The following is a 394,726-nucleotide window of genomic DNA, read 5'->3' as shown; positions in this document are numbered from 1 at the left end:
GTGGCCGGTCGCCCTCTCAGGCCGGCTACCCGTCGTCGCCTTGGTAGGCCATCACCCCACCAACAAGCTGATAGGCCGCGAGTCCATCCCTGGTCGAAAAAACTTTCCACCCACCCCCATGCGGAGGCAGGTCATATCCGGTATTAGACCTAGTTTCCCAGGCTTATCCCAGAACCAAGGGCAGGTTACTCACGTGTTACTCACCCGTTCGCCGCTCGAGTACCCCGAAGGGCCTTTCCGCTCGACTTGCATGTGTTAAGCACGCCGCCAGCGTTCGTCCTGAGCCAGGATCAAACTCTCCATAAAGGCCACACGACCAACCCCACCCCAACCAACAGGGCAACAACGAGCTGGCCAAACCTCGAGAATCCAAACCCAGCAAAACAACAACCAACCAAAAGGCCGGTCATCACAATTGCCTCAAAGAAACCCACACCCCACCCCCAACACACAGGAGCCGGGCACGGGGCAGACACCCACCCCCACAAAGGAAGATGAGCGCCTGTATTAGGCACTGGCTTTTAACACGCTGTTGAGTTCTCAAGAAACGGACACACACCACCAAGAACCAGGAAACCACACCCTGATCCCATCCGGGGCAACCCTGCTAACTTACCAGATCCCCAGCCCCTGTCAACCCCCGCAACCACACCGGAACCCAACAGCAACCAAAGAACCCACCCCAACCCCCGACCCACCCAAGCAGCACACAACAACCACTCAGAAACGATCAAGAAAAAGGGAACCGCGGGCCGGCCACCACAAGCGTCCTGCATCCCGCACCAGGCAACGACCCCATCCTCCCACAGACCAAGCACCACTCAGCCCACAGAACCACGAAGCCACACACCCAAACCCCAGGACCGCCCGCCTCTCGGCGTTCCGCATCCCCTTGGGGCATGAGGAACATTACGGTGATCGATGAGGACCGTCAAATCCGCTCCGGAGCCAGTGAACGCGCTGGTCAGAGGCCCTTTTCCGACCCTGAAGCGCCGCCCCGTGACGTATTTGTGTCGTGGATCTCCCGAATGTTTCCCCGGGCGTGACGCGGGTCCTCAGGCGGCGGGGACGACCTCGACCCCGCCGAGGTTCCGCTTGCCCCGGCGCAGCACCAGGAACCGGCCGTGCAGCAGGTCCGCCGGGGTGGGCACCGAGTCCTCGGCGGGCACCTTCGCGTTGTTGACGTAGGCCCCGCCCTGGGCGATGGCCCGGCGCGCCTCCGACTTGCTCTTGCAGAGCCCGGTGGCCGTGAGCAGGTCCACCACGGTCGGGAGTTCACCGGGAGGCACCTCGGCCCTGGGCACCTCCGCCAGCGCGGCCTGCAGCGTCCGCTCGTCGAGCGCGCCGAGCTCGCCCTGGCCGAACAGGGCACGGGAGGCCGCGATGACCCGTTCGCATTCGGCCGCGCCGTGCACCAGGGTGGTGAGCTCGTCGGCGAGCGCGCGCTGCCCGGCACGGGCGGCCGGGTGGTCTACGGCCTCCTTCTCCAGCGCCTCGATCTCCTCCCGGGAGCGGAAGCTGAACGTGCGCAGCAGCTTGCCCACCTCGGCGTCCTCGACGTTGAACCAGTACTGGTAGAACGCGTACGGCGAGGTCAGCTCCGGGTCCAGCCAGATGGCCCCGCCCGCGGTCTTGCCGTACTTGGTGCCGTCGGGCTTGGTGAGCAGCTGGGTCGACAGCGCGTGCACGTGGTGGCCGGTCACCCGCCGGATGAGGTCGACGCCCGAGGTGAGGTTGCCCCACTGGTCGCTGCCCCCGGTCTGCAGCGCGCAGCCGTACCGCCGGTGCAGTTCGAGGTAGTCCATGGCCTGCAGCAGCTGGTAGCTGAACTCGGTGTAGCTGATGCCGGCCTCGAGCCGGGAGGCCACCACGTCCTTGGCGAGCATCCGGTTGACGGGGAAGTGCTTGCCGACGTCCCGCAGGAAGTCGACGACCGACATCGGCCCGGTCCAGTCGAGGTTGTTGACCACCCGGGCGGCGGAGGGCCCCTCGAACGACAGGAAGCGGGCGACCTGGGTCTTGATGCGTTCGACCCAGCCGGCGACGACCTCGGCGGAGTTGAGCTGGCGCTCCGACGCCCGGCCGCTGGGGTCGCCGATCAGCCCGGTGGCGCCTCCGACCAGGGCCAGGGGGAGGTTCCCGGCGTCCTGCAGCCGCCGCATGGTGAGCAGCTGGACGAGGTTGCCGACATGCAGCGAGGGGGCGGTCGGGTCGAATCCGCAGTAGTACGTGACCGGCCCGGCGGCCAGCGCCGAATGTAGCGCCTCCTCGTCCGTGGTGTCGGCCAGCAGCCCCCGCCACTGCAGCTCATCGACGATGTCGGTCACGTGATCTTCCTCGTTCCTCGTGCTTGCTGACCTTCTCAGAGTGCCTGATCGGCTGCCGATCACGGTAACGCCCCGCAGCGCTCCCGGTGGCTCAGACGGTCAGGCGGCGTTTGGGGGCGTGCGCCCGGTAGGGCGACACACTGGGCTCGCCGTCGATCCAGAACCGCCAGGGCGTGTCCTTGGCGGTGCTCACCCCGGTGCGCGGACCCCGGCGGACCTCGGAGGCGCCGGGCGGTGACCCGGTCAGGATCCGCAACGGGCCGTCGGAGCACACGTCCGCGCCGTCGAGTTCGCGGTCGATGGCCAGCGCCTGGCAGAGCCGGGCCGGTCCCCGCGCGAGGTCCCGTGCCGACGAGCGGGGGCGCCGCTCGCTCGCGAGGGCGAGGCCCGTCGTCAGGGCGCCCGCCCGCAGCAGGACTCCGGACGACAGCCCTTCGGGGCCGCACACGAGGTTGACGCAGAAATGCATGCCGTAGGTGAAGTAGACGTAGGCGTGGCCGGGCGGGCCGAACATCACCGCGTTGCGGGCCGTACGGCCGCGGAAGGCGTGTGAGGCCGGGTCGAGCGGCCCGGCGTAGGCCTCCACCTCGGTGAGCCGGACCGCGACCTCCCCCTCGGGGGTGGTCCGGGACAGCACGCGGCCCAGCAGTGCGGGCGCCACCTCGTCGACCGGCCGGTCGAAGAACTCCCGGTCCAGCAGATCACTCACGCGTGTTTCCTCCATGCCGCAGGGACGCCCTCACGGTACCGGGGCGGCGCGAGGGCGCGGGCACGCCCGGCGGAGCGCGGGTCTCAGGCGTCGGCGGCCCAGTCGGCGTGCTCGTTGGCGAGGGCGCGCAGGCTGTCGATCTGCTCCTGGACGCGTTCCGGCGCGGTGCCGCCGTAGGCCTTGCGGGAGGCGATCGCGCCGGGCACGTTGAGCACCTCGCGGACGTCGGGGGTCAGGTGCGGGGAGACCTTGGCCAGCTCCTCGTCGGTGAGGTCGTCGAAGTCCTTGTCGTTGACCTGGCACCAGACGACCAGGTGGCCCACCACCTCGTGGGCGTCGCGGAAGGCGACGCCGCGCCGCACCAGCAGCTCGGCCAGGTCGGTGGCGAGCGCGAACCCCTGCGGGGCGAGTGCCTCGAGCCGCTCGGTGTTGACCCGCATGGTGGCGATCAGCCCGGAGACCGCGGGCAGCACCAGCAGCAGGGTCTCGACGGCGTCGAAGGCGCCCTCCTTGTCCTCCTGGAGGTCCCGGTTGTAGGTGAGCGGCAGGCCCTTGAGGGTGGTGAGCAGGGCCACCAGGTGACCGATGAGCCGGCCCGACTTGCCCCGGGCGAGCTCGGCCACGTCGGGGTTCTTCTTCTGCGGCATGATCGACGACCCGGTGGCGTAGGTGTCGTCCATCTCGATCCAGCGGAACTCGGTCGAGGCCCAGAGCACGACCTCCTCGCCCAGCCGGGACAGGTGCACGCCGATCAGCGCGGCCACGAAGAGGAACTCCGCGGCGAAGTCGCGGTCGCTGACCGCGTCCATGGAGTTGGGCGCCGCCGCGTCGAAGCCCAGCTCGGTGGCGACCGCCTGCGGGTCCAGCGGCAGCGACGATCCGGCGAGGGCGCCGGAGCCGAGCGGGGACACCGAGGCCCGCCGGTCCCAGTCGCGCAGCCGGGACACGTCCCGCGACAGCGCGTGCACGTGCGCGAGCAGCTGGTGCGAGAACAGCACCGGCTGGGCGTGCTGCAGATGCGTCATGCCGGGGCAGGCGACCCCCAGGTTGGCCTCGGCCTGGCCGATCAGCGCCGTCTCCAGCTCGACCAGCCGCGACACGATCTGCCGCACGTGGTCGCGGAGGTAGAGCCGCAGGTCGGTGGCCACCTGGTCGTTGCGGCTGCGGCCGGCGCGCAGCTTGCCGCCGAGCGCGCCCAGCCGCTCCAGCAGCCCCCGCTCGAGGGCGGTGTGCACGTCCTCGTCCGCCACGGTGGGCCGGAAGTCACCGGACTTGCAGGCCTCTTCGAGATCGTCGAGGGCTCCCAGCATCCGGGTCAGCTCGTCGTCGGTGAGCAGGCCCGCGCGGTTGAGCACGCGGGCGTGGGCGCGGGAACCCAGCAGGTCGTAGGGAGCGAGCCGCCAGTCGAACTGCACGCTCACGGACAAGCGTGCCAGCGCCTCGGATGGGCCGCCCTCGAACCGGCCGCCCCACAGCCGCGTCGGTGCCTTGGTCACTGCTCTCCTCGTTCCTACGGTCCACGTTCGTTTCTACGCCATGGACGCCGGCATGTGCAGCCGTTCCGCCGGTAACGGCCAGTACCGTCGTGATCATGCAATCGATCGTCGATCGACTGCATGATCACGGACGGAGGTCAGGCCTGGCCGCGGTCGCGCTTGGCCGCGATCTTGCTGGGCAGGCTCCACAGCTCGACGAAGCCCTTGGCCAGGCTCTGGTCGAACGTGTCGCCGGTGTCGTACGTCGCAAGATCGTAGTCGTACAGGGACGCGGCGCTGCGCCGGCCCGTCACGACGGCACGCCCGCCGTGCAGGGTCAGCCGGACGTCTCCGGAGACGTGCTGCTGGGACTCGGCGATGAAGGCGTCCAGCGACACCTTGAGCGGCGAGAACCACAGGCCGTCGTAGACCAGCTCGCCCCACCGCTGGTCGACCGAGCGCTTGAACCGCGCCAGGTCCCGCTCTACGGTGACGTTCTCCAGCTCCTGGTGCGCCGCGATCAGCGCGATCGCCGCCGGTGCCTCGTAGACCTCGCGGGACTTGATGCCGACGAGCCGGTCCTCCACCATGTCCAGCCGGCCGACGCCCTGGGCCCCGGCCCGGCCGTTCAGCTCGGAGATGATCTGGAACGGGGTGAGTTCCCGGCCGTCCAGCGCGGTGGGCACCCCCTGCGTGAACGTGATCACGACCTCGTCGGCCTCGCGGGGCACGGCCGGGTCGGCGGTGTAGGCGTAGAGGTCCTCGATCGGGGGGTTCCAGATGTCCTCCAGGAACCCGGTCTCGACCGCGCGGCCCCAGAGGTTCTGGTCGATGGAGTAGGGCGACTTGGCCGACACGTCGATCGGCAGGCCCTTCTCGTCGGCGTAGGCGATGGCCTTGTCCCGGGTCCACGCGAAGTCACGGGCCGGGGCGATCACCTTGAGCTCCGGGTTGAGCGCGGCCAGGCCGGCCTCGAACCGGACCTGGTCGTTGCCCTTGCCGGTGCAGCCGTGCGAGACGACGGTGCCGCCGTGCTCCTTGGCGGCGGCCGCCAGGTGCTTGACGATCAGCGGCCGGGACAGCGCCGAGACCAGCGGATACCGGTCCATGTAGAGGGCGTTGGCCCGGAGCGCCGGCACGCAGAAGTCGGCGGCGAACTCCTCCCGGGCGTCCACGACCACCGCCTCGGCGGCCCCGCAGGCCAGGGCGCGCTTGCGGATGACCTCGAGGTCCTCACCGTCCTGGCCCACGTCCAGGGCCACCGCGATGACGTCGGAGCCGGTCTGCTCGGCCAGGTACGGGATCGCCACGGAGGTGTCGAGACCTCCGGAATAGGCGAGAACGACACGCTCGCTCATGATGTTTCTCCTGTGCTCATATGAAGTCTGGAATTCAGTACGGGTCCGAAGGCGGGGGCATGAGCCCCTACCCTCGTCGCTCCGGCGGTGGCCCCTGCCGCTCGGTCAGCCGCAGCAGCGAGTCGGCCAGCGCCGCGCCGCCCTGCGGGTCGCGTGCGATGACCAGGATCGAGTCGTCACCGGCCACGGTGCCCAGGACGGACGGCCATTCGGCGTGGTCGATGGCGGAGGCGAGGAACTGCGCCGCCCCCGGCGGAGTACGCGCGATCACCAGGTTGGCCGAGCCCTCCGCGGACACGAGCAGCTCCTGGGCCAGCCGTACCAGCCGGGCGTCGAAGGTCTCGGTGCCACCGGTGCGGGCGCGCCTGATGCGCTCACCGCCCTCCCCTGGTACAGCGTAGATCAGGCTTCCGTCGTGGGTGCGGAGCTTGACCGCGCCGATCTCCACCAGGTCACGGGAGAGGGTCGCCTGGGTGACGTCCACGCCCTCGTCGGCGAGCAGCTTGGCCAGCTCGCCCTGGGAGTGGACGGGGTTGCGGGTCAGCAGGTCGACGACGCGCGCGTGCCGGGCCGCCTTGGTCATGGGGGTCGTCATGAGTGCTCCCCGAGCCAGGTGAGCAGGGCCTTCTGGGCGTGCAGCCGGTTCTCGGCCTCGTCCCAGACGGCGCTGTGCGGGCCGTCCAGGACGGAGGCGGCGATCTCGGAGTCGCGGTAGGCGGGCAGGCAGTGCAGCACGGAGACGTCCGGCCGGGCCAGGGCCACCAGCGCCTCGTCGACCGCGTACGGCTCGTACACCGCCAGGTCCTTCGCCTCCTGGCCCATCGAGACCCAGGTGTCGGTGGCCAGCACGTCGGCCTCCGCCGCCGCCTTCTCCGGGTCCGTGGTGATCGCCACCGATCCGCCGGTCGTCTCGGCGATCTCCGCGGCGCGGGCCACGATCGCGGGGTCGGGGGCATGGCCGTCGGGGGCGGCGATCCGTACCCGCATCCCGGCGGTGGCGCCGCCGAGCAGGTAGGAGTGGGCCATGTTGTTGGCCCCGTCGCCGAAGAAGGCGAGGGTGACGCCGGCCAGCCGTCCCTTCAGCTCCCGGACGGTCTGCAGGTCGGCGAGAATCTGGCAGGGGTGGAACAGGTCGGTGAGCGCGTTGACCACCGGCACCGAGGACGCGGCGGCCATCTCCTCGATCCGGTCCTGGCCGAAGGTGCGCCACACGATCGCCGACACCTGCCGCGCCAGCACCCTCGCGGTGTCGCCGATCGTCTCGCCGCGGCCCAGCTGGCTGCTCTGCGAGTCGATGATCAGGGGATATCCGCCCAGCTCGGCGATGCCGACCGCGAAGGAGACCCGGGTCCGGGTGGAGGGCTTGTCGAAGATCACGGCGACGCTGCGGGGCCCTTCGAGCGGCCGGAACCCGAACCGGTCCCGCTTCATGGCGGCGGCCAGGTCGAGCACCTCCGCCTGCTCGGCGGAGGTCAGGTCGTCGTCCCGCAGGAAGTGCCGAACCATCACTTCTCCTGATCTACGGCGGTGGAGGCGGCGTCGAGGATGCCGGGCAGCGCGCCGACCAGCGACCGCGCCTGCCCGGCGGTGAGGACGAGCGGCGGCGCGAGCCGTACCGCGTCCGGTTGCACCGCGTTGACCAGGAAGCCGGCCGCGCGGGCGGCGTCCTGGACCGCCGCGGCCGCGGGGGCGGTGAGCACCGCCGCCAGCCACAGCCCGCGGCCGCGGACCCCGGCGAGCAGCGGATGATCGATGGCGGCGATGCCCTCGCTCAGCACGGCGCCGACGTCCCGCACGTGCGCGAGGAGGCCGTCCTGCTCGATGGTGGTGAGGACGGCGAGCGCCGCCGCCGAGCAGACCGGGTTGCCGCCGAAGGTGCTGCCGTGATCCCCCTTGGCGAAGACCTGCCCGTACGGGCCGAAGGCGACGCACGCGCCGATCGGGAGCCCGCCGCCGAGGCCCTTGGCCAGGGTCAGGACGTCGGGGACGACGCCCTCGTGCTGGTGGGCGAACCAGGCCCCGGTCCGGCCGATGGCCGACTGGATCTCGTCGGCGACGAACAGCGCGCCGGTCGCGGCGGTGATCTCCCGCGCCGCCCGGAGATAGCCCTCCGGCGGGGGTACGACTCCGCCCTCGCCCAGCGCGGGCTCCAGGAAGACGGCCGCGCACTCGCCGGTCACCGCGTCGCGCAGCGCGCCCGCGTCACCGTAGGGCACGAACCGCACGTCCACGCCGTAGGGCCCGAACGGCTCCCGGATCGAGTCCTTGCCGGTGAGCGACAGCGCCCCCATCGACCGGCCGTGGAATCCGTTCTCCGCCGCGACGAAGTAGGTGCGCCCGGCGGCCTTGCCGTGCTTGATGGCCAGCTTGAGCGCGCACTCGTTGGCCTCGGTGCCGCTGTTGGTGAGGAAGACCCTGCCCGGGCTCTCCAGCAGGCCGAGCAGCCGCTCGGCGAGCGCCACCTCGGGCTCGTGCAGGTAGAGGTTGGAGGTGTGCGCCAGCGTCGCGACCTGGGCCGACACGGCCTGGATCAGGGCGGGGTGGGCGTGTCCCAGCGAACTCACCGCGATGCCGGCGATGAAGTCGAGGTACTCGTTGCCGTCGGTGTCCCACACCCGGCAGCCCTCGCCCCGGGCCAGCGCCACCGGCGGCACGCCGTAGTTCGGCATGAACGCGTTGTCGAACCTCTTCTGCAGCTCGTTCACGACGGCACCACCATGGTCCCGATCCCCTCGTCGGTGAAGATCTCCAGCAGCAGGGAGTGCGGCAGCCGGCCGTCCAGGACGTGCGCCTGCGGGACCCCGCCGCGGACGGCCTGCAGGCAGGCCTCCATCTTCGGCACCATGCCCGCCGACAGGCCGGGCAGCAGCCCGGCCAGCTCGTCGGTGTTCAGGTGGGCGATGACCTCGTCGCTGTCCGGCCAGTCGGCGTACAGGCCCTCGACGTCGGTGAGCACGATCAGCTTGGAGGCGTCCAGCGCGACGGCCAGCGCCGCGGCGGCGGTGTCGGCGTTGACGTTGTAGATCTCGCCGTCGTCGCCCCGGGCGATGCTGGAGATGACCGGGACCCGCCCGTCGGCGACCAGGCTCCGCACCGCGCCGACGTCGACCTCGACGATCTCGCCGACCTGGCCGATGTCGACCGGCTCACCGTCGACCAGGGCGCTCTTGCGCTCGGCGGTGAAGAGGTTGGCGTCCTCTCCTGACATGCCGACCGCGAAGGCGCCGTGCCGGTTGATCAGGCCGACGACGTCCCGGCTGACCTGGCCGACGAGCACCATCCGGACGACCTCCATGGCCTCCGGCGTGGTCACCCGCAGCCCGGCGGTGAAGTGCGACTCGATGCCGTGCAGCTGGAGGGCCGCGTTGATCTGCGGGCCCCCGCCGTGCACGATGACCGGGCGCAGCCCGGCGTACCGCAGGAACACGATGTCCTCGGCGAACGCGTGCCGCAGGGCCTCGTCGGCCATGGCGTGCCCGCCGTACTTGATGACGACGGTCCGGCCGTGGAAGCGCTCCAGCCAGGGCAGCGCCTCGATCAGGATGGAGGCCTTGGACAGGGCGTGGGTGCGGTTCATGTCGAGTACGCCGAGTTCTCGTGGACGTAGTCCGCGGTGAGATCGGTCGTCCAGACGGTCGCGGTGCTGGAGCCCGCCGACAGGTCGATGGTGATCGACACGTCCCGGGGCCGCAGGTCGACCTTGGCGCGGTCGTCGCCGACGGAGCCGTTGCGGCACACCCAGACGCCATTGATCGCGACGTGCAGGTCGTCGGGGTCGAAGACGGCCTCGGTGGTGCCGACCGCGGCCAGCACCCGCCCCCAGTTGGGGTCCTCGCCGTGGATGGCGCACTTGAGCAGGTTGTTGCGGGCCACCGCGCGGCCCACGGTGACGGCGTCGAAGTCGCTGGCGGCGCCCACCACCTCGATGGCGATCGCCTTGGACGCGCCCTCGGCGTCGACGAGCAGCTGCCGGGTCAGATCCGCGCACAGGTCGGTGAGCAGGGCGACGAACTCCCGCTCGTCCGGCGTGATCCCGCTGGCCCCGCTGGCCAGCAGCAGCACCGTGTCGTTGGTGGACAGGCAGCCGTCGGCGTCCAGCCGCTCCAGGGTGACCCCGGTGGCCGAGCGCAGCGCCCGGTCGAGGGTGGCGGGGTCGAGGTCCGCGTCGGTGGTGATGACGCACAGCATGGTGGCCAGCGAGGGGGCGAGCATGCCCGCGCCCTTGGCCATCGCGCCGAGGGTGTAGCCGGCGTCCGCCCGCCGGAAGGCGATCTTGGCGACGGTGTCGGTGGTGCGGATGGCGTCGGCGGCGGCCAGCCCGCCGTCGCGCGACAGCCGCCCGGCCGCGGTGTCGACCCCGGCGAGCAGCTCGTCCATCGGCAGCCGCTCGCCGATCAGGCCGGTCGAGCAGACGGCGATCTCGCCGGCCGAGTCGCCCAGCGCGGCCGCGGTCCGCTCCGCCGTGGAGTGGGTGTCCTGGAAGCCCGCGGCGCCGGTGCAGGCGTTGGCGCCACCGGAGTTGAGCACCACCGCGCGCACCCGGCCGCCCGTGAGCACCTGCTGCGACCACAGCACCGGGGCCGCCTTGACCCGGTTGCGGGTGAAGACCCCGGCCGCGGCGCGGGACGGGCCGTCGTTGACCACGAGGGCGACGTCGCGGTTGCCGCTCGGCTTGAGACCGGCCACGACGCCCGCGGCCCGGAATCCACGTGGGGCGGTGACGCTCATGGAGATACTCCCAGGGTGGTGAGGCCGAGCTCTTCGGGCAGGCCGAGGGCGAGGTTGGCGCTCTGCACGGCGCCGCCCGCCGTGCCCTTGGTGAGGTTGTCGAGGGCGGCGACGGCGACGATCCGGCCGGCCCGCTCGTCCAGGGCGACCTGCACCACGGCCGTGTTGGCGCCGTAGGTCATCGCGGTGGCGGGCCACTGCCCCTCCGGCAGCAGCTCCACGAAGGGCTCACCGGCGAAGGCGTCCTCGTAGGCCCGCCGGAGCGAGGCGGCGGTGACGCCGTGCCGGGCCCTGGCCGTGCAGGTGGCGAGGATGCCGCGGCTCATCGGGGCGAGGGTGGGGGTGAACGACACCGTCACGTCCTCGCCGGCCACCGCGGACAGGTTCTGGATGATCTCGGGGGTGTGCCGGTGCACGCCGCCGGCGCCGTAGGCGCTCATCGAGCCCATGACCTCGCTGCCGAGCAGGCTGGTCTTGGCGGTCCGGCCGGCCCCGGAGGTGCCGGAGGCGGCGACGACGACCACGTCCGGCTCGGCCAGCCGGGCGGCGTACGCCGGGAACAGCGCCAGCGTGGAGACGGTCGGGTAGCAGCCGGGCACCGCGATCCGCCTGCTCTCGCGGAGCCGGTCGCGCTGCCCCGGCAGCTCCGGCAGGCCGTAGGGCCACGTGCCGGCGTGCGGCGAGCCGTAGAAGCGCGTCCAGTCGGCGGCGTCGGACAGCCGGAAGTCGGCGCCGCAGTCGACGATGAGGACCTCGCCGCCGAGCCGGGCGGCGAGCGGCCCCGACCGCCCGTGCGGGAGGGCGAGGAAGACCACGTCGTGGCCGGCGAGGGTCTCGGGGGTGGTCTCCTCCAGCATCCGCCCGGCCAGGGACCGCAGGTGCGGCTGGTGCGCGCCGAGCGCGGTGCCGGCGCTGGCGCCCGCGGTGAGCCGGCCGAGCTCGAATCCGGGGTGCCCGGCGAGGATGCGCAGCAGCTCACCGCCCGCGTATCCGCTGGCTCCCGCCACCGCCGCCCGGATGCCCATCTGTGCCGCCCTGCCCTTCGTCAACGATTCCCTTAGTAAAAGTATGCAACACTGCGGATTTTTATTCAAGGCCGGTCTCGTACGGGTGCCGGGACAGACGGGCGGCGTCGTGCAACCCTCAGGGGGGATCGGGTGTCCTTGGCAGCGAGAGGGGGGCGATGCCGGTGGCGGAGGAGCCACACCTCTTCGCGGACTTCATCGCGAACCGGCTGCCCGCGCTCTACCGGTACGCCTATGTCCTGACCGGCAACCAGCACGATGCGGAGGACCTCGTCCAGGAGGCCCTCACCCGCACGGGCGCCGCGTGGGGCAGGGTCCGGCGCAAGGACGACCCGGAGGGATACGTGCGGACCACGATGGCCAGGATCATGGCCAACCGGTGGCGGAGACCCCGGCTGGAGCACCTCGTCGCCCGGCCGCCGGAGGAACCGGTCGAGGACCGTGAGCTGCACCGGCTGTCGGAGACCGACGGCCTGGACTCCGCGCTGGCCGGGCTTCCCCCGCGGATGCGGGCGGTGCTGGTGCTGCGCTACTACGAGCAGCTGACCGAGGCGGAGACCGCCCGGGTCCTCGGCTGTTCCCGGGGCACGGTCAAGAGCCAGGCCTCCCGCGCGCTCGCCAAGCTCCGGGTGACGATGCTCCCGGCCGACCCGAGCCTGAAGGAGGACCGCCATGCGTGAACTCGAACGCGAGGTCGCCGCGCGGCTGCGGGCCCAGGGCGGCGGCACCGGTCCCCCGCCCCCGGATCTGGCCGCCCGCATCCTGCACGGCGCCGCGGTGCGCCGTCGCCGCCGCCGGGCCGCCGAGGCCGCCGCCGTCACCCTCGCGGTCGCCCTGGCCATCGGGCTGCCCGCCTACGTCTCGGCCGACCGGCGGCACCCGTCCCCGGCCGGCGCCGCCCCGTCCGCCTCCCGCGGCCCGGCCCAGGGCCTGCGGCCCACGTCCGTCCCCGCCGGGGCGACGGAGATCCCCCGGCGGCTGCCCGGCGGCTGGCTGCTGTCGGCGTACGGGGTCGGCCCCGAGGGGGAACTGCTCGGCGTGGGCGTGAAGTACGGCACGAAGGGGACCGAGGAGGAGGACGGCCGGCTCTGGCGGATCGCCGGCGGCGACGCCGCGCCCGCCCCGGTCGCGGACCCCGACGGGCTGTGGACCGCCGCGTCCGGTGACGGCGTCGTCGTGTGGCCGGAGCACCGCGACGACCGGCACGACTTCCAGCTGATGTGCGGGGGCGGGGGCGGCGCCCGGCAGCTGGGCGACCGCGGCGTGGTCTCCGGCCCCGGCGGGTTCCAGGTGGACCGCGACGTCCTGGTGTGGACCGACGAGAGCCGGCGTACGGTCTGGACGGCCAAGGGATGCGCCGGCTCCCCGCGCAGGATCGACACGGCCGGCCGTGCCGTGGCCTTCTCCTACCCCTACGCCTACGTGGTGGACGCCGCCGGCCCCGGGCGGCTGCGCCGGATAGACGTGGTCACCGGAGCCGCGGTCGCCCGTACGCTGCCCAGCGCGGTGACCGGGGACGCCGCCGTGCTGTTCGCGGCCGGCCCGCGGACGCTGTCCTACAGCGACGGCCGGGGCCTCGTCGTGATCGACACCGCGACGTGGCGGCCGCGCACGGTCGCCACCCGGCTGCCGCACAGCGAGGGCCTCAACGGCGAGCGCACGAGCCTCACCGCCGGCGACGAGGCGGTCGTCTACTCCACCCGCCCGCTGGACGGCGACCCGGAGACCGACGGGGCCGTGGTCTACCGGACCAGCGGGCACACGGCGCCCAGCACCCTCGCGGGCGAGGCCTACACCAAGGGCAGGTGGCTGGTCTGGCGGGACGCCGGCGTCTACCGGCGGCAGCTGCTCGCCCCGCCGTGACCGCGCACCAGGTGCGCGGTCACGGCGGGGCGGACGGCGGCTACCCGCGCAGCACGGCCCCGGTGCGCCGCGCCGCCTCGGCCACGGCGGCGTCCCGGGCGGCGGTGGCCTCCTCCGCGGTGAGCGTCCGGTCCGGTGCCCGGAAGCGCAGCGTGTACGCCAGTGACCTGCGGCCCTCGCCCGCCTGCTCACCGGTGTAGACGTCGAACAGCCGGACCGACTCCAGCAGCTCCCCGGCGCCGGCGCGCAGCCCGGCCTCGACCTCGGCGGCCGGCACCTCCGCGCCGACGATCAGCGCGACGTCCTGGGTGGCCACCGGATAGGCCGACACGTGCGGCGCCCGCACCGCCCCGGGCGGATCCAGCCGGGTCAGCTCGATCTCCATCGCGCAGGTGCGCGGCGGCAGGCCGTAGGCCTGGATCACCCTCGGGTGCAGTTCACCGGCATGCCCGATCAGCGTGTCGCCGGCGTACAGGGCGGCACACCGGCCCGGATGCCAGGGCGCGTGCTGGTCGGCGCGGGCGTCCAGCACGGCCGAGGCCTCCGCGGCCACGGTCCGGGCCGCCTCGACGGCATCGGCCCAGCCGGCCGGGCGGCCGCTCCCCCACCAGCCGGCGGGTTCGCGGTCACCGCAGAACACGGCCGCCACCCGCAGCGGCTGGTCGGGCAGCATGGCCTCGATCGAGGCCAGCTCCGCCGCCGCCGGCGCGCGATCCACGCTCAGCCGGGGCGCCGCACCGGCGGGAGCCTCCGGCCTGGGCCGGTAGACCAGGCCCATCTCGAACAGGGCGAGGTCGGGGAAGCCGCGGCCGACATTGCGGGCCAGGGTGCGCAGCAGCCCGGGCAGCAGCGTGGTGCGCAGCAGCGGCTCGTCCTCCGACAGGGGGTTGGCCAGCCGCAGCGCCGAGCGGCGCGGATCGCCGGCCGGCAGCTGCAGGTCGTCCCAGTCCCGCTCGGCCACGAACGGGGAGCTGAGCACCTCGACGTGGCCGGCGGCGGCCAGCGCACGGCCGGTACGGCGCCGGAGCCGCTGCGCCGGGGTGAGCCCGCGGCCCGCCACCGAGCGCGGGACCCGGACCGGGATCCGGTCGTAGCCCTCGAGCCGGATGACCTCCTCGGCCAGGTCGTTGGGGTCGGTCAGGTCCGGGCGCCACGACGGCGGCGTGACCGTCAGCGTGTCCTCGCCGGTCACCGCCACCGCACAGCCGACCTCGGTGAGCCGCCGCACGACGGTGTCACGGCCGTAGTCCACGCCGGCGACCCGGCCGGCGTGGCCGGCCGGGACGGTGAGGACGGTGCCCGCGACGGGCACCTGGGCGTGGGTCACCCCCGGGAGGAGCTCGGCCCCGCCCAGCTCGGCCAGCATCCTGGCCGCCCGCGCGGAGGCGTAGAGCGGCAGCTCCCGGTCCACGCCGCGCTCGAAGCGGTAGGACGCCTCGCTGTGCAGCTTGTGCCGGCGGACCATCCGGGCGATACCGACGTCGTCGAAGTGCGCGGCCTCGATCACCAGGTCGGTGGACTTCTCGTCGATCTCGCTGTTGAGGCCGCCCATGGTGCCCGCCATGGAGATGGGCCCGGAGTCGTCGGTGATCAGGACGTCCTCGGGGTCCAGCGTGCGCTTGACGTGGTCGAGGGTCTCCAGCCGCTCCCCCGGCCTGGCCCGGCGCACCACGATGGGGCCGCTGAGCTTGGCCCGGTCGAAGGCGTGCAGCGGCTGGCCGAGCTCCAGCATCAGGTAGTTGGTGACGTCGACCGCCAGTGAGACCGGGCGCATCCCGGCGCGGGCGAGCCGGACCCGCATCCACATCGGGGTCTGGGCCTCCGGGTCCAGGCCGCGGACCTCGCGCAGCACGAACCGGTCGCAGGCCGAGGGGTCGGCGATGCCGGCCGGGTAGGCCGTGCCGTCGTCCCCGGCCAGGTCGACGTCGGCGGGGTCCCGGAAGGCGACGCCGTACGCGGTCGCGGCCTCACGGGCCACCCCGCGGATCGACAGGGCGTACCCGCGGTCGGGGGTGACGGCGATGTCGAGGACATCGTCGCGCAGCGCCCACGGGCCGATGACGTCCGCGCCGACCTCGTGGCCGGGGGTGAGCACCAGGATGCCGCTGTGGTCGTCGCCGATGCCCAGCTCGCTGGCCGAGCAGATCATGCCCTCCGACACCCGGCCGTAGGTGGTGCGGGCGCCGATCGTGAAACCGCCGGGCAGCTCCGCGCCGGGCAGCGCGACCACCACCAGGTCGCCCTCGGCGAAGTTGCGGGCACCGCAGATGATGTTCTGCGGCTCCGGGTTGCCGACGTCCACCTGGCAGTAGCGGATGGGTTTCTTGAAGCCGGTGAGCTCCTCGACGGCCAGCACCCGGCCGACCACCAGCGGGCCGGTCAGGTCGGCGCCGGCCGCGTCGACGGTCTCGACCTCCAGCCCGGCGGCGATCAGCTTGGCGGCCAGCTCACGGCCGGTGACCTCCGCGGGGAGCTCGACGTACTCCCGCAGCCACGAAAGCGGGACCCGCATCAGATCTCCATCCCGAACGGGAGGGTGAACCGCACGTCACCCTCGACCATGTCGTGCATGTCCTCGACGCCATGCCGGAACATCAGCGTCCGCTCGACGCCGAGGCCGAACGCCCAGCCGCTGTAGCGGTCCGCGTCGATCCCGGCGGCGGTCAGCACCCGCGGGTTGACCATGCCGCAGCCGCCGATCTCGATCCAGCCCTCGCTGCCGCAGGTCCGGCAGGGATCGGCGCCGGGCTCGACCGAGGCGCCCCGGCACACGAAGCACTCCATGTCGACCTCCGCCGACGGCTCGGTGAAGGGGAAGTAGGACGGCCGCATCCGGATCGGCAGCCGGTCGCCGAACAGCCCGGTGACGAAGGCCTCGATGGCGCCCTTGAGGTCGGCCATGGTCAGGCCCTCGTCCACCGCCAGGCCCTCGAGCTGGTGGAAGACCGGGCTGTGCGTGGCGTCCAGCTCGTCGGTCCGGAACGTCTTGCCCGGCCCCACCACGTAGACCGGCAGTTCCCGGGAGAGCAGCGCCCGGATCTGCATCGGCGAGGTGTGCGTGCGCAGCACCAGGCCGCTCTCCTCGCTCTCGACGAAGAAGGTGTCCTGCATGCTGCGGGCCGGGTGGTCGGGCTTGAAGTTGAGGGCGTCGAAGTTGAACCACTCCGCCTCGATCTCGGGGCCCTCGGCGATCTCGAAGCCCATGGAGACGAAGACGTCGGCCATGCGCTCCTGCATCGTGGTGAGCGGATGCCGCGCCCCGCGCGGCGAGCGGTCCCAGGGCAGGGTGACGTCGACGGTCTCCTCCACCAGGACCCGGCGGTCGCGCTCGTCCTCCAGCTCGGCCTGGCGCGTCTTCAGCGCCTGCGACACGGCGCCGCGGGCGGCCCCGATGCGCTTGCCCGCCTCCGCGCGGGCGGCCGGCGGCAGGGCGCCGATCTCACGGTTGGCCAGTGCCAGCGGCGACCGGTCCCCGGCGTGGGCCAGGCGGACCTGCTTCAGCTCGTCCAGCCCCCCGGCGGCCGCGATGGCCCGGACGGCCTCCTCGCGGAACCGGTCCAGCTCGGCCGGTTGCAGCGCGGTGACCTCGACGGGGTCGTAGGAATTGTTCGGTGCAGACATTGCGGTAACAGAACTCCAGCCTGAGCGGGCGGATCACCGGGCGCGCACGAGTCTAGTCGGGGTGGTCGTCAACCCCTGCCCATCCAAAGGTGATCACGCGACCAATCGCGGCCCACGGCGGAGCAGGGGGACCGGGAAGCCCGCCGGGCCGAGTCCGCGCTCAGGCGTAGTCGGGGGCGCCGGCGGGCACGGTAAATCGGAACTCCGCGCCGCCGCCGGGCGCGCGCTGCACGGTGATCACGCCGTTGTGGGCCTCCACCAGGCCCTTCACGATGTACAGGCCGAGCCCGGTGCCGCCGCGGCGGTTGCTGGAGCCGCGCCAGAACTGCCGGAAGACACGCTGCGCGGCCTCGGGGGGGATCCCCTCGCCCTCGTCGCGTACCGACACGGCGGCTCCCTCCTCGTGCGCGTCCGGCTCCACCACGATCGTGACAGTACCAGCGCCGTGTCGCACCGCGTTTTCCACCAGGTTGCCCAGGATCTGACCGACCTTGTCGGGGTCCAGCCACATCTCCGGCACGGGGCCGCGCACGTCCAGCCGGAACCGGTCCTCGGCGTCCCCGGCTGCGACCCGCCCGGCGATCACCTTCCGGACCTCCTGCGCCAGGTCGACGACCTGGCGGCGCATCTCCAGCCGGCCCGCCTCGATCCGGGACACGTCGAGCAGCTCGGTGATGAGCCGGGTGACCCGGTCGGCGTCGGCGTTGACCGTCTCCAGCATGACGCGCTTCTGGTCGTCGTTGAAGCGGTGCCACTTGGCCAGCAGCGTGGCGGTGAACCCCTTGACGCTGGTCAGGGGTGACCGCAGCTCGTGCGCGACGGTGGACACCAGGTCGGCCCGGTCGCGTTCCTGGCGGATCCGCTGCGCGGCGTCGCGCAGCGACACCGTGAAACGTTCCACCCGGCCCCCGGCGCCGCGGGTGTAGGCGGCGGTCACCAGCGTCTCGGCTCCGCCGGGCAGGAACAGCGAGCGTTCGGGATGGCGGGTGCGGGTGCGCAGCCCCCCGTAGGGGTCCACGCACTTCCACCAGTCCCGGCCCTCCCCGTCGTGCAGGGGCAGGACGTCCCGGAAGTCCCGGCCCAGCGCGGCCTCCGCCGCGATCCCGGTCAGCCGGGCGGCGGCACGGTTGAACACGATGATGCGCGCCCGCGCGTCGGCGACGAGCAGGCCGTCGGGAAGATCGTCCGCTGAGGGGGCCGCCGGCGGGGCGGACCGCGGCCACGGGACCCGCGCGGAGACCGCCGCGGCGCCGTCCCCGCGGGAGACTTCTCCGTCCACGACGCCTCCTCCTGAACACCGCGCAGTGTCATGGCGGGGAACACCCGCCCCTCCGCGATCGACGACCCGGCGGGCGGAGGCGGCCCCCGCGCAGGCCCGCGCGGCCACCTCGCCGGCGACAGGGCCTACCGAGAGGAGACTCTAGCGGTACGGAGGGTGGTCAGGGGAGCCGCGAAAGCCCGCACCGCAAGGGTTTTTGCGCACTTGCCGGAGCTCGGGCGGCGCGCCCCGCAGGCCGCGTCGCGGGCCCGGCGCGGCACCGCGCCGGGCGCCGGGACGGCCCCCGGGGACCTCGGCGGCGCGGGTCAGCCCAGCGGTGAGGCGGTCGGCGCCCGGCCCTCTCCCACCGCGTCCTCGACGCTGTCATGCAGGGTGAACAGGCGGTCCAGGCCGGTGATGTGCAAGATCCGGCGCTGCGCCGGCCGTACCCCGGCGAGCCGCAGCTCACCGTCGTCGGTGCGCAGCCGGTTGTGCGCGGCCACCAGCGCGCCCAGGCCGGTGGCGTCGCAGAATCGGACCTGCTGGAAATCCACCACGATGCGCCGGAAACCGGCCTCGGCCACGTCCACCAGTCCGGTGCGGACGGTCCTGGCGGTCCGCAGATCTATCTCGCCGGTCACCTTGATGACGGCGACGCGACCGCCCGGGCCCGCGGTGCTGACCTCCAGGCTGACGGCGCGGCTGGGTTCCTCGGCGTTGACCCGGCAGCGGTGCGAGGCCACCGAGCGGGGCGTGCCCGCGGCCACCCTGGGGCCGTGATCACGACCGGGCTCCGGTCGTCGTCGACGCGGCACGTAAGCCGCCTTCCTATCGTCGGTCATTGTCCGCCCCCGTATGACACGGCTCCATCACCGCTCTCCTCACCACCGTAGACATCAGGTGAGACGCACGAATCACTCGCCGGGTTGGTTTCAGCGTCCTCCTTGTGGAGGATCCGCCCGGCCGGATGAGACGCGATCTCGAGACGGGACGAACCTGCGCGACAATCCTGGCAGGTGACCGGCACCGCAACGACCCGCGACACCGTCCTCATACGGCCACCGATCGGTCACCTCCCCGAGGCAACCATTCGGTTCCGGACGGAACTCAGCCCGCCGCGCGCTGGGCGCGGGCCGAGGCGTACAGGCAGACCGCCGCGGCCGTCGCGAGGTTGAGGCTCTCGGCGCGCCCGTAGATCGGCACGCTCACGACCTCGTCGACGAGGTTCAGGATCTCGTCGGGCAGCCCCCAGGCCTCGTTTCCGAAGACCCAGGCGGTGGGGCGGGCGAGCACGCCCGCGTCCGCCGTCTCGTCGAGCGACCGCTTGCCCGCCCCGTCCGCGGCCAGGACGGTCAGGCCGGTCTCCCGCAGCGCGGGGATGAGCTCGCCGAAGCGCGGGCCGACGACCACCGGCAGATGGAAGAGGCTGCCGGCCGAGGCCCGCACGCACTTGCCGTTGTACGGGTCGACCGAGGCGTCGGTGAACACCACCGCCCCGGCGCCGGCGGCGTCGGCGGTGCGCAGCACGGTGCCGGCGTTGCCGGGGTCCCGTACGTGCGCGAGCACGCTCACCAGGGACGGCCGGGCGGCCAGCGCGCCGTCCAGGGAGACGTCGAGGAACTCGCAGACGGCCAGCAGCCCCTGCGGGGTGACGGTCTGCGCGAGCTCGGCCATGACCTCGCCGCTCACCTTCAGCACCGGCACCCCGGCGGCGTCGGCCGCCCGGATCAGCTCCGGATGCCGGCTCGCGGCCTCGGCGGTGGTGAACAGCTCCGCCAGGCCCCCCGGTGCCCCGGGAAGCGCGAGCGCCTCCCGTACGGCCTGGGGGCCTTCGGCGAGGAACCGGCGATCGTTGCGCCGGAAAGCGCGTTTGGCGAGCCGTCGAGCCGCCTTCACCCGCGGTGAACGGAGCGAGGTCAGCTCGAGGCCCGCCATCAGCGTCTGGTCGCTCTCTGCTCAGGCGGCCGCGGTGCCCTGAGCGGGCAGGGCGTCCTTGGCCAGCTTCACCAGGGCGGCGAAGGCCGCGGCGTCGTTGATCGCGAGCTCGGCCAGCATGCGCCGGTCGACCTCGATCTCGGCCGCCTTCAGGCCCTGGACGAACCGGTTGTAGGTCATCCCGTTTGCCCGGGCGGCGGCGTTGATCCGCTGGATCCACAGGCGGCGGAACTGTCCCTTACGGTCCTTGCGGTCCCGGTAGGCGTAGGTCATCGAGTGGAGCATCTGCTCCTTGGCCTTGCGGTACAGACGCGACCGCTGACCACGGTAACCACTCGCCCGCTCCAGGACGACCCGGCGCTTCTTGGCGGCGTTGACCGCCCTCTTCACGCGTGCCACGTTGCAAACTCCCTCGTGGGGGCCGGTGCCTCATGGGCTCCCGGCCGGTCGTACAGGTTGCTGGTTGCTGGACGGTCGGTTAGAGACCGAGCAGATTCTTCATCTTCTTGGTGTCGCCCGGGGCGAGGACCTGGTCCTTGTCGAGCCGCCGCGTCCGCTTGGACGCCTTGTGCTCGAGCAGGTGGTTCTTGTTGGCGCGGCGGCGCATCAGCTTGCCGGTGCCGGTCACACGGAACCGCTTCTTGGCTCCACTGTGCGTCTTCATCTTCGGCATGATCGCCGTCGTCTCCCTCGTGTCCTGGCCCCTCGCGGGGCGCGGGGGCGTGCCGGACCGCACGGCGGACCACGTCGTGGCCACACCGGTCGATCAGGCACGGTGAACGTGCATCACGGGCGGCCCGCCCTCCGTGGAGGAACGGACCCTGCCATGACGTCCCCGGGTTCGGGGACCTACTGGTTCTCCTGCTGCTGGGCCCAGTCCGCCTCGCGCTCGGCCTTGGCCTCGTCGCGCTCGGCTCGGGCCTCGGCCTTCGCCTCGGCCTTCTTCTTGTGCGGGCCGATCACCATGATCATGTTCCGGCCGTCCTGCTTGGGGTTCGACTCGACGTACCCCAGCTCCGTGACGTCCTCGGCGAGCCGCTGCAGCAGCCGGTAACCGAGCTCGGGACGGGACTGCTCACGACCACGGAACATGATCGTGACCTTGACCTTGTCCCCCGCCTTGAGGAACCGCACCACGTGACCCTTCTTGGTCTCGTAGTCGTGCGGGTCGATCTTCGGCCGGAGCTTGATCTCCTTGATGATCGTATGCGCCTGGTTACGCCGCGCCTCACGTGCCTTCATCGCGGACTCGTACTTGAACTTGCCGAAGTCCATGAGCTTGGCCACGGGCGGCCGTGCCGTCGGTGCGACCTCTACCAGGTCGAGATCCGACTCACGGGCAAGTTCGAGTGCCTTGGCGATGGGGACTATGCCCACCTGTTCGCCGTTCGGGCCGACGAGCCGGACCTCGGGCACGCGAATGCGGTCGTTGATACGCGGTTCGGCGCTGATGGGGCCTCCTTGAAGCGCATGAGTGTCTGCGACCGGTCGTACCCCTGGGCCATTCACGCGAAAAGCCCCGCACGACTCGCATGCAGGGCCACCTTCGGTCATCTCTACGGCCGTGGCCGACGAGAGGGGTCATCAGCCGCCGAACGGCCGATGACCGGACCGAGAACCCACCGGCCCGAAGCCGGTCAGGTGGGAGGTGGCCTCCGCTTGCACGCCCGGTGCTCGCACACCGGGCCGGTCAGGGGTCAACACTATCAGCAATCCACCGTGACGAGGTATTCCGAGCTGCCCGTTCGGTCACAGGACGGCCTCTTTCCGGCGCCGTGATCACTTCGCGGCGGCCCGGGCGGCGAGCTCCGCCTCCCCCGCCGCGCGCATGACCTCGACCGGGACGCCGGTGCGGCCGGTCATCAGCTCGACCTGCCGTGCCGCCTGGTGCAGCAGCATGGGGAAGCCGCCGACCACCGTGCCGCCGGCCGCCAGGACCGCGGCGCCCAGCGGGGAGGGCCACGGAGCGTAGGTCACGTCGAACACCGCCGGGCACGAGTCGGCGATCAGGCCGGCGTAGGGGGCGGCCCCCGCGCCGGGGAGCGTCGAGACGACCAGCCCGGCCGGCGGGAGCTCCCGCAGGTCCTCCAGGGATCGCACGGTCACCGACAGCCCGAACCGCTCTCCCACCGCGGCGGCCTCCGCCGCGCGCGCCGGGGTCCGTACGGCCAGGGTGGCCCGGCCGGCCCCCAGCCGGGCCACGGCGGCCAGCGCGGACGCCGCCGTCGCCCCGCCGCCGAGCACCAGCACCGACGCGGGGACCTCGATCCCGGCCTCGGTCAGCGCCATGACGATCCCGTGCACGTCGGTGTTGTCGCCCCGCAGCCCGTCGTCGCGGAACAGGATCGTGTTGGCGCCCCCGACGTTCACCGCCAGCTCGGAGCAGGTGTCCACCAGCGTCAGCGCGACCCGCTTGAGCGGCATGGTGAGCGACAGGCCCGCCCATGGTTCTTTCAGCATCCCGGCGAGACCGTGCTCGTCGCACTCGACCGCCTCGTAGGACCAGTCGCGCAGGCCCATGGCCGCGTAGGCCGCCCGGTGCAGCACCGGGGACAGCGAATGCCCGACGGGCGATCCCAGCACCGCGCACCGCATGAGCACGGTCACCGGTGCGTCTTGAGGTACTGGTCGAGCTTGGCCTTCATCCTGGCGAAGTCCGCCTCGGTGGTCCCGTACTCGGTGTAACCGGTGCTGGGGTTGGTGGTGACGAAGAACAGCCAGTCCCCCTGGGCGGGCTTCAGCGCGGCCTCGATGGCGATGGTGCCGGGGCTGTCGATGGGGCCGACCGGCAGCCCCTTGACCCGGTAGGTGTTGTACGGCGACTGGACCAGGAGGTCCTTGTTGTACACGCGCAGGGTCCGGCGGTTGAGCGCGTACAGCACGGTGGTGTCCAGCCGCAGCGGCGTGCCCTTCTTGAGCCGGTTGTAGATCACCCGGGCGATCTTCGGGAAGTCCTCGTGCGTGCCGCCCTCGGCCTGCAGCAGGCTGGCCAGGGTGATGACCTGGCCGGGGGTCAGCCCGACGCTCTTGGCCCGGGTCTCCAGACCCAGCCCGTCGGCCTCCTGCTTGAACCGGCCGACCATCATCTTGAGCACGTCGCGGGCCGTGGCCTTGGGGGGGACGTCGTAGCGGGCCGGGAAGAGGTACCCGTCGAGGTGGCCCTTGGCGTACGGGGGCAGCCCGAGGCCCGACGGGCTGGCCGCCGCCCGCTGGAAGCTCTTCAGCGGGATGCCGGTCTTCTTGGCCAGCACCGGGAGGAGCTCCTTGAGCCGCAACCCCTCCTGGATGGTGATCTGGTTGGCCCGGGAGGCGGGGTTCAGCAGCAGCGCCAGCGCGGACTTGGCCGACATGCGCAGCCGCATGCGGTAGAACCCCGGCTGGATGGTGCTGGCCTTGGGCTCTGACTTGGCGACGTCGTTGAAGGCCCGCGAGCTCTTCACCACCTGCTGGTGCTGCAGGGTGGCGCCGATCTGGCTGATCAGATCACCGTCCCGCACCTGGACGGTGACCTCGCCGGTGCCCTCCCCCTTGTAGTCCGGGGGGTGCACGTAGTCGTCGAGCACGGCGTAGCCGATCACACCGCCGACGCCGACGACCGCCACCAGGAAGGCGAGGGCGAACAGCACCGCGGCCCGCCCGCCGGCGCGCTTGCGGCGCTGCTGCTTGCGGGCGGCCTTCTGGGCACGCCGCCCTATCCGGTCCGACGACAGGTGCCCCTCGGACGACGGATCGGAGAACAGGTCCAGATCGTTCATGCCGCGCTCCCCCGGACGATCTCGCCGGCGGGCCGGTCGGTCAGCCGCTCACCGTCGAGGGCCGCCTGGAGCAGGACCGCCGCGGCGACCTGGTCGACGACCTGACGGCGCGCCTGACCTTTGACCCCCCGCTCCCGCAGGCCGCTCTCGGCGGTCACGGTGGTGAGCCTCTCGTCGTACAGCCGGACCGTTCCCGGGGGGAGCCGGTCGGCGATCCGCACCGCGAAGTCGCGGGCCGCCTCGGCGGCCGGGCCCTCGCGGCCCGACAGCGACATCGGCAGGCCGACGACCACTTCGATGGCCTCGTGCTCGGCGGCGAGCTGCGCGATCCGCTCCAGGTCGCCCTTGCCGCGGCGTACGGTCTCCAGCGGTGAGGCCAGGATGCCGTGCGGATCACTCCGCGCGATGCCGATCCGGACACTGCCCACGTCGACTCCCAACCGGATGCCCGTTCTCATGGCCGCGCTCCGCGTGTCGACGCCCCGGGACGATCCCGGGACGATGCCCTCGGCGAGCCTGCGGGTCCGGCCGTCGCGGCGTCCACGGCGTGCCTCACGCGGCCCGTACCGCGGCGGCCACCGCTCGTTCGACGGCGGTGAGGGCCTCGCCGATGGCCTGGGGATCGCTCCCGCCGCCCTGCGCGAGATCGTCCTTGCCGCCGCCACCCCCGCCGAGGACCCTGGCCGCGACGCCGACGAGGGCGCCCGCCCGCAGGCCCTGCTCCCGGGCGGTGTCGCTGACCGCGACCACGACGACCGGGCGGTCCTTGGGCACCCCGGCGACGATGACCACGGCGGGGCGGCCCTGGATCCGGCTCCGGACGTCGGTGGCCAGCTTGCGGAGATCGTCGGCGCCGGTCCCGTCGGGGAGCCGGTGCGCGACGTAGGCGACGCCGCCGACGTCGCGGGCCTCCGCCGCGAGCGAGCCGGCCGCCTCCAGCACCCGCTGGGAGCGGATCCGCTCGAGGTCCTTCTCGGCGTCCCGCAGCCGGGCGACCATGCCGGAGATCCGCTCGGGCAGCTCGTCCCGGCCGGCCTTCAGCTGCTCCGACAGCTGCGAGACCAGCAGGCTCTCGCGGGCCAGGAAGCGGAAGGCGTCGATGCCGACGAGCGCCTCGACGCGGCGGATGCCGGAGCCGATGGACCCCTCACCCATGATCTTGATGAGGCCGAGCTGGCCGGACCGGGCCACGTGGGTGCCGCCGCAGAGCTCGCGGGAGTAGTCGCCGACCTCGACGACCCGGACCTCGTCGCCGTACTTCTCGCCGAACAGCGCCATCGCGCCCAGGGCGCGGGCCTCGTCGATCGAGGTGTGGAAGGCCCGGACCTCCAGGTCGTTGACGAGGATCTCGTTGACCTCGTCCTCCACGTCGCGGAGCACGCTCGGCGGCACCGCGCCCGGCGCGGTGAAGTCGAACCGGAAGCGGCCGGGGGAGTTCTCCGAGCCGGCCTGGGCCGCGGACTCGCCCAGCGCGCCGCGGAACGCGCGGTGCACCATGTGGGTGGCGCTGTGCGAGCGGGAGATGGCCCGGCGCCGCTCCACGTCGATCTCCGCCAGCGCCACCTCGCCGGCCCGGGCCTCGCCCTTGGTGACCCGGCCCCGGTGCACGATCAGCCCGGTCAGCGGGGACTGCACGTCGTGGATCTCGATCTGGGCGCCGTTGCCGAGCTTGATCACGCCGTGGTCGGCGAGCTGGCCGCCGCCCTCCGCGTAGAAGGGGGTCCGGTCGAGCACGACCTCGACGTCGGTGCCCTCACCGGCGGCCGGCACGTCGGCGCCGTTGACCAGCAGGCCGACGACCCGCGCCTCGGCGGTGACGTCGTCGTAGCCGATGAAGTCGACCTTGCCGCCGGACAGGTCGAGCAGGCCGGACAGGATCGAGACGTCGAGGTTGCCGGTCTTCTTGGCGGCGGAGTCGGCCTTCGCGCGGTCCCGCTGCTCCTTCATGAGCCGGCGGAACCCCTCCTCGTCGACGGACAGGCCCTGCTCGCCCGCCATCTCCAGGGTGAGGTCGATCGGGAAGCCGTAGGTGTCGTGCAGCTTGAACGCCTGGGCGTCGCCCAGCGCCGGCCGGCCGGCCCGCTTGGCCTCCTCCACCGCCGCGTCGAAGATCGCGGTGCCGGTGCGGAGGGTCTGCAGGAAGGCGGCCTCCTCGGAGTCGATCACCGAGTGGATGCTGCCGGCGGTGCGGATGAGCTCCGGGTACTGCTCGCCCATCGCCGAGATCGAGGCGGCGGTGAGCTCGTGCATCAGGCCGCTGTCCTCGGCGCCGAGCAGCCGCAGGTTGCGGATCGACCGGCGCAGGATGCGGCGCAGCACGTAGCCACGGCCCTCGTTGCCGGGGATGATGCCGTCGGCGACCATCATCATGCCGCTGCGGACGTGGTCGGCGATGACCCGCAGCGAGACGTCCGCGGCGTGCTCACGGCCGTACTTGGCGCCGGTCAGGTCGGCCGCCCGGTCCAGGACCTTCCACATCGTGTCGGTCTCGTAGATGTTGTCCACACCTTGGAGTACGGCCGCCATCCGCTCCAGGCCCATTCCGGTGTCGATATTCTTCGCCGGCAGGTCTCCCCGGATCGGGAAGTCCTCCTTGCCGGCGCCCGCGCCGCGCTCGTACTGCATGAAGACGAGGTTCCAGACCTCGAGGTAGCGGTCCTCGTCGGCGATCGGGCCGCCCTCGCGCCCGTACTCCGGGCCGCGGTCGTAGTAGATCTCCGAGCAGGGCCCGCAGGGGCCGGGGACGCCCATCGACCAGAAGTTGTCGGCCATGCCGCGCCGCTGGATGCGCTCCAGCGGCACCCCGACCTGCCGGTGCCAGATGTCCTGGGCCTCGTCGTCGTCCTGGTAGACGGTGACCCACAGCCGGTCCTCGGGGAAACCGAATCCGCCGTCGGCCTCGGCGGCGGTGAGCAGCTCCCAGGCGTACGGGATCGCCTGCTCCTTGAAGTAGTCCCCGATCGAGAAGTTGCCGAGCATCTGGAAGAACGTGCCGTGCCGGGTGGTCTTGCCGACCTCGTCGATGTCCGGCGTGCGCACGCACTTCTGGCAGCTCGTCATCCGCGGGGACGGCGGCGTGCGCTGGCCCAGGAAGTACGGCTTGAACGGGACCATCCCCGCGTTGACCAGCAGCAGGGTCGGATCCTCGGCGATCAGGCTGGCCGAGGGCACGACGGTGTGCCCGCGTTGCTCGAAAAACCGGAGGTAGCGGCGTGCCACCTCTGCCGACTCCATGATCAGTGGCCGTCCTTCTCGTCGTTGATGATCGTGTAACGCGCCCGCAGCACCCGCCGCGGGCCGTCCTCGCGCGGTTCCGGCGCCATCCCGTCCAGCTCGATGGCCTCTCTGAGCTGCTCCTCCCGGTCCTGCATACCCACCCGGACGTCGTCGGTGAACATCCGGAGCCGGTCACCGGCGCGGACCGCGACGCTCTGGGGGGTGAGGCTGCGCGCGAACCGGGAGACCCGGCGCATGCCGTAGATGCCCATGCCGGCGCCCACCGACATCCAGAAAAGCCTTCTCATCCCGCCTCCCGGGCCGTCGTCACCATGCCGCTCGTCACACCGGTCATCACGCCGCGAGCCGTGCCGCTCCGTACGCCGCTCACTTGCGGCCCCTGCCGGAGGGCCGGGGGGCGGGCAGCCGGGTCTGCTCCTGGGACGGGCGGTTCTGGCCGAGCGCCCGGCGCACCCCGTAGGAGAACGCCGCGGCCTTGACCAGGGGACCGCCGACCACCGAGGACATGACGGTGGTGACCGCGGAGACGTTCTGGCTGACCCCCGCCATCTGGCGGGTGATGACCTCGGTGCGGCCGAGCTGCTCGCTCGCCTTCCCGACCGTGTCGGTCAGGTCGTCGAGCAGCGGCCCGGCCTGGTCGCCCAGGTCGGCCATCAGTTTGGTCGTCTCGGTCAGCAACCTGGCGAGCTTGAGCAGCGCGTAGCCGAGGAAGCAGACCAGGATCGCCCAGAAGACGGCCACGATGAGGCCCGCCAGCTGTTCACCAGTAAGCATCCGGGTTTCCATTCGAGAGTCGCTGGGCACGAGCGCGGTTCGGACAGACCCTACCGTGGGGGCGCTGTCGTGCACCCGCGCACGTCACACGGCGGTCCGCGGGCCGGCCGGGCTCGGTCCCCGGGAGACCACTGCGCCCGGGCAGCACCGGCATGTCGCCGTAGCGGTCCAGGATCCGTGCGGTGAAACCGGTCCGTTCCAGTACATCCGCCATCTCCCGTCGATGGTACAGGCGCCGCCGGTACGGCCCGGCCGTCCGCCGGGGCACCGGCTCGGCGTCCGGCCGGTCACGCCCGGCCGCCGCGCAGCACCGCCCGGATCCGCTCCAGGACCTCGGTGAAGCGGCCCTCGGCGCCGTGCCGGGTCGGGCGGTAGTACTCCTTGCCGTGCACGACGTCCGGCGCGTACTGCTGCTCGGCGACGCCGCCCGGATGGTCGTGGGCGTACTTGTAGCCCTTGCCGTGGCCGAGCTCGCGCGCCCCCTTGTAGTGCGCGTCGCGCAGATGGGAGGGCACCGGGCCGACCAGCCCCTGCCGGACGTCCGCCATCGCCTCGCCGATGGCGACGATAACGGCGTTGGACTTGGGCGCCAGCGACAGGTGGATGACCGCCTGGGCCAGGTTGATGCGGGCCTCGGGGAGCCCGACGAACTCCACCGCCTGGGCGGCCGCGGTCGCGGTCTGCAGGGCCGTGGGATCGGCCATGCCGATGTCCTCGCTGGCGTGCACGATGAGCCGGCGGGCGATGAACCGCGGGTCCTCCCCCGCCTCGATCATGCGGGCCAGGTAGTGCAGCGCGGCGTCGACGTCGCTGCCCCGGATGCTCTTGATGAAGGCGCTGATGACGTCGTAGTGCTGGTCGCCCTCGCGGTCGTAGCGGACCGCGGCCCGGTCGACGGCCTTCTCCAGGACGTCGACGTCGATGGTGGGCGCCGCGCCCTCCGCCTGGTCGTCGACCACCAGGGCGGCCGCCTCCAGGTAGGTCAGCGCCCGCCGGGCGTCCCCGCCGGCCAGCCTGACCAGGTGGTCCTCCGCGGCGTCGGCCAGCTCGACCCGGCCGCCCAGGCCGCGCTCGTCGGTCCGGGCCCGGCGGATGACCTCGCGCAGCTGGTCGTCGCCGAGCGGCTCCAGGGTGAGCAGCAGCGACCGGGACAGCAGCGGGCTGATCACCGAGAAGAACGGGTTCTCGGTGGTGGCGCCGATGAACGACACCCAGCGGTTCTCCACCGCCGGCAGGAGGGCGTCCTGCTGGGCCTTGTTGAACCGGTGCACCTCGTCGACGAACATCACGGTGCGCCTGCCGGTCATGCCGAGCTCACGCCGGGCCAGGTCGATGGCGGCGCGCACCTGCTTGACGCCGTCGGAGACCGCGGAGATCTCCACGAAGCGCCTCCGGGTGGCCAGGCTCACCACGGTGGCGAGCGTGGTCTTGCCGGTCCCGGGCGGCCCCCACAGCACCAGCGACAGCGGGGCGTCCCGCTCGACGAGCTGCCGGATCGGGGTGCCGGGCCCCAGCAGATGCTCCTGGCCGACGACCTCGTCCAGGCCGCGCGGGCGCATCCGCACCGCGAGCGGCTCCTGTGCCCGGGTGGCCCGCTCCTGGCGGGTCGCGGCCTCGGCGGCCTCCCGCGCTCCGGGCTCCTCGAAGAGGCCCTCCGCCTGTCCTGAATCCGCCCTGGCCATGACCCTGAGATTAGCCGTCCCCGGCGACGGCGCACGCCATGCGGTGGCGCCCGGGGCACCCGGCCCGCGGTAAGTCCCCGAGAACGCTTGACACGGGCTCCAGCGCGCGGGTCAATCGCCTCCATGACCTGGGAACTGAGTGGCTATCACCGGGCGCTGGAGGCCTTCGAGGCCGTGGTGGAGGGCGTCCAGCCGGCCGGCTGGGCGGCTCCGTCCCCGTGCGCGGGCTGGACGGCGTGGGACGTCGCCGGGCACGTGACCGGCGGGCAGCGCCTGATCGAAGCCCTGGCCACCGGGCAGATCCCGCCCGATCCGGGTGCCGACCCGGGCCGGTTCTGCGGCGACGACGCGGTGCGGAGCTGGCGTACGGCCCGCGCCGAGTGCACCTCGGCGCTCACCGAGACGGCGCTGCAGCGGCCCGTCCCGTTCGGCGCCCTGGGCCGGCTGCCGCTGCACCTGTTCCTCGGCGGCCACATCCTGGAGCTGCTGGTGCACACCTGGGATCTGGCTCAGGCCACCGGCCAGGTCGCCCGGCTGGACCCGGACCTGGTGCACCACGCCTTCGCGACCGCCCAGGTGGTGGCGGGCACGCTGCGCACCGACGGCCGGCTCGGCCCGCCGCTGACCCCGCCGGCCAGGTCGGACGAGCTGACGCGGCTCCTGGCCTTCATGGGCCGCGCCGCCGGGCTCCGGGCGGCGCCCTGACCCCGGGGGCCGCACACCGGTCCGGCCGGGGCCGCGCGGCGACCCGGCGGAGGCCCGGAACGGCCCGGCGCAAGCCTGCAACGGCCGGGCGGGAGCCTCAGGAGAACTCGGCGAGGGTCCGCTGGGCCTCTTCGAGCCAGGCCTGACGGGCCGTCAGCGCCTCCTCCGCGTCCTTGACGTCCTTGTCGCGGCCCGCCGCACGGGCCTTCTCCAGCCGCTTCTCGAGCTGCTCGATCGAGGTGCGCAGCTGGGCGACGGTGGCCTCGGCGCGGGCCCTGGCCTCCGGGTTGGTGCGCCGCCACTCCGAGTCCTCGGCGCCACGCACCGCCTCCTCGATCTTGCGGAGGCGCCCTTCGAGGCGGTCGCGGGAGTCGCGCGGGACCATGCCGATGGCCTCCCAGCGCTCCTGGATGGACCGCAGGGCCTGGCGGGCCTGGCGCAGGTTGGTGACCGGGAGCAGCCGCTCGGCCTCGGCCAGCAGCTTCTCCTTGGCCTCACCGTGCTCGCGCAGCTCCGCGTCGCGCTCGGAGAACGCCGCCGAGCGGGCGGCGAAGAAGGTGTCCTGCGCGGCCTTGAACCGCGCCCACAGCTCCTCCTCGGTGTCGCGGCCGGCCCGGCCGGCGCTCTTCCACCGCTGCATGAGATCCCGGTAGGCGGCCGCGGTGTCGGCCCAGTCGGTGGAGCCGCACAGCGCCTCCGCCTCCGTGACCAGGCCCTCCTTCTCCTCCCGGGCGTGCTCGCGCTGGTCCTCCAGGGTGGCGAAGTAGGCCTTGCGGCGCTTGGTGAAGGAGTTGCGGGCACTCGACAGCCGCTTCCACAGCGCGGTCTCGGTGGGCCGGTCGATGCGCTCGGCGACCTTCCACTCCTCGACCAGCTGGCGCAGCCGCTCCCCGCCGTTCTTCCAGTGCGTCTCCTCCGCCGCAATGCGCTCGGCCTCGCCGACGATGCGCTCCTTGATCTCGCGGGCCTCGGAGCGGGCCTGCTCCCGCTTGATCTTGAGCTCTTCGCGGCGTTCGCCGAGCACCCCGGTCAGCGTCTCCAGGCGCCGCAGGAGCGCGTCGAGGTCGCCCACGGCGTGCGCGCCGGTCACCGACTCGCGGAGCCGGTCGATGCCGCTCTGCGCCTGGGCGGGGGCCAGGTCGGTCGTCCGGATCCGCTGCTCGAGAAGCTCGATCTCGGTGACCAGGGAGTCGTACTTGCGCCTGAAGTAGGCGAGGGCCTCTTCCGGGGCACCGGCCTGCCAGGACCCCACGACCCGCTCGCCGTCGGCCGTCTTCACATAGACCGTGCCGTCTTCGTCGACACGTCCCCAGGGATCGGTGCTCACCGTTGACCTCCCAGACCGCGCCGTTCTCGTCGACACGACACCGGGCCCATCAGCGGATCGGTGGCGCTGGACACGTTGCCTCCTGCGTCATGGTCCGGCCTGTTCGCTTTCGGGCCGGACCCTCCAAACCTTAGCCCTCTGTCACACTATTTCTTGGTGATCGTGACGTCGTTAATCTCGATCTTCTTCTTGGGCTTGCCGTCCCCGGTTCCGCCGGAATTGTCGGACCCCGCCTTTGCCACCTCGTCGATGACGTCCAGCCCCGAGGTCACCTTGCCGAACACCGTGTAGTCGGCCGGCAGATCCTTCGAATCACCGTAGACGATGAAGAACTGGCTGCCGTTGCTGTCCGGCTGCTGGCTGTGCGCCATCGCCAGGACGCCGCGGGTGTACTTGGCGCCGGTGGTGTTCTCGTTGGCGAAACGGTACCCCGGACCGCCCGCTCCGGAGCCCGTCGGGTCCCCGCACTGCAGGACCTGCAGGGAGCCGGTGGTCAGCCGGTGGCACTGGGTCTTGTCGAAGTAGTTCTTGCCCGCCAGATAGGCGAAGGAGGCCACCGTGCACGGCGCCTTGGCGGCGTCGAGGCTCACCTTGACGTCACCGAGGTTGGTCTTGACCGTGGCCGTGACGTTGCCCTTGTAGGCCGGCTTGACCGGGGGCTTGCCCAGGCCCTTCGGCGCGCCCTGGTCGGGCGAGTCGAGGTAGCCGCACTCACCGGGCTTGACGGCCGGCTGCGGCGTCGGGGTCGCGGCGGCCTCGGGCGTCTTGGCCTTCGGCTCGTCGTCGCTGCTCATGGCCACGGCGACACCGGCCCCCGCGCCGCCCAGCAGCACGATCGCCGTCACGCCTCCGATGACCTTGACCCGGCGCGCCTGCCGTTCCTGGACGGCACGCCGCTGCTGCTGGCGCTCGTAGCGCTGCCGCGCGAGCTGCTTCTTGCGGTCCATGCCCGCCACCTGGATGCCCTCCTCGCGGTGCCCTCGCACCGAATTCCGCTGAATCCTTGACCAATCAGCCCGTTGATCAGGTAAACGTGCTGCGCATCGTAGCGTTCCTGGGCCGGTGATGCGGACCGGGTCGTCTTCCCGGCCCGGCCGTGCCACCCGGCGGTGCCCGATCCGGCGACACGGCTATCTCGTTCGCCGTCGTGGGAGCCCCGCCGGTACCCTCGAAGAACCGCCAACACGCGTAACGAAGGGACGACCGTGTTCGTCGCCGGATTCCCCGCAGGATCGTTCGCCGCGAATTGCTATGTCGTGGCACCCGCCGCGGGTGAGGAATGCGTGATCATCGATCCCGGGCAGGACGCCGAGGCCGGGATCGACGAGGTGCTGCGCGAGCACCGGCTCAAGCCGGTCGCCGTCGTGCTCACCCATGGCCATATCGATCATGTCTGGTCCGTGGCCCCGGTCTGCGGGGCCCGGGACGTGCCGGCCTACATCCACCCGGACGACCGGGCGCTGCTGTCCGATCCGGCGCGGGGGCTCTCGCTCACCCCCGGGCAGCAGCTGTTCGGCGGGATCACCTTCTCCGAGCCGGACGACGTGCGGGAACTCGCCGACGGCGCCGTGCTCGAGCTGGCCGGGCTGCGGCTGACCGTCGACCACGCACCGGGCCATACGCCCGGGTCGGTGACCTTCCGGACGCCGGCCGCCGAGGAGATCCCCGAGGTGCTGTTCTCGGGCGACCTGCTCTTCGCCGGGTCCATCGGGCGCTCCGACCTGCCCGGCGGCGACCACCCGACCATCCTGCGCAGCCTGGCGAGCGTGTGCTTGACACTGCCGGACGAGACCGTCGTCCTGCCCGGGCACGGCCCGCAGACCACCATCGGCCGCGAGCGCGCCACCAACCCGTATCTCGTGGACCTGCAGCCCGCGCGAGCCGGTGAGGCGCGCCCCCGGCCCGACGCACCCAGTAAAGGCCTCTGAAAGACTATGAGTTCGAGCTTCCAGGCCCCCAAGGGGGTCAGTGAATACGTGCCGCCGCGGTCGGCGGCCTATCTCGCCGCCCGTGACGCGTTCGCCGCGGCCGCCGCCCGCGCCGGGTACGGCTACATGGAACTTCCGGTGTTCGAGGACACCCAGTTGTTCGCGCGCGGCGTCGGCGAGTCGACCGACGTGGTGACCAAGGAGATGTACACCTTCCAGGACCGGGGCGGCCGCTCGATCACGCTGCGCCCGGAGTTCACCGCGGGGGTGCTGCGCTCGGTGCTGGAGAACGGGCTGCACAAGGGCGCCCTGCCGGTGAAGGTGTGGGCCACCGGCCCCGCGTTCCGCTACGAGCGGCCGCAGGCGGGCCGCTACCGGCAGTTCTACCAGGTCAACCTGGAGGCGCTGGGCAGCGAGGACCCGGCGCTGGACGTCGAGACCATCGCTATCGCCTGGGACTTCTACCGCGACCTGGGCATCACCCGGCTCGAGCTGAAGCTCAACTCGCTGGGCTGCGCCGAGTGCCGGCCGGGCTACCGGCTGGCGCTCCAGGAGTTCCTGCGCGGCCTGGACCTGGACGAGGCGACCCGGGAGCGCATCGAGATCAACCCGCTGCGGGTGCTGGACGACAAGCGCCCGGAGGTGCGGGCCCAGGTCGCGGACGCCCCGTTGATCACCGATCACCTGTGCGGCGACTGCAAGGCGCACCACGACAAGGTCCGCGAGCTGCTCGGCGACCTGTCGATCCCATGGACCGACGATCCGCGGCTGGTGCGCGGCCTGGACTACTACATGCGGACCCTGTACGAGTTCGACCACCCGCTGCTGGGCGCCCAGTCCGGCATCGGGGGCGGCGGGCGCTACGACGGGCTGTCGGAGACGATCGGCGGCCCGCCGCTGCCCGGCATCGGTTTCGGCCTCGGGCTGGACCGCACCGTGCTGGCGATGGAGGCCGAGGGCGTCTCCGGCACCGCCACGGCACCGGTGAGCGTGTACGGCGTGCCCCTCGGCGAGGCGGCGGAACGGAAGATCTTCTCCGTGGTGGCCGGGCTGCGCCGGGCCGGGATCGCCGCCGACATGTCCTACGGCGGCAAGGGGCTCAAGGGCGCCATGAAGAGCGCAGGCCGCTCCGGGGCCGCGTACGCCGTGATCCTCGGTGACCGGGACATCGCCGCCGGGTCCGCGCAGCTGAAGGACCTGGCCACCGGTGACCAGGCCGCCGTGGCGCTCACTGAGATCATCGATGTCATCAAGGGGAAGCTTTCATGATTCGCTCGCACGAGGCCGGTTCGCTCCGCAGGGAGCACGCCGGTGACAAGGTGACCCTTGCGGGCTGGGTGGCGCGCAGACGCGACCACGGCGGCGTGACGTTCATCGACCTGCGCGACGGCTCCGGCACCGTCCAGGTGGTCTTCCGCGAGGAGGACACCGCCCACGACCTGCGGTCGGAGTTCTGTGTCGTGGTCACCGGCGAGGTCCGGGCGCGGCCGGAGGGCAACGAGAACCCCGAGCTGCCGACCGGTGCCGTGGAGGTCGTCGCCGCCGAGATCCAGGTGCTCTCCGAGGCCGCCCCGCTGCCCTTCCCGATCGAGGGCGACGTGACGGTCAACGAGGAGGTACGGCTGAAGTACCGCTACCTCGACATCCGCCGGGACGCCGTCGCCCGCGCGATGCGGATCCGCTCGGACGCCTCGTTCCTGGTCCACGACGTGATGCGCGAGCACCGGTTCGTCAACGTGGAGACCCCGACGCTCACCCGGTCCACCCCGGAGGGCGCCCGCGACTTCCTGGTGCCGGTGCGGCTCAAGCCCGGCAACTGGTACGCGCTGCCGCAGTCACCGCAGCTGTTCAAGCAGCTGCTGATGGTCTCCGGGCTGGAGCGGTACTACCAGATCGCGCGCTGCTACCGGGACGAGGACTCCCGGGCCGACCGGCAGCCCGAGTTCACCCAGATCGACATCGAGATGTCGTTCGCCGAGCAGGAGGACGTCCTGCAGGTGGGCGAGGACCTGGTCGCCACCCTCTGGAAGGAGATCGCCGGGCACGAGGTGCCGCGGCCGATCCCTCGCATGACCTACGCCGACGCCATGGCGCGGTACGGCTCGGACAAGCCCGACCTCCGGTTCGGCAACGAGCTGGTCGAGATGACCGGCTATTTCGCCGACACGTCCTTCCGGGTCTTCCAGGCGCCCTACGTGGGCGCGGTCGTGATGCCCGGCGGCGCGTCCCAGACCCGCAAGGAGCTCGACGGCTGGCAGGACTGGGCGAAGTCGCGCGGCGCCCGGGGCCTGGCGTACGTGCTCGTCCAGCAGGACGGGACGCTCGGCGGCCCGGTCGCCAAGAACCTGTCCGAGCAGGAGCGGGCGGGGCTGGCCGCGCAGACCGGCGCCGGGCCCGGTGACGCGGTGTTCTTCGCCGCCGGCCGGCCGCACGCCTCCCAGGAGCTGCTGGGGGCCGCCCGGCTGGAGATCGGCCGCCGCTGTGGCCTCATCGACGAGTCGCAGTGGTCGTTCCTGTGGGTCGTCGACGCCCCGATGTTCGAGCCGGTGACCGACGAGGACGGCAACGAGATCGGCTGGACCCCGGTGCACCACCCGTTCACGGCGCCCAAGCCCGAATGGGCCGACTCCTTCCACGAGCGCCCGGGTGAGGCCCTCGCCGACGCGTACGACATCGTCTGCAACGGCAACGAGATCGGTGGCGGCTCGATCCGTATCCACCGCGCCGAGATGCAGCAGCGGGTCTTCGACACCCTGGGCCTGTCCAAGCAGGACGCCGAGTCGAAGTTCGGCTTCCTGCTGGAGGCCTTCGCCTACGGCCCGCCGCCGCACGGCGGGATCGCCTTCGGCTGGGACCGGACGATCATGCTGCTGGCCGGGCACGACTCGATCCGGGACGTGATCGCCTTCCCGAAGGCCGCGTCGGGCCACGACCCGCTCACCGGGGCGCCCACGCCGATCACCGGCGAGCAGCGCAAGGAGGCCGGGGTCGACGCCACGCCCGGCGCCTGAGGCCCTCATGACGGTGGCCCGTCCCCGGCGCGGGGGGACGGGCCACCGTCATGCCGGAGCCGCTACGACCCGCTGCCGCTGGTGACGCGGTAGACGTCGTAGACGCCGTCGATGGTGCGGACCGCCTTGAGCACGTGCCCCAGGTGCTTGGGATCGCCCATCTCGAAGGTGAACCGGCTGACCGCCACCCGGTCCCGGGTGGTGGTCACCGAGGCCGACAGGATGTTGACGTGCTGGTCGGACAGCACCCGGGTGACGTCCGACAGCAGCCGCGGCCGGTCCAGCGCCTCCACCTGGATCGCGACCAGGAAGACCGAGTCCTCGCCGGGCGACCACTTGACGTCGACCAGGCGCTCCGGCTGGTTCTTGAGCTCGGTGACGTTGACACAGTCGACCCGGTGCACCGAGACGCCGTTGCCGCGGGTCACGAAGCCGACGATCTCGTCGCCGGGCACCGGGGTGCAGCAGCGCGACAGGCGGACCCAGACGTCCGGATCGCCCGCGACGACCACGCCGGGGTCGCCGACCGGGCGGGTGCGCTTGCGGCGGGTGGGGAACGCGGTCTCGGCCAGGTCCTCGTCGGCGCTCTCGGCGCCGCCGAGCGCCTGCACCAGCTTCTGCACGACCCCCTGGGCCGTGACGTGGCCCTCCCCCACGGCGGCGTACAGCGCGGAGACGTCGGGATAGCGCAGGTCCCTGGCCAGGGCGAGGAGCGCCTCGCCCGACATCATGCGCTGCAGCGGGAGGTTCTGCTTGCGCATGGCACGGGCGATCGAGTCCTTGCCGGTCTCGATCGCGGTGTCGCGGCGCTCCTTGGAGAACCAGTGCTTGATCTTGTTGCGGGCGCGGGCGCTCTTGGCGAAGTTCAGCCAGTCCCGGGACGGCCCGGCGTCCTGCGACTTGGAGGTGAAGATCTCGACGGTGTCGCCGTTGTCGAGGGTGGACTCCAGCGGGACGAGCCGCCCGTTGACCCGGGCGCCGATCGTGCGGTGGCCCACCTCGGTGTGGATGGCGTAGGCGAAGTCGACCGGGGTGGCGCCCTGCGGCAGGGCGATCACGTCGCCCTTGGGGGTGAAGACGAACACCTCCGAGACCGACAGGTCGAAGCGCAGCGACTCCAGGAACTCGGCGGGGTCGGCCGTCTCCTTCTGCCAGTCCAGCAGCTGGCGCAGCCACTGCATGTCGGCGGCCTTGCGGCCGGCGACCGTCTCCTCCTTGTACTTCCAGTGCGCGGCGACGCCGTACTCCGCCCGGCGGTGCATGCCCCAGGTGCGGATCTGCAGCTCGACCGGCTTGCCCTCGGGCCCGATCACCGTCGTGTGCAGCGACTGGTACATGTTGAACTTCGGCATCGCGATGTAGTCCTTGAACCGGCCGGGGACCGGGTTCCAGCGCGCGTGGATCGAGCCGAGGGCCGCGTAGCAGTCGCGGACGGAGTCCACCAGGACCCGGATGCCGACCAGGTCGTAGATGTCGTCGAAGCTGCAGTCGCGGGCGATCATCTTCTGGTAGACGGAGTAGTAGTGCTTCGGCCGACCCGTCACCGTGGCCTTGATCTTGGCCTCGCGCAGGTCGGACGAGACGTTCTCGATGACCTCCTGCAGGAAGATGTCGCGCCGGGGCGCCCGCTCGGACACCAGCCGGGCGATCTCGTCGAACCGCTTGGGGTACATCGTGGCGAACGCGAGGTCCTCGAGCTCCCACTTGAGGGTGTTCATGCCGAGCCGGTGCGCCAGCGGAGCGAAGATCTCCAGCGTCTCGCGGGCCTTCTTCTCCTGCTTGTGGCGGGGGAGGTAGCGCAGCGTCCGCATGTTGTGCAGCCGGTCCGCCAGTTTGATCACCAGGACCCGGATGTCGCGGGACATCGCCACGACCATCTTGCGGACGGTCTCGGCCTCGGCCGCCTCGCCGTACTTGACCTTGTCGAGCTTGGTGACCCCGTCGACCAGGGCCGCGATCTCGTCGCCGAAGTCCTTACGGAGCTCGTCGATGGTGTAGGGGGTGTCCTCGACGGTGTCGTGCAGCAGGGCCGCGCACAGCGTCTCCTGGTTCATCCCCAGCTCGGCGAGGATGGTCGTCACCGCGAGCGGGTGGGTGATGTAGGGGTCGCCGCTCTTGCGCTTCTGCTCGCGGTGGTAGTGCGCCGCGACGTCGTACGCGTGTTCGATCAGCTTGAGGTCCGCTTTGGGATGCGTGTTGCGGACGGTCTTGGTGAGAGGTTCCAGTACCGGATTCATGATGGGTCCGCGCTGGGCGCCCAGTCGAGCGAGCCGTCGGCGCACCCGGGCGGCGGATGGTGGAATCGAGGCCGGCGCCGACCCCGAACCCGGAGCGGAGGCCCGCTGGGCGTCCGAGGCGGGGGCATCGCTGCCCGCGGGCGCACCGGAGGAGTCCTCGGGGGTGACCGGCGGCACGGCGCGCGGCGCAGCAGGCGCCGGTGCGCTCCCGGAGGTCACGGCATCGTGCGCCGTGGCATCCGTCACCGCGTCGGTCGAGACCACCTCACCCGGCACCCAGCCTCCTCATAACCGCACGCGCGACTCCGTCGTGACGCCAAGTGTATCCGCCGCCCATTTGTTCCCCGCGCCGAACTGCGGTTTCGGGCCTGCGGGCATCACACGGTGACCAGAGAATGTACCTCTAGGTCGGTGAGCCTGGCCCGGCCATCGAGAAACCCGAGCTCCATCAGCACTGTGAGCCCCACCACATGTCCGCCGGCCCGGCGGACCAGGGACGCGGCCGCCTCGGCGGTGCCGCCGGTCGCGAGCACGTCATCGACGATCAGCACCCGGTCCCCCGGCCGGAAGGCGTCCTGGTGGACCTCCAGGGTGGCGGTGCCGTACTCCAGATCGTAGGTCTGGCCGTAGGTGGCCGCGGGCAGCTTGCCCTGCTTGCGGACCGGGACGAACCCGGCGCCGAAGTGGTACGCCACCGGCGCGGCCAGGATGAACCCGCGCGCCTCGATACCGACGATCTTGTCGATGGTGCCGCGCCCGTGGTGCAGGACGACCGCGTCGACCATCGCGGCGAACGCCGTCGGGTCGCCGAGCAGCGGGGTGATGTCCTTGAACACGATGCCGGGCTGGGGATAGTCCGGGACGTCCCGGATCAGCTCAAGGATCGACTTGCTGGCTTCCATCTCTCCCCGTTCCACCGCCCGGCCATGATCGTGCAATACGAACGTATCGCACGATCATGGCCGGGGGCCTGCGCCTCTACTGCCCGCGGCTGCGCCGCGTGCCCTTCTTGGGCTGCTGCCGCGGCCCCTGCTGGACCATCCGGCGCGCGGACGCCGCGCGGTCCCCCAGGTCGTCCTGGGGCTCCTCGGCGTCCTCGGCCGGGCCCGGAACGGTCACCGCCGTCCCGCTGCCGGTGCTCTTGCCCGCCGCCTTGCCGCCGGACCGGGCCTGCCGCTTGGGGCTGGTCTCCCGGGCCCGCAGGCGCTGCCGCAGGGCCTTCATCTTGGGGTCGCGCTCCTTGAGGTCCGCCAGCAGCGGGGTCGCGATGCAGATGGAGGAGTACGCACCCGCCAGCATGCCGACGAAGAGCACGAGCGCCAGGTCCTTGAGCGTGCCGGCGCCGAGGAAACCGGCCCCGATGAACAGCAGGCCGGCCACCGGCAGCAGCGCGATGACGGTGGTGTTGATCGATCGGACCAGGGTCTGGTTGAGCGCCAGGTTGGCGGCCTGGCTGTAGCTGACCCGCGAGGAGGGCGACAGGCCGCGGGTGTTCTCCCGGACCTTGTCGAACACCACGACGGTGTCGTACAGCGAGTAACCCAGGATGGTCAGCAGGCCGACCACCGACCCCGGGGTCACCTCGAACTGCAGCAGCGAGTAGATGCCGATGGTGATCAGGATGTCGTGCGCCAGCGCGATCACCGCCGCCGCCGCCATCCGCCACTCGAAGGCGATGGACAGGTAGGCGATCACCAGGATCACGAAGATGATCAGGCCCTGGAAGGCCTTCTTGGAGATGTCGGCGCCCCAGCTGGCTCCGACGGTGCTCGGGCTGACCGCGTCCGGGCCGCTCAGGTGGAAGGTGCTCGCGAGGCTCTTCTGCACCTGCGAGAGCTCCTGGGAGTCCAGGCTCTCCGTCTGCACCCGCCAGCCGATGCTGGTCTTCTGCACGATCGGGTCCTCGTGCACCACGCCCGAGTGGGTCACCGCGGACCGCACCTGCTGCGTGGTGGCCTGGTCCGACCTGAACTGGAAGACCGATCCGCCCTTGAACTCGATGCCCATGTTCAGGCCGAGGGTGGCCAGCGAGGCGATGCTGACGACGAGGATCAGCCCGGAGACGGCATACCAGAGCCGCTGCTTGCCGACGAAGTCGATCGAGGACTCACCGCGGTACAGCCGCCCGCCGAGGTTTCCCAGCCGGGACATCAGGCCTCCTTCGTCAACGTCGTGCCGGTACCCCGCGAAGCGGTGCTCTTCGCCCCGAGCCTTCGGGGGTCGAGCCCGGACAGCGGATGGCCCCGGCTGAAGAAGCTCACCCGGGACAGCCCGGTCACCATCGGCTTGGTGAACAGGAAGACCACGGCCACGTCGATGAGCGTCGTCAGGCCCAGCGTAAAGGCGAAACCGCGCACCGTGCCGATGGACACGATGTAGAGCACCAGCGCGGCCAGGAACGAGACCGCGTCCGCGACCAGGACGGTGCGCCTGGCCCGCTCCCACCCGCGTTCGACGGCCGTGCGCAGGCTGCGGCCCTCGCGCACCTCGTCACGCAGCCGCTCGAAGTAGACCACGAAGGAGTCCGCCGTGATGCCGATGGCCACTATGAGACCCGCGATGCCCGCCAGCGAGAGCCGGAAGTCGATGAACTTGCCCAGCAGCACCACGCACAGGTACGTGACCAAGCCGGCGATCATGAGGCTGACGATGGCGACGAAGCCCAGCCCCCGGTAGTACAGCAGGCAGTAGATCGCGACCAGCCCCAGCCCGATCGCGCCCGCGATCAGGCCCGCGTTGAGCTGGTCCTGGCCGAGGGTCGGCGAGACCGACTCGATGGCGCTCTGCTTGAACTCCAGCGGCAGCGCGCCGTAGTTCAGCACGTTGGCCAGGTCGGTGGCGTACTGCTGGTCGAAGCTCTCCGGCGGGCCGTCGATCTGGGCGTTGCCGCCGCCGATCGCCCCGCGGGTGATCTCGGGAGCCGAGACGACCTGGCCGTCCAGCACGATCGCGACCTGCCGCTGCGGCGAGGAGGGGTCCTTCTGGTACGCCGCGTAGGCGTCCTTGGTGACGCTGTAGAACTGGTCGGCGCCCTGCTTCTTGAAGTTCATGCTGACCGACCAGGCGACCTGGCCCTGCTGCACGTTCGGCGGCTGGGCGACGGCGGAGCCGACCTGCTGGCCCTGGACCCGGACCGGGCCCAGGAGGTACTTGGCGGTGCCGTCCTGGTCGCAGACGGCCACCCACTGGCGCCTGTCGTCGTTGGCACCGGGGAGCTTGGTGCCCTTCCGGCTGCAGTCGGCCTTCTGGAACTGCTCCAGTGCCGCCTTCTCGTCGGCCGTGCCGGGCACGGCCGGCGTCGCCGGGGTGGCGGGGGCGGGGGTCGCGGTCGGCCCGGGCGTCGCCGAGCCGGACGGGGACGGTGTCGGGCTGGGCGCGGTCAGCGCCTGCGACAGGGCCCGGCCCTTGGGCGTCGCGGACGGCGAGACCGACGCGCTGGTCTTGGCCGCCGGGGACTTGGACGCCCCCGGCGACGGGGTGGTGGTCGCCTTGCCGCTGGGCGAGGGAGAGGGCGGCGGCTCGGCGATCGGCCCCGCCGCGGTCTCGGCGAAGACCTGCCGGAACTGCAGCTTGGCGGTGGTGCCGATCAGCGCCACCACCCGGGACTGGCCCTGGCCCGGCACCTGGACGACGATGACGTTGTCACCCTGCTTGGCGACCTCCGCCTCCGAGACGCCGAGACCGTTCACCCGGTTTCGCATGATCTCGACAGCCTGGTTCATCTGGCTGCCCGGCGGGGTCTTGCCCTTCTCGGTCACCGCTGTGAGGGTGACGCTCGTGCCACCCGCCAGGTCGAGGGCGAGTTTGGGCGTGGTCTGTCCCTGCCAGAACATCAGCCCCGCCAGGGCGGCGATGGCGATGAGCAGGGCGCCGAGCGCCCTGCCTGGCTGGGAAACTTTGCTGCGCGGCGGAGCCACTGGTCGTCAGTCTTCCCGTCTGAGGTGATGCCGGCTCGGCGTCGGGCCGAGGGCCTCTCCTATGCCTTGTCGGTGTTGTCTGTCTTGTCGTCGGACTTCGCGAGCGACGGCGGGGCGGCGGTCTTGGGCTCGACGTCCTCCGCCTGAGCCGTGGGCTCGTCGTCCTCGGTCTCCTCGTCGGCGTCCTCGTCGTCGACGTCCTCGGTCTCCTCCGGGAGGACACGCATGATCGCCTGCGCGACGAACTGCGCCTCGACGCCCGGCGCGATCTCGAGCACCACCCCGTCGTCGTTGACCTCGACGACCGTCGCGTACATGCCGCTGGTCGTGACGACCCGGGTGCCGGGCTCCAGGTTCTTCTGCATCTGCAACTGCTGGCGCTGCCTGTTGCGCTGCGGCCGGATCAGGAAGAAATAGAACGCGCCGACGATGACGATCAGAGGCAGGAAGGTCATGAGGGGGTTGCCCCCGCCCTTCGAGTCTGCCGCAAGAATGAGAATATTGCCCTGCACGGGGGCACCCTTCCACTGTGTTATGTCCGGCTCTATGCCGGGCTGTCGTCGCGTGGTCTGCCGACGGCAGTATTAAGTGACCAAGCCCCGGAGTTTAGGGAGTAATCCAAACACCGGCAACGACGTGACGACTCAGCGCGCCGGGAAGTTCCCGACGGGCTCAACCGGAGTCCTCGCCGGGAACATCGAACAGCGTACCCGCCGGCGACGGCGGCATCACCTGCGGAGGCTGGGTGAGTCCCAGGTGGTCCCAGGCCGCCGGTGTGGCGATCCGCCCGCGGGGCGTGCGGGCCAGCAGGCCCTGCCGGACCAGGAACGGCTCGGCCACCACCTCCACCGTCTCGGGTTCCTCCCCCACCGAGACCGCGAGGGTGGACAGCCCCACGGGGCCGCCGCCGAACTTGCGCAGCAGCGCGCCGAGCACCGCCCGGTCCAGCCGGTCCAGGCCCCGGTCGTCGACCTCGTAGAGGGCGAGCGCCGCCCGAGCGAGGTCACGGGTGACGATCCCGTCCGCGCGGACCTCGGCGTAGTCCCGGACGCGGCGCAGCAGGCGGTTGGCGATCCGCGGTGTCCCCCGGGACCGGCGCGCGACCTCGACGGCGCCCTCGTCCTGGACCTCGACGCCCAGCAGCCCGGCCGACCTGCGGACGATGATCTCCAGCTCCGCGGGCTCGTAGAAGTCCATGTGGGCGGTGAAGCCGAACCGGTCGCGCAGCGGGCCGGGCAGCATCCCCGCGCGGGTCGTCGCCCCGACCATGGTGAAGGGCGCGATGTCGAGCGGGATCGCGGTGGCCCCCGGGCCCTTGCCGACCACCACGTCGACCCGGAAGTCCTCCATCGCGACGTAGAGCATCTCCTCCGCGGGGCGCGCCATCCGGTGGATCTCGTCGATGAACAGCACCTCCCCCTCGGACAGGGTGGAGAGCACCGCGGCGAGATCACCGGCCCGCTCGATGGCCGGGCCGGAGGTGATCCGCAGCGGCCGGCCCAGCTCCGCCGCGATGATCATCGCCATCGTGGTCTTGCCGAGCCCGGGACCACCGGCCAGCAGCACGTGGTCGGGCGGCCGGTTGCGCAGCAGGGCGCTGTGCAGCACCAGCGCCAGCTGCTCGCGCACCCGCTCCTGGCCGATGAAGTCGTCCAGCCGCTTGGGCCGCAGCGCCGCGTCGATGGCCTGGTCCTCGACGTCCGGCAGCGGCGAGACCAGCCGCTCCTCGGGAGAACTCACCCCGCGCCCCCTCCGTGATCATGCGATCGTTCGTCGACCGATCGCATGATCACGCTGGTGAGGCGGGTCATGAGGGGCTCAGTTTCTTGAGCGCGGCCCGGAGCAGGGTGGCGATCGGCGGCACCTCGGTGCCGCCCTGCAGGGCGAGATCGGCGGCGACGGCGTCCACCGCCGCGTCGGCGTCCCTGGCGGTCCAGCCGAGGTTGATCAGACCGGCGTGCACCTGGTCGCGCCAGGCGGCGGTACGGGCGGGCGCGGCCGGGCCGGTGCCCTCGCCGACCGGGCCGCCGAGCCGGTCCTTGAGCTCCAGCACGAGCCGCTGCGCGCCCTTACGGCCGATCCCGGAGACCTTCATCAGCGCGTTGAGGTCCTCGGCGGCCACCGCCCGGCGCAGCCCGTCGGGGGTGTGCGTCGCCAGCACGGCCAGCGCCAGCCGGGGGCCGATGCCGCTGGCGGTCTGCAGCAGCTCGAAGACCGCGCGCTCGTCCTCGTCGGCGAACCCGTACAGGGTCAGCGAGTCCTCCCGCACGATCAGCGAGGTCGGCACGTGCGCCGGGTCCCCCACCCGCAGGGTGGCCAGGGTCGCGGGGGTGCACTGCACCGACAGGCCCACCCCGCCCACGTCGAGCACGGCCCCGTCGACCCCGGCCGAGGCGACCTTCCCGCTCACGAACGCGATCACAGTTTCGTACCTCCTCGTGGCACCGCCGGCGCGCCCGGAGCCCGGCCGCCCGGGGGCGTCCGCTGCGCGGCCAGGCTCGCCGCGGCCAGCTTGGCCTGGGCGCCCCCGCGCCAGACGTGGCAGATGGCCAGTGCCAGCGCGTCCGCGGCGTCGGCGGGCCGGGGCGCGGCGTCGAGCCGCAGCAGCCGGGTCACCATCATCGTCACCTGGGCCTTGTCCGCGCGCCCGTTGCCGGTGACCGCGGCCTTGGCCTCACTCGGGGTGTGCAGCGCGACGGGCAGTCCCCGGCGCGCCGCGCAGACGATCGCGACCGCGCCGGCCTGGGCGGTGCCCATCACGGTGCGGACGTTGTGCTGGGCGAACACCCGCTCGACGGCCACCGCGTCAGGGCGCACGGCGTCCAGGATCTCCTCCAGGCCGCGCTCCAGCTCGACCAGCCGGGTGCCGATGTCGTCGTCCGGGCTGGTCCTGATCACGCCGACGCGGACCAGCGTCAGCGGCTTGCCGGGCGATCCGTCGACCACGCCGACGCCGCACCTGGTGAGCCCGGGGTCCACGCCCAGCACCCGCACGGCCCACTCCTTCGATCATGTGTTCGGCCTGCAGGTTATCCAGCTCCGCCCGCGCGGTCTCCTACCGCCCCGGCGTGTCGCACCACGGCGTTCCGGGCCCGGTGCGGCGGGCGGCCCGGCCCAGGGCTAGTCCAGGGCGGCCAGGACCTCGTCGCTGACGTCGAAGTTGGCGTAGACGTCCTGGACGTCGTCGGAGTCCTCGAGCGCCTCGAGCAGCCGGAAGACCTTCTTGGCGCTGTCCTCGTCCAGCGGCACGGTCACGCTGGGCAGCCAGTTGGAGTCGGCGGAGTCGTAGTCGATGCCGGCCTCCTGCAGCGCGGTCCGGACCGCCAGCATGTCCCCGGCCTCGCTGATGATCTCGAAGGACTCGCCCAGGTCGGTGACCTCCTCGGCGCCCGCGTCCAGGACGGCCATCATGACCTCGTCCTCGGAGGTGCCCTCCTTGGGGACGATCACGACGCCCTTGCGCGTGAACAGGTACGACACCGAGCCCGGGTCGGCCATGTTGCCGCCGTTGCGGGTCATGGCGGTGCGGACCTCGGAGGCGGCGCGGTTGCGGTTGTCGGTGAGGCACTCGACGAGCACCGCGACGCCGCCGGGGCCGTAGCCCTCGTAGGTGATGTTCTGCCAGTCGGCGCCGCCGGCCTCTTCTCCGCCGCCGCGCTTGCGGGCCCGCTCGATGTTGTCCATCGGCACGGAGTTCTTCTTCGCCTTCTGGATGGCGTCGAACAGCGTCGGGTTGCCGTCCGGGTCACCGCCGCCGGTGCGCGCGGCCACCTCGATGTTCTTGATCAGCTTGGCGAAGAGCTTGCCGCGCTTGGCGTCGACGGCGGCCTTCTTGTGCTTGGTCGTCGCCCATTTGGAATGGCCGGACATCTGTTCATCCTCCTGCTCCGGGGCCCGACCTCACACCGAGTCGCCCACCAGATCGACAAAGTAGCGATGCACGCGGAAGTCACCCGTCAGTTCGGGGTGGAAGGCCGTCGCCATCAGGCGGCCCTGACGGACCGCGACGATCCTACCGGCGGCCTCGCCCGACTGGACGCGGCCGAGCACCTCGACCTCGTCGCCGATCGCCTCCACCCAGGGTGCGCGGATGAAAACCGCGTGGTAGGGCCCGCCGAGCAGGTCCACCTCGCTCTCGAAGGAGTCCACCTGCCGGCCGAAGGCGTTACGCCGGACGAGCACGTCCAGGCCGCCGATGGTCTCCTGTCCCGCGACGCCGTCCCGCACCCGGTCGGCGAGCATGATCATACCGGCGCAGGAGCCGTACGCGGGCATCCCCGCCTCGATCCGCTTGCGCATCGGGTCGAGCAGGTCGAAGGTGCGGGCCAGCTTCCACATCGTGGTGGACTCGCCGCCCGGGATCACCAGGGCCTGGACCCGCTCCAGCTCCTCGGGTCGGCGCACCGCCAGCGTGGCGGCGCCGCACGCCTCCAGCGCGCGCAGATGCTCGCGTACGTCGCCTTGCAGGGCGAGGACACCGATCGTGGGCACAGTGGACACGTCAAAGACCAACCCTTGCAGCCGGGGGACGCTATCAGCGTAGATGTTGTCTCAACGCTCCGGGAACGTCGCGATCTTCCCGTCCGGCCGGAACCGAGGGCCCGGCGTCCCGGCGGGCCGCGGGCACGGCCCGCCGCGCAGCCGCAGGATCGCCAGCACCGTGGCGGCCACCAGCAGCAGGTTGCGGGCGGCCAGGACGCCCACTCCGGCCGGGTACCCCTTCGCAATGCTCTTCCACAGCAGCGGGAACTCCACATGGGACAGCAGGGCGGCCGCCAGGATCAGCGCGACCGCCGCACGCTGCCGGGTGGACACCCGGGTGAGGCAGACGGCGCCGACGCCGAGCAGCCAGCTGAGGTACTGCGGCGACAGCACCCGGCTGGTCACCACGGCCGCGAGGGTGACCGCCAGCGCGACGTCACAGGCGAAGACCGGGTCCCAGTCCGCGGCCGGCCGGCGCCGGGCGATGACCGCGATGACCGCGAGCGCGACCACCGTGAGCGTCAGGCACACCGTGGCGGCGGCCGGCACGCCGGTGCCGACGAGTTCCCGGGATCCGTACCGTGGCCGGGTGGTCACCCCCATCCAGCCGAGCACCCGCGCGACGTGGAACGGCGTGGCCGCCACGGACTCCATCTGCAGGCCCCGGCCCTGCTGCCCGGCGAGGAAGCCCCAGCCGCCGCCGCCCAGCGCGGCCGCGGCCGCCAGGCCCGCTCCGGCCGCCGCCGCGAACGCCGTCAGCGCGCGTACGCCCCCGCGGCCGCGCGGCAGGCCCAGCAGGAGGAACACCGGCCAGACCTTGAGCATCGCGCCCACGCCCGTCAGCGTCCCGAACGTGCCCATCCGGGGCAGCGCGAGCAGCGCCGCCACCGCCGCCAGGACCACCACCAGGTCGTAGCGGGCGTAGCAGAACGGCCCGAGCAGGAACATCCCGGCCACCCACGTCCAGGCGCCGGCCGGCGATCCCCCGGCGCGCAGCAGCAGGACGAGGACCAGCGCGTCCACCAGCACCATCAGGAACACGAACGTGGCCAGGTAGTCCCGCCCGGACAGCCGGGGCAGCAGCATCACCGCCCCGGCCAGCGGCGGATACTGCCACCGGGGGTCGTCGGCCGGGAAGGAGCCCGCGGCGAGGACCCGGGCCCAGTGCCGGTAGAGGCGCACGTCACCGGCCGCCGGCTTGAGCAGCTGGAACGACACCAGCTTCAGGAGCGCGGCCGCGTACAGGCCCCTGGTGACCGCCCAGACCCCCCAGAGCAGGATGATCCCCCGCCGGCGGGAGCGGCCGTCCGTCCGCGCGAGCATGCGTCGGACATTACGTCGCCGCAGGTCATCCGGCCGTCAGCGGCGCGGCTGGGAACTGCCAGGAAGGGTCAGCAGAGCTTGAACCGGCGCAGCGGCAGCTCCAGCGGGAGGAAGCCGTCGTCGCCGCGCTCGGCCAGGCCGCGGCCGAACATGTGGGCCCGGACCAGCGACAGGCCGAACTCCTCCTGGTCGAACGGGAGCGGGACGTCGCCCGCGGCGCCGTCGATCTCGGCCCAGTAGGGCAGCTCGGCCGGGAGCCGGTCGCCCTGGTCGACGACCACACCGTCCTCGGCGGTGACGAAGACGTCGCGGAGCATCCGGCCGCCGTCGTACCAGCGGAACCAGCAGCCGGAGATCACGCTGTGCAGCACGAGCACCCCGCAGCGGGCGCCGGGCAGCACCCGGGCCACCGTGTCGGCCACCCTGCGGGCGTCGTCGTCCAGGCAGAACAGCCGGCGATCGCAGACGATCAGCGCGTCGCCGTAGGACCCCACGAAGAGCTCGTCCTCGTAGGGCCACAGGGCGAAGTCGAGCACCGTGTCACCGGTCTCGACCACCGTGGCCGCCGGGTACAGCCCCCGGGCCAGCTCGGACGCCGCGCGGGGATCCGAGCTGAGCCCGGGCCCGAAGGCCTGTCCCGGTTCACCAACGCTCGCGCAGGCCAGCGCGACCGACCAACCCATGCTCGTCCCCTCTCGCGGCCGCCCGCCCTGGGTGCGTGAACGCCCCGACAGCCGCGCGGACCAGCGTAACCCGCACACCGGTTCGTGAGGAGAGGAGGGCGAGGATTGACCCTGGTTCGCCGGACCGCGGCTCACCAGCCGCGCGTGGCATAACGCTCGGAAGGCGGTAGCAGCTCGACGTTGAGGCCGACCATGGCCTCGCCGAGACCGCGCGAGACCTTGGCGATGACCTCGGGGTCGTCGTAGAAGGTGGTGGCCTTGACGATGGCCTCGGCGCGCTGCGCCGGGTTGCCGGACTTGAAGATGCCGGATCCGACGAAGACGCCCTCGGCGCCGAGCTGCATCATCATGGCGGCGTCGGCCGGGGTGGCCAGGCCGCCGGCGGTGAAGAGCACGACCGGGAGCCGGCCCGCCTCTGCGACCTCCTTGACGACGTCGTACGGGGCGCGCAGCTCCTTAGCGGCGACGAAGAGCTCCGCCTCGTCCAGGGTGGTGAGCCGCTTGATGTCGGCGCGGATCTGGCGCATGTGCCGGGTGGCCTCGACGACGTTGCCGGTGCCGGCCTCGCCCTTGGAGCGGATCATCGCCGCGCCCTCGGCGATGCGGCGCAGCGCCTCGCCGAGGTTGGTGGCGCCGCACACGAACGGCACGGTGAACGGCCACTTGTCGATGTGGTGCGCCTCGTCGGCGGGGGTCAGCACCTCGGACTCGTCGATGTAGTCGACGCCGAGGGCCTGCAGCACCTGGGCCTCCACGAAGTGGCCGATCCGGGCCTTGGCCATGACCGGGATGGAGACCGCCTCGATGATGCCGTCGATCATGTCCGGGTCGCTCATCCGGGCGACACCGCCCTCGACCCGGATGTCGGCGGGGACGCGCTCGAGCGCCATGACGGCGACGGCGCCGGCGTCCTCGGCGATTTTCGCCTGCTCGGGGGTCACGACGTCCATGATCACGCCGCCCTTGAGCATCTCCGCCATGCCCCGCTTCACACGGGCGGTGCCCGTGGCGGGGGTGGCGTTCTCGGCGGGGGCGGGACTGAGAGAGGACACGGGTTTACCTCACGTGAGCGGACGTATCTGTCCCTTCCATGATATTGCCTGGTTCCTCCCCCAGCCGACGCAGCAAGGTGTCAAGGCCGGGGCCCCGAACCTGCCACTGTGTACAACCGTCAGGGGATCCGGGGCTTCCCGTCGTTGACGAGGACCACCCAGACCTGGCCGGGGGCGAACGTCATCGGCGCGCCGTCCTTGGTGGTGAAGGTGGTGCCCCGGCTCTCCGAGGGACGCGACCAGGTGGTGTCGTAGGCCTTGCCGTCCCGGAGCACGAGCGCCTTCCCGGTGCCCGTCGTGTGGATCAGCGGGGTGTAGCTGCCCAGGAAGTCGTGGAACCGCGAGCGCTCGGTCTTGGCGTACTGGATCACCACGGTCTGGCCGCCCAGCACCCCGCCCTCGACGGCGGTGTTGCGGACCCCCCCGTGCGCGGACAGCCAGCGCTTCTCCTTCGCCGACCAGGTGAACTTCATGGTCTCGGCGGGCCACTTCGCGGTGAAGCTCTTCATCGGCCGGCCGCCCGCCGGGGCGGCGCCGAACCGGAACCCGATGTCGCGCGGGCCGGTCGCCTTGGGGGCCTGCTTGAGCAGCGCCTTGGGGCTGGTGAACAGGTTGTAGGGCGCCGACCGGCCGCCCACCCGGAAGTAGGAGCCGCCGCCGTTGTCCTGCGAGATGTCGTAGAGCGGGGCCCGCCGGATGTAGGGCTTCATCTTGCTCTGCACACCCGAGAAGGCGAACGCCGGCTTGCCGAACTGGCGCAGGATGTGCAGGTCCGAGATGCGGGCGCTGCGGACCGGGCCCAGCCTGGGCGGGATCTTGGACGAGAAGACGGCCATGATCCGGGTCTCCCCGCCCTCGACCTGCTCGACGTAGACGATGTCGGCGGACCGCAGCCCTTGCTGCGGATGCGCCGGGCGGGTGTTGTCGATCTTGACGGCCAGCACGGGATTGGTGAGCCCGGTGCTCCCCCCGGTGAAGGGGTGGGTGGTCGGCGCCGTCGGGGTCGGTGTCCCGGCGGGCGCGGTGGGGGTACCCGGCGCGACCGGCGGCTCCGCCTTCTTCGAGGCGCCTCCGCAGGCGGCCGACGCTCCGGCCAGCACGGCGATCCCCAGCACAGCGGTCACACGGCGTGACAGAATCCGCACCTATTCTCCCTTTCTCCGGGAACAAGCGCAGAGACTAGCCGAACCTCACAAATCAGACTGGGGACAAGACGATTCCGATCCCGGGCCGGGCGCAGACGATGCGGAGACGATCAGGTCTTGGGAGGGACGTCGTCGATCTCGAAGAACTCCGGCAGCGGAGCCCGGCCGGCCAGCGGCAGCACCCGGGCGAGCAGCTTGCGCCGGGCGCTCCTGATCGCCGCGACCGCGTCGTTGTAGAAGCGCCGGGCGAAGGTGACCTTCTGCGCGGCCGCCTCCAGCTCGGCCAGCAGCGCCAGCCCGTCGCCGTGCGCCTGGTCCGCGGACAGCGCCCCGCGGAAGCCCGGCTGTTCCACGACCGCGCGCAGCGCCCGCGACAGGTCGCTCTCGGCGAACTCACGCCGCTCGCTGTCGGCGGTACGGGCCTCGTGCGCGGCGGTGGCGAGCACCAGGCTGGTGGCCGGGTCGAGCAGCCGGGACGCGGCCATCTCCAGGGCGACGGCGGCCCGGCGCACCAGCACGGCGTCCAGCGCCGCCCGCGCGGTCTCCACCCGGACGTGCAGCCGGTCCAGCCGGGAGGCGCGCCACGAGATGTACATGCCCGCGACGACGAGGACCGCCAGGACCAGGACCGCGTCCATCAGCCACCCCGGCATCACGCACCGACGCCGGACTCGACGACCCCGGCGGTGCCGACGACCACGGTCTCGTAGACCCGGACGACGTCGCGGGCCACCCTGGACCAGTCGTAGGCGCGCACCGCGGTGCGCGCCTCGGCGGACAGCTGCTTGCGGCGGGACGGGTCGTCCAGCAGCTCGCCGGCGGCCCGCGCCAGCGCCGCGGCGTCGCCCACCGGGAAGACCGCCCCGGCCCGGCCGTACAGCAGCACCCGGCGGAAGGCCTCGATGTCGCTGGCCAAAATTGGCGCGCCGGCCGACATCGCCTCGGTCAGCACGATCCCGAAGCTCTCCCCGCCCAGGTTGGGCGCCACGAACACGTCCACCGAGTGATAGGCGCGGATCTTGTCCTCATCGCTGACGAGGCCGAGGATCACGATGCGGTCGCGCAGCTCCGGGGAGACGCGGGAGAGCACGTCGTCGGCGTCGCCCGGCCCGGCCAGCAGGAGCCGCAGTCCCGGCCGCTCCCGGCCCAGCGTCTCGAAGGCGCGCAGCAGCACCGGCAGGCCCTTGCGGGGCTCGTCCATCCGCCCGAGGAAGCCCAGCGCCCCGCCGTCCGCGCCGTAGGACCGCTCGGTCCGGCCGGACCAGCCCGGCAGCGGGTCGGCCATGGCGTACCGCTCGGTGGCCACCCCGTTGGGGATGAGCACGGCGTCGCCGCCCAGATGCTCGACCAGGGTGTTGCGGGCGGCCTCGGACACGGCGATCCGGCCGGTGACCTTCTCCAGGGCGCTCTGCAGGATGGGGGCGGTCACCGAGACCATCCGGGACCGCTCGTAGGAGGCGTGGAAGGTGCCGACGATGGGGCCGTCGGCGGCCCAGCAGGCCAGCAGGCCCAGCGACGGCGCGGCGGGCTCGTGCACGTGCAGCACGTCGAAGTCGCCCTCCCGGATCCAGCGCCGCACCCGGCCGGCCGACAGGAACCCGAAGGCCAGCCGCGCCACGGATCCGTTGTAGGGGACCGGGACCGCGCGCCCGGCGGAGACGGCGTAGTAGGGCAGCGGGGCGTCGTCGTCGGCGGGCGTGATGACCGACACCTCGTGGCCGGTGGCGAGCAGGGCCTCGGCCAGGTCGCGCACGTGCTGCTGGACACCGCCGGGGACGTTCCAGGTGTACGGGCACACGATCCCGATCTTCACAGGTCTTCCACCCACACCCGTTGCAGCATGTGCCAGTCCTCGGGGTGGGCGGCGATCCCCTCTTCGAAGGCACGGGCGAGCTCTTGGGTCATCGCGGCGATCTTTTCCTGCCGGGTGCCGTCCTCGGGCACGGGGATCTCCTCGTGAACTCGGGCACCCCACCCCTTTCCTTCGTACCACAAGGTGACCGGCATCAGGGCCGCTCCGGTCTGCAGGGCCAGCGCCGCCGGTCCCCCGGGCAGCCGGGCGGGCCGGCCGAAGAACCCGACCTCGACCCCGGTGCCGCTGAGGTCGCGGTCCGCGACCAGGCAGACCGGGCGCGCGGTGCGGAGCCGGCGGGCGAGCGTGCCGAACACCGTGGCGTCGGAACCGGTCAGCGGCAGCACCTCCATGCCCAGGCCCCGGCGGAAGGCCACGAAGCGCTCGAACAGCGACTCCGGCTTGAGCCGTTCCTGGACGGTGGTGAAGGGGTAGCCGCTGTAGACCAGCCAGGCGCCGGCCTGCTCGTAGTTGCCCATGTGCGGCAGCGCGACGACGGCGCCCCGGCCGGAGTCGAGGGTGGCGAAGAGCTTCTCGTGGCCGGTGATGTTCATCCCGGTGAGGATCTGCTCGCGGCCCATCTCGGGCAGCCGGAAGACCTCCAGCCAGTAGCGCAGGTAGGACCGCATGACCCGTTTGCTGAGCGCCCGGATCTCGTCGTCGGGGGCGTCCTTGCCCAGGACCCGGCACAGGTTCTTCTCCAGCTGCCGGACCCCCCGGCCACGGCGCCGCCAGGTCCGGTCGGCGATCGCCGCGAAGACCCGGCCGGTGATCTCCTCGGGCAGCTTGCGGACGACCGTCCAGCCGAGGGCGTACGCGGCGCCGACGAGATCGGCCTTTCCGGGGGCCCTCATACCTGGGCCCGCTTACGGGCGGCGGCCTGCTTGTGCACGACGGCGAAGCGCTGCACGACGGTGACCGTGCTGGCGACGGCGAGCAGCACCAGCGCGGCGGGCAGGGCGTAGGGCACGCCGAGCCCGTCCAGCCCGGCGCCGACCAGGGCCACGACCAGCCGCTCGCTGCGCTCGGCGATCCCGACGTTGCAGGTGTACCCCAGGCCCTCGGCGCGCGCCTTGGCGTACGACACGATGCCCCCGGTGACCAGGCAGTACAGGGCCAGCGCGGCGAGGGGCACGCTGTCGCCCCCGCCCGCGTACCACAGCACGAGGCCGGAGAAGATCGCGCCGTCGGCGACCCGGTCCATGGTGGAGTCCATGAAGGCGCCCCAGGCGCTGCCGGTGCCGGCGACCCGGGCCACCGCGCCGTCCAGCATGTCGAAGAGCACGAACGCCGTGATGACGATCGTGCCCCAGAAGAGCTCGCCACGGGGGAAGAAGGCCAGCGCCCCGGCGACCACGCCGACGGTGCCCACCACGGTGATCATGTTGGGCGTCACCCCCCGGCCGGCCAGCGTCCGGGCGATCGGCGTGAGAACGCGCGACAGGGCGGGCCGCAAACGGTTGAGCATCGCCGTCCGATCTTGGGTGGTACGGAGTCGGGGTGTCGGTCGCAGACGCCTCACGGGCATCGGCGCGCCCATCGTAGTGCGTGTGTCACCCCAGGTCGGATCGGCCGGGTCGGCCGCCTCACCTCTCCTCACTGGCACGACGATTGCCGTTCGCCTCTTGTTCCCGGCCGCTTTCCGGGGAATGGTGGTTGATACGGGTGTGACGCCGGTCACGTCTGGCGCCACACGACATCCGGGCGGGTCCGCTCCAGGCGGGCCCCTCACGGAGGAGGTCATGCACTGTGGCAGAGACAACACGTCAACCGGTGGCGCCCGGCAGGGCACCAGCGGCCGACCGGCTGGACGAGGTGCGCCCGGAGAAGGTGCGCAACGTCGTGCTGGTCGGCCATTCCGGAGCGGGCAAGACGACCCTCGCGGAGGCGCTGCTGGCCGCGACCGGCACGATCCAGCGGGCCGGCCGGGTCGAGGACGGCACCACGGTCGGAGATCACGACGAGGTGGAGGTGCGCCAGCACCGCTCGGTGAACCTGTCCCTGATGCCGTTCATGCACGGCGATGTGAAGATCAATCTGCTGGACACGCCCGGCTACGCCGACTTCGTGGGAGACCTGCGCGCCGGGCTGCGGGCGGCCGACGCCGCCCTGTTCGTGATCTCGGCGGTCGACGGGGTGGACGGGCTGACCCGGATCCTCTGGGAGGAGTGCGCGGCCGTCGGCATGCCCCGCGCGCTGGTCATCACCAAGATCGACCAGCAGCGGGGTGACTTCGACGAGGCCCTGCTGGCCTGCCAGGACGCCTTCGGCGAGGGCGTCCTGCCCTGTTACTTCCCCGTCGGCCAGTCGCTGATCGGGCTGCTGTCGCAACGCTGCTACGACTATTCCTCGGGCTCGCGCCGGGAGTGCGACCCCGGCGCGGAGTTCCTCGACCGGATCGAGGAGCAGCGCGGCGCCCTGATCGAGGGGATCATCCAGGAGAGCGAAGACGAATCGCTGATGGAGCGCTACCTGTCCGGTGAGGAGATCGACGTCAAGATCCTCATCCGGGACATGGAGAAGGCGGTCGCCCGCGGCAGCTTCTACCCGGTGCTGGCCACCTCGATCCCGCACGGTGACCGGCCGGGCCCGGTCATCGGCACCGCCGAGCTGCTCGAAGTGATCTCCCAGGCGTTCCCGTCCCCGCTGGAGCACGGGGTCCCCGAGGTGACCACCGTCGGCGGAAAACCCGTCCCCGAAGTGACCTGTGACCCCGACGGCCCGCTGGTGGCCGAGGTGGTCAAGACGACCTCCGACCCCTATGTGGGGCGGATCTCGCTGGTACGGGTGTTCTCCGGCACGCTGCGGCCCGACACGGTGGTGCACGTCTCCGGGCACGGGCTGGCCGACCGCGGGCACGAGGACCACGACCTCGACGAGCGGGTGGGCGCGCTCACCTCCCCGCTGGGCAAGACGCAGCGCGGCGTGGGGTCCTGCGGCGCCGGCGACCTGTGCGCCGTCGCCAAGCTGACCCGGGCCGAGACCGGCGACACGATCTCCGACAAGGACCGGCCGCTGCTCATGCGGCCGTGGACCATGCCGGACCCGCTCCTGCCGGTCGCGATCCGGGCCACCTCCAAGGCCGACGAGGACAAGCTCTCGCAGGCGCTGGGCCGCCTGGTCGCCGAGGATCCGACGCTGCGGCTGGAGAACAACGCCGAGACCCGGCAGCTGGTGCTGTGGTGCATGGGCGAGGCCCACGCCGACGTGCTGATGGACCGGCTGCGGAGCCGGTACGGCGTCGACGTGGAGCCCGTCGAGCTCCGGGTGCCGCTGCGCGAGACGTTCGGCGGCGTCGCGCAGGGCCTGGGCCGGCACGTCAAGCAGAGCGGCGGGCACGGGCAGTTCGGCATCTGCCACATCGAGGTGGAGCCGCTGTCGTCCGGGGAGGGCTTCCAGTTCGTCGACAAGGTCGTCGGCGGCGTGGTCCCCCGGCAGTTCATCCCGTCCGTGGAGAAGGGCGTACGCGTGCAGATGGACCGGGGGGTGCTCGCCGGCTACCCGCTGGTCGACATCAAGGTGACCCTGCACGACGGCAAGGCGCACTCGGTCGACTCCTCCGACATGGCCTTCCAGACCGCCGGGGCGCTGGCCCTCAAGGACGCCGCGGGCCGGACCCAGATGCTGCTGCTGGAGCCCGTCGACGAGGTGTCGGTCCTGGTCTCCGACGACTACGTCGGTGCGGTGATGTCCGATCTGTCCTCGCGGCGGGGGCGCGTCCTGGGCACCGAGGCGGTGCCGTCCGGCGGGACCGGCGGGCGCACGCTGATCCGCGCCGAGGTGCCCCAGCTGGAGATGGTCCGCTACGCGATCGACCTGCGGTCGATGTCGCACGGCACCGGCACGTTCAACCGCACCTTCCTGCGGTACGAGCCGCTCCCGGCGCAACTCGCCGGGAAGCTGACCGGGACCCGGGACGGCTGAGCCCCGGGACGGCCGAGGCCCGGGGTGGCGGCGGACCGGAGGCCGCCCGCCTCCCGGGCCGCGCCCGGGGCCGGTGACCGGGCGCGGCGGCGGGGCCCGGCGCTCCGGCGTGCTCAGACGGCGGCCCAGGAGACCGCCGCGCCGGGCGCGGGCCGGTCACCGCCCGCGGGCAGGATCGTGGTGCGCAGCCGGGCGTCCGGGCCGATGACGGCCAGGACGGCCCGCCCGCGCGCGTCCACGGCGGCCGCCGGTGAGTGCGCGAACCACGGGCCGGAGCCGGTCCAGCGCGGCGGTGCCCGCACCGCGGCCGGGCAGCGCGCGATGCTGACCGTGCCCGCGTCGTTCTGCTGGACGAGCAGGAAGCGCTGCCTCCTCCCCCGGGCGGCGGGCAGCGCGAGCACCCGCATCGGCCCGATCCCGCCCTGGCCGCCCAGGTGCACCCGCTCCCAGGCGCCCCCGCCGCGGGCCCGCCGGAACCCGCCCACCTCACCGCTGCCCGCGAGCCGGTAGACCACCAGCAGCCCGCCGTCCGGGAGCTCCAGCACGGCCGGCGGCGTGCCGGGGGCGGGCAGCCGCAGCCCGGTGTCCAGCGTGAAGGGGCCGCCGGGCCGCCGCTGATACCAGCGCACCAGGGACAGCCGCCCGCAGCCGTACAGCTCGATGCGCCCGTCGGAGGTGGTCAGGGCGGTGACCCCCTCCTGGACGGGGCCGCCGCCCAGGTCCCGCCACCGGGTCCACGACCCGTCGGCCAGCTGGGCCCGGGTGGCGAGGCCCTTGTGCGAGGTGCGGGCGAACAGCTGCAACAGGCCGTCGGCCCCGCGGGCCGCGACGGGGACCCCCAGGTGCCGGGCCCGCTCCCCCCGCTCCGGCGCGCCCAGGTCGGTCCACGCGCCGAAGCGTCCGCCCTGACCGCGCTGTTCGAGCAGCACGACGGCGCGGCGGCGGTCGTGCCGGTGCGTGCCGAGCTCCGCGACCCGCTCGGCGAGGATCTGCCAGCGGCCGTCCGGCGCGAGGGAGGCGGACAGCCGGGGCACCAGCGGCCCGCCGCCGAGCAGCACCGGGCCGCTCCACCGCCCGCTGCCGGGAGCGGTCTCGGTCCACATGGCGGCCTGCTGGTCCAGCACCGCGAACGCGGTGAGCGCGCCGGAGGCGCCGCGCAGCAGCCACGGGGCGGTGCTGACGTAGCGGTGGTGGGTGCTCTGTCCCCAGCCGGAGGCCGCGATCCGGCCCCGCATGGACAGGTCGGCGCACCCGGCCGGGTCGCCGCAGTCGGCCGGCGCCGAGCCCGCGTAGAGGTCCAGCAGGGCCTCCTTCGCCCGCCAGGCGGAGTCGCTCAGGTCGAAGGGCCAGCGGCAGTTGTAGTAGCCGCGGTAGCTCTCCACCGTCCAGTGGCGGCCCCCGCCGGGGCCGCCGTAGCGCGCCAGCGCCGCCCAGGTGAACTGGGCGGTCGCGGTGTGGTCCTCGTGATCGGAGAGATCGCCGTGGTCGGTGTGCCGGGAGTGCCGGCTGTTGTGGACCTGGCGGTCCGGGTCGAGGTCCATCGTCCGCACCAGCGTCGGCCGGTAGAGCTCGAGGAGGTGGACGAGCGCGTCGATCAGCTCGCCGCGCCGGTAGCGATAGCGGCCGCCCACCGTCCCGCCGGTCGGGACCAGCGTGGGCAGCGCGCCCAGCCGCCCCGACCACAGGTTGCGCAACCGGCCGCCGCCCGGGGTCTTCCGGACGTTGAGGAAGATCAGGGTGACCTGGCCGAGGGTGTCCGCCTCGGCCAGGGCGCCGTTGGGCAGCGGCAGGGTGGTGCGCGACCAGGCGCCCTTCGGGTCGCCCAGCGCCATCTGCCCGTACGCGGCGCGCAGCCCGTTCTGCCGGGCCTTGGCGTAGTCGTCGACGCTGGTGTGCCTGCTCGGGCCGTTGCGGCCGCTGGACTCCGCCGCGGTGACACAGACCCCGATCACCCGGTGCCCGGCGGCGATGGACTGCTGGATGTCGGGGTTGAGGAAGAACAGGTCGTCGTCGGGGTGCGCCACGACGTGCAAGATCGTGGTGCGGTCCCGCACCGGCGCCCGCGGGGTGGGCCCGGCGGCGGTCATGCCGACCGCCGGCGGGGCCGTCAGCCGGGGGTCGGGGTCACCGGGGTCGTCGGAGGCGACCCTGGCCCCCCGCGAGCAGGCGGTGAATCCCGCTCCGGACACGGCCAGCCCGAGCACGCCCGCCGTGAGCACCTGCCGCCGATCCGGTGCCGGCCACCCGCCCATCCCCTTCTCCTCTGCCCCGACGTACTGCGATCCTCACTCGGCCTGCCGGGTGCCCGCTCCCGGCCGGGCTGCCGCTCAGCCCGCGGGCGAGCCGGGCCGGTGCTCGGGAGGCAGCGCGCACGCGGCGGTGCCTCCCGGCAGGCGATGCCGGTTGCCGGCGACCAGCCGGTAGAGCGCGTGCGCGATCCAGCGGAAGGGCGGGACCCGCGCGATGGCCCCCAGCGGCCACCACCGGCCGCCCGCGTCCAGCAGCAGCGCGGCCACCGCCTGCGCGCCGCCGCGGGTGGTGCCGTCCCGCCCCACCCACACGACCTCGCGCTCGGCACGGGCGGCGGTCGTGCCGAGGGCCCGCAGGTCGGCATGCTGGAAGGCGGCGAACTCCGTCGTGCCGGGCAGATGCCGGCCGGCGAACCGCACACAGCCGGTGCAGAACGCGCAGTCACCGTCGTAGATCAGGACCGGGCGCTCGCGTCGCGTCATGATCCCATGATGCCCGGCACGCCGGGAGCGGACCACTCGATAACGTCAGCCGGCCGGCCAGGTGCCGGCGAGGATGTCGCGGGTGTCGCGCAGCAGCTGCGGCAGGACCCGGGTGTGACCGACCACTGGCATGAAGTTGGTGTCGCCGCCCCATCGGGGCACCACGTGCTGGTGGAGGTGGGCGGCGATGCCCGCGCCGGCGACGCCGCCGAGGTTCATCCCGACGTTGAAGCCCTGGGCTCCGCTGGCCTTGCGCAGGGCCTGCAGGGCACGCTTGGTGAAGTCGGCCAGCTCGGCGGTCTCCGCGTCGTCCAGGTCGGTGTAGTCGGGAACATGCCGGTACGGAACGACCATGAGGTGGCCCGAGTTGTACGGGTAGAGGTTGAGGACGGCGAAGACCGCCCCGCCCCGCGCCACGATCAGCCCCTCCTCGTCGGACATCTTCGGGATCTCGCAGAACGGGCAGCCGTCGTCGGGGCCGGCGCCGGTGGGTTTGTTCTCGCCCTTGATGTAGGCCATCCGGTGGGGGGTCCAGAGCCGCTGGAAGTTGTCCGGGCTGCCCGCACCGCCGCGCTGCTCCTCGAGCCGCGCCTCCGGCATGTTCGGGTCCACGGGCTCTACGCTCAAGACGGCGCTCTCCTTCTCGCTCGGCCTGTCCAGCAGCATAGATACAGGGGGGCTCACCACTGTAGCCGGGCCCGCAGAACCCGTTTCAGCCACAAAACCGGCCAAAGCCGGACTGATCTGGCGCCACCCGCGCCACCTCCGCCACTATGGAAACCGCAACCGACGACGAAGGGCACCCGATGAGCGACTTCGACAACGCGTCGTATTCCGCGAACGGAGGCGGACCTGACCACGCGCGCGGCGAAGTCAGGTCCATGCCCTTCTTCCCGGCACCGCCCGCCGCCCCGGCCGGGCCGCCGCCGCGGCAGCAGGGGCCCGCGGGACCGCCGTCGCCCGCCGTGCCGCTGGGCGCGCCCACCCCGGCGCCGCCCGCCGCCTCCCCCTCGGGCCTGGCACAGCAGGGCCCGCCCGGAAGGCACTCCCAGGGCGACGAGCCGGGCGTCCCGCCGGCAGGGGCACAGGGCACCGACGTCAAGGACCCCGGGCCGGTGCCGTCCGAGACCAGGGGCGCAGAGCCGCCGGCCGGATCGGCGCCCGTGGTGAAGGGGCGGATCAAGATCGAGGACGAGGTCGTCGAGAAGATCGCCGCGCTGGCCGCGCTGGAGGTCCCGGGCGTCGCCGCCCTGGGCGGCGACGTGGCCCGCGCGATCGAGTCCGTGCGCAGCCGCTTGGGCGCCGGTCACCAGCGCGGCGGCCAGGGCATCAAGGCCAGGATCCGCGACAGCGAGGTCTCCGTCGACGTCACCATCGTGGTGGAGTACGGCAGCGTGGTCATGGAGGTGGCCCGCACGGTCAAGAACAACGTGGCGCGGATCGTGAGCGTCATGCTCGGCATGCGGGTCACCGAGGTCAACGTCACGGTGGACGACGTCCGCATGCCGGGCGAGACCGCCCCCGCGCCGGCGGAACCGCCGCCGGCCTCCTGACACCGGCGATCCGCGGAACGGTTTTTCCGCGGATTCCGAATGCATACCGGGAACGGGGACATAACCCCGCCATGGCCGGGCTGTGGGTGTGGACGCGGGTGGCGGAGCCGTACGCCGTGGTGACCGTCGGCGGCGAGCTCGACGTCGCCTCGGCGGGCTCGCTCCGGGCCCATCTGACCAAGGTCCTGCGCCGGCTCGGCCCGCGCCTGGCCCTCGACCTCGGCGAGCTCAGCTTCATCGACTCCAGCGGGCTGTCGGTGCTGATCGGCTGCTGGAAGCTCGCCCACGGGATGGGCGGCACGCTGTGCGTGGTGGCGCCTCCCGACCTGCTGAGGCGCAAGCTGAGGATCACCGGGCTGGACCGCCGCCTCGAGGTCTTCCCGGATCTGCGCGCGGTGCTGCGGGCGGCCGGCGCCGAGGGGTGACCGGCCGCGCGGTGTTCAGCCGCCGAGCGGCAGATCGCAGGTCTGCAGGCCGCCCGGGGTGATCACGGTGATGCCGATGCGCCGGGTGATGGCGGCCGGCACCCCGGTGAACTCGAAGACGTGCGGGCCCCGCTCCCCGCCGGCGGTGACGCTCTTGGTCAGCGTGCCCCGGCCCTTGGCCTCGACGAACGCGGCGACCAGGCCGGTCGCGGGCACGGTGACGCTCACCTTCAGGCTGTCGCCGGCCCGCTGGTACGAGGCCGCGGCGGAACCGCACCGGGTCGAGCCGGGGAGGCCGGCCGCCCCGCCTGCCGGGCCGGGCGTGCCGAGTGGGCCGGGGGTCGCCGCGGTGCCGCCGGGAATCCCCTGTGCGGTCGGGGCACCCGGCGCGCCCGGGGACCGGCCCGCGAGCGGCGCGCCCGCGGACGTGCTCGCGCCTGCCGGGGACTGGTCCGGGACACCGGCCTGCAGCTGGAGCAGCACCACGGTCACGGCCACGGCCACCAGGACGACCGCGCCACCGTAGCCCAGGATTCTGGTCAGCAGCGGCGAAACGGCTCTCATCCGGATCTCTCCAGGCGTCGGGGCGGTGCCGACGAGACTACTGCGTCCCCGGACCGGGACGGACCGGGCCCGGGGGAACCCGGCTGATCCCGGGTGGCCCCGCGGTGATCATGCGACCGTCCGGCGAGCGGTCGCATGATCACGCGGGACAAAGCCTAGCGTCCTGGACGCCATATTGCATTTCTTATCCAATTGACCACGTGGTCAGGATCGCCGCCGGAGCGGGCGTCAGACCTGGACGCGATCCTGGACGGCCTTGACGATCTCGGTGACGGCCTCCTCGACCGGCACGCCGTTCTTCTGCTCGCCGTCGCGGTACCGGAAGGACACCGCCCCCTTGGCGACGTCCTCGTCCCCGGCGAGCAGCATGAAGGGCACCTTGGACCGCTGCGCGTTACGGATCTTCTTCTGCATCCGGTCGGCCGAGGAGTCCACCTCCACGCGGATCCCGTTGACGCGCAGCCTGGCGGCCACCTCGTCCAGATAGGGCACGTGGTCGTCGCCGATCGGGATGCCGATGGCCTGCACCGGGGCCAGCCACGGCGGCATCGCGCCGGCGTAGTGCTCCAGGAGCACGCCGAAGAACCGCTCGATCGAGCCGAACAGCGCCCGGTGGATCATGATGGGCTGCTGCCGGGAGCCGTCGGCGGCGGTGAACTCCAGCCCGAACCGCTTGGGCATGTTGAAGTCGAGCTGGATGGTCGACATCTGCCAGGTGCGGCCGATGGCGTCCCTGGCCTGCACGGAGATCTTCGGCCCGTAGAACGCGGCGCCGCACGGATCCGGGACCAGCTCCAGGCCCGAGGACTCCGCCGCCTCGGCCAGGGCGGCGGTGGCGTCGGCCCAGTCCTCGTCGGTGCCGACGGACTTCTCCGGGTCGCGGGTCGACAGCTCCAGGTAGAAGTCGTCCAGCCCGTAGTCGCGGAGCAGGTCCAGCACGAAGTCCAGCAGCGACTTGAGCTCGTCCTGCATCTGGTCGCGGGTGCAGTAGATGTGGGCGTCGTCCTGGGTCATGCCGCGCACCCGGGTGAGGCCGTGCACGACCCCGGACTTCTCGTACCGGTAGACGCTGCCGAACTCGAACAGCCGCAGCGGCAGCTCGCGGTAGGACCGGCCGCGCGCCGCGAAGATCAGGTTGTGCATGGGGCAGTTCATCGGCTTGAGGTAGTACTCGGCGCCCTCCAGCTCCATGGGCGGGAACATGCCGTCCTTGTACCAGTCCAGATGGCCGGAGGTCTCGTACAGCGCGCTCTTGGTGATGTGCGGGGTGTTGACGAAGGAGTAGCCCGCCTCCTCGTGCCGCCGCCGCGAGTAGTCCTCCATGATCCGGCGGATCACGCCGCCCTTGGGATGGAAGACCGGCAGCCCGGAGCCGAGCTCACTCGGGAACGAGAACAGGTCGAGCTCGGCGCCCAGCTTGCGGTGGTCGCGCTTCTCGGCCTCCTCCAGCAGCTTGAGGTATTCGTCCTGCCGGTCCCGCGACTCCCAGGCGGTGCCGTAGATCCGCTGGAGCTGCGGGTTCTTCTCGCTGCCCCGCCAGTACGCCCCGCCGGAGCGCATCAGCTTGAACGCCGGGATGGTGCGGGTGGTGGGCAGGTGCGGGCCGCGGCACAGGTCCTTCCAGCGCAGCTCCCCGGACTTGGCGTCGAGGTTGTCGTAGATGGTCAGCTCGGCGCCGCCCACCTCGACGCTCTCCTCGGCGTCCCCGCCGCCCTTGAGGCCGATGAGCTCCAGTTTGTACGGCTCGGACGCCAGCTCGGCGCGGGCGTCCTCGTCGGAGACCACCCGGCGGGAGAACCGCTGGCCCTGCTTGACGATCTCGCGCATCCGCTTCTCGATGCGCTTGAGGTCGTCGGGGGTGAAGGGGTTCTCGACGTCGAAGTCGTAGTAGAAGCCGTTCTCGACGGGCGGGCCGATGCCCAGCTTGGCCTCGGGGAACAGCTCCTGGACGGCCTGGGCCATGACGTGCGCGGTCGAGTGCCGCAGGATGGCGCGGCCGTCGTCGGAACCGGCCTCGACGGACTCGACGGCGTCGCCGTCGTGGACCACGTGGGCCAGGTCGCGCAGCACTCCGTTGACGCGGGCGGCGACGACCGGCCGGGCGCCCGGCCCCTGCGCGGCCTCGATGGCGTCCGCGGCGGTCGTGCCCGCCGCCACCACACGCTCGCCGCCGTCGAGGGTGATGCGCAGCTCAGACACGGTTGACACGGGAACTCCTCGGTCGAGAGAAAAAGGGATCGGCAGAGATCGATGCTACCGAGTGGGGCTCGTCACCGTCGGCGACCGGCTCCATCGCGTGCTCCTCCTGTCGGTGTGGGCGAGGCGCCGTCCGGCGGCCGGTGGCGCCGGCGGGTGAGCACTTCGGGACGCGAAACCGGAACACGACGAAGGCCCCGGGATCGCTCCCGGGGCCTCGTGGGTTGCTCGAAGGTCAGAGCATGCCGCCGCGCCGCCGGGTGTCCCCCGGCGTCGTCGTCTCCTGCATGCCCGCCATGCAGGCCATTGTAGCGCCTTCCCTTCCGTGATCATGCAATCGATGGTCGATCCATTGCATGATCACGGAAGGGCATGATCACGGAAGGGAAGGGGCGGTGGGCGGTCGGCCGGTGACGAGGGCGAGGGACTCGGCGGCGATCTCGTACTCCTCGTCGGTCGGGATCACCAGCACCGCCACCTCGGCCCCGTCTGGCGAGATGACCCGGCCCCCGTCGTGCGGCGCGGACGAGCCCGGGGCCGGGCCGGGCCGCGCCGGCGCCTCGTTGCGGGCGGCGTCGACGGAGATGCCGAGCCGCTCCAGCCCGGCCAGCGACCGGGCCCGGATCCGGGGGTCGTGCTCCCCGACCCCGGCGGTGAACGCCACCGCGTCGACGCGGCCCGATCCGGCCAGCAGGACGGCGTGGTAGGCCCCGACGTACTTGCGGATCCGGTGGCAGTAGACGTCGATGGCCAGGGCCGCCGCGGGGTCCCCGGAGTCCACCAGCCGCCAGACCTCGCGCAGGTCGCCCTCGCCGGCCAGGCCGAGCAGCCCGCTGCGGGTGTTGAGCGCGTCGTCGATCTCGTCCAGGTCCATGCCCCCGACCCGGCGGAGGTAGCCGGGCACCGCCGGGTCGAGGTCACCGGAACGGGTGCCCATGACCAGGCCCTCGAGCGGGGTCAGGCCCATCGAGGTCTCGACGCTCTGGCCGCCTTGGACGGCGGTGGCGCTGGCGCCGTTGCCCAGGTGCAGCACGATGCTGCTGACCTGGTCGTACGGCCTGCCGAGCAGGTCGGCGGCCCGCCGGGAGACGTAGGCGTGCGAGGTGCCGTGGAAGCCGTAGCGGCGCACGCCCAGCGCCGCCCACTCGCGGGTGACGGCGTAGGTGTGGGCGGCGGGCGGCAGGGTCTGGTGGAAGGCGGTGTCGAAGACGGCCACGTGCGACGCCCGCGGGAAGACGCGGCGGGCGACCCGGATGCACGTCAGGTTGGCCGGGTTGTGCAGCGGCGCGAGGGGGGCCAGGTCCGCGATGGCCTTCTCCACGGCGTCGTCGATGAGCACCGGGTCGCCGTAGCGGTCCCCGCCGTGCACGACGCGGTGCCCCACGGCGGCCGGCTCGATGCCGCCCTCGCCGGGTCCGGACAGCCGCGGCCCGGCCTCCGCGAACGCCTCCAGGACGGCCTGCAGGGCCGCCTCGTGGCCGGGGTAGGCGTCCTCTCGGGTGTAGGGCTCGCGCGCGCTCGCGGACCGGTGGGTGAGGGTGCCGGTCCGCTCGCCGATGCGCTCGACCAGGCCCTGGGCCAGCCGCCGCCCGGCGCCCATGTCGAGCAGCTGGTACTTGATCGACGACGAGCCGCTGTTGAGCACCAGCACGTGCGGCCCGGCGGCGTCCTCCCGGCCCTGCGCCCGCTCAGCCACGGGAACCCTCCTGTGCCTGGATGGCGGTGATGGCGACCGTGTTGACGATGTCGTGGACGGTGGCGCCACGGGACAGGTCGTTGACGGGCTTGCGCAGGCCCTGCAGCACCGGGCCCACGGCGACGGCCCCGGCGCTGCGCTGGACCGCCTTGTAGAGGTTGTTGCCGGTGTTGAGATCGGGTACCACGAAGACCGTGGCCCGCCCGGCGACGTCGCTGCCGGGCATCTTGGCCAGGGCCACCCCGGGGTCGGCTGCGGCGTCGTACTGGATCGGCCCCTCCACCGGCAGGTCGGGCCGGCGCTCGGCGACCAGCGCAGTGGCGGCGCGCACCTTGTCGACCTCCGCGCCGGAGCCCGAGGAGCCGGTCGAGTAGGACAGCATCGCGATGCGCGGCTCGACGCCGAACGCCGCGGCGGTGCCCGCGGACTGGATGGCGATGTCGGCGAGCTGCTCGGCGGTCGGGTCGGGGTTGACCGCGCAGTCCCCGTAGACCAGCACCCGGTCCTCCAGGCACATGAAGAAGACGCTGGAGACGATCGCGGCGCCCGGCGCGGTCCTGATGACCTCGAAGGAGGGCCTGATGGTGTGCGCGGTGGTGTGCGCCGCCCCGGACACCATGCCGTCGGCCAGGCCGAGCCGCACCATCAGCGTGCCGAAGTACGACACGTCGGTGACGGTGTCGCGGGCCATCGCGAGGCTGATCCCCTTGTGCCCGCGCACGTCGGCGTACTCCTGCGCGAACCGTTCGCGCAGCCGCGGGTCGAAGGGACTGAGCACCCGCGCCGCGGAGACGTCCAGGCCCAGCTCAGCGGCCAGGCCGCGGATCTCCGGCTCGTCGCCCAGCAGGGTGAGGTCCGCGACACCGCGGCGCAGCAGGATGTCGGTGGCGCGCAGGATGCGCGGCTCGGTGCCCTCGGGCAGCACGATGTGGCGCCGGGCGGATCGGGCCCGTTCCAGCAGGTCGTACTCGAACATCAGCGGGGTGACGGCGGTCGCCCGGGTCATGTCGAGCCGCTCCAGCAGCGCCTCGCGCGACACGTGCCCGGCGAACAGGCCCAGCGCGGTGTCGATCTTGCCGACGGCGTCCGGGGTGAACCGGCCCTCCACGGTGGCCAGCTCGATGGCGGTCTCGAAGGTGTCATGGGCCGTGGTGATGATCGGCAGTGTCGGCGCCATGCCCTCCAGCAGCCGGATCACCGGTGCCGGCAGCTCGAACCCGCCGGTGAGCACGACCGCCGACAGCGCCGGGAAGGTCGGCGCGGCGTGCGCGCACACCAGCGCGGGCAGGATCGTGGCCGCCCGGTCGCCCGGCAGGATGACCGCGGCCCGCTCGGTGAGCCGGTCGAGGATGTTGGGAAGCGACATGGCGCCGACCATCAGGTGGCCGGCTTCGCGCCCCAGCTGCTGGCCGTCGCCCAGCAGCAGGCGGCCCGCACAGGCCGCCATCAGGTCGCCCACGGTGGGCGCGGACAGCCGGGCCACCTCGGGCAGCGTGAAGACCGGGGTGCCGGGCAGCCGGACGGCCGCGCCGATCTCGGCGAGCGCGCCCGGATCGGCCCGGGTGATCACGGCGGCGAGCAGGGTGGCGTGCTCGTTGGCGAGCTCCTTGGCGGCCAGTGCCGCCGCCGCGGCGACCTCCGCCGGGGTACGGCCCAGTGCGTTGACGACCAGCATCACCGGCGCGCCCAGGTCGGCGGCGACCGTGGCGTTGAACTCGAACTCGGTGGGCGCGCCGACGTCGGTGTAGTCGGTGCCGACGATGACCACGGCGTCGCAGCGGGCGGCGAGCGCGCGGTAGGCGGCCACGATGTCGGCGGTGGCGCGGGCCCGGTCGGCGTGCACGTCCTCGTAGGAGACGCCCACCGCGTGGTCGACCTTGAACCGGCTGCGGAGGGTCTCGACGACGTTGTCGGGGCGGCCGGGCAGGACCACCGGCCGGAAGACCCCGACCTGCCCGACCTGACGCGCCAGCAGCTCCGTCACGCCGAGGGCGATCGCCGCCTTCTTGGTCGCCGCGTCACTGGCCGCGATGTAGACGGCGCGCGTCATCGTCATCTCCCCGAATCGACCCCAAGAGTATTCCAGTCAGGAGTCCGCGGCCTCGGTCGAGGGGAGCGCCAGGGCCTCACCGGCGGCGAGCGCCTTGGTGAGATTGGCGCGCAACGTTTCCTCGATCTCGACGGCCTGGGTGCCCAGGCTCGCCATGGCGGCCTCGTCGTCGGTGTGGGCGAGCAGCTCGTAGTACTTGTCGTTGTTCTCGAGGCGGTCCCTGGCCTCCAGCGCCGAATCCGCGGCCCGGACCCGCTGGGCGTAGGTCTCCAGCCCTTCGACCCGCCCGGTGATGACGCCGACCGAGTGCAGCAACGCCTCGCGCTGCGGGCGCAGCACGGCGGCCAGCTCCTCGGTCATGAGGGAGTTCTCGGCCTCGGCCTGGTCGGTGCGCAGCTCCGTCTGCCGGAGCAGCACTCTGGCGATCTCCCAGAGCTGCCGGGGAAGCACCACCTCGTTGGCCACCTCGTCGAGCAGCCCCTCCCGGCTCACCCGGGAGCCGGTGACGACCGCCACCGCCTCCACCGCCCGGGTCATCAGGTCCAGTGACGGCTGGTCGAGATCCCTGGCCCGTACGTACGCGTTCTGGTGATCGGGCTCGACCGGCCGCACCATTTTCGTGCCCGCGATGACATTGACGAACATCGCGACGAGACCGGAGACGAGAAGCCAGTGGTCCACGCCCGACGCGGACAAGGTCACACCGCAGATGACCCCGCTCAGCACTCCGAGAACGCAACCGGCGCCGTTGTCCCGCTCCCGGGTCGGTCGGCCTTTTCCGGTGAGCTCCGCAAGAAGCTTCTTCCGAGTCTGCTCCGGAAGCTCGGGATCGACGAAGACCAGTTCTTCGGGGTTCTCGCTCATCCGCGCTCCGCTCGATCGGGGAAGCCGCGACGACGGCGAGCAACCGTGGCCGCATCCCCACGTTAGACGCGCGGCCGCCGAAATAGGGTTCCCTCGCGAACATCCCTGCGGGCCGCGGTCGAGGAGGAGGAGGCACCGCGGCCCCGCAGAGATGCTCCGCATGCCCGCCGCAGGGGCACCCACCCCTGGAGCCCGCGGCGGGCACGTTCCCGGGTTACGCCGTGGCCCGTACGAGCGCGCGGCGGCGCAGCTCGGGCAGCACGCCCTCGCCGAACCAGTAGGCCTCCTCCAGGTGCGGATAGCCGGAGAGCACGAACTCCTCGATCCCGATGGAGGCGTACTCCTCGATCAGGTCCGCGACCTGCTCGTGGCTGCCGACCAGCGCGGTGCCCGCACCCCCGCGGACCAGCCCGACGCCGGCCCACAGGTTGGGATGGATCTCCAGGTCGTGGCTGGAGCCACCGCCCCGGAACTCCTCGTGCAGGGCGCGCATCCGCTTCTGCCCCACCGACTCGCTGGCCGCCAGGTTGGCCTGCGCGCGGGCGATGTCGGCCGGGTCGAGGGCGTCCAGCAGCCGGCCGGCCTCGGCCCAGGCCTCCTTCGCGCTGTCGCGGCTGATGGTGTGCAGCCGGATGCCGAAGCGCAGGGTCCGGCCCTCCTCGGCCGCCAGCTTGCGGACCCAGGCGATCTTCTCCGCCACCTGGGCCGGCGGCTCACCCCAGGTGAGGTAGACGTCGACGTGCCTGGCCGCCACCGCGCCGGCAGCCTCGGAGGACCCGCCGAAGTAGAGCTCCGGGACCTCGAACTCGCCCCCCGCCAGGGCCCCCTCGACCTCGTAGTGCTCGCCCTTGAAGTCGTAGGGCGTGCCGCTCCAGGCACCGCGGACGATCGACAGGAACTCGTCGGTCCGGGCGTAGCGCTCGTCCTTGGACAGCAGGTCGCCGAACCTGCGCTGTTCGGCGGTCTCACCGCCGGTCACCACGTTGAGCAGCAGCCGGCCGCCGGAGATGCGCTGGTAGGTCGCGGCCATCTGCGCGGCGAGCGTCGGCGAGATGAAACCGGGCCGGAAGGCGACCAGGTACTTCAGCCGCGAGGTCTCGCGCAGCAGTGCGGCCGTGACCAGCCAGGCGTCCTCGCACCAGGTCCCGGTCGGGGTGAGCACCGCCTCGAAGCCGAGCTGCTCGGCCGACCGGGCGATCTGGGCGAGATAGTCGATGTCCGGGGGTCGGAACCGGCCGGCGCCGCCCGCCGCGGCAGGGGGCCGGTCGCCGACGGTCCCGCCGCTGTGCCCGCGGTCCACGATCGTCCGGCCGTCTCCGGAGGTGGGCAGGAACCAGTGGAAGGTGAGACTCATGATCGTCCTTTCGCGCCTGTCACGGCAGCAGATCGTTGAAGCGCGGATCCACGAAGTCACCGATCCTGACGGCGCCCGGGATCAGGCCGGCGCCGTGGAAGGTGTCCGCCACCTGCTGTTCCCTGGAGATCACCTCGGCGTCGAGCTTGAGATCCTTGTAGCCGGCCCGCCCGACGGTGGTGGTGGTCACCTGCCCGGGCAGCCCGGTGAGCCGGGCGAAGGTGGCGGCCCAGTCCGCCGGGTGCGCGTTCACCCAGGTGTGCGCCCGCTGGATGCGCCAGATGTAGTCCCGCATCGCCGCCGACCTGCCCTTGTCGGCCAGCGCCTTGGTCCCCGCGACCTGGAACTCGAAGCCGTTGACCAGGCCGGTGCCGTCCTGGAGGATCCGCGCCTTGACCTGCTGCTGGGCCTGGGCGGTATAGGGATCCCAGATCGCCCAGGCGTCGACCTTGCCGGCCGACAGCGCGGCCAGCGCGTCCGGCGGCTGGAGGTACTGGGGCTTGACGTCGGTGAAGGCGAGGCCGGCCCGCTTCAGCGCGGCGAGCAGGTGGAAGTTGGCGGAGCTGCCCTTGGCGACGGCCACCGTCCTGCCCTTGAGGTCGGCCACCGTCCGGAGCGTGGAGTCCGGCGGGACGACGATGGCCTGGCCGCCGACGCCCTTCTCGTCGACCGCGACGACCTTGATCTTGGCGCCGGCGGCAGCGGAGAAGACCGGGGGCGCGTTGCCCACCGCGCCGATGTCGACCGAACCCGCGTTGATCGCCTCGAGGATGGGCGGCCCGGAGGTGAACTGCGACCAGCTGATCTTGTACTTGACGTCCTTCAGCAGCCCCGCGGCGGTCAGCAGCGCCTGCGCGCCGGTCCCCTTCTGGTCGCCGACGTGCAGGGTCACCTTGGCCAGGTCCACCGGGCCGTCCGCGTTCGCGGTGCCCGAATCCGAGCCGCAACCGGCCGTCGTGGCCCCGAGCAGGGCCAGCGCGGCCGCCAGGGCGGTGAATCCTCTGATCATCAAGTGCCTTCCAGGGTGACGCCGAGCTGGGTCAGCAGGGCCGATCGGAGCTCGATGAGAGCGGGATGGTCGGTGCGGCGCGGCCGGGGCAGCGGCACCGGTGACTCGTGCGCGATGCGGCCCTCGGCCAGCACCAGGACCCGGTCGGCGAGCAGCAGCGCCTCGTCGACGTCATGGGTGACCAGCAGGATCCCCGGCCGGTGCCGGGCCCACAGATCCAGCACGAGCCGGTGGATCGTGATGCGCGTGAGGGCGTCCAGGGCGCTGAACGGCTCGTCCAGCAGCAGCAGGCCGGGCTCGCGGACCAGGGCGCGGGCCAGTGAGGCCCGCTGCGCCTCGCCGCCGGACAGGGTGAGCGGCCAGGCCGCGCGCCGGCCGGTGAGCCCCACCTCCTCCAGGGCCGCCAGCGTCCTGGTCTGCGCGGCGGGGCCGCGCAGGCCGAGGGAGACGTTGGCGTCCACCCGTTTCCAGGGCACCAGGCGGGGCTCCTGGAAGGCCACCGCGACCTCGCCTTCGACGGTGACGTCCCCCTCGTGCGCCGGATCGAGCCCGGCGAGCACCCGCAGCAGGGTGGACTTCCCCGAGCCGCTGCGGCCGAGCAGGGCCACGAACTCGCCCTGCGCGATCTCCAGATCGGCTCCGTCGAGGACGGCGTGGTCGCCGAAGGAACGGCGCAGCTCGCGGACCCGGGCCACCGGGCGCGGCCCGGCGGTCAGATCAGGAAGTCCTGCCGCCATGTCAGTGCCCTCCTCTCCAGCAGGCGCACGAGCCCGTCGGTGAGCAGGCCGAGGACGCAGTAGATGAGCAGGCCGAGGACGATGACGTCGGTGCGCAGGAACTCCCGGGCGTCATTGATCATGTGCCCGAGGCCCGCGTCCGCGTTGATCTGCTCCGCCACGATGAGCACCAGCCAGGCGATGCCGAGGCTCTGGCGGAGGCCGACCAGGATCTGCGGGAGCGCGCCGGGCAGGACGATGTGCCGGATCAGCTCCACCCGGCTCAACCGGACCACCTGGGCGAGCTCGGCGAGCTTGCCGTCGACGCCGCGGACGCCCGAGAAGGTGTTGAGGTAGAGCGGGAAGAACACGCCGAGGGCGACGATCGCGACCTTGGGCGTCTCGCCGATGCCGAACCACAGGATGAACAGCGGGATCAGGCCGAACAGCGGCAGCGCGCGCAGCATCTGCAGGGGCGGGTCCACGATGGTCTCGGCCACCCGGCTGAGGGCCGCCGCCAGGGCCAGCCCGATCCCGGCCACGGCGCCGAGCGCGAAGCCCAGTGCGGCCCGCTCCAGGGAGACCCGCATGGCGGTCGCCAGCGTGCCGTCCCGGGCGAGGGTCAGGCCGGTGCGCCCGATCGTCCAGGGCGAGGCGAGCGTCTGCTCGGAGAGCAGGCCGACGCTGCTGGCGGCCTGCCACAGCACCAGCAGCGCCAGCGGGCTGGCCAGCCGGCGCAGCAGGGCCGTCCGGGGCGGGCGGGCACGCGGCCGGCCGGCGCGGACCCGCGGGCGGGGGCGCGCGAGGTCAAGGGCTGGAGAGGACACGGGAGGAGACCCTTCAAGGGCGGAGTGGGGACGGGGCACGGCGGCCGTTCCCGAAGACGGCGGCCGCCATCGGGCGCGCAGGCGTCAGCGCCGAGCGGAACAGAGGTCGCTGGCCTGCCGCCGGAGATCGACGTGCAGACGTGCGACAAGGGGTTCGCTGCTGCTCACACGTTCATCGTGGAGCACATTCCCTACCAAGTCAATAGGATTTGGTGGGAATCAGGTCACTGCGGGCGTCCCGTCGTGGGCAGGCCCGCCGCCGCCCAGGCCCGGAAGCCGCCGACGACGTCGGTGGCCCGGCTCAGCCCGAGATCCTGCAGCGCCGCGGCGGCGAGGCTGGAGGTGTACCCCTCCGAGCAGAAGACCACGACGCGCACGTCGTAGCCGGTGGCCTCCGGCAGCCGGGCGTCCGAATCCGGATCGAACCGCCACTCCAGATGGTTGCGCTCGACGATCAGCGCGCCCGGGATCTCCCCCTCGGCGGACCGCTGGGCGGCCGGGCGGATGTCGACCAGCAGGGCGTCCGGCTCCGCGTGCGCCTCGCGCGGCTCGACGCGGTCCAGGCGGTCCCGGGCGGCGGCCAGTATCTCGTCGATCGACCGCGCGCCCGCGGGGCGGGACCGGCTCACCAGTCCTCCGCGCTCTCGGCCGCCAGCAGGACCAGCCGGCCGTCGTCGTCGAGGTCGTAGCGGTTCATGGCGCTCAGGGGCGGCGAGTAGACGTGCACGCTCACCGCAGGCGCGTCGGAGACATTGCCCACATCATGAACATAGCCTGGACCGAAGCCCCGCGCCTGACCGGCCGACACCGTGCGGTCGACCGTGATCCGGCGCTCGCGCAGGGTGCCGAGGGCGACCGCGAACGCCCCGGAGGCCTCGCCGTGGTCGTGGAAACCGGTGGACTGGCCGGGCATCCAGCTCAGCAGCCACACCTCGTGGTCGCCGTCCTGGTGCAGCCGCTCGTACCAGCGGCCGTCGGCGCTGAGCCGTACCCGGTGGATCCACTCCCCGGCCCGGCCGGCGATGTCCCTGGCCCGTTCGGCCATCTGCGCGGGGCTCAGGGGGGCGTGCGTGCTCTGCTCGGCGACGCTGGTCATGCTCTCTCCTTGCGGCTGTGTCAGGCGGATGGTGTCAGCGAGTGCTCGCGAAAACCGATCCGGTACACAGAGCGCTGGCCTGTCGTCGCAGGTCGACGTGCAGGCGAACATGGAGAAGGCGGCCGTAGGTCACCTTCCGAGGATGCCTCAGTATCCCTATCAAGTCAATCGGAAAAGCAGGAAGACCTACCAGGGTCCTAGCTCCGATCTCACTCCCGGGATGCAGGTGGGAGCGGGAACGTCCGGCCTACAGTCGAGTCGATGAACGATCGGAAGAACTCATGATCACCACCGCCCCGGTCTCGCTGCTCCGGCTGGTCCGGCACGCCGCCGTGCGCGCCTCGAAGGAACCCCAGCGGACGCTGCTGTGGCCGGCGGGCAGGCTGCGCCTGCTGGTGCTGGCGGTCTCGATCGCTCTCACCCTCGGCTTCACCGCCGCCTCCATCGCGATCCACATCGAGATGATGGGGGTGCGGGCCACGCCGGCCTGGCTGCTCGGCGTGGCGCAGTGCGGGCCGCTGATCGTCGGCGCCCGGTGGCCGCTGGTCGCCTGGCGGATCTCCGCGGTGGGGATGTTCGCCGGCGTCCTGGTGCTGGGCAACCACTCCGACGAGTTCTGGCCGTGGCCCACCACCTCCTTCCTGGGCCTGGCCGCGCTGATGTTCGCGGTCGCGACCTCGTACGACCGCAGGACCTCGCTCGGCGTGGGCGTGGTCACCGCGCTGGGCCTGATCGTGCCCGCCATCGTCGTGGACGGGATGCACGGCTGGTTCGGCATCATCCTCGCCATCGTGGTGGCGATGGTGCTGGTGTTCGGCGACGCGGTCGGCGGGCGCTACGCCGCCGAGGCGAGCCTGGCCGAGCAGGCCGAGCTGCGCCGGCAGGACCTGGCCCGGCAGGCGGTGCTGGAGGAGCGTTCCCGGATCGCCCGGGAACTGCACGACATCGTCGCCCACCACATGTCGGTGATCGCCCTGCAGGCGGAGGCGGCACCGTACAAGTTCCCCGACCTGCCGCCGGCGGCCCGGGAGACCTTCGGCGTGGTGCGCGACGCCGCGCGCGAGGCGCTCGCGGAGACCCGCCGGGTGGTGGGGCTGCTGCGCCAGGTCAGCGACACCGCCGAGCGCGTCCCGCAGCCCGGGCTGGACCGGCTCGAGGAGCTGACCGAGCGGGCCCGCCGGTCCGGGCTGGCCATCGACGTCATCGTCGTGGGCATGCCGCGCGAGCTGTCCAGCGGTGTCGACCTGTCCGCCTACCGGATCGTGCAGGAGTCCCTCAGCAACGCCTCCCGCTACGCCAAGGGCGGTCACGTGCGGGTGGAGATCCGGTACGCCGCGACGGTCCTGCACGTGTCGGTGACCGACGACGGCCCGCGGGGCATCCCCGAGGAGTCCGGGGGCGGTCACGGCCTGGTCGGCATGCGGGAGCGGGTGGCGATGCTGGACGGAACCCTGTCGGCGGGCCCGCGCCCGGACCACGAGGGCTGGGCCGTCACCGCCGACCTTCCCTACGGGGAGCTCTAGGGTGGACCCGGTGAGCATACGTGTGCTGATCGCCGACGATCAGGTGATGATCCGGGACGGGCTCGCGTCGCTGCTGTCCTCGGCCCCCGACATCGACGTGGTGGGGCAGGCCGGCAACGGGCGCGAGGCGGTGGACCGCACCCGGGAGCTGCATCCCGACGTCGTGGTGATGGACATCCGGATGCCGGTGATGGACGGCCTGGCCGCCACGGCCGAGATCGTCGGCGACCTCCCGGCACAGGCCGGCCACGAGGCCCACCCGGGGCCGAAGGTGCTCGTCCTGACCACCTTCGACCTGGACGAGTACGTCTACGAGGCGCTCGGCGCCGGGGCCAGCGGTTTCCTGCTGAAGGACGCCTCGGCCGACGACCTCATCACCGGCGTGCGGGTGGTGGCGGGCGGCGACGCGCTGCTCGCCCCCTCGATCACCCGGCGGCTCATCGGCGACTTCGCCCGGCGCCGCCGCCACGAGCGGCCCAGCCCCGCGGCCACCGCCTCACTGACCCCGCGCGAGCTCGACGTGCTGCGGCTGATCGCCCGCGGGCTGTCCAACTCCGAGATCGCCGGCGAGCTGTTCCTGGCCGAGCAGACCGTCAAGACCCACGTCGGCCACGTGCTCACCAAGCTGGGCCTGCGCGACCGCACCCAGGCGGTGGTCTACGCCTACGAGAACGGCCTGGCCGGATAGCGGACGCGTCCCGTCCGCCGAACTTCTTTCCCCCGCGGAGACATCTGAAGGGCATGTACGCCGTGACGCATCGCACGATCAGCCCGATCGCACCCTGACGGCCGGTGATCCCGCAGTTGGCCGCGCCGAGCCCTTCCCGTCCCGCCAGGCCCGCCCTCGGACGGCGCCTGCCGGGCGACGCCGGGGCCCTCACCCGATCCGTGACCTCGCTGAGCCTGAAGATCTTCAAGGTGGTGGCCCTCAGCGGGGTGCTGTCGTCCTGCACCACCGCCGGGGCCTGGCTGAGCGGCGGCGACCCGCACCACGCGATCAGCGGCCTGCCGGACGCGGCGGGCTGGCGCGGCTCGGTGGCGGCGGTGGCCCCCGGCGTGCCCGCGCCCGACCCGTCCTCGGCGTCGCCGCGGCAGGTGGCGGCGTTCTTCGCCGGGCTCACCGACACCCAGCGGCGGCGGCTGGCCGCCGCCGACCCCGGCGTCGTCGGCAACCTGCGGGGCGTCCCCTACTCACTGCGGTACGCCGCCAACGCGGGCACGGCCCGGCAGCGGACGCCGGGCCGCCTGCTGGGGTACGACCCGCGCGGCGACGGGCGCGTCATCGAGGTCTTCGGTGATCTGGCCACCGCACGGCACATCGCCGTGATCGTGCCCGGCAGCGGCTGGGACCTCGGCAAGATCATGCACACGGACCCGCGCTCGTCCGGCCAGCACAACGCCAACCCGGTGGTCGCCGCCATGGCGCTGCGGGCCGAGATGGCGCGGCTCTCCCCCGGGACCGGCACGGCCGTCGTGGTCTGGCTCGGCTACGACGCCCCGGAGGGCATCGACCGGCAGGCCGCGCGGTCCGAGCGGGCGGTCGCCGCCGCGCCCGCCCTCACCGCCTTCCTGAGCGACCTGCCCGGCGCGGCCCGGATCACGCTGATCGGGCACAGCTACGGCACGGTCGTGTGCGGGCACGCCCTGCGCGGCGGTGGCCGCGCCGACGACGTGGTGGCCCTGGCCTCCCCGGGCATGGACGCGGGGTCCGCCGGTGACCTGGGCACCGGCGCCCGCGTCTGGGCGGCCAGGATCTCCGACGACCTGATCGGGCTGACCCCGCACGTCCGCTTCGGCGGCTACGGCCACCAGACCGACCCCATCACCCCCGCCTTCGGCGCCCGGGTCTTCAGCACGGGCGCGGCCCGCGGCCACGGCGGCTACTACTCCCCCGGCACCGAGTCGCTGGCGAACCTGGCCCGGATCGCGCTGGGCCGGACCGCCGACGTGAGCATCGCCCACCCGCCCGCCACCCCGCTCCGCTGAGACCCGTACCAGCTCCTTACGAGACCCGTACGAGACCCGTACGAGCGGATATAGCATCGCCACCGGTGGCACACCAAGCGGGGCGGAGCAGACGTGACCGGCATGTGGTGGCTGGACCTGGTGCTCGGAATCGTCGCCGCTCTGGCTGTGGCGTGGGCGGTGCTCATCGTGGCGCTGGTGATCGTTCGGCCTCGCGGCGGGTTGCTGCGCGAGGCGATGCGGCTCCTGCCCGACGTGCTCAGACTGATCCGCCGGTTGGCCGGCGATCGCGACTTGCCGCGCGCTGTTCGGGTTCGCCTGGCGTTGCTGCTGGCCTACCTGGCGTTCCCGATCGATCTGGTTCCCGATTTCATCCCGATTCTGGGTTACGCCGATGACGCCATCATCGTTACCGCGGTTCTGCGCTCAGTCGTACGCCGCGCCGGCATCGACGCCGTCCAACGGCACTGGCCTGGCACCGAGGACGGATTCACCGCCCTGTGCCGCTTGACCGGCCTGCCGCAGAACCGTTCATAGAACCTGCTCGCGAGCCTCCCGCACTGATGACACGGACCGGCCCCGTTCACCGATCACCCTCCGGTGACCTGCCAGAACGGGGCCGGTCCATGTCACGCTCGATTACTTGCATGATCACGGCGGGTCCACGGAGGGATCACGCAGGGATCAGGCAGGGATCGGGGACGGGATGTGCAGGCGAGATGTGAAGGTCAGCGGCTCGGGTCGAGGACGAGCTTGCCGCTGGTGCGGCGGGCGCGCAGGTCCTCGTGGGCCCGCCGGACCTCCGACAGCCCGTACTCGCCGCCGGGCACGACCCGCAGGGTGCCGTCGGCGACCATGCCGAAGAGCTCGCCGAGCGCCGTTCCCATCACGTCGCCGGGCAGCCGGAAGACGTGCGGCAGCCACATGCCGGCGACCGTGGTCGAGTGCGCCATGAGGTTGCCGGGCTGGACCGGCGACGGAGGCGTGCGCGAGGCCATGCCGTAGAAGGCCAGCCGGCCGAACGGCGCCAGCGCCTTGAGGCTCTGATCGGTGACCGAGCCGCCGGTCATCTCCAGGACGATGTCGACGCGCTTGCCGCCGTTGGCCTCGATCAGCGCCTCCTTGAGCTCGGGCGTGCCGGGGTCGAGGGCGATGTCGGCGCCGAGCTCCAGGGCGAGGTCGCGCTTGTCCTGGCTGGAGGCGGTGGCGATGACGCGGCCCGCGCCCCAGGCCTTGGCGAGCTGGACAGCCAGGCTCCCGACCCCGCCGGCGGCGGCGTGCACCACGACGGACTCGCCCGCCGCGAGCGGTGCGCTCTTGCGCAGCAGCAGCCAGGCGGTGGCGCCCTGGACGACGAGGCCGAGCGCGGTGGTGGCGTCCACCGCGTCGGGCACGTCCCAGGCCATCGCCTCGACCACGAGCGCCCGCTCCGCGTAGCCCCCGCCACCGGTCAGCGCGACCACCCGGCGGCCGTCGGCGGTACGGCCGACCACCTCGCCGCCGGGCACCATCGGCAGCGTGGAGGCCGACAGGTAGCTGTTCTCGGCCTGGTGGGTGTCGGCGTAGTTGATGCCCGCCCGGTCCACCTCGACCAGCAGCTGGCCGGGCCCGGGCACCGGGTCGGGCAGCTCGGCGAGCTTCAGGACCTCGGGTCCGCCGAACTCGGTTATCTCGATCGCGCGCATCTACGCCTCCTGCTCGTGGGGGGTCACCGTGTCGGCCGCGGCCCGCGGGCCGGGGACGCCGCGGAAACGGAAGGGCTCCGGCGTCCGGCCGGGCACGACGTACCAGCACTCACCGGCCCGCCCGGCCGCCAGGACGGCCATGAAGGCCTCCACGACCGAGCCGACCTCCAGGATCGGGAATCCGGTCTCCTCGAGGTGCGGCTTGAGCGGGACCAGGATGCCGGTGTCGGCGAACGACGGGCACAGGGCGTTGACCCGGATGCCCTCTGGCTCGTGGGCGGGGCCGAGGGACCGCACCAGCCCGACCACCGCGGCCTTGTTCGCGGCGTAGACCGGGTCGAACGGGGCGGCGGTGAGCCCGGCCATGCTGGCGGTGGCGATGATGTCGCCGCCGCCCCGGGCGCGCAGGGCCGGCAGCGCCGCGTGCACCCCGTACACCACGCCGTCCAGGTTGATGGCCATCGCCCGCCGGTAGGCGACCGGGTCGAAGTCGGTGTCCAGGCCGGAGCCGGTGGCGACCCCGGCGTTGAGGAACGCCACGTCCAGCCCGCCGAAGGCCGACACGGCCGCCGCGACGGCGGCCTGGCTGTCGGCGGGCTCCCGGACGTCGCAGCGTACGAAGATGCCGTCCAGCTCGGCGGCGAGGGCCGTGCCCGCGTCGGCGTCCACGTCGGCGACGGCCACCCGCGCCCCCGCTCCGGCCAGCCGCCGGGCGACCGCCGCGCCGATGCCGTTCGAGCCCCCGGTGATCAGTGCGACCTTGCCCTCGTACGAGTCCATGCGACTCTCCTCTGGGAAAGTAACTTACGGGTCAGTTACTGTAGCGGAATGGACTTCGAACTCAGCGCGCGAGCCCAGGACCATATGGGCCGGCTGCGGGACTTCATGGACTCCCACGTCTATCCTGCCGAATCCGTCTACGCGGCCCAGCGGCGGGAGCTCACCGCCGCCGGAGACGAGCACCGGGTGCCGCCGATCGTCGAGGAGCTCAAGGCCGAGGCCCGCAAGCGAGGCCTGTGGAACCTCTTCCTGCCGGACGCCGGCGACCACGGCCTGTCGGTCACCGACTACGCGTCGCTGGCCGAGGTGACCGGGCGCTCCCCCCACCTCGCCCCGGAGGCGACCAACTGCGCCGCGCCCGACACCGGCAACATGGAGGTGCTCCACCTGTTCGGGACCCCCGAGCAGAAGCGGCGGTGGCTGGACCCGCTGCTGGACGGCGAGATCCGCAGCTGCTTCGGCATGACCGAGCCGGACGTGGCCAGCTCGGACGCGACCAACATCGCCACCCGGATCGAACGGGACGGCGACGAGTACGTGATCAACGGCCGCAAGTGGTGGATCAGCGGCTCGGCCGACCCCCGCTGCAAGATCATGATCTTGATGGGCAAGACCGCCCCGGACGGTCATCCCTATCTCCAGCAGTCGATGGTGCTCGTCCCGCTGGACACCCCGGGCGTCGAGATCGTCCGCCCGCTGCCCGTCTTCGGGTACTCCGACCAGCACGGGCACTGCGAGATCACGCTGACCGACGTGCGGGTGCCGGTGACCAACCTGGTCGGCGAGGAGGGCGGCGGGTTCGCCATCGCCCAGGCCCGGCTGGGGCCCGGCCGCATCCACCACTGCATGCGGGCGATCGGCATGGCCGAGCGCGCCCTGGAGCTGATGTGCACCCGGGCGAGCGCGCGGGTCGCCTTCGGCAAGGAGCTCGCCCGGCAGGGCGTGATCCAGGAGTGGATCGCGGAGTCGCGGATGGCGATCGAGCAGGCCCGGCTGCTGACCCTCAAGACCGCCTGGCTGATCGACCGGTACGGACCGAAGGAGGCCCGCAAGGAGGTGGCCGCCATCAAGGTCATCGCCCCGCGCATCGCCCTCCAGGTGGTCGACCGGGCGATCCAGGTGCACGGCGCCGCCGGGGTCAGCGACGACACCCCGCTGGCCGCGATGTGGGCGGGCCTGCGCACGCTGCGGCTCGCCGACGGCCCGGACGAGGTGCACGTACGGTCGGTGGCGCGGGCGGAGCTCGCCCCGTACCTGGGCAAGTGACCGGGCGTTGACCAGGAACGTGGCGACCCGCCGGCGGCTGTCGCACGCCCTGCGCCGCGAGCAGCTCCTCGCCGTGGCGCTCGGCGAGTTCGGGCGCCGCGGTTTCCACCTCACCCAGATGGAGCACGTGGCGGTGGCCGCCGACGTGTCCAAGGCGCTGCTCTACCAGCACTTCGACTCCAAGGAGGAGCTGTTCGCCGAGGTCACCTCGATGGTCGTCGGCGAGGTCACCGAGCGGATGAACGTCGCCGTGCGCGCCGCGGAGGGCTCGCTGGAGCGGATGCGCGCGATCGTGCGGGTGCTGTTCGAGTACGCCACGCGGGAGCCGGAGGCATGGGCGCTGATCGTGCGGCACCTGGACAAGCCCGAGGTCGGGGTGGAGCTGCGGGAGCTGCGCGACCGGCTTGGCGAGTCCTTCGCCGACCTGTTGCTGATCAATCGCCGGGCCGACCCGGCGCTGTCCCCGGCGGCGCTGGCGGCGACCGAGCGGCGGGTGCGGCTGATGGTGCCGCTGGTGTACGGATCCCTGTTCTCGCTGGTCTCGTGGTGGCTGGAGCATCCCGACGTCCCCCGGGACCGGGCGGAGTCGATGAGCGTGGAGTTCATCTGGCTGGGCCTGGACCGCCTGCGTACCGGCGAGCGCCTTCCCGTGTGATCGCCCACATGCAGCCGTGATCTTGCAGGAGGCCGCCATGGGGCGCGAGGCGCTTCTGCAAGATCACGGCGCGGCGGTGCGGATACTCCCCGGTGAGCCGCGGTGCGAGCGTGCTCCCGGGCGCGGCGATGGCGCCATTCCGCCCGAGCACCCTGGGCGCCGCCGGCTGGGCGGTGTTTTCCCCCGCTTCGGGCGGCTCCGGATCCGCCGGGCGAAGGTTCCGATTTCCCGGCGGCGGGGACGGGCCGCCGCTACGTTTGGGCACCATGCCTGGTTCTGCGGTGTTCGAGACCGCGGTTGGACTGGTTCTCCAATTCGCACTGCTCTCGGTGTTCTGTTCCGCTTTGTGTGAGGCGCTCTCGAGCCGGTTGCAGATGCGGTCGAAGTTCCTGCTCAGCGGGCTCCGGCTGATGCTGGACCGGTCGGCGGCGGGCGCCTCGACCCGGATGCTCGACGCCGAGAGCGCCCAGGTCTTCGACGCGCCGCGCGATCCCCAGGCCACCGCGGACGACAGCCTCGTCGCGGAGCCGGCCGGCCTGCCCGCCGAGGCCAAGCTCGCGCAGAGCGTCAAGGAGCCGGAGAGGACCGCCGCCGCCGCCAAGGCGATGAACGATCTCGCCCAGTCGACCGGCTCGCCGGAGAGGGTGGTGGAGAGCGGCGGGATGACCCTCGCGCTGTTCGGGCATCCGCTGCTCCAGTCGCTGCAGACCCGCCGGGGCCTGCGGCGCGCGCACGGCCGGATCAGCAACCCCGCCTACGTGTCCGCGCAGTCGTTCGCCCGCGCCCTGATCGACACGCTGGTCCCGGACTCGGACGGCCGGACCTCCCTCGAGACGGTCCGTACCACCGTGGAGGGCCTGCCGGAGGGCCTGCCCGCCAAGAAGAGCCTGCTGGCCCTGCTCAAGCGCGCCCAGGGCAGTATCGCCGCCTTCGAGAAGCTGATCGAGGAGTGGTACGACGACCAGATGCAGCGGGTCTCGGGCTGGTACAAGCGCTGGGCCCGGGTGGTGCTGTTCTGCACCGGCCTGTTCATCGCGGTCCTGGCCAACGTCGACACGCTCCAGGTGGCGCACGACCTCTACCTGGACCAGCCGGTCCGGCAGGCAGTGATCACCCAGGCCAACACCGGCAACCTCTGCCAGAACGTGCCCGACCGGGCGGCCTGCGCGAACGAGCAGCTGACCCGGCTGAGCTCCGGTGGCGTGCCGATCTGGTGGCCGGACGGGTGCGGGGCCAGTGACCTCGGGCGCTGCTTCCGCCTCAGCGCCGGTGGCTCCACCGGGGCGGACGACGTCGCCTTCAAGCTCCTAGGCTGGCTGCTGACCGCCTTCGGCGTCTCCTTCGGCGCGCCGTTCTGGTTCGAGACGCTGTCGAAGCTCGGCTCGCTCCGCGCCAGCGGCCCCAGACCGGCCTCGACGACGCCCTGAGCCCCGCACCGGCGCTGAGACCCGCACCGGCCGGGGCCCGGCCGGTCGTCCCGCCTGTACCGCGGCACCCCTGGCCGCGCCGCGGCCCCGCCACGCCCGCCCGCGTCGTCCCCTCGCGGATCCCGACCGATCCGGGCCGATCCGGGCCGGGCCGGGCCGATCCGGGCCGGGGCCGCCCCGCCCGGGGTGGCCCCGCCCGGGGTGGCCCCGGCCGCCGAACTCCCCGCTCCTCTCCCCTGCCGCACGCCGCCGTCCAACCCGCAAGGGGGGATGGCCGACTCACCCCGCGCCTTAGTAAGGTTAGGCAACCCTAACTTGATGAGGTGCGAGATGAGCGCTGACGGTACGCGCCGAGCCGAACCGGCCGCCGCGGAACGCGTACGTTCGGTGGTGGCCGCCGCCGGGTCGCTGACGGTGACCATGGGCGGGCGCCGCTGGGAGCTGACCGGGACCCCCACGCCCTACGGCGGCGGGCGGCTGCTCCTGCGGGTGCCGGTCGGCTGCGGGCTCGCCGGCGCGGTCGCCGGGGCCCGGCGCCGTCACCGGCCCGCCGTGCTGGAGTTCACCGACGTCGCCCCCACGGCGGTCCGGGACCGGGTGCGCGCCCGGGTGACCGTCGTCGGGTGGCCCGCCCTTACCCGGCCGCCGGCCGGATGCGCCGGGAACGGCGTGCGCCTGGACCCGTCGCACATCGTCCTGGGCACCGCGGCGGGGCCGGTCACGGTCGGGCTGGACGAGTTCGCGCTGGCCACGGCGGACCCGCTCGCCACCCGTGAGGCAGGCCTGCTCACCCATCTGGCCGATCACCACGGTGACGTCGTGCAGCTGCTGACCCGGCTGGTGGACCCGCGGCTCCTGCACACCGTGACCGCGGTCCGGCCGCTGGCCCTGGACCGGTACGGGGTGACGCTGCGCTGCGAGTACACCCGCGCGCACCGCGACGTCCGGCTGCCGTTCACGGCTCCGCTGCGCGAGGCCGGCCAGGCGGGACCCGCGATCCAGGCCCTGATCGCCGCCGCCCACGGCCGTCCCTGCCACCACCGCCGGCTCACGCCGCCATGAGCACGCCACGGGCCGTCCCCGAGGCGGCGGCGCCCGCCCTGCCCGGCGGACAGGTGGGGGCGATCATCCGCGCCGCGCCGCTCGCCGCCGCCCTGTACACACCGGCGGCCGATCCGCCGGTCACCGCCGCCGGCCGGGAACACGGCGAGCGCGCGGACCGGCCGCCCGCTGCGGACGGCCGCGACCGCTAGAGGTCCGACGGGTCGGTGTTGGCCCCGCACAGCACCACGGCGACGCGTTCTCCCGCGGCGGGACGGTAGGCGCCGGTGTGCAGCGCGGCGAACGCTGCGGCGGTGCCGTGCTCGACCATGAGCCGGTGCCGCTCCCACAGCAGCCGCCGCGCCGCGACGACGTCGGCGTCCTCGACCAGCAGCGAGGCGACACCCGTGCCGACGGCGACGTCGTAGGCGATGTCGCCGAGCCGGGTGGCGCCGAGCGAGTCGGCGGTGATCCCGGAGACCTCGACGTCGACCGGGCGCCCGGCGCGCAGCGCTTCGTGCAGCGTGGGAACGGTCCGCGGCTCCACCCCGACCACCCGGGCCCGCCCGGCCACGGCCGCGGCGACGCCGGCCATCAGCCCGCCGCCCCCGACCGCGATGAGGACGGTGTCGACGCCGCCGGTCTGCTCCAGGAGCTCCAGGCCGAGGGTGCCCTGCCCGGCGCAGATCTCCGGCTGGTCGTAGGCGTGGCACAGCAGCGCACCGGTCTCGGCGGCCCGCTTGAGCGAGGCCTCGTGGGCGTCGGCGTACTTGCTCCCCACCTGGACCACGGTGGCGCCCAGCGCCGCGAGACGGCGCACCTTCACCTGGGGGGCGGTCTCGGGCACGTACACCTCGGCGGGCACCCCCAGCCGCCCGGCGGCGTACGCCACGGCCAGGCCCGCGTTACCGCCGGAGGCGGCGACGACCCCGGACACCGGGAGCGCGCCCGCCTCGGCGGCCGACAGGATCCGGTTGAAGGCGCCGCGGGCCTTGAAGCTGCCGGAGTGCTGCAGCTGCTCCAGCTTGAACCAGAGCGTGCCGGGCTCGATCTCGGCCGTCGGGGTGCGGCGGACGTGCCCGGCGATCCGGGAGGACGCGGACTCGATCTCCGCACGTGCGATCGTCATGACCCCACCGTACGGTCAGTCCTCGTCGGCTTCGCGCTGCTCCCTGGCCCTGCGGCGCTGCTCCTCGACCCGCTCGCGCAGGCCTCGCAGGAAGGCCTCGTCGTCGTCGGGATTGGCGGGCACGGCCCGGCCGTGCCCCGGGTCGCGGCCGGCCCCGCCCCGGACCGGCACACCGGGATCCCGGACGGCCCGCGGCCGGCCGGCCACCAGCCAGACGATCGACCCGACGTCGGGCAGGATCAGGACGATGAGCAGCCACAGCATCTTGGGCAGATTCCGGCACAGCGCGGCATCGGTCGTGATGACATCGATGATGCAGAAAATCCACAGCGCGAGCACGAGCAGCCCCACACCGTCCAGCAGGAAGACCATTTACGCCCCCTCCAGCGTCGCGTTCACGTTAGCCGATGACCGTGACAGGCCAGATTCTCCCTGGTTACCGGCAGAATAGGAATGAAATTGTCCACCTAGGGCAGCCGGTAGGTGTCCTCCGGCTCCGGACGACTACACGATGGGTAACGAACGAATCATGAGACTCGGTGTGCTGGACGTGGGCTCCAACACGGTGCATCTGCTGGTGGTCGATGCGCACCAGGGAGCCCGCCCGCTGCCCGCCTACTCCCACAAGGCCCATCTGCGCCTGGCCGACCACCTGGAGGACGGTGAGCGGCTGTCCGGCGAGGGCGAGCAGCGGCTGCGCTCCTTCGTGGACGAGGCACTGCAGGTCGCGGAGGACAAGGGGGTCGAGGACCTGGTCTCGTTCGCCACCTCCGCCGTCCGGGACGCCGTCAACGGTGAGCAGATCCTGTCCGGCATCAGGGCCGACACCGGTGCCGACATCCAGGTGCTCTCCGGGGAGAACGAGTCACGGCTGACCTTCCTGGCGGTACGCCGCTGGTTCGGCTGGTCGTCGGGGCGCCTGCTCGTGCTGGACATCGGCGGCGGCTCGCTGGAGATCGCCTCCGGTGTCGACGAGGAACCGGACGTGGCGATCTCGTTGCCGCTCGGCGCCGGCCGGCTCACCCGCGACTGCTTCACCGCCGATCCGCCGCCCCCGGACGAGGTGCGCGCGCTCCGCAAGCACGTCCGGGCGGAGATCGCGCGGACCGCGGGCTCGATCCTGCGCTACGGCAGGCCCGACCACCCGGTGGCCACGTCGAAGACGTTCAAGCAGCTGGCCCGGATCGCCGGCGCCGCCTCGTCCGACGAGGGCCCGTACGTCAAGCGGGTGCTGAGCCACGCCGACGTCACCGAGTGGGCCGACCGGCTGGCCAAGATGACCGCGCGCGAGCGGGCGGAGCTGCCGGGGGTCTCCGAGGTGCGGGCGCCCCAGCTCGTCGCCGGCGCGCTGGTCGCCGACGCCACCATGGACCTGTTCGGGCTGTCCGAGCTGGAGATCTGCCCCTGGGCGCTGCGCGAGGGCGTCATCCTGCGCCGGCTGGACCTGCTTCCCGGAACGCTCCCGACCGGTGCCCCGGATCCCATCGGGACCGCCAACGGCGCGCTCTGATCCGAGAAATCCCGCCCGAGCCCGTCGGAGTTCCCGGCCGCCGGACGATGGAGAGACGTGGAACGGAGACAGGGAGTGCGGCCCGACCCGGGATCCGCGCTGCTCGACCTCTACGACGCGGCGCTTCCCGAGGTCTACGGCTACCTGCTGTCCCGGTGCGGGCAACGGCCGCTGGCCGAGGACCTCACGGCGGAGACCTTCCTGGCGGCGGTGGAGGCGGTGCGCGGGCATCCCCCGCCGTCGCTGACGGTCGCCTGGCTGATCGGGGTCGCCAGGCACAAGCTGGTCGACCACTGGCGCAGGTCGGCGCGGGAGCAGAGCGGGCTGCGGGCGCTGGACGGCGCCACGGACCGTACCGACGATCCGTGGGACGAGCGGCTGGACGCGCTCACCGCCCGCACGGTGCTCGCGACGCTCGGCCCCCATCACCGGGCCGCGCTGACCCTGCGCTACCTCGACGGGCTGCCCGTGCCGGAGGTGGCCGGCCACCTCGGCCGGACCCTGCACGCCACCGAGGCGCTGCTGGTACGGGCTCGCACGGCGTTCCGCCGGGCCTACGAGCGGAGGGAGGGCCACGATGTCTGATCCGTTCGAGGACCTCCGTGCCCCGGCTCCCCGGATCGATCCGGATCCACTGTTCGCCGAGCGGCTGCGCGACCGGCTGGCCCGCGCGCTGCTCGCCCCAGAGAGACGACCGGAAGGGACCACCATGACCACCACGACGGACACCACCCTGCGCAACGGCGACGTGGGCTACGCCTCGCTGCGGACGCCCGACGCGGAACGCGCCGCCGCCTTCTACGGCACCGTGCTCGGCTGGCGGATCGCCCCGGGCAGCGTCCCCGAGGGCCGTCGGGTCGAAGGCCTGTCCACGAGCTTCGGGATCTGGGGCGGCCAGGAGCTCGGCGGGGTCTTCCTGTGCTTCGCCGTCGACGACGTGGCGGCCGCGGTCCGGGCGGTGCGCGCGGGCGGCGGCAGCGCCGGGGAGCCCGCCCGCGAGCCGTACGGACTGATCTCCATGTGCACCGACGACCAGGGACTGGCCTTCGCCGTCTACGAGGACTCCGGGGAGGGCACCGCCGCGGCGGCCGCCGGGCCGGGCGAGGTGGCGTACCTCACGATCGGGGTGCCCGACGCGGCGCGCGCCCGCGCCTTCTACGGCGCGGTGCTCGGCTGGACGTTCGCGCCCGGGCGCGCCGAGGACGGCTGGCGGGTCCTGCACGGTTCCGGCGGCGAGCTCCGGCCGATGACCGGCCTGCACGGCGGCGCCGAGCGGCCCACCGTGGTCCCGATGTACGCGGTCGCCGACATCGAGGACGCGGTGGCCCGGGTGCGCGCGGCCGGTGGCACCGCCACCGCCCCGGAGCGGCAGCCCTACGGCATCACCGCGGAGTGCGCCGACGACCAGGACACCCGCTTCTACCTGGGACAGCTCGGCTGACGGACACACCCCGCCGGGCGCGCACCGGCCGCGGGCCACCCGGAGGCAGTCGCCTCCCCGGGTGGCCCGTACGGCTGTGATGTGAGTTCCACCGCCCGAAGTACGACAGACTAGGGCGAACGTCCAGAGAGGAGCGTTCGCGCATGGAGGACGATCCCCGCGGAGCCTCGGAACAGCCCGCCGACCGGCACCCCGAGCCCGGAACGCCCCAGCCCGAAGCGCCCCAGAGTGCAGCATTTCGTCCTGAATCGCCCCAGAGCCAGGCGCCTGAGCCGGGGGAACCCGAAGGCCTGGCGGCGCCGGACCGGACGCCCGGTGCCGCAACGCCCCAGCCCGGTCCGTCCCAGCCCGGTCCGTCCCAGCCCGGCACCCCCCGGCCCGGAGCCCCCCAGCCCGGAGCTCCCGGTACGGCGGGGCCGGGCGGCGCTCCCGGGCCGGGACCACAGCCGCAGTGGCACGTGCCCGGCGGCCGGCCGCCGGCCGCGGCCCCTCCGCAGGGCCCGTACGGGGCGTACGGCCCTCCCGGCCCGCCACCGCCGGCGGGCGCCGGACCGGCGTGGGCTCCCGCTCCCCCGCCGCCGGGCCCCTACCCGCCGCCCTCCTACTACGGCCCGCAGGGCCCGCCCGGCCACCCGGCGCCCCCGCGCAGGGGACCGCGCGGCTGGATCGTCGCGCTGAGCGCGTTCGCGATCCTCGCGGTGCTGGTCGCCGCCGGTGTCCTGGTCGCGCTCGGCCGCGACGGCGGGAGCACGGGGGCGCGCGGCAACCCGCCGCCCTCCGCCGGCCAGGGCCAGGACCCGGCGGGCCAGGCCACCCGGCAGCCGGACGGCTCGATCGCGCTGGCCCGGCCCGGGGTCTCCCAGCCGGTCCTGGAGATCTACGAGGACTTCCAGTGCCCGGTCTGCAAGGCCTTCGAGGAGGCCAACGGCCCGACGGTGCGGCAACTGGTCGCCGACGGCAAGGTGAAGGTGGTCTACCGGCCGTTCCAGCTGTTCACCCGCGAACCCCTCGCCTCCAACTCCCGGCGGGCGGCCGGGGCGGCGCTGTGCGCGCCGGCCGGCTCCTGGATCGCCTTCCACGACCTCCTGTTCCAGAACCAGCCGCCGGAAGGGCAGGACGGGTTCGCCGCCCTGGATCTGCTGAACTGGGGCAGGCAGGCCGGTATAAACGATCCCGCGTTCGCCACCTGCGTCTCGAGCGGGCAGAAGGACGGCGAGGTGCAGCGGGCCACCCAGGCGGCGCTGGCGGCCGGCGTCCAGGGCACGCCGACGCTGCGGCTGGACGGGACCGCGTTGCCGCAGAACCTGATCTTCACCCCGGACGGGCTGCGCGAGGCGATCGCCAACACCCGGCCGGCCCCGATCGCCACGGCGTAGCCGCCGCGGCCGTACCTGCGGCGATCCCTCCCCACGGGTGGTGACATGCCTCACAGCCGGGTAGCCGTGGATTGACCGGCGTGTCACGATTCAGGGCGATCCCCACTCCCGCTCCGCCGAGGAGGCCCGGTCATGGACACACCCCCCGCGACTCTCGTCATCGAGCGCAACGGCGGGGCGAGCTGGCGCTCCCGGGCGCTGGGCGCGGGCGTCGGCGCGGTGGTGCGGCGCCGGGCCAACCGGGTCAAGGCCAGGACCGGGACGGTGGCCGGCTTCGGCCCCGACGATCTGCGCCGGCTGGCCGCCCTGGACCGGCTCGCGGGGTACGCGCCGCTGCCCCGCGGCACCCACGTCGAGCGGGTCCGGCTGGACGGGTTCGGAGCCGAGTGGGTGCACGGCACGGGGGTCGGGCCCGATCGCGACCACGGGATCATGCTCTACTTCCACGGCGGCGCCTGGGTGACCTGCGGACTCAACACCCACCGCAGGCTGGTCTCCCGGCTCTCCGCCGCCGCGGGCGTGCCCGCACTGTCGGTGGACTACCGCATGGTGCCGGCGGTGCCGTTCGAGGCGGAGGTCGAGGACTGCCTGACCTCCTACGAGTGGCTGCTGGACCAGGGCGTGCGGCCGCAGGACGTGGTCGTGGCCGGTGACTCGGCGGGCGGCTACATGTCCTTCGCGATGACGCTGCTCGCCCGGGAACGGGGACTGCCGCTGCCCGCCGGGATCGTCGCCCTGTCCCCCATGCTCGACATGGACCTCACCGCGAAGCTGGAACACCGCAACGCCCGGCTCGACCCGACGGCGCCGATGGAGGTCCTGGAACTGCTGGTGGAGTTCCTGCTGCCCGGGGCGGACCTCGCCGACCCGCGCATCTCGCCGATCCAGGCCGACCTGCGCGGGCTGCCGCCCGCCCTGATCAGTGCCAGCTCCACCGAGATCCTCTACTGCGACGCCGAGCGGATGGCGCACCGCCTGGCCGCGGCGGGCGTGCCCTGCACCCTGAAGGTCTGGGACCGCCAGCTGCACGTCTTCCAGGCGCTGGGCCCGCTGCTGCCCGAGTCCCGGGCCGCGATCGCCGAGCTGGGCGCGTTCACCGCCGCCACCCTGGCCGGCAGCGCCGCGGCCTCCTCCGCCCCGGCCGAGACCCCCTGCGCCGAAACCTCCTGACCCCGAGCACACTCAGACCCACCTGCCGTGGTCATGCGATCAATCGTCGATTGATCGCATGACCACGGCAGGTGGTGTGGGTCGGCCGCCGGGGGGCACGTCGGGGGGCGGCCGGGTGAGACGCCTGTGCGGGAGGGGGTGGTCGCGGAAACGCCGATAAGTTGTACGGTAGAAACTATTGTAGGCGTACAACTATTGGGGGGTCATGCCCGAACTCAGCCAACGCCGCCGGATGCTGGTGCTCGCGATCTGCTGCATGAGCCTGTTCATCGTCGGGCTCGACAACACGATCGTGAACATCGCGCTCCCCGACATCCGGCACGACCTGCACGCCGGGGTCTCCGGCCTGCAGTGGACGATCGACGCCTACACGCTGGTGCTGGCCAGCCTGCTGATGCTGGCGGGCTCGACCGCGGACCGGGTCGGCCGGCGCCGCACCTTCCAGGCCGGGCTGGTGCTCTTCTCTATCGGGTCGCTGCTGTGCAGCATCGCGCCGGGTCTGGGCTGGCTGGTGCTGTTCCGGACGGTCCAGGCGGCCGGTGGCTCGATGCTCAACCCGGTGGCCATGTCGATCATCACCAACACCTTCACCGACGCCCGCGAGCGCGCCAGGGCGATCGGCGTGTGGGCCGGGGTGGTCGGGATCAGCATGGCGCTCGGGCCGGTGGTGGGAGGCGCCCTGGTCGGCACGGTGGGCTGGCGGGCCATCTTCTGGATCAACATCCCGGTCGGGGTGGCAGCCGTGGTGCTGACCGCGCGGTACGTGCCCGAGTCCCGGGCCGCGCGCCCGCGCCGCATCGACCCCGTCGGGCAGGCGCTGATCGCCGTCATGCTGGCGTCCGTGACGTACGCGATCATCGAGGGCCCCGGATCGGGCTGGGGCTCGGCCGAGATCGTCGGGTTCTTCTGCCTGTCCGCCGCCGCCCTGGCCGGGCTGCTGTGGTACGAGCCGAGGCGCGAGGACCCGCTGATCGACCTGCGGTTCTTCCGCAGCGCGCCGTTCTCCGGGGCGACGGTCATCGCGGTGAGCGCCTTCGCCGCGCTCGGCGGCTTCCTCTTCCTCAACACCCTCTACCTCCAGGACGTGCGCGGCTTCTCGGCGCTGCACGCCGGGCTGTGCACGCTGCCGATGGCCGCGATGACCGTGGTGTTCGGGCCCCTGTCGGGCCGGCTGGTGGGCATCCGCGGGCCGCGCCTGCCGCTGGTGGTGGCCGGGCTGGCCATGGTCGCCAGCGGGCTCATGCTGACCAGGCTGACCGCCGGGACGCCGATCGGCTGGCTGATCTTCACCTACGTGGTCTTCGGGTTCGGCTTCGCAATGGTCAACCCCCCGATCACCAACACGGCCGTCTCGGGGATGCCGATCTCGCAGGCCGGGGTCGCCGCCGCCACCGCGTCCACCAGCCGCCAGGTCGGCCAGTCGCTCGGCGTCGCCATCGCCGGATCGGTGGTGGCCGTGGGCGCGGTGGACACCGGATTCGCCGAGGCCAGCCGCACGGGATGGTGGATCCTCGCCGGGTACGGCGGCATCGTCTTCCTCCTCGGTATCCTCACCACCGGACGATGGGCGCGGCGGACCGCCGCACGGACCGCGGCCCGGCTGATCCCCCAGGAGGCGAAGGTCCCGGTGAGCACACCATGAACACCGCCGGCCCGGACCCCGGCGCGCACGCCGAGACCGCGACCCGGGTGTGGAACGGCTTGCGCACACTGGTGCTGGATCTGCACGACAAGCGCACCGAGGTCTGCGAGGCGCTGGGGATGAGCTTCATCCGGGCCAAGGCCCTGCGCAGGCTGGCCAAGGGCCCCCGGACGATGGGCGAGCTGGCGGCCGAGCTGGCGACCGACGCGCCGTACACCACCCTGGTGGTGCACGACCTGGAGAAACGCGGGCTGGCGGAGCGCACGGTGCATCCCGGGGACCGGCGGGCGAAGATCGTGACGGCGACCCCGGAGGGCCTGGCCGCCGCGGCGGTCGCCGACCGGATCCTCGGCCGGCCGCCGGAGCCGCTGCTCGGGCTCGCCGAGGCCGACCTGGAGACGCTGGACCGGATCGTGACGGCCCTGCTGGCCCCGCACCCGGCCTGACCGAGCCCCGGATCGGCGGCGACGGGACGGCCGCGGCTCAGGTCCGCCCGGTGTTCTCCCCCAGGCCGAGCAGCTCCACCGCCCGCTCCCGCATCTCCACCTTGCGGATCTTGCCGGTGACGGTCATCGGGAACTCCTCGACGAGATGGACGTAGCGCGGGATCTTGTAGTGCGCCAGCCGGCCCGCGCAGAACTCGCGCAGCGACCCGGCGGTGAGCGGCCGGGCACCGGGCCGCAGCCGGATCCAGGCCATCAGCTCCTCGCCGTAGGTGGCGTCGGGCACCCCGATCACCTGTGCGTCCAGGATGTCGGGATGGGTGTAGAGGAACTCCTCGATCTCCCTCGGGTAGACGTTCTCGCCGCCCCGGATGACCATGTCCTTGATCCGGCCGGTGATGGTCACGTAGCCGTCCTCGTCCATCACCGCGAGGTCCCCGGTGTGCATCCAGCGGGCCGCGTCGATCGCCTCGGCCGTCAGGTCGGGCTGCTCCCAGTACCCCAGCATCACCGAGTAGCCCCGGGTGCAGAACTCCCCCGCCCGGCCGTGCGGCACGGTGATCCCCGTCTGCGGATCCACGATCTTGATCTCCAGATGCGGGTGCACCTGGCCGACCGTGGAGACCCGGCGGTCCACGGAGTCGTCCACCCGGGTCTGGGTGGACACCGGCGAGGTCTCGGTCATGCCGTAGCAGATCGACACCTCCGTCATGCCCATGCGTTCGATGACCTGCTTCATCACCTCCACCGGGCAGGGCGAGCCCGCCATGATCCCGGTGCGCAGCGAGGACAGGTCGTAGCCGGCCGCGTCCGGCTCGGCCAGCACCGCCAGCTCGGCGATGAACATCGTCGGCACGCCGTACAGCGAGGTGCAGCGCTCGGCCGCCACCGCCTCCAGCGTCGCCTTCGGGTCGAATCCGGGTGCCGGGATCACCATGCAGGCGCCGTGGCTGGTGGCCGCCAGGTTGCCCATCACCATGCCGAAGCAGTGGTAGAAGGGCACCGGGATGCAGATCCGGTCCACCTCGCTGTACCCGCACAGCTCACCGACGAAGTAGCCGTTGTTGAGGATGTTGTGGTGCGAGAGCGTCGCGCCCTTGGGGAACCCGGTGGTGCCGCTGGTGTACTGCAGGTTGATCGGGTCGTCGGCCGAGAGCCCGGCGCCGAGCCCGGCGAGCAGTGCCGGGTCCGCGGCCCGGCCGGCGGCCAGCAACCCGGCCCACTCCTCCCGGCCGATCAGCAGGACGTCCAGCAGTCCCGGGCAGGCGGGCCGCACCTCGGCGATCATCGCGGCGTAGTCGGAGGTCTTGAAACCGGGCGCCGCCACCAGCGTGCGGACCCCGGACTGGTTGAGGACGTACTCCAGCTCGTGCACCCGGTAGGCCGGGTTGATGTTCACCAGGATGGCGCCGATCTTGGCGGTGGCGTACTGCGTGAAGACCCACTCGGCGCAGTTCGGCGCCCAGACGCCCACCCGGTCGCCCTTCCCGACCCCCAGCCCGAGCAGGCCGAGGGCCACCGCGTCGACCTCGGCGGCCAGCTCGCGGTAGGACCAGCGCCGCCCGGACGGCACGTCCACCAGGGCGTCCCGGTCGCCGTGCGCGGCCACCGCCCGGTCGAAGTCGGCCCCGATCGTGTCTCCGAGCAGGGGGACCCGGGAGATCCCGGACGCGTACGACAGCGCCGTCATGGCACGCTCCATCCACCGGTAGGTGGTCCTATGAGAGGGCAACGACGGCGCCGCGGTCAAGAGCTGGCCGGCTCGGCGGCCACCGGGTGCCCGGCGCGCTCGGTGGTCCCGCCGCGCTCGACCGGCTCGTAGTGGTCGCGGAAGGTGAACGCCCTGGGTCCCGGCCCGTGCAGGCGCAGCAGATCGAGGCGCTCGACCGCCTCCGGCACCGTGGGCCGGTGGCCCGCCGGGATCCACCACAGCACGCTGTACGACTCGTCGACGCGAGTGAACCACTCCCGGCGCCGCCGCAGGGCGTCCAGGTGGGCGCTGCGGTAGACGAAGTCCCACAGGGCCTGCCGCGACGTCCAGACCGAGAAGTTGACGATGACGGCGTCGTCCTCGAAGGGCCGTATCGAGGTCGCGTCGTCGGCCTCCCCGTCGGTGAAGCGCCAGACGAAGCCGGGCGTGCCGTCGGCGAGCGCGTTGACCGGGTCGAGAAGTGCCATGAACCCGGCCATCTCGGGATGGTCGAGGGGCAGCCGGACGCGGGCGATGTTGAACTGCGCCAGATGTGAGTCGCTCATGACGGCCACCACATCACTGCGAACCTTCTATGTCAATGCTCATTAGTTTTAGAAGGGCACACCACGACGCAGCACCATCCGGGGCGGGCGGCCAGCCGGGCGGTGGCCGCCGCCCCCGCCCCCTCCAGCAGGCCGTCGAGGAGCGCGAGGTTCATGCCGCAGACCAGCGGGGGGAAGTGCTCGGCGAGCACGTGGAAGGGGCAGTTGCGCAGGCGGATCTCCGCGCCCTCCACGACCGGCGCGTAGCCGCGTTCGGCCAGCAGCGCGGTGACGTCCGCACCGGCGCCGGCCGCCGCTCCCAGGGCCCGGCCGCGCCGCCGGGCCACGTCGGCCAGCTCACCGTCGAGCCGCGCCAGGTCGGCGGCTTCGGCGAGCAGATCGGCCGCCGTGCGGTAGTCGCGCGGCGGCAGCGACACCGCGTGCTCGGCGGCGGACGCCCGGTAGAGCTTGGCGGGCCGCCCGGCGCCCGGCCCGGTCCGGCCGCCGAGCCTGCGGAACACCGCCTCCAGCAGGCCCGCGTCGACGAGCTTGTCCAGATGGAAGGCCGCCAGTGTGCGCTGCACGCCCGCGGCCTCGGCCGCCTCGTTGCGGCTGACCTCGTGGTCCTGTGCCACCACGTGGTCGTACAGCCGCCGCCGGATCGGATCCTGCAGCAGGGCGATGGCCGCGATGTCGCTCATGCGGGCGTACCGGCCGAGGTCCGCCACCGGACGGCGGCCCGCCAGCCGAGCATGGTCACCCCGAGGAAGACCAGCGCGACGACGACGAACGCCACCGCCGTGCCCTGGCCGGACAGGGCGCGCAGCACCATGCCGGCGGCGACGGCCGACAGCCACACCCCGGCGCCGGTGGGGATCAGCGCAGCGGGCCGCCGCCAGGCCCGGGTGACCGCCCAGCCGGCCGCCAGCCCGGCCAGGAACGGCCAGGCCGTCGTGGCCAGCCCGGTCACGGAGGCGGCCTCGTCGTGGCTCGCCCTGCCGATCACGACGAACACCGCCACGCAGCACAGGTCCAGCCCCGCCGCCGTCGCCCATCTCATCCCGCCAGGGTATCCGGGCCCTCCCGGGGCACCCGGCCGGCCAGGGCCTCCAGGGCGCGGTCGACGTCGGCCTCGGTGGTGGACAGGTGGAAGGCGCAGCGCAGCCGGCCGGCCCGGAGGGCGGCGACCACGCCCCGCTCGGCGAGCAGTTCGGCGGTGCCGTCCGGGACCGGCAGCGACACGATCGCCGAGTCCCCCGGCGGCAGGCCGAGCCCCTCCCGGAACCGGCCGGCCAGCGCCAGGTCGTGCCGGTGGATCGCCGGTACGCCGACGTCCGCCAGCAGTTCCAGCGCCGGGGCCTGCCCCACCCAGCAGGACCAGGCCGGGGACAGGTCCAGCCGCCGGGCGTCCCCGGCGAGCCGCAGGGGCGCCCCGTAGATGGAGTCCCACACGTCCGCGCCCGCGTACCAGTTCGCGCCGATGGGCGGCAGCGCCGACAGCGCCTCCGCGGTGCCGGCCAGGAAGCAGGTGCCGCGGGGGCCGAGCAGCCATTTGTAGCCCCCGCACACCAGCAGGTCGACTCGGTCGGCCGGCAGCGGCAGCCAGCCGGCGGCCTGGGTGACGTCGAGCAGGACGCGCGCGCCACAGGAGCCGGCGGCGGCGATCAGGTCCTCCAGCGGGGCGATCCGGCCGTCGGCCGACTGCACCGCGGAGACCGCGACCAGATCGACGCCGTCGTCCACCGCCTCGGCGATCCGGCCGAGCGGCACGGAGCGGACCGCCAGCCCGGGCCGGGCCAGGAACGGGAACAGCAGCGAGGTGAAGTCCCCATCCGCGACGAGCACGGTGGCGCCCTCCGGCAGGGCGGCGGCGACGAGCCCGACGAAGTAGGAGACCTGCGAGCCGACCGCGATCCGCTCGGGGGGCAGGCCGACGAGCCGGCCGAACGCCCTCCGGGACCGGGCCACCGCCTCGTCCAGCCGGTCCATCGCCATCCGCCCGGCCGCCCGGTCCCGCTCGATGTCCAGCGCGGCCTGGTGGGCCCGCCGTGGCGGCAGCCCGTAGGAGGCGGTGTTGAGATAGGCGACGCCGGCGGTGAACTCCCGCTGCGCGGTGAGGATCGCAGTGCTCATGTACCGATCATGGGGTACCCGCCCGCCCGCGCGACAGACGGCCCAGACGGATCGTCCCCGCCGATTTTCATGATCTTCTCAGCCTCCGGCCCGTGCTTTTCCCGAGGTCCCGGCGGATAATCGAGGCGGAGACCAGGGAGCGGGCGGCCGGACGGCCGGAGAGGGAGCCGCGGATGGGGAGGCACCGGCGCAGACGGCCCGCACGCGCGTTCGTCGTCCCCTCCCTGTCGGTGCTCGTCGGCCTCGTCGGCCTGATCGCCGTCGTGGGCGTGCCCGCCACCGGGCGCGGCGACGCCGCCCAGCGGGCGAGCACCCCCCGGCCCCGGGAGGTCGCCGTGGCCTCGACCATGACGCCGTCGGTGCCGCTGGCCGGCACGCCCTTCGCCGGGACCCCGGCCGTCGGCGCCCTGTTCGTCACCGACGGGCAGCGGCTGGGCCGCCACTTCTGCACCGCGAGCGTGGTCGACAGCCCCGCGGGCAACCTGGTGATCACCGCCGCCCACTGCGTCACCGGCCCCGGGCACGACGCCCGGCACCTGGCCTTCGTGCCCGGCCTCCGCGACGACGTCAAGCCGTACGGCGTCTGGTCCGTCACCAGGATCATCGTCGATGACACGTGGTCCGCCACCGCCGACCCCGACCACGACGTGGCCTTCCTGACGGTCGCCCGCGACGGCGGCCTCGCCCGGATCCAGGACTTCACCGGCGCCAACCGGCTGGGCACCGGCAGGCCCTCCGGCGTCGTCCGGGTCATCGGCTACCCCGTCGACCAGGGCCGGCCGATCGGCTGCCAGAACCGGACCGGCGTCTTCGGCGGCCAGCAGCGGTTCGACTGCAAGGACTACCGGGACGGCACCAGCGGCGGCCCGTTCGTGACCGGCGCCGCCACCGGCGACGGGAACGGCACCGTGGTCGGGGTGGTGGGCGGCCACGAGGAGGGCGGCCTGACCCCGGACATCTCGTACTCGATCGTCTTCGGCCCGGAGACCAGGGCGCTGTACGACACCGCGGTCGCCCGGGCCTGACCACCGCGCCGCCTCATCGCACGAAGGGGCGGTCCCGGCTCGGTACCGCCGCGGCGGGCAGCGCGGCTCGCAGCACGACGTCGAGCACACCGGCGGGATCGGCGGCGTAGCAGTTGCTGAACCACGCCTCGTTGGCCTCCACGACCGCCAGCTCGCGGCGGCCGTCCGCGCCGACCATCATTCCGACGTCCACGACGACCGCGCTCGGCAGCGTCTCGGCGTCGTGGCCGAGCAGCTCGGCGGCGAACGAGAGCACCGACGGCCACTCCGGGAGCGTGTCCGCCGGGGCCGGGTCGAGCACGCCGTCGACGGCGTACCGGCCGCCCGCGCGCACGGCGCCGTCCAGCACGTGCAGCCGGTACTCCGCCGCGAAGTGCACCGGGTCGGCCACCAGGACCGGGGTCTGTCCCGGCACGCCGGACGGCAGGTCACCGCCGGACGGGTAGACCTGGGCGGGGAAGGCCTTGCCGGCGGCCGGTTTGATGAACCTGGCCCGCTCCAGCCGGAAGGCCGCGCCGAGCGTGGTGTGCACGACCTCGCGGCGGGTGAACTCGGCGGGCAGGTCGGCTAGCCACCGCGACGGCGGCTGCAGCAGGGCAGTCCCCAGCTCCGGGGCGACGGCGTCGGCGAACGCCTCCCCGCCGTACAGGTGGGTGCGCCCGAACAGCCCGCGCGGGACGGGCCTGCGGGTCAGGATCCGTACCTCCATCCGGCGGGAGCGCGCGGCGTCGGCCAGCAGCTGCGCGGTGACCGTCGGCGCCGGGGGCAGGATGAGCGCCGGTCTGTCGTCGCCGGTGCCCGTGATCGTCACGTCGAGATCGTACGGGGCCGGACATCGTCGCGGCGACGCCGTCCCGGCGGGCCCCCGCTCATCCCGGAGCGCCCTCCTCGCGCAGGACGCGCTGCGCGACGGCGAAGGCGCTGTTGGCGGCCGGGACCCCGCAGTAGACGGCCACCTGCAGCAGCACCTCCTTGATCTCGTCCGGGGTGAGGCCGTTGCGCAGCGCCGCGCGGACGTGCATGGCCAGCTCGTCCAGGTGGCCGAGGGCGGCGAGCGCGGTCAGCGTGATGCAGCTGCGGGTGCGCCGGTCCAGCCCGGGCCGGGTCCAGATCTCGCCCCAGGCGTAGCGGGTGATGAGGTCCTGGAAGTCCGCCGTGAAGGCCGTGGTGGTCGCGACCGCCCGGTCGACGTGGACCTCGCCGAGCACCTCCCTGCGGACCTTCATGCCGTCGGTGTGCCGCCGCTCGTCGTTCACTCGAGTCCTTCCAGATGGCCGAGCATGGCCTGGGCGACCGGCTCGGGCCGTTCGTAGGGCGCCAGGTGGGAGGCGTCGTCGACGATCGTCACGGCCCCCGCCCCGAGCCCGTGGGCGAGCTCCCGGGCGTGGCCGGGCGTGGTGACCGGGTCCTCCGCGCCCGCGATCACCAGCGCGGGCGCGCGCACCCCGGCGAGCCGGTCCCGCACGTCGTAACGCGCCAGGGCCGTGCAGCAGGCGGCGTATCCCTCCGGGTCGGTCGTGCGCAGCATGTTCACCACAGGGTGGACCCTGTCCGGATGCCGGACCGCGAAACCCGGTGTGAACCAGCGCTCCACCGCGGTGCCGGCGAGCCGCTCCATGCCCTCGGTTCGCACCTGCCGGGCCCGCTCCAGCCACGGCCCCGGTTCGCCGAAGCGCGCCGAGGTGCAGCACAGGACCAGGCCGCTGACCCGCTCGGGCGCGCTCAGCGCCATGACCGTGGCGACCGCGCCGCCGAGGGAGACCCCGCCGATGGCGAACCGGCGGATCTCCAGCCGGTCCAGCAGCGCCGTGAGGTCCCCGGCCAGGTCGTCCACCGTCGCCGGGCCGGGGATCACCTCGGATCCGCCGTGGCCGCGCAGGTCGTAGCGGAGCACCCGCCGGGAGCCGGTGAGGGCGGGCAGCAGCGGCTCCCACAGCCCCAGCGTCGTGCCGAGCGACGGGCCGAGGACCAGGACGGGCGCGTCCGCGGGCCCGTCCAGCCGGTGGGCGAGGCGGGCGCTCACGAGGTCCGGTCCCGGTAGACGGCCAGCGCCCGGTCGACCAGGGCGGGCGCGGCGCCGAGGTACCCGGCCGGGTCGAGCAGCTCGTCCACCCCGGTCACGCCGTCCCGGGCGAGCACGTCGCGCAGCTCGGCCCCCTCCTCGGCTGCCCGCCGCAGGAGCCCGGTGGCACGCTCCCGGCCGAGGCGCCCGGCGAGACGCTCGGAGACGATCCCGCCGCCGGTCAGCCCGAGGTTGCCGGCCATCCGGTCCGGGAACACCTCCAGCCCCTCCGCCAGCTCGGCGGCGGTGACGGCCGCTCCCCCGGTCAGCCGCAGGCACTCGCGCAGCGGCTGCCACTCGGCGTGCCAGGCGCCCGCGGCCCGTTCGTGCTCGGCCAGCCCGGCGGTGGCCAGGAGCTGCGCGTACACCGGGACCTGGAGAGCGGCCGACCTGATCAGGACCGCCAGCACCGGATTGCGCTTGTGCGGCATCGCCGACGATCCGCCGCGCCCCCCGGCGGCGGGCTCGGCCACCTCGGCGACCTCCGTCTGGGCGAGCAGCACGACGTCGGTGGCCATCTTGCCGAGCGCGGTGGTGGTCTCGGTGAGGGCGGCCGCCAGCCGTGCGACCGGGGTCCGCCGGCCGTGCCACGGCAGCACCGGGTCGGCGAGTCCCAGCTCCGCGGCGTACCCGGCCGGCAGATCCGGTGCCGCCGTGGCATCGCCCAGCGCCGCGAGCGTCCCGGCGGCCCCGCCGAGCTGCGCGGGCAGCGCCGCGCGGGCCCGTACGAGCTCGTCCCGGGCGTCGAGGCAGCCGAGCAGCCAGCCGCTCGCCTTGAGCCCGAACGTGGTGGGGACGGCCTGCTGGCCGAGGGTACGGGCCGCCATCGGGGTGCCGCGGTACCGGCCCGCCAGGAGGGCGAGGGCCGCGAGCACCCGGCCGAGGTGGCGCAGGATCACCGCGGCCGCCCGGGCGGCCACCAGCATCGTGGCGGTGTCCATGATGTCCTGGCTGGTGGCGCCGCGGTGCACGTCCGGGGCCACGCCCGGCGGCACGGCCGCTCGCAGGTCGGCGACCAGCGGGACGACCGGGTTGCCGGCGTCGCGGGCACGGCGGGCGAGGTCGGCCGGGTCGAGGCAGATGTCCCGGGCCGTGGCGGCGATGGCGTCGGCGGACGCGGCCGGGATCGTGCCGGCCCGGGCCTGGGCACGGGCCAGCATGGCCTCGGCGGACAGCAGGGCCCGCAGGTAGGCGGCGTCCGAGGTCTCGGCCTCGGCCTCCACCCCGGCGCGCACCGGCGACAGCAGCCCGGCGTCCAGCGCGCCCGGCGGGCCGGACGGGCCGGACGGGCCGGACGCGTGGGAGGGTACCTCAGAAGGCAAGGAAGACCGTCTCCCGCTCGCCCTGCAGCCGGACGTCGAAGCGGTATCCGCGCTCGTCCCGTGCCGCGATCAGGGTCTCGCGGCGCTCGGGCTCCAGCCCCCGCAGCAGCGGGTCGGCCCCGGCGTCCTCGGGGAAGTAGACGCGTGTCGCGACCGGCTTGAGCAGGCCGCGGGCGAACACCAGCAGCGCGATGTACGGGTTGTCGCCACCGGGCTTGACCGTGGTGAACCAGTAGCCGCCGGCCGCGTCGGTGGCGCTGCGGCCGAAGCCGGAGAAGCCGTGTCCCGCCCGCCGCAGCGCCCCCACCGCCGAGGGCGCGCGGCCGTCCGCGTCGGCCTGCCTGATCTCCACGATCGCGTCGGGGACCGGCTCGCCCGCCCCGTCGAGGACCCGGCCCTGGAGCAGCACGGCGCCGGGGTGCCAGGGCGGCACCACGTGGTGGCCCTCCGCGTAGGGCAGGGCGAACCCGAAGAAGGGCCCCACGGTCTGCGACGGCGTGATCATGAGTCCTCCATCGGCGTGCCGCCCAGCTGGATGTCCCACTGGTAGCCCAGTGCCCACTCCGGCTCGGTGGTGTCCAGGTCGAAGCGGGCGATGAGCAGCTCGCGGGCCGTCTCGTCCGGGATCGACTGGAAGATCGGGTCGTAGGCGAACAGCGGGTCGCCGGGGAAGTACATCTGGGTGACCAGCCGCTGTGTGAAGGCGGTGCCGAACACCGAGAAGTGGATGTGCGCGGGCCGCCAGGCGTTGTGGTGGTTGCGCCACGGGTAGGCGCCGGGCTTGATGGTGACGAACCGGTAGCGGCCCTCGGCGTCGGTCAGGCACCGCCCGGCACCGGTGAAGTTGGGGTCGAGCGGGGCGGGGTGCTGGTCCAGGTCGTGGGCGTACCGGCCCGCGGCGTTGGCCTGCCAGACCTCGACCAGCGTGTGCGGCACCGGGCGGCCGTCGCCGTCCAGGACGCGGCCGGTCACCACGATCCGCTCGCCCAGGGGCTCGCCCGGGTGCCGCCGGGTCAGGTCGTGGTCGAGCGTGCCGAGCTCGTGCGCCCCGAACACCGGGCTGGTCAGCTCGATGGCGTCCGGGCCGAGCACCGGCATGACCGGCTCGCGGGCCGGTGCGCGCAGCACCGTGCTCCCATAGGCGGGATACAGATGCGGAGGATGCGTCATCGCAGGCGTCCTTCCAGTCGTCCACCGTGATCATGCAACCGATCGCCGGCCGATTGCATGATCACGATGACGGGGCGGTCGGCGTGCAGGAACACCTGGGCGCCGGGCGGGTGGGCGAGGCACCGCCGCCGAGGCCGGCGACCGGCTCCGCGGCGGAGTTCACGACCGTGTCCATGGGGTGGCTCCTCACTTCTCGTAGGGCAGACCGACGTAGTTCTCGGCCAGCGTGGCGGCCGCGGCGTCCGACGAGGTGACGTAGTCGAGGTAGGACAGCTGGAGCCGCCGGCCGTAGGCGTCGTCGGAGTCGAAGGTGTGCAGCAGCGTGGTCATCCACCAGGAGAAGTGCTGCGCCCGCCACACCCGCTTCAGGCACGCCCGGGAGTAGCCGTCCAGGAGCCCGGTGGCACCGGTGGCGTACCACGCGGCAAGCGCCTCGGTGAGCAGGCGTACGTCGGCGACCGCCAGGTTGAGTCCCTTGGCGCCGGTGGGCGGCACGATGTGCGCGGCGTCCCCGGCGAGGTAGAGCCGGCCGTACTGCATGGGCTCGGCCACGAAGCTGCGCATCGGGGTGACGCCCTTCTCCAGGATCGGCCCGGTCGTCAGCGCGAATCCCGGCACGGTCTCCAGCCGGGCCTTCAGCTCCGACCAGATCCGCTCGTCCGGCCATTCCGCGAGGTCCTCCTCGGGCGGCACCTGGAGATAGAACCGGCTCAGCTCCGGTGAGCGCATGCTGTGCAGGGCGAAGCCCCGGTCGCTGCGCGCGTAGATGAGCTCCTCGGTAGACGGCGGCACCTGGGCCAGCACCCCCAGCCAGGCGAACGGGTAGTCGCGCTCGTAGGCGGTGACCACCCCCTCGGGGATCGACGGCCGGGTCACCCCGTGGAAGCCGTCGCAGCCGGCGATGACGTCGCAGTCCAGCCGCACGCTCTCGCCGTCGCGGACGAAGGTGATGGCCGGGGCGGCGGAGTCGAGGCCGTGCACGGCGACGTCGGACAGGTCGAACAGGATCTCGCCGCCGGCCGCCAGCCGGGCCGCGATGAGGTCCTTGACGACCTCCTGCTGCCCGTAGACGGTGATCGCCCGGCCGGGTACCAGCCGCTCGAAGGCGATCCGGTGCGCCCGCCCGCCGTAGCGCAGCTCGATGCCGTGGTGCGGCAGGCCCTCCCGGCGCATCCGCTCCCCCACGCCGGCCTCGTTGAGGGTGTCGACCGTGCCCTGCTCCAGCACCCCGGCGCGCAGCCGCCGCTCCACGTACTCCCGGCTGCGGATCTCCAGCACCACGGAGTCGATGCCCCGCAGGTGCAGCAGATGCGACAGCAGCAGGCCGGCCGGTCCGGCGCCGACGATGCCGACCTGGGTGCGCATGGAGGTCTCCGGGTACGAGTGCGGTTTCTACTCTCCGATCATGCGCGTTCCGGGACGGGCGCACACGGATTGTTTCCGCTCAGCGGAAGCACCGGTCAGGCGGGCGGGAATCCGCCGGTGGCCACCGGGCCCCACCGCTCGGGGGTGATGCGCAGCAGCGACTTGTTCTGCCGGACCATGGCCTCGCGGTACTCGTCCCAGTCGGGGTGCTCTCCGGCGATCGCCCGGTAGTAGTCGACCAGGGCCTCGACCGCCTCGGGGACGTCGAGGATCTCGGCGGAGCCGTCGACCTGGACCCAGGGCCCGTCGAAGTCGTCGGACAGCACGACCACGCTGGCCCGGGGATCGCGGCGGACGTTGCGGGCCTTGGCGCGTGCCGGGTAGGTCGACACCACGATCCGGCCCTCGCCGTCGACCCCGCAGGTGACCGGAGAGGCCTGCGGGCCCCCGTCGGCCCGGGTCGTCAGCAGCACCGCCCGGTGGCGGGGACGGACGAAGTCGAGAAGCTCGGCACGGGTGACGGCCGTGTTGGTGGCGATGTTCGGGCTCATCCGACCACCCTAGACGGCCGGTCCGGCCCGGCCGCCCGCAGGGACGAGCCTCTCGCGATGGGACGGATCACCGCTTAACGTCGTCCGGAACCGATGCGAGGGAAAGGTGGGCATGGAGGGTGAGCATGGATGAGGCGGCACCGGTGAGCCGGGTGGCGCCATGGGCGTCGGAGCCGGCCCGGCGGCGGCTGGGCGAGCTCGAGGCCCTGCTGACCGGGCGGAGCGGCACGGAGGCGGTCATCGAGACGGTGACCCGGTCCCTCCAGGCCCACCGCCGGCGGTTCGACGCCGAGGGCATCGTGCTGTACGCGGGCACCAACCTCATGAGCCCGGCGGCCACGCGGGCGCACGACGTGGCGCTCTCCAGCCGGCCGAGCATGGGCTGGCCCGGCGAGAAGTTCCAGGCCGGGCTGGACCATCTCGACGTGCTCGAGGTGCTGGCGCCGCTGCTGGTCGCGGAGCTGATGGAGGGCACCTTCGCGGAGGTACGGCTGCAGAGCGCGACGCTGGCCAACCTCGCGGTCTACACCGCGCTCACCGACCCGGGCGACACCATCGCGGTGCTGCCCGAGGCCGCCGGAGGGCACACCAGCCACCACGGCCAGGGCGTACCGGGGGTACGCGGCCTGCGGGTGGTCGACCTGCCCTACGACGCGGCGGGCTTCGACCTCGACTACGCGGCGCTGGGCGGGTTCCTCGCGCGGGAGCGGCCCCGCCTGGTGGTCATCGGCGCCAGCCTGATGCTCTTCCCGCACGACGTGGCCGCGGTGCGCGCCGCCGCCGACGAGGCCGGGGCGACCGTCCTCTACGACGCCTCGCACGTCGCCGGGCCGGTGGCCGCCCGGACGTTCCAGCGGCCGCTCACCGAGGGCGCGCACGTGCTGACCTTCTCGACGTACAAGTCCTTCGGCGGGCCGCCCGGCGGCTGCGTCGTGACCCGCGACGAGCGGATCGCGCGGGAGGTGTCCGCCGTCGCCTATCCCGGCATGCTGGCCAACTACGACATCGGGCGGCTCGGCTCGCTGGCGATCACCGCCGCCGAGCTCGCCGACGGCGGCGCGGCCTATGTCCGGGACTGCCTGGCCAACGCCACCGCGCTCGCGCACGCCCTGCACGAGCAGGGGTTCACGGTGGCGGCGGCGGCCCGCGGCTTCACCCGGTCGCACCACGTCGCGCTGGACGCCGCGCCGTTCGGCGGCGGTGCCCGGGCCGCCGTACGGCTCGCCGAGGCGGGGATCTACCTCAGCGGCATCGGGCTGCCGGACCAGCCGCCCGGCGAGGAGCCGCGCGGCCTGCGGATCGGCACCCAGGAGGTCACCCGGCGCGGTTTCATCGCCGCCGACCTGCGGCGGGTCGCCGTGCTGGCGCGCCGCGCGCTCCTCGACGCCGAGGACCCGGCCGCGGTGCGCGCCGACGCCGTCGCCCTGCGCGCCGCGGTGGACGCCCGGTCCTGATCCCGCCCGGCGGCGCCGGAGACGACGACGGTGTCCCGGCCCCCTTTCTCGGGGGCCGGGACACCGTCGTCAGTCCGGCTCGGGCGTCAGGGGATCGCGGTGATCCTCGTGGTCGCCGGGACGGGCACGCCGGCCGCACCGGCGGCGGTGAGATAGCCGGCGAACGCGTCGATGTCCTGGGCGCCGCCGAGCGGAGCGGTGCCCTCGTTGAAGACGGTGAACCCGTCACCGCCGAAGGCCAGGAAGTTGTTCATCGTCACCCGCAGGCTGGTCGCCGGGGTGACGACCGCACCACCCACCTTGATCTCACCGATCTTGTCGGCGCAGGCCGCGGCGGCCGGGTTGGACTGGTAGGTCAGCGTCGAGGAGATCTGCAGGACCTTCTGCGTGGTCTGGCCCGCGCACCCGGTGAACTGCTGCTGGAGCACCCGGCGCAGCATGTCACCGGTCATCGTCTTGGTGACCAGGCTGTTGCCGAAGGGCTGCACGGTGAACGCCTCACCGTAGGTGACCTCGCCGGGCGCCTCCCCGCCGGAGGAGATGTCGGAGACCTTCAGGTCGGCGCGGATACCGCCGGGGTTCATCAGGGCCAGCTGCGCCCCGCCCTTGGCCGGGTCCAAGGTGGTGGCGAGCTGCGCGTCGGCGATCACGTCACCGAGGGTCGACTCGCCGACCGCCGTCGGGGTCCGGGTCAGATCGCCCTGGATCTTGCCGAGCACCTTGTTGGCCAGCGGGGCGGACGCGGTCACGTACTGCTGGACGATGCCGGCCACCGTCGGGTCGGCCTTGGACGGGTCGTCCTGGCGCACCACGCCGGGCCCCGGGGTGTTGAGCGCGTTCTCCACGATCGTGTTGGCCGCCTCGGCCGCGACCAGCTTGCCGGTCCGGTCGTCGACGGTGAGCGTGATGTCGCTCAGGATCCGGCCGAACGACGCCGCGCTGGTGACCAGCCGCGTCACCCCGTTGGTGGTGATCGTGCAGCGGTACTCCGCGTGCGTGTGACCCGACACGATGACCTTGATCGACGGGTCGAGCCGCTTGGCGATCGTCTCGATGTCGCTGCCGGCCAGGTTGCCCGCGCAGCCGTTGGGGCCGGTGATCGAGCCGGTCTGGGACCCGCCCTGGTGGATGACGAGCACCGGGACGTGGACGCCCTTGCGGGCGAGCTCCCGGGCGGCCTTGTTGGCCGCGTCCGCCTCGTCGGTGAAGGTCAGGCCGGCCACGCCGCTCGGCGTCACGATCGTGGGCGTGGCCTGGAGGACCTCGCCGATGAAGCCGACCGAGATGGGCCGACCGCTGTCGGAGCGGAAGCTCTTGATCCCGTAGGCGGGGAAGAGCGGCTTGCCGGTCGCGTTGTCGATGACGTTGGCGGCCAGGTACTTGAAGTCGGCGCCGGGGTAGGTGTTGGTCTGCTTCACCCCGCCCCGCGCGGTCCGCACGGCGTACGGCGCGCCGGTGCAGGCGGTTGCCCCGCAGCCGCCCCGCTGGATGCGCAGCAGCTCGGCCTTGCCCTTGTCGAACTCGTGGTTGCCGACCGAGGAGAAGTCGACGTTCATGAAGTTGCTGGTGATGGTCGCCGGCTCCCCCTTGAACAACCCGTCCGCCAGCGGGCTGGCGCCGATGTTGTCGCCGGCCAGGACCGTCGCCACGTGGCCGCGGTACTGCTTCTGCCTGTCCAGCACCGCCTTGGCGAGGTACGCGCCGCCGCCGGCGAACTTGCCGTAGATGTTCAGGCCGGCCGGCTCGAGGTTGCCGTGGTAGTCGTTCCAGCCGAGCAGGTGCACCGCGGTGGTCTTCGCCGGCTTGCTCGCCCAGCCGACGGCGACCTTGTCCGACAGGGTACGGGCGCCCGCGATGGTGACGGCATCGGCGGGCGGCGCCTTCGTCACCGCCAGCGGCGCGGCGACCACCGCACCGAGCGCTGTGATGATCATCCCCGCGCGCACGGCGCGGGAACGCATAAAGGCAGGGGGCACTGGGTCTCCTCCGGGTCCATCGGACCACGCTCCCCGCCGCGCGGTCCCACCGTGACGTACGGCCCAGACGGTGTCACGTCACGGTGGCGAAGAAGAAGACGCCCGGTTAAGTCGTACTGGCGTTGTGACTTTTCCCGTACACAACCGGCTCTAGCCCCCATTACATTGCCGTTCGTGCACAAACCGGTCATCCCTGCGGCCCCGGCGGAATCGCCCGCCGAGGAGCCGCCCGCCGGCCGGCGCGGTCTCCGGACGCCCGGCCTGCCGCTGGTGACCGTGCTCGTCGTCGCCGCCGTGGCACTGCGCCCGGTGCTGACCGGCCTGCTGGACCGGCCCGCCGCCGCCAACTGGGCGACCGTCTTCGTCGCGATCACGATTCAGGCCGTGCCGTTCCTGGTGCTCGGCGTCGCGGTGAGCGCGGCCATCGCCGCGTTCGTGCCGCCGGGGGCGATCGCCCGGTGGCTGCCCGGGCGTCCCGCGCTCGCGGTGCCCGCCGCCGCCGCGCTGGGCGCCGCGCTGCCCGGCTGCGAGTGCGGCTCGGTGCCCATCGCCGCCCGGCTCGCCGCGAGCGGCGTCACCCCCGCGGCGGCGTTCGCGTTCATGCTGTCCGCCCCGGCGATCAACCCGATCGTGCTGGTCTCCACCGCGGTGGCCTTTCCCGGCAACCCCGAGATGGTGGTCGCGCGGCTGGTGGCCGGCGTGGCCGCCTCCGTCGGCATGGGGCTGCTGTGGATCGTGCTGGGCCGCGACGACCTGCTCACCAGGGCGGCCCGCACGCCGCACGCCGGGGACGGGTCCAGGCCGGCCGTGTTCCTGGCCACGGCGCAGCACGACTTCCTGCAGGCAGGCGGCTTCCTGGTGATCGGCGCCGGCGCGGCGGCGGCCCTGCAGACGCTGGTGCCGCGCAGCCTGGTGGACTCCCTCGCCTCCCCCGGGCCGGTGTCGCTGCTGGTGCTGGCGGTCTTCGCCGTGCTGATCTCGCTCTGCTCGGAGGCCGACGCCTTCGTCGCCGCCGGGCTCAAGCAGTTCTCCCTGAGCGCGCGGCTGGCGTTCCTGGTCGTCGGGCCCATGGTCGACCTGAAGCTGTTCGCGCTCCAGGCGGGCACGTTCGGTCTCCGGTTCGCCTGGCGCTTCTCGCTGGCCACCTTCGTGGTCGCGACCGGCTCCGCGGCGCTCGTCGGGTGGTGGCTGCTGTGACGGAGGAGGCCCGCGCCACGACCGTGCTGCTGGTCGGCGCGCTGATGGTCCGGCTGTGGGCCGGCGGCGCGTACGCGCGGTACGTCCGGGTCGGCATGGGCTGGTGGCTGCTCGTCGCGGGCGTGCTGCTCGTCGCCCTGGGACTCACCGGCGTCGTACGGGCCCTGTGGCCGGCGCGGCGGGTCGTACCGGCAGGCAGACCGCCAGGCGAACCGGCGAGTGAACCGGCAGGCGGACCGGCGGACGGACCGGCGCATCGGCCCACCAGGGGGCACGATCACGGGCATGGGCACGAGCATGGGCACGGGGATCGGGTGGGGTGGCTGCTGCTCGCCCCCGTCCTCGCGCTGCTGCTGGTCACCCCGCCCGCCCTGGGCAGCTACGGGGTGGACCGGAGCGCGGCCGTCAGGGTCACATCCGGCGGGCGGACCTATGACCCGCTGCCCGCCGGCGGGGGCGTGGTGCCCATGTCGCTGCTGGAGTTCGACGAGCGCGTGCTCGACCATGACGGCGCCGGCTTCGGCTCGACGCCGGTGCGGCTGACCGGCTTCGTGGCCCGCACCTCCGACCGCGGCGGCTTCCGCATCGCGCGCTACCAGATCGCCTGCTGCGCCGCCGACGCCGTCTCCGCCGTCGTGCGGGTGACCGGCATCACCGGGACCCCGCCGGCCCGCGACCGGTGGGTGACGGTCACCGGGACCTTCCAGCGCTCCCCGGACGACGTCGCCCAACTGCACGCCACCAGCCTGACCGAGGTTCCCCCACCCCCCGACCCCTACGAATAACACCCCGCCCCGTGGCTCACGGAGAGCAACCCCTTCGTGATCATGCAATCAATCGTCGAACGATTGATGGACGCCCTCGCATCCGCGTCGAGCTCGCCAAACGTGATCGGCTTAGTCGGTGAGGGGGACCGCCTCGCGTTTGCATTTGCCCTGACCACACCCACGCGGCCTGCCGGACCCACCCGGCCTGCCGATCAGCCGGCCCCAAGCCTGCCGCCGCGTATCGGTGGTCACGGCAATGCAAGCGGCGAACGGCACCGCCCCCGGCATCCTGCGGCGAGAAACGCCCCGAAACGGATGCGTGATCACGCAGGGCCTGTCTAGGGCAGGTCTCGGGCCTGCGGCAGGTACGTCGGGAGAACGTTCTCCCGCCACGGAATCGAATACGAGCCGGTACGGAGCGTGACAGCGTGGGGTCATGCCTTCCGGGACCAGGCCCTCCGTCCGCCTCCGCCGGATCGGGTCGGCGCTGCGCAAGGCCCGCGAGGCGACCGGCATGACCGTCGGCACCGCCGCCCGGCGGTACGGCCGGTCCAAGAGCTGGCTCAGCACGCTGGAGAACGGCCTGCACCCGGTCGATCCGCAGGAGCTGGCCGACCTGCTCGACTTCTACGGCGCCACCGACCCCACCCTGCGCGAATCTCTGATCCACCTGGCCACCCACAGCCCCGGCGGGAACTGGGGCCGGGCGTACGAGGGCCGGATCTCCGCCGCCGCCCTCGACCTGGCCAGCCTGGAAGAGGACGCGGCCCTGATCCGCACCTTCCAGCCCAGCGTCCTGCCCGGCCTGCTCCAGCTACCCGACTACACCGCCGCCCTCATCAAGGTCGGGCCGTACGCCACTGTCCGGAGCACCAGGGCGCTGGTCGACTTCCGGCTGGCCCGGCAGCGGGTGCTGGCCCGCCCCGACCCGCCGCGCTACCAGCCGGTCATCAGTGAAGCGGCGCTGCGCAACCAGGTCGGCAGCCCGCAGTTGATGCGGGCCCAGCTCCGCAAGCTGGTCGAGGCCGCCAGGCTTGATCACGTGGAGGTACGCGTGCTCCCGGCCACTGCGGGCGCTTATCTCTGGCTCGCCGCGCCGTTCGACTTGTTCGTTCTCCGCCCACCGGGGCGGCTCACCGTCTCGGTCGTCGAGCAGTTCACCCGAAGCCTGTTCGTGGAGGACGAGGACGAGGTCGCCTCCCATGAGGAGATCTTCGAATTGCTGCTCGCCGCCTCGCTGGACCGAGCCCATTCACTGGGACTGATCGAGGAGCTAGCGTCACAGGTATGAACACCCCCGAACTGACCGGTGCCGCATGGCGCAAGAGCAGCCACAGCGGCGGCAACGAAGGCAGCTGTGTCGAGGTCGCGGCCGTATGGCGCAAGAGCAGCCACAGCGGAGCCGACGAAGGCGAGTGCGTCGAGGTCGCGGCCGTGTGGCGTAAGAGCAGCCACAGCGGCGGCAACGAGGGCGAGTGCGTCGAGGTGGCCAGGGCCGGGCGGCTCGTGGCCGTTCGCGACTCCAAACATCCGGACGGTGCCGTGCTGGCCTTCGACGGCGACGGCTGGCGCTCCCTGCTCACCGCGGTCAAGACCGGGGTGCACGACCGTACCTGACCTCCTTCGCTCCCACTTCCGCGGTCACCAGGGGCCCGCACCGGGCGTTCCGTACGACCGACCGGTCGCGGGCGATACCGTGCCTCAGGTGACCTCCGACCCAGGCTCCCCGGCCATCGCGTCGTCCGGCGCAGAACCGGTCCCCGAAGAACCGGCGACCCGGCGGCCGCCCCGGTCGTGGCCGCGCCGCTGGGCGCGCCGGGCCGGCCTGGCGGCGCTCGCGGTGATCCTGGTCGTCACGCTCGCCTCCTTCGGCTACAACGCCCTCACCGCCCACCGGGCCACTCCGCCGGAGGGGATGTCCTACACGCGGGCCGGGGACGTGCTGACCCGCTACCGCACCTGGGGCTCCACCGGGAGCCCGGTGGTGCTGGTGCACGGCGCCTTCGAGTCCGCCGACACCTGGTCGCGGCTGGCTCCGCTGCTCGCCCGTGACCACCGGGTGTACGCGCTCGACCTGACCGGCTACGGCTACAGCGACCGGCGCGGCCCGTACACCACCGGCCATCTGGCCGGGCAGCTGCTCGGGTTCCTGGACGCCATGCACCTCGGCGGGCCGCGCGACCGGCCCGTGCTGGTCGCGCACTCCAGCGGCGCGGCGGCCGCCGCGGAAGCCACCCTGCGCGCGCCGGACCGGGTCGGCGGGCTGATGTTCCTCGACGGCGACGCGCTCGCCACCGGGGCCGGCGCCCGCTCCCCGGTGCGCTACCTGCTGATCCCGCCGTACCGCGTCAGCATGCTGCGGCTGGCCCTGCGCTCGGACTGGATCATCCGCAGCGTGTACTCCCGCCAGTGCGGCCCGGCGTGCCCGCGGCTGGACCGCGCCGGGCTCGACCAGTGGCGCCGTCCCTTCCAGGTGCCCGGGGCCGAAGCCGGCCTGTGGGACCTGGTGGCGGCCGGGGTGCCCGGCGTGGACCCCGCCCGGCTGGCCGGGCTGCGGGCGGTCGCCGCCCCGAAGGCCGTCGTCTTCGGCGCGTCCGACGACGTCTTCGCCAAGGACGCTCCCGCCGAGACCGCGGCCCGCATCGGCGCGCCCGCCCCCACCTTGATCCCTGGCGCCCATCACCTGACGATGATCTCCGACCCCGCCGCGGTGGCGGCCGCCGTCGAGGCGCTGGCCGCCAGGGCGCGCTGACCGGCGGGCCCGGCGTGCGTCGCCGGACCGGGGCATCCGAGCTGTCACGAGACCGGAACGACCGACTTTCCGAGGGGGAGAAAACAAATGATCGGCAACCTCACCTGGGTACCGGCGGCCGGCCGGCCGGACCTGCTCGCCGCACCGGTGGCACATGCCCTGAAAGAGCACGCCCTGGGAGAACACGGCGACGTGCGGGTCGCGGAGATCGACCCGGAGCTGGCCGACACGGCGGCGTTCTGCGAGCGCTACGACGTCCCGGTCGCGGCCAGCGCCAACTGTGTGATCGTCGCGGGCAGGCGCGGCGGGGAGACCCGCTATGCCGCGTGCATGGTGCTCGCCACCCGGCGGGCCGACGTGAACGGCGTCGTGCGGCGGCGGCTGGACGCCCGCAAGACCTCGTTCGCCCCGATGGACCAGGCGACGGCGCTGACCGGGATGGAGTACGGCGGCATCACCCCGCTGGGCCTGCCCGGGGACTGGCCGATCCTGGTGGACGAGGAGGTCGGCCGCGAGCCGTACGTCGTCATCGGCTCCGGCGTCCGGCGCTCCAAGCTGCTGCTGCCCGGCCCGGCGCTGGCCGGCCTGCCCGGCGCGGAGGTCCTCGCACTGGCGTTGTGACCGGCGCGCCCCGCCCGGCCGCGACGCCCACGGCCGGGAGGCCCTCCCGGCCAGGACGGGACACCGGCCACTGTCCGCCGGGATCCCCGGCGGGACACCGTGGCCGCCATGACGAGCGAGACCACGGCGGCCTGGACCGAGGTCGCCCACGCGCTGGAGTCCTTCGGCCGGAGCGCCGGGACTCACCTCGACCGGACCGGAGAGTCCGAGGAACCGCCCACGGCATTCCGCGCCCTGGCCGAGGCCGGGTTCCGGGCCGCCCAGCGGGCCGCGGCCCTGACCGGGAGGCCTCCCGGCGAGGCGCAACGGATGGGCGACGCGGTGGCGTACGCGCTGTGCGCGGCCGCGCTGGCGATCCCGGCCACCGGACGGCACGCGGTCCGGCCGGCGACCGCCGCGGCGGACGGGCTGGACTGGCTTGCCGAGGATCTGCCCGAGACGCTGTTCTCCGGTCCGGAGGGCCAGCTGATCGTCATGACGGTGCCCGCCGCCGAGGATCCCGAGGAGGAGACCTACCCGCTGGACCAGCTGCTGCTGGTGCTCGGCGGGACCGGCGAGTGCGTCACCGCCGGCGGGACGCTGCCGCTGGCGGAGTCCGGCGCGCTCTGCCTGCCGAGCGGCGTCTCCCATGTCGTCCGCGCCACCGGGGCGCGGCCCCTGCGGCTCGCCTGTGTGCTCACCGCGCCCCGGCGCCGGGGCGCGACGGTCCCGGCGGCCCGCCGGCCGTGAGCGCCCGCTGCCGGGTCCGGCACGAACCGGCCGCCGCCCGCCCGGTCTTGATCGAACGGGTCGACGGCGCCCGCGGCGCTCCATAGTCTCGCGGCATGGACCTCGCGATGACGCTGACGGCCGCGGGCTTGGTGGTCGCGGTGGTGGCGACCGTGTTCTCCTGGTTGCAGCTGCGGCGGACTCCCCCGCCCGCGCTGAACCCGCCGGCCGATGACCGGGGCGCCCCGCCTGCGCTCGCGGGGGCCGGGCTCACCGCGATCGGGGCGCTGCCGCCGCCCACCGGGCGGCTCCCGGACCGGGTCCACGGCCGCGGCGACCTGCTCGCCGAGCTGCACGCGCTGGTCGAGACCCCCGACGGCCGGGTGCATCTGGTCGCGGGGCTCGGCGGCACCGGCAAGACCACCGTGGCCCTGAAGCTGGCGGCCGACGTCCGGGACCGGGGGCGGCCGGTCTGGTGGGTGCCGGCGGCCGAGGCCGGCTCGCTCACCACGCAACTGCTCGGGCTGGCCCGCGAGCTGGGCGCGACGGCCGGCGAGGTCGAGGAGGCGCTGGCCGGGCGGCGCAACCCGGCCGATCTGCTCTGGCGTTTCCTGGACGCCGCCCGGGGCTGGCTGCTGGTGATCGACAACGCGGACGACCCCGGCGTGCTGCGGGTCGGGGACCAGCCGGTCGACGGCGGCAACGGGTGGCTGCGGCCCACCTCCTCCGGCCTGATCCTGGTCACCAGCCGGGTCGGCGACGCCGCGCAGTGGGGACGGCACGTCTCGATCCACCCGCTGAGCGCGCTGTCGGCCGCGGAGGGCGCCAGGGTCCTGCTCGACCTGGCTCCGGGAGCGGGAACGCAGGCCGAGGCGGAGGCGCTGTCCGCCCGGCTGGGCGGGCTGGCCCTGGCGCTGCGCCATGCCGGCAAGCATCTCGGTGCCGCCTTCTCGGCGGAGCGGCACTTCACCGCCTACCGTGAAGCACTGGAGAGCAAGGGGCCACGGATGATGAGCGAGAGCGCGGACGCCCGGTCGAACATCACGACGACGTGGGAGCTGTCGCTCGACCTGCTGGCCGGGCAGGGTCTCCCCCAGGCGCGCGCCCTGCTGGGAGTCCTCTCCTGTTTCGCGGCCTCGGCTCCGATCCCGGCGTTCCTGCTGGACCACGAGCTGCTCGGCGGCGTCTGCGGGGAACGCGGCGGCGACGGCGTGAGCGCCGGCCTCACGGCCCTGCACTCGGTGGGCCTGATCGAGAGCGACACGACGGACATGGCCGCCGGGCCGCCGGGCGTGGTCGTCCATCCGCTGGTGGCCGAGACCACGCGGCGCCTGCTGGCCGGTGACGACCTCGGCAGGCGGACCGCCGGAGTCGCGGCCGCCCTGGTGGCCCGGGCCGTCGGTGCGCTGCACGCCGACCGTGCCGCGGACTGGCCGGAGTGGAGACGGCTCTACCCGCACGCGTACCGGCTCTGGCGGAGTGTCCCCGGCGAGCTCGGCACGCCCGGCCTCACGTCACTGGCCGAGGCCTCCTCCGCCTGCGCGGCCGCCCTCACCTGGAGCGGCTCCTACCGTTCCGCCGCGGACCTCACCGAGCTGGCGCTGAAGGCGGCCACGGACCGGCTGCCGGCCGACGACCCGGCCGTTCTCGAGCTCCGGCATCGGCACGCGAGCGCGTACATGTTCCTGGGCCGGGCCGCCGACGCTGAGGGCGAGTTCCGCGGGATCCTCCAGGACCGGGAGAGGGTCCTCGGGCCGGAGCATCCCAAGACTCTGACCATCCGCCACAACCTCGCGCGGGTCATCGCCGACCAGGACAGGCTGGCGGACGCGGAGGAGGAGATGCGGCAGACCTACGAGGCCCGGCTGCGGACGCTGGGACCGGACCACCCGGACACGCTCGCGACGCGCCACGAGGCGGCCCGCGTGTTCATGGCCCAGGGGCGGACCGCCGAGGCGGAGCTGGAGTTCCGGTCGATCCACGAGGCCAAGGTGCGCGTCCTGGGGCCCGAGCACCCCGACACCCTTGTGACCCGGCACGAGATCCCGCGGGCGCTGGTGGCGCTGGGCCGGGCGCCCGAGGCCGAACACGAGCTCAGGGAGCTCTACGATCTCCGGCTCCGCCTGCTCGGCCCGGACCACCCCCACGTCATGACGACGGGGCACGCGCTGGCCCAGGCCTTCGCCGCGCAGGGCCGCCACGACGAGGCCGAGCGCCAGTACCGGCTGGTCCTGGACGCCCGCCGGCGCGTGCTCGGACCGGACAACACCTACACCCGCCGCACCGAGGAGGCGCTGTCCGCGCTCACCGGCGGCGAACCGGGCGGCGAACCCGGGGAGTCCGCACCCGCCCCCCGGTGAGACCCTCGTGCGCCGCCGTCCCGCCGCGGCGGGCCGGCCGCTCCCGGTTCGCGTTCCGGAGGCCGGGAATGGTGATCTGCGGACCGCCGGTCAGCCGCTGAGCAGCGCGAACAGGCCCGCGCAGGTCAGAGTGATCATCATGACCGCGAGCGGGAGCTGGCCGCGCACGACCCGGCCGGGCGGCTGGGTGCGCAGCGCCAGGTCGTGCGCGGCGATGGTGGCCGCGATGTGCCCGAGCACGATGGCGTTGACCTGTACGAGGGCGACCAGGGCCGGCGGGGCCGCCGCGTAGTCGATCCGGTGCCCGGTCGAGCCCAGCAGGTTCAGGCCCGTACCGAACGGATCACTGGCCAGGATGACCGTCATCTGCCCCTCCAGCAGGAAGAACGAGAAGTAGTGCGCCAGGGTGTACCCCAGCGCGATGGGCAGCAGGGTCGCGGCGAACCGGCCCGGCAGCGTGCCCGGCCGCTCTCCGGTCAGCGCCGCGGTGGCGCGCGTCGCGCCCAGGTAGAGCAGGGTAACGCCGCCGACGGCCGCGGCCAGCCCAAGCGTGCCCGCGGCCAGGCTGCCCGGGTCGACGTGGTCGCGCCAGTACGTGGTGCGGGTGATGCCGTCGAAGCCGGTGGAGCCGATGAGCAGGCAGGCCACGGCCACCAGCCCGGGTTCCGCGGCGCCGCTCATCAGCCCGGTCAGCGGGGTGCGCCACACCAGGACGCCGTCGCCGCGGCGGCCGATCGGGCACATCCGGGCCAGCAGGGTCGAGTAGACCTCGAAGCCGTCACCGCGGGCGAACCAGCCCGCCCCGTACACCCCGGCCAGCGCGAGGTTGACCAGCGCGTACCCGAGGATGAGCAGGCCCACCAGCCGCGGGTCGGAGCGGTGCGGGGCGACCAGTTCCAGCCAGACGAACCCGGCGAGCCAGGCCGCGGCCGGCCAGTATCCGAGCCGCGCGGGCCAGGGCCAGCGCCCCCGCACCGGTGTACCGGTGATCCGGCACAGCGCCGCGTGCAGGCTCCGCAACGGGTTGACCCGGCGCCAGACGGGCCCGAGCAGAACGCTCGCCGGGACTAGGCCGACCCAGAACGTCACGAACAACGCCCAGGGCGCGAGGTTGTGCCGGTCGGCGGGCGGCCCGGCCAGCGCGACCACGACCACCAGCGCGGCGGCGGCGAGCGCGGCGATCCGGCCCGCCGCGGTGAGCGAGGGTGAGCCGAGCAGGCGGGTGAGACGGCCGGGCAGCGGCCGCCCGGCGTCCGGGGACAGCCGGGCGTGCCGCCAGGCGACGCCCAGTGCCAGGAAGGACACCGCCACGGCGACCCCGCCCCCGAGGATGGCGGCGGTGGCGTCCAGCGGAAGGTCGGTGCGCCCGCCGAGCCCGTGCGCGAGGATCGGCACCGGCTCAGCCCACCTGCAGTTCGAACAGCCGGATCCCGGAGCCGTGCAACTCGGCCTCGAACGTCCCCGGCAGGCCGGCCGTGAACTCGAGCGTGCCGGGCGCGCCGGGCTTCAGCCTCAGCGTGCGGTCGTAGCCGTGCAGGTGGAACTCGGCCGCGACGTCGCTGGTGACGACGATGCGCACGGTACGGCCGCGGGCCACCTTGACGCGCCTGTGCCGGGTCTCCACCCTGCCGCGGACGATGTTCACCGTGACGACGGCGGGGGCCGGGGCGGCGGCGGACGTCCGGCCTGGCGTGGCCGCCGGGGAGGCGGGGGCGTCTGTGCCGCATCCGGCGGCCGTCACGACGGCGGCGAGGGCCGCCGCGGTCAGCAGGGTCGGCCTCACACGGGGCAACATGCACGTCCCTTCGCTCAGGTGTCGGAAGCCACATACGTGACAGTGGACAATGACACATTGGAAAATGACATACTCCGGCCGGGTCGGGTTTGTACCCCGTTTCGTCGGCAATAGGAGCGCACGTGTGGCAACGACTGATTGACCCGGAAGCGGGAGCGCTCCTGCGGCTCGCCGCCGAACAGCAGAAGCCCGCGGGCGGGGCCGCACTCGACCAGGTGCTCATCGCCAGCGGCGCGGCGGCGGTGCTGACCGCAGCGTTGCTGGCGCTCGGATTCGGTCACCGGAGCGGCCGCCTGCCCGTGCTCACCTGGCTGACCACGTGGTCCGAGCGCGGCCCGGGACGCGGGCTGCCCGGCTGGGCCGCGCTGCCCTCCGCCCTGTCGCTGGTCTCGCTGGTGACCGCGCTGCTCGGGATGTACTGGGACATCTCCCTGCACATCTCGCACGGCCGGGACGAGGGGCCGCTGGCCAACATCGCGCACTACCCGATCCTGCTCGGGCTGTTCGGCATCTTCAGCGCCGGCGTGCTGGCGGTGGTGCTGCCGAAAGGCGAGCGGCCGGGCGTCGCGGCGGTCCGGATCACCCGCGACTGGTACGCCCCCGCGGGCGGGGTGCTGCTGGCCGGCGCCGGCTTCTACGCGCTGCTCGGCTTTCCCCTCGACGACGTCTGGCACCGGATCTTCGGCCAGGACGTCACCCTCTGGGGCCCGACGCACCTGATGCTCATCGGCGGCGCCGGGCTGTCCCTGGTCGCCCTCATGATCCTGGAACGCGAGGGCCGACAGGCCCGGCAGGACCCGGCCGACGAGATCGGCTCCTGGGGCCGCACGGCCCGCCGCGCGGCCATCACCGGCGGGCTCCTCATCGGCCTGTCGGTGTTCCAGGCCGAGTACGACTTCGGCGTCCCGCAGTTCCGGCTGGTGCACCAGCCCCTCTTGATCGCGCTGGCCTCGGGCTGCGCGCTGGTGGCGGGACGGCTGTGGATCGGCCGGGGCGGCGCGGTGTTCTCCGTCGTGTTCTACATGCTCGTACGCGGCGGCGTCTCGCTGGTGGTCGGCGGGATCATCGGCGAGCTGTGGGCCGCGGTGCCGCTCTACTTCGCCGAGGCACTGTGCGTGGAGGTGGCGGCGCTGGCGCTGGCCCGCCGGGCGCTGCCGTTCGCCGTGGTGAGCGGCCTGCTCATCGGCACGTTCGGGTTCGCCGCCGAGTACGGCTGGAGCCACGTGGCGATGGGACTGCCGTGGACCCGCGACATCCTCGTGGAGGGCGTCGGCATGGCGGTCGTGGGCGGCGTCGCCGGCGGCCTGCTGGGCGCGTTGCTCGCGCTCGGCATGGAAGGACGGCTGCCCCGGCCGGTGGTCACCCGGTCGATCTTCGCGGCGGCGTTGGTCGCGGTGGCCGCCGCCGTCGCCAACGGCCTGGTCATCACCGTCCCGCACGACGTGCGGGCGTCCGTCACGCTCACCGCCGTCAGCGGCGACGCCGCCCACCGCAGCGCCCACGCCCGCGTGACCCTCTCCCCCGCCGGCGCCGTCGACGACCCCACCTGGGTGGCGATCACCGCCTGGCAGGGCGGCGGGCTGCACGTCGACCGCCTGACCCCGCTGGGCAACGGCGTGTACCGCACCACCCGGCCGATGCCGCTGTACGGAGAGTGGAAGACCCTGATCCGGCTGCACGACGGCCGGTCGCTCAGCGCGGTGCCCGTCTACCTGCCCGACGACCCGGCCATCGGCGCCGGGGAACTGCCCGCCCCGCAGCAGTTCACCCGCCCCGCGCAGAACGAGCGCAAGATCCTCCAGCGTGAGCTGAAGAGCGATGTGCCCGGCTGGCTGTGGGCCGCCTCCTCGGCGGTCGTGCTCGCCTGCACCATCGCCCTGGTCCTCGCGCTCGGCTGGGGTGTGGCCCGCGTCTCGCGGCTGATGCCCGAGCCCGCCCGGACCCCGCCCGCGACGCCCGAGAAGGTACGGACGTGACGCCGCTCGCCGGGGTGCTGGCGACCCACTCGGCGGTCACCGCTATCCCCTTCTTCGTGCCCACGCTCGTCGTGGTGGCCGTGATCTGCGTGGTGGTCTGGCGCGACCGGCGCCGCCACCCCGCCGAGGACGACGCGGGCACGGGCGACGACGGCTCCCCCGGCCCGGCGCGGCGGGGATAGGTCCCGCCCTGCGGCGGTCCCGGGAAGGCCGGGGACCCGGCCCCGATCCGCCGGGGCCGCACCCGGGTCAGGGCCGCGCCCGGGTCAGGGCCGCGCGGGAGGTGTGGCCGTGCCGGCCTGCAGCAGCCCGGCGGCGATCTGGTCGCCCAGCCGGGCGCGTATCTCCGCCTCCATGCTCTGCGCGAGGAGGGCGTCGACCGCCAGATGGGCGAGCGGCCGGAGCCGCTGGATGAAGGCGGCGATCTCCGGGACGTCCGGCCCGATGAGGAGCGGGTCGACCTGGAGGGGACCGTGGTGGTGGGCGAGGTCCACGAAGCGGCGCGCGATGACGGCGCAGTCGTCGCGAAGCTGCCCGGCGATGACGAAGACGTCGGGCAGGGGGATGCCGGCGGCGACGAGCTCGGCGCCGACGTGCAGCAGCCGGGGGCTGGGCACCTTGAACCCGTCCCCCTCGGCCACCAGGAACCCGTGCTCCTGGGCCAGCCGCAGCAGCGCGCCGAGGTCGTCGGACTCCGGCTCCTGCCCGAACATCTCCACGAGCTCGGCGGTGCCGAGGTGGGCGGGGGTCTCGTCCGACCAGGGGTCGGTGAGCACCTTCTCCAGCCCGAGCAGGTCACTGAGGTTGCGGCCGCGCTCCCAGGCGGAGATCAGGTCGGCGATGCCGGCCAGGGTGTGACCGCGGCCCAGAAGCTGGCCGATCAGCCGGAGCCGGGCGAGGTGGGAGTCGTCGTAGAGCCCGACCCGGCCGCGCAGGCGCGGCGGCGGCAGCACGCCACGATCCTGGTAGGCCCGCACGTTGCGCACGGTCACCCCGGCGGCCTGCGCCAGCTCGTCGATTCGGTATTCGGACATGCCACCGCTCTGTCACCGGGATCGTCCTGACACCACGGATGCTATCCGCCGCGTTCGTCCACCAGCCGATGGCTCCCGACCCGGTGAACGGCCGGGGCACGCCCGCCGCCCGGGAAGGGTGCCTGCTCAGGGGCCGTCCTTACCGGCGACGCCCATGATCCTCGGGGCCACCGGGGAGAAGCGCGCGGAGGGCGGGAAACGGAAGCCGCGGCACGCCTCCATCGTGAACACCCGCTCGATCTCCGCACGGGTGTCACGGGCGACCCGGCAGCCTCCCATGAGGCGCGGCCAGGCCAGATCGGCGATCCGCTGGAGCCGGGCGAACGCCGCGTCACGGCTGCGTACGTGCTCGTAGAAGCACAGCCGGCCCCCCGGGCGCAGCACCCGGTGGAACTCGGCGACGGCCGCCCGCACATCGGCCACCGAGCACAGCACCCCGGACACCACGACGGCGTCGAAGGCGCCGTCGGGCGCGGGCAGGTCGCCGGCGGTGCCGTCGGCCACGCTGATCCGCACGGGGGCGTCCGCCGCCGCGGCGGTGGCCCGGGCACGGAGATACGGCTCCGGCTCGACCGCCAGCACCTCCCGCACCTGCGGCGGATAGTGCGGGAAGTTCAGCCCGGTGCCGGCGCCCACCTCCAGGACCCGGCCGGAGAGCCCGGCGAGAAGCTCACCGCGGAGTTCGCGGTTGCCGCGCTCCTCGTTGCGCGCCCCGAAGCGGTCGAAGTAGCGGGCGAAGAGCCGGTTCTGCACAGGTGCCATCCCCCCTGCCTATCACCGGCCACCGACGGTTCGCCCGGCGCTCGGCCGTCCGGCGGCCCCTCGCCGCCGCGGGGCGGGCGTCACTTGGCGATGTAGCGGATGACGAGTTCGGCCAGCTCGTTGACCATCCGGTCGCGGGGTATGGGCGGGCGGTCGAGGACGTACCGGACCGAGAGCTGGCCGGTGGTCTCGGCGAGCACCCAGACCGCGGTGTCGACGTCCAGGTCCGCGCGGAACCTGTCCCGGTTGAGGATGAGGTACATCCGGACCAGGTCGGTCATCCGCCGCTGGAGCGCGGCGAGCTTGTCGAACGGCCCCAGCCGCGGCACCTGCTCCACGATGATGCGCAGCAGGTCGGAGTGCTCGTCGAACAGCCTGATCTGGGCGTCCAGCAGGGCCCGGCCGCTCGCCTCCCACGGTCCCGACATGGTGGCCTCGATCTGGGCGCCGATCCGGCTCGCGAGATGGTCGGCGAACCTGTCCAGCACCGCGACGACGATCGCGTCCTTGTTCGGGAAGTACTGGTACAGCGAGCCGTTGCTGATGCCGGCGGCCGCCGCGATGTGGTTGGTGGAGGCCCCGTCGTAGCCGCGCTCGGACAGAACGCGAGTGGCGGCATCCAGGATGCGCTCCACCATCTGACGTGAACGCTCCTGGCGCGGCGTCTTGCGGGGGGAAAGTTCAGGTGGATGGGGCATCGGCCGCCCTCCTCCGAAACGCGACTTGTAAGCGACTGCTTATTCGCGTTTAGCTTAAGGAGAAAGTTCCAGAAGTGTCATCAGGAAGGGCCGGACACATGACGATGACCGACGGGCCGGCGACGACGGCGCCGACCACGGAGGAGACCCCCCGCCCCGAGCCCGCGCCGTTCGGGCCGGGCTCGATCCTGTGGGAGCAGGTCGGCCTGTACGCCTCGGCCCTGGCCGGCAACAGCGCGTTCATCCTGCAGGCGATGCACCCGGCCATCGGTACTGTGGTCGACCAGCGGTCGAGCTTCCGCACCGACCCCCTGGGGCGTGCCGCCCGCAGTTTCGCCTCGGTCCAGACCTGGGTGTACGGCGGCGAGGCCGCGCTCGAGGAGGGCCGGCGCCTGCGGGAGATGCACAAGTCCCTCAGCGCCGTGGACGAGCACGGCCGTACGCATCACGCCCTGTCGGCCGGGCCCTGGGCGTGGGTGCATCTGACCGGTTTCTACGCCGCCGTCACCGCGGCCCGGTACTTCGGTGGCAGCCCGATGACCGCCGAGGAGGAGCAGCAGACCTTCGACGAGTTCATGCGGCTGGGCCGCATCCTGCAGGTGCCGGAGAGAATGCTGCCGGCCACCATCGCCGACTACTGGGCCTACTTCGACGACATGGTGGCCAACACCCTGGTGGGTCACCGGGTGGCCCACGAGGTGCTGGAGATGATGGACCGCGTCCCGCCCGGCGTGCCCGCGGCGCTGCGCCCGCTGCTCGCCCCGGTGAGCATGGTGAGCGGGCGGCTCGGCCGGTTCGTCACCATCGGCACCCTTCCCCAGGGCGCGCGGGACAAGCTCGGCCTGTCCTGGACCGCGGCCGACGAGCGCAGGCTGCACGCGGTCTGCTCGGTCATCGGCCGTGCCACCCCGCTGCTGCCGGAACGCGTCCGCTACATGCCGATCGCCTACCGCGCCCGCCAGGCGGCCCGGGCCCGCCAGCGCCTCGAGCGGGCCCTCGCCGACCGCCCCATCTGACCCCCCCGGAACCCTGACCCCCCACCCCCAGGGGCAGAGGGCAGAGGGGTCGGGGGTCACGGTGAGGGGATCGCCGCGGCGAGGGCGGCGAGGACCCGCGGCCAGACCGGGGACAGCGGGTCGATGAGGGCGAAATGGTCGGCTCCCGGCAGCTCGGTGAGGGTCACCGCGTCACCGGCCCGGGCGGCGCGGGAGGCGTACGCACGGCTCATCCCGACCGGCACCCGGTCGTCCCCGGTCCCGTGCAGCAACGTGACGGGGGCGCCGAGCGGCAGCAGCGCCGCCGGATCGGCCATGGCGTAGCGCTCGGGCAGCTCGGCGGCGGAGCCGCCCATCAGCGCCGCCGCCGCCCCGTCGTCGAGGTCCCAGGCGTCGCAGAGCTCCAGCGAGGCGCAGCCGGCGAGCGAGACCACGCCCGGCGGGCGGCCGGGCGCGTGCCAGCGCGAGCCCGGCGGCAGCCGGTGCCTGGCCGCCGCCCACAGCGCCAGATGCCCGCCCGCCGAATGGCCCGCCCACACGGTGCGCGCCGGATCCGCGCCGTACCGCTCCGCCACCGCGCCGACGGCGTCGAACGCGGCGGCGACGTCGTCGAAGGTGCCCGGCCAGCCGCCGCCCGGGGCCCCGGACCGGCGGTACTCCGGCACGGCGACGAGGTGGCCCGCCGCCGCCAGGGCGTCGGCCATCGGGCCGGTATGGGTCCGGTCGTACTCCGCCCGCCAGAACCCCCCGTGCACCAGGACGACCAGCGGCGCCGGCACCCGGGCGGGCAGGCGGATGTCGATGACCTGGTCGGGGTGCGGGCCGTACGGCACGGTGTGGTCGGGGTCCGGCGCGGCGCGGCCGAGCACCTCGCGGCTCATGCGGGCTCCGCCGTCACGACCGGCCGCCAGAGCACCGGGCTGGACAGCACCATGGTGCTGGACGGGGGCCCGTACTCCGCGAGCCGGTCGATGAGCGCCTCGAAGGCCGCCATGGCGGGCACCGCCACCATCAGCACACAGCACGCGTCGCCGGTGACCCGGTGCAGCTGGACGACCTCGGGCCAGGTCTCCACCTCGAAGTCGCGCAGCACACAGCGCGGCCCGTAGCACTGGACCTGGACCAGCGCGGTGATCGGCCGGCCGGCCTTGGCGAGGTCGACGTGGGCGTGGTAGCCGCTGATGACGCCGTCGGCCTCCAGCCGCCGCACCCGCTCGGCCACGGCCGGGGAGGAGAGGTTGACCCGGCGCGACAGCTCGTTGAAGGACAGGCGCGCGTCACCTTGCAGCTCCGCCAGCAGGCGCCGGTCGAGCGCGTCCATGTGTTCTCCCGATCGTAAGGTAATCTCCGAAAACACGTTTCGATCGCCAAGTCATCGAGGCTTATCCGTACATGATGCCCCTTCTACGGCAACGAGTACAGGGCAGACAATGATCGTATGACGCACCAGAAAGTGGCCCCGCCGAGGCTTTCGTCCCCGGCCGCCACCCCGTACTCCACCTACGCGGAGATCACCACGCTCCACTCGCTCCAGCGGCCGCGGACCGGCGAGAGCGCGGAGATGTCGTTCATCGTGGCGACCCAGGTGATGGAGCTGCTGTTCGGGCTGCTGCGGCACGAGTGGGAGGGGGCTCAGCAGGCCCTCCGCGAGGACGACGTGCCCGGCGCGATGGAGGCGCTGCGCCGCGGCCTGGGCGTCCAGGACGTCCTCGTGGGCTCGTGGGACCTGCTGGCGACCCTGACCCCACGCGAGTTCAACGTCTTCCGCGGGCATCTGGGCGAGGCCTCCGGATTCCAGTCGTACGCCTACCGGCACCTGGAGTTCCTGCTCGGCAACAAGTCGGCGGCGATGCTGCGGCCGCACGAGGCCGTGCCCGAGGTGCACGCCGATCTCGCCGCCGCGCTGCACGCGCCCAGCCTGTACGACGACGTGCTCGCGCTGCTGGACCGGCGCGGCCTGCCGATCCCGCTCTCCCAGCTCGACGGGGACCGCACCAGGCCCTACCAGGCCCACGCCGAGGTCGAGAAGGCCTGGCGGATCGTCTACACCGGCGAGGCCCACCGCGACCTGGAGCGGCTCGCCGAGCTCCTGCTCGACGTCGCCGAACGCGTCACCCGCTGGCGCCGGCGCCACGAGTCCGCCGTCAAGCGCGCCATGGGCGCCAAGCCCGGCACCGCCGGCTCCAGCGGCCTGTCGTGGCTGCGCAAGGCCGTCGAGCAGGACGTCTTCCCCGAACTGTGGTCTCTCCGGAACGAGCTGTAGACACGTGATCACCCGCACCGACTGCGCGGCCCGCGACGCCGCCGACCCGCTGGCCCGCTTCCGGGCGGAGTTCTCCCTCCCGGAGGGGGTGGTCTACCTGGACGGCAACTCCCTGGGCGCGCTCCCCCGCCGTACCCCGGGCCGGATCCGGGAGATGGTCGAGGACGAATGGGGCCAGGGCCTGATCCGGAGCTGGAACGACGCCGGATGGTACGACCTGCCGCGGGACCTGGGCGACGGGCTCGCCCCGCTCGTCGGCGCGGCCCCCGGCGAGGTCGTGGTCTGCGACTCCACCTCGGTCAACCTGTTCAAGGTGCTGGCGGCGGCGCTGCGGCTGCGCCCGGGACGCCGGGTCATCGTCTCCGATCCCGCCTCGTTCCCCACCGACCTGTACGTCGCCGAAGGCGTGAGCGGCCTGTTCGACGGCTGCGAACGCCGGCCGGCCGGCCCGGGCCCGGACGGCGCCCTCGGTGACGCGCTGGACGACGACGTCGCGGTGGTGCTGCTCTCGCACGCCGACTACCGCACCGGCCGGCTCTACGACATGGCCGCGGTGACCGAGCTGGTCCACCGGCACGGCGCCCTGGTGATCTGGGATCTGTGCCACTCCGCCGGCGCGCTCCCGGTCCGGCTCACCGACTGCGGCGTGGACTTCGCCGTCGGCTGCACCTACAAGTACCTCAACGGCGGTCCCGGCTCCCCCGCCTTCGTGTACGCCGCCGGGCGCCACCACGAGGCCGTCTCCCAGCCGCTGACCGGCTGGTTCGGGCACGCCGACCCGTTCGCCTTCGACGGCGCGTACGCGCCCGCGGCCGGCATGGGACGGTTCCTGGTCGGCACTCCTCCGCTGCTGAGCCTCGCCGGCCTGCGGGCGAGCCTGGAGATCTGGGCGGAGGTGGACCTGCGGGCGCTGCGGGCCAAGAGCCTGGCGCTCACCGAGCTGTTCATCCGGCTGACCGACGGCCTCGGGCTCGAGCTGGTGACACCCCGCGAGCCCGGGCAGCGCGGCAGCCAGGTGTCGCTGCGGCATCCGCACGGCCACGCCGTCGTGCAGGCCCTCATCGACCGCGGGGTCATCGGGGACTTCCGGAGCCCCGACATCATGCGGTTCGGGTTCGCCCCGCTGTACGTGACCTACCGCGACGTCTGGGACGCCGCGACCGCGCTGGCGGAGGTGCTGGACTCCGGGGCCTGGCGGGACGAGCGGTTCGCCGCCCGCGGCGCCGTCACGTGACCGCGTCGCCGGAGCCCAGCCGGGCCCCGCCGCGCAGCGCGTCCAGGATCTCCGCGACGCAGTCCGGCTCGGCCCGGTAGGGCAGGTAGAACCCGATGCGGTCGGCGATCCCGCCGGTCCGGCGGGTGATGGCGGCCGCCACCTCGGCCGGCGTGCCGACCACGCCGACGGCCGCGAGCAGCCCGTCGTCGATCAGTCCCGGCAGCTCGGCCCACCGGCCCTGGCGGACCAGGGCCGCCAGCTCGGGCTGCAGTTCCCCCTGGCCCTCGGCCTCGAGGACGGGGCGGTAGGCGGGCGTCGAACCGTAGAAGGCCAGCGTCTGCCTGACCCCCGCGCGGGCGGCGCTGAGCTCCGCCTCGTCCCGGCCTGCGCCGACGATGAACTGGTGGCAGACCTCCAGCGACGGCCGTTCCCGCCCGCCGTCGGCCAGGCCGCGCCGCACGGCCGGCAGCGTGGTCGCCCGCACGAAGGCGTCGGAGTTGAACGGGTGGATGAGGTACCCGTCGGCCACCTCGGCCGCGGCCCGCGTCATGAGCGGCCCGACGCCCGCCATGAGGATCCGCGGCGGGCCGTACGGGTTCGGGCCGGGGTTGAAGACGGGGGGCATCAGCGTGTGGGTGGTGAACTCGCCGCGGAAGTCCAGCGGGCCCCCGGTCTCCCAGCAGTGCAGCACGGCCTTCACCGCCAGGACGTACTCCCGCATGCGCGCCGCCGGACGCGACCACTCACCGCCGTACCGGCGTTCGACGTGCGCCCGCACCTGGCTGCCCAGCCCGAGCCGGAACCGGCCGCGGCTCAGCACCTGCAGGTCGTAGGCGAGGTGAGCGAGGTGGACCGGGCTGCGCGGGAAGGCGACGGCGATGTTGGTCATCAGCTCCAGGCCGCTGTCCGCCGCGAGGGCCAGCGGCAGGAAGACGTCGTGCGGGCCCTCGAAGGTGAAGACCCCGTCGAATCCCATGGCCGCGAGCTCGGTGGCGCGTGCCGCCGCCTCCGGCAGCGGGGCCCTCAGCTCGGTGTCGATCGGCACTGGCCGAGCGGGAGGAAGCGTCCGGTCGGCCGTGGTCATCGGGCCTCGCCTCAGGTGTCGCGGCGCCGTGTCCCGGCCGGGACGGCGTAGCGGACTTGATACCCGCCCGGCCGGCGGGTTGGCAAGACCCGGGCCGGAACCGCCGTCCCGCCGGTACGAATCGCCGGGGCGTCTGCGGCCCCTTCCCTGTTAACGCCAGGACCACAGACGCCTCGGCCCGCTCGCCCTCCTCTCCTCGTCTCTCGACGTGAAGAGGGGGACGACCAGCAGTACGCGGACGCGTGCGCAGACGGTTCATCCCGGCACGGGATTTCTCTCGATCAGTTCTGGCCCGCCGGCCGCGGAGGCCGGGGCCGCAGTGCCCAGGCGAGGGCCGCGACGAGGGAGATCCCGGTGAACGTGCCGATCGCCACCAGGGCGGCGCCCACCGGCCACAGGCCATCGCCGTCGGCGTCCCCCGCCGCGTCCACCGAGAAGCAGAGGGTCATCGTCAGCGTCATGCCCAGGACGGCGGCCACCGGGTGCCCGCGCCGGCCGGCCGCCACGGCGACGGCGCACAGCGTGGCCACGAGCCCGAGGACCTGCCAGGCCTGATACGGCCCGCTGACCCCGCCGCCGGGCAGCGGGTCCTTGTGCTGGTCCCAGCCGAGCCAGCCGAGATAGCCGGCGGCCGTCGCGGCCGCGATGAGCACGAACGCCGCCAGACCCCTGGTCAGGCGTCCCCATGTGGAAACCCGCATCCGGGCATCACCTCCGCCGACCATTGTGCGGAGGCACGGGCGGGCACGCCTGAGTACGCGGGCTCAGCGACGGGAGATCACCTACTCATCCGGGCGCCGTGCGCGGCGGCCTGCCCGGGGACCCCGGAGACCGGGCCGGTGGTGCCCGGCCTGCGGCGGAACCATCCGCAGGCCGGGCGGATCCGTGGCGGGGGGCGCCTGTCCCGGGCGGGTCATCACGGGCGCCCCGAGACCTCATCACCTACCTCTTCCGGGGGTACCCAGGGGTACGCACGGCGGGTGCGGCGAGTTCACCGGTTCCCGGAGAACGTGCGCCACGGCCCTTCGCCGGTGCGCCGGGACGGCGTGGTCCGTCATCGCCCCGGCGGACTCACCCGTGAGATCCCCCGCGGGTGGGTGTCGCGGCGGCGATCCGGGAGTGACCATCCAGTCATCTGGCCGGCCGTCCCTCATCGATCTGGTCACCGCTCGTCCGGCACGGCCCACCACAGTGGCAGGCGCGGAGGTATCACGATGAACGACGGCGTCCTGAGGTCGAGAGCGACCTACCCCGGAGAACCGCGCGCCGCCGCGGAGGTCCGGCGTGCCCTGCGGGAGCAGATCGGAGCCGGCCACCCCGCGGCGGACGAGATCGTGCTGCTGACCGTCGAGGCCTACACCAACGCGATCACCCACACCGGCTCCCGCGACCCGGGCGGCAGCGTCACCATCGCGCTCTACGCCGAGGACCGGGCCTACCGGGTCGAGATCACCGACCAGGGCGGCGCGCAGACCACCCCGGCCGTGCGCGAGGACCTGTACGCCGAGGGCGGCCGTGGCCTGTTCCTCCTCGACGCCCTCTCCAAGGAGTGGGGCATGCGGCGCGAGGACGGCGGCGGCCTCACCGTGTGGTTCAGGGTCTCGTTCTGAGCGGGGAGCTCATCCTGGTTGCGGGGAGTAGCGGAGATCCATCGTGTCGGTGTGCCCCGACCACGTCAGGGTCAGATGCCAGCATCCGGGCCGGGGAAGGTCGATGCCCGAAGGACCCGGCCCGCCCGGCACCGTGCGCGTCACCCGGGTCCCCGTGCCGTCCAGCCTGGCATGGACGACCAGCGGGTCTCCGGGAACGAGCGGGACGCGCGAGACCCAGAGGATCTTGTTGCTCAGGTCCCGGCGCGGCGGCGCCGCCAGCGGATCGCCGAACAGGATCGCCACGATGTCGCCACGGGCCCCGAGGACGTACGGCATGCGCGGCTCGGCCGCGCTGAACCCGGTGCGCGCCCACGGCGGGAGCACCCGGCTGGGCACGCTGACGGCACACGAGCCGGCACCGGTCGCCGGGGAGACGCGACCGTCGCCGCCGCCGGTGACGATCCCGTACACCGGCAGCACCCCGGCCGCCAGCACGGCGGCTCCGGCGGCCGTCAGCACCCGGTTGCGCACGACCCTGCGGCGGTGGCGCCGGAGCACGGCGGCCAGCAGATCCGGCGGGGCCACCACCCCGGCCACGTGGTCGCTCATCGCCTGACGCAGTCGGCTCTCAGTGCTCATACGACACTCCCGCGCTCTCGACACCGGCGTTGCGGAGCCGGGCCAGCCCTTTGGCGGCCTGTGACTTGACCGTCCCGGCGGAACAGCCGAGCAGTGCGGCGATCTGGGCCTCGGACAGGTCCTCCCAGTAGCGCAGGACCAGCACCGCCCGCTGGCGGGGCGGCAGCCGCCGCAGTTCCCCGAGCAGCAGATCCCGGAGCACGACGCCGTCGTCGGCGGCGGACACCAGCGGCTCGGGCGGCTGCGCCATGTGCACCTCGCGGAGCAGCTTCCAGCGCCGTGCCCGGCTGATGGTGACGTTGACCAGGATGCGGCGCACGTAGGGCTCGGGATCGCCTTCCACCCGGTCCCAGTGCCGGTAGGCCTTCTCCAGCGCGGTCTGCACCACGTCCTCGGCGTCGTGCCGCGATCCGGCGCACAGCAGCACGGCCGTCCGCAGCAACGCCGATCCGCGCGCCGCCACGAAGTCCTCGAACTCGTGCTCGTCGCTCACCGCCCCGCCGACCCCCATCCGTGCTCCTCTCGGCCGTTCACCGACCACACATACGCTCCGGCCGCCCGCGGGGTTGCCCGTGCGCACGAGGAAGTTGGCGGGTGCCCGGCGGGACACCGGTACGTCCAGGTTCCACCCCCGGAGCGCGCGGTCCCGCCCTGGGCCCGGCCGGGCGGCGCGGCGACGGGCCGGAGGAGCGCTCCGGTCCGGGCCGTGAAGAGGCCGCCGGTGCGGTGCCGAGACGGTCCGCACGGGGCGGCCGGGGCGGCCACGGGAAGGGCCGCAGACGCGTCGGCGCCTGCGGGAGGTTTCCCGCAGGCGCCTTGACCGCATCACCAAGCCCGGGAGCACGGGCACCCAGGAGTACGGCGCACGCCGCCGGCGCGGTTCACTCGAAATCGGGCCGGTTTCGCGCGAAGCAGGGCGGCCTCCCGGCATCCGGGCCGGGGGCGGCGTTCGCCGGTGAGATCTGCCGATATCGTGCCTGGTGAGGGGATCACGGTCGGTGCGGCCGGCGAGCCTCCTCTGAGGCGGGAGGGCGGGATGCCGGTGACCGGGGGTCTGACGAACTGGGCGGGCAACGTCGTGTTCCAGGCGGGCGGCGTGCACCGCCCGACGTCGACGGCGCAGCTACGACACCTGGTCGCACGGAGCCCGAAGGTCCGCGCGCTGGGCAGCGGGCACTCCTTCAACGACATCGCCGACACGTCCGGCGTCCTGGTCTCGACGGCGGAGCTCCCGGCCACCATGGAGATCGACACCGCCGCCGCCACGGTCAGGGTCGGCGCGAGCATGCGCTACGCGGAGCTGGGCCGGCGGCTGCACGGCGCGGGCCATGCCCTGCCCAACCTCGCGTCCCTCCCCCACATCTCGGTGGCCGGCTCGATCGCCACCGCGACGCACGGCTCGGGTGACGCGAACGGCAACCTCGCCACGGCGGTGTCCGAGCTGGAGCTGGTCACCGCGGACGGCGACCTCGTCACGCTCAGCCGGGACCGGGACGGGGACCGGTTCCGCGGTGCCGTCGTGGGCCTGGGCGCCCTCGGCATCGTCGTCAGCGTGACCCTGGACCTCGTGCCCGCCTTCGAGGTACGGCAGCGCGTCTACGAGGGGCTGCCGCTCGGCGTGCTGGACGAGCACTTCAGCGACCTCGTCTCCAGCGCGTACAGCGTGAGCCTGTTCACCGGCTGGCGGGACGCGCGGATCGACCAGGTGTGGGTGAAGCGGGTCGGCCGGGACGGCGCCTGGCCGGCGGAGCGGGACTGGTTCGACGCGCGGCCGGCCGACGGCCCGCGGCATCCGGTGCCCGGCATGTCCGCCGTGCACTGCACCGAGCAGCTGGGCGTGGCGGGCCCGTGGTTCGAGCGGCTGCCGCACTTCCGGCCCGGCTTCACCCCCAGCAGCGGGGCGGAACTCCAGTCGGAGTACCTCGTGCCCCGGCGGCACGCCCTCGCGGCCCTGCACGCCGTCGACGAGGTCCGCGACCGGGTCGCCCCGGTCCTGCAGATCTCGGAGATCCGCACCATCGCCGCGGACGAGCTCTGGATGAGCCCCTCCTACCAGGAGGACACCGTGGGGCTGCACTTCACCTGGGTCGAGGACGTCCGGGCGGTGCTGCCGGTGCTGACGCTCCTCGAGGAGCGGCTGGCGCCCTTCGACGCCAGGCCGCACTGGGGCAAGCTCTTCACCACCCCGCCCGAGGTCCTGCGGTCCCGGTACCGGCGGCTGCCGGACTTCCACGAGCTGGTCCGTCACTACGACCCGGCCGGCACGTTCACCAACGCCTTCCTCGACCGCCACCTCTTCGGCGGCCTCGTCGGCGAGCGCTTCGGCGACCGCTGAGTCCCGCCCCGGCGGGCCGGGACCGGTGGTCAGCCGGTCTCCATCGAGCCCTGCTGCCCCGGGTAACCGGGCCTCTGCCCGGGCAGGCCCACCCTCTCGTCGGGGGCCGCCTCGCTCGCGGTGAGCCGGTCCGGCGGCCCGGCGGCCTCGTCCGGCGGCCCGCCCGGTACCGGGGGAACCTCCGCGTCCACGGGAGGTCCCGCGTTGACGCCCTGCGGCTCGACGAGCCCGTGTTCGATGTCCGCCTGCCGTTCCGGGTCCGGTCGCTCTCGTCCGTTCATCCTCACCCCCTACCCCCCTTCCGCCGAAGGTCACGGCACCGGAGGCGGGGAGATCGCTCCGGGAACCTCGTCCGAACCCGTCTGCATGATCGACGGATCGCGGGGCAGTACACGGGCTCCGACACCCGCGAGGAGAGGCGACCATGGACGCGATCGTGCTGCTCAAGGACGACCACAAGACGGTCGAGAAGCTGTTCAAGGAGTTCGAGAAGGCCGGCGACCGGGCGGTCAAGACCAAGCAGCAGCTCGTCCAGAAGATCATCGAAGAGCTGACGGCCCACGCCCACATCGAAGAGGAGATCTTCTACCCCGCCGCCCGCGAGGCCGTACCGGACACCACCGACCACGTGCTGGAGAGCATCGAGGAACACCACGTGGTGGTCTGGATGCTGTCGGAGCTGGCCGGCATGGACCCGGCCGACGAGCGCTACACCGCGAAGGTCACCGTCCTGATCGAGAACGTCCGCCACCATGTCGAGGAGGAGGAGCAGGACTGGTTCCCCACGGTCCGCGAGTCCATGGGACGCAAGGTCCTGCAGGAGCTGGGCGAGAGGATGAGCGCCGCGAAGGCCGAGGCACCGCGTGATCCGCTGAAGCTGCCCAGCGCGACCGCCTGAGCGCCCCCGGCCACGAACGCCGGCCGCGAACGCCGGGCGGGCGGCGGCGGTGCCGGCACCGCCGCCGCGCCGGCGGGCCGTACCGGCCTCCGGCCGCCGGGGAACCGCCTGCGCTTCTGCGGTGGTTGATGCAGGCTTGACCCATGGACTCCCCCGCCCGGCCGCAGTGGCACATCACCCTCACCAGCGTCGGCTTCGTCTCACCGGAACAGCTCGCCGCCCTCGCCGACGAGACCGGCTGGACCGTCACGGCGGGCATCGAGCCGCACACGACCGAGATCGTCCTCACCAGCGCCCTCGATGACCTCCGGGCGGCCATCGACGAGGCCTTCACCGTGGTCGGCCGCGCCACCGCCGGCCTCGACCTGGAGCGGACCGGCGTGCGGGCGTGCCCCTGGAGTGACCCCTGCGAGCCGCCCGGCGGCGCGGCGCGGGCGGTTCCGCTCGTGGCGGTGGCCGAGGTCGCCGAGATCCTCGGCGTGTCCCCGGCCCGCGTCCACCTGCTCGCCGAGCGCAAGGACTTCCCCGAGCCGCAGTACGAGCTCGCCACGGGGAAACTCTGGCCGGTTTCGGACATCTACCATTTCGACAAGATCTGGGATCGCGGCCCGGACCGGCCCGGCGCGAACGCCTGAGAACGGAAGGCGGGCCATCACCCGGCGAGCCCGCCCTGGTGCCCCGATCAGCGCGGAGACGGGCCCCGGCCACCGTGGCACGCGGCTCCGCGGCCGGCCCGCTCTCCGCCCGGCCAGGGGATTAGGCCGTCCGCAACCAGGCCCTGTCCCGGATTGCCTCCGCGCAGATCGTCGCGGGCTGCGATCCTTCGCCGGTGAAAAGACGACTACCGTGGGTCGGGCTGACGCTGATCACCGCAGCCGTCGGGCTCGGGTTGTGGCCCGTGCACAGCGAGGAACTCGACTGCGGATCCGTCCTGCGGCCCACGGACTTCTCCGACCGGTCCGTCGAGCTGACGCAGGCCAAGGACTTCCTCGACCCGGAGGTCCCGCACGCCATGTGCGCCTCCGCGCGCACCCCTCTGCGGTACTCCGCGGCGGTCCTGGGCGTCTGCGGGCTCACCGCGCTGATCGCCGGAGGCGTCGCCCGGCGCCGCGCCACCGGACCGGCGGGCGGGCCCGAACAGGACGGCCCGGGCGCGTAGGACGCGGCCGCTACCCGGCCGCCCTGGCCAGCAGTGCCACCGAGGCCAGCAGCAGCAGCTCCACGCCCAGCAGCCGGGCGAGCATGTACGGGTCCGAGCGCCTTTCGTAGCACCAGTGGAGGAGCCATTTCAGCTGGCCCGCGGCGTCGCGGCGCGGGCTGGAGTGCCGGGGATAGCTCTTCAGCTGGGGGCTCATCTGGGTCGTCCCGGACTTCCACCCGCCGTCCACGTGGCGCACCAGGATGCTGACGATCGCGCTGCGCGGCAGCACCAGCCGGTGCCAGTTCACCGGGTCGAGCGGCAACGGCTTGCCGAGGTCGTCCAGGTGGAAGATCGGCCCTTCCAGCACCAGCTGGCGTTCTGCCGGGTCGGTCTCTTTGGAGTAGTCGTCGAACAGACCGCGATATGTGTCGCCGTTGTTGAGTTTGACCTCGAGTTCGACATCCGACGTCAGCACGTCCGTCTGCCGGCCGCCGGGATATGCCGGAGAATGCAGGCCACTTCCGGCGATCGCCGACGCCTTCTCGATCCTGGTGTGCGCGGCGGCGGCCAACGCGGCGATCGTCAGGGAGAGCGCGAGAAAACAGATCGCCGTCCAGCTCGCGAGGACGAGAGAACGCGCCAGGTAGGTGCCGTCCTCGGCCAGCAGGCGGGGATTCAGCATCGTCCCCGGCCCCAGCCACCGCACCGCCCCGAGCACCGCCAGCGTCACCGTGCCGAGCAGCACGGAGGCCAGCAGCACCCGGCCGACCTGCGGAGACGACACCGGACGGGTACTACCCGCCACCCGCCCGCGCAGCATGTCGTAGTGCATGCCGGGCGCCAGCAACAGCGCCACCGCGACGATACAACCGACGACCGACGCAGCCATCGGGCGCCTTACCGGAAGAGCGAATATGAACGTCGCGTATCCGGCGATGCGGATACCGGGTCGGCCCATATCCCGCACGTGCGTCCATCGGTCATGCCTTCTCCTTGGCGGAGCCGGTCCATGGAGTCGCCGCCCCATGATGATCACCAATTGGCACTAGAGCATCCCATCCGATATGAGCGGAAATCAATGCCTGTCCCAATTATCATGCGGTCCAATTGGCCCTTGAGCGCGACGTTCGGCGGCGACCCGCCGCGACCTTCCAGAGGGCCGCCGAGAAGGCCGCCCGGAGCCGCCTCCGGCCCGCTCGGCCGCCGGTTCTCGGGGGCCGCCGGGCGCGCCCCGGAAGCGGGCGGCCGAAGGCCCGGTGAGGGCAGGTACAAGCTTCCCCCCGGCCCGGGTGTCGGCGGGGCTCCCTCGGGCCGGTGGCCGCTAGAAAGCGAACGTGACCGACCAGGCTTCCGACCCGCCGACGCGCCGCTGGCTGTTCGCCGACCAGCTCGGACCGCACTTCCTGGACGACGCCGAGCAGCCCGTCCTCCTGATCGAGTCCCGGGCGGTGCTCCGGCGGCGCCGGTTCCACCGGCAGAAGGCGCACCTGGTGCTGTCCGCGCTGCGCCACCGGGCCCGCGAGCTCGGCGACCGGGCGACGTTCGTGCGGGCCGAGACCTATGGTGAGGCGCTCGGCGAGGTGGGCGGCCGGGTGGAGGTGTGCGCACCGACCTCCTACCCGGCCCGGCGCTTCGCCGCGTCGCGTCCCGGGGTGACCGTGCTGCCGGAACGCGGTTTCGTCTCCGGCCCGGACGACTTCGCCCGGTGGGCCGGGGGCCGTGGCAGGCGCCGCCTGCTGATGGAGGACTTCTACCGGGACGCCCGTCGCCGGCTGGACGTCCTGATGGACGGCGACGAGCCGGCCGGCGGCCAGTGGAACTACGACCGACTCAACCGGGAGCCGCCGCCGGACACCAAGCGCCTCCCGGTCCCGCCGCCCTGGAGGCCCGAGGAGGACGAGATCGACGAGGAGGTGCGGGCGGACCTCGATCGCTGGGAGGCGGACGGAGAGGTCTCCTTCGCCGGAGCGGACGGGCCGCGCTGGGCGCCCGCGACCGCGCGGGAGGCGGCCCAGGCGCTGCGGCATTTCGTCCGGCACCGGCTGCCCGCGTTCGGCCCGTGGGAGGACGCGATGCTCGCCGACGACCCGTTCATGTCGCATTCCCTGCTCTCACCCGCGCTCAACCTGGGCCTGCTCGATCCGCTCGACTGCGTCAGGGCCGCGGAAGGGGCCTACCGCCAGGGCACGGCTCCGCTGCCGAGCGTCGAGGGCTACATCCGGCAGGTGATGGGCTGGCGGGACTACGTCTGGCACCTGTACTGGCATTTCGGGCCGGACTACCGGGCGCGAAACGCCTTCGGGCCCGGGCCCGGGTGCCCGGCTGGCTCTGGGATCTCGACGCCGATCAGGTGACCGCCGCCTGCCTGCGGCGGGTCCTGGCCGACCTGAGGGAGCGCGGCTGGGTGCACCACATTCCCCGGCTCATGGTCCTGGGCAACTGGGCCCTGCAGCGCGGGATCGACCCGGCGGAACTGACGGCCTGGTTCCACCTCTCCTTCGCCGACGGCTACGACTGGGTGATGGCGCCCAATGTGGTCGGCATGAGCCAGCACGCGGACGGCGGGCTCATGGCGACCAAGCCGTACGCCGCCGGAGGCGCGTACATCGACCGGATGAGCGACTTCTGCGGGAAGTGCCGCTTCAACCCGAGGAAGCGGGTCGGCGAGGACGCCTGTCCCTTCATCGCGGGCTACTGGGCCTTCCTCGAGCGCAACCGCGCGCTCCTGGCGCACAACGGCCGGATGGCGCAGGCGCTGCGGGGGCTCGACCGGATCCGGGATCTCGACGCCGTGGCCGCACAGGAGCGGCGCCGGGGAACCTCGCCCCCCTGACCGGGGCGAGATGCACAGCCCGCTCTGCGCAGCCGCGCCCCGGCGGAGCCCGCGGCGCCGGACCAGGCTGTGCTCGCGGCCGGTACCGGCGGCCCCGGCCACAGCCGACCGGGACCGGTCTGGCCGGTCCGGATCCCGGTGCCTTACCGTTGAGGGGTGGCGTCGCAGTCCTCGACCGAATTCGCGCCCAGGCCGGCACCAGCGGGTGCCGACGAGGTCGCCCACGGCTATCCACCGCCCGAACGCCCGGCCGGTTCCACCGTCGTCGCCTACTGCGGAGCGGTGATCACGGTCCGCGGGGAGTCGTCGGACGCGCCTCCCCCCGACACCTGTCCCGAGTGCGCCACGATCTGGGAGCGACGCCGCCGCCCGCCGCCATGAGGTGACCGGCGGTCCGCCGTCTCCCGGTGCTCCCTGGTGGGAGAGCAACGAGGAGACCTCCGGATCTTTGCCGCAATGCGGGAGTGGTCTGACCCGATATCGGTCCATGCTTTGAAGAGGTGATCGACCTTCACCTCGGGAGGTCTCGGAGGGTCAGGTGCCCAGACCGGATCGGTCGTCCCTGCGGATGCGCATCACGTTGGTGGCCGGAGCCTTCGCGGCACTGGTGTGCATCGTCATCAGCGTGCTCGTCGTCATGGCCGTGCGCGACAGGGACGCCCGGTCCGGGCAGGCGCAGGTCACCGAGACCATCGACCGGCTGATCTACCACATCAAGACGAACAGATTCCCCCACTCCCTGGTCTCGAACGGCGACGACGCCATCCAGGTCCTGGACACGCGCGGACGTGTCGTCACGGCGACCCCGCAGCTCCTCGGCAAGCCGCCGATGGCGGACTTCCAGCCGACCGGGACGGAGATGCGCGCCGAGCGGACCATGTGCCCGCCCAACGGCGTCGGGGGAGGTTGCATGACGGTGGTGGGGTTCAGGGTCTTCCAGCCGAACGGCATCTGGATGATCTATACCGCGATTCCCACGGTGCCCTGGTACGCCGACGGCACCCTGGCGATCTCCCTGGCCGCCATGGCCGTGCTGATCACCGTGATGATGTCCGTGGGGGTCTTCCGGGCGGTCGGCAGGACGCTGACGCCGGTGGAGGCCATCCGGATCGAGATGGACGAGATCACGGCCACCGGACTCGACCGGCGGGTTCCGGTGCCCAGGAACCAGAAAGAGATCAGGATGCTGGCCGAGAGCGTGAACACGACTCTGGACCGGCTGGAGGCCGCCTACGAGCAGCTACGGCGCTTCACCGCCGACGCCTCACACGAGGTGCGGAGCCCGCTCACCGCCATGCGGGCCCAGGTGGAGGAGGCGCTGATGTACCCGGACGACACGGACTGGCCGGAGGTCGGGGAGGCCGTGCTGGCCGCGGTGGAACGGCTGCAGACGCTCGTCATCGACCTGCTCCTCCTCGCCCGGCTGGACGCGGGCGTGTCGCTCACGTGCGACGTGACCGATCTGGGCGGGCTGGTGGAGGCGGAACTGGACCGCCGCACCTCCACGATGAAGATCGTCCGGGACGTGGAGAAGAACGTGTTCGCCCAGTGCGACCGGCTGCGGGTCGCCCGGCTGCTGGCCAACCTGCTGGACAACGCCGAGCGGCATGCGCTCACGCAGATCATGGTGACCGTGCGAGGCGACGGCCCGTCGGCGATCCTGGAGGTGGCCGACGACGGCGCCGGGATCCCCGCCGAGCTGCGCGAGGAGGTCTTCAAGCGGTTCACCCGGCTGGACACCTCCCGCACCCGGGACTCCGGGGGCAGCGGACTGGGCCTGGCGATCGCCCGGCAGATCGCCGAGGTGCACGGTGGCACGCTGACCATCGAGGACAGCGAGCGAGGGGCCCGCTTCGTGCTGCGCCTGCGGCGGACCGGCCCGCCCCCGGCGCCGTCCCCGCTCGGGACCGAGGACTCCGTGCGGGCCGACTGATCTCCGGCGGCCGGCCCCCGCCCGGGACGTCCCGGCCCCATGCGCCTCCCGGCCGGTCAGGACGCGTCCGGCCCGGCCACCGCCGAGCCGTCCAGGGCCTTGTGGTAGATCACGACGTCGCACGGCGTGGCCAGCAACGGAGCCAGGTGCGGGTGGGACTCGTCGATGGTCCCCCTGCGGACCACCCGGTAGCCGATCCGGGTGTACCAGCCGGCCAGGAACTCCTTGGACGGATGTGCCCAGGCCCGGGGAACCAGCAACTCCAGCTGCATGACCGACAGCCCGCCCTCCCGGCACGTCCGCTCCGCGAAGCGGACCAGTTCCCGGCCGACGCCGGAGCCGCGGTGGCCGGGGTCGGCGGCGAGCATGCCGAACTCGCCCGTGCCGCCGTCGAGCCGCCGGACCCGGACGCAGCCGGCGATCCGCCCGTCCAGCCGGGCCACGGCGATCTCGCCCGCCCGGGTCAGGCCGGCGATCTCACCGACGGTGGTACGGGCGGCGCCGGCGATCCACAGACCTTCTTCGGCGGCCGAGTAGACCCGGTTGACCAGCTCGGTGACCTGTTCCATGACGGCGGTGTCGGTGCTCGCGGCGGCGGGCAGCGGCCGGACGTCGACTGCGGGCATGGGTCCTCCCCTGATTCGGCCTGGTGCGGCGAGACGAAGGTCAGCGGGCCGCCGGGCGGCACGCGCCCGCTCAGCCTTCCGCAGCGCAGGTCCGCAGCAGGATGCGCGCGGCCTCCCGGGCGTGGCGTCCCGGTTCGGCGGACGCCGAGATCGCGGCGGTGGTCATCGCCCCTTCGGCGAGCAGGACGAGGTGGTCGGTGAGCCAGGCGGGACGCCTGGCGGCCGCCACCAGGCCGGCGACGTACCGGCGGAACTCGTTCTTGTGGAACCGGGCGATGTCGGCCACGGCCGGCGTGCTGGCACCGAGCTCCCCGAAGGAGTTGATGAAGGCACAGCCGCGGAAGTCGGGTTCGCTGAACCACAGGTACAACCAGTCGAAGACCGCGAGGATGCGCTCCTCGGGCGAGGGCCGCTCGTCGGCGTACTCCGCGAGCCGGCGGCGCCACTGGGTGTCCCGCCGCCGCAGGTACGCCTCGACCAGATGGGCCTTGGACGGGAAGAGCCCGTAGAGGCGCTTGAGGGAGACACCCGAGGCGGCGCGTACCTCGTCCATGCCGACCGCTTGCACGCCCTTCTCGTAGAACAGCGATTCCGCCGCGTCCAGGGCGTGCAGCTCGGCCGTCTCATTGTCCATGACCACCTCCTTGCGCGAGAACCATCGTTCTCCTAGTGTAGGGCACAGAGCGGAGAACGATCGTTCTCCGCTAGCGAAGGAGGTGCGCCATCGCCGAGAGACCGCTGGTCCCGCCGTTCACCGAGCACACCGCCCTGCTGAAAGTGCGGGGCGCCGAAGACGCTGGACCAGCCACGCGACGCGGAAGCTCGTGACGCCGATGCGGCGGCCTCACTCGATCCGGGCCCGCCTCACGGTCGCCATCACCACGCTGTTACTGGTCACCCTGACCGCGGTGGGCGTCAGCGCGGACCTGGCGATCCGGTCCCTCCTGGCCGGGCACCACTTGGAGTACGTCCTCGGCTCGGCCGCCCTCCTCATCGTGGGTCTCACGGCCTGGATGACGTGGTGCCTGCTCGGGCGGTCGAGGAGCAGCGCCGGTTCGCCGCCACGGCCTCCCATGAGCTCAGGACCCCGATCACCGGCCTGCGCGTCCAGCTGGAGGAGGCGCTGCTCCACCCCGACGACGTCGATCCGCACGACACCATCCGAGCGGCGCTCTCGACCACCGGCCGGCTCGAGGCGATCATCGAGGACCTCCTGCTGATGGCCCGGCTGCACGCCGCCGATCCGGCACCGTACGAGATCGTCGACCTCGGCACGCTGGTGGCCCAGGAAGCGGCCCAGATCCACGATGTGCCGGTGTCCGTCCACGCGGCCCGCGACGTGCGCGTCCTCGGTTCCCGCGTTCAGCTGATCCGGGTTCTGGGCAACCTGCTGGGCAACGCGCGCCGGCATGCCGACACCGGCGTGCGCGTCTTCGTCGAATCCGCGGACGGTCAGGCCGTCGTGGCCGTGGTCGACGACGGGGCCGGGATCGCGCCGGCCGACCGGGAGCGGGTCTTCGAACGTTTCACCCGCCTGGACGACGCCCGTCGCACAGGACTCCGGTGGCAGCGGACTCGGTCTGGCCATCTCCCGCGACATCGCCCACGCCCATGAGGGTTCGGTGCGCGTCGAGCCCTCGCCACGAGGCGCCCGGTTCGTCCTGCGGCTGCCGCTGCCGGGCACCGAGCCCACCGGCGCGCGGACGGCCGATACGGGACCGGCCGGCGAGGTGGCGGCCACCCGGTCCTGCCGGTCGGCCGGCACCGCCCCCGCGAAGAGCCCTCCCAGGCGTTCCAGGAGGGCCGCCCGCGCGCACTGACCGCTCCGGCCGGATCAGCGCCTCGCCCGGACGGGAGCCCGTCGGTCCGGCCGGCGTCCCGGGTGAGCCGCGCCGATCACCGCGCGATCATCCGGATCCGGTCACGCGCCGGGCGGCCGTGCCGGCGCGCCGGGGGCGGGTCCGCCCGGGCCCGGAGCCTGCCGCGGCGTCTCCGCCGGCCTGCTCAGGCGGGCGGCGTCCTGGCCACGGTGCCGCCGCGCGACGATCCGCAACTGCACGATCCTGGCGGTGCCCGGGATCACCACCAGCAGCACGCCCAGAACGGCCGACAGCAGCAGCGCGACGCCGAGCGGGATGTGCCCGTGCAGCCCGAAGAACGAGATCTCGACGCTCTTGCCGTTCTGCAGGATGAAGATCAGCAGTAGCAGCAGCACGATCGCGAACAGGATGCTCGCGATCCAGATCCCGCCGATCCGGGTGCCGGTCACCCGGTGCTGCTCCAGCCTCGGAGCAGGTCGCACCCCCGTACCGCCCTGCGCGGCGGGAGCGGCCTGCGCGGGAGCGGGAGCGGGCTGCGCGGGCTGGGTGCCCTGCGCGGGCGGGACACCCTGCGCCGGCCGCGGCGCGGGCTCGGCGCCGTCGCCGGCACCAGGAGGTCGTGCGGCGGAAGTCATGAGGTCCTCCTCAACCAGGCGACGGCGACGCCGTCTCTGGCCCCCCTCCCCCGGAGCGCGCCCTTCACGCGCTTTTCCCCCGTCCAATCAGGACGACCCCGGGCTCCGCACGAGCCGGTGCCGCCGGCCACGACGTACCGGTGGTTCACCGGCGCCGTGCCGCACCTCGCCCGCCGGTGGACGACGTGGACCTCGGCCCCTAGACGTACCCCCAGGCGGCGCAGATGTCCTTGAGCCGCGGGGGGATCTCGGCCGGATCCGGCAGCGGCGCGGCCGGCTGGACCCGACCTGAGCGGATCTTCTTCGTCCAGTCGCCGAAGCCGGCCCGGAACGTGTCATGGTCGTTCTTGGCGTAGTCCAGCATGTCCGGCTCCCACTCGATGCCGAGGTACTCGCAGACCCTGCCGCAGACCGCCTCGGCGTCCGCGGTGAGGTCCTCGTACCGGACCGTGATGCCGGGGCGCGACGTGCGCGCCTCCTCGACCGCCTCCATGTACTTCAGTGAACTGTCGATCGCCTCGTCCAGGCTCCACTGCGGCCGGGCGGCGTGCCAGGAGCGCACGACGGCGTAGGGGTGCCGCTGCAGGAAGACGAACCGCGCGTCCGGCCAGCAGCCCTCGATGCGGCGCCACATGAACACATCGTGCGGGGTCTTGTTGAGCAGATGCTTCTTGCCGGCCTTGGCGACCTCACGCGCCAGCATGCAGTCCCACAGCAGGTGCTCCAGCTCCCGCTTGTCCAGCCCGAGGGCCTTCATCGACTCCGTGACGTAGTCGGTGGTCAGATCGACCTGGAGATCCCGCAGGTGCAGCTCGTGCGGCGCGTAGAGGTGGGAGTGCCCGCCCATGATCGACCGCAGCAGCGTGGACCCCGAGCGCACGGAGGAGATGATGAAGATCGGTGCGACGAGATGGCGGTTGCTCTGATCAGGCAATGGGAGGGCGGGCCCGCGCTGGTCGCGGACGAGCCGGTACCCCGTCGCCCGGCGGACGGCGTCGTTGGTGGAGGACTTCCAGTTCATCCCAGCAAGGATGGCGGGTCTTCCTAACACATGGGTTGCAAGAGCCTGGAAATTGTCTGGCAAATATTTCCTTAACTCACCGCGCCTCGATGGGCCGCGCGTTGAAGATCGTCATTGGGTCTGGCCGACGCCCTGCCGGTAGTGTAATGATGTAATTATGGTAACGCTTTTCGAGCATGCCGGTGGTCAGGAAGGCCTGCACCGATTCATCGACGTCTTCTACGGCAGCGTTCTGGCGGACCCGCTGCTCCAGCCCCTGTTCGGCGCCGGACGCCCGGAACACGTCGCGCATCTGACCGCCTTCAGCGCCGAGACCTTCGGCGGCCCCGACACCTTCACCCGCGAGATGGGCGGGTTCACGGGACTGATCGCGGCGCACCGGGGCTTGAAGATCAACGAGGCGCAGCGGCGGCGGTTCGTCGAGCTGTATCTGGCGGCGGCCGACGAGGCCGGGCTGCCCGCGGATCCGCCGTTCCGTGAGGCGCTGCGCTCGCACGTGGAGTTCGGGTCCCGGGTGGCGGTGCAGAACTCCCATGCCGAGAGCGACGATCAGCTGCATCCGCTGCGCGAGGTGCCGCACTGGGACTGGCCGGCCTCGGCGGACGGCCCGGTCGAGCGGTGACCCTCGGGTGACCCCGGGCACCGCGGGGTCCTCGTCACGACGATTCGGATCGGTTCCGTGTCGCACCAGGCCCGGCCACCGGCGACGGACCGGCGAAACTTCTTCACGCCGGCTGTCGATTTCGGCGGATCCCGGATGTCGTTGATAGTGGAGGAGCCGTACGGTGCGGCTCCCGACGACGAGTGACGGAGGCATCCGACATGGCCGAGAACTCCCCCGCGATGGCCCAGTACGCGGTTCTGATCTTCGAGCGTGAGACGCCCGGCGGCGTGGCCGAGATCCCGCCGGAGATCATGGAGGCCCACGGGCGGCTGCCCGGCCGGATCGCCGAGCAGGGCGGCCGGATCGTCGCAGGGATCGCGCTGGAGCAGACCGCGACGGCGACCGCGATCCGCGGCGGCCTGGTGACGGACGGCCCGTTCATCGAGACCAAGGAGGCGCTGGCCGGGGTCTTCGTGATCGAGGCGCGCGACCTCGACCACGCGCTGGCACTGGCCAGGCTGACACCGATCGTCGACGGCGGTGTCGAGGTCCGGCCGCTGATCGGCTTCGAGGTCCTGGAGGCGAGCTGACCGAGGTCGAGCGGGCCGTCGCCGGCGCGCACCGTCGCGAGTGGGCCTACGTGCTCGCCGCGACGGTGCGCGTGACCCGCGACCTCGATGCCGCCGAGGAGGCCGTGCAGGACGCCTACGTCCAGGCGCTGCGGACGTGGGCGCGCGACGGCGTGCCCGACCGGCCGGGCGCCTGGCTGACGACCGTCGCGCGACGTAACGCGCTGAACGCACTGCGCCGCCGGCAGGCCCTCCAGACCAGGCTGCCGCTGCTGGTGGAACCCCAGGACACCGGGACGCCCGAGCCCGGCGCCATCCCCGACGACCGCCTGCGGCTGATCTTCACCTGCTGCCATCCGGCCCTGGCCCAGGAGGCACAGATCGCGCTCACGCTGCGGCTGGTGTGCGGCGTCGCGACCCCGGACATCGCGCAGGCGTTCCTGGTCGCCGAGGCGACGATGGCCGCCCGCCTCACCCGGGCCAAGAAGAAGATCGCCGCCGCGCGCATCCCCTACACCGTGCCGTCCGCCGACGGGCTGCCCGAGCGCGTCGACGCGGTGCTGACCGTGATCCACCTGCTCTACGCCACCGGTCACACCGCCCCCTCGGGTCAGGACCTCGTGCGCGACGAGCTCACCGGACGCGCGCTCGACCTGGCCCGCATGCTGCGCCTGCTGCTGCCGGATGAGCGTGAGGCCGCCGGTCTGCTGGCGCTGCTGCTCGTCCACCACGCGCGCCGCGCCACCCGCACCGACGCGGACGGCCGGCTGCTGCGCCTGCGGGAGCAGGACCGCTCGGCCTGGGACCGCGAGCTCATCGCCGAGGCCGACGGCCTGGTGGTGGCCGCGCTCCGCGCCGGCCCGCCCGGGCGTTTCACGCTGCAGGCGGCGATCGCCGCGCTGCACGCGCAGGCCCCGGCCTACCAGCAGACCGACTGGCCGCAGATCCGCACGCTCTACGACGAGCTGCTGCGGGTCTGGCCGTCGCCCGTCGTCGCGCTGAACCGCGCGGTGGCGGTCTCGATGGTCGACGGGCCGGCGGCCGCGCTGGCGGACGTCGAGGGGCTCGAACGCGACGGGCGACTGGCCGGTTACCGCTACCTGCCGGCGACCAAGGCCGACCTGCTGTACCGCCTGGGCCGGCACGCGGAGGCGGCCGACGCCTACCGCGCCGCGCTGGCGCTCAGCGACAACGCCGCCGAGCAGGAGTTCCTGGCCGGGCGCCTCGGATCGGTGCGGCCCGCGTCCTGACCGCCAGGTCGCGCTCGTGAGGGGTGGGCAGGGCGGGCGGATGAGTACCTAGCCGGTTGGCTGGTGTGGGGGGCCGTGGGCGGGGGTCAGGATGCGAGTGGTAGTCCCGATGGCCGTGCACATGGCAGGGACACAGCCCGATCGAAGCAGAAGGGGTCCGACATGACATCCCTGACCGACCTACACGATCACCAAGCTCGCCGCCCCACCGCCACCACCACGGGCACCGGCGCGGGCGGGATCCGGCAGCGCGGCCGGGCCGCCACCGGCACCGCGCGCGAGCGCGAACTGGAACTGGAGCGCGAGATCCGCCGCCGCCGCCAGTTCGCCGCCAACGCCTCCCACGAACTACGCAACCCCCTGACCGGCCTGCGCACCGAACTCGAGGAAGCCCGCCTGCACCCCGACCAGACCGACCTGCCCGACCTCATCGAACGCACCCTCAAGAACCTCGACCGTCTCGACAGCATCGTCACCGACCTGCTCCTGCTCTCGCGAGCCGAGACCGGCCTGCCCGACGAACTCCAGCACTTCGACCTCGCCGCCCTCGCCCGCACCGAGGCCACCCGCCGCACCGACCGCGTCACCGTCCAGCTCCACCTTGAACCGCACGTCATCGTCAACGCCGTCCCCAGCCACCTCACGCGCATCCTGACCAACCTGCTCGACAACGCCCAACGCCACGCCGACCAGACCGTGCACCTCCGCGTCCGCCGCCACCACGACGGCGCCGAACTCACCGTCACCGACGACGGAGAAGGCATCGACCCCGCCGACCGCGAGCGCATCTTCCAGCGCTTCACCCGCCTGGGCACCCCCCGCACCCGCGACCAACGCGGCGCCGGCCTCGGCCTGGCCATCTCCCGCGACATCGCCCACGCTCACGGCGGCACACTCCAGGTCGGCACCTCCCCCACCGGGGGTGCACGCTTCACCCTCCGTCTCCCCCTCTCGCGTACCTCCCCACCGACCGGCTCCGCCCTCCCGGCCGCCATCTGAGCGCGCCACGCCGGTAAAGCCGGTCCCAGAGACCTCCCGCCGGAGTCAAATACCAGGGTTGACCAGGTAAGTTATAGGCCTGGTGTCTCATGAACCCACGGCGGACGCCTCGCCGTCCGCATCGGATACCGCGGCCGGAGACGACCCCGGCGGATCGTCGCGGCGCGGTTGGCGTGGCCGGAGCCGGGAGTGGCAGGCCGTCGCCGGCCTGCTGCGGGCGGCCGAGGGCGGCCGGGGCGGGGTGCTGCTGGTCGAGGGCCCGTCGGGCATGGGCAAGAGCCGGCTGCTCCGCGAGGCGATCGACGCCGCCGCGGAGCGAGGGTTCGTGCTGGCCCGGGGAACGGCCGACGAGCCGAGCCGGCTGAGGCCGCTGGAGCCGCTGATGTCGGCGCTCGGGGAGTCCCCTCAGTCCCTGCGGGAGGCCGGGGCGGGCGTGCACTCCGAGGCGATCGACGTACGGCTGTGGCTGGTCGAGCAGTTACAGGCCCGGCTCGAGGAACGGGTCGGACGCGGTCCGGTGCTGATCACGCTGGACGACCTGCACTGGGCCGGCCCGACGACCCTGCTGGCGCTGCGGTCGCTGATACCCGAGCTGGCCTCCTACCCGCTGGTGTGGATCCTGTCCCGGACGCTCACCGGGGTCTCCGAGCCCGGCATGGACCGGCTGTACGACGTTCTGGAACACGACGGGGCGACCCGGATCGGCCTGGACGCGCTGGACTCTGGGGCCATGGCCGAAGTCGTCGCCGATGTCCTCGGTGCGGCGCCGGATCCCGCGTTGCTCGCGCTGGCGGCCGAGGCCGGGGGCAATCCGTACCTGCTCGTCGAGCTGTTCGAGGGACTCCAGGACGAAGGCGGGGTCGCCGTGGCGGACGGCCGGGCACGGCTGATCTCACGGCAGGTGCCGCTGCGAATCCAGGCGATCGTGCGCGGCCGGCTGAGCCGGCTGTCCGCGCACACCCGCCATCTCCTGCAGGTCGCGGCCGTCCTCGGGCGCTCGTTCTCCGTCGACGATCTGGCCGAGATGCTCGGCCGCTCCACCGGCGAGCTGCTGCCGGCCCTGGAGGAGGCGGAAGCGGCGGCGGTCGTGATACCGGCCGGGGACCTGCTGACGTTCCGGCACCATCTGCTGTGGCGGGCCGTGACCGAGACCATCTCCGAACCGATACGGCTGGCCCTGCACCGGCAGGCCGGGGCGATGCTGCTGAATCGGGGCGGTTCGGCCATTCCCGCCGCCGCACACCTGATGCGGTACGTCCGGCAGGGCGACTCGCACGCTCTCGCCGGTCTCGACCGGGCGGTGGGCGAGGTGCTGGCATCGTCCCCGCAGACCGCGGCCGACCTCGCCGTCCGCGCGCTCGAGCTCACCCTGCCCGCCGATCCGGGCCGGTTCGACCGTACGGTGACCGCCGTCTACGCCCTGACGGCCGGAGGACGGCTGTCGGAGGCGTCCGAGCTCGCCCGCACCGTGCTGGACCAGACCACGGAGCCCGGCCAGGCCGCCCGTCTGCGCTACGAGCTGTCGTACGTCCTGATGCTGGCCGGTCACCCGGCCGAGGCGGTGGCCGAGGCCGAGAAGGTGCTCACCGAGCACGACCTCCCCGACGAGCTGCGTGACCTCGCCGAGCACGTGGTGTTCCGGGGCTTGTTCGTCGGCTTCGACTACGCGCGGGGGCGGGAGCGGGCCGAAGAGGTCCTGACCGGCGGGGCGGGCCGCAGCCATTCCGCCGTGGTCGGGGCCCACACGCTGCTCACCCACATCGCCTGGACGGAGGGGCGGGCCGCCGACGCGATCGGTCACACCCGCGAAGCCGCCCGCATCGCGAACGCCGGGCCGATCCGGGTCCAGCACTCCCACCCACGCCTGGACCTGGCCGCGCTGCTCACCAACCTGCGGCGGCTGGACGAGGCGGAGACCGTCCTGCGGGCCGCCGACGACGAGATCACCACGCTCGGGCACACCGCGCACGCCGCCAATCCCTCGCTCTTCCGGGCCCGGCTGCGGCTCGCCGCGGACCGGCTCGAGGACGCCGCCGCGGAGGCGGAGGCCGGCCTGGCCATGGCCGACGATCTCGGTGTGCGCGCCTATGTCCTGCTGGGGATCTCCGTGCTCGCCATCGTCGCCGTGCGCCGCGGTGACCTCGACACCGCGGCCAGGCACGTCGAGCACTATGAGGCCCAGCATCAGGCCGGCCAGGGCGTGATGTACGGAAACGTGTGGGGCAACTGGGCCATGGCGATGGTCGCCGAGGCCGGGGGCGGCGCGCAGCGGGCCCGGGAGACGTTCGGCACCCCCTACACCGATGCCAGGAAACGGCGCTGGCTGCTCATGGTGGAGGCCGACGCCGCGGCCTGGCTGACCCGGGTCGCGCTCGCCGCCGGGGATCGTTCCGGCGCCGAGACCGTCACCGCCACCGCCGAGCACCTCGCCCGCGGCAACCCGGACTTCCCCACGCTCGCCGCCTCGGCCGCGCACGCGCACGGCATCCTGCGCGACGACGCCACGGCCCTGGCCCGCGCCGCGGCCTCCTACCTGGGAGCGTGGAGCAGGGCCTCCGCCGCCGAGGACCTCGGCGTCCTGCTCGCCCGCACGGCCGGTGACGGCGGCTCCGGCCACGAGGCCGCGGTCCGCAGCCTCGAACAGGCGCTGGACGGATACCAGCGCACCGGCGCGCTGCGGGACGCGGCCCGGATCCGCGCCAGGCTGCGCGAGCTGGGCGTGCGACGCCGTCACTGGACCAGCGCGGAACGGCCGGACTCCGGCTGGGCCAGCCTCACCGACACCGAACGCAAGGTGACCGCGCTCGTCGCCCGCGGCCTGACCAACCCGCAGATCGCCACCCAGATGTTCATCTCCTCCCACACGGTCAAGTTCCACCTCCGCCAGGTCTTCCGGAAACTCGGCATCGGCTCCCGCGTCGAGCTGGCCCGCCTCGCCACCGAGCACAGCCCGGACCCCATGGCGATCGACACCTGACCGGCACGCGGACAGTACGATCTCCCCAGCGCAGAGGGGGGACGATGACGACACCGAGCGGTATTGCGGACTACGGACGCATCGGAGTGGGCTACGCACGGCACCGGCGGACCGATCCGCGGATCGCGGCACTGGTGCACGCGGCCCTCGGCGAGGCCCGGACGGTGGTGAACGTCGGCGCGGGCGCGGGTTCGTACGAACCGCCCGGCCGGCATGTCCTGCCCATCGAGCCGTCCCCGGAGATGCGCCGCCAGCGCCCGCCGCATCTGGCGCCCGCCATCCACGGGATCGCCGAGGCGCTGCCCTTCGACGACGACGCCGTGGACGCGGCCATGGCGATGGTCACCGTTCACCAGTGGCCGGACCCGGTGGCCGGGCTGCGGGAGATGCGGCGGGTCGCCCGGGGCCCGGTGGTGGTGCTGACCTTCGACCCCGCCGCGCTGGGCCGGTTCTGGCTCCTGGACTACGCCCCGGAGCTCGGGCAGGTCGACGCGGCACGCTGCCCCTCCATCGGCACCATCACCGCGGCGCTCGGCCCGCGCACCGAGGTCCGCCCCGTGCCCATCCCGGCCGACTGCGTCGACGGCTTCGCCGAGGCCTTCTACGCCCGGCCCGAAGACCTGCTGGACCCGGCCGTCCGGCGGGCCCAGTCCACGTGGAGCCTCCTCGCGCCGGGCGTGGAGGAGCGCGCCGTCCAGGCCCTGGCCGCCGATCTCGCCACGGGGACCTGGGACGAGCGGTACGGCTTCCACCGCACCCAGCCCGAGTTCGAGGGGGCCGTACGGCTCGTCATCGGCCACTGAGGTCACCGCGGCGCACCGGCCGCGGCCTCGGGTCCCCGCATCGCCGATCGTGTACTTGGTCCAGCGGGCGCTGAAGCAGCGGTGGCTCCTCGAGGTGTCGAACCTCGTCCTCCCGGGCTTCGACCGGGCGCTCTACCAGGTGAGCTAAAGAGCCATGCCTTCCGCCGGAACGACAGGATCCGAACCTGTGATCTCCGCCGGGTGAGCCGGGAGCAGATCCCGCCCTTGGTGAATACCAGGATCCATATCACGTCCCGGCGGAGTCAACGGATTTTCCCGGCGCCGCCCCGGCACCGACCCGGCACCGGCGGCGCCGCCGAGCGGCCCCGGTGCGGGTACGCGACCGCCGCCGTCGGCGGGGGCCATCCGGCGGCCCGCCGGATCCGCCCAGGTGAATGCGGGGTCGTTCGCCGGCATTTGCCGATCTTGAGGGCCGCGGGAGGCTACTCTTACCAGAGTCCGTCCAAAGCCGTGCAGACCGGAGAAAATCTGTGACCGATGGTGCGCCCGCCCCCGGCCCCAAGCCCAGGATCGACACGTCGGTCGCGCATTCCGCCCGGGTGTGGAACTACCTGCTCGGTGGCAAGGACCACTACGCCCCGGACCGCGAGGTCGGCGACCTGATCCTGCGGATGTTCCCCGACATCGCCATGCTCGCCCGGTTGCAGCGCCAGTTCCTCGCCCGCGCCGTACGGTATCTGGCCGGCGAAGCAGGCATTCGCCAGTTCCTGGACATCGGCACCGGCCTGCCCACCGCCGACAACACCCATGAGGTCGCCCAGCAGGTGGCGCCCGACTCGCGCATCGTCTACGTCGACAACGACCCCCTGGTCCTGGTGCACGCCCAGGCGCTGCTCACCAGCGCCCCGCCCGGCGTCACCGACTACGTCGAAGCCGACGTGCGCGACCCCGAGGAGATCCTGCGGGCTGCGGCCGCCACCCTCGACTACAGCCGGCCCGTCGCGCTCATGATGCTGGGGATCGCCGGGCAGCTTCCCGACACCGACGATCCGCACGCCATCGTGCGCCGGCTGCTGGATGCCCTGCCGCCCGGCAGCTACCTGGCGCTCAGCGACGGCACCGACACCAGCCCGACGCTGAACCAGGCCATCGCGACCTACAACGCCACCTCGGCGAGCTCGTACCACCTGCGCAGCCCGCAGCAGATCGCCGGTTTCTTCGACGGCCTGGAACTCGTCGAGCCCGGAGTCGTGGCCCCCACGATGTGGCGGCCGGACCCCACCAACATCAGCGGCGCCTCCCAGCAGGTCGACGCCCTCTGCGGAATCGGCCGCAAAGCCTGACCCCGGCGGGCGCCCCGCTCGGCCCTCCGCGGGGAGGGCCTCGTGGAGGGCCGGCGAGCGGTCACCCCGGCTCCGGGGCACCGGGGCGCTCCCGGTCCTGGGGATCCTGCAGGGCATCGGCCAGGGTCGGGTGGCAGCGCAGCCGGGTGTCCAGGCCCGTGGCGCGCAGGATCTTGACCAGTGAGGGGCGCGGCGCGACCAGGACGACCGTGCCGCCGCTCTCGCGCTGGTCCTTCCACACCCCGACCAGCGCGCTCAGCCCCGCGGAGTCACAGAACGCCAGCCCGCCCAGGTCCAGCAGCACCCGGGAGGCCGGCAGGCCGGCGGTGTGGCCGGCGACGTAGCCGCGCAGCTTGTCGGCGGTGGCCATGTCCAGATCGCCGGTCACCGTGACGACCAGCCGGCCATCGCAGGTACGGGCCGTGATCTCCAGCGGCACGTGTCTCACTGGGCCGCTCCCTCCTCGAGACCTGTCCGCAGGAGACGGGCGCCGGCGCATCTCTTCGCGGAGGTCAATCATGTTCGACCACGCGCCCGCCTGCAAACGAGTGGCCCACATCCCGTATCGCCGCCGCCGCCGCGCGCGCGTGCCGCGCGACGGCCAACGCCCCCGCACGGTGGCCTCGACGACCGCCACGCCGCCGCGGCCACGGCCGCTGCGAAGGCGGCGGACGGTCAGCGCACCGGGTCGCGGGGGCCGAGCCATTCGGCGGCGAGGCCGCGGTAATAGCCGCTGGCGGTCATCAGGTCGTCGTGGGTGCCGGCGGCCGTGACGGTGCCCTGGTCGAGCACGATGATCTGGGCCGCGGTCCGGATGGTGGTGAAGCGGTGTGCGATGACCATGAGCGCGCACTCCGCGGCCACCTGGTCGATCGTGCCGCGCAGCGCGGCCTCGTTCTCGGCGTCCAGGTGCGAGGTGGGCTCGTCGAGGAGCAGCAGGGCAGGCCGGGCGAGGAGGGCGCGGGCGATCGCGACCCGCTGGCGCTCGCCCCCGGACAGCGCCGTGCCGCGCTCGCCCACCGGGGTGTCGAGCCCCTGCGGCAACCGGGCCACCAGCCCGGTCAGATTGGCCAGCTCGACCACCCGGTCGAGCTCGGCCCCGGTCGCGTCCGGCACGGCGTAGGCGAGGTTGTCGCGGAGGGTGCCGTGCAGGATCGGGCAGTCCTGGTCCACCAGGCCGATCCCGGATCGGTGGGCGGCCCGGTCCAGGCCGCGCAGGTCGGTGCCCCCGGCCAGGATCCGGCCGTGATCGGGATCGTAGAACCGCTCGACCAGCGCGAAGACGGTCGACTTTCCGGCTCCGGAGGGGCCGATCAGCGCGAGATGGCCGCGCCGGGGCACCTGGAACGACACCCCGCACAGCACCGGCCGTCCCGGTTCGTAGCCGAACCACACGTCGTGGAATTCCAGCGCCGCCGCGCCGCCGGGTCTCGCCGGTCCGGGCACCCCGTCGTCGTCCTCCGGGGGCCACGCGAGCACCTCGTTGATCCGGTGCACCGCGCCGGTCCCCTGCTGCATGATGCTGACGGCCTCGAAGATCGAGCCGAGCGGTCCGGTCAGGTAGACCATGTAGAGCAGGAAGGCGACCAGGTCGGCGACCGACCCGGTGCCGGCCGCGACCCGCATCCCGCCGACCAGCAGCACCAGCAGGAACGAGCCGGTGACCGCCAGGTCGCCGGCCGGCGAGGCGACCGCGTCGAAGCCGGCCATCCGCACGTTCGCGGCGTACGCCGATCGCGCCCGCCCCGCGATACGCCCGGACTCCCGAGCCTCGGCCCGGGAGGCACGGACGGTCCGGATCGCACCGAGCGCCCGTTCCAGGTCGGCGGCCATCTCGCCGGTCGCGGCCTGGCCGTCCAGCGATGCCGCCCGGATGCCGCGCAGGGCGAGCCCGAGCAGCGAGCCGGCCACGGCGACCAGCGAGGCGACCAGGACGAACAGCACCCAGTCCAGCCAGATCATCAAGGCCACCGCCCCGGCCAGGCCGACACAGCCCGTCGCGGCGTCGGTGAACCCGGTGGCGACCACCTGGCGCAGCGCGACGGTGTCGACGCCCGCCCGGCTGATCAAGTCACCGATCCGGTGCCGGTCGTACACGGGCATGCGAAGCCGCAGCAGCCGGTCGACCACCTGAACGCGGACACCGAGCACGATCCCCTCGCCGGTACGGGCGAGAACGTACCGGACGCATCCCCCGACCAGCGCCTGGGCGACGAACAACGTGATCAGCACGGTGACCGCCGGCCACGCCACCGGCCCGGCACCCGCCGACTCGATCACTTGCTTGACGAGCAGCGGCTGCGCCAGGCCCAGCGCCGACGCCGTCAGCGTCAGGGCCATGGCGGCGGTGACGGCACCGCGGTGCCCGGCCGTCAGGCTCAGGATGTCGCGCAGCCCGGCCCGGTTGCCCGCCGCCGGGGCGCTCCCGTCACCGCCCACGGCGTGGCGGTACGGACATCAGCGGGCTGAAGTAGCCCTCGGGCCCCTGCTCGTCGACGAGCCTGCCGTCCGCCTCCACCCAGGCGTGTGCGCCGAACGGAGGCATCATCCGGGCGCCGACGCACCAGGTGGGCCACACCCCGGCCATCCGGCACAGCAGCGTCGTGGCCAGCGACCTCGGCAGGCACCCGTGCGTGCCGAGACAGGTGAGGCTGACCGCGAGCACGGCATCGCGGGCGGCCTTCGCCTCCGCGTAGGTGGCGGGAGCCGCGCCCCTGCTCAGCAGGGCGCAGACCGCCCGGATGCGGCGCGGTGGCAGCCGCGCGAGCAGGAACGCCGCTGCCACGGCGACCCGGGCCGCCAGGCGGTGGCTCCGCGAGATGTCGGTGGGCCGGTGCAGCGCGCTCGGTGTGGTCACGACGTCACCAGCCGGGCCGAGCGGAGCCCCTCCAGCAGCGCGGTCACGTCCAGCAGCGCCCGCGCCTCATCGACGTCGTACTCCGCGGCCAGCGCCGCCGCGGCCTGCGCCGGGTCGTCCCCCGCCAGCAACCGGACGAGGATCAGGGCACCGGTCGGATTGAGCTGCCAGTAGTCCCCGCTGCGTTCGTCCAGTAGAACCGCACCGTACTCGGTGTCCGTCGTGGACACGTCGGCGCGAAGCCGCAGGCTCATCCGGAGTTCTCCTCTCTCATCGGGGTCTCATGTCGGATCTCATGTCGAATCTCATGGCAAGCCGGCCGGCGACCCGCTGCCGCGCGCGGCGAGGGTGCGCAGCCAGACCTCGCACCCGATGGTCGAGTACAAGATGCCGTCGCGGAGTTCGGGAGTGTCCGGGCGGGCGGCCAGTTCCCGCAGCCGGGCCGCGTCCACCAGCCCCAGCCGGGCCAGGCGGGAGTCCTCCCACAGTGCGAGCAGATCGCCGCCGTGCCGGCGCAGGCCGTCCGCGGCGTCCATCGAGGCCTCCGCCTTGTTCGTCCGCTGGAGGCACTCGTCCGGTACGACCCCGCGCATCGCCGCGACGAGGAGCGGCTTGTAGCGCCACGGCGTGACCCGGTCCTCCGGGCGCACGGACAGGCACGCCTCGATCACCCGGTCGTCGAGGAACGGTGAGGTCATCGGAAGACCTGCCCGGCGGCTCATCTGCTCCCACTGCCGGATGATCCTGGTGCAGTCGCGGATCGCGTGCAGGTCGGCGTGCAGCCCCCGGTCGGGTGCCAGCGGTTCGGCCGTGGCGGCCGCCTCCCTGACCACCTCACCCGCCGCCCGTACCGCCTCGGGGGTGACCCAGTCGAACATCCGGGGCCGGCCGCCCCAGCCCAGTGTCTCGGCGACGTGGGCCGGCCCGGGGGCACGGAGATCGTCAACGGCGTCCGCCAGCCAGCGGCGGTAGGAACGTCCGTCGGCCAGCGCGCGTGCCATCGGACCGGCCGGCCAGTGGAACAGGGCGCGGAAGCCGCGCAACCGGCCCAACGCGAGGAGCGGACGCCTGCGCAGCAACCCGTGGTAGTAGGCCTCCGAGCACCAGGCGACATGGTCGCCGCCGATGCCCGTCACGTGCAGGCGGCTGCCCATGGCGATCAATCGCGGCACGTGGCTGAGCATCCGGGCACGGTCCATCATGCCGATACTCGGCTCGTCCAGCGGATCGTCGATCTCCAGCAGATCCTCGTAGACCAGGGGCGAGTCCTCGGCGGGCCAGACGGCGTGTTCGACCCCGGGCAGATGCGCGGCCGCACGACGGGCCCAGACCAGATCCTCGTCGGCCGGATCGCGGCCGGGCCAGGTACTGGCGATCATCTTGGCGCCGGGCCGGCCGGCGGCGAGGAAGCACAGCGAGGTCGAGTCGAGGCCGCCGGACAGGTCGAAGCTCACCGTGCCGCCGCCACTGGTGCGCGCCGCCACGGCTTCGGTGAGCACGGAGGCGACCTCGGCCGCACCCTCGGCCAGCGGCCGGACCGGTTCCGGCGGTGCCCACCAGCGGCCCAGCCGGACGCTCCTGCCGTCGGGCTCCACGATGAGGTGGCAGCCCGGCTCGACGGCCGCCACGTCCCGCCACAGCGGAGTGTGCTGTAGCGGATGCGGCACCGGCCAGAGCAGGCGCACCGCGATCTGCCGCTCGTCCAGGGCTCCGCCGAGGAGCGCGGCCAGGACGTCGGCACGATCGGCGGCCACGGTGAGGCCGTGTGCCCGGGTGTGGAACACCAGTCTCAGCCCGGAGGCGCTGCCCTGCACGCGCAGCCGGTCGCCCAGCGCCGCGATCAGATGGAAGCTCCCGGGCAGCGTACGGGTGAGTTGATCGAGATGAGCGAGGTCACGCAGCCGCGCCGCCTCCTGGCCGAGCCGCTCGGCGCCGATCGGGCAGGTGCCGATGATCGCGAGCCGGGTCTCCCCCGCCGCGGCGACGGTGATCTCGTCGTCGGACCAGTGGCCGATCAGCCAGGGCCGTCCGGAGGGGTGGGCGAGGGTCCGGGTGGTGGGCGTCTGGAGGGCCGGAGCCACGGCGAGGGCGGCCTCATGGTCCGGAAGGACCACGAAACACGCCTCGCCGTGGCTCGGCATGCCGTTGTGTTCAGGCATGAGTGGGGTCAACGGCCTCTGATCGTCAGTTCTTGCTGAAGATCAGGCGGTCGTTGCCGCTCCGCTGGAGCAGGCCGGTGGCCTTGCGGAAGGAGCCGGCCGCCACCAGGGCGGGGGTCTCGTAACGCTTCATCGTGATTCCCTTTCTCTCCTGCGGACTGAATTCCGATAAATTGTCGGAATTTGCCTCGCACCGCATCCGGTGGCCTTCGACCTCCGTGTGCGGCAGGGGCACGAGAGAAAGTTCTACAACTCCGCCTCGGCAACGTCCAGACCCCGAATTTTCCGGTGTTAGCATGATCATTAATCGCTAGAGACGGAAAAGCCGGATAAGGAGCGCAATCAGGGTACGAAAGAATGGCCGCCAAGCGGTTCCAGCGGTCGGCTCAATGACCGTGGCGGTGACAATTTCCTGATGGCGCGATGACCTCCGCCTGGAGCCTGCGGTTGCCGGTTGGGCCGCGCGGAGCGTTGGTCCGGCGGCCGCCACTCGCCGCGGATCTCCCGGTCGTTGCCGCCCGGGCCGACCGTAGCCCTCCGCCTCCCCGCCATCTCCGCCACCTTTCGCCGACCGCCCAGGAGGACGATCATGAAGCGGGGCCTACCCGTGTCACGGGCTTCATGCACCTACAGCGGCGACCATGCCCGGCTGATGCGCATGTGATGCAGCTCATACGGGGGTCGCGAAATATCCGGGGACGAACTCCCCGTTTACCCCTATGTCTCGGAACCGGGGAATCCCTCCCCGGTTCGTACGACAGCCGACAGAAGGGGGCACCGCCGTGGGCACCGTGGGCACGACCGCCGAGCGGAGTGGGGCCGCCGGGCTGCGGGCGGACGCGTCTCGCAACCGGGAGCGCATCGTGGCCGCCGCACGCGAGGCGTTCGTCGAGTACGGCGCCGAGGTGACCCTCGACCAGATCGCGCGGCGGGCCGGGGTGGGCAACGCCACCGTCTACCGGCACTTCGCCGACCGCTCGGAGCTGATCCGCCAGGTCACCCTGGAGGTCATGAACCGGGTCGTGCAGCTTGCCGAGTCGGCGCTCGCCGAGGCGCCGGACCCGTTCGAGGCGCTGCAGCGCTTCGTGCACGGTGCGGCCGGCGAGCGGATCGCGGCCCTGTGCCCGATGCTGTCCGGCGGTCACGAGCCGATCGCCGCCGAGCTCGCCGAGAAACGCGTTCGGCTCGAACGAGCCCTGGAGGAGATCATGGACCGGGCGCGCGGCTCGGGCCTGCTCCGCCCGGACGTGACCGCCGGTGACGTCCTCATCGCCCTGCCGCAGCTCACCCGGCCGCTGCCGGGAATGGCGTGCCTGAACCTCGACCGGTTCATGGACCGCCATCTGCAGCTCTTCCTCGACGGGCTGCGCGCTCCGGCACGCTCCACCCTGCCCGGGACCGCGGCGACGTTCGAAGACCTTCGGCGGCGCGCCTGACCATTACCACAGCGGCCATCTGATTCCCCCAATTACCAAACGGCACCTTTCGTGCTGGATTCGCCTCCCTTCGCACCCGTTAGAGAGTTCATTCATGCCTGAAATGGCCCAGGTCCAGCTGGACCCCCGCCGCTGGAAAGCCCTCGCGTTCATCGCCATAGCCCAGTTGATGGTCGTGCTCGACGCGACCATCGTGAACATCGCACTGCCCTCCGCCCAGGCCGACCTCGGAATCTCCGACGGCAACCGCCAGTGGGTGATCACCGCGTACGCCCTGGCGTTCGGTGGTCTGCTGCTGTTCGGCGGCCGGATCGCGGACCTGTGGGGCCGCAAGCGCGCCTTCACCATCGGCCTGATCGGCTTCGCCGGAGCATCGGCACTCGGCGGCGCCGCGGCGAACGAGGCGATGCTGCTCGGCGCCCGCGGGCTCCAGGGCGCGTTCGGCGCGCTACTCGCGCCCGCCGCGCTGTCGCTGCTCGCGGTGATGTTCACCGACGCACGGGAACGTGCCAAGGCGTTCGGCATCTACGGCGCCATCGCCGGTGGCGGCGGTGCCGTCGGCCTGATCCTCGGTGGTTTCCTGACCGAGTACCTCGACTGGCGCTGGACGTTCTTCGTCAACATCCCCTTCGCCGTCGTCGCCGCCGCCGGCGCCTTCTTCGTCATCCGCGAGCCCGCCGGCGCACGCAACAGCAACAACCTCGACATCCCCGGCGTGGTCCTGGCCACCCTCGGCCTGGTCTCCCTGGTCTATGGCTTCACCCGCGCCGAGACCGACGGCTGGAGCTCGAGCGTGACCATCGGCCTGTTCGTCGCGGCCGTGGTTCTGCTCGTCTCGTTCGCCGTGGTCGAGAGCAAGGTCCGGGGCCCGCTGCTGCCACTGCGCGTGGTCGCGGACCGCAACCGCGGTGGCGTGTACCTCTCACTGGGCCTGGCCGTCATCGCCATGTTCGGCCTGTTCCTCTTCCTGACCTACTACCTGCAGATCATCAAGGGCTTCTCCCCGGTGCGGACGGGCTTCGCCTTCCTGCCGATGATCGTGGGCATGATCACCGGCTCGACCCAGATCGGCGCCCGTCTCATGACCCGCGTGTCGCCCCGCCTGCTGATGGCACCGGGCTTCCTGCTCGCCGCCCTCGGCATGCTGATCCTGACCCAGATGCAGCCCGGCAGTTCGTACTTCGCCCTGGTCCTGCCCGCCCAGCTCCTGCTCGGCCTGGGCATGGGCACCGCCTTCATGCCGGCCATGAGCCTGGCCACCTACGGAGTGGAGCCGCGCGACGCGGGGGTGGCCTCCGCCATGGTCAACACCTCGCAGCAGGTCGGCGGCGCCATCGGTACCGCCCTGCTCAACACCATCGCGGCCAGCGCCGCCACCGGCTGGATCACCTCGCACGGCGCCGAGGCGTCCACCCTCGGCAAGGTCGCCTTCGCCAACCAGGCCGCGGTGCACGGCTACGCCACCGCTATCTGGTTCGCGGTCGGCATCCTGGTGGTGTCCGCGGTCATCGCGATCACCCTCATCAACACCGGTCACCAGGGCGGCAGCCCGATCGCGGTGTCCGGCGAGGAGGGCGAGCAGGACGCCGCGGTGATCCCGGCGCTCGCGCACTGATCCGGTTCCGTACGACTCGATAGGCACGACTGAGGGGCCCGGCCGAGCCGGGCCCCTCAGCCCGTCTACGGGGGCGTGTGGTTTCAGGCGGGCGGGTCCGGGCCGCCACCTGAAGCTGTCGCCGGCATCCGGGACGGCCCGGCGGGCCGACACGCTCCAGCCTTTCCGGGAGCACCGGCGCGCTAGCGGGGACGAATTCCCAGCATCCGCTCCTGTTCGACCATCAGCCGTTCCAATTGGTGCGGATCGGCGCTCTGCAGGAACTCTCCGCCACCCCCGAACCAGGTGGGCCAGGCGAGAAACCTTTCCGAACACCACGACCACATGACCATCCAGCGGCCCCGGTATTGGTCGCTGAGCCGTCGTGCCATTTCCACTTTGTCCGGGTCCGGGGTGGTCGCTCCCGGCGCTTTCCCCGTAGGCATGTCGTGTGCCATTCCGTCGCCCTCTCCCCATCCTCTATCCGGCCTCCAGCCTGACCAATCCCGGCGTACGCTGGACAGACCGCGCACCACCAGTGCCGGATGTACGGATCGGATCGCAAGAATTACAGGGGATTACAGGATGGCGACCGGTAATCACATGACGGCCCGCGAGTTCCTCGGCAGGGAGATCCGCCGGGCGCGGGAGGCCCGGAGCGTCAATGGGCGGAAGATGGGCCGCCCCGAGCTGGCGAGGGAGCTCTTCGTCTCCGAGTCCCTCGTGGCCGCATGGGAGTCGGGCAGGCAGATCCCCAAGGTCGACTATGTGCTCAGGCTGATCAAAGTGCTGAGATTCGACCCCGAGATCCTGGTGCGGATATTAGAGGACCTCGTGGAGCGCGAGGTCTCCCCGGAGTGGACGGGCAAATGGCTGGCCATCGAGAAGATGGCGGACCTCCTGCTCTCCTATGAGCACGCGATCGTCCCGGGGCTGCTGCAGACGCCCGAATACGCCGAAACCGTTCTGCGGCAGGCCCAGCCGCTCGCGGACATCGGCGGCAACCTCGCCGACCGGCTGAAGAGACAGGAGATACTCCAGGGAGAGGACGCCCCGACGGTGGTATTCGTCCTCGACGAGCGAGTCTTGCGCAACCGGGTCGGGGGTGCCACGATCATGAATGCGCAGATCTCCAAGCTTATCGAAATGGCGAACCTCCCCAATGTCATCATCCAGATCATCCCGGATGAGGCGGGGCACCATCCGGCGCAGGCGGGTGCATTCATGATCGCCAAATTCAAGGGCGTGGAGGTCGTCTACCAGGACGGCACCTGGCGGGGCCAGGTGCTGGAGGACTGCCGGGACGTGGCCGCGTTCTCCCGGCTGTGGATGAACACCCAGAGCGCGGCGCTCGACAGGACGGCCTCACTGGACCTGATGGAGAAGGCGGCGGCGGAATGGACACCCTGAACTGGCGTAAGAGCGCAAGGTCGAGCGGCAACGGAGAGAACTGCGTGGAGGTGGCCGCCGCACCCGGAGCCGTGGCCGTCCGCGACTCCAAGGACCCGGGCGGCCCGGTGCTCACCTTCCGCCGGAGCGCGTTCGCCGCGTTCGCGGCGCAGGTGCGGAGCGGCGCCCACGGGTGAACCCGTACCCCCCGTAGGCCCGGTCAGGTGAAGGTGAAGTCGGCCGGGTCGGGTTCCCTGGTCCAGGCCCAGTAGTCGACGAGCCGCCACGGGCTCAGCACGTGGATCTCGCCGTGCGCGTTCTTGAAGAACGAGTGCTTCACCGAGGGCAGCGACCACACGAGCGTACGGAGCTCGGCCTGGGAGCGGTCGTGCCAGTCGCGGTACCGCTCCGGCAGGGGCTCCATGGCGCGGTGGCCACCGGCGATGAGCCGTTCGAGGCACCGGCTGATGTAGCGCATCTGGCACTCGGAGTGGAAGATCAGGCTGCCGCCGTGCGCCAGGTTGGTGCCGGGGCCGTACATGCAGAACAGGTTGGGGAAGCCGGGCACGGTGATGCCGAGATAGGCGGCGGGCCGCTCACCCCACATCGCGCGCAGGTCGGTGCCGTCGCGGCCGGTGATGTCCATCGGCCACAGGACCCGGTTGGCGTGGAACCCCGTCGCGTAAACGATCACATCGCACTCGTGGCGTTCGCCGTCCACCGTCACGACGGCGCCGGGCTCGATGTGGTCGATGCCCGTACGGACCAGGTCGACGTCGTCGCGGGTGAGCGTCGTGAGCCAGGCGCCGTTGTCCTGGAGCGTGCGTTTGCCGGTGGCCGGGTAGTCGGGCACGACCTTGGCGGCCAGCTCGGGGTCGTCGCCGACCTGGCCGGTGATCCAGTCGGTGAACATCTGCCGGGCGAACTCGTTGCCCGCGCTGATCGACCGGCCGTCGCCGGAGTAGTCCGGGTCGATCCTGGCCGCCTCCAGCCCCTTGTCGCAGCCGGGCCAGAAGAGCAGGAAGCGGTACCAGCGGCCGTAGAACGGCAGGTGCCGCAGCGCCCAGCGCACGCCCGGCCCGACGGCGGCGTGGTAGTCGGGGTTGGGGAACATCCACTGGGCGGTGCGCTGGAAGACGGTGAGGTGACCGACCTGGGGCGCGATGGCGGGCGCGATCTGGAAGCCGCTGGCACCGGCGCCAATCAGGGCCACCCGCCTGCCGGACAGGTCGACGTCGTGGTCCCAGCGGGCGGAGTGGAACGCGGGACCGGCGAAGTCGTCCCGGCCGGGGATCGGCGGGATGCTCGGCCGGTTGAGCTGCCCGACGGCGGAGATCACGGCGCGGGCCACGAGCGTCTCCTCGGCGCCGTCGCGGGAGCGGATCCGCACCGACCAGACGGCCCGGTCGTCGTCCCACTCCGCGCCCAGCACCTCGGTCTCCCAGCGGACGTGCGGTTCGATGCCGTGCTTGGTCATCACGTTGTGGAAGTAGGACTGCAGTTCGGGCTGCCGTGCGAAGAACTCCGTCCAGTGGTCGCTGGGCTCGAAGCTGTAGCAGTAGAAGTGGTTGCCCACGTCGACGCGGGCGCCGGGGTAGGTGTTCTCCCACCAGGTGCCGCCCACGCCCGCGTTCTTCTCGACGATGGTGAAGGGAATGCCGGCCTGCCGGAGCCGGATGCCCGCGAGCAGCCCCGACTGGCCGCAGCCGATCACGACGACGGGGAACGCCGCGCGGGCCTCGTCGCCGCCCGGCTCCTCCACCCGCCGGGCGTCGGTGCCGTCCAGCCCCATCTCCTCCATGAGCATGGGCACGTACTCGCCGGGGACCTCCTCCACGACCAGCCACGACATCATCTCGTGCACCAGCTCGGGCGGGAGCGGCTCCGGCTCGGGGCAGCCGCGGTCGCGGTGGTCGCGGATGACGTCGAGGGCCAGCGCGCGGATCTCGGCCTTGTCCTCCTCGGAGAGGTAGCCCTGGACCTCGTTGAGGAACAGGCCCGCGGGCCGCAGCCGGCCGCGGATCAGCTCGGGGTCGCCGGACATGTGCACGAGGGAGAGCATCAGCGCCGGGACGCTGACGTCGAGCAGCGCCTCGGCGATCTCCTCGTCGGAGGTCGTGAACGGCTCACCGGCGTGCGGGTTGCGCATGGCTCGTCGTACTCCATCACTCGCCTGTGGTGCGCGCTTCGATCGAGGGCCAGTGTGCTGGCCGCGGCCCGCGATCACAACCTCCCCGCCGGGTCAGAGCGTGTAGACCCGGCGGGCCGTCCCGGCGAAGACGTCGCGCCGCACGTCGGGCGGGTAGCGGTCCAGGGCCTGCCGCCAGGTCCCCAGGAGGGTGGGCAGGTCGGTCCACAGCTTCTCGATGGGGAAGTTGCTCCCCCACATGCAGCGGCGTGAGCCGAACAGCTCCAGGCAGGTCGCGGTCACCTCGTCGATCAGCGCGCGGTCGACCCGGTGGACGAAGGTGCCCTGCCCGGTGAGCTTCACCACCACGTTGGGATGCTCGGCCAGCAGGCGCATGCCCCGGGTCCATTCCGCGGCCTCGGCCGGTTCCATGCTCACCGGCATCCCGGCGTGCACCAGCACGAAGGTGACGTCGGGGAAGGCGGCGACGAGCCCGGCGGCGTCGGCCATCTGCGGTGCGAAGACCTGGAGCTCGAACAGCCAGCCCAGGTCGGCCAGCGCGGCGAGGTTGCGGCGGAACACCGGGTCGCGCATCCGGTCCGGAGCCGAGGCGAACCGGAACTCCGGGCGCTCGTGCCAGTGCAACTGCAGCCGGGTCCCCCGCACCAGCGGGGTCAGCTCGGCCTGGCGGCGCAGCACCGCGGCGGCCCCGGGGTCGAAGAGGTCCGCCGAGCCGATCACCGCCATCGGCCAGCCGGTCTCCGCGTGGACGTCGCGCAGCCAGCGGACCTCGTCGACGGAGCGGTCCAGCGGCCAGTTCGCCTGGACGTAGACCGACGCGGAGATGCCGCAGGCGGTGGCCTCGGCTGCGTACTCCTCGACCGGGTAGTCGCGGCGGATCGGCTCGTAGGGTCCGAAGATGCGCGGCACCGTCTCGCCGCCGAGCCACGGCACATCCGCCATCCGCCAGATGTGGTGGTGGGCGTCGACCGTCTCGGTCGCGCCGTCGTCGGCGTCCTGGGAGTTCGTCATGGGCGCGCTCCAGCGGGTGCGGATACGGGGTCGGGCCGGCGGCGTCCGGCCGCGCGGCGAGGGCCGGCCAGGACGACCGGGATACGGCGGACCTCGGCCAGACCGGTCTCCAGGTCGCGGACCCCGCCGAGATGGTCGAGGCTGCGCAGCTGGCCGGCCATGCCGCGGGTGATCGGACGGTAGGTCGGTGAGCAGGCCAGCGGGGACCACCAGATCAGCCGGTGGCCGAGCCGGGACAGGCGTTCGGTGGCCCGGATCATCGCGGTGGGGTCGCCGCGCTCCAGCCCGTCCGAGATGACGATCACGAGGGCGCCGCGGGCGAGCGCGAGGAAGCGGGGATCGTCCAGGAACCGCTCCAGCGCGGCGCCGATCGCCGTTCCCCCGTCGGCGTCGGCCACCTCCTCGGAGACGGCGTGCAGCGCCCGGTCGGCCTCGGGGCAGGACAGCGCCGCGGTGACCCTGGTGAGACGGGTGCCGAAGGTGAAGACCTCGGTGCGGCCGGGCGCGCCGTGCACCGCGGTGTGCGCCAGCCGCATCAGCTCGGGGGTGTGCTGCTTCAGCGACCCCGAGACGTCGACCATGAGCAGCAGGCGCCGCGCCCGGGGCGGCCGTGCCGTCCACCGGAGCCGTACGATCTCGCCGCCGTCGCGGCGGGCCTGCCGCCAGGTGAGCCGCAGGTCCAGCCGGCGGCCGGCTCGGGCGGGCCGCCGCCGCCGCGACCGGACCGTGGGGAGGCAGCCGGGCCACGCGGCGAGCAGGGAACGCATGAGGTCGCGCTGCCGGGCGTCCGACGGGGCGAAGGCCCGCCGCCCGAGGGCGGTCAGCGCGCTCGCCTCGATGCCGTCACCGTGCATCGCGTCCTGGGGCGGCGGCTCCGCGCCGCCCCCGTCCCGCGGGGCCTGCACCTCGCTCTCCTCGCCGGGCGGTGGCGCCGCGACCGCCTCGGGCCGGACCTGCCGGAACCAGGCGTCGAAGACCCGGTCGAAGGTGTCGAGGTCGGCGATGTCGCTGAGCAGGGTGAGGCGGGCATACCAGTACAGCGCGGTGAGGTCGCGCGGCGCGGACCCCGCGAGGGCCCGCAGGAAGTCGGCCTGCTTGGGGGGCGCGGGCCCGATCCCCGACCGCCGCAGGGCGTGCAGGAAACCCCAGAGGTGATGGGCGGCCTGCTCCTCAGCCATCGCCGAACAGCTCCTCCGCCCGCCCCCGCAGCAGGCGGGTGTCCTCCTCGTCCTTGATCAGCAAGCCCAGGGCCCGCCGCAGGGCCTGCGGCCAGCTGCGGCCGCCGTCGACCAGGGCCGCCGCGCCACGGGCCCATTCCACCGACTCGGCGATGCCGGGCCGCTTGAGCAGCGGCAGGTCACGGACGTCCTGGACGGCGCGCACCAGCCGGGCGGCGGCCTCCTCCTCCAGCCCCGGCACGTGCGCGCGCAGGATCGCCCGCTCACGTCCGGCGTCGGGGAAGGGGATCCAGTGGTAGAGGCATCGTCGTTTCAAGGCGTCGTGCAGTTCCCGGGTCCGGTTGGAGGTCAGCACGACGACCGGTGGCCGCCGCGCCCGCAGGGTCCCCAGCTCGGGAATGGTGATCTGGAAGTCGCCCAGGAACTCCAGCAGGAACGCCTCGAACTCGTTGTCGGCCCGGTCGATCTCGTCTATCAGCAGCACCACGCCGCGCTCGGACCTGACCGCCCGCAGCAGGGGACGTTGCAGCAGGAACTCCTCCGCGTACAGGTCACCGACGTCCTGGCCGTGCGCCTCGGCCGCCCGGACCCGCAGGAGCTGCCTGGGGTAGTCCCACTCGTACATGGCCTGGCCGGAGTCCAGGCCCTCGAAGCACTGCAGGCGGATCAGCTCACGGTCCAGCACCCGTGAGAGCACCGCCGCGAGCTCGGTCTTTCCCACGCCCGGCTCGCCCTCCAGCAGCAGTGGCCGCCCCAGCCGCAACGCCAGGTGGACGGCCGTCAGCAGGCCCTCGTCGGCGAAGTACCCCTGCTGCCGCAGCACGACGGCGAGCCGCTCCTCGTCGAAGAGGTCGTCCACCGCCCGCCCGAGGCGGCCGGTCATCGTCACAACTGCTCGTGCTCGGTGGTCAGCAGATGGACGCGCTGGGAGGTGTGGGCGCCCGCGTCCGCCGCGGCCGCCTTGCCGGGCTCGGAGCCGAACGCGGCGGCGCGGGCGTCCTCGTCGTCGAAGTAGAGCTCGTTGACCGCGTCGTAGGCCGCGTCCTCGCCGGCGGTGACGCTCACCGTGTACCGGCGCAGGCCGGGCAGTTCCTTGGCGAACGCCAGGTGGTCCTCCAGCACCCAGGTGGTGAACTCCTGCTTGGACAGGCCGTCGGCGCGCTTGAGCAGTGAGATGACCTTCAGCATGAGGGAGTGCTCCTTCTGTCGTGATCGTGTCGTGCTCTGTCCGGCCGGGTCCGGGACCCGGTCAGGTAGGGGCGCGCAGCTCGTCCAGGGCCCGCAGCACCCGTTCCGGGGTGAACGGCATGGACGTCAGCCGCACGCCGCAGGCGTCGAAGACGGCGTTGGCGATGGCGGGGATCGGGGCGTTGGCCGTCATCTCGCCGATGCCCTTGGCACCGAAGGGACCGTTTGCGGCGGGGCGTTCGAGGATGACGCTGTGCTGCACGGGGATGTCGGCCGCGGTGGGCATCAGGTACTCGCTGAAATCCCGGGGCCCGTGGTCGCGTGCCGGGTAATAGGGCTCGGTGGCCTCGAACAGCGCGTGGGACAGCCCCATCCAGGCTCCCCCCTCGATCTGCTGGGCGGCCATGGCCGGGTTGAGCGCCCGGCCGACCTCGTAGACGTTGTGCATCTCCAGCACCTCCACCACGCCGGTCTCGTCGTCGACCTCGACGACGGCGACCGTGCAGGCGTGCGCGTGGCAGGAGTCGGGGTCCATCTCGCCGGTCTCGGGCACGGGCTCGCTCTTCTCCTTCAGGAAGATGCCCCGGCCGGAGATCGTGCGCCCGTGCTCGAAGTGCGCGGCGAGCGCCAGATCGGTGATGTGGATCCTCTTCTCCTCCGCTCCCCTGACCTGGATGAAGCCCGTGCCGTCGGTCTCCAGGTCCGCCGCGTCGGCCTCCAGCTCCTCTGCGGCGACCTCCAGCATCACCTCCCGTGCCTCCGCGGCCGCCATGATGACCGCGTTGCCGACGCGGTGGCTGCCCCGGCTGGCGAAGGTGCCCATGCAGTGCGGGCCGGTGTCGGTGTCGGCGGTGTCGACGATGATGTTCTCGTAGGGCAGGCCGAGGGTCTCCGCCGCGCACTGGGCGGCGATCGTCTTGATGCCCTGGCCGAGGTCCACCGAGGACAGCGACACCACGAAGGTGCCGGTCGTGGTGGCGTGGATCAGGGCCTGGGAGGGGTCGCCGCCCAGGTTCATGCCGGTGGGGTAGTTCACCGAGGCGTACCCGCGGCCGCGCAGTCTGGCCATGGCTCAGAGCCCTTCTCGGGTCGTCGACGACATGCGGCGGTAGGCGTCGGGCAGCTCGTGCCCGACCAGCTCCGCGGCCCGCTGGATCACTTCCACCAGCGCCGTGCCCTCGGCGACCTTGCGGTGGGCCTTGAGGTCCCCGTCGCGGTAGGCGTTGAGCAGGCGCAGCCGCAGCGGGTCCAGCTCCAGCGCGCGGGCGATCCGGTCCATCTGCGACTCCAGGGCGAAGTCGGCGATGGTGACGCCGAAACCGCGCATGGCGCTGGAGGGGGTGCGGTTGGTGAACACGCAGTGGCAGTCGGCCCAGACGTTGGGGATGCTGTAGGGACCCGGCAGGTGCGCCGCCGCCTTGGTGGTGCCGTACGGGCTGTGCCGGGCGTACGCGCCCGCGTCGACGTAGAGGGTGACCTTGCGGCCGATGATCCGGCCGTCGTTCATCACCGCGTCCTTGATGTAGATCCGCTCGGCGGCGCGCGGCGAGGAGACCTGCATCTCCTCGTACCGGTTGTAGACGAACTTGACGGGCCGGTGGGTCAGCATGGCCGCCACACAGGTGACCGGCTCCACCACGACGTCGACCTTGCCGCCGAAGCCGCCGCCGACGGTCCCGCCGACCAGGCGCAGCTTGTTGAACGGCGTCTCCAGGATCAGGGCGGTGTTGTCGAGGGTGAAGAAGCACGCCTGGGTGTCGGAGTGGATGCGGAGCCTGCCGTCGGCCTGCGGGACGACGATGCACCCGGTGGTCTCGGTTGGGGCCTGCTCGATCGGGGCGGACTCGTAGCGCCACTCGAAGACCCGGTCCGCCTCGCCGAACGCCTTCTCGACGTCGCCGAACCGCAGCCGCCGGCAGTGGTGCCCCTCGTAGGTGAAGTAGTTGCGGCCGTGGTACTCGTTGACGATCGGCGCACCCTCGGCGAGGGCCTCCTCCACGTCGAAGACGGCGGGCAGGTCGGTGTAGTCGACCTTGACCCGGGCGGCGCCCGCGTAGGCGGCGGCCTCGGTCTCGGCGATCACCGCGCAGATCGGATCGCCCAGGTAGCGGACGGTGTCTTCGGCCAGGATCGGCTCGTCGTCCGGGCCGACCCCGATCAGCTTCAACGGTGTGTACAGATTGTGGGGGATGTCGGCGTACGTCAGGATCCGGACCACGCCGGGCACCGCGAGGGCCTCCGTCAGATCGAGGCCGCCGATCCTGGCGTGGTGCCGCTGCGAGCGGAACATCTTCAGGTGCAGCATGCCGGGCAGCGCGAGATCCTCGAAGAACTCGGTGCGGCCGGTCACGTGTCCCAGCGCGTCCGAGCGCTGGACCACCGATCCGATGACGCTGAGGCCTTCGGTGCGCTCGTCGGCGAAGTAGCTCTTGTCGATCGGGTCGAGGCGGTAGCTCATCGGACCCCCACCCCTTCGGCGGGCACGGCGGGCGGGGCGGACCCGGCGGCCTCGCCCGAGGTCGCGTCCCTCCTGCGCCGCGCGGCGTCCAGGATGGCGGTGACGATCGGCCCGTAGCCGGTACAGCGGCAGACGTTGCCGGAGATGGCCTCGATCACCTCGTCGCGGCTCGGGTCGGGCACCCGGTCCAGCAGCGCCTCGGCGGACATGATCATCCCCGCGGTGCAGAATCCGCACTGGGTGGCGAAGTCCTCCAGGAAGGCGCTCTGCACCTCGTCGAGCTCGCCGTCGCGGGCGACGCCCTCCAGCGTCCGGACGGAGGCCCCGCCGATGGTCTCCACGGCCACCAGGCACGACATCATCGGCCGGTCGTCGACCAGCACCGTGCAGGTGCCGCACGTGCCCTGGCCGCAGCCGCGTTTGGCCGCCATCAGTCCCAGCGCGTCACGCAGGATGGACAACAGCGAGTCCCCCGGCCGGGCGATGAACTCCCGCTGCCGGTCGTTGACGACGAGCGAGACCATCTGTGCACCCATGATCAGGCCTTTCTGCTACGTGAACGGAGCGGGTCAGCCGAGGAGGGCCCGGCGGAGGTGCACCGGGAGGACGCGTCTGCGGTACCACGCGCTGGCGTAGGCGTCGTCGAAGGGCTCGACGTCGGCCTGCACGGCCGCCCGGCCCGCCTCGTCGAGGACGTCGCGCTCCAGCGCGCGGCCGATCAGGACCCGCTCGGCGGACGCGGCCCGGACGGGGCGGCGCGCCATTCCGCCCAGGGCGATCCTGGCGGAGGTGACGATTCCGCCGGTGACCTCGACGACCGCGGCGACGGTGACGATGGCCGCCGAGTTGAGCTTGCGGCGCATGGCCTTGTGGTAGAACCAGGTCCCCGCGGCCGGCACCGGGAGCAGCATGGCCGTGACGAACTCGCCCCGGGCGACCCCCTCGGTGAGCACGTCCAGGACCGGCGCCTGCCGTGGTCCGCCCGGTCCGGTGATCTCGACCGTGGCGTCGAGCGCGAGCAGGCACACGGCGAAGTCACCATAGGGTTGCCGGACGAAGAGGTTGCCTCCGGCGGTCGCCTGGTTGCGGATCTGCGGTGAGGCGATGGTGCGCACCGCGGCGTGCAGGAACTCCAGCCCCGGGCATCCCTCGAGGTCGGCGAAGGTCGTCGTCGCTCCGACGCGGGCCATCCGCCCGTCGATCGCGATGCCCGACACTCCCGCCCTCCGCAGGCTGACGAGCTCCGGCGCCGTCACGAGCCCGGTGTTCACCTCGGCCATGACGACCGTGCCGCCGCCCATGATCCGGCCGCCGCCGGCCGCGAAGGTTGTCACATCCGCCAGGGAGTCGGGCACGTGGACTGCCGTGATCATGATGTTCGTCCGTTCTCGCGGCGGCACAAACTATCGATAATCGATTAACGTAACCTCGGGTTAACAATCGCACAAGGCCCACCCGGGCGGCCATGGACCGAAAGATCACTGACAGCCGCCTGGCTACCATTGACCGCATGACCTCCGGCGAGCCCGTACAGCTGTCACGCCTGACGCTGTCCCGGCAGATCCGTGACTCCCTCGTCAGCCGCATCGCGTCCGGGGAGATCAAGCCCGGCGAGCGGCTGGTGGAGACCCGGCTCGCGGTGACCTACGGCACCAGCCAGGCCCCCGTGCGCGAGGCGCTGCGCGAACTCGAGGCCATGCGGCTGGTCGAGACCCGGCCGCGGCGCGGCACCTTCGTCCGGCACTTCGTCCAGCAGACGCTGCGCGAGTGCTACGTGGTGCGCGCCGCGCTGGAGGAGACGGCCACCCGGCTCGCCATGCTCGCCGGGACCATGCCGGTGGCGGCACTGCGGGCCGAGGTGCGGGCCATGCGGGCGGCGGCCCGCGCGGCCGATGCCGTGGAGGCGGCGCGGGCGAGCGTGGCGTTCCACCGCCTGGTCATCGACGCCGCCCGCAACGAGCTGCTCAAGTCCTCCTGGGAGGCGCTCCAGATCGAGGCCCGCACGTCGGTGACGATCCTCGCCGCCGGAGTGGACCTCGACAAAATCGCGTCCGACCACGCGGACCTGCTCGAGTCGATCGAAGGCGGAGATCTCGAGGTGGCCTGCAGGCATGCCAGAGATCACCAGTGGCACTACGCCGAACTCCCGCACGACGCGCAGGGACGCAGCCGCCAGAGCGCCGGCTGACCCGCCCTTCCAGGGGCGCGCCGCCGCGCCGGGTCAGTGCCGGCCGAGGAGGTTGTCGGAGACCCGGATGAGGTGGTCGCGCATCACCTCGCGGGCGGTGTCGGAGTGCCGGTCGTGCAGTGCCTCGACGATGGCGGTGTGGTCCTCGTGGTAGCAGGCGCGGCGTTCGGGGGTGAAGGTGCGGCGCTTGAGACTGCCCCAGACCGGGAGGGCACGGGCGGCGTTCATGACGTCGTAGACGCTCATGAGCAGACCGTTGTGCGCGGCCTGGGCGATGGCGTGGTGGAGGGCGGTGTCCCAGTGCTCGAAGCCCTGGTAGTCGAGGCTCGCGCCGCCCTTCTCCAGGCACCGGGTGATGCGGTCGAGGTCGGCCTGGGTGGCGAGGCGGGCCGCGGTCGACGCCACCTGGGGCTCCAGAAGCAGCCTGACCTGCATGATCTCGGCGGGGCTGGTGTTGTCCGGGGCGCCGTGACCGAGGGCGGGGGTCTCGGCGAGGAAGGTGCCACGGCCGACGTGCCGGATGATGACGCCTTCGTCCTCCAGCGCGGCCAGGGCCCGGCGGATCGCGCTGCGCGGCACCGCCAGCCGTTCGACGAGGTCGCGTTCGGTGGGCAGCTTGGAGCCCGGCCGCAGCGTGCCGTCCTGTGCGCCCTGGTCGAGCAGCGCACGCAGCGCGTGATCCACGGTTGTCGTCACCGGTCCAGGATAGCCGCCCAGACTGAACCAATCGAGACCAATCATCGGATCGCAATCCGGCCCTGGACATGCTTCGAGCCGCGACGTATGGTCGGTGGCACCGAAGATTGGTACCTATTGGTTTAGATTGGTGCACCAATGAGGCTGGTGACGTTCACCGACTCCCCCACGGCCCCGACGGCAGGTGAACCGCCTGGCCCCGAGGCCGGCCGGGTCGGAGTCGTGATCCCCGAGGCCGGCACCGTCCGGGATCTCAGCGGTGCGCTGCCCCCCGGGGCGGGCATGCTGGACGTGATCGCCGGCTGGGCGGAGCTGCGCCCGGTGATCGAGGAGCGCCTGGCGGGGCTGCCCGCCACACCGCTGGCGGACGTGGTGCTGCTCGCGCCCATCCCGGTCCCGCGCCGCAACGTCTTCTGCGTGGGCAAGAACTACCGCGAGCACGTCGCGGAGTTCGGCGCCAGCGGATACGACACCCCCGAGCGGTCGCTCGACGTGCCGGACAAGCCGGTGGTGTTCTCCAAGGCCACCACGTCGGTGACCGGGCCAGCCGCCGACATCGACCCGCACCACGGCGTCACCGGCGAGCTCGACTACGAAGGCGAGCTGGGCGTCATCATCGGCCCCGGCGGCCGCGGCATCGGCCGCGAGACCGCCCTCGACCACGTGTGGGCCTACACGATCGTCAACGACGTGACCGCACGGGACCTGCAGCGCGACCACAGGCAGTGGCTCCTGGGCAAGTCCCTGGACACCCACTGCCCGATCGGCCCCTACGCCGTGACCGCGGACGAGATCCCGGACGTCACCGCGCTGGAGGTACGGACCCGCGTCAACGGCGAGCTCCGCCAGTCCGCGCCGGTCAAGGACATGGTCTTCGACGTGGCCGAGCTGATCGCGACCATCTCGGCCGGGATCACCCTGCTGCCCGGAGACATCATCGCCACCGGAACGCCCGCCGGAGTCGGCATCGGGTTCGACCCGCCGAAGTTCCTGGTCAGCGGCGACGTGGTCGAGGTGTCCATCACCGGCCTCGGCGCCCTGCGCAACCGCGTCGCCTGACCGGCGCCGTCTCCGCACCCGCACCACCGATCGGCACCGCTGCCGGAAGGGACAGACGTGAAGGTCAACGACAGGGAACTGGCCGTCGAGATCAACGGGGAGGGCCCCGCCGTGCTGATGGTGCACGGCCTGGGCGGGACCTCGAACTTCTACCAGGTCCAAGCCGACGACCTGGCCAGACGGTTCCAGGTCATCCGGGTCGACCTGCCGGGGGCCGGCCGCTCCCCGCTCGCCGGTCCGGTCACCATCGACGGCCACGCGGACGACCTCGCGGCCCTGCTGGGCGAACTCGGTATCGGGTCCGCCGCCGTGGTCGGACACTCGGCGGGGACCCTCGTCGCCCGGAGCCTGGCCGCCCGCCGGCCCGGCCTGGTCTCGGCGCTGGCACTGCTCGGCGCGATCGCCGAACCCACCGAGCAGGCCCGCGCGGCTCAGCACGACAGGGCCGCGCTGGTGCGGCGCGAGGGCACCTCGGCCGTGGCACCGGCCGTCGTCGCCAACGCGCTGTCGGAGGAGACCCGGCAACGGAGACCCGAGGTGGCCGCGTTCGTCCGCGAGTTGATCATGCGGCAGGACGCCGAGGGCTACGCCCGCAACTGCGAGGCGCTGGCCGGCGCCACCACCCCCGCGCCGATCAGCCCGCACCTGCCCCTGCTGCTGATCACCGGGCAGGACGACAAGGTCGGGCCACCCGCCGTCAGCACCGCCCTCGCCGCCGCGCACGGGAGCGCCGGTCTGGAGATCCTGGACGGCGTCGGCCACTGGACCGCCCTGGAAGCCGCGATCCCGGTCACCCAGCTCCTGCAGAAGTTCCTGTAGCCACCCGGCCGCATCCATCCGAATCCGTCCGGGCGGCCCACCGCAACACAGCCCGTAAGCACAGATGAGTGATCGTCGGTTCTCACCGGGCGCCCTCACCGACCCACCCCCGGCACATCCCGCCGTCTCGGATGCGCCGCTCCCGCGAGGAGAACACCATGCCCGTCCCGATCACCAGAGTCCTCTTCCGCGACGTGAACATCCTGGACTCCACCGGTGCCCAGCCGTACCAGGGCGACGTCCTGGTGGAGAACGACCGCATCGCCGCCGTCGGCACCGTGGAGGCCGCCGCCGCCCAGGGCGCCCGCGTCATCGAGGGCCGCGGCCGGTTCCTGATGTCCGGGCTCTGCGACGCCCACACCCACTTCACCTGGAACAACAGCGCCGACCTGGACGGCCTGGGCACCATGCCGGTCGAGGAACACCTGCTGTTCGCGATCGAGTCGGCGCGCACCTACCTCGACTCCGGTTACACGATGTGCCTGGGCGCCGCGTCGGCCAAGGACCGCCTCGACGTGGTGTGCCGGGACGCCATCAACGCCGGGCGCATCCCCGGACCCCGCTACCTGGCCAACGGCCCGGAGATCGCCGTCACCGGCGGCGCGCTGATCAAGTCGATCACCAAGTTCGCGGACGGCCCCGAAGGCATGCGCAAGGCCGTCCGGGAGCTCATCGAGCTCGGCGTCGACCAGATCAAACTGTCGATGACCGGGGAGGAGATCACCGGCAGCCAGCATGCCGAGGACACCTACTTCTCCGACGAGGAGGTCGCCGCCGCCGTCACCGAGGCGCACCGGCGCGGCAAGCGCGTCTGCGCGCACGCCCGCAGCGCCGAAAGCGTCAAGATGTGCCTGCGGCACCACGTCGACATCATCTACCACGCCAGCTTCACCGACGAGGAGGGCATGGACCTGCTGGAGGCCAACAAGGACTGGGTGTTCGTCGCCCCCGGCCTCAACTGGCTGATCGCCACCCTCTACGAGGCCGAGAGCTTCGGCTTCCCCCAGGAGGCGGCCGAGGCCGTCGGGTACAAGCGTGAACTGGAGATCGCCACCGAAGGACTCCGCGAGATGCGCCGGCGCGGTGTCAAGATCCTGCCCGGCGGTGACTACGGCTTCGCCTGGACCCCGCACGGCACCTACGCCCGCGACCTGGAGCACTTCGTCGAGCGGCTCGGCTTCACCCCGATGGAGGCCATCATCTCCGCCACGGCCTGGGGCGGTGAGGTCATGCTGCGGCCGGACGACCTCGGCAAGGTCCAGCCCGGCTACCTCGCCGACCTGCTGCTCGTCGACGGAGACCCGCTCGGCGACATCACGATCCTGCAGGACCACGACCGGCTGCACTACATCATGAAGGACGGCCGCTTCCACAAGGAGGCCGGCGACCCTCCGGCGCCCACGCCGCCCAATCCCGGCAGCATCGACCACAACCGGTCCGCACCCGGCCAGGGCTGACCGGCCGGACCGCTTCGTGGTCCAGGAGGGCGGCCCGTGGCCGCCCTTCTGGCATGGCGCGCCGGGACGTCGGACGAGGCGATCCGTCAGCCGCCGACCCGGAACACGTGCGTGCCCGCGCCCACCTCCGCCGGGACGGCCCCCGGGCCGGGCAGGTCCACTTCCGCGGTGGTACCCGGCGGGATGGTGGCGGTGACGGTCAGGCTGCCCTCGGCGCTCGTCCAGGCCACCGACGCCGGTCCGTAGGGGGTGTGGAGCTCGGCCGAGGCGTGGGTGAGGCCCCCGCCGGGGCGGGGGGCGATCCGGAGGCGCCGGTAGCCGGGGGACGCGGGTGCGAGGCCGGCGACGGTGCGGTGCAGGAAGTCCGCCACCGCGCCCAGCGCGTAGTGGTTGAAGGAGGTCATCTCCCCCGGGTTGACCGATCCGTCGGGCAGCAGGCTGTCCCAGCGTTCCCAGATCGTGGTGGCACCCATGGTCACCGGGTACAGCCACGAGGGACATTCCTGCTGGGTCAGCAGTTCGTAGGCGGTGTCGTGGGCGCCGGCGGCGGCGAGGGCATCGCAGATGAGCGGGGTGCCCACGAAGCCGGTGGCGATCTGGTGGTCGTCGCGGGCGACCAGCTCGGCCAGCCGGCGGCCCGCCCGCTCGCGCTGTCCGGCGTCGTCCAGCAGGTTCAGGTGCAGGGCGAGGGCGTAGGCCGTCTGCGTGTCGCCGGCCAGGCGGCCCGAGGGGGTGACGAACTCGCCGCGGAAGGCCTCGCGCACCGCGGAGGCCAGCGTCTCCACCACCGCCGTGTCCAAGGTGCTGCGCAACGCCTACGGCGTCAGCCCTGCCATGCGGGACCGGGTCAAGGCGGCCATCGACGAGCTCGGCTACCGGCCGCACGCCGCCGCGCGTGCCATGCGCGGCCGTACCTTCACCATCGGCGTGCTGCTGCCCGACATCAGGAACCCGGTCTTCCCCGACATCGTCGACGGCCTCATTTCACAGGTCGCCGCCGCCGACTACCAGGTCATCATCGTCCAGGGAGGCAGCGACCCGAAGTCCGAGGCGCGGGCGATCAACGCCCTGGTCGACCGGCAGGTCGACGGCCTGCTCGTGGTCGCCCCGCTCACGTCCAAGGCGCCGCTGGAGGAGGTGGCGGAGGGGGTGCCCACCGTCGTGCTCGGCCCCCACGAGAAGTCGGCGGTCTACGACTCGGTGCTCGACGACGACGACGCCGGGGTCGAGCTGGTCATGGAGCACCTGATCGCGCTGGGACACCGCCGGATCGCGCACATCGCCCACCAGGACAGCAGCCGCCGCCGTCCCGGCGCGACGCTCCAGACGATACGGGCACAGACCTACAAGCGCGTGATGCGGGACCGAGGGCTCGCCGACGACATCGCCGTCGCGGTGACCTCCTACACCGAGGAGGGCGGCTACCTCGGCGCGCGCGAGCTGCTGGCCCGGTCGCCCCGGCCGACGGCGATCTTCGCCGGCGCCGACCTGGCCGCCTTCGGCGCACTCGCCGCCGTCCACGAGGCCGGCCTGGCGGTCCCGGCCGACATCTCGGTCGCCGGGTACAACAACACCCGGCTGGCCGCCCTGTCCAACATCTCGCTCACCAGCGTCGACCAGGACGGCACCACGATGGGCAGAACGGTGGGGCGGCTGCTGCTGGAGCGGATCGAGGGCCGGGCGGCGTCGGTACGCTTCGCCATCAACCCCGTACTCGTCCCCCGCCGCTCTACCGGTCCGGTGCACCGCCCGGACGAGAGCCCGGGACCGGCCTGAGCAGGCCGGATTAAAACGTTCTCACCTCCGGGCCCGGCCGGGCCCGGCGTTGTCGCGTGCCGGTGGGGCGACTCGCGTATGTTCCAGGCGGGGGCCTTCGGGGGGACGAGCCGGCCCGAGACGAGGAGCGAGACGTGTCCGAACAGATCCCCGGCAACCTGGAGTTCGTCGGCCGAGGCTGGCATCCGCTGCTGATGCGCCTGCACGAGCAGTTGCTCGCGGTGAGTCCCGGATACAGCGTCCAGCAGGTGAAGGAGAAGTACGGCACGCTGCGCGTCTACCTCAACACCGGCCTGATGCGCGAGCCGTACCTCGGGAGCGGCCTGCTCCCAAGCCCGCGGCAGGCGGCGGAGCACGCCCGGGAGGACGCGCAGGCGCGGCGACTCGTCGCCGCCGCCGAGGAGGAGTCTGCCGGCATCTGCGAGTCCTGCGGTGACCCCGGGCAGGCCAGACAGGGCGCCTGGATCAAGACGCTGTGTGACCGCTGTCATGGATGCCGCCCCGGCGCGAGCCGCGAGGGGCGGTGATCGCAGCGACCACGGGAGCTGCCGTGGGCCGTGTACGGAACGGGATCGCCGGGCGGGCATCGGTCATCGATCGCCCGGCCTCATGCCGCGGAACCGCACCCAGACGAACAACGCCGCGAGAGTGCAGACGAGCCAGCCCGCCTGGACGAGGAAGGGCCCGATGTGCTGTGCGTGGGGGAAGTAGACGATTCTGCGGAGGATGTCGACGGTCGCGCCGGGCGGCAGGTAGCGGCCGACGAAGGCGTAGAGCGGCGGCAGCAGCGGCGGCGCGACCGTACCCCCCGACGAGGTGTTCCCGAAGACCACGAACAGCAGCCAGGTCGGTACGATCGCCCATCCCCCGACCAGGCAGCGCATCAGCAGGCAGAACAGGGCCGCTGCGGCGATCTCGGCGGCGAGAGCACCCCAGATCTCCGCGAACCCCCCGCGTAGCGCGCCGATGAGCGGCCCGGTGACCAGCGCGAGCGCGAGCCCGCCGAGGGCCGCGAGCACGAAGATGACGGCGAGCCAGCCGCCCAGCAGCAGTTGCGGCGCGTGCGTGGCGATCTGGAAGACCGAGACGAATCCCAGGATGGTGGCCGCGAGGGTCGCGTAGAAGCCGACGAGTCCCTGCGGGTCGGCGGGAGGGAGCGGATGCAGGTCGCGGACGACCGGCGGAGGGGACACGTACTGCCCGGCCCGCATCGCGGTCTGCTCGAGCACCCGCGCGACCGAGACCCCGGAGGCACTCGAGACCAGCAGCAGCGGCCTTCCCCGGCCGAGGACGAGCGCAGCGTAGATCCTCTGTTCGTTGATCGCCACCTGGGCGGCCGCGACCGAGCGGAAGGGGTGTAATTCCAGGGCACCGCGGGTCGCCCGCTGGAACGCCCCGATGAGCCGGGGATCACGGGCCGGATCGCCCACGACCCCGGCAGGCAGATGATGCGGAGTCACCCTGCCGAGCACGAGGCTGTAGGAGGCACCGAACAGCGACGCCATCGCGATGGCGACGGCGACGACGACCAGCGCGTTGCGGTACGGCGGTCCTGCCGCGAGGTCGATCAGCCGCCGCAGTCGCGGGCCGGTCGGCGGCGGCGTCGGTGGGACTGCGTGCCTCTCTTCGCCCTGCTCACTCATGAGGTTGTTATCCCCGCCGGAGGCCGGTTGATCGAGAATCCGGTCCCCGGGGGTCACGGGCCGGCGCTCGGGGGCGGGCGCTGACAACCGGGGGCGGCCCTGGGGAGTCGTACAGAGGAGTGGACGCGCCGCTCACCACGAGGTCCGGGCAGGCACCTGGAGCGGCCGGTGAGGGGAACGGTCATGTCGAACAGGGCCGGGTGGGCGTCGATCGGGTGGGGTGGCGCGCTGCTGGCCGCCGTGCTGCTGGTCACCGGGTGCTCTCCGCACACCAAGAAGACGGCGACGACGGCCGCCACGGCGTCGGCGAGCGCGGCGCCCACGCCGCTGACCGCCCAGGAACTCCGGTGGCTCGAGGCGTCCAGGGCACTGGTCCCGAAGATGAACAAGGTCGTCACCGACAGCCCGACCGAGTTGACTCCCGCCGCGATGGCCTCCTTCGCCAAGCAGCTTCGTGGGTGCGGCCGGGAGCTGGGCCGGATCGGCGTGCCGAGTGCCCGGTTGCTGCCGGTCCACGCGCTGGTCGAGCGGGCATGCGGTGCCTACGACGGTGCGGCGAAGTGCCTGGACGAGGCCGCTGACATGGGCATTCCCTTCGAGGGCGCAGCATCGCGGAAGCAGGAGCAGAAGATCCGATGTGGCTTCGGCGGAGCGGCGAAGGGGCTGACGCTCCTGGTCGACGCCGATCGCCGGGCCCTCCAGATCAAATCCGCCGCGAGCTGACGCGCGACCCGGGTCCAGCATCACGAGGAGGACACGATGCTCCGTCGGTTTCGGGCGGCCGTGGTGACGGTGTGCACGGGCGTGGCGTTGATACCCGGCGGGATCATCGCGGGATCCGCCCAGGCGGCCGCGTGCGCGCCGTTGTCGGCGTCGGCGACCCGTGAGGATCTGTTCTGGAATCCCCTGTTCAACGGGTACGGCAATGACAACAGCAGCCTCACCGACTGGACGGCGGCCGACAGCAGCATCTCGGTGAAACTGCCGAGCGGTATCGGAGCCAATGCGAACAAGGTCGTCTGGCTGTTCAACGACACCCTGCTCGGCGAGGTCAAGGCGCCGCCGAACCCCAGCGGCGCACCGTACCGCTGGCACGCTCCCGGCAAGCAGTTCGCCCGCAACAGCGCCGTCGTCCAGGAGCCCACGAACAACTGGCTGGTCCAGACGCTGTACGGCGGCGGAGCGGCGAGCGCTCCGCTGCCCTGGATCAGGCATCCCCAGCACCCGGCCAAGCGCTACGAGCTCCTGGGCGCCGCCGTCGAGCCGGCCACGCCCGGATCCTCGACCCAGCGGCTCAAGGTCATGCTGCTGGAGAAGGACGACAGCAATCCGCCGTTCGGCGGTGACCTCGGCTACGCGGTCGCCGTCTTCGATCCGGCGGACCTGACCGCCCCGCTCTGGAGTCCCGTACGGTTCGACGCCGTCGACCTCGGGCGCGGGAAGATCTACTGGGGCGTCTCCGTCGTCCCGCACGGCTCGTACCGCTACATCTGGGGCGAGTCCAGCCAGACGGTCAACGGCGACGGAGGCAGCAACGCCTACCTGGCGCGGGCGGCCGCCGGCGATCTGGACGACCCCTGGCAGTGGCAGTTCTGGAACGGCTCCGCGTGGACGGCCGCCGGCCGGCAGGACCTGGCCCAGCCCGTGATCCCCTTCACCGGTGCCGGTGACGGCCAGACCGGGGTGGCGCACGGATTCGGTGTACAGGAGGTCACCGTGGGCGGCACCACCCGCTATGCGCTGACCACGATGGACCCGACGGCGGGGGTCGGCGTCTTCGCCCAGCTGACGATGTACACCATCTGTGACATCACCGATCCCCGGGCCTCGGTGAATCCGGTGCTGTTCGGCAAGAACCGCTTCTATGTGGCCCCGGAGGCCACCAATCCCAAACCGGCGGGCTTCGCGGAGTACACCCCGGAGACCGTGGCGTACATGCCGGCCCTGCACCCGGAGTTCACCCACTCGACCGGCCTCCTGCTGAGCTACAGCATCAACGACATCGGCGGCCAGGGACTGCAGAACATCCTGGAGAACGTCAACCGTTACCGGCCCAGGTTCCTTCGGGTCGCGGTGGGCTGAGCGCCCCGCCCCTGGTGGCGTCGTGAGGCGTAGGCCGATGGTCGCAACGGCTTCGGTCCTGCGGCCGTTACGCGGTCGTGGGGCGCGTACCTACCGTTGCACCGGGACATGATCGTCGTCCGGGTGGGGCCGGTGGCCCGGACCCGGTCACGGAGGGGCGGCTACCGGTGAGCGGACGCAACGTGGCGGATGAGGTGCCGGGCTCTGCCGGCAGGACGGTCGTGCTCGGCCCGGGCGGGCTCGTCGGTACGGCCTGGCTGGCCGGGCTGGCGGCAGGGCTGCGGCACGCGGGAGTGGATCTCGGTGCGGCGGACCTCATCATCGGCACCTCCGCCGGGGCGATCGTGGGGGCCGCGCTGGCCACCGGCCGGGACCTCGATCGGCTGGCCATCCTGCCCGCCCGCCCCGGCGGTCCGGCGCGCCGCGCCGATCCCGGGCAGCAGGCCGCCGTGTTCGCGGTGCTCGGCGATGCCGGACTCGACCCGGTGGAGAGGCTGCGGCGGGCCGGCCGGCTCGCGGTCGCCGCCGAGACCATCAGCGAGCAACGGTACATCGCCCAGATGGAGTACCTGATCGGCGCGCATCGGTGGCCCTCGCGCAGGCTGCTCGTCCCCGCGGTCGACATCGAAACCGGCGAACCCGTGATCTGGGACCGCGCCGGCGAGGCGCCGTTGCCCGCCGCGGTGGCCTCCAGCACCGCCTTTCCCGGCGCCGCCCCGCCGATCACCGTCAACGGCCGGCGGTACATGGACGGCGCCCTGCGGGCGGGCGCCAACCTGGACCTGGCCGAGGGGGCCCGGGTCCTGGTGGTCCTCGAGCCGGGAGCGCACATGTTCGGCTTGGCCGGCGAGGCGAGCGGCGACACCGCCGGGCCGGGCGGGCATCCGGTCGTGAGGATCGTCCCCGACCCGGCGGCGGTGGAGGTCTTCGGCCCCGACCTGGGCGACCGGAGCGTCTGGCCGGCGGCCTATCAGGCCGGGAGACGGCAGGCGGCCGAAGCCGCCGGGCGAGCCCGCGCCGCCTGGCGATCCGCACACCGATAGGGCGGCGCGGCGCGCCGTTCTCGGTTGATCCGCTCTCCCCTGACGAAGCCGTCGCCCCACCGGCCGCCCACGGCCGTCACACGAGCACCATCCCGCCGTCGATCATCACGACCTGGCCGGTGAGATAGTCGGAGTCACCCGAGGCGAGGTAGAGGGCCGTGCCCACGATGTCCTCCGGGCGTGCGGGGCGGCCACGCAGGATGGGAGCCGAGAAGTCCTCCATCGCCTGCCCTGGGCGCTCCGAGTCGCCGATCTCCATCAGGTCCTTGTCGAGCTGGGTCCACAGTGGTGTGTCGACCACTCCGGGCCCGAACGCGTTGACCGTGATGCCGTGCTGGGCCAGGCCGCGGGCGCCCGCCTGGGTCAGCGCGACGACGGCGAACTTGCTCGCGGAGTAGGGCGCGAAACTCGGGTAGCCCTGACGGCCGGCGATGGATGTCGTGTTGATGATCTTCCCGCTGAGCTCACCGCCGCCGCCCTGCGCGATCATCTGCCTGGCCGCCTCCTGGAGCCCGATCAGCGTGCCGAGACCGTTGACGTCCATGATGGCCCGCCAGTTCTCCTCGGTGACGTCGAGCAGCCGCATGGGCTTGTTGAAACCGGCGACGTTGAACATCACGTCCAGCCGGCCGAAGGCCTCGACGACACCGGAGACCGCCCGCCGTACGTCGCTTCGCCGGGTGACGTCGCCGGTGAACGCCACGGCCGATCCGCCGGCCGCCTCGATCTCCGCGACCGTGGCCTCCGCCGCGTCGCCGCGCAGGTCCAGCACGCCGACCCGGGCCTTCTCACGGGCCATGGCGATCGCGATCGCCCGCCCCATGCCGCTGCCCGCGCCGGTGATCAGTACCGTCCGTCCCTCGACCCTGCCCGTCATCGTCGGTCTCCTCCCCTTCCCTGCTTCTAGCCGTCGTGCGCGGCGCGGTGGCGGTTGTTGACGTGCGACTGGCTGTCGCGTTCGGTGGGGAGCGCGCCGCCCGTGGTGTAGTAGCGCCGCCCGGCGACGAGCAGGTCCTCGGCGGGGAACTTGGTGATCACCTGGGCGCCCTCGGCGGTGACCACGATCTCCTCCTCGATGCGCGCCGCGCCCCAGCCGTCGGCGGCCGGCCAGTAGGTCTCCAGGGCGAAGACCATGCCCTCCTCGAGCACCTCAGGGTGGTCGAGAGAGACGAGGCGGCTGAAGATGGGCTTCTCCCAGATGGACAGGCCCACCCCGTGGCCGTACTGGAGGCCGAACGCCGCCTCCTCGTCGGCGAACCCGAACTCCTGCGCGGCCGGCCACACGCTCACGATGTCCGCCGTCGTCGCACCGGGCTTGACCAGCTCGATCGCCGCGTCGATGTACTCGCGGCAGCGCTTGTACGCGTCGACCTGCGCCCGCGAGGCGCTGCCGACGGCGAAGGTGCGGTAGTAGCAGGTCCGGTAGCCCATGAAGCTGTGCAGGATGTCGAAGAAGGCGGGGTCTCCGGGCCGGATGAGGCGGTCGCTGTACACGTGCGGGTGCGGCGAGCAGCGCTCCCCGGAGATGGCGTTGACGCCTTCGACGTGCTCTGACCCCAGGTCGTAGAGCACCTTCGAGACCAGGCCGACGGCCTCGTTCTCGCGGACACCCGGACGCAGGAAGCCGTAGAGCTCGTCGTAGGCCGCGTCGACCATGGACGCCGCGGTGGTGAGCAAGCCGATCTCGTCGGCGGTCTTGATGCGCCTGGCCTCGAGGAAGACCTGCTGACCGTCCACGACCTCCAGCCCCTTGGCGCGCAGTGCCGAGAGGATCGGCATCTCGATGATGTCGACGCCGATCGGCTCACGGTGCAGGCCATACCGCTCCAGCTCAGCGTAGATCTTGTCGGCGACCGCCTCCGCGATCCCGGCGTCGGGATGGAAGGCACCGCGCAGCACCGAGATTCCGGCGCGCGCACCGCTGGTGCCACGGGCCCCCTCGGCCACGTCCTCGCCGGTGCGGTAGTCCAGCCACGGCGCGGAGAGCTGGTGGTGCCGGGCGGCCGACCCGAAGTCCCACAGCACCGGCTCGCCGCCCCGGGGCAGCAGCGCGAAGCGGATCAGCTTGTCCATCGCCCAGGTACCGATGTGCGTCGAGGTCATGTACCTGATGTTGTGGAAGTCGAAGGTGAGGAGGGCCCCCACCTCCGAACCGTCGAGATGCGCCTTGAGCCGGCCGAGCCGCTCGGTGCGCAAGCGGTCGACGTCGATGCGCTTCTCCCAGTCAACGACGTTCATTCCGAACGTGGCCGTTCCCATGTCAAGCCCCTCTCCTTGGTCCGCGAGCCGTGCGGCTCGACGGACCTCGCACTTGCCGTGTCTGCGCCGGCGCACTATCGGCCTCAGGCGCGACGGTCGTACGCATTGGATGTTGTGGATGGACGAACACTGCGGGGGGACCCTCGTCAGGGCAGCGTGACGAGAATCTTCAGCTGGTCGCCCGCCGGGTCGACGAGGACGTCGAAGCCCTTGGTGACGACCTCCTCGAGGCCGATCTGACCGGTCACGACCTTCTCCACCGGGTACTTCCCCGACGCGACCAGCCGGATGACGCGCGGCCAGTCGGTGATCCGGTAGCACCAGCTCCCGATGAGGGAGAGATCCTTCTCCGACAGGGCCATGGCGTCGATGGTGGCCGGTCGGGTGTGCAGGCCGGTCTGGACGACGGTGCCCGAGCGCCGCGTCCGGCTGATGCAGGTGGCCAGACCGGGAGTGGAGCCCGAGCACTCCACCGCCACGTCCACGCCGAGGCCGTCGGTGAGCTGGTCGACCAGTTCCGCGAAGCCCTCGTCCGCCGGATCCAGCACGGGCCCCACGTCCAGGGTGCGGGCGAACGCCGCGCGAGCGGGGTTCGGCTCGGCGACGATCACGGTGCCGGCGCCGAGCGCGTCCGCGTACAGCGCCGACAGCGCCCCGATCGGTCCCGCGCCGGTGACGAGCACCACGTCGCCGCCGCCGACACCGCCCCGGTCCACCCCGTACGCCGCGACGGCCGCCGGCTCGATGACCGCCGCCGCGAGCTCCGAGACGGCCGCGGGCACCCGGGTCACCTGGTACTCCTTGAGGACCGCGTAACGGGCCAGCCCACCGGTCTCGGCGCTCAGCCCGGTACAGGCGAATCTGACGCACAGGTGTCCCTGCCCCCGCCGGCAGAACGCGCACCGGCCGCAGACGATGGCCGGCATGACCGACACCCTGTCCCCGACCACGACATCGGTCACCTCGCGGCCGGTCTCCACGACGCGTCCGGCGAACTCGTGCCCGAGGATCTGAGGGAGCGTGACTCCGGTCAGCGGGTGCGGCGTCGTCGGTGTGACGATGGGGCCCACGACGTACTCGTGCAGGTCCGTACCGCAGATCCCGCAGTGCGCGACCTCGACGAGCACCTCATCGTCGGCCTTCAGGGTCGGCTCGGGGACGTCTTCGAGTCTGATGTCCCGCTTGCCATGAAAACGAGCTGCACGCATTCTGTGCCTCCTTGCAATGTGTTCGAGGGGCCTCCGCCCACGGACCGGTCAGCCGAGCACCGTTCTGCGGGAGCCGTGGCGGGCCTTGGTGTACACCCCGGCGGCGACCAGGATGAGGAAGCCCTGGAAGAAGTACTGCCAGGCCTGGCTGAGGTCGAGGAACGTGGTGGCGTTGAGGATCTGCTGGATCAGCGCGGCTCCGAGCAGGGTGCCGACGAAGGAGCCACGGCCGCCCAGCAGGCTCGCGCCGCCCAGGACCACCGCGGTGATGCTCGTCAGCGTGTAGCCCACGCCCTGGGCCGGATCCCCCACCCCGATCTGCGCCATGAGCATGACCGCGCCGAGGAAGGTCAGACCCGAGCAGGCGACGTAGGCCAGCACGTGGGCGCGGTCGACCTTCACCCCCAGCCGGCGCGCCGACTCCTCGTCGGAGCCCACGGCCCGCAGTCCTCGTCCGGCACGCGTCACCCGGAGCACGACCTCGAGCCCGGCGCCGAGCACACAGGCCACGAGGAACGCCACGGGCACCACACCGACCTGCTTCGTGATCAACGCCGAGACGTCGGCGTTGATGTAGCCCCCCTGGAAGGGGCGGAGTAGAAGTGAGATGCCCTGGATCGCGATGTAGGTGGTCAGGGTCGCCGCGACGGCCGTGAAACCTCCGAACCGGACCAGCAGGCCGTTGAGCAGGCCGGTGGTGAGGGCGACGACCAGCATGAGAGCGAGGGCCGCCGCCATCACCAGGCCGGACTTGTGATCGTTGACGAAGAAGGAGGCCACCACCACGAGCAGGCCGGCCAGGGGCCCGACCGACAGGTCGATCCCGCCGGTCATGATCACGATGGTCTGCCCCATGCTGATGAAGGCCAGGGCGGTCAGCAGCGTCAGCACGGACGTGACGTTGAAGGGGGCGAGATACCGGGCGTTCTGCTCGTAGGTGAACAGCCCCAGCAGGATGATCACGGACGCCAGCACCAGGCTGGGCGCGTAGTCGCCCTTGAGCATCTTCGCCAGCCGGCCCGTCGCGGAGCCGCGACTCCCCGTCGTGGCGCGGCGCCCGGCCGGGTCGTCCTTACGGTGGGCGGTCGCCCGGACGAACGAGGTGGTGATGCGCTCCTCGGTGACGTCGGCCCCGGTGAGCTCCTCGACGACCTGGCCGCGGGAGAACACCAGGACGCGGTCGCAGACGCCTTCGAGCTCCTTGGCGTCGGAGGAGACCATGACGACCGGTACGCCCGTCGCCGCGACCTCGCGCAGGATGCGGTAGATCTCCGCCCTGGCGCCGATGTCGACGCCCTGGGTCGGCTCATCGGCCAGGAGCATGTCCGGTGCGGCGAGCAGGGCCCTGGCCATCACGACCTTCTGCTGGTTGCCTCCCGACAGGGAGGTGACCGGGGCCTCGATCGTGGCCGTTCGCACCGCCAGCCTGTCGACCTCGGCCTGGACGGCGTCGCGCTCGCGGCCGGGATCGACGATGCCCCGGCGGCCGAGGGCCGACAGAGCGTTGATCACCGTGTTCTCGCGGACCGACATCGTGCGGAACAACCCGTCACGGAGGCGGTCGGCCGGCATGTACGCCGCCCGCGCGGCCAGCCGGCCGCCCGAGTACGTCCTGCCGCCCAGCTCGACCTCGCCCGTCGCGTGGGAGCGGCCGCCGAGTGCCCGCAGGAACTGGCTCTGGCCGTTGCCGACCACACCGGCGAGCCCCACCACCTCTCCCCGTCGCGCGCTGAGATCGACGTCGTGGAAACCCGCCCCGCTCAGCCCGCGGACCGTGAGGACGACGGGCGCCGAGTCCAGGCCCTCCCCCTTCGGCGGGAAGGTGGAGCTCAGGCCCCGCCCGACGATGAGCCGGAGCATGTCGGCGTCGGAGAGCTCACCGACCGCGGAGGTGCCTCGCACCTGCCCGTCACGCAGGACCGTGACGTGGTCGGCGACCTCACGAAGCTCGGCGAACCGGTGGGTGATGTAGACGACCGCGGTACCGCGCGCCGCCGCCAGCCGTACCTGGTCGAACAGAAGCCCGACCTGATCCGCGCCGAGGGGGGCGGTGGGCTCGTCGAGGATGAGCACGCGAGGTTCCAAGGCGATCGCCTTCGCCACCTCGAGCAGCTGCTTCTGGGCGATGGTCAGCGAGTCCACCCGGTCCGCGAGCCCGAAGTCGGCGCCCACCCGCTGGAGGAGCTCGCGCATCCAGGCGCGGGCGTCCTCCGCCGCGCCGAGGATGGCCGCGGGGATGGCGATGCGGATGTTCTCCGCCACGGTCATGTCCGGCAGCACCGCCGGGTGCTGGTGCACGATGGCGATGCCCAGGCTGGTCGCCAGGAGCGGGGTCAGGGCGGCGATGTGCTCGCCCGCGATCTCGATTCGTCCCGTGTCGGGCACCGTCGTGCCGCTCGCGACCCCCATCAGCGTCGACTTGCCCGCCCCGTTCTCGCCGAGCAGGGCGTGCACCTGCCCGGCGTGGACGTCGAGCGAGACGTCCTTCAGGGCCTGCACGCCCCCGTAACTCTTGGAGACGCCGCTGAGCCGGAGCAGCGGAACCGAAGTGTCAATGTCCACGGTCTACCTCTTACCGAAGTGCATGGTCCCGGCCGTGGGAGGCCTGTGACGCGGGGCCTCCCACGGCCGCTGGAGGGACCGCGGCTACTTGAGCGCCGCGGCCTGCTGGTCGTGTGTCAACGAGCTGGACAGGAAGGCGTCCATGGAGAGCGTGGTGTCGCACTTCGGCGCGTGGGGCGTCCCGCTCACCGAGTCCTCGAAGGCGGTCTGGGGGTACATCGTCGAGGACGGGACCTTGCCTCCGGTCGCCTTGGCGACGGCGTAGTCGATGGCCAGCCGGGACATGGCGTTCTGCGAGGAGACCGTGAAGAGCTTGAACTGCGGGGCGGCCGCCTTACGTTTCTGCCACTGGCAGGCCAGCATGTTCGAATCCTCCGTCGCCACCGCCGGGATCTTCCGTCCGGCCTGGTCGAAGGCGCTGAACGAGCTGGCCAGGGCCGACCCGAAGTCCGTCGTGACCGCGTCGATCTGGGGGTTCTTGGCGAGCGCCGCGGTGACGACCTTCTGCGTCTGGGCCGGATCCCAGTTGGTGACCTCGTACGGGGTCTGGCCGACGAACTTGATGCCCGGGTAGTCCTTGAAGACGCTCACCATGCCCTCGTACTCGGCCTGGCTCTGCGAGTTGGCCGGGGGGCCGCCGAGGTTGAGGATGTTGCCCTTGCCGTTGAGGGTCTTGGCGAGCCACTTGCCCCACAGGACGCCCGCCTGCTTGAAGTCGGTGTCGATGAAGGCGTCGTAGTCGGTGCCGGGCCGGCCACCGGGGTTGACCCGGTAGGGCACCGTCACCACCCCCGCCTTCTTGGCGCTGCGCAGGGCGGGGAGCATCGCCTGGCCGGCGTCGGGGAACACGACCAGGGCGCTGACGCCCTTGGCGACGTAACCCTGGATGTCGGAGATGGCCTTCTGGGTGTTGCCCTGCCCGTCGGAGTACGAGAAGTCAGTGATGCTCGGGCACTTGGACACCTCGTCCTTGGCCTCGGCGGTCGTGACCCGCCGCCAGTTGTTGCCGCCGAATCCGTCGGTGAGTGCGAGGCTGGCCTTCTTGGAACCGCACCATGAGGGTGCGTTGCCGACCGGCCCTCCGGCGGTACCGGAGTCGGAGCCCGAGCTGGAACCGCCACAGGCGCTGATCGCGAGCGTGCCGACGCCGACGAGTGCGACGAGCAGCTTGTGCGCATGCTTTCTGGCCATGTGCACCATTCCCTTCTGTTGACCGCCCGACGGCGCCGGTACGGGGTGTGAGCGTGTGGCAGGGTCGGAAGGCGGGAGTCCGCGTTCGATGAGGTGAAGTGAGGTGAGGTGAGGTGAGGCAGGGGCGGCGAGCGCCGCCGTACCGCGTCGTCAGGAGAGCCGGGGGGCCGAGACGGGGCGTCTGGGGCGGATGAGCGCGGCCACCCGATTCCAGCGGACGCTGTAGACGGCGACGCCGAGAGCGAGGGTCGCCGCCTCGACCAGGTTCTTGACCGCGGTGTTCACCCCGATCGTGAGCACGAGCTGGTCGAGCTGGCTCAGGAACAGCGCGGCGACCGCGCTGGCGACCGGGCTCCCCTTGCCGCCCAGCAGGGAGGTACCTCCCAGGACGACGGCCGCGACGGAGGGGAGCAGCAGCGGATCCCCCTGGAAGGCGCTGGGCGCGGTGACCACACCGGCGAGCAGCACCCCGCCCGTGCAGTACAGCAGCGAGGCCCAGACGTAGGCCGCGAGCTGGTGGCGGCCGACCCGCAGTCCCGTGGCGCCGGCGGCGGCCGCGTTGTCGCCGACCGCCTCGAACCGGCGGCCGGCGACCGAGCGTTTGACGGCGAAACCGGCCACGGCGGTCACGGCGATCGCGAACAGGACCGCGTTGGGAACGACCAGGAGGTCTCCGGCCACGATCGAGTGCAGCGCCGAGGTGGTGTTGCGCGGAGTACCTCCCGAGATACCGAGCACACCCGCGTAGAGCAGGGCGTTGGTGCCGAGGGTGGTGACGATGGCCGGCATCCGCAGCCGGCTCACGATCAGACCGGTCAGCAGCCCGGTGGCCAGGGCGACCGCGTAGGCCAGCAGGACGGCGGGAAGCAGCTTGGCGTTGTCCCCGTTGGGCTCGTGCGTAACGATGATCACGCTGAGGGAGACCATGCCGGGCACGGAGAGGTCGATCCCACCCTGCTGGATGACCAGGGTCTGGCCGACCGCTATGACGGCCAGGACGGCCGCGAACGGGAGCATTCCGAAGAAGGAGCTGCGGCTCATGCTCTCCGGCTGCACCAGGGCGCTGATCGCGAACAGCACCGCGGTCGCCACGAGAATGGTGCGCAAGCCGCGCGAGGCCCGGATCTGCCGGCGGTGGATGTTCACCTCCGGCGGACGCGAGTGGGGGTCCGCTTGCTGGGAGGTCGCGGCGGTGCCCCCTTCGCGGCCGCCTCTGATCTCGCTCATCGTGCCTCCCACGCTCACGGCCGCAATGCGACCGAATCAATCAGTTCATGTCCCCGTAACAGCGTTGAGTAATACTGAACACTGCCCCGTGGGCCCGTCAAGAGGTTGATGGTCACGACTTCATTTAGTGCGCTGACCGTGAACATTCATGGATTGCGTCGCCGGATCGATCGAGCACAGGGACGCCATGAACAGGAAGGACAGGACCCACTGCGGCCCGGACGGCAGCCGGGATCAGGGCGGCGACGACCTGGCCGTCGCCGCCCTGAGACCGTTCACTGCCGTCGCCCGGGCATGCGTTCAGCGACAGCGGACATGCCGCTGCCGAGCTTCCCGCTCGATCAGCTCATGCAGAGGCCGGGCGGGCCGCCTGGGTCACGCCCAGGGATCCACCAGGACCTTGCCGCGGAGCCGGCGCTGCAGGAGTGCGTCCAGCCCCTCCGGGACCAGGTCGTCGAGGCCGATGACCCGCTCGAGCACGAGCTCCGCGAGCGATCCGTCCGTCAGCAGGTCCAGTGCCTCAGGCATGTCCTCGCCGCACACGTGCGCGACGGTCGTGCTGACGTCGACCTCGCGCAGGGTGGCCTCGGCCAGTTCGATCGGCTGCGGCCCGTGCGGCAGGCCGACCAGCAGCACCCGGCCTCCCCGGGCGGCCATCCGCACGGCCCGCTGCGCCGACCCGTCGGCGCCGGTCGCCTCGACGACCACGTCCGCCCCCGCGCCGCCCGTCAGCTCCCGCACGAGCGGCACGGGGTCGAGCCCGCCGACGTCGTGGGTCTCGGTCGCGCCGAGACGCCCGGCCATCGCCAGCCGCTCCGGGTCCACGTCGAGAGCGATGATGCGCCCGGGCCGATGACCGGTCAGCCCGCACAGGGCGAAGGACCCGATCGCCCCGGCCCCGACGAGGACGACCGTGTCGCCCTCCTCCACACCTGCCCTGCGCGCGGCGTGCAGGCCGACCGCGAGCGGCTGCGCCAGCCCCGCCGAATCGTCACCGCAGTCGTCCGGCACGAGCACGCAGGTCGAGGCAGGAACCACCGCGTACTGCGCCATCCCGCCGTCCGCGCTCAGCCCGAGCGTCCAGTAGCCGGCGCACAGGTTGGTCCGGCCCTTGCGGCACCAGCGGCATTCTCCGCAGGAGACGCCCGCGCCGGTGGCCACCCGCTTGCCCAGCAGGCCCTCGGCACCCGGCCCGCTCTCGACGACGAGGCCGGCGAACTCATGGCCGAGGATGATCGGCCCGCGGTGGCCGCTGCCGGGGTGCCTCGACCGCAGCGGCACCATCATCGGACCGTGATCGTACTCGGAGGCGTCGGTGCCGCAGATCCCCGAACGCAGCACCCGGACGAGCACCTCGGACGCGCCGGGGGCCGGCACCGGGCCGCTCTCGATGCGGACGTCCCGCGGCCCGTGGTAGCGGGCCGCGCGCATCATCCGGGTGCTCATCGACCGGCCTCCGAGACCAGGTGCACCTTGACCTGCCCAGGGTCGTGGTGCGCGAGTTCCACCGCGGTCACCGCCTCGGGCAGCGGCACCGTGGTCGTGATCGCCGGCGACAGGTCGAGGCCGGTACGGGCCATGAAGGCGAGGGTCCGCGGCCACACTCCCGGGGAGCCGATGGTCCCCCGGATCTGCAGTTCCTTGGACTGGATCAGCCCGAGTTCGGCGAGGGCCCGGTCCCCGACGTTGATGCCGATGTTCACCAGCCGGGCACGGAAGGCCGCGACCTCGAGGGCGGCCGCCATGGCGGCCGGTCTCCCGGAGGCCTCGATCACCACGGAGGCGCCGCGTCCCGCGGTCTCGGCGAGCACCGCGTCGGCCAGGCCCTCCCGCGTCGGGTCGAGGTGGACCTCGGCGCCGAGGCTCCCGGCGAGAGCGGCGCGGTCGGCTGACGGCTCAATGATGATCACGCGGGCCCGCTTGGCCGCGGCGGCCGCCACGACGCCGAGACCGATCGGGCCGGCGCCGAAGACCGCGACGGTGTCGCCCGCGTCGAGGTCGTCGGCCCGGAGAGTGGCGTAGTACCCGCAGCTGAACGGCTCCACCAGCGCGCCCTGCGCCCAGCTCATGCCGTCGGGCATCCGGTGCAGCCATTCCGGCCGGGCGACGAAGAACTCTGCCGCGGCGCCACTGATGCTGAACCCGAAGTGGTCGCTGCCGATCACGCACTCTCCGACGACCCGGTCCCCCACGCTGAGGCCCGTCACGTCCTTGCCGGTCTCGACCACCTCACCGGCCCATTCATGGCCGGGGATCACCGGATACCGGAACGGAATGATGTAGCGGCCTTCGAGCAGTTCGATGTCGGAGTGGCAGATTCCCACGGCCCTCGATGCGACGAGCACCTCATCGGCCCCGATCTGCGGGATCGGTAGATCGTCCACTCTGGCGCGCGCGTCGCCGACGAATCGGAGTGCCTTCACAATCCCCTCCATGCAACTGTGGGAGCGGCGGCCGTCGGGCGCGCTCCATTGCTGGAGGAGCGTATGATCACACTTGACGTCCGTCAAGCGTCACTACACAGCACCCTGCTGATGCAGGTTGTTGCGACCCCGCACGAACCACACGGCCTCCACCGGCTCGTCTCCCACGTTCGACAGGCGATGGGGGGTGGAGGAGTCGAACGAGATCGCCTCTCCCGGGCCGATCAGGTACGTCTCGAAGCCGAGAGTGATCTCCAGCCTGCCGCGGATGACGTAACCGTACTCCACGCCCGAATGCCTGGTCAGGCGCTCATCCAGGGTCGAACTGCCGCCGACGTCGTACCGGACGAACAGAAAGTCGATCGCCGCCTCGTGCATGGTCGAGAGCTGTTCCCACACGACGCCGGAGTCGAGGACGAGGCGGCGCCGATTCTGCGGGGTCACCACCGGCGACGCGGACTCGCGGCCATCGCGCGGCTCGGCGGGGGCGGTGCCGGCCGTGGACGCGGGCGCGTGCTCGGCGGCGGCGGGCCACGTGCCGTGCCGCCGGCGACCGCCGGCGACCGCAGGGTCCTGCCCGGCCTCGTGCCCGGCCTCGTCCCCGGAGGCGGCGGGCCTGGCGTCGTCGGGCCGCTCCTCTCGCCCCCCGCCCTGTCCGGCGAACAGCTCGTCGATGGACAGGTCGAGCTTGCTGCAGATCAGGTAGAGGGTGGCGACGGACGGCTGGGTCTTGCCGGTCTCCACCTGGCTGAGGAACGAGGCCGAGACGCCGAGGTCACGGGCGAGCTTGCGCAACGACAGGCCGGCCTCCGTCCGCCGCGCGCGGAGCCGTTCGCCCATCCCGTTCACGGCCTGGTGCTGCGCCTGACGACGGCCCTCCGGACCCGACTGCTCCCGGTCCGCGGCCTGTTCGGACGACGGCGCCGGGACACGGTGTGACCTGTGCTCCGGAGTGCCGGAGAGCTTCTCGGGCGTTGCCGGCACCGTGGACTCCTTCGCGTGACACCCTCACGCGGACCCGACCGGGCCCACGCGTACTTCACCTGTAGCCGTGCAGCGGTAATGAACAGACTACACTCACCTCCGCCGACCGGCCCGCGAACGACCGTCCGCGCGGGGCTCCCGGCCGGTCCGGGGATGCGGGCGGGGCACGATGCGTTCACTCCTACTTGACGATGTCCTTCCCGGCGGCCCACACTGTCCGCGCGCACCCGGGGTCACGGGACCGCAGGTGCGAACGGCCGGCGAACCCGCCGTCGGCCGAAGCGGAAGGGAAGACCACTCGTGGACGACAGGACAGCACTCGTCATCGGTTCCACCGGCATCTCCGGCGGCAACCTCGCCCGGTACCTCGTGGACGCCGGATGGGCGGTGCACGGGGTTTCCAGATCGGGGGCCGGCGACCCCGAGGGCGTCAACCCCGTCACCGTCGACGTTCTCGACGCGGACGCCGTACGGGCCGCCCTGGCCGGGCTGAACCCCACCCACGTCTTCTACTGCACGTGGTCGCGACGCCCGACGGAGGCGGAGAACTGCCTTGTCAACACCGCCATGCTGCGCAACGTCCTGGACGCCCTGGAGGACGACCGGGAGCTCTCGCACGTGGCCCTCGTGACCGGGCTCAAGCACTACCTGGGCCCGTTCGAGGCATACGCCCGGACGCCGATGGAGACGCCGTTCCGCGAGGAGCAGCCTCGCCTGCCCTACCAGAACTTCTACTACGACCAGGAGGACGTGCTGTTCGAGGCCGCGGCACGGCGCGGTTTCACCTGGTCGGTGCACCGGCCGCACACCATGATCGGCTGGGCGCTCGGCAACGCGATGAACATGGGCGTCACCCTCGCCTTCTACGGCAGTATCTGCCGGGAGACCGGAGCTCCGTTCGTCTTTCCCGGCTCCCCCCAGCAGTACAACGGCATCACCGACATCACCGACGCGCGGCTCCTCGCGAAGCAGCTCGTGTGGGCCGCCACCACCCCCGCCGCGGCCGGCCAGGCGTTCAACACGGTCAACGGTGAGGTGTTCCGCTGGCGTCAGATGTGGCCGGTGGTCGCGGCCGGTCTCGGGGTGGAGCCCGCCCCCTACCCCGGTCACGCCCAGCCCCTGGAGCCGCGGCTGGCCGGCGGGCAGCCGCTGTGGGACAAGATCGTCGCCAAGTACGGCCTGGTACCCGGCGACGTCGACCGGCTGGCGTCCTGGTGGCACACCGACGGAGATCTCGGCCGTGAGGTCGAGACCTTCGCCGACATGTCGAAGAGCCGGCGCTACGGGTTCATGGAGTACCAGGATTCGGCGAGGTCCTTCCTCGACCTGTTCGACACCCTGCGCGCCCAGCGCCTGATCCCGCCGCTCCAGAGCTGAGCCCGGGCGGCGTCCTCCCCAGGGCGCCGCCGGAGTTCGATGAGGTGGGCAGGGCGGGCCCACGGGGGTGGACCGCCCTGCCCACGCTCACCTCCCCGCAGCCGCCCGCCGGCCGTTCTGACCGGCCAGCCGCGCGCGCACCCACTCCAGCTCGCGGGAGAGATAGTCCACGATGTCGCCGTCCTTGAACTGCTCGGGGAGGACGTCCCAGGTGTAGGTCTCGATCTCCAGGTGAGCCGACTGCGGCCGCGTCGCGTGCACGCGCAGCGCGTCCTCCAGCGCGAACCGGGTCGTGTGGAACGGCCCGAGCCGGTCGAGGAAGACCGGCACGTGGAAGTGCGTGCGCCACTCTGCCGGGCCCGGGTCCTCGTGCCAGGCCGCGATCGCATCCTCCAGGTTGAGGAACTTGCGCAGGACGCCGTCCCGCAGCTGGGTCGTCTGGCTCAGGTAGATGGTGTCGGTGAGGCGTTCGAGCTCCGCCACGGCCTGCGCGGTGACCTCGGGCACCCGGAGCGCGGCGGCCTCCTGCAGCTTGAACACCGGGATCCCCGCCGCCTCGAGCGCGGCGAGGGACGCCGGAATGTCCTCGAACCCGACCGCCTGATGGCAGACGTCGAACACCACTCCGAGGTGGCGGCGCAGCGCCGCATGGGCCTCCGACATCGGTACGCCCGCCAGGTCCGCGAAGGCGCCGGTGCCGGCGGCCGAGTACACGTGCCGCTGGAAGTAGGCGACGGTCTCCTGCGTCGTCTCGAGGTGGCAGGCGGGTTCCGGCTCCAGCGCGAGCGTCACGCGCCTGCCCGTCCGCCGTTCCAGATCCAGCAGGTGAGCCACGACCCGCAGCAGATTCCGGGTCAGCCGCCGGACGTCCGCCGCGCCGTGCACGTTGCGGGCGAACGCCAGGGGAGCCGACTGGATGCTCGGGTTCACGTGGGCGGGCGACACCTCCGCGAGGATGTCCGCGACCTGGCACGTGTAGCGGACCCGGTCCTCCGTCCGCCAATCCGGCTCGTAGACCTGCTCCTTCACGAGCCGCCCCTTGAAGGGGCCGTAGGGAAAGGCGTTCACGGTGTACAGGTAGAGCCCGTTGGCCGCCAGGAACTCCCGCAGCTCCCGCCGCCGGCCGGGCTCGTCGGTGAGGTGGCTCGCCGACGCGGCCGACAGCCGCAACGACACCCCGAAGGGGGCCTCAGGGCTGACCCGCCGCTTCACCCGCGGTACGAAGTCCGCCAGGCTCTCCCGCATCTCGTCCCACGTGTCACCCGCGTGCACGAGCGTCGAGTACGTGAGGTGCCCGAGACCGTCACCAAGATCCATCAGTAGCCCTTCGATCACAGCGGCGTCCGGCACGGATCGCCGGGGCACCATCGTAGAGTGCTACTGAACACCCTTGTCCATACCTAGCGAACACCACTCCGGCCACACCGCCGCGCAGGGCCCGCGCTACGGCTGCGAGCGCGTGGGCGTGACGAACTCGGGCTGGTCGAGCAGGCGCAGCCAGCTTCCGTCCGGCTGGCGCCGGACGACCTGCGCGCGGGCACCCGCCCCGTCCTTCGGCGGGGTCGAGGTCAGGGCGATGTCGCCGCTGACCAACGTCGGCAGCGACGGCTCCGGCTCGAAACGGGGACGGCCGGCCAGCACCTTCTCCCACAGCGCGCGGATCGCCTCGCGGCCCACCGTCCGGCCGCCCGGCGGGTAGGCCATCACCGCATCCTCTTCGTAGAGCGCGGCGACCCCGGCCGCGTCACCGGCGTTGGACCGTTCGACGAACAAGCGGGTGAGGTCTTCGGGCCGCATGGCCTTCTCGTACTCCATGGATTCCTCCTGCCGTAGGGCTTCGACGCTCACCAGCGTGGCCGCCCACGGATCAGAAGTCCAACAGATGGTTCTGATGGAATCCAGAATCAGCAGTCATGGAGCGGAGAAGGGCGATCAGATGTCGACCTGTGATCCCATGACGACGGTTCGCGGCTCGGGCAGGCCGAAGTACTCGGCCGGGCTGGCCGCGTTGTGGGCCATGACGAGGAAGAGCCTCTTGCGCCACTGACGCATGCCGGGAGCGTCGGTGACGCACAGCGACACCCGCGACAGGAAGTAGGAGGCGGCGTCCGGGTCGATGTCGATCTCGGTGCCCGGGCGCGCCAGGTCCGAGACCGCCCGCCGCAGGGCCGCGGGAATGTCCTGTTCGTCCTGGAAACCGCACTCGAGAGTCACGTGGACGATGCCGTCGTCCCGGTAGCCGAGATCATCGATGCTGATCCGTTCCGCCGTGGGGACGTGCGGGATGTTCTGCACGATCGCCGAGACGATCACGACGTGCTCGTGGACGACGTGGTTGTGTTCGTAGTTCGTGCGCAGGGCCAGCGGCGTGGTCTGCTTCGTCGAGTGGGGGAACACCGCGGTCCCCGGTACCCGAAGGACGTTCGCGCCCCGGATCTCCTCGACGAACTCGGGGAGCGCGCCTTCCTTCTTCGTACGGCGTTCGCTGACGATCCGGCCGCCACGCTGCCAGGTCTGCATGATCGTGAATACGGATACGGCGATCAGCAGCGGGAGCCAGCCGCCGTGCACGACCTTGGTCAGATTGGCCGCGAAGAAGGTGACCTCCGCACCACCGATCACGACCGCCACCAGGACGAGCTTCCACCCGGCCCACTTCCAGCGCGCCCGTGCCACGATCAGGAACAGGGTGGTGGTGATGACGAAGGTCGCGGTGACGGCCACGCCATAGGCCGTGGCCAGGCGCCCCGACGAACGGAAACCGAGCATCAGCGCCAGCACACCGGCGAACAGCGTCCAGTTGACCGCCGGCACGTACACCTGCCCCATCTCCCGCGGCGAGGTGTGGCGAATTCGCAGGTACGGCAGGAAGCCCAGCCGCACCGCCTGCCGCGACACCGAGAAGGCCCCGGTGATCACCGACTGGGAGGCGATCACGGCCGCCGCCGTCGCCAGCACCACCATCGGAAGCCGCGCCCAGCCCGGGAACAGCAGGAAGAACGGATTCGCGATGCTCGCCGGATCACGCAGGATCAGCGCGCCCTGGCCGAGGTAGTTCAGCGTCAGCGCGGGGAAGACCACGGCGAACCAGGCGCGCCGGATGGGCTGCCGGCCGAAATGACCCATGTCCGCGTACAGCGCCTCCGCGCCGGTGATCGCCAGCACCACCGCCCCCATCGCGATGAACGTGATGTAGGGATGGTCGAGCACGAACGCGAGGGCGTACGTGGGCGACAGGCCCGCGAGTATGCCCGGCCGCCGGATGACCTCGTGCAGCCCCCCGGCCGCCAGCGCCGCGAACCAGACCACCATCACCGGCCCGAACAGGCTTCCGACGCGGTGGGTGCCCCACCGCTGCGCCACGAAGAGCGCCGTCAGGATCGCCGCCGCGACCGGGACCACCAGGTGGGACAGGCCGGGCGCGGCCACTTCGAGGCCTTCCACTGCCGACAGCACCGAGATCGCGGGGGTGATCACGCTGTCGCCGTAGAACAGCGAGGCACCGAACACGCCCAGCGCCATCACGGCGGCCGCCCTGCCACGAACCTCACCGAGGACCCGGCGCACCAGCGCGGCCAGTGCCATCACGCCGCCCTCGCCGTCATTGTCGAGGCGCAGGATGAACAGGACGTACTTCACCGACACGATCAGCGTGATCGACCAGAAGACCAGCGAGATCACGCCGAAGACGTCACCGCCGGTCGGGCGGACCGCCCCATGATCGATCGAGAACACCGTGTGCAGGGCGTACAGGGGGCTGGTGCCGATGTCGCCGTAGACGACGCCGAGCGCGGCCAGCATCAGCACCATCTGCCCCGGCCCGCTCACCGGCTTCGCCGCGGAACGGAGCGACGGCTCCGCCGGGCGTTCAGGATCCGTCATGGCGCCATACCTACCCGGCGGGCGCCCCGGCAGCCTCCCGGCCGGCGGGGCCCGGTCCGGCGTCAGCGGGCGCCGGCGTCGCCGATCCGCCGGCCGGTGCCGGGCGACGGACCGTGGGCGCGAGCCTCCGCAAGGCGACCACCGTGTCCCCAGGTCAATGCCCATGATCTCTTTACCCGAGCGATACCGGGCGGATTTCGGCGGCGTGCGAGCATGGTGACGACCGCCGATCAGACCAGGAGCCTTGAAGACCGGGAGATCCGTTGTGGAACTGCTGAGGATGTCCACTCACGCTCATGACTGGTGCACCGTTGTCGCCCTGGCCGGGGAACTCGACCTGTCCACCGCCCCGCAGCTGCGACGGCAGATCCTGCGCAGCCGGACCCGCGGCCCTCACCTGGTCCTCGACCTGGCTCAGCTGACGTTCATGGACACCACCGGCCTGCAGGTCATCATGGACGCGCACACCCAGGCGCTGCCCACCGGCGCGACGGTCGCGGTGGCCGGCCCCGCCGGTGCGCCGTTGCGGCTGCTCCAGATCACCGGACTCCACCACCACCTGCCCGTGTTCACCACGCTGGGCGAGGCGCTGTCCGCGGCCCGCGCCGCGCCCCAGTTCCACTAGCCGGCGGGATGTCAGCCCTTGAGCGCCGCCGCGATCGTGTCGGCGAGCGGAGTGGTCGGGCGGCCGATGAGGCGGGAGAGGTCGCCGCTGCCACCGGCCAGCAGCCCGCGGGAGATCCCGGCCACGTCGACGTCGACCAGGATGTCGGCGAACGGCTCGGGCACGCCGGCGCCGACCAGGATGCCCTTGAACGTCTCGGCGGGCACGTCGAGGTAGCCGACCTCCTTGCCGGACTGCCTCGACAGCTCGGCCGCGTACTCGGGGAGGGCCCACGCCACGTCACCGCTGAGCTCGTACGCCCTGTTCTCGTGGCCCTCGCCGGTCAGGACGGCGGCCGCGGCGGCCGCGTAGTCGGCGCGGGTGGCGGAGCCGACCTTTCCATCCCCGGCGCTGCCGACCACACCGTGCTCCAGGTGGACCGGGATCTGGGCGGTGTAGTTCTCGGTGTACCAGCCGTTGCGGAGGAAGGTGTAGGTCAGACCGGAGTCGAGAATGGCCTGCTCGGTGTCCTTGTGCTCGTCGGCGAGCGCGAAGTCGGCCGCCGGGCCGCCCAGGACGCCGGTGTAGGCGATCCGGGCGATGCCCGCGTCCTGGGCCGCCTTGATCACTGCCGTGTGCTGGGCGGTGCGGCGGCCCATCTCGTTACCGGAGATCAGCAGCACCGTGTCACCGGCCCCGAAGGCACCGGCCAGCGTCTCGGGGGCGTTGTAGTCGGCGATCCGCAGCTCGACGCCGCGCGCCGCGAGGCCGGTGGCCTTTCCGGCGTCCCGTACGACGGCGGCGACGTCGGCGGCGGGAACCTCGGCCAGCAACTCGTCGATGACGAGGCGGCCGAGCTGCCCGGTGGCGCCGGTGACAACGATGCTCATGCTCTGTCCACTCCTGGGTCTCGTGGGTCTTGGGCCCGACGGGAACTAACCCTATGAGTGGTACAGCCTCTATGGTTAGTACCCACTTTGAAGTAAGGTACTGGCATGGACGTAAGCGGCAGTGTCGTACGAGAAGCACCCGACGTCAACGTCGCCACCTGCCCCTCGCGCGTCATGCTCGAGCACGTCACCAGCCGCTGGGGGGTGCTCGTGCTGGGCGCGCTGCTCGAGGGCACCCACCGCTTCAGCCGGCTGCGCCGCCGGGTGGGCGGGGTGAGCGAGAAGATGCTCGCCCAGACGCTGCAGACCCTGGAGCGCGACGGCTTCGTCCATCGCGAGGCGCACCCCGTGATCCCGCCGCGCGTCGAGTACTCCCTCACCCCGCTCGGCGAGGACGCCGCCCGGCAGGTGTGGGCACTGGCCCGCTGGGTCGAGGCCCAGGTCCCGGAGATCCTGGCCGCGCGGGAGGCGTACGACACGGCGAAGGCCGCTACCTGACCGAGCCCGCGGCCAGGAACCGGTTGGCCGAGCCTGGCCTATTTCCACACAGTCCCCGTATCGCTACACACGGTGGACAAGACTGGCCGAATGACTCCCCTCGGACGGTTCAGGAGATGGCGGGACACAAGCCGGTTCTGGACTCATGCGCGCGAGGTCTGGCCGAAGGCGTGGCCCGCGACCGTCATTCTGTTCATCACCTTCTGTGCCATCGGTTTCCTCCTGGCGCAGGGTTCCCAGGAGGCCAACCTGGTCGCGGCGATCGGTATGACCATCGCGATCGTGACCGCCCTGATCCAGGGCAGGGGTGAGGGCGAAGGGCCCGAGCAGGACCGGCGCAGCCTCGGCACGATCGCGATCGCCCTCCCCACCGCGGCCGTCCTGGCCCTGTTCGCCGGCGGGGCGATCTGGCTCTACCGCGGCAACGGCCCGCTGGACGTCCTCGACCGGGTGAGCGTCCAGCAGCCGTCGACCGGACTCGGCTACCCGGTGCCGAAGACCGACCGCGACTTCACCGCGACCGTCGAGATCCGCTCCCCGCGATCGCGGGACCACCTGACGGTGGTGTTCCAGGTGAGCGACCATGACCCGCACCAGCAGAACTGCGTGCCCAACGGCGGCACCCGGCTCGAGGTCACCCTGGACCAGCAGGGCAACCGCCGGACCGTGCGGAGCGGGCTGCAGCCCGGCCGGCCGGTCACCGTCGACTTCACGACACCGCCCCACGCCGTACGGCTGCGCGTGCGGGTGACGAACGAGAAGGACCGGAGCTGTGTCATGAACCTGTCGGTGTCCCGGGCCGTCTACGCCACGTGGCCGAGCTGGCTCTATCCCGCCGCATGGTTCTGACGCTCTCCGCCCGGACGAAATGGGCGCTGGCCGCCGCCGCGGCGGCCAGCGTCGTCCTGATCGTCGCGGCCGTCGCCATCGCCCTGCACGCGGAGCAGCGACGGCTGCTGGTGGGAACGATCACTGTGGGGATCCGGGACCCGTCGACGGACGACGGTGCCCCCGTCAAGCCCGGCATCATGGACCGGGCGCTGCGGGACTTCCTCGTGGCCCGGCTGGGCGTGAAGCTCAACCCGAAGCCCGTCTTCGTCACCGCCGCGGACAGGGAGAGCAAGCTCGTGAGCGGCGCGGTACAGCTCATCATCAGCACCTACTCCATCACCGCCGACCGGGAGAGACAGGTCGCGTTCGTCGGCCCGTACATGCAGACCAGGCAGGCCATCGCCGTGCCGGAGTCCAGCCGCCTGACGACCTTCGCGCAGGCGCGGACGCAGGTCATCTGCACGGCCTGGGGCTCGAACACCGAGCAGAAGTCGCCGTCCGGGTCTCCCTCGCCCGTGGAGGAGCGGGAGTTCCCCGCCTGCTTCGACCGGGTACGCCGCGCGCCGAAGGCCCCTGGCTCGCCGGTCGGCGTGTTCAGCGACCGGATCGTCCTGGAAAGGCATCTTCCGGACGACTTCAAACTGCTGCTCGCCGACGACTCCCAGGGCGCCACGAGCTATTACGGCGTCGGAATGCCGCGCGGCTATCCGGAAGAGTGCGAGCGGGTGTTCGAACTGGTGAAGGAATGGGTCGGCGGCAGGACCTGGGACCGGACCTTCGCGCAGGCCTTCCCCACCCTGGACGCCTCGCAGTACCGGCCGGACCCCGGCTACCTGAGGATTCCCTCGTCCCCCGAAGACTCCGGCTACTCCTGCAGGTCGTCCAGACGCCCCTGAGGCACCGGGCCGGGCCGCACGTCATCCCCCGAGGATCCAGGCGTGCCCGGGGCGGTCAGGGAGGCGAGCAGAGCCAGCTTCTCGGCGCTGCTCGTGCCGGGTTCGGCGTGGTAGACGACGAGCAGCTGACCCTCGGCGCCGCCGATGGCGAGCTTCTCGCGGCGGAGGGTGAGCTCCCCGACCTGAGGGTGACGGATGAGCGTCGGCATCCCCTCACGGGTATGGACGTCGTGGCGGGCCCAGAGCCGCCGGAACCGTTCGCTGGCCAGGGACAGTTCCCCGACGAGCTGGACGAAGCGCGAGTCGTCGGTGTCGGTTCCGACGGACTCGCGGAAGCCGGCGACCAGCCGGGCGCTCGCCTGGTCCCAGTCGGGGTACAGCGCCTGCTCCGCGGGATCGAGGAAGACGGCGCGGAGCCGGTTCTGCCCCTCGCGCAGGTTGGGCGAGAGCGCGCGGGCGAGGCCGTTGGCGGCGAGGACGTCGAAGTACCGGCCCTCGACGAAGCCGGGAAGGCCCAGGACGTCGAGCAGCTGCCGGATGCCGGCCGGTACGGTCTCGCGCCTGGGGCGGCGCCGGCGATGGCGGGGCCGTGGCGTGCCCAGGCTCAGCAGGTAGTCGGTGGCCGCCTGGTCGAGGAGCAGCACGCGCGCGAGCGATTCGAGGACCTGGATCGAGGGGTTGTGGTCCCGGCCCTGCTCGAGCCGGAGGTAGTAGTCCGAGCTGATCCCGGCGAGCATGGCGACCTCTTCGCGCCGCAGACCGGCGACGCGCCGCGTCCCGGTGGCGGGCAGCCCGACGCTGCCGGGCCGGACGAGCTCGCGGCGGGCCCGCAGGTAGTCGCCGAGCATGTTGTTCTCGCTCACATCGACCACGTTATCCCCGTGGATCGTGTGCTTCCTGGCCCTGCCGCTCCCAGGATCGTCGGGGCTCCGCGGCCACTCGCACCAGAAGCAGCCGTGTCGCCGGTCCCGGCCGGCGATCAGCTCTTCCGCCTCCGCGAGCCCGCCGTGGGCCGGTACGCGGTCTCACCACGTCGGCGATCTACTCCGGCCGGTGGCATACGGCCTCGATGTTGTTGCCGTCCGGGTCGCGGACGAAGGCTCCGTAGTAGCCGGGGTGGTATTCGGGCCACAGCCGGGGCTCGTGGAGAACCGTGGTGCCGTGGGCGGTCGCGGCGTCGAAGAAGGCCCGTACGCCGGCCCGGTCGGGCGCGGAGAAGGCGACGTGCGACTCCCGGAAACCGTCGCCGTTGGTCTGGCGGCCGATCCAGAACGTCGGCATCGGCGGGACGCCGTACCCGATCGCGTCACCGAAGTCCATGATGCGCTCCCCGCCCAGCGGAGCCAGGACGGCGTCGTAGAAGGCGGCGCTGGCGGCCAGATCGGCACACTGCATCGACAGATGATCGAGCATCGGCTCATCCTCCCTACGCAGAACTCGATCATGGCATGGCCGGGGGCCGCCCGATGCTGGAACACGTGGAGGGGGGGCGGCAGCCCGGCTTGACCGCCGCCCCCCTGATAGGGGGACGGCCATCCCCTCCCATGTACCGTCCCCGTCATCGCCTCGCCGCAGGAGCATTGCCGCGCGGCGAATCATCAAGATCTGACGCTGCCACGCCGGTGGCTAAGGTGTGGTTAAGCCACCGATAAGCCGCAAGTAAGGCTTCGGTGGGCCGTGGTCCGGCGGGCGAGGGCACGCCGGATCATCGGATCGACTCAGGCCGGACCTCTCGAGAGACACGACCGAGCCGCCTGCGGCAGGCGGGACCCGGAGGCCGCCGGAGCGTGCGCGGCGCGGCCAGCACCGCACCGACACCGACCAGAACACGACGGCGTACGGCCTGGAGACGCCGAGACCGGGGGTCACCCCGGACAAGGCGGGCCGGGGCCGGTACCGGTCGCGGGCGATCTCGGCGGCCCGCAGCGCCCGGATCGAGCGCGGGTCGGCGGGCCGCGTCCCGCCCGGGGGCTTCCACAGCCGGGAGGAGTGGAAGGCACGCCGGCTGAAGTCCCACACCATGAGCCAGGCCGGTGCGGCGTGGCCGAGGAGGGAGGCTGCCGTCTCCCTGCGCCGGATGTCCGGAGCCGAAGGGGAACTCCGCGGAAGACCAGACCCCTCACGCGAGTGCCGTCTCACCGCCACGTGCCGACCTCCGATCCCCGGCACGCCAGGATGCCGAGGGCACCGATAACGGCGGGCTGTGGTGCGGCTAAGACACTGCTAAGGCCGGGACGGTGGTGTGCCGAGTTCGACCAGCACCTGGGCCCCGCCGGCCGGGGAGGTCCCGAGGTACATCGCCCTGCCGGAGGATTCGGCGGTGCGGCGGGCGATGTCCAGGCCGAGACCGCTGGAGGCCGCCGTGCTGGTGCCCCGGTTCAGCAGATACCCGTCGCGGAACCCCGGGCCGTCATCGCTCACGACCAGGCGTACCGGTGAGCCGGGGACGGCAGGGTCGGGTCCCTCCAGCGTGACGGTCAGCGCCGTTCCCTCGGGGGTGTGCGCGAAGACGTTGCCCAGCAGCGCGTCGACGCACGCCGACAGTTCCTCGCCGCCGACCGCCGACGGCACCGGGCGCGTCGGGATGGTGAGGTTCACTTCACGGTTCTGTTCGTCGGCCAGCACCGACCAGAAGGCCACCCGGTCCGTCACGATCTCGGCCGCGTCACAGCTGGTACCGCGGTGCCGGGCGGGCTGCCGGGTCTGCTTGATGAGCTGGGTCACGGTGCGCTCCAGTGCGTCGACCGAGTTGGTGAGCCGTTCGGCCTCCTGGGGATCGCGGAGCGCCTCGGCCTCCAGACGGAGGGCGGTCAGCGGCGTGCGCAGCCGATGTGACAGGTCGGCGGCCGACTCCCGTTCGCCGGCGAGCAGGTCCTCGATCCGGGTGGCGAGGTGGTTGAGGCCGGCGCCCACGTCGCGGATCTCGGGTGGTCCCGCCACGGGCACCCGGGCGTCCAGTTCGCCGCGGGACAGCCGGTGCGACAGCCGCGCCAGCGCGGAGATCTGCCGGACCAGCGAACGGGCCAGCCTGTCGGCGACCAGGAGCGCGAACGCCAGCAGTCCGACTCCGAGCAGCGCCAGGATCGTCCAGGCCTGCGCGACCCCGCGGCGGAGCCGATGGTCGGGGACGAAGCTGCGGATCACCGCCGTACCCTCCGGGCCGCCCTGCACGGCGACCAGGATCTCCTGCCCACCGTTGGCGTCGACGGTGAGGCTGCGGCCACGGGTCGCGAGCTCGATCGCCGGATCACGCGGGGCCGCGGCGCCGGTCGTGGTGCCGTCCGGCCACAGCACCGTGAGCGAGGCGTCGCTCCACGACTGCATCTGCTGGACGGCGACCTCCACGGTCTTCCTGTCGCCGCTCGCCACCACCGGCGCCAGTGACTGGGCCCGCACCGTCGAGGTCGCCATCGCCCTGGTGACCGCGACGTCCCGGACCAGCAGGGCGAGCGGCACCAGGAACGCCAGCAGCACCAGCGAGGTGGTCGCCGCCACCAGCAGTGTGATGCGCCATCTCACTTGGACGGTTCAACGATCTTGATGCCGGAACCGCGTACCGAGCGCAGGTAGCGCGGGGCGGTGGCGGTCTCCCCCAGTTTGCGGCGCAACCACGCGACATGGACGTCGATCGTCTTGTCCGCCCCGCCGTAGGGCACCTGCCAGACCTCGGTGGACAGCTCGCGCTTGGAGACGACCTGGCCCGCCCGGGCCATCAGGTAGTGCAGCAGGTCGAACTCCTTGGGCGAGAGTTCGAGCACCTGCCCCTCCAAGACCGCCTCCCGCGCCTTCGGGCGCACGCACAGCCCGCCGATCCGTACCTCGTCCTCCCCGCCGGTCCCCTCCTCCGCACGACGCAGCACCGCACGGATGCGCGCCTCCAGTTGCCCGGCGCCGAACGGTTTGACCACGTAGTCGTCCGCACCGGCGTCCAGCACCTGAACCATCGTCCGCTCGTCGTCGCGGGCGGTGGCCACGATGATCGGCACCGTGCTCACCGCCCGCAGCATCCGCAGCAGCTCACAGCCGTCCAGATCGGGCAGTCCCAGATCCAACACGACCAGATCGGGGTGCGTCTCCATGGCCCGGCGCAGGCCCTCCATCGCCGTGGGCGCGGACGACACCACGTGCCCGCGCTCCGACAGCGCCCGGACCAACGCGCTCCGCACGGGTGGATCGTCCTCGATCAGCAGCAGTTGAATCACGGGCCAAAGCTAACCGTCCCGCTCCGGCCTGTATGACGGAATTCGTGCGACTTACCTGCATATATTTCCGGTCTTAGCCGTTTCTTAGGGCTGGTCATGGCACAGTCGCTGCCCATGAACCGCCGCATGCTGTTCGTCTTCGCGACCTGGGCCGCCACCGCGGGCACCGCGGTGGCGGCCGGCGCGGTGGCCATCACCGTGCTCGGTGAAGGGATCACCGACCGGGCCGGTCAGCCCATGACCTCGGCCGACGTGCAGCGTGCCCTTGCCCAGCCCTACCAGAGCCCGTCCGCGGCGTCCTCGCCCCTCTCCTCGGTCTCACCCCCGGTCGCCGCCGGCCCGGCCCCCCGGACGACCGCGCCGCAGGCGGGCGGCGTCACCCGCGGCCTGGCCTCGGCAGGCGGCGACGTCATCGCCCGCTGCGACCACGGCTCCGCCTACCTGATCTCGTGGACGCCGGCACAGGGGTACGGCACCGGGTACGCGGGCCGAGGACCCGCCGACCGGGTCACCGTACGTTTCCAGGGAGGCGGTCGCCAGGTCACGATGGTCATCGTCTGCCGCGATGGGCAGCCCGTCCTGGACGGTGGCCCCGCCGCCCCCGGCGGCACCCGCGACGGAGTGCAGGACGACCAGGTCACGGTGCCGAACGTGGTCGGACAGACCTATGACCGGGCTGTGGCGGCCCTCAAGGCTGCCGGCCTGCGGGCCAAACGCCACGGGCGCCCGTTCAGCGGCCCGGTCACCGGCCAGGACCCGCAGGGCGGCCGCGCCGCACGCGGCTCCGTCGTCAAGATCTGGGGATGACCCCGCGCACCACCCGGCCCGAGGTCAGTCCGGCGGTGGTGGCGTGAGCCGGACGCCGGCGAGTATGCGGTCGGTGAGGTCGGGTCGGCCTGCCGTCTGCTTGAGCCTGATCCAGGCGGCGTACCTTCCGCCGGGGTCGGTGAGGCCGATCTCCGTGATGGTCTTCGTGCCTCGTGTGCAGGAGGTCCACGGGACGATGACGACGTTGAGGGAGTGCAGCCGTTCCCTCCGTTCGGTCCCCCTGGTGCAGGAGCCGGTGTGGTCGGCGGCGGAATGCCGGGGGACGACGGTGGAACGGGTCAGGCCGATGAAGATCCCGGGATTGTCGTGCTCGGGCCTACGGAATCGGGCCGGGTCGGTGCTGGCCCACAGGGCGGGGCGGCCGGCGCGGTCGGTGATCCCGGATGCGGCGGGATTCCAGGTGGTCTGCGGGCTTCGCCGCCACGTCTTCGGCACCGAGACCCTGATCGTCCGGGTCGGGTCGGAGAGTTCGGCGAACGGCTCGCCGGTCGTGGAGACCCTAGGTGCGTCCCGGGAGAGGTCCGGGAGGCCGACGACTCCGACGAGGGTGGCCAGCCACGCCAGGGCGGAGGTCGCCGCGACGCCGGCCAGGCGGATCCCCGCCTCGCCCCTGGCAGGGGTCGTGTCGGGGCGCTTCAGCTCCAGCGCCCAGAGGACGAGGCCGCCGGCTCCGAGGGCGACGACCAGTGGCAGATTCCACCAGGTGGGCGCGAACACCATGGCGACGGGGGTCGCGGCGGTCGCGGCCGCGAGCAGGTGAACGGCGGTGCGGCCCAGCGCCCCAGGGTCCCTGGGGATGGTCAGCCCCGCCCAGGCGGTGGCGAGCAGGAGTCCGACGATCAGCGTCAGCCATCGGGGGTCGAACGGCCCGGACCAGGATAACGACAGCCCGGCCACCGGAAGCAGGGCGACCAGGGCGAGCGCGTAGCACGTCACCCGTGTGACCGCGCGGATGTGCGCGTGGGCGACGGCCCGCGCCAGTTCACGTTGCCGCGCGGCCGGTCCACCGTCCGGCCCGGGCGGGCCGCCGGGAGCGCTCGCCGCGTCCACGCCCTCGGGCTCCCGGGGAACGACGGCGGTCCCTCCCTGACCGGCGGGTGCCGCCGGGACGGCCGCCGGACCGGCGGGTGCGGCCGGCGTCACCGGCGTGTGAGGCGGCGTGGAATCTGGCGGAGTGACGGAATCCGCCGGGTGTGCGGAGGGTTGGTCCGGGAGGACGGGCGTCGGCGGGTCCGGGACGGTGTGCCGCCGGCTCGGCCGTCCGGTGCGGGCCGCCGTGTCGCGGACACCTTCATCGAGGAGGGCCTGGAGGGCGGTGTACATGGCCGTGGCGTCGGGGTATCGGTCGGCGGGGTCCTTGGCCAGGGCGCGCAGGACGGGCGGATCACAGGCCGGGGGCAGGCCGGGCCGTGCGGCCGAGGGCGGCTGCGGCTCCTTGTTGAGGTGCTGGTTGAGCACGGCGGCCTTCAGGTCCGCGGTGAAGGGCGGGCTGCCGGTGAGGAGCTCGAACAGGACGCAGCCCAGGGAGTACAGGTCCGAGCGCGCGTCGACGGGCAGGCCGCGGATCTGCTCCGGCGACATGTAGTGCAGCGTGCCGACCATCGAGCCGCTCGGCGTGAGCTGCGTCATCGTGTCCGACAGCAGCTTGGCGATGCCGAAGTCCATCACCTTGACCCTGGGCTGCCGGCCACTCCTGTCGATCATGATGTTGGAGGGCTTGAGGTCGCGGTGCACCACGCCCTTGTGGTGGCTGTGTTCCAGCGCCTCCAGGACGTCCGCCGTGATCCGCAGCGCTCGGTCGGGAGGCAGGAATTCCTCCTCGTGCAGCAGTTCCGCGAGGGTGCCGCCGGTGATCAGCTCCATCACGAGGTACGGCACGTCGTCGTCCTCGCCCCGGTCGTAGACGATCGCGATGCACGGGTGGGACAGTGACGCCGCCGCGTGCGCCTCCCGGCGGAACCGGGCACGGAACTTCGGATGCTCGTTGAGCTCCGCCGGGAGGACCTTCACCGCCACCAGGCGGCCGAGCGCGCGATCGCGTGCCCGGTAGACCTGGCCCATGCCGCCCCGACCCAGTGGTTCGATCAGCTCGTACCGGTCACCCAGCACCCGCATCCGCAGTCGCCCTTTTCGTCCCCGTTGCGACACCCCGAGTCGCGTCCCATTATCGCCGACAAAACGTGTATGGACCGGGGATCCCGCGCTGATGCATGGTGTGCGTTGGGGTTTCGTGACGCGGCCGACCCGCCGCCGAAGGTGATTTGGGGGCCGCCGTGCGCGCCGGGCAGGAGTTCGCCGACCGGTATCGGCTGGAGGAACGGCTCGGACGCGGTGGCATGGGCGAGGTCTGGCGGGCGCATGACCGGGTGCTGGACCGGGAGGTGGCCGTCAAGGTCGTCCTGGCGGGGTGGTCGTCCGGCTCCGATCGTGAGCGGGCGATGGCGCGTTTCCGGCGGGAGATCGCGGCGACCGTGCAACTCGACCATCCGGCGATCACCGCGGTCCTCGACAGCGGCGAACACGACGGCCATCCGTTCCTCGTCCTCGAACTGATCGCCGGCGAGGACCTCACCGCCGTCCTGGCCCGCCACCACGACGGCATGCCGGTCGGAGAGGTGCTCGCCATCGGACGGCAGATCGCCGAGGGCCTGGCCGCCGCGCACGCCGCCGGGATCGTCCACCGCGACGTCAAGCCCGCCAACGTGATGGCCGTCAAGACCGCTGACGCGCGATGGGTGGCCGGCCCCGACGGCGTCATCGAGCCGGTCACCGAGCCGCCCGGCTGGCGGGTGAAGATCTGCGACTTCGGCATCGCCTGGCTCGACGGGGCCACCGCCGGGCTGTCCACGACCCGGACCCGCCTGGGCACGCTCGCCTACACCTCGCCCGAGCAGATCGAGAACCAGCCCGTCGATGGCCGCGCCGACCTGTACGCCCTCGGCTGCACCCTGTTCGAGCTCCTCACCGGCCGGACGCCGTTCCCCACCGACGACCCCCTCGCCCTCATGGCGATGCACCTCGTCGCCGACCCGCCGAGCGCGCGGTCGCTCCGTCCGAAGATTCCCGAGTACCTCGACCGGTACCTGCGCGGCCTGCTGGCCAAGGCCCCGGACGAACGTCCCGGGGACGCCGCCGCGGTGGCCCGTACGTTCGGCGCCCTGCTACGGAACGAGAAGGTCACCGCGACGCTCGTTGGCACCCTCAGGGGCCACAAGGGCGGCGTCACGGCGCTGGCGTTCGGCCCCGACGGGACCCTGCTGGCCACCGCCGCCTCGGACGGCAAGATCCGGTTGTGGGACACCGCCACCGGACGCGGGGCCGCCGGACGCGGTGCGCACTCCGTCCCCGCCGGCGTCCTGGCGTTCGACCCTGACGGCGAGCTGCTGGCCTGCGGCAGCCGGAAGAACGCCGTGTACGTGTGGGATCCGGCCGCCGATCAGGTCGACGCCTCCATGCTGAGCCACACCGACCAGGTGACCAGTGCGGCCCTGGCCCCCGGCTGCGCGCTGCTGGCCACCGGGAGCCGGTACGGCACCGTGCGGCTGTGGGATCCGGTCACCGGACGGGATGTCGCCACGCTCACCGGCCACACCAGCTACGTCGACGTCGTGGTGTTCGACCTCGACGGCGCGCGGCTGGCCAGCGCGGGCGTGGGCGGCGTCGTGCGGCTGTGGGATGCGGTCACCGGGGAGACCCTCGCCACGCTCACCGGCCATGACGCGCCGGTCGGCGCGCTGGCCTTCAGCCCCGGCGGAGCCCTCCTCGCCGGGGGTGGCGGTGAGCACTCCGTGTGGTTGTGGAATGTGCCCGCCGGGGAGACCGCCGCCGTCCTGGCCGGTCACACCGACGACGTCACGGCGTTGGCGTTCAGTCCCGACGGCACGCTCCTGGCCAGCGGCGGCAAGGACGGCACCGTACGGCTGTGGGACCCCGTCACCGGCCAGGCGGTCACCACGCTGACCGGACCCGACTCCGAGGTCACGACGGTGGCCTTCGGCCCCGACGGCCGCCTCCTGGTGGCAGGTGACGGTGACGGAGCCGTACGAACATGGGCGATCGACGTCGGGGCGCCCGCATCCGTACGACCGTGGGCGGTGTCACGCCGCCACCACGCGAAGCCGGCGGAGGAGGAGGTCGCGCTGAAACAGGCGGTCCTCGACTGTGCGCGGAGGCTCGGCTCCGATCACTCGAGGACGCTCGAGGCCCGGTTCCGGCTCGCCTACCACCGCGGCGTCGACGGGCGCGACCCGGCGGGCGCACTGGCCATGTTCGAGGACCTGCTCGCCCATCGGCAGCGGGTGCAGGGCCCTGAGCACGCCGACACCCTGAGGACCCGGCACGCCGTCGTCTACTGGGGCCTGAAGGCGGGCCGGACGACCGGCGGCGGCGCGGTCGCGGTCTACACGGAACTGCTGGCCGACTTCCTGTCCGCGCTCGACGCCGATGACGACGCCACGCTGCGCGTACGGCGCGATCTGGCGTCCGCGCGGTTACGGGAGGGCGACACGGCGGGCGCGGCGGCCGACTACACGGACCTGCTGGCCGACTGCACGCGGGTGCTCGGTGCCGAACATCCCGACACCCGTTTCGTCCGGCGGGCCCTCGCGGGCGCGGTGGGGAGGTCGGGTGACGCGGCGCGGGCCGTGACCATCCTCGAGGACCTGCTGGCCGACTGCACGCGGGTGCTGGGCCCCGACCATGCCGAGACGCTGCTCGTCCGGCGCAGGCTGGCGTACTGGCATGGGGCGGCCGGGGACGTGGCGCGGGCCGTGTCGGAACACGCGGAGCTGGTGGCCGACTGCTCACGGGTGCTGGGCCGCGATCACCCCGAGACCCTGGCGATCGACGAGGACCTGGAGTACTGGCAGGCGCACGCGGGTGCACGGCTCGCGGAGGAGAGGCCGTTCACCTCCCCGGGACTCACCGGATCCGGCCCGGTGATCGAGGACGGGGACGTCATCACCGCCACCCATGGCGGCCTGATCGAGGCGTTGGCGTTCAGCCCTGACGGTGCCATGCTGGTCAGCGCCGGTGTGGATTTCGCGATCCGGTGGTGGGATCCGGCCACCGGGCGTCCTCTCGGGGCCCTGACCGAGCAGTACGCGGTCGGTTACTTCCACGAACTGCGGTTCAGTCCCGACGGCGGCCTCCTGGCCAGCGGGAACTGGGACGGCAACGTGTGGCTGTGGGATCTGGCCGGTGGACGTGCCACCGCCGTGATGGGCAGACCTTCGCTCGCCGGACGCCTCCGGCACCTAGGGACCGTCGCGGCGAGCATCAGTCACACCGACCACGCCGACTCGGTGACCTTCAGCCCTGACGGAAGGCTCCTGGCCAGCGGCGGAGGCGACGGGCACGTCAAGATCTGGAACCCCGTCACCAGACGGCTCGTCACGAGCTTCGCGGCCCACCCCTACCGTGTCTTCTCGGTGGCGTTCAGCCCGGACGGCACGCTCCTGGCCAGTGGCGGAATCGGCGACGACGTCAGGCTCTGGGATCCGGCCACCGGCCGCCCCGGCGGCAGACTCCACGGGCACACCCGGCCGGTCACGTCGGTGGTGTTCAGCCCGGACGGCACCCGGCTCGCCAGTTGCGGCTGGGACGGCACCGTACGGCTCTGGGATCCGTACGCCGTGGCGGCCGGCGGCACCCTCCTCGGACACACCGACGACGTCATGGCCCTGGCGTTCAGCCCGGACGGCGCACTGCTGGCCAGCGCCGGCGAGGACGGCACCGTGCGCCTGTGGGATCCGGCCACCGGACGGGCGCTCGCCACCCTGACCGATCACACGGAGGGGGTCCGGGCGGTGACGTTCAGCCCGGACGGCAGGCTCCTGGCCAGCGGCGGCACGGACCGGACCATACGGATACGGCGGGTCGCCGGCCTCGTCTAGGGTCCCGCGCGCAGTTCTCCGTCGATTTCCCACCGCCGGCCAGGGCAGTGCGGACCGATTTCCAGCTAATACGTCATCACCCCCGATGCCGGAGGTACGCGGCACATATACGGCCAGGCGAGGTCCGCCGAACGGGAGGGCGACCTCGCGCGTGAAATGTGCCTCGAGTGGCCATGAAAGACGTCTGCAAGTCTAGGTCAACTCTTCCGAACACGCGATGCTCCCCGGGCACGTGATAAGCCCGGGCATGTTTCTCTATTGTCGGCGATGCCGATGGGGTATTCGCTACCGACAGGACAAATGTCCATTTTTGCATAGGGGCGGCCTGATGGGCTCTCTTCCTAGAATCACCGGTGGCATAGGGGCCACCGTGCTCGCGGCGGTCGCGCTGGGCGCGGTGCCGCCGTCGGCACAGGCGTTGCCCGGCCTGGTGAAGATCGTGAAAGTCTCGTGCAGCTCGGGCGCGCTCGTGACGGCGATCCAGACGGCCAACGGGATCGGAGCCGCCAGGCTCGTTCTCTCGCCGAACTGCGTCTACAACTACACCGCCGCGACCGTCCCCGGCGACGCGCTGCCGATCATCACGGGCGACGTCACCCTGGTGGGCGGGCCGGGCACGACGATCAGGCGCGATCCGGCCGCTGCCACCGACTTCCGTATCCTGGAGGTCGCCTCCGGGGGGACGCTCCGCGCCCGGGGGATCTCCATCCTCAACGGAAGCACGACGGGGATCGGCGGTGGGATCCTCAACGCGGGCACCGTGGTCCTGGAGCAGACCACTTTCGGCGGCAACCGCGCGGGCAACGGTGGCGCGTTCGGCAACAACGCGGGCGCCACCGCGACGATCTCCCTCAGCCTGCTCAACGCGAACTCGACGACGAGTGTCGGAGGCGGCGGAATCATCAACTCGGGCACGCTGACGGTGTTCAAGAGCATCTTTGCCGGCAACAGCGCGCCGATCAACGGAGGCGCACTCAACACCCAGTCGAGCGGCGTGTCGCATCTCATTCAGACCACCGTGGACCACAACATTTCCGGCGGCCTCGGAGGAGGCCTCTCCAACCTGGGAACCACCACGCTCGATCGCGTCCTGGTCAAGGAGAACAAGGGATCCAATGGCGGCGGAATCGCCACCGGCAACACCAATGTCATCATTCAGAATTCCGCTGTCCGCGACAACATCCCCAACAACTGCAATCCCTTGAACACCATTCCTGGCTGCGTCGGCTGACCGTCGGCCGGGGTGCGAGCCGGGCCCCGGCCTCCGGGGCCCGCCCCAGGAGCGGTGGAAGGGTTCATGACCGCCCCGGCCCGCGCGGTCATCACGGCCGAACCGGGACGTATCCGGATTCAGAGGTGGTAGACGCGCCGTGCGTTGTCCCTGCCGATCATGGTGATGACCCGCTCGGCGTCGGCGGCCGACCAGTCCCCCGCCGATACCCAGCCGCCGGCGATGCCGGTGATCGCGTGTCGCCAGAGCCGTGCGCCCAGGTAGTGGAGTTCGGCGGGTCCGCAGGCATCGGACGAGTAGAGGACCTTGGCGAACGGCGCCAGCTCCAGCGACTCGGCGACCACGGCCGTGGCGCGGGCCCCCATGTGGTTCAGCACGAGGCCCACGTCGAGGTGGACGTTGGGGAACGACTGCGCCAGGTATCCGGCCTGGCGGTGGTAGGGATAGCAGTGCAGCAGCATGATCGGTACGGCGGCCACCTCGGGCCGGCGCAGCAGGCCGAGCAGCAGCATCGGGTCGGCTCTGTGCAGATCCAGGTCCCGGTCGCCGTAACCCACATGGATCTGGATCGGCAGGCCCAGGTCCACGGCGCTGTGGATCCCGAACCGCAGCAGGGTCGGGTCGGTCAGCCGGGGGCCGGGCCCGGCGCCGGAGAGCCACCGGTCCGCCGACGCCGTGACCTCCGCCGGGGCCGGCGGGGTCCAGTCGATGTCGAACCCGGTGCGGTAGGCGACCACGGTCTTGACACCGGCGGCCGTCCTGCCCGCCGCCCGCAGCAGGTCCCGGAAGGCGTCCGCGTAGCCGGCCCCGGAGATGCCGCCGGCCGCGAGGGACTCCGCGAGCGCCTCGAGCCGGACGATCTCGTGGGCCCGGCCACCGGAGACGGCGGCCAGCCCGGACGGATCGAGGAGGTCGCCGCCGAGATACCCGGTATCGACGAGCCAGTCGCTCACGCCGGCGGCCGGCAGCAGGCGCCCGGCGACCTCCCGCTCCCCCAGTTCCGCGCGCCGGGCCCAGTAGTCATCGGCCGGCGCATGTTCGGGCAGGTCCAGCAAGGGTGCGCACCAGCGGCGGATGGCGAAGCCGAGCTGTGAGTCGAACTGCGTCATCCAGCCCGGAATCGGATCCGGCGATCCCTCGTTGATGGACTCCTCGAAGCGGGCGCGCGTCACGGGCGCGTGGAAGGCCCCGTGGACGTGGTGATCCACGAGCTGCAGCTCCGCCACCGCCGCACGCAGCGCGTCCCTCACGCCGCCGCCCGTGCCGTCCCCGGGGACCGATCCCATCGCGACCCTCCTTCGCTGCTCGGACAGGGCTCGGCGGCGGAGCCGGTGCGGTCAGCACGACCAGGCGTACCGGAACCGTTCGGCGAGTTCGTCGAGCTTGCTGTCGGCGTAGACGCGCTGCTCGTGCCTGCGTACGGCCAGGAGCGCCTCGACGATCTCTTCGCCGAGGATGCGCCGGGCGAGCGCCGAGGCGCTCAGCGCGTCAAGTGTCGCCGCCTGGGTGCCGGGGAGCCGTTCGGGCCGGCCGGGCGTCCCCTGCAGGGCGGCGGGGTCGTCCCGTACCTCCGCCGGCAGGGCCACCGACCGCGCCATGCCGTCGAGGGCCAGGCCGAGCAGCGCGGCGACGGCGAGGTACGGGTTGGCCGACGGGTCGGCGCACTTCAGCTCGATGCTGGCGCCGTGCGGGTTCCCGGCGGTCGCGGCACAGAACCGTACGGCCGCCTCACGGTTCTCCAGCCCCCAGCAGGCGAAGGCCCCCGACCAGTGACCCGGCTGCAGTCGTGATGCCGACAGCACCGACCCCGCGAACACCCCCAGCAGTTCGGGCAGCCCCGTCACGATGCCGGCCAGTGCGGCCTCGCCCTGCGCGGTCAGGCCCCAGGGCCCGGACCCGCCGGACAGCAGCGGCGCATCCCGCTCACGCAGTGACAGGTGCTGGTGTGCGCCGTTGCCGGCGCCGTCGTGGAACGGCAGGGGCGAGAAGGAGGCCCGCAGGCCGTGCCGCCGGGCCACCCGCCCGATCACAAGCCGGGCGAGGACCACCTGATCGGCGGCCTCGATCGGGGCGGCCGGGCCGAGGGACAGCTCGTACTGCCCGGCGCCGTACTCGGCGTGCAGCTGCTCCACCGCGAGCCCGGCCTGCTCCAGGGCGCCGAGCAGGTCCACCAGAACCGCTTCGGCCTCGAAAACCGAGCCGAGGCCGTAGGCCTGCCAGCGCCCGCCGCGCAGGGCCTCACCGTCCGCGCCGGTGAGCACGAACTCCAGTTCGCCGCCGACCAGCACGCCGAGCCCTGCCGCCTCCGCCCGCGCCTGCAGGCCGCGCAGACGCCCCCGCGCGCAGCCCGCCGCCGGTGCGCCCTCCTGGTCGAAGAACTCCGCCGGAGCCCACGCGTAACCGTCGCCGAGCACGCGGAGCCCGGTCAGGTCGGCGCGCAGGCGCAGATCGCCGACCACCCCGAGCCGGTCGGTGAAGGCGATGGCGTTGTCGATGCAGAACACGTTCCAGGTCGGCGCGGCGCCCATGCCGGCGACGTGGAAGGAGGCCGCGCGGCGCACCGGCACGGTCTTGGCCCGCGCCACGCCGGCCATGTCGACGACGGAGCCGACGAGGATCCGGCTCCCGCTCTCCGCCAGAACGGCGAGCCTGGCGGCCTGTTCGGCCTCGGTCAACACGGGCATCGGGTCGGCGATCGCCATGACGGCCCCCTCTCGGACTACGGCGGTGGATGCGTCCTGACGTTCACGTCCATTCCCCTGCTCCGCGCTGCGGACGCAGGACCGGAGTACGAAGGTGAGGCGGGCGGGCTTGACGGCCGGCCCGGTCGCCTCGGCGCCCACCGCCCGACCACGCCGACGCGCGACAATTTCCACCGAACCGAAGCAACTCGGGTTTCGCGCGTCCTAGCATCGCAGCGTGACTTCGGACGGGGGCGGGGAGCTGCCGTGGCAGCTGGGCGGGGTCATCGAGCTGTTCGCCCGGCAGGGAAACCCGGAGCACGATCAGGGGGCGGCCGAACGGATCGTGGCGCTCGCCGAGCGGTACCTGAGGCAGATGGAGCACCGGCGGGCCGAGCTCACGGTACGGGCCTGCGTGCGGATCTGGCTGGCGAACGGGCTGACGGGGCCCATGTACAACGGGGCGCACCGGCCGGAGCTGATCTGGGACGTGCAGCGGGCCATCGGAGAGCTGAACAGGGCGGTCATGGAGCTGCGCGGCAGTGGCGCCGACTCGTTGCTCGCGATGGCGCACGAGGCGCTGGCCCGGACTTACCAGGAGGGCAACGCGGTCGGGCCCATTCACCTGTACGAGCCGCTGGCCATCCGCCACGGGGAGCGGGCCGTGGAGCTCACCCGCGACGGGGTGCCTCCGGCACTCTTCGCCACCGCCCGGCAGACGCTGGCGATCATCTGTATGGGCGGGTTCACCGGATCGCGTGCCGAGCGCATCGACCGGGCGATCGCGTTGCTGGAAGAGGCGTCGGACCGGTTGGGCGGTGAGGTCGGGTCCGAGCTGTGGTGCAACGTGCTGCACAACCTCGGTGAGAGCTACACCGTGCGGCCACGTGGCGACTACGAGGTCAACCTCGCACGGGCGCTGGAGTGCTATGAGCGAGTGGCCACGGCCGAGACCGAGGAGCAGCGGCCTGGGCGGTGGGCGCAGACGCAGGTGTCCATCGGGATGATCTGGTTCAGGCGGGACGAGCCAGAACGGGCACTGACCCACCTCGAGCGGGCCCGCCGAGTGTACGAGAACGCACGGGGACGATTCGGCACGGGCAGTCTGGGGGGCCTGTACCGGAACATGTCGATGGTGTACGGAGAGCTGGGCGACACCGATCGGCAGGTCGAGTTCCTGCGGAAGATCCTGGACGGGTATTCGGGCGTCCAGAGCCTGACGAAGGTGCGGACCCAGACCATGCTGGCCGCCGCACTGCGGGACACGGATCAGGCGGAGGCAGGCCGACTGCTCCGGGAGGGACTGGCGGAGCTGGACGGTGTCCCGGCGGCGGTGCGGGATCGCGTGACCTTGGTACTGGAGTTGACCGCGCTGGCCACGCGTGGGCGGCGACCCGCCCGGCCAGACGAGTTGGTGGAGCTGGTCCAGCGGCTGGAGGCGCTCAAGGAGGAGGCCTGGGACGATCCGCGGACGTCGTGGGCGGTCTGCGACCGGCTGGGGCGCGTCCAGGCTCTGCTCGGCCGGTGGGCCGACGCGGCGGACGCCTACGTGAGCGCAGTCGACCGGCTGGAACTCAACTATCGGGCCATGCTGTTGTTCCGGTCGCGGGGCATGGAGCTCGCGGCGACCGTGCCCGTCCGGCACAACGCCGCCTACGCCCTGGCCCGGGCCGGGAAGGCGCTGGACGCGGTCGCCATGCTCCAGGCGGCGCGCGCCCGGCTGCTCGGCGAGGTACTGGAACGGGATCTCGTCGAGCTGGAACGTGTGGCGGCCGAGGACCCGGCCGCGCACCGGTCCTACCTCGAGGCGGCCGCGCGCATCAGAGCGGTGGAAGTGCGGGATCGGGCTTCAGGCAGCGACGACATCCTGCTGCGGAGCCTGGCCGAGGAGGCACATGCCGCCACGGCGGCCCTCGAGGAGTCCACGGCCAGGATCCGCGGGCTCCCGGGCCACGCCGACTTCCTGACACCGCCGGCGTCGGTACGGCTGCGGCCAGGGCAGCGCACGATGTTCCTGCTCAGCACCGCGATGGGCAGCATGGTGATCTCAGCCGACGATCGCGGGGACGGCCCCGTGGCGACGGCCGTCTCGGTGGAGGGTGTCACCGATGACGACGTGATGGCGGCCCTTGGACTGGACCGGAAATCGCCCGCGGTCACCGTGGAGGCGGGGCGGCTCATCGACGCGGTGGAGGTGTTGGGCGCCTCGTTCGCCGAGGCGATGGGTGAGGCGGTCGGCCCGGCGACGGCGGTGACGCTGGTCCCCTGCGGGCCGCTCGGATTGCTACCGCTGCACCTGATCCAGGTACGGCGCGACGGGTGGCAGCGGCGGCTGATCGACGCCTGCGTGGTCGACTACGCGCTGGTCGACCGGCCCCAGGACGCCGCGATCCCGGCTCGCCCTGTCGTGCCGATGGTGGCGGTCAGTGACCCGGGAACCGATCTGGTCGCCGCCGAGGACGAGGTGCGGGCGATCCGGGCGATACAGTCCGAGGCCACCCTGGTCACCGGGGTGGCGGCGACGAAGGCGAACGTTCTGGAGAAGGCCGGGCGGGCGGGACTGATCCACTTCGCCTGCCACAGCGACTATGACCCACGGCGGCCCTACGAGTCCGGCCTGCACCTGGCCGACGGGGCCCTGTCGATCGGCGAGTTGATGGCCGAGCACCCGCCCCGGCTGGGGGCGGCACGCCTGGTCGTGCTGTCGTCGTGCGAGAGCGCGGTGATCGATCCCAGCTCCCCCGATCAGGTGATCGGCCTTCCGGCGGCGTTGGCGTGCGCGGGGGCCGGCGCCGTCATCGGGACGTTGTGGCGGGTCTCCGACGCCGCGGCGGCGGTGCTGATGGGCGACTTCTACGCCAGGCTGGACGTCAGCGGGGGACGGATCGCCGCCGGTGAGCCGCCCCGCGCCCTGCGGGAGTCTCAGCGCTGGCTGCGCGGGGCGACGGCGGGCGAGATTCTGGACCTGCCATATGTGCGATCACCGCGCCTGCGTGGCTGGTTGGGCTCCTTCGACCCGGGAGAGGCGCCGTTCGCCTCGGCTCGGCACTGGGCTCCTTTCGTTGTGCTGGGGGCGTGATCCGGATGGTCACCGAGGCGGAGATCCAGGCCCGGCTGTCGGTCGACCGGCTCCCGGAGATGGCGCCCTACGAAAAGATCGTCTGCTACGAGCTGGTCCTGCTGCCGGTGATGCGCCGCGAGGGGGGCCGGGCGGACCAAGCAGGCCAGTCGCTCAACCTGGGAACGGCCTATCTCGACGCGGACCGCTACGACGAGGCCGTCCACTACCTGAACGAGAGCATCCAGGGCTTCGAGGCCGAGGGCGAGCAGGAGTGGTCGGCCAAGGCGCTGGTGAACCTCGGCATCGCCCGGCGGTTTCTCGGCGAGCCCGGCGCGGCGCTGGCGGCGTACCAGCGGGCCTTTGAGATCGGGCGGCGCCAGAACATGCCGGACGTGATCGAATACTCGGCCCGCAACCTTCTCGAGCTGCTCGACGAGGAACGATTCGACGAGATGCCACCGCCCGGTTACGTGGCCGTGGAGGAGCAGGCTTACCGGTTCGGATTGACGGAGCTCGCCTGCGACGCCGGCCGATTGCTCGGTGCGGCGCTGCTGGGCGCCGGGCAGTACGAGGCCGCCCGGCAGGCGCTGGACCGCGCCCGGCTGCTGGCGGAGCAGCTCGGGTACTTCGCCGAACGCGCTGAGATTCTCCGGCTGCGGCGAGCCGGCGATTACGGGCCCTACCGCGCCCGGCTCCAGATCCGGGCGGAGCGGTATCTCGCGGCGGGCCGCCCGCAGCTGGCCGCGGCGACCTTCGCCAAGATCATTTCCATGCCGGGGTGCGACGCTGCGGTGCGGCTGCGGATAGCGGCGTCCTACCTCGCCGCCGATCAGTGGGCCAGCGCCGACGAGCTGTTCCCGGAGATCGCGGCCGAGTCGACGGGACCGGCCGTCGCCGATCTCGCCCTCGAACTGGGCGTGGCCGCCGCCGCCATCGAGCGAAGGGACGCGGCGCAGGAGTACGCGCGGACCGCGATCAGGCTGTACGAGCGGAATGAGGACACAGCCGGGGTCGGACAGGCGCGGTCGCTGCTGCGGCTGATCAGCGGCTAACCGGTCCCGTCGGGTGGGCCGGCGGGGAGGTCCGACAGCGCCTCCACGTCCATCATCGTCGCCTCGTCACCGGCCTCCTCGGGCGGCCCGACCCGGGACTGGTCCACCATGCGGGCCTGGCGCAGCAACCGATCGGCCACCCGCCGCCCACGCCACATCACCGCGGTGGGCTCCTCGGTGTCCACCCGCGACGCCAGGCTGCCCCGAAAGCCGACGACCACCTGCGGGGCCGCGCCGACCGTCCTCTCGGCCGCCTGCACGTCGGCCCGCACGCCGACGTCCACCTCCGTGCCCTTGTCGGCCGCCACCAGCACCAGGACCGGGCCGCCGACCACGACCTCGGTGACCAGGACCCACTCCCGCCGCCACGTCCCGGCCCCGTACAAGTCGAGGACGGCACCGTCAACGGCGGCGAGATCCGCGATCCGGCGGGTGGTGACGCCGCTCGCCCGCCAGACGAACGCCCCGGCCCGGTGGAACTTGTAGGTCAGATGGCCGCGCCCGGCGACCTGGGCGAGGTCCACGCCGACATGGCCGGTCCCAGCCGTCACCTCGACTCCGCCCTCGGAGGCGTATTCGATGTTGCTGGGCACCCCCTGAGCGTCGGCTCGGTAGGGGACGCCCAGTTCGGTCAGCGATGTGTGCTTGGCCCAGCCGCCCGGTTCCAGGACGCCGACATCGCCGAGCTCCATCGTGGCGCCGGGAAACCACACCGGGAGCCGATTGAAGCCGGCCCGCACCTCGTTCCAGTACGCGGTCATGATCGACTTGTTGGTCACATCTCAAAGCATGGTGCGGAAGCATCCCCGTGGCTAGTGCGGTGCAGCGTTGGCCCTGTGGGGGTTGATCACGGGGTGGCGAACTCGCGGATGAGCCGCCATACCTCGGCGGGTGCTTCTTCTTGGGCGAAGTGGCCTGCGTCTGGCACCACGGCCGTGGTCAGGTTCTCGATCCCGGCCTCGCGGAATCCGGCTGCGTAGGCCGCTATGTCGCCTCCCTCGCTCTGGCCGCGCAGGTAGAGCAGCGGGGTCCGGATGGCTGCGGACGTGGCGGAGGCAGCGTTGTCTCGGGCGTCTTGAGCGAAGGCCCGGTAGAAGTCGAACCCAGCGGTGAGAGAGGCGTCGCTGCGGTAGGCGGCGGCGTGGGTGGCCCGCGACTCCGGGGTGATCTTCGATGGGTCTACCGACAAGACGTCGTAGAAGTAGTCGAAGTATTCGGCCTGATGGCCTTGCACCAGCGTCTCGGGCAGCGTCGGAACAGCGTGCAGGCCGAAGTGCCAGATATAGGGATTCTTGAGAACCTCGGTCCACGGCTCCACACCGGGGATCACCGTGTTCATGATGACCACGCGAGCGATCTGCGGGTATTGGCGGAGGTAGGCGTAGGCCACCATCCCGCCGGCGTCGTGACCGACCAGGGTGAGATCGGTGAGACCAAGGGTCTGGATCAGCTCGTGGACCCTGGCGGCCACGTGCCGCTTGACGCCTCCGCCCCCTGCGGCGGTCGACTCGCCCACTCCCGGCAGGTCGATCGCGATGGCGCGCGCATCTGGCGCGGCCAGGGCCATGACGTCCCTCCAGGTACACCACGATTCCGGCCAGCCATGCAGGAACAGGTACGGCCGGCCGTGCGGGTCGCCGGACTCGACGACGTGCAGCGCGCAGTCTCCGATGTTCACGTGGGCGTGACGCCGCTCAATAGACATGACTCATGTATATATTAAAGACATGAGTCATGTCTATCTACTAGAGTGGAGGCCATGAGTGGAAGTGGCGACGACCGTCCAGCGTTCGAACGGGGTACCGGCTTCCTGCTGGGACGCCTGGGATCACTGGCTGCACGCTCATGGACCACGTTCCTGACCGACCACGGGCTGACCCAAAGCCAGTACTCAGTGCTGGTGGTCCTCAAAGATCAGGGGCCGGTGGGGCAGCAACGACTCGCGCACCTGGTCGCCGTGGACGCTCGCAACATCGTGCCGGTGCTGGACACGCTGGCCGCCAAAGGGCTGATCAAGCGGCAGCCCGACCCAGCCGATGGCCGCCGCCGCACAGTCGCCCTCACCTCCGACGGGATCACGCTCGCCGACACCATCGCCGCCGCGGCAGCCTCAGGCCAGGACGACTTCCTTGGTGCGCTGGACGACCAAGACCGCGAGCAGCTCAACGACCTCCTTCAGCGGCTGTACGACGCACACGTACAAAAGGCCTGACCAGAACCAGGGCGTCCGCCGAACCAACCGGGCAAACGTTGCCCGATGTGTTCACGAGGGAAGCCCGCTCAGAGCCGCATGATCAACCCCCACAGGATCAACGCGGCGCTGCACTAGATGCGAAACCGCTGATCGCCAAGGTGATGTCGATGACGCACGGTTCAAGGGAACGGGGGCTGCCGCAGAAGCCGCTCAGGTCACGCCTGCGGCCGGCCGCCGAACCGCCAGTCGTGGATCTCGATGCTCTCGTACAGCCCGGCCCGGGCACCGGGCTCCTCTGCCAGCAACCCCTCCACCGCGTCCCGATCCGGCAGCTCCACCAGCATGGCCGTGCCCGCCCACATAGCGCCGTCCTCGGACATCAGCGGCCCGAGGGCGATGAGGTGTTCGCGGCGATCGTGGGCGGCATACCGGCGATACTCCTCGGCCAGCGCCTCGCGGGCCGCCGTCCGTCCCGGTCCGGCGTGCGCGATGATCAAAAATCGCCGATGACCCGTCATGCCTCCGGCGAACTCCCACATCGTGCGGCCCAGCGTGTTGCTCCAGCGGCGCACCAGCACCTCCTCGAAGACGCCGGCCTTGTAGTAGGGCTCGTCGAAAGCGAACTCCCGTGCGGCGTCGACGTCGGGCAGGTCGACGATGTGCATGCTGCCTGTCACCTCCGTGCCGTCGGGGCTGAGCGTGGGGCCGCGCGCGATCATCCCGTCGGCGTAGCGGTCCATGAACGCCCAGTGCTCCTCCGTGCACTCCCAGCGCAGGTCCCCGGCACCCGGCCGGTCACGGCAGTAGAAGAAGAATTCCATCCCACCCGTGTATCACATCCATGATCATCCTGTCGTCCGCACCACCGGAGGGCCTGCGCCGGATGCCAGGCGGTCCACGGAGCGGCCGGGTCAGGGCCGGTGGTCCTCGTGGGGGTGGCGGGCGGGGTAGGACTGGTCCTGGGTGACGGCCCAGGTGGCCAGGAGGCGGAGGTTGTCGGCGGTGGGGGTGTCGGGAGCGGCGGTGTAGATCAGGGGCCTGGGGACCGTTCGCCGAAGGCCGCAACGGCCTGTTCACCCACCCCGTCCTCACCGAGATCGCCGATGCGCACGGCGAGTCCGTCCCGCAGGTCGTGCTCCGCTGGCTCATCCAGCGGGACGTCGTCATCATCCCCAAGTCGGTCCGTCCGGACCGGATGGCGCAGAACCTCGACGTGTTCGCCTTCGACCTCACCGACGACCAGATGGCCCGCATCGCCGCCCTGGACACCGGCAGGTCACTGTTCTTCGACCACCGCGATCCCGTCGTGACCGCCCGTCTCGGCACGGTCCGCATGCCCGACTGAACCCCCTCGCGCTCCCGCAAGACATCAGGCCATTTACGCCGAAGCCACCACCGCGGCCGCCCCGGACGTAGCGCCGCCACGGGGCTCGATGCGACAGTGCTCAGGCGCCGGTGAAGGTGAACGCCGCCCAGCTGGCCGGGGAGGCCGTGGAGCGCTCAAGCGGATCTTGCAGGATGACCTGCTCCCAGCAGGCCATCGCGACCTCGGAGGGCATCCACCCTCCTCCGTCGAGGTGTTCTTCGAAGGTGGCTCTCTTCTCGGCATTGGTGGTGTCCCGCATCCACTGCTGTGCCTGCCGGAGTGCGTGCGCGATGCCCAGTCCTTCGCGTCGCCATTGCTGGTAGAGCATGATCATCAACAGCATGGTGTTCTCGTCGCTGATGGGCCACAGTGACGACACGGCACCCGCGACTCCGGCGTTCAGGAACGCGCCCGGCAGGCCGATGACCTCGTCGAGGAGATCGAGATTCGGGATACCGGTGTCGCACGCGGACAGCACCACCACACGGGCCCTGAGCCGTAGTGCGGAGACGTCTTCGATGGACAGCAGTTCTCCGTCTGCCAGAGCCAGCGCGACCGAGCTGGGATCGGCGGGATCGGGAAGGGTGTGACAGGCGAAGTGCAGCACGTCCGCGGCCGGGATGGCGTCCATGACGGTGGACCTGTCCGCCTGTCCCGATCGGATCCTGAGGTGCTCGTGCCACAGGCTGCTGGCCGCCTGACCTTCAAAGCCGGCGTATGCCAGTGGCCGGCGATCGTTCAGGGCGGGGTCCTCCACGGTGACGAGACGCCCTTCGGCGGCGGTCTTCTCGGCACGCCGATGCGACCACTGCAGTTCCCTTGCGTTCGGCGCGTAGGTCCAGAGCACTTCGTCGAGCGCGTACCGGCGCCCGGTCGGCCTGCTCGGATCCGAAGTCCACGCGGCGTGCAGGGGCAGAAGAGCGAACGGCCCGCACGGTATGAGCACTGCATGGTCCACGGGACCCAGGGCGTTGAGGACCGGTCCCATGGCCTTGTCCCAGAGCCATTCACAGGTGAGGTCCAGAACCCGTTCCCAGGTGTCCCGGTCGAGCCCCCGTTGTTCCTTCTGCTCCAGAAGTCTCTCGACCCAGCCGATCAGGGCATCGGTGTGCAGGTCTGGGAGCTGGAGGTGGTCCACCCGACCGTCTCGAGCGATGAAGGCCAAGCCCGAGGTGGGGCAGCTGGCCAGATATACCAACGGGGTCGTACCGACGGGTGGTGGGATCTCGCCGGTGGCGGCGTCCGGATCACGGAGGATGGCCCGCCAGCGTTCGAGAATGCCCAACGCACGCGCCGGATCACCGGCCATCGCCACGGCGTGGGCGGCCCGCGAGGGCAGCGTGACATCAAGTCCGAGCGCATGCCGCTGATTGACGGCCTTCTTCTGCGCGGCGAACTGTAGGTCCACCACCTCCAGGCCGGTTTCGTAGGCATCCGCAGCGGCGCCCCAGTCGGCCAGTTGACCGCACCAGTCACCGAGTTCTCGAGCGGCCTCGAAGGTAGCGGCAAGATGGCCAACGGCCTGCCCCTGTGAAAGAGCCCTGTACAGGGCATCGAGGCCATTGCGGAGATCTTCCGGGTCGCCGAGCCGGGCGTGGCGATCGCGTAGGCATGCGCCCAGGTGGACCAGGGCCAGAGTGCCGTTGTCTCCCCTGTCCGCACCGGCCCCGGGAGCGATCTCGGATGCCGTTGTCCGGGCCAGACGAACTGCGCGATCGAGGTCGGCCAGGTCCTGCGTCGCCCGGTACTTCAGGCGGGCGGCGTCCGTGTACATGGTGTTCAGGTCGAACGCCGCCGGGTTCCGTTCCCCGGCCTCGGAGACCGCTTGGGCATAAAGGGTGAGGGCCTGATCGAGGTGGGCGGCGCGCTCCTGCATCTCGTATGCCCCCACGTGGGCGTAGGCCAGCCTGCCGAGCGCGTTCGCCCGTTCCGGCCCTGCTGCGGCCGCCTCGGCCGCCTCCTCCCCCGCCTCTATGGCCGATTCGAGCAAGCCGAAGTCGGCTGTGCGCGCCGCGAGAGCATGCCGCATGTGACAGAGCATGGCCAGCATCCTGGCGTCAGGAGCAGTGCCCGCCTCGGCTCGCACCTGCTCGAGGCCATCGACCGCCTCCTCCAGGTCAGCGATGTCTCCCAGGCGCCCATATCTGAGCCCCAGGGTATCGGCGAGGTCGGTCATCTTCCCGGCCGCGGCTGCGGTACCGCGAGTCAGTTCCACCGCTTTCCGGAGCGCATCGACGGCGGAATCCAGATCATCCGGCCCATTCCGCTCCAGGTACATATTCGCCAGATGGCTCCAGGCGGCCGGCACCCGCGGATAGAGGGCGACCAGGGCCTCCGGCGGATCGATCGAAGAAACGATCGACGCGATGCGGTCGAAACGTTTGGCGTCCTTCGCCTGGCGACGGGACTCGCGGTCACGCCTGAAGATCGGCAGCGCTCTCACCCACCCTTTGCCGCGCGGGCCTTTTCCAGTTCCTCCGCATAGATTCGCGACTCCAGCGAGCCCGGCTCGGCTCGATTCCGCGCTATCTCCAACGCCGATATCGCTTGGTCAACACTGGCTTCGTCCTTCAGCAGCTCATATCTCGCGAGGAGGGCCTTGGCCCACTCCAGCAAGGTGTCTCGCTGGGCGCGCGAGCCTTCCTCGGCAAGCGTCCGAGCCTCCTCCAGCAGTTCGAGCGAACGCTCCAGATGACCGGCATCGCCGAAGGCACTGAACGCGTGCCTGAGCACCAGGCCGCCTTCGTGACGCAGTCGCACCACACGCCCGTGCGTCGCCTCCGGGTCCATGAGACGTTCGTCCTCCAGGACCTCGTCCCAGGCTGCGACGGCGATCCGGAGATCGTCCTTGCGGCCGCTGGACGCGAACTTCGCCAGCGCGTCCTGGGCCTTCATCATCCGATTCCAGGACCGCCTGAGGGACACGGTGAAGAACACCATGTCGACATCCCCGGTCTCCCGGACAAGCCTCAGGAAGCGCAGCTTGGTGTACAGGGTGGCGCGGTCTTCGGCGTTGTTCACGTCCTCCGTCCCGGCGATGACGGCGCTGACCAACTGTTCGGCCGCCGGGGTCCGCAGCTCCGGGAAGTCCGTCAGCACGCGCCGCGTCCGGTCGGGCCCCTCCGCATCCAGGTACGCCTCGACCGCGGCCAGCAGGCGCTCGGCCTCGTGCACGCTCCCGACCGGGATCTGGACTTCACGACCGCCCAGCCGCACCCCGATGTGCGCCTGGTCGTTGTCTCTACGAAACCACCGCCGCCGGCCTGCCCTTCCCGTCATGCCCGGACACCCTCGGCAACCGGCATCAGGATTCCCCCTGCAGAGACGCGTTCTGGCGGAAGCGCATGCCCGGCGCGGCGATGCCCCGCCAGAGGTACGCAGTGAGAGCCCTGCCGCTCGGCGATTCGTCGGTCGGGTCGGGAGACTCCAGACGCAGGGCGTCGTACAGTTTGTGCCGGTTGAGGGCATAAGTGGCTTCCAGTAGCTGGCCGTAGGTCTCCGCCGCCCTGAGTAGATTCAGGTGATAGATGAGCGCGCATGCCACTACGGCCGCCGGAAACGCCCACCAAGCCCAGAATGTCCAGACACCGAACAATGCGGCCCAAAGCCACGAACGAGTCGCATCGTTGAGCGCACCACGGGCGACCGTCAGTTCGTCCCGGGCAAGATCATCTATCAGCAGCCACAGGTAGGGCCAGCAGACGATGGCGTCCAGGCCGAAGCGCTCACGAGGCCGCTCCTCGGCCGTACGCAGCTGGTTACCGAGCCGAGTGGGCATCATGAGGTGGGCTTCGGCCGGCAACCGGCGCAACAGCGCCTCGACCTCTTGGAGCTGCGCGCGCGCCTCCGCGGGAAGGCCACCGTCCTCGTCTGCGTGCCGGGCGAGCCGCTGAGCGAGGTCCATCGCCTGTGCCCGCTTGCGCAGATTCCGGCGGACCAGCGGACCCGCGAGCCGGCGAGGCCAGTATCCCTCCAGTAGCCGTAGCAGCGGCAGCGCCAAGCGCTCCGACATCAGAGCCGAGGTCAGGAGAACAAGCAGTACCGAGATCAGAAGGGCCATCTGCTGAGACACCGGGAGTTTGCCGATGCGGCCGCCGAGACTGCGCACAGCCGACCCGAAATCACCGGGACGGCTCCACAACCAGGCGACGAGCCCTCCCAGCCAGAAGCCGAGAGCGGCGGTAAGGAGGCGGGGCGTCCACCGCTCCAGCATCCTGCCGGCGAACGACTCCCAGAACTTCGTCAGCACGACTCGCCCTGCTGGAGTACGTAGCGTAGATCATGGATTGGGCAGACCGGGATATCGTCTCGCGCGTCGAAACGGAACCAGGGCACCTGGTCCCCTTCCGGGCAGCCGTAACGGAATACCGTGACCTCCTGGGGCTGCCCGGGCAATGGCTCGAAGGCCCGCTCATCGGCCGGAACGGAAAGAAGGCTGCGCGCCCACTCGCGGGTGGAATCACGCTCGGCCAGCAGCACGAGAATTCTGGCCCTGACCGAAACCCCGAGCTCACCTTCACGCACGAGCTTCGCGAGCTCGAGTTCCACGGAACCGGCGTCCTCACCAATCAGATTCCCGAGATGCGGCTGAATCGCGCGGGCGACCTTCAGGACTTCGACATCTTGCGCCGTCACACACTCCTTTGTACTTGAATGGCAGCAGGCCTGTACCTGTAACCAATCAGATCGATCTCATGTGCAATGGTCTCAAGGAGGTCGACCGCGCCCAGGCTCACCTCGCCGACCAGCCGAACGCCCGAGCGGATCACCCGCTCGGGCACTTTGACCGGATCGGCTCCAAGCGGCTACGACCGGCTCGGGCGATACTCGGCAAATGCCCGAGAACTCCGACCCAGTGGCCGATCGGCTCCGCACTACGCCGGTGCAGCTGCACGAAGCCGTACCGGCCCTGCCACAGACCGAAGGGCTGTACGCCTGGTGGGCGCCCCCGGCAGTCCTGCCCGCACTCCCCGGGCCGATCAATCCGAACACGCCCCACCTACGGTTGCTCTACATCGGGATCGCGCAGCGGCTGCGGACCCGAATCGCCGGCAACCATCTGCGCCGATCAGGCAGCTCCACTCTTCGCCGCACTCTCGCGGGGCTGCTGATGGAGACCGAGGGATACCGGACGACGTGGACCGACCGGGTGGTCCTCGTACCGGACGACGAGATCCGCCTGACCGCCTGGATGCACCAGCACCTGCTCCTGACCTGGACCGAGCAATCCGGGGCCCGGCAGATCGAGACGGAGCTCATCCCCCGGCTACGTCCCCCGCTCAACGTCGAGGGCTCGGGTACCGGCGCCGAGCGCGCCCTCGTGCGACGAGCCCGAGCCGCCTTCCGCGCAAGCGCGGGACCGCGACCGGACGCTCGGTAAGCGCCATGAGCGGACGTTGGCGCGACCTGAGCACCGAGATCACCGAACTCGACGCCGCCCGGCCGCCTTGGTCGCACAAGGCCCCCTTGGAGACCACCCGGCGCCGTCACCTCGACGGCGGGCGGCCGGACCGCCGTCCTGCGGAGGCGGTCAGCACGCAGTGGGTGCCGCCGTAGATGGTCGGCACGCACCTGTTGCAGTGGGTGCAGAGGGAAGAGGTCGAGGTGTCGCGCCGGATCCGTTCGATCAGGTCGGGTTCCATCAGCAGGGCGCGCCCCATGGCGACGAACTGGAAGCCCTCGTCCATGGCCTGCCGCATGTGGGCGTGGTCGGTGATGCCGCCGAGCAGGATCAGGGGCATGGTGAGGGCGGCGCGGAACCGGCGGGCGGCCGGCAGAAGATAGGCGGGGGTGTACGGGTAGTGCCGCAGGAAGCCCCGCCCGAAGACCTTGAGGCCGGCGCGCAGCGGCTGGGGGAAGGCGTCGGCGAGTTCCTTCACCGGAGGTCGCCCGCGGAACAGGTACATCGGGTTGAGCAGTGAGCCGCCGGCGGTGAGCGCGAGGGCGTCCAGGTGCCCGTCGGCCTGGAGGAGCTGCGCGACCCGCAGGCTGTCGTCGATGGTGAGCCCGCCGCGCACGCCGTCCTCCATGTTGAGCTTGGCAGTGACGGCGATGGCGCTCCCGACCCGGGCGCGGACCGCCTCGGCGACCCGCCGCGCGAGGCGGGCCCGGTCGGGCAGTGCCCCGCCCCAGCGGTCGCCGCGCCGGTTGAGCCGGGGGGTGAGGAACGAGCTGACGAGGTAGTTGTGCCCGAAGTGCAGCTCGACGGCGTCGAACCCGCTGTCGGCGGTGAGCCGGGCGGCGTACGCGTGCGCGGCGATGACGCGCTCGAGGTCGTCCGCGGTGGCGGCCTGGATGAACCGGCCGGTGAGCGGGCTGAGCCGGCGTGAGGCGGCCAGGGCGGGCAGGCGGTTGGATCGGGCGTCGGCCACCGGGCCCGCGTGGCCGAGCTGCGCGGAGACCAGTGCGCCCTCGCCGTGCACGGCCGCGGCCAGCCGGGTCAGGCCCGGCACCACCTCGGGCCGCATGTGGATCTGGCGCCGTTCCGTCCGTCCCTCGGGGCTCACCGCGCAGTAGGCGACGGTCGTCATCGCCACGCCACCGGCGGCCACCGCCCGATGAAAGGCGATCAGCTCGTCAGTGACGAGCCCCTGCGGGGTACGGCCTTCCAGGGTCGCCGCCTTGATGACGCGGTTGCGCAGTGTCCGCGGTCCCAGCGTCGCCGGACGAAAGAGCTCAGCGGGCTCCATCGGTGCGTTCCTCTGGGGTCGGTGGGGCGCCGAGGCCGGCGGCCACGAACGCCACGACGGTTTCGGCGGGAACCGGTGGCACGTCGGTGCCGGGCTCGGCGAACGGTGCGCCGTAGGTCACCAGCAGCAGGTCACGGGCCAGTTGCCAGCGGGCCGCCGCCACCTCGGCCGGCAGCCGCGGAAGCGCCCGGGAGATCATCGCGATCCAGGGGCCGGGGGCCGACCAGGGCGACCGCCAGGGCAGCGGATGACGGGCCAGCACCAGCCGGGCCAGCAGGCCCAGGAGCCATCGGTGCTCGGGGTCGGCCGCCATCCGGGCCATCGGCTCGACGAGGAGCACCGCGAGATCGGTCACCTCCGGCGGGTCGTCGGCCTCCAGGCGTTTCTCCAGCGCGGTCAGCCCGCCGTCCCACAGTGGCCGCAACCGCCGTTCCAGCAACGCGGTGACCAGTTCCTGCTTGGAGCCGAAGTGGTAATGCACCGCGGCCGGGTTCATCCCCGCGGCCTTGTTCACCGCGCGTACCGATACCTGCTCGTACCCCTGTTCGCGCAGCAGCCGCTCGGCGGCGTCCAGCAGGCGGTGGCGGGCGTCGGACGGCGACTCGGGTGGCATTCCTCCAGTCGATCACGTTCGCCGGCGTACCGTCAATCACTGACTCAATCAATGATTGAACATCGGCCGGGCGCGACCTAGACTCCACGGCCATGGAGACGTTGCGGACAGGGAGCCGGAGCCCGCTGGCCGGCCGGGTCGTCGTGATCACCGGGGCCGCGGGCGGAATCGGCGGCGAGACCGCACGGCGGCTGATCGGCCGGGGCGCGCGGGTGGCCCTGCTGGATCGCCAGGCCGAGCAGGTCCGGGAGCTGGCTGCCCGCCTCGGCGACCGGGCGGTGGCGTACGACGTGGACGTGACCGATCCACCGGGGCTGTCCGAGGTCATGCGGCACGTGGGCGAGCGGTTCGGCGGTATCGACGTACTGGTCGCCAACGCCGGGATCAGCGGGCCGCTGGCCACCATCGCCACGATCGACCCGGAGGCGTTCGAGCGGGTCGTGGAGGTCAACCTGCTGGGTGTCTGGCGTACGGTGCGGGCCGCCCTGCCGCAGGTCACCGCCCGTCGCGGCTACATCCTGATGACCTCTTCGATCGCGGCGGCGATCCCGTGCCCCACGGTCGGGGCGTACGGTGCGACCAAGGCCGGGGTGGAGGCCTTCGGGCGGGCGCTGCGGATCGAGCTGGCCCACACCGGCACCGGGGTGGGCATCGCCTACTTCGGGGCGGTCGACACGGGGCTGGTCCGTGGCCTGCTGACCCGACCTGAGCTGGCCGAGGGCCTTGACCGGCTGCCCAAGGTGATCGGTGGCCCCATCTCGGTGTCCCGGGCGGGAGCGGCGATGGCCGCCGGGATCGAGCGGCGGGCCAGGTCCGTCTACGCGCCCTGGTGGGTTCCCGGTCTGCTCGCGCTACGCGCACAGCTCGCCTCGGCCGACCGTGCCGCGGCCCGCTTTCCGCCCCTGACCAGGCTCATCCGCGGCTCCACCGGTTCGTCGGCTGCCAGGTGAGGAGCTCGACGGCCTGACCGGCACTCAGGCGGGGCGCTCAGGCCGGGGAGACGGTCACCGGGAACCCGTTGACCGCCGCGTTGCCCGAGATCGCGTCGACGAAGTCGCCCGGCGACAGGACGTTGGTGTTCACCCCCGCGTGCTCGTTGGCCACGGACATCCGGGTGCCGGGCTTTCCGTGGCCCCAGCCGTGCGGCATCGACACCACCCCGGTCATGATCGCGTCGGTGAGCTCGACCGGCACCTCGACGGCGCCCGCCTCGGACGCCACCCGCGCGAGGTCCCCGTCGCCGAGTCCCTTGCGGGCCGCGTCCTCGGGATGCATGAGCAGCGTGCAGCGGTCCCTGCCCTTCATCAGGGCGGGGACGTTGTGCAGCCACGAGTTGTTGGAGCGCAGGTGGCGGCGGCTGATGAGGACCAGGTCGGGCCGCTCGCGCTCAAGGCGGCCGGCGAGACGCCCCAGGTCGCCGGTGATGTACGACGGCGCGATCACCAGCCTGCCGCCCTCGGTCGCCAGCACGTCGGCCAACCGCCGCGGCACCATGGGCCCGAGGTCGACGCCGTGCGGCTGCGCCTTCACCTTCTCCAGGGTGATGCCGTCGGGGTTCTCGCCGTACCGGTCACCGAACGGGCCGGTCCGCAGGGTGAGGTCGAGCATCCGCTCGGGGCCGCCCTCGTCGTACTGCTCCCGAAGCCGGGCGCCGTCGAGCCCGTGCACCGAGGCGAGCACGTCGAAGAACCCGTCGTCGATACCGGCGACGTCGACCTCCCGGGCGGGCTGGCCGAGGCAGACGCCGGCCAGCCGGATCAGGATCTCCCACTCGCGCGGCCGGCCGTCGGCGGGCGGGAAGACCGCGGGTGAGTACTTCGCCCCGCTGCCGACCGCGAACGCCCAGATCATGTCGTCGTGGTGGGCGGACTCCAGCGGGGAGAGCCCGGGCAGGATCACGTCGGCGTGCCGGGTCGTCTCGTTGATCCAGAGGTCGAGGCTGATCATCGCGTCCAGCAGCGGCAGCGCGGCGTCGAGGCGGTCCCCGCCCGGCGTCGAGAGCACGGGGTTGCCGGCCACGGTGAACAGCGCCTTGATCTGACCGGCGCCCGGGGTCGAGATCTCCTCGTGCAGGCAGGAGACCGGTACGTGGCCGAGGACCTCCGGCGCGCCGCGCACCCGGCTGCGCCACCGGCCGAAGTTCTCCACTCCGTTCTCGAGGCCGGGCATCGGCAGGTCGTTGACCATCCAGGCCGCCGGGCGCGGGAACATCAGCCCGCCCTCGACGTCGAGATGACCGGTGAGGATGTTGACCACGTCGACCAGCCAGCTGGCGAGGGTGCCGAACTCCTGGTTGCACAGGCCGATCCGGCCGTAGAGGGCGGCGCGCTCGGTGCCGGCCAGCTCGTGGGCGAGGGCCCGGGTCCGCTCGGCGGGTACGCCGGTCACCGCGGCGACGCGGTCGGGTGTCCAGTCCGCCGCCAGTGCGCGCAGGTCGTCGAGCCCGTCGATCAGGTCGCCGTAGTGCGCGAGGTCCACCAGGCCGTCTTCGAAGATCACGTTGACCACGGCCATCAGGAAGGCCGCGTCGGTCCCCGGGACGATCGGGATCCACTCGTCGGCCTTGTCCGCGGTGCCGGTGCGGCGCGGGTCGATGACGACGACCCTGCCGCCGCGCTTGCGGATCCGCCCGATCTCGCCCATGACGTCCGGGCAGGCCAGCAGGGAGCCCTGGGACGCCTGCGGGTTGGCGCCCATCAGGACGAAGAGGTCGGTGCGTTGCACGTCGGGCACCGGGATCTTCCACATCCCGCCGTACATCAGGTGGGAACTGACGTTCTTCGGCCACTGGTCGACCACGCCGGGTGAGTAGATCATCGGCATACCCGACATCCCGATCAGGATGCCGACGTAGCGGCTCAGGTCCATCGCGTGGGCCAGCGGGTTGCCGACGTAGGCCGTCACCGCCTCGATGCCGTGCTCCGCCACCACCGGCAGCAGCAGCTCCGAGCACCGGTCCAGCGCCTCTTCCCAGCCGACCTCGCGGAACGTGCCATCGGGCTGCTTCACGACCGGCGCGCGCAGCCGGTCCGGGTCGTGGTGCAGCGCGCCGAGCGTCGTCCCCTTGGGGCAGATGTGCCCCTTCGACCAGGCGTCGTCGCGGTCCGGGGTGATCCTCTCCACCCGGTCGCCTCGCACGTGGATCTCCAGGCCGCACATCGCCTCGCACAGCGGGCAGGTGCGCAGGTGCACGGTGGTGCCGTCCGGCCGCTCCCCCGCCGCCGGCTCCGGTCCCGGCTCCGCCGTCCGGGTGAACACGTCCGCTGCCATCAGATCCTCCGCGTCGCTCGGCCTCACCCAGCGCGGACTTTAGCATTCGATTGAATTGAAAGATTTAGTCGAAAGCGTGGGGATTGGAAGGCGCCGCGGTGAGGTGCCCGCCGTCCTGTGCGTTCCTTTACCGCGCCGGCTGGACGTGCCAGCCTGGACGGGTGAGGGCGTCGATCAGATACTGCACCACCCCCGCCGGCCGGGTGGCCTACTCGACGACGGGTACCGGGCCGCCGCTGTTGTGCGATTCAGGCTGGATCACCCATCTTCGCGGGCAGCTGGACCTGTTCTCCTTCGGCGGTTTCGTCGAGCGCCTGGCGGAGCGGTTCACCGTGATCCGCTATGACAAGCCCGGGTGCGGCCTGTCCGACCGGGACAGCATCGATCTTTCCTTCGACGGGCAGGTGGCCGCGGCACTGGCGGTGGCCGACGCGGTGGGCGCCCGCCGGTTCCGCCTGTTCGGTGCCTCGCAGGGAGGTCAGCTCGCAACCGCGATCGCGGCGAGGCACCCAGAGCGGGTCGAGGCGCTCGTGGTGTACGGAATGTGCGCCAGCGGCCGCGATCTGGCGCCTGCCGAGGTCAGGAAGTCGGTCGTGGACCTGGTGCGGGCACATTGGGGCATGGGGCTGAAGGCTCTGACAGGGGCGTTCGTCACCGATCCCACGGCCGACGACGAGGCGGAGTTCACCAGGTTCCAGCGCGCGAGCTCCTCGGCGGCGGTGGCCGCGCAACTGCTCGAGGTGTACTACGACACCGACATCGGGGCAGTGCTTCCAGCGATCCGGACACCGACCGTGGTCCTGCACCGCGAAGCCGACAGAGGCACCAGGTTCGAGCTGGGCCGCGAGGTCGCCGCGCGGATTCCCGGGGCGGTGCTGATCCCGCTGCCAGGCTCCAGCCACCTGTTCTACCACGGTGACTGGGAAGCGGTCCTGCAGGCGACACTCGAGTTCCTGTGCCGGCCCGCGCACACGGCACAACGGCTGACGGACCGGGAGTTCGAGGTGGCCGAACTCGTCACCGAAGGGCTGACCAACCATGCCATCGCCAGGCGCTTGTCCATCACGCCGCGCACGGTCGAGACGCACGTGGAGAACGTCCGGCGCAAGCTGCAGGTGCGCTCCCGAGCCCCGATCGCGGCCTGGATGACCGAGCACCGGCTTCGCCGGCCTCCCTGACCGGCTCCGTCGTTCACCGGATGCCGCGCCCGGCCTCCGCGCACGAGGCCGCGCCGACGTGGCGATGTGCCGGTAATTCACCCGATGGCCGGGGCGCTGCCGGTGGTCCTAGCGTGAACGACATGTCAGACGATATGACGTACGTGTCGAGGCCGACCGTCCCTCCGGCGGCCGGCAGGCGGCCACCGCGCGAGCCGATGCCCACCCTGACCGTCCCGTTCCGCTTCCGCGGCCCGGCGGACAGCGCCAACGGCGGTTACGCATGCGGACTCATCGCCGAGTGCCTCGACGGCCCGGTGACGGTCACGCTGCGCCGACCGCCGCCGCTGGAGACACCGATGACCGTCGAACCCGTCGGCGAGGGTGCGGTACGCATCCGGCTGGGCGGCACACTCGTGGCCGAGGCCACCTCCGTGCGGAACGGCCCGGCACCGCGGATACCCGGCACCGTCTCGCCGGCCGAAGCCCGCGCGGCGGAGGGCCGCGCACGATACTTCGAAGACCCCGCGTTTCCGGCCTGCTTCGTCTGCGGGACGGATCGGCGGCCGGGCGACGGCCTGCGGATCTTCCCCGGGCCCGTGACCGGCCATGCGTTGTGGGCGGCACCCTGGACACCGGACGCGACGGTAGGGGACGGTGGCGGGAGCGTACGCCCGGAGATCGTCTGGGCGGCACTGGACTGTCCCACCGGGATCGCCGCCATCGAGGGCGCCGACGTCGGCCAGGACACCACCATCCTGCTCGGCCGGATGACCGCCGACCTGACAACGCTGCCCACGGTCGGCGACGAATGCCAGGTGGTCGCCTGGCCGATCGGACGCGACGGCCGCAAGCTCACGGCCGGATCGGCGCTGCTGGGGCCGGACGGTGAGGTGCTCGCGGCGGCCACGACGGTGTGGCTCACCGTGCCGCGCCCGGTCCCGGGAACGATCGCGGAAGGGGCGTCGTGACAGTGCGGCGTGGCGTGGCGCTCACGCCCATGGAGACCCGGCGTGAGGTCATCGTCAAGGCTGCGGTGCTGGCTGACGAGTTGGGGTATGAGACGTTCGCGGTACCCGAGGGATGGGGGCTGGACTCCACCCCGGTGCTGACCGAGATCGCGCTGCGCACCACCGGGATCCGAGTCGCCTCGGCCATCCTGTCGGTGTGGGGACGCACCCCGGCCACGCTGGCGATGACCGCCGCCACCCTGCACCAGATCAGCGGAGGGCGGTACGTGCTGGGCCTGGGTGCCAGCACCAGGGCACTGGCCGAAGGGCTTCATGACACCCCGTTCGAGCACCCGGCCGACAAGCTGCGTGACGTCGTGGCCCAGGTCCGCACGCTGCTCGACGGCCGGCCGGCCCGGCTGCACCGCGTCCCCAGCGCGCGCCCCTTGCGGCTGGGCCGGCCGCCCGCGCCCGAGGTTCCCATCTGGGTCGCGGCGCTGGGCCGCCGCACGACCCAGGTGGCCGCCGAACTCGGCGACGGTTGGATCCCCGCACTGGTGGCTCGAGACCACCTCGCATCCTGGACGAGCCGGCTCAACCGGATGCGGGAGTCCGCCGTCCCGCAGACGAGGGCCTTCACCGTGGCGGCCGGGCCCATCACCGCCGTCGACGAGAACCCCGACGCCGCACGTGACATCGCCGCCGCGTGTACCGCCTGGTACCTGAGCGCCATGGGCGGCGTCTACGCCCGGTCCGTCTCCGATCAGGGCTATGCCACGCAGGTCAGCGCGATCGTCGCCGCGAACCCGCGCCCGAGTCCGCGACGCGCGATCGTCCCGCCTGCCGCCCGGCCCGTACTCGATCAGCTCGCCGCGTACGGAACCCGCGATCAGGTCGGGGAACTGATCAGGCAGTGGGACCGGGTAGCCGACGTCGTGACGATCCTCTTGCCACCGGGCATCGCCTGGCCCGCCATCGAGGCCACCCTCGTGGCCGCGGCTCCACCCGGCTGACCCGGCGCGCGGCCGTGAGTCAGTGGTTACCCGGATGCGCAATGGAGGATATGCCGTCATTGTCGGACTTCATCGGGGTGTTCGACGCATGGGCCGATCGGCGGCGGTGTTCCGCACCGTGGGCGAACGGCGTGCGACCTGTCACCTGATGGGCGGCTCCCAGAGGAGAGACTCATGATCTTCGGTATCACCACTGATCGTCGCCTTCGGGTACGGGAGGACGTCCCGCACTGGAAGCCCGTTCCCATCAGCGGCTCCGTGAATTCGGTGACGGTGCTGCCGAACGGCACTCTTCTCGCGGCCAACAACGACGGCACCTACACCCGTTCCACCCTCACCAGTGGCTGGCGGCCGACTCCCGACAGCCCCGCGGGAGTCAAGGTGGTGGCCGGGCTGCCGAACGGCGACATCCTCGGAGTGAGCAGCAGCGGCTACTTCCTTCGCAAGAGCGGCCCCGATTCGTACTGGAAACCAGCCGACGACAGACAGCTCAGGCTGATCGATCTGGCACCGCTGGGATCGGACATGGTCTTCGGGGTCGGCGAGGATCGCACCCTGTACCGGAGAACCCTCAACACCGGTCGGACGACCCCGTGGGAGAAGGTGCCCAACAGTAGTCCTGTGATCGCGGCGACCGTACTGCCGGACGGCACGCTGCTCGGGATCAACGACAGGAACCGCCTCCAGGTCTGGCTGCCTCTCGCTGGGCGCTGGAAGGACATCTCCACCAGCGAGGACATTTCACTGATCGGTCTGGCGGTGCTGCCGGACGGCGGCATTCTGGGCATCGGCATGGACACGCAGCTCTATACCCGGGCGCCCATCTCATGGACCGGATGGCGCCCGATGAACCTCGCCGCCGAGCTGGCAACGATGACGGTGATGCCGGACGGCACCTTCGTCGGTCTCACCCCGGACGGGTATCTCCAGAAGAACACCGGGCATACCGCGAACTCCTGGGAGAAGGTGAACAGCCACCCGTATCCCCTGCAAGCGATCACGGTATCGACCTGGGGAAATCTCATGGCCGCCGGCCGTGACCTGTGGATGTACGAATGGCTGGCCGGCCTCGACGCCAAGCCGACCATGTGGAAGAACAGCTACGGCGTCACCGGGCTGGCGATGCTGCCCGACCGGCACCTCGTCGGGATCGCGACCACGCGCGTCATCGGCGGCCAGGACGCGCAGCTCTGCGAATGGATCCGCGCGGAGCATGCCGGACAAGAGCATGTCGACCTGTGGAATACCGTGACCAAATCCCGGGATCCCATCGGGGTCCGGTCGATCACGGCTCTGCCGAACGGCAGACTGGTGGGCGTCGGGCTGGACAACCAGCTCTACACCCGCGAGAAGATCACCGACACGTGGGTGTTCGAACCGGACAGCGGCATGGTGACCTCGGTGTCCGCGCTCGCGGACGGCTCCCTGATCGGCGTCGGACTGGACCGGCAGGCATATGTGTGGCCGAATTTCCAGGATCTCGGCACTTCCCCCTGGCGGACGAGCAGACTCCAAGCGGGCGTCCAGCTCGACGCGGTGGCGGCGGGCCCCGGCGGGACGCTTCTGGGCGTCACGCTGAACAAGACGCTGTGCACCATCGACAGGACCAGCGGCGACTGCGCGGAGATTCCCGGCAGCGGTCCTGTCATCGGGGTGGCGACCCTGACCGACGGGACGATCGTCGGTGTCGGGGACGACAACCGGCTCAAGGCCCGGTCCTCCCTCCAGGCCCCGTGGAGTCCGGTTCCCAGCAGCGGCGGTGTCAAGGCTGTGGCGGCCATGCCGGACGGCACCCTGCTCGGCGTCCGCACCGACGACACCCTGTGCACGAAGGCCGGTCTGAGCGACTACTGGGAGCCGGTGCCCGGCAGCGGCAATGTGAGGTCGGTATCGGTCCTGCCGGACGGCACGATCCTCGCCGTCGGCTCATCGGACCACGAACTGCTGACCAGAACCGCCCTCAGAGGCGGCGCGTGGCGGATATCGCCCGACATCCTGACCGCGAAGCCGGCCGACAAACTGCTCTCGGTCGCGGTGCTGCCGGATGACTTCCCCCAGCCGCCCGGCACGTGGCCGTTCGCGGTGTCCAGGCGGCCCGCCGACTGGCTGCTGGAGTTCACCTCCCCCGATGCCGCCGCCTCCGACGGTGACGGCAGGCCGTGGGGTGATGGGACGGCGATGTCACGGCGCGCCTACGCCAAAACCGCGCCGTGGGACCACGGGTGCCTGGTCACGCCGATGATCGGTGGCCACGCCGCACTCGCCGCGATCCGCGAGGCCCTCGAGGCCGCCATCATCGATGCCACCGACCAGGGCAGGCGCGGTGTCCCGGCCGGCGAGCGTGGCCACGTCTATCTGGCCGACTGGCTGCTCAACGGCCTGCGGGACCTTTCGGAGACCAGGCAGGGCCAGAAGTGGGACCCGGCAACGAAGCCCGTCAAGGACCAGACCGCGCTCGGCCTCATCCTGCGGATGATGTCCGCGGGCATCACTGTCCGGATCATGCTGTGGCTACCGACCACCGCTCAGGCCCAGAAGTTCGGCGCCCACGCCAACGAACACTGGAATCTGGCCGCGGCCGTCCAGGATCACAACGAAACGTTGCAGCGACTGTGGTCACTGCAACAGCCGCTCGGAGTCGTCGCCCTGGACGCGCGCACCGCCTACACGACCAGACGGTTTCCTTCCTCGGTGGCCTCACACCACCAGAAGATGATCGCCGTGCGGGTCGGGACGGTGAACGTCGGATTCTGCGGAGGCGTGGATCTCGCCTTCACCCGGCGTGACTACGGAGGCTACGGCCGCTCGGGCAGCGGCGACTGGCAGTCCGGGCTCGGCTCACCGCCCTCGGCCGGCGGCTGGCCGCGCCAGGACCCCCCACCGACCGGCGGCTACCCGCCCTACCCCTACAAGCCCGCCGACACCTACAACCAGCAGCCCTTCCCCGAGGACCTGCCCGAGAACGCCTACGGCAAAGGCAACCGTCACTGGCACGACCAGCACCTGAAGCTGGAAGGACCCGTGGTCGCCTCACTGGAGGACCAGTTCGCCGAACGGTGGGTCATCGATACCGGCACCAGGGCCTTCCTGTTCAACCGCGACAGCACCATCGGCATCGTGAACCAGGTGAACCTGACCAGCGCCCAAGCGATCCAAGGTGTCTCCGGCCAAGCGGACAACGCGGTGGTGCCGCTACCGAGCAGCCGGCCGGTACCGCCCGCGGGCGAGGCGATCGTGCAGATGTGGCGGACCATCCCGATGTATCCCGGGCGCACCGTCGAGCCGTTCGCCCGAGGTGAATTCACCGTCCTGGCCGGAGTGGCCAAGGCCATCACCCAGGCACGTCACCTCATCACGATCTGGGATCAGTACTTCTGGAGCAGTCCGCTGGCGAAACTGGTCGCCAACCAGCTCAACACCCATCCCACGCTGCGGCTCCTCATCGTCCTGCCGCCCTACGGAACCACCACACCGGAGACGGAACTGGGCCTGCGCATGGACGCACTACAGGTTCTGTGGGAAGCGCTCGGACCAGACGGCCGCGCCCGGGTGCTGGTGCGCAACATGTGGGACACCAAAGCCAGCGTCGGCATCTACGTACACGACAAGGTCCAGACCTACGACGACGCACTGCTCGTCTGCGGATCCGCCAACATGAACCGGCGGTCGTTCGAATGCGACAGCGAACTCGACTGTGCCGTGCTCCACACCCCGACCGTACGCAGCCACCTCGCTCGCCTCCAGACCAGCCTGGCCGGCGAACAATGGACCGACTTCGGCCCCGGCTGGCTCCACCGCTACTGGACGAGCTTCACCTTCGGCATCTCCGGCTCCAGCTGGTACGAGCAATGGCTCATAGACGACCCCTTCTTCAAGGCGAAAAACGCCATCGGATCCCCGACACTCCCCGGTGGAACCGTGAACATCCCCACTGCGGGCGGCAATGACTTCATGAAGAGCGAGGTGTACAACCCGACCTGCTTCGCGACCGACCTCGCCACAGCGAGCACCGGTCTAAACCCGAACAAGTCGGCCGCCTTGACGGAATCACCTACCTGCTCGAGAGGTACCACACCGGCGACACCTGGCCCGCACGCCGCGCCCGCGGCGATTAGGCGAGCAGCGAGAACCACCCCTGCCCGACGTGAGGTGCCATCGGGCGAGCACGCCGGGCCGGCTGCCGGCCAATGGCCGCTCTGCCGTCTGGGGTACGCGTGCGAACGTACGGCCCGGGGCGGTCAGACGCGAAGGCCGAGGCGCCGCAGCCATGCCCGGACGTCGGCGTCGGCGTCGGTGACCTCCTCGCGCGGACGGCGAGCCCTGGACCGATGGCGGCGCCTGGGCAGGAGGCGGCGTAGTCGCGGGCGGTGGTTCCCAGCCCGCTCATGCCGCGTTCGGCGACGACGTCGGTGGCGCCGAAGGCACGGCCCAGGTCGGTGCGGTCGGTGTGCCGTCCCATGAGGATGACCTGTTCGGCGCCCAGCCGGTCCGCGGCGATCACGGCGCACAGGCCGACCGCGCCGTCGCCGATGACCAGGACGCGGTCGCCGCGGGCCACTCCGGCGGTAACGGCGCCGTGGTGGCCGGTGCCCAGCACGTCCGACAGCGTCAGCAGGGACGGAAGCAGCGGGGAGTCCTCGGCCACGGGGAGCTTGACCAGGGTCCCCTCCGCCAGGGGGACGCGGACGGCCTGGCCCTGGCCGCCGTCGACGCCGTCCAGACCGTAGCGGCCGTCGTGGCGGCAGGAGGACTGCAGTCCCTTGCGGCAGAAGTCGCAGGTGTTGTCGCAGTAGGTGAAGGTCCATGGGCTCCGCATCGTCGCAACGACCAGGCCGCGGAAGGTGGAGGCACCTCACCGTCACCGACACTTGCCACGGCAGCTGAGGCGGAGCCGGGTCGCCGCTTCGGAGAGCGGAGCGGCGACCCGGCCGGTGCGAGCGGGAGACCGGCGGTCAGGACGTGAGGTAGAGGGTCTGGTCGTAGCTGCCGGAACCGGCGGTCGTCTCGCCGACGACCTGGAAGTTGCCGTTGTAGGTGACGGTGCCGGGACACAGGAAGCTGCCGCTGTCCTTGGTCAGCCTGACGTTGTTGGCTTTCAGCTGGGCCTGGGCCAGGGCGGTTTCGGGCCGGTTGGGGTTGTCGGGGTTGTAGAAGTCCAGGGTGATGCTGTTGCCGGGCCCGGTACCCCGGTAGGTGCAGTTGATCGTGCCGAACCAGCCGGTGGCCCCGCCGTTGCCCTTGAAGTTGTTGACGGTGAAGGTGCCGTCGCGCCCACCTGCGGCGGGCGCGTAGGCGATGCTGCCGCCGTTCCACGGCAGCCCCACCGCACCGACATTGGCCTCGCCGCCCACGCTGCTGGGACAGGTCGTCGTGGAACCGTTGTGGAAGTCCCAGACCGAGACATCGAGAGCGGACCCGTCCGACTGCACCGTGGCATCGACCGTACCGGTGTCACAGGTGGCACTACCGAGCGCCGTCGTGCTGACCAGAGGCGAGGTCAGCGTCGCCCGGACATTGCCGGCGTAAGCCACCCCGGCCGCGTCACCGGCGTGCACGGTCGTCGTCGCCGCCGACGCCGACGGCGAGACCAGCGCGAGTGTCACGGCCGCACCCGCACTTACGAGAGCGATGCTTCTGACGTGTTTCATCGGCTACTCCCTTGTCACGTATCAGGTCATCACGACGCTAAATAGCGACAATTATCACGTCAATAGCGGGGCTACTTTTCTCCGAAAACTACATATTTGGAATGCCTCGATTATCAAGAACGAACGAATAATGTCACCTAGATGCGACAAAGAACGTTTCAGATACTTGAAGAGATCATTCAGAAGGACCATATGTCTGGTGGTAGCCCCGCCCACAGAATGCGAGAACAACACCCTTCCAAACTGCGGTCCACTTCATGGCCAGGAAGGTCTAAATCCGCTGGTTCCTCAACACCGGCCCGCCCCAGCTGACAACGCGTAAAAGGTCGTCCAGTCTCGTAGCCCGGCGGGCCACGTCGATAACTTCTGGCGGCGCTTCACCGGCGCTCGGCAGCCGACGCGGGCGCCCTGCCTGCCAGGGGCACCGCCCCGGGCACGGCGGCCGTGACGCGACGAGAACGGATCAGATCCGGGCTGCCCGGGCGGCGTGCGCGAAGAATCAACGGCTCAGGACGCCGGCGGATGGCGGGCTCTCGACTGCCTACCGTGTGGTGCACACCCAGGTGATCCAGCGGCCGCCGCCCGCGTTGGAGATGGCGTTGCGCTGGGCTGCGGTCCGTGTGTCGCCATGGCCGCCCCAGTACCTGTTGGTCTTGGAGTTGTATGCGACGGCGCCGCAGCCGTTGACGAAAACCGTGAGGACCTTGCAGTTGGAGCGGGGGCACTCGTTCAATGCTCGCCGTTCGGCGGCGGCCCTGGTGCTGTAGTCCCAGGCTTTGCCGACGCTGCCATCTCGCGCCACGGCAATGGCTCCGTAGTGCTGCGGCGGCGGTGCGTACGTGGTGGGTGGCGCGTACGGCGTGAGGGTGGGCAGCGGCAGCGGGCTGTAGGTGGGCGGCGTCGGGACGTCCTGCAGCGTACGCGCCGCGGGCCTGCGTCCCGGGTCACCGGCGTCGAACAGCCACCACAGGAAGCCACCGCCGCCGATCACCAGGGCGAAGACCGCGACGATGGCGAGAATGATGATGACCGCCGCGTTGTTGTTCGGCCGCTGCGGGCCGGGCGGGCCCCATCCGGGGGGGCCAGGCGGCATCGGCGGTCCTGGCGGAGGCCCGTAGGCGGGCGGCTGGCCGCCGTACGGCGGCTGCGGGGGTTGCACGGTCACACTCTCCCCAGATACGTCGATGTCCGGAAGATCGTAACGGTTGCCCGATCAGCACTGGGACTCGATTTCCGGCAAATCGGTTCCGGGTCGCCCGGTGGTCTTCGCGATAGGTGGCGTCGCCGATCCTCGACCAGCTCCGATGACCAGCCGGCAGCCGACGTCTTCCGCTCGTCCCCGAGGGCCGGGACCGGTGGTCGGCGGGGCAGCGGATGGAGCGGGCGGGCGTCGCACCCGGCCGACCGGCGCCCGGCCCGAGCGCATCGGCGCGGCTGATCGGCCGGCCGCGGAGGCGGAAATCCCAGGGAAGTGCGATCTGCACGGACGGATCACCGGCACCCGCAGAATCGACCAATGACGCTATCCGGGGAATTGCGAATGGTCGAGCGCCGAGACCGGCTGCGGTCATCGACATTCACGCGCCAATCATCCGACCGTACGTTGAGAGCATCCCACCCAGCCCCCGGAGGTGCACCGTGGCCACTCCCGATCCCATATGGAATGTAGCTAAATGTCGGCGTCCAGGCGGCGAAGTTCCGCTTTTCTCGGGCCAGGACGTCATCAACAAGCTCAAGGAAACAGAGCAGGCACCGACGTTCATCCAGGTATGGGACGCCCATCCCACCAACCAGAAGTGGGACTGCACGTTCGCGCTCGTCTTCCGGGTCCAGCTGAGCGGCTGGACCGTCTACGTCGTCTCCCATCTGCACGTCAAGAGGCAGCGCAACAAGACCCTGAAGTTCGGCGACGGGAATACCTACATCCCTGGCTATGCGAACTTCTCGGTCTCGTCTCCCGACTTCGCCTTCGACCACGTGCCGGGGTACGACGCGAACGTCCACGTCGACGGCTGGACCAACCACGCCGGGAACCACGCGAACTTCTGGGCCGGGAACAACCGCTACCCGATCTGACCACGACGCTCCGACGGCATCGCCCCGAGGCGCAGTGACCATCCGGGCTTCGCCTGGTACCCAGGCGGGCGGGATGGGCGCGCGCCGCCGGGCTGCCGAGCGCGGCCACCATCCCCGGCCCCTGGGTCAGCCGCCACCGGCGGATCCTGGCCGTCGCCGGCTTCGATACGCCCAGATCCCAAAGATCAGAACCATTGTCCAGGTCAAGCTCGGCATCAGGCTCCTGACAGCGGCTCCCTGCCGCGCATCGACCGCACCGGACGGCCGCGAGGGTACGTACCTGACGCGAACCTGGGCGCCGACCTCCGGCATCCGTTCCCAGTCACCCTGGGTGATGGAGACCCGGACATGCCCCCCGCCGAGGTCGTGAAGGCCACCTCTGCGTACTGGGTGTTCTTACCGCCACGTGCCCATTGGTCCCTTTTAGGACGCCTCCGCCCACGACCGCGTTCACCGGGTGGCCTACTGCGGATGAAACCCCCCGCTCGATGACCTGGCGCCGGGGGTGCTGAGGTGAACGGGACTCGGCAGGTCAGCTGAAGCCCTCGGCCATCCAGGAGTCCCACGCGGTCTGCCCGTCGCGCCCTGCGAAGTTCTGGTGGCCGAGCACGAGTGCGTCACCGCGGGCGGATCCGGCGTGGATGAAGCGGTACAGGCCATCGTCCGTCCGGACGTCGTGCGCCGAGCTGAAGCCGACGCCGGTCAGCGGCCCGAGCAGCTCGGCACTGCTGAGCGTGACCTCCACCGGGTCGTCGCCGTTGAGCCGCGCTCGGCATCGAACGGTTCAACCCGACGACCGGTGGATGGTCCCGCCCCAAGGGGTGTTACACGACGGCGACGGCGTCGATCTCGATGAGGACCCCGGGCGCCAGACCGGCGACGAAGTGCACCGTGATGGCCGGCGGTGGGTCGGACCGGTTCCAGACCTCCTGGAAGGCGGCCACACCCTCGTCGATCGAGGTGCCGTCCACCGCGGCGAGGCGCCAGTGCACGATGTTCGCCAGGCTTGCCCCCTCGCTCTCCAGGATGGCGGCGAGGTTGCGGAACGCCTGCCTGGCCTGCTCGCCGAGCGTGGGGCCGACGACCTTACCGTCGGAGTCGACGCCGTTCTGGCCGCCGATGTAGATCGTCTTGTTCGGCTGTTCGACCACGACGGCCTGGCTGAAGGCCGGGCTGCGGTGAAGCCCTTCGGGGTTGATGTGCCGTACGCCCATGTGTTGCCTCCTTCGAGGATGACACCGGTCTTACCGGTGTCGTGTCTGACACCAGTTATAGTGGTGTCGTGCAAGCGAACACAACCGGGCGGATGCTGCACGACCCCAAGGGAGGGTCGTTCTGGTTCGACGCCGGCGCCGTCTGCCTGGACTTCGCCCACACCGGTGGCGAGGGCCCGTACGCGAAGTTCGAGACTCTCCACGAGGGTGCCGACCTGGGCGACTGGCTGGCCCAGCCGCCGCTGGCCGCGGCCATGACGGTCCCCGTGACGGCCCGCGAGCTGACCGCGGCCAAGGCGCTCCGCCAGGCGATCTGGGACGCGGCGCACGCCCGAGCGGCACAGCGCCCCCTCCCCGCCGAGGCGGTCGCGACCATCAACCGGGCCGCGGCCGCGGCGGCGCTGACGCCCGAACTGGCCGCCGACGGCACGACCGCGAGGTGGAGGACGCCGGTGCGGACGACGCAGGCGCTGTCGACGCTGGCGCGGGAGATGATCGAACTGCTGTCCGGCCCGCTCTCCGAGCGCATCCGCGAGTGCGCGAGCGACAACTGCCCGCTGGTGTTCGTCGACTCCTCCCGCCCCGGCACCCGGCGCTGGTGCACGATGGAGCGCTGCGGCAACCGCCACAAGCTCAGGGCTCTCCGCGCCCGCCAGACCACTGGGGGCCAGCGGTGATGACCATGCACCCGGCGCGGTCACTTCTCGTGGCGCTCTTCCGGCCGGCGGCGTGGCTACCCTGGAAGAGATGCCGCACAAGCGGCAGCCCGGACGAGGGCGTGTCGTACCCGGCCTGCAAAGACGACCGTGTCGAAAGGCTCGGTCGTCATGCCGTGGTTGGTTCTGGTCATCTCGGGTGTGCTGGAGGCGGTCTGGGCCGTCGCGCTCGGCAAGTCCGCCGGTTTCACCCGCCCGTTGCCGTCTGCGGTCTTTGCCGTCGGCCTGGTGCTCAGCATGGTCGGCCTCGGCTACGCGCTGCGGACGATTCCGATCGGTACCGGCTACGCGGTCTGGGTGGGGATCGGCATCGCGGGTGCGGCGATCGCCGGCGTGCTCTTCTTCGGCGAGTCGGCGAGCATGATGCGCGTGCTGTCGTTGGTGCTCGTGCTCGCTGGGGTCATCGGCCTCAAGCTGTCCCACTGACGGGGATGCCAGATCGGCGCAGGCCTCTACAGTTCCCCGATGGCGGCGACGGGTCCGTCGCACGGCCGGCAGTGCCAGACCGCACGCCCGCTGGTGTCACGGCTTGGGTGCAGGCCGGTGTGATGGACCGGGCAGAGCGGCCAGACGGTCCAGGTGAACTCCATGACCACCTCTTGCAGGGCGTCGGCGACGGCCTGGAGCGCGATCTCCGGGTCGGTGCCCTCGAAGGAGGGGATCCCGGAGCCGTGAGTCCTGCCGTCGTGGCTCACGTAGGCCATGCCCCACTCCCGCGCCCATTCTGGTCGGACCAGCCGGATGTCGGCGGTCCGCTCCGGCCCGGTGGCGCGCAGGTCGCGCTCGACCGTGCGCAGCGCCTGGACGAGCGTCTCCCACCGCTCAGGGGCCAGGTCGAACCCCGGTTCGAAGTCGGCGATCAGCCGGTCGGCGAGCTCGGCCACCCGCTCGTCGGTCAGCTCCCCGGGCGACCGCTCGACGAGCTCACGGACCTCCGGGTCCGGCCGCCAATCGAGCAGCAGGCAGGCGAGCTCGACCGCTGCCTCGCGGACCGGCCGTCCGCCTCGCAGGCCCTGGTAGATCCGCTTCTCCAGCAGGTCGAGCCGCTCTTCTAGCCGCTCGTACTCGTCCTTGGCCGTCACCGACCCGAGCATTGGGCAAGCGGCCCTACCGGCGCAAACCGGTTGTCATTACCGGCGCGGAGACCGAGTTGTATTCAGCGCATGGCGGGGCTGCGGTTCCAGGTCACCGCCGACGGCGGTGAGGTGCTTCGTGGCGGTCCTGTGGTGGCAGCCGAGGGGTTCTGCGGAGCTCTGAATAAGGAGTGTGCGCGGTTGTTACGGACGGTTGGGTCGTACCGGTAAAGACGGGGCGCGAAGATCTGCGCGGGGTTTAGGTTGTGACTCGGCATGCACGAGACATTCGAGAGAAGAGCCCAGTGACGGACAGATCATCACCATCATCCAAGATCGATACAAGTCGGCCACATTCGGCCCGCATGTGGAACTACTGGCTCGGCGGAAAGGACTACTACCCGATCGACAAGCGGGTCGGTGACGAGATCTTGGAGACCTTTCCCGCAATCCGTGAGGTCGCCCGCCAGTCCCGCGCATGCCTGGGCCGCATGATCCGTTATCTGGCCGCCGAGGAGGGGATCCGGCAGTTCCTCGACATCGGGACCGGGCTACCGACCGTCGGCAACACCCACGAGGTGGCCCAGCGAGTCGCACCCACAAGCAAGATCGTCTACGTCGACAACGACCCGCTGGTGCTGGTCCACGCCGCGGCCCTGCTCACCTCCACTCCGGAGGGTGCCTGCGGCTACATCGACTGCGACGTCCGCGACCCCGACCGTATCCTGGAAAAGGCCGCCGGGATCCTGGACTTCACCGAGCCCATCGGGCTGATCATGTTCGGGATCCTGGGGAATGTGATCGACGACGATGAGGCGACGGTGATCGTGCGCCGTCTGGTCGGCGCGCTGCCGCCGGGCAGCTTCCTGGCGCTCAACGACGGCACCGGGGAGCTGGATCGAGCGGGCCGCGAGGAGGCGATCCGGATCGCGGTGGAGCAGGGCTCCATGCCGTATGTGGCCCGCAACCCCGACCAGATCGCCGGCTTCTTCGACGGCCTGGACGTTCTCGAGCCCGGCGTGGTGACCACCTCACAATGGCGGTGGGAGAGCAACCCCTTCGGCGAGCCGGCTCAGGTCGACTCGACCTGCGGGCTGGCCCGCAAACCCTGAAACCCACGGCCGAGGTCCGCGCAGGTGTGCATGGCCCGGCCCAGCCGCCGTCGGCTTCGGTGGGCGTGGGCGTGTTCACGATCTTCGTGCCGCTTTGGGTCTAGGATCCGGGGGTCCGCTGCAAGATCCCGTCTCATGCCGGGGTCGACGATGCCCTGGAGGAAGACGTGACCTCGCCCAACCCCTGGCAGGTCCAGGGCCAGTTTCCCGATGGTCCCGACCTGGGTGCCGGGGACGGGCCGATGCGGCCGACCTCTGCTCTCAAACTGGCCGTCTGGGCCGCCCTGGCCGTCTGGTGCGTGGTGCTGATCGCCGAGGCGATCACGGCGCAGCTCCAGCTTGACGTCATCGCCTCCGCCGATGCCGATCGCGCGGACGTCCGCTCCTACGACAACCTCACCCTGGCACTGACGATCTGGGAGTACTGCGCCACCGCACTGGTCGCCACCGCGCTCATCAGCTGGCTGTTCCGGGTACGCGCCAACGCGCTGGTGATCCGGGACGACGGCCAGCGGTGGAGGAAATCGTGGCTCGTCCTCGGCTGGTTCGTGCCCATCGTGGCCTTCTGGGTACCCAAGCAGGTCGTGGACGACATCTGGACGGCCAGCAAGCCCGCTCAGCAAGACCGGCCGGGCAGCGGTAAGCACCTGCTGGTCTCGGCGTGGTGGCTCACCTGGATGCTCTACTGCTTCCTGGGAACCTTCGCCTACAAGGACATCGGCACGGGCGGCGATCTGGTCTCGCTGCGCGACACCGCGTCCGTCACCTTGTTCCTGTCCTTCCTCGGGCTGCTCCCCGCGCTGCTGCTGGCACTCGTGGTCTGGAAGGTCAGCCGGTTCCAGGACACGCAGACCGCGCGCATCACCGCCGCCCTGGCCTGAGCGTCGGGCACTCACCGGCCGGCGCGCCGTCGTGACCGGCGGCCGATACCGACCGGTCTCTACTGCAAGAGCGGACAGTCCCTCGCCGGTGGTCGCTTCTTCACATGTGCCGCCCGCCGGTGACCTCGAGCACGGTGCCGGTGACATAACTCGACATGTCGGAGGCCAGGAAGCAGGCCACGGCCGCCACCTCGGCCGGCTCGCCGAATCGGCCCAACGGGATCTCGGTGAGCTTCTGCTGCCAGATCTCCTCGCGCATGGCCTCCGTCATCGGGGTCCTGATGAGGCCGGGCTGAATGGCGTTGACCCGCACACCCACGTGCGCGACCTCCTTGGCCGCGGCCTTGGTCAGGCCGACGATCCCGGCCTTCGCCGCGCTGTAGTTCGTCTGCCCGGCGTTCCCCACCTTCCCGGAGATGGACGACATGTTCACGATGGAGCCCCCGCCGTGCTCGCGCATGTGCGCAGCCGCCGCACGCGTGCCCAGCCAGGTTCCCTGGAGATGCGTCTCGATGACGAGGCGGAACTCGTCCAGCGCCATCTTCCGCATGGTCGCGTCGCGCAGGACACCGGCGTTGTTGACCATGACGTCGAGCCGCCCGAACGCCGTGAGGGCGGCGGGGACGAGTCCCGCGACTTCCGATTCGACGGTCACGTCACACCGCACGGCGACCGTCGCCTCGCCGAGTTCGTCGGCGGTGTCTTGGGCGGCCGCCAAGTCCGTGTCGGCCAGAACCACCCGCGCTCCCTCCGCCACCATCCGCTGGGCGATCGCACGGCCGAGCCCGCGGGCCGCTCCCGTGACGACGGCGACTCTTTGGTCCAGCAGGTTCACGCGATCTCCTTCGTCGGCCGGCGCAGCGCGTTCAGCGCCGCCCAGGGGTGGGGTGCACATTTCGAATCACCCACCGGAACCCGGTGCGCAGCAGTACAGAGTTCATAATAGTGGATTAAGTTCGCTATCATGAACTCCATGTCGGCATCGCCACCGCTTCGCGGTGGCTCAGACGGGAGTGGCCTTGATTCTCCTCGGGTACCGCGATCGCAACGTGCATGAGCTGCTGTGCCACGAGGTCGCCCGGCGCGCGGGCTACTACGACCTGCTCGGTGTGGAGGTCAGGGCGGTTCCGGCGTCGGACCACCCGGAAGCGCCGCTCTCGGCAGGGCTCGGCGGATCGCTGGTCGAGTCGATTCAAGGGCGACGACGGTGGAGGGTGGCGCTGGTCCATACGGTTCACCCGCTGTTCTGGATCTGGCGGCGGGAAGCGCATCCGGCCCTGACCGGCCCGACCGTCGTGGCCGGGCATCCCGAAGGGTCGATCGTCTTGGCGTTCACCACGCGGCTGCTGACCGGTCATGGCTCCGGGGGCACCGCGCCTTCAGTTCTGCACTTCCCACCGGGCGACGAGGGCGACCTCGACCGGCTGGAGGCACTGAGATCCGGAGCGGTCGACGCCGCGGTGCTGGGCTCCAACTTCGCGCCGAGCACCCTCTCCCGGCTTGGACTGACTGCATCGTTGTTTTTCGGTGACACCCTCAGGTTTCCGACTGCCGGCGTCGCCGTCGACCTGGACATGACCTCTGTCGACGATCCCTCTGTGCAAGCGGTCGTCGCCGCACAGCAGGCGGCGATGCTGAAGGTGAGGTCCAGAGATCCGCTGGCCTTGGAGGCGGTGGCATCTTTTCTCCACCGGAGCGACGGGGACGATGCGCTGCGGTTCCTGGGTGACTACCTCGCACCTCAGTACGGCCCTGATCTCCCGGACGTCCGGGCCGCCGGGGCGAAGGCGCTCGCCTGGCTCACCGAAGAGCTGAATCCGGCAGAGCCCGTTGCCGCTGACTTCTACGCGGGGATCCGATGAACGCGGCCCGGCGGGAGCACCTGGTCGTCGAAGCTCGGCCCGTGAGCCGGGGCGTCCACGTCGCCGCGCGCGGACACGGGCTGACGGTCGACGAAGCCGCCCGGTACGGCGGGCACGACACCGGCGCGAATCCCGTCGAGCACTTGCTGGCCGGACTTGCGTCCGCGTCGCTGGTCGTCCTCCGGCTTGTCGGCGAGGGTGCGGTGGCGGAGTCGGCGACGCTCCGGGTGTCTGCCTCCCTGAACGTCGATCGCGTCATGGGTGCCGATGACGGAGCGATGTTCGAATCGATCCAGCTGGAGTGGGAGGTGGAGAGCGAGTCGCACGCCGAGCGGTTGCGGGCGGCCCTTCCCCTGCTCGCCGCCCGCCGACCAGGACAGGCGCTGGTCGATGCCGCCGCCGTGTCCGATGAGGTGGTCTCCGTCCGCGTGTGAGCGTTGGCGGACGGATACCGGTGGGGCGTACTCCCGCCGGCCGCGCTCACGCCCCGACGCGAAGTCCCATGGAACGCGCCACGTAGTCGAGCTGCACCGACGGCGGACCCGCGACCACACGTGCGATGATGCCGTCGGAGTGGTGCATCGGGAGCGTGTGATCCCGGACGTAGCCGTAGGCACCCTGGATCTGCATCGCAAGAGCCGAGGACTCCGCGTAGATCTGTCCGCAGAGGAACTTGGCCATCGTGCTCTCGACCTCGCACGGCACGCCTCTGTCGAACAGCTCGGCGGACCGGCGTACGGCACAGCGCGCCGCGTCCAGACGGACGTGCATCTCCGCCAGCGGCAGTGACACGCCCTGGTACGACGAGATCGGCTTGCCGAACTGTTCGCGTTCGTTGGCGTAGGTCACGGTCATGTCGATGACGGCCGACGAGCTGCCGACGAACCCGGAGCTGATCATGATCCGTTCGAGAACGAGTCGCTCCTTCAGGATCCGCCACCCCTGCCCGACCTCGCCGAGCAGCGCGTCCTCGGGCAGCACCACGTCACGCAGGAACACTTCGTAGATGCCGCTGATGTTGCGGCCGAGAGCCGGCATCCGCCGGATCTCGATGCCGGGAGTGTCCGCGGGCACGAGGAAGACCGCCAGATGATCACGCTTGCGCCCGCCGTCGCCGACCTTGGCGACCAGCTCCATGACCGTGCCGGGCAGACCCGCGGCTTCGCAGTAGGTCTTCTGGCCGTTGAGGACCCACCCGCCTTCCGCGGGTTCGGCCTGAGTCGACACGCTCGCCGCGTCGGACCCCACGTCGGGCTCGCTCACGGCGATCGAGAACCGGCCTTCGCCTCGTAGCACCGGCTCCCCGTACTTCGCCTGCTGTTCGGGCGTCCCCCAGCGCTGGAGGTCCCGGATGCCACTGAGGTTGAGGTTGAACAGCGCAACGAGGTCCGAGCTTCCTCGGCCGATCTCCTCGCACAGCGCGGCCAGGAGCCCCGCCTGGCCTTCGACAGGGCCGTCGGCGACGATGTCGTACCAGCCGAGCGCCGCGATCTCGCGGTACAGGTCGACCGGGTAGGAGCCCTCCTCGTCCCAGATACGGACGTCTCGCTCGGACGCGTGCTTGGCGAACAGTGACCGCGCCGTCTTGCGCAGCTCGATCTGGTCCTCGGACTCGAGTGTCGGGGTACTACTCATGCGCGTGCCTTTCTTGAACGTGAACGGAGCCGGCGCTCTGCTTGAGCACCCGGAGCAGTCCGGGAGCGGAGCGTGCGAAAAGGTCGGCCAGGCCCTGGGCCCGCTCGCCCAGGAGGTCCGGCGCCATCGCCTCGACCAGGCCGGCCAGCGCCCGGTCGCCTGCTCGGAAGGACTCACCCGACCCGAGGAGGCGCAGCGACCTGACCGGGCCGGCGACCTCGTGGAACCGCCGGACGATCGGTTCCGGCGGAAGGAAGCCGAGCGCGAGCTCGGGGAACTTGAACAGCGCGTCCTCGGCCGCGAGGACGACGTCCGCGGCGAACGCCAGCCCCCAGCCACCGCCCACGGCGGGTCCGTGGACGACTGAGATCGCCACCGGGAACGAGCTCACCAGGCTGATCGCGTTCTCGATGAGGTCACGGCGCAGAGTGGGCTTCCCGATCGAGGTGCCGTCATCGGAGCGCAGGTCCGCACCGGCACAGAACGCGGTGCCCTCGGCACGCAGGACCAGGACCGTGACGCCGGCGGCGACGCACTCCTCGAGGCGGCCGATCAGCGCGTTCAGCAGGTCGATGTTCAGCGCGTTCTTCGCCGCCGGGCGGTTCAGGGTGACCGTGGCGATCGGCCCGTCCCGGTCGAGAAGGCAGAGGTCCGCGTGCGTCATCGTCCCGGAGCCGCTCATGCGAGCCCCCGGAGGACGCGACCGGTCAGGAGCTCGACGGCCTCACGAGGGTTCGGGCCGACCGGCGCCCCGATGTAGGCCTCGGTGAAGCCGGCGCCGCGGGCGTGGTCGAGCAGCTCGCCGAGCGCCGAGACGCAGTCGTCGGGAGTTCCGGACACCACGAGCTGGTCGGCGATCGCCTGGGGCAGCAACTCGGCGGCCCGGTCGACGCCCGCCCCCTCCTGGACCGCGGCGCGGGTCGCCGCGTAGTCGGCCTGCTCGAATCCGACCCGCTGCAGGTTCTCGTGCGGCTGCTGGCTGACGATCAGGGTCGCCTGGCGCCTGGCCGCGGCGTTGGCGGCGTCCCGGTCGGCCGAGACGGAGAGGTTCACGCCGTAGATCCGGGCGAACTCGGCTCGGTCGCTGCGCGTGCGCCCCCTGTCCAGGCTGTCGAGGTTGCTGACCGCGTCGAACTGCCCGCTGCGGAACGCCGCCAGGCTGTGCGCCGGGAAGTTGCTCGCGCAGATCACACCGTCGGCCCACTCGCCGGCCATCTCCAGGATCTTGGGCCCGGTCCCGGCGACGACCACCCTGACTTCGGCGTTGTCGACCCAGGGAAAGCCGACCTTGCCGTCCGGGCGCATCCGCAGCCGGGCGCACGTCACCGGATAGTCGCCCAGCCGGACGTACTCGCCCCGCCACAGAGCGCGGCAGAGCCGGATGAGCTCAGTGACGCTCTCCACCGGATTCTCCCGGGGCATGAGAGCGCTCACCAGACCACCTCCGGTGCCGATGCCCATGCTCACCTGCCTGCCAGGGGGCATGAACTCGGCGAGCGTGGCCATCGTCGAGGCCTGCTCGAGCGGGTTGCGGCCGAACGGGAACGTCACGGCCGTGCCGACACCGGCGCCGGTCCGTGCTGCCACCGCCCCGAGGACCGCGGCGACGCTGCGCGACTGCAGCTGGTCGGTCACCCAGACCGTCTCGAATTCCCGTGCGGCCAGCTCGGCAACCTGCACCATCTCGGGCGCGCCGGCCCAAGCGTGAAGTTGGATGCCTTTGATCACGTGAACACCCGATTCATATTACTGAACAGAGATCATTATTTGGAACAGCCTAGGGACGTAGCCGTACGAGGGTCAAGGACCGGCGAGTCAAGAGATGACGTAGTCGGGCGTGGTCAGGTACTTGATCGTGATCGATTCGATCAGCGGGCCGTCGTGCTCCGTGCTCGCCTTGATCGCGAGCCAGCGCGGGTCCGCGGCGAAGCGCTCCCAGTGCCGCCGGGCCTCGTCGATGCTCGCGAACCGGCAGAGGTAGGAGATCCGGTGCCGGTCACCCGTCTCGTGCCAGAAGCCCTGAACGTCGAGCCCGACCTCCCGGAAGAGGTCGAGCGTCAGGTCGGCGAACCGGCGGTGCAGGTCCTCGGCACGCCCCGGGACCGCGACGTACTCGCGCAGCTCGTGGATCATCGCTCGATCCCGGCGATAGCGACCCCCGAGCGGACCTTGTAGCGCCGGTTGATGCCGATCAGGACCGCGGTCAACGGCTCGAGCTGGCCCGCGAGGCGGAGCGAGCCGACGTCGATGCCGGGCCGGCCGGTGATGGCTGAGGCGAGCTCGACGACGATCTCCTTGGCCTCCTTGCTGTCGCCGCAGACCAGGACGTCCTCGTGGTCGAGAACGTCGTCGCTCTCCCACAGGCTGACCGCCGACAGGTGGTGGAACGCGCCCACCACCCGCGCTCCCGGCACGACCTCCTGGGTCTGCTGGGCCGCGCTCCCCTCCTCGACCACGAGCCCGTATGCGCCACGCGCGTCGAAGCCGAGCGGGTTGACGCAACTGACGACCACCTTGCCGTCGAGTGCGCCGGCGAGCGAGGCGATCAGGTCGCGGTGGCCGTCCCAGGGCACCACCACGAGGACCACGTCTGCGGCGCTCACCGCGGTCTCGTTGTCCGTCCCGGAGACGTCGCCGCCCGTCCGGTCCCGGAGCTCCTGGGCGGTCACCTCGGCGCGGTCCGCCGAGCGAGATCCGATGACGACGCAGTGGCCGGCCTCCGCCAGCCAGCGCGCGAGGCCCCGGCCCTGCGGCCCGGTGCCGCCGATGACAGCGATCTTGTGGAACTTCATGTCGGTGTTTCCTGTTCTGGACACGGCGAGGACGCCGGTGCGACCTGCAGTCGTACCGGATCCTCTGCGTCGGGATCAGCCGGTCAGGCCCTCTGGACGACCGACGGTCGGATAGCCGGGGGGCACGGTTCCCCCGCTGCGGGTCGTGATCGCGTTCGCCGCTTCCACGAGGAAGCCGGACATCTTCTCGATGTCGCCGATGGTGAAGTCCTGCCCGATACCGAGCAGGGTGATGAAGAGACACGGGTGGGCGTCGCGGTCGAAGACCGGGAAGCCGACCACGTTGAGCTCTGGCCGGTAATCCCCGAAAACGGCCCAGTGCCCCTGCTCACGGATGCGTTCCAGCTCACCGGCGTCCAGCGCGGGACCGGAGGAGGCGCTCGTACCCGCCCAGGCTCCCGCCAACCGGCTCAGCAAGGGGGCGGTGCTGTCGAACCGCGCGCCCACCTCGATCGTGACCTTGATGTCCTTGCGGCTCTCGATCTTGGAGATGGCGGTGAAGTGCCCGTCCGGCATGGGCTGGATCGCCAGGCAGGCGAGTCCGGTCCGCTCGGCGAGCCGCTCCATGAAGGGGCGCGCCTCAGTGACCGCCGTGGTGCGCGTGATCGCGGCCACGCCGAACTCGATGAGGAGCGGACCCAGGTTGTACAGGCGCGTCTGCGGGTCGTAGCCGACCAGGCCTTCGGCCACCATCGTCCGGAGCAGGTTGGAAGCGGTGCTCTTCGCGAGGGAACACCGCTCGGCCAGTTCCGTCAGGCTGGCGCCGTTCGGGCGCCGGACGAGAGCCTCGAGCACCCGGGTCGCCCGGGTCACCGCCGGCACGAGCAGTCCGGCAGGGGACTCCGCCGCACCGGCCTCGTGGCCCTGCGCGGCACCCAGGCTTTCGTCCGTGCTCACTTCGGCATGCCTCCTCTGGAAACGCGTTACCTGACGGTAGCCGCATCCCCGATCAGTTCGGCGAAGTGGAACAGCGTGCCATCGGGATCGCGAGCGAAGAGCAGTTTCCACCCGTTCACGCCATCCGGTCCCATCACCGTCTGAGGCGTGTGCAGGAACTCTACGCCGTCCACCGACAGCCGGTCGTACTCGGCCTGGATGTCGTCGGTGAGGATGGAGAACCGGCACAGACCCGGCACGAGCAGGTCCGCGTTCGCGGTCCCGTCGGAACGGGCGTCGCGCCACTGGATGAGGTCGAGCAACGCCTCGTCCGGGGAGTCGTTGAGCCGCAGATGGGCGAATCGGAGCTTGCTCGCGCCGTCCACCATGAAGGCACGCGCCAGGTTCGCGTCGTCGATCTCCTTGTCCTGGATGACTTCGAACCCGACCTTCCGGTAGAACTCGATGGACGCATCCATGTCGGTAACATTGATGCCTACGTGCCAGAACTTCCGCACGTCAGTCACTTCCTTTCCCTGTTGCGGACTGGTCTGAGAGTTCAGCGCCTTGCCGGCAACTCCCTGCGAAGGAGCTTTCCGGTCTCGGTACGCGGCAGCTGATCGACCACCTCGATGTCGCGTGGCCGCGCATGCGGTCCGACGGTGCCCGCCACCAGTTCCCGCAAGGCCGCTTTGAGGGAGTCGTCCAGCTCTGTCTCGTGGAGCTGCACGAACGCCTTGATGTGCTGGCCGATGGCGGCATCCGCGACGCCCACGACCGCCGCGTCCTCGACGGACGGATGCAGCTTCAGCGCCTGCTCGACCTCGCCGGGCCCGATGCGGTAGCCACGGCTCTTGATCACGTCGTCGACGCGGCCCAGGTACTCGAGCCGGCGCCCGAAGGCCCGCCGGGCCAGGTCACCGGTCCGGTGAATCTGCCGGTCGACCACCACCGGCCGCCCGAGCGCCGCGTCCCACACGCCGAGCATCGCGACGGGGTCCGGCAGGGACAGGGCGATCTCGCCCACCTCGCCGGATCCGACCTCGGCACCGGCCTCGTCGAGCAGGACGATGCCGTGTCCGGGGTACGGCGCACCCATGGTCGAGTCGTCCACCGAAGCGAGCACCACCGAGTCACCGATCAGCGCGTTCGCCTCCGTCTGGCCGAAGGCCTTGTTGACCGCGGCGGCGAGGTGGCGACGCGCCCAGGCCATCTCGGCCGCACCGGCGGGTTCACCGCCGGTGACCACCGCCCGAAGGCGGCGACGCGGGTGCTGCCCGTGGGCGGCGAGCAGCCGCAGGACCGACGGCGGGAGGAAGGCGGTGGTCACCCCGTACCGCTCGAAGACGGCAAGGGTGACAGCCGGATCGAAACGCTGCTGCCGGAACGCGACAACGGGCACCCCGAACGACCACGGCACCAGGAGTCCCAGCATGAGCCCGCCGACCCAGCCCCAGTCCGCCGTCCCGTAGTAGACGTCGCCGTCCTCGAAGAGCTCGAAGGCGAAGTCGACGCCGGCATGACCGAGCAGGACCCGGTTCGCGTGCACGATGCCCTTCGGGTTCCCGCTGGTGCCGGAGGTGTACATCAGCAACGCCGGCTCGTCGGCCGAGGGCCGGTAGGGGTCGATCGGCTCCGCCCGGCGGGCCTCGTCGAGCAGGTCGTCCCGCGACGTCGAGTCGGTTGTGAGCACCGTGACGTCCGTCGTCGCGGCCTTCGTCTCCAGCAGTCGCCTCGAACCGGCCGAGTCGGTCACCAGGATCGACGCTCCGGCGTCGCGCAGCCGGTGCGTCACCGACAGGCCGCCCAGGAGCCTGGGGATCGGCAGGATGACCGCGCCGGCGGCGAGCACGCCGCAGACGACCTCGGCCGCGACCTGCGACGGGTCCAGGTACATCGCGACGCGGTCGCCCGGCCGCACGCCGCGGTGGCGCAGCGCCCCCGCGATCCGGCGCACCGTGTGCTGGATCGTCCCGAAGGTCACCCCTTCGGGACCGTGCGCTCCTTCTCTCAGGATCGCGACCCGCTCGGGGTCCTGGTCGAAGAGCGCGTCGCGCACCATCGAGTAGCCGGGGTCCGCGACCCAGCCGGCGCTGTCCCGTGCATCGCGGAGCCGGGAGACGACGGGCCGCACGCTCAGTCGATCCTCACCCATACGCTCTTCTCCTTGGTGAAGCTCTCGACCGCCGTCTGCCCGAGGTCGCTACCGTGGCCGCTGGCGCGGAAGCCGCTGTACGGCGATGCCGGGTTGAGCACGCCCCAGCTGTTGACCCAGACGTTCCCCGCGTCGAGGACCTGCGCGAACCTGAGCGCTCGGCCGACATCACGGGTGAAGACGCCGGCCGCCAAGCCGTAGATCGTGTCGTTGGCCAGCGTGATGGCCTCGTCCTCCCCCTCGAAGGGGAGCACCGACAGGACCGGGCCGAAGATCTCCTCCTGGGCGATCCGCATCCCGGCGGTGACGTCGGCGAACACGGCCGGCCGGTAGAAGAAGCCGGGCTCGTGGGGAGTCGGCGCGTCGGCGCTGCCGGCCACGAGCCTCGCTCCCTCGGCCACGCCGGAGGTCACGTAGGAGTGCACCGACGAACGCGCGTCCGCGTCGATGAGCGGGCCGATCTCCGTGGCCTTGTCCTCGGGGTCGCCGACGCGCGCGGCCTCGACCTTGTCGACCACCAGGCTGAGCACCTCGTCGTAGATCGGTCGTTCCACGAGCAACCTGCTCGGCGCCGTGCAGGTCTCGCCCTGGTTGCTGTACATCGCCTGGAAGACGAGCGCGGCGACCGCCTTGGGTGAGGAGTCCGCGAAGGCGACCAAGGCCGACTTCCCGCCGAGCTCCAGCGACGCGGTGATCAACCGGTCCGCGGCCGCGCGACCGATCTGCCGCCCGATCTCCGTGGAACCCGTGAAGGTGAGCTTGCCGACCCCGGCGTGCTCGACCAGTGCGTTGCCGGCCACCGAACCCCTGCCGGGCAGCACGTTGACCAGCCCCGGCGGCAGCCCCGCCTCGAGAGCGAGCTCACCGAGGGCGACCGGGACCAGGGGCGCCAGCTGCGCGGGTTTGAGGACGATCGCGTTGCCCATCGCGAGTGCCGGCGCGATCTTCCAGATCGCCTGCACGGCGGGGAAGTTCCACGGCGTGATGGCGCCCACGACACCGATCGGCTCCCGGACGGTGTAGTTGAGGAACCGTCCGGGCGCAGGCGTCGTCCGCCCTTCGATCTTGGTGACGAGTCCCGCGAAGTACTCCAGGGTCTCGATCATCACCGGGAGGTCGATTGCGCGCGACTCGCGGATCGGCTTGCCCATGTCCCGGGTCTGCAGCAACGCGAGCTCGTCGGCGTGCCGCTCGACCAGCCCGGCGTACCGGGTGAGATGACGGGCCCGTTCGGAGGGGCGCATCCGCTGCCACTTGCGGGCGGCGTCGTGCGCCGACCGGACGGCACGATCCACGTCGTCGACGGACGCCTCCGCGACCGATGCCAGCACGGCGCCGTCGGTGGGGTTGATCGTGTCGAAACGTGCCCCGGTCGAAGCCTCGGCGACGAGTTCCCCGCCGAGGACGAGGGGAACCTTGTCGGTGAACGCATGCATGACTGTCACTCCGATCAGGGCAGCCGGTGGGCGGCGGGCAGGACGGCGTCGGCGAGCTCCTGGAGTTCGTCCATCGCGTGCTGGAGGGTCTCGTGCTCGAACGAGGTGTCACAGACGAAGTGGGTGACGCCCTGGTCGCCGTACGCCTCGATCGTCTCGGCGGTGTACGGCGCCGTGCGCAGCGGGCGCGCCGTCAGGGTGATCTCGCTCATGTCGCGACCGGCCTCCGCGACGTAGCCCCGCAGGGTCGTGAGGTGGCCGGCGTACTCCTCCGGTCCGATCGCCAGCGGGTGCCAGCCGTCCCCGATCGCGGCGATCCGCCGCAGCGAGGCGTCGCTGTAGCCGGCGAACCACACCGGGATCGTGCCCCGGGTCGGCTTCGGGTACATCTTGAAGTCGTGCAGGTCGTAGAACTCGCCGCTGAAGTCGACCTCGTCCTCGGTCCACATGTGGCGCATCGCCTTCACCATCTCGGTGGTCCGGCGGCCGCGGTCTTTGAAGGGCGCACCGAGCAGCTCGAACTGCTCCTTCATCCAGCCGACCCCGATGGCCACGGTGAGCCGCCCGCGCGAGAGCACGTCGATGCTGACCAGGGTCTTGGACGTCTGCACCAGCGGACGCCACGGCAGGATCAGGCAGGAGGTGCCGAGCTCGACGCGCTGGGTCGCGGCCGCGGCCCACGTCAAGGAGGTCAGGCAGTCCAGGTACGGCGTATCGGGCGACCAGAGGAACTTCCCGTCCGCGGTGTAGGGATAGGGCGTCTCGACCTTCGTCGGCAGGGCGACGTGATCCGTCATCCAGAGAGAGTCGAATCCGACCTTCTCCGCGAACCGCGCGATCTCGGTGATCGCCTCGGGTCCCGCCCACGGTCCCGCACCCGGAATCCTGATTCCGACCTTCATCAGACTTCTCCTCTCTCATGTCCTGCGTCTGTCATCGGACGACGGCGGCGGCCATCAACCGGGCGATGTCTTCCTCGCCGTAACCGAGACCCGCGAGGAGCTCGATCGTGTGCTCACCCACGGACGACGGCGGCCGGCGGATGCTTCCCGGGGTCCGGTCGAGCGTGATCGGGATTCCGGGCACCCGGAGATCACCGAGTTCGTCATGGGCGATGTCCACCACCAGGTCCATCGCGCGGATCTGTGGATGCTCGACCGCTTCGTCATAGGCGAGGACAGGAGCACAGATGATGTCGTGGCCCGCCAGCAGCGAGACGATCTCGTCACGATCGTGGGCGGCGAACCAGGGCGCCAGGGCGGCGTCGATCTGGGCCGCATTCTCGAGCCGGTGGGCGGCGGTGTCGAAACGCGGATCGTCCAGCAGTTCCGGCCGGCCCGTCGCCTGCACCAGCTTGCCGAAGTGCCGATCGTTGAAGGCCACGACGTGCACCGAGCCGCCATCCCTCGTCGGGTAGGCGTTGTACGGCGCGTAAAAGTTGCTGCCGTTCCCGGGCCGCTCCTGGACGTAGCCGGCGAGCAGGAACTGCCCGAGCCAGGGGCTCTGCAGGTGGAACAGTGCGCCGACCAGGGAGACCGAACCGGCCTGGCCCTGCGCCGTCTGCCGGCGCGCCAGGATCGCGACCAGGGCGGCGATGGCGACCAGGTACCCGGCGGAACTGTCGGCGATCGGCGGGCCGGCCTTGATCGCCTCACCCCCTCGCCGGCCGGTGGCGGCCATGAAGCCGGTCATCGCCTGCGCGACCGGATCCATCGCAGGGCGGCCCGCGAGCGGCCCGGTGTCGCCGTATCCGCTGACGTTGAGGGCGATGAGGTGCGGATGGCGCGCGGTCAGTTCTTCGACGGTCAGGCCGAAGCGCTCGCGGACCGCCGGCAGCATGTTCTCGATCAGGACGTCGGCGCCGGCACAGAGCTCGTGGAAGATCCGGAGTCCGTCCTCGGTACGCAGGTCGACGGCGATGGCCATCTTGTTCCGGTTCACCCCGGAGTAGACGCCGCTCATTCCGTCCCGCCCCGGACCGAACGTCCGGGACTCGTCGCCGGCGATGGGTTCGACCTTGATCACCTCGGCACCGAAGTCGCCGAGGATCGACGCACCCAACGGCCCGGCCACCATCGTCGCGGCGTCTATGACCCGGATGCCTTCCAGAGCCGGCACGTTCCCTCCGTTCATTATTGTGAACTTTAATCGGTATTTCGAACACGGTAGGCGCGCGGTGGGCGAGTGTCAAGCCTCACGCCGCCATGGCGATCGAGGTGACCGTGGGGCACTCCAGCGGTTCTCCAGCCGGCACCGGCTACGGCATGATCAACGCGGACCGGGCCGCGTTCACCCTGGTGAGCGGCGTCATCGCGCCGACCCGACCGGCCCCTGCGGCCGCCGTACCGTCTTATTTGACCTGCAGGTCTAGAAAACTTACGGTGGAGATATGGGCCGCCCCGCGAAGTTCGATCCGGCCACCGCCGTGAGCATGGCGATGGACGTCTTCTGGCGCCAGGGGTACGGGGCCACGAGCCCGCAGGGCCTGGCCGACGAGCTGGGCATCGGCAAGGGCAGCCTGTACTACACCTTCGACAGCAAGCACAATTTGTTCACCCTGGCGTTGCGCGCCTATACCGCGAAGCGCACGGCCGCCCTCGCCGAGCTGCTTGACGCGCCCGGCCCGATACGGCCCAGACTGCGTGCCGTCATCGAGGAGCTGACCGGCGCCGGCGATCACCGGCGCGGATGCCTGATGGTGAGGGCGATCACCGAAGTCGCCCAGGCGGATGAGACGGTCAACGAGGTCGGCAACGCCCTTTTCGACCGGATCGAGGAGGCTCTGTGCGCAGCGATCACCCGCGGGCGCTCGACCGGTGAGCTCACCGGCCACCAGCCCCCCGCCGACGCCGCGAGCAGCCTTCTGGCGACCGTCATCGGCACCAGCGTCCTCGTCAACGCCGGCGGCAACGCCGAACGGGTGCAGCGCATCGTGGACACCGCTCTCGAAGTCCTGTGAGGCCCGCCTCCATCCGCCTACGGGCTGAACGATACGAACAACGACACGAGGAGATCGGCGATGTCGATCCATGTGACCGGATCAGAACCCACCTCGCAGGCCGGCGCCCCGCCGCACGGCGACGCGGCCCATGTCGCGGCCTCCGCACCAGTCACCAGCCGCCCGCCTCCGGTGCCCGCCGACCTGCCGCCCGCTACCCCCGACGGTCCGGCGCCTGACCGCACCGGGGCCGCCGACCGGCACACCGAGCCCCTGCGAGGCGTCGCCAGGTCGCTGGCCGCGCACATGGACGCCAGCCTGGCGATGCCCACCGCGACCAGTGTCCGTACCATCCCCGCCAAGCTGCTGATCGACAACAGGATCGTCATCAACAACCATCTGGCGCGGACACGCGGCGGCAAGGTGAGTTTCACCCACCTGCTGGCCTGGGCGCTGGTCCAGGCGGTCAAGGACTTCCCGGTCGTCAACGTGCACTATGACGTCGTCGAAGGCAAGCCCGTCGTGGTCACCCCGGCTCAGGTGAATCTCGGGATCGCGGTCGACGTCACCCGGCCGGACGGCTCGCGCATGCTCGTCGTGCCGAACATCAAGCAGGCCGAGCAGTTGTCCTTCGGAGAGTTCTTCGCGGCCTGTGACGAGCTGGTCTCCCGCGCCCGCGCCAACCGGTTGACGGTGCGGGACTTCGAGGGGACGACGCTGACACTGACCAACCCCGGCGGGATCGGAACGGTCCACTCGGTGCCGCGGCTCATGACCGGCCAGAGCTGCGTCATCGCCGCCGGAGCGCTGGAGTACCCCGCCGAGTTCCGTGGCGCGAGTGCCCGCACCCTCGCCGACCTGGCCATCGGCAAGACGCTCACACTCACCAACACCTACGACCACAGGGTGATCCAGGGTGCCGCCTCGGGCGAGTTCCTACGCCGGATCCACCAGCTCCTCCTCGGCGACGGAGCGTTCTACGAGGGCATCTTCGCCGCGCTGCGCATCCCGTACACCCCGATCCACTGGGCTGCCGACACGGGCACAGCGGACAGGGAGCGGAAGACCGCACAGGTGGAGAAGTTGATCAACGCCTTCCGGGTCCGCGGGCATTTGATGGCCGACACCGACCCGCTGCTCTACGTGCAGCGCTCGCACCCCGACCTGGAGATCGAGAACCACGGCCTGACCTTCTGGGACCTGGACCGGGAGTTCCCCACCGGGGACCTGGCCGGGAGTGATGGGCCGGCACCACTGCGGGAGATCCTGCGAGTGCTGCGGGACGCGTACTGCCGGACGGTGGGCGTGGAGTACATGCACATCCAGGACCCCGAACAGCGCAGCTGGTTCCAGGAGCGGCTGGAGGCCCCCTACCGCAAGCCGACGCACGACGAACAACTGCGGATCCTGAACAAGCTGAACGAAGCAGAGGTCTTCGAGACGTTCCTGCAGACAAAGTACGTCGGGCAGACCCGGTTCAGCCTGGAGGGCGGGGAGTCGGCGATTCCGCTGCTGGACGCCCTGATGCGCAGGGCCGCCGAGGAGGGCTTCGACGGGGCCGCCCTGTCGATGGCGCACCGAGGACGGCTCAACGTACTGACCAATATCGCGGGCAAGACCTACGGCCAGGTCTTCCGCGAGTTCGAGGGCACCGACCGGTCCGCGGGCTCCGGCGACGTCAAGTACCACCTGGGTACGGAGGGGACCTACCGGGGCCCGGGCGGGGAACGGCTGCCGGTGACGCTGGCGGCGAACCCCTCACACCTCGACGCGGTGGACGGCGTGCTGCTCGGCATCGTGCGGGCCAAGCAGGACCGGAACCCCGGACGGCCCTACGCCACCTTGCCGGTGATCGTGCACGGCGACGCGGCCATGGCCGGGCAGGGCGTGGTCAGCGAGACGGTTCAAATGGCGCTACTGCGCGGCTACCAGGTCGGCGGCACCGTACGGGTCAACATCAACAACCAGGTCGGGTTCACCACGCTGCCCAGCGAGGGGCGCAGCTCGGTGTACTCCACCGACGTGGTGAAGGCGGTGCAGGCCCCGGTCTTCCACGTCAACGGCGACGACCCCGAAGCGGTCGTCAGGGTGGCCGAACTGGCTTTCGCCTACCGGCAGCGCTTCCACCGCGACGTGGTCGTGGACCTTGTCTGCTACCGGCGGCGCGGCCACAACGAGGCCGACGACCCGTCGATGACACAGCCGCAGACATACCGGCTCATCGAAACCAAGCGCAGCGTCCGCACCCTGTACCTCGAGGCCCTGATAGGGCGCGGGGACATCACCCGCGACGAGTACGAACAGGCACACCGCGACTTCCAGCGGCGCCTTGAGCAGGCGTTCACCGAGACCCACCGGGCATTGACGGCCACCGCGGCCGACGAGGGCGCCCCCGATACGGCGGGGTCCGAACGGACGCCCGCCCGCGAGCAGGAGACACCTGGGGAGCCGGAGTCCACCGGAGTGGCGCCCGACCTCCTCAAGGCGGTCGGCGACGCCTTCGGCCGCCCGCCGACGGGATTCGCCCTCCACCCCAGGCTCAGCCGGCTCCTCGACCGGCGGGAACAGATGTCCCGGCCGGGCGGGACCGTCGACTGGCCCTTCGCCGAACTCCTCGCCTTCGGGACCCTGCTGCTGGAGGGCACCCCGGTCCGGATGGCGGGCCAGGACTCCCGGCGCGGCACCTTCGTCCAGCGGCACGCCGTGCTGCACGACTCCGAGGACGGCCGCGAGTGGTCGCCGCTGGGCGGGCTCGGTTCCCGGCAGGCGCCGTTCAGGATCTACGACTCGCTGCTGAGCGAGTACGCGGCGATGGGTTTCGAGTACGGCTACTCGGTGGAACGTTCCGATGCCCTTGTGGTGTGGGAAGCGCAGTTCGGTGACTTCGTCAACGGCGCTCAGATCGTGGTGGACGAGTTCGTCTCCTCCGGCGCACAGAAGTGGGGGCAGTACTCCTCGCTGGTGCTGCTCCTCCCTCACGGCCAGGAGGGACGCGGGCCGGACCACTCCTCCGGCCGGATCGAACGCTTCCTCCAACTGTGCGCCGAGGACAACATGACGATCGCCCAACCGTCCACCGCCGCCTCGTACTTCCACCTGCTGCGACGTCAGGCCCACGCCAGGCCGCGCAAGCCGCTGATCGTCTTCACCCCGAAGTCGATGCTCCGCGCCAAGGGCAGCTCCAGCCCGCTGGCGGACTTCACCGGTGGCCGCTTCGAACCCGTACTCGACGACCCGTCGGTCACCGACAAGGGTGCCGTCCGCCGGGTGGTCCTGGTCAGCGGCAAGCTCTACCACGAGCTCGCGGCGCGCCTGGCGGGGCAGCCCGATCCGACGACCGCCCTGGTCCGGCTCGAACAGCTCTGCCCACTCCCCCAGCGGCGACTGAGGCAGATCATCGACCTCTACCCCGGCGCCGAGCTGGTCTGGGCGCAGGACGAGCCCCGCAACCAGGGCGCGTGGACCTATCTGCTCTCGGAACTCGCCCCGCTGCTGTCCCGGCCGCTGGCGCTGGTCTCCCGTCCGGCCTCGGCGGCCCCTGCGACCGGCTCCAGCACCCGCCACGCGGCGGACCAGGCCGACCTCGTCCAGCGGGCACTGAGCGGCTCTGCCGCCACCCGGTGAAACCTTCCGGCGGTCAACGGACGTGTCACCAGCCGCGGTCGAGGGGTGGCACTCGCTCTTGACGTACGAGGCCGCGATGGGGGGCATCGCGGCCTCGGGACGGCGGGTCAGGGATGGCAGATCGGGTCGGCGGCGGGGAGGATGCCGGTGGCCAGGTAGGCGTTGACCTTGGCGTCCACGCAGGCGTTGCCGTATTCGCCGTAGATCCCGTGGGCGGTGGTGCCGCGCAGGGTGAGCAGGCGGGAGCCGGTCAGCGCCCGGTGCATGGCCTTGCTGCCCTCATAGGTGGTGGCGGTGTCGCCGGTGGCGGACACGATCAGCGCGGGAACGGCGTTGCCGACGCGCGTGGGGCGCTCGCGCGGGCGGTTCGGCCAGAAGGCGCAGGGCCAGATGTTGTTCTTGAGGGGGCCGAAGAGGGGGTGGCGCGCGCGGCTGCGCTGGACGTCGTCCCAGTAGGTGCCGGGGTCGCGTGGCGCGGCGCGGTCGCCGCAGGTGATCGCGGCGGCCGGGCCGGCAAGCGGGGAGCCGGCGCTGGTCAGGACGAACGTGAGGAGTCCGTCGAGTTCGGGGCCGGGGTCGGCCGGGCGGCCGTGCGCGGCCTCGTTCAGGGTCCGAACGGTGGAGGTGAACTCCGCGCGGCTCGCGGGCCGGTCGTCGCCGGAGCCGACGGAGATGATGTACGGGGTCGCCTGGTCGTCCACCTCGTACGGGCCGACGCGCAGCGGGCTGTCCTCCGCGGCGGCGACGATCGCGTTCACGGTGGCGAGCACGCGGGCGGGGGTGGTGCCGAGGCCGTAGGTCCCGTGACGTTCGGCGGCCCAGGCCGCCCAGCCGCGCAGCGCGCGTTCCGCCTCGTCTTCGGTGCCCTGCATCGCCCTGGGGCCCCATTTCTGCGGGTCGCCCGCGCTGTCCAGGACCACGCGGTCGGTGCGGCCGGGGAACATCTGGGTGTAGACCGCGCCCAGGTAGCTGCCGTAGGAGTAGCCGAGGAAGGAGATCCGGCGCTCCCCGAGGACGCGGCGCACGAGGTCGATGTCGCGGGCCGTGTCGCGCGTGTTGACGTACGGGAGTACGTCGGCGTGGCGCCGGGCGCAGCGCTCGGCCAGGTCGCGCTGTACCGCCACCTGGTGATCGAACCGGGCGCGGGTCAGGCCGGCCGAGCGGAGCCACAGGCCGATGGGCCAGCCGCAGTCGAGCGGCGTGCTGCGCCCGACGAAGCGCGGGTCCAGGCCGACGAGATCGTACCGGGCGGCGACGTCCTTCATGGCCGCGCGCGTCTGCAGGGGCATGCCCAGCGTGCTCTCGCCGGGGCCGCCGCTGTTGAGGACCATGGTGCCGATGCGATGGGCGCGGTCCGTGGCGGGGAGGCGGGACAGCGCGAGCTTGATGGTGCGGCCGCCGGTCCTGGAGTGGTCGAGCGGGACGGTGAGCTCCGCGCACCGTGCGCCTGCCCGGTCGAGCTCGCCGCCGAGGGCGTCGTCGGGGCCCTGGGCGCAGGGCTTCCAGTCGAGCGGCGGGGACGGGTCGCGGTCGGCTCTGGCCGCCGGCGCAACGGCGGCGGACAGGGCGATCAGGGCGAGGGCCGGGACCAGGCGTCTGCGAGCCTGCACGAATGTCGGTTTCATGGTCGAGGACGCTAATCCGGCCGGACATCCGGCACGATACAGCCGGCCGCACCCGCGTTGGTACAGCCCGCTGTAGTGCCCGACGGGCACCGGCGGCGGATAATGATCTCCATACGGCGTCGCGAGGAGGTGCGCATGCGTGACCGTGCATTCTCCGGCTCGGCCTACCTGCTGGGCACGCTGGCCACCGCCGTGGCCACGGCGCTCGCGTTGCCGGTGCTGCTCGCACCTCCGGCGGCGCGGGGCTGGGCGGACTGGCACCGCCGGCGGGCCGGCAGACTGCTCGGCGTTGCGTCGGACGGGCGGCCGGCCGGGCGGCGGGATCTCGGCTGGGCGCTGGCGCACGTCGCCGTCGGGTTCCCGCTCGGGCTGGCCGCCCTGCTGTGCCTGGGCAACATCGTGGTCGCCGCGGTGGCGCTGCCGCTGTGGTGGGCGTTTCCCCCCGGCGAGCGCCCCACCCTGTTCTTCGATGTCCATGTGGGCGATTGGGCGACCGCGCTGGTCGTGGGCTCCGTTCAGATCGCCGTCCTCGGTGCGGCGGCCTGGTGGGTGCTCCCGGTGCTGGCGCGACTCCACGCGCGGCTGTGCCTGGCGGTGCTCGCGCAGTCGGCCCGCGAGCGGCTCACCGAGCGGGTCGACGTGCTGACCAGGAGCCGGGTCGGCGTGGTCGACGCCCATGGCGCGGAGCTCCAGCGGATCGAACGCGATCTGCACGACGGGACGCAGGCGCGCCTGGTGACCATCGCCATGCAGCTGGGCATCGCCCGGGAGTCGCTCGCCGACGACCCGGACACGGTGGCGACGCTGCTCCAGCAGGCGCACGAGACGGCGGAGGAGGCGATGGCCGAGCTCCGCACGGTGCTCCAGACGATCTACCCGCCGATCCTCGCCGACCGCGGGCTGAACGGGGCGCTGACGGCGCTGGCCGCCCGGTCGAGCGTGCCGGTCCACATCGAGCTCGCCGGCCTCGGCGCGCTCCCGGCGACCGTGGAGGCGGTGGCCTACTACGTGATCGCCGAGGCGCTGACGAACGTGACCAAGCACGCCGCCGCCACCCGGGCGGCCCTCCGGGTCGAGCGCGCCGACGACGTGCTGTCCATCGAGGTCACCGACGACGGAGGCGGCGGAGCCGACGAGGCGCGCGGCACCGGGATCACCGGGATACGCCGCCGGGTCGCCGCCCTGGACGGCACCGTCCGCCTCGACAGCCCGCCGGGCGGCCCCACCACGCTCGCCGTCCGGATGCCGTGCGCATAGTGATCGTTCAGGAGGTCCCGTGCGGGTCGTGATCGCCGAGGACAACGTCCTGCTGTCCAGCGGCCTGGAGCTGCTGCTGGCGGCGAAGGGCTGCGAAGTCGTGGCGGTCGTCCCCGACGGCGAGGCGTTCCTCGACGCCGTCGCCGAGCACCGCCCCGACATCGCCATCGTGGACGTGCGGCTGCCACCGTCGTTCCGGGACGAGGGAATCCACGCCGCGCTGCGGGCCCGCCGCGAGCACGGCGCGCTGCCGATCCTGGTGCTCTCGCAGTACGTCGAGCGGGAGTACGCCGGCGAGCTCCTCTCCGACGGCCGCGGCGGCATCGGCTACCTCCTCAAGGACCGCATCGGCCGGGTGGCCGAATTCGTCGACGCCCTGCGCCGCGTCGCGGCCGGCGGCACCGCCATGGATCCCGAAGTGGTCGCCCAGCTCCTCGTGCGCCGCGCCGGCGACCCCCTGGACACCCTCACCTCCCGCGAGCGAGAGTCGCTCGCCCTCATGGCGCAGGGCCACGACAACGCCACCATCGCCGAGCGGATGCGCATCTCCGACAACGCCGTCCACAAGCACATCGGCAACATCTTCGCCAAGCTCGGCCTGGCACCGGACGACTCCGGCCACCGCCGCGTGCGGGCAGTGCTCGCCTACCTGGACGGCGTGCCCCGGGCGGCCGGCGGCCCGCGCTGATCCGCGTTCAGACCTCTTCGGGCCCGCGCGATCGGACCGGAGCTCGGCGGTGGCGCTGAGGAGTTCGTCAGATCGTGCGCTCAGCGTGGGTGTCAGCCGGTGCGGAGGCCGCGTGGTTCGGCGGGCAGGATCTCGGTCGGTGTTCTTGGCCCGGCCGATGCGGCGGTGGCGGCGCTGGACCGGGGCGATCCACTCATCGAGTTCCCTCTTGACGCGAGCGGTGTCGATGTCGAGGTCGCCCAGGACCCGGCGGGCGGCCGAGCCGGGGTCGATGGCCAGGCAGAACAGCAGATGCTCGGTGCGGACCTGGGACTGGCCGCGCCGGGCGGCCAGCCGTCTGGCCCCGGCGACGGCTTGGTCGCCCTCGCCGTCGCCGTCGCCGTCGCCGTCGCCGTCGCCGTCGCCGTCGCCGTCGCCGACAACACGGTGCTCCTGCCCGTGGGTGTCGGCAAGATCGGGCCGCTCATGCCGAACGGTTTCGGAACGGCGACCGGGAGCCGCTCTGCCAGCACTGCGGGCGCACGCGATCGCTTGCGGTCACCGGCCGCCTCGGCAGGATGCCTTGCGAGGTCCTGCCCGATCACGACCGCCGAACCTGGCCGCTCCTGGAGTACGGCGTCGGTCTTCGTCAGGGATCACGAGTCGGGGTCGTTGTCCGACTCCCTCAGTAGCTTCGGCAACAACCGGAGAGCACCGCCGGCCGCGGCGCCTCCGGTGAGCAGAGCGGCCGGCCAGAGGGCGCCGGCGGCCAGCGCCAACCCGGCAGCGATCACGGCGATCAACAGGGCAAGGGTGAGAGCGGTCAGTCCGCGTTGGGTGATCATCGACTTCTCCGTGCGGCCATCGAGTACGTTCCGCGGGCAGCGGCGTGGTGGTCAGTTGGAAGCTGATCGTCGACCCAGAAGTCGATGAGTTCCTGCTCTGTCAGGTCATGGGGAGGCACGTCGGCGGGCAGGAGCCGGCCGGTCCGGGAAGCCCATGTGGCGATGAGGATCAGGGCCAGAAGCTCATCGTCGGTGGGAGGCGGGGTGCGCATGAGGGGATCGTTGTCTCCGTCCTCCCCCTCCTCTGTGTCGGGGAGGAAGGGGATGTAGGTCAGCGACATCCGGTGGTCTCCGTTCGGTGTGTGCGCTGGGTGAGGTACCAGTAAGCCGGGAGCGGCAGCTGAGGAGTGGATAAACCAGGCGTTCAGAAGAAACCGGAAAGGACTGGAAATATCAGCCTGACCAGGCCCCTGAGGACGGTCGAGAACCGAACTCAATTCTGCAGGTATTTCTGCAGGCCAAGCACGCTAAAGCGCCTTTCCGCCAGCGTTCCCCGGGGAACACGGGCCAGATCTGGACCGCTCCATTAGGCCGTAGAACAGGGCAAATGCACGTGCAGGTGCACGAGAATGGGCGTTTTGCGGCATTCCTGATGATGCGTCAGCACACAAGTGTCCGGAGGGGATGGCAGCATTGGAGTGTGTACATGATCGGCAATCCAGACGTTGATCGATAAGGCCGGAGAAATGACTGCAGACCTCAACATCACCCCGCAGGCGCATCCCGATGTGATCGTGGAGTTGCGCAGTCTCCGCACCACCTGCGGCAGCCCGACCTACCAGCAGATCTGTGACATCTCCGAGCGCCTCGGCGGCCTGTACGGGCACGACCACAAGTTCCAGCCGTTGTCGATCACGACGGTGAGCGAGATCCTCACAGGCCGCCGGAAGCCGAAGTGGGAACGCGTACGGGCCTTCGTGCTGTCATGCAACAGGTACGCGTTCGAGAGCAACGGCATGGAGATCGATCCCGGCCTGGACGCTCTTCCCTACTGGTTCGGCCGGCTCAACGCCGCAGCCGATCCCTCCGTCGAGCCTGAGGCCGGGTCCGTGGCCGGTAAGCCCGTCCCGGAAGCCGAACCGGCTCCGACGCCGCCTCACCCCCACGAAGAGCTGGTGCTACGGGTCCTGGCCGGCCGCGGCCTGGTCGAGCCCGCACCGTACGGCCTGCAGCCCGACGAGCCGATCGAGCTGGACGCCCTGCTGAAGCAGTTGCGCATCCACACCACCGACCCCCTCGCGCTGACCGCCGGACGGTACTGGGATCTGTTCCAGCATCCGCACGTCGTCGAACTGCTGCATGCCGCCCACGATCGCGGCGACCCCGAGGCCGCCGGCCGACTCGCGGTCCTCCTGATCTGCGCCGGGCTGTCCGAGGAGGCGCATCCATGGCTCGAGCGTGCTGCGGCCGACGGCGAACCGCTCGCAACGGCCATGCTGCACGCCCAGCCCGCCTACCGGCGTGGGCTGGCCGTGGAGTTCGCGTTCGAGCTCGCCGTACTGGACGGCAGCCAGCCCTGGGAGGTAACGCCCGACCCCCAGACTCCCGCCGAGTTGTACGGGCGGGTCGCGGCGCGCTGCGGCCTCCCGGGCGCCGCCTACTGGCTGGCCGCCCGCCACGCCGGCCGACGCGACGTCGCAGGTGCCGCGTACTGGTTCACCCATGCCGCTGAGCAGGGGCACCATGACGCCACTGGCCGGTTCGAAGAGATCCACCATGACATCTGGGCGAAGATCGACCCCAACGCGATCACCGTTGAGGACCTCAGCGACGAATGGGCCACCGAACCCCCTCCGTCCGCACCCGACGACTACGCACCATGATCTGAGCGATTCACGAACGTTCAGGCGGGACCGTACAAGCGGCCGCGGGCACCGCACCGAGACATCCATGACCCCCGGGGAATCCACGGCGCCCGGCCAGGGTAGCCCGGCGACCCCTGCCCAGGGCACCCGTCCGACCCGGACTCTGTCCATGACGGCGAAATGGCATTGCCGTGTGAAAAGAACTCGATTATCACTCGCACGCGGCTGGAGAGGCGGAACATATCACCCGGCCACATAGACCCCCAGGTGGCGGCCGGGGAGGGTGGAGCGGCGCCCACCCCCACCCCTGGAGCGAACATGAGAATCTTTGGGCACCTCGCGCGATCAGCACTGGCCCTCCCCCTGGTCGCCGCCCTCGTCTCGACCGCCCTCACCGCGACGGCCCACGCCGCCGGCCCGGAGGATCCCGTGGTGTCCCGGGGGGTGACCATCCCCACCTTCTACAACCCGCCCGCCCAGCTGCCGTCGGCCAACGGCGCGCTGATACGAAGCGAGCCGCTACCTCTCGGCCTGAGCCTGCCGGGGCTGGACGGCAAACCGTTGCCCGGTACGGCGACACGGCTGATGTACAAGTCCACCGACTCCAACGGGCAGCCCGTGGCGGTGACCGGCGCCTACATCGAACCGTCGGCGACCTGGCAGGGCGGAGGAGCCCGCCCGTTGATGGCGGTGGCCTCGGGCACCATGGGCCAGGGCGACCAGTGCGCGCCCTCGTTCGCGCTGCAGTACCCGCTGACCCTGAACGGTGACACCGTGTCGGTCGGCTACGAGAACCTGTCGATCTACCGCCTGCTGTCCACCGGTGCGGCGGTGGTCCTCACCGACTACGTCGGTCTCGGCGCGACCGACCGGCTGCACACCTACGTCAACCGGCTGGACGAAGCACACGCCCTGCTGGACGCGGCCCGGGTGGCGCATGCCGTACCGGGAGCGTCGATCACCGCGGCCTCCCGCGTCGGCCTCTACGGCTACAGCCAGGGCGGCGGCGCCACTGCCGCGGCCGCCGAGCTCCAGCCCTCCTACGCGCCGGACGTCAAGGTCGCCGGCAGCTACGTCGGCGCGCCGCCCGCCGATCTGACCTCGGTCATGAAGGGCATCGACGGCAGCGCCCTCGTCGGCGCGCTGGGCTGGGCGGTCAACGGCTTCGTCCAGGCCAACCCGGCCTTGCGCGGCATCGTCGACGCCAACACCAACGCCGTCGGCAAGGCCGCCCTCCAGGACGTGTCCACCATGTGCGTCGGCGACGCGGTCTTGGGCTACGCCTTCACCTCCAGCACGAAATGGACCACCAGCGGTAAATCTCTCGGCGACATCATCGCGGCCGAACCCGTGGCGAAGGCCGTCCTGGACAAGCAGCGCATCGGGACGCTCAAGCCCGTCGGCCCGGTACGGCTGGCGACCGGCGTCCACGACGACATCGTGCCGCACGCGCAGGCACGCCAGCTCGCCGTGGACTGGTGCCGCAGGCTCGGCAACGTCACCTACGTACCCGTCGACCTGCCCAACCTCGGAGACAAGATCCTGCTGAACCATCTTGCTCCGCTCCTCACCGACCAGAGCGACGCGATCACCTGGCTGACCGACCGCCTCGCGGGCAAGGTGACCCTCTCCAACTGCCTGACGATGCCCGCCCAGCCCTGAGGTGAGGTCCGTTCCGCGACCCCCCGCCAGAGCGCAGCGGGCCGAACAGTGATTGCACGGTAAGTCCGGACGACGATCGACGATCTCGTTCGGACTTACCTGCATGAACGAGGCCGTGACCGGCAGTATCCCGGGGTGGAAGAACGCCCTCAACGCCTGTCCCTCGGTACGGTCTCCAGCGGCTGCGGGGTCAGCTGCCGCGGCTGTCAGGGATCACTCCCCCATCCGCCGGGCGATCGCCGGAGGTTCCCGGCCGGCGAAGAGCCAGCCCGTCACGGCGGCGATGAGCGGGGTGCCGGCCACGATGCCCAGCGGGAAGCCGATCGGCACCCGGCCGAAGACGGCGAGGTCGTGCCGGTAGACCGCGAGCAGGCCCAGGCACGCGCCCGCGACGCCGAGTAGCACGCCGAGCAGGGCCAGCGCGCCCGCCGTGGTCGCGGTGAGGGTGCGCCGGATCCTGCGGGTGGCGCCGGTGGCGGTCAGGGTGCGCAGGTCGGCGGCGGCCTCGCTGCGGATCAGCCCGACAGTCATGGCCAGGATGCCGAGCGCGAGCAGCATGCCGATGGCGGTCGCGCCGGTCCGGACGTTTCCGAAGGCGGCCTGGCCGTTCCGGGTCTCGATGGTCAGGCCGGCGGCGGCCGCGATCTCGCGGGCGTCGGCCATCTGATGTCCGGTGAGCCGGCTGCCGGACTGGATGAGCCACCCGGCCCGGACCTGGGTCCAGTGCCGGCGGGCGAGCCCGTTCGTGGTGATGGCGGAGGTAGGGGGCGAGGTGTAGGCGGGCGCGCGGATGCGGGTGATGACCGGTACGTCGGTGCTCCGGGCCGTCTTGCTCAGGATGGGGAACACGGGATGGCCGGACCGTGAGGTGAGGACATCCGTCGCCGGGCTGATCGAGGCCGGATCGACGCCGAGGTAGCGGAGCAGTTCCTGCGATGCCACGTACAAGGGGATGTCAGCGCACTCGTTGCCGTGGGGAAGGCAGTAGATCGCAGGCAACTGTGCCGGCTTGCCGTTGTCCATCTGTGGCGGGAAGGTCGGATCGATCGGCATGTCCAGCGGGACGGTCACCGGATGATCAAGTGCGCTCGTGATGCGGTCGACCTGCGCGGTGAGCGCGCTCACCTGGGCAGTGGTCCGCACCGGGACGAGGTTCGCCGCCGGTCCGGAACCGGTCGCCCTGATGAGCATCTGGCTATCGCTGAGGTTCCCGGTCTTCGCGGTGCCCAGCGCGCCGGTGGTGATGATGACCAGGGCCGCCGAGATGCCGAGTGCGAGGCTGATCGCGGCCACCGCGGCCCCGGAGCGGGCTTGGTGCCGGGCCAGGTCGCGCAGGGCCAGCCGTACGGCGACAGGTGCGCGTGAACCGGCCGTGGCGAGCGCCCGGATGGCCGGCGGACCGGCGAACAGGATCGCCAGGGCGGTCGCGACCGTCCCGCCGATGACCGGCCACGGGTGGGTCTTCTGGCCCCAGGCCAGCAGCCCGATGCCGGCCGCGAGGAAGCCCGTGGCCAGCAGCGCGGAACGGCGGCCGGCCTGGGGTACCGGCGGCCGGCCGGACAGCGCGGCCGTGATCGGGACCCGCGATACCGCACGGGCCGGCCACCACGCCGCCCCGGTCGACATCGCGACCGCCAGCACCCCGAGGGCCACGACCAGCGGCCACGGGATGTTGGACAGCGCGATCCGGTGGTTGGCCGCGTTCTCCAGCCGGGGCGCGACGAACGGCCACAGCGCCAGCCCTCCGGCCGTGCCGAGGATCGCGGCGACCGCACCGATCAGGAAGCCGGTTGCCGTCATCACCAGCCGTACCTGCCGGCCGGTCGCGCCGATCGCCGCCAGCATCCCGAGCTGCCGCAGCCGGCGATGCGCGAGTACCGCGAACGCGGCGGCGGCCACGAACGCGACGAGGAGCAGCAGGATCGTGGCGGCGGACAGCACCAGGGTGGTGGCCACCAGCATGCCGTCGCTGTTCCCGGCGCCATCGGCCATCGAGTTGGCCGTGCGCAGGTTCAGGCTGCCGGCCCCGACCCCACGCTTCCGCTCGACCAGGACCGACAGTGTCCGTGGCCGGACCGACGACGGGTCCACCAGGGCGAACTCGTCGCTCAGATCACTGGGATTCTCGGCGATGCCGACGATGGTCCGGGAACGCCCGTCGAGGGCGATCGTGCCGCCGAGCCGGAGGCCGAGCAGCTGCGCCGTTCCGTCGGTGACCGCGGCCTCGCCGGTGCCGGAGGGGTAGCGGCCCCGGTGGATGGCCAGCATCCGTCCGGAGAAGGCGCCGTGAAGCCGCTGTGAGCGGTACTCGATCGGAGTGGCCGCGCCGGGGGCCTTCACATGGTCGTGCCCGATCACGTCGATGGTGCCGACCGCGTGGCGAATGGCCGCCAGATCGGCCGCCACCGCCTGCGGGTCCGTGCCGTCCAGGGTCAGCATCGTGCCGGCCGAGCCCAGCCTGGGGTTCGTGCTCTCCGGCATGTTGTAGACGGCGGTGCCGCCGCAGACGGCCGCCAGCACGGCCAGCATCAGCAGGAGGGCCACCAGCACCTGCGACCGCCACTCCCTGCGCAGCAGCCGCCAGGACCAGCGGACCAGCGCCCGGCGCGCGGGCATTCCGCCGCCGGTCGCGGGCCGCGGCGGTGCGAGGACGCTCACGACTCCGCCTGGAGCAGGGACTCGGGACCGGCCGGCGGTTCCGTCTGGTCGATGGTCACGCCGTCGCGGACGAACACCACCCGGTCGGCCCAGGCGGCGAGCTGCGCGTCATGGGTGGCCAGTACGGCGGCGGCCCCCTCCTTGCAGGCGGTCCGCAACAAGCGGATGACGGCTTCGCCCGTCTGCGTGTCGAGCGCGCCGCTCGGCTCGTCGGCCAGCAGCAACCGGCGTTCGCCGACCAGCGCCCGGGCGATCGCCACCCGCTGGCGCTGCCCGCCCGACAGCTCGTCGGGGAAGCGGCCGGCCTGGTCGGCCAGGCCCACCTGCTCCAGTGCGCGCCGGGCCGAGACCGACGCGACCTTGGCCTTCGTCCCGTCCAGCTCCAGCGGCAGCGAGATGTTCTCGGCGGCGGTGAGCCCGGGAAGCAGGTTGAAGTCCTGAAAGACGTAGCCGACGTGGCGGCGGCGCATCCGGGCCTGGTCGCTCCGCGACATCTCGGAAAGCGGGCTCCCCTCCACCAGAACCGTGCCGGAGGTGGGCTGCTCCAGGCTGCCCGCGATGGTGAGCAGGGTGGACTTGCCGGAACCGCTGGGGCCCATGATCGCGACCATCTCACCGGCCCGCACCGACAGGTTCACCCCCCTCAGGGCGTGCACCTCGGCCGGTCCCGACCCGTACACCTTGGACACCTCGTTCAGTTCGAGCACCGGGGTCATCGGGACGTCCTCACCTTCCGCTGCTTGCCGGGAGCCGGCGCCGGAGCCGCAGGCGGAGCGGGCAGGTGCCGGAGGCGGGCATCAGCGGCGTCCAGCCAGCGGACGATCGCCTCCAGCCGAAAGAGCTCCGCGTCCGCCACCAGGAGCAGGCCGATGTCATCCCCGTCGGCCTCCTCCTTCAGGCGGGTGTAGCGGCGCATCGTCTCGATCAGATGCCTGCGGTGCGCCTGCACGATCCCGGCGACCTCGACACCGGGCACCCGGAGAGCGACCAGCACCTTGATCACCAACTCGTCGCGCGGCGGGACCTCATCAGCGGGCGGCGTGCTCAGCCAGGCGGTCAGTTCGGCCCGGCCCTCCTCACTGATCCGGAAGCTCTTCTGCGGACCGGGCTCTCCCGTGTCGTCGGACTCCACCAACCCGTCCCGCTCGAGCCGCTGAACCGTGGTGTAGACCTGACCGACGTTGAGCGGCCAGACCTCCCCGGTCCGCGCCTCGAACTCCTGACGCAACTGCAATCCGTACTTGGGGCCCTCACTGAGCAGGGCCAATAGCGCATGTCGCACACTCACCGGCAGCCACCTTCCTGGACTATACCAAGTATCATACTCAGTATAGTGAGCCCCTTGCCAAGTCCCTCCGCCACATCGGGATGCCGGCGTCAGCGCGGTCGGCGTGCAGGGTTCAGTGCCGCTGCCGTTGTCTGGTGTCGATCTGCCTGAGCCGGACGAGTTTCCCGAGCTTCGGATCGAGCCGTGGGCCCGCGAACCGATTGAGCGCCGCCAGGAGTTCGGTCGGCAGGTCCTGGGAGAAGTCCGGCAGCCAGCAGAGGGTGAGCCACCCGTCGGGCGCCGGGACGGGTGACGTCATGCCGGGGCGGAGCCGGGCCTGGACGGTGTGGTAGCCGGTTTTGGAGCCCTGGCCGGTCTGGACGGGCCGTAGTGCCACTTGCGTGACGTCGTCGGAGGACAGGTAGACGGTGGTGGTGGCCACCGTCAGCTCGACGGCCTCCGGTGTGACCCGGATGGTCCACGGGCCCTGCGGCATCCTGCGTTCTACGGACCTTCGCTCCAGGCGGAAGAAGCAGGAGTAGAAGAGACCAACGGCCGCGAGCATGGTGAACCCTTGCCATGCTCCCTGGCCGGTCAGCGCGAGGATGGCGGCGAGGATCGAGTCCGCAGCGATGCCCACGATGGGCAGAATGCCGAGGGATTCGGACACTGTCGGGGATCTGCCGACGCCACTGGTCTCGTACTCCTCGGTGTTGCACGCTTCGATCTCCGCTCTGGCCTCGATGAGGCCGGTGCCGAACTTCGTGCCGGCGAACCGATCGAGGGACGCCACCAGTCCCATCGGCGGTTCACTGGTGTCGAGTGGCAGCCAGTAGAGCGGCAGCTCCGTGCCGGCAGGGGCGGACGGCGGGTCCGCGCTGTGCCGCAGCCGGGCGTACACGGCGGACCACAGGGTCTCCCGGCCCCTTTCGTCACTGACGCGGCGCAGTGTCATCCGGTCGACGTCGTCGGGGGCGAGCCGGATCGTCGTGCCGGCCGTGGTCAGCTCCACGATGCCGGGTGTCACGCGCACCGACCATGGCTCCGGCGCCATCGCCTTCCCGGCGGTACGCCGGGCGAGGAGCAGGCGGCAGTCGTTGACCGGTCTGACGGCGAGAACGGCCAGCACGCCGACGATGAGCAGGCCGAGCAGATACGCCTGAGACACCGCGAACCCGGTGAGGAGGACGGCGGTCACGGCGATCGACAGGTTCCCGCCGGTCAGTCTCAGGCCCAATGCCGCAGGCACGGTCGGCGACTCCACGATGCCCTCGGCCTCGAACCCGTCGGCATCGCCGGTCGCGGAGAGCACGATCGGCGGTGGCCTGAAGACGTCGAGCAGGTGCTGGATGCGCGGGTGGGCGATCCGGGCTTCGATTCGGGTCTTGATCCGGCGAGCGGCCGCCGCCGATTCGGCCTTGATACGGGCGACGACCGGAACCAGCCGGTTCGGCCAGGGTGAATAGCCGGCGGCGAGCTGTTCCTGCAACCGGATGTGCCGGAACTGGTAGAGAGCACCGGCCTGCCGGAGGACTCCCCGCCGGTGGGCGTCCGCCAGGAACGCCATCGTGCGCCAAGGCAGACGCCGCCGGGCGGTGAGCCGGGTCCGAGCCTCGAGGTACCGTGGCCACGCGCCGTCCGTGCTGCCGAGGGACAAGAGCAAGAGGATGCCCGCGAGTAAGGCGGCCGCGTCGGCCTGGGCGAAGACGGCGCCCGACCACAGCCACGTCGTTCCGACCGCGACCATGGCTGCGAGGAAGCCGGCGGTGTGCACGTTCCGGTCCTGGCGCAGCAATGTGCTCGGACCCGCCGTGGAGGAGACGTCGATGGCCGTCCGCACCCGCGCCGGCACCCCCTGCGCCCAGACCAGGAAGACCCAGAGCAGCAGGATCTGAGCCGCATGCGACCGCACCAGGGTCAGCAGCGACGGATGGTGTGCGGTGCTACCCCGCCACACCACGTACAGTGCCGTCAGCATCAGCAGCAGCCGCACCGCCAGGCGCCGCAGGGTGCGGGCTTTCAGCCCCAGCATCTGGGGGGCGGAGCTGTTGTCCGACGTCGACACGAGGTCGACGGACCTGCTCAGGAACGCCAGCGCTGCCGTGATGAGCGCGACGCGCCACACTCCGAAGTCGCCGACAGACCGGAGGAAGGAGTCGACCTGCCGGTCGAAGTCGTGTGGCAACTGCCGGACGAACCCGTCGGTCAGCGGTCGCGCCAATCGGCCCAGCGGACCGGCCATCAGCAGGTCGCGGTAGTGCCCGTGCCCGGCGTACTCGCCGTCGCGCCAATATCCGCGCCGGGTGAGCGCCCACACCGTGAGCCACCACGTGGCGCACGTGTAGAACCCGGCCCGGGCAGCCGCGACGATCGGCGCCCAGGTGGCCTCACCGGCATGGAGCCGCCACCACGCGATGTCGGGCGTGTCGGCCCGGCCGAGCTGGGAGGCGAGGAATCCGAGCCATCGCGCGGCCTGATCGGGGCCGCAGCGGAACTCCCTCCGCCCCGCGCGGCGCGGACGGGTGCGGTACACCGCAGGCACGAACTCGGCCAGCAGATGCGCCTCGATCGCCTCCCGTCCGGCGAACCGATCACGATCGGCCAGTTCCGCCGGATCGGCCTGGTCGTAGACCGTCCGGGCCAGCCAGACCATCAGCGGCGTGGACAATGTCGTGGCCAACGCGCCGTCGGGTTCGGCATCGAGCCGTACGAAAACGTCCCGCCAGCGACCCGGTGGATCGCGCGTCGCCTCGCGGAGATAGTCCTTCACTTCGGAGAGCTTCAACGGACGCAACTCGACCACGACCGTCCGAGCCACCGGGCGCGAGGCCGCCGAGACCGCATCGACGTACTCGGTGGGGCGGCTGGTCAGCACGAGCGGATTGTCGGAGCCGTAGGCGTTGATCTCGGCGATGACCTTGCCGCGCCGGGCCACGGGCAACTCGTCCAGGCCGTCGATGATCGGCACGACACCACTGTCCACGAGCGCCCGGGTGAGCGGGACCTTGCCGTCAGCGGCGGTCCGGATCCGGACCGCCAGGCCCGGGTGGTTGCGGGCGAGTTGGTCGGCCATCCATTCGGCCATGGGCTCGTCGGCCGTCCACGTGCCGGCCGGCAGCAGGATCGGCACTGGATCGCCGGATCGGCGAGCGGCCAGCATTTCCCGGATCAGCTTGATGGCCAGCGCGCTCTTGCCCGCACCGGCCGTGCCGAGGATCACCATGCGCCGGCCGGGTAGCGCGGAGAACACCGAATGAATGTCGGAGAACACCCCATCGGCATCGGCTTCGGTGGTGCCCTTGGTCTCCCACCGCACCGGCAAAGGCCGTGGATCGTTGAGCTGGCGTAGCCGGTCCTCCTCGCCCCACTGGCGGCTGAGCGCGCCGGCCAGATCGTCCTGTGCCTGCGCGATCGTGACCGTACTGAGGGGCAGCTCCCCCCGCATCAGACCCGTCAGCTTGCCGACCAGCGGAACCAGAACGATGAGCAGCGCCAGCACGAACGACGTCAGGTTGCTGACATTCGCCGCCCAAAGCAGCCCCTTCGCCCGGAGCACCTGGGCGAAACCGAACATGAACGCCGCAAGCAGACCGAAGGCCACCATCGCGATGAGACGCCGCCCGGTCACATTGCGCACGACGCCATGATGGCGCATTTGAGGCCGAGCCCTCACGCTGCGCCAGAATCTCCCACAGAACTCCAGATCCGGCACCCAGCCGGCGCCTTCCGAAACAAGGGAACTCATCACGCCATCGGCGGCTTGAGCACGCGTTCACGTGCCGAGGTAATGCCGTGCGGGAGGCGGCCAGGTGTCGGTGGGGGCCGGTACTCTCCGGCCATGGCCGGCTCCCGGTACAGCCGGTCCGCAGCCCGGGCCAGGGCCCCTTGCCTCAGATCGGGGGCCGAGCCGCCCGGCATGAGCATGCGGCATTCGATGATGAAGGAGTAGTTCGATGCGGAGAATCACCGCCGGTCTGTTCATCTCGCTCGACGGCGTCGTCGAGAATCCCCAGGACTGGCATTTTCCGTACTTCAACGACGAGATGGGCGTGGCCGTCTCCGCCCAACTGGCCACCGCGGACACGTTGTTGCTCGGCCGCAAAACCTACGACAGCTTCGCCGGTGCGTGGCCGGACCGCGAGGCCGCGGGCGGCGAGGACGCCGCCATGGGCAAGGCGCTCGGCGACGCGCGCAAGATCGTGGTCTCCCACCAGGACCTCCAGTTCGCCTGGCGCAACTCCGAGCAGCTCAAGGGCGACCTCGTCGAGGCCGTCACCGCCCTGAAGAACGAGCCCGGCGCGACGGACATAGCGATGAGCGGCTCCGTCTCCGTCGTCCGTCAGCTGCTGACCGCCGGCCTCCTCGACGAACTGCACCTGCTGGTCCACCCGATCGCCGTCCGCCAGGGCATGCGCCTGTTCGACCCGGGCGAATCCCCGATCCCCCTGCGGCTCGTCTCCTCCCAGCCCTTCACCACCGGCGTGCTGCACCTCCGCTACGCCCCGGCCGAATCGACGCCCGCAGGCACCTACGACGACGCCAAAGCGCACCTTCCCCAACCGGAGAACGGCTGAAAGTCCACTGGCGGGACACGACCCCGTCAGAGGTCGTGTCCCGCCGGCGGAGCCCGGCGCGCGCCCGTCACGAAACCTGACGGAATCACCACTGCGCCGACCGGGTGGGCAGCCCGGCTACGCCAGCTTGCAGCACGCTGGTGCGGCACAGGCCGGCTTGTCCCTGTCAACGCACGGGTAGGCATGTGCCGATGTGCTCAGGGCACCCAGCACCATTACCGATCCTGCGACGACGACGGCCATCTTCTTAGCTGTCTTGACCATACGGACGCGTCCTTCCCATGAATAAGGGGCCTTCACGGGTAGAGGCGTTCCATGCCGTTCCATCATCGGCTCCGGGAGGCGACCAGGCCGCGAGCTCAACCGTCCGGCAGAGCGTGCGACCGGCCGTTGCGGGTCGGTGCGTCGTGCCCCGCGCCGGTTGAGCTCGGCGGGGGGCGGCCGTGGGCGGCGGGTGGGCGGAAACATGGCTGCGCCGGTGGCAGGTGGAGCGGCAGTGTCCGGCGGGTCAGATGATTCGTCTGGTCGCCTTTGCCGTTCGGCTCATGCGGGGTGGGGTTGGTGCGCGGACGACTCGACAGGGTGAAGGGTGTGTTCGCCGTTGAGGCCTTTGAGGGTGGTCTGCCGTGGCGCTGCGAGGCGGAACCGGGCGGGGCCGGGAAGGGCGTTGAGGGTCTCGTCGCTGATGAGGATCTCGTCGCTGTCCGCGTGGGCGGCGACTCGGGCGGCCATGACCACGGCGCGGCCGAAGTAGTCTCCGTCCCGGGAGACCGCCGCGCCGCGATGTATCCCGATGCGCACGGCGATGCGGGTGGTGCGCAACGCGCGCCGGCGCCGTCCGGACAGTGCGTGCTGGATCGCGATGGCCGCGCCGATCGCCTTCTCGGGATCGCTGAACGCGATCATGAAACCGTCGCCCTGGGACTTCACGATGTGGCCGTCGCGCGCGGTGACCTGCTCGCGAACCAGGGCGTCGTGTGCCTTGAGGATCCGCACCCATGCCTTGTCGCCGAGTTCCTCGTTCAGCGCCGTGGAGTTGACGATGTCGGTGAACATGAAGGTGACGGTGCCGTCGGCGGCGGTGACACGCGTGAGCGCCGCGCGGTCGTCGGCGGCCCAGCGGGCCAGGTCGTCGAGGGAGCCCATCAGCATCCCGCCGACTCCGTGTTGCCGCAGCCGTGATGCGGTGTTCACCGCGAGCTGGACCGCTCGCTGAGTGCCCTGAAGGAGACCGGAGTCGGGGCGCGGCCGGGTCGAGGCCAGCAACCGGGCGTACCGGCGACGCTCCCGCACCAGCAGAACAGACAGCACCGCTACGGCTACCAGGGCGATGACGGCGACCGCGGATTCGATCACCAACCAGACGGTCACGACGGCCCCTCCTCTTCCACCGGGCAGGCGGCGGCACCCTCGCACTCCATCAGATCGTCGAGCCGCGACCCTCTGCACCAGCCGGCGCAAGGAGCCGGGACAACACTGTACCGGCAAGTAACTTACCGCGGACAGCCCCGCGGAGATCGCGGCCCCGGGCCCCGACCCCTCAGATCCCGAACCAGCGCCAGTGCTGGTTGTAGGACCCCGTGCCGTAGCAGTCCCACAGCTGGACCTTGGTGCCGTTCGACCCGATGCTTCCGAGGTCGGCGTCGAGGCATCGGGCGTCGTACAGGATCCTGATCTGGAAGTACGAGCCGTAGGGGTCCCACTTGATGTACCACCGCTGGTTGTTCTGTGACACCCCGTAGCAGTCCCACAACTGGATGGACGTGCCGTTGCGTCCGAGTTCCCGGGCCTGGGCGTCCAGGCACCGGCCGTTGTAGAAACTGGTGATGTTGTTGTTCACGGGTGGATCGGCGGAAGCAGCCGGCGCGACGCCGAACGACAGCGACAGCAACCCGAAGACGAGACCGAGCCTGTGTTCCTCCCACCCCGGAATCGGCTCTCACCACTCGATGGTTGTCTACCGGTGTGGACGGACGTGATGAGAGCGAATGAGATGCTGACATTGCCGGGCACGCATGGCTGAACATGACGTGTTCCTTGCCGACTGTCCGGCCCGCACGACGCTGGATCTGATCGCCGATACCTGGTCGGTCGTCGTGGTGTTCGGGCTGGGACGCGGGCCGCGCCGCTATACGGACCTGCGCGAGCGAATCGGCGGGATCAGCAACAAGATGCTGACTCAGACACTGCGCAAGCTGGAGCGCGGCAACCTCGTGGAGCGGCGGACTCTGCCCACTGCACCCATGGGTGTGGAGTACCGGCTGACCCGTCTCGGGGAGAGCCTGCTCGGGCCTGTGTCGGTACTCGCCCGATGGGCCGAGGAGCACGCCGACGAGCTCGTCGATGCCGGTCGTGGCGGGTAACGAGGGAGACGCAGTCCATCCGGGTCGTGGTCGACCCCTCGAGTCGAGGCTGACGGCCGAGGGCTCCCATGGGACCGCGGGGCCGCAGGGAACCGGCTGGTTCCCCGTGGGTCCCTAACGTTGCGCCCGGAGGATGGAGGAAGCGTGAAAATCAGCAGCACTGACCTTGAAGTGTCGCCATTGTGCCTGGGCGGCAACCCCTTCGGCTGGACGGCCGATGAGGAGACCTCGTTCGCCGTGCTCGATGCCTACGCCGAGGCCGGCGGCAACTTCATCGATACCGCCGACATGTACGGCTCCTCGTCGCCCGGCGGCGCGGGCGGCGAATCCGAGGAGATCATCGGTCGCTGGCTGAAGAGCCGCGGCAACCGGGACCGGATGGTGATCGCCACCAAGGTGGGCGCGCTGCCAGGCCTGGACAACCTGAAGCCGGAGACGATCCGGCACGGCGCCGAGAACTCGCTGCGGCGGCTGAGAGTCGATCATATCGACCTGTACTACGCGCACGTGGATGATCCCGGCACCCCGCTCGCCGAGACCCTCGCCGCGTTCGACGAACTGGTGCGTTCGGGCAAGGTCCGGCACATCGCGGCGTCCAACTACCCGGCGGACCGGCTGTCGGCCGCGCTGGAGACCTCGAAGCGGGAGGGGCTGGCGGCCTACATCGCGCTGCAGGCGGAGTACAACCTGGTCCAACGAGAGGGCTATGAACGGCACCTGGCTCCCACCGTGGCCGAAGCCGGGCTGGCCTGCCTGCCGTACGTCGCGCTGGCGCGTGGCTTCCTCACCGGCAAGTACCGTCCCGGCGGTCCCGAGATCGACAGCCCTCGCGCCGACCGAGCCCGCGCCCACCTCGACGGAAAAGGCCCCGCCGTACTGGGCGCTCTTGAGCAGGTCGCCACCGCGCACCACACCACGATGGCCGCGGTCGCGCTGGCCTGGCTCGCGGCCCAGCCCACCGTGGCCACCCCGCTGGCCGGCGCCCGCAGCCCAGCCCAGCTCGCCGACTTGTTGCCGTACCTGACCCTGCGGCTCACCACCGACGAGATCGCCCTGCTGAACCAAGTCAGCGCCTGAGAACTGATGGAAAGGACGTTTCACCGAACGGGGATGCTGATCAACGTCCCGGCTCCGTTTCGAGCGTCTGTTTGATGACCCGTATGCCGCGTTCCATCAGGCCGGCGGTGCGCTCGGCGATCTCGTCGGGCAGCAGGTCGGCGGTCCAGACGAACAGGGCGCCGGTCCCGCCGGCGGCGAAGACCTGCGCCGAGGCGTTGTGGTGCTCGTACGGACCGCCGGCGATCGACCAGACGAGGCGGCGAGTCTCGTCGTCCAGGTCCACGAGCACCTCCCTGACGACGGTGCCGTTGAAGAGCGTGATGACCCGGTCCCGGCCCTCCAGCCGGGCGTCGGTGACGAAGCCGGGCACCAGACGCCGATGGAGCGCACCCCAGTCACGCAACGCCGCCCACACCTCGTCCGGCCGGGCATCGATCGTGATCTCCTTACGAACGGAAGCCATACCGTCTCCTGTCTGCTGCTTTCAGCCGTGGCCTGCCACACGATCGGTGACCGCTCCACCGCCACTGGGTGCTGTCGATGCGGGTGAGCATGCCGCGCCCGGTGGCGGGCGTCTTGAACTTCCTTGCGGCGTGACGTCCGCCCGGCGTACCGTCCACGGCGTGCGCACCGCCACCGACGTGGCCGCCGGGCCCGACTACGCGATCAGAATCGTCACCTGCCATGACGACCACACCCGGTGGTCACCGGCGGAGACCCGCGATGAGTACAACCTGGTGCTGGCACAGCGCGGGCGCTTTCGCAGGCGGGCAGGCGGGGTCTGCGCCGACATCGACCCCACCCTCGGCTACGTCGGCACGCCCGGTGAGCAGGAGCACTTCGCGCACCCGTCGGGAGGTGATCTGTGCACCTGGATCAACCTGCGGCCAACGCTGTGGGACACCCTCGCCGGCGACGCGCCCCTGGCCGGGTCGACGTTCTACGTCGATGCGCGAACCGAGCTGACCCACCGCCGCATGCTCGCCGCCGCGCGGGCCGGCGACGGCCTGCAGCAGACGCTGCTGGAGCTGTTCGACGATGTCCTCGGGCAGATCCACACCCGTCCGACACCGGCCGACGTGGCCGCCCACGACACCGACCGGGCCATCGTGTCCGCAGCCCGCGAAGCGATCCACGCCGGCCACCCCGCCGCCCACGCGCTCTTCCCGCTGGCCGCGTTGCTCGCGGTCTCACCGTTTCGATTGAGCCGTGCATTCTCCAGGCAGATGGGGGTCTCGGTGACGCGTTACCGCAACCGCGTACGGGTGAGCCGCGCCCTGCAACGACTCGAACAGGGCGACACCAGCCTCGCCCTGCTCGCCGTCGACCTCGGCTTCGCCGACCAAGCCCACCTGAGCCGAACCGTACGACAGCACCTGGGCCACACCCCGACCGCACTCCGCCGGCTCCTGCACGGCAGCGACTGACCAGCAACGGTCAAACGCACACTCATCGGCACGAGCGACACCGCCTGAACGATCATGAGACGGAGACGGCGATCCAGCGGTCAAGGCAGAATCTCGACGTACCCGTCGGTTCCGTGCACGCGGATCCGCTGCCCGTCCCGGATCAGCCGGGTGGCCCGCTCCACGCCCACGACGGCCGGCAGGCCGTACTCCCGGGCGATCACTGAGCCATGGGTCATCAGGCCGCCCACCTCCGTCACCAGGCCCGTGATTCCGACGAACAGGGGCGACCAGCTGGGGTCCGTGTAGGCCGTGACCAGGATGTCGCCCGCCTCGAGATCGGCCTCCGCCATGTCCAGGATGACGCGGGCCCTTCCCTCGACGGTCCCGGCGGAAACCGGTAGGCCGACCAGGGCACCGGCCGGTACGTCGTCGCGCCGGTACGCCCCGGTGACGGCCTCGCCATCCGAGGTCAGGACCCGGGGCGGTGTGAGCGCGTGGTACGACCGGAACGCGTCCTTGCGCTGCCGGATGAGCTGGTCATCCACCTGGTTCGAGCGCACGACGACGTGGAACTCCTGGAACGTGAGGTAGAAGATGTCCTCCTTCTCCGGAAGCACGTTGGCCTGCACGAGGCGCTCGGCCTCCTCCAGCAAGGCCCGCTTGTAGACGAAGTAGCGGCTGACGATGCCGTACTTCGGGTACTCCCGGTACCCGATGAAGGTGCGGACCCGGTCGATCATCCGCTTGGCCTCGTCGGCCTTCTGGTTCCCGTCCGGCAGGGCCCGCAAGCGTGACAGCACGTCCTGTTCCTTCTTCTGTGCCTTCTGCCGGCCCTCCTCGAAGCGCCGCGCGGCGGCACCGGGCTCGAAGTTCCTGACGTTGTCGAGGATGACGGGCACGAGCGTGGTGGGGCGCTCGCGCCAACGCGGCCTCGTGATGTCGATCTCGCCGACGCAGCGCATGCCGTACCGGTCGAGGTAGGCCTCGATGGCATCGCGCGCTTCGGTCCCGCCCGCGAGCTTCGCCAGCTCGTCCAGGAAGCCCTCGTCCTCGACGCCCTGCAGGAACGCCACCACCTCGGACTGCGGGCGGATCACGTCCGCGACGTCGAGCAGCGCCAGTCCCATCTGGGACGTGACGTTGTCGGGGGCGGACAGCGTGAGCGTGTCAGCCGCGTTCTTCTCGCCCAGCCACTCCTGCAGCTTGTCGTTGAGCCACCACGTGGCCTCCATCCCCGCCATGATCACCTGAAGGTTCAGCGGATCACTGAGGATTCGCTTGTGCTCCTCGAAGGCCTCCAGCAGGAAGTCGAACAGCGCCGGTCCGGTCTTCGTCCGGATGTCGCGCTCCAGGGCGGCGAGGGACGTCCGGCTGCGCTCGATCAGCCCGGTGACGATGGCCGGATCGGTCTCGATCGGGGCGGACGCGCCGCCGGCCGGCGGCCCGCCGGGACCCGCGTCCGGGAGCGGCAGGACGAAATCGTCGCGGTCGAGGACGGTCTCCAGAGCGTCCCTGATCAGCGGATCGCCTCTCCCCATGACGTCCAGGAGGCCGGCGCGGCTCGCGGGCGAGGCCAGGCGCCGGGTGACGTCGACGAACAGCCTCCCGCCGGCCTCGTGCATCGGCACCATGGCCGTCAGCTGCCACATGGACAGCCCCAGGGGCTTCATGGGGTCGGTCATCATCTGCCCATGGCCGACGGAGACGTAGACGTGATTCTCCTGGTCGCCGGGCTCGGGGATGGGGAACAGCGTCGTGATCGGCCGGCTCTGAACGATCTGGAAGCCATCATCGACCAGGCACCATTCGATGTCCTGCGGGCGGCCGAAGTGCGCTTCGATCCGCCGCCCGAGCTGCACGAGCCGCACGACCTGCGCATCCGTCAGCGCCGGCTGCTCCTGCCGCTGCGAGTCGATCGCCACTTCCTGCGTACCGCCGGCCGGCAGGGCGTGCACGGCACGCTGTTTGGCGGCGATCGCCTTGGCGACGACTTCGCCGTGTCGCACTTTGAAGACGTCCGGGTTCACCAGGCCGGAGACCAGGGCCTCACCGAGGCCGAAGCCGGCGTCCACGGTGGCGACCCTCCGGTTGCCCGTGACGGGGTCGGCCGTGAACAGGATGCCGGCCGCGTCCGGGAGGACCATCTGCTGCACGACCACGGCCATCTGGACCGTGCGGTGGTCGATGCCGTTCCGCTGGCGGTAGGTCACGGCCCGCTCGGTGAACAGCGAGGCCCAGCAGCGGCTGACGTGCTGGAGGATCGCCGTCGGCCCCATGACGTTCAGGTACGTGTCCTGCTGGCCGGCGAAGGAGGCCGTCGGCAGGTCCTCTGCCGTCGCGCTGGATCGGACGGCGTAGGCGGCCTGCTCGCCGAGCCGGGCGAGCGCGCTGATGATCGCCGCCGACAGATCGCCCGGGATGGCGACCCCTTCGATGGTCCGGCGAATCCGCGCGCTGAGCGTGCGGATCCCCTCCCGGTCGTCCGGGTTCGAGCGCGACAGCTGATCGAGCCGATCGTCGATCGACGGCGCTTCCGCCATGATCCGCCGGAAGGCGTCCGTCGTCACGCAAAAGCCACCCGGCACGCGGATGCCTTCGATCCGCGACAGCCCGCCCAGGTGCGCACCCTTGCCGCCAACGACCGCGACCTGCGTCTCGTCGACCTCCTGCAGACCCACCACGTACTGCTCGATCATCGCGATACCTCCGCGGCAGCCGTGCTCCGTCGCCCCGCACCGACCGGTCGAATCACCGGCGTCTCGCGCAGTGCCGAACCTGTTGTTCGGCACGTCCTCATCTCTCGCTGCGTTCCCCCTGACGAGTCGGCCGGCCGCTCCGCCCAGCCGGGCGGCGCGCACATCCGCACCTCCGCGCCGGGTGCCCGCAACCGCACCGCGAGTCCCACCAGCGGTCCGTCACCGCGTCCCCCGTCCGTCGACAACAGCACACGCATTTTCGAGACTCCCGTTTCCGTAGGTTCTGGCCTCGGCCGACGATTCTGCGGCAACACCCGGGTCTTGCCGCAAGCCCCCCCGTGCGCTATACGTTGAGAGTGGAAAGGAGCGGGGTCTCCTAGCCGTGCCTCGGGGTGTTCGTCAACCCGATCGCGCCCGTCAGGTCCGCGCCGATCAGGCCGGTCAGGTCCGCGTGAGTCAGATCCGCTCCCCGCAACTCCGCACCCGCCAGGTTCGCGCCGACCAGCTCGGCGTGGGTCAGGTTCGCGCCACGCAGGTCCGCGCCCGTCAGATCGGCGGCACTCAGATCCGCGCCACGCAGTTCGGCGTCGGAAAGGTCCGCCCCGGCCAGGTTCGCACCGGCCAGATCCGCGCTGTCGAGATGGACGCCGGCCAGATCCGCGTGGCTCAGATCCGCGCCGCGCAGATCCGCGCCAGCCAGGTGAGCGCCGGCCAGATTCGCCTCGCTCAGATGGGCTCCAGCGAGGTTCGAGCCACGCAGATGCGCGCTGACGCCATGGTCCTGGTGAGCGTTACGGCGTCCCAGCACCGTGACGGCCGCCTCCAGATCGGCTCGGAGTCGTCCCACCGCGTCGGTGCCGTCGGCAAGGTCTTCGCCGGCCGCGGCGGCGTGGGCGTCGCTGTCACGGGTGTGTTCACGGATGAACGCGGCCAGGACCTCCAAGACAGTGGGATGGTCACGGGCCGAGTCACGGGCGATCCGTTCGAGGGCATAGACACCGCCAATGCGGATGTCGAGCTTGTCCGAACCGAGCTGCTCGATGGCCCTGGTGTACCGCTCGGTCACCTGCCCCTGCTCGGTCAACTCCGCCACCCGACGAGCCGAGCCGACACTGTGCTCCAACGTACGGCGCGCGGTCTGGGCATTGCGCGCGGTGTAGTACACCGCGACGACCGCCAGCACCCCCGTAGCGATGGTCAGCACACGGCCCCGGATCGCATCCAGCGCGTCGGCCTTCTCCTTCCCCGACAAACCCTCGACACCGTCCAGATGACGCAGCACCCACCCCGCGCCCGGCCCCAGCACCCACACCACCGCACCGACCAGCACCACCCCGGCGACCGCCGTGACCACCACCACGCTCCGCGACGCCCGTACGCCCCCGCGCCCACCGCCGCCGCCGTCCACCGTCATGAGCGTGAGCGTACGGCGGACGACCTGGCTCCGGCCTCCCAACATCGTTTTCAGAGGGACTGTCGGAAGATCAGACAATCCCGACCGGCCCGATGGGCCGGTGATCGCCCACCTGGTCGCTGCGGACCCGCCACTTCGAGGTGGCGGGTCCGCAGCCCGGGGCTACCCGCCCTTGAGCAGGTTCCGCATGGTGGCGATCTCGGCCGTCTGCGAGGTGACGATGGTTGAGGCCAAGGACTTGGCGTCGGGGAACCGGCCTTGGGCCTGTTCGGTCTTGGCCATGGCGACGGCACCCTGGTGATGCTTGATCATCATCTGCAGGAAGGCCTTGTCGAAGGCCCTGCCCGAGAGCTTTCCGAGGCTCTTCATCTCGGCGCCGCTCATCATGCCCTGGCCGTGGTCCATGCCCGGCATACCTTCCATGGGCGGCATGGTGGTGGGGGCGCCCCAGGTCCTGAGCCAGCCGGTCATCTTCTCGATCTCTGGTCCCTGGGCGCCTTCGATGGTGGTGGCGAGCGTCTTGACCTCCTTCATCGACGCGCGAGTCTCGGCGATCTTGGACATCTCTCAGCTGCGGCTCCGGCACGTCGGCATCCTGCCTCGGGACCAAGGGAACCGGAGCTGCTCGAATTCGCCCTTCACCGTCTCGCAGCGCAGGCGAATTCCGCCACCAGAGAAGCGTCACGGGTCATCGTCCTCATCCGTAAGCTGAGTCTCGGTCCCGACACGTCCCCGCCCCGGCAGGTGCTGGACGTCGTCTTCACCCCGCTGCCCGGCCTCGATGCATCCGACTACTTCGAGCACCTGGCCGTATCTCACGACGAGTTCTACCGCCGACTGCGCGGCGGCGTCAGAAGCCTGGCGCGCGCCTCGAAGACGGGCGCGTGTCAGGCGGGTGGGGCGACGTCCTCGGACGAGGAGCCGGACGGCGGTCCGTCCGATCTCCTCTCGGCTGTCCGCCGGTTCTACGACATGGGAATCACCTGGCACTGCAAAGAGCCCGACGCCGGGCACCATCGTGGACCGGCTCTCGGTCCTCGATCTGCGCATCCTGCACACACACAGAGCCGAGCAGGCCCCGAAGGACCGGGCGGCCCGTCTCGCGGTCCTGGAAGAACAGCACGCCGACCTTCTCGACGGCCTCGACACCTTTCTGACACGCATACGGCTGGGACAGGCGAGGTTCAAGCGCTACAGGCAGTTCAAGTCCCCCGGACAGCGAAGCTACTGCCCCCTGTTCGAGGAGCTCGAGGAAACCGAAGGGTCGCTGTCCCCGCAATCGTCCCCGCTCGCGTCGCAGGGCGGATCTCCGACCGGTTGATGCCGGTGTCGCAGGGTGGCGATCCTGGTTGCGTCGGGCAGGGACGCAGGGCTCCCTGGGAGGGGACCTTGTTCCCTGATCATTCTTGCGGCTGTGGGCGAGCCTGAGAGGACCGGGCCGGCAGGCGGCACAAGCGCGATATGTCCGTTGTCAGGAGGTCATGATGGCAATCTTCGGGGCCTCGGGTGCGGCGGCCGTCCACGGGCTTGGCGTCCTCGTGTTCGATCAAGGAGATCGCTGCGGCGATCGACCAGGCCGCTCAGGTCTCAAGCGCGTTCAGGTGCGGGTGTTGGTTCCACTCCTCCTCGAGCGGTCCGTCGGCATGGGCCTTCGACGGTTGTCGGCCCAGCGTCCTGCCGTCGGCGACGATGCCAGGGCGGAGTGACCATGCCTGGTTACGGCATTCCTTCACCGAGTTCGGACGATCGGCTGGCCGCCCCGCACGAGATCGCGGTGACCGCCGGCGCCGGAGACGGACACCGAGCCGCCGCGCGCGGAGCGCTGTGGTGCGCTTGGGCGCGTGGCCATCCGCTCGCCGCTTACGTGATCGTGGCCTATGCCCTGTCGTGGGCCTGCTGGATTCCGTTGGTGGTCAACGGAAGCGTCGTCACCCTGGGCGGCTCGGTCTCCCAGTTCCCGGGCCTCCTCGGCCCGATGGTCGCGGCGTTCGTGGTCACGGCGGTGACCGAGGGCCGTGGCGGCGTCCGGGACCTGGCGTCGCGGATGGTCCGGTGGCGGGTCCCGGTCCGGTGGTGGCTGTTCGCGATCGGCACGCCATTGCTCCTGCTGGCATCGGCCGGGGTCGTGACGGCCGTTGGATCGGGCCGGTTCGTCCCGAGTGATTTCGGGCGGATGGCCGGCTTGCCACAGTGGGGGGTGGTGTTCGTCTGGGCGATGTTCATCGTGGTGAACGGGCTCGGTGAGGAGACCGGCTGGCGCGGTTTCGCCGTCCCGGCCCTGCGCCGCCGCCACGGGCTGCTGGCCGCAAGCCTGCTGCTGGTGCCGTTGTGGGCAGGCTGGCACCTGCCGTTGTTCCTGCTCCTGCAGAACTACCGGGACCTCGGCCCGGTCGGCCTGCCCGGCTTCCTGATCGGCCTGTCGTGCGGATCGGTCCTGCTGGCCTGGCTGTACGAGTCGGCCAGCGCCAGCGTCCTCATCGTCGCGGTCTGGCACGGTACCTACAACCTCACCACGGCCACCGCCGGCGGCCACGGGACCACCGCCGCGATCGTCAGCACCGGCGTCATGGTGCTGGCCGCTCTGATCGCCTGGCGTCACCATCACACCCCCGGAGACACCCCATGACCAGCGCGTCCCTGCACCTGCGGGCCCGTATCGCCAACCCCGCGGTCCGTGCGGTTCTGCGCTCGCCGCTCCACCGCCTGCTGTCGGGATCGGTCCTTGAACTCACCTACACCGGCCGCAAGACAGGGCAACGGCACGCCCTGCCGGTCATGTACGCCACGATGGACGGCGACCTCGTCATCATCGCGGGCCGACCCGGCGGGAAGTCCTGGTGGCGGAACTTCAGCGCGCGGCCCCGGCAGGTCGACATCCGGCTCAGAGGCGACCACCACATTGCCGACGCCCTGCTCCTGGCCTCGGGAACCGATGCCTATGAGGAGGCTCTGGCCGCCTACCGGGACCGCTATCCGCGGACCCTCATCGAGCCGCGAACACCCATCTTGACCCTTCACAACCTCAGCATGCGCCCTGACGGTCCGTCATGAGAGTGGAACTTCGTGAGTGCAGCGGGCGAGAGTCCCACCGCGCGATCTGAAGATCGATGTCGCGCATTCGGCCCGGATGTACGACCACTATCTCGGGGGCAAGGATAATTTCGCGGCCGACCGTGAAGCCGCCGAGAAGGTGCCGGCCAACTATCCGGCGATGCGCACCACCGCCCTCGAGAACCGGGCCTTCCTGCGCCGTGCTGTCACCTACCCGGCCGCCGATTCGGTAAAGTGCCCCCGGTGGGAGACATTTACGAAGTCGTGCTGACGATGGACATTCGTGCTGACATCACAGACGACGAGCTCGCTGAGCTGCGGTGGCATGTAGGGCAAGGACCACGACCCGAGCGGCTGCCGATTCGCGGTGATGATTACCTGGCGACCTTTCCCCTCGGCGACCCTCACGACCCTGATTGCGAGTGGGAGACCGCGGAACCAGAGCCCGTGTTCCCGCAGCGCGGCGCTGCCTGGAAGGTGGGGGGCGCGCTCGTCGCCGAGTTGGTCAGGCGGGAGAAATCGGGTGGCTGGTCACTGACGGTACGCCAGGAATTCCATCCCGACGATTTCTATCCGCTCCGGACACTGCTGGACTGGCTCGGCCGGTGTTCGGTCAACGCGCAGATCAGCGATATCCCGTTCTTCATCGGGTACATGCGCTTCTACGAGAACGCTGAGATCGCACCCCTCGTTCTTTTGAACGGGCGGATTCGCGTGCCCAAGGACATCGAGTCGCATACTCCGCACTGGCAGGGCACCTGAGTTGTGACCGGCCCAGTCTGTCCATTCCAACTGGCGGCGCATGTCACGGGGGCATCAGTATGTGCGGGCGTTGATGAGCGATCTGCCGCTTAAGAACTGCTGGACGATCGCGGAGTATGATACAGGGGGCCGAGTAGCAGGACGCTGTCGTAAGAGGAGCCCGCGGCCGTGAGAGCTCGGGCATCGCCGAGTTCGGTCGTGCACCCGCTGGAGGCCAGCGCTTGGCGCAGGTGGCGTTCGACCGGATCGACCAGGTGGACGGTATAGCCGTCGGACACCAGCCATCGTGCGTGGACTCCGGGACCACCGCCGACATCGAGCACGGCGGCCGGTGCGGCGGGAAGGTGGCGACGAAGCAGTTCCTGGGTGCACAGGAACTCCAGCTCCCCGTGCGCCACGGACGACAGGCGAGTCCCCTCGTCGTAGCCGAGGCGTAGAAGTCGATGATCTCTGGCGCGACCTCGTGTCCTTCCATCGCACAATCCTTGCCTCACATGGCCACCTGCCGCACACCGATCGCTAGCCGGGCGTCCCCTCGCGCTCGCTTCTCCGGGCGAGGCGCTGGGCTTGCCCGTTGTGCACATCGCTTACCCACTCCCAGCCGGGCTTGGCCGATGGGCCGACCCGCGGATCGCTGAGAGCACGGCCGTCACGCACGCAGTGCAGGTACGCCCGATCCTGGTCGATCCGGGCATGTACCTCGCCGGCTCCACCGACGGACCCGTGGCCCGGGACGAAGACATCGACGTCGCCGGCCACGCCCTCCAGCAGCTCCAGCGCGGCGAGGTAGTCCTCGATCGGATCTGCCGCGCCGTTCACGTCGAGCATCGGAATCAAGACATCAGAGAGCATGTCGCCGGCGACGAGAACCCCGCGTTCTTCGATGAGCAGCGCCGCATGGCCCGGTGCATGCGCCTGATGTTCGATGATCCGGACTTGAGGGCCATCCCATGGAATCTGCGCCGCCTCGTCGGGCAGGGCGGTGATGAGGCCGAGCAGGTCCAGCGGGACCTGCCCGGCGATGCCCGTCTCGAGCAGGTGGTCGGCGATGCGGGCCTTCGCCCCCGAGTCGGACAGCTGATCCCGGACAGTGGCCGCGCAGCGGGCCGTGCCGTAACGAGGGGCCGCGCCGAGCCGGGCGTGCCAGAGCAGGTGATCCCAATGAGGATGCGTCGAGAAGCCTGCCACAACGGTCTGGCCCGAATCGGACAGGTCGTTCGCGAGGCAGGCCATTTCGTGGTCCTGCACCCCGGGATCGATGAGCAACACGCCGGCCCGGCCGTGCACGACGACGGCGTTGCTCTGGAGGAACTCGCTCTCGTGGACTAGCACACCCTCCGCGACCTGCCTCAGCACAGGTGGCCCCTTCCGCTTGTGACTTGCAACCGCTTGCCGAGACCGTAGTACCGGGTGGTAGTAAACTGCAAGCACTATGGGCAAAGCGTCTGAGCCGCGGTCGGGGTGCCCGATCAACGCCACCATCGAGGTGTTCGGCGATCGCTGGAGCCTGCTCGTCCTCCGCGACATCGTCTTCGGAGACCGCCGCTATTTCCGAGAGCTGCAGGCCGGCTCAGAAGAGGGGATCGCCTCGAATATTCTCGCCGACCGACTCAAGCGACTCGTCGAGTTGGGATTGCTCACCCGTGAGGACACCCGAGCCGGCCAGCGGGCCCGCTACAGCCTGACCGAACCCGCGATCCAACTCGTACCCGTGTTCGCGCAGCTCGGCAGCTGGGGACTTCGCCACCGGCCCACGAGCCGCGCGCTGCGCGTACGCGCCGAACTGCTCGAACAAGGCGGCCCCGCGCTCTGGCAGGAGTTCATGGACGAACTGCGCCACTCGCACCTTGGCTCCGAATGCCCAGCGCGATCACCGAGCGTTCGCGAGCGCCTGAACGCGGCCTACCTCGCGGCTACCAGTTCCTCGTAGCCGCCGGTCAGTCGACCCCCAGTGACCAGTACCTGGGTTCACCCGACGATCGGCGGGTTCAGTCGCGCGAAGCCCTCCTGCCGCTGGTAGGGGAAGTAGGGGTACGGCGCGGTGCGGCCGCTCGCCGCATCGAGCCGGGTGACCTGGTCGGGTGTCAGGCTCCAGCCCACGGCGCCGAGGTTCTGCCGGAGTTGCTCCTCGTTGCGGGCACCGATGATGACGGAGGAGACCGTCGGGCGCCGTAGCAGCCAGTTGATCGCGATCTGCGGGATGGTCCGGCCGGTCTCCTCCGCGATCTCGTCGAGGGCGTCGACGACCCGGAAGAGCTGCTCGTCCTCGACCGGCGGGCCGAAGGAGGCGGTCTCGTGCAGCCGGCTGCCCGCCGGGAGGGGCCGGTCGCGGCGGATCTTGCCGGTGAGCCGTCCCCAGCCGAGTGGGCTCCAGATGAGTGCGCCGACGCCCTGGTCATGGCCGAGTGGCATCAGTTCCCATTCGTAGTCGCGGCCGACCAGCGAGTAGTAGACCTGGTGCGCGACATACCGTGGTCGGCCGTACGTCTCGGCGATCGCGAGTGATTTCATCAGCTGCCAGCCGGAGAAGTTGGAGGCGCCGCAGTAGCGGATCTTCCCGGCCCGGACGAGGTCGTCGAGGGTGCCCAGCACCTCCTCGATGGGCGTCGCGGCGTCGAAGGCGTGCAACTGGAACAGGTCGATGTAGTCGGTGCCGAGGCGGCGCAGCGCGTTCTCGACGGCCTTGATCAGGCGTGAGCGTGAGGTGCCCGCCTCACCCGGCCCCTCGCCCATCGGCAGGCCGGCCTTGGTGGAGAGGATCACCTGGTCCCGGCGTCCCTTGACGGCCTCGCCCAGCACCTCCTCCGAGGCGCCGCCCGAGTAGACGTCGGCGGTGTCGAACATGGTGACGCCGGCGTCCAGGCAGATGTCGAGCAGGCGGCGCGCCTGCTGGGCGTCCGTGCTGCCCCAGGCACCGAAGAGCGGTCCCTGGCCCCCGAAGGTGCCCGCGCCGAAGCTCAGTGCGGGAACCTTGAGCCCGGATGCGCCCAGCTGCCGGTATTCCATGGCTGCTCCTCTCGTCCGACAGACCCACTAACGGGTCATCAGTACCGTTAAGATGACCTCAACTTAGCAGAGGTCGCGCGGCTAATGGAACTGGAGTCCCGTTATGGCGGTGGAAAGTGCCGATCCGGGGATGGTCCGCCCCGGCGGGCGCACGGCACGGGTACGGGCAGCGGTGCTGCAGGCGGCCGGGGACGCGCTCGCCGAGCACGGCTTCGCCCACCTGGATCTCGGCGATGTCGCGCATCGTGCCGGGGTCGGCCGGACGACTGTCTACCGCCGCTGGGGAACGGTCACCGCGCTGGTGGCCGACCTGCTGACGGAGATGGCCGAGCAGTCGCAGCCGCGCACCGAGACCGGCTCGCTGCTCGACGATCTGCGGGCCAACGCCGGCCTCGTGCAGCAGACCCTGACCGACCCCCGCCAAGGCGCACTGTTCAGGGCCGTGATCGCGGCCGCCACCTGCGACCCCCAGACCGCCGAAGCCCTGCACCGCTTCTACCGGGCCCGCATCACCGAGTGGGCACCCTGCGTGACCCAGGCCATCCAGCGAGGCGAACTGCCCGAGGGCACCGACCCCGACGAGGTCGTCCGCGCCGTCTCCGCCCCCCTCTACTACCGCCTGCTGGCCAGCGGCGACCCCCTCGACCAGACCGCCGCGGACCGCGCCGCCGAGGCCGCCGCGGCCGCCGCCCGCGCGGGAGCCTACCTACGCCGTTGAACCCCGACGTCGCCGCAAGACACGACCACGGACCGGCTCGGCCCAGCCCGGCCGCAGAGGACTTCGGCACCTTCGCCACACAACAGCGCCATGTCTACACTCAGTCGCCACTCCAACGTCGGCTGTGGGCAATTGCGGGACTGTCCGGATCTTGGTAGGCGGGGCGGTGTTCATTGGTTAGTTGAGGGTGATGCGGTCGCCGTAGTGGAGCGACAGCGCGTTCAGCGCGGTCTCCCCCCGGAGTTTTACCGGTCGCGTTGGCCCGGATCTTGTCGAGGGAACGCTGCGCGGTAATTCCAGTGCAGGACAAGATGCCGGGTTAGCCTGTTTCTGATGGTGTGACCGCGACCGCTGGAGGGGTACGCACGGTGACCGACCCCGTCCGGCCGGATGGAGTGTTTCGACCCGGCCCACCAAACTTCACCGACCGCGCTAAGGAACTGGTGGAGCTTTCCTTGGCCTTGTCAGGTGACGGCTGGTCGGACAAGCGGCTGCGCAATGCTCTCGCTCACGGCACAAAAGCTCGCGACGACCTTGTAGTGCTGTATGCGGCCACTGGCGTAGGCAAGACCCAGCTTGCGGCCGAATACGTCCGTCGTTTCGCGCATGACTACAGCCTGATCTGGAAGGCGATGGGCTGGCACAACGCGCTCGACGTCGCGGAGCAGGTTGAAGCAAAACCTCGGCTTATCCTCGCCGCCCAGAACGCCGAGAAGCAGCGGACCGAGGTCTGTCCGTCAGCTGTGGCAGATGCCTGGATTCACCGGAACCAAAGGCCCGGGGGCGACCCGGTACACGGCCGAGCCGTCCGGTCCGCATCCGCTTGCCAGCGGAAGCGCTATGTGGTCGACGTGGTCGACGAACTACTTCTTATACTGCCCAGCTCTCTCCCCGCATACCGCATCGTGTGCGATGCGCCGGTCAGCGGTGCCGTGTACTGCCAGGAACTTCAGCTCGCCGCTCTCATACGGCTGACGACCTCCATGGTGACCGCCCTGCAGCGAGCTCTGGCAGTACGACTGACCCGGCCGCCGCCGCTGGCCGATGCGGTGTCATATCTCCTGGTCATCCTCTCGGTATGCATGCGGTACGGGCGTCGAGACGAGCCCGACCACGTCCTCCCAATGCCGATTCGCCGATCTGAGTCGTCGGCGGGGAGAAGACCGATGGTCTACTGAGAGACCCATCACTTAGCTCCCCGCCATTAGCTGGGAGCTTTCGATGGTGCAACAACTACTCCGTTTGGCGGCGGAGCTGGGCCCGGCAGCCGGCTGGGCCCTAATGTCGATCATGGTGATCATCACCGCGTTCACCCTGTACGTGGGAATCGCCATGGTGGCGACACTGCGTAGCAACGATCCCGACCAGGCCAAGATCCGATACAAGGTCTTCGCCGACCTGCTGACCCTGTTCCGGCGGGCCCGATGAGCACCCCGCCTCCACCCGTACGGCGACCGGGCCGGCCCCGGGTCTGCTCCGACCACGTACTCGCCCTGGTCGTCGATCTGCACCTGCAAGGGCTGAGCGCCAACCGGATCAGCACTGTCCTCAACGACCGTCAGATTTCTACCCCGGAAGGGCGTCCGCGCTGGGCCAGGCACCATGTCGACCGGCTCCTCCACACCCTGGCCGCCCGCCGGCTACTGGAGAACAAAGCGGATGACCGCAGCAAGAGTCCTCAAACGAAGGGAACGATTTAACCGAGCCGGGATGCCGAACCTGCGCTGCTTGATCTCCCCTATGCCTTCGGGAACTGGGTCTGCCGGCAGATCCAGCGGACCTGCCGTGCGCGGCTCGGGGCCAGGAATGAGCATCAAGATCTGCTACTGCGCACTACTATTTGGTCGCACCGGCGCAATGGCCCCTCAGCCTCTCGAGGTCATGAGTTGAAAGCGTTCCTCTCCCTCGTGGCCGTGCTGTTCTTCCTGCTTCCCGGGTGCTCCTCGGCTCAGCCGTCTGCCGACCGCGACGCCGCCGCCGTCTACTGCCTCAGCCAGCAGCACCGCACGGAACTGACCGACGCCGCCGCCACACTGGGCCTAGCGCGGAACGGCGCCGCAGGACGGCTCATCGTCGGCGGCAGGGAGTTGACCGTCGAGGAGTGGCGCAGAACCCGCCCAGCCGACTTCGACCGGGCTTGCACCGCTCTGACGACATCGAAGTCCATCTCCGCCGGGAAGAACGGCTCCAGCCCGCTGCAGATCACCGCTGTCGTTGTCATTCCTCTCGTGCTGGGCGCCATCATCGCCCTGTTCTCCGCAGAACTCTTCCGACGGCGCGAGCAGCATCGGATCGAAGCGGAAAGGCTCCTGAACGCGACGGATGCCTTCCGCCGGGAGGCCGAAAGCTACCTCAGAGCCTACGTCGGCTCGCCTTCGGGTCGCCCCGACTCCCACGAATTGGAGAGGCTCCGCGAGGACCTCAAGGCAGAGCTGTCCAGAATCATCCAAGACCACCCCCGATGGAGAATCCCCGCCCTGCTCCATAACGCTCTGACCCGCGGCACTTACGGAGACGAGCTGACATCGGGCTGGGGGCAGCCGCCACAGGACAGACGGGCACGTGCAGAGGTCCTCACCGAAGGACTCGCCACCCTCGTCGGTGGTCTGCTCGCAGTCGCCTATGCGCTGCGCCGGCCCTGGAGCAGACGCGTCAGGATGCTCACCTCAGACGACAGCTCCATCACCCTGACGACCCGGGCGAACCTCGCCGTACTGGAAGCAAGCACGAGCATCCCGGCCGACGACGACGCAGCAGGGGGACCCGGCAAGCTGAAGCAGGTGGTCGCGGACTACGAGAGGGCGCTCGGCGACCGGCACGAGCAGACCATCACCGCCCGGCGCAACCTCGCAGTCGTCCTCCAAGAGCACGGGAACCTCGCCGAAGCCGTCGAAGTGCTCGAAGACGTTGTGGGCGACATGGACGCCGCGCGGGGCGAACGCGACCCGGAGACGCTCACACAGAAGGCCGGCCTGGCCCTCGCTCTGCGGGACGTCGGCCGCGTCGAAGAAGCGGTGGCGCTCCTGCGCACGGTCGTCCCCGCGCTTGACGACACCCTCGGCGAGGACCACCCCCAGACGACGACCGCACGGGCCAATCTCGGCGCCCTGCTCGTCCAGCTGGGTGACATCGCCGGTGCGCTGTCCGTCCTTGAACAGGTCCGCGACGACCGGCACCGCACCCTGGGACCCGATCACCCCTCGACGCTCCGTGCCCAGAACAACCTCGCATTCGCCGTCCTGGCCAGCGGCCGGCCCGCCGAAGCGACCCGACTGTTCGAACAGGTCGTCCAGGCCGCCGCGTCGATGCTCGGCGAGGACTCCGACGTGGTCACCAACGCTCGGGCCGGTCTGGCCGTCGCCGGCAACGGGCCACGACCATGAACCGGCTGCGGAGGTTCCCCCTCAGCGCGCTCATCGCAGTCCTCACCTCGGTGCTCGGCATAGCGATCAACATCGCGACCGGACTCGAGGGCAATGCCTTCGCGTGGAGCACGGTGATCATCTTGACAATGCTGGTCGGCGGGCTGTCCGCAGTGCTGGAGCGCAGACAGCAACCGGAGCCGGACCCGCCTCCCCCGCAGATCCCCCCGCTCCTCATGGAACTCCTCCGGCCGAACACCACGAACGAACTCCAGATGAGCGGTCTGGAGATCGAACTCAGGAACGACGGAACACAGATCTTCAAAATCGAGTGGTACTCACACAAGAACCATCTGGACGCAGTACCAGGCGGAACGACGGCGGAAGAACCCGACACCGGCGAGCTGGACAACACCGGTCCGAGCCAGAGAGGCCTGACCGAGGGAGACGCCGGACCATAGGCCGAGGATCATGTCAGCAGGAGCCGAGCTCCAGCAACTCAGCGAGCGTGCGAAACCCGGGCCTGGTCGCTTCGATCGAAGACCGCATCGATACCGCGGACATCGAAACATTCTGAGCGCGGATCCAGACCAAACCGCTTACCGACCGCGCCGGCACGCCGTCAGTTGGGGCCGTGCCGGGACGAGCCCTTGAAGGACGCCGGTCGCTTGAATGCGAAAGTGAGCGTTTGGCCGTTTTCTGAGTGGCTGACCAGTTCCCAGCCGTCGGTGGAGTAGGCATCCAGTAGCTCGTCAGGGGAGGACCAGGAATCGGTGTCGTGGGGGTTGAAGGTGTCGATCACATGCTCCCAGCGCTGCGGTGGCATCGCGGCGCTCCCTTCGGTGGAAGGTTGCCGGCCTATGGCGGCCGGATGCCGCCAGGTTCTCACCTGATCAGCACTGTTCGCCAAGAGGTCTCGAGGCGTCCACGACCACGGCCCTGATACCTCGGGTCACGTTCACATCTGTGGCGGGTCAACCGAGTGATCGGCAGGATGCGGATGGCACGTGGTGCCCGCGCCACGAGGTTGGCCGGGCTTATCGGACCATGCGGTCGATCACTTCCTTGGTCGACGGGACCCAATGGGCGAGGAAGCGGTAATTGATGATCGCCGCCTGGTAGCCGTCGCCCCAGTCGGGATGCCGGGGGCCGGCGGTGGCGTCCTTGACGACCGCGACCTGGAAGCCCTGTTCGAGGAATTCGCGCAGGTGGGATTCGACGCACAGGTTCGCGAGCATGCCGCCGAGGATGACCTTACCGATCCCGCGTTTGCGCATCTGCAGAACCAGATCGTTGGTCTGCGGCCCGAACACCTTGTGCGGAGCGGCGACGATCGTCATGCCGTCGTCGATGTACGGCTTGAACCGATCCAGCCAGTCGGCGCCGGAGCCGGCCAAACCGGTCAGATCCAGCGGGCCGCTTCGGGCGAACGTGCGGGTCCGGAGTTCCTCGGCCTCCAGAGGACCGTTGAACAGCCAGCCGTTGTCGGCGGGATAGAAGTAGTGAGGGGATATGAAGACCTCATAGCCCTCCTGCTTCGCAGCTCTGAAGATCCGCTCCATGTTCTCGACCGTGCCGTTCTCGGTGACGCTCGCGCCGACCACCGCCCAGGTCGTCCCCGTCTCGCTCAGCACGTCGTTCTGCGGATCGATGAACACCACCCCGGTGTCGCTTTGCTGTATTTCCATCGCATCGTCGCCCCCTTTGCCGTGTGCGAACGCAGGGAGCTCGGCTTCTCGGACCCGGCCCCATGCACACGGTCATAGTTGCCACGTACCCGCTTACGGCCGGCCGGCAACTGCCACTGGCCTGGCCCTTGAGGCCGTGGGCGCGGTGGTGATCGTCGTGGGCACCATGGCCGCGGAAAGTAGCACCGGCACGTCCCCGGTAATCGCCGCCCGCGCTCCGCCGCACCGCGCGATCACCGGGTTCGCCGCGTTTCCCTCCTCGCGGAGATCCGGATCAGCGCGTTGGCGTCATGACGCCCGAGCGTCCGGCCGCGTGCGAGGTGCTTCACGTACTCCGACGTCGGGAGGGCGGCGCGCACCAGCATGGTGCTGGAGACCGGATCTCCGTGCTCGACCGTCTCGGTCGCGAACCCTATGCGCTCACCGTGCGCGGCGGCCACGCCGAGCAGCAGGGCCCCCCGTTCGGCGTGGCCGACCAGGGCGAGCGCGCCCGCACAGGTCTGCAGCAACGACAGCCACGACGTGACGTCGTCCAGGCCCTCGCAGACGTCCACCGTCCCCGTCCCGATCCGGATGGCGCGCTCGGCGTCACCCAGGCCGATCGCGATCTTCATCGCCATCAGCGCCGCCGCGACCACCGCCCAGTCGTGGCCGCACGCTCGGGCTCGCCGCAGGCCCTCGGCGATCGAGACGTCGGCCGCGGGCAGGTCACCGGCCTGCCGGTGCAACGTGCCGAGCATGACCAGCGCCTCGGCCTCCAGACCGGGATCGCCGCTGCGCCTGGCCAGTGCGACGCCCTGCCGTCCCTGGGCGACGAAGTCGACCCGCGTGCCGATCATCGCCGCCGAGTAGGCACGGTAGGTCACGGCCGCCGCCTCCGTCGGCAAGTCGCCGACGGCCGCCGCAGCCTCGGCCGCCGCCTCGAGCGCGGTGTGACAGCCGGCCGGTGAACCCGCCAGGAACCTCAGGCTGCCGATTCCGAGAAGGGCCCGTGCCCGCACGCCCGCGTCGGAGTGGGGCGCGGCGTCGAGCGCCGTGGTCAGCCATTTCAGCCCCTCGCCGATGTGGCCCTTGCGGAACCAGTACCAGGCGAGCGCGCCGGACATCCGCAGCGCGCAGTTCGCGTCGTCCGCCGCCAGGGCCGACGTGAGCGCGGCCCGCACATCGGGCTGGTCGCGGGTCAGCGCGGCCAGCATGGCCGCGGCGTCCGGGGTGCGGAACCTGCGGTCGGCGTTCTCGACCAGGCCGAGCATCCAGGCGCGGTGCCGGGCCTCGGCCTCCTCGTGTTCGGCGTCACCGAGCCCGCGCCGGCCGTACTGCCGCAGCGTCTCCAGCATCCGGTACCGGCGGGGGCCGGCACCCGCCTCCACCGTCAGCAGTGACTTGCGGACCAGGCCCGTCAGCGGCTCCAGCACCGGCCCGCCGCCCGACACGGCGCCGGCCGCGTCGAGGTCGAAGCTGCCCGCGAAGACGCTGAGCCGGCCGAACAGCTCGCGTTCCCGGGCGTCGAGCAACCGGTGGCTCCAGGCGACCGTGCCCTCCAGCGTCCGATGCCGGGCCGGGCCGGTGGCGGGGCCTCCGACCAGCAGCGCGAACCGGTCGTCCAGCCGTGCCGCGATCTGGTCGATGGACAGTACCCGGCACTGCGCCGCCGCCAGTTCGATGGCGAGTGGCATGCCGTCCAGGGCGGCGCAGATCGCCGCGACGGTCTCGCGCTCGGCCTCGGTCGGGGTCCAGTCGGGCAGCACCGCGGCGGCCCGGCCGAGGAACAGCTCGACCGCGTCGCCGCCCGGCGGCAGCGGTCCGACCGGGTACACGACCTCGCCCGCGACGCCGAGTGGCTCGCGGCTCGTGGCGAGCACCCGGACCAGCCCCGCGCGGGCGAGCAGCGCGGCGGCGAACTCCGCGGCCGCGGACACCAGATGCTCGCAGTTGTCGAGCACCAGGATCAGCTCCCGGTCACCGAGCGCCGCTCCCAGGTCGGCGCCGTCGGCCGCGCCGAGCACCCCGAGAGCGTCCGCGACCGTGCTGCCGAGCAGTTCGGGCGCCTCCAGCCCGGCCAGCTCCACGACCCACCGGCCGTCCGCCTCGGCCCGGTCGCGCGCCACCTCTAATGCCAACCGGGTCTTGCCGACACCGCCCGGCCCGGTGAACGTCACCAGGCGGTGTGCCGTCAGCAGCTCGCCGGCCCGCGCCACCTCCGCGCGACGGCCGACGAAGGAGGACAGTGCACAGGGGACGTTGCCGGCGGCGCGCCCGGTCGCGACGACCGTCCTGCCCGGCACCCGGCCCTCGGCGGGCCCGTCCGGCCGCGCCGGGGAGGAGTCCAGCCGAGGATCATGGATACGGACCGCCGCCTCCAGCTCGCGCAGCGCGGGGCCCGGGTCGAGGCCGAGCTCGTCCGCCAGCGTGCGGCGGACGTCGCGCAGCGCGCGCAGGGCATCGCTCTGCCTGCCGGATCTGTACAGCGCCAGCACCAGCAGTTCCCAGCCGCGCTCGCTGAGCGGATGCTCGGCGACGTGCGCGCGGAGCTCGCCCGCCACCGCCGCGTGCCGGCCGAGTTCCAGCTGGGCGGCGAACCGGTCCTCGCGGGCGGTCAGCCGCAGGTTCTCCAGCCGGGCCACCTCGGGCGCGGTGAACGCGACGTTGCGCAGGTCCGCGTACGCCGGACCGCGCCACAACGCGAGGGCGGCGTCGAGCTGGGCGGCCGCGGTGCCCGGGTCGCCGCGCCGCAACGCCTGGCCGCCGCGGGTGGCCAGCTCGGTGAAACGCTCCGCGTCGACCGCCTCCGCCGTCAGCCGCAGCACGTAGCCGGGACCGTCCCGGACCAGGACCCGGGCCGGCGTACGAGGCCGCCGCTCCGGCTCCAGGGCACGGCGGAGCTGGGAGATGTACGCGTGCAGTGTGGTGGGCGCCGGCGGCCGGCCGGTGCCCCACACGGCCGAGACGATCCGCTCGGCCGGAACCACCCGGCGGCGCGCGATCGCGAGTACCGCGAGCACGGCGCGCTGCCGTGGCCCTCCCAGAGTGACCCGCCGCCCGTCCACATCAGCCGTCAGGGATCCGAGAACCCCGAGAGCCACCACCGCCATCGCGAACCCCGCGATCCCGTTCGTGCCCGCCCCGACACAGGGATGAGATTAACCTGTTTCGCCATAAATTTGCACTGTTCGCTCTGGAGTTGACCGAAGGTGACAACGGTCACGCCGGCCCCCGCGAACGGGCCCGAGCGCGGGCCCGCCCGTACCGGACCGCTCAGCCCGGCGGCTGCTCCCCCGGGCGGTTCAGCACGTCATAGCGGAGCCCGCTGGAGGCCTCGCCCCGGCCGGCCCGCTTGCTGCGCGCCTGCCACAGGTGGGTCGAGCCGTCGATCCAGCGGGCCAGCCGCCACCGCCGGGTCACCCGGGCCCCCTCGCGCGGGACCTCCTCGTCGGCCAGCCAGGCCGACGCCGCGAGCAGCCTGCCCAGCGGCGGGGCCGGCTGGCCGATGGCGGACCGGGTCAGCCGCAGCCCGCCGGTGACGGCCTGCGGCACGTACGGGATCCAGTGCGCGGGTGGCACGCCGGCGCGCAGCCGGTACTCCAGCTGGGCCGCGGAGGGCGCGGCGGGCGCGGGCGGCGGAGCCGCGCGCAACGCCGCCAGGTACAGCTCGTGCCGGTCGAGCGGCCGGCCGGCCTGGGTCTCGACCAGGCTCTCGACGCCCCAGGCGAGGTTGGCGGCCTCGTCGCGGAGCAGCAGCACGTCCTCGACGGGCTCCCCGTCCAGGGTGTGGGTGAGGGCGGGCGGCAGCACGAACAGCTCGCGCTCGGCCCCTCCCCCGCACATCCGGAACATCTCCCAGTCGGGGTGGGAGGCTGCCTCGATCACGGTACGGATGCCGAACGTGTCGGTGACCACCAGCGAGGAGACCCGGGCGACGGTGCCGACGGGCAGCTCGACCGGCAGGGTGAACCAGTCGTTGCTGTAGAGGGTGGCGAACTCCGCGAGGAGCATGTGGCCGAGGTCGGTGGCGCCGGTCTCGATGCCGCCCAAGTAGACGCGGCCGTCCTCGAACTCCCACCAGCGGTCGGCGGGCATCCCCGGATACCGGACCGGGGTCGGGATCCCGGTGCCGACGATGTCGGTCGACGGCTCTGTCGCGGGCACCTGGGTGCCGTCGGCGGCGACGTCCAGGTCGTACCAGTCGAGGTCGCCGCCGAGGAACTCCCGCGAGACCAGGGTGACGGAGTCCGTGCCGAGCCGGGCGCCGAGCGCGAAGGCGTGCTCCATCCGCTCGGGGTCCCACGGGGCGGTCTCGGCGCCGGGACGGCTGACGTAGCCGGCCCACGCCGTGCGGAACGCGGCCGCCGCCGCCTCGACCGCCCGCTGGTCGGGGTCGGCCGGGGGCGGCCCGTCCGGTGGGAGAAGGGCGGCCGTACGACCGGGGATCACGACGCCGGAGGCGAACGCGGCGGCCAGCGCGGCCCCGTCCGGCACCCGGCCGATCAGTACCCCGAGGTCGGCGGTGACCGCGGCGTCCACGGCCGGATTCCCCGAGTCCGGCGCGGGCAGCGGGTACGCGGTGATGAAGGCCTGCCGGAACTTGCCGACCCCGTACTGCGTGAGCAGCCGCAGGAACAGCCGGCCGCCGTCGGCCCGCAGCCCGAGATCGCCGTGGTCGGCCTCCCGCTCGACCAGGGTCTCCAGCGGCAACCTGGCGTGGTCGTAGCCGGCGGCCGTCGTGCCGGAGCCGCCCGAACCGCGGTACGCCGACAGCCGGCCGGCGTTGACGCGCATCCGTACGCTCGCCGGTGAGCCGCCGGAGCTCGCGGTGAACTCACCGAGCTGCCACTGCCGGCCGAGCAGCCAGGCCGGGTCCTCGATCCGCGCCGCGACGCTCTCCCCGAAGTCGGGCTGCCGGGTCAGCGGCTCCAGCCGGGTCCAGGTGGTGACGGAGGGGTTCGGTGGAATCGTCATGCGCCTGCTCCGGTCAGGTCGGTGGAGACGGTCGCGGGGGTCTCGTTCAGCGCGAAGTACAGCGCGGGCAGGAAGTGGCCGAACTCGCCGACCCCGGGCAGGTCCATGGTCCGTATCTGTGCCAGGTCGAGCGCCGAGGAGATGGTCTGGCGCAGCGCCCACGGGCTCCACGCGGTGGCCGGGGAGGGCGGCACGGCCAGGAGGAGGGACTGCGGCGGGCGCGACGAGGGGGCGTCGTAGTGGAAGGTCACGGCGGTGGTCTCGGCGAGGTTGGGCACCATCTCGGTCCACTCGTCGAACACCAGCCCGGTGATCTCGCCCGCCGTGCCCACCGGCCGTACCGTGTGCACGGCCAGCGCGGTCCGGTCGGCCCGGCGGCCCGGCTTCTTGGGAGGCAGCGCCGCCCACCGTTCGTCGGCGGAGTAGGGCAGCTGGGCGATCGTCAGCGCACCGGCCGCGGGCGCGCCGGTGACCTCGGCGCGCGCCAGCACCTCCTGCAGCCGCCGTACGCCGGTGCGCACCCGGGCCAGCCGGTCGAGCCAGACGCCGGTGGCGGCCCGGTCGCCGTCGAGCAGCGCGGCGCTGTGCGAGAGCAGCTCGGTCAGCGTGCCCTGCGCGGCGGCCGGCAGCGTCCAGGTGGGCGCCACCGGGAAGTCCTCGCCGAGCAGGATCCGCAGTCGCTCGGTCTCGTGCCGGATCCGGGCGTACGGTGTCGCGGTCGCGGTGTCGAAGCCGGCCTCCAGCGCGGCGTCCGCGGCCAGCCGCCGATCGGCCTCGGCGACCACCGCGGTGCCCTGGGCGACCAGCTCGGCCCGCCAGGCGTCGGTCCAGTCGCGGCCGATCTCGGGCATCGCGCCCGGGATGCCGTGCGAGGCGAGCGAGAACAGCGCGCCGCCCATCGCGCCGATGTCGCCGGCCTGGACGGCCGCCGCCAGGTCCCCGCGCTTGGTGGTGAGCCCGGTCCGCGCGGTGAGCGAGCGCTGGCGCATCCCGGTGACGTTCCAGGCGATCGGCAGCGCGTCCCCGGGGGGCGCCAGATCCTCACCCCGCACGGGTCTGGCCGCCAGCAGCGCGGCCCGTACGCCGGCCGCCATCGACAGCAGCTCCGACACGCTGAGCAGGGTGGGCGCCCAGCCTGCCTGCCGGCCGAAGTCGGGCTCGGGCATCGGCTGCTCGGGCACCCCCGCCGGCCGCCGGAGGCGCAGCTGGTCGACGAAGCGCTGCCGCAGCTCGTACCGGCGGTCCGCCCGGTCGCCGCCGGCCATGCACACCACGTCCAGCGGCGACAGCTTGAGGTCGGCCAGGCTGACCTCGGCCGAGGCCCGTACGGACCCGTCCGGCGCGCGCCACACGCCCCGGCACCGCACCCTGCCCGGGTCGCCGAGCAGTGCGGCGGCCCAGCCGTTGAGGGTGGGCTCCAGCCCGGCCCGCACCTGGCGGCCGTCGGTCGGCCAGACGGGCACGTCGGCCGCGGCGTTCACGGCGCCGAGGAACATCAGCCGGTGCGTGTGCACCGCCCCGGTGCGCGGGGTGCGGACGACGTCGAGGTCGGGCGGCGGCGTGTCGCCCTTGGCGAGCGCGTCGAGCACCGCGCCGCCGCGCGCGGCGTTGCCCCCGGCGAGCTGGTGCACGCCCTCGGCGAGGGCGGCGTCGGCCAGCGCGTCGACCGCCTCGGCGAGCCCTTGCAGCGCGCTCACGCACAGGCGGTGTCCGCCCGTGCCCTCGGCGGGCAGCTTGTCGTCGGGCCGCGACGGGTCGGGTGCGGTGCCCCACGGCACCCCGCCGTCCCGCCAGAGGCCGAGCAGCACGAGGCCGTCGGTGACGGCGCCGGGCTCGGTGGTCTCCGCCGCGTCGCCGTCGGCCTTCAGCGTCTGCACCCGGCAGGGCGCGAGCAGCCGGAACGGCTCGACGAGCTGGGGCACACCGGCGACGCCGCCCTCGGCGAGCGCCCGCTCGAACCGGTAGCCGAGCACGGAGCCGAGCGACTGCCCGGCCTGGACGCCGTCGAGCAGCCGGGCGACCAGGCGCACCCGGTCGGCGCTCAGGTCCACGGCGACCGCGCCCGCGCGGCCCGCCGGCCCGCCGCGGGCGACGTAGGCCGCGTGCAGGATGGCGGCCGTGGTCGCGTGCCGCAGGGACGGTGCGTGCACGTACCCGGCGTTGCCCGGCGCCCGGTACAGCGGCTGGTGCTCCTCCGGCGGCGTTTCGAGGTGGTGGTCGAGCTGCTGCCACTTCAGGTCGGTCACCCAGCCGTAGCCGCCGACGACCACCCCGGTCGGCTGCCGTCCGGCCGTGCGGATGCCCGCGAGCCGCCGGGTCGCGAGCGAGGTGGACCAGGCGTCGAGCCGGTGGGACGCCAGGTCGAGGCTGCCGCGCAGCAGCCCGTCCAGCTCGGCCGCGGGCAGGGCCGCCAGCTCGGCGGCGCGGGCCCGGAACTCCCGCAGGTCGGCGACGTTCGGATCGCCGGGGTCCTGCACGGCGCGGGCGGCCTGGTCGAGGTACTGCCCGACGGTCACCGCGGGTCCGCCGTGCGCGGGCGGCGCGGGCCCGTCGAGGCCGCGCCACAGCGTCGGCGAGACCGTGTCGTCGAGGTCGATCAGCTCGTCCTCGACGTACCGGCGGGAGCCCCCGTCGACCAGCAGCAGGCCGGTCCACAGCTCGCGCAGCGCGGCGTCGCGCAGCACCCGGTACAGCAGCGGGGTCTGGCCGCGCTCCGGGGCGTCGCGCAGCGCCGCGGGCGCGCGGCCGAGGATCTCGGTGATGTACGTGCCCGGATCGGCGCCCACGATCGGCCCGGTGACGGCGAATGCCTCCTCGGCGAAGACCGCCTCGTTGTGCCGCTGCTCGGGCTGCAGCGCCATCCCCAGGAGCGCGCCGCTCGCCGCCTCGTACGGGGCGTTCCGCCAGCCGTCGGCCAGCCCGAGCCGCAGGAACCGCCAGAGCGAGCTGATGTACTCCTGGCCGATCACGCTGCGCCCGGTGTACCGCACCGACTTGGGCTGCAGGGCGAGGGTGCGCAGCAGCGGTCCGAGCACCGGGTCGCCGGGCGGCGCCGCGTCGCCCGCCGGAGGCCGTGGCCGCCCGGTCGAGGGGTCGGGCAACTGGTTGGCGGCGGCGAGCCACGAGACGGCCAGCGAGTCGGTACGGCCCGCGATGACGCTCAGTACGGGGTCGTCCGCGAACTCGCTCCCCTCCAGGATCGTCATGACGGGCAGCACGCCGTACGGCTGCGCGCCGAGCCGGAGGGTGGGCAGCGGGCCACCGGCCCGGACGTGGTCGATGAAGTGCCGCCTGCCCGCGCGGACGGCGTTCAGGCCGACGCCCTCCAGGATGTGGGTCAGGAAGTAGCCCCAGCTCGACGGCCAGACGACGGTGTTCATCGCCGCCTGGTGGTCGACCCGGGCACCGGCCGGGTCGCGGGCCAGTACCCCTCCGGCGCCGCCCTTCAGACCGAGGGCGGTCGCCAGATCGGCTCCGACGCTGCCCGCCGGGTGCGGTGGCCGGGCGGTGGCGGTGCCGTCGCCGAGCCGGTACCGCTCGCTGAGCGCCGTGCTCAGCGGCGCCAGGCCGGACCGCTGCGCCGCGGTGTTGTTGGTCGGAGTGCCGGGGTCGACGAAGCCCAGGCCGTCGGTGTAGTAGTGCGCCTCCAGCAGCGCGGCGAGCCGCTCCTGGCCCTTATCGGGCGTCATGGACTCGTCCACGCCGTAGACCAGCAGCCGGTCGACCTCTCTGGGGTTGGGGATCGTGACGGCCATCCCGGCCGCCTCGGCCGCCGCGTAGTCGATCATCCACCGCATCCCCGGGTCGACGGCCGTGCCGTCTGCGGGCACCGGCTCGGGCGCGAGCCCCTTGGTCGGGTCGGGTCCCACGGCGAGGTCCCCCGTGATCTCGGAGCCCGCGACGTCGAACACGCACACCGGCTGGTACCCGTGGAAGTCGAAGCCCGCGACGTGCCAGCGCGTGGGCAGCAGCCGGGCGACCGGAGCGCTGGTCCAGCCGGCCGTGCGCGGTGTCCCGGCGGGCCGGCCGGCACGGGTCGTGCGGGCGACCCAGGCGGCGCGCTCCACTCCGAACCTGGCGGCCAGCGGTGACCAGGCGGCGGCCAGCCGGTCGGCGTCCGTCCCGGCCGCCGTGACGTCGGCCCAGTACTGCAGGCCGCTGTCGATCTCCCCCTCGGTCAGGACGGGCTCGTGCGCGTCCACGTGCACGGTGTCGGGGTAGATCCGTACCCGGAGTCCCTCGTAGTACAGGGTCTCGATGCGGATCGGCAACAGCAGGATCGGCACGCCCGGCGGAAGCTGCGGCCAGGGGACGGACTCCGGCGACGAGACGCTCATGCCGTGGCTCCTGGGTCGGTCGGCGCCACGTGGGCGGATGCGGGCAGCAGGTCTGACGCGTGGATCGCGATCCGGAACGGCGGGCGCAGCAGCGCCGCCGCGGTGTGGGCCGAGGGGTCGGTCCACGCCTGGTCGGTGGAGGCGGCGAACCGGGCGCCGGCCGGTGGCTCGGCGAAGACGAAGAACCAGCCGGCCGAGGCGGGCGGGGCGGCCCCGCCCCGCGCGGCCGCCGCGCTGATCGGGAAGCTGAACATGCTCACGTCGGTGCCGACGCGGCCCACGAAACTCGGCGCGAGTACCTGGCCGGTCGGGTCTCGGTAGGCCGGCCGGCCGGCCCACTGGGCCGCGACCGCCTGCACGATCACCCCCGGGAACCGCCGCAGCAGCTCGGCCCGGACCAGCAGCATCACGCTGCCGGAGGCCGCCGGGCCCGTGACGGCCGAGGCCAGGTCGCCGGTGCCCCAGTCGGCGATGTCGCGGATGTCGCCGTCGTAGACCGAGCCCGCGCCGCGTACGTCGAAGAACCGGCGGAACCAGGTCGCCCGGCCGGACGAGGGGAAGTTCCGCCACAGCAGTTCGCGGCCGAAGGCGTCGTTGACCCCCGCGAGGTAGGCGGCGATCAGCTCCGGGTCGCCGGCCATCAGCGCGACGGAGTCGGCGGGCATCCCGTCGGCGGCGGGGAAGACCAGCTCGGGGAAGAGCTCCCGCAGCGGCTCGGACATGGCCTGCGGGAAGGCCGGCTCGTAGCGGCGCGGCCGGAGCGGATCGGGCGGCGGCTCGTCGGCCGCGGTGAGCGAGGCGGGGGTCTCGGGCAGCGGCGTGCCGCCCGAGTCGATCCGGTCCAGTACCCGCGCCGGCAGCGTGTCACCGGGGCGCAGGCTGTCGCTCACCCCGCCGGCCACGGCCCCGATCTGGTACGACGCGGGCTGCGGCGGCTGCGGGGCGGTGGTGGCCGGGCGGATGAGCCGGCTCTGGTGGGTCCGCGCCGCCTGTTTGAAGCGGTCGCCGATCCGGCCGAGGCGGGCCGGCCGGGCGTTGTCGATGTCCCCGAGCGTGCCGAGCACGAGCTGGTCCAGCCCACCGGGGGTGATGGGCAGCCGGTGGCGCCGTCCCCAGGAGGACACCCGCCCGTCGGAGCGCAGGCCGAACCCGACCAGCTGGTACAGCCGGTTCTCGCTCGCCCAGCCGCCGCCCGGCGCGGGCACCGTCACACGGTCGGTGAAGTGCAGGACGATGTCGGGCCTGCCGTCGCCGTCGATGTCGGTGACGGTGACGCTCAGCCGCGGCCGGAAGGGATCCGCGGGGTCGCGCTGCCCCCAGGGCAGCAGCTGTCCCGCCGCGGTCGCGGTCTGCGCTCCGGCGCCGAAGTTCTTGATCACGCACCAGCCGATCCGCCAGTACGGGATCGGGAAGTCGGTGTCGGCGTTCTCGATGTACTCGTCGACCCAGGTCAGCAGGAGGTCACGTGGTTCGGCATAGGGCTGCCCGGCCGGTACGACGACCGGGATCATGTCGGCCGAGACGTCGACGGGCCCGCCGGCCGACATCTCGGGAAGGTAGATCGACTGGAGCGGCCCCGCGCTGCCGTCGGGCAGGACGCTCATGAAACTGACGGTGCCGGTGGCGTTGGTCCGCCAGGTGGTGTACGCGACGACGGTCTCCTGTCTCACCTCGTTCACGTAGGGCACCCGGCGCATGGTCAGGTCGGCGGTGAGGAAGGGGTCGTCCTGGAAGTCCGCCTGGATCCAGGGTCCGGGCGTGCCGTGCCCGGTGGTGGTGATCTGCGGGATCGACCGGATCCAGGGCCGCCCCAGCTCCATCTGGGAGTTCGCGTACGCCTGGACGCCGACCATCACCAGCGACGGGTCGGGCGCCGTCCCGAACCTGCCCAGCCGGACGCCCATGAGCGCGAACCCGGGAACCGGCGGATCGTAGGGCAGCGGGTACGCCGCCCCGATCCGCTGCGGCCGGGCGTCGAAGTCCACGTTGCCGTGCAGGGTCAGGCGGGTCGGCCGGCCGGCGGACGGGTCCTGCTGGACGATCGCCAGGTCGGCCAGGTAGCCGATGGGCCCCGGGGTACAGGCGGGCCGCACACCGCCGCCGAGCCCGTCCCACCAGGCGGGCGCGGCATCGACGAGCGCGGGGGTGATCTGCCGGTACTTCACGGTCGTGCCGGAGTAGCGGTCGAAGACGGCGGTGTCGGCGGACGCCTTCACCGGCGGGGCGGGCTGGACCGCGCCGGTGGCCACCGGGCTGATCGGTGAGCGCAGCGGCTCCTCGGTCGTCGCACCGGCCGCCCGCGCCACCGGGCCTGCCGGCCGGGTGGCCCGCTGCAGGTCGGTCGAGACCGCCGCGGCCGTGGGCGGGTGCGCCGCGAGCTCGTCGGCGACGGTGGTGTCGCCGGCGCCCTGCCCGGGCAGCCGGCGCTGCGCCGTCGCCGTCCGCGCGACGATCACGTCGGCCGAGCCGGCCGGCAGCAGGGACGCACCGCCCGTGCCGAGACTGAAGAACCGCTCGTACAGGCTCTCACCGACCGCCTGGCCGAGCCGGCCGTGCTGCAGTTCGCGGTTGACCCGGTCCAGGTCCGCGGCCTGCCGCCAGGCCGACGCCATCAGCGCCTCCTGGTGGATCCGGACGACCTCGGCGCCGATGCCCGCGGCGGCGCGGAGCCTCGGGTCGGTGTTGAGCCGGCGCATCCACAGCGGTTCCGTGCCACTCCAGCCGGCGGCGCGACCGGTGTGCCCGGCGAGGTACACCGGCGGCGCCACCGCCGTGGCGCCCCGCCCGAGGATGGTGCCCATCGCCGTGACGTATCCGGCCGGCGGGCCCCCGGACAGCACGGTGCCCGGCGCGGTCAGCGCGGGCGGCAGCCACAGCAGGCCAGGGTCGGAGCCGAGCGCGGCGCGCAGCTCGGGGTCGGCGTCCTTGTAGGTCAGCAGCCGCAGGCCGGGGTCGGCCTGGACGCCGTGCAGGCGCTGGGCCAGGGCGGCGAAGTCGCCGTCCGGCCCGGTGGTGAACGACCAGTGATGGTAGACGGGGAGCCGGACGGACCCGGACGCGGCCTCCCACGCGGGGGCGGTGGTGTCTCCGGTCACGGGCTTGCCGAGCCCCGCCAGCCTGCCGTGCTCGAAGGCGGGCACCACACAGGCGAGGTACGTGCCGCCGGCGGTGAGCCTGCGGGGGGCGATCAGCCGTGACACGCTGCGCTCGGGCGCGTCCCGCAGCAGCGCGCCGACGTCCTCGCCGTCGGCCGCGCTCACCTCGGTGTGCGCCCAGGCGGCCGAGTGGGCCAGGTCGGGCAGTTCGGCCGCCGGCGCGGTCAGCACCGGCAGCCGGCCGCCGGGCGGCGCGTCGAAGGAGACACCGGTCGCGGTCACGTCGACCACGACGAGCACCAGCCACGGCCGCAGGCCGCGTTGCGGGGCCGGAGCGGCGGGCGTGAGCCGCCACGGCAGCCCCGGGTCGTCGAACTCCACCAGCGCGAGGTGGTCCGGCTCGAACGACGACGCGCCGGGCACCGGATCGGTGCGCACGACCTGGCGCGGGTCGACGGCGGTGATGTCACCGGGTCCGTGCAGGGTGAGCAGCGGCCCGGCCACGGCGACGCCGTTGACGGTCAGGCCGGTCGTCACGCTCAGCCGGGCGGGCAGCGGCCCGTGCCCGGGGTCGGCGGCGCCCGCGCCGGCCGACACCCCGTCGCGGACCCAGGACAGCAGCCGGCGCCGCGCGACGGGCACGGTGGCGGCGGTGGCGGGCGTTCCCGGGCCGGTCATTTCGGCACCCCGATCTCCAGGCTGCTCAGGCGGCGGCGCGACGCGGTGGCCGTGCCGGCCTCGTGCACGGGCGCGATCGTCAGCTTCCCGGCGTCTGCCGGATGGCCGTCGAGCCAGCGGCGCAGCCGGTCGTTGGCCTCCGAACGGCTCCAGCGCTCACCGGTGGCCGGGCGCGGGCCCGCCGGGGTGAGCGTGTGCGCCGACACGACCTCGTACGCGGTGTCGCGGACGGCCAGGTCGAGGCCGGGGGCGTCGAAGCGGGCCAGGCCACCGGTGCGGGTGTCGGCCCGCGCCGCCGCGCCGGCCTTGGCGAGCACCCCGAGCTCGGCGCCGCCGAGTGTCCAGTCGGGCGCCTGCCGGGGCTTGACCGGCAGCGGTTTGCCCGGGTCGATCGACATGGCGTGGGCCGTGACCGGGTCGGGCGCGTCCACCACCAGAGTCGTATAGGTGATGGGGATCGCCGGTGGGCCCGCACGGTCGTAGTCGACCGTGTCCGCGGCGGTCAGTGCGACCCCGGAGGGCAGCTGGTCGAACGAGGGCAGGGTCAGCTTCTCCTCGTCATCGAGGTCGAAGAACTGCGCCGGCGCGAACGCGTCCTTGACCTCGGTGGTCGGGCAGGGCCGGCCACCGAGCGTCGCCGTCTGGATCCGGACCTCGCGGTCGCCCACCAGCCGGGCCCGGCCCAGCCGGTCGAGCCGGATCCCGCCCACGGGCGCGACGGCCTGCCGCACGGTCACCCGCGCGGCGGGCGAGACCAGCAGCAGGTCGGCGGGCAGGTCGGCGCGCATGGTGAGGGCGGGCTGCCGGCCGCCCGGCTCGTCGACGTGCCAGGCGCCGCGCTGCCCGAGGGCGGTGCGGACCCGGTCGGCCACCCTCTCGGGTGGCAGGGCCGGTTGCGGCGGCTCGTCGCCGAAGTAGCCCTCGAAGGAGACGCGGATCTTCAGGAACAGCACGTGGATCTCGGCCCGGCCGAGGATGTGCCACCGTCCGGGGCCGCTGACGTGCAGTTCCGCGTACACCCCGAGCAGCAGCTTGCCCTTCCACCGCACGTCGAGGCTGAGCGCCACGTCGATCTCGAAGCCGAACGGGTCGAACCGCACCAGTGCGTCGAAGGTGAAGCTCCCGGTGGCGGTCAGATCCCCCACCTGCGCGTACACCTCCACGCTCGACCCCATCTGCAGGGTCGCCGCGGTGAGCGCGAGGTAGGCCGACAGCCGGACCCGCACCTGGTCGCCGCCGATCGCCATCGTCATGCGGCGCAGCGCCGGGAAGCCGGGCGGGGGCCGGAACCGGGGATGGAAACCGCCGGCGCTCATCACGAAGTCGGTCTTGCCGGTCCACCGCGCGCGCAGCGCCATGTCACCGGACAGCCGCCAGCCGGCGATCTGCGAGTCGTACAGGACCGCGTCCATGGAGAGCGTGCCCTCGCCGGTGTCGAGGACCCCGATGGCGTCCATCTTGATGTCGGCGATCGGCGCGCGCTCGTCGGGCAGCAGCAGCCTGATCCGGCCCGCGGCGATGAACCGCAGCGGCTTGGGCAGCTCCAGTGCCAGCGCGAGATCGATGGTGACGACCGTCGGCACGCCCCAGGTGAGCTTGGCCGTCGGCCCGAAGATGTAGCGGCCCGGGGTGACCGGGAACAGCGAGTCCAGGTCCTCGATCAGATGCCGCTCGTCGCCGACGACGTCGCCCGGGGACAGCAGGGCCGTCAGCGCGCCGTTGCGCAGCCCGGCCCGCAGCCGGTCCACGTCCGCCGCGCGGTTGATGCCGAGCAGCCCGCCGACCGCGGCCAGGTTGAAGCCGAACCCGAGCGGGATCGGCTGCGGGAACCTGGCATTGATCATGACCAGCAGGGAGAAGCCCGGCCTGCCACCGGGCAGCCGGGTGGTGAGCAGCCCGATCGCGGCCAGCCGGAAGGTCGCGAAGTCCAGGTCGATGCCGCCGGAGTACCGCGCCGCCGCCGGGTCGAAGGACAGGAAGCCCGCTCCGGTGACCGCGCCGCCGTCCACCTTGAGCGCGACTCCGCTCGGCGGCTGGAACGCCAGGTCCAGGTCGGCCGGGCCGAGGTTGCCGCCGCCCGGCGGGAAGGTCAGGGCGCCGCGCAGCCCGATCCGCTGGATGTCGATGCCGACCGGGCCGAGCCGTACCCTCCCGGACGCGGTGACGACCAGGTCGACGGCGTGCGCGTCGGGATCGGTCGACGGCCGCACGGACAGCGTCACCCGGTCCAGCCGGGCCAGCTCGCCGACGCCCGCGTCGATGACGTACTCGGCCTCCAGCCCCGCTCCGCCGGTCAGGAACAGCCCGCGCTGCCGCGACCACCCCAGGCCGAAGGCGAAGTCCAGGCGGGTCTGGCCGGCCATCATCTTCCGCAGGAACCCGTCGCCGTCCCCCGCGGAGACGATCAGCGCCGCGGGGCCGGTGGTGAACTCGAACCCGAACTCCTGCCGGTCCGCCGCCAGGTCGGCCAGCGCGGTGAAGGTGACCGGCCCGGTGATCTCGAAGCGGGTGCCGGTGGTGCCACCGACGAGGAACGCCGGCTGGTCCCCCTCGGCCCGCCGGACCAGGCTCAGCCCGGTACGGACCCGTACCGCGCCGCCTTTCGGCGAGTCGGTGCGGACCCCCTTCGGGCCGACGGCGAAGACTCCCGCGCCGTCCAGCTCGGCGGTCAGGTCCGCCTGCCAGCCCCCGAACCGGCGCGACAGCGCCGCCATCGCGTGCGGGGTGACGACCAGGCCGAGGTCGCCGTCCTGGGCTCCGGACAGCGCGATCGCCAGGTTGATCCGGGACGACAGGCCGGCCGGGTCGGCGAACGCGTCGTCGAGGGGCAGCCGCACGTGCAGCATGTGCGCCACCGAGCGTTGCAGGTCCCGGCCCGCCGACGCGTCGAGCAGGGGACCGTACCGTGCCTGCAGGCCCAGGTGGTACAGCACCGCCCCGATGACCGGGAGGATCCGGTCGGCCGCCCGGTCGGCGGCGTCACGGGTGCGCAGCCCGTCCTGGCCGAGGTAGAGCTCGCGCAGCAGGGGCACCGGGGCCCCGAGGAGCCGGGGCAGCCGGTCCAGCCGGACCCGGTCGGGTCCGGCGGGGAACCGCACCGGGAGCCCGCTCGTGGCGTCGATGACCATCGGTGGCAGGTCCTCGGCGGGCCGGGGCTCGACCAGGCCCAGCGCCCGCAGCACCACGCCGAGCCGCGGCCTCCGGTCGCGCAGGTACCGGACGACCAGCAGTTCGACGAGGTCGGTGCCGAGTTCGGCGAACCCGGCGGGCTTGGGGCCGCTCCAGCCGTCGAACGCCGTGGCGACCGCGCGCACGGCGTCGAAGCACCGGGCGAGCGCGGGGAGGACCGCGCGCGCTGCGGCGAGGTCGGCGGGCGGCTGGGCGACCAGGCCCGCGAGCTGCCGGTAGGCGGCGTCGGCCGCCGTCAGCAGTGCGACGACCCGGGAGACCGGGAAGCCGGTCAGCGCGTCGAGATCCCAGCCGATCTCGCCGAGCAGCGCGCTCAGCCGCTCGGGGCTGCCCAGCGCCGACGTGGCGGGCTCCAGCAGGGCGCCGACCTCCGCCGCGAGCGTGCGTCCGAAGTCCTGGTCGCTCATGGCCTCGCCTTCCAGACCTGGGGGGGCACGTTGGTGTCGTCGGTCGGGTCGAGGGTGACGGGATAGGCCGTCTGCTGCGACGGCGCACCGGTCGCGTCGACGGCCCAGTAGAGGATCTGCGAGACCGACAGCGGGATGCTGGACGGGTCGCTGCCCGCGGCGAAACGGATCTCGCCGAGGTTGTTCACGCCGACGATCTCCTTGCCCGTGCGGTTGGCGGCGTCCTCGTCGATCACCGTGGCCGTGTCCTTCTGGTAGGCGAGCTGGACTTCGGCGGGCGCGTCCGGAGGCGGCTGCTCACGCGGAGTGATCCTGATGGGCGGTGCCGACCTGGCACCGGGCAGGTAGCGGAGCCGGTACCGCCAGTCCTCCGGCCGGTAGATGTCGAGGAGGGCGGACCGGTCGGTGACGTTCGCCCGCGCGGGCGTGTCGCGCATGAACGGCGGCCGGTTCGCGTACCACGGCACCCGCACGTCCCGGCCGGTCAGTGCCTCTCCCCAGCCTGCCCAGTCGTCGGGATTGTGTTGCAGCGTGGTGCCGAGAACGCCGCCCAGGGCGGCGCCGGCGTTGTAGCCGTCCGTGTGCAGTGTCGCCGTCGAGCGCCAGCCCTCGCCCTGGTGCTTGAGCGCGCTCGCGGTGTACTGCACAAGGTCGACCCGGCGGGGTGCTGGCAGCGGGCCCGGGTCGCCGTACGGCCGGTTCATCCAGATCGAGGCCTGGATGCCGAACCCGTAGTGCACGTCGCCCGACAGCACGATGATCCGGTGCGATCGTCTGGCCAGCCGCCCGATCAGCCGGTGGAAGGAGCGCTGCCGCAGCGCGGGCGCCTCGGCGTCGTCCGTCCAGACGGCCTGTTCGTCGTGCGTCAGTTGCCGCTCCTCGATCCACGGCACGCCGAGCAGCGGCCCGCCCAGCACGACCAGCGTCACGTACGGGCCGGCACCGGCCGGGATCTGCTCGTCGATCGCCGCGTCGCTGAGCACCGCGGGCGGATCCAGGTTGAGGTTCACGAGCGGCGGCACGTCGCCCGCCACGTACCCGCGCCGGGTGCGCGGATCCGTGACGATCACCTCGAACGGGCGGCCCGGCCAGGTCAGCACGTAGTCGTACCGCAGCGCGCCCGCGTCCCGGGGCAGCTCGGCGGTCAGCGAGCCGGGCGGCGGGGCGGGCGGCGGGCCGAGCGGTACGCCCGCCAGCCGCGCCACCGTGTCGATCGTCGGCTGGTCGGCCGGTTTGAGCGCGCGGGCCGCCAGCGCGGTGAGCAGCAGATCTCCCGGCTGGCCGGGGTCGAAGCGGCCCGGCACGTTCCCCCACGACTGGAAGACAGCCATCGCCGACATCGCGTTGGTCACGATGCGGCGGCCGAGCGGGTTCGGCGGACGTTTGTCCCCGTCGCCGTAGACCCGGTAGCACCACTCGCGGTTCAGGTTCCAGTCGTCGGTGACCTCGTGGTCGTCGTGGGCGGTGTAGACGATCACGTTGGCGAGCGCCCGGCGCACGGCGTCCACGGAGCCGCGCATCGCCCAGGTCCGCTCCCGCTCGGTGGGGTCGCCGATGGCCGGCGCGTCGGCCGGCCAGAGCGTGTCCGACCAGCCGAAGAGGTACATCGCGGCGAACTCGCCGAAGCCCATGAGGTGGCTCTTGGCCGTCGCCACATTGGGCACGGCCGAGGTGAAGCCGGCGTTCAGAGTCAGCTGCCCCCGCTGGCCGGGGGCCAGTTCGGCCGGCTTCTTGTTCCCGGCGGCACCCGGCAGCGGTTCGGCCCAGGCCTTGCCGAGCAGCACGTCGCCCGCGTCGGTGGCGAGGGCCAGCATCACGTCGGAGACGTCGTCGGCGTAGAACTGGTCGCCGGTCAGCAGCAGCAGATGCGGCCGCACCAGCGCCCAGGGATCGGGGCCCATCTCCTCGCGGGAGCGCCTGATCAGGTGGTCCACCGTCGGCATGGCGTCGAAACCCGGCGCGTGCGTCTTGCGGCACGACCCGTGCAGGATGCGCAGCCGCGCCAGTTCCACGGGCGGCAGCGCGAAACTCGGCAGCTTGTCCCCGCCGTAGGCGAGGACCTTGAACCGCTCCTTCTCCTTGTCGTCGGGGAGGTTGGACACCACTCCCTGGTCCGTCAGTTTCCGGCCGCCGAAGTCGAGGGTGTAGTAGTACACCCTGCCGGCCTGCAACGGAGCCGACTCCGGCGTACGCGCCGTGACCGCGACCAGGTAGAGGTTGTCGCCGAGCCGGACCGGGGCGCGCCCGCCGGTGGCCACCGCGGTGCCCGTGCCCTCGGGGTTCGTGTACACCGCGAGGGTCACCTGGCCGATCGGGGACTTCATCGCGACCCAGACCGTGACCGACTGCTCCGTCACCTCGCGCACGATCGGGCCGGCGAGCACCAGCGGGAGACCCGTGAGACGTCCGGCGAGGCTCCAGGGAGGGGTGGCGGGCGGCGCCGGTGCGGCCGCCGGGTCGTGACCGGATCCGTTCCCCGTACCGCCCAAAAGGCTCCCCGCCCTCCACCCAGATCAGGCGTCCCGTCCGCCCGCGCACCGCCACGGTCCCACTCCGGACTTGTGAACCACTTGGAAGTCAATGCGAGGCCGGGGCGGCCAGGGGCCAGGGCCGGATCGATGCGGTCAGGAGACGCTCACCCGATCACACCCACGTTGCCGGGCCTTTTCCTCAGCGGCCAGACGAATCTTTGATCCCCAGCCGTCCATGCGGCCGTCCTCTCGGACCCACAGCATGCTGATCCCACACAGCCCCGCCCAGGTCCACGCCGCCAGCCCCCCGACGATCGCGCCGGAGTCGTCGACCACCTTCACCGAGAAGTGACTTTGGGGAGCAGGACGGCCCGTCGTGCCCTACCTGCCGGGTGCGGAAACCATCCCCGCGCGGGGATGGTCCCGCCGAGCCTTCTCCGAATCGGGGCGGTTCACGCAGCGGTCGGCGTCGCCCGTACGTAGTCATCGAGATCAGATGTCCGGCGAAAGATCAGTGCCTTCCTGGATAGGCGGTTCGGGTTCGGCGGTCGGGGGTGTGGACTTGGGGCATGGCCCCGAGGGTGACCCGACGCCGCTGAGCATCAGGCTCAAGCAGCTGGTGAACGGCGCCGACATCTGGCAGGACCTGGTGCAGGGTACGTCGTTGACGTTCCGGCTGAACTATCGCGGCAGCGTCGGCGTCAAGGACGTGGTGGTCCCGGTCGACTTCGGAGAGCCGGTGGCCCAGGCGATGGCCGGTCGCAGGGTCTACTTCCAGGTGAGTGAGCAGCCGCTGGCGTTCACCTCGCTGGCGGTCCAGGACAGGCAGCGGTCCAGGGACAAGACGCCGCTGATCTATCTGCACGGCTATCAGGATCCCGACAGCGGCCTGGAGACGATCGGTACCCGGGTGCCGCCGTTCGCGCTGACCCGGCAGCGGATCGCCGCCGCGTGGAAGACCGCCAGCAGCACCGGTTACTTCGATCCCGCGGTGTTTCCCAATGTCGCGGCGGCGCCCGATCAGGCCACTCGGGCAGGGCTGATAGAGGCAGTGGCCGATTTGGACGAGGCGACGGTGGTCCATCAGCTCACCGGTGGTGCCAGGCTGGTGGTGCTGCGCGATACGACCGGGGCGTTCGCCTATCGGTTCGTGCCGGCGCCTCCGCACTGCCGGCCGGGTCTGGTGCTGGTCGAGCACTACCGGCTGACCTCGCTGCCCGGCCGGTACGGCCCGGGACGCACGATCAAGACGTTCTCGCTGCTGCCGGGCGAGCGCACCAGCATCCGTATCAGCACCTACAAACGCTCGGCCGAGACCACGCAGCGGACCTCCTCGATTCTGGACTCGGTCACTGACGAGTCCCAGAACGAGTTCGGCCGTACCGTCAACTCCGAGCAGTCCAATCAGGCCAACGCCAGCAAGACCTTCGAGTACCGGGCCGAGGCGCAGGCCCAGGCGCAGGGCAGTTGGGGCTGGGGCAGCGCCAGCGTCAGTGTCTCCGGTGGGGTGTCGGGCAGTTCCAACAGTGCCCGTATCGCCATCTACGAACTCGACGCCGACGACATCGCCGGCATCCAGGCCAAAATCAGCGAGGCCGCCAAGGCCTGCCGGATGTCCCCGCCCGTCGGTGTCCTTAACGACCCGCCGCCCAGGGTGTGGTTCTGCCGCGAGATCGCCGCCCACACCCCCTGACCACCGGACCGAACCCTGCGCCCCGATCGCGCCGGGTTCTGTGAGTTGGGCGCGCTCGTGCTCGGTGTGGCCGCGTGGGCCGGTGGCCGGCGGGTGGATGCCCACCCGGCCGAGCCCGGCACCCACCCCCGGCGGGCGCGATCGGAGGTACGGGCGGACCGCCGGGCGTCCCTGCTGGTGCTGACGGAGATGGTCGGGGCATCTGGCCGCGGAGTCTTACCTCGTTCCCGTGGGTCGGGCTTTGGCGCGCTGCTGCTTGAGGCGGAGCTCCTCTTGGCGGACCCCGGTTTGGATGGCCCGCTCGCGCTCCAGCCAGTCGGGGTTTTCGGCCTTCAAGTTCTCGATCTCGACGGTGGTGAGGGGGCCGGTGATGCCGGCGCGGGCCAGGCCCGAGGCGGAGACTCGGAGCTTGGCGGCGACGACCTGGCGAGGGTGGGGGCCCTCGCGGCGCAGGTCGGCGAGCCAAGAGGGCGGGTCGGCCTGGAGCGCGTTCAACTCGTCCCGGGAGACGAGGCCCTCCTGGAATTCGGCGGGCGCTGCCGTCAGCAGGATCCCCAGCTTCTTGGCCGCGGTCGCGGGCTTCATGGTCTGCGGGGCCTTCGCCTTGGACGTGCTCATGACCTCAAGGGTAGCCAGCGGGAGGGAGCCGTCTGGACATGGCTAGGCTGAGAAGGTGACAAAGGGTGAGTTCCGGCTGGCATACGCGCCGGGGGTGACGCCCGGGAAATGGGCCGGGGCGTGGGCCGAGCGGGTGCGGGAGGTGCCCCTACGGCTGATCCAGATGCCCGCCGGCGAGGCCCTCCCCCTGCTGCGGAACGGCAGCGTGGACGCGGCGTTCGTGCGCCTGCCCGTCGACCGCGAAGCCCTCCACGTGATCCCGCTGTACCTGGAGACGACCGTGGTGGTGGTGCCGGAGAATCACGCGGTGGCCGCGGTCGAGGAGGTGGAGCTTGCCGATCTCGCCGACGAGGATGTGTTCGAGCCGTTCGACGAGGTCCTGACCTGGGCCGACCGCCCCGGGCAGCCCGCCTTCACCCGTCCCAAGAGCACGGCGAACGCGATCGAGCTGGTGGCGTCGGGGGCCGGCGTCCTACTGCTCCCTCAGTCTCTGGCCCGCCTCCACCACCGCAAAGACCTCACCTACCGAACCGTGACCGACGCCCCCCAGTCCCAGATCGGCCTGGCCTGGCTCGAGACCGCGACGACCGACCTCATGGAGGAACTGATCGGCATCGTCCGCGGCCGCACCCCCAACAGCTCCCGTGGCCGCACTCCCCAACAACAACCCACCCGTAAGAAGCCCCCGCAAAAGCACCCCACCCCTAAGCCTCGCCGCCGGACACGCCGCCGGACGTGAAAACGGTCATGCTCGCCCTCGCTTGGGAGAGCTCTGGGACTCTGGCGGCGACGTGCAAGGTGTCGGAGGCGGCCCACATCGCGTCCCTTGCCATCGGCACGCCGTCGCCGGCCGCAGCGGCCGGCCGGAGTCCGTTCAGGACAACGAGGGTGCCGGGCCGGTGCTGGCCCGCAGGGAGATCGGTGGGACGAGGAGCTGGTGCCGGGCGGGCGCTGAGGGTGCCGAGATGCGTTCCAGCAGGAAGTCGATGGCGATGCGGCCCATCTCGTGCGCGGGGACGTCGGCCGCGGTCAGCGTGGGCGTCACCGCGTCGGCCCATCGGTTCCCGGCGATACCCGTGATGGACATGTCCCCGGGGATCTTGCGACCGGCCTGGCCGAGACCCCGGTACAGACCCCCCAGGGAGGCCTCGTTCAGGGTCACGATGGCGGTGGTCTCCGGGGCGTCGGCCAGGATGCGGGCCGCGCAGGCCTCTCCGCCGGTGGCGTCGTCGTCGCACGGGTAGACGGTGCCCACCAGGCCGAGTTCCTCGATCGCCGTGGCGAACCCGTCCTGGCCGCGCCGCGCGGACTCGTACCCCGCCCGGATCAACTCCTCGGAGCGGTTGACGAACGCGATCCGCCGATGGCCGAGATCGGAGAGGTGCTGGACGCAGCGCCGGACCAGGCGCATGTGGTCGAGGTCGACCCAGGCCATCCCCTCGGGGTTGCCGGTGCGGCCGATCGTCACGAAGGGGAACCCGGTCTGGAGCATCCGGTCGACCCGGGCGTCGCGCAACCGGATCTCCATGAGGATCACGCCGTCCACCCGGCGCTCTCCCACCATCCGGGCGAAGGAGCCCTCCTCTCCCGCTCCGGCCGGCGACATCAGCACGTCGTAGTCGCGGGCGGCCGCCGCCTCGACGACGCCGCCGATGAAATCCAGCTGCATGTCGGTGTAATGACTGCTGGCCGGCGGGAACGCCAGGCCCAGCGTGCGGGTCTCGCCGTTGGCCAGCGCGCGGGCACTGGCGTTCGGCCGGTACCCCATCTCGTCGATGACCCGCTGGATCCGCGCCCGGGTCGCCTCCGACACGGGCTTCTTACCGCTCAGGGCGTAGGAGACGGTGCTCCGCGAGACCTTCGCTCGGCTGGCGATCTCACCGATGTTCACCGGCGAGGCTGGCTTCTCGAACCGATTCGGCAACTGACCTCCAACAGGGAGCCTAAGCGTACCTCAAAGTGCAGCTTTGTGGGCGAACCGGTTCGCCTGCGTTGCTCGGCCCCGCGAGGCAGGCCATCGTGCGCCCGCTGAACCTCGCCGGCCGCAGGCTCCCATGATGCCGTACCGCAGGGCCCGGGCGGGGTGCCACGTCGGCCCCTCCCCCGTCGGCGCCCACGACGGTGCGTCGCCGGGCGGCGGCGCACGCGCCCCGCGAGGGCGGGCAGGCGGACGCCCTCAGGTCGAATCGATTCGCCATGGCCGTCCCCCGAGTGCGACGTAGGGCGAGTATGACCGGTCTCGCCAGTTCTGGCCTGATCAAAACAGCCTGCGTGGAGCCATTGACGCTGCGTCGGGTCGCGCTTATCGTCTGGCGAACCGGTTCGGCGAATCGGTTCGAGATCCCCTCTGCGCCCCCGCCGGTGCACTCGAAAGGACCATGATGACCACCCCAGCCACCCCCATCCGCGCGCTGGGCGCGGGCCTGATCGCACTCACACTGGCCGCATCGGCGGCGGCCTGCTCATCCTCCGACGACAAGGGCACCGGCTCCTCGGCGAGCGGCGGCGGCACCTACACGGTCTGGGACCCCTACCCTCAGTTCGAGGCGAGCTCCGACTGGGCGAAGCTGATCGCCAAGTGCGGCACGGATGCGGGCGTCACGATCAAGCGCACCGCCTACGACACCACCGACCTGACCAACAAAGCGCTGCTCGCCGCCCAGCAGGGTGCCGCTCCGGACGTCCTGATCGTCGACAACCCCGTCGTGTCGACACTCGCCGAGGCCGGTGTCCTCAGCACCACCGAGGAGACCAAGACCGACATCACCCAGATCGTGCCGAACCTGATCGCCGCCGGACAGAGCGGGGGCAAGACCTTCGGCATCCCGATCGGCGCGAACACCCTCGCGCTCTACTACAACAAGAAGGTCCTGGCCTCCACGGGTGTCGACGTCGCCTCGGTGAAGGACTGGGCCTCGCTGACCTCGGCACTGGAGAAGGTCAAGGCCAAGGGCAAGAAGGGGATCACGTTCTCGGCGATCGGCACCGAGGAGGGCAGCTTCCAGTTCCTGCCCTGGTTCTGGGGTTCGCAGGCCCAGCTCACCCAGCTGGACTCCGACAAGGGAGTGGCGGCCCTGTCGCTGTGGGACGACTGGGTGACCAAGGGCCTGGCGCCCAAGTCCGTGCTGAACAACACCCAGACCACCAGCTGGCAGGAGTTCGCCACCGGCGACTACGCCTTCGCCGAGAACGGCACCTGGCAGCTCGCGAACGCCAAGAAGGCCGGTTTCGAGTACGGCATCATTCCGATCCCCGCACAGACCGGTGGTCCCGCGCCCGCACCGACCGGCGGGGAGTTCGTGACCGTCCCGGTCCAGAAGGACGCGGGCCGCTACACCGCATCACAGAAGATCGTCAACTGCCTGACCAGCGGCGACAATTCCCTCACCGCCGACACCACCCTGTCCTACATCGCCCCGACCACCGCGGTGCAGCAGAAGCAGGTGGCCGCCAACCCAGAACTGAAGGTGTGGGTCGACGCCGTCGGCGCCGCCAAGGGCCGCACCAGCGACGACCTCGGCACCAAGTACCCGAAGATCTCCCAGCAGATGTGGACCGCCGTCCAGGCGGCCCTGAGCGGCTCCTCCTCCCCGCGGGACGCACTCAAGACCGCCCAGTCCTCGGTGAAGTAGCGGAGGAAGTATTCCCGGCATGGACACCAAGCGCCTGCCCGGCCGCGGTGCGGCGGATGTCACGACGTCCGCCGCACCAGCGGGCCGGGCCCCCACCCGGACGCATCACAAAGCCGGTAAGCGGCGTGGGTCACAGCAGTGGACGGCCTGGGCGTTCCTGCTCCCGGTCGTCGCGTACCTACTGCTCTTCTACGCCTACCCGCTCTACCGCAACATCGATCTGAGCCTGCGGGACTACACCGTCCGCTCCTTCGTCTCCGGCGACGCCCCCTTCATCGGCCTGGACAACTACTCCGAGGTCATCCACGACCCGACGTTCAGCCCGGCTCTGTGGCACACCGTGATCTTCACGCTGGTGTCGCTGTTCTTCCAGTTCTCGATCGGACTGGCCCTCGCGGTCTTCTTCTCCCGCCACTTCCGGCTGTCGGTCGTGCTGCGGGCGCTGTTCCTGGTGCCGTGGCTGCTGCCGCTGATCGTCTCGGCCTCCACCTGGTCGTGGCTGCTCAACTCCGAGTCCGGCGTCGTCAACTACCTCCTCGGGCTCGTGGGCGTCGGCCCTGCGGGCTGGCTGACCTCGCCCGACTGGTCGCTGACCTCGGTGACGGTCGCCAATATCTGGATCGGCATCCCGTTCAACCTCGTGGTGCTCTACAGCGGCCTGCAGAACATCCCCGAGAGCCTCCACGAGGCCGCGGCGCTCGACGGCGCGAGCGCCTGGCAGCGGTTCTGGCGGATCAGCTTCCCGCTGCTGCGCCCTGTCTCCGCCATCACCCTGCTGCTCGGGTTCATCTACACCCTGAAGGTCCTCGACATCATCTGGATCATGACCAAGGGCGGCCCCGTCGACTCCTCGACGACCTTCGCCACCTGGTCCTACCGTCTCGGGTTCGGCAACATGCTCCCCGACTTCGGCCCCGGCGCCGCCGTCGGCAACCTCCTGGTCGTCACGGCTCTGGCCTTCGGCCTGCTCTACATCCGCGCCGAGCGCAAGAAGGTGACCGCGTGAAGCCCGCGACCACCTGGTGGAAGACGGGCATCGCTCTCGTCCTCACCGGCATCATGCTGTTCCCCGTCTACTGGATGATCAACAGTTCGCTCACCCGCGACGCCGACATGCGGCGCACTCCGCCCAGCTTCTTCCCCACCCACCCCACCTGGGAGGGCTACCATGCCGTCCTCGACCAGCAGCTCCCCTACCTGGGCACCAGCGTGCTCGTCGGTCTCGGCACGGTCCTGCTGACCCTCGCCCTCGCCGCCCCGGCCGGATACTCCCTGGCCCTGCTGCGGCCGCGCGGCGCCGGCGTGCTGAACTTCGTGCTGCTGGCCGCGCAGATGGTTCCGGGGATCATCATGGCGATGGGGTTCTACGCCATCTACCTGAGCCTCGGCTTTCTCAACAACGTCCCGGGACTGATCGTCGCCGACTCGACACTGGCCGTGCCCTTCGCGGTGCTGATCTTCACGGCCTTCATGTCCGGGATCCCCGGCGAGCTGCTCCAGGCCGCGAAGGTCGACGGCGCCGGACCGCTGCGGACGTTCTGGTCGATCGTCCTGCCGGTCAGCCGCAACGCCATCGTGACGGTGTCGCTGTTCGCGTTCCTGTGGTCCTGGTCGGACTTCGTGTTCGCCAGCACCCTCGACGGCGGCGGCGACCACCAGCCGATCACCCTCGGCATCTACCACTACATCGGCAACAACAACCAGCAGTGGAACGCGATCATGGCCACCGCCGTCGTCGCCTCGATTCCCACCACCTTGATCCTCATCGCCGCCCAGCGCTACATCGCCGCCGGAGCCACGACGGGTGCCGTCAAGGACTGATCCAGTCCGGCTCCTCCTGCTTCGCCTTCCCGGCCTGTCTCCGCACGAGAAATGAGAACGTCCTCCATGACCGCTGCCGCTCCCGGCCCGGCCTTCTCCGTCCAGGAAATCCCCTTCAGCACCTACGGCTCGTGGCTCGCCATCTCACCCGTCACCGCGCTGGCCACCTACTCCGACGACCTGCACCTCATGACCCACACCACCGGCATGCACCCGGTCCTGCGGCTGACTCCGGTACGGGACGGCGCGCGGGTAGAGGCGGACGTCAGCGCGACACCGGCGCGCCTGGCCTGGTCCGAGCAGCGGGGAAACGCCGAGGCGGCCTTCGAGTCCCCCGACACGATCCGCCTGCGCGGCGCCGGGCTCGGGCTGCGCCTCACCGCCGCCGCTCCTGAACTGACCCCCTTCACCGGCACCTATTTCTCCTTCGACCCGGCGACCGGCGCCTACGTTCTGACCTCGTACGAGACCGGCCGCCGGTATCGGATGACCGTCCTGCACGGGAAGTTCGCCACCGAAGGGCAGGAGTCCCTCGGCGCGGCCGAGCGAAGCCTGACCGTCGGCGTCGACGGGCTGCCCTGGGAGATCGCCGTCGAGGAGTGCACCACCGGCCGTCCTCGCTACACGCCCACGGTGACCTTCGACCAGATCGTCGTGTCGTCGACACGCGACTTCACCGCCTTCGCCGACGCGATCGCCCCGTGGCGGGACTCCACCACCCCGGCCGCCGAACTGGCCGCCTACGTCCTGTGGTCGGCGACCGTCGGCCCCGCCGGGCTCGTGGGCCGGCCCACCGTGCTGATGTCCAAGCACTGGATGGACAAGGTGTGGAGCTGGGACCACTGCTTCAACGCCATGGCGCTCGCGGCCGGCGCGCCCGAGCTGGCACTGGACCAGTTCCACGTCGTGTTCGACCACCAGGACGACGGTGGCGCGCTACCCGACTCAGTCACCCACTCCGAAGTCCTCTACAACTTCGTCAAACCCCCCATCCACGGCTGGGCGTTCGGACGGCTCCGCCGTACGCTGCCCCGCACGCTGGAACGTTCCGAAATCGAGCAGGCCTACGAGCGCCTGACCGCTTGGACCCGGTTCTGGCTGAGCGCACGACGGGGCCCCGGCAACCCGCTCCCGCACTACCAGCACGGCAACGACAGCGGCTGGGACAACGCCACCGCCTTCGACCCCGAACGCCTCGTCGAGACCGCCGACCTGTCGGCCTTCCTCGTCCTCCAACTGCGGGAGCTGTCCCGTCTGGCCACCGAGCTCGGCGAGGAGACCGAAGCCGGCCACTGGACGGCCACCGCGGACCGGCTGCACAGCGACCTGTTCGACCGGCTGTGGCGCGACGGCCGCTTCCACACCCGCGGCGTCGCGTCGGCGGCCGAGTGGCGCACCGAAGGCCTCCTCGACCTCATGCCCATCGTCCTGGGCGCCGAACTCCCCCCGCGGGTGGCCACCGCCCTGGCCGAGCGCATCACCACGCACCTCACCGAGCACGGTCTGGCCACCGAGCACCCGGGCTCCCCTCACTACCGGAGCGACGGCTACTGGCGGGGCCCCATCTGGGCGCCCTCCACCATCCTCATCGAGGACGGCCTGCGCCGCGCGGGCCAGACCGAGCTCGCCGACGACATCAGCGAACGCTTCCGCTCCCTCTGCGAACGTTCCGGGTTCGCCGAGAACTTCGACGCCCTCACCGGCGCCGGCCTGCGCGACCGCGCCTACACCTGGACCGCCAGCGCCTACCTGCTGCTGGCCGCCGAACACGCGAACCGCTCCGGCGGACGGGGATCGCGCTGTCCGTCCCCGACGCCGATCTGACCCGCTGACACCACCTGCCATCGATACGGACCCGTACAGGCCGGCGTGGGGTCACGCGGGACACCTGGTATTCAGCGGCAGGTCTTGCGGTAGGGGAGTTCCGGAATGTAGCGGTGCCATTCCCGCGGTGTGAGGTCACGGCCCGCTCGGACGCAGACTGCGGGGAACATACGCTCGGGGGAAGCCAGGGCGGTGCGGGTCTCGCCCCGGGTGGTGAGCAGGTAGAGCAGGCCGCCGGTGGAGTCGAAGCCCAGATCCGCGGTGTCACCGGCGTCGGGTACAGGATCGCCGAGCGGGCGGCCGGTGGCGACATCCCACAGCTGGATTCCAGCGAGGGTGGATGCGGCCAGCGTACGTCCGTCAGGTGCGAAGACGGGGAAGGCGGGGCGCTGTCCGGCGGGGTGTGCTCCGGTCGGCTGCCAGGTGCGGGTGTCCCAGAGGGTGATGCCGTTGGGCCCGGTGATCGCCAGGAGCTCGCCGTCCCGGCTGTAGGCGACGTCGCCGGTGGTGTCCTGGCCGGTGAGCTGCCGCAGGTGGCGGCCGGACGGCACCTCGAGCACGGTTCCGTCGGAGGCGACCATGCTGCGGTCGTCGGGGCTGAACACGCCGGCGTCCTTGCGGCCGCCGGAAGGGGTCCGCCATTGCCACAGCTCGGATGAGGCGATGTGGTCCAGTGGTTCGTCGCCGAGTTGGGACGGCTCCACGGGATCTGTGCTTGAGCTCGGCGGCGACTTGCTGGGCGGCCGCGCCCTTGTGGCTCAGGCCGACCACGACAGCCCGCACCGCTGACCGGGAGCAGGGCCGCGTGGCCGTACGCGTGGCCTCCGCCGAGTGGGTGGCCGCGCCGCCGCTGGTCGGCCGGTCAGGTCGCGGCTGCCGGTAGCCGCGCGAGGTTGAGGCGTGCGTCGGTGCCGGTCCAGGCGATCACCAGGTCACCCCGGTGGCCGCACACCGTGGGAGCGAAGCCGCTCCTGGCCTCTTCCAGCCGGAGTGGTGGGGTGGAGCGGTCCCCGGTCACGGTCAGCAGGTTGACACGCCGGTCGGTGCCGGTCCAGGCCAGCACCAGGCCGCCCTGGTGGCTGCACAGCGCCGGCGCACAGGTGCTCTTGGCCTCCTCCAGCCGAAGGTGATCTGACCGCTGATCGGACAGGGTCAGCAGGTTGACGCGCCGGTCGGTGCCGGTCCAGGCCAGGACCAGGCCGTCCTGGTGGCTGCACAGTGCGGGCGCCACCACGCTCCTGGCCTGCTGCAACCGGAGGGGTGCTGCCGACCGCTGATCGGACAGGGTCAGTACGTTGACGCGCCGGTCGGTGCCGGTCCAGGCCAGCACCGGGGCGCCGTGTCCGGACACCGACACCGCAGGCGAACAGTGGCTCCGTTGGGGGAGGACGACCGGAGCGGAGTGGGCCGGGGCGTCGGCCACGAGGAGGTTCGGTGCCGCATTGCTACCGGTCCAGGCGAGATAGAGCCGTTGGGCCGTTCCGACGATGGCGGGCGGGGTGATGACGAGGTTGGAGAAGGAATCGCCCATGCTGGAGTTGTCGTAGGAGTAACTGCGGTGCGGCAGCCGCTGCGTGTGCGCGAAGTCGCGTCCGTCCGGCGAGGACGCCAGGTTGAGCTTGCCATCGGTGCCGGTCCAGGAGAGGTAGATCCGGTCCCGCCAAACGGTGAGCGCGCAAGCCGCCGGTGACTTCTCCTTCAACTGCACGCTGGTAAGCATCGAAATACGCCCCTTCCGCCAGCCCCGGCCGAGTACACCTAGAAGCAGGACCGAACGGTACTTCCCAGATCAACGTCTAACACACAAACGCTTACCTGCAAGCCGTGCAGTTGATCGGCCGTCGGAAGGTAACCCCGCTTTGGACTGGTCAGCCCCCCTCGGAACCATCATTGGAGCGGCCGTCGGCATCGGCTCCACTCTCTTCGCCGACCGCGCACGGTGGCGTAGAGATCACGACCGTCATCAAACACAGATGCGTCGAGAGACCTACACCAACTTCCTCACCGCCCTGAGCCAGAGCCACTCCAACATGCGAGCCGCCACGCTGAGAACGACTCCTACGGAAGCAGAGAGGCTGGGCATTCTCTACACCGCCATCGACGAGTCCGGAATATGGCGCATGCGGCAGTGCCTCTCCCTATGCGCTCCAGCAGAGATCATCGAACTGGCCGTGGCCGCCGCCGACGCCCTCGTCGTCATGCAGGATGCGCTCGTCGCAACCTTCGACACCACCAGCGACGCGTACGTACACGCACGTACAGATCTCTGGGCGGCCAACGCCGAACTGCGCGAAGCGATGCGTAAAGACCTCGGAGGCTCTGGGCCACCTGACCCCGAATTGAGTCGCTACCGCCATCCCAGCTGACCACTATTTCCCCAGCCGCCGAATACACACGGGCATGAACCGGTCGGCATGGTCCCGCCAGCACCGGCAGGCCCCTGACCGAATCTCGCCAGGATGCTGCCGGCCTGGGCCGATTCGCACCGACCGGGCCGTGCCCTTTGGTCGCGCTGACCGCCCATGGCGCATCGTGCATCCGTCGAACGGCCAGACCTGCCCACCACTAGATCTCGTTAGGCCAGGAACGGCTAAAAGATCACCACCAGCACCACCTTGTCCTGCCAAGCCGCGAAGCGCCGCCCGGCAGGGCCGCCGTGCGGCCGTCAGGGCGGCGCCGGCCCGGGCCGCGCCATTGGCGGTGAGGTCGTAGTAGCGCCGGGCCGGTCGTTTCTCGACGTCAGGGTTGATGTCCTCCCACCGGGCGCGCACCCACCCCCTTCTCCAGCCACACCAGGATCGGGGACGCCGTGCCCGGCAGCAGCCCGGTCTCCCCCGGCGAGTACGAACCTGGCCTCCTCGAGGTCGCCGTCGGCGACGCGTTCCCCGAAGGCCCGGTACCGGTCGGGGTTGTCGAGCCGTACGGGTATATGCCGTCGATCCGCACGGGGGTGAGTGCGAAGTCGAAGATGGCGATGTCGTACGCCTACACCCGGCTCCCCGTGGTCAGCACTTGCAGCATTCGGCCTGAACGGACATCCGGGACGGAGCCCACTGCCAGCGGGAGCGTCGCAAAGTTTCGGTACGTGCAAGGATCGAAGCGGTTCGTGCCGCTATCTCATCCGGATCCCTGTACGCGCTGAACTTGGTCGACTGCCTGGGATGCTTGCGGTAGATCTCTCCCGCCTCGGCGTTCATCCATCCGGCGGCCACCGCCTCGCAGGCCAGGAGGAGCGCGACATCCTCGTAGGCAGGCAGGGCCGGCCATCCGCCGACCGCCCGTACGAGGTCGGCGTGAGCAGTGAGAGTCGTGCCCATCACCGGGAGCTTGCCGGCGGCGAAGCCTTCAGCGAGCAGACCCTGGGGCAGCGGGCCTGGAGGTGGATCGTACGGGCCGGGAACCAGCGTGCCGTCTGGCAGCAGGTCCAGGCAGGGCGACACACACCATCCGAGTTCCGGATTGGCCTGCAGAGTTTCAATGTCGCGAGCGAGCGTGCCGACCGGAAGGAGGTCGTCGGCGTCGAGTGCCCTGATGAGGGTACCGGTCGCCCGCGCGAGGGCCATGGTGCGTGCTATGGCGGCGCCGCCGCGTCGGCCACTGCCGGCGGAGATGCGCGGGTCGGCGGGCAAACATGAAGCCGGCTTCCCGCTCCGCCCGTCCTCCTGAACGATCCATTGCCACGACCAGCCCTCGGGCAGCGGCTGCTCGACCAGCGAGCGGTACGCCTCTCCGAGATGACGATGACCACCCTCGTAGACTGGAGTGATCACACTGATCGTCGGCATGCTCGCGCCTCTCGCGGAAGGGTGATGTTCTAGAACGTCCGCGACTCCGTGCACTAGTCAAGATCCTTTGGGGCGGCCCCCTTACGCATGACAGGAAAACCGATCAGGCACCTGTCACACATGTGATGGTCATCGGCGCCGCCGAGACCGGTGCTGTGCATACCGTGGCGTTCGACGGCGGCTGGCCGGGCGGCACCGCACCGGGCGTTGCGTAACAGCACCCTGGCCGCCTGGTAGAACGCCGAGCGGCCCGCGTCCCCGCACCGGCCTGGGGAGGGTGAGGTGATCGCCCGGGCGTGCTTCGCCGTCCGCTTGCGGGTGTCGGCGGAGAACGATCCGTCACCGCGCGCTTCGAGCTTGCAGAACTGCCGGCTGGCGTACCCGAGGCTTGCAGGCCTCGTGGAGCGCGCGGTCCGGGGCGGTGGTGACGATGGGCGATGGATGTATCTGGCCACGGTCATCGACCTGTATTCACGCCGCCTGGTCGGCTATTCGATGGCCGACCACATGCGCGCCGACCTGGTCATCGACGCGCTGCACGCGGCCGTGCAGTCCCAGGGCGGGAACGTCACCGGGGTGATCTTCCACACCGATCGCGGCTCTCAGTACAGCTCGACAGCGTTCGCGCAGGCCTGTGCGGCGGCCGGGGTATGCCGGTCGATGGGAGCGGTCGGATCGAGCGCGGACAACGCGCTGGCCGAGTCGTTCTTCGCCAGCCTCAAACGAGAGATCCTCCCCACGCGAGGCTGGCCCACCATCGGCCAGGCGCGCTTGGCCGTGTTCGGCTGGCTGACCTTCTACAACACCCGACAACGGCATTCCGCCCTCGGCTACCTCAGCCCCGCCGGCTACGAAACGAGATCGACCACTACGCTGCCAACCGCCGCATAACAACCGGTGTCCACAATCAAGGGGGAAGCCCCTCGCCCACACCAGCTCATGCTGCACGAGCGCGTACACGTCGGAGAGGATCGCGTTCGCGTCGCGTCGTTCCTCTCCCTCGCTGACCCGTACGGCCATGCGCGCATCAGTGACCAGGGCGGGCAGGGTCCGGCCGACATCGGTCCTGTGCGTCGCCGATCCATGCCAGAGCCGCCACGCCTGGGCGGCTCGGCCGGCCAGTGCCGCGATGTCCACCGGCCGAGCGGGAACCGTCAACATCGGGGCCTGGACCGCGTCGCGGATGGCGGGTACGGCTTGGTGAGGGATACGGGCAAAGGACGCCAGCGGGATGGAGGCGCCCTCGCCGATGTTCATGTCAGTGCCCGCCAGCAGAGCGACATCCTTGAGGCCGAGTCCTTCCGCGAGCTTGACCAGCATCTCCAGCCGAGGCGGCAGACGACGACCGTTCTCAATGCCCTTGAGCCACTCCCCTGACTTCCCGACCAGACCAGCATCGCTACGACCTGCAGCAACGATCGCACCACGGTTGCCCATAGGCCCTTCACTTCCCGAAGCACCGACAACTTCAGGCTACGGCGCAGGGCCCCGTTGCGTCAGAGGGTCGTGGTGATGGCCACCGCAGCCTCGCTCCGACGCGGAGCCGTGTCAAAACCGGCAGGACGCCGCTCCGGCCGGGTGAGACGCCTTGCATATGGACCTTGCGCGAGAGGCAGCCGCTGTCAGGGCCATTCGCGTCTAAGGCCAACCGCATTGCAGTCGCGTGAACTTCCAATGCCACTAAACGCTCTTTGTTGAATCATTGTCTCCCCAACAAAGGCGGGGCAACTTAAAAACATGAAGTGTCGCAAGATATAGCTAAAGAATCCGCAATTTTGGCGTAAAAGCGCTTTCTTGCTTGTGTCCACCAGTCGGCCCTAGGGTAGGAGCAATATGCGGAGTGCTTCTTTTTGCGCGATCCAATTCATTTACATCAGGAGGGCTGGAATCATGGCTGAGCTAATAGGCGAATCGAATGCGCCCTATGTTCCCGGCGTTACCGCCATTAATTCGGACCAGTCGGACCACGCTGGGTTCGGACTCCATGCAAAGAGTCGCGGGGCAGCAGTGGTTGGCGAGTCCACCACGTGGATGGGCGTTTATGGTCACACCGAGTCCACCTGGGGCGGACACGGCGTGAACGGTATCGCTAAAGGTGGCGGGTGCGGCGTCGCCGGTGAGGCCGACATGGGCATAGGGGTCTATGCCAGTACCAGCACCGGTAACACCGCTCTGCACGCGGAGCACAAAGGAGGTGGGCACGCCGGGTATTTCATTGGCCATGTCAGTGTTACCAATAACCTGCTGGTTGGTGGCGATGTCCAACTCCAAGGCGCCGACCTTGCTGAACAATTCCAAGTAATGGAAGGCGAGGATATCGACGCCGGGAGCGTGGTCGTACTGGCCGATCACGCTTCATTACGTCTTTCCAGTCAGGCCTATGACCGACACGTTGTCGGTGTCGTCTCCGGCGCAGGAAATTATCGGCCCGGCATCGTACTCGATCGCCAAGATGCACCTGGTCGCCGTCCAATCGCTCTAACCGGAAAAGTCTGGTGCAAAGTCGATGCCGACAGTTCACCCATCGAGTTCGGCCAGATGCTGACCACTTCGCCAACACCAGGACACGCCATGGGCGTAACTGATATGACGCGTGCCTTCGGTGCTGTGATCGGCAAGGCCCTAGCTGGTCTGGGCTCCGGTCGCGGACTGATCCCCGTGCTTGTCACGCTTCAATAGGAGATGTGCAATGGTGAGCTATCGGAGTGTAGCAGGATCCATTTCTAGCGCACGCAGCTTGGCTTCGAGCGTTGGCGTGAGCGCGCCGTTTTCCCTGCGGCAGGTGCTAGCCCTCGCTCAGGACCGACGTGAAATGGCATCCATTAGTAAAGCCTGGCAACACAACGGCGGCCGGCTGGGCCCATTGGGACTACCGGTCACCGGCATCCAGCCGAAAGGCAGCGGTTTTGAGCAGTTTTTTCAAGGAGGCGATATCAGTTTTCTCAGTGATGTACTCACCGTAAATCAGCGCTACGCGACCACCATTCGATTCAAGGGCCTGCACTGTTTCGGGGATCAGTCAGGCCCTGGTGCCGATGAGCCCTACGTGGTAATTGGCGTGTATCCTCCGGCAAAGCGCGAGCTGGCGACAACCACCCAGATTCCTCCCAGCGGATCATTCAGCGATGTCTCAGCTGGCAGCCAGCGCGTCGAGGTTCAGGATGTGTGGACATTTCGACCACCCGAGGACGTGGTGGTGTACTGCGTTCTGATGGAACATGACTCCGGCAACGAGGAAGAGGTCCGAGCTGCCATTAAGCGGGCGCTCGACGAAGGGGTGGACGCCGTCGAGGCTGCTGCTGGGGTCAACGTGCCGGACGATTGGGTTAATATCCTTACCCTCACATTGGCTGATGTGATCACCGAGGCTTTCGGTCTGGGCGACGATGTGGTCGGCACTTTTCCGCTCAGCTTTAGCTTCGCACAGCTACAACAATTGGCACACAACCCCAAGCCGCTGCAACATTATGGGGGAATAGATTTCAATTACGAGACGGATCTACTTGCCAGCAGTGGAGCCTCCTATAAATGCTACTTTGAAGTTTTCACGGAAATCATAGACCGGCAGCTTGCCCCAGGTCCTTGACGTCCATTCTTCTATATGGGCTTCTCAGAGGACTTCAAGCTGTAGCTCGGCGGTTGGAGCGCTTCGAGGCTCAGCAGCGCCGGCATGCCGACACCGACGCGAGGAAAATTCTCGGCGCGCTCAGCCGCGGACTCGGCGAGGGCCTGCCGTCGCGGCTCACCCGCTGGGACGAGGCTGATGTCCACTTCGTAGCCGGCCGCGTGCAGTAGTTCGGCGAGCAACGTGCCATTGATGCCACCAGCCGCACAAGGTCTTCGCTGACATCGCGGCCAAGCGGAAGCTCCTGAAAAGCATCACCGACGAGATGGTCCACATCGAGGGGCGGGGCGGCCGGGACGTGCGCGGAGCCGAACGCCTTCTCCTGCTCGCCGAGCCGTTCGAATCGGACGCTCATGGCGCGGTGTCCACGACCGCATGCTGCCAGTGATCAGGTTCTTGCCTTGCCGCTGAAAGCCTCTCCGTACGCTTCCCCTGTGGGCGGCAAACGATGGTTGGTCCGGCGATCAAAGCAGGCACTCGGCCAGCCCGCGCGGCTGATGCCGGTGTGGGCGGCGTTCGCCGGCACGTTCACCGTCGCGATCGCCACGTTGGCGGGCCTCATGTGGGCCGGTCTCACCCTGCTGGGGGTGCGGTCGTTCAAACCAGAACGGGCCCTGACCTCCAGCACGCTCTTCGATCTGGTGAAACTCGCGTTCGCGGTGGTCGCGGGGATCGGCGGACTGGTGGCATTGGTCGTGGCCTACCGCAGGCAACGGCTGGAAGAGGGGGCGGCGCTGCGTGAGGCGACCAAGCTGCACACCGACCGGTTCACCGCCGCCACCGCGCAACTCGGCTCCGACTCCTCGGCCATCCAGCTTGCCGGAGCACATGCGCTGGCCGGACTCGCTGACGACGCACCCACTCGGGCCCTACGCCAGACCTGCATCGACATCCTGTGCGCTTACCTGCGCATGCCCTACGACCCCGACCCCGGCGAGAATCCCACCGAAGCCACGCCCGCAGAAATCAAGGAGCGCGCTGCCGCACGGCACACCTACCGGTCGCTGCGCGAGGTCCGCCACACCATCATCCGCACCATCACCGCCCATCTCCGCGACGACGCAGAGGCATCCTGGCAAGGCCACGACTTCGACTTCACCGAGGTCGTCTTCGATGGAGGCGACTTCACCGGCGCCCGCTTCACCGCCTACCCCGACAACGCCCTGCACGGCAGGGTCACCTTCACAAATGCGGTGTTCTCCGGCGGTACGGTCGACTTCAGGGGCGCGGTGTTCTCCGGCGCCACGGTCCACTTCGGGGGCACATCTTTCTCCGGCGGCACGGTCCACTTCGGGGGCGCGATGTTCTCCGGCGGCATGGTCGACTTCGGGAACGCGTCTTTCTCCGGCGGCATGGTCGACTTCGGGAACGCGTCTTTCTCCGGCGGCACGGTCGGCTTCGGGGGCGTGTCTTTCTCCGGCGGCAGGGTCCACTTCGGGGGCGCATCTTTCTCCGGCGGCACGGTCCACTTCGGGGGCGCGATGTTCTTCAGCGGTACGGTCGGCTTCGGGGGCGCGGTGTTCTCCGGCGCCACGGTCCACTTCGGGGGCGCATCTTTCTCCGGCGGCACGGTCCACTTCGGGAACGCGTCCTTCTTTGGCGGCACGGTCCACTTCATGGGCGCGATGTTCCCCGGCGGCACGGTCGACTTCGAGGGCGCGAGGTTCTCCGGCGCCACAGTCGGCTTCGGGGGCGCATCTTTCTCCGGCGCCACGGTCAGTTTTTACGGCGTTTTGCGACCTACGGGCATTATGGATCTGCGCCCAGCACCGGGTGTCACATTGCCTGATGACTGGGCGCAGGACAGCGACGCATCTACCGCGCCCGAAGGATCCTAAAGCCCCTCGCAACCCGTGCGGTTGACCCTGTCTCATCCTTGTGGCGTTACCACGGTACCGACAGCATGTTCCAAGCGAGCGAAGAGCCGCATCAGAGTTCACCCTTCAGGTACCGCACCAAAACCAGCGCGATGGTGACCCGAGCCCGCTCGCCACGCGTCCGCCCTACCGGAACCACATAGCTGTGATTGCCAGGGCGACGAAGCCGCCGGGCGCCGATCTGCTGAAGCGCGGCGGTCAGCCACTCGGCGCCCTACTCGGCCGACCGGCGTCAAGACATCACCATCGCGACGGCTTGGTGGTGGGGCCGTCGCGGACCGTCCGCGTCGTTGGAGACGTTCCTGCTTGAGAGTCTCCAACGGACGATGAGCAGCCGGGTGGGTGATCCGGCCTGGGCGCTGCGTTATACGAGTGACCCGCTCCGGCGTCGTTTGGTCGAACCGCAGGTGATAACCCTGCTGGAGGAGGCCTGGGAGATCGTTGAGGAAGTGTGGAGCCGTCAGATCCCGGCCGAGCAGGGTGATCTGGTAGTGGCGGCGGCGCTGGTGCTCGCTGCTCTCCTCTACCTCCCGTCCGCCGGCAGGTCCGGGTCGTCCACCTTTCAGGACGCCGATGAGGTGTCGGTGCTGCTGCAGGGAGTGCTGGCCACACTGGTGGCGGTCACCGACCCCAACAGCCAAAACCAGGTTCTGCTACTGGTCAGGGCGTGATTCACGCCTTTCACCGCAGCGCGTTTGATCAGGGTTGGGTGCTCGTGCTGGTCGCTGCGGCGAATCAGGCCACGACGCAGGCTTTTGCGACGAGGGCGAGAAATCGTTCACGCCGCTCCGCCACCATCAGAGCTCCCAGTGGCACCGGGGAGAGATTCGTTGATCAAAAAGCGCACGTTCCAAACCAGGACTTCTGAAACACGCTCTAGTGCGGTGACCGGGAATGTTCGCAGGGTCTGAGTGGGCCGCGATGTCTGAACGGGCCGTAGGCGGCCTCGCTGCCGGCCCTTCGTCGCACGCCGATCGGGCAGGTCCGGCGCGGTGTGCTTGCGGTCAGTCCGCCGGTCGGCGTGCCTGGTCCGCCTCGCGGGCGAGGGCCCAGGCGTCCGCGACCGGGCCGACGTGGCCGAGTTTGTCCGGGTTGGCGATGGTGCGGATCGTGTGGATCTGGCCGTCGAGGATGTCGAGCACCAGGGCGTTGACGACCTTGCCGTCGCGGTCGCGGAGGATCGCGCCGGGCTGGCCGTTCACCTCGTGCGGCTCCACGAGGCCGCCGATCCGGACAAATGTGGGGACGAGTGCGGCGAGGACCCGGGCCACGTTCTCCACGCCGATGAACTGGGTGGCCAGCTGCGGGGCCTTGCCACCGCCGTCGCCGACCATCTGAACGTCGGCGGCCAGCAGCTCCCGCAGGGCCTCGATGTCGCCTCCCCTGAAGGCGTCGAAGAAGCGTTCTGCGAGCTGGTCGCGCTCGCTGCGGTCGGCCTCGAAGCGAGGCCGGCCCGCGTCCATGTGGCGGCGGGCCTGCATCGCCAGCTGGCGGCACGCGGCCTCAGATCTCTCGACCGCTGAAGAGATCTCGCGGAAGCTGAACCCGAACACCTCCCGCAGGACGAAGACGGCGCGTTCAAGCGGGCTGAGCCGTTCCAGCAGCAGCAGCGCAGCCATCGACACCGAGTCGGCCAGCTCCACCGCCCGCGCGGGGTCCTGGTAGGGGTCGGCCAGCAGCGGCTCGGGGAACCACGGCCCCACGTACGCCTCGCGCCGGACCCGGGCCGAGCGCAGCACGTCGATCGCGATCCGGCTCACCGTGGCCGACAGGAACGCCTTGGCCGACCTGGGCTCGGCCGGCGAGGCCTCCCAGCGCAACCAGGTCTCCTGGACCGCGTCCTCGGCCTCACCCACACTCCCCAGCATCCGGTACGCGATCGAGAACAGCAGCGGCCGCAGCTCCTCGAACTCCTCAACCCGTCTCATGCCACACACTCCCCGATCAGAGCCGTCTCCGCTTCCCGAGACGAGACAGCCCGGCCGTTCGTGAGACCGGAGACGGGAGACGGGAGACGCACGTCACATCTGCCTTGCTCACGTCTCACCGGGCTGTCTCGTCTTCGGGTCATATCCGACAACAACGTGAGGAACGCACCATGCAAGCACGCCTGAACCTCTCCGGCATCCCGCTCGCAGCCAAGCCCCTGAAGTACTTCGCCTCGGCGAGCCGGGCGCTCATGAACGACTCGACGCTGCCGACCGCGACCCAGGACCTGGTGATGCTCCGCGCCAGCCAGATCAACGGCTGCGGCTTCTGCACGGACGCCCACAGCAAGGACCTCGCCCACGCCGGGGAAAGCACCACCCGCGTCAACCTCGTCGCGACCTGGCGAGAGACCACGGTCTTCACCGAGGCCGAACGCGCCGCCCTGGAGCTGACCGAGCAGGGCACCCGCATCGCCGACGCGGCCGGAGGCGTCACCGACCAGGCGTGGGCCAACGCGGCCCAGCACTACAACGAGGAACAGCTCACCGCCCTGGTCCTCATCATCTCCCTCATCAACGCCAGCAACCGCATGGGCGTCATCACCCGCATGGCCGGCGGCGACTACCAACCCGGCCAGTTCGCCTGACCGGCAACGCACGTCCCGGGTACCGCTGGGGCTTCCCCCTTGATTGTGGACACCGGTTGTTATGCGGCGGTTGGCAGCGTAGTGGTCGATCTCGTTTCGTAGTCGACAGGGCTGAGGTAGCCGAGGGCCGAATGCCGTCGTCGGGTGTTGTAGAAGGTCAGCCAGCCGAACACGGCCAAGCGCGCCTGGCCGATGGTGGGAGGCTGGCGAAGAACGACTCAGCCAGCGCGTTGTCCGCGCTCGATCCGACCGCTCCCATCGACCGGCGCACCCCGGCCGCCGCACATGCCTGGGCGAACGCGGTCGAGCTGTACTGGGCGAGTTCAACCTGTCGTTGCAACACCGGCTTGTTGGGTCGAGCGTAGCTGCTCCTGGAACACCTCGGCGGGGGTGCGCCAGCCGAGGATCTTGCGGGGTCGGTTGTTGAGCGCCAGGGCGACGGCTTCGAGGTCGTCGGCGGTCCACCTCGACAGGTCGGTGCCCTTGGGGAAGTACTGACGCAGCAGTCCGTTCGTGTTCTCGTTCGTGGGCCGCTGCCACGGGGAGTGCGGGTCGGCGAAGAACACCTTTGTGCCGGTCTCGAGCGCGAACTGGGCGTGGGCCGACAGTTCCTTGCCCCGGTCCCAGGTGAGGGTTTTGCGTAGCTGCTCGGGCAGTTGGGTCATCGACGCCGTCAGGGCGGCGTTCATCGCGATCGCGCCGTAACCGCCGAGCGCGGGGCCGTTCTTCACCGGCGGTGTCTCGCCCCACCCGTCCAGCCGTGGCAGGTGCACCAGCAGCGTGGAGCGGCTGGCGCGCTCCACGACCGTGCCGATCGCCGACCGGCCGGTGCCGATGATCAGGTCTCCCTCCCAGTGCCCAGGAACGGCGCGGTCGTCGGCTTCGGCAGGCCGCCGGCCAATGACCACATCCGCGGTGACATGGCCCTGCGGCTTGTTCCGGGACCTCGCGCGCGGCTCACGCAACGCACGTCCCGTGCGCAGGCAGGCGACCAGCTCCCGCTTGAGCGCGCCACGGCCCTCGATGAACAGGGCCTGATAGATCGCCTCGTGGCTGATGCGCATGGACTCATCATCGGCGAAGTCGATCCTCAGCCGATGGGCGATCTGCTCCGGGCTCCAGGCCGTCGCCCACCGCCGGTCCTGCCGGTGCGGCTTGTTCAGCCCCTTCCACACAGGCGGCGCGGGCCCAGCGACGATCGTGCCATCGGGTCTGCGGATGCTCCCGCTCAGGCGCTCCTGCACGTACTCGCGCAGCCGCGGATTCGACACCAGCTTGGCCGTCTTCGGGCGCTTGGCCCCCTGCTGCGCCTTCCACTGCGCCACCGTGGCCCGGTACTCCTGCTTACCGCCCCGTGTCGCCGCGTTGCGGCGCAGCTCACGCGAGATCGTCCCCGCATCGCGTCCAACGCTGCGGCCGATCTCCCGCACGCCCTTGCCCTGAGCCCGCAGCAGCGAGATCTCCTCGCGCTCGGCGAATGACAGATAGCGACCCGAGGGCTCGTCCAGACTGATCGGCGGCATGCCGCCAGCGTGGCGAAACCACCGCCCCCCAACCGGCCACGACACGCCAACTTCAAGCGCGGCCTCGACCGTTGTGATCCCCGTCGCGATCAGATGCCAGAACTCCCGCTGCACAGCACGCGAGGGCTCAGGCCGACCCGGCGAACGCATCGGCGGCCGCAGCGCCCGGTCCGCCGCCCACTGCCTCCGCGCCCCTTCAGGAACCCGCTCCAGCTTCGTGTTCCCGCCCATCGCACACCTCCATGATCAAGGTGTTGCGACGACCGATTGAGTCCGCCCTGAGAGCCGCGATCGGTGTGGAAGATCACCCCGGTGACGTTCTGGCCCCGGGACCGTACGGCCGCGTGCAGTGCGTCGATGACCAGGTCGGCGCGCATGTGGTCGGCCATCGACGCGCATGACGTGCTCCACCTGTTTGCGGTTGATCAGGGCGCCGGCCTCGCGTAGCTCGGCGTGCACTCGCGGCGACCCCGTAAGCCCGCCCGGACTCGGCGTGGACGGTACGGATCCCTCGACCTGCCTGGCAGCCCGAGCGGGTACGGCCCGGCGCCACCGGTAGAACCCCGAACGTGAGATGTTCATGATCTGGCACAGCCGCGCCACGCCAAAGGCGCGGTAATGGATCTCGACGAAGTGAAAGCGGCTCACCCCAGTCTCTCCCGAGCGAAATACGCCGCAGCCTTCCGCAGGACCTCCCGCTCCAACCTGAGCTCGGCCACCTCCTTACGTAACCGGGCCAGCTCGGCGTCCTTCGCCGACTCCTGCCCCGCTCTCGGCAGGACTGCCAACACTTTGTCTGCCAACACTTTGTCTGCCAACACTGGGCTCAGTGTTCCGCGCGGCTACCTCGCGGGGTCGGCTCCGGCGAACCGCACGTTATGACGGCACCAAGAAAGCCCACATAACTCCGCAAAGCACCAACCCGCACGGTTACCCTTCACGCTGCCTTTGACAGCTCGATCCCTTTCTGGGACCACCTGAGCACCTCGCCGAGATGCTCCAGCGCGTGTCGTCTCGCCTCCCCCGGAGGGACCCGCAGCACGAGCTCATGCGCGGTGGCCATCAAGATGCCCCGGATGACTTCGCACTCGGGCTGGGTGATGTCGTCGCCGACCTGCCAGGCCGCGAAGACACGGGTGACCTCTTCGAGCGCGCTGATGAGTGCCTCTTTCGGGCGGAGCGGGGAGCGTTGGCCGGAATTCTATCGGCGGGGCCTGACAATCAGGCTGCGGAGAGATCCGCCATGGCCGACCACCAGCCAGCGAGCCCACGGGCTTCTTCCGGGCGCGGTACGCCCGGGTGGGGCCAGTATTCGGTCTCCACCTGGCACACCAGGATCCGGAAGTCGCACGCCCAGATTTCGTGGATGCCGTCGTACCAGGTGCCGCCCGCCCCGGCGTGCATGACGGTGTCCGGGAGGCCGCGCAGCTTCGCGTACTCCAGGAGCGACGCACGGCGGTCCGCCGACTGGCCCTGGCCGGCGAAGGCGCCTGAGCCCAGCCGGTAGGACGTGGTCTGTTTGGTGGGTCCCGGGACACACTCCCGGGTCCCACTGCGTTCCGGGGATCGTTGCCAGTCCGCCTGAGGCGTGCTTATCCTGCGCTTGCAGCAGGGAAGCCACGTAGAAACGAGCGAGGCGTGGCAACTGACCAGACGTCCAATTCTCCGTCTTCAGCCGATTGCCCCTACGTCCATCCGATCGACACAGCACCGCGCCTTGCCCTCCACCCGCTCTACGACGAGGTCCGGGGGAAGAACGGCGGAGTAGCCGAGGTAACCCTCGCCAGCGGACAAGTAGGCGAGGGCGAACGGGTATGGCTGGTCACCCGATACCGGGACGTCCAGCGAGTTCTGCGCGACCAGACCGCGTTCAGCCTCGAAGCCGCGATGAGTCTGCACCCGGAACTCAGGGACACACTCCTGGGCCTGGACGGCGACGCGCACCGTGAAGTGCGTGCGCTGGTGGCCGACGCCTTCACCCGACCGGCGGTGGCCACGTACCGGCCGACCATCGTTCAGGTCGTCGAGGACCTGCTGGACGAGATGGAAGCCGGTCCCCAGCCGGCCGACCTGTTCGAGCAGCTCGGCCTGTCCCTGGCCCTACGAACGATCGGGCGGATCCTAGGCGTACCAGCCAAGGACCTGGGCCAGTTCAGGGCGTGGGGGGACGCCTTTCTCGGGCACGCGAGCCGGGAAGCGGCGGCCGCCGCCCACCGAGAGATGTCGACCTACCTGGGTGACCTCATCGAGCAGCGGCGTAACGACCCCGCGGGCGACCTGATCTCAACGCTCGCAGCGCGGGCGCCGACGGACATGGCCGCCGCGAAGGTCGTGAACCTGCCGATCGCACTCATCCTGGCCGGATGGGAGACCACGGCCAGCGCAGTTTCACTCATCACGCTGTGGCTGCTCACCAACCCGTACGGCGGGCAGCACACCGCCTACCAGTATCTCGTCGCCCATCCCGAAAAGATCCCCGGCGCGGTCTGGGAGCTCCTGCGCGCATGCCCCGTGGACGCGGCAGACAACGGTCCACGGCGGGTCATGCGGAACGTGGTGATCAGCGGCCAGCGCATACCTGCCGGCGACTGGGTAATCGCGAGCCACGCGGCAGCCAACCGTGATCACGTCGAATTCCCTGACCCCTACCGGGTCGACCTCGACCGCACGCCGAACCGCCACTTGTCGTTCGGGTACGGTCCGCACCACTGCATCGGGGTGATCCTGGCCCAGGCCGAGGTCGAGGAGGCCATCACCGCCCTCCTCCGAAGGTTTCCCACGCTGCACCTGGCCAATGGCTTCCCGACCGCGTGGAAGACCGGTGTCGGCGTCCGAGGCCCGTCGCCACTGCTCGTGACGTGGGACCAGGCTGGTCAGGCCGCGCCAGGCTCCTTGTAGCCGAGGACGCCGAGGGAACGGAACAGACCAACGGGCGTCGGCCGGTCCATAAATACCCCGGCGGTGTCGGTGAGCGTCTCGATCTTGAGGCCTTCAACCATCACCGCCACCCGTGCTCGGCTCAGCGGGCGCGCGCGAGGAACCGGCGTGGTTTGGTGAGGGCCGTGGCGACCATGTGGCCCGAGCTGCCGCCCAGGCCGGCTCCGGGATGGGTGGAGGCCCCGATGTGCCAGAGCCCGCTGACATCGGTCGCGTGCCGTCCTGAAGAGGGCAGGGGGCGCCACAGGTAGCTCTGGTCGAGATCGCCTGCGCCACCGTACGGATCGCCGTTGACCGCGTTGGGGTTGTGAGCGGTGAGTTGGACGGGTGTGATGACGTCCAGGGCGAGGACCTTGTCGCGCAGGTCTGGAGCATGCTGAGCGATGCGGTCGAGGACCCGGTCGGCGTAGCCCCTGGCCAGCTCAGGGGTCCAGCCCCGGGAGGTGTCCAGCTCGCCGGCCGCGTCCCCGCGGGGCGCGAAGGGCACCTCCTGAAGTTGCAGCCAGAGGGCTGCGGTGCCTTCGGGCACTCGGCCCGGGTCGAGGAGGTACTGCCGGCCGACGACCACCGTGGGCCGCCTGGGCAGCAGGCCCGCCTCGGCCTCCGCGCACGCGATGCCGATGCTGCCCGAGCCGTCGGCCAGGTGGATGAGCGGTACCCGGCTGAGGCGCTCGTCCCGCCAGCCGATCGGCTCGGACAGCGCGACGTGGATCTGCATCGCCGCCCGGCCGTACCGGAAGCGTGTCGCCTCCTCGCGGAACCTGGAGTCGACCGATCCTTCAGGGAGAAGACCGCCATAGAGGGCGGTCGGGTCGCGGAGGCGAGTACGGCACGCCGGGCACGGATGACGCGGTCGCCGGCCGTCACCCCCGCGGCACGACCGCCGCTGACGATCACGCGCTCGACCGTGGTGCCTGTCTCGACCTGGACGGCGAGGGAGTCGAACAGCGACCGGAAGGCGTTGAGGAACCGCCCGGCGCCTCCGGCGACCACCGGCAGCCCGAACCCGTGCAAGGTCGCAGCGAAGAGGGGCCATGAAGCCACCTGAGGCGTGGTCGGGGGACAGCCCGGCGTGCAGCAGCCACGGGGAATACAGGTGGTCCACCGCATCTCCGCGGAACCGCTCGCGGGCCCACCCCCGGCCGCTGGCGGTCACCGAGCGCAGCCACCCCTCCAGCCCGGTACGGCCGCCTGACCGTATGAGGCCCGCCGCATGCCGCAACAGAGCGGGGGAACGGAGTTCAGCGCTGAGCAGCCCGCCAATCGGCCCCATGGCCTGGCCGAGCCGGTTCAGGCAGTCCAGGTAGGCGTCCTTGTCAGCCTCGTGCGCGAATTCGGCGGCCGTCCGGACGGGGTCCCGGTGAGCCAGCGTGACCGAGCCGTCGTCGGCCACGCTGGCCGCGACCCAGTCGTCGGTGTTGCGGTACTCCAAGCCGTGCCGATGCAGCAGTTCGCCGAGACTCGCGTAGGCCCCGCCCGACACGAAGAGCGGGTGCCACGAGGAGTAGGTGTCGTGCAGGTAGCCGGGGAGGGTGCGTTCCTCGGTCGCGATGAAGCCGCCGACGTCCTGGTTACGTTCGACCAGGGCGACCGCCCAGCCAGCCTTGGCCAGTTCGGCCGCGGCGACGAGACCGTTGATTCCAGAACCGATGACGACGGCGTCCACTTCGTCCATCAGGCGCTCCTCCGTTCCGCAAATCCCTCCTCTTGGTACGTTTACGCCATCGCTGGCAAAGAGGGCCTCTGGAGCAGGCAAACAGGATCCACCGACCCCGACCGCGCACGAGTCACCGTCACAGGCGCGTCTCGCGCCTCGCGCACCGTCCGCGCGCCGTCTTGAGTACCAGGCCGGCGATCGTCCCCGGGCACGTGTGACGCTCGAAAATAGGATTCCGATCATTGACCTGCATGTTCAGGCTCCCCGGGGACGTCGGCTCATCAGGGTTGATGATCCGCACACCATCGAGGTGAAGATCGCATCGAAGGTCGCAGGCGCGACGCGCCGGAATCAAACGTGGCCGCTGCGCGCTGGGAGTTCCTGTGAAAAAGATTGGTTTCCTCTCCTTCGGGCACTGGACGCCGAGCCCGCAGTCGCGGACTCAGACCGCCAGTGACTTCCTGCACCAGTCCATCGACCTCGCGGTCGCGGCCGAGGAGCTCGGCGTGGACGGGGCGTACTTCCGGGTGCATCACTTCGCCCGCCAGGCGGGCAGCCCGTTCCCGCTGCTCGCCGCGATCGGCACGCGTACTTCGCAAATCGAGATCGGCACCGGCGTGATCGACATGCGCTACGAGAACCCGATGTACATGGCGGAGGACGCCGGCGCGGCCGATCTCATCGCAGACGGCAGGCTCCAGCTCGGCATCAGCCGCGGCTCCCCCGAGCAGGTGATCGACGGATGGCGCTACTTCGGCCATGCCCCCGCCGAGGGCGAGACAGACGCCGACATGGCCCGCCGGCATGCGGAAACGTTCCTCGAAGTGATCGAGGGCAAAGGCTTCGCGCGGCCGAACCCACGGCCGATGTTCGCCAACCCGCCGGGGCTGCTGCGGCTCGAACCGCACTCCGAGGGCCTGCGCGACCGCATCTGGTGGGGCTCCGGGTCGAACGCGACCAGCGTGTGGGCTGCGAAGCTCGGCATGAACCTGCAAAGCTCCACGCTCAAGGACGACGAGACCAATGAGCCGCTGCACGTCCAGCAGCGCAAGCAGATCGAGGCGTTCCACGAGGCGTGGAAGGAGGCCGGCCACCGGCGGGAGCCACGAGTGTCGGTGAGCCGCAGCATCTTCGCCCTCACGACCGACCTGGACCGCGCCTACTTCGGCCACGACCGCAACTCACAAGACCAGATCGGCATGATCGACGAGACGACCAGAGCGATCTTCGGACGATCGTACGCCGCCGAGCCGGACGTACTGGTCGAGGAACTCGCCAAAGACGAGGCCATCCAGGCCGCAGACACCCTGCTGCTGACCATCCCGAGCCAGCTCGGAGTCGACTACAACGCCCACCTGCTGGAGAGCATCCTCACGCACGTGGCGCCGGACCTCGGCTGGCGCTGAACAGATGTACGGCCGAGCCAACCCCGACCTCCTGCGCAAACGCATCCTCCTCACCGACTGAGAAGGGCCAACCTCACGAAATTCGTGCCAGAGCCAGATTTCGACCGCCGTTGACAGCGTCAGGGGGGCTGGTGCTCGCAATCGTAGCCGTGGCCACGCCTCTTGCATTGCTCTACCGTCGCAGGGCGCGCCGAGCAGGCCGAGCTACCACTCGATAACAACCACGCGTACCACCATGTAGTAGAAGCAAGTCAACGACGGGGCGACCAAACTTTGCGAGGACCATGGTCGCCCCGTCACCACGATCCGGCTCTCGCTGCTGCTAATGCGATTCGGCGAGGGGTCCCGCGGCTCATACTCTGGACCGCGAAGTAAGGAGACCATCCCTGCGTGCGAAACCTTCCCGGCCTTCGTGCCGGTGACGGTCGGCTTCCCGCGCACGCAAGGATGGTCCCAGCACCGCGGCGGCGCGGCCGGAGCCGTTGGGCTGCTCCCCGCACACGCGGGATGGTCCCTGCCCCGGCCCGCACCTCTACCCGTGGGTCAACTGCTCCCCGCGCACGCGAGGATGATCCCCTGCTACATGTACTAGGCGGCAGCCGCCCTATCGACGGACGCGTGGTGATGCTCCCTCTATGAGTCTGCACACCTCGCCGAGGGTGGCCGTTGAGGTGTCGCCGGGTGTGGTCATGGCCAGCGCTCCGTGGGCGGCGCCGTATTCGATTGCGGCTGCCAGGTCTCCCGTCGTCATCAGCCCGTAGGCGAGACCGGCGGCGAAGCTGTCTCCGCCTCCCACTCTGTCCAGTATCTCGAGCCCGGGACGGGGTGTGGCCTCGGCGAAGGCGCCGCCGCCCCATGCGATGGCGCCCCAATCGTTGACGGTGGCGGTATGGACGGCTCGCAATGTGGTCGCGACGATTTGCAGGTTCGGGTAGGCGTTGACTACTTCGGAGACCATTGCACGGAACTGAGCGGGGTCGAGCTCGCGGAGATCGTCGGAGGTCTGTTGTGTCTCGAATCCGAGGCAGGCGGTGAAGTCTTCCTCGTTGCCTATCATGACGTCGACGAGTTTCGCCAGCCGCCCGTTGACCTTCTGGGCGTGGGATTTCCCGCCTGTCGCCGCCCAAAGGCTGGGTCGGTAGTTCAGGTCATAGGAGACGATCGTTCCGTGTCGGCGTGCCGCGAGCATTGCCGTCTCGACGACCTGTGCGGTGGATTCTGACAGCGCGGCGTAGATTCCACCGGTGTGTAGCCACCGTGCACCGACGGCGCCGAAGAGGTGGTCCCAGTCGATCTGCTGCGGACGCATCTGGCTTGCCGCGGTGTGACCGCGGTCTGAGACGCCGAGCGCGCCTCGGACGCCGAAGCCTCGTTCGGTGAAGTTCAGACCGTTGCGGGTAAGTCTGCCGACTCCGTCGAAGGGTTCCCATTGGATCAGCGAGGTGTCCACACCGCCGGTGAGGATCAGGTCCTCCAGCAGCTTGCCCACTTCATTGTCGGCGAGCGCGGTGACGATCGCGGTACGCATTCCGAAGCAGCGACGCAGGCCACGAGCGACGTTGTATTCTCCGCCGCCTTCCCAGACCCGCAACGTCCTCGCGGTTCGGATTCGTCCCTCGCCGGGGTCGAGGCGAAGCATCACTTCACCGAGGGCGACGAGGTCGTAGCGGCACTCGTCCGCTGGGCGCACGGTGAGAATTGTTGTGGTCATGGCGTACCTGCTGCCTGTGTTGTGGCGGCGGCAGCCGCGATCGCGGCTGCCGCCAGACGAGTGACCTCAGTCCAGGCTTTACGTGATTGAAGCTCACGACCTGCCATCCAGGCGCCGCCGACGGCGAGCACGGCGGGTAGCGACAGATAATCGGTGAGATTGGCTGGTCCCACACCGCCGGTCGGGATGAATCGGGTGAAGGCGAAGGGCGCGGCCAACGCTTTCACGCTCGGCGGTCCGCCTAGCTGCTGTGCGGGAAAGAACTTGAGCACATCGATGCCGGCCTCCATGGCCGTCAGGATTTCAGTCGGCGTTGCGACGCCCGGTATCACCGCGATTCCCCTGGTGCGGCATTGCTCGATCACGGCTGGGCTGAAGCCGGGGGACACGGCGAACTGCGCGCCGGCGTCGACCGCGTCGTCGACGTCGGCCGGGTTGAGCACGGTGCCGGCGCCTACGAGCAGGTCGCCTCGGTCAGCGGTGGTGTGGATGGCCGGCAGGGCAGCTTGGCTGCGGAGCGTCACTTCGATGGCACGAACGCCGCCCAGTCGCAGTGCTTCGGCGAGTGGCATGGCCGCCGAGATGTCTTCGATCGTAAGTACCGGCAATATTCTCGTCTCGGCGATCGCAGCCAGCGCCGAGCCCTCCGGACGCACCCGCCCGCCGGTGCGGTCGCCGCTCATGGCACGCTCGCGGCTGACGGCTGGACCACCTGTTCGACGCAGCAATGCTCCTTGATCAGCGCGGGAGCATCGCTGATGGGTCGGCGGCTGGTGATGAGCACGCGCACGCTTTGCGTGTGCAGGAACGTCGCTTGCTCGAGCACCTGCCGCAGCCCCGGGCTGCCGGTCACCGCGGCTGGCTCAGGCTGCTCGATGACCCGGACTTCTCCCGCGTCGGGAATCACGTCCGTCGCGTGCATGATCAGGACCGATTCGAGGGGGAACTGGCCCCTTGCGGGCGTGGTCTGGCCGTGACGTCGTTGACCGGGAAACGCGCCGGTTGCCCGGTCAGGACACGCACGGCCTCTTCGGCGGCGATGCGCCGCACTGTTGTGATGGCCTGCTCGGAGTAGTAGGCGGCATGGGGTGTGACGATCACGTTGGGCAGCGTGAGGAGGGGGTTGCGCGGGTGCCAGTCGCGTTGTTTAGCGGGCTCCTCCTCGAGGTCGTCCAGTGCTGCGCCGGAGATCCATCCCTCGGTCAGTGCCTGGCAGATCGCCGTGTCCTCCACGATCGGGCCGCGAGCGGTGTTGATGAGGATGGCAGTCGGCTTCATCCTGCGGAGCGTTGTACGGTCGAAGGTGTGGTGTGTCTCGGGGGTGAGCGGCGCCTGGATCACGAGGTAGTCGGCGCCTTCCACGAGTTGGTCGAAGGACACCGGCCGCACCTGCCGCGATTCGATCTCGGACTCGTCGAGGAACGGGTCGTGCGCCCAGACCTCGACGCCGAACGCTCTGGCGCGTTCGGCGATGAGCTGTGCGATGGAGCCGAAGGACAGCAGCCCGAATACCCGTCCCCTCAGCCGCCAGATCGGCTCTCCGCTCTGCCACTGCCATACGCCCTGCCGGGTCGCCTGGTCGTATGCGCAGATCTTGCGGGCGGCGGCGAGCCAGAGCGCGACGGCGTGATCGGCGACCTCCTCGGCGCACCACTCGTTCGGCGCGTTCGTGACCTGGATGCCCCGCCGGGTAGCGGCGTCGACGTCGACGATGTCCACTCCCGTGCCGTAACGGGCGATCACCCGGCAGCGCGTGAACGCGTCGATGGCGCGGGAACCGACCCGAGCGTACTGTGTCAGCACGCCATCGACGTCCCGGCCCTTTTCGATCACCTCGTTCTCGCTCTTGCACTGTGCGGCGAGGAGCGCGAATCCGGCGCCCTCGACGATCGCGCGTTCGATGTCCACATCACCGAAGTCGGAGTCGGCGATCATGATGGTGCCTCTGGCGTCAGTGCGAGTCACGGGGAATCCCCTTGGTGTGTACGAGGTCCTGGTAGGACACGGCGAGCTCCAAGCAGCCTCCGCTGTCCAGCTGCCCGACCGTGGAGCGGTAGATCTCCTGCCACGGGGTCTGGTTCTCCAGTGTCGGCGGTGTGTATCGAGCCCATCGCGCGGCGATCTCCTCATCTGGCAGGAGGACGTCGACGCGCGCGTTGTCGATGTCGATACGGATCCGGTCGCCGGTGCGCAGGATGGCGAGATTGCCGCCGGCCGCGGCCTCAGGGCTGGCGTTGAGAATGGACGGTGCGTCCGAGGTGCCGCTCTGGCGGCCGTCACCGAGCGTGGGCAACGTGGTGATGCCCAGCCGGAGCAGCGCGGCGGGGACCTCCATGTTCACGACCTCGGCCGATCCCGGATAGCCGATCGGCCCGGTGTAGCGGATGACGAGGATGCAGTCCTCGTCCAGGCCCAGTTCGGGATCTTCGATGCGGGCGTGGTAGTCCTCGGGCCCGTCGAAGACGATGGCGCGATAGTCGGACACCGCGCGGAGGTGGTCGGTGAGCACCGAGGTCTTCATGACCGCGGAGTCGAACAGGTTGCCCGTCATGATGAGAAGTCCGCCGCGCGCGGCGACAGGCTCATCGAAGGGACGGATGACCGTCGGGTCGACGGGCAGGGGATCGGCCAGATTCTCGGCCACGGTACGGCCGGAGACGGTCACGGCGTCGCCGTGCAGGCGCCCTGCGGTCAGCAACGACTGCATGACGGCGGGGACGCCACCTGCGCGGTAGAAGTCCTCGCCGAGGAACTCACCGGCGGGGGCGACATTCGCCAGCACAGGGATGTCGGCTCCAACTCGTTGCCAGTCCTGGATGGACAGCGGCACCCCGACGTGTCGCGCGATGGCGTTGATGTGGATGGGCACATTGGTCGAGGCGGCGATGGCCGATGCGACAACGATCGCGTTCTCGAAAGCCTGCCAGGTCATGATCTTGCGTGGGGTAAGGTCCTCGCGCACCATGGCCACCGCTCGGTGGCCTGTGTCATAGGCCATCTGGGCCCGCTCACGATAGGGGGCCGGGATCGCCGCGCAGCCGGGCAGGGACATCCCCAGGGCCTCGGCCAGACTGTTCATCGACAGCGCAGTGCCCATCGTGTTGCAGTGACCGATGCTGGGCGCGGAAGCGGCCACCCGCGCCATGAATTCGTCGTAGTCGATCTGACCGCTGGCGAGCAGGCGCCGCGACTGCCAGATCACCAGCCCTGAGCCCGATGCGGCCATCCGCTCGCCCTGGTGATAGCCGTTGAGCATCGGCCCTCCGGACAGGACGATCGCCGGGATGTTCACCGTCGCCGCCGCGGTCAGACACGCGGGTGTGGTCTTGTCACAGCCTGTCGTCAGAACGACTCCGTCGAGCGGATATCCGTAGAGCACTTCGACCAGCCCGAGATAGGCGAGGTTGCGATCCAGCGCGGCAGTCGGGCGTTTACCGGTCTCCTGCAGCGGATGGACGGGAAACTCGAACGGGATGCCACCGCCGTCGCGGATCCCGTCCCTGACCCGGTCGGCCAGGGCGAGGTGGTGTCGGTTACAGGGAACCAGGTCGCTACCCGTCTGGGCGATGCCGATGATCGGCCGGCCCGACTGGAGTTCCGTGGGAGTCAGCCCGAAGTTGAGAAAGCGCTCAAGATACAGAGCAGTCATCTCCGGATTGCCCGCGTTGTCCCACCAGGCCTGGCTGCGCAGGTTCCCTGTGGCGCGCTCCGTCGTCGGCATCAGCTGCCCCTCACTGGTGCAGGCCCGTTCGATCCGGCCGGGTATTCACCAAGCGGCACCAGGTCCCTGGACCAGGCCGACATGACCGGTGCGAGGACCCGCCAGGCCTCTTCAGCCTCGTCACCGCGGATGGACAGGGCGGCGTTCCCGTGCAGCACGTCCAGCAGCAGCTGGCCGTAGGCAGGCAGCTCGGGGGGCACCGGCTGCGCGGTGAGGGTGAGCGGGGCGAGGGTGTGGGTGCCAGTGCCGATGCCGGTCAGTGCCAGAGTCATGCTCTCCGGCTCCAGCCCGAAGCGCAGCACGTTGGGCGCGGCTTCCTCGTCGAAACCGAAGGGCAAGTGCGGTACGGGCCGGAAGCGTACTGCGACCTCTTTGCGGTCATGGCCGAGCGCCTTGCCGGTACGGAGCCGGAAGGTCGTGCCGGACCAGCGCCAGCTTTCGAGTTCCAGCTCTACGTCAGCGAAGGTCTCGGTGCGGCGCCGCGCGTCCACACCGTCCTCCTCGGCGTAGGCGGGGACGTCGCGGCCACCGACGCGGCCGGTCGCGTAGCGTGCGCGGCGGGTGCGGCGGACGACGTCGTCGTCGGTGAGCGGGCGTACCGAGCGCAGTACGTCGATCTTCCGGTCGCGCAGGTCGCGCTCGCCGAGGCTGAGCGGTGGTTCCATAGCGACCAGGCACAGCACCTGGAGCAGGTGGTTCTGCACCATGTCCTTGAGCGCCCCGGCGCCGTCGTAGTAGCCCGCCCGGCCCTCCAGGGCAAGGGTCTCGTTCCAGACGATCTCTACCTCGGCGATGTGCGCGCTGTTCCAGATGGGCTCCAGGACGCGGTTGGCCAGCCGGCTGCCGAGCACGTTCTGGACGGTCGTCATGGCCAGGAAGTGATCGACGCGGAACACCGCCTGCTCGGGCACGACCCCCGTCAGCAGCCGGTTCAGCTCCACCGCGCTGTCGAGGTCTTCACCGAACGGCTTCTCCAGCACGATCCGGCTGCCCGGCGGCAGGGCCGCGGCGCCCAGAGCGGCGACCGCGCCGGGGAAGACCGCTGGCGGAAGGGCGAGGTAGACGGCGACTGGTCCGTCACCGGCGACGAGCGAGGTGAGGCCAGCGTCATCGGTGGCGTCCGCCCGCCGGTACCGGGCGCAGCCGGCGATCGCCTTCCTGGCCTCGCCAGGCTCCGCCGCGGCGTGCCGGTCGAGCTGATCGGACACCCAGCGGCGGAACTCCTCGACGGTCCAGTCCTGCCGGTCGGCACACGTCAGCTCGAACCGGTCGTCGAGGTGTCCGGCCGCGAACAGGGCGGCCAGGGCCGGCAGCAGGTAGCGGGCGTTGAGGTCGCCGGTGGCGCCGATGATGAGGAGCCGGTTGATCATGCCGTGGTACCTGCTTTCGCGCGTGCCAGGTTGACGCCGCTGGCGATGATCCCGATGTGGCTGAACGCCTGCGGGAAGTTGCCCATGAACGCCCCCGTGGACGGGTCGATCTGCTCGGGCATCAGCCCCAGCGGGCTGGCACGGGCGCACAGCGACGTGTAGAGGTCCTCGGCCCGTTCCAGGTGGCCCAGCAGGATCAGGTTGTCGACCAGCCAGAAGCTGCACAGCAGGAAAGCGCCCTCGTCGCCGGGCAAGCCGTCAGGCGAGCGCTTATGCAGATACCGGTAGAGCAGGCCGTCACCGGCCGACAGGCGTTCAGCGATGGCCGCGGTGGTGGCCGCCATCCGCGGATGGTCGGCCGGGACGACCTTGCGCAGCGGCAGCGCGAGCAGGCTGGCGTCCAGACCACCGCCGCCGTCGAGATGCTCGCTCAGGCACCGCGCCTCCTCGTCCCAGGACTGCTCCAGGATGAGCCGGCGCAGCTTCTCGGCGGTGGCCCGCCACGTGGCGATCGGCCCGGACAGGCCAAACCGCTCGCCGATGGCCGCGGCCCGGTCCAGGGCCACCTGGCACATCCCGGCCGAGTAGGTGAAGACCCGGCCTTCGCTGCGTACCTCCCAGATACCCTGATCCGGCTGCCGCCACGTGCGCGCGGCGGCCTCCGCCAGCTCCGCCAGACCGGACCACAGCGCCGGCTGGGGCTCGCGGCCGGGGAGCAACCACTGGTCGGCGCAATCCAGCACCTCGCCGTAGACGTCGTGCTGGCGCTGGTCGGCGGCGCCGTTGCCCCACCGCACCGGCGCCGAGCGCCGGTAGCCCTCCAGGCCCCCATCATGGATCTCCTGGGGTACAGGGTCCCCGCGAACGGTGTACATGATGCGCGGATGGCGGCTCTGCTCGAAGGCGTCCAGGACCCAGCCGAGGAAGGCGTCGGCCTCCTCCCCGAAGCCGACGCGGCGCAACGCGAACACGGCGTAGGCGGCGTCGCGGATCCAGGTGTAGCGGTAGTCCCAGTTGCGTACCCCGCCGATCGGCGCGGGCAAGGAGGACGTGGGCGCCGCGACCAGCGAGCCGTTGCCCCAGTCGTCGCACAGCTTCAACGTGATCACCGAGCGCCGGACCAGCGCTTCCTGCGGGCCGCGGTAGCTGCACTTGCGCATCCAGCGCTGCCAGGCCTCGGTGGTCTGCCGCAGCATCGCCTCGGGGTCGAACCGGTGATGGCGGTGGATGCGGCCCCAGGACAGCACCAGATCCAGGCGGTCGCCCTCCTGAAGGTCGTGCGCGGTGCGCAGGCCCGTCAGCGGACGGTTGGAACGCAGATGCAGCCGCAGGTCGGGCCGCCGGGAGATGCGCACCTCAAGACCGCTGTAAAGGGCCCGCGCCTGCCCGCCGCCGTGCGGCTCAAGCTCCGCCCACAGGCGCACGGTCCCGGCCCGCACGACCGCGGACCGGACTAGCTCGCCCCGGCCGCCGTCCGCGTCGTCGCTGAGGTCGGCGCCGGCACGCAGGGCCAGCGCGTCGGTGATCCGGACCAGGCCGGTCGGGCCGCGCAGCTCGGTCACCAACACCGCGGTGTCCGGCTCGTAGAACTGCCGGGCCTCGCGCAGGTCGTCCACGGTTAGCGTGAAGTGGCCGCCGTGCTCATGATCCAGCAGGCCGCACAGCAGGGGGTCGCTGTCGAAGCGGGGCAGGCACAGCCACGGGATCGAACCGTCGACACCGACCAGCGCCGCCGTCGTGCCGTCGCCTATGAGGCCCAGGTCCTCCAGCGCCAGGTAACCCTCCCGGCGGTGCACCGGGCGGAATGGTGGATCGAGATCGAGCATGCCTGGCCTCTCTCCGTGCTGACGTGCGTCGGCGGAGGTGACGCTCCTGGCGGCGACGCCGCCGTCCATCACTGGACGATGATCAGCTCCCGTCACGGGAAGGTGATCAGCACTTTCACCGTGTCGTCGAGTTTCTTGTCCGAGACCTCGAAGGCGCGCTCCATCTCGTCAAAGCGGAACGTGTGGGTGGTCATGTGCGTGGGATCGAGCCGCTTGCTCTCCAGCATGCGCAGCAGCCGTTCCATGCGCAGCCGGCCGCCCGGGCACAGGCCGGTCGTGATCGTCTTGTCGGCCATCCCGACGCCCCACTCGAGGCGGGGGATGCGCACAAACTCGCCTTCTCCGTAGTAGCCGGTGTTGGACACCGTCCCCCCCGGCTTAGTGATCTTGATGGCGGTCTGGAAGGTGACGTCCGCGCCGAGGGCTTCGATGGCGGTGTCCACGCCCTGCCCCTGGGTCAGGTCGAGGATGCGCTGGACGACGTCCTCGGTGGTGAAATCAACGATCTCGTCGGCGCCGTAGAGGCGGGCGAGCTTTTGCCGGCTGGGCACCGATTCGACCCCGACGACCAGGCCGGCGCCGCGCAGCTTGGCGCCCGCGGTAACCATGAGGCCCACCGGGCCTTGGGCGAGCACGGCGACCGTCCCGCCGATGGGGATGTTGCCGTTCTCCGCGCCCATGAACCCGGTCGAGAGCATGTCGGCGCAATAGACCGCCATCTCGTCGGGAACCCCGTCGGGGATCTTCGCCAGGTTGGCGTCGGCCTCATTCACGTGGAAATACTCGGCGAAGACCCCGTCCTTGGAATTGGCGAACTTGAACCCGCCCAGCGGTCCGCCGGACTGCGACGGGTGCCCGTTCTGGGAGGCGAGATCGCCCCAGTCGGGGGTGATGGCGCCCACCAGGACCCGGTCGCCCGGCCGGAAGGCCTTCACCTCGCCGCCCACCTCGTGCACCACGCCGACGCCCTCGTGGCCGAGCGTGAGGTTCTCTCGCGGCCCGATGCCGCCATTGACGGTGTGGGAGTCCGACGTGCAGATCAGGGCGCTGGTCGTCCGTACGACGGCGTCGAGTGGACCTGGCCGCGGGACGGACTTGTCCATGAAGCCGACTTGTCCGATCTCCTTCATCACGAATGCTTTCAACGTTCCCCCGATTGTTCCCCCGTGTCCTGCGTCGCCGAGAACGCCCCGAACATGCCCAGGTCTACCCTGTCGATCTCGGCGTTTAACCTCGGCCTCTACCCCGTGGACTGTCGCGGACCAGCGCAGCGACGCAGGTACGGCTCGGCGTGGAGCGGGCTGCCGCGGGCCGGCGAACACGCACTCCGAACCGGTCGGCCACCTCCGCATCGGGTACGCCCGCGCCTTCACTGCCCGCCAGTCCTTCGACGCACGGCTCGACGCCCTCGCCGACGCGGACGTCACCCGCGTCTTCGCCGAGAAGCTCTCCACCCGGGCCACACGGACCGGGTATGTGCGTTCGGTAGCGAATCGAACGCAAGATCGCCAGAGCCTTCTACCAACTCCTCGAACCCAACGGGGAGCCACACAGGCCCGTGCTCGACCGGCGCCATGGCAGCGGCAGTATGCCCGCGGAGAAGGCGCGTGTTGCGAAGAAACGCATCGGTATCAGCGGGGCGTCGGCACGCAACTCCCAGCCGACGAATACGAACAGCGCCATCGCGCCGCCGGACAGCGCCGCGAGACCTCGGCGGTGACCCGCCCGGATTCGTTTTCCCTGATCAGACCCCAAACAAGTCCGAACACCGCGGCTAGGCGTCCCGAACGGACTGGTAGGCGAGGAGGACGAGGCCGTCACCGACGGCGCGGGTGCCAAGCAGGCGCATGGGTCTCTGGTCTCGCCAAAGAGGCGTCGAGGACACGACGTACTTGGGCAGGCTTCTCAACCTGTCCGCCCACTCGCCACTCCGGGAAACCCATCCCCGCGCAACGAAGTACTCGTAGGTCCGTCGACCCAGCAACAGCGCCTCGGCGGTAAGGATCTTGGTCCACGCTTCACGTTCCGCCATGGCGGCGTCGAACCAGCCGCCGAACCTGAAGCCAGAGTGGAGTTGGTGAGAGCCGACCTGATCAGCAGGGCGCGGGCTGGGGGACGGCGAGGCGTTCCGAGCGCTGACCGAGCCGCACCGCCACGAGCTACACGTGCACTGCTACCGGATGCTCGGATCGTTCCAGGACGCCGAAGATGCCCTCCAGGAAACCATGTTGGCCGCCTGGCGAGGTCTCGCCGGGTTCGACGGGCGCGCATCGCTCCGCACCTGGCTCTATACCCCCGGTTACGGCGCGGCCGGGGGGTTGCACCGTCGATGTGCACCAGTAGGGCATGGGGTCCTCTCTTCATGTTCGGGGTGAGTCGGTGATACCGGCGCGTACGGCCAGGAACTCGGCGAGCGTTCAGCGTGCTGCTCGTGGGCCGGTGGCGAAGTCCCAGGCCGCGCCCTCGACGGAGAAGCCGACGACTTCAACCGTCGTCACGTCACGTCACGTACGGCGGCGTTCGTTGTCGTCGCGTGGTGTCAGGGACCCGCTGCCGGGTCGTCGAGGGCAAGGGCACCGAGTTCACCTCGGGAGGCGATGCCCAGTTTGGGATAGGCCTTGTAGAGGTGATGGCCGACGGTACGGGGGCTGAGGAAGAGCTGTGCGGCGATGTCCCGATTGGACAGGCCCTGTGCGGCCAGCCGCACGATCTGCAGTTCCTGGGGGGTGAGCCGGGCCAGGATGCCGGGCGCGCGCTGCCTGGGCGTGGTGGTGCCGGTGGCGCCGAGTTCGGTGCGGGCCCGGTCGGCCCATGGGGTGGCGCCGAGGCGTTCGAAGGTCTCCAGCGCGGTACGAAGCGGGGTGCGGGCCTCCGACCTGCGGCGTCCGCGGCGCAGCCACTCCCCGTACAGCAGAGCGGTGCGGGCCTGGTCGAACGGGCGGTTCTCCGGTTCGACCAGGCGTCGTGCGGCCAGGTAGTGCTCTTCGGCGTCGCCGTCGGGAGCCAGCAGCGCCCGGCAGCGGTGCACGGTGGCGTCGATCCAGGGCCGTCCCGCATGGCGTGCCCAGCGCTGGTAGAGCGCGAACGGTTCGAGCGCGGCCTCGGGGCGGCCGGCGCGTACGGCCGCCTCCACCAGATCGGGCGTGCTGCGGGTGGCGTTGATGTGAAAGGACCGCCGTCCCTGCGCGAGCATCTCCAGTCGCGACAGCGCGCTCTCTGCCCTGCCCAGGCCGAGGTCGAGCAGGCCCAGCACCCAGTACGTCCAGGGCGCCCCCCAGGTGGGGGTCCGGACGGACGCGTCTCTGAGAGCCTCTTCGGTCAGCCGGTGACAGGCCTGTTCGTCCCCTGCGACGGCCGCGAGGTAGCCGAGCGTTTCGTTCAACCGGCTGGTCCACTGCTGCTGGGCGGTGTCCCGGGCGATGGTGAGGGCCTCGGCCGCAGTGGCCCGGGCGTCGCCGTGCCGTCCCAGGTACATCTGGGCGGAGGCGAGGTAGAACAGCTGGGTCGGCAGCCGCCCGATACGGCCCTGCAGCCGGCTCTCGGCCGCGAGCGCCGCCGCGAGTTCGCGTGTCATGGCGTCCTGGCCGAGGATCAGGCCGAGCCCGCAGATCAGGACGAGGTCATGCGGCGCGCCCGCGCTGCTCAGCCGCGCGGCGGCGACCGCCTCGTCGGGATGCGCACTGTCGCCGGCCTGCCGGCCGACGATCGGCGAGACGGCGCTGCTCAGCAGCCGGGCCAGCGGCGCAGGCCGCTCCTCCGCGGGAAGACTCAGCGAGCCGAGGCGGTCGACGGCCTCGGCCAGCTCCCGCTCGCCGATGTACCAGCCGACGTGCACCGCCTCGATGAGCATCACCGCCGCACGCCGTGGATCGGTGGCGGCCACGAGTTCGGCTCCGTCCAGGAGCAGCCGATGCGCCGTGCCGCCCGCACCCCGCAGGAACCACGCGGTCGCCCGTACCTGCGTCAGCCTGGCCAGCAGCACCGGGTCGGTGGTATGCCGGGCGGCTCGTTCGGCGAGCTCGCCGGACCGCTGCAGCTGGCCGGACTCGGCGGCGGCCTCAGCCGCCAGGGTCAGCCGCCGCGAGCGCGCGGCGGGATCGGCGGTCAGCCGGGCGGCACGCTCGTGAGCCGCGGCCGCGGCGGCATGCCCGCTGCGCTCACCCGCCCGTATCGCGGTCCGCTCCAGCTCCGCCGCGACCCACTCGTCATGGCCGGTGGTGCCGGCGGCCAGATGCCAGGCGCGGCGGTCGGCGTCCTCCTCCTCATCGAGGGCGGCGGCCAGCGCGCGGTGGACCGCGAGCCGGAGGCCGAGCGGGGAGCTCTGCAGCACCGCCGTCCGGACCAGCGGGTGACGGAACACGACGGTCTGATCGTCCAGTCGGATCAGCCCGGCCCGCTGCGCCGCGTCGAGGTGGTCCAGGGACGCTCCGAAGCTCCGGCCCGCGGTGAGGAGCACGTGGAGTTCACCGGTCTCCTCTGCCGCGGCGACCAGCAGCAGGGTCTGGGTCGCCGCCGGCAACCGCCGGACCTGGCCGGCGAAGGCCTCCCGCATGCGCTCGGTCAGCGGCAGCGCGCCAATGTCGGCGACGCCCGGGACACCGCCCCCGCGCAGCGCCCCGGGCAGTTCGAGCAGGGCGAGCGGATTACCCGCGGCCTGCGCCAGGATCCGCCGGCGGACGTCCGGGCTCAGCTCCCTGCCGTGTTCGGCGAGCAGGGCCCCGGCGGCCGGCGCCTCCAGCCCGTGCAGCCGTAGCTCCGTCAGCCCCGGTGCGGTGAACGCGCCCTCCCCGTCCCGCGCGGCGAACATCACGGTCACGCCCTCGGCGTCCAGCCGGCGGCACGCGAAGATCAAGGCCTCCGCGGAGGCCCGGTCCAGCCAGTGCGCGTCGTCCACCAGGCACAGCAACGGGCCGTCCCCGGCGAGTTCCGACAGCAGGGACAGCACCGCCAGGCCGGCCAGAAAGCGGTCGTCGTCTTCGGCCGGCCCCAGCCCGAGCGCGCCGCGCAGCGCACGCTCCTGTACGGGAGGAAGAGCGCCCAGCCGGTCCAGCACCGGCCGCAGCAGCAGGTGCAGTCCCGCGAACGGCAGCTCCGCCTCCGACTCCACCCCGTTGCCCCGGATCACCCGGAGATCGGCGGCGCCCGCCGCGGCGTGATCGAGCAGGGCCGTCTTGCCGATGCCCGGCTCCCCGCGAACCACCAAGGCTCCGCTGATGCCCACCCGGGCCCGCGCGAGCAGACCGTCGACGACCGACAGCTCGGCCTCCCGCCCCAGCAGCATGTACCGCACGGTACCGATGCCAGACGATCACGACCAACGGAAATACCTATACATGACAGATTCCGCCGTTTCCGGATCTCCGTAGCTTGTTGATCAGCAGAAACGACTCGCCAGGGAGCATCCAGAGATGAGCACCACCCTCAGTCCGGACACCCGCACCACACCGCCACAGGAGGAGTCTGCGGCGAGACCCTCCTGGGGCACGCTGCTGGTCCTGCTGTCCGGCGTCTTCGTCGTCACTCTCGACTTCTTCATCGTCAACGTCGCGATCCCGGCGACCCAGAGCGATCTGCGGGCCGGCCCTTCGCAGATCCAGTTCATCATCGCCGGATACGGGCTGGCGCTGGCCGCCGGCCTGATCACGGCGGGGCGCCTAGGCGACCTGTACGGGCGGCGCAGGCTGTTCGCCCTCGGCATGGGGCTGTTCACGCTCGCCTCGGCCGCATGCGGGGCGGCACCGACCGCCGGATTCCTGGTGGCCGGCCGGGTGGCGCAGGGTGCCGCCGCGGCGCTGCTGACCCCGCAGGTGCTCGCCATCATCAACGCCGTCTACACCGGTGAGCACCGGGCCAGGGCGTTCAACGCCTACGGCCTGGCCATCGGATTCGGCGGCGTCTTCGGGCAGCTCATCGGCGGAGCGCTGATCAAGGTCGATGTCGCCGGGCTGGGCTGGCGCTCGATCTTCCTCATCAACGTCCCCATCGGGATCGCCGCGCTCACGGTCGTCCGCCGGCTGGTGCCCGAGATCCGTTCGGCCGCCGGTGCCCGGCTGGACGTGGCCGGTACCGCGCTGGTCGGCCTGGGCCTGGTCGCCGTCGTGCTGCCACTGGTGCAGGGACAACAGCAGGGCTGGCCGGAGTGGACCTGGCTCTGCCTGGCCGGTGCGCTGCCGCTGCTCGGCGCCTTCGTCCTGCACCAGCGGCGGCTCAGCGCGCGCGGTGGCGCACCGCTGATCGAGCCGTCCCTGTTCAGGGATCGCGCCTTCTCCGCCGGGGCGGTGACCAACCTTGTCTACTTCATGACGATGGCCTCGTTCTTCCTCGTGCTGGCGCTCTATCTCCAGGACGGTCGTGGCCTGTCGGCGCTGCAGTCCGGCCTGATCTTCCTGCCGCTCGGCCTCGGCTACTTCGCGGCCTCCGGGCTGTCCGGCCGGGTCGCCGCCCGGCTCGGCCGGCAGGTCCTGACCGCCGGCGCCCTCACCGTCGCCGCAGGGTACGCGCTACTGGCGGAGACCGCGACCGCCATCGGGACGCACGGCGCCATCGGCTGGATCATTCCTGGACTCCTGGTCTCCGGTGTGGGGATGGGCCTGTTCGTCCCGCCGATGCCGCCCATCGCCATGGGCGGGGTACCGGCCGACCACGCCGCAGCAGCCTCCGGGATCCTGGCCACCTCCCAGCAGGCCGGCGGCGCCGTCGGAGTCGCGCTCATCGGAGTCGTCTTCTACAACGCCCTCGGCGACCATCCGCACACCGGCTCCTTCCCGCACGCCTTCGGCATCGCGCTCGGCGTGCTGGCCGCCCTCGGCGTGGTGGTCTCCGGACTGGTCCAGCTATTGCCCAAGCCGGTGCGGGGCTGAGCGCCACCGCTCACCGCACAGGCATGTCGAGCCTGGAGAACCTGCGGGTTCACCGCGGGCGTGGACGCCGCCTGGTACCGGACGATCTCCTGGTCGGCCGCCCGTTGTGACCCGAGCCCGTGTGGCCCGGCCGGGGACTCCCCGCCGGGCCCCACGGGCTCGGGTGGGCCCTGCGGGTCGGCCCCCACCGGCAGGGCCGGGGCCGCACGGCCGGAGCACCGTCCGGTACGGCAGGCCATGGCAGGTCCTTGCCCCCAGCGAGGTCGAAGAGCTGCCGGGGAGCGGACCCGGCACCGACCCTCCGACGAGGCTCAGCCGATCCTGCGACCCGGTGATCGATCTCCACCGCGGACACCCGATGCACGCCAACGCCGTCAGGGGCAATGCCCGGGCGACGGCAGCAGGGCGGCGAGAACGCGGGCGGCGCGGTCCGGATCGGCGGGTTCGCCGGTGATGGTGGGCAGGTAGTGGAAGGACTCGGTGACGCGCAGGACGGTGTAGGCGAGGTCGTCGAGGGGAATCGTGGTGGCGATGCGCCCCTCTTCCAGGTCCTCGGACAGTTTGTCGCGGAGCAGGTCGAGCAGCCGGGGCTGGAAGCCGTGGGTCTTCAGGGTCAGCAGCCGCATGGCCAGATCGTTCTCCTGTTCCAGGAACCGGCGAGCGCCCGGCTGATCCCAGATGGTGCGGAGCAGGCGAACCATGAGTTCGGGCACCCGCGGGCCGGGTTCGGCGGCCAGACGGTCCCATTCCTGGCGCAGAGTCTGTTCGGTCAGCGACCAGATCACCTCGACCAGCAGCTGATCCCGAGTGCCCACCCAGCGGTACAGGGTGACGCGACTGACCCCGAGGTGGGCGGCCAGCGACTGCAGGTCGACCCGGTTCCCCGCCAGGAAGTCGGCGCGTGCCCGCCGGAAGGCGTCGAGCGCGGTGGGCCGCCGACTCGGCGCGGTCAGCTGACGCTGCAAGGGAGTCTGTTCCACCCACGCAACATATCCGAGCTGGATCCCATCTTGACAACATTGAAGGGGAACATCATTGTTCTGTAACATAAACAATTCATGTTTCACAGGAGAAACTGTATGGCAGAGATGTTGCATGTCACCCAGGGGGTCGTACGCGGCCGGTGCGACGGTGAGATCAGCGCCTACCTGGGCATCCCGTACGCCGCGGCGCCCTTCGGCGCGCACCGGTTCGGGCCGCCCGCCCCTCCGGAGCCCTGGACCGGGGTCCGTGACGCGACCGGCTTCGGACCCACCGCGCCCAAGGACGACTACGTCGAGATGTACGTTCCGCTCTTCCCCGAGGTCGTCATCCCGGGCGAGGAGTGCCTCAACCTCAACGTCTGGACACCCGGCGGGAACGACCGCCCGGTCCTGGTCTGGATCCACGGCGGCGCGTTCACCAACGGGTCGAACTCGCTCGCCGAGTACGACGGGACCGCGTTCGCCCGCGACGGAATCGTCTTCGTCAGCGTCAACTACCGGCTCGGCGCCGAGGGATTCGCCTATCTGGACGGCGCCCCGGCCAACCGCGGGCTGCTCGATCAGCTTGCCGCCCTGCACTGGATCCAGGAGAACATCGAGGCGTTCGGGGGTGACCCCCGCCGGGTGACCATCGCGGGCGAGTCGGCCGGCGCCTGGTGTGTGCAGACGCTGCTGTCCATGCCGCGGGCTAAGGGGCTCTTCCAGCGCGCCATCGCGCAGAGCGGCGGAGCACAGCACTACCTGTCCGCGGAGACCGGCCGGCTGGTCGCCAAGGACCTCGCGGCGCGCCTGGGCACCGACCCGACCCGCGAGGCGTTCGCCGCTCTGCCGCCGGACACGGTGGCGGCGGCCGTACGGGCGGTGATCACCGAGGTGCAGACGGCGCCCGATCCGGACAAGTGGGGCGAGCTGGCGCTCAGTTCGCAGCCGTTCGCCCCGACGGTCGACGGCGAGGTGCTCGGCAACGCGCCGCTGGAGTCCCTCGACCCCGAGGTCCCGCTGCTGACCGGAACCACCGCCGAGGAGGCACGGCTGATCCTGGTCGCCTCCGGTGCACTCGACCTCGTCGACGAGACGGCCCTACGGCAGGCGGTCGCCACGTACCGGAGGAACCGGTCCGATGCCACACCGGGCGATCTGCTCTCGGCGGTGGTCTCCGACTGGTACTTCCGCATCCCGGCGATCCGGGCCGCCGAGGCCAGAGGCCGCGACACCTGGGTCTACCGCTTCGACTGGGCCTCGCCGATCCTCGGCTCGGGCCACGGTGTCGACGTCCCGTTCGCCTTCGACACCCTCGACTCTCCGGGCCTGGAGCCGCGCCTCGGCGCGAACCCGCCGCAGCCGGTCGCGGACACCTTCCACGCGCTCTGGGTCGCGTTCGCCGGCGGCGCCGACCCCGGCTGGCCTCGTTACGACCGAACCCGCCGCACCGTCGGCGTGATCACCGACACCGTCACCCCCGTCGACGACCCGGCCGGAGACGAGCGAGTCCTGTGGGAGGGCCACCGGTGAGCGTCGTGCTGTACGAGACCCCGATACCGAAGGTCGCAAGGATCACCCTGAATCGGCCCGAGCGCCGCAACGCCCAGGACACCGAGCTGCTGTACGCGCTCAACGACGCCTTCGACCGGGCAGCGCACGACGAGGAGATCGCGGTGATCGTGCTCGCCGCCGGCGGCCCGCACTTCTCGGCCGGCCACGACCTGCGCGAAGACGACCCCTACGGTGCGCTGCACGGGTACGACACCGTCGGCACCGGCTGTGGATTCACCCGGGCCGGGGCCGAGGGGTTGATGGCCCGCGAGGAGGAGATCTATCTGGGTTTCTCCGAGCGCTGGCGCAACATCCCCAAGCCGACCATCGCCGAAGTGCACGGCAAGGTCATCTCCGGTGGCCTGATGCTGGTCTGGCCCTGCGATCTGATCATCGCGGCCGAGGACGCGGAGTTCATCGACAACGTGGTCGCGATGGGCGTGAACGCCGTCGAGTTCTTCAACCACCCCTACGAGTTCGGCGTGCGCAAGGCCAAGGAACTGCTGTTCACCTCCGGTGCGCTCAGCGCGCGGGACGCCGAGCGGATCGGCATGGTCAACCGGGTCGTCCCCCTGGACCGGCTCACCGAGGTGACCATGGAGCTGGCGGCCCGTATCGCCGAGCAGCCCGCGTTCGCTCTGAAACTGGCCAAACAGTCGGTCAACGCCGCCCAGGACGCGCAGGGCAGGCCGGACGCGCTGCGGCACGCCTTCGCCCTGCACCAGCTCGCGCACAGCCACAACGCGCAGGTCCATGGCCAGGTCGTCGAGCCGGCGTTCATGAAGCGGTTCACCCGTGGCTGACAAGGTGCCGCTCGGGCAGATTCTCAGCGATCTGGCCCAGGCCGCTCCGCAGCAGCCCATGGTGACCTGCGCAGAAGAGACCGTGACCAGGGCGGAGCTGGAGTCCCGGGCCAACCGGCTGGCCCGGACATACCGGCGCCAGGGCGTCGGGGAGGGCGACTTCGTCACCGTCGCCCTGCCCAACGGCATCGGCTTCTACACGGTGATGTTCGCATTGTGGAAGCTCGGCGCGGTGCCTCAGCCTATCTCCGCGCGGCTGCCCGAGCGGGAGCGCGCGGCCATCGTCGCCCTGGCCGCCCCCCGTCTAGTCGTCACCGAGGAGGTCGCCGATCCGGATCTGGACGACGGTTACCTCGAACCGCGGGTGGGGCCGTCGTGGAAGGCGCCGACGTCCGGGGGCAGCACCGGGCGCTCCAAGCTGATCGTGTCCGGTCAGCCGGGCGAGATCGATCCGGCGGCGAGCGGGACGCTGCTCGGCCAGCGTGACGGCGGTGTCCAGCTGGTGCCCGGCCCGCTGTACCACAACGCGCCGTTCAACTTCTCGATGTACGGACTGTTCATGGGCCAGCACCTGGTCGTCCTGCCCAGATTCGATCCGGTCGCGGTACTCGAGGCCATCCGGCGGCACCGGGTGGACTGGGTGAGCTTCGTACCCACCATGATGCTGCGGGTGCTGCGCGAGCTGGAACGCGGCGGCGGCGCCTGGGATCTGAGCCCGCTGGAACAGGTATGGCACGGTGCCGCACCCTGTCCTGCCTGGCTCAAGCGGGCCTGGTTCGGCCTGGTCGGGCCGGAGAACGTCTATGAGATGTACGGCGGGACCGAGGGCCAGATGATGACCCTGATCAACGGCGTCGAATGGCTAGCGCATCCCGGCTCGGTCGGCCGGCCGCTCTGGGGCCAGGTCAAGATCTTTTCGCCGGCTCTGGCCGAGGTACCGGTCGGTGAGCTCGGGGAGATCTTCATGCGACCTGATCCCGGTGCTCCGCCGACGTACCGCTATGTCGGCGCGGAGCCGCGGACCGCCGGCGACTGGGAGTCGCTGGGCGACCTCGGCCGGGTGGACGCCGACGGTTACCTCTACCTCAGCGACCGGCGCACCGACCTCATCCTCACCGGCGGGGCGAACGTGTACCCCGCCGAGGTCGAGGCGGCCCTCACCGAGCATCCGGCCGTCCTGAGCTGCGTCGTCGTCGGGCTGCCGGACGAGGATCTCGGCCAGCGGGTACACGCCCTCATCCAGCCGGACGGCGAGCTCACCGAGCCGGAGCTCAGGGCCTTCCTGTCCGGACGCCTTGTCCGCTACAAGATCCCCCGGACGTTTCGGTTCACCGACCGACCGCTCCGCGACGACGCAGGGAAGGTGCGACGGAGCGAGGTGCGCGACACGGAGGCCCGGATCGCCTTCAGCGGATGAAGGGCATCCGCCGAAGCCGGAGAACGGGTGGTCGGGCACCCGTGGGTTCGGACCCGTGAGGCGGTCAGGAGTGGTGCACTGATTCGACGGCGTACAGGTGCGGGTCGAATTGGTCGGCGATGGCGGCGGCCTGGCGCATGTGCACCTGGGCGGCCGGGGTCTCGAGCATGGCGCGGAAGGCGTCCGCGGTCTCCCACTGGGCGTAGTTGACCACCCGGGTACCGTCGTCGCTGGCGTGGATGTTGGCGGCGACGAATCCGGGCAGGTGCAGCATCACCTCCTCGGTGGCGATGACCAGTAGGTCGACGAGTTCGCGCTGGCGGGCCGGCTGCACGGTGAAGACGTTGATCAAAGTTGCGACCGGGGCGCCGGCGGCGATCGTGGTGGTCGGGGGCATGACTCCTCCTCATGTCAGGTTCCTTACATGTCGTATTCTGTGTAAGGTTCCTGTCATGAGTCAAGGGGATGTCCGCCAGCGCGTCGGCTACCTGCTCAAGCAGGTGCAACAGTCATTCCGCCGGTCGTGTGAGGACCCGCTGCGAGAACTGGGCCTGTCCATGTCCCAGTACGCGGTGCTGCGGGCACTTGCCGACGCCCCCGGTGCCCCGGCCGCGGAACTCGCCCGCCGCACCTTCGTCACCCGGCAGTCCCTGCGGGACGTGCTCGCCGGTCTCAACAAGGCCGGACTGACCTCCGTCGCCACCCAGCCGACCGCCGGCCGGGCCCTGCCGGTCACCCTCACCGACGCCGGCCGCTCCCTGCTCGGCCAAGCCGACGACATCGTCCTCGACGTGGAGGAACGCATGCTCACCGGCCTTCCCCCCGATGACGTGCGACAGCTCGCCGCCCTGCTCACCGCCTGCACGCGGAATCTGGCGTAGGGCCGGCACCGGCACGGCGCGTATCCGCGACTCCTGGGCGGGCCCGGACCGGGTACGGCCCTGGCCGGGCCGGAGCCATGACCGACCTGGGGCGCCTGCTGTACCAGCCGACCGGTCGAAAAAGCCGAAACACTGGTCGACACTGGTCACACGCCAGCCTCTACGGGACCATCGAGATCGACATGGACCGCCACCTGAGCCCACGGGGTCGCTCAGAGCCTGCGTCCGTGGAAGGTGCGGCGCAGGTCGCTCACCCAGGCGCCGGGGTTCTCCCAGGGGATGAAGTGGCCGCCGTGGTCGTGCGCGTTGACGTTGACGTGGTTGAACCAATCGGCCTGCGGGCCGGCCTTGAACGCCCGGACTCGCTCGTCGGCGGTGTGGATGCCGGGCGGGTTCTCGTAGGTGACGAAGGTGAGCCCGACCGGGGCCTGTACGACCGGGGTGCGGCCGTGGGCTGGGACCCAGGGGTAGCGGTTGGCGTTGGCGTAGTAACGCATCGACGTAGAGATGGAGTTGTTCACCCAGTAGATCGTGGCGTGGGTGAGCAGGTCGTCCTTTGTGAAGACGGACTCGACGTCGCCGCCGTTGTCGCTCCAGGCGTTCCAGCGCTCCAGCAGCCAGGCGAGCAGTCCGGCGGGCGAGTCGCTCAGCCCGTGGGCCAGGGTGGCACCGTCGAGCATGTGCACGGCGAGGTGGGACGCCGAGCGGTGGTCCAGCTCGATGATGCGAGCGCGGACGTCGGCGGGCTGGTCGTCGGTGAGGGGCCGATTCCGGGCGAAGTCCCAGGCGCGGGGGCCGGTGAAGAAGTCGAGCGGCAGCCCGGAGCCGATGTGGATGCCGTACAGCTCGTCGGCGTACTTGTGGCCGAGCTGGCTGGAGACGATCCCGCCGATGTCGCAGCCCCCGGCGGCGTACTTCTCGTATCCCAGGGTCTCGGTCATCAGGGTGTGCCAGAGGTCGGAGACCTTCCAGAAGTTGACGTCCGAAAAGCCGGTGAGCGGGCCGGGGAAACCGAAGCCGGGCAGGGACGGCACGATGACGTCGAACGCGTCGGCGGGGTCACCGCCGAACGCGGCCGGGTCGGCGAGCGGGTCGATCACCTTCGACCAGTGCCAGAACGTCCACGGCCACCCATGGGTGAGGATCAACGGGATAGGGCGAGGGCCGCGGCCGCGCTTACGCATGAAGTGCACCGGGACACCGGCGACACTCACCTGGTAGTGCTCATAGGCGTTGATGGCGGCCTCGGCCTCGCGCCAGTCGTAGCCGTCCCGCCAGTAGGCGACCAGCTCACGGAGATAGCTGTCCGGGACGCCGTAGGACCAGTCCCCATTCCCCTCGTCCAGCGGCGCCCGGGTCAGTGAGAGACGGACGCGCAGGTCATCGAGGGCCTCGTCGGACACATGGATCGTGGTGGGCTCCAGGGGGAAGGTGTGCGGGGAGGTCATGGCGTCGTTCCTTACTGGGTGGGGGAAGCGTGTCGTCGGCCTGTTGGGTGGTCGGGCTGCAAGCCGGGCCGATTTCAAGGAGTGCGGGCAGCGACGCGGCGAGTGCCTGCCGATGGTGCGGGTCGAGTCGGCCGGCCAGGGCGGCCAGACGACTGATGCGCTCCTTTCGCCGCGACGCCCACCTTGCCCAACCGGCACCGTGATCACTGTGGACGGCGCCGCCCGGACCGTCACCCGCACACTCGCCGGCCTGCCGTCGCCTCGGCGAAATGCATCCCCGGCTGCCGATGTTCGCGCGCTTCCTCATTATGGTGCCAGTGGCCGTCGCGCTACTGATCTTCTTGGTGATGCCCGCGCTGACGAAGCTGTTCAGGTCATGGCCCACGCGATGACCGCTCATCTGCTCCGCACCGGCTCCACCGGTGGGCACAGCACCCACGACCGCGCGGTGCCGCTCGGTCAGGCTCACGCTGGCCTACGCCTCGCTCGTAAGTTGGCGCGGGTTGCCGCACGCTGGGCGGTAGTGCCGCAATTACGGGAGGCGCCGGTGTCTTTCGAGCGTACGTGGGTGGGGTTGGATGTGCATGCCCGGTCGGTGGTGGTCGGGGTGATCGATGACCTCACCGGGAAGTGACTCATCTGCGGGTCGCGCCGCAGACCGAGCGGGTGGTGGCGTGGGTGGGGTCGTTGCCCGGGCCGGTCACGGTCGCTTATGAGGCGGGTCCGACGGGGTTTGCCCTGGCCAGAGCGCTGCGGGCGGCGGGGGTGCGCTGTGAGGTGGTGGCGCCGTCGAAGATGGAGCGGCCTCCGATGCCCGCTCCATGCTGGGCACGATCCTGGGCGATGCCAAGGACCGCGGGCTGGTCTCCGTCAATGCCGCCGAGAAACGCAAAGGCCGCGGCCGCCGGCGAGCCCACGCTCACCGGTGCCCGGAGAAGGCCTGGGCGACTCCCGTGCAGGTGCTGCACCTCGCCGAACGATGCGGACTCCTGTCAGGCCAGGAGGACGACTTCATCATGGTCATCCTCACCGCCTACACCGGGATGCGATGGGGCGAGGTCATGGGCCTGGAGCGGCCGTTCTGCCGGCTCGGGGCAGATCCAGATCGACTGGCAACTCCGCGAGTTCGCCGGCCGGCTGGAGAAGTCGCCACCCAAGGACGAGTCCTACCGGGCCGTCGACCTGCCACCCTTCCTCGCCGGACTGGTCTCACGGCAGGTCAAGCGCGCTGGGCGGTGAACCTGCGGGGACCTGGACCCGGCGTGCGGGGGTATGGGCCAGTTCCTGTTCCTCGGCCCCGACTCCGGGCACCACCGGCGCAGCAACTACTCACGGCGGATCTTCCACCCGGCGACCCACGGCCGTTTCCCGCAGCAGAGCAGGCGACCGGACCGGCCCGTCCTGGTGGACCTGACGCAGTGGCCGGGAACACCGCTACCACCCTGGCCGGCCGCCGAACCCGGCAAACCGTTCAGCCCACCCCACCTCCGTGGACGCAACGCCGCGTGGGAGCGGTTCTCAGGCGAGGACTGATCGAGCTGACAATCACCACACCACCACCTTCACCCAAGGCGTCACCTCACCCACCGCCGGGACCTTCGGCCGCGCCATAAAGGCAGCCCGCGCCCGCCCACCACCGCCTGAGGAGGGAACCCAAAGGGTCGGCACCGCACCGTTGGGATGGTCTGGATAATTGTGGGCCCTTGGGTTCGCCGGAAATCTGGGGCTCTAGGCCTGTCCCTGCGGATCACGGCGCTGCGGGCGCGAACTGGCCGGGGAGGCCGTCCAGCAGTTGGCTCAGTAGCCCGTAGCCTGCGTCGGCGCGGACGAGTTGGCCGGTGACCGTGCCGAACGTGCCGTCGACGAGCGCGGCGATCGGGCGTGCCACGTCCTCGGGTTCCTGTAGCCGGCCGGTTATCGACCGGTTGCCGAAGTGGCGCTGGATGCCGTTGATGAACACGTCGGCGGTCGCGTCGGTGGCGACGGCGCCGAGGGCGATGGTGTTGACCGTGATCCGGTCGCGGATCGCTTCGGCGGCGACCTGCTGGCCGAAGGCGTTCAACGCGGCGGTGGCGACCGACTGGGCGATGCTGCCGATGATCAGCTCGGCGGCGGTGCTGGACACGTAGACGATCCGCCCAGCACGCCGTTCGGCCATGACCGGCAGCACGCGACGGGTCAGGTGGTAGACCCCGGCCAGCTCGCCGTCCACCTTGGCCGCGAACGCCTCCCACGGCAGGTGCACCAGCGGGCCGAACGGCGGCACCGCGGTGTTGGCGTTGCCCACCAGCACGTCGATGCGCTCGTGCTCGGCGACCACTCCGTCCACCAGCACGGCCACCTGGGCCTCATCGGTCACATCGGCCCGAGCGGCCTGCGCGGTGCCCCCGGCGGCGTGGATGTCCTTGACCACCTCGTCCGCCGCGGCGGTGTCGCGCCGATAGTTCACCACCACGTGGTACCCGAGTCCGCCCAGCTCCCGCGCGGTCGCGGCCCCAATGCCCCGGCCGCCCCCGCTGATCAACGCCACCTGCTTGCCGTTCATCTGCCTCTCCTCAACTCGTGATGCGAAGACGGGGCAGACGTTAGACATTGGGCTTACTTTTCGTAAGGACATACCTTGAAGTAAGCTCACTCCATGACGGTAGGTCGGCAGGTCGACCGGGGCGGGGCCTGGTGGACGGGTGACGCGTTTCACAGCGAGTGCGCCGGACGGGAAGTCTTCGAGCACCTCACCGGACGGTGGGTGCCACTGATCCTTTGCGCGCTACAGCCCGGACCACTGCGCTTCTTCGAACTGCGCCGGCTCATCGACGGCATCAGCGAGAAGGTGCTCTCAGCCAAGCTGCGGACCCTGGTCCGCGACGGCCTCATCACACGCACTGTGCAACCGACCTCGCCACCGCAGGTGACCTACCAACTGACCGAGATGGGGCACGTGCTGTCTCGCCCATTCGCGCAACTCATCGGCTCGATCGCCACGCACACCACTGAGGTGGTCGCGGCGCAGGAGCGATACGACGCCGGACTCCGCGACCCCGCCACCTGATCACAGGGTGGCGTCGGAGTCGAAGCCGAAGCGGTCGTGCATGTGCTTCACCTGTCGGTGTGCGGAGCTGGTGCGGGCAGTTCCACCCTGATGCGGATTCCGCCGGCAGGGCGCGGGGTGAGGGTGAGTGTTCCGTCGTGGGCCTGGGTGATGGTTTTGACGATTGTCAGGCCGGGGCTGACGCCTGAGCTTCCCCCCGTAGCTCGGACACCTGTGGTGTGGGATCACACGGCGGTGTCAGGGGGCTCGTAGAGCCCTTCGAACGTGGCGGGGCTGTGCATTCCGATGCTGGAATGGCGTCTGTGTGGATTGTACCAGCATTCGATCCATTCGAAGATCGCGTTAGCGAGCTCCTCGCGGGTTCTCCAGGTGCGGGTGTCGAGTAGTTCGAGCTGCATTGTTCCCCAGAACGATTCCATCATCGCGTTGTCGTAGCAATCACCAACGGTGCCCATGGAACCGAGAAGGCCGGCGTCGCGGAGTCGTTTCCCGAATGCCCAGGATGTGTATTGCGTTCCGTGGTCGGAGTGCAGAATGGTGGAACGTTCGGGTGGGTGCCTGCGTGCTACGGCCACCGCGAGTGCGTTGGCGACGATGTCGGTGGCTTGCCGGGTGTCGATCGACCAGCCGATGATGCGCCGTGAATAGGCGTCCATGACGGCCGCGCAATACATTTTCCCCTCGCTCGTCGGGTGTTCGGTGATGTCAGCCAGAGCCGGTCGGGACCCGCAACCTCGAACTTGCGGTGGACCAGGTCCTCCTCGGTGGCCTGATGTACCAGGCTGCGACGTCCCCTGCGCCGGTAGATGCCCTGCAGGCCGGCCTGGCGCATGAGCCGCTCCACCCGTTTGCGGTTGACGCTCTCGCCGAGGCCGAGCCGTAGTTCGGCGTGGATCCGCGGTGACCCGTAACTGCCGCGGGAGGTGGCGTGGATGTCCCGGATCAGCTTGGTCAATTCCGTGCTCCGCAGTTCCCGTGGCGACTGCGGCCGGCCGAGCCAGTCGTAGTATCCGGATCTCGAAACGTTCAGCACTCGGCAGGCCACCGCGACCGGGATGGCGTCGTCGGCGAGTTCACGGACCAGCGAGTAGGCTACTTTGGGAGAACGTTCTCCCGCGCGAAGTACGCGGCCGCGCGTTTGAGGATGTCGTTCTCGACCTCGAGCTGCTCATTGCGGCGGCGCAGCTCAGCGAGTTCTTTCTTCTCGCTGCTGGTCAGCCGGTCCGATCCGCCCCTTTTCTTCGGCGTTAGCCAAGGCCACCCAATTGCGCAGGCATGAGTTACTGATGCCCAGGCTATTGGCGATCTGAGAGACCGGACGCTCACCCTGGCGAGCCAGCTCGACCGCACGACGGCGGAACTCCGGGGGATGTGGTGCAGGCACGAGGACATCCTTCCTGATGACCAGATGGTCACCTCAGGTGAAGTGTCCGTGCCACAGGGGGAAGCTCAGACGGGCTCGGGACACTGGACACTGCCCCGACTACTCCAACCTCGATCGTTGACCTCGCCGACCGCCGGATCGCGCGAAGCTTGTATTCGGTGGCCTGTACGAGGCCGCGTAGATCAACCAACAATCCGCAGGTCAGCTACGCGATCCTATTTTCGGGCGCCACAGGGGCATTAGGAACCGTCGCCTCGGAGGGCGCGGCTGGCTATTGTCGTGCTTCGGATGCCCGCACGCCTCGATGGAGGTGTTTGGTGCCCAGCCTCAAGCCGCTGGAGCCGCACGACCCCACCACGATCGGTTCGTATCGCCTGCTTGGTGTGCTGGGGGCTGGAGGCCAGGGAACCGTCTATCTGGGCAGTGGTCCGGACGGGCGCGAGGTAGCGGTCAAACTGTTGAATTCCACGTTCGCGCGAGACGATCACGCTCGTCGGCTCTTCCTGCGGGAGGTGGACGCAGCACGGAAGGTGTTCGCCTATTCGGCGCAGATCCTGGAAGTCGATATCGAGCGCGGAACACCGTTCATCGTGAGTGAATACATCCCAGGCGCATCGTTACTTGAACGGGTTACCCGAGAAGGGCCATTTGAGGAAAGCGAGCTGCAGCGTCTGGCAACAGGAACGCTGACAGCCCTGGCCGCGATTCATGCAGCGGGGATCGTCCATTGTGACTTCAAGCCGGACAACGTGCTCCTCGGGCCGGACGGGCCCCGAGTCGTGGATTTCGGCATCGCGCGAGCGCTGGAGACCGTAACGCCACAAGCAAGCAGGGTCATCGGCACCCCGGCCTTCATGGCGCCAGAACAGATCGTACGAGGAGCCCTCGGCCCGCATACCGACATGTTCGCCTGGGGGACGACGATGGTCTATGCCGCCACCGGTGTCCCGGCCTTCGGAGCATCGGGTCCTGCGGCGATGCATCGGATAGTCAACGAACAGCCTGACCTCACCGGTCTACCGGCTCGATTTCACGGAGTCATCCAAGCGGCGCTGGCCAAGAACCCGGCCGAGCGGCCGTCGGCGCGTGAGGCGATGCTCGAGCTTTTAGGCCCTTCCAGGACCCGACGCGACAATTCTGTCCCGGCTTTCGCCTTGTCGAGGCCGTTGCGGAGCCGCCGGCTCCTCGTGAGCTCCGCCCTTGCAGTCCTGCTGGCTATCGCTGTGCTGGTCGTCACGCAGAGGGCTGGGAAGATGACGTCCTCATCCGCAACGCGCATGGCCACGATTTCCACCGGGCAGGGCGAGATCTCGGCCATTGCGGTGGGCCGACTCGATGATCGAGCAATTGCGGTTTCGGGAAGCCAGGGCGGATCGGCACGGATCTGGGATTTGGCCGACAGAAGGCAGATCGGACGCACCCTCACCGGACACCGAGGCGCTGTCCGTGCGATTGCCATCGGCCGCCTCCGGGGCACCCCGGTCGCTGTCACCGGCGGCGATGACGGGGTGCGGATCTGGGATCTCCGCACCCAGAACCAGATCGGAGATCCGCTCACCGGGCAGAAGGGCGCCGTGCTCAGCCTCGCGCTCACGGAATTGAACGGGCACACCGTGGCTTTCGCCGGCAGCTACGAGCAGGTCAAGATCTGGGATCTGCAGAACCGCAGGGAGACCGGCCCTCCGCTCACAGGGTTTGGCCAGGCGATCAGGTCATTGGCAGTCGGCCAGGTGAACGGCCGGGCGGTCGTGGTCACCGCAGGCGATGATCAGAAGCTCCGGATCTGGGACCTTGCCACACGGAAACAGACGGTGGCACCTCTCATCGGCCACACGGCGGAGATACGATCGGTGGCGATCGGCGACCTCGATGGCAAGCCCATCGCCGTCTCGGGCAGCCTCGATCACGAAGCCCGGGTCTGGGAACTCGCCGATGACGTCCCCGTCGGCAGGAACCTCGTCGGCCATAACGACTCGATCTGGTGCGTGGCCTTCGGCAAGCTGAAGGACCGCCCCATTGCGATCACGGCAAGCCAAGACCGAACGATACGGATCTGGGACCTTGCCACACGGAAAACGATCGGAGCGCCGCTCACTGGGCACACCGGACCAGTAGATGCTGTGGCCTTCACTCAACTTGAAGGCCACCCGGTCGTCATTTCCGGAGGCGCCGACCGCACTTTGATGATCTGGGACCTGAGTAACCTCTGAAATCCGGTTCCTGGGCACTGACATCCATCTGGGTCTTGCTTCGCATCGGTCGGACTCGGTGGTCAGTGCGGGTCGACCGCCACTGCCCGCAGGGCGCCGAAATTGGTGCGGTTGTGGTCCCCACGCCCCTGGGGGTGAACCGGTCCCGCGGCATACCTGGTGGATGACCGTCACGTGGTCCCCACGCCTGACGCCGTGACCTGGCCGACCAGGAGCTGGCGGCCGACCTCGCCCAGACCCTGCCGATGGGCCACAACGCTGATCTCCCTGCGCAACTGGCCGCCGGGTGCCAGGAACATCAGGCTGAACACCAACAGGACCACAGCATGGTCAGGACCAGAAGCGAGTTGAACTGCCAACCGTCCCGATCGTTCGCGTCGCGGTCGTCAATCCGGGGCGGGACTGTCCTGAATCTTTGTAGTCGGTCACGTCGGCTGGTGAGCCGAGAGATCCCTACGGAAGCGGAGCTCATGTGGCTGAGGGGACAACGCGTGTTGTCCGGCCGGCGTGGGTGCGTGCCCGTCCGAGGAGTCGGCAGGTGAGGTAGATGCCGAAGGAGAGGGTGGTGACGTAGGGGCTGATCGGGATGCTGCTGCCCAGGGCGAGGAGGATCCCGCCGACCACCGAGGTCGTGGCGAACAGGACGCTGAGGGCGGGGACGAGGATTGGTGAGGCGGTGATGCGCATGGCTGCGGCGGCGGGTGTGCAGACCAGGGACAGCACGAGGAGGGCGCCGACGACCTGGATGGCGATGGCCACTGCCAGGCCGAGGAGAAGCATGAACGCCAGCGACAGGCCGCCGACGGGGACGCCGCGGGCGGCGGCGACGTCGGCGTCGAGACTGGCGAAGGTCAGTGGCCGCCACACGATGGCCAGGCCCGCCAGCACGACCAGCGAGGTGCCGATGAGCCAGGTCATCTGGGGGGTGTCGACTGCGACGATCTGGCCGGTGAGGATGCCGAACTTGTTGGCCGCCCGTCCTTTGTAGAGGGACAGGAACAGTACGCCGAGTCCGAGGCCGAACGGCATGAGCACGCCGATGAGGGAGTTGCGGTCGCGGGCGGCGACTCCGAGGACGCCGATGATCGCGGCGGCCAGTAGTGCTCCGCCGATTGATCCGCCGACGATGTTGATTCCGGCGAGCAGGGCGGCGGAGGCGCCGGCGAACGACAGTTCGGCGATGCCGTGCACGGCGAACGCCAGGTCACGCATCATGACGAAGGTGCCGACCAGGCCGCCGACCAGGCCGAGTACGGCTCCGGCGATCAGGGAGTTGCGGATCAGGACCAGCAGGTCGCTGTAGCCGGTGAAGTTGAAGATCTCCTGCCAGATCCCTTGTCCGGCTTGGGACTGGGCGGTGAGGGAGTGAGTGACCAGGGTGTGAGTGATCATGGGGTGGTGGCTCCGGAGACATCGGTGGCGGGGTCGGTGGCGCCGATGACCATGATGCGGCCCTGGGTGTGCACGACCTCGATGTGTGTGCGGTACAGCTCGGACAGCACCTCGGTGGTCATGACCTCGTCCGGGGTGCCGATTCGGAAGCGTCCGCCGGTGAGGTAGAGGACGCGGTCGGCGACGCGCTGGATGGAGTTGATCTCGTGGGTGACGAACACGACGGCGGTGTCGTGGTCACGGCGCCGGCGGTCGATCAGGTCGGTGACGGCTCGCTGGTGGTGCAGGTCCAGGGAGAGCAGGGGTTCGTCGCACAGCAGGATTCGCGGGTCGGTGGCCAGGGCCTGGGCGACGCGGACGCGTTGCTGTTCGCCGCCTGACATCAGGTGCAGTGGTACGTCGGCGTACGGCTCGGCGCCGACTTCGCGCAGCGCCTGGGTGACGCGGGCGCGGACGGCGGCGCCGCCGCGGCGTGGGCCCCACCGGTGGCCGTCGATGCCGAGGCGGACCAGGTCACGGGCGCGCAGTGGGGTGTGCGGCAGGAGTTCCTTGTGCTGGGGGATGTAGCCGATGAGGTCGCTGCCGCGCCGCGGCGGCTGGCCGGCGATGTGTACGGTTCCGTCGGTCAGCTGCTGGAGGCCGAGCAGGATCCGCAGGAAGCTCGTCTTACCTGATCCGTTGGGGCCCAGGACGGCGAGGAATTCCCCAGGCCGTACGTCCAGGTCGAGGTCGTGCCAGAGCGGCCGGTCCGGGTAGGACAGGCCGGCTCCGCGCAGACCGATCACCGCGTCGTTCATGAAGGTCACCGGCTCACGACAGTGCGCTGTTGAGCGCGGTGAGGTTGTCGTCCATCCAGGTCAGGTAGTCCTTGCCGGCGGGCAGGGTCTCGGTGACCGGGACGACAGCGATGCCGTTGTCCTTGGCGGCCTTCTCGACCTTCTCGGTCTGCGGGCCGCTGGTCTGTGCGTTGTAGACCAGTGCTTTGACCTTCTTGCCGGTGAACAGGGCGAGGGTGTCGGCCAGGGCGCGCGGCGGGACGTCGTTGCCCTCCTCGATGGCCTCGGCGAACTCCTCGGGGGTCTTGTCCTGCAGGCCCGCGGCCTGCAGGAGGTAGCCGGGCACCGGCTCGGTGATCGCCACGGCGGTGCCGGCATGGGCGGTCTTGATCTGCGCCGCCTTGCTCTGCAGCGGCTGCAGCTTGGTCTTGAAAGCGTTCGCGTTGGCGGTGAAGGTCGCGGCGTCGGTGGGGTCGGCCTTGCCCAGCGCGGTGGCGAGCCGGTCGGCCAGCAGCGCGACGGTGGGCAGGTCGTACCAGACGTGCTCGTTGAGCTCGCCGCCCGCAGGCGCGGTCTTGCCGGAGATCTGCACCACGTTGAGGAGCGCAACGGAGGGGTTGTCGGCGGTCTTGAGCATCGTGTCGATGAAGTCGTCGTAGCCGCCGCCGTTCTCGATCACGACGCTCGCCTTGGACAGCGCGAGCTGGTTCTGCGGGTTGGCCTCGTAGGAGTGCGGGTCCTGCTCGGGGTCGCGGATGATCGAGGTGATCTTCACCTTCTCGCCGCCGATCTGACGGGCGATGTCGCCGTAGACGTTGGTCGAGGCGACCACTGACACCGAGGCGTCTGCCGCCTGCTGCTTGGCGGCGGCCGGGGTGTCGTCGGAGCCGCCGCAGCCGCCCATCGCGGTCAGGAGCAGCGCAGCCAGCCCGCTGGTCGCCGCATGTCGCATGAAAGATCCCATGTCCAACCTTTGCTCATGATAACGGTTTTCATTGCAAGCTAGCATGAACCGTCGGGCAGGCCGAGAGGTCTCGGCTGGAAATGGGAACGATTGTCGGTTTCGTTATCGTGAGCGTGGGAAGATGATCTCGGTTGAGGAACTCCTGAGTGGAGCGGGGCTGCGGGTCACCCGGCAGCGCCGGCTGGTTCTCACGCTGATGGCCGATCGGGTACGGCCGGTCACAGCTCAGGAACTGCACCGCGAGATCGAGGAGTCGGCGATCGGGTTGACCACCGTGTACCGGACCTTGACCGCGCTGGCCGACGCGGGACTGCTGCACGTCTTCGACAGCGGCGGGGAACTGGCCTACCGGATGTGCCGTCCAGGCCGCCATCACCACCTGGTGTGCCGGGTGTGCTCGTCGGTGACCGAAGGGCCGACCACCGGCGATCTACAGTCCTGTCTGGCCGCGGTCGGTGCCGAGCACGGCTTCGTGGTCGAAGGTCACCGGATCGAGGTCTACGGCGTGTGCCGCGACTGCCAGGACCGCACGTGAGCGCAGAACCTCCCGCCGACTGGATGCCGGCCGATCCGGCGGCCACCCTGGGCAGTGTTTGGCTAGGTTGCAGACATCGATCGTGGAAGGCGTGAGCCGGTGGAGCAATCGTCTGGACCGAGTCGTCGCACAGCGCTGCTCGCCCTGGCCGCGGGCGCGGCCGGCGTGGCCGCGGGATGCGGCAGCACCGATGACCCCCGGCCGGCGCCGTCACCGGCCACGGGCGGGCGCCGACGGGCGTCCTCGCAGGCGTTCACGCCCCGGCTCGCGGGCAAGGTCGTGGTCATCGACCCGGGCCACAACGGCGGCAACGCCGCCCATCCCGAGGTGATCAACAAGCCCGTGGACATCATCACCAAGGTCTCCACCTGCGACACCGTGGGCGCACAAACCGCATCCGGGTACGCCGAGCACACCTTCACCTGGGACATGGCCAACCGGGTCAAGGCTCTGCTGGAACGTGAAGGCGCCCAGGTGATTCTCACCCGCTCTGGTGACCACGGTGTCGGGCCGTGCATCAAGGAACGCGCACTGATCGGCAACCGGGCACACGCGGACGCCGCCGTCTCCATACACGCCGATGGAGCGCCCAGGAGCGGCCACGGCTTTCACGTCATCGAACCGGCCCGGGTCCCCGGCCACAACACCGGGATCATCGCCGCGTCGGCCACCCTCGGCAGGGCATTGCGTGACGCCTACCATCAGGCCACCGGCGTGCCCTACTCCACCTACGCCGGCCAGGACGGCCTCAACGTCCGCGACGACCTGGGCGGTCTCAACTTCTCCCACGTGCCCAAAGTGTTCATCGAGTGCGCCAACATGAACCATCCCGGCGATGCAGCCCTGCTGGCGACCACCGCCTTCCGCCAGCACGCCGCGGAAGGACTGACGACCGGCCTCGTCCGCTTCCTGGACGCCAAGCGTTCCTGACAAGCCACCCGCTGCGGAATCCGCATCCGGCAAGGGTGCCCGGCCGCGTGGCCTGCAGAGGAAGCCCGGGGAGGCCAGGGCGATGGCGCGGGCGGAGCCACCGCATCGGCAGCCTCCGGCTTCTCAGCAGTCGACGAGTTCGGGCTGCTGGTTGAGGATCTGCGCGCGGGGCGTGGTGAATTCACGCAGGGCGTTGTCGGCGCCAGGCCGGAACAGCGCGACGCGATGGCAGTTCTGGAAGGCCAGGCGCACCCCGAAATGCCGTTCGACGGTGGCACGCATTTCAAGGACGCCGGTCCTCGTCCGCCGACGCCCACCGCTTGGCTGCTCCTACCCCCGGGCCCTCTGGCGGAGGCGAGCAGGTACAGCGACGAAAGAGGTGGTTCACCCCGCTCCGGGCGACCCTTCTCTGGCAGGATGACCGCCATGACGGACCGCGCGACCCTCTCGCCGGCCGCCGAAGACGAGTTGCTGCCTCCGCCTGAATGGGGCCGCAGGCCCCCCACCGGCAACCGGCCGGCCGTGGTCTTCGGGCTGATCATCATCGCCCTGGTGGCCGGGCGCATCTGGCTGGCCCCCGAGTTGCAGATCCGGTCGCTTCAGGCCTGGACAACGGTGTTCGTGGCGATCTGTGTGCAGGCGCTGCCCTTCCTGGTCTTCGGGGTGACGCTCTCCGCGGGCATCACCGCCTTCGTCCCGCCGGAGTTCTGGACCCGGGCGCTGCCCCGGCGCACCGCCGCCGCAGTTCCGGTCGCCGGACTCGCCGGAGCCGTACTGCCCGGTTGTGAGTGCGCCTCGGTACCGGTCGCGGGCGGGCTGATGGCACGCGGAGTGGCTCCGGCCGCGGCGCTGACCTTCCTGCTCGCCGCCCCCGCGATCAACCCGGTGGTGCTGGTCGCGACCGCGGTCGCCTTTCCGGGCCACCCGGAGATGGCGGCGGCGCGCTTCGTGGCCTCGCTGATCGTGTCGGTCCTGGCCGGCTGGGCGTGGCTGCGCTTCGGCCGCGGCGAGTGGCTGCGCGTCCCGGCCCGGCCGCACGCCGAGCCCGGCGGCAAGTGGGCATCCTTCGCCGAGACCATGCGGCATGACCTCGTCCACGCGGGCGGGTTCCTGGTGGTCGGCGGGATGACCGCCGCGACGATGAACGTCATCGTGCCGGCCGGCTGGGTCTCCGGTGTCGCCGGGATACCGGTCGTCTCGGTGCTGACCCTCGCACTGCTGGCCCTGCTGCTGTCCATCTGCTCCGAAGCGGACGCGTTCGTGGCGGCCAGCCTGACCCAGTTCTCCCCGACCGCCAGGCTCACGTTCATGGTGGTGGGGCCGATGGTGGACCTGAAACTGATCGCCCTGCAGGCCGGGACCTTCGGCCCGCGCTTCGCCGTCCGGTTCATGCCGATGACCTTCGTACTCGCCATCGGGGTCAGCGCCCTGGTCGCCTGGGGGATGCTGTGACCAAGACCGCGCAGAACATGCTGCTGGTGTTGATCGGTGTGGCGGTCCTGCGCATCACGGTGGCCACCGACGAATACCTCAGCTACGTCAAGCCCGGCCTGCGCTATCTGCTGGCGGCGGCCGGTGTGGTGGTCATCCTGCTCGGCAGCACCGGCCTGTGGGCCGCATGGGGAAAGCCGCGAGCGGTCGATGCCGGCGAGGCCGACCACGGTGAGGGCCATGAGGGCCATGAGGGCCATGGGCATGGGCACCGGGGACCACGAGTGGCCTGGCTGCTCGGTCTGCCGGTGCTCGCGATCTTTCTGGTCGCACCGCCCGCGCTGGGCTCCTTCACCGCGGCCAGGGCCGCCCCGCGGGCAGCTCCCGCCATCCCGCCACCCAGCGACGGTTATCCGGCGCTGCCCGCCAGCGACCCCGTGACGTTGTCCATCGGGGAGTTCATCGGGCGATCCTTCGAGGCCCAGGGCGGTTTCGCCAACACCCTGAACGGACATCGGATCGCACTCACCGGCTTCGCCATGCCCAGCAAGGAAGGCGGCTGGTACCTGACCCGGCTGCAAATCGCCTGCTGTGCCGCCGACGCCATGCCCATGCAGGTCATCGTCCGGGGGGTCGCTCAGCCGCCCAAGGAGACCTGGGTGCAGATCACCGGTACCTGGGTTCCGCGCCCTCCCAAGGCCGGCGGCACCGGCATCCAGTCCATTCAGGCCACCGGCATCCGCCCCATCAAAAAACCAGAACGTGCTTACGAATGACCACATGGCCGCGACCGGTCCGCCCAGGCGGCTTCGCCGCCACAGTGCGGCGACCGCATCACCGACCGACGGTGACCCCCAACGGGACCGATGCGATCAGGCGCAGAACACTAGATCGTTTCGCTGGGAATCTTGATCAGGGGCCTGGCCTAGCCGCGCCCCCTGTGGGTCGGTCGCGCCGGTTCAGCAATCGACGAGTTCGAGCTTCTGGTTGAGGATCTGCGCGTGGGGTGGTGAACTCGCGGAAGGCGATGTCGGCGGCGAGGGCGAGTCCATGAGCCCGGCGGAGGTCTGGCCCTGCTTGCCCCATTACAGGAACACCTCCCCCACGATGCCGTCCTGGCGGCCGTTGGCGGTCAGGTAGAACCGCTGCCACCAATGGTCACGGAGGTGGTGAGGCCGTTCCGCCGCCGGGGCATGTGCCGCATGACGGCGCGGAACTGGGTGGTGAATGTGAGGAACCCGGCGCTCGCCAGGACGATCCCCGCGGTCACCAGCTTCGCAGGGGCGACCTTGTCGATCATTCGGCCTGCGATCTGCACGGTGATGCCGGTGGCCAGGACCTGCGGTATTCCCAGCAGGCCGGAGCCGGTCGCGCTCTGGCCACGCACCAGCTGGTAGTACAGCGGCAGCAGCATTGACCCGAAGTGCGCGCAGGTGAACAGCAGCAGCGTCCCGGCGGCCGTGGCGAATGACCGCCGACGAAACAGCGACAGGTCGATCAATGGGTGGCGGGCTGTCAACGCGCGGGCCACGAAGGCGGTCACCAGCACCGCGCCAAGCAGTATAGGAACGAGCACCTCTCTGGGGCTGAAGTCGCGGTGCTCGCCACCGGTGGCCAGGCCGTAGATCATGGTGGCCAGCCCCCGGGGAGAGCATCAGCAGTCCGGGCACGTCCAAGTGGTGGCCCGGTTGGGGCGTGTCGCGCCGGAAGATCCTGACAGCCAGGACAAGCGCCAGCGCCCCGACCGAGATCGGTAGACAGGTAGTAGCTAATTGCCATACTGCCTTGCAGCATCGCCAGCCAGCGCGCGGACCTGCTCGCAGAGGTCGCCGGGATCTGCTGCGGCAATGCAAAGCGGGGCGACATCCTGGCGCGGCACTACGCGCTCCGGGCCGGCCTGCTTGAGGAGGCGGGCGCTGACCTGGACCTGGTGGACCACTGGACCGCGATCGGCGAGGACAGGGCCACCCGCGCGGTCGATGCGAAGCATCGCGCGTAACCGCCTCTGGACTCGGAACTATCGGGTCGTGATCCCTGTGGCGGTGGCAGAACGTGATGAGTGGAACGCGGCGCGGGTGGCAGACGATTAACAATCGCTGTATGCGAGTCCCTTCGACAGGAAGCGGGATACGTCTCGATGTCTGATGATCAGCTGCAGCCTGCGTCTGCGCCGCAAATCAACACAACGAGGGCACCTGCGATGGCCTGGTCCCAGCAGGTGCGTGGGAACGATCGGATCTCCTGGTCGCCCCACAACGTGAGCATCGGAGGCAACCCGCGGTGGGCAGACCCGCAGCCCCTGAGCGACGGCCGGGCCAGCAGCAGTACGCCCTCCATCGCCGGTAATCAGACCCCCGTCTGCATGGCGTGGAAGGGAGTCGAGGGTGACCCCCGGATCTGGTATTCGGTGTGGGACACCGCCGCCAACGCGTGGGGAACACAGATCGCCTCGAGGTTCGAGACTGAGCACTTCCCCACCGTGGTCCAGTTCCGTAACCACATCCTCATGTTCTGGAACAACTCAAAGTCGCACGACGACGGCGAGGGCCGTATCTGTTGGTCCGAGTTGGTGAACGGCCAATGGACACACCCGCTCGGCCCGGGCGAGACCAGCAAGGCCGTGCTGGGGCTCCCCCATGTGGACGGCGTCACGGCCACCTGGAACACCCATGAGGACGCTCTGTTCATCGCCTACCGAGGTCCCGGCACTGTGACCGACGTGTCCTGGTGGGAGCTGGACAACCACACCCAGAGCGGCTCCTTCTTGTGGCAGGAATCGGGAACGGTGCCCCACGCGGCTGCTAGTGCCGCGCCGGCTCTGGTGGCCGATGGGAACGTGATGTACCTGGCGTGGCGCAACGTCGACAACGACCACATCTCCTGGTCATGGTCGGTCAACGGGTCGTTCTGGGCGCCACCGAGATCACTCACCGACCGGCTCACCTCGGCGGGCCCGGCGTTGGCTGCACTGAACACCAGCGACGTGGTGATGGCGTGGAAGGGTGGTGGGCCAGACCCCCATATCTGGTGGTCTCGGCTACGGGACGGTGTCTGGGGAGAGCAGCAAGCCTTTCCCGACCGGACGGTGTACGCCGACCGTGCCGTCTCGCTCTGGTCCCCGGTCCTGGGCTAAAGCCGGCCGCGACCCCTACGACCGGGCCCTCTGAGGTGCCCCGGGTTTCGTGACGTCCGGTCTACCTGGCGCTGGTTGGCGCTGGTGTGGTGATTGAACGGTAGTAGGTTGCCTCGTATTCGGCAGGTGGCATGTGGCCGATCGCGGAGTGCAG

362 protein-coding genes, 1 tRNA gene, 1 rRNA gene, 5 pseudogenes and 1 riboswitch are annotated in these 394,726 nt (G+C 71.2%); of the genes and pseudogenes, 149 read left to right on the top strand and 220 right to left on the bottom strand.

Translation table 11 applies throughout. The features are described 5' to 3' along the window. The 11 genes from ACRYCC_RS32515 to argC all read right to left on the bottom strand — a co-directional run. Nucleotides 1-306: ribosomal RNA gene (locus ACRYCC_RS32515) — 16S ribosomal RNA — on the bottom strand; the annotation flags it as partial. Between the two features lie 749 nt (nt 307-1,055). Continuing rightward, nucleotides 1,056-2,327, bottom strand: a complete 1,272-nt coding sequence (tyrS, locus tag ACRYCC_RS32510) for a tyrosine--tRNA ligase (protein ID WP_433817575.1) — start codon at nt 2,325-2,327, stop codon at nt 1,056-1,058. 91 nt (nt 2,328-2,418) lie between these two features. Beyond that, nucleotides 2,419-3,036: a DNA-3-methyladenine glycosylase gene (locus ACRYCC_RS32505; protein WP_433817574.1), complete on the bottom strand. Its 618-nt coding sequence runs from the start codon at nt 3,034-3,036 to the stop codon at nt 2,419-2,421. 83 nt (nt 3,037-3,119) lie between these two features. Continuing rightward, nucleotides 3,120-4,532 (bottom strand): argininosuccinate lyase, encoded by a 1,413-nt coding sequence (gene argH / locus ACRYCC_RS32500; RefSeq protein ID WP_433817573.1) that lies wholly within the window; start codon nt 4,530-4,532, stop codon nt 3,120-3,122. Nucleotides 4,533-4,669: 137 nt separating this feature from the next. Continuing rightward, nucleotides 4,670-5,869 (bottom strand): argininosuccinate synthase, encoded by a 1,200-nt coding sequence (locus ACRYCC_RS32495; RefSeq protein WP_433817572.1) that lies wholly within the window; start codon nt 5,867-5,869, stop codon nt 4,670-4,672. 67 nt (nt 5,870-5,936) lie between these two features. After that, nucleotides 5,937-6,464 (bottom strand): arginine repressor, encoded by a 528-nt coding sequence (locus tag ACRYCC_RS32490; RefSeq protein ID WP_433817571.1) that lies wholly within the window; start codon nt 6,462-6,464, stop codon nt 5,937-5,939. Beyond that, nucleotides 6,461-7,375: an ornithine carbamoyltransferase gene (argF, locus tag ACRYCC_RS32485; protein WP_433817570.1), complete on the bottom strand. Its 915-nt coding sequence runs from the start codon at nt 7,373-7,375 to the stop codon at nt 6,461-6,463. Before argF ends, ACRYCC_RS32490 begins: the two co-directional genes overlap by 4 nt. After that, complete coding sequence (locus ACRYCC_RS32480; protein ID WP_433817569.1) at nt 7,375-8,574, bottom strand: acetylornithine transaminase; 1,200 nt, start codon at nt 8,572-8,574, stop codon at nt 7,375-7,377. Before ACRYCC_RS32480 ends, argF begins: the two co-directional genes overlap by 1 nt. After that, nucleotides 8,571-9,446, bottom strand: a complete 876-nt coding sequence (argB, locus tag ACRYCC_RS32475; RefSeq protein WP_433817568.1) for an acetylglutamate kinase — start codon at nt 9,444-9,446, stop codon at nt 8,571-8,573. The genes ACRYCC_RS32480 and argB overlap by 4 nt, the downstream gene beginning before the upstream one ends. After that, nucleotides 9,443-10,597: a bifunctional glutamate N-acetyltransferase/amino-acid acetyltransferase ArgJ gene (gene argJ / locus ACRYCC_RS32470; protein ID WP_433817567.1), complete on the bottom strand. Its 1,155-nt coding sequence runs from the start codon at nt 10,595-10,597 to the stop codon at nt 9,443-9,445. The genes argB and argJ overlap by 4 nt, the downstream gene beginning before the upstream one ends. Next, nucleotides 10,594-11,622: an N-acetyl-gamma-glutamyl-phosphate reductase gene (argC, locus tag ACRYCC_RS32465; RefSeq protein WP_433817586.1), complete on the bottom strand. Its 1,029-nt coding sequence runs from the start codon at nt 11,620-11,622 to the stop codon at nt 10,594-10,596. Before argC ends, argJ begins: the two co-directional genes overlap by 4 nt. A gap of 158 nt (nt 11,623-11,780) precedes the next feature. Between argC and ACRYCC_RS32460 the strand changes: the two genes are divergently transcribed. Together ACRYCC_RS32460 and ACRYCC_RS32455 are read left to right on the top strand one after the other, a co-directional pair. Then, a complete protein-coding gene (locus ACRYCC_RS32460) occupies nt 11,781-12,302 on the top strand; it encodes a SigE family RNA polymerase sigma factor (RefSeq protein ID WP_433817566.1) in 522 nt (173 codons plus the stop codon). Further along, nucleotides 12,295-13,485: a hypothetical protein gene (locus tag ACRYCC_RS32455; protein ID WP_433817565.1), complete on the top strand. Its 1,191-nt coding sequence runs from the start codon at nt 12,295-12,297 to the stop codon at nt 13,483-13,485. Before ACRYCC_RS32460 ends, ACRYCC_RS32455 begins: the two co-directional genes overlap by 8 nt. Nucleotides 13,486-13,525: 40 nt before the next feature. Here the strand turns inward: ACRYCC_RS32455 and pheT are convergent, their stop codons facing one another. The 15 genes from pheT to ACRYCC_RS32380 form a co-directional block, all read right to left on the bottom strand. Continuing rightward, on the bottom strand, nt 13,526-15,997 hold the full coding sequence (pheT, locus tag ACRYCC_RS32450; protein WP_433817564.1) for a phenylalanine--tRNA ligase subunit beta: 2,472 nt from the start codon (nt 15,995-15,997) through the stop codon (nt 13,526-13,528). Further along, nucleotides 15,997-17,106, bottom strand: coding sequence for a phenylalanine--tRNA ligase subunit alpha (gene pheS, locus ACRYCC_RS32445; RefSeq protein ID WP_433817563.1), 1,110 nt, complete (start codon nt 17,104-17,106; stop codon nt 15,997-15,999). The genes pheT and pheS overlap by 1 nt, the downstream gene beginning before the upstream one ends. A 160-nt stretch (nt 17,107-17,266) precedes the next feature. Next, nucleotides 17,267-18,385 (bottom strand): sensor histidine kinase, encoded by a 1,119-nt coding sequence (locus ACRYCC_RS32440; protein ID WP_433817562.1) that lies wholly within the window; start codon nt 18,383-18,385, stop codon nt 17,267-17,269. 305 nt (nt 18,386-18,690) lie between these two features. Further along, nucleotides 18,691-19,131 (bottom strand): STAS domain-containing protein, encoded by a 441-nt coding sequence (locus ACRYCC_RS32435; RefSeq protein ID WP_433817561.1) that lies wholly within the window; start codon nt 19,129-19,131, stop codon nt 18,691-18,693. Nucleotides 19,132-19,471: 340 nt separating this feature from the next. Beyond that, a complete protein-coding gene (locus ACRYCC_RS32430) occupies nt 19,472-20,299 on the bottom strand; it encodes a TrmH family RNA methyltransferase (RefSeq protein WP_433817560.1) in 828 nt (275 codons plus the stop codon). A 21-nt stretch (nt 20,300-20,320) separates the two neighbouring features. Then, nucleotides 20,321-20,698, bottom strand: a complete 378-nt coding sequence (rplT, locus tag ACRYCC_RS32425; protein ID WP_433817559.1) for a 50S ribosomal protein L20 — start codon at nt 20,696-20,698, stop codon at nt 20,321-20,323. A gap of 79 nt (nt 20,699-20,777) precedes the next feature. Continuing rightward, the gene (gene rpmI, locus ACRYCC_RS32420) at nt 20,778-20,972 is read right to left on the bottom strand and encodes a 50S ribosomal protein L35 (protein ID WP_433817558.1); all 195 of its coding nucleotides are present in this window, start codon (nt 20,970-20,972) and stop codon (nt 20,778-20,780) included. Nucleotides 20,973-21,148: 176 nt separating this feature from the next. Then, complete coding sequence (gene infC, locus ACRYCC_RS32415) at nt 21,149-21,808, bottom strand: translation initiation factor IF-3 (RefSeq protein WP_433817557.1); 660 nt, start codon at nt 21,806-21,808, stop codon at nt 21,149-21,151. Between the two features lie 270 nt (nt 21,809-22,078). Then, nucleotides 22,079-22,894 carry a shikimate dehydrogenase gene (locus ACRYCC_RS32410; RefSeq protein WP_433817585.1) on the bottom strand — a complete coding sequence of 272 codons (816 nt, stop codon included), beginning with the start codon at nt 22,892-22,894 and terminating at the stop codon, nt 22,079-22,081. An 8-nt stretch (nt 22,895-22,902) separates the two neighbouring features. Beyond that, nucleotides 22,903-24,054, bottom strand: coding sequence for an endolytic transglycosylase MltG (gene mltG, locus ACRYCC_RS32405; protein WP_433817556.1), 1,152 nt, complete (start codon nt 24,052-24,054; stop codon nt 22,903-22,905). Continuing rightward, nucleotides 24,051-24,512, bottom strand: a complete 462-nt coding sequence (gene ruvX / locus ACRYCC_RS32400) for a Holliday junction resolvase RuvX (protein ID WP_433817555.1) — start codon at nt 24,510-24,512, stop codon at nt 24,051-24,053. Before ruvX ends, mltG begins: the two co-directional genes overlap by 4 nt. 94 nt (nt 24,513-24,606) lie before the next feature. Further along, nucleotides 24,607-27,288, bottom strand: a complete 2,682-nt coding sequence (alaS, locus tag ACRYCC_RS32395; protein ID WP_433817554.1) for an alanine--tRNA ligase — start codon at nt 27,286-27,288, stop codon at nt 24,607-24,609. Nucleotides 27,289-27,290: 2 nt separating this feature from the next. Then, entirely contained in the window at nt 27,291-27,578 is a 288-nt protein-coding gene (locus tag ACRYCC_RS32390) for a DUF6167 family protein (RefSeq protein WP_433817553.1), read from the bottom strand. 79 nt (nt 27,579-27,657) lie between these two features. After that, nucleotides 27,658-28,065, bottom strand: coding sequence for a DUF948 domain-containing protein (locus ACRYCC_RS32385; protein WP_433817552.1), 408 nt, complete (start codon nt 28,063-28,065; stop codon nt 27,658-27,660). 287 nt (nt 28,066-28,352) lie between these two features. Next, nucleotides 28,353-29,747, bottom strand: a complete 1,395-nt coding sequence (locus ACRYCC_RS32380; protein ID WP_433817551.1) for a replication-associated recombination protein A — start codon at nt 29,745-29,747, stop codon at nt 28,353-28,355. A gap of 123 nt (nt 29,748-29,870) precedes the next feature. On the opposite strand from ACRYCC_RS32380, the gene ACRYCC_RS32375 reads away from it, so the two are divergent. Beyond that, entirely contained in the window at nt 29,871-30,452 is a 582-nt protein-coding gene (locus tag ACRYCC_RS32375) for a TIGR03086 family metal-binding protein (protein WP_433817550.1), read from the top strand. A gap of 97 nt (nt 30,453-30,549) precedes the next feature. Here ACRYCC_RS32375 and ACRYCC_RS32370 read toward each other — a convergent pair whose 3' ends face one another. Beyond that, nucleotides 30,550-31,779 (bottom strand): DUF349 domain-containing protein, encoded by a 1,230-nt coding sequence (locus ACRYCC_RS32370; RefSeq protein WP_433817549.1) that lies wholly within the window; start codon nt 31,777-31,779, stop codon nt 30,550-30,552. Between the two features lie 146 nt (nt 31,780-31,925). Continuing rightward, complete coding sequence (locus tag ACRYCC_RS32365; protein ID WP_433817548.1) at nt 31,926-32,765, bottom strand: peptidylprolyl isomerase; 840 nt, start codon at nt 32,763-32,765, stop codon at nt 31,926-31,928. Nucleotides 32,766-32,984: 219 nt separating this feature from the next. On the opposite strand from ACRYCC_RS32365, the gene ACRYCC_RS32360 reads away from it, so the two are divergent. From ACRYCC_RS32360 to aspS, 3 genes are read left to right on the top strand one after another with little or no spacing between them, the layout of a single operon-like run. Further along, entirely contained in the window at nt 32,985-33,707 is a 723-nt protein-coding gene (locus ACRYCC_RS32360; RefSeq protein ID WP_433817547.1) for an MBL fold metallo-hydrolase, read from the top strand. A 6-nt stretch (nt 33,708-33,713) separates the two neighbouring features. Next, entirely contained in the window at nt 33,714-34,976 is a 1,263-nt protein-coding gene (gene hisS, locus ACRYCC_RS32355; protein WP_433817546.1) for a histidine--tRNA ligase, read from the top strand. Next, complete coding sequence (aspS, locus tag ACRYCC_RS32350; protein WP_433817545.1) at nt 34,973-36,718, top strand: aspartate--tRNA ligase; 1,746 nt, start codon at nt 34,973-34,975, stop codon at nt 36,716-36,718. Before hisS ends, aspS begins: the two co-directional genes overlap by 4 nt. 62 nt (nt 36,719-36,780) lie before the next feature. Here aspS and ACRYCC_RS32345 read toward each other — a convergent pair whose 3' ends face one another. From ACRYCC_RS32345 to pgsA, 18 genes are all read right to left on the bottom strand, one after another. Continuing rightward, entirely contained in the window at nt 36,781-39,231 is a 2,451-nt protein-coding gene (locus tag ACRYCC_RS32345; protein WP_433817544.1) for a RelA/SpoT family protein, read from the bottom strand. 101 nt (nt 39,232-39,332) lie between these two features. Next, nucleotides 39,333-39,857: an adenine phosphoribosyltransferase gene (locus ACRYCC_RS32340; RefSeq protein ID WP_433817543.1), complete on the bottom strand. Its 525-nt coding sequence runs from the start codon at nt 39,855-39,857 to the stop codon at nt 39,333-39,335. Between the two features lie 76 nt (nt 39,858-39,933). Then, a complete protein-coding gene (secF, locus tag ACRYCC_RS32335; RefSeq protein WP_433817542.1) occupies nt 39,934-41,106 on the bottom strand; it encodes a protein translocase subunit SecF in 1,173 nt (390 codons plus the stop codon). Next, nucleotides 41,106-42,872, bottom strand: coding sequence for a protein translocase subunit SecD (gene secD, locus ACRYCC_RS32330; RefSeq protein WP_433817541.1), 1,767 nt, complete (start codon nt 42,870-42,872; stop codon nt 41,106-41,108). Before secD ends, secF begins: the two co-directional genes overlap by 1 nt. A gap of 59 nt (nt 42,873-42,931) precedes the next feature. Beyond that, nucleotides 42,932-43,327, bottom strand: a complete 396-nt coding sequence (yajC, locus tag ACRYCC_RS32325; RefSeq protein ID WP_433817540.1) for a preprotein translocase subunit YajC — start codon at nt 43,325-43,327, stop codon at nt 42,932-42,934. 217 nt (nt 43,328-43,544) lie between these two features. Further along, the gene (gene ruvB, locus ACRYCC_RS32320) at nt 43,545-44,612 is read right to left on the bottom strand and encodes a Holliday junction branch migration DNA helicase RuvB (RefSeq protein WP_433817539.1); all 1,068 of its coding nucleotides are present in this window, start codon (nt 44,610-44,612) and stop codon (nt 43,545-43,547) included. Nucleotides 44,613-44,679: 67 nt separating this feature from the next. Next, nucleotides 44,680-45,294, bottom strand: a complete 615-nt coding sequence (gene ruvA / locus ACRYCC_RS32315; RefSeq protein WP_433817538.1) for a Holliday junction branch migration protein RuvA — start codon at nt 45,292-45,294, stop codon at nt 44,680-44,682. After that, nucleotides 45,291-45,866 carry a crossover junction endodeoxyribonuclease RuvC gene (gene ruvC / locus ACRYCC_RS32310; RefSeq protein ID WP_433817537.1) on the bottom strand — a complete coding sequence of 192 codons (576 nt, stop codon included), beginning with the start codon at nt 45,864-45,866 and terminating at the stop codon, nt 45,291-45,293. The genes ruvA and ruvC overlap by 4 nt, the downstream gene beginning before the upstream one ends. 126 nt (nt 45,867-45,992) lie before the next feature. Beyond that, nucleotides 45,993-46,742 (bottom strand): YebC/PmpR family DNA-binding transcriptional regulator, encoded by a 750-nt coding sequence (locus ACRYCC_RS32305; RefSeq protein ID WP_433817536.1) that lies wholly within the window; start codon nt 46,740-46,742, stop codon nt 45,993-45,995. Between the two features lie 30 nt (nt 46,743-46,772). Continuing rightward, on the bottom strand, nt 46,773-47,372 hold the full coding sequence (pdxT, locus tag ACRYCC_RS32300) for a pyridoxal 5'-phosphate synthase glutaminase subunit PdxT (protein ID WP_433817535.1): 600 nt from the start codon (nt 47,370-47,372) through the stop codon (nt 46,773-46,775). Nucleotides 47,373-47,423: 51 nt separating this feature from the next. Beyond that, nucleotides 47,424-48,677: a glycosyltransferase 87 family protein gene (locus tag ACRYCC_RS32295; protein ID WP_433817534.1), complete on the bottom strand. Its 1,254-nt coding sequence runs from the start codon at nt 48,675-48,677 to the stop codon at nt 47,424-47,426. Nucleotides 48,678-48,745: 68 nt separating this feature from the next. After that, nucleotides 48,746-49,360, bottom strand: a complete 615-nt coding sequence (locus ACRYCC_RS32290; RefSeq protein WP_433817533.1) for a DUF6928 family protein — start codon at nt 49,358-49,360, stop codon at nt 48,746-48,748. Nucleotides 49,361-49,491: 131 nt separating this feature from the next. Further along, nucleotides 49,492-50,412: a pyridoxal 5'-phosphate synthase lyase subunit PdxS gene (gene pdxS / locus ACRYCC_RS32285; RefSeq protein ID WP_433817532.1), complete on the bottom strand. Its 921-nt coding sequence runs from the start codon at nt 50,410-50,412 to the stop codon at nt 49,492-49,494. A gap of 119 nt (nt 50,413-50,531) precedes the next feature. Then, nucleotides 50,532-51,536, bottom strand: coding sequence for a DUF3048 domain-containing protein (locus ACRYCC_RS32280; RefSeq protein ID WP_433817531.1), 1,005 nt, complete (start codon nt 51,534-51,536; stop codon nt 50,532-50,534). A 131-nt stretch (nt 51,537-51,667) separates the two neighbouring features. Further along, a complete protein-coding gene (locus tag ACRYCC_RS32275) occupies nt 51,668-52,195 on the bottom strand; it encodes a hypothetical protein (protein ID WP_433817530.1) in 528 nt (175 codons plus the stop codon). Between the two features lie 14 nt (nt 52,196-52,209). Further along, nucleotides 52,210-53,370 carry a glycosyltransferase family 4 protein gene (locus tag ACRYCC_RS32270; protein WP_433817529.1) on the bottom strand — a complete coding sequence of 387 codons (1,161 nt, stop codon included), beginning with the start codon at nt 53,368-53,370 and terminating at the stop codon, nt 52,210-52,212. Then, a complete protein-coding gene (locus ACRYCC_RS32265) occupies nt 53,367-54,263 on the bottom strand; it encodes a phosphatidylinositol mannoside acyltransferase (protein ID WP_433817528.1) in 897 nt (298 codons plus the stop codon). The genes ACRYCC_RS32270 and ACRYCC_RS32265 overlap by 4 nt, the downstream gene beginning before the upstream one ends. Next, on the bottom strand, nt 54,260-54,877 hold the full coding sequence (pgsA, locus tag ACRYCC_RS32260) for a phosphatidylinositol phosphate synthase (RefSeq protein ID WP_433817527.1): 618 nt from the start codon (nt 54,875-54,877) through the stop codon (nt 54,260-54,262). Before pgsA ends, ACRYCC_RS32265 begins: the two co-directional genes overlap by 4 nt. Before the next feature lie 281 nt (nt 54,878-55,158). On the opposite strand from pgsA, the gene ACRYCC_RS32255 reads away from it, so the two are divergent. Further along, on the top strand, nt 55,159-57,333 hold the full coding sequence (locus ACRYCC_RS32255) for an elongation factor G-like protein EF-G2 (RefSeq protein ID WP_433817526.1): 2,175 nt from the start codon (nt 55,159-55,161) through the stop codon (nt 57,331-57,333). A 113-nt stretch (nt 57,334-57,446) separates the two neighbouring features. On the opposite strand, the gene ACRYCC_RS32250 is transcribed toward ACRYCC_RS32255, so the two are convergent. The 3 genes from ACRYCC_RS32250 to ACRYCC_RS32240 all read right to left on the bottom strand — a co-directional run bounded on the left by ACRYCC_RS32250 (nt 57,447) and on the right by ACRYCC_RS32240 (nt 60,665). Next, complete coding sequence (locus tag ACRYCC_RS32250; protein ID WP_433817525.1) at nt 57,447-59,585, bottom strand: PIG-L family deacetylase; 2,139 nt, start codon at nt 59,583-59,585, stop codon at nt 57,447-57,449. A 75-nt stretch (nt 59,586-59,660) separates the two neighbouring features. After that, nucleotides 59,661-60,065, bottom strand: coding sequence for a thiol-disulfide oxidoreductase DCC family protein (locus ACRYCC_RS32245; RefSeq protein ID WP_433817524.1), 405 nt, complete (start codon nt 60,063-60,065; stop codon nt 59,661-59,663). 45 nt (nt 60,066-60,110) lie between these two features. After that, on the bottom strand, nt 60,111-60,665 hold the full coding sequence (locus ACRYCC_RS32240; protein WP_433817584.1) for an HIT family protein: 555 nt from the start codon (nt 60,663-60,665) through the stop codon (nt 60,111-60,113). 206 nt (nt 60,666-60,871) lie between these two features. On the opposite strand from ACRYCC_RS32240, the gene ACRYCC_RS32235 reads away from it, so the two are divergent. Both ACRYCC_RS32235 and ACRYCC_RS32230 read left to right on the top strand, forming a co-directional pair. After that, a complete protein-coding gene (locus ACRYCC_RS32235) occupies nt 60,872-61,618 on the top strand; it encodes an Asp23/Gls24 family envelope stress response protein (protein ID WP_433817523.1) in 747 nt (248 codons plus the stop codon). A gap of 71 nt (nt 61,619-61,689) precedes the next feature. Then, nucleotides 61,690-62,043, top strand: a complete 354-nt coding sequence (locus tag ACRYCC_RS32230) for an STAS domain-containing protein (RefSeq protein ID WP_433817522.1) — start codon at nt 61,690-61,692, stop codon at nt 62,041-62,043. A 15-nt stretch (nt 62,044-62,058) separates the two neighbouring features. Here ACRYCC_RS32230 and ACRYCC_RS32225 read toward each other — a convergent pair whose 3' ends face one another. The 11 genes from ACRYCC_RS32225 to ACRYCC_RS32175 form a co-directional block, all read right to left on the bottom strand. Next, the gene (locus ACRYCC_RS32225; RefSeq protein WP_433817521.1) at nt 62,059-62,607 is read right to left on the bottom strand and encodes a hypothetical protein; all 549 of its coding nucleotides are present in this window, start codon (nt 62,605-62,607) and stop codon (nt 62,059-62,061) included. Nucleotides 62,608-62,835: 228 nt separating this feature from the next. Further along, on the bottom strand, nt 62,836-64,815 hold the full coding sequence (thrS, locus tag ACRYCC_RS32220; protein ID WP_433817520.1) for a threonine--tRNA ligase: 1,980 nt from the start codon (nt 64,813-64,815) through the stop codon (nt 62,836-62,838). Nucleotides 64,816-65,179: 364 nt separating this feature from the next. After that, nucleotides 65,180-66,499 carry an acetate kinase gene (locus ACRYCC_RS32215; RefSeq protein ID WP_433817519.1) on the bottom strand — a complete coding sequence of 440 codons (1,320 nt, stop codon included), beginning with the start codon at nt 66,497-66,499 and terminating at the stop codon, nt 65,180-65,182. After that, nucleotides 66,492-68,549, bottom strand: coding sequence for a phosphate acetyltransferase (gene pta, locus ACRYCC_RS32210; RefSeq protein WP_433817518.1), 2,058 nt, complete (start codon nt 68,547-68,549; stop codon nt 66,492-66,494). The genes ACRYCC_RS32215 and pta overlap by 8 nt, the downstream gene beginning before the upstream one ends. Nucleotides 68,550-68,585: 36 nt before the next feature. Next, nucleotides 68,586-69,413 carry a hypothetical protein gene (locus tag ACRYCC_RS32205; protein WP_433817517.1) on the bottom strand — a complete coding sequence of 276 codons (828 nt, stop codon included), beginning with the start codon at nt 69,411-69,413 and terminating at the stop codon, nt 68,586-68,588. A gap of 214 nt (nt 69,414-69,627) precedes the next feature. Next, the gene (locus tag ACRYCC_RS32200; protein WP_433817516.1) at nt 69,628-70,767 is read right to left on the bottom strand and encodes an LLM class flavin-dependent oxidoreductase; all 1,140 of its coding nucleotides are present in this window, start codon (nt 70,765-70,767) and stop codon (nt 69,628-69,630) included. Nucleotides 70,768-70,786: 19 nt separating this feature from the next. Beyond that, nucleotides 70,787-71,776 (bottom strand): ABC transporter substrate-binding protein, encoded by a 990-nt coding sequence (locus ACRYCC_RS32195; protein ID WP_433817515.1) that lies wholly within the window; start codon nt 71,774-71,776, stop codon nt 70,787-70,789. Then, nucleotides 71,776-72,513: an ABC transporter ATP-binding protein gene (locus ACRYCC_RS32190; RefSeq protein WP_433817514.1), complete on the bottom strand. Its 738-nt coding sequence runs from the start codon at nt 72,511-72,513 to the stop codon at nt 71,776-71,778. Before ACRYCC_RS32190 ends, ACRYCC_RS32195 begins: the two co-directional genes overlap by 1 nt. Continuing rightward, the gene (locus ACRYCC_RS32185; protein ID WP_433817513.1) at nt 72,489-73,319 is read right to left on the bottom strand and encodes an ABC transporter permease; all 831 of its coding nucleotides are present in this window, start codon (nt 73,317-73,319) and stop codon (nt 72,489-72,491) included. Before ACRYCC_RS32185 ends, ACRYCC_RS32190 begins: the two co-directional genes overlap by 25 nt. 224 nt (nt 73,320-73,543) lie before the next feature. Then, nucleotides 73,544-73,948: a rhodanese-like domain-containing protein gene (locus tag ACRYCC_RS32180; RefSeq protein ID WP_433817512.1), complete on the bottom strand. Its 405-nt coding sequence runs from the start codon at nt 73,946-73,948 to the stop codon at nt 73,544-73,546. Further along, complete coding sequence (locus ACRYCC_RS32175; protein ID WP_433817511.1) at nt 73,945-74,415, bottom strand: cysteine dioxygenase; 471 nt, start codon at nt 74,413-74,415, stop codon at nt 73,945-73,947. Before ACRYCC_RS32175 ends, ACRYCC_RS32180 begins: the two co-directional genes overlap by 4 nt. A gap of 281 nt (nt 74,416-74,696) precedes the next feature. Between ACRYCC_RS32175 and ACRYCC_RS32170 the strand changes: the two genes are divergently transcribed. From ACRYCC_RS32170 to ACRYCC_RS32155, 4 genes are all read left to right on the top strand, one after another. Continuing rightward, nucleotides 74,697-75,938, top strand: coding sequence for a sensor histidine kinase (locus ACRYCC_RS32170; RefSeq protein WP_433817510.1), 1,242 nt, complete (start codon nt 74,697-74,699; stop codon nt 75,936-75,938). Nucleotides 75,939-75,948: 10 nt separating this feature from the next. Next, nucleotides 75,949-76,626 (top strand): response regulator, encoded by a 678-nt coding sequence (locus tag ACRYCC_RS32165; protein ID WP_433817509.1) that lies wholly within the window; start codon nt 75,949-75,951, stop codon nt 76,624-76,626. Between the two features lie 104 nt (nt 76,627-76,730). Continuing rightward, complete coding sequence (locus tag ACRYCC_RS32160; RefSeq protein ID WP_433817508.1) at nt 76,731-77,924, top strand: alpha/beta hydrolase; 1,194 nt, start codon at nt 76,731-76,733, stop codon at nt 77,922-77,924. A 102-nt stretch (nt 77,925-78,026) separates the two neighbouring features. After that, a complete protein-coding gene (locus ACRYCC_RS32155; RefSeq protein ID WP_433817583.1) occupies nt 78,027-78,440 on the top strand; it encodes a YkvA family protein in 414 nt (137 codons plus the stop codon). A gap of 191 nt (nt 78,441-78,631) precedes the next feature. On the opposite strand, the gene ACRYCC_RS32150 is transcribed toward ACRYCC_RS32155, so the two are convergent. Beyond that, the gene (locus ACRYCC_RS32150) at nt 78,632-79,588 is read right to left on the bottom strand and encodes a quinone oxidoreductase family protein (RefSeq protein WP_433817507.1); all 957 of its coding nucleotides are present in this window, start codon (nt 79,586-79,588) and stop codon (nt 78,632-78,634) included. Then, a complete protein-coding gene (locus ACRYCC_RS32145; RefSeq protein ID WP_433817506.1) occupies nt 79,589-80,368 on the bottom strand; it encodes an SDR family oxidoreductase in 780 nt (259 codons plus the stop codon). Between the two features lie 48 nt (nt 80,369-80,416). Here ACRYCC_RS32145 and ACRYCC_RS32140 point away from each other — a divergent pair, with 48 nt between their 5' ends. The 5 genes from ACRYCC_RS32140 to ACRYCC_RS32120 all read left to right on the top strand — a co-directional run bounded on the left by ACRYCC_RS32140 (nt 80,417) and on the right by ACRYCC_RS32120 (nt 84,969). Further along, complete coding sequence (locus ACRYCC_RS32140) at nt 80,417-81,634, top strand: acyl-CoA dehydrogenase family protein (RefSeq protein ID WP_433817505.1); 1,218 nt, start codon at nt 80,417-80,419, stop codon at nt 81,632-81,634. 7 nt (nt 81,635-81,641) lie between these two features. Continuing rightward, nucleotides 81,642-82,289 carry a TetR/AcrR family transcriptional regulator gene (locus tag ACRYCC_RS32135; RefSeq protein WP_433817504.1) on the top strand — a complete coding sequence of 216 codons (648 nt, stop codon included), beginning with the start codon at nt 81,642-81,644 and terminating at the stop codon, nt 82,287-82,289. Between the two features lie 266 nt (nt 82,290-82,555). Then, nucleotides 82,556-83,716, top strand: a complete 1,161-nt coding sequence (locus ACRYCC_RS32130) for a hypothetical protein (RefSeq protein ID WP_433817503.1) — start codon at nt 82,556-82,558, stop codon at nt 83,714-83,716. A gap of 330 nt (nt 83,717-84,046) precedes the next feature. Continuing rightward, nucleotides 84,047-84,778, top strand: a complete 732-nt coding sequence (locus tag ACRYCC_RS32125; protein ID WP_433817502.1) for a DUF2470 domain-containing protein — start codon at nt 84,047-84,049, stop codon at nt 84,776-84,778. Then, nucleotides 84,775-84,969: a hypothetical protein gene (locus ACRYCC_RS32120; protein WP_433817501.1), complete on the top strand. Its 195-nt coding sequence runs from the start codon at nt 84,775-84,777 to the stop codon at nt 84,967-84,969. The genes ACRYCC_RS32125 and ACRYCC_RS32120 overlap by 4 nt, the downstream gene beginning before the upstream one ends. On the opposite strand, the gene ACRYCC_RS32115 is transcribed toward ACRYCC_RS32120, so the two are convergent. Both ACRYCC_RS32115 and ACRYCC_RS32110 read right to left on the bottom strand, forming a co-directional pair. Continuing rightward, nucleotides 84,966-85,886 (bottom strand): threonine/serine dehydratase, encoded by a 921-nt coding sequence (locus ACRYCC_RS32115; protein ID WP_433817500.1) that lies wholly within the window; start codon nt 85,884-85,886, stop codon nt 84,966-84,968. The two genes, ACRYCC_RS32120 and ACRYCC_RS32115, sit on opposite strands and share 4 nt — an antisense overlap. Nucleotides 85,887-85,901: 15 nt before the next feature. After that, nucleotides 85,902-86,258 (bottom strand): PLD nuclease N-terminal domain-containing protein, encoded by a 357-nt coding sequence (locus ACRYCC_RS32110; protein ID WP_433817499.1) that lies wholly within the window; start codon nt 86,256-86,258, stop codon nt 85,902-85,904. Between the two features lie 157 nt (nt 86,259-86,415). Here ACRYCC_RS32110 and ACRYCC_RS32105 point away from each other — a divergent pair, with 157 nt between their 5' ends. The 7 genes from ACRYCC_RS32105 (at nt 86,416) to ACRYCC_RS32075 (ending at nt 93,471) form a co-directional block, all read left to right on the top strand. Beyond that, the gene (locus ACRYCC_RS32105; protein WP_433817498.1) at nt 86,416-87,396 is read left to right on the top strand and encodes a Ppx/GppA family phosphatase; all 981 of its coding nucleotides are present in this window, start codon (nt 86,416-86,418) and stop codon (nt 87,394-87,396) included. Between the two features lie 57 nt (nt 87,397-87,453). Then, nucleotides 87,454-87,981: an RNA polymerase sigma factor gene (locus ACRYCC_RS32100; protein ID WP_433817497.1), complete on the top strand. Its 528-nt coding sequence runs from the start codon at nt 87,454-87,456 to the stop codon at nt 87,979-87,981. Continuing rightward, a complete protein-coding gene (locus tag ACRYCC_RS32095) occupies nt 87,974-88,837 on the top strand; it encodes a VOC family protein (protein ID WP_433817496.1) in 864 nt (287 codons plus the stop codon). Before ACRYCC_RS32100 ends, ACRYCC_RS32095 begins: the two co-directional genes overlap by 8 nt. 458 nt (nt 88,838-89,295) lie before the next feature. Continuing rightward, nucleotides 89,296-90,213: a DsbA family protein gene (locus ACRYCC_RS32090; protein WP_433817495.1), complete on the top strand. Its 918-nt coding sequence runs from the start codon at nt 89,296-89,298 to the stop codon at nt 90,211-90,213. Between the two features lie 132 nt (nt 90,214-90,345). Further along, nucleotides 90,346-91,383, top strand: coding sequence for an alpha/beta hydrolase (locus ACRYCC_RS32085; RefSeq protein WP_433817494.1), 1,038 nt, complete (start codon nt 90,346-90,348; stop codon nt 91,381-91,383). Between the two features lie 205 nt (nt 91,384-91,588). After that, the gene (locus tag ACRYCC_RS32080) at nt 91,589-93,025 is read left to right on the top strand and encodes an MFS transporter (protein ID WP_433817493.1); all 1,437 of its coding nucleotides are present in this window, start codon (nt 91,589-91,591) and stop codon (nt 93,023-93,025) included. Continuing rightward, nucleotides 93,022-93,471 carry a MarR family winged helix-turn-helix transcriptional regulator gene (locus tag ACRYCC_RS32075; RefSeq protein ID WP_433817492.1) on the top strand — a complete coding sequence of 150 codons (450 nt, stop codon included), beginning with the start codon at nt 93,022-93,024 and terminating at the stop codon, nt 93,469-93,471. The genes ACRYCC_RS32080 and ACRYCC_RS32075 overlap by 4 nt, the downstream gene beginning before the upstream one ends. Nucleotides 93,472-93,508: 37 nt before the next feature. Here the strand turns inward: ACRYCC_RS32075 and ACRYCC_RS32070 are convergent, their stop codons facing one another. Genes ACRYCC_RS32070 through ACRYCC_RS32050 form a run of 5 tightly spaced genes read right to left on the bottom strand, consistent with a single transcriptional unit; the run spans nt 93,509 to nt 97,836 of the window. Further along, nucleotides 93,509-95,158, bottom strand: a complete 1,650-nt coding sequence (locus ACRYCC_RS32070) for an AMP-binding protein (RefSeq protein WP_433817491.1) — start codon at nt 95,156-95,158, stop codon at nt 93,509-93,511. Nucleotides 95,159-95,214: 56 nt separating this feature from the next. Further along, nucleotides 95,215-95,724 (bottom strand): DUF3291 domain-containing protein, encoded by a 510-nt coding sequence (locus tag ACRYCC_RS32065; protein WP_433817490.1) that lies wholly within the window; start codon nt 95,722-95,724, stop codon nt 95,215-95,217. 32 nt (nt 95,725-95,756) lie between these two features. Beyond that, complete coding sequence (locus tag ACRYCC_RS32060) at nt 95,757-96,404, bottom strand: helix-turn-helix transcriptional regulator (RefSeq protein WP_433817489.1); 648 nt, start codon at nt 96,402-96,404, stop codon at nt 95,757-95,759. Continuing rightward, nucleotides 96,401-96,763: a DUF3054 domain-containing protein gene (locus tag ACRYCC_RS32055; protein ID WP_433817488.1), complete on the bottom strand. Its 363-nt coding sequence runs from the start codon at nt 96,761-96,763 to the stop codon at nt 96,401-96,403. The genes ACRYCC_RS32060 and ACRYCC_RS32055 overlap by 4 nt, the downstream gene beginning before the upstream one ends. Beyond that, nucleotides 96,760-97,836, bottom strand: a complete 1,077-nt coding sequence (locus ACRYCC_RS32050; RefSeq protein ID WP_433817487.1) for an aminotransferase class V-fold PLP-dependent enzyme — start codon at nt 97,834-97,836, stop codon at nt 96,760-96,762. The genes ACRYCC_RS32055 and ACRYCC_RS32050 overlap by 4 nt, the downstream gene beginning before the upstream one ends. 173 nt (nt 97,837-98,009) lie before the next feature. Here ACRYCC_RS32050 and ACRYCC_RS32045 point away from each other — a divergent pair, with 173 nt between their 5' ends. Then, nucleotides 98,010-98,861: a trypsin-like serine peptidase gene (locus ACRYCC_RS32045; RefSeq protein WP_433817486.1), complete on the top strand. Its 852-nt coding sequence runs from the start codon at nt 98,010-98,012 to the stop codon at nt 98,859-98,861. A 13-nt stretch (nt 98,862-98,874) separates the two neighbouring features. On the opposite strand, the gene ACRYCC_RS32040 is transcribed toward ACRYCC_RS32045, so the two are convergent. From ACRYCC_RS32040 to ACRYCC_RS32005, 8 genes are all read right to left on the bottom strand, one after another. Next, nucleotides 98,875-99,672, bottom strand: a complete 798-nt coding sequence (locus ACRYCC_RS32040) for an ATP-grasp domain-containing protein (protein WP_433817485.1) — start codon at nt 99,670-99,672, stop codon at nt 98,875-98,877. A gap of 58 nt (nt 99,673-99,730) precedes the next feature. Next, nucleotides 99,731-100,117, bottom strand: coding sequence for a 4-carboxymuconolactone decarboxylase (gene pcaC / locus ACRYCC_RS32035; RefSeq protein ID WP_433817484.1), 387 nt, complete (start codon nt 100,115-100,117; stop codon nt 99,731-99,733). Beyond that, nucleotides 100,114-100,884 (bottom strand): 3-oxoadipate enol-lactonase, encoded by a 771-nt coding sequence (pcaD, locus tag ACRYCC_RS32030; RefSeq protein WP_433817483.1) that lies wholly within the window; start codon nt 100,882-100,884, stop codon nt 100,114-100,116. The genes pcaC and pcaD overlap by 4 nt, the downstream gene beginning before the upstream one ends. Continuing rightward, nucleotides 100,881-102,245 carry a 3-carboxy-cis,cis-muconate cycloisomerase gene (pcaB, locus tag ACRYCC_RS32025; RefSeq protein WP_433817482.1) on the bottom strand — a complete coding sequence of 455 codons (1,365 nt, stop codon included), beginning with the start codon at nt 102,243-102,245 and terminating at the stop codon, nt 100,881-100,883. Before pcaB ends, pcaD begins: the two co-directional genes overlap by 4 nt. After that, nucleotides 102,235-102,750, bottom strand: a complete 516-nt coding sequence (pcaG, locus tag ACRYCC_RS32020; RefSeq protein ID WP_433817481.1) for a protocatechuate 3,4-dioxygenase subunit alpha — start codon at nt 102,748-102,750, stop codon at nt 102,235-102,237. The genes pcaB and pcaG overlap by 11 nt, the downstream gene beginning before the upstream one ends. Next, nucleotides 102,747-103,415: a protocatechuate 3,4-dioxygenase subunit beta gene (gene pcaH / locus ACRYCC_RS32015; RefSeq protein WP_433817480.1), complete on the bottom strand. Its 669-nt coding sequence runs from the start codon at nt 103,413-103,415 to the stop codon at nt 102,747-102,749. Before pcaH ends, pcaG begins: the two co-directional genes overlap by 4 nt. 186 nt (nt 103,416-103,601) lie before the next feature. After that, nucleotides 103,602-104,780: a 4-hydroxybenzoate 3-monooxygenase gene (gene pobA, locus ACRYCC_RS32010; protein ID WP_433817479.1), complete on the bottom strand. Its 1,179-nt coding sequence runs from the start codon at nt 104,778-104,780 to the stop codon at nt 103,602-103,604. Nucleotides 104,781-104,875: 95 nt separating this feature from the next. Continuing rightward, on the bottom strand, nt 104,876-105,331 hold the full coding sequence (locus ACRYCC_RS32005; protein WP_433817478.1) for a PPOX class F420-dependent oxidoreductase: 456 nt from the start codon (nt 105,329-105,331) through the stop codon (nt 104,876-104,878). A gap of 125 nt (nt 105,332-105,456) precedes the next feature. On the opposite strand from ACRYCC_RS32005, the gene glyA reads away from it, so the two are divergent. Continuing rightward, the gene (gene glyA / locus ACRYCC_RS32000; protein ID WP_433817477.1) at nt 105,457-106,785 is read left to right on the top strand and encodes a serine hydroxymethyltransferase; all 1,329 of its coding nucleotides are present in this window, start codon (nt 105,457-105,459) and stop codon (nt 106,783-106,785) included. Between the two features lie 86 nt (nt 106,786-106,871). Here glyA and ACRYCC_RS31995 read toward each other — a convergent pair whose 3' ends face one another. Beyond that, nucleotides 106,872-108,761 (bottom strand): bifunctional metallophosphatase/5'-nucleotidase, encoded by a 1,890-nt coding sequence (locus ACRYCC_RS31995; protein WP_433817476.1) that lies wholly within the window; start codon nt 108,759-108,761, stop codon nt 106,872-106,874. 174 nt (nt 108,762-108,935) lie between these two features. On the opposite strand from ACRYCC_RS31995, the gene ACRYCC_RS31990 reads away from it, so the two are divergent. The 8 genes from ACRYCC_RS31990 to ACRYCC_RS31955 all read left to right on the top strand — a co-directional run bounded on the left by ACRYCC_RS31990 (nt 108,936) and on the right by ACRYCC_RS31955 (nt 117,166). Beyond that, complete coding sequence (locus tag ACRYCC_RS31990) at nt 108,936-109,958, top strand: permease (protein ID WP_433817475.1); 1,023 nt, start codon at nt 108,936-108,938, stop codon at nt 109,956-109,958. Then, complete coding sequence (locus tag ACRYCC_RS31985; protein ID WP_433817474.1) at nt 109,946-110,743, top strand: TIGR03943 family putative permease subunit; 798 nt, start codon at nt 109,946-109,948, stop codon at nt 110,741-110,743. The genes ACRYCC_RS31990 and ACRYCC_RS31985 overlap by 13 nt, the downstream gene beginning before the upstream one ends. Before the next feature lie 418 nt (nt 110,744-111,161). Further along, nucleotides 111,162-112,016 (top strand): helix-turn-helix domain-containing protein, encoded by an 855-nt coding sequence (locus ACRYCC_RS31980; protein ID WP_433817473.1) that lies wholly within the window; start codon nt 111,162-111,164, stop codon nt 112,014-112,016. After that, a complete protein-coding gene (locus ACRYCC_RS31975) occupies nt 112,013-112,342 on the top strand; it encodes a DUF397 domain-containing protein (RefSeq protein ID WP_433817472.1) in 330 nt (109 codons plus the stop codon). The genes ACRYCC_RS31980 and ACRYCC_RS31975 overlap by 4 nt, the downstream gene beginning before the upstream one ends. 88 nt (nt 112,343-112,430) lie before the next feature. Then, nucleotides 112,431-113,477 carry an alpha/beta fold hydrolase gene (locus ACRYCC_RS31970; protein ID WP_433817471.1) on the top strand — a complete coding sequence of 349 codons (1,047 nt, stop codon included), beginning with the start codon at nt 112,431-112,433 and terminating at the stop codon, nt 113,475-113,477. 87 nt (nt 113,478-113,564) lie between these two features. Next, the gene (locus ACRYCC_RS31965) at nt 113,565-114,098 is read left to right on the top strand and encodes a YbaK/EbsC family protein (protein WP_433817470.1); all 534 of its coding nucleotides are present in this window, start codon (nt 113,565-113,567) and stop codon (nt 114,096-114,098) included. A 108-nt stretch (nt 114,099-114,206) separates the two neighbouring features. Next, complete coding sequence (locus tag ACRYCC_RS31960) at nt 114,207-114,827, top strand: cupin domain-containing protein (RefSeq protein ID WP_433817469.1); 621 nt, start codon at nt 114,207-114,209, stop codon at nt 114,825-114,827. Between the two features lie 95 nt (nt 114,828-114,922). Next, nucleotides 114,923-117,166 (top strand): tetratricopeptide repeat protein, encoded by a 2,244-nt coding sequence (locus ACRYCC_RS31955; protein WP_433817468.1) that lies wholly within the window; start codon nt 114,923-114,925, stop codon nt 117,164-117,166. Between the two features lie 90 nt (nt 117,167-117,256). On the opposite strand, the gene ACRYCC_RS31950 is transcribed toward ACRYCC_RS31955, so the two are convergent. Continuing rightward, a complete protein-coding gene (locus ACRYCC_RS31950) occupies nt 117,257-118,561 on the bottom strand; it encodes a hypothetical protein (protein ID WP_433817467.1) in 1,305 nt (434 codons plus the stop codon). A gap of 4 nt (nt 118,562-118,565) precedes the next feature. Next, nucleotides 118,566-118,961 carry a cupredoxin domain-containing protein gene (locus tag ACRYCC_RS31945; protein ID WP_433817466.1) on the bottom strand — a complete coding sequence of 132 codons (396 nt, stop codon included), beginning with the start codon at nt 118,959-118,961 and terminating at the stop codon, nt 118,566-118,568. Nucleotides 118,962-119,083: 122 nt separating this feature from the next. Between ACRYCC_RS31945 and ACRYCC_RS31940 the strand changes: the two genes are divergently transcribed. Both ACRYCC_RS31940 and ACRYCC_RS31935 read left to right on the top strand, forming a co-directional pair. Then, nucleotides 119,084-120,937 (top strand): hypothetical protein, encoded by a 1,854-nt coding sequence (locus ACRYCC_RS31940; protein ID WP_433817465.1) that lies wholly within the window; start codon nt 119,084-119,086, stop codon nt 120,935-120,937. Beyond that, entirely contained in the window at nt 120,934-121,119 is a 186-nt protein-coding gene (locus ACRYCC_RS31935; RefSeq protein WP_433817464.1) for a hypothetical protein, read from the top strand. The genes ACRYCC_RS31940 and ACRYCC_RS31935 overlap by 4 nt, the downstream gene beginning before the upstream one ends. Before the next feature lie 84 nt (nt 121,120-121,203). On the opposite strand, the gene ACRYCC_RS31930 is transcribed toward ACRYCC_RS31935, so the two are convergent. From ACRYCC_RS31930 to ACRYCC_RS31920, 3 genes are all read right to left on the bottom strand, one after another. Continuing rightward, complete coding sequence (locus tag ACRYCC_RS31930) at nt 121,204-121,971, bottom strand: MerR family transcriptional regulator (RefSeq protein ID WP_433817463.1); 768 nt, start codon at nt 121,969-121,971, stop codon at nt 121,204-121,206. Between the two features lie 126 nt (nt 121,972-122,097). After that, the gene (locus ACRYCC_RS31925) at nt 122,098-122,733 is read right to left on the bottom strand and encodes a class I SAM-dependent methyltransferase (RefSeq protein WP_433817462.1); all 636 of its coding nucleotides are present in this window, start codon (nt 122,731-122,733) and stop codon (nt 122,098-122,100) included. An 80-nt stretch (nt 122,734-122,813) separates the two neighbouring features. Next, entirely contained in the window at nt 122,814-123,371 is a 558-nt protein-coding gene (locus ACRYCC_RS31920; RefSeq protein WP_433817461.1) for a TetR/AcrR family transcriptional regulator, read from the bottom strand. Nucleotides 123,372-123,529: 158 nt separating this feature from the next. On the opposite strand from ACRYCC_RS31920, the gene ACRYCC_RS31915 reads away from it, so the two are divergent. Beyond that, nucleotides 123,530-124,447, top strand: a complete 918-nt coding sequence (locus ACRYCC_RS31915) for an oxygenase MpaB family protein (protein WP_433817460.1) — start codon at nt 123,530-123,532, stop codon at nt 124,445-124,447. A 56-nt stretch (nt 124,448-124,503) separates the two neighbouring features. Here ACRYCC_RS31915 and ACRYCC_RS31910 read toward each other — a convergent pair whose 3' ends face one another. Beyond that, nucleotides 124,504-125,307 (bottom strand): alpha/beta hydrolase family protein, encoded by an 804-nt coding sequence (locus ACRYCC_RS31910; protein ID WP_433817459.1) that lies wholly within the window; start codon nt 125,305-125,307, stop codon nt 124,504-124,506. Next, nucleotides 125,304-125,747 carry an Lrp/AsnC family transcriptional regulator gene (locus ACRYCC_RS31905; protein WP_433817458.1) on the bottom strand — a complete coding sequence of 148 codons (444 nt, stop codon included), beginning with the start codon at nt 125,745-125,747 and terminating at the stop codon, nt 125,304-125,306. Before ACRYCC_RS31905 ends, ACRYCC_RS31910 begins: the two co-directional genes overlap by 4 nt. Before the next feature lie 117 nt (nt 125,748-125,864). Here ACRYCC_RS31905 and ACRYCC_RS31900 point away from each other — a divergent pair, with 117 nt between their 5' ends. Then, on the top strand, nt 125,865-126,689 hold the full coding sequence (locus ACRYCC_RS31900; protein WP_433817457.1) for a tryptophan 2,3-dioxygenase: 825 nt from the start codon (nt 125,865-125,867) through the stop codon (nt 126,687-126,689). A 4-nt stretch (nt 126,690-126,693) separates the two neighbouring features. Further along, entirely contained in the window at nt 126,694-127,923 is a 1,230-nt protein-coding gene (locus ACRYCC_RS31895; RefSeq protein WP_433817456.1) for a kynureninase, read from the top strand. On the opposite strand, the gene ACRYCC_RS31890 is transcribed toward ACRYCC_RS31895, so the two are convergent. Continuing rightward, nucleotides 127,916-128,950, bottom strand: a complete 1,035-nt coding sequence (locus ACRYCC_RS31890; RefSeq protein ID WP_433817455.1) for a TIGR03617 family F420-dependent LLM class oxidoreductase — start codon at nt 128,948-128,950, stop codon at nt 127,916-127,918. The two genes, ACRYCC_RS31895 and ACRYCC_RS31890, sit on opposite strands and share 8 nt — an antisense overlap. A gap of 320 nt (nt 128,951-129,270) precedes the next feature. Beyond that, on the bottom strand, nt 129,271-129,690 hold the full coding sequence (locus tag ACRYCC_RS31885; protein ID WP_433817454.1) for a hypothetical protein: 420 nt from the start codon (nt 129,688-129,690) through the stop codon (nt 129,271-129,273). 513 nt (nt 129,691-130,203) lie between these two features. Here ACRYCC_RS31885 and ACRYCC_RS31880 point away from each other — a divergent pair. After that, nucleotides 130,204-130,599: an ATP-binding protein gene (locus ACRYCC_RS31880; protein ID WP_433817453.1), complete on the top strand. Its 396-nt coding sequence runs from the start codon at nt 130,204-130,206 to the stop codon at nt 130,597-130,599. A 9-nt stretch (nt 130,600-130,608) separates the two neighbouring features. On the opposite strand, the gene ACRYCC_RS31875 is transcribed toward ACRYCC_RS31880, so the two are convergent. Together ACRYCC_RS31875 and ACRYCC_RS31870 are read right to left on the bottom strand one after the other, a co-directional pair. Continuing rightward, nucleotides 130,609-131,220: a hypothetical protein gene (locus ACRYCC_RS31875; protein WP_433817452.1), complete on the bottom strand. Its 612-nt coding sequence runs from the start codon at nt 131,218-131,220 to the stop codon at nt 130,609-130,611. Beyond that, a complete protein-coding gene (locus tag ACRYCC_RS31870) occupies nt 131,210-131,731 on the bottom strand; it encodes a SigE family RNA polymerase sigma factor (RefSeq protein WP_433817451.1) in 522 nt (173 codons plus the stop codon). Before ACRYCC_RS31870 ends, ACRYCC_RS31875 begins: the two co-directional genes overlap by 11 nt. A 525-nt stretch (nt 131,732-132,256) precedes the next feature. Between ACRYCC_RS31870 and ACRYCC_RS31865 the strand changes: the two genes are divergently transcribed. Continuing rightward, a complete protein-coding gene (locus ACRYCC_RS31865; RefSeq protein ID WP_433817450.1) occupies nt 132,257-133,555 on the top strand; it encodes an FAD-binding protein in 1,299 nt (432 codons plus the stop codon). 29 nt (nt 133,556-133,584) lie between these two features. Here ACRYCC_RS31865 and ACRYCC_RS31860 read toward each other — a convergent pair whose 3' ends face one another. Further along, on the bottom strand, nt 133,585-133,836 hold the full coding sequence (locus tag ACRYCC_RS31860; protein WP_433817449.1) for a hypothetical protein: 252 nt from the start codon (nt 133,834-133,836) through the stop codon (nt 133,585-133,587). Between the two features lie 143 nt (nt 133,837-133,979). Here ACRYCC_RS31860 and ACRYCC_RS31855 point away from each other — a divergent pair, with 143 nt between their 5' ends. The 3 genes from ACRYCC_RS31855 (at nt 133,980) to ACRYCC_RS31845 (ending at nt 135,612) form a co-directional block, all read left to right on the top strand. Then, the gene (locus tag ACRYCC_RS31855; protein WP_433817448.1) at nt 133,980-134,453 is read left to right on the top strand and encodes a hemerythrin domain-containing protein; all 474 of its coding nucleotides are present in this window, start codon (nt 133,980-133,982) and stop codon (nt 134,451-134,453) included. 143 nt (nt 134,454-134,596) lie between these two features. After that, nucleotides 134,597-135,088 carry a helix-turn-helix transcriptional regulator gene (locus ACRYCC_RS31850; RefSeq protein WP_433817447.1) on the top strand — a complete coding sequence of 164 codons (492 nt, stop codon included), beginning with the start codon at nt 134,597-134,599 and terminating at the stop codon, nt 135,086-135,088. A gap of 194 nt (nt 135,089-135,282) precedes the next feature. After that, nucleotides 135,283-135,612 (top strand): hypothetical protein, encoded by a 330-nt coding sequence (locus ACRYCC_RS31845; protein WP_433817446.1) that lies wholly within the window; start codon nt 135,283-135,285, stop codon nt 135,610-135,612. 10 nt (nt 135,613-135,622) lie between these two features. Here ACRYCC_RS31845 and ACRYCC_RS31840 read toward each other — a convergent pair whose 3' ends face one another. Continuing rightward, on the bottom strand, nt 135,623-136,483 hold the full coding sequence (locus ACRYCC_RS31840) for a DUF6338 family protein (protein ID WP_433817445.1): 861 nt from the start codon (nt 136,481-136,483) through the stop codon (nt 135,623-135,625). A 445-nt stretch (nt 136,484-136,928) separates the two neighbouring features. Between ACRYCC_RS31840 and ACRYCC_RS31835 the strand changes: the two genes are divergently transcribed. The 4 genes from ACRYCC_RS31835 to ACRYCC_RS31820 all read left to right on the top strand — a co-directional run bounded on the left by ACRYCC_RS31835 (nt 136,929) and on the right by ACRYCC_RS31820 (nt 140,360). Beyond that, nucleotides 136,929-137,948 carry a cryptochrome/photolyase family protein gene (locus tag ACRYCC_RS31835; protein WP_433817444.1) on the top strand — a complete coding sequence of 340 codons (1,020 nt, stop codon included), beginning with the start codon at nt 136,929-136,931 and terminating at the stop codon, nt 137,946-137,948. Further along, a complete protein-coding gene (locus ACRYCC_RS31830; protein WP_433817443.1) occupies nt 137,945-138,427 on the top strand; it encodes a cryptochrome/photolyase family protein in 483 nt (160 codons plus the stop codon). The genes ACRYCC_RS31835 and ACRYCC_RS31830 overlap by 4 nt, the downstream gene beginning before the upstream one ends. A 156-nt stretch (nt 138,428-138,583) precedes the next feature. Then, entirely contained in the window at nt 138,584-138,808 is a 225-nt protein-coding gene (locus ACRYCC_RS31825) for a hypothetical protein (RefSeq protein ID WP_433817442.1), read from the top strand. Nucleotides 138,809-138,965: 157 nt separating this feature from the next. Continuing rightward, complete coding sequence (locus tag ACRYCC_RS31820) at nt 138,966-140,360, top strand: sensor histidine kinase (protein WP_433817441.1); 1,395 nt, start codon at nt 138,966-138,968, stop codon at nt 140,358-140,360. A gap of 56 nt (nt 140,361-140,416) precedes the next feature. On the opposite strand, the gene ACRYCC_RS31815 is transcribed toward ACRYCC_RS31820, so the two are convergent. The 3 genes from ACRYCC_RS31815 to ACRYCC_RS31805 all read right to left on the bottom strand — a co-directional run bounded on the left by ACRYCC_RS31815 (nt 140,417) and on the right by ACRYCC_RS31805 (nt 141,992). Then, a complete protein-coding gene (locus ACRYCC_RS31815) occupies nt 140,417-140,986 on the bottom strand; it encodes a GNAT family N-acetyltransferase (RefSeq protein WP_433817440.1) in 570 nt (189 codons plus the stop codon). Between the two features lie 70 nt (nt 140,987-141,056). Then, complete coding sequence (locus tag ACRYCC_RS31810; RefSeq protein ID WP_433817439.1) at nt 141,057-141,620, bottom strand: TetR/AcrR family transcriptional regulator; 564 nt, start codon at nt 141,618-141,620, stop codon at nt 141,057-141,059. Nucleotides 141,621-141,830: 210 nt separating this feature from the next. Next, nucleotides 141,831-141,992 (bottom strand): hypothetical protein, encoded by a 162-nt coding sequence (locus tag ACRYCC_RS31805; RefSeq protein WP_433817438.1) that lies wholly within the window; start codon nt 141,990-141,992, stop codon nt 141,831-141,833. A gap of 15 nt (nt 141,993-142,007) precedes the next feature. Here ACRYCC_RS31805 and ACRYCC_RS31800 point away from each other — a divergent pair, with 15 nt between their 5' ends. Together ACRYCC_RS31800 and ACRYCC_RS31795 are read left to right on the top strand one after the other, a co-directional pair. Then, nucleotides 142,008-142,601 carry a sensor histidine kinase gene (locus ACRYCC_RS31800; protein ID WP_433817437.1) on the top strand — a complete coding sequence of 198 codons (594 nt, stop codon included), beginning with the start codon at nt 142,008-142,010 and terminating at the stop codon, nt 142,599-142,601. Between the two features lie 7 nt (nt 142,602-142,608). Beyond that, nucleotides 142,609-142,806, top strand: coding sequence for a hypothetical protein (locus ACRYCC_RS31795; RefSeq protein WP_433817588.1), 198 nt, complete (start codon nt 142,609-142,611; stop codon nt 142,804-142,806). A 101-nt stretch (nt 142,807-142,907) separates the two neighbouring features. Here the strand turns inward: ACRYCC_RS31795 and ACRYCC_RS31790 are convergent, their stop codons facing one another. Both ACRYCC_RS31790 and ACRYCC_RS31785 read right to left on the bottom strand, forming a co-directional pair. Beyond that, on the bottom strand, nt 142,908-143,441 hold the full coding sequence (locus ACRYCC_RS31790; RefSeq protein WP_433817436.1) for a LapA family protein: 534 nt from the start codon (nt 143,439-143,441) through the stop codon (nt 142,908-142,910). Between the two features lie 199 nt (nt 143,442-143,640). Further along, entirely contained in the window at nt 143,641-144,462 is an 822-nt protein-coding gene (locus tag ACRYCC_RS31785; RefSeq protein ID WP_433817435.1) for a sulfotransferase family protein, read from the bottom strand. Nucleotides 144,463-144,619: 157 nt separating this feature from the next. Here ACRYCC_RS31785 and ACRYCC_RS31780 point away from each other — a divergent pair, with 157 nt between their 5' ends. The 6 genes from ACRYCC_RS31780 (at nt 144,620) to ACRYCC_RS31755 (ending at nt 151,664) form a co-directional block, all read left to right on the top strand. Then, on the top strand, nt 144,620-145,084 hold the full coding sequence (locus ACRYCC_RS31780; protein WP_433817434.1) for a group II truncated hemoglobin: 465 nt from the start codon (nt 144,620-144,622) through the stop codon (nt 145,082-145,084). 200 nt (nt 145,085-145,284) lie between these two features. Next, complete coding sequence (locus ACRYCC_RS31775) at nt 145,285-145,656, top strand: YciI family protein (protein ID WP_433817433.1); 372 nt, start codon at nt 145,285-145,287, stop codon at nt 145,654-145,656. Between the two features lie 50 nt (nt 145,657-145,706). Then, on the top strand, nt 145,707-146,885 hold the full coding sequence (locus tag ACRYCC_RS31770; protein WP_433817432.1) for an RNA polymerase sigma factor: 1,179 nt from the start codon (nt 145,707-145,709) through the stop codon (nt 146,883-146,885). A 162-nt stretch (nt 146,886-147,047) separates the two neighbouring features. Continuing rightward, nucleotides 147,048-147,884, top strand: a complete 837-nt coding sequence (locus ACRYCC_RS31765) for a sensor histidine kinase (RefSeq protein WP_433817431.1) — start codon at nt 147,048-147,050, stop codon at nt 147,882-147,884. 82 nt (nt 147,885-147,966) lie between these two features. Continuing rightward, on the top strand, nt 147,967-150,861 hold the full coding sequence (locus ACRYCC_RS31760) for a helix-turn-helix transcriptional regulator (RefSeq protein ID WP_433817430.1): 2,895 nt from the start codon (nt 147,967-147,969) through the stop codon (nt 150,859-150,861). A 44-nt stretch (nt 150,862-150,905) separates the two neighbouring features. After that, complete coding sequence (locus ACRYCC_RS31755; RefSeq protein ID WP_433817429.1) at nt 150,906-151,664, top strand: class I SAM-dependent methyltransferase; 759 nt, start codon at nt 150,906-150,908, stop codon at nt 151,662-151,664. A gap of 82 nt (nt 151,665-151,746) precedes the next feature. On the opposite strand, the gene ACRYCC_RS31750 is transcribed toward ACRYCC_RS31755, so the two are convergent. Then, nucleotides 151,747-151,818 (bottom strand) — tRNA-Phe (locus ACRYCC_RS31750). A gap of 337 nt (nt 151,819-152,155) precedes the next feature. Between ACRYCC_RS31750 and ACRYCC_RS31745 the strand changes: the two genes are divergently transcribed. Beyond that, a complete protein-coding gene (locus ACRYCC_RS31745; protein WP_433817428.1) occupies nt 152,156-152,968 on the top strand; it encodes an SAM-dependent methyltransferase in 813 nt (270 codons plus the stop codon). Between the two features lie 61 nt (nt 152,969-153,029). Here ACRYCC_RS31745 and ACRYCC_RS31740 read toward each other — a convergent pair whose 3' ends face one another. The 6 genes from ACRYCC_RS31740 to ACRYCC_RS31715 form a co-directional block, all read right to left on the bottom strand. After that, a complete protein-coding gene (locus ACRYCC_RS31740; RefSeq protein ID WP_433817427.1) occupies nt 153,030-153,416 on the bottom strand; it encodes an STAS domain-containing protein in 387 nt (128 codons plus the stop codon). A 227-nt stretch (nt 153,417-153,643) separates the two neighbouring features. Beyond that, a complete protein-coding gene (locus ACRYCC_RS31735; RefSeq protein WP_433817426.1) occupies nt 153,644-155,407 on the bottom strand; it encodes an ABC transporter ATP-binding protein in 1,764 nt (587 codons plus the stop codon). Further along, nucleotides 155,397-155,825, bottom strand: a complete 429-nt coding sequence (locus tag ACRYCC_RS31730; RefSeq protein WP_433817425.1) for a lasso peptide biosynthesis B2 protein — start codon at nt 155,823-155,825, stop codon at nt 155,397-155,399. Before ACRYCC_RS31730 ends, ACRYCC_RS31735 begins: the two co-directional genes overlap by 11 nt. Beyond that, nucleotides 155,822-156,079, bottom strand: a complete 258-nt coding sequence (locus ACRYCC_RS31725; RefSeq protein WP_433817424.1) for a lasso peptide biosynthesis PqqD family chaperone — start codon at nt 156,077-156,079, stop codon at nt 155,822-155,824. The genes ACRYCC_RS31730 and ACRYCC_RS31725 overlap by 4 nt, the downstream gene beginning before the upstream one ends. A 51-nt stretch (nt 156,080-156,130) precedes the next feature. Then, on the bottom strand, nt 156,131-157,984 hold the full coding sequence (locus ACRYCC_RS31720) for an asparagine synthase-related protein (protein WP_433817423.1): 1,854 nt from the start codon (nt 157,982-157,984) through the stop codon (nt 156,131-156,133). A 25-nt stretch (nt 157,985-158,009) separates the two neighbouring features. Beyond that, on the bottom strand, nt 158,010-158,117 hold the full coding sequence (locus ACRYCC_RS31715) for a keywimysin-related RiPP (RefSeq protein ID WP_433817422.1): 108 nt from the start codon (nt 158,115-158,117) through the stop codon (nt 158,010-158,012). Nucleotides 158,118-158,766: 649 nt separating this feature from the next. On the opposite strand from ACRYCC_RS31715, the gene ACRYCC_RS31710 reads away from it, so the two are divergent. From ACRYCC_RS31710 to ACRYCC_RS31695, 4 genes are all read left to right on the top strand, one after another. Next, nucleotides 158,767-159,420, top strand: coding sequence for a TetR/AcrR family transcriptional regulator (locus tag ACRYCC_RS31710; RefSeq protein WP_433817421.1), 654 nt, complete (start codon nt 158,767-158,769; stop codon nt 159,418-159,420). A gap of 94 nt (nt 159,421-159,514) precedes the next feature. Then, nucleotides 159,515-161,035: an MFS transporter gene (locus tag ACRYCC_RS31705; protein WP_433817420.1), complete on the top strand. Its 1,521-nt coding sequence runs from the start codon at nt 159,515-159,517 to the stop codon at nt 161,033-161,035. Nucleotides 161,036-161,599: 564 nt separating this feature from the next. Beyond that, complete coding sequence (locus ACRYCC_RS31700) at nt 161,600-162,424, top strand: helix-turn-helix domain-containing protein (protein WP_433817419.1); 825 nt, start codon at nt 161,600-161,602, stop codon at nt 162,422-162,424. After that, nucleotides 162,412-162,600, top strand: coding sequence for a DUF397 domain-containing protein (locus tag ACRYCC_RS31695; protein ID WP_433817418.1), 189 nt, complete (start codon nt 162,412-162,414; stop codon nt 162,598-162,600). Before ACRYCC_RS31700 ends, ACRYCC_RS31695 begins: the two co-directional genes overlap by 13 nt. Before the next feature lie 23 nt (nt 162,601-162,623). Here ACRYCC_RS31695 and ACRYCC_RS31690 read toward each other — a convergent pair whose 3' ends face one another. The 9 genes from ACRYCC_RS31690 to ACRYCC_RS31650 all read right to left on the bottom strand — a co-directional run bounded on the left by ACRYCC_RS31690 (nt 162,624) and on the right by ACRYCC_RS31650 (nt 171,760). After that, a complete protein-coding gene (locus tag ACRYCC_RS31690; RefSeq protein ID WP_433817417.1) occupies nt 162,624-164,552 on the bottom strand; it encodes a flavin-containing monooxygenase in 1,929 nt (642 codons plus the stop codon). 93 nt (nt 164,553-164,645) lie between these two features. After that, entirely contained in the window at nt 164,646-165,563 is a 918-nt protein-coding gene (locus ACRYCC_RS31685; RefSeq protein WP_433817416.1) for an amidohydrolase family protein, read from the bottom strand. Continuing rightward, nucleotides 165,560-166,741 (bottom strand): vWA domain-containing protein, encoded by a 1,182-nt coding sequence (locus tag ACRYCC_RS31680; RefSeq protein WP_433817415.1) that lies wholly within the window; start codon nt 166,739-166,741, stop codon nt 165,560-165,562. The genes ACRYCC_RS31685 and ACRYCC_RS31680 overlap by 4 nt, the downstream gene beginning before the upstream one ends. Continuing rightward, complete coding sequence (locus ACRYCC_RS31675; protein WP_433817414.1) at nt 166,734-167,624, bottom strand: AAA family ATPase; 891 nt, start codon at nt 167,622-167,624, stop codon at nt 166,734-166,736. Before ACRYCC_RS31675 ends, ACRYCC_RS31680 begins: the two co-directional genes overlap by 8 nt. Nucleotides 167,625-167,626: 2 nt before the next feature. Then, complete coding sequence (locus ACRYCC_RS31670; RefSeq protein ID WP_433817413.1) at nt 167,627-167,929, bottom strand: EthD family reductase; 303 nt, start codon at nt 167,927-167,929, stop codon at nt 167,627-167,629. A gap of 61 nt (nt 167,930-167,990) precedes the next feature. Continuing rightward, complete coding sequence (locus tag ACRYCC_RS31665) at nt 167,991-168,998, bottom strand: xanthine dehydrogenase family protein molybdopterin-binding subunit (RefSeq protein ID WP_433817412.1); 1,008 nt, start codon at nt 168,996-168,998, stop codon at nt 167,991-167,993. A 3-nt stretch (nt 168,999-169,001) separates the two neighbouring features. Then, entirely contained in the window at nt 169,002-170,387 is a 1,386-nt protein-coding gene (locus ACRYCC_RS31660) for a xanthine dehydrogenase family protein molybdopterin-binding subunit (RefSeq protein ID WP_433817411.1), read from the bottom strand. Then, nucleotides 170,384-170,923, bottom strand: a complete 540-nt coding sequence (locus tag ACRYCC_RS31655; RefSeq protein ID WP_433817410.1) for a (2Fe-2S)-binding protein — start codon at nt 170,921-170,923, stop codon at nt 170,384-170,386. Before ACRYCC_RS31655 ends, ACRYCC_RS31660 begins: the two co-directional genes overlap by 4 nt. Before the next feature lie 33 nt (nt 170,924-170,956). Beyond that, nucleotides 170,957-171,760 (bottom strand): FAD binding domain-containing protein, encoded by an 804-nt coding sequence (locus tag ACRYCC_RS31650; RefSeq protein WP_433817409.1) that lies wholly within the window; start codon nt 171,758-171,760, stop codon nt 170,957-170,959. A 137-nt stretch (nt 171,761-171,897) separates the two neighbouring features. Here ACRYCC_RS31650 and ACRYCC_RS31645 point away from each other — a divergent pair, with 137 nt between their 5' ends. Then, on the top strand, nt 171,898-172,575 hold the full coding sequence (locus ACRYCC_RS31645) for a GntR family transcriptional regulator (RefSeq protein WP_433817408.1): 678 nt from the start codon (nt 171,898-171,900) through the stop codon (nt 172,573-172,575). Between the two features lie 33 nt (nt 172,576-172,608). On the opposite strand, the gene ACRYCC_RS31640 is transcribed toward ACRYCC_RS31645, so the two are convergent. After that, on the bottom strand, nt 172,609-173,271 hold the full coding sequence (locus tag ACRYCC_RS31640; RefSeq protein ID WP_433817407.1) for a FadR/GntR family transcriptional regulator: 663 nt from the start codon (nt 173,269-173,271) through the stop codon (nt 172,609-172,611). 138 nt (nt 173,272-173,409) lie between these two features. On the opposite strand from ACRYCC_RS31640, the gene ACRYCC_RS31635 reads away from it, so the two are divergent. The 3 genes from ACRYCC_RS31635 to ACRYCC_RS31625 all read left to right on the top strand — a co-directional run bounded on the left by ACRYCC_RS31635 (nt 173,410) and on the right by ACRYCC_RS31625 (nt 176,606). Further along, nucleotides 173,410-174,330, top strand: a complete 921-nt coding sequence (locus ACRYCC_RS31635) for a fumarylacetoacetate hydrolase family protein (RefSeq protein ID WP_433817406.1) — start codon at nt 173,410-173,412, stop codon at nt 174,328-174,330. Nucleotides 174,331-174,387: 57 nt separating this feature from the next. Continuing rightward, entirely contained in the window at nt 174,388-175,149 is a 762-nt protein-coding gene (locus tag ACRYCC_RS31630; protein ID WP_433817405.1) for an alpha/beta fold hydrolase, read from the top strand. Between the two features lie 158 nt (nt 175,150-175,307). Next, a complete protein-coding gene (locus tag ACRYCC_RS31625) occupies nt 175,308-176,606 on the top strand; it encodes a metal-dependent hydrolase family protein (RefSeq protein ID WP_433817404.1) in 1,299 nt (432 codons plus the stop codon). A gap of 86 nt (nt 176,607-176,692) precedes the next feature. Here ACRYCC_RS31625 and ACRYCC_RS31620 read toward each other — a convergent pair whose 3' ends face one another. Next, nucleotides 176,693-177,418: an alpha-L-rhamnosidase-related protein gene (locus ACRYCC_RS31620; protein ID WP_433817403.1), complete on the bottom strand. Its 726-nt coding sequence runs from the start codon at nt 177,416-177,418 to the stop codon at nt 176,693-176,695. On the opposite strand from ACRYCC_RS31620, the gene ACRYCC_RS31615 reads away from it, so the two are divergent. Continuing rightward, nucleotides 177,399-178,382 (top strand): LacI family DNA-binding transcriptional regulator, encoded by a 984-nt coding sequence (locus ACRYCC_RS31615; protein ID WP_433817402.1) that lies wholly within the window; start codon nt 177,399-177,401, stop codon nt 178,380-178,382. The two genes, ACRYCC_RS31620 and ACRYCC_RS31615, sit on opposite strands and share 20 nt — an antisense overlap. A gap of 134 nt (nt 178,383-178,516) precedes the next feature. Then, on the top strand, nt 178,517-178,909 hold the full coding sequence (locus tag ACRYCC_RS31610) for a hypothetical protein (RefSeq protein ID WP_433817401.1): 393 nt from the start codon (nt 178,517-178,519) through the stop codon (nt 178,907-178,909). Between the two features lie 63 nt (nt 178,910-178,972). Here the strand turns inward: ACRYCC_RS31610 and ACRYCC_RS31605 are convergent, their stop codons facing one another. Next, entirely contained in the window at nt 178,973-180,025 is a 1,053-nt protein-coding gene (locus ACRYCC_RS31605; protein WP_433817400.1) for an ABC transporter permease, read from the bottom strand. 183 nt (nt 180,026-180,208) lie between these two features. On the opposite strand from ACRYCC_RS31605, the gene ACRYCC_RS31600 reads away from it, so the two are divergent. The 3 genes from ACRYCC_RS31600 to ACRYCC_RS31590 all read left to right on the top strand — a co-directional run bounded on the left by ACRYCC_RS31600 (nt 180,209) and on the right by ACRYCC_RS31590 (nt 183,150). Beyond that, nucleotides 180,209-180,748, top strand: a complete 540-nt coding sequence (locus ACRYCC_RS31600) for a hypothetical protein (protein WP_433817399.1) — start codon at nt 180,209-180,211, stop codon at nt 180,746-180,748. Between the two features lie 36 nt (nt 180,749-180,784). After that, nucleotides 180,785-182,107 carry a DUF5005 domain-containing protein gene (locus ACRYCC_RS31595; protein ID WP_433817398.1) on the top strand — a complete coding sequence of 441 codons (1,323 nt, stop codon included), beginning with the start codon at nt 180,785-180,787 and terminating at the stop codon, nt 182,105-182,107. Between the two features lie 167 nt (nt 182,108-182,274). After that, the gene (locus tag ACRYCC_RS31590; RefSeq protein WP_433817397.1) at nt 182,275-183,150 is read left to right on the top strand and encodes a patatin-like phospholipase family protein; all 876 of its coding nucleotides are present in this window, start codon (nt 182,275-182,277) and stop codon (nt 183,148-183,150) included. A gap of 76 nt (nt 183,151-183,226) precedes the next feature. Here the strand turns inward: ACRYCC_RS31590 and ACRYCC_RS31585 are convergent, their stop codons facing one another. From ACRYCC_RS31585 to ACRYCC_RS31545, 9 genes are all read right to left on the bottom strand, one after another. After that, the gene (locus ACRYCC_RS31585; RefSeq protein WP_433817396.1) at nt 183,227-184,027 is read right to left on the bottom strand and encodes an SDR family NAD(P)-dependent oxidoreductase; all 801 of its coding nucleotides are present in this window, start codon (nt 184,025-184,027) and stop codon (nt 183,227-183,229) included. A 26-nt stretch (nt 184,028-184,053) separates the two neighbouring features. Continuing rightward, a complete protein-coding gene (locus ACRYCC_RS31580) occupies nt 184,054-185,409 on the bottom strand; it encodes a M24 family metallopeptidase (RefSeq protein WP_433817395.1) in 1,356 nt (451 codons plus the stop codon). Between the two features lie 146 nt (nt 185,410-185,555). Then, nucleotides 185,556-186,617, bottom strand: coding sequence for an alcohol dehydrogenase catalytic domain-containing protein (locus tag ACRYCC_RS31575; RefSeq protein WP_433817394.1), 1,062 nt, complete (start codon nt 186,615-186,617; stop codon nt 185,556-185,558). Nucleotides 186,618-186,665: 48 nt separating this feature from the next. Next, complete coding sequence (locus ACRYCC_RS31570; RefSeq protein ID WP_433817393.1) at nt 186,666-189,179, bottom strand: ATP-binding cassette domain-containing protein; 2,514 nt, start codon at nt 189,177-189,179, stop codon at nt 186,666-186,668. An 84-nt stretch (nt 189,180-189,263) separates the two neighbouring features. Continuing rightward, nucleotides 189,264-190,370 carry a substrate-binding domain-containing protein gene (locus tag ACRYCC_RS31565; RefSeq protein WP_433817392.1) on the bottom strand — a complete coding sequence of 369 codons (1,107 nt, stop codon included), beginning with the start codon at nt 190,368-190,370 and terminating at the stop codon, nt 189,264-189,266. Between the two features lie 150 nt (nt 190,371-190,520). After that, entirely contained in the window at nt 190,521-191,597 is a 1,077-nt protein-coding gene (locus ACRYCC_RS31560) for an ABC transporter permease (protein WP_433817391.1), read from the bottom strand. 375 nt (nt 191,598-191,972) lie between these two features. Further along, nucleotides 191,973-193,043 carry a zinc-dependent alcohol dehydrogenase gene (locus tag ACRYCC_RS31555; RefSeq protein ID WP_433817390.1) on the bottom strand — a complete coding sequence of 357 codons (1,071 nt, stop codon included), beginning with the start codon at nt 193,041-193,043 and terminating at the stop codon, nt 191,973-191,975. Beyond that, nucleotides 193,040-194,020, bottom strand: a complete 981-nt coding sequence (locus ACRYCC_RS31550; protein WP_433817389.1) for a zinc-dependent alcohol dehydrogenase — start codon at nt 194,018-194,020, stop codon at nt 193,040-193,042. The genes ACRYCC_RS31555 and ACRYCC_RS31550 overlap by 4 nt, the downstream gene beginning before the upstream one ends. Before the next feature lie 93 nt (nt 194,021-194,113). Then, nucleotides 194,114-195,004 (bottom strand): helix-turn-helix domain-containing protein, encoded by an 891-nt coding sequence (locus tag ACRYCC_RS31545; protein WP_433817388.1) that lies wholly within the window; start codon nt 195,002-195,004, stop codon nt 194,114-194,116. A gap of 300 nt (nt 195,005-195,304) precedes the next feature. Between ACRYCC_RS31545 and ACRYCC_RS31540 the strand changes: the two genes are divergently transcribed. Then, a complete protein-coding gene (locus ACRYCC_RS31540) occupies nt 195,305-196,381 on the top strand; it encodes an SDR family oxidoreductase (protein WP_433817387.1) in 1,077 nt (358 codons plus the stop codon). An 87-nt stretch (nt 196,382-196,468) separates the two neighbouring features. On the opposite strand, the gene eboE is transcribed toward ACRYCC_RS31540, so the two are convergent. The 3 genes from eboE to ACRYCC_RS31525 all read right to left on the bottom strand — a co-directional run bounded on the left by eboE (nt 196,469) and on the right by ACRYCC_RS31525 (nt 200,263). Continuing rightward, nucleotides 196,469-197,698, bottom strand: coding sequence for a metabolite traffic protein EboE (eboE, locus tag ACRYCC_RS31535; protein ID WP_433817386.1), 1,230 nt, complete (start codon nt 197,696-197,698; stop codon nt 196,469-196,471). 126 nt (nt 197,699-197,824) lie between these two features. Next, a complete protein-coding gene (locus ACRYCC_RS31530) occupies nt 197,825-198,196 on the bottom strand; it encodes a YybH family protein (RefSeq protein WP_433817385.1) in 372 nt (123 codons plus the stop codon). 117 nt (nt 198,197-198,313) lie between these two features. Continuing rightward, on the bottom strand, nt 198,314-200,263 hold the full coding sequence (locus ACRYCC_RS31525; protein WP_433817384.1) for a potassium transporter Kup: 1,950 nt from the start codon (nt 200,261-200,263) through the stop codon (nt 198,314-198,316). A 280-nt stretch (nt 200,264-200,543) separates the two neighbouring features. On the opposite strand from ACRYCC_RS31525, the gene ACRYCC_RS31520 reads away from it, so the two are divergent. Further along, on the top strand, nt 200,544-200,888 hold the full coding sequence (locus ACRYCC_RS31520; RefSeq protein ID WP_433817383.1) for an STAS domain-containing protein: 345 nt from the start codon (nt 200,544-200,546) through the stop codon (nt 200,886-200,888). Nucleotides 200,889-200,899: 11 nt separating this feature from the next. Here ACRYCC_RS31520 and ACRYCC_RS31515 read toward each other — a convergent pair whose 3' ends face one another. Next, entirely contained in the window at nt 200,900-201,757 is an 858-nt protein-coding gene (locus tag ACRYCC_RS31515) for an SDR family oxidoreductase (protein ID WP_433817382.1), read from the bottom strand. A gap of 105 nt (nt 201,758-201,862) precedes the next feature. On the opposite strand from ACRYCC_RS31515, the gene ACRYCC_RS31510 reads away from it, so the two are divergent. The 3 genes from ACRYCC_RS31510 to ACRYCC_RS31500 all read left to right on the top strand — a co-directional run bounded on the left by ACRYCC_RS31510 (nt 201,863) and on the right by ACRYCC_RS31500 (nt 203,982). Continuing rightward, nucleotides 201,863-202,255, top strand: a complete 393-nt coding sequence (locus ACRYCC_RS31510; protein ID WP_433817381.1) for a winged helix-turn-helix transcriptional regulator — start codon at nt 201,863-201,865, stop codon at nt 202,253-202,255. A gap of 90 nt (nt 202,256-202,345) precedes the next feature. Beyond that, the gene (locus ACRYCC_RS31505) at nt 202,346-203,104 is read left to right on the top strand and encodes a hypothetical protein (RefSeq protein WP_433817380.1); all 759 of its coding nucleotides are present in this window, start codon (nt 202,346-202,348) and stop codon (nt 203,102-203,104) included. After that, nucleotides 203,095-203,982: a transporter substrate-binding domain-containing protein gene (locus ACRYCC_RS31500; RefSeq protein WP_433817379.1), complete on the top strand. Its 888-nt coding sequence runs from the start codon at nt 203,095-203,097 to the stop codon at nt 203,980-203,982. Before ACRYCC_RS31505 ends, ACRYCC_RS31500 begins: the two co-directional genes overlap by 10 nt. Here ACRYCC_RS31500 and ACRYCC_RS31495 read toward each other — a convergent pair. The 4 genes from ACRYCC_RS31495 to ACRYCC_RS31480 all read right to left on the bottom strand — a co-directional run bounded on the left by ACRYCC_RS31495 (nt 203,952) and on the right by ACRYCC_RS31480 (nt 208,184). Continuing rightward, a complete protein-coding gene (locus ACRYCC_RS31495) occupies nt 203,952-204,845 on the bottom strand; it encodes a helix-turn-helix transcriptional regulator (RefSeq protein ID WP_433817378.1) in 894 nt (297 codons plus the stop codon). The two genes, ACRYCC_RS31500 and ACRYCC_RS31495, sit on opposite strands and share 31 nt — an antisense overlap. Nucleotides 204,846-205,023: 178 nt before the next feature. Further along, nucleotides 205,024-205,395 carry a VOC family protein gene (locus tag ACRYCC_RS31490; RefSeq protein ID WP_433817377.1) on the bottom strand — a complete coding sequence of 124 codons (372 nt, stop codon included), beginning with the start codon at nt 205,393-205,395 and terminating at the stop codon, nt 205,024-205,026. A gap of 810 nt (nt 205,396-206,205) precedes the next feature. Further along, nucleotides 206,206-207,501, bottom strand: a complete 1,296-nt coding sequence (locus ACRYCC_RS31485) for a sensor histidine kinase (protein ID WP_433817376.1) — start codon at nt 207,499-207,501, stop codon at nt 206,206-206,208. Next, nucleotides 207,498-208,184 (bottom strand): response regulator transcription factor, encoded by a 687-nt coding sequence (locus ACRYCC_RS31480; RefSeq protein ID WP_433817375.1) that lies wholly within the window; start codon nt 208,182-208,184, stop codon nt 207,498-207,500. The genes ACRYCC_RS31485 and ACRYCC_RS31480 overlap by 4 nt, the downstream gene beginning before the upstream one ends. Before the next feature lie 114 nt (nt 208,185-208,298). Between ACRYCC_RS31480 and ACRYCC_RS31475 the strand changes: the two genes are divergently transcribed. Next, complete coding sequence (locus tag ACRYCC_RS31475) at nt 208,299-208,991, top strand: PASTA domain-containing protein (RefSeq protein WP_433817374.1); 693 nt, start codon at nt 208,299-208,301, stop codon at nt 208,989-208,991. A gap of 24 nt (nt 208,992-209,015) precedes the next feature. Here the strand turns inward: ACRYCC_RS31475 and ACRYCC_RS31470 are convergent, their stop codons facing one another. Next, on the bottom strand, nt 209,016-211,127 hold the full coding sequence (locus ACRYCC_RS31470; RefSeq protein ID WP_433817373.1) for a protein kinase domain-containing protein: 2,112 nt from the start codon (nt 211,125-211,127) through the stop codon (nt 209,016-209,018). A gap of 158 nt (nt 211,128-211,285) precedes the next feature. Here ACRYCC_RS31470 and ACRYCC_RS31465 point away from each other — a divergent pair, with 158 nt between their 5' ends. Both ACRYCC_RS31465 and ACRYCC_RS31460 read left to right on the top strand, forming a co-directional pair. Further along, a complete protein-coding gene (locus ACRYCC_RS31465) occupies nt 211,286-214,906 on the top strand; it encodes a WD40 repeat domain-containing serine/threonine protein kinase (protein ID WP_433817372.1) in 3,621 nt (1,206 codons plus the stop codon). Nucleotides 214,907-215,276: 370 nt separating this feature from the next. Continuing rightward, nucleotides 215,277-216,137 (top strand): hypothetical protein, encoded by an 861-nt coding sequence (locus tag ACRYCC_RS31460; RefSeq protein ID WP_433817371.1) that lies wholly within the window; start codon nt 215,277-215,279, stop codon nt 216,135-216,137. A gap of 119 nt (nt 216,138-216,256) precedes the next feature. Here the strand turns inward: ACRYCC_RS31460 and ACRYCC_RS31455 are convergent, their stop codons facing one another. Next, a complete protein-coding gene (locus tag ACRYCC_RS31455; protein WP_433817370.1) occupies nt 216,257-217,423 on the bottom strand; it encodes an amidohydrolase family protein in 1,167 nt (388 codons plus the stop codon). 51 nt (nt 217,424-217,474) lie between these two features. After that, nucleotides 217,475-218,839, bottom strand: coding sequence for a type I glutamate--ammonia ligase (locus ACRYCC_RS31450; RefSeq protein WP_433817369.1), 1,365 nt, complete (start codon nt 218,837-218,839; stop codon nt 217,475-217,477). 217 nt (nt 218,840-219,056) lie between these two features. On the opposite strand from ACRYCC_RS31450, the gene ACRYCC_RS31445 reads away from it, so the two are divergent. Together ACRYCC_RS31445 and ACRYCC_RS31440 are read left to right on the top strand one after the other, a co-directional pair. Continuing rightward, nucleotides 219,057-221,897: a CHAT domain-containing protein gene (locus tag ACRYCC_RS31445; protein ID WP_433817368.1), complete on the top strand. Its 2,841-nt coding sequence runs from the start codon at nt 219,057-219,059 to the stop codon at nt 221,895-221,897. A gap of 5 nt (nt 221,898-221,902) precedes the next feature. Then, nucleotides 221,903-222,931 (top strand): tetratricopeptide repeat protein, encoded by a 1,029-nt coding sequence (locus ACRYCC_RS31440; RefSeq protein WP_433817582.1) that lies wholly within the window; start codon nt 221,903-221,905, stop codon nt 222,929-222,931. Here the strand turns inward: ACRYCC_RS31440 and ACRYCC_RS31435 are convergent. Both ACRYCC_RS31435 and ACRYCC_RS31430 read right to left on the bottom strand, forming a co-directional pair. Continuing rightward, nucleotides 222,928-223,710 (bottom strand): hypothetical protein, encoded by a 783-nt coding sequence (locus ACRYCC_RS31435; RefSeq protein ID WP_433817367.1) that lies wholly within the window; start codon nt 223,708-223,710, stop codon nt 222,928-222,930. The two genes, ACRYCC_RS31440 and ACRYCC_RS31435, sit on opposite strands and share 4 nt — an antisense overlap. Nucleotides 223,711-223,778: 68 nt before the next feature. Continuing rightward, a complete protein-coding gene (locus tag ACRYCC_RS31430) occupies nt 223,779-224,636 on the bottom strand; it encodes an alpha/beta fold hydrolase (protein ID WP_433817366.1) in 858 nt (285 codons plus the stop codon). A gap of 54 nt (nt 224,637-224,690) precedes the next feature. Between ACRYCC_RS31430 and ACRYCC_RS31425 the strand changes: the two genes are divergently transcribed. Beyond that, nucleotides 224,691-225,143, top strand: coding sequence for a MarR family winged helix-turn-helix transcriptional regulator (locus ACRYCC_RS31425; protein WP_433817365.1), 453 nt, complete (start codon nt 224,691-224,693; stop codon nt 225,141-225,143). A gap of 197 nt (nt 225,144-225,340) precedes the next feature. Here the strand turns inward: ACRYCC_RS31425 and ACRYCC_RS31420 are convergent, their stop codons facing one another. After that, entirely contained in the window at nt 225,341-225,946 is a 606-nt protein-coding gene (locus ACRYCC_RS31420) for a YciI family protein (protein ID WP_433817364.1), read from the bottom strand. A gap of 248 nt (nt 225,947-226,194) precedes the next feature. Here ACRYCC_RS31420 and ACRYCC_RS31415 point away from each other — a divergent pair, with 248 nt between their 5' ends. Beyond that, entirely contained in the window at nt 226,195-226,470 is a 276-nt protein-coding gene (locus ACRYCC_RS31415; RefSeq protein ID WP_433817581.1) for an aldo/keto reductase, read from the top strand. A 100-nt stretch (nt 226,471-226,570) separates the two neighbouring features. On the opposite strand, the gene ACRYCC_RS31410 is transcribed toward ACRYCC_RS31415, so the two are convergent. The 4 genes from ACRYCC_RS31410 to ACRYCC_RS31395 are packed head-to-tail and all read right to left on the bottom strand — an operon-like array spanning nt 226,571 to nt 231,126. Continuing rightward, nucleotides 226,571-228,934, bottom strand: a complete 2,364-nt coding sequence (locus ACRYCC_RS31410) for a CHAT domain-containing protein (RefSeq protein ID WP_433817363.1) — start codon at nt 228,932-228,934, stop codon at nt 226,571-226,573. Further along, on the bottom strand, nt 228,931-229,770 hold the full coding sequence (locus ACRYCC_RS31405) for a hypothetical protein (RefSeq protein ID WP_433817362.1): 840 nt from the start codon (nt 229,768-229,770) through the stop codon (nt 228,931-228,933). The genes ACRYCC_RS31410 and ACRYCC_RS31405 overlap by 4 nt, the downstream gene beginning before the upstream one ends. Nucleotides 229,771-229,795: 25 nt before the next feature. Continuing rightward, nucleotides 229,796-230,740 (bottom strand): hypothetical protein, encoded by a 945-nt coding sequence (locus ACRYCC_RS31400; protein WP_433817361.1) that lies wholly within the window; start codon nt 230,738-230,740, stop codon nt 229,796-229,798. After that, the gene (locus tag ACRYCC_RS31395; protein ID WP_433817360.1) at nt 230,734-231,126 is read right to left on the bottom strand and encodes a hypothetical protein; all 393 of its coding nucleotides are present in this window, start codon (nt 231,124-231,126) and stop codon (nt 230,734-230,736) included. Before ACRYCC_RS31395 ends, ACRYCC_RS31400 begins: the two co-directional genes overlap by 7 nt. Before the next feature lie 199 nt (nt 231,127-231,325). Between ACRYCC_RS31395 and ACRYCC_RS31390 the strand changes: the two genes are divergently transcribed. Continuing rightward, the gene (locus ACRYCC_RS31390; RefSeq protein WP_433817359.1) at nt 231,326-231,871 is read left to right on the top strand and encodes a GIY-YIG nuclease family protein; all 546 of its coding nucleotides are present in this window, start codon (nt 231,326-231,328) and stop codon (nt 231,869-231,871) included. A gap of 106 nt (nt 231,872-231,977) precedes the next feature. Here ACRYCC_RS31390 and ACRYCC_RS31385 read toward each other — a convergent pair whose 3' ends face one another. Together ACRYCC_RS31385 and ACRYCC_RS31380 are read right to left on the bottom strand one after the other, a co-directional pair. Continuing rightward, entirely contained in the window at nt 231,978-233,180 is a 1,203-nt protein-coding gene (locus ACRYCC_RS31385; protein WP_433817358.1) for an NADH:flavin oxidoreductase, read from the bottom strand. Further along, nucleotides 233,167-233,793 carry a TetR/AcrR family transcriptional regulator gene (locus tag ACRYCC_RS31380; RefSeq protein ID WP_433817357.1) on the bottom strand — a complete coding sequence of 209 codons (627 nt, stop codon included), beginning with the start codon at nt 233,791-233,793 and terminating at the stop codon, nt 233,167-233,169. Before ACRYCC_RS31380 ends, ACRYCC_RS31385 begins: the two co-directional genes overlap by 14 nt. Nucleotides 233,794-233,885: 92 nt before the next feature. On the opposite strand from ACRYCC_RS31380, the gene ACRYCC_RS31375 reads away from it, so the two are divergent. Beyond that, complete coding sequence (locus ACRYCC_RS31375) at nt 233,886-234,743, top strand: short-chain dehydrogenase/reductase (protein WP_433817356.1); 858 nt, start codon at nt 233,886-233,888, stop codon at nt 234,741-234,743. Between the two features lie 37 nt (nt 234,744-234,780). On the opposite strand, the gene ACRYCC_RS31370 is transcribed toward ACRYCC_RS31375, so the two are convergent. Then, nucleotides 234,781-237,063 carry a molybdopterin-dependent oxidoreductase gene (locus ACRYCC_RS31370; protein WP_433817355.1) on the bottom strand — a complete coding sequence of 761 codons (2,283 nt, stop codon included), beginning with the start codon at nt 237,061-237,063 and terminating at the stop codon, nt 234,781-234,783. 161 nt (nt 237,064-237,224) lie between these two features. Here ACRYCC_RS31370 and ACRYCC_RS31365 point away from each other — a divergent pair, with 161 nt between their 5' ends. The 4 genes from ACRYCC_RS31365 (at nt 237,225) to ACRYCC_RS31350 (ending at nt 244,644) form a co-directional block, all read left to right on the top strand. Further along, entirely contained in the window at nt 237,225-238,241 is a 1,017-nt protein-coding gene (locus ACRYCC_RS31365; protein ID WP_433817354.1) for an alpha/beta fold hydrolase, read from the top strand. Between the two features lie 122 nt (nt 238,242-238,363). Continuing rightward, on the top strand, nt 238,364-239,191 hold the full coding sequence (locus ACRYCC_RS31360; protein ID WP_433817353.1) for a hypothetical protein: 828 nt from the start codon (nt 238,364-238,366) through the stop codon (nt 239,189-239,191). Continuing rightward, the gene (locus ACRYCC_RS31355) at nt 239,188-240,183 is read left to right on the top strand and encodes an LLM class flavin-dependent oxidoreductase (protein WP_433817352.1); all 996 of its coding nucleotides are present in this window, start codon (nt 239,188-239,190) and stop codon (nt 240,181-240,183) included. Before ACRYCC_RS31360 ends, ACRYCC_RS31355 begins: the two co-directional genes overlap by 4 nt. A 174-nt stretch (nt 240,184-240,357) precedes the next feature. Then, the gene (locus ACRYCC_RS31350) at nt 240,358-244,644 is read left to right on the top strand and encodes a hypothetical protein (RefSeq protein WP_433817351.1); all 4,287 of its coding nucleotides are present in this window, start codon (nt 240,358-240,360) and stop codon (nt 244,642-244,644) included. Between the two features lie 491 nt (nt 244,645-245,135). Here the strand turns inward: ACRYCC_RS31350 and ACRYCC_RS31345 are convergent, their stop codons facing one another. Both ACRYCC_RS31345 and ACRYCC_RS31340 read right to left on the bottom strand, forming a co-directional pair. After that, nucleotides 245,136-245,831, bottom strand: coding sequence for a hypothetical protein (locus tag ACRYCC_RS31345; RefSeq protein WP_433817350.1), 696 nt, complete (start codon nt 245,829-245,831; stop codon nt 245,136-245,138). A gap of 541 nt (nt 245,832-246,372) precedes the next feature. Further along, a complete protein-coding gene (locus ACRYCC_RS31340; RefSeq protein WP_433817349.1) occupies nt 246,373-246,924 on the bottom strand; it encodes a DUF4189 domain-containing protein in 552 nt (183 codons plus the stop codon). A gap of 545 nt (nt 246,925-247,469) precedes the next feature. On the opposite strand from ACRYCC_RS31340, the gene ACRYCC_RS31335 reads away from it, so the two are divergent. After that, nucleotides 247,470-247,907, top strand: coding sequence for a hypothetical protein (locus ACRYCC_RS31335; RefSeq protein WP_433817348.1), 438 nt, complete (start codon nt 247,470-247,472; stop codon nt 247,905-247,907). Nucleotides 247,908-248,439: 532 nt separating this feature from the next. On the opposite strand, the gene ACRYCC_RS31330 is transcribed toward ACRYCC_RS31335, so the two are convergent. Beyond that, on the bottom strand, nt 248,440-248,652 hold the full coding sequence (locus ACRYCC_RS31330) for a hypothetical protein (protein ID WP_433817347.1): 213 nt from the start codon (nt 248,650-248,652) through the stop codon (nt 248,440-248,442). A 79-nt stretch (nt 248,653-248,731) separates the two neighbouring features. Next, entirely contained in the window at nt 248,732-249,121 is a 390-nt protein-coding gene (locus tag ACRYCC_RS31325; protein ID WP_433817346.1) for a RidA family protein, read from the bottom strand. Nucleotides 249,122-249,189: 68 nt separating this feature from the next. Here ACRYCC_RS31325 and ACRYCC_RS31320 point away from each other — a divergent pair, with 68 nt between their 5' ends. After that, nucleotides 249,190-249,798 carry a CGNR zinc finger domain-containing protein gene (locus tag ACRYCC_RS31320; protein ID WP_433817345.1) on the top strand — a complete coding sequence of 203 codons (609 nt, stop codon included), beginning with the start codon at nt 249,190-249,192 and terminating at the stop codon, nt 249,796-249,798. Nucleotides 249,799-249,865: 67 nt separating this feature from the next. Beyond that, a riboswitch (guanidine-III (ykkC-III) riboswitch) is annotated at nt 249,866-249,931 on the top strand. A 17-nt stretch (nt 249,932-249,948) separates the two neighbouring features. Further along, nucleotides 249,949-250,263 (top strand): DMT family transporter, encoded by a 315-nt coding sequence (locus ACRYCC_RS31315; RefSeq protein WP_433817344.1) that lies wholly within the window; start codon nt 249,949-249,951, stop codon nt 250,261-250,263. Between the two features lie 26 nt (nt 250,264-250,289). Here ACRYCC_RS31315 and ACRYCC_RS31310 read toward each other — a convergent pair whose 3' ends face one another. Next, a complete protein-coding gene (locus ACRYCC_RS31310; protein WP_433817343.1) occupies nt 250,290-250,919 on the bottom strand; it encodes a hypothetical protein in 630 nt (209 codons plus the stop codon). A gap of 296 nt (nt 250,920-251,215) precedes the next feature. Here ACRYCC_RS31310 and ACRYCC_RS31305 point away from each other — a divergent pair, with 296 nt between their 5' ends. Together ACRYCC_RS31305 and ACRYCC_RS31300 are read left to right on the top strand one after the other, a co-directional pair. After that, a complete protein-coding gene (locus ACRYCC_RS31305) occupies nt 251,216-252,022 on the top strand; it encodes an SAM-dependent methyltransferase (RefSeq protein WP_433817342.1) in 807 nt (268 codons plus the stop codon). A 167-nt stretch (nt 252,023-252,189) separates the two neighbouring features. After that, complete coding sequence (locus ACRYCC_RS31300; RefSeq protein ID WP_433817341.1) at nt 252,190-252,903, top strand: DUF4328 domain-containing protein; 714 nt, start codon at nt 252,190-252,192, stop codon at nt 252,901-252,903. Between the two features lie 100 nt (nt 252,904-253,003). On the opposite strand, the gene fabG is transcribed toward ACRYCC_RS31300, so the two are convergent. After that, entirely contained in the window at nt 253,004-253,738 is a 735-nt protein-coding gene (gene fabG, locus ACRYCC_RS31295; RefSeq protein WP_433817340.1) for a 3-oxoacyl-ACP reductase FabG, read from the bottom strand. A 184-nt stretch (nt 253,739-253,922) separates the two neighbouring features. On the opposite strand from fabG, the gene ACRYCC_RS31290 reads away from it, so the two are divergent. Further along, entirely contained in the window at nt 253,923-254,765 is an 843-nt protein-coding gene (locus ACRYCC_RS31290) for a hypothetical protein (RefSeq protein ID WP_433817339.1), read from the top strand. After that, on the top strand, nt 254,762-255,199 hold the full coding sequence (locus ACRYCC_RS31285; protein ID WP_433817338.1) for an OsmC family protein: 438 nt from the start codon (nt 254,762-254,764) through the stop codon (nt 255,197-255,199). Before ACRYCC_RS31290 ends, ACRYCC_RS31285 begins: the two co-directional genes overlap by 4 nt. Nucleotides 255,200-255,245: 46 nt before the next feature. Here ACRYCC_RS31285 and ACRYCC_RS31280 read toward each other — a convergent pair whose 3' ends face one another. From ACRYCC_RS31280 to ACRYCC_RS31230, 11 genes are all read right to left on the bottom strand, one after another. After that, a complete protein-coding gene (locus ACRYCC_RS31280) occupies nt 255,246-256,400 on the bottom strand; it encodes an acyl-CoA dehydrogenase family protein (RefSeq protein ID WP_433817337.1) in 1,155 nt (384 codons plus the stop codon). Further along, nucleotides 256,393-257,082: an enoyl-CoA hydratase/isomerase family protein gene (locus ACRYCC_RS31275; protein ID WP_433817336.1), complete on the bottom strand. Its 690-nt coding sequence runs from the start codon at nt 257,080-257,082 to the stop codon at nt 256,393-256,395. The genes ACRYCC_RS31280 and ACRYCC_RS31275 overlap by 8 nt, the downstream gene beginning before the upstream one ends. Next, the gene (locus ACRYCC_RS31270) at nt 257,079-258,083 is read right to left on the bottom strand and encodes an LLM class flavin-dependent oxidoreductase (RefSeq protein WP_433817335.1); all 1,005 of its coding nucleotides are present in this window, start codon (nt 258,081-258,083) and stop codon (nt 257,079-257,081) included. Before ACRYCC_RS31270 ends, ACRYCC_RS31275 begins: the two co-directional genes overlap by 4 nt. Before the next feature lie 132 nt (nt 258,084-258,215). Continuing rightward, nucleotides 258,216-258,533, bottom strand: coding sequence for an NIPSNAP family protein (locus ACRYCC_RS31265; protein ID WP_433817334.1), 318 nt, complete (start codon nt 258,531-258,533; stop codon nt 258,216-258,218). Then, a complete protein-coding gene (npdG, locus tag ACRYCC_RS31260; RefSeq protein WP_433817333.1) occupies nt 258,530-259,192 on the bottom strand; it encodes an NADPH-dependent F420 reductase in 663 nt (220 codons plus the stop codon). The genes ACRYCC_RS31265 and npdG overlap by 4 nt, the downstream gene beginning before the upstream one ends. 75 nt (nt 259,193-259,267) lie before the next feature. Next, nucleotides 259,268-260,089 (bottom strand): IclR family transcriptional regulator, encoded by an 822-nt coding sequence (locus ACRYCC_RS31255; RefSeq protein ID WP_433817332.1) that lies wholly within the window; start codon nt 260,087-260,089, stop codon nt 259,268-259,270. A 26-nt stretch (nt 260,090-260,115) separates the two neighbouring features. Further along, the gene (locus ACRYCC_RS31250) at nt 260,116-260,586 is read right to left on the bottom strand and encodes a VOC family protein (protein WP_433817580.1); all 471 of its coding nucleotides are present in this window, start codon (nt 260,584-260,586) and stop codon (nt 260,116-260,118) included. A 41-nt stretch (nt 260,587-260,627) separates the two neighbouring features. Further along, nucleotides 260,628-262,223 carry an AMP-binding protein gene (locus ACRYCC_RS31245; RefSeq protein ID WP_433817331.1) on the bottom strand — a complete coding sequence of 532 codons (1,596 nt, stop codon included), beginning with the start codon at nt 262,221-262,223 and terminating at the stop codon, nt 260,628-260,630. After that, nucleotides 262,205-263,659, bottom strand: a complete 1,455-nt coding sequence (locus ACRYCC_RS31240) for an aldehyde dehydrogenase family protein (RefSeq protein ID WP_433817330.1) — start codon at nt 263,657-263,659, stop codon at nt 262,205-262,207. The genes ACRYCC_RS31245 and ACRYCC_RS31240 overlap by 19 nt, the downstream gene beginning before the upstream one ends. Before the next feature lie 14 nt (nt 263,660-263,673). Continuing rightward, the gene (locus ACRYCC_RS31235; protein ID WP_433817329.1) at nt 263,674-264,561 is read right to left on the bottom strand and encodes an LLM class F420-dependent oxidoreductase; all 888 of its coding nucleotides are present in this window, start codon (nt 264,559-264,561) and stop codon (nt 263,674-263,676) included. A 31-nt stretch (nt 264,562-264,592) separates the two neighbouring features. Further along, on the bottom strand, nt 264,593-265,777 hold the full coding sequence (locus ACRYCC_RS31230) for a CaiB/BaiF CoA transferase family protein (protein ID WP_433817328.1): 1,185 nt from the start codon (nt 265,775-265,777) through the stop codon (nt 264,593-264,595). A 271-nt stretch (nt 265,778-266,048) separates the two neighbouring features. Here ACRYCC_RS31230 and ACRYCC_RS31225 point away from each other — a divergent pair, with 271 nt between their 5' ends. Further along, entirely contained in the window at nt 266,049-266,618 is a 570-nt protein-coding gene (locus ACRYCC_RS31225) for a TetR/AcrR family transcriptional regulator (protein ID WP_433817327.1), read from the top strand. Between the two features lie 60 nt (nt 266,619-266,678). Further along, the gene (locus ACRYCC_RS31220) at nt 266,679-270,221 is read left to right on the top strand and encodes a multifunctional oxoglutarate decarboxylase/oxoglutarate dehydrogenase thiamine pyrophosphate-binding subunit/dihydrolipoyllysine-residue succinyltransferase subunit (protein ID WP_433817326.1); all 3,543 of its coding nucleotides are present in this window, start codon (nt 266,679-266,681) and stop codon (nt 270,219-270,221) included. A gap of 107 nt (nt 270,222-270,328) precedes the next feature. Here the strand turns inward: ACRYCC_RS31220 and ACRYCC_RS31215 are convergent, their stop codons facing one another. Further along, entirely contained in the window at nt 270,329-271,846 is a 1,518-nt protein-coding gene (locus ACRYCC_RS31215) for an alpha/beta hydrolase (RefSeq protein WP_433817325.1), read from the bottom strand. A gap of 135 nt (nt 271,847-271,981) precedes the next feature. On the opposite strand from ACRYCC_RS31215, the gene ACRYCC_RS31210 reads away from it, so the two are divergent. Both ACRYCC_RS31210 and ACRYCC_RS31205 read left to right on the top strand, forming a co-directional pair. Beyond that, entirely contained in the window at nt 271,982-273,103 is a 1,122-nt protein-coding gene (locus ACRYCC_RS31210) for a sensor histidine kinase (protein WP_433817324.1), read from the top strand. Nucleotides 273,104-273,122: 19 nt separating this feature from the next. Beyond that, nucleotides 273,123-273,791 (top strand): response regulator transcription factor, encoded by a 669-nt coding sequence (locus ACRYCC_RS31205; protein WP_433817323.1) that lies wholly within the window; start codon nt 273,123-273,125, stop codon nt 273,789-273,791. 186 nt (nt 273,792-273,977) lie between these two features. On the opposite strand, the pseudogene ACRYCC_RS44005 reads toward ACRYCC_RS31205, so the two are convergent. From ACRYCC_RS44005 to ACRYCC_RS31190, 3 genes and pseudogenes are all read right to left on the bottom strand, one after another. Further along, a pseudogene (locus tag ACRYCC_RS44005) lies at nt 273,978-274,319 on the bottom strand (Clp protease N-terminal domain-containing protein); the annotation flags it as partial. A 107-nt stretch (nt 274,320-274,426) separates the two neighbouring features. After that, entirely contained in the window at nt 274,427-274,615 is a 189-nt protein-coding gene (locus tag ACRYCC_RS31195; RefSeq protein ID WP_433817322.1) for a hypothetical protein, read from the bottom strand. Further along, nucleotides 274,612-274,896, bottom strand: coding sequence for a hypothetical protein (locus tag ACRYCC_RS31190; RefSeq protein WP_433817321.1), 285 nt, complete (start codon nt 274,894-274,896; stop codon nt 274,612-274,614). The genes ACRYCC_RS31195 and ACRYCC_RS31190 overlap by 4 nt, the downstream gene beginning before the upstream one ends. Before the next feature lie 405 nt (nt 274,897-275,301). Between ACRYCC_RS31190 and ACRYCC_RS31185 the strand changes: the two genes are divergently transcribed. Next, nucleotides 275,302-276,438: an SEL1-like repeat protein gene (locus tag ACRYCC_RS31185; protein ID WP_433817320.1), complete on the top strand. Its 1,137-nt coding sequence runs from the start codon at nt 275,302-275,304 to the stop codon at nt 276,436-276,438. Nucleotides 276,439-276,738: 300 nt separating this feature from the next. Further along, complete coding sequence (locus tag ACRYCC_RS31180) at nt 276,739-278,082, top strand: lipase family protein (RefSeq protein ID WP_433817319.1); 1,344 nt, start codon at nt 276,739-276,741, stop codon at nt 278,080-278,082. Between the two features lie 213 nt (nt 278,083-278,295). Here ACRYCC_RS31180 and ACRYCC_RS31175 read toward each other — a convergent pair whose 3' ends face one another. The 4 genes from ACRYCC_RS31175 to ACRYCC_RS31160 form a co-directional block, all read right to left on the bottom strand. Further along, nucleotides 278,296-280,740 (bottom strand): FtsX-like permease family protein, encoded by a 2,445-nt coding sequence (locus tag ACRYCC_RS31175; protein WP_433817318.1) that lies wholly within the window; start codon nt 280,738-280,740, stop codon nt 278,296-278,298. Beyond that, on the bottom strand, nt 280,737-281,456 hold the full coding sequence (locus ACRYCC_RS31170) for an ABC transporter ATP-binding protein (protein ID WP_433817317.1): 720 nt from the start codon (nt 281,454-281,456) through the stop codon (nt 280,737-280,739). Before ACRYCC_RS31170 ends, ACRYCC_RS31175 begins: the two co-directional genes overlap by 4 nt. Beyond that, a complete protein-coding gene (locus ACRYCC_RS31165; protein ID WP_433817316.1) occupies nt 281,453-282,028 on the bottom strand; it encodes a PadR family transcriptional regulator in 576 nt (191 codons plus the stop codon). Before ACRYCC_RS31165 ends, ACRYCC_RS31170 begins: the two co-directional genes overlap by 4 nt. Before the next feature lie 112 nt (nt 282,029-282,140). Beyond that, nucleotides 282,141-285,644, bottom strand: a complete 3,504-nt coding sequence (locus tag ACRYCC_RS31160) for an NACHT domain-containing protein (protein ID WP_433817315.1) — start codon at nt 285,642-285,644, stop codon at nt 282,141-282,143. A 316-nt stretch (nt 285,645-285,960) separates the two neighbouring features. On the opposite strand from ACRYCC_RS31160, the gene ACRYCC_RS31155 reads away from it, so the two are divergent. Further along, the gene (locus ACRYCC_RS31155; protein ID WP_433817314.1) at nt 285,961-286,581 is read left to right on the top strand and encodes a dihydrofolate reductase family protein; all 621 of its coding nucleotides are present in this window, start codon (nt 285,961-285,963) and stop codon (nt 286,579-286,581) included. Nucleotides 286,582-287,124: 543 nt separating this feature from the next. Here the strand turns inward: ACRYCC_RS31155 and ACRYCC_RS31150 are convergent. Then, nucleotides 287,125-287,952, bottom strand: a complete 828-nt coding sequence (locus tag ACRYCC_RS31150) for an adenylate/guanylate cyclase domain-containing protein (protein ID WP_433817313.1) — start codon at nt 287,950-287,952, stop codon at nt 287,125-287,127. A 169-nt stretch (nt 287,953-288,121) separates the two neighbouring features. Continuing rightward, entirely contained in the window at nt 288,122-288,421 is a 300-nt protein-coding gene (locus tag ACRYCC_RS31145; RefSeq protein ID WP_433817312.1) for an RICIN domain-containing protein, read from the bottom strand. A gap of 175 nt (nt 288,422-288,596) precedes the next feature. Here ACRYCC_RS31145 and ACRYCC_RS31140 point away from each other — a divergent pair, with 175 nt between their 5' ends. Beyond that, a complete protein-coding gene (locus ACRYCC_RS31140; RefSeq protein WP_433817311.1) occupies nt 288,597-288,944 on the top strand; it encodes a winged helix-turn-helix transcriptional regulator in 348 nt (115 codons plus the stop codon). 144 nt (nt 288,945-289,088) lie between these two features. Next, nucleotides 289,089-290,021, top strand: coding sequence for an aldo/keto reductase (locus ACRYCC_RS31135; protein ID WP_433817310.1), 933 nt, complete (start codon nt 289,089-289,091; stop codon nt 290,019-290,021). 40 nt (nt 290,022-290,061) lie between these two features. Here ACRYCC_RS31135 and ACRYCC_RS31130 read toward each other — a convergent pair whose 3' ends face one another. After that, nucleotides 290,062-290,466, bottom strand: coding sequence for an SRPBCC family protein (locus ACRYCC_RS31130; protein WP_433817309.1), 405 nt, complete (start codon nt 290,464-290,466; stop codon nt 290,062-290,064). A 160-nt stretch (nt 290,467-290,626) separates the two neighbouring features. Here ACRYCC_RS31130 and ACRYCC_RS31125 point away from each other — a divergent pair, with 160 nt between their 5' ends. After that, the gene (locus ACRYCC_RS31125) at nt 290,627-291,430 is read left to right on the top strand and encodes a helix-turn-helix domain-containing protein (RefSeq protein ID WP_433817308.1); all 804 of its coding nucleotides are present in this window, start codon (nt 290,627-290,629) and stop codon (nt 291,428-291,430) included. An 80-nt stretch (nt 291,431-291,510) separates the two neighbouring features. Here the strand turns inward: ACRYCC_RS31125 and rph are convergent, their stop codons facing one another. The 3 genes from rph to ACRYCC_RS31110 form a co-directional block, all read right to left on the bottom strand. Beyond that, a complete protein-coding gene (rph, locus tag ACRYCC_RS31120; protein ID WP_433817307.1) occupies nt 291,511-294,108 on the bottom strand; it encodes a rifamycin-inactivating phosphotransferase in 2,598 nt (865 codons plus the stop codon). A 376-nt stretch (nt 294,109-294,484) separates the two neighbouring features. Then, a complete protein-coding gene (locus tag ACRYCC_RS31115) occupies nt 294,485-295,522 on the bottom strand; it encodes a pentapeptide repeat-containing protein (RefSeq protein WP_433817306.1) in 1,038 nt (345 codons plus the stop codon). A gap of 162 nt (nt 295,523-295,684) precedes the next feature. Beyond that, complete coding sequence (locus ACRYCC_RS31110; RefSeq protein ID WP_433817305.1) at nt 295,685-296,086, bottom strand: DUF305 domain-containing protein; 402 nt, start codon at nt 296,084-296,086, stop codon at nt 295,685-295,687. A 217-nt stretch (nt 296,087-296,303) separates the two neighbouring features. Between ACRYCC_RS31110 and ACRYCC_RS31105 the strand changes: the two genes are divergently transcribed. From ACRYCC_RS31105 to ACRYCC_RS31085, 5 genes are all read left to right on the top strand, one after another. Beyond that, complete coding sequence (locus tag ACRYCC_RS31105) at nt 296,304-296,843, top strand: DUF4254 domain-containing protein (RefSeq protein ID WP_433817304.1); 540 nt, start codon at nt 296,304-296,306, stop codon at nt 296,841-296,843. Nucleotides 296,844-297,230: 387 nt separating this feature from the next. Then, nucleotides 297,231-298,148: a CPBP family intramembrane glutamic endopeptidase gene (locus tag ACRYCC_RS31100; RefSeq protein WP_433817303.1), complete on the top strand. Its 918-nt coding sequence runs from the start codon at nt 297,231-297,233 to the stop codon at nt 298,146-298,148. After that, nucleotides 298,145-298,573, top strand: coding sequence for a nitroreductase family deazaflavin-dependent oxidoreductase (locus tag ACRYCC_RS31095; RefSeq protein WP_433817302.1), 429 nt, complete (start codon nt 298,145-298,147; stop codon nt 298,571-298,573). The genes ACRYCC_RS31100 and ACRYCC_RS31095 overlap by 4 nt, the downstream gene beginning before the upstream one ends. A gap of 16 nt (nt 298,574-298,589) precedes the next feature. Further along, entirely contained in the window at nt 298,590-298,844 is a 255-nt protein-coding gene (locus ACRYCC_RS31090) for an SAM-dependent methyltransferase (RefSeq protein ID WP_433817301.1), read from the top strand. Continuing rightward, nucleotides 298,817-299,335 (top strand): hypothetical protein, encoded by a 519-nt coding sequence (locus tag ACRYCC_RS31085; RefSeq protein ID WP_433817300.1) that lies wholly within the window; start codon nt 298,817-298,819, stop codon nt 299,333-299,335. Before ACRYCC_RS31090 ends, ACRYCC_RS31085 begins: the two co-directional genes overlap by 28 nt. A gap of 89 nt (nt 299,336-299,424) precedes the next feature. Here the strand turns inward: ACRYCC_RS31085 and ACRYCC_RS31080 are convergent, their stop codons facing one another. Then, nucleotides 299,425-299,613 (bottom strand): class I SAM-dependent methyltransferase, encoded by a 189-nt coding sequence (locus tag ACRYCC_RS31080; protein WP_433817579.1) that lies wholly within the window; start codon nt 299,611-299,613, stop codon nt 299,425-299,427. A 12-nt stretch (nt 299,614-299,625) separates the two neighbouring features. Here ACRYCC_RS31080 and ACRYCC_RS31075 point away from each other — a divergent pair, with 12 nt between their 5' ends. Continuing rightward, on the top strand, nt 299,626-299,772 hold the full coding sequence (locus tag ACRYCC_RS31075) for a hypothetical protein (RefSeq protein ID WP_433817587.1): 147 nt from the start codon (nt 299,626-299,628) through the stop codon (nt 299,770-299,772). An 82-nt stretch (nt 299,773-299,854) separates the two neighbouring features. Here ACRYCC_RS31075 and ACRYCC_RS31070 read toward each other — a convergent pair whose 3' ends face one another. Further along, a complete protein-coding gene (locus tag ACRYCC_RS31070; RefSeq protein ID WP_433817299.1) occupies nt 299,855-300,691 on the bottom strand; it encodes an MBL fold metallo-hydrolase in 837 nt (278 codons plus the stop codon). Between the two features lie 76 nt (nt 300,692-300,767). On the opposite strand from ACRYCC_RS31070, the gene ACRYCC_RS31065 reads away from it, so the two are divergent. Then, nucleotides 300,768-301,265: a winged helix-turn-helix transcriptional regulator gene (locus tag ACRYCC_RS31065; protein ID WP_433817298.1), complete on the top strand. Its 498-nt coding sequence runs from the start codon at nt 300,768-300,770 to the stop codon at nt 301,263-301,265. A 38-nt stretch (nt 301,266-301,303) separates the two neighbouring features. Here the strand turns inward: ACRYCC_RS31065 and ACRYCC_RS31060 are convergent, their stop codons facing one another. After that, nucleotides 301,304-302,341, bottom strand: a complete 1,038-nt coding sequence (locus tag ACRYCC_RS31060) for an aldo/keto reductase (RefSeq protein WP_433817297.1) — start codon at nt 302,339-302,341, stop codon at nt 301,304-301,306. A 103-nt stretch (nt 302,342-302,444) separates the two neighbouring features. On the opposite strand from ACRYCC_RS31060, the gene ACRYCC_RS31055 reads away from it, so the two are divergent. The 5 genes from ACRYCC_RS31055 (at nt 302,445) to ACRYCC_RS31030 (ending at nt 306,882) form a co-directional block, all read left to right on the top strand. After that, nucleotides 302,445-303,059 carry a TetR/AcrR family transcriptional regulator gene (locus tag ACRYCC_RS31055; RefSeq protein WP_433817296.1) on the top strand — a complete coding sequence of 205 codons (615 nt, stop codon included), beginning with the start codon at nt 302,445-302,447 and terminating at the stop codon, nt 303,057-303,059. Nucleotides 303,060-303,427: 368 nt separating this feature from the next. Continuing rightward, nucleotides 303,428-304,237, top strand: coding sequence for a hypothetical protein (locus ACRYCC_RS31050; protein WP_433817295.1), 810 nt, complete (start codon nt 303,428-303,430; stop codon nt 304,235-304,237). Between the two features lie 43 nt (nt 304,238-304,280). Continuing rightward, the gene (locus tag ACRYCC_RS31045) at nt 304,281-304,487 is read left to right on the top strand and encodes a hypothetical protein (RefSeq protein ID WP_433817294.1); all 207 of its coding nucleotides are present in this window, start codon (nt 304,281-304,283) and stop codon (nt 304,485-304,487) included. A gap of 458 nt (nt 304,488-304,945) precedes the next feature. Further along, nucleotides 304,946-306,442 carry a tetratricopeptide repeat protein gene (locus tag ACRYCC_RS31035; RefSeq protein WP_433817292.1) on the top strand — a complete coding sequence of 499 codons (1,497 nt, stop codon included), beginning with the start codon at nt 304,946-304,948 and terminating at the stop codon, nt 306,440-306,442. Then, the gene (locus tag ACRYCC_RS31030; protein WP_433817291.1) at nt 306,439-306,882 is read left to right on the top strand and encodes a hypothetical protein; all 444 of its coding nucleotides are present in this window, start codon (nt 306,439-306,441) and stop codon (nt 306,880-306,882) included. The genes ACRYCC_RS31035 and ACRYCC_RS31030 overlap by 4 nt, the downstream gene beginning before the upstream one ends. A 161-nt stretch (nt 306,883-307,043) precedes the next feature. Here the strand turns inward: ACRYCC_RS31030 and ACRYCC_RS31025 are convergent, their stop codons facing one another. The 9 genes from ACRYCC_RS31025 to ACRYCC_RS30985 all read right to left on the bottom strand — a co-directional run bounded on the left by ACRYCC_RS31025 (nt 307,044) and on the right by ACRYCC_RS30985 (nt 327,545). After that, nucleotides 307,044-307,247: a hypothetical protein gene (locus ACRYCC_RS31025; RefSeq protein WP_433817290.1), complete on the bottom strand. Its 204-nt coding sequence runs from the start codon at nt 307,245-307,247 to the stop codon at nt 307,044-307,046. A gap of 211 nt (nt 307,248-307,458) precedes the next feature. Continuing rightward, complete coding sequence (locus ACRYCC_RS31020; protein ID WP_433817289.1) at nt 307,459-308,109, bottom strand: isochorismatase family protein; 651 nt, start codon at nt 308,107-308,109, stop codon at nt 307,459-307,461. 233 nt (nt 308,110-308,342) lie between these two features. Then, nucleotides 308,343-311,201 (bottom strand): AfsR/SARP family transcriptional regulator, encoded by a 2,859-nt coding sequence (locus tag ACRYCC_RS31015; RefSeq protein WP_433817288.1) that lies wholly within the window; start codon nt 311,199-311,201, stop codon nt 308,343-308,345. 163 nt (nt 311,202-311,364) lie between these two features. Further along, nucleotides 311,365-313,065 carry a hypothetical protein gene (locus ACRYCC_RS31010; protein WP_433817287.1) on the bottom strand — a complete coding sequence of 567 codons (1,701 nt, stop codon included), beginning with the start codon at nt 313,063-313,065 and terminating at the stop codon, nt 311,365-311,367. Next, nucleotides 313,062-317,402, bottom strand: a complete 4,341-nt coding sequence (locus tag ACRYCC_RS31005; RefSeq protein WP_433817286.1) for a hypothetical protein — start codon at nt 317,400-317,402, stop codon at nt 313,062-313,064. Before ACRYCC_RS31005 ends, ACRYCC_RS31010 begins: the two co-directional genes overlap by 4 nt. Next, nucleotides 317,399-321,175, bottom strand: a complete 3,777-nt coding sequence (locus ACRYCC_RS31000) for a hypothetical protein (RefSeq protein ID WP_433817285.1) — start codon at nt 321,173-321,175, stop codon at nt 317,399-317,401. Before ACRYCC_RS31000 ends, ACRYCC_RS31005 begins: the two co-directional genes overlap by 4 nt. After that, nucleotides 321,172-324,771: a DUF6603 domain-containing protein gene (locus ACRYCC_RS30995; RefSeq protein WP_433817284.1), complete on the bottom strand. Its 3,600-nt coding sequence runs from the start codon at nt 324,769-324,771 to the stop codon at nt 321,172-321,174. Before ACRYCC_RS30995 ends, ACRYCC_RS31000 begins: the two co-directional genes overlap by 4 nt. After that, nucleotides 324,768-327,128, bottom strand: coding sequence for a metallophosphoesterase family protein (locus ACRYCC_RS30990; protein ID WP_433817283.1), 2,361 nt, complete (start codon nt 327,126-327,128; stop codon nt 324,768-324,770). The genes ACRYCC_RS30995 and ACRYCC_RS30990 overlap by 4 nt, the downstream gene beginning before the upstream one ends. 267 nt (nt 327,129-327,395) lie before the next feature. After that, nucleotides 327,396-327,545: a GNAT family N-acetyltransferase gene (locus tag ACRYCC_RS30985; RefSeq protein ID WP_433817578.1), complete on the bottom strand. Its 150-nt coding sequence runs from the start codon at nt 327,543-327,545 to the stop codon at nt 327,396-327,398. 253 nt (nt 327,546-327,798) lie between these two features. On the opposite strand from ACRYCC_RS30985, the gene ACRYCC_RS30980 reads away from it, so the two are divergent. Then, nucleotides 327,799-328,935: a hypothetical protein gene (locus ACRYCC_RS30980; protein WP_433817282.1), complete on the top strand. Its 1,137-nt coding sequence runs from the start codon at nt 327,799-327,801 to the stop codon at nt 328,933-328,935. A 216-nt stretch (nt 328,936-329,151) separates the two neighbouring features. Here the strand turns inward: ACRYCC_RS30980 and ACRYCC_RS30975 are convergent, their stop codons facing one another. After that, nucleotides 329,152-329,553 carry a DUF5997 family protein gene (locus ACRYCC_RS30975; protein ID WP_433817281.1) on the bottom strand — a complete coding sequence of 134 codons (402 nt, stop codon included), beginning with the start codon at nt 329,551-329,553 and terminating at the stop codon, nt 329,152-329,154. A gap of 55 nt (nt 329,554-329,608) precedes the next feature. Here ACRYCC_RS30975 and ACRYCC_RS30970 point away from each other — a divergent pair, with 55 nt between their 5' ends. Further along, nucleotides 329,609-330,292, top strand: a complete 684-nt coding sequence (locus ACRYCC_RS30970; protein ID WP_433817280.1) for a LysR family substrate-binding domain-containing protein — start codon at nt 329,609-329,611, stop codon at nt 330,290-330,292. A gap of 135 nt (nt 330,293-330,427) precedes the next feature. Here the strand turns inward: ACRYCC_RS30970 and ACRYCC_RS30965 are convergent, their stop codons facing one another. Next, nucleotides 330,428-331,444: a LacI family DNA-binding transcriptional regulator gene (locus ACRYCC_RS30965; protein ID WP_433817279.1), complete on the bottom strand. Its 1,017-nt coding sequence runs from the start codon at nt 331,442-331,444 to the stop codon at nt 330,428-330,430. Nucleotides 331,445-331,934: 490 nt separating this feature from the next. On the opposite strand from ACRYCC_RS30965, the gene ACRYCC_RS30960 reads away from it, so the two are divergent. The 4 genes from ACRYCC_RS30960 to ACRYCC_RS30945 all read left to right on the top strand — a co-directional run bounded on the left by ACRYCC_RS30960 (nt 331,935) and on the right by ACRYCC_RS30945 (nt 336,830). Next, nucleotides 331,935-333,185, top strand: coding sequence for a sugar ABC transporter substrate-binding protein (locus tag ACRYCC_RS30960; protein WP_433817278.1), 1,251 nt, complete (start codon nt 331,935-331,937; stop codon nt 333,183-333,185). Between the two features lie 19 nt (nt 333,186-333,204). Then, entirely contained in the window at nt 333,205-334,191 is a 987-nt protein-coding gene (locus ACRYCC_RS30955) for a carbohydrate ABC transporter permease (protein WP_433817277.1), read from the top strand. Continuing rightward, on the top strand, nt 334,188-335,006 hold the full coding sequence (locus ACRYCC_RS30950; RefSeq protein ID WP_433817276.1) for a carbohydrate ABC transporter permease: 819 nt from the start codon (nt 334,188-334,190) through the stop codon (nt 335,004-335,006). The genes ACRYCC_RS30955 and ACRYCC_RS30950 overlap by 4 nt, the downstream gene beginning before the upstream one ends. A gap of 66 nt (nt 335,007-335,072) precedes the next feature. Then, nucleotides 335,073-336,830, top strand: coding sequence for an amylo-alpha-1,6-glucosidase (locus ACRYCC_RS30945; RefSeq protein ID WP_433817275.1), 1,758 nt, complete (start codon nt 335,073-335,075; stop codon nt 336,828-336,830). A gap of 71 nt (nt 336,831-336,901) precedes the next feature. On the opposite strand, the gene ACRYCC_RS30940 is transcribed toward ACRYCC_RS30945, so the two are convergent. Together ACRYCC_RS30940 and ACRYCC_RS30935 are read right to left on the bottom strand one after the other, a co-directional pair. Then, nucleotides 336,902-337,534, bottom strand: a complete 633-nt coding sequence (locus tag ACRYCC_RS30940) for a WD40 repeat domain-containing protein (protein WP_433817274.1) — start codon at nt 337,532-337,534, stop codon at nt 336,902-336,904. A 158-nt stretch (nt 337,535-337,692) separates the two neighbouring features. After that, complete coding sequence (locus ACRYCC_RS30935; protein WP_433817273.1) at nt 337,693-338,538, bottom strand: hypothetical protein; 846 nt, start codon at nt 338,536-338,538, stop codon at nt 337,693-337,695. A gap of 265 nt (nt 338,539-338,803) precedes the next feature. On the opposite strand from ACRYCC_RS30935, the gene ACRYCC_RS30930 reads away from it, so the two are divergent. After that, nucleotides 338,804-339,196, top strand: coding sequence for a hypothetical protein (locus ACRYCC_RS30930; RefSeq protein WP_433817272.1), 393 nt, complete (start codon nt 338,804-338,806; stop codon nt 339,194-339,196). Nucleotides 339,197-339,835: 639 nt separating this feature from the next. On the opposite strand, the gene ACRYCC_RS30925 is transcribed toward ACRYCC_RS30930, so the two are convergent. Beyond that, nucleotides 339,836-340,615, bottom strand: coding sequence for a glycosyltransferase family 2 protein (locus ACRYCC_RS30925; RefSeq protein ID WP_433817271.1), 780 nt, complete (start codon nt 340,613-340,615; stop codon nt 339,836-339,838). Between the two features lie 282 nt (nt 340,616-340,897). Here ACRYCC_RS30925 and ACRYCC_RS30920 point away from each other — a divergent pair, with 282 nt between their 5' ends. The 6 genes from ACRYCC_RS30920 to ACRYCC_RS30895 all read left to right on the top strand — a co-directional run bounded on the left by ACRYCC_RS30920 (nt 340,898) and on the right by ACRYCC_RS30895 (nt 346,788). Beyond that, nucleotides 340,898-341,506 carry an IS3 family transposase gene (locus ACRYCC_RS30920; protein ID WP_433817270.1) on the top strand — a complete coding sequence of 203 codons (609 nt, stop codon included), beginning with the start codon at nt 340,898-340,900 and terminating at the stop codon, nt 341,504-341,506. A gap of 999 nt (nt 341,507-342,505) precedes the next feature. After that, nucleotides 342,506-343,294: a hypothetical protein gene (locus ACRYCC_RS30915; RefSeq protein ID WP_433817269.1), complete on the top strand. Its 789-nt coding sequence runs from the start codon at nt 342,506-342,508 to the stop codon at nt 343,292-343,294. Between the two features lie 58 nt (nt 343,295-343,352). Next, entirely contained in the window at nt 343,353-344,201 is an 849-nt protein-coding gene (locus ACRYCC_RS30910) for an LGFP repeat-containing protein (protein WP_433817268.1), read from the top strand. A gap of 53 nt (nt 344,202-344,254) precedes the next feature. After that, nucleotides 344,255-344,410, top strand: coding sequence for a hypothetical protein (locus ACRYCC_RS30905; RefSeq protein ID WP_433817267.1), 156 nt, complete (start codon nt 344,255-344,257; stop codon nt 344,408-344,410). Nucleotides 344,411-344,674: 264 nt separating this feature from the next. Then, complete coding sequence (locus tag ACRYCC_RS30900; protein WP_433817266.1) at nt 344,675-346,078, top strand: pentapeptide repeat-containing protein; 1,404 nt, start codon at nt 344,675-344,677, stop codon at nt 346,076-346,078. Nucleotides 346,079-346,407: 329 nt separating this feature from the next. Next, entirely contained in the window at nt 346,408-346,788 is a 381-nt protein-coding gene (locus tag ACRYCC_RS30895; RefSeq protein WP_433817265.1) for a hypothetical protein, read from the top strand. 333 nt (nt 346,789-347,121) lie between these two features. On the opposite strand, the gene ACRYCC_RS30890 is transcribed toward ACRYCC_RS30895, so the two are convergent. Continuing rightward, nucleotides 347,122-348,045, bottom strand: a complete 924-nt coding sequence (locus ACRYCC_RS30890; RefSeq protein ID WP_433817264.1) for an RNA polymerase sigma-70 factor — start codon at nt 348,043-348,045, stop codon at nt 347,122-347,124. Between the two features lie 170 nt (nt 348,046-348,215). On the opposite strand from ACRYCC_RS30890, the gene ACRYCC_RS30885 reads away from it, so the two are divergent. Then, nucleotides 348,216-348,692 carry a carboxymuconolactone decarboxylase family protein gene (locus ACRYCC_RS30885; protein WP_433817263.1) on the top strand — a complete coding sequence of 159 codons (477 nt, stop codon included), beginning with the start codon at nt 348,216-348,218 and terminating at the stop codon, nt 348,690-348,692. A 59-nt stretch (nt 348,693-348,751) separates the two neighbouring features. Here ACRYCC_RS30885 and ACRYCC_RS30880 read toward each other — a convergent pair. The 3 genes and pseudogenes from ACRYCC_RS30880 to ACRYCC_RS30870 all read right to left on the bottom strand — a co-directional run. Then, nucleotides 348,752-349,005 (bottom strand): annotated as a pseudogene (locus ACRYCC_RS30880) (integrase core domain-containing protein); the annotation flags it as partial. Nucleotides 349,006-349,015: 10 nt separating this feature from the next. After that, nucleotides 349,016-350,365 (bottom strand): IS30 family transposase, encoded by a 1,350-nt coding sequence (locus tag ACRYCC_RS30875; RefSeq protein ID WP_433817577.1) that lies wholly within the window; start codon nt 350,363-350,365, stop codon nt 349,016-349,018. Between the two features lie 1,071 nt (nt 350,366-351,436). Continuing rightward, nucleotides 351,437-351,619, bottom strand: a complete 183-nt coding sequence (locus ACRYCC_RS30870; protein WP_433817262.1) for a hypothetical protein — start codon at nt 351,617-351,619, stop codon at nt 351,437-351,439. Nucleotides 351,620-351,853: 234 nt separating this feature from the next. On the opposite strand from ACRYCC_RS30870, the gene ACRYCC_RS30865 reads away from it, so the two are divergent. Beyond that, a complete protein-coding gene (locus ACRYCC_RS30865) occupies nt 351,854-353,113 on the top strand; it encodes a cytochrome P450 (RefSeq protein ID WP_433817261.1) in 1,260 nt (419 codons plus the stop codon). On the opposite strand, the gene ACRYCC_RS30860 is transcribed toward ACRYCC_RS30865, so the two are convergent. Both ACRYCC_RS30860 and ACRYCC_RS30855 read right to left on the bottom strand, forming a co-directional pair. Continuing rightward, nucleotides 353,089-353,214 (bottom strand): hypothetical protein, encoded by a 126-nt coding sequence (locus ACRYCC_RS30860; RefSeq protein WP_433817260.1) that lies wholly within the window; start codon nt 353,212-353,214, stop codon nt 353,089-353,091. The two genes, ACRYCC_RS30865 and ACRYCC_RS30860, sit on opposite strands and share 25 nt — an antisense overlap. Nucleotides 353,215-353,234: 20 nt before the next feature. Continuing rightward, complete coding sequence (locus ACRYCC_RS30855; RefSeq protein ID WP_433817259.1) at nt 353,235-354,827, bottom strand: phytoene desaturase family protein; 1,593 nt, start codon at nt 354,825-354,827, stop codon at nt 353,235-353,237. A 365-nt stretch (nt 354,828-355,192) separates the two neighbouring features. On the opposite strand from ACRYCC_RS30855, the gene ACRYCC_RS30850 reads away from it, so the two are divergent. Continuing rightward, entirely contained in the window at nt 355,193-356,215 is a 1,023-nt protein-coding gene (locus tag ACRYCC_RS30850; protein WP_433817258.1) for an LLM class flavin-dependent oxidoreductase, read from the top strand. A 604-nt stretch (nt 356,216-356,819) separates the two neighbouring features. Here the strand turns inward: ACRYCC_RS30850 and ACRYCC_RS30845 are convergent. Genes ACRYCC_RS30845 through ACRYCC_RS30810 form a run of 8 tightly spaced genes read right to left on the bottom strand, consistent with a single transcriptional unit; the run spans nt 356,820 to nt 365,973 of the window. Further along, nucleotides 356,820-357,926: a sugar kinase gene (locus ACRYCC_RS30845; protein WP_433817257.1), complete on the bottom strand. Its 1,107-nt coding sequence runs from the start codon at nt 357,924-357,926 to the stop codon at nt 356,820-356,822. Further along, a complete protein-coding gene (locus ACRYCC_RS30840; RefSeq protein WP_433817256.1) occupies nt 357,923-358,609 on the bottom strand; it encodes a bifunctional 4-hydroxy-2-oxoglutarate aldolase/2-dehydro-3-deoxy-phosphogluconate aldolase in 687 nt (228 codons plus the stop codon). Before ACRYCC_RS30840 ends, ACRYCC_RS30845 begins: the two co-directional genes overlap by 4 nt. Continuing rightward, nucleotides 358,606-358,848, bottom strand: a complete 243-nt coding sequence (locus tag ACRYCC_RS30835; RefSeq protein WP_433817255.1) for a hypothetical protein — start codon at nt 358,846-358,848, stop codon at nt 358,606-358,608. Before ACRYCC_RS30835 ends, ACRYCC_RS30840 begins: the two co-directional genes overlap by 4 nt. A 2-nt stretch (nt 358,849-358,850) precedes the next feature. Beyond that, nucleotides 358,851-359,891, bottom strand: coding sequence for a C-terminal binding protein (locus tag ACRYCC_RS30830; protein ID WP_433817254.1), 1,041 nt, complete (start codon nt 359,889-359,891; stop codon nt 358,851-358,853). Continuing rightward, nucleotides 359,878-361,647 (bottom strand): IlvD/Edd family dehydratase, encoded by a 1,770-nt coding sequence (locus tag ACRYCC_RS30825; RefSeq protein ID WP_433817253.1) that lies wholly within the window; start codon nt 361,645-361,647, stop codon nt 359,878-359,880. Before ACRYCC_RS30825 ends, ACRYCC_RS30830 begins: the two co-directional genes overlap by 14 nt. Further along, nucleotides 361,647-363,017 (bottom strand): glucose-6-phosphate dehydrogenase, encoded by a 1,371-nt coding sequence (locus ACRYCC_RS30820; protein ID WP_433817252.1) that lies wholly within the window; start codon nt 363,015-363,017, stop codon nt 361,647-361,649. The genes ACRYCC_RS30825 and ACRYCC_RS30820 overlap by 1 nt, the downstream gene beginning before the upstream one ends. Then, nucleotides 363,014-364,912 (bottom strand): glycoside hydrolase family 15 protein, encoded by a 1,899-nt coding sequence (locus tag ACRYCC_RS30815; protein ID WP_433817251.1) that lies wholly within the window; start codon nt 364,910-364,912, stop codon nt 363,014-363,016. Before ACRYCC_RS30815 ends, ACRYCC_RS30820 begins: the two co-directional genes overlap by 4 nt. A gap of 23 nt (nt 364,913-364,935) precedes the next feature. Further along, a complete protein-coding gene (locus ACRYCC_RS30810; RefSeq protein ID WP_433817250.1) occupies nt 364,936-365,973 on the bottom strand; it encodes a zinc-binding dehydrogenase in 1,038 nt (345 codons plus the stop codon). 978 nt (nt 365,974-366,951) lie between these two features. Here ACRYCC_RS30810 and ACRYCC_RS30805 point away from each other — a divergent pair. Further along, nucleotides 366,952-367,218, top strand: coding sequence for a sigma factor (locus tag ACRYCC_RS30805; protein ID WP_433817576.1), 267 nt, complete (start codon nt 366,952-366,954; stop codon nt 367,216-367,218). A 164-nt stretch (nt 367,219-367,382) separates the two neighbouring features. Here ACRYCC_RS30805 and ACRYCC_RS30800 read toward each other — a convergent pair whose 3' ends face one another. After that, complete coding sequence (locus ACRYCC_RS30800; RefSeq protein ID WP_433817249.1) at nt 367,383-370,124, bottom strand: ATP-binding protein; 2,742 nt, start codon at nt 370,122-370,124, stop codon at nt 367,383-367,385. 127 nt (nt 370,125-370,251) lie between these two features. Between ACRYCC_RS30800 and ACRYCC_RS30795 the strand changes: the two genes are divergently transcribed. Further along, nucleotides 370,252-371,703: a DHA2 family efflux MFS transporter permease subunit gene (locus tag ACRYCC_RS30795; RefSeq protein ID WP_433817248.1), complete on the top strand. Its 1,452-nt coding sequence runs from the start codon at nt 370,252-370,254 to the stop codon at nt 371,701-371,703. Between the two features lie 374 nt (nt 371,704-372,077). Here the strand turns inward: ACRYCC_RS30795 and ACRYCC_RS30790 are convergent, their stop codons facing one another. Next, entirely contained in the window at nt 372,078-372,683 is a 606-nt protein-coding gene (locus ACRYCC_RS30790) for a QsdR family transcriptional regulator (protein WP_433817247.1), read from the bottom strand. A 99-nt stretch (nt 372,684-372,782) separates the two neighbouring features. Between ACRYCC_RS30790 and ACRYCC_RS30785 the strand changes: the two genes are divergently transcribed. From ACRYCC_RS30785 to ACRYCC_RS30775, 3 genes are read left to right on the top strand one after another with little or no spacing between them, the layout of a single operon-like run. Further along, complete coding sequence (locus ACRYCC_RS30785; protein ID WP_433817246.1) at nt 372,783-374,198, top strand: carboxylesterase/lipase family protein; 1,416 nt, start codon at nt 372,783-372,785, stop codon at nt 374,196-374,198. After that, on the top strand, nt 374,195-375,022 hold the full coding sequence (locus tag ACRYCC_RS30780) for an enoyl-CoA hydratase (protein WP_433817245.1): 828 nt from the start codon (nt 374,195-374,197) through the stop codon (nt 375,020-375,022). The genes ACRYCC_RS30785 and ACRYCC_RS30780 overlap by 4 nt, the downstream gene beginning before the upstream one ends. Beyond that, the gene (locus tag ACRYCC_RS30775; protein ID WP_433817244.1) at nt 375,015-376,439 is read left to right on the top strand and encodes an AMP-binding protein; all 1,425 of its coding nucleotides are present in this window, start codon (nt 375,015-375,017) and stop codon (nt 376,437-376,439) included. Before ACRYCC_RS30780 ends, ACRYCC_RS30775 begins: the two co-directional genes overlap by 8 nt. Before the next feature lie 64 nt (nt 376,440-376,503). Here the strand turns inward: ACRYCC_RS30775 and ACRYCC_RS30770 are convergent, their stop codons facing one another. After that, on the bottom strand, nt 376,504-376,836 hold the full coding sequence (locus ACRYCC_RS30770; RefSeq protein WP_433817243.1) for an antibiotic biosynthesis monooxygenase family protein: 333 nt from the start codon (nt 376,834-376,836) through the stop codon (nt 376,504-376,506). 55 nt (nt 376,837-376,891) lie between these two features. On the opposite strand from ACRYCC_RS30770, the gene ACRYCC_RS30765 reads away from it, so the two are divergent. Further along, nucleotides 376,892-377,320 (top strand): MarR family winged helix-turn-helix transcriptional regulator, encoded by a 429-nt coding sequence (locus ACRYCC_RS30765; protein ID WP_433817242.1) that lies wholly within the window; start codon nt 376,892-376,894, stop codon nt 377,318-377,320. 212 nt (nt 377,321-377,532) lie between these two features. Here the strand turns inward: ACRYCC_RS30765 and ACRYCC_RS30760 are convergent, their stop codons facing one another. After that, on the bottom strand, nt 377,533-378,768 hold the full coding sequence (locus ACRYCC_RS30760; RefSeq protein WP_433817241.1) for an epoxide hydrolase family protein: 1,236 nt from the start codon (nt 378,766-378,768) through the stop codon (nt 377,533-377,535). Between ACRYCC_RS30760 and ACRYCC_RS30755 the strand changes: the two genes are divergently transcribed. Both ACRYCC_RS30755 and ACRYCC_RS30750 read left to right on the top strand, forming a co-directional pair. Next, nucleotides 378,767-379,402, top strand: coding sequence for a hypothetical protein (locus tag ACRYCC_RS30755; protein ID WP_433817240.1), 636 nt, complete (start codon nt 378,767-378,769; stop codon nt 379,400-379,402). The genes ACRYCC_RS30760 and ACRYCC_RS30755 overlap by 2 nt on opposite strands. A gap of 638 nt (nt 379,403-380,040) precedes the next feature. After that, nucleotides 380,041-380,301, top strand: a complete 261-nt coding sequence (locus tag ACRYCC_RS30750; RefSeq protein ID WP_433817239.1) for a hypothetical protein — start codon at nt 380,041-380,043, stop codon at nt 380,299-380,301. A gap of 214 nt (nt 380,302-380,515) precedes the next feature. Here ACRYCC_RS30750 and ACRYCC_RS30745 read toward each other — a convergent pair whose 3' ends face one another. Next, nucleotides 380,516-381,313: an SDR family oxidoreductase gene (locus ACRYCC_RS30745; RefSeq protein WP_433817238.1), complete on the bottom strand. Its 798-nt coding sequence runs from the start codon at nt 381,311-381,313 to the stop codon at nt 380,516-380,518. Nucleotides 381,314-381,406: 93 nt separating this feature from the next. Here ACRYCC_RS30745 and ACRYCC_RS30740 point away from each other — a divergent pair, with 93 nt between their 5' ends. Beyond that, nucleotides 381,407-381,817, top strand: coding sequence for a winged helix-turn-helix transcriptional regulator (locus tag ACRYCC_RS30740; RefSeq protein ID WP_433817237.1), 411 nt, complete (start codon nt 381,407-381,409; stop codon nt 381,815-381,817). 47 nt (nt 381,818-381,864) lie between these two features. Here ACRYCC_RS30740 and ACRYCC_RS30735 read toward each other — a convergent pair. Together ACRYCC_RS30735 and ACRYCC_RS30730 are read right to left on the bottom strand one after the other, a co-directional pair. Further along, nucleotides 381,865-382,008 (bottom strand): annotated as a pseudogene (locus ACRYCC_RS30735) (two-component sensor histidine kinase); the annotation flags it as partial. Nucleotides 382,009-382,041: 33 nt separating this feature from the next. Then, a pseudogene (locus ACRYCC_RS30730) lies at nt 382,042-383,201 on the bottom strand (IS3 family transposase). A gap of 317 nt (nt 383,202-383,518) precedes the next feature. Here ACRYCC_RS30730 and ACRYCC_RS30725 point away from each other — a divergent pair. Next, entirely contained in the window at nt 383,519-385,411 is a 1,893-nt protein-coding gene (locus ACRYCC_RS30725; protein WP_433817236.1) for a protein kinase domain-containing protein, read from the top strand. 170 nt (nt 385,412-385,581) lie between these two features. On the opposite strand, the gene ACRYCC_RS30720 is transcribed toward ACRYCC_RS30725, so the two are convergent. The 4 genes from ACRYCC_RS30720 to ACRYCC_RS30705 all read right to left on the bottom strand — a co-directional run bounded on the left by ACRYCC_RS30720 (nt 385,582) and on the right by ACRYCC_RS30705 (nt 388,531). After that, the gene (locus ACRYCC_RS30720) at nt 385,582-385,734 is read right to left on the bottom strand and encodes a hypothetical protein (RefSeq protein WP_433817235.1); all 153 of its coding nucleotides are present in this window, start codon (nt 385,732-385,734) and stop codon (nt 385,582-385,584) included. A 145-nt stretch (nt 385,735-385,879) separates the two neighbouring features. Further along, nucleotides 385,880-386,803 (bottom strand): metal ABC transporter permease, encoded by a 924-nt coding sequence (locus tag ACRYCC_RS30715; protein ID WP_433817234.1) that lies wholly within the window; start codon nt 386,801-386,803, stop codon nt 385,880-385,882. Continuing rightward, nucleotides 386,800-387,600 (bottom strand): metal ABC transporter ATP-binding protein, encoded by an 801-nt coding sequence (locus tag ACRYCC_RS30710; protein ID WP_433817233.1) that lies wholly within the window; start codon nt 387,598-387,600, stop codon nt 386,800-386,802. The genes ACRYCC_RS30715 and ACRYCC_RS30710 overlap by 4 nt, the downstream gene beginning before the upstream one ends. A 13-nt stretch (nt 387,601-387,613) precedes the next feature. Continuing rightward, on the bottom strand, nt 387,614-388,531 hold the full coding sequence (locus ACRYCC_RS30705) for a metal ABC transporter solute-binding protein, Zn/Mn family (protein ID WP_433817232.1): 918 nt from the start codon (nt 388,529-388,531) through the stop codon (nt 387,614-387,616). Between the two features lie 133 nt (nt 388,532-388,664). Here ACRYCC_RS30705 and ACRYCC_RS30700 point away from each other — a divergent pair, with 133 nt between their 5' ends. After that, on the top strand, nt 388,665-389,078 hold the full coding sequence (locus ACRYCC_RS30700) for a Fur family transcriptional regulator (protein ID WP_433817231.1): 414 nt from the start codon (nt 388,665-388,667) through the stop codon (nt 389,076-389,078). 99 nt (nt 389,079-389,177) lie between these two features. Further along, complete coding sequence (locus ACRYCC_RS30695) at nt 389,178-390,008, top strand: N-acetylmuramoyl-L-alanine amidase (RefSeq protein ID WP_433817230.1); 831 nt, start codon at nt 389,178-389,180, stop codon at nt 390,006-390,008. Between the two features lie 123 nt (nt 390,009-390,131). On the opposite strand, the pseudogene ACRYCC_RS30690 reads toward ACRYCC_RS30695, so the two are convergent. Then, a pseudogene (locus ACRYCC_RS30690) lies at nt 390,132-390,290 on the bottom strand (SCO5389 family protein); the annotation flags it as partial. Nucleotides 390,291-390,425: 135 nt separating this feature from the next. Between ACRYCC_RS30690 and ACRYCC_RS30685 the strand changes: the two are divergent. Both ACRYCC_RS30685 and ACRYCC_RS30680 read left to right on the top strand, forming a co-directional pair. Beyond that, nucleotides 390,426-391,460: a permease gene (locus ACRYCC_RS30685; RefSeq protein ID WP_433817229.1), complete on the top strand. Its 1,035-nt coding sequence runs from the start codon at nt 390,426-390,428 to the stop codon at nt 391,458-391,460. Continuing rightward, a complete protein-coding gene (locus tag ACRYCC_RS30680) occupies nt 391,457-392,215 on the top strand; it encodes a TIGR03943 family putative permease subunit (RefSeq protein ID WP_433817228.1) in 759 nt (252 codons plus the stop codon). The genes ACRYCC_RS30685 and ACRYCC_RS30680 overlap by 4 nt, the downstream gene beginning before the upstream one ends. Before the next feature lie 356 nt (nt 392,216-392,571). Here ACRYCC_RS30680 and ACRYCC_RS30675 read toward each other — a convergent pair whose 3' ends face one another. Beyond that, nucleotides 392,572-393,069: an efflux MFS transporter permease gene (locus ACRYCC_RS30675; RefSeq protein WP_433817227.1), complete on the bottom strand. Its 498-nt coding sequence runs from the start codon at nt 393,067-393,069 to the stop codon at nt 392,572-392,574. Nucleotides 393,070-393,801: 732 nt separating this feature from the next. Between ACRYCC_RS30675 and ACRYCC_RS30670 the strand changes: the two genes are divergently transcribed. Further along, complete coding sequence (locus ACRYCC_RS30670) at nt 393,802-394,572, top strand: hypothetical protein (RefSeq protein ID WP_433817226.1); 771 nt, start codon at nt 393,802-393,804, stop codon at nt 394,570-394,572. Nucleotides 394,573-394,726: the final 154 nt, after the last annotated feature.

The organism is Actinomadura scrupuli (genome assembly GCF_050971785.1).
GTDB lineage: Bacteria > Actinomycetota > Actinomycetes > Streptosporangiales > Streptosporangiaceae > Actinomadura_E > Actinomadura_E scrupuli.
The sequence above is the reverse complement of the archived record's forward strand: the minus strand, read 5'-3'. Positions and strand labels throughout refer to the sequence as shown.

Coding starts and splice junctions, on each gene's coding strand:
- ACRYCC_RS31360 (WP_433817353.1), top strand. CDS start 238,364: ATGTCAGACGATATGACGTACGTGTCGAGGCCGACCGTCCCTCCGGCG.
- ACRYCC_RS31530 (WP_433817385.1), bottom strand. CDS start 198,196: ATGGAGTACGAGAAGGCCATGCGGCCCGAAGACCTCACCCGCTTGTTC.
- ACRYCC_RS32265 (WP_433817528.1), bottom strand. CDS start 54,263: ATGAGGGCCCCCGGAAAGGCCGATCTCGTCGGCGCCGCGTACGCCCTC.
- ACRYCC_RS31775 (WP_433817433.1), top strand. CDS start 145,285: ATGGCCGAGAACTCCCCCGCGATGGCCCAGTACGCGGTTCTGATCTTC.
- ACRYCC_RS31240 (WP_433817330.1), bottom strand. CDS start 263,659: ATGCATGCGTTCACCGACAAGGTTCCCCTCGTCCTCGGCGGGGAACTC.
- ACRYCC_RS31130 (WP_433817309.1), bottom strand. CDS start 290,466: ATGGCTTCCGTTCGTAAGGAGATCACGATCGATGCCCGGCCGGACGAG.
- ACRYCC_RS32495 (WP_433817572.1), bottom strand. CDS start 5,869: ATGAGCGAGCGTGTCGTTCTCGCCTATTCCGGAGGTCTCGACACCTCC.
- ACRYCC_RS31170 (WP_433817317.1), bottom strand. CDS start 281,456: ATGACCCCGGTGCTCGAACTGAACGAGGTGTCCAAGGTGTACGGGTCG.
- ACRYCC_RS31010 (WP_433817287.1), bottom strand. CDS start 313,065: ATGACGATTCCACCGAACCCCTCCGTCACCACCTGGACCCGGCTGGAG.
- ACRYCC_RS32275 (WP_433817530.1), bottom strand. CDS start 52,195: ATGGACGCGGTCCTGGTCCTGGCGGTCCTCGTCGTCGCGGGCATGTAC.
- ACRYCC_RS30875 (WP_433817577.1), bottom strand. CDS start 350,365: ATGCGTTCGCCGGGTCGGCCTGAGCCCTCGCGTGCTGTGCAGCGGGAG.
- ACRYCC_RS30945 (WP_433817275.1), top strand. CDS start 335,073: ATGACCGCTGCCGCTCCCGGCCCGGCCTTCTCCGTCCAGGAAATCCCC.
- ACRYCC_RS32390 (WP_433817553.1), bottom strand. CDS start 27,578: ATGAGAAGGCTTTTCTGGATGTCGGTGGGCGCCGGCATGGGCATCTAC.
- ACRYCC_RS31650 (WP_433817409.1), bottom strand. CDS start 171,760: ATGATCACGGCAGTCCACGTGCCCGACTCCCTGGCGGATGTGACAACC.
- ACRYCC_RS32115 (WP_433817500.1), bottom strand. CDS start 85,886: ATGACGATCGCACGTGCGGAGATCGAGTCCGCGTCCTCCCGGATCGCC.
- ACRYCC_RS30710 (WP_433817233.1), bottom strand. CDS start 387,600: ATGAACGACGCGGTGATCGGTCTGCGCGGAGCCGGCCTGTCCTACCCG.
- pcaG (WP_433817481.1), bottom strand. CDS start 102,750: ATGATCACGCCGTCGCAGACCGTGGGGCCCTTCTTCGGGTTCGCCCTG.
- ACRYCC_RS31280 (WP_433817337.1), bottom strand. CDS start 256,400: ATGAGTAGTACCCCGACACTCGAGTCCGAGGACCAGATCGAGCTGCGC.
- ACRYCC_RS31450 (WP_433817369.1), bottom strand. CDS start 218,839: ATGGCGATCGCCGACCCGATGCCCGTGTTGACCGAGGCCGAACAGGCC.
- ACRYCC_RS31340 (WP_433817349.1), bottom strand. CDS start 246,924: ATGCCGCCTGGCCCCCCCGGATGGGGCCCGCCCGGCCCGCAGCGGCCG.
- ACRYCC_RS31790 (WP_433817436.1), bottom strand. CDS start 143,441: ATGACTTCCGCCGCACGACCTCCTGGTGCCGGCGACGGCGCCGAGCCC.
- ACRYCC_RS31210 (WP_433817324.1), top strand. CDS start 271,982: ATGCGTGACCGTGCATTCTCCGGCTCGGCCTACCTGCTGGGCACGCTG.
- ACRYCC_RS31025 (WP_433817290.1), bottom strand. CDS start 307,247: ATGCCACCGCAGCGCTGGGAGCATGTGATCGACACCTTCAACCCCCAC.
- ACRYCC_RS30750 (WP_433817239.1), top strand. CDS start 380,041: ATGGGCCAGTTCCTGTTCCTCGGCCCCGACTCCGGGCACCACCGGCGC.
- ACRYCC_RS31695 (WP_433817418.1), top strand. CDS start 162,412: ATGGACACCCTGAACTGGCGTAAGAGCGCAAGGTCGAGCGGCAACGGA.
- ACRYCC_RS32430 (WP_433817560.1), bottom strand. CDS start 20,299: ATGGCGGGCCTCGAGCTGACCTCGCTCCGTTCACCGCGGGTGAAGGCG.
- hisS (WP_433817546.1), top strand. CDS start 33,714: ATGAGTTCGAGCTTCCAGGCCCCCAAGGGGGTCAGTGAATACGTGCCG.
- ACRYCC_RS31920 (WP_433817461.1), bottom strand. CDS start 123,371: ATGGTGGAGCGCATCCTGGATGCCGCCACTCGCGTTCTGTCCGAGCGC.
- ACRYCC_RS32195 (WP_433817515.1), bottom strand. CDS start 71,776: ATGATCAGAGGATTCACCGCCCTGGCGGCCGCGCTGGCCCTGCTCGGG.
- ACRYCC_RS31565 (WP_433817392.1), bottom strand. CDS start 190,370: ATGGCCAGAAAGCATGCGCACAAGCTGCTCGTCGCACTCGTCGGCGTC.
- ACRYCC_RS30930 (WP_433817272.1), top strand. CDS start 338,804: ATGCGTCGAGAGACCTACACCAACTTCCTCACCGCCCTGAGCCAGAGC.
- ACRYCC_RS30745 (WP_433817238.1), bottom strand. CDS start 381,313: ATGAACGGCAAGCAGGTGGCGTTGATCAGCGGGGGCGGCCGGGGCATT.
- ACRYCC_RS30825 (WP_433817253.1), bottom strand. CDS start 361,647: ATGCCGACGACGGAGCGCGCCACAGGGAACCTGCGCAGCCAGGCCTGG.
- ACRYCC_RS31925 (WP_433817462.1), bottom strand. CDS start 122,733: ATGGCACCTGTGCAGAACCGGCTCTTCGCCCGCTACTTCGACCGCTTC.
- ACRYCC_RS32060 (WP_433817489.1), bottom strand. CDS start 96,404: ATGAGCGACATCGCGGCCATCGCCCTGCTGCAGGATCCGATCCGGCGG.
- ACRYCC_RS31885 (WP_433817454.1), bottom strand. CDS start 129,690: ATGCGGGTTTCCACATGGGGACGCCTGACCAGGGGTCTGGCGGCGTTC.
- ACRYCC_RS30840 (WP_433817256.1), bottom strand. CDS start 358,609: ATGAGCGGCGACCGCACCGGCGGGCGGGTGCGTCCGGAGGGCTCGGCG.
- ACRYCC_RS31960 (WP_433817469.1), top strand. CDS start 114,207: ATGACGAGCGAGACCACGGCGGCCTGGACCGAGGTCGCCCACGCGCTG.
- ACRYCC_RS32295 (WP_433817534.1), bottom strand. CDS start 48,677: ATGCTCGCGCGGACGGACGGCCGCTCCCGCCGGCGGGGGATCATCCTG.
- ACRYCC_RS31755 (WP_433817429.1), top strand. CDS start 150,906: ATGACGACACCGAGCGGTATTGCGGACTACGGACGCATCGGAGTGGGC.
- ACRYCC_RS31220 (WP_433817326.1), top strand. CDS start 266,679: ATGTCGATCCATGTGACCGGATCAGAACCCACCTCGCAGGCCGGCGCC.
- ACRYCC_RS30700 (WP_433817231.1), top strand. CDS start 388,665: ATGATCTCGGTTGAGGAACTCCTGAGTGGAGCGGGGCTGCGGGTCACC.
- ACRYCC_RS32045 (WP_433817486.1), top strand. CDS start 98,010: ATGGGGAGGCACCGGCGCAGACGGCCCGCACGCGCGTTCGTCGTCCCC.
- ACRYCC_RS31585 (WP_433817396.1), bottom strand. CDS start 184,027: ATGACGGGCAGGGTCGAGGGACGGACGGTACTGATCACCGGCGCGGGC.
- ACRYCC_RS30995 (WP_433817284.1), bottom strand. CDS start 324,771: ATGAGCGACCAGGACTTCGGACGCACGCTCGCGGCGGAGGTCGGCGCC.
- ACRYCC_RS31020 (WP_433817289.1), bottom strand. CDS start 308,109: ATGGAAATACAGCAAAGCGACACCGGGGTGGTGTTCATCGATCCGCAG.
- ACRYCC_RS31155 (WP_433817314.1), top strand. CDS start 285,961: ATGCGGAGAATCACCGCCGGTCTGTTCATCTCGCTCGACGGCGTCGTC.
- ACRYCC_RS32235 (WP_433817523.1), top strand. CDS start 60,872: ATGAGCGACTTCGACAACGCGTCGTATTCCGCGAACGGAGGCGGACCT.
- ACRYCC_RS31725 (WP_433817424.1), bottom strand. CDS start 156,079: ATGAGCCTGCGGCTTCGCGCCGACGTGTCCACGACGGACACCGAGTAC.
- ACRYCC_RS31785 (WP_433817435.1), bottom strand. CDS start 144,462: ATGAACTGGAAGTCCTCCACCAACGACGCCGTCCGCCGGGCGACGGGG.
- ACRYCC_RS31980 (WP_433817473.1), top strand. CDS start 111,162: ATGCCTTCCGGGACCAGGCCCTCCGTCCGCCTCCGCCGGATCGGGTCG.
- ACRYCC_RS31510 (WP_433817381.1), top strand. CDS start 201,863: ATGGACGTAAGCGGCAGTGTCGTACGAGAAGCACCCGACGTCAACGTC.
- secF (WP_433817542.1), bottom strand. CDS start 41,106: ATGTCCCGGCTGGGAAACCTCGGCGGGCGGCTGTACCGCGGTGAGTCC.
- ACRYCC_RS31945 (WP_433817466.1), bottom strand. CDS start 118,961: ATGTTGCCCCGTGTGAGGCCGACCCTGCTGACCGCGGCGGCCCTCGCC.
- ACRYCC_RS31185 (WP_433817320.1), top strand. CDS start 275,302: ATGACTGCAGACCTCAACATCACCCCGCAGGCGCATCCCGATGTGATC.
- ACRYCC_RS32455 (WP_433817565.1), top strand. CDS start 12,295: ATGCGTGAACTCGAACGCGAGGTCGCCGCGCGGCTGCGGGCCCAGGGC.
- ACRYCC_RS31880 (WP_433817453.1), top strand. CDS start 130,204: ATGAACGACGGCGTCCTGAGGTCGAGAGCGACCTACCCCGGAGAACCG.
- ACRYCC_RS31275 (WP_433817336.1), bottom strand. CDS start 257,082: ATGAGCGGCTCCGGGACGATGACGCACGCGGACCTCTGCCTTCTCGAC.
- glyA (WP_433817477.1), top strand. CDS start 105,457: ATGGATGAGGCGGCACCGGTGAGCCGGGTGGCGCCATGGGCGTCGGAG.
- ACRYCC_RS31955 (WP_433817468.1), top strand. CDS start 114,923: ATGGACCTCGCGATGACGCTGACGGCCGCGGGCTTGGTGGTCGCGGTG.
- aspS (WP_433817545.1), top strand. CDS start 34,973: ATGATTCGCTCGCACGAGGCCGGTTCGCTCCGCAGGGAGCACGCCGGT.
- ACRYCC_RS32290 (WP_433817533.1), bottom strand. CDS start 49,360: ATGGGTTGGTCGGTCGCGCTGGCCTGCGCGAGCGTTGGTGAACCGGGA.
- ACRYCC_RS32130 (WP_433817503.1), top strand. CDS start 82,556: ATGCCTGGTTCTGCGGTGTTCGAGACCGCGGTTGGACTGGTTCTCCAA.
- ACRYCC_RS31515 (WP_433817382.1), bottom strand. CDS start 201,757: ATGAGCATCGTTGTCACCGGCGCCACCGGGCAGCTCGGCCGCCTCGTC.
- ACRYCC_RS31875 (WP_433817452.1), bottom strand. CDS start 131,220: ATGAGCACTGAGAGCCGACTGCGTCAGGCGATGAGCGACCACGTGGCC.
- argF (WP_433817570.1), bottom strand. CDS start 7,375: ATGGTTCGGCACTTCCTGCGGGACGACGACCTGACCTCCGCCGAGCAG.
- ACRYCC_RS31380 (WP_433817357.1), bottom strand. CDS start 233,793: ATGCCACCCGAGTCGCCGTCCGACGCCCGCCACCGCCTGCTGGACGCC.
- ACRYCC_RS32245 (WP_433817524.1), bottom strand. CDS start 60,065: ATGACGCGACGCGAGCGCCCGGTCCTGATCTACGACGGTGACTGCGCG.
- ACRYCC_RS31675 (WP_433817414.1), bottom strand. CDS start 167,624: ATGACCGGCCGCCTCGGGCGGGCGGTGGACGACCTCTTCGACGAGGAG.
- ACRYCC_RS31600 (WP_433817399.1), top strand. CDS start 180,209: ATGTCGAACAGGGCCGGGTGGGCGTCGATCGGGTGGGGTGGCGCGCTG.
- ACRYCC_RS31780 (WP_433817434.1), top strand. CDS start 144,620: ATGGTAACGCTTTTCGAGCATGCCGGTGGTCAGGAAGGCCTGCACCGA.
- ACRYCC_RS32170 (WP_433817510.1), top strand. CDS start 74,697: ATGATCACCACCGCCCCGGTCTCGCTGCTCCGGCTGGTCCGGCACGCC.
- ACRYCC_RS31525 (WP_433817384.1), bottom strand. CDS start 200,263: ATGACGGATCCTGAACGCCCGGCGGAGCCGTCGCTCCGTTCCGCGGCG.
- argJ (WP_433817567.1), bottom strand. CDS start 10,597: ATGAGCGTCACCGCCCCACGTGGATTCCGGGCCGCGGGCGTCGTGGCC.
- ACRYCC_RS32490 (WP_433817571.1), bottom strand. CDS start 6,464: ATGACGACCCCCATGACCAAGGCGGCCCGGCACGCGCGCGTCGTCGAC.
- ACRYCC_RS32200 (WP_433817516.1), bottom strand. CDS start 70,767: ATGAGTCTCACCTTCCACTGGTTCCTGCCCACCTCCGGAGACGGCCGG.
- ACRYCC_RS32375 (WP_433817550.1), top strand. CDS start 29,871: ATGACCTGGGAACTGAGTGGCTATCACCGGGCGCTGGAGGCCTTCGAG.
- ACRYCC_RS31110 (WP_433817305.1), bottom strand. CDS start 296,086: ATGTCCAAGATCGCCGAGACTCGCGCGTCGATGAAGGAGGTCAAGACG.
- ACRYCC_RS32105 (WP_433817498.1), top strand. CDS start 86,416: ATGAGACTCGGTGTGCTGGACGTGGGCTCCAACACGGTGCATCTGCTG.
- rph (WP_433817307.1), bottom strand. CDS start 294,108: ATGATCGAGCAGTACGTGGTGGGTCTGCAGGAGGTCGACGAGACGCAG.
- ACRYCC_RS32155 (WP_433817583.1), top strand. CDS start 78,027: ATGTGGTGGCTGGACCTGGTGCTCGGAATCGTCGCCGCTCTGGCTGTG.
- ACRYCC_RS31005 (WP_433817286.1), bottom strand. CDS start 317,402: ATGAGCGTCTCGTCGCCGGAGTCCGTCCCCTGGCCGCAGCTTCCGCCG.
- ACRYCC_RS31325 (WP_433817346.1), bottom strand. CDS start 249,121: ATGGGCGTACGGCACATCAACCCCGAAGGGCTTCACCGCAGCCCGGCC.
- ACRYCC_RS32385 (WP_433817552.1), bottom strand. CDS start 28,065: ATGCTTACTGGTGAACAGCTGGCGGGCCTCATCGTGGCCGTCTTCTGG.
- ACRYCC_RS31625 (WP_433817404.1), top strand. CDS start 175,308: ATGCCCGTCCCGATCACCAGAGTCCTCTTCCGCGACGTGAACATCCTG.
- ACRYCC_RS31105 (WP_433817304.1), top strand. CDS start 296,304: ATGCATCCGACTACTTCGAGCACCTGGCCGTATCTCACGACGAGTTCT.
- ACRYCC_RS32080 (WP_433817493.1), top strand. CDS start 91,589: ATGCCCGAACTCAGCCAACGCCGCCGGATGCTGGTGCTCGCGATCTGC.
- ACRYCC_RS31440 (WP_433817582.1), top strand. CDS start 221,903: ATGGTCACCGAGGCGGAGATCCAGGCCCGGCTGTCGGTCGACCGGCTC.
- ACRYCC_RS32050 (WP_433817487.1), bottom strand. CDS start 97,836: ATGAGCACTGCGATCCTCACCGCGCAGCGGGAGTTCACCGCCGGCGTC.
- ACRYCC_RS30795 (WP_433817248.1), top strand. CDS start 370,252: ATGAGCACCACCCTCAGTCCGGACACCCGCACCACACCGCCACAGGAG.
- ACRYCC_RS32150 (WP_433817507.1), bottom strand. CDS start 79,588: ATGCGCGCGATCGAGATAACCGAGTTCGGCGGACCCGAGGTCCTGAAG.
- ACRYCC_RS31910 (WP_433817459.1), bottom strand. CDS start 125,307: ATGAGCCGCGAGGTGCTCGGCCGCGCCGCGCCGGACCCCGACCACACC.
- pobA (WP_433817479.1), bottom strand. CDS start 104,780: ATGCGCACCCAGGTCGGCATCGTCGGCGCCGGACCGGCCGGCCTGCTG.
- ACRYCC_RS31225 (WP_433817327.1), top strand. CDS start 266,049: ATGGGCCGCCCCGCGAAGTTCGATCCGGCCACCGCCGTGAGCATGGCG.
- ACRYCC_RS31560 (WP_433817391.1), bottom strand. CDS start 191,597: ATGAGCGAGATCAGAGGCGGCCGCGAAGGGGGCACCGCCGCGACCTCC.
- ACRYCC_RS31705 (WP_433817420.1), top strand. CDS start 159,515: ATGCCTGAAATGGCCCAGGTCCAGCTGGACCCCCGCCGCTGGAAAGCC.
- ACRYCC_RS31720 (WP_433817423.1), bottom strand. CDS start 157,984: ATGCCTGAACACAACGGCATGCCGAGCCACGGCGAGGCGTGTTTCGTG.
- ACRYCC_RS31385 (WP_433817358.1), bottom strand. CDS start 233,180: ATGGAGCCCGCTGAGCTCTTTCGTCCGGCGACGCTGGGACCGCGGACA.
- ACRYCC_RS30960 (WP_433817278.1), top strand. CDS start 331,935: ATGACCACCCCAGCCACCCCCATCCGCGCGCTGGGCGCGGGCCTGATC.
- mltG (WP_433817556.1), bottom strand. CDS start 24,054: ATGAACGATCTGGACCTGTTCTCCGATCCGTCGTCCGAGGGGCACCTG.
- ACRYCC_RS32225 (WP_433817521.1), bottom strand. CDS start 62,607: ATGAGAGCCGTTTCGCCGCTGCTGACCAGAATCCTGGGCTACGGTGGC.
- ACRYCC_RS31215 (WP_433817325.1), bottom strand. CDS start 271,846: ATGAAACCGACATTCGTGCAGGCTCGCAGACGCCTGGTCCCGGCCCTC.
- ACRYCC_RS32065 (WP_433817490.1), bottom strand. CDS start 95,724: ATGAGCGACTCACATCTGGCGCAGTTCAACATCGCCCGCGTCCGGCTG.
- ACRYCC_RS30975 (WP_433817281.1), bottom strand. CDS start 329,553: ATGAGCACGTCCAAGGCGAAGGCCCCGCAGACCATGAAGCCCGCGACC.
- ACRYCC_RS31405 (WP_433817362.1), bottom strand. CDS start 229,770: ATGACGGGAAGGGCAGGCCGGCGGCGGTGGTTTCGTAGAGACAACGAC.
- ACRYCC_RS30925 (WP_433817271.1), bottom strand. CDS start 340,615: ATGCCGACGATCAGTGTGATCACTCCAGTCTACGAGGGTGGTCATCGT.
- ACRYCC_RS30755 (WP_433817240.1), top strand. CDS start 378,767: ATGGCGTCGTTCCTTACTGGGTGGGGGAAGCGTGTCGTCGGCCTGTTG.
- ACRYCC_RS30810 (WP_433817250.1), bottom strand. CDS start 365,973: ATGAAGGAGATCGGACAAGTCGGCTTCATGGACAAGTCCGTCCCGCGG.
- ACRYCC_RS30955 (WP_433817277.1), top strand. CDS start 333,205: ATGGACACCAAGCGCCTGCCCGGCCGCGGTGCGGCGGATGTCACGACG.
- ACRYCC_RS30870 (WP_433817262.1), bottom strand. CDS start 351,619: ATGCACGCCGGGGCGGGCGGCACCTGGTACGACGGCATCCACGAAATC.
- ACRYCC_RS31685 (WP_433817416.1), bottom strand. CDS start 165,563: ATGACGAACTCCCAGGACGCCGACGACGGCGCGACCGAGACGGTCGAC.
- ACRYCC_RS32095 (WP_433817496.1), top strand. CDS start 87,974: ATGTCTGATCCGTTCGAGGACCTCCGTGCCCCGGCTCCCCGGATCGAT.
- ACRYCC_RS31900 (WP_433817457.1), top strand. CDS start 125,865: ATGACGCACCAGAAAGTGGCCCCGCCGAGGCTTTCGTCCCCGGCCGCC.
- pheS (WP_433817563.1), bottom strand. CDS start 17,106: ATGTCTGCACCGAACAATTCCTACGACCCCGTCGAGGTCACCGCGCTG.
- ACRYCC_RS31345 (WP_433817350.1), bottom strand. CDS start 245,831: ATGAAACACGTCAGAAGCATCGCTCTCGTAAGTGCGGGTGCGGCCGTG.
- ACRYCC_RS31850 (WP_433817447.1), top strand. CDS start 134,597: ATGGACTCCCCCGCCCGGCCGCAGTGGCACATCACCCTCACCAGCGTC.
- ACRYCC_RS32230 (WP_433817522.1), top strand. CDS start 61,690: ATGGCCGGGCTGTGGGTGTGGACGCGGGTGGCGGAGCCGTACGCCGTG.
- ACRYCC_RS30740 (WP_433817237.1), top strand. CDS start 381,407: ATGACGGTAGGTCGGCAGGTCGACCGGGGCGGGGCCTGGTGGACGGGT.
- ACRYCC_RS30820 (WP_433817252.1), bottom strand. CDS start 363,017: ATGATCAACCGGCTCCTCATCATCGGCGCCACCGGCGACCTCAACGCC.
- ACRYCC_RS32190 (WP_433817514.1), bottom strand. CDS start 72,513: ATGGCGGCAGGACTTCCTGATCTGACCGCCGGGCCGCGCCCGGTGGCC.
- ACRYCC_RS31265 (WP_433817334.1), bottom strand. CDS start 258,533: ATGATCCACGAGCTGCGCGAGTACGTCGCGGTCCCGGGGCGTGCCGAG.
- ACRYCC_RS31645 (WP_433817408.1), top strand. CDS start 171,898: ATGACCTCCGGCGAGCCCGTACAGCTGTCACGCCTGACGCTGTCCCGG.
- ACRYCC_RS32075 (WP_433817492.1), top strand. CDS start 93,022: ATGAACACCGCCGGCCCGGACCCCGGCGCGCACGCCGAGACCGCGACC.
- ACRYCC_RS31100 (WP_433817303.1), top strand. CDS start 297,231: ATGCCTGGTTACGGCATTCCTTCACCGAGTTCGGACGATCGGCTGGCC.
- ACRYCC_RS32140 (WP_433817505.1), top strand. CDS start 80,417: ATGGACTTCGAACTCAGCGCGCGAGCCCAGGACCATATGGGCCGGCTG.
- ACRYCC_RS31235 (WP_433817329.1), bottom strand. CDS start 264,561: ATGAAGGTCGGAATCAGGATTCCGGGTGCGGGACCGTGGGCGGGACCC.
- ACRYCC_RS31470 (WP_433817373.1), bottom strand. CDS start 211,127: ATGCGGGTGCTGGGTGACCGGTACGAGCTGATCGAACCACTGGGTCGG.
- ACRYCC_RS31575 (WP_433817394.1), bottom strand. CDS start 186,617: ATGCGTGCAGCTCGTTTTCATGGCAAGCGGGACATCAGACTCGAAGAC.
- ACRYCC_RS30890 (WP_433817264.1), bottom strand. CDS start 348,045: ATGAGACGGGTTGAGGAGTTCGAGGAGCTGCGGCCGCTGCTGTTCTCG.
- yajC (WP_433817540.1), bottom strand. CDS start 43,327: ATGACCTTCCTGCCTCTGATCGTCATCGTCGGCGCGTTCTATTTCTTC.
- ACRYCC_RS31975 (WP_433817472.1), top strand. CDS start 112,013: ATGAACACCCCCGAACTGACCGGTGCCGCATGGCGCAAGAGCAGCCAC.
- ACRYCC_RS31140 (WP_433817311.1), top strand. CDS start 288,597: ATGGCTGAACATGACGTGTTCCTTGCCGACTGTCCGGCCCGCACGACG.
- ACRYCC_RS32120 (WP_433817501.1), top strand. CDS start 84,775: ATGAGCACGCCACGGGCCGTCCCCGAGGCGGCGGCGCCCGCCCTGCCC.
- ACRYCC_RS30675 (WP_433817227.1), bottom strand. CDS start 393,069: ATGATCTACGGCCTGGCCACCGGTGGCGAGCACCGCGACTTCAGCCCC.
- ACRYCC_RS32380 (WP_433817551.1), bottom strand. CDS start 29,747: ATGGCCAGGGCGGATTCAGGACAGGCGGAGGGCCTCTTCGAGGAGCCC.
- ACRYCC_RS31860 (WP_433817449.1), bottom strand. CDS start 133,836: ATGAACGGACGAGAGCGACCGGACCCGGAACGGCAGGCGGACATCGAA.
- ACRYCC_RS31420 (WP_433817364.1), bottom strand. CDS start 225,946: ATGGAATTCTTCTTCTACTGCCGTGACCGGCCGGGTGCCGGGGACCTG.
- ACRYCC_RS31030 (WP_433817291.1), top strand. CDS start 306,439: ATGAACCGGCTGCGGAGGTTCCCCCTCAGCGCGCTCATCGCAGTCCTC.
- ACRYCC_RS31475 (WP_433817374.1), top strand. CDS start 208,299: ATGAACCGCCGCATGCTGTTCGTCTTCGCGACCTGGGCCGCCACCGCG.
- ACRYCC_RS31810 (WP_433817439.1), bottom strand. CDS start 141,620: ATGGACAATGAGACGGCCGAGCTGCACGCCCTGGACGCGGCGGAATCG.
- ACRYCC_RS31060 (WP_433817297.1), bottom strand. CDS start 302,341: ATGGAATACCGGCAGCTGGGCGCATCCGGGCTCAAGGTTCCCGCACTG.
- ACRYCC_RS31045 (WP_433817294.1), top strand. CDS start 304,281: ATGGTGCAACAACTACTCCGTTTGGCGGCGGAGCTGGGCCCGGCAGCC.
- ACRYCC_RS30815 (WP_433817251.1), bottom strand. CDS start 364,912: ATGGACGGCGGCGTCGCCGCCAGGAGCGTCACCTCCGCCGACGCACGT.
- ACRYCC_RS30855 (WP_433817259.1), bottom strand. CDS start 354,827: ATGGACGAAGTGGACGCCGTCGTCATCGGTTCTGGAATCAACGGTCTC.
- ACRYCC_RS31680 (WP_433817415.1), bottom strand. CDS start 166,741: ATGGCTGAGGAGCAGGCCGCCCATCACCTCTGGGGTTTCCTGCACGCC.
- ACRYCC_RS30715 (WP_433817234.1), bottom strand. CDS start 386,803: ATGATCACTCACACCCTGGTCACTCACTCCCTCACCGCCCAGTCCCAA.
- ACRYCC_RS31815 (WP_433817440.1), bottom strand. CDS start 140,986: ATGCCCGCAGTCGACGTCCGGCCGCTGCCCGCCGCCGCGAGCACCGAC.
- ACRYCC_RS31270 (WP_433817335.1), bottom strand. CDS start 258,083: ATGGTGCAGGTTGCCGAGCTGGCCGCACGGGAATTCGAGACGGTCTGG.
- ACRYCC_RS32070 (WP_433817491.1), bottom strand. CDS start 95,158: ATGACGGCGCTGTCGTACGCGTCCGGGATCTCCCGGGTCCCCCTGCTC.
- ACRYCC_RS32250 (WP_433817525.1), bottom strand. CDS start 59,585: ATGGGCGGGTGGCCGGCACCGGATCGGCGGCAGGTGCTCACGGCGGGC.
- ACRYCC_RS31065 (WP_433817298.1), top strand. CDS start 300,768: ATGGGCAAAGCGTCTGAGCCGCGGTCGGGGTGCCCGATCAACGCCACC.
- ACRYCC_RS31520 (WP_433817383.1), top strand. CDS start 200,544: ATGTCCACTCACGCTCATGACTGGTGCACCGTTGTCGCCCTGGCCGGG.
- argB (WP_433817568.1), bottom strand. CDS start 9,446: ATGAACCGCACCCACGCCCTGTCCAAGGCCTCCATCCTGATCGAGGCG.
- ACRYCC_RS31660 (WP_433817411.1), bottom strand. CDS start 170,387: ATGAGCTACCGCCTCGACCCGATCGACAAGAGCTACTTCGCCGACGAG.
- ACRYCC_RS31580 (WP_433817395.1), bottom strand. CDS start 185,409: ATGGGAACGGCCACGTTCGGAATGAACGTCGTTGACTGGGAGAAGCGC.
- ACRYCC_RS31870 (WP_433817451.1), bottom strand. CDS start 131,731: ATGGGGGTCGGCGGGGCGGTGAGCGACGAGCACGAGTTCGAGGACTTC.
- ACRYCC_RS31430 (WP_433817366.1), bottom strand. CDS start 224,636: ATGTCTATTGAGCGGCGTCACGCCCACGTGAACATCGGAGACTGCGCG.
- ACRYCC_RS31190 (WP_433817321.1), bottom strand. CDS start 274,896: ATGTCGCTGACCTACATCCCCTTCCTCCCCGACACAGAGGAGGGGGAG.
- ACRYCC_RS31915 (WP_433817460.1), top strand. CDS start 123,530: ATGACGATGACCGACGGGCCGGCGACGACGGCGCCGACCACGGAGGAG.
- ACRYCC_RS32340 (WP_433817543.1), bottom strand. CDS start 39,857: ATGGAAGCCAGCAAGTCGATCCTTGAGCTGATCCGGGACGTCCCGGAC.
- ACRYCC_RS31505 (WP_433817380.1), top strand. CDS start 202,346: ATGACTCCCCTCGGACGGTTCAGGAGATGGCGGGACACAAGCCGGTTC.
- ACRYCC_RS32145 (WP_433817506.1), bottom strand. CDS start 80,368: ATGGACTCGTACGAGGGCAAGGTCGCACTGATCACCGGGGGCTCGAAC.
- ACRYCC_RS31690 (WP_433817417.1), bottom strand. CDS start 164,552: ATGCGCAACCCGCACGCCGGTGAGCCGTTCACGACCTCCGACGAGGAG.
- ACRYCC_RS30835 (WP_433817255.1), bottom strand. CDS start 358,848: ATGCACGCGACGGACGTGATTCCCGACGCGGGAGAAGTCCGGGTCATC.
- ACRYCC_RS30685 (WP_433817229.1), top strand. CDS start 390,426: ATGACCGCCATGACGGACCGCGCGACCCTCTCGCCGGCCGCCGAAGAC.
- ACRYCC_RS31965 (WP_433817470.1), top strand. CDS start 113,565: ATGATCGGCAACCTCACCTGGGTACCGGCGGCCGGCCGGCCGGACCTG.
- pgsA (WP_433817527.1), bottom strand. CDS start 54,877: ATGCTCAACCGTTTGCGGCCCGCCCTGTCGCGCGTTCTCACGCCGATC.
- ACRYCC_RS31490 (WP_433817377.1), bottom strand. CDS start 205,395: ATGCTCGATCATCTGTCGATGCAGTGTGCCGATCTGGCCGCCAGCGCC.
- ACRYCC_RS31180 (WP_433817319.1), top strand. CDS start 276,739: ATGAGAATCTTTGGGCACCTCGCGCGATCAGCACTGGCCCTCCCCCTG.
- ACRYCC_RS30770 (WP_433817243.1), bottom strand. CDS start 376,836: ATGCCCCCGACCACCACGATCGCCGCCGGCGCCCCGGTCGCAACTTTG.
- ACRYCC_RS31390 (WP_433817359.1), top strand. CDS start 231,326: ATGCCCGAGAACTCCGACCCAGTGGCCGATCGGCTCCGCACTACGCCG.
- ACRYCC_RS31555 (WP_433817390.1), bottom strand. CDS start 193,043: ATGAGCACCCGGATGATGCGCGCGGCCCGCTACCACGGGCCGCGGGAC.
- ACRYCC_RS31605 (WP_433817400.1), bottom strand. CDS start 180,025: ATGAGTGAGCAGGGCGAAGAGAGGCACGCAGTCCCACCGACGCCGCCG.
- ACRYCC_RS31700 (WP_433817419.1), top strand. CDS start 161,600: ATGGCGACCGGTAATCACATGACGGCCCGCGAGTTCCTCGGCAGGGAG.
- ACRYCC_RS31905 (WP_433817458.1), bottom strand. CDS start 125,747: ATGGACGCGCTCGACCGGCGCCTGCTGGCGGAGCTGCAAGGTGACGCG.
- ACRYCC_RS32055 (WP_433817488.1), bottom strand. CDS start 96,763: ATGAGATGGGCGACGGCGGCGGGGCTGGACCTGTGCTGCGTGGCGGTG.
- ACRYCC_RS32460 (WP_433817566.1), top strand. CDS start 11,781: ATGCCGGTGGCGGAGGAGCCACACCTCTTCGCGGACTTCATCGCGAAC.
- ACRYCC_RS30765 (WP_433817242.1), top strand. CDS start 376,892: ATGAGTCAAGGGGATGTCCGCCAGCGCGTCGGCTACCTGCTCAAGCAG.
- ACRYCC_RS31095 (WP_433817302.1), top strand. CDS start 298,145: ATGACCAGCGCGTCCCTGCACCTGCGGGCCCGTATCGCCAACCCCGCG.
- pcaH (WP_433817480.1), bottom strand. CDS start 103,415: ATGACGCATCCTCCGCATCTGTATCCCGCCTATGGGAGCACGGTGCTG.
- alaS (WP_433817554.1), bottom strand. CDS start 27,288: ATGGAGTCGGCAGAGGTGGCACGCCGCTACCTCCGGTTTTTCGAGCAA.
- ACRYCC_RS30800 (WP_433817249.1), bottom strand. CDS start 370,124: ATGCTGCTGGGGCGGGAGGCCGAGCTGTCGGTCGTCGACGGTCTGCTC.
- ACRYCC_RS31375 (WP_433817356.1), top strand. CDS start 233,886: ATGGAGACGTTGCGGACAGGGAGCCGGAGCCCGCTGGCCGGCCGGGTC.
- ACRYCC_RS31930 (WP_433817463.1), bottom strand. CDS start 121,971: ATGTCCGAATACCGAATCGACGAGCTGGCGCAGGCCGCCGGGGTGACC.
- ACRYCC_RS31000 (WP_433817285.1), bottom strand. CDS start 321,175: ATGACCGGCCCGGGAACGCCCGCCACCGCCGCCACCGTGCCCGTCGCG.
- ACRYCC_RS31655 (WP_433817410.1), bottom strand. CDS start 170,923: ATGGGTGCACAGATGGTCTCGCTCGTCGTCAACGACCGGCAGCGGGAG.
- ACRYCC_RS31855 (WP_433817448.1), top strand. CDS start 133,980: ATGGACGCGATCGTGCTGCTCAAGGACGACCACAAGACGGTCGAGAAG.
- ACRYCC_RS31115 (WP_433817306.1), bottom strand. CDS start 295,522: ATGACGGTGGACGGCGGCGGCGGTGGGCGCGGGGGCGTACGGGCGTCG.
- ACRYCC_RS32085 (WP_433817494.1), top strand. CDS start 90,346: ATGGACACACCCCCCGCGACTCTCGTCATCGAGCGCAACGGCGGGGCG.
- rpmI (WP_433817558.1), bottom strand. CDS start 20,972: ATGCCGAAGATGAAGACGCACAGTGGAGCCAAGAAGCGGTTCCGTGTG.
- ACRYCC_RS31055 (WP_433817296.1), top strand. CDS start 302,445: ATGGCGGTGGAAAGTGCCGATCCGGGGATGGTCCGCCCCGGCGGGCGC.
- argC (WP_433817586.1), bottom strand. CDS start 11,622: ATGGGCATCCGGGCGGCGGTGGCGGGAGCCAGCGGATACGCGGGCGGT.
- ACRYCC_RS30670 (WP_433817226.1), top strand. CDS start 393,802: ATGGCGTGGAAGGGAGTCGAGGGTGACCCCCGGATCTGGTATTCGGTG.
- ACRYCC_RS31455 (WP_433817370.1), bottom strand. CDS start 217,423: ATGGGATCGGTCCCCGGGGACGGCACGGGCGGCGGCGTGAGGGACGCG.
- ACRYCC_RS30785 (WP_433817246.1), top strand. CDS start 372,783: ATGGCAGAGATGTTGCATGTCACCCAGGGGGTCGTACGCGGCCGGTGC.
- ACRYCC_RS31425 (WP_433817365.1), top strand. CDS start 224,691: ATGAGTGGAAGTGGCGACGACCGTCCAGCGTTCGAACGGGGTACCGGC.
- ACRYCC_RS31015 (WP_433817288.1), bottom strand. CDS start 311,201: ATGGCGGTGGTGGCTCTCGGGGTTCTCGGATCCCTGACGGCTGATGTG.
- ACRYCC_RS31840 (WP_433817445.1), bottom strand. CDS start 136,483: ATGGCTGCGTCGGTCGTCGGTTGTATCGTCGCGGTGGCGCTGTTGCTG.
- ACRYCC_RS32005 (WP_433817478.1), bottom strand. CDS start 105,331: ATGAGCCCGAACATCGCCACCAACACGGCCGTCACCCGTGCCGAGCTT.
- ACRYCC_RS31245 (WP_433817331.1), bottom strand. CDS start 262,223: ATGGGTGAGGATCGACTGAGCGTGCGGCCCGTCGTCTCCCGGCTCCGC.
- ACRYCC_RS30885 (WP_433817263.1), top strand. CDS start 348,216: ATGCAAGCACGCCTGAACCTCTCCGGCATCCCGCTCGCAGCCAAGCCC.
- pheT (WP_433817564.1), bottom strand. CDS start 15,997: ATGCGGGTCCCGCTTTCGTGGCTGCGGGAGTACGTCGAGCTCCCCGCG.
- ACRYCC_RS32110 (WP_433817499.1), bottom strand. CDS start 86,258: ATGGTCTTCCTGCTGGACGGTGTGGGGCTGCTCGTGCTCGCGCTGTGG.
- eboE (WP_433817386.1), bottom strand. CDS start 197,698: ATGGATCTTGGTGACGGTCTCGGGCACCTCACGTACTCGACGCTCGTG.
- ACRYCC_RS30860 (WP_433817260.1), bottom strand. CDS start 353,214: ATGGTTGAAGGCCTCAAGATCGAGACGCTCACCGACACCGCCGGGGTA.
- ACRYCC_RS31765 (WP_433817431.1), top strand. CDS start 147,048: ATGACATCCCTGACCGACCTACACGATCACCAAGCTCGCCGCCCCACC.
- ACRYCC_RS30705 (WP_433817232.1), bottom strand. CDS start 388,531: ATGCGACATGCGGCGACCAGCGGGCTGGCTGCGCTGCTCCTGACCGCG.
- ACRYCC_RS32305 (WP_433817536.1), bottom strand. CDS start 46,742: ATGTCCGGCCATTCCAAATGGGCGACGACCAAGCACAAGAAGGCCGCC.
- npdG (WP_433817333.1), bottom strand. CDS start 259,192: ATGAAGTTCCACAAGATCGCTGTCATCGGCGGCACCGGGCCGCAGGGC.
- ruvX (WP_433817555.1), bottom strand. CDS start 24,512: ATGAGAACGGGCATCCGGTTGGGAGTCGACGTGGGCAGTGTCCGGATC.
- ACRYCC_RS32240 (WP_433817584.1), bottom strand. CDS start 60,665: ATGCCGGAGGCGCGGCTCGAGGAGCAGCGCGGCGGTGCGGGCAGCCCG.
- ACRYCC_RS32205 (WP_433817517.1), bottom strand. CDS start 69,413: ATGAGCGAGAACCCCGAAGAACTGGTCTTCGTCGATCCCGAGCTTCCG.
- ACRYCC_RS31865 (WP_433817450.1), top strand. CDS start 132,257: ATGCCGGTGACCGGGGGTCTGACGAACTGGGCGGGCAACGTCGTGTTC.
- ACRYCC_RS30915 (WP_433817269.1), top strand. CDS start 342,506: ATGGCTGAGCTAATAGGCGAATCGAATGCGCCCTATGTTCCCGGCGTT.
- ACRYCC_RS31595 (WP_433817398.1), top strand. CDS start 180,785: ATGCTCCGTCGGTTTCGGGCGGCCGTGGTGACGGTGTGCACGGGCGTG.
- ACRYCC_RS31195 (WP_433817322.1), bottom strand. CDS start 274,615: ATGATCACCCAACGCGGACTGACCGCTCTCACCCTTGCCCTGTTGATC.
- pta (WP_433817518.1), bottom strand. CDS start 68,549: ATGACGCGCGCCGTCTACATCGCGGCCAGTGACGCGGCGACCAAGAAG.
- ACRYCC_RS31635 (WP_433817406.1), top strand. CDS start 173,410: ATGAGGCTGGTGACGTTCACCGACTCCCCCACGGCCCCGACGGCAGGT.
- ACRYCC_RS31315 (WP_433817344.1), top strand. CDS start 249,949: ATGCCGTGGTTGGTTCTGGTCATCTCGGGTGTGCTGGAGGCGGTCTGG.
- ACRYCC_RS31670 (WP_433817413.1), bottom strand. CDS start 167,929: ATGCTGAAGGTCATCTCACTGCTCAAGCGCGCCGACGGCCTGTCCAAG.
- ACRYCC_RS31715 (WP_433817422.1), bottom strand. CDS start 158,117: ATGAAGCGTTACGAGACCCCCGCCCTGGTGGCGGCCGGCTCCTTCCGC.
- ACRYCC_RS32125 (WP_433817502.1), top strand. CDS start 84,047: ATGAGCGCTGACGGTACGCGCCGAGCCGAACCGGCCGCCGCGGAACGC.
- ACRYCC_RS32175 (WP_433817511.1), bottom strand. CDS start 74,415: ATGACCAGCGTCGCCGAGCAGAGCACGCACGCCCCCCTGAGCCCCGCG.
- ACRYCC_RS30760 (WP_433817241.1), bottom strand. CDS start 378,768: ATGACCTCCCCGCACACCTTCCCCCTGGAGCCCACCACGATCCATGTG.
- ACRYCC_RS30845 (WP_433817257.1), bottom strand. CDS start 357,926: ATGACCACAACAATTCTCACCGTGCGCCCAGCGGACGAGTGCCGCTAC.
- ACRYCC_RS32410 (WP_433817585.1), bottom strand. CDS start 22,894: ATGCGGTGCGCGGTGCTGGGATCGCCCGTCGGGCATTCGCTGTCCCCG.
- ACRYCC_RS31665 (WP_433817412.1), bottom strand. CDS start 168,998: ATGGCCAGACTGCGCGGCCGCGGGTACGCCTCGGTGAACTACCCCACC.
- ACRYCC_RS31500 (WP_433817379.1), top strand. CDS start 203,095: ATGGTTCTGACGCTCTCCGCCCGGACGAAATGGGCGCTGGCCGCCGCC.
- ACRYCC_RS31285 (WP_433817338.1), top strand. CDS start 254,762: ATGAACGCGGCCCGGCGGGAGCACCTGGTCGTCGAAGCTCGGCCCGTG.
- ACRYCC_RS31370 (WP_433817355.1), bottom strand. CDS start 237,063: ATGGCAGCGGACGTGTTCACCCGGACGGCGGAGCCGGGACCGGAGCCG.
- ACRYCC_RS31350 (WP_433817351.1), top strand. CDS start 240,358: ATGATCTTCGGTATCACCACTGATCGTCGCCTTCGGGTACGGGAGGAC.